Source organism: Bordetella genomosp. 9 (genome assembly GCF_002261425.1).
GTDB lineage: Bacteria > Pseudomonadota > Gammaproteobacteria > Burkholderiales > Burkholderiaceae_B > Bordetella_C.
In genome coordinates, this window is sequence record NZ_NEVJ01000003.1 from 1,769,476 (window position 1) to 2,225,939 (window position 456,464).

The following is a 456,464-nucleotide window of genomic DNA, read 5'->3' on the forward strand; positions in this document are numbered from 1 at the left end:
CGAACAGCCGGGGGAAGAGCTCGCCGAAGTGGCCGTTGACGGTATTGAAGGTTTCCTGCAGCAGCTCGCGCGTTTCGCGGTCGATCTTGCGGATGGCGTCCTCCAGCGTGTCGATGGCGGTCATCAGGTCCTGCTGCTGCGCGTCGAGGAATTCCTTGCGTTCGCGCGAGGTGGTCAGTTCGTCCAGCGCCGCCAGGTTCACCGAACCCAGGCTGTCTATCATGCGCGAAATCCGCGTCACTTCCGACTGCAGCCAGCTGGCGCGTCGCCATTCGTCGGACATGGATTCCAGCGACTGCGCCAGCGCTTCGCGATCGACCTCGCGCGCGTTCAGCTGTTCGCTGAACTGTTCTTCGGCCAGGCGGGCCGCCTGTTCCTGCAGCTGCAATTCCATGATGCGCGCACGGCGCGGTTCCAGCGACTGTTCCTGCCGCACGCGGTCTTCGTCGGCGCCACGCAGCTGCGCCGCCAGGTTGTCCATTTCGATACGCGCGCGGGCCAGCGCTTCTTCCCGTTCCGCGCGCAATTCCAGCGCATCCTGCAGGCCGGCCTGCGACGCCGAGGCGTCCAGTTCGAACAGTTCGCCCTGCAACTGTTCCAGCTCGGCCCGCGCGCGCGCGCTCTGGTCGGCGGCCAGCTGCTGGTTGCGGCGCAGGTCCTGGATACGGGCCTCGATGCCGCGCTGGGCGAATTCCGATTCGTGCACCGCGCGTTCCAGCTCGCGCAGCCGCGCGCGCGCGGCTTCCGCCTGTTCGGCCAGGGTCTCGCCTTCGATCTCGGCGTCGGCGAAGCGCGTCTGGTGCTCCGCCAGCTCCTGGTCCAGCGTTTCGAAGCGGACTTCCGCGTCTTCGCGCGCGGCGCGCAGTTCTTCTTCGTGGGCGCCGATTTCCGCCAGGTCTTCGCGCAGGCGGGCGCCGCGTTCACCCGATTGTTCCGCCTGCTGCTGCAGCCGGGAATACTCCAATTGGATATCGTGCACGCGGCGCGTGACCTCGGCCACGCGCTGGCGCGCCGGCACCAGCGCCTGGGACACCTGCTGCCAGGCGGTCTCGCTGCGCGCGACGGCGGCGCGGCCCTGGTCGGCGATCAGCTGCTGCGCCTTGAGTTCGCGCTGCAGGTTTTCGATTTCCTGCTGCCGCGCCAGCATGCCGGATTGTTCGGAATCCGCCGCGTAGAAACGCACGCTGTGCGCATCCACCAGATGGCCGTCCTTGACCACATAGGCGCCGCCCGGCGGCAGGGCCGACCGGCCGGCCAGCGCCTGGCCCAGGCTGTCGCTGACGTAGACGTCGCGCAGCCATTCGTTCATCAGGGTGCGCAGATCGCCATCGGTGATGCGCAGCAGCGCCGTCAGGGGCTGCTGCCCCGCCGGCGCCGCGGGCGCGGGCGCGGCCACCGGCAGCTGGTAGAAGGCCAGCCGGGCAGGCGGCGCGTCGTCGGCGAAAGCCTTGGCCCAGTCCAGGTTGCGCACTTCCAGCGCCGCCATGCGCTCGCGCAGGGCGGCTTCCAGCGCGGTTTCCCAGCTGGCTTCGATATGCAGCTTCTGCCACAGCCGACCCAGGCTGGCCAGCTCATGCTTGGCCAGCCAGGGTTCCAGAGTGCCCTGCTTCTGTACGTCTTCCTGCAGCTTGGCGAGCGCCGACAGGCGGGCTTCCAGCCGCGCGAGCGCCTGCGCTTCCTGCTGGGCGGTGGCCTGCGCGCGGCCACGCTCGGCATCGGCTTCGGGCAGGCGTGCTTCCAGCGTCGCGAGTTCTTCCTGGGCGGCGTCCAGCTGTTCCTGGCCCGCGGCCAGGGCGCCCGCCAGCTCTTCCATGCGTGCCGGATCGGGCGTCTGCAGCTCGCGCATTTCCTGCTGCACGCGCTCACGCCGCTGCTCCAGCGCCTGCAACTGGCGATCGGCATCGCGCTGGCTTTGCGCGACCAGGGCCAGGTCCTGCTCGACGCGCGCCAGCGCGCTGCGCATGGCGTCGCGGCCCTGGGCCGCATCGCGTACCCGCGACTCGACGCCCGGCAGCGCGGCCTGGGCGTCTTCCGCCATGGCGCGCGCTTCCTGCGCCCGCTCGGCGCCGGCGGCCAGGTCTTCCTCGGCCTGGGCGATCTGTTCGGTGCAATGGGTCTGCTGGCTGTCCCATTCCTCGATCTGGCGGGTCAGCTGCTCGCGCCGCGCCTGGACGCGGTTGCGCGATTCCACCACGTGGCGGATTTCCGCCTCCAGCCGACTGACCTGCGCGTTGGCCTCGTACAGCTGGCCCTGCGCAGAGTGGACCAGGTCGCTGGCGGCGTAGTGGGCCTGGCGGCGCGATTCCAGCGCGGCTTCGCCAGCCCGCAATTCGGCGATCGCGGCTTCCAGTTCGGTCTGGGCGCGTTCGATTTCCTGGGTTTTCTTCTGGCGTTCCTGGCGCGCGCCCGTTTCCTTCAGGAACCACAGGGCGTACTGCTTGCGCTCGCCGTCGGCCTGCAGTTCGCGGTATTCGCGCGCCACTTCGGCCTGGGCTTCCAGCTTTTCGAGCTGGCTGTTCAGTTCGCGCAGGATGTCTTCGACGCGGGTCAGGTTTTCGCGCGTATCGGACAGGCGGTTTTCCGTCTCGCGCCGGCGCTCCTTGTAGCGCGACACCCCCGCCGCTTCTTCCAGGAAGACCCGCAGCTCTTCGGGACGCGCCTCGATCAGGCGGTTGATCATGCCCTGCCCGATGATGGCGTAGCCGCGCGCGCCCAGCCCGGTGCCCAGGAAGATGTCGTGGATGTCGCGCCGGCGCACCTGCTGGTTGTTGACGAAATAGCTGCTGGTGCCGTCCCGCGTCAGGACCCGCCGCACGGCGATTTCGGAATAGGTGCTCCACTGCCCGGCGGCGCGGCCTTCGCTATTGTCGAAGACCATTTCCACCGACGCGCGCGCCGCCGGCTTGCGATTGCCCGATCCGTTGAAGATCACGTCCTGCATGGACTCGCCGCGCAGTTCCGACGCCTTGGCCTCGCCCAGGACCCAGCGCACGGCGTCGATAATGTTCGACTTGCCGCAGCCGTTGGGACCGACCACGCCGACCAACTGGCTGGGGACCGGAATAACGGTGGGGTCGACGAACGATTTGAAGCCGGCGAGTTTTAGCTGGGTAAGACGCACAGTATCTGATGGACTGACCGGAGGGTTGAAGGACGCGCTGAAACGGACCTGCCGCGCATTGCAAATCGGCCCCGAGGGGCCGATGCGGACGAGCCGGCTCGATGGACCGGCTTTTTCGGGGCTTATGATACCCCACCGTCCGCCTCTCCCGCATGCCGGCGCTCCCCGGCGCATCGTCATGCGGCGCCGCGTTCCGCCGGACGGCCGCATGCCGCATCGCCGCATGGCACGCCGCCGGCGCCGCTCTCAACGCCCGCGCCCCGGGGTGGACGCTATACTCGCTGACACTTTTATTTGGCGCAGGCCTGTTCATCGCGCGGCCACTGCCGGATACTGACCGGCAACGTGAATGGGGACGACTCTTTGAAACGCGGTTTCTTTCTGGTCATGGCGGCGCAGGCGCTCTCCTCGCTTGCGGACAATGCGCTCTTCATCGCGGCGATTGCCCTCATCCAGGAACTGCACGGTCCGGACTGGATGGCGCCGATCATGAAATGGTCGTTCGCGCTGGCCTATGTGCTGCTGGCCGCCTTCGTCGGCGCCATCGCCGACTCCTATCCCAAGGGCCGCGTCATGTTCGCCACCAATGCCTTGAAGGTCGGTGGCTGCCTGCTGATGTTTTCCTATGCCAGCCTGGGCTTCGCCCCGGTCCACCAGACCTACCTGGTCTGCCTGGCCTACGCGATGGTGGGCGTCGGCGCGGCCGCGTACTCGCCGGCCAAATACGGCATCGTGACCGAAATGCTGCCGCCCCACCTGCTGGTCAAGGGCAACAGCTGGATCGAAGGGTTGACGGTGATCTCCATCATCCTGGGCACCGTCCTCGGCGGGGCGCTGATTTCGCCGGATATTTCCCAGGCCATCCTGCAGCACCCCCTGAGCCGCAGGCTGGTGCATACGCCGGCCGAAGCCGCCATCCTGGTGATCGCCGGCGTCTACCTGCTGGCCGCGGCCTGCAATCTGGTCATCCCGAACACCCACGTGCGGTATCCGCCGCAACAGAAGAATCCCATCCGCCTGATCTCCACCTTCGGCGGCTATGTGCGCGTGCTCTGGCGCGACAAGCTGGGGCAGATCTCGCTGGCCGTCACCACCCTGTTCTGGGGCGCCGGCGCGACGCTGCAGCTGATCGTCATCGAATGGGGGCGCAGCCAGCTGGGCTACCGGCTCGACCAGGCCTCCATCCTGATGGGCGTCGCGGCGGTGGGCACCGTCATCGGCTCCATCCTGGCCGGCCGCATCCCGCTGCGCAAGGCGCTCAGCGTGCTGCCGGTGGGCGCCGGCATGGGCCTGGTGGTGCTGCTGATGCCGCTGGTGCAGGCCACCTGGAGCGTCTACATCCTGCTGCTGGTCGTCGGCGGGCTGGCCGGCTTTTTCGTGGTGCCCATGAACGCCCTGCTGCAGCACCGCGGCCACGTCCTGCTGTCCGCCGGCCACTCGATCGCCGTGCAGAACTTCAACGAGCAGCTCAATATCCTGCTGATGGTGGCCATCTACACGGTGCTGCTGTGGCTGAACCTGCCCATCGGCATCATCATCGTGATCTTCGGGTCCATCGTCGCGATCCTGATGCTCATATTCATGCGCTGGAGCCGCCGCAACATGCAGGAACGCCCCGAGCTGATCAGCCAGATCGGCCAGGAAGGGCACGGCAAGGCGCTGAGCGGCGAGGCGCACTGAGCGCCCGCGCGGGCCTTCCCCCGGCTCAGAAGCCGGCCGCCAGCCGCAGGTCCTGCCAGGCGCGGGCCTTTTCCACGGGGCTGCGCAACAGGTACGCCGGGTGGTAGCTCACCACCATGGGGATCTCGCCGGCGTCGGTCTTCAGCGTGTGGACGCGGCCGCGCAGGCTGCCGATGGCGGCGTCCGTTTCCAGCAGGGTCTGCGCGGCGAAGCGGCCCATCACCAATATGCGCTGCGGCTTCAGCAGCGCGATCTGACGCATCAGGTACGGCCGGCAGGCGGCGATTTCTTCCGGCTTGGGGTTGCGATTGCCTGGCGGCCGGCACTTGATCACGTTGGCGATGTAGACATCGCGCTCGCGGCTCATGCCCACGGCCGCCAGCATGGCGTCCAGCAATTGCCCCGAGCGGCCGACAAAGGGCAGTCCCTGCCTGTCCTCCTGCTCGCCGGGCGCTTCGCCCACCACCAGCCAGCGCGCATTTTCGGCGCCCATGCCGAACACGGCCTGCCGGCGTCCCTGGCACAGCCCGCAGGACCGGCATTCGAGCACCCGCTCGCGCAGGGTCGGCATGTCCAGCATGGCCAGCGATTCGGCGGTGGGCGGCGGTTGCAGCGGCGGGGGCTCGCTGGCGGCGGGCGCCGCCGGGGGCTTGCCGGGCCGCATGGGCGGCCTGCCCTGCGGCGCGGCCGTGGTCGGCCGGCCTTGCGTGGATGGCGCGCCGGCGGCGGCCGTGGCCGCGGCGCCTGAACCGGGATGGCGGGCGGCGGCGGCATCGACGCCAGCGTCGGGACCGGCGGTGAGCGAGGCATCGATGCCGGCCCCAGTGCCGGCGGCAGGCGCCGACGCAGCACCTGACGAGCCGGAGGCGGCCGCCGCATCGGCGCCCGCCGCGCTGCCGGCATGCATGCGGCCAGCGGGGCCTGCGGGACCCGTTGAAGCGGGTCCGACCCCGACCTCGCCGGCAGGGCTCGATGGCGCGCGGCGCGCCGACGCACCTTCGCCGGCCGGCTGCGGCGATTCCTGCCGCAGCCACACCTTTTCCATGCCGATCTCGCGCAGCCAGGCCCGCTGCAAGGGATTCAGCGCGAACGACTTTACCGGGGCAGCCGTCGGATCAACCATGGCTGGCCTCGTCCAGGGTGACGGGCTTCTGCATCACCAGCGCGTCTTCGCGCCGGCCGCGGCCGGCCGGGTAATAGCCGCGCCGCAAGCCCACGCGCAGGAAACCGTGGTGTTCGTAAAACGCCACCGCCCCCGTATTGGACGGCCGGACTTCCAGCAACACCCCGCCTATGCCGCGCTGGCGCGCGCGCGCCACGCACCAATTGATGAGCCGGGAACCCAGCCCCTGCCGATGCATGGTCTTGTCGATGGCCACCACCAGCAGATGCGAAACGTCCGGGGCATGCATCAGGATGCAGAAGCCCAGCATCCTGCCGGCCCGCCGCAACACGCAGGAATCGTAGCCGGCCGCCAGCGCGTCGGCGAAATTGCGGCGCGTCCACGGAAACGCCTGCACGGAGGCCTCGATGCGATCCATATCGTCCAGGTCCTGTTCCGTCACGGGCGACATCTCGATCGGCACGGCATCGGCCGGCGGCGGCGCGTTGTGCGTCACCCCGTGCGTCACCTGGTGCGGCGCCTGCTGCGACGCCAGCGCCTGCGCCGCCTTGGGGTTGCCGCCCTGCCCCGCCAGCCGCTCGGCGGTGGTGAAGGCCACGCGGTCGCGCACGTAGAGCGGCATGGCCTGCTCGGGCGGCACCGTGTCGCCCTTGCGCCAGGCCAGCAGCGCCAGCCGCGCGACGTCGCGGGCATGCGGCCGCATGGCGTCGTAGCGCGTCCAGTCGGCATGCGGCGCCATCAGCAGCGGATAGGCGTCCCAGGCATCCCCGGCCAGCACGGGCGACAGCGCCAGCCCGGTACGAGCCCGCCAATCGACCAGTTGGGCTTCCACCCAGGGCACGACTTCGGCGGCGGCGATCAGCAGCGGCGCCGCCAGCACTTCCCAGGCCGTGTCGTCGGCGGCGCCCTGCGCACGCCGGTACACGGCCAGATAGACCTCTTCCATGCGGGCATCCAGGGCCACCACGATGGCCTGGTCGGGCCTGGCGGGCACCTGCGCGGCCACGGCCAGATGCGACACGATGGGCACCACCGGCAGGTCGTGCGCCATGGCGATGCCCTGCGCGACCCCGCAGGCCACGCGCAGGCCGGTAAAGCCCCCCGGCCCCTGGCCGAACGCGACCGCCTGGATGTCGCCCGCTTCCAGGCCGGCATCCCGCAACAGGTCGCGCGCCATCGGCAGCAGGCGCTCGGCATGTTCCTGCGCGCCTTCGTGCTCCAGGGTGGCGATGGCCGGGCCGCCCGGGAGATCCCGCAGCAGCGCGACGCTGCACCGGGACGAAGAAGTTTCAAGCGCCAAAAGGGTGGGATTCATAGCGGAATTGTACGTAATACCAAAGACTTGCCCTCGTTTGTAAGGGGGATTTCAACCATCCTGTCCAATGTGTAATATCTTGTGAACGCCCACTAGCCGGTCATTCCGGGCACTGTTACATTTCCCGCCATGAATACGCAAAACACCACTCCGACGCGCAAAGTCCTGGTTGTCGACGACGATCCCCGCCTGCGCGACCTGCTGCGGCGTTATCTCTCGGAACAGGGCTTCAATGTCTTCGTTGCCGAAGACGCCAAGGAAATGGGCAAACTCTGGCAGCGGGAGCACTTCGACCTCCTGGTGCTCGACCTGATGCTGCCCGGCGAAGACGGCCTTTCCATCTGCCGTCGCCTGCGGGGTGGGCACGACAACACGCCTATTATCATGCTGACCGCCAAGGCCGAGGAAATCGACCGTATCGTCGGCCTGGAAATGGGCGCGGACGACTACCTGTCCAAGCCGTTCAACCCTCGCGAACTCCTGGCGCGCATCAACGCCATCCTGCGCCGCCGCGGCACCGAAGAGCACCCCGGCGCGCCCAGCCAGGAAAACGAATCTATCGCCTTCGGGCCTTATATCCTGAACCTGTCCACGCGCACGTTGACGCGCAACAACGAACAGGTGCCGATCACGACGGGCGAGTTCTCGGTACTCAAGGTGTTCGCCCGCCATCCCAAGATTCCCCTGTCGCGCGACAAGCTGATGGAACTGGCGCGCGGCCGCGAATATGAAGCGTTCGATCGCAGCCTGGACGTACAGATTTCCCGCCTGCGCAAACTGATCGAACCGAATCCCTCCAAACCGGTATTCATCCAGACAGTCTGGGGACTGGGTTACGTTTTCGTGCCGGACGGTGGCAGCTGAAACCTGATCGTTCCCGGGGCAGGAACGCCGCAACATGCTCCGCTTTCGCAGCGCCCTGAAAGCCATGACGTCGCGAATACGTCTGGGCCTGTTCGGCCGTACGTTTCTGCTGCTGGCCACGCTCATGCTGGTCAGCCTCGGCGCCTGGCTGCAGGTCTTCTTCAGCATGGAACTGGGCCCGCGCGCCAACCAAATGGCGCAGCGGGTGATCACTGCCGTCAACATCACGCGCACCGCCCTGGTCTATTCGCAGGCGGACGAACGCAGCAAGCTGCTGCTGGACCTGGCCACCAACGAAGGCATCCAGGTCTACCCGCGCGAACTCACCGACTTTGCCGAACCCCTGCCGAACGACGACTATTGGCAGCGGGTGGCCGACCATATACGCAGCCGCTTCGGACCGGAAACGCAGATCGCCTGGGGCGTCAATCAGGTGCCCGGGTTCTGGGTGAGCTTCCAGATCGACCACGATCTGTACTGGCTGGTCTTCGAGCGTGAACAGATAGGCCTTACAGGCGGAATCGAATGGCTGGGCTGGGGCGCGACCGCCCTGCTGCTTTCGCTGGTCGGCGCGGCGGTCAGCGTCGGCTTCGTCAACCGACCCCTGTCCAGGCTGGCGCGCGCCGCGCAGGTGCTGTCGCGCGGCGAAACGCCGGCGCCCCTGCCCGAAAACGGCCCCCTGGAAATCCGCGACCTGAACGCGTCCTTCAACAGGATGGCCAAGGACATCCGGCAGACGGAGGCCGATCGCGAACTGATGCTGGCGGGCATCTCGCACGACTTGCGAACACCGCTGGCGCGCATGCGCCTGGAGATCGAAATGAGCGGCGTGTCGGAAGACGCGCGGCAGGCAATCGACGACGATCTCGCCCAGATAGACCATAGTATCGGGCAGTTGATGGAATATGCGCGTCCGGCCGGCACGTTGCCGCAGATGGCCACGGACGTCTCCAGCGTCCTGGGCGAGCTGCTGGACCGGGAGCGCAGCCACACCGCCTCCACCGGCGGCGAAATCGAGGCCTTCATCACGCCGGGCCTGCGGGCCAGGATCACCGCGCTGGATCTCAAGCGCATCGTCAGCAATCTTCTGGAAAACGCCCGCCGCTATGGCCGCTCGGGCGACGGGCAGGCTCACCTTTACATGGGCGTGCAATCAGAGGGCAATATCATCGCCATCGAAGTCTCCGACCGCGGGCCCGGCATCGCGGCCGACGACGTGGATCGGCTGCTGCGGCCCTTCTCCCGGGGCGAAGCGGCCCGGACCGGCGTGAGTGGCGCGGGACTGGGGCTGGCCATCGTCGAACGCCTGCTGAAACACGTGGGCGGTACGCTGAAAATGCTGCCCCGCGCGGGTGGCGGGCTGACGGCGAGGATAGAATTGCCCAAAGCGCGCATTAGGAATTTTCAATTAGACAGCGAAACCTAATAGCGTAGAATTACACGTCTGTATTCAGTCACCCAAAACGCAAACGCAAGGAGTCCACATGAAAACTGTTGGCGACAAACTCGAGCCTTTCAAGGTTACCGGCGTCAAGCCCGGCTTCAACCACCATGAAGAAAACGGCGTATCCGCCTTCGAGGACATCACCGAGAGCTCCTTCCCCGGCAAGTGGAAGGTGATCTATTTCTACCCGAAGGACTTCACGTTCGTCTGCCCGACCGAAATCGTCGGCTTCAACTCGCTGGCCAAGGAATTCGAAGACCGCGACGCCATCCTGCTGGGCGGCTCGAGCGACAACGAATTCGTCAAGCTGGCCTGGCGCCGTGAGCACCCGGACCTGAACAAGCTGGGTCACTATCAGTTCGGCGACACCACCGGCGCCCTGATCGACCAGCTGGGCGTCCGCGAAAAGGGCGCTGGCGTTGCACTGCGCGCGACCTTCATCGTCGATCCGGACAACGTCATCCAGCACGTGTCGGTGAACAACCTGAACGTCGGCCGCAACCCGGAAGAAGTCCTGCGTCTGCTGGACGGCCTGCAAACGGATGAACTGTGCCCCTGCAACCGTAAGGTCGGCGGCGACACGCTGTAATCTTCATCGCCCGGTTCGCCGGGCTTTTGCTGCTTCACGCTATAGGTAAAAACTATGGAATTTATCCAAACCATTAAGGACGCAGTGCCGGATTGGGCGAAGGATATCCGGCTGAACCTGGACGGCGTGATTGCCCGGTCCACCCTACCGGCGGCCGACGCCGTCGGTGCGGCCCTGGCGGCGGCATTCGCGTCGCGCAGTCCCTTTTTGATCGAAGCGTTCAAGCAAGGCCTGTCGGAAACCGACGCCAACGCCGCCTTGACCGCCGCCGCGCTGATGGGCATGAACAACGTCTGGTATCCCTATGTCGAGATGGCGGACGATGCCCAGTTGAAGAGCCTGCCGGCCCAGTTGCGCATGAACGCCTACTCCACCAGCGGTGGCGTGGACAAGAAGCGCTTCGAGCTGTTCGCCCTGTCGGCTTCCATCGTGGGGAAGTGCCACTTCTGCGTGCAGTCGCACTACGCGCTGCTGAAGAAGGAAGGCTATTCGGTGGAACAGCTGCGTGACGTCGGGCGCATCGCGTCGGTGGTCAATGCCGCCGCGCTGGTACTGACGGCGCAGGGCAAGTAAGCAGGGCACTGGCCGAAACCCCGGACCGGGCTGGCGCGTCGCGATCGACGGCGCCAGCCCGGTTTTTTGCGCCTGGTTCCCCTGCCGCCGAGTCCGACGGCTACGCGCCGTCCGCGCGCGCCAGCAAGGCAACGACGGTCGCCGCGATTCCTTCCTTGCGGCCCAGGTAGCCCAGGCCTTCATTGGTCTTGGCCTTGATGTTGATCACGCCGGCGTCCACGCCCAGGTCGGCGGCAACGTTGCCGACCATGGCGGCGGCATGCGGCCCGATCTTGGGCGCCTGCGCATGCACCGTGGCATCGATATTGACCACCACCCAGCCGGCGGCACGCACCTTGGCCATGGCCGCGCGCAGCAGCACGCGGCTGTCGGCGCCGCGATAGGCCGGATCGGTGTCGGGAAAGTGCCGGCCGATATCGCCCAGCGCCGCGCCGCCCAGCACCGCGTCGGTGATCGCGTGCAGCAGGACGTCCGCGTCGGAATGGCCCTGCAGGCCATGCGTGTGCGGAATGGTGACGCCGCCGATGATCAACGGCCGGCCGGTGACCAGCGCATGCACGTCGAAGCCCTGACCGACACGGAAGGGTACGTTCACAGCCATTTCTCCATCAATGCAAAGTCTTCCGGCCAGGTGACCTTGAAATTGCGCATGACGCCGGGCACCAGCAAGGGCGCGTGACCGGCGGCTTCGACGGCCGAGGCTTCGTCGGTGACGTCGATCCCGCGATCCTCGGCATCCCGCAGCGCCCCGCGCAGCAGGCCGGCGCGGAACATCTGCGGCGTCTGCGCCAGCCACAATGCCTGGCGGTCCACGGTGCGCGTCACCCGCTCCGCGCCCGCCTTGACGGTATCGCGCACGGGCAGCGCCAGCAGGCCGCCCACGGGGTCATCCAGGCAGGCATCGATCAGGCGCGCCAGCACATCCGGGGGAAGGCCGGGACGCGCGGCGTCGTGCACCAGCACCCAGTCGTCGTCCGCCGCGCCGCTGTCGGCCAGCGCCCGCGCCACGGTAAGCGCCCGCGTCGGGCCGCCGCACGGGCGCCAGACCGTGCGCGGCAGGCCCGCCAGCGCCCTTTCCACCCAGGCGTCGCCGGCGGTCACGGCCACGCGCACTTCGCGGATGCGCGGATCGGCCAGCAGCGCGAGCACCGTATGGCGCAGCATGGGCTGTCCGGCCAGCGGCTGGTATTGCTTGGGCACGCCGCCATGATCCGCGGTCAGGGCGCGAGCGCCGACGCCGGCGGCGGGAACGAGCGCGATTAGGGAAGCAGACATAAGCCGGAGATTTTATAATCTTCCTTCTCATGCCTGCAGATTTCCCCTCTACTCCCGCGGCGCCGCTGGTCCCGTCGACCGATTCCACCCTGGCGGCCCTGAAACCCGGCACCCGATATACGCAGCCCCGCCCTCCCGGCTCGGGCGATGCGTGGTTATTGGCCGACCTGGCGCGCCAGGCGGGCCGGCCGCTGCTCGTGCTGACGGCCGACCCGCTGGAGGCGCAACGGCTCACCGACGAAATCCTGCTTTTCGCACCCGGGCTGCGGGTGCGCCAATTGCCGGATTGGGAGACGCTGCCCTACGACGCGTTCTCGCCGCACCACGACCTGATATCCGAACGGCTCAAGACCCTGGACGCGCTGATGCGGCAGTCCGTGGACGTGCTGACGGTACCGGTGACCACCGCCCTGTATCGCCTGGCGCCGCCGGCCTTCATGGCCGCCTACACGTTCTCGTTCAAGCAGCGCGACAAGCTGGACGAAGCCGCCCTGCGCGCGCAATTGACGCTGGCCAACTACACGCACGTCACGCAGGTCACGGCGCCCGGTGAATTCTGCCTGCGCGGTGGCCTGATCGACCTGTTCCCCATGGGTTCGGCCGTGCCCTACCGGCTGGACCTGTTCGACAACGAGATCGAATCGATACGCGCCTTCGACGTCGACACCCAGCGCAGCCTGTACCCGGTCAATCAGGTGCAGTTGCTGCCCGGGCGCGAATTCCCGATGGACGAAGAAGCGCGGAACCGCTTCCGCGCGCGGTTCCGCGAGCTCTTCGAAGGTGATCCGTCGCGTGCCCTGCCGTACCGCGACATGGGCAACGGCATTGCCTTCGCGGGCATCGAATACTACCTGCCGCTGTTCTTCGACCAGACCGCCACGCTGTTCGACTACCTGGCGCCTTCCACCATCACGGTGACGATCGGCGACATCGACGATGCCATCCGCCGCTTTGCCCAGGACACCGGCAGCCGCTACGAATTCCTGAAGAGCGACCGCGAACGTCCGGTGCTGCCGCCGTCGGCGCTGTTCCTGGACGCGGACTCGCTGTTCGGCCAGCTGAAGGATTTCGAGCGCCTGTCGCTGACCGCCGAACGCGGCCATCCGGACATCGGCCCGGCGCCGGACGTGGCCGTCACGCGGCGCTCCGACGATCCGGTGGCGCGGCTGCGCGCGGTGGTCGACGGCGGCAAGTGGCGCCTGCTGCTGTGCGCGGATTCCGCCGGCCGGCGCGAAACGTTGGCGCAGATGCTGGCCGAATTCGATCTGGCGCCCGATTTCGAAGCCGCGTCCATCGAAGACTTCCGCGTTTCCACGGCGCGCCTGGCATTGCTGGCGGCGCCGCTGACCTCGGGCTTCAGCCTGCCGGGCGAAGGCATCGCCTTCATCACCGAAAACGACTTGTACCCGGGCCAGGCGGCGGTCAGCCGGCGCGGCCGGCGCGAGCAGGAACGCGCCAGCAACGTCGAAGCCATGGTGCGCGACCTGTCCGAATTGCGCGAAGGCGATCCGGTCGTCCACGCGCAGCATGGCATCGGGCGCTATCACGGCCTGGTCAACATGGACATGGGCGAAGGCGAGATGGAGTTCCTTCATCTCGAATACGCCAACGGCAGCACGCTGTACGTGCCGGTGTCGCAGCTGCACGTCATCGCGCGCTACAGCGGCGCCGATCCGGAAGCCGCGCCGCTGCACCAGCTGGGCTCCGGCCAGTGGGACAAGGCACGGCGCAAGGCCGCCAGGCAGGTACGCGACACCGCCGCCGAACTGCTGGACCTGTACGCCAAGCGCGCCGCGCGCGAAGGCTATGCCTTCAAGCTGCAGCTCAACGACTACGAGGCTTTCGCCGAAGGCTTCGGCTTCGAGGAAACCGCCGACCAGGCCGCGGCCATCCAGGCCGTCATCATGGACATGACCTCGGGCAAGCCCATGGATCGCCTGGTCTGCGGCGACGTCGGTTTCGGCAAGACCGAGGTCGCGCTGCGCGCGGCCTTCCTGGCGGTGGCCAACGGCAAGCAGGTCGCCCTGCTCTGCCCCACCACCCTGCTGGCCGAGCAGCACGCGCAGACCTTCGCCGACCGCTTCGCCGACTGGCCGGTGCGCGTGGTGGAACTGTCCCGCTTCCGTTCCGCCAAGGAAGTCGCGGCGGCGATCCAGGGCATCAACAGCGGCAGCGTCGACATCGTCATCGGCACGCACAAGATCCTGTCCAAGGACGTGCGCTTCAAGCAGCTGGGCCTGGTCATCATCGACGAAGAACACCGCTTCGGCGTCCGCCAGAAGGAAGCGCTGAAATCGCTGCGGGCCGAAGTCGACGTACTCACGCTGACCGCCACGCCCATCCCGCGCACCCTGGGCATGTCGCTGGAAGGCATACGCGATTTCTCCGTCATCGCCACCGCGCCGCAGAAACGCCTGGCGATCAAGACCTTCGTGCGCCGCGAAGACGGCAGCACCATACGCGAGGCCCTGCTGCGCGAACTGAAGCGCGGCGGACAGGCCTATTTCCTGCACAACGAAGTCGAGACCATCCACAACCGCCGCGCGCGCCTGGAAGAACTGGTGCCCGAAGCGCGCATCGCGGTCGCGCACGGCCAGATGGGCGAACGCGAGCTGGAACAGGTGATGAAGGGCTTCTACCAGCAGCGCTTCAATGTCCTGCTGTGCACCACCATCATCGAGACCGGCATCGACGTGCCGACGGCCAACACCATCGTCATCCATCGCGCCGACCGCTTCGGCCTGGCGCAGCTGCACCAGTTGCGCGGACGCGTGGGCCGCTCGCACCACCAGGCCTATGCCTACCTGCTGACGCCGGGCGAAGACGCCATCACCTCCAACGCCAAGAAGCGGCTGGAGGCCATCCAGGCCATGGAAGAACTGGGCTCCGGCTTCTACCTGGCCATGCATGACCTGGAAATCCGCGGCACCGGCGAAGTCCTGGGCGAATCGCAGTCGGGCAATATCCAGGAAGTCGGCTTTTCCATGTACACCGACATGCTGAACGAAGCGGTGCGCGCGTTGAAGGCGGGCGAAGAACCCGACCTGGAAGCGCCGTTCGGCAAGTCCTGTGAAGTCAACCTGCATGCGCCGGCCCTGCTGCCGGCCGATTACTGCGCCGACGTGCATGCGCGCCTGGCCGTGTACAAGCGCCTGTCCCATGCGGAAGACGAAGACGACCTGATCCGCATCCAGGAAGAATTGATCGACCGTTTCGGCAAGCTGCCCGAATCGGCGCAGACCCTGCTGGCCTCGCACCGCCTGCGGCTGGCGGCGCAGGCGCTGGGCATCAACAAGATCGACGCCAGCGAAACCCAGGCGCTGATACAGTTCGGGCCGAACCCGCCCATCGATTCCATGCGCATCATCGAACTGGTGCAGAAGCAGCGGCACATCAAGCTGGCCGGACAGGACAAGCTGCGCGTCGACATCAAGGGCCAGCAGATACCCGCTCGCGTGGACGCGGTGCGCACGGTGCTGCGCGCGCTGGCATGACCCAGGACCCATCCAGATCCCTATGAACACCCACTATCTTGTCATCCAGTCCCCTGCCCTGGCGTCCGACCATTGCGAACAGGTGGCCGCGTTGTCGCAGGCCCAGGGGCTGCTGCGCCTGAGCGCCACGGCCGCGCGGCTGCTGGACGTCCAGCACGACGACGCCACCCGCGCGGAAGTGCGCGCATGGTGCGAGAACGCCGGCGTGGACCACGCCTTCATGCCCAAGGGCAGCGCGTTGTCGCAATGCAAGGTGCTGGCCATGGACATGGATTCGACGCTGATCAACATCGAATGCATCGATGAAATCGCCGGCGTGGCGGGCGTCAAGGACAAGGTCGCGGCGATTACCGAAGCCGCCATGCGCGGCGAGATCACCGACTTCTCCGAAAGCCTGCGCCGCCGCGTCGCCTTGCTGGCGGGGCAGCCGGCGCAAGCGCTGGAACAGGTGTACCGCGACAAGCTGCGCCTGAACCCCGGAGCCGAAAGCCTGATCGCCTCCGCGCGCGACGCCGGCATCCGGATTCTGCTGGTATCGGGCGGATTCACCTTCTTCACCGAACGGCTGCGCGAACGTCTGGGCCTGGACGAAGCGCATTCCAACACGCTGGAAATCGTCGACGGCAAAATCACGGGACGGGTGTTGGGCGACATCATCGATGCGGCCGGCAAGGCGGAACGCCTGCAGGCCTTCGCGCGGCGCCATGGCGCCGCGGCCGAACAGATCATCGCCATGGGCGATGGCGCCAATGACCTGAAAATGCTGGGCCTGGCGGGGTTTTCAGTGGCCTACCACGCCAAGCCGGTGGTACGCGAGCATACGCGCTTCGCCCTGAACGTATCGGGACTCGACGGCGTGCTCAACTGGTTCGAGCGTTGAATAATCATCTCCCTCTCCGGATTCGCATGCGGACCTAGAGATTTCTGAACGACGCGCGGGTGGCGCGCGCCCAGAATGGATCACCCGGGACGATGCAAGGGCTTTCGTCCCGTTCAGGCCGTGGCCGGCCGCACTGATCCGCAGGAGATGATCATGCCACCCAACGTACACCAGCTGGAATACAAGCGGCGCGAGCTGCAGGCGATGATGGAGGCCCGCGGCCATCTGCCGCCGTCGCCTTGCAAGCAGCACGCGCAACACGAGCACAAGCGGCAGGAAATGTTCGACACGGTGCTCACGTCCATGAACGCCATGCTGGACGGGCTCGACATCCTGGCCGACGGCAGGCCGCTGCCGCCGCAGGAGGCGCGAGACTGGATCGACACCCTGATCGAATGGGCGCCCCTGATCGCGCAGGTGCCATTCGGCAGCGGACCCATCAAGGCCCCGGTACAGATGGCGATCAAGGGCTTCAACAAGCTCGCCATCCGGGGCCATACCGCGCCCAGGCTGGAAAAAGCGCTGAACAACGGCGTCGCGCTGTCCGGGCTGGCGCCCGTGGTCATGACCCCCGAGGGCTGGGCCGAGAAGATTTCCGCCGCCGCGTCCGTGATGGGCTATACGGCGCATGGCGCCGCCGTCGCCGGCGCCAAGATCGCGCTGCCCCTGGGCGTGAAGACCGCGCTGGCGCCGTCGCTCGGCAATCTGCTCGTGCAGATCTCGCACTGGACATCCAGCACGGCGACGGCATTCGGGCATGTGGCCACGAACATCGCCGCCGTCGGTCCGGCGTTTTCGGCCGGGATGGCGGCAATGAACGTAGCGCTGTCGTACGGCAAATTCGACGCGGTGCTGGCCATCGCCGAGCACTACGGACACCACCAATGCACCTGCCTGCAACACGTCGAGACGATCGCCGACATGAGCATGGGCGCCAACATGGACCGTGCCATGGCGCTGCATCCTTTCCTGGCGGTGGGCGTGGCGGGCAAGGCGCTGGACAGCAAGGCGCACTGGATGGCCAACAAGTTCCGCGGGCCCGAGCGACGGACGCATCGCGGCGGCTATGACATCGCCATCGGCCTGTGGGAAGGCGCGCAGGCGCCTGCCCTGCACCGCATCTACAAGACCGCCAGGCCGCTGGTGGCGTCGGAACGCTGCCCCATCGCGATGCTGGCGATCGCCACCTTGTTGGGCGCCGACGCCAATCCCATGAAGGGCTGGCGCGACGCGGTCGCGGCCATCAAGGCCGAGCGTGAAGCGGGCGCGCTGAAGATCAAGGGCAGGATCGCCTGAACCGCGTGGCCGGAGCACGGACAGGACAGGCCGGAGGTGCGAGGCCGGCCCGGAACGGCTGCCGCGGCAGCCGTCCCCCGCCGACATCAATAGCGCAGCGATGTGGTCAGGATGACCTGGCGGCCGGGGCCGTAATCGGCATGATGCACGCCATTGGTCCGGGCGAAGTATTCCTTGTCCGTCAGGTTCAGCACGTTCAGCTGGAAGGTCAGGTTGGGCGATACCTGATAGGCCGCCATCGCGTCGAAGCGCCAGTAGGCCGGCATGTAGACGCTATTGGCGCCGCCGCCCGCGCCGCCCTGGTTGCCGCCGTAGGTCTTGCCCACGTAGTAGATGCCGCCGCCCACGGTGAACTTCGGCAGCAGCTTGTAGGTGTTCCACAGGCTGAAGCTGTTGCGCGGGGTATTGGCCAGCGGATCGCCTTCGTTCACGCCGTTGTAGGCGCCCTTGACCAGCTCGCTGTCCATGTAGCTGTAGCCGCCGAACACATTCCACTTGGGCGTCACCGCACCGGCAAAGCCGAGTTCGAGCCCGCGCACGCGGGTCTTGCCCGCCTGTTCGAAGACGCCCGGGTCCACCTGGATCTGCGCGTCCTTGCGGTCGGTCTGGTAGATGGCCGCGGTCAGGGTCAGCTTTTCGTTCAGCACGTCCCACTTGGTGCCCAGCTCGATGGTACGGCTCTTTTCCGGATCCAGGCTGTCGGTATCGGCAGTCAGGGTCTCCTGGTCACCGCCGCTGACCGTGGGCGGCGTGGACGCCGTCGCATACGACAGATAGATGCTGCCGTTGGGCGCGGGCTTGTAGACGATACCGGTCTGGTAGCTGAAGATATTCCAACTGCCGCTGGTGCTCTGCGAGCTGGTCGCGCCACGCGGCAGGAAATTGCCGTCGATGCGATAGTTGTCGAAGCGGCCGCCCAGGTTCAGCGACCAGCGATCGTTGAACTCGATGGTGTCGAAGGCATAGATGGCGCGGGTGTTCGACGTGGTGTCGCTGCTCAAGGGGCCGCGAGAGATATCGCCGGACCAGTTGTCGTGCGGATCCGGATGGTAGACCGGGGTGCAATCCATGGCCCCGGCAGGGAATACCGTGGGGCAGAAGCTGCCGGACGTCGTCGTCACGTTGTAGCTGGCGTTCTTGTTCTTTTCGTTGGTGAACTCGACGCCGATGTCGTAGCTGTGCTTGAGCGAGCCGGTGTCGAACTTGCCGTACAGCTCCGTGACGTTCGACAGCATGGTGGTCTGGTTCCAGCGCGATTTCAGGCCGCGCTGCATCCACCACTCGCCGCTGGCCGGGTCGAAGCGCGCCGCGCCGCCGTCGCCGGGGTTGGTCAGCACGTAGTCGTTCAGCGTCTGGCCATACCGTGTGGCGTTGCGCAGGGTGACGTGCTGGTTGAAATCATGTTCCAGCTCGATCGTGCCGATATCGGCCTTGTTCTTCGAGTAGTCGCGGTCGTACACGCCGTAGTACTTGCTGCGGCCCACGTTCAGGATGCCGTCGCTGGTGTGCTTGCCGGGGATCTTCGACGCCAGCGGCACGCCGTAGTCGGGCATGCCGTCGGACTGGAAATGGTAGTAGCTGAACGTGGCGCGGGTGGGCGTTCCCAGGCCGAAGGACAGCGACGGCGCCACGCCCCATTTGTCGTAATCGACGGCGTTGCGGCCCGGGACGTTGCCCTTGCCGTCCAGCAGGTTCAGGCGGAAGGCCGAGTTGTCGTTGAACTGCCAGTTGGCGTCCACGGTGCCGCGCCAATAGGCATCGGTGCCCAGGCCGGCGTCCGCCTGCACGAAGGAGCCCAGCTTGGGTTTCTTGCTGACCAGGTTGATGCTGCCGCCGCCCGATCCACGGCCACCGTAGGCCGAGTCCGCGCCACGGATGACCTCCACGCTTTCGACGTTGAAGATTTCGCGGGTCTGGCCGCCGGGGTCCCGGATGCCGTCGACGTAGATATTGTTGCCCGACGAGCTGCCGCGGATGAACGGCCGGTCGGCCAGCGGCTGGCCGCCTTCCCCCGCCCCGAAGGTGATGCCCGGAGAATTCCGCAATACGTCTTGAAGCGACGTGGCCGCGCTGTCCTGGATCACCGTCTGCGGAATGATCTGCACCGACTTCGGCGTGTCCAGCAGGGGCGCCGTGAACTTCGGCGAGGACGATACCGGGACGTCGTACAGGGAATCGCCTTCGACCTGGACGGGCGCCATTTCCGTGACGGGAGCGTTCTGTGCGACGGCCTGCTGCCCCAGGAACAGGGCGGGGCTCGCCAGCGCGACGGCCAGAGACTGGGTCAACGTATTCATGGAATACGAGTCTTGCTGCTTCAAGGGGCTTCTCCGAGTTGCTAACGATAATGACAACGATTCTTATTATTAAACTTTGTGCCGAATGATAGACAAACTCGTAGGGCCAGACAATATTTATTAATATGAAGTACACAATGTGGCGCTTCAGCGACATGTCAGGCATGACCCGCGCGCATCCGACATTCAGAAAATCGTCAGAATGGAGAGAGCAATGCGTTTGCTGAAGATCACGCGCCTGTGGGCGCTACGGACGCGGCAGGACGCGATGACGGTCTGGTTCGCGCTGCGGCATCCCGCGACCCCCTGGTACGCCAAGGCCCTCGCGATCCTGACGGCCGCCTATATCCTGAGCCCCATCGACCTGATACCGGACTTCATACCGGTGCTCGGCTTGCTGGATGACCTGGTGCTCGTGCCGATATTGATCTGGGCGACCCTGCGCGCCCTGCCCGCGCCGGTGCGCGCGGACAGCCGCGAGCGCGCGCAGGCCTGGGCCACGCGCAGGCTGGCGCGCCCCGGCAGCAAGGCCGGTGCGGTGTTCGTGGTGATGGTGTGGATCGCGATCGCGGCTGCGATCGCATGGTGGGTCTACACGACCTGGTTCAGCCCTGGCGCGCCGAGCGCCGCCGTTTGAGCAGGTAGCGGATGACGAAGCCGGGATACGCCAGCACCAGGAACAGGCACAGGCCGATGGCGTAGAACTCCCAGCCTTGGGAGAAGCGATTGCCCAGGGCCGATTCGAAAGCGAATCCCAAGACGCCGACGATCAGGTAGAACACCAGGAGTTCGAACAGGCGCAGCCACAAGGGCTTGGGCACGGGCACACCGTTCTGGCGCCAGACGAACAACGCGAACACCCGCTCGTTCAGGAACGGCAGGTTGGCGCACACCAGCGCCAGCGCGATCAACAGCCAGACGGCAAGGGTTTGATTCATCGGCCCGGTTGAAGCGGATGGCGGCGCATTGCGCGCCGCCATTTTGGTTTTGACAAGTCAGTCGGCCGGCATGGAGCCGGCCGTGCGCCGGCCGTGAGCCGGATTACAGGCCCAGGGACGTCTGCACGGCGCGCACGCAGGCCGCCATCAGGCCTCCGGGCAGGATACCCAGCAGCAGCACCAGCACGCCGTTCAGCGACATCAGCCCGCGTTGCACGCAGGAAGCCGACACCGGGTGAACGTCGCCAACGGGATCGTCGAAGTACACGACCTTGACGACGCGCAGGTAGTAGAAAGCGCCGATCAGCGAGAACATCACCGCGATCACGGCGATACTGACATGGCCCATCTGGATCAGCGGCTGCAGCACGGCCAGCTTGGCGTAGAAACCCACCGTGGGCGGCAGGCCCGTCAGCGACACCATCAGGACCAGCACGATGAAGGCATGCCAGGGGCTGCGGCGGTTCAGGCCTTTCAGGTCGTCGATGTTGTCGCACTCGAAACCATCGCGCGACAGCAGCAGCACCATGCCGAAGCTGCCCAGCGTCGTCAGCACGTAGGTGACGATGTAGAACAGCGCCGCGCCGTAGCCCACCGCCGGCGATTGGCCGCCGGCCGCCAGGCCCAGCAGCACGAAGCCCATGTGCGAAATGGTCGAATAGGCCAGCATCCGCTTGAAGTTGGTCTGCGCGATGGCGGTCAGGTTGCCCACCGCCAGCGACAGCACCGCCAGGATCAGCAGCATGGGCTGCCAATCGGCGGCCAGCGAGTGCATGGCTTCGATCAGCACGCGCAGCGTGATCGCGAAGGCCGCCAGCTTGGGCGCGGCGCCCAGCAGCAGCGTGACCGCCGTCGGCGCGCCGTGGTAGACGTCCGGCACCCACATGTGGAACGGCGCCGCGCCCAGCTTGAACGCCAGGCCGGCCACGATGAAGACCACGCCCAGCACCAGCGGCAGGTACTGCGCCTTGCCGCCGCCGATGACCGCGGCGATCTGCGCCAGGTCCAGCTGGCCCGTGGCGCCGTAGACCATGGACATGCCGTACAGCAGGAAACCGGAGGCCAGCGCGCCCAGCACGAAGTACTTCATGGCGGCTTCGGTGGCCGTCGCGTCGTCGCGGCGCAGCGCGATCAGCGCGTACAGCGACAGCGACATCAGCTCCAGGCCCAGGTAGACCGTGATCAGGTTGCCCGCGGAGATCATCACCATCTGGCCCAGCAGGCCGAACAGCGACAGCACGTACATTTCGCCGCCGCGCAGCATGTCGCGCGACTGCGAATAGATGCGGCCGTAGACCAGCGTGACGAACACCGCCACATAGGACGTGACCTTCAGCAGATGCGCCAGGTCGTCGGTGACGAACAGGCCACCGAAGGCCCTGCCCTTCACGCCGTCGTGCCACTGCATCAGGGAAATGATCGTCAGCAGCACCAGCGTGCCCAGGGTCAGCACGTAGCTGATCTTGCGCGTGGGGTGATTGCTGACCGCATCGACCAGCAGGATCACCGAGCCCAGAACGAGCAGCAGGATCTCCGGCGTCGCCAGCGCGAAATCGAGTGAGGAGTGCATCATTGTCTTGGCTTACAGTTTCGAGATGGCAACGTGTTGCATCAGGGCCTGCACCGACGCATGCATCACGTCGGTAAAGGGCTTGGGATAGATCCCCATGTACAGCACGGTAATGGCCATCAGGCCCAGGATCAGGAATTCGCGGCGATTGATGTCGGTCAGCGCGCGCACGTGATCGTTGGCGATTTCGCCGAAGGCCACGCGCTTGACCATCCAGAGCGAGTAGGACGCGCCCAGGATCAGCGCCGTGGCCGCGAGCAGGCCGATCCAGAAGTTGTGCTGGACGGCGCCCATGATCACCATGAATTCACCGACGAAACCGCTGGTGGCCGGCAAGCCGCTGTTGGCCATGGAGAACAGCACGAAGAAGGTCACGAAGCGCGGCATCGTGTTCACCACGCCGCCATAGTCGGCGATGCGGCGGCTGTGCACGCGGTCGTACAGCACGCCGATGCACATGAACATGGCGCCCGACACGAAGCCGTGCGAGATCATCTGCACGATGGCGCCTTCCACGCCGGCGGTGTTGAAGATGAAGAAACCCAGCGTGACGAAGCCCATGTGGGCCACCGACGAGTACGCCACCAGCTTCTTCATGTCCTCTTGCACGATGGCGACCAGGCCGATGTAGATCACCGCGATCAGCGACAGGGCGATCATCAGGCCGGCCAGGCTGTGCGAGGCGTCCGGTGCGATGGGCAGCGAAAAGCGCAGGAAACCGTAGGCGCCCAGCTTCAGCATGATGGCCGCCAGCACGATGGAGCCGCCCGTGGGCGCTTCCACGTGGGCATCCGGCAGCCAGGTGTGCACCGGCCACATCGGCACCTTCACCGCGAAGGCCGCCAGCAGCGCGACGAACACCAGCACCTGCGGGGTCATGCCCAGCTTCAGCTGGTGCCACTGCATGATGTCGAACGAACCGCCCGACGCGTTCCACAGGTAGATGAAGGCCACCAGCGTGAGCAGCGAGCCCAGCAGCGTGTACAGGAAGAACTTGAACGCGGCATAGACGCGGTTCGGTCCGCCCCACACGCCCACGATGATGTACATCGGGATCAGCGTGGCTTCGAAGAACACGTAGAACAGCAGGCCGTCCAGCGCGACGAACACGCCGATCATCAGGCCCGACAGGATCAGGAAAGCCGCCATGTACTGCGCGACGCGGCTGGTGATCACTTCCCAGCCCGCCAGCACCACGATGACCGTGATGAAGGCGGTCAGCAGAACGAACCACAGCGATATGCCGTCCACGCCCAGGTGGTAGTTGACGTTGAAGGTGCTGATCCAGGGCACGTTTTCGACGAACTGCATGCTCGCCGTCGACGCGTCGAAGCCGGTGTACAGGGGAATCGTCACCAGCAACCCCGCCACGGCGCCGATCAGGGACAGCCACAGCGTGAGTCCGCGCTTGTTGTCCCCGCCCAGGGCCAGCACCAGCAGGCCGAAGACGATGGGGACGAAGACCGCGAGGGTAAGCCAGGGAAAAGTATGGGATGCCATCTCGCTAGCCATTTATTGGGGAATCAGCACGAAGAAAGTCACCAGGGCCAGGATCCCGATGATCATGGCGAAGGCATAGTGATAGATGAAGCCGGACTGCAGGTAGCGGCTGACGCCCGCCACCCAGCCCACCAGCCGGGCGCTGCCATTGATCAGGCCATCGATCAGGCCGCGATCGCCGGCTTGCCACAGGCCGCGGCCCAGGCCGCGGGCGGCGCGGGCGATCACCTGCTCGTTGAACCAGTCCACGTAGTACTTGTTTTCGAGGATGACGTTGACGCCCGACAGGCTGCGCTTGATCGCCGCCGGCACCTTGGGATTGACCAGGTAGCAGTACCAGGCCACCACGGCGCCCGCGACCACCAGCCAGAAGGCCGTGGTGGTGAAGGCGTGCAGGCCGAAGGCGACCCAACCGTGCCATTCCTCGGCCAGTTCATGCATGGCCGGATGGTCGGGCAGCACGGTGATCGCGCCCTGGAAGTACTTGCCGAACAGCATGGGATCGATGACCAGCGCGCCGATGATCACCGACGGAATCGCCAGCACGATCAGGGGCAGCGTGACGACCCACGGCGATTCGTGCGGCGGGCCGCTGTGGCCGTGGTCGTCATGGCCGTGGCCATGATCGTCCGCCTTGCCGTGGACCTGCGCTTCAGCGCCATGGTTGTCGTCGTGGTGCGCGTGGCCATGGCCGTGCGTATCGAAGCGCTCCTTGCCGTGGAAGACCAGGAAGTACACGCGGAACGAATACAGCGAGGTCACGAACACGCCGACCAGCGTGGCGAAGTGCGCGAAGCCGGCGCCCCAGATGTCGGACGCGCCCGCGGCTTCGATGATGTGTTCCTTCGAGTAGAAACCCGAGAAGAACGGCGTGCCCACCAGGGCCAGCGTGCCGATCAGGAAGGTGATCCAGGTGATGGGCATGTACTTGCGCAGGCCGCCCATGTTGCGGATGTCCTGGTCGTGGTGCATGCCCATGATCACCGAGCCCGCCCCCAGGAACAGCAGCGCCTTGAAGAAGGCGTGCGTCATCAGGTGGAAAATCGCCACCTGATAGGCGGAAGCCCCCAGCGCCACGGTCATGTAGCCCAGCTGCGACAGCGTCGAATACGCGACGACGCGCTTGATGTCGTTCTGGATGATGCCCAGGATGCCCAGGAACAGCGCGCCGATCGCGCCGATCACGATGACGAAGGACAGCGCCGTATCCGAATGCTCGAACAGCGGCGAAAAGCGCGCCACCATGAAGATGCCCGCCGTCACCATCGTGGCGGCGTGGATCAGCGCGGAAATCGGCGTCGGGCCTTCCATCGAATCGGGCAGCCAGGCATGCAGCGGCACTTGCGCCGATTTACCCATGGCGCCGATGAACAGGCAGATGCAGGCCACCGTCAGCAGCTTCCAGTCGCCGCCCGGGAAGGTCATGCCGGCCAGCTTGTCGGCCTGGCTGAACACGTCCGAGTACTGCATCGAGCCGACGTAGGCGAACAGCAGGCCGATGCCCAGCACGAAGCCGAAGTCGCCGACGCGGTTGATCAGGAAGGCCTTCATGTTGGCGAAGATCGCCGTCGGCCGCGTGTACCAGAAGCCGATCAGCAGGTACGACACCAGGCCCACCGCTTCCCAGCCGAAGAACAGCTGCACCATGTTGTTGGACATGACCAGCATCAACATGGAGAAGGTGAACAGCGAGATGTAGGCGAAGAAGCGCTGGTAGCCGGGATCGTCCGCCATGTAGCCGATGGTGTAGATGTGCACCATCAGCGACACGCTGGTGACCACGACCATCATCATGGCCGACAGCGGGTCGATCAGGAAACCGATGTTCAGCTGCGTGCTGCCGATCAGGCTCCAGGTGTAGACGTTGCCGTCGAAGCGGTGGCCGTTCAGCACGTCGCCCAGCACCACGAAGGCGCCGATCGTCGAGATCAGCACGCCCAGGATGGTGATGACGTGCGCGCCGCGGCGCCCGATGGGCTTGCCGAGGAACCCGGTGCCGAACAGGCCGGCGAGGATGGCGCCGGCCAGGGGCGCCAGCGCGATGAGCAGGTAGAGATTGGGAGAGCTAGACATTGTTATTCCTGGACTCCGTCAGCCCTTCAGGCGATCGAGTTCGTCGACGTTGATCGTGTTCAGGTTGCGGAACAGCAGCACCAGAATGGCCAGCCCGATCGCCGCTTCGGCGGCGGCGACGGTCAGGATGAAGAACACGAAGACCTGCCCGGCGGCGTCGCCGGACCAGCTCGAAAAGGCCACGAAGTTCATGTTCACGGCCAGCAGCACCAGCTCGATGGACATCAACAGGATGATCAGGTTGCGGCGGTTCAGGAAGATGCCGAAGATGCCGATGGCGAACAGGATCGCCCCCAGTATCAGGTAATGGGCCAGCGTCAACGTCACTTCTGTTCTCCTTGGGCCGGAACGGCGGCGGCGGTGCGGGCCTGGGCGCGCTCGCTCTGCGCCGGCATGCTCACCAGGCGGAAGCGGTCCTTCGCGCGCACGCGCACGGCTTCCGACGGATTGTTGTACTTGACGTCGCGGCGGCGGCGCAGCGTCAGCGCGATCGCCGACACCATCCCCACCAGCAGCAGCACGGCGCCGACTTCCACCGCGTAGACATACTGCGTGTACATGGCAGTACCGAGCACGCGGGCGTTGTTGTAGTCGCCCGCCACCGCGGCCGGGGGACCGGCGTTGAACCAGGTCGAACCTAGCACGAAGGAGATTTCCAGCACCAGGATCAAGCCGATCACCAGGCCCAGCGGCAGGTAAGTGCGCAAGCCCTGCCGCAGCGCCGTCATGCGGATGTCCAGCATCATCACGACGAACAGGAACAGCACCATCACGGCGCCGACGTACACCAGGACCAGCAGCAGGCCGAGGAATTCCGCGCCCAGCAGGATCCACAGCATGGATGCGTTGAAGAAGGCCAGGATCAGGTGCAGCACCGCGGTCACGGGACTGCGCGCCGTGATCACGCGGAACGCCGCCACCACGAGCACGATGGACAGCAGGTAGAAAAGAAAGGTGGTGAAAGTCATGGAGTCGTACCCGGCATCAACGGTAAGGCGCGTCTTCGGCGCGTCGTTGGGCGATTTCCGCCTCGTAGCGGTCGCCCACCGCCAGCAGCATGTCCTTCGTGAAGTACAGGTCGCCGCGCTTTTCGCCGTGGTATTCCAGGACGTGCGTCTCGACGATCGAATCCACCGGACAGCTTTCTTCGCAGAAGCCGCAGAAGATGCACTTGGTCAGGTCGATGTCGTAGCGCGTCGTGCGGCGGCTGCCGTCGTCGCGCACGTCCGACTCGATCGTGATGGCCAGCGCCGGGCACACCGCTTCGCACAGTTTGCAGGCGATGCAGCGCTCTTCCCCGTTGGGGTAGCGACGCAGCGCGTGCAGGCCGCGGAACCGCGGCGACGCCGGGGTCTTTTCGTGGGGGTAGCGCAAGGTGACCTTGCGCTTGAAGAAATACTTGCCCGTCAGGCGCATGCCCTTGAGCAGTTCGGACAGCAAGAGGCTGCCGAAGAAATCCTTGATCGCTTCCATATCCTGCCTTTTGCCTATCGCTAGCGCCAAATGTTCCAGGGCGTCTGCATCCAGATCGCCACGACGAGCAGCCACACGCCGGTCAGCGGAATGAAGATCTTCCAGCCCAGGCGCATGATCTGGTCATAGCGGTAACGCGGGAACGACGCGCGGAACCAGACGAACAGCGAGACTACGACGAATGTTTTCAGGCCCAGCCAGATCCAGCCGGGAATCCAGGTCAGCGGCGCCACGTCGATGGGCGACGTCCAGCCGCCCAGGAACATGATCGAAGCCAGGGCCGACAACAGGATCATGTTGGCGTATTCGCCCAGGAAGAACAGCGCGAAGGCCATGCCCGAGTATTCGACCATGTGGCCCGCGACGATTTCCGATTCGCCTTCCACCACGTCGAACGGCGCGCGGTTGGTTTCCGCCACGGCCGACACCACGTAGATGACGAACAGCGGCAGCAGCGGCAGCCAGTTCCAGGAAAGGAAGGTCAGGCCGTGGTCCGCGAACCAGCCACGCGTCTGGCCCAGCACGATTTCGCTCATGTTCAGGCTGCCGGAGACCAGCAGCACCGTGACCAGGACGAAACCGATGGCCAGCTCATACGACACCATCTGCGCCGACGCCCGCAGCGCGCCCAGGAAGGCGTACTTGGAGTTGGACGCCCAGCCCGCCACGATGACGCCGTACACGCCCACCGACGTGATGGCCATGACGTACAGCAGGCCGGCATTGACGTTGGCCAGCACCACCTGCGGTCCGAAGGGCACCACCGCCCAGGCGGCGAGCGCGGGCATCAGCGTGACCACCGGCGCCAGGATGAACAGGATGCGGTTGGCCTCGGTCGGCACCACCACTTCCTTGGTGAGCAGCTTGAACACGTCCGCGAAGGGCTGCAGCAGGCCGCGGTAGCCCACGCGATTCGGGCCCCGGCGCACGTGCATGAAACCGATCATCTTGCGTTCCCAGTACGTCAGGTAGGCCACGCAGAGAATGATCGGAACCGCGATGACGACCACCTTGACCAGGGTCCAGATGACCAGCCAGGGAGTCGCGCCCAGCAGCGCCTGGCCCTGGCTTTCCAAAGTGTTGAGCCATTCCATCAGGCACGCTCCACGCTGATTTCACCGAATGCGCCACCCAGGGCGGCGGTTTGTTTGAAGCCGGCGGACACCCGCACGGCACGGTCGGCCACCGTTTCGTCCTGCACCGTTTCCAGTTCGACGGAGCCGGCCGCGTTGCGCACGCGCACCTTGATGCCGGCGGTCAGCCCCAGGCTGGCCAGGGTCTGGCCGTTCATGCGCGCCGAAGGCGAACGCGAAGCGGGCGCGGCCTGCAGCGAGTGCGCGCGGCGCACGATCGCATCGGTACGGTAGATGGGCACGTCGGCGACGCGCTCCAGCCCGCCCAGCGTGGCGCCCACGCCAGGGGCGGCATTGACGCGGTTGGACAGGCGCCCTTCCACGCCGCCGGCCAGCACGCTGTCGCGCACCGATTCGGAGGTTTCGTCGTCGAAGCCGGCCAGCTGCAGCACATTGCCCAGCACGCGCAGCACCTTCCACGCGGGACGGGTCTGGCCGAAGGGCACGACGGTGCCCTTGAAGCTCTGCGCGGTGCCCTGCGCGTTGACGAAGGTGCCGGAGGTTTCGGTGAACGGCGCCACCGGCAGCATCACGTTGGCCCATTCCTGGGCGGCGGCGCGATACGGCGTCAGTGCGACGGCGAACTGCGCGTCACGCAGCGCGGCGACGGCTTGCGGGCCGTTGTCGGCGTCCAGCAGCGGTTCGGCGTGCAGGACGATATAGGCCTTGAGGGGATCCGCCAGCATGGCGGCGGCATGCTTGCCGCCCTTGCCCGGCACGGCGCCGGCCAGGTAGCCGCCCACCGTGTTGCCGCCGGCGGTCAGGAAGCCCAGGCGCGCGCCGAGCATGCCGGCGATGGCCTGCGCGTTGGCGGCGATCGTCGCGGCCTGCGGCGAGGCCACGGCCATATTGCCCAGCAGGACCGCGGTCTGGCTGCCCGAAGCCAGGCTGGCCGCGATGACCTTGGCCTGTTCGCCGGCCACCACGCCACCGAATTCAGCGGGCACGTCCACGCCCTTGGCCTGGGCCAGCGCGACGGCGACTTCGGCCAACGCTCGCGCCAGCGCCGACGGCGCGACGGTCAGGCGGCCGGTGACGGGCATCAGCGGATCGTCCGCCAGGCTGTCGACCAGCAGGACCTGCGCGCCGCGCTTGGCGGCCTGGCGCAGGCGTTGCGCCATCAGCGGATGATCCTTGCGCAGTACCGAACCGACGACGAGCACGCGGTCCAGCGTGTCGAGGTCGGACACCTGCATGCCCAGCCAGGGCGTGCCTTCCAGCGCGGCACCCAGGGCCGCATCGGTCTGGCGCAGGCGGAAGTCGATGTTCTCGGAACCCAGCGCGCGGACCAGGCGGCCCAGCAGCGCGTATTCCTCGGTGGTGGCGTATTCCGTCGCCAGCGCGCCGATCTGGCCGCCGCCGAAGTTGTCGCGCACGCGGGACAGGCCCTGCGCCACGGCTTGCAGCGCGTCGGCCCAGGAGGCGGCGCGCCATTCGCCGTCGGCGCCCTTGATCATGGGCGTTTCCAGGCGGTCGTCGGCGTTCAGGCCTTCATACGAGAAGCGGTCGCGATCGCTCAGCCAGCATTCGTTCAGCGCTTCGTTTTCGAAAGGCACCACGCGCATGACCGTGTCGCCCTTGACCTGCACCACCAGGTTGGCGCCGAGGCTGTCGTGCGGGCTGACCGAACGGCGGCGCGCCAGTTCCCAGGTGCGGGCGCTGTAGCGGAACGGCCGCGACGTCAGCGCGCCCACCGGGCAGAGGTCGATCATGTTGCCGGACAGCTCGGATTCCACCGAACGGCCGACGAAGGACGTGATCTCGGAGTGCTCGCCCCGGTTGATCATGCCCAGCTCCATCACGCCGGCGATTTCCTGGCCGAAGCGCACGCAGCGGGTGCAGTGGATGCAGCGGCTCATTTCCTCGGCCGACACCAGCGGGCCCAGGTCCTTGTGGAACACCACGCGCTTTTCTTCGTGATAGCGCGAAGCCGATCCGCCGTAGCCCACCGCCAGGTCCTGCAGCTGGCATTCGCCGCCCTGGTCGCAGATGGGGCAATCCAGCGGGTGGTTGATCAACAGGAATTCCATGACCGACTTCTGCGCGGCCTTGGCTTTTTCCGAGTTGGTGAAGACCACCATGCCGTTGGTCACGGGCGTGGCGCAGGCCGGCAGCGCCTTGGGCGCCTTCTCGACCTCGACCAGGCACATGCGGCAGTTGGCGGCGATGGAGAGTTTCTTGTGGTAGCAGAAATGCGGCACGTACTGCCCGAGCTTCTGGGCCGCATGCATCACCATGCTGCCTTCGGGCACTTCTACCTTGTTGCCGTCGACGGTTAGTTCAACCATTCTTTTTTCCTGACCTACAGATAATGCGGGACCACGCACTTTTTGTGCTCGACGTGGTACGCGAATTCGTCGTGGAAATGCTTCAGGAAGCCGCGCACGGGCATCGCGGCCGCGTCGCCCAGCGCACAGATCGTGCGGCCCATGATGTTGCCCGCCACACTGTCGAGCAGATCCAGGTCTTCCGGACGGCCTTCGCCATGCTCGATGCGGTTCACCATGCGATACAGCCAGCCGGTGCCTTCACGGCACGGCGTGCACTGGCCGCAGCTTTCCTCGAAGTAGAAATAGGACAGGCGCAGCAGCGACTTCACCATGCAGCGCGTTTCGTCCATGACGATCACGGCGCCCGAACCCAGCATGGAGCCGGCCTTGGCGATGGCGTCGTAGTCCATGGTGGTGTCCATCATGATGCTGGCGGGCAGCACCGGGGCGCTGGAGCCGCCGGGGATCACGGCCTTGAGCTTGCGGCCGCCGCGCATGCCGCCAGCCAGTTCCAGCAGCTTGGAGAACGGCGTGCCCATGGGAATCTCGTAATTGCCGGGACGTTCGACGTCGCCGGTGATCGAGAAGATCTTGGTGCCGCCGTTGTTCGGCTTGCCGATTTCCAGGTATTGCTGGCCGCTGTTGCGGATGATCCAGGGCACCGCCGCGAAGGTTTCGGTGTTGTTGATCGTCGTCGGCTTGCCATACAGGCCGAAGCTGGCGGGAAACGGCGGCTTGAAGCGCGGCTGGCCTTTCTTGCCTTCCAGCGATTCCAGCAAGGCGGTTTCTTCGCCGCAGATATAGGCGCCGTAGCCATGGAAGGCATGCAGCTGGAAGTTGAATTCCGAACCCAGGATCCTGTCGCCCAGGAAGCCGGCGGCGCGCGCTTCTTCCAGGGCTTCCTCGAAGCGTTCGTACACCTCGAAGATTTCACCGTGGATATAGTTGTAGCCCACCGAGATGCCCATGGCGTAGGCCGCGATGGCCATGCCTTCGATCACGATGTGCGGATTGAAGCGCAGGATGTCGCGATCCTTGAACGTGCCGGGCTCGCCCTCGTCCGAATTGCACACCAGGTACTTCTGGCCCGGGAACGTGCGCGGCATGAAGCTCCACTTCAGCCCAGTCGGGAAACCGGCGCCGCCGCGGCCGCGCAAGCCCGAAGCCTTGACCTCGGCGATGACTTCTTCCGGCTTCATGCCGGTCGTCAGGATCTTGCGCAGGGCCTCGTAGCCGCCACGCTTGACGTATTCTTCCAGGCGCCAGTTCGCGCCATCCAGGTCGGCCAGGATTTGCGGCTGCAGATGGCGGCCATGCAGGCACATCGACTGCGACAGGTCGCGCAAGGGATCGGGGTCCAGCCCCTGGGCGAAATTGCGATAAAGGTCCGGCGCGTTCATGCCGTTTCTCCTTGCGCGCGCAGGCCGTCGATCAGCTCGTCCATCCGCGCTTCGGTCATGCGTACACACATGTGCTTGTTGTTCACCAGCAGCACCGGCGAATCGCCGCAGGCGCCCATGCATTCGCCTTCGACCAGGGTGAACATGCCGTCGGCGGTGGTGCCGCGGTAGTCGACGCCGAGCTTGCGCTTCAGGTAGTCGCCCGCCTTGTCACCGTCACGCAGCGCGCACGGCAGGTTGGTACAGACCGAGATTTTGTGCTTGCCGGTCTGCGCCACGTTGAACATGTTGTAGAAGGTGGCCACTTCCTGCACCGCGATGGGCGGCACCCCCAGATAGACGGCGACGTCTTCGATGATCTCGGTCGACAGCCAGCCTTTTTCGTCCTGCGCGATGGCAAGCGCGGCCATGATGGCCGACTGCTTCTGGTCGGCCGGGAACTTCGTGAGCTCCCGGTCGATTTTCTGGTAAGCCTGTTCGGAAAGCAGCATAGTTTGAATCCGGAATATGCAAGAGGCCCGTTCGGGTCTTCTTCGAGGTCGTGCGGCGTTCCCTAGCGGTCGATCTCGCCGAACACGATGTCCTGCGTGCCGATGACGGTCACGGCGTCGGCGATCATATGTCCGCGGGTCATTTCGTCCAGCGACTGCAGATGGGCGAACCCGGGCGCGCGGATCTTCAGGCGGTACGGCTTGTTGGCGCCGTCGGAGACCAGATAGATGCCGAACTCGCCCTTGGGATGCTCGACGGCCGCGTAGGCTTCGCCCGGCGGCACATGGAAACCTTCGGTGAAGAGCTTGAAATGGTGGATCAGCTCTTCCATGTTGGTCTTCATGGCGGCACGCTTGGGGGGCGCGACCTTGTGGTTGTCGATCATCACCGGGCCGGGATTGTTGCGCAGCCACTCGACGCACTGGCGGATGATGCGGTTGCTCTGGCGCATTTCGGCGACGCGGACCAGGTAGCGGTCGTAGCAGTCGCCGTTCACGCCCACCGGCACGTCGAAATCGAGCAGGTCGTAGACTTCATACGGCTGGGTCTTGCGCAGGTCCCAGGCCACGCCGGAACCGCGCAGCATCGGGCCGGTGAAACCCAGGGCCTTGGCGCGCTCGGGCGTCACCACGCCGATGCCGACCAGGCGCTGCTTCCAGATGCGGTTGTCCGTCAGCAGCGTTTCGTATTCGTCGACGCAGGCCGGGAAGCGGTTGGTGAAGTCTTCGATGAAGTCCAGCAGCGAGCCCGAGCGCGCGTCGTTCATGGCGCGCACTTCGCGTTCGCCGCGATACTTGCTGGAGTCGCCGTAGTGCGGCATGGCGTCCGGCAGGTCGCGATAGACGCCGCCCGGACGGTAATAGGCCGCGTGCATGCGGGCGCCTGAGACCGCCTCGTAGCAATCCATCAGGTCTTCGCGTTCGCGGAAGGCGTACAGGAAGACCGCCATGGCGCCGACGTCCAGCGCATGCGAACCCAGCGACATCAGGTGGTTCAGCACGCGCGTGATTTCGTCGAACATCACGCGGATGTACTGGGCGCGCAGGGGCGCTTCGATGCCCAGCAGCTTTTCGATGGCCATGACGTAGGCGTGCTCGTTGCACATCATGGACACGTAGTCCAGGCGGTCCATGTAGGGCAGCGCCTGGATGAAGGTCTTGTGCTCGGCCAGCTTTTCGGTGGCGCGATGCAGCAGGCCGATGTGCGGATCGGCGCGCTGGATGACTTCGCCGTCCAGTTCGAGCACCAGGCGCAGCACGCCGTGCGCGGCCGGGTGCTGGGGACCGAAGTTCAGGGTGTAGTTCTTGATTTCTGCCATGATCAGCGACCGGCTCCGTAGGTATCTTCGCGCACGACGCGCGGCGTGATTTCACGCGGATCGATGGTGACCGGCTGGTAGATGACGCGGCGCTGCTCGGGGTCGTAGCGCATTTCCACATTGCCCGACAGCGGGAAATCCTTGCGGAACGGATGGCCGATGAAGCCGTAATCGGTCAGGATGCGGCGCAGGTCGGGATGGCCTTCGAACACGATGCCGTACAGGTCGAAGGCTTCGCGTTCGTACCAGCCCACCGCGGGCCAGCATTCGATCAGCGAGGCGACGATGGGAAAGTCGTCGTCCGGGGCCCAGGTGCGCACGCGCAGGCGCCAGTTGTGGGCGATCGACAGCAGGTGGATCGCCACCGCAAAACGGCCGCGCTGGCTGCGCGCGCCGCTGCGATCGTCGGCCGCCGGACGCGTGCCGTTGCCCCAGGTCAGGTAGTCGACGCCACAGAGGTCGATACAGGTTTCGAATTGCAGGCCGGCGTCGGTACGCAGGCGGTTGCACACCGACTCCCACTGGGCGGCCGGGACTTCCAGCGTCAGTTCGCCCAGCGCCTCGGTCAGCGCGATCGTTTCACCGAACGCGGCGTGCAGATTGGTTTTCAGGGTTTCGAGCCTGGTCATCATCTTCAACGATTAGGTAAGCCGTGGCACGCAATGCAGGCAAACGCCCGATCAACGCGCGATGGTGTTGGTCAGGCGAATCTTGTTCTGCATTTGCAGCAGACCGTAGACCAGCGCTTCGGCGGTGGGCGGACAGCCCGGCACGTAGACGTCAACCGGAACGATGCGATCGCAACCGCGCACTACGGAATACGAATAGTGGTAGTACCCGCCCCCGTTGGCGCAGGATCCCATGGAGACGACCCAGCGCGGCTCCGGCATCTGGTCGTACACCTTGCGCAGCGCCGGCGCCATCTTGTTGCACAGCGTGCCGGCGACGATCATCAGATCGGACTGGCGGGGACTAGGGCGGAAGATGATGCCGAACTGGTCCAGGTCGTAGCGCGCGGCGCCGGCGTGCATCATTTCCACGGCGCAACAGGCTAGACCGAAGGTCATGGGCCACATCGAACCGGTCTTGGCCCAGTTGATGAACTTGTCGGCGCTCGTGGTGATGAAGCCTTGCTTGTGTATGCCTTCTTCAGTAGCCATTTTGATCTCTGGTGGCGTGGATGGGATATGAGCAGGTAGGCATCATTCCCAATCGAGCGCGCCTTTCTTCCATTCGTAGATGAAACCCACCGTCAGGACCGCGAGGAAGATCATGACGGTCCAGAAGCCGACCAGGCCGACCGTCCCGTGCGCGATGGCCCACGGAAACAGGAACGCGATTTCCAGGTCGAACAGGATGAACAGGATGGCGACGAGGTAATAACGCACGTCGAACTTCATGCGCGCGTCTTCGAAAGCCTCGAATCCGCATTCGTAGGGAGAGAGTTTCTCCGCGTAGGGACGCCGCGGCCCGAGCAGCGAGCCCGCGGTGATCAGCGCGAAACCGATCAACGTCGCCACAACGATGAATAGCAGAACGGGGAAATACTGTTGCAGGTTCATTTGGGGCGCGTCCGTGAAATGCTCAAACCTTAGGATTGTAGCATTTGCGCCGTTACTTCCCGCTGAACTCTGTAGCCGCAGGAGAGGAATACCGCATACAAAAAAGCCACCCCGAAGGGTGGCTTTCAAAGGCCATGACGGGATGAACCGCCAGGGCCATATGCTCACGCCGCCCGGGACGAATCCCGGTCAGACGAAACGCATCCGATACGGAGCGACGAATCGCCCCGTACCGTGTTTTGCTTAGAAGCGGTGGCGGATGCCGACGCCGACCAGCGTGCTCTTCAGGCCGTCCACGAAACCGTAGTTGTTCGTGTAGGAACCCAGAGCGTACAGGTTGGTGCGCTTCGACAGATCATACGTCACGCCCACCGAGTAGACGTTCATGTTGCTGTCTTCGCCAGCGAACGAGCCGCTGGTGTACAGGCTGCTGTCCTTGACGTTGGCACGCTGCCACGAACCGAAGACGCTGGTGGCGCCGCCGATCGGGGCCGACAGACCCAGCATCCACTGCTGCGACTTGAAGTCGTCGCTGTAGGTGTTGGTCGGCAGAACGGTGCCACCCAGGTTGGGCGAACCGCTGGTGAACAGACCGGTCAGGCTGGTAGCCTGGATCCAGCCGCCCTTGGTTTGACCGTAAGCAGCCGAGACCTTGACCACTTCGAAGTCATACGCACCACCCAGCAACCAGGCGCGGATGCGATCGCCGCCAGGGCCGCCAGCGGCGGAGTCAGCGACGGCCGAATTGCGGTTGACCTGGTCATACGCGGCGGCCAGGTTCAGCGGGCCGTTCACGTAACGCAGACCGGTCGTGATGGCGCGTTGGTTGTTGTTGGTGTTGAAACCGGTTTGAGCGGTGTTCGTATCGTCGATGTTGAACGAGTAGCCAGCGCCAACCTGGAAGCCGCCGAACACGGGCGATTGATACAGGACCATGTTGTCGAAGCGCGTCGTGTTGGACGAGCTGAACACGGTACCGATGTTGGCCATGCCGAAGCCTTCAGCGAACGGATCGATCGAACCGAAGAACTTGGAAGCGATGTTGGTCTGACGGCCGAAGTCCAGTTGACCCCAGCTGTTGCTGGCCAGACCGATCGTGGCTTGACGACCGAACAGGCGGCCGCCTTGGGCCGAGTTGCCGTCGCCGGAATTGAAGCCGGATTCGATCGTGAACACAGCACGCAGACCGTCACCCAGATCTTCCGAACCACGCAGACCCCAGCGGGAACCGTTTTGCACGCCATTCAGCATGCCAAACTTCGACTGCTTGTCGATACCGCTGACGCCGCGAATGTTCTGGTAGCCGATACCGGTGTCCAGAATCCCGTACAGGGTCACGGACGTTTCTGCCTGGGCAACACCGGCAAAACCGGCGAGCAGGGCGGCAGCGAGCAGAGTCTTTTTCATTTAAGAAATCTCCGTTGATTTGAGTGACAAGAGCAGCAATCCAGCACACCAGCCTGCCGCCCCCCTAACTCCGCGAAGGGAAGTTGACGCTATTGCATCAAAAATCCGGGGGACTGGCTATGGTCGTGCCGCAAAACCACGGCTTTGGGCCGGCGCTCTGTTGGGTCCGTACAACATAACCGCGGGCTGGCGGGGACTTACGTCCCCGTTTGCCGGACCCGGCGCTAACGATATCGGTAGACCGAGAGGCGCCCAATGCCGGGGAAGAAGGGCCCGGAAAGGCGGGAACCAGCCCGGCCGCGGCGTGACGGCGCCAGCCGGCGGCTCAGATCTTCCGCCTTCCATCGGGGTCAGCGGCCGGCGGCGTAGGCCTGCATCAGCCGCGGGGTGGCGGCGGCGTGCATGATGCCGTCCGCGTCCAGCGCGGCGGCCGTCAGGCGGCCGACCGACCAGGCGGGCACCTCCTCGATCACGTGGCCGCGGTCGCGCAAGGCGTCGATGGTTTCCCTGCCGAAGGAGGCCTCCACCGCCAGGTGGCCCGGCTTGCGGTCGCGCGGATAGAAGGAACTGGGGAAGTGCATGGTGTGCGACATGGGCTGGTCCACCGCTTCCTGCAGGTTGAGCCCGTGGTGGACGTGGCGCAGGAAGAGCTGCAGCTGCCATTGCTCCTGCTGGTCGCCGCCGGGCGTGCCGAACACCATATACGGCCGGCCGTCGCGCAGGGCCAGGGACGGCGTCAGGGTGGTGCGCGGCCGCTTGCGCGGCGCCAGGGTGCCGGGCAGCCCCGGCTCCAGCCAGAACATCTGCGCCCGCGTGGTCAGGCCGAAACCCAGCTCGGGAATGACCGGCGACGACTGGAACCAGCCGCCGGACGGCGTGGCCGAGACCATATTGCCCCAGCGGTCGATGACGTCCACGTGGGTCGTGTCGCCCCGCTTGACCGTTCCGGAGGCGCGCATGTCGGCCATGGTGGGCTCGTTGGTCGGGGCGCCGGCCTGTGTGACGCGGGACAGGCGGTTCAGGACGTCCAGCATGCGCGCATGCTGGGCTTCGTAGCCGGGCAGCACGCCGGGACGCAGCTCGTGCGACGCGCGCGCGCCGATCAGCGCGCGGCGCGGCGCGTTGTAGGCCTCGGACAGCAGTTCTTCCAGGGGCACGTCGACAAAGGCCGGATCGCCGTAATAGATCTCGCGGTCGGCGAAGGCAAGTTTCATCGCCTCCGTCAGGCAATGGACGAATTCCGGGCTGGACGAGCCCATGGCGTCCAGGCCCGCCCCTTTCAGCAAGGCCAGGGTCTGCAGGAATACCGGCCCCTGGCTCCAGGCCCCGGCCTTGGCGACCGTGTAGTCCTGGTAATCGTAGGTCAGCGGCGACTCGTAGGTCGCCGACCACCCCGCCAGGTCGTCGGCGGTCAGGACCCCGGCGTGGGCGGTGCCGCTTTCGTCCATACAGGGCTGGCGGACGAAACGGTCGATGGCGTCGGCGACGAAGCCGCGGTAGAACGCGTCGCGGGCCGCTTCGATCTGCCGCTGGCGGTCGGCGCCGGCGGCCTCGGCCTCTCGCAACACCCGCTGCCAGGTCTGCGCCAGGCGCGTATTGCGGAAGAGCTTGCGGGCGGCGGGCACGGCGCCGTTGGGCAGGTAGATTTCGGCGGTGCTGGGCCAGTGCTGCTCGAACCAGGCCTTCAGCCCGGCAATGGTGTTGGAAATGCGCGGCATCAGCGCGTGGCCGTTTTCCGCGTAGTGGATGGCCGGTTCCAGCACGTCCCGCAGGCGCATGCTGCCGTGGTCGCGCAGCAGCAGCATCCAGGCGTCGAAGGAGCCGGGCACGACGGCGGGCAGCAGGCCGTTGCCGGGTATCAGGTCCAGCCCTTCCGCCCGGAAGCGCTCCAGGGTGGCGGCGGCCGGCGTGGTGCCCTGGCCGCACAGCACCTCCACCCCGCCCCGCGCGGCGGAATGGAAAACGATGGGGACTTCGCCGGCCGGGCCGACCAGATGGGGCTCGACGACCTGCAGCACGAAGGCGGTGGCGACACAGGCGTCGAACGCATTGCCGCCGCGCTCCAGCATGGCCATGCCGGCGGCCGTGGCGAGATAGTGCGTCGAGGTGACGACGCCGAAGGTGCCGAGGATTTCCGGCCGGGTGGTGAACATCATGTCGATCTCCCGGCCGCCCCCGCGCGTAACCGCGGCGCGGCCGTACACGTTACAGGGGCGGCGATCGCCGTGGCGATCACCGACAGGGTGGAAACGGCGCTGCCAGGGAGCAGCGCCGCCGGATCACTTCGCGGCCATGGTCACGCCCTTGAGGCGGATCAGGCCATCCGGATAGGCCACGAAACCCTGGATCTTCTTCTGCACGCCGAAGGTCCAGGGCAGGTAGAACAGGTAGACGATGGGATCCTCGGCATGCATGATGTCCATCACCTTGCCGTACAGCGCCTTGCGCTTGGCCTCGTCCGGCTCGGCACGCGCGTGGTTCAGCAGCTTGTCCGCCTCGGGGTTGCTGAACTTGCCGTCGTTCAGGCTGCCCTTGGTGTGCATGTACTGGTAGATATTGCCGCTGGGATCGACACGGCCCGACCAGCCGCTCTGCCCGGCCTCGAAATCGCCGCGCGCCAGGGCGGATTGCAGGGCGGCGAATTCCACCGGACGCAGGGAGATATCGAAACCGGCTTCGGCGCCCATGGCCTGGATCAGCTCATAGACCTGCTGCATCGTGGTGTTGTTGCCGAAGGTGATCTCCAGCTTGACGCGATCGAAGCCGGCTTCCTTCAGCAGGGCCTTGGCCTTCTTGGGGTCGCGGCCGCTGCGTTCCAGGCGCTTGTCATAGGCGAAGCTGGCCGGCGGGAAAGGCTGGTAGGCGGGCTGGAACATGCCCTCGCCCACCACCTGGTTGATGGCGTCGCGATCGATGGCCAGGTCCAGCGCCTGCCGCACGCGCTTGTCCTTGGCGAACGGGGTGTTGGCGCGGGCGCCGTTGGCCAGGTTGAAGGAGAACGACTGATAGCCCAGCCCGGTCACCGGCGCCAGGCGCAGGTTGGGGTCGTCCTTGACCGCCTTGGCGTCCGAGGGCGCGACGCGCTCGATGATGTTCAGGTCCCCGGCGCGCAGGTTGTTCACGCGCACGGTGGTGTCGGGAATGGGCGTGAAGACGACGCGGTCGAAGTGATAGTCGGCGGCATCCCAGTACTGCGGAAACTTTTCCAGCACGATGCGATCGTTCTGTACCCGTTCCTTGAACTTGTAGGGACCGGAGCAGACCGGCTTGCTGCCCGGATCCTTGTCGAAGGACGCGGGCGAGATCATCATCCCGGCGCGATCCGACAGCTGCGACAGCAGCGAAGCGTCAGGCTCGGTGAGGTGCAGGACGACGGTTTCGGCATCCGGGGCGTCCACGCTGGCCAGCGTGACGAGTTCGCTCTTGCGATTGCTGTCCGGCAGCGTGCGGGCGCGGTCCAGGTTGGCCTTGACGGACGCGGCGTCGATGGGCGCGCCATCGTGATAGACGGCGCCCTTGCGCAGTTTCATCGTCAAGGTCTTGCCATCGGCGCTGGTGGACCAGGACGTGGCCAGCTGCGGGACGATCTTCAGGTCGGGCGTGATGTCGACCAGCTTGTCGCACAGCGACGCGAAAACGATACGGCCGACGAAGGTGCGGGCGCGCGCCGGGTCGAGCACATCGGGATCGTCCTGCAGGCCGATACGCAGGGTGGATTGCGCCATCGCGGCGCTGCTGGCGAGCAGACCGGCCAGCGTCATGGCCAGGCAGAGTTTACGCATGAGACTTCTCCAGATCGCGATCCAGCCGCGCGCCGCGTCCGGGCCGCCGACAGATCAAAGCCGGCATTGTATCCAAGCTTGATATATTAAGGCCGTCGGTTCAACGCTTTATTTAACGCTTTGTTTGCGCGTCGCCGGCGAGCGGCGGCGCGAGGCGCCCTCGGGTTGGCCACGCTCGACGCGCGGACCGTCGGAAAAGCTGAACACCCCTTTCGCGACCAGTTCGGCGCACTCGGCCTTGACGATTTCGGTGAACAGGGCGATGCCCGGATTGGCCCCGCCGTCGCGGCGCACCGCCAGCATGAGCAGGCGGTTGAGCTGCACGCCGCTGACTTCCGATAGCGCCACGGTGCGCGCCTCGCGCTGGCGGCTGTACACGGACACCGGCATGACCGTGGCCCAGCGGCCCTGCATGACGAGTTCGCTGATGGATTCCACCGAATCGATCTCTGCATGGACGTTCAGGCGCCCGCCGACGACGCCCAGCTGGCGTTCGACCAGGTTGCGGTGGAAGCGGGTCATCAGCAGCGGGATGTCGGCCAGCTCGGCGACCGTGACCGTGGCCGGATAGCGGCGCGGCGCGGCGGTGATCAAGGCGAAAGGCTCGCTATAGAGATGGTGCAGGGCGAAATCGCGCGAGCCGTCCGGGTTGGTCAGGAAGGCCACGTCGACCAGGCCGCGCTCCAGCCAGTCCGACAGAATCGGCGTGAAGGACTCCCTCAGGGCGATGCGGAAGCCCCCGAGGGCGCTGTCGCAGCGTTCGAACAAACCCGGCAGCAACACCCGGCCCAGGGTCGGCGAGGCGCCCACCGTGATGGTGGACTGCCCCATCTGGGCGCGGGCGGTCAGTTGCGTCTTGACCTGTTCGGCCTCGGCCAGGATGCGGCGCGCCGCCTCGCACAGGGCGGCGCCTTCCTGCGTGAGCAGCGCGCCACGGGCGCTGCGCCGCAGGAGCGCCACGCCCAGCTCGCTTTCCAGTTCCCGCACGTGGCGGCTGAGCGCAGGTTGGGCGATCCGGACCAGGGCTGCCGCGGCGGTGAAACTGCCCGTGTCGGCGATGGCGACGAAATAGCGCAGGGCTTTCAGGTTCATGCGGTGTTCACGGTGATTTCGGCAAGTGGCCCCTCGGCCGGCGCCTGGCCCGGTCGCGGCCGCCGGCGCAAGGACGACGGGGACCGGCCTCGTCCTTAGTCTAGAACAGTTTGTTATAGCCGGACAGGAAAACGGCATTGGCCGCCCAAGGAACGTCTACATATACTTCAAATCCCCAGTTCAAAGTGATATGGCAGGACGCCGTTCCTGTACTTTCGATGCCCCAAGAAACCACCGCCGCCGCGACCACCACCCGGGTGCCAGCAACCGAACTCCAGGACTTCATCGCCCGCACCCTCGCCGCGGTGGGCATGCCCGAAGCCGACGCCCGCGTGGTGGGCCGCATCATGGCCGAAGCCGACGCGCGCGGCGCCGATGCCCACGGGATCTTCCGCCTGCCACCCTACGTCAAGCGCATCCGCGCCGGCGGCATGAATATGCGCCCCGACATCCGCGTCGTTAAGGAGCGCGCCGGCTCGGCGCTGCTGGACGGCGACAACGGCATCGGCCACCTGATCATGAAGAAAGCCGCCGACCTGGCGGTGCAGAAGGCGCGCAACACCGGCGTCGCCTGGGTTGGCGCCCGCATGAGCAATCACGCCGGCCCCGCCGGGATCTATGCCCGCATGCCGCTGGAGCATGGAATGGTCGGCATCTATATGGCCGTGGGCAGCGCCAACCATATGCCGCCCTGGGGCGGCACGGAGATGCTGCTTTCCACCAACCCCATCGCCATCGCGGTGCCCGGCCATACCCGGCCGCCCATCGTGCTGGACATGGCCACGACCAATGCGGCATATGGCAAGGTCAAGGCCAAGGCGCAGCGGGGCGAGATGATGCCCGAAGGCTGGATGGTGGGACGCGACGGCAAGCCGCTGCTCGATCCCAAGCGTTCCAGCGAAGGGTTCCTGCTGCCGATCGGCGGCGCCAAGGGCTACGGCCTGGCCATGATGTTCGGCCTGCTGGCCGGCACGCTGAACGGCGCGGCCTTCGGCAAGGACGTCGTCGATTTCAACCAGGACTACGCTTCGACCACCAATACGGGCCACACCGTGATCGCGCTGGACGTGGAAGCATTCATGCCGCTGCGCGAATTCGAGGAACAGGTCGACGACATCTGGGCCCAGATGAAATCGTCGCCGATGTTGCCCGGCTGGGACGAGATCCGCCTGCCGGGCGAACAATCGCACCGGACCTACGAAGAGCGCATGGCCAACGGCGTGCCCATACACGCCGAACTGCGCGCGGCGCTGGACGCGCTGGCGCAGAGCGTGAACGTGGCGCCGCTGGGCGCATGAACAACGGTCCGGGCCACGCAGGCCCGGACCGGACCGCCCCCAGGGGCGTACGATGAAGCGCGAATGGAGACGTGGGCCGCGACGCTGAAAGACATCTGATTCAGGCGGTTGACTCAAGCAGGAGGTGACGCATGCAGTTCGCTCGCATCAGCCTTGCCGGCGTATTGGCGGCCGCCGCGATGTTCTGCGCGGCGCTCGCGCTGCCGGCGGCGGCGGAGACCAACGCGGGCCAGATCAGGCCGAGCGCCGATAAACCCTTCGTCGCCACACCGGTCGCCACCTTCGACGAACCCTGGGCGATCGCCTTCCTGCCCGACGGGCGCATGCTGATCACGGAAAAGCGCGGCCGGATGTTCGTGGTCGACGCGCGCGGGCGCAAGACCGCCATATCGGGCGTGCCCAAGGTGGCCTACGGGGGCCAGAACGGCCTGCTGGACGTCGTGCCGGCGCCGGACCATGCCGCCAGCCGCGCCATCTATTTCACCTATCTGGAACCGGGCCCTGGCGGCAGCGGCCTGGCCCTGGCGCGCGCCACGCTGGACGAAAGCGGCGGCGCGGCGGCGCTGCGGAATCTGTCGGTGATCTGGCGCCAGGCGCCCAGAGGCTCGGGCGGACAACCCGGCGGCATCATCGCTTTCGCGCCGGACGGCAAGCATCTTTTCCTGACGTCGGGCGACCGCATGCGGCCCGATACGGCGCAGGACCCCGACCTGGCCCTGGGCAAGGTATTGCGGCTGAACCTGGACGGCGGCACGCCGCCTGACAATCCCTGGGCATCGGCGGGCGGCGTGCGCGCACAGACCTGGACGACCGGCCACCGCAATCCCTACGGCCTGGCCTTCGCGCCGGACGGCCGGTTGTGGATGAACGAGATGGGCCCGATGGGCGGCGACGAGCTGAATCTGATCGTCGCCGGCCGCAACTACGGCTGGCCCATCGTCTCCAACGGCGACAACTACAACGGCACGCCGATCCCTCGCCATGCGACCCGGCCGGAATTCGAACCGCCAGTGATCTATTGGACGCCCGTCATCGCGCCGGCGGGGCTGGCCTTCTACGAAGGATCGATGTTTCCCGAATGGCGCGGGTCGGCATTCATCGGCGGCCTGCGGGCGCGCGCCCTGGCGCGCATCGTGTTCGACGGCAAGGGCGGCGCGCGCGAGGCGGACCTGTGGGATATGGGCCAGCGCATACGCGACGTCGCCATGGCGCCGGACGGCGCGCTCTGGGTGATCGAGGACGGTCCCGAAGGCCGCCTGCTGCGGCTGACACCCAAGCGGTAAACCGCGCGATGTGGACAAAGCGCGACGCACACAAAGGAGAAATCGATGAAAAGAAAGTCTCTGCATGCCTCGCCTTGCGCGATCGCCAGGACGCTGGACTGCATCGGTGACTGGTGGACATTGCTTATCCTGCGCGATGCCTTCAAGGGCATCGGACGCTTCAACGCCATCCAGAAAAGCCTGGGGATACCGCGCAATATCCTGACGGCCCGGCTGCGCATGCTGGTGGACCGCGGCATCCTGGCGGTGGGACCGGCAACGGATGGCAGCGTCTACCAGGAATATGTCATGACCGAACGCGGGCAGGATCTGGTCCCCGTGCTGCTGGCCCTGCGCGATTGGGGCGAGCGACACGCCTGTACGCTGGACGACGCCGCGGTGCCGGATGCCGCTGTCCCGGTTGCCACCGTGAGAAGCGCTACTGTAAGAGGTGCTACCGTGAGAGGTGCTACCGTGAGAGGTGCTACCGTGAGAGGTGCTACCGTGAGAGGTGCTACCGTGACGGGGGCCACCGTGGCAGGGGCCGCTGTAACGGCGCCGTAACGCGCACCGGCGCGGCGGGCGCCGCGCACGCATCCCAGGTATGGGGCTTGCGCCCCGGTTTGGTTTTTGACTCCGGCGCCGGCAGTGCCGCGGCGCCCGCTTCCTGGTATGCGCATGAGAGCACTCTTCAAGGCTGGCCTGATCTGCGCCGCTTTTTCCCTGTTCATCAATAGCGCCGCCGTCGCGCAGACCGCCGCAACGGCGTTTCCTCCCAGCCTGCATTCCACGCCGGCAGCCGCCGCCCCGGCGGCGTCCCACGATGCGCAGACCGCCAATGCCGTGAACGCGGCGGCGTCGCGGCAGGGAATTACGCCAGACGACGCCAGGCGCACCATCGACATCCTGCGGGACGATGTGCGCCGGTCCGAGCTGATCAAGGTGTTGAGCACCATCGCGGTCGCCACGCCGACCGCAGCCGGATCCGCGCCCGCGCCGGGCACGGGTGGCACGGCGGCGGCAGCCACGGCATCCGATGCGGCGGCCGCCCCCGCGGGCAGCCCGCCGCCGGCCGAGGACAAGGCCGACACCATCGTGCCGCTGCAAAGCGGTGGATTGACGGCGCGCATGTTGCGCAGCCTGGATGCCTGGATGGACGGCTTCGCCACGCAGATGAGCGAGGCCGCGCAGGCCGTACAGGAAATCCCGCTGCTGATCGCGAATTCGCGCGCATTGAGCACCGACGCCGGCCAACGCCTGCTCGGCTTGCTGGCGCTGGCCCTGCTCGCGGCCTTCGCGGTAGGGCTGCTGCTCGAATGGGGACTGCACGCAGCCCTGCGCCGTCCCCGCAAGGCCTTGCAGGAACACGCCGACAGGCTCGCCGAACGGCTCGCCGACCGGCTCGCCATGCGCCACGCCGCCGAGGCACGCGCACACCCACCGCGCGAGCAGAAGGAAGAAGCCGCACTGGCGGGTGCCCCGCCCGATGCGGCACAGGCCGGGCTGGCGCCGCCATCCGACGACGTCGCCATCATCCAGACGCATCGCGACGGCGTGGACCATGTGGAAACCGTGCGGGTAGGCAAGCAGAACGCCGCCGGCGCCACCCCGGCCCCCGCCGCGCACGGCGACGCAACCGCGCCGTCGGGCCAGGAGCCGCGCGACACTTCGTGGGAACAGCGCTCCCATCATCACTGGCGCACCCTGAGCAACCTGCCCTACGCCATCGGTGCGTTGATCCTGGAGATCCTGCCGATTGCGCTGTTCTTCATCGCCGCCAGCCTGACCCTGCGCTACATTACCGCGGATCATCTGCGGGTGCGCGAAGCGGTCACCGGATTCATCCAGGCCTACGTGGCGCTGCGACTGACCATGGCGGTGGTGCGGCTGCTGGTCTCGCCGGCCGGACAGGGACTGCGGCTCCTGAACGTGAGCCCCGCGACGGCCCGCCTGCTGTTGGTCTCGGTCCGCTGGATTGCCGGCCTGGCGCTGTTCGGCATGGCCATCGCGGACACCCTCCCCCTGCTGGGCGCAGCGCCGGCGCTGCGCATGGCCTTTCTCAAGGCAGTGTCGCTGATCGTCCACCTGAGCGCCGTCGTCCTGATCCTGAGACTGCGGCGCCCGATACGTCACGCCTTGCGCGCGGCGCCGCACGCCACCGGGCCCCTGGCGGTCGCCCGCAACTGGCTGGCCGACGCGTGGGCGGTCATCGCCATCGTGGTGGTCATGGGCGTCTGGGTGATCTGGGCCATGGGCGTGCAGGACGGCTTTCCCAAGCTGATCCATTTCATCCTGATGTCGGCCGTGGTGCTGGTGGCCGCCCGTCTGCTGGCCATCCTGATCCTGGGCAGCCTGGGCCGGCTTTTTTCCACCGGCAGCCAGGGCGACCACAGCGGCGACGGCACGCAGCGCGCGGGCGTCACGCGCCTGGCGGAACGCTACTATCCGTGGACGCGCGGCCTGGTGTCGGTGGTCCTGATCCTGTGCACCGTCGTCGCCCTGTTCGAGGCCTGGGGCCTGGACGCGCTGAGCTGGTTCGCCAGCGGAACGCTGGGACGCAGCCTGGCGTCGGCGGCGTCGACCATCGTCGTCGCCATCATCATCGCCATCCTGATCTGGGAGGCCGCGCAGTACGCGGTCGAGCGCCGCCTGGCCCGCTGGACGCGGCGCGGCGACGCCGTGCGCGCCGCGCGTCTGCGCACGCTGCTGCCCATGCTGCGCACGGCGCTGTTCATCGTCGTGGCCTTGATCGTGGGGCTGACCGCGCTGAACCAGATCGGCATCAATACGACGCCGCTGCTGGCCGGCGCCAGCATCATCGGCGTGGCGGTGGGCTTCGGCTCGCAAAAGCTGGTGCAGGACTTCATCACCGGCATATTCCTGCTGATGGAAAACGCCATGCGGGTGGGCGACTGGGTCACCGTGGCGGGCGTATCGGGCAGCGTCGAATACCTGTCGATACGCACGGTGCGCCTGCGCGGCGGCGATGGGGCGCTGTACATCGTGCCGTTCAGCTCGGTATCGACGGTCAGCAATACCAATCGCGGCATCGGCAACGCGGCGGTGCGCATCAGCGTCGCCTACGACACCGATATCGATCTTGTGGTGCGTGAACTCAAGCAGATCGGCGCATCGCTGCGCGAGGACCCCAACTTCAAGGACCAGATCCTGAACGACATCGAGGTCTGGGGCGTGGACTCGGTGGACGGCTCGATGGTGACCCTGGCCGGACAGATGCGTTGCAGCGACAAGGGCCGCTGGGGCGTGCAGCGGGAAATCAACCGGCGCATCCTGGAGCGCTTCCGCGAATTGGGCATCGAGATTGCCAACCCGCGCGCCAGCCTGCTGCTGCCCGCCGATGCGTCGCCCCTGACCGTGCCGGCCGGTGCGCAAGCCCAACCCGTGCAAGACGACGCCCGGCCGGGCGATGGCGCTGGCCAGACCGCCAGGCCGAAAACCTGATGCCTGGCCCCGGCGAGCCGGCTCAGTCCGGCATCGCCCGCGCGGCGGCGCGATCCCCGGCGTCGTCGCTCGCCGCCAGGCCGGCCGCGACGCCGGCCCGGTCTTCCGGAACACGGTTCTGGCTCATTTTGCGCTTGGCGTCGATACGGGTGATGGGTAGCCGCACGCCGACGATCCCGCGCAGCATGGCGGCGATGTAATCCGCCGGCGCATCCGATACCGCCCACGGCGTTGCGCGCCCCGACTCATGATGTTCCGTCAGGCCGGAGACCACGCGCAGCAGACGTTCGGCGTCGTCGAAGAATTCGACCGGGCCGTACGCGTGCACGGCGATGTAGTTCCAGGTGGGCACGACCTTGCCGTCGCGCTGCTTGCCGGGATACCACGACGGGGTGACGTAGGCGTCCGGCCCCATGAAAATCGCCAATGCCTCGCCGGCCACGGGCGTGCGCCAGTGCGGATTGGCGCGAGCCACATGGCCGTACAGCACGCCCTGCTCGCCTTCGTCCGCCGCCAGCAGCATGGGCAGCGGCGTGGCCGTCAGGCCGTCCGGCCCGCCGGTCACCAGTTGCACCAGACGCGCTTCCCGCATGACGCGATGGATGGCGGGCAGGTCTTCTTCGCGAAAGGCGGGCGGTACGTACATGGCGGTCTCCCCTGGGATGCGCCATTATGCATCCGCCCGCGCGGCCGCCGCTTACGACAACCGGGTCGTGATGGCCTTGGTCTCCAGGTAGTTGTTCAACACCGCCTGGCCCATTTCGCGCCCCCAGCCGGACTGCTTGTAGCCGCCGAACGGCAAGGCGGCGTCGAACACGTGGTAGCAGTTGATCCACACCGTACCGGCGCGCAAGCGGTTGGCGATGCGCATGGCGCGGCCTTCGCTACCCGACCAGACGCCGGCCGCCAGGCCGTACACCGTGTTGTTGGCCTGCGCGATCAGGGCATCGTCGACTTCGTCGAAGGGCGTCGCCACCAGCACCGGGCCGAAGATCTCTTCCTGCACGACCTTCATGTCCGGCTTGGTGTCCACCAGGATGGTCGGTTCGACGAAGTATCCGCCGCCACCCAGCCCCTTGCCGCCGCAGACCGCGCGGGCGCCCTGGGTCTTGCCCGATTCCAGATAGCCCGTCACGCGCTCGTACTGCACCTGCGACACCAGCGGTCCCATCTGGGTGCTTTCGAGCAGGCCGTGACCCAGCGTGATCTTGCCGGCCTGTTCGGCGATGCCCTCCACCACCTTGTCGAAGATATTGCGCTGTACGTAGAGGCGCGAGCCGGCATTGCAGCACTGCCCGTGGTTGAAGAAGATGGCCGCGGCCGCGCCGGGAATGGCGATGTCCAGGTCCGCGTCGCCCAGCACGATATTGGGCGACTTGCCGCCCAGTTCCAGGCTGACCTTCTTCAGGTCGCGCGAAGCAGCCTGCACGATCAGCTTGCCCACTTCCGTGGACCCGGTGAAGGCGACTTTGTCGACGCCGGGATGGGCCGCCAGCGCCGCGCCCGCGGTCTCGCCGAAGCCCGCGACGATATTGACGACGCCCGGCGGCAATTCCGCTTCCAGCAGCAGCTCGCCCAGGCGCAGCGCGGACAGCGGCGTTTCTTCCGCGATCTTCAATACCACGGTGCAACCCGTGGCCAGGGCCGGCGCCAGCTTCCACGCCGCCATCAGCAGCGGGAAATTCCAGGGGATGATCTGCCCGACCACGCCGATGGGCTCCGGGCGCGTCATCGATACGAACTCCATGCCGGGAGCCGCCAGGGCCGAAATGGGTATGGTCTTGCCTTCGATCTTGGTCGCCCAGCCGGACATGTAGTGGAACATGTCGGCCGACAGCACGACGTCGGCGACGCGGGCGACCGACTTGGGCTTGCCGTTGTCGACGGCTTCGAGTTCCGCCAGTTCGTCGGCATGCTGCAGGATCAGATCGCCGATGCGATGGATCATCCGGCCGCGCGCCGACGCGGTCATGCGCGACCACGGGCCGCTTTCGAAAGCGCGGCGCGCGGCGTGCACCGCCGCGTCGACGTCGGCCTTGTCGCCTTCGGCGACCCGGGCGATGACTTCGCCGGTGGCCGGGTCATGCACCTGGAAGGTCTTGCCGGAACTGGCCTGCACCCATTTCCCGTCGATCAGCATGGGCCGCGGCTGCGACAACCACTTCTCCAGGTCCGGAGATAGGGCGGGACGGGTCTTCAAGTCTGCTGGACTGTTCATCATGGTCTCCTGGATGAGATCCCGGCGGGACCCCGTTGCGCGCTGCTGCGCGGGCCCGTACCGGCGTGGCGATCGGGCCTCTCGTCTCTTATGCATAACGGGTATAACGCCCGAAGGGGCGCGCGCACAATCCCGCCCCCTTTATGCGTGCGGGGGACGACAGGCAGATATGGGAAAGGAAGGTCCGATGCCGAAAGGAGCCGCTACGGGAGGCACCATCCCCATGCGGCCTGGCCCGGAAGCGGGCCGCCGCGCACCACCTTCGGGCATGGCGCCCTGGATGGACGATGCCCTAGATGGACGTGCCAAGCACCCGGTCCACCGTATCGACCATGAGTGTCAGGTCGAAGGGCTTGGCAATAAAGGCGGAATACTGCGGGCAGGCCTTGACGATGGACTCTTCCGGCAAGCCGCTCATGACGATGACCGGGACTTCTTCCAGATAGGCGTTGTCGCGCATGGCAGTCAGCAGCGACGCGCCGCCCATGCCCGGCATCATCACGTCGGATACCACCAGGTCCGGCTGTACTTCCAGCATCCTGGTCAATGCCGTCAAACCGTCGTTCTCGACGTACACCGTGTGGCCGGCGCCGCTGAGCGCATCGTGCACTACCCTGGCGAGCGATGCCTCGTCGTCCACCACCATGATTTTTGCCATATCCACTACTCCGTGCGCGCCATGCGCGTCCGCCATTCCTGCTGTCCGCCCCGCGCGGATCGATGCTCGACCATAGGACTACGCACGCAAGCATCGTGCCTGGGAGCTTCGTCGCGGCGGGTCTTCGCGGTGGATTCCCGCGACTGGGCGCGTAAGATACAGGAAATCCCCATGCCCGGACCCTGCACCTCGATCGGGCCGTCATCCTTCGCGCGATTTTCGTGACTTGCGTGATATTCGGCGCGTTCGCGGCTTTCGGGAAGCGTTGGTTGATCTGGTTGCATTTGCCGGCCCTGCCCTGGGGTGCGGCGGCGGGGGCGGCGCGGCGATTGCTAGAATGCGTCTCATGCCCCACCTCACCCGGATGCGACGCGTCGATTCCGGCACACGCCTGATGCTGTGCCTGCTTCTGCTCGCGGTCAGCCTCCGGGCCATGATCCCGGTGGGCTATATGCCCGACACCGCCGCATTGCGGCACGGCGTGGTGCGCATCAGCCTGTGCACGTCCACCGGCGCCGTATCGGTCCTGCAGTTGATCACTGGCGCGCATGCGAACGACCCGCATGACCACGGCCAGCCTGATGCCGGCCTGGCGCCCCGCGGCGACGCCGGCGCGGGCCACGCGCACATGGCCATGCCGGGCATGGCGCACGGGGGGCATGACCACGATTCCGACTCGGACCACATGGCCGGGGCCGAATGCCCGTTCTGGGCCTCCGCCCACCTGGCCGCGGATCTGCCTACGCTGGCGCTGACGCCTTTCCTGGTGGCCGTCCGCGACGAAGCCGTGCGCTTCGTCGCGCCGGCCGAGCTCCCGCCCCTGCCGCCCGCCGGCCCGCCGCTGGGCTCGCGCGCACCGCCCCTGGCCTGACGATACCCACGTCCACCGCAGTCCGCGCACGCGCGGGACTGCGCTCGTCTGTCCAAAGCACAGGTGCATCCCATGCCAGATACCTCTTATCGCGGCGCGCCCGCGCGCGCCGGCGTCGCCCGCACGGCCGCCGGCACCGCATTGATGGCGCTCATCACGCGCTTGCATTTCTACGTCGGCCTGTTCGTCGGCCCCTTCATCCTGGTCGCCGCGGTGACCGGCACGCTGTTCGTACTCACCCCGCAGCTGGAAGACCGCCTGTACGCGGACCAGTTGTACAGCGACGCGACCGGCCCCGCCCATACGCTGACCGAGCAGATCGCCGCGGCACGCGCGGTGACCGGTCCGCAAGCCAGGCTGGCCGCCATCCGGCCCGCCCCCACGCCGGGCACCACCACGCGCGTCATGTTCGCCCAGCCGGGGCTGCAGGATTCGGAACATCGCGCGATATTCATCGACCCGGTCACGCTGGCCGTCAAGGGTGACTTGAACGTCTACGGCACCAGCGGCACCCTGCCCTTGCGCACCACGCTGGATACCTTGCATCGCAACCTGATGCTGGGCGACCTGGGCCGCAACTACAGCGAGCTGGCGGCTTCCTGGCTCTGGTTCGCCGCGCTGGGCGGGATCCTGCTGTGGGCCTACGGCAGCCGCCGCAATGCGGCGCTCGCGGCCGCGCGGTCCGGCGCGGCGGGCGGCCGGCCGCGCCTGAGGCGCTGGCACAGCGTGATCGGGCTGTGGATCGCCATCGGCCTGTTCTTCCTGTCGGCGACGGGGCTGACATGGTCGCGCTGGGCCGGCGGCAATATCAACGTGGTGCGGCAGGAATTGGGCTGGTTCACCCCCGGGTTGGCCACCAGCCTGAAGCCGGGTGCCGCGGCCCCGGCGGGCGGCGAACACGCCGAGCATATGGCGGATATGGCGAATATGCAGTCCGTGGGACACATGGAGCACGGCGGCGCCGCCATGGCCATGGCGGCGCCCGCGCGGACCGATGACGAAACGCAGTTCGACCGCGTGGTGGCCGCCGCGCGCGCGGCCGGCATCGACGCCAACGGCATCGAAGTCCGTCCGCCGCGCAAGCCCGACCAGGCCTGGACGGTACGCGAAGTCGACCGTTCCTGGCCCACGCAGGTGGACGCCGTCGCCATCGACGGCCGCGACATGTCAGTCGTCAGCCGCGCGGATTTCGCCACCTTTCCGCTGGTGGCCAAGCTGATCCGCTGGGGCATAGACATGCATATGGGCATCCTGTTCGGCTGGGCCAATCAGTTGCTGATGGCCGCCTCCGGCATCGCCCTCAGCGCCATGGTCGTGCTGGGTTATGCGATGTGGTGGCGGCGCCGGCCCGCGCCGGGATCTCCCGTGCTGACGGTCACGCAGGCCTGGACCCGCCTGCCGGGATGGCAACGCGGCGTCGCCGTGCTGCTGGCGGCGGCGCTGGGATGGAGCCTGCCGCTGATGGGCCTCAGCCTGCTGGCCTTCCTGGTGGTCGATCTGCTGCGCTGGCGCCTGGCCACGGCGCCGCCGTCGGCCGCGCGTCGCGCTCTACGTCCTTGATGACGTCGACGAAAGCGCGCAGGCCCGCCGGCACCAGCCGGTGGCTGGGGTAGTACAGGTAATGGCCGTCGAAGGGCGGCGTCCAGTCGTCCAGCAGGGTCACGAGCTGGCCACTGTCGATGGCCGGCCTGGCCGTGTCCTCCCAGACGAAAGCCACGCCCAGGCCCTTGATCGCGGCCGACACCATCAGATCCATGCTGTCCAGGGTGATGGGACCGTCCGCGTCGAATTTCAGCTCCTGGCCGTGGCGCTTGAACTCCCAGCGGTACATCTTGCCGCTGGGCAGCCGGAAGCGGATGCACGGGTGCCGGGCCAATTCATCCGGCGTGCGCGGCGTGCCGGCGCGCCGCAGATAGCCAGGCGCGGCCACGCACACCAGCCGGCCATCGCCGCCGAACGGCACCGCCACCATGTCGCGCGGCAACGACTCCCCCAGCCGCACGCCCGCGTCGAAACCTTCGGCGACGATATCCACCAGCCGCCCTTCGACCACCAGGTCGACGTGTATGCCCGGATGGCGCTGCAGGAAGGTGGGAACGATGCGCTCCATCAAGAGGCGCGCCGCCGGCTCGGCGGCGTTGATCCGCACGCTGCCGGTGGGCTGCTCGCTCAAGGTGCCGACGTCGGTCAAGGCCTGGTCCAGTTCGACCAGGATGGGCGACAGATTGCGGAAGAAGCGCGCGCCCGCCTCGGTCGGCGCCACGCTGCGCGTGGTGCGGTGGAAGAGACGCAGCCCCAGCCGCTGCTCCAAGGCGCGCATCATGTGGCTGAGGGTCGAGGCGGACATGCCCAGTTCGTCGGCGGCGGCTCGAAAACTGGCGTGGCGCACGATCGCCGCGAAGGCGGTCAGTTCGGTCAGGGTGGGACGTTGATTCATGGGGTTTCGCCAGTAGGCCATTCCAATTCTAGGCCATAGACCCACTAATCGGCGCTGCCTATACTCCGCTCCGACGCGTCGCCGAGGCGTTGCCCGATCCACGATCCGGGAGCTGGCGGCGCCGAGCTGTCCCTCTCTCACGTCCGCGCGCAACCGGTCCCGATCGGCCCGCGCGGACGCGCACCACTCGAAGGAATCACCATGCAAACCACCAAGGCCTATGGCGCGCAGTCGGCCACGACCCCACTCGCCCCGTTGACGATCGAACGCCGCGAACCCGGCCCCAACGACGTCGCCATCCAGGTCATGTATTGCGGGGTCTGCCACTCCGATCTGCACACCGTGCGCGGCGAATGGGAAGGCATCCGCTTCCCGTCGGTGCCCGGCCACGAAATCGTCGGCCGCATCAGCGCCGTCGGCAAGGACGTCTCGCGCTTCAAGCTGGGCGACATCGTGGGCGTGGGCTGCATCGTCGACAGCTGCCGCACCTGCCCCTCCTGCCGCGACGGGCTGCAGCAGTATTGCGAAGGCCCGCACGGATTCCAGGGCACCTACAACGGCTGGCTGGACGGCAGCGGCGAAAACACCTACGGCGGCTACTCCGCCAGCGTGGTGGTCGACGAATACTTCGTCCTGAAGATCCGGCATGGCGAAGCCGACCTGGCCGCCGCCGCGCCGCTGCTGTGCGCCGGCATCACCACCTGGTCGCCGCTGCGCCATTGGAAGACCGGGCCAGGCAAGAAAGTGGGTGTGGTCGGCGTCGGCGGCCTGGGCCATATGGGCATCAAGCTGGCGCATGCGCTGGGCGCGCACGTCGTCGCCTTCACCACCTCGCCGTCCAAGGTCGAGGAAGCCCGCAAGCTGGGCGCCGACGAAGTCGTGGTCTCGCGCGACGCCGACGCCATGGCGAAGCATGCACGCAGCTTCGACTTCATCCTGAACACCGTGGCCGCTTCGCATGACCTGGACGCCTTCATGGCCCTGCTCAAGCGCGATGGCGCCATGACGCTGGTGGGCATACCGGCGACGCCGCATCCTTCGCCCAACGTCGGCAACCTGATCATGGGCCGCCGCTCGCTGGCCGGTTCCTTGATCGGCGGCATTCCGGAAACCCAGGAAATGCTGGACTTCTGCGCCGAGCATGGCATCACGTCCGACGTCGAAATGATCGATATGCAGGATATCGAGGACGCCTACGCCCGCATGCTGAAGAGCGACGTCAAGTACCGCTTCGTCATCGACATGGCGACGATCTGACGAACCACGCGGCCTGTCCTTACAATCGCGGGATCGCATGAAAGGAGCAGGCCGCATGGAACCGGAATTCTGGCTGGAGCGCTGGCGCGAAGGCCGCACGCATTTCCATCAAACCCGCATCTCGCCGCCGCTCGAACGTTTCTGGCCCACGCTGGAGTTCGCGCGGAGCAGCCGCGTCCTGGTGCCGTTGTGCGGCAAATCGCTGGACATGCTGTGGCTCGCGGAGCGCGGCCTGCACGTGCTGGGCGTCGAGCTGTCGCCGCTGGCCGTGCAGCAATTCTTCGATGAGCATGGCTTGACGCCGCGCGTGCGTCGATCCTCGCTGGGCGAGCATTACAGCGTCGACTACGGCGCCAGCGATGACACGCGCCACGGCCCCGGCCACATCGAAATCATCCGCGGCGATATTTTCGATCTCGACGCGGATACCCTGCGCGCCTGCACCGGCGTCTTCGATCGGGCCGCCCTGGTCGCGCTCCCGCGCGACATGCGCGAGCCCTACGTGCGCCACGTCTACAGCCAGCTTGCCGACGACTACCAGGGCCTGCTCGTCACGCTGGACTATCCGCAGGCGGAAATGGATGGCCCGCCGTTCTGCGTCGACGACGCGGAAGTCCAGGCCTTGTACGCCGGCCATTCGGTGGCGGAACTGATCTATCGGCGCGACATCCTGGCGCTCGAACCGAAATTCCAGAAAGCCGGCGTCAGCCGGCTCGACGCGCTGGCGTATCGCCTGCGGCGGCGGCGCTGAAACCGTCGCGCCTGCCCTGTGCGAACACGCGGCCGCACGCGGGCTCGCCGCTTGCTCGGCTCGCCTGTTCATCCACAGATGAGCTAACCTTTATGGAACCCGCCCAACTGACCACAAGCTGAAGGCGGGATACACCAACATGCTAGGGAGGGTAGAGGCATGGCCAATTCCATCGACAAACCGGTGGTCCTGGTGCTGATGGGCGTATCGGGCTGCGGCAAGACCACCGTGGCCGCCATTCTGTCGGGCCGTCTGGATTGGCCTTTCGAAGAAGGCGACGCCCTGCACCCCCAATCCAATATCGACAAGATGCATGCGGGCCACCCGCTGACCGACGAAGACCGCGCGCCCTGGCTGGAAAAAGTCGCGCAGTGGGTCGAAGCGCGCCTGGATGCCGGTGAAAACGGACTGATTACCTGCTCGGCGCTGAAGCGTCCTTATCGCGACATCATCAACCGGCGCGGCCACGGCGTGGAGTTCGTGTACCTGGCCGGGTCCAAGGAGACCATCGCGGCCCGCCTCGCCGCCCGCCACGGCCACTTCATGCCCCCCACCCTGCTGGACAGCCAGTTCGACGCCCTGCAGGAACCCACGGCCGACGAACCCGCCGTCCGCGTGGACATCGGACCGGCGCCCTCGGCCATCGCCAACACCATCATCCAGACGCTGGGCCTGAATACGACAACAGAAAAAAAGGAAAACCCATGAGCCCGTCCACCGTGTTGACGTCCCACGACACCCAGGTCCTGATCGTTGCCGCGATCGGCATCGTGCTGCTGGTCGTGTTGATCGTCTGGCTGAAGCTGCATGCCTTCATCGCGCTCACCATAGGCGCGCTGTTCGTGGGCGTCGGTTCGGGCATCCCGCTGGAAAAGGTCACGGCATCGTACGAAGCGGGCGTAGGCGGCGTGCTGGGCTACGTCGGCGTATTGATCGCGCTGGGCGCCATGCTGGGCAAGCTGCTGGCCGATTCCGGCGGCGCCGACCAGGTCGTGGAGCGCATCCTGCGTGGCCGCCCCGCCGCCTTGCCATGGAAAATGGCGCTGGTCGCCAGCATCATCGGCATACCCATGTTTTTCGAGATCGGGCTGGTGCTGCTGATTCCGGTCGTCATGCTGGCCGTCCATAAATCGAAAGGGCCCGCCATGCGGCTGGGCATCCCCGCGCTGGCCGGCCTGTCGGTGCTGCACGGGTTCATTCCGCCGCATCCCGGCCCGCTGGCCGCCATCGCGATCCTGCACGCGGACGTCGGCGTGACCCTGGCGCTGGGCCTGCTGATCGCCATCCCCACGGTCGCCGTCGGCGGCCCGCTGTTCGGCATGCTGGCCGCGCGCATGGTCCCCATCGGCGCCGCCGGCGCGGGCCTGGCCGTGACCGGCTCCGACCGCGACACCGCGGCGTCGGCCGACGATCGCGCCGGTGCGGATGACGCCGATGTCAAAGCCGCCCGCGCGCCCTCCTTCGCCGTCACGCTGATCACCCTGCTTTCGCCCATCGTGCTGATGCTGGTCAAGGCCGGCGCGGACATCTGGATGGACAAGAACGCGCCGGCACGCCATGTCCTGGACTTCATCGGCGACCCGGTATTCGCCCTGCTGGTCGCGGTCCTGCTGGCGATGGTGACCTTCGGCACATCGGTCGGCTTCAACATTTCGGTGCTCGGCAAGAAGATCGCCGCGAGCCTGCTCCCGGTGGTGGGCGTCATGCTCATCGTCGGCGCCGGCGGCGGTTTCAAGCAGGCCCTGGTGGACGGCGGCACTGGCGCGGCCATCGCCAAGATCGCCCTGGCCACGGGACTGTCGACATTGGTGCTGGGCTGGATCGTCGCGGTGTTCATCCGCCTGGCCACGGGTTCGGCCACCGTCGCCACCGTAACCGCCGCCGGCATCGTCGCGCCGCTGGCCGGCAACCTGCCGCCCAATCATCTGTCCCTGGTCGTATTGGCGATCGGCGCCGGTTCGCTGTTCTTCTCGCACGTCAACGACGCCGGGTTCTGGCTGGTCAAGGAGTATTTCGGCCTGACCGTGGGCCAGACCATCAAGACCTGGTCCGTCATGGAAACCATCCTGGCGGTCATGGGCCTGATCCTGACATATGGCCTTTCGCTGGTGATGTAGACTTCGAAAGGCCGCGGGCTGCACCGACATAGTGCAGCCCGCGCCGGCCACTGTCTGAATCGCACGACAGGGCCTACGCGCGGCTATCCCCCTTTGCCGCACTGCGTTATAACTAGCCTCATAAGATTTCAAAACGTACAAACCCTTGCCCCGCGGGGCGAGCGGCGGCGCGACACCGCGCCCAACATGGGGAACGCGGCCCGGCGCCGCGCTTTTGGCCAAGGATGAAGCGTCATATCTTTTTTCGCCTGCTGGCGCGGCTCAAGGTCGGCCGCAAGCTGTTGCTGATCTATCTGCTCGATCTGAGCGCCGTCGTCTTTATCAGCGGCATCCTGATACACGAGAAGTACCTGTCCATCGATTTCTCCAACAAGGAGATCCTGGGCAGCGCCTATGTGGCGACGGTGCGCGATGCATTGATCGACGTCTCGCTGACGAGCACGGGACACGGCGTCCCGATGGAAAACCTGACGCGGACCGCCGACGCACTGGCCGACGCGCAGGACCGCTACGGCGCGCGCATGGAAAGCGCCCGCCTCAACGAAAATTTGCGCCTGGCGCTCATCGGCCTGAACCCCGCTCCGCAGCCCGGCCAGCCGGCCATCGACCGCGCGGTGGATGCCAGCCGCGCCCTGATCACGCGGATCGGCAACCAGTCCAACCTGATCCTGGACCCGGATCTGGACAGCTATTACGCGATGTCGCTGTCCATCCTGCGCTATCCCGCGCTGCTGGATGCGCTGCATGGCATAGGCAAGCTGCTGGCCGGCGGCGACCCGACGATCCGTTCGCGCGACGACGCGCGCGCCCGCTACCTGCTGTTGGAAGGCCAATTGGACGCGGTGCTGCAAGGCCTGCGTTCCGACTTCTCCGAAGGCCGGGCGGCCAATCGCGACCTTGGACGCGAGATCGGCGCCGGCATGGACAACCTGCTGGAGTCGATCGACGCCTACCGGCTGGCCGCGCGCGCCGCGCTGGACGGCGGCGACGTCGCCCTGGCCCGCAATTCGCAGCGCGATGTCGTCACCGCCGTGCGGGACGTGTGGCTCACCACGGGCGTCTACCTGGATGCCCTGCTGCATGCGCGCGTGCGCGCCTTGTACTCGCGCATGTGGCTGCACCTGGGTACGGCGCTGTTCCTGTTGTTCTGCATCCTGGGCATGGTGTATTTCGTGGCCCAGCAGATCTCCCGCCCGCTACGCCATCTGGCGCGGGTGATGGACCGCGTCAGGCGCACCGGCGACCACACGCAGCGCGCGTCGTGGGACAGCCAGGACGAGATCGGCCAGCTGGTGCGTGGCTTCAACGAAATGCTGGGCCAGTTGGACCGCGAGCGCGACGTCCAGAAAGAGCTGGCCGCCACCGCCCGCGCCGCCGCCGCCCAGCAATCGCTGGTGGAAGCGACGCCGGTCCCGATGATGGTCACGGCGGTGCCGGGACACGAAGTGCTGCATGCCAATCAGCCCGCGCTGGCCTGGCTGGGCGGACGCACGGTGGACCCGTGGATGCACGGCATGGAATCGGCCGTGCGCGCCCGCTTTTTCCAGCAGTTGTCCGACCATGATGCCGTCGATGAATTCGAGGTCCTGTGGAAGGCCGGCGCCGAACCCACCTGGGCCATGCTGTCGGCGCGGCGGTTGCAATTCCAGGGCCGCGATGCCGTCCTGACGGCGTTCACGCCGATCAACCAGATCAAGCTGATGGAGCAGCGCCTGGAGCTCTGGGCCAAGGTCTTCGAGGCGTCGTCCGAAGCCATCCTGATCCTGGACGCCAACCGCACCCTGCTCAGCGCCAACGCGTCCTTCTACCGATCGACCGGCTTTTCCACCCCCGACGTGGTCGGCAAGACGCCGGACTTCATCGTCGCCGACAATGCCAGCGAGCCTCTGTTGAAGGACCTGGCGGCCAACCTGGAGCGCGCCAGCACCTGGAGCGGCGAAGCACAGGTGCGGCGCCGCCAGGGCGGCGACTTTCCCGCCTGGCTGATGGTGAACGCCGTGCGCGACAAGGGCGCCGTCGTATCGCACTACATCTGCACCGTCATCGACATCACCGACCGCAAGAAAAGCGAGGCGCGCATCCGCTTCCTGGCGGAGCATGACGTGCTGACGCAACTGCCCAATCGCGCCCTCTTCACCAAGGAACTCGGGCGCGCGCTGGACGATGGCCCGCGCACCGAGCGGCGTTGCGCGGTGCTGTTCATCGACCTGGACCGGTTCAAGGACATCAACGATTCGCTGGGCCACCACATCGGCGACGGCCTGCTGAAATCCGTATCGCGCCGCCTGCTGCAGGCCGTGCGCGGGCGCGATACCGTGAGCCGCCTGGGCGGCGACGAATTCACCATCATATTGGCCGACGTCGGCACGCGCGCCGACGTCGAACAGCTGATTTCCGATCGCCTGATCCCGCTGGTGCGCGAGCCGCACGAGATCGGCGGCGTGACCTTGCAGGTCTCCTGCAGCGTGGGCGTGGCGATGTACCCGGACGACGGCACCGACATCGACACCCTGATGCAGAACGCCGACGCCGCCATGTACCAGGCCAAGGCAGGCGGCCGCAACCAGTTCAAGTTTTTCACGCCCGACATGGCCGAACGCGCGCGCATGCGGCTGGCGATCGAGGCCGGCCTGCGCACGGCGGTCGAGCATCGCGAGCTTTCGCTGGTGTTCCAGCCCTGCATCGACGCCACGACCGGCGCCACCGTGGGCGCGGAAGCGCTGCTGCGCTGGACCAATCCGCAACTGGGCAGCGTGCCGCCCGCGCGCTTCATTCCCATCGCCGAGGAAACCCGCCTGATCGTTCCCATCGGGACCTGGGTCATCCAGGAAACCTGCCGGCATCTGGCGGCCTGGCGCGACCAGGGCATGGGCAACCTGCGCATTTCCATCAATCTGTCCGCGATCCAGTTGCGCGAACCGGAATTGCTGGAGACCTTGCGCGCCAGCCTGGCCGAACACGAGATCTCCGGCGAATGGCTGGAACTGGAGATCACCGAAACCGTGCTGATGGGCCAGGCCGAAAGCTACCTGGACGCCATCCATGCCCTGCGTGCCCTGGGCGTGCGCCTGTCGCTGGACGATTTCGGCACCGGCTATTCCAGCCTGAGCTATCTGAACCGCTTCCCGCTGGACCGCCTGAAGATCGACAAGACGTTCGTGCGCGACATGATCGATGCGCCGGCGGACATCGCCGTGGTCAAGGCCATCATCGAGCTGGGCCACGAACTGGGCTTGCGCGTGGTCGCCGAAGGCGTGGAAAGCGAACAGGAAGCGACGACGCTGCGCCGCATCGGCTGCGACCAGTTGCAAGGCTATCTGTACGGACGCCCGATGCCCGCCGCGCAGCTGCCCGTCTGGATCGCGGCGCGCGAACGCGAGCCGGCGTGGGCCGCGGCGTAGGACTCAGATTCCGCGCACGAAGGCCGCCAGCTCCAGGTTGAACCGTTCCGGGAACTCCTGGAATGGCGAATGCCCGCAGTCCTCGTACCAGGATATGCGCGCGTGCGGAATGGCCTCGGCGATCATGCGGGCGGCCTCGGGCAGCACCACGGCGTCCCGCGTTCCCTGCGTGACCAGGACGGGCACGCGCACCTGGCGCAGCGCCTGGATGGTTTCGTCCGGATCGGTGTGCCAGGCGGCCGCCGCGCGCCGTACCGGCACCGGCACGATGGCGTTGTAGCAAAGGGCCCGCTCGTACAAGGCAAGGGCCGGCCGGCGGTAGTAGCACGCGTCCAGGAAGGCGATCGTGTGCTCGACCTCCTGCGACACCGTCGACGCCGCCACGCGCTGCGCCGTGGGCGTGGCCGGGCCCACGGCACGCGCGTCTTCGATCACGCGCGAGCCGACGAAGTTGACGCCGCCCAGCGCGCGGTCGCCATGGCGCATCAGGTATTGCCGCAGCACCCGGCCGCCCATGGACCAGCCGACGGCCACGGGCCGCCGCAAGCGCTTGGCTTCCAGGACCGCGGCGATGTCGTCCGCCCAGTGGCTGTGATGCTGGTAGGCCGCCGCATCCAGGGGCTTGTCGGCGGCGCCATGGCCGCGCAGATCGACGGCCACGATGCGGAACTCGGTGGCGAGTTCGCTGGCGATCTGCGGCGCGAAGCACAGGTGGCACTGGGCCACGCCGTGTATCAGCAGGATCTCCTTGCCGTCGGGATTGCCCCACTCGTAGGCCGCCAGCCGCACGCCGCCGGCCCCCGTCACCATCAGCGGCGCGACGTCCGGCACCATCCAGCGTCGATCTTCGTCTTGCGTATCCATCAGCTCGATATCTCCTCCAGCGGGCGGCGCAAGGTGCGCGGGCCGAACAGGGCGATGACCAGGATCATCAGCACCATGGCGATGCCCATGAAAGCCGCCACGCCGGGCGTACCGCCGACGCCCAGGAAAAAGCCGATCAGCAGTCCCACGATGGCGGCGCTGGCGCGCCCCCAGCCGTACACGAAACCCACGGCGCGGCCGCGCAGGCGCGTCGGGAACTGCTCCGCCTGGTAACTGTGGAAGATAAACGAGAGCCAGTTGTTCGACAAGGTGACCAGCACGCCGAACACGATCACCGCGGCCGGACTGACCTGCATGGCGAACAGCACCATGAACACGCCTATGCCCACGCCGGCGCACACGATCTGCCACTTGGGCTCCATGCGGTCGGCGACCAGCAGGCCCAGCAGCGGACCGAAGGGGTTGGCGATCGCGATGATGAAGGCATACTGCAGGCTCTTCGTAATCTCCACGCCCTTGGCGATCAACAGCGTGGGCACCCAGGCGCTGAATCCGTAGAAGCCGATCACCGCCAGCAGATTGAACACCGACATGACGATCAGCCGCTTGCGATGCGGCGGCCGCAGCAATTCGGAGAAATGTCCCTTCGATTCGATGCGCACCGATGCCGGCACTTGGGCAGGCGGCAAGGGATGCCCCAGCTCGCGTTCGGCGCTGGCCTCGATCTGCCGCATGATGCGCTCGGCGCGGTCACGTTGGCCGTGCATCGCCAGCCAGCGCGGGCTTTCCGGCAGTGCGCGGCGCAGCCACCATGCGGCCAGGGCGCCCACCGACGCGATGATGGCGACCCAGCGCCAGCCATCCAGGCCGAAGATTCGCAGCGGCACCAGCAGCCACCCCAGCAAGGCGACCACGGGCACGATCAGGAACTCGATGAACTGGTAAAGGGCGAATGCCCGTCCACGCGCATTCGGCGGCACCAGCTCGGGGATGAAGGTGTCGATGGTCACCTGCTCCAGGCCCAGGCCGATGGAAGCGATGAAACGGAACAGGTCGACACCGCCAGCCGTATGCTGGAACGCCATCAGCAAGGTGGCCAGGGAATACCACACCAGCGACACGGTGAAGATCGCCCGCCGCCCCGCGCGGTCCGCGATGAAGCCGAAGAAGATGGTGCCGACGAACATGCCGGCGAAGGTGCAGAACACGAAAAAGCCGACTCCGCTCAGGCCGAAGAAGTGCAGCGAACTGGTGGCGAACAGCCCGCTCTTGACCAGGCCCGGCGCGATGTAGGCTGTCATGAACAGGTCGTACAGCTCGAATATCGCGCCGATCGAAATCAGGAAAACAAAGTGCCTGGCGGTCTTCGAATACGGCAGGCGATCCAGGCGTGCCGCGACCTGCAGCGCGTATTCATCGTTGGATTGGCGGTTGGGCGGGGCGGCCGGCATGGCGGCGGAAGACGGGGTTGTCGCGGCTCCGGCGTCGGGCGGGCGCGCGGCACCCCGCGCCGCGCCATCGGGGGCGTGAGTGTCCATATGCTCTGTCTCCAAGATCGTTATTGTTGTGATGCGTGGCGAATATTCCGGCTACATCGCAAGGGGCGCAAGCCAAATAAACGCAGAGGCCGCATGATAAAAAATCATGTCTTGCCAGCGGCGGCCGGCCTGCCGGGGCCGGCTTCTTCATAAGGCGTGGTCTGCACCATGGCCAGCAGGTTGGCCACCGCGGGCGCAAGCGGACCCGATCGATACGCGATGCCCAGCGTGGCACGCAGGTCCGTTTCCTTGAGCGGCACGTAGCGCACGTCGTCGATGCGCGCGTGGCGCATGCACGCCGGCACGACCGTCACGCCCAACGAGCTGGCCACCAGGTTGATGGTGGAAGAAATCTGCGGCGCGTGCTGCACGATCCTGGGGCTGAAGCCGAGCGCTTCGCAAGCCGTGACGATCATGTCGGACAGGCCGAAGCGGGTCGCCCGCGGATAGAGCAGGAACGGTTCGTCCTTCAGCTCTTCCAGGCCCAGAGCCTTGCGCCGCGCCAGGCGGTGCTTGCGCGGCAACGCCACCACCATGGGTTCTGTCGAGATCAGCCTGAAGCGCACCGTGTCGTCCATCCCTATCGGCAGGCGCACGAAAGCGATATCGATCCGGCCCTGGCGCAGCGACTGCACCAGTTGCACCGAGCGGTTTTCCTCCAGGGTCATTTCGACGTGGGGATAGCGGTCCCGGTATCGATGCAGGGCGGTGGTGACTTCCGCGCAGAAGGAAGCCGACTCCGTGAAGCCGACGCCGATGCGCCCCACCAGGCCCTGCGCGCTCTGCTTGCACCGCAGCGCGGCCTTGCCGACACGATCCAGGATTTCTCGCGCGTCTTCGAGCAGCACGCTGCCGGCCTCGGTCAGCCGCACGTTGCCCGGTTGCCGATCGAACAGGCGCGCGCCCAGTTCACGTTCCAGCATCTTGATCTGGTACGTCAGCGGCGGCTGCGCGATACCGATGCGCTGCGCCGCGCGCGTGAAATGCAGTTCCTCCGCCGTGACGACGAAATAACGCAGATGACGCAGATCCATGGCGGCGCTCCATACAAAATTTGTATTGTGGAAAGGTGTTCAATATATTAGACAGGCACAAAGTGGGTGTCTAGACTGCATTCCGGTCCAGAGAGGAGACATCACATGCATAAAGAATCGACCGGCGCCGCGGCATCGATGGCCCGCGAACAACCCGCGTCCGCGCGGCGCGCCTTCCTGCAGGCGGCCGCCGCCGCATTGGCGCTTCCGGCCGCGCAACTGCTTCCCGGCCTGGCGCGCGCCGCCGACAATTGGCCGGCCAGGCCCATCCGTTTCGTCGTGGGTTTTCCGCCCGGCCAGACCACCGACGTGATCGCGCGTGCCTATGCCGCGGCATTGCAGCAGAGCCTGGGCACGCCCATCATCGTCGACAACAAGGCGGGCGCGAACGGCATCGTCGCAGCGCAGTTCGTCAAGGCGGCCGAGCCGGACGGCTACACGCTGCTGTTCGGCACGTCGGGGCAGATGGTCATCAACCCTTCGCTCTATGCGCACCTGAGCTACGACACCGCCAAGGACTTCGTACCCGTTGCGCCGATCGCGCGCGGCCGGCTGTTCCTGGTCGTCAACAACGACCTGCCGGTGCGCACGCTGCCGGAACTGCTGGCCTACGCCAAGGCGCACCCCGGCCAGTTGCGCTTCGGTTCCGGCGGCATCGGCATCACGTCCCATCTGGCCATGGAGATGCTGAAGTCGGCGACCGGCCTCGATGCCTTCCACGTTCCGTACAAGGGGTCGCCGGCCGCGCTGAATGGGTTGATCGGAGGTGAAGTCCAGACCCTGTTCGATTCCGGCGGATCGCTGTTGCCGCTCGTCAAGGCGGGCAAGATGCGCGCCATCGCGGTATCGACGCTGGATCGCGACCCCGGCTTGCCCAACGTGCCCACCGTGGCCGAACAGGGCGTGCCCGGCTTCCAGGTGTATGCCTGGAACGCGGTACTGGCGCCGCTCGGAACGCCGGCGCCCATCGTGCAAAAGCTGACCGGCGCGTTCGGCCAGGCAGCGAGCAGCAAGGTCGTCGAATCGTCGCTCGCCGCGGCGGCGCACGACCCATTGCCCGTCAAGGCGGCCGACCTGGGCCAGTTCATCAGGACGGAAACGGCCCGCTGGCACGACGCGGTCGCCGCCGCCGGCATCAAGCCGGAATAGAACGCTCCACACACTACGCGATACACGGATTCCCATGCACACCACGCCGACCGTTCCCACATCCCCCGACGCCGCCGCCACCGCGCACGACGGCACCTCGCCGACCCGGCGCCTGGCGGCGTTCGCCGCCCGCCTGCGCTTCGAAGACCTGCCGCGCGCGCTGGTCGAACAGATACGACTGCACGTCCTGGACGGCATCGGCGTGAGCCTGCACGGCGCGACGCTGCCATGGACGCGCCACGTCGCCGACATGGCGATGGCGGAAGGCGGCCATCCCGCCGCGTCCCTGTGGGGCCACCAGGGCGCGCCGGAGGCACGCACGTCGGTGTCGCAGGCCGTCCTCGTCAACGCCACCGCGGGCCATGCCTTCGAGATGGACGACATCCACAAGGAGTCGATCCTGCATCCCAACTCGCTGGCCGTGCCCGTCGCGCTGGCCTTGGCCCAGACCATGCCGGGCGTGAGCGGCCGGGAAGTCCTGGCGGCCATCGTCGCCGGCTATGAAGTCGGCACACGGGTCGGCAATGCCGCCACCACACGGCTGTTCCTGAACGGCTTTCATCCGCAAGGCGTCACCGGCACTTTCGTGGCCGCCGCGACGGCGGGCCGGATGCTCGGCCTGGACGCGGGCGCGATGACGCACGCGCTCGGCATCGCGGGCTCGATGGGAGCTGGCCTGATGGCGGCGCAGGAAGGCGCCATGGTCAAGCGCCTGCACGCCGGACGCGCGGCGCAAAGCGGCGTCTATGCCGCCTATCTGGCGCAGCGCGGGTTCACGGGTATCGAGAACATCCTGGAAGCGGACTACGGCGGCTTCCTCAGCAGCTTTTCGACGGCTCCTCGCAACGAACGGCTGACGGAAGGCCTGGGCACGCAATGGGAAGCCGGCGAAGTCGGCTTCAAGATGTACCCCAACGTCACCAGCATGCATGCCGCGCTGGATGCCTACAGGGATCTTCAGGCCGCGCACGGGCTGCGGCCGGACGATATCGAGCGCATCGAGGTGGGCTGCGGCCATATGACCTACGTCCATGTCGCCTGGCCCTACCGTCCCGTCAGCGTCACGGCGGCGCAGATGAACCTGTTCTACGGCCTGTCCGTGCTGGCCTTGCGCGGCAGCCTGACGGTCGACGACTACGACGACACACGCATTGGCGACCCGGCGGTGATGGCGTTCATGCAGCGCATCCATCCTTTCGAGGACGAACGAATCGAAAACAAGGGGCCGGCCTTCCGCCACGCGGCCACGGTCCGGGTGCTCACGCGGTCTGGCGACGTGTTGTCGCGCGAGGTATGGAATCGCCGCGGCAGCCCGGAGAATGCCGTGTCGCCCGGAGAAGTCGAGGAGAAATTCTTCGCCAACGTGGCCGGACGCATGCCGGCGCAGTCCGCGCAACGTATCGTCAAGCTGGTCAACGCGCTTGACACGCTTCCCGCCATCGACGAACTTACCGCGCTGTTGTAGGACAGGAAAACCACGGAGACCCCCAGCCCCATGACCACCACCATGCGCGCCATCACCATCGAAACCTACGGTGGGCCCGAGGTCGTGCGGATGCGCGACGACGCACCCGTCCCCGTGCCACAGGCGGGGGAAGTCCTGGTCAAGGTCGCCTGCGCGGGCGTCAACTTCATGGACATCCATACTCGCCAGGGAAAGTACGCGGACTCGCGCACCTATCCCGTCCGTATCCCCTGCACGCTGGGCATGGAAGGCGCGGGCGTCGTGGTGGCCACCGGTCCGGGCGTGACGCACCCCGCCGCGGGACAACGCGTGGCGTGGTGCGTCGCCTGGGGCAGCTTCGCCGAATATGCCGCCATCCCGGCCCGCCTGGCGGCCGTCATCCCGGACGCCATCGGCTTCGATACGGCGGCGTCCGCCATGTTCCAGGGATGCACCGCCCATTATCTGGTCCACGACGTGGCCCGGCTGGAACGCGGCCACAGCTGCCTGGTCCATGCGGCCTCCGGCAGCATCGGGCAGATCCTGATCCAGATGGCCAGGCGCATCGGCGCATCGGTCTACGCCACGGCCAGCACGGACGACAAGCGCGCCGTGGCGCTGCAACGCGGCGCCGACGAGGCCCTGCCTTATGCCGACGGCGGGTTCGCGGACCAGGTGCGCGCGCTGACGGGCGGACGCGGGGTCGACGTGGTGTTCGACTCCCTGGGCAAGGCGACGCTGCGCGACAGCATGCGCGCCGCGCGCACGCGCGGGCTGATCGTGAACTACGGCAACGTCTCGGGGTCGGTGAAGGACCTGGACCCCTATGAACTGGGCGAAGCCGGCTCGCTATACCTGACGCGGCCGCGGCTGGCCGATCACATGGCCGACGCCGCCACCGTGCAGCGGCGCGCCGACGCGGTGTTCGGCGCCATCCTGGACGGCGGCCTGACGATAGCGATCACCGACCGCTATGCGTTCGAGGACATCCCCAAGGGTCACGCGCGCATCGAGGCCCGCGAACAGGTGGGCAAGGCCGTGGCCTGGATATGACGCGCCGGCGGCCTGCGGGTACGCGGGGCGCGGCGCCCCGCCCCGCCATGCCGCGCGCCGCCTTCAATGCGCCGCGGAAGCGTCGGCACCGCCGCCGCCCTTGGCCGGGCGCGTGATCCAGATCAGCGGGATGATCAGCAGGAAGATCAGCGCCGATACGTAGAAGATATCGTTCAGCCCCATCATCGCCGCCTGCGCATTGAGATTCACGTCGAACAAGGTCTGCGCCGCCCGCGTATCCAGGTGCAGCAGCGAACGGAGCGACTCGATCTCGTGGCTGAACAGGGGATTGGACGCATTGGCCACCTCTGTCAGGCGCTCGTGGTGCAGGACGGTACGGTTGTTCCACACCGTCCCCGCCACCGATGTGCCGACCGCGCCGCAGAACACCCGCACGAAGTTGGACAGGCCGGCCGCCGCCGGCACCCGCGACGGGGGCTGCCCCGACAGGATGATCGCCGTCAGGGGCACGAAGAACAGCGCCATCGGTATGCCTTGCAGCAGCGTGGGCCACACCAGGTGCCAGACGTCGATGTCGGTCACGTAGAACGACCGCATGTAGAACACCCCGGCAAAGCAGATGAAGGCGACCGTGGCGATGATGCGCGCATCCGACTTGGGCAGCAGCCTGCCGACGATAGGCGACAGCACCAGCGCGAAGATGCCCAGCGGCGCGATCGCCAGGCCGGCGTCGATGGACCGGTAGTTCAGGTACTCCTGCATCCACTGCGGCAGCAGCACCAGGTTGCCGAAGAACACCCCGTAGGAAATGGAAATCGCGATGGTGCCGCCGCTGAAGTTGCGCTGGGCGAACAGCCGCAGGTCGACGATCGGGTGCTCCTCCGTCAATTCCCATATCAGGAAGAAGGTGAAACTGACCACCGCCGTGACGCCCAGGCCGACGATCAGGGACGAATTGAACCAGTCCAGGTCCCGCCCCTTGTCCAGCATGATCTGCAGGGCCGCGACCCAGGTGATCAGCAGCAGCAGTCCCACCAGGTCGATGGGCAGCTTGCGTGTGGGCGTCTCGCGGCGGCGATAGATGCTCCAGGTCACCAGGGCGGCGAATATCCCGACCGGGATATTGATGTAGAAGATCCACGACCAGCTGTAGCTGTCGGTGATCCAGCCGCCCAGCGACGGGCCGGCGATCGGCCCCACGGTGGCGGTCATCGCCCATAGGGCGAGCGCCATGGAGCTCTTCTCTTTGGGATAGGATCCCAGCAGGATCGCCTGCGACATGGGTATCAGCGGGCCGGCCACGGCACCCTGCAGGACGCGCGCGAATAGCAGCACCGGCAGGCTGGGGGCGATGCCGCACAGCCAGGACGCCAGCGTGAACAACACGATGGAGGCCACGAACAGGCGGATCTGCCCCACCCGCTGGGTCAGCCAGCCGGTCAAGGGGATGGACACGGCGTTCGACGCGGCGAACACGGTGATCACCCAGGTGCCTTCGTCGACGGACACGCCGAGATTGCCGGAAATCGTCGGTATCGCCACGTTGGCGATCGACGTATCCAGCACGTTCATGAACGTGGCGAGCGCCACCGCCAGGGTCGCCAGCACGAGCTGGCCACCCTGCAGCGGGGGCAAGGGGGTCGGGGTTGGGGTGGGAGTAGGAGCTTGCGGGGTGGCCATGGGACCTGCCTGGGGTAAACACGTAACCGTAGGTTCTCACGCGAAGCTGAACACAGCCTGATGGCGCGGCAATTTCGTGCGGAAAGACCGCATCAGCCCGGCACCGCGCGGAAAAACTTGTTGCCGGCGGGGGGCAAAGCTATCCTTCACGCGCGGCGGACGCCATATTTATTCCACAGTTGTAGCTTTTCCCCCGATCCTCCGCCCGACAACCTCCTGGAAACGGACACGGTGGATACTTTCCGGAAATTGAGCGCAGGGGAAACCGGCCCCCGTTTCTGGCGCGCCCAGGTCATCGGCTGGCTCTGCCTTGCCGCGATCGGCTTCTTCATCCGCTGGGGCGCCTTCGGCCACGCCGGCCTGTCCCTTGTCCTGACGCTGGTGCTGGACAGCCTGGGATTCCTGGCCACCAGCGCCGGCGCCATCTTCCACGCCCGGCATCCCGGTCCCGGCAAGATGCAGGCCATCGCCATCGCGGCGCTGCTGTGCACGGCGGCCGCCTGCTTCAACGCCCTGATCGCCGATGCGATCCATGGACTGTTCCCCGCCAGCGCCGTCACCTATGTGCCGCGCAACGGCTTTTCCATGGGTTTCATCTACTACCTGGGGATTTTTTCCATCTGGACGCTGGTGTATTTCGGCGTCAGCGCCGAACTCGACGCCCGCACGCAGCGCATGTCCACCATGCAGGCCGAAACGCGCGCGCTGCAGCTCAAGCTCGAACACCTGCAGCTGCAGATCGAGCCGCATTTCCTGTTCAATACCCTGAACACCATCGTGGCGGAGATCGCCGACCGCCCCGCCGTCGCCGAGGAAATGACGCGGCGGCTGGCCTCCTACCTGCGCTACTCGCTCAATGCGCGCGGCAGCGCCATCTGCCGCCTGCGGGACGAGGTCGCCGCCCTGGAAACGTATATCGGGATCCAGGCCCTGCGCTTCGGCGACCGTTTCGAGTACCGCTGCGAAGTCGAACCGGCGTCCCTGGACGCCCGTATCCCGCATATGACGCTGCAAGGCCTGGCCGAGAACGCCATCAAGCACGGCATGCGCGGCGAAACGCCGCATTTCTCCATCAATCTGCGGGCGTGGCGGGAAGGCGATGCCCTGATCGTGGAGATGGACAATCCCGGCATCCTGAACGTGCCCTTCGACTCCGGCGAACTCCCGGGCGGGATGCATCCCGCGCTGGCGCGCGACGCCGTGGCGCCCCCCGCCCAGGGCAGCCGCGCCGCCGTCGAAACCGCGCAGACTGCCAATGGCGCTTTCAACAGCGCCTCCAACGGCGTGGGGCTGCGCAACCTGAGCCAGCGCCTGGCGCTGCACTACCCCGGACGCAGCCGCTTTCTCCTGGTGCAGCGCGCCGACCGCACCGTCGCCCGGCTCTATATGACGGGAGAGCCATGCTTCGCGTAGTGATCGTCGACGACGAAGCGCCCGCGCGCCGCTACCTGCGACGCTTGCTGGAAACCCATGCCGACGTCGCGATCGTCGGCGAAGCGGCCACCGGCGACGAAGCCGGGCGCGCCGTCCGCATGCAAAAGCCGCACGCCATTTTCCTGGACATCGACCTGACCCGCGGCACCGGTTTCGACGTGCTGGAGAACCTGGAGGACACACCCGCGGTGGTCTTCGTGACCGCGCATGCGGACCATGCACTGCGTGCCTTCGACGTCGCCGCCGTCGACTACCTGCTCAAACCCGTCGACGCGCCCCGGCTGGCGCAAACCCTGGCCCGGCTGCGCCAGACAACCGCGCCCGTCCCGCGCGCGGACGCCGGCCGCCAGGACGACGCGCCGGCGCCGGGCCACCTGCTGGCGCGCACGCGGCAGGGGCTGCGGCGCATCGACATGCGGATGCTGTCGGCGGTCCTGGCGCAGGGCGATTACGTCAGGCTGTGCTGCGCCGACGGATCCACGGAGCTTATCCATGGGACGCTCAGCGGCCTGCGGCCGCAACTGCCTGCCCCGCCCTTTTTCCAGGCGTCGCGGTCGCTGATCCTGAATCTGGACCACGTCGCCCGCGTCGGCCGCGACGCCCGCAAGTTCGTCGAGTTCACGCGGCAGACCGCGCCGCTCGAACTGGGCAATACGGCCTATGAGCGGCTGAAAAAAGAACTGTCGGCGCAGCCTCCCGGCCGCGCTGCGCGAACGTGAATTACCATTTGCTACACATTAATGTTACTGGATGTTATAAATAGAGGAGATTGCGGCGGCCGATACCCGCCGCGCACGGCCAGACAGCGCAGCAGATTCACGAACCGGCAAACGGCAAGGGAGAATCCGATGAAGTGCCCCGAGATACCTGCGGCGGAGGACGCCAGGCTCCAGGCATTATCCGAATACGGCCTGGGCAGCGAGCGCGCCTTGCCCAGCCTCGATCCGGTCGTGCAGATCGCCGCGCGCATGTTCGGCATGCCGGTGGCGGCGGTCAACATGATAGGCAGCGATCACGTCTTCCTGGCCGCCCAGACCGGCATTCCCGAGGACGTCGACAAGGCGCGCGACGTTTCCTTCTGCGCCCACGCCATCAACCAGGACGATGTCATGGTGGTGGCCGACGCGGCCCTGGACGATCGCTTCCATGACAACCCGCTGGTGACCGGCAGCGCCGGCGTGCGCTTCTATGCCGGCGTGCCGCTGCGCTCGCCGTCGGGCCATCCCCTGGGGGCTTTGTGCATCATCGACGGCAAGCCCCACCACGATTTTTCGGAAGACGACCGCCAGCGCCTGCGCGAGCTCGCGACGATGGCGGCCGACCGCCTGGAGCTGCGCCGCATCGAGGTTTCCGCCGAGACCACCCGGCGGCCTTTCGATGCCTATGCCAAGGACTCGCCCACCGCCGTCGTGTGGTTCGACGAGGACTGCCGCATCGTCTCGTGGAACAGCGCGGCCGCCGCGCTGCACGGCCATGAGGCGGGCGGCGGCAATGGCCAGCCGCCGGGCCTGATGTTCGATGCGCTGCTGGCTGACGACAGCGCCGCCGTCCTTCGCGATCTGGTGCGGCGTGCCATTACCGCCGGCTCGGTCGAAGACCTGGTCATGCCCGACACGCTGCACGCCCGGCGCCGCGATGGCAGCCGCTTCCTGCTGGGCCTGTCGCTGTTCTGCTGGCGCGAGAACGGCCGCCTCACCTTCAATGCCCACCTGCAGGACCTGACCGCACGCCGCCACGAAGAAGACAGCCTGCGCCGCCTCGCGCACACCGACCTGCTCACCGGCCTGGCGAACCGCAATCAGTTCTACCGCCAGGTCGAGGCCACGCTGACGCACCCGCGCGCGGCCACGGTGGTGATGCTGGACCTGGATAACTTCAAGGACATCAACGATACGCTGGGCCATGGCGTCGGCGACGAGCTGCTGCGTGAAGCCGCCCGCCGCCTGCAGGCGCTGGCCGGACCGGACGCCACCGTCGCCCGGCTGGGCGGCGACGAGTTCGGCATCCTGGTGCCGGACGTCGATGCCCGCGAACCGGCCATGGCGCTCGCCAGCGAGGCCGTCGCCGCCCTGTCCGAACCGGTCACGGCCGAAGGCCAGCAGGTGCACCTGGCCGCCAGCTGCGGCGTGGCGGTCGCGCCGCTGCAGGCGCAGGAAGCGCTGGAGCTGATCGGCGACGCCGACCTGGCCCTGGCGCGCGCCAAATCGGTGGGGCGCGGCCAAGCCTATCTTTTCGTCCCCGCGCTGCGCATGGAAGCCACCTCGCGCCGCCTGCATGGCATGGAGCTGCACCGCGCCGTCACCGATGGCGAGTTCGTGCTGTTCTACCAGCCGCAGGTGCGCCTGTGCGATGGCGCCCTGGTCGGCGCCGAAGCGCTCATCCGCTGGCGCCATCCGCGCCGCGGACTGCTGGCGCCCGCCGCCTTCCTGCCCGCCCTGGAAGGCGGTCCGCTGGCGGCCTCGGTAGGCGCCTGGGTGCTGGACGAAGCCTGCGCGCAGGCCGCCCGCTGGCGCCACGCCGGCGCGCGGAGCTTTCGCATGGGCGTCAACCTGTTCAGCGCCCAGTTCCACGTCGGCGACCTGGCGCGCGAGGTCCTGCAGGCGCTCGACCGCCACGGCCTGACGCCGGATGCGCTGGAACTGGAAATCACCGAGAACATCGCGCTCGATCACGATGACGTGGTGCTGGGCATGCTGCGCCGCCTGCACGACGAAGGCGTCTCCATCGCCTTCGACGATTTCGGCACGGGCTACGCGTCGCTCGCGGTGCTGAAGCGCTATCCGCTGAACCGGCTGAAGATCGACCGGTCCTTCGTCCACGGCATGCTCGAATCCGAACGCGACGCGTCCGTGGTGCGGGCGGTGCTGGACATGGCGCGCGCCTTCAACGTCCATGCCATCGCCGAAGGCGTGGAAACCTGCGCGCAGCGCGACGCCCTGGCGGCGGACTGCGCCGAAGGCCAGGGCTATCTGTTCAGCCCGCCGATCCCGGCCCCGGATTTCGCGCGCGCCTACGACATCGGGTGGGGTGCCGACCTGGCCCGCTGCGCCTGACCCCAGGGCTACGGCCGACGCTTTTTTACATCTACCCTGTAACCGGCTCTCCAGCACGGGCGAACTAGCTTATGTATCCGCGACGGATACCTGCTTATCGAACCCACTGGAGAGCTCGAATGTCCGCAAAAACCACCGTTACGTCCGCCATGCTGGCCACCGCCGTCGCCAGCATCTTCGCATCCATCGCCCACGCCGCGCCGCTGACGCAGGCCGAAGCCAGCGCCGCCGTGGCCGCGCACAAGGAAAAGTGCTACGGCGTCGCCCTGAAGGGCCAGAACGATTGCGCCGCCGGTCCCGGCACGACGTGCCAGGGCACGTCGACCATGGACTTCCAAGGCAACGCGTGGAAGTTCGTGCAGGGCGGCACCTGCGCCAGCATCCAGGTGCCCGGCGGCGGCCACGGCTCGCTGACCCCCATCAAGTCCTGATCGCAGGCGCAACGGGGATGGCCATGAACGCCCTTACCGGTTCGACGGCGACGCGCGAGCGTGGCCGTCCCCTCGAACGCGCCATGCGGGACGCGGCCCTGCTTGCCGGCACCAGCTTCAAGCACGGACATCTGGACGCGATCCTCGCCGACGACCCGCGGCAGGCCTTTTTCGAAGTCCATGCCGAGAACTACATGGGCGCCGGCGGCCCCCCGCATCGGATGCTGGCCGCCATCCGCGAGCGGCATCCGATGTCGCTGCATGGCGTGTGCATGTCCATCGGCGGGCCGGAGCCGCTGGATCTCGCGCACCTGGCGCGCTTCCGGGACCTGGTGGCGCGCTACGAGCCGCTGCTGGTATCGGAACATCTTGCCTGGTCCACGCATGGCGGCAGCTTCTTCAACGATCTGCTGCCGCTGCCCTACAACGCGGCAACGCTGCATCACGTATGCGCGCACATCGAACAGGTGCAGGATGCGATCCGCCGGCCCCTGCTGCTGGAAAACCCATCGACCTACGTCGCCTTCGCCTCGTCGACGATGAGCGAGACCGACTTCATACGCGCGGTCGCCGACCGCACCGGATGCGGGCTGCTGCTGGACGTCAACAACGTCTTCGTCTCGGCGACCAACCACGGTTATTCCGCGACGGCCTACCTGGACGGCTTTCCCCTCGATCGCGTGGGCGAAATCCACCTGGCCGGCCACGACGAACAACGCGACGACGAAAACGACATCCTGCTGATCGACAGCCACGACCGGCCCATCGCCGATGCGGTGTGGGCGCTGTATCGCCAGGTCCTGGGGCGCATCGGTCCCACGCCCACGCTGATCGAGTGGGACAGCGACCTGCCGGCCTGGCCCGTGCTTCGGTCGCAGGCGAAGATGGCGCTCGACATCATGGCGGGATACGCGCCGGATGACGTGTCCGATCACATGCCGGATGACGCGCCGGATCACATACCGGATACCGCGCGGGAAGCCAGCCATGCGGACTGAACGAGGATCCCGCGATCATGCCGGCGCTTTCGCGCCGGGCCTGACCGACCCCGGCTACGCGCCGCCCGCCGACCTGATCGCACGGCACGGCAAGGGCATGGAAAAGCGCTACAACGTCTACCGCAACAATGTGACGGTCAGCCTGATCGACGCGCTGGCCGCCATCTACCCCGCCGTCCAGCGCATCACCGGCGTGGATTTCTTCCGCGCCATGGCGCGCTTCCACGTGCGCGCCACGCCGCCCGCTTCGCCCCTGCTGTTCGAGTATGGGCGGGATTTTCCCGACTTCATCGCCGCCTACGAATATGCGCGCGACATGCCTTGGCTGGCCGACACCGCGCGTATCGAACGCGCCTGGCTCGATGCCTACCATGCCGCCGACGCGGCGCCGCTGGTCGCCGGCAGCCTGGCCGCCATCCACCCCGCGGCGCTGGCGGAACTTCGCTTCGCGCCGCACCCGGCCGCGCGCATCGTGCGGTCGCCCTACCCGGCCCTGTCCATCTTCACCATGAACAAGACCGACGGCCCGATCACGCCGTTGTGTTCGAGCGACGCCGAAGACGCCCTGATCACGCGCCCCGGCCACGACGTCATCGTGACCCGCCTGCCGCCCGGCGGCGCCACTTTCCTCGATAGTCTGCTGGCCGGCGATACGCTGGGCCAGTCGGCATCGGCCGCTTTCCATGCCGAGCCCGCGTTCGACCTCGCCGCCAATCTGGCCGGGATGATTTCGGCGGGCGTGTTCACGGCCATCCGATACGGAGATTGACGACATGTCAGCCCTGCAAGACACACCACAGGCGTCCGCCACGCCCACTCCCCATGGGCGCGCTTCCGCCCTGCCCGCGGCCGTGGTCGCGGTCAGGCGCGGGATCGAAAAACTCGCGCAGCCCTGGTTCGTGCAGCTGCTGCTGCGCATTGCCCTGGCCGTGCCGTTCTGGAAATCCGGCATCCTGAAATGGCAGGGATTCCTGCAGCTGAACGACACCGCCATCACGCTGTTCACTGATGAATTCCAGCTGCACCTGCCGGGCGGTCCCTACCCCTTTCCCGCGCCCGCGGTCTTCGCCTTCCTGTCCGGATGCGGCGAGGTCATGTTCCCCGTCCTGCTGGTGCTGGGCCTGGGCACCCGCTTCGCCGCCATCGGCCTGCTGCTGATGACCTGCATCATCGAGCTGACCGTGCCCGATGGCTGGCCGGTGCATCTGACCTGGGCCGCCATGGCGCTGGGCATCGCCGCCTGGGGCCCCGGCCGCATTTCCATCGACTATGCGCTCGGCGATCGCCGGCCGCGGTCCTGAAACGGAACCACCATGCGAACCCAGGACCTGGTGACGCGGCTGGCGGGCAACCTGGCCCCAGTCCCGCGCAATGCCGTACCGCGCACCCTGAACCGCGCGTTGATGGCCGGATTGGCCGGCAACACCGCGCTGCTCGTCGCGCTGTACGGCTTCGGCAGCGATATGCCCGAACAGTTGCTGACCGCCATGTTCTGGATGCGGCTGGCCTTTCCGCTGGCCATCATCGCCGCCGCGCTGAAACTCACGGAGAGGCTCGCGCGTCCCGGCGCGCCTTCCGCGCTGGCGTGGCTGACGGCGATCGCGCCGATCGCCACCATGCTGCTGGTCGCCGCCGGATTCCAGGCCGCGACGCCCTCCGACTATCGCTTGCAACTGGTGGTCGGCGCCGGGTGGCGCACCACCACCGCCGGGGTCGTGCTGCTGTCCTTGCCGTCGCTGGCCACCGCCATGCACGCGCTCAAGAACCTGGCCCCGACCCGGCTGGCCGCAGCGGGGGCCGGCGCGGGCGTACTGGCCGGCGCGCAAGGCCTGCTCGTCTATTCGCTTTATTGCCCGGAGATGCCGGTGTCGTTCTGGAGCGTCTGGCACGTCCTGGCCATCGCGGTGACCACCGGCATCGGCGCCGCCATGGCGCCGCGGTACCTGCGTTGGTAGCCATCCACCCCTGATTCATGCACACCGAACATCGTCACCGTCTTTCCGACCTCCCGCGTAGAATCACGCAAATTTTCCAGGCAGCAGCCGCCACGCCATGAACCCAGCCGCGCAGAACGGATCGCCGGAATCCGCCGAAGCCAAGCTCAGAGCCCTGCTGCTGGCGGGGCTCGACGGCGATGCCAGGGCCTATCATGCCTTCCTGCAGGCGCTCGGCAGCCACCTGCGCGCGTTCCTGCGCAAGCGGCTGTACCGTCTGCCAGATGACATCGAGGACATCGTCCAGGAAATCCTGATCGCCGTGCATAATGGCCGCCATACCTATCTGCCCGATCAGCCGCTGACCGCATGGACCCACGCCATCGCGCGCTACAAGGTCGCCGACTACCTGCGGCACCGGTCCCGGCACGAAGGGCGCCATGAACCGCTGGACGACCAGCAGGAGATCTTCGCGGAATCCGATGAAGAAGCCGCGCAGGCGCGCCGCGACGTCGACAAGCTGCTGGCGCAATTACCGGATCGGCATCGGCTGCCCATCCTGCATGTGAAATTACAAGGGCTGTCGGTCGCCGAGACCGCTCAGCTCACAGGCCTGTCCGAATCCGCGGTCAAGGTGGGGGTGCACCGTGGACTGAAGGCGTTGGCCGCGAAAATAAGAGGCTCGCTATGAAGACCGATGACATGATCTCGCTGCTCGCGGCGAACGTCGCCCCCGTGGATCGGGGCGCGCTGGCGCGACGCTATCGCTGGGCCGTGCTGCTTGGCGGACTCGGCGCCGTGTTGCTGATGTCGATGGTCTTCGGCATACGCCCCGACATCCGCGAAATGCTGGTCACGCCGCTGTTCTGGGCGAAGCTGGCCTTCCCCGCATGCGTCGCCGCCGCGGCCCTGCTGACCGCGGCGCGCCTGTCGCGCCCCGGCATGCCCGCGGTCCGCGGTTGGCAATTGCTGTCGATACCGGTGGCCGTCGTGTGGCTCGCGGCCGCGCTGGTGCTGGCCGTGGCGCCCGCGCCGGAACGCCTGCCCATGATCCTGGGCGCGACGTGGCGGACATGCCCGTTCAACATCACCTTGTTGTCCGTGCCCGCCTTTGTCGCGGTGTTCTGGGCGATGAAGGGCCTGGCGCCGACGCGGCTGAGGCTGGCCGGCGCAATCGCGGGACTGCTCGCCAGCGCGATCGCCACGGTCGCCTACTGCCTGCATTGCCCCGAAATGGGTGTGGCGTTCTGGGCGGTCTGGTACGTGGCGGGCATGGCGATTCCCGCGGTGCTGGGCGCCATGCTGGGACCGCGGCTACTGCGCTGGTAGCCGCGAATCCTGTTCTGCCTATTTGCCCTTGGCGGTCTGGTTGACCTTGCCCGCCAGCACCGTCAGCTTCTCATCGGTAGCCTTTTCTTCCTGCAGCGTTTCCAGCAGCAGCTTCATGGCGTCCTGCTGGCCCAGCTGCTTGGCGAAGGCGGCCAGCGTACCGTAGCTGGCGATCTCGTAGTGCTCCACCTTCTGGGCGGCGCCGATCAGGGCAGCGTCGAGAACCGGGCCCTTCTCGACCTCTTCGATGATTTCCTTGCCTTCTTCGACCAGGCCTTCCATGGCCATGCACTTCACGCGCTTGAGCTTCAGGCCCGCCGATTCGACGATCTGATCGATGCGCTCGATCTGGCCCTGTGTTTCCTGCAAGTGCGATTCGAAGGCGGCCTTCAGGTCCGGATTGGTCGCGGCGCGCGCCAGCCTCGGCAGCGCCTTGGTCAGTTGCTTCTCGGCGCTGTAGACGTCGGACAGTTCATGCAGAAAGAGATCTTCAACGGTTTTCGCAGCCATGAATGTGCTCCTGTACTTGGTTGGATTGAGTTGCCTGTCGAACCGGCCTTCGTCGGCACGCGAGTCCTGCCGCGCGAGCCGTTGGTTCGCCACCTCGTTCTGCAATCGTTATGCCCGCGTGGTCATCCACGAATAGCGTAGAGCAACGCGGCGGCTCGCAACGCGGATAACGCAGAGCTGATGCGATGAAGAACGCAGAGCATGCGCGCGAGCCGGGAATAGCGGTTGCTCTTTGCAGCACCGATCGCGAGCAGCGGGCTCGCGGCAAGGACCAACGTGGAGGTTTTATGTTCGCGCACAACAAGCGACTGCAATACACGGTTCGCGTGGCGGGTGGCAATCCCGGCCTGGCGAATCTTCTTCTGGAGCAATTCGGCGGACCTCAGGGCGAACTCGCGGCCGCCATGCGCTACTTCACCCAATATGTCGCCGAAGAAGATCCCGGCCGCAAGGACATGCTCATCGACATCGCCACCGAGGAGCTGAGCCACCTCGAAGTCATCGGCACGCTGGTCGCGATGTTGAACAAAGGCGCGAAGGGCAAGCTGGCCGAAGCGGTGGACAAGGAAGCGGATATGTACCGCGCGCTGCATGGCGCGGGCAACGACTCCCACGTCACCCAGGTGCTCTACGGCGGCGGTCCGGCGCTGACGAACTCCGGCGGGCAGCTCTGGAATGCCGGGTATATCGACTCGATCGGCGATCCATCGTGTGATCTGCGCTCCAACATCGCGGCGGAATCGCGCGCCAAGATCATCTATGAGCGCCTGATCAACGTGACCGACGATCCCGGCGTCAAGGACGCACTGACCTTCCTGATGACCCGCGAGGTGTCGCACCAGAAGTCCTTCGAAAAGGCGCTGTATTCGATGCAGCCCAATTTCCCGCCGGGCAAGCTGCCGCCCGACCCGCGTTTCGCCAACACGTACTTCAATATGTCGGAAGGCGAAGGCGATATGCGCGGCCCGTGGAACAGCGACGAGAACTTCGAGTTCGTGGCGACTGCGGAAGAAGCCGGTCCGCAGGATGGCGATGGCACGGCGAGCGTGAAGCTGGCGAAGGACGAAGTCACCGCGCTGCAAGGCCTGGTGGCGCGCACGGCCTCCGATCCGGACTCCAACCCCGAGACCGGCGCCGAGCTGGGCGCGGGCAACGCGACCCGTCAGGCCTGACCCACGCATCACCCCGGCACGGCATCATCGTGCGAAAGCGGCCGCGGCATCACGCCCGGCCGCTTTTTTTTGCGTGGTACAGCTCCTGCTCAGCACAAGGCATATGGTTTGCACTACCATGGCCGCCCATATCGGGAGACACCCATGGACCGCTTGTTCGCCAGATTCGCCAACGCCACCGCCCGCGCGGCCGGCAGCCCCTACACGTTCATGCTTTGCGTTCTGCTGGTGCTCATCTGGGCGGCCACGGGCCCCATGTTCCATTATTCCGAAACCTGGCAGCTCATCATCAATACCAGCACGACCATCATCACCTTCCTGATGGTTTTCCTGATCCAGAACACCCAGAATCGCGACGGTCACGCCTTGCAGACCAAGCTCGACGAGCTCATCCGGACATCCAACGCGGAAGACGAATTCATGGGCATCGAAAAGCTTTCGGACAAGGAACTCGACGTCCTGCACGCGCGCTGCGAGGCGGCCGCCAGGACCTACCAGGCCACGCTGGAGAAAACCCGAGGCGAACGGGAAAGGCGCTCGCGCAGGCGATCGGCCCATCACCACCCACAGGGCAAGTAACGGCGCGCACGGCATGCCGATTGCGTTCCCCGTCCCATTCAAACGGGAGAACGCCATGTCACTCAAACTCAAGCCGATCGCGGAACAGGTCATCGTGATCACCGGCGCCTCCAGCGGCATCGGACTGGCCACCGCCATGCTGGCCGCGCATCAAGGCGCGCGCGTGATCATGGCGGCGCGCAGCCGTAGCACGCTGGAGAGCATCGCAGCCGAACTCAGGAAGGATGGCTTCGACGCCATCGCCGTGGAAGCCGACGTGTCGATACGTGAGGACATGGACCGCGTCGCGCGCACCGCGATGGCCGAGTACGGCCGCGTCGACACCTGGGTCAACAATGCCGGCCTGTCCATCTACGGCCGGCTGGACGAGACGCCGGAGGACGACGCGCAGCGGCTGTTCCAGGTGAATTTCTGGGGCGTGGTGCACGGCTCGCTGGCGGCGCTGCCGCTGCTCAAGGCGCATGGCGGCGCACTGATCAACGTCGGCAGCGAGGTCTCCGACGCTTCCGTGCCGCTGCAAGGCATGTACTCCGCCAGCAAGCACGCCGTGAAAGGTTTTACTGATGCATTGCGCATGGAGCTGGAAGCGGACAAGGCACCGGTGTCGGTCACGCTCATCCAGCCCACGGCCGTGGACACGCCTTTCCCCGAACACGCGGCCAACTACATGGACCAGGTGGCCAAGCTGCCGAGTCCGATGATCACGGTGGACAAGGTGGCCAGCGCCATCCTGAACGCGGCGACCAGCCCCGACCGCGAGGTCAAGGTCGGCAGCATGTCGGTGATCAACACCACCATGTTCAAGCTGCTGCCGAGCCTGGCCGACCGGATGGCCCGGAAGCAGATGGGACGCCAGCAGCGCAACGCGCCGTCCGAACCGCATCCAGGCACCCTGTACGCACCCGGCGAAAGCGGGGAAACCACCGGTTTCGGCGATAGCAACCCCGCCGATCCCGACGAAGCCATGCGGCGCAACACCCGCCCGGCGCATTGAAGACCGCCGACATGGCGACGCATCACGAGGCCGGCGCGGATTCGCCGCACCTATCGCGTGACGAGCAAGGACAGGCCTCGCAGCACGCGAGCCTGCAAGCGCCCGTCATCCACGAAGTCGTACGCGAAGAAGGCGAAATCGCGCTGCGGCGCCCGGTGCCCGCGCTGGCGTGGTCCGGCCTGGCGGCGGGGCTATCCATGGGGTTTTCCTTTCTGGTGCAGGCCGTGCTCGCCGCGGGCATGCCCGACGCGCCCTGGCGCCACCTGGTGGCGGGACTGGGCTATTGCACCGGTTTCGTCATCGTGATCCTCGGGCGGCAGCAGCTGTTTACCGAAAGCACGCTGACCGTCGTGCTGCCCGTCCTGGAGCATCGTGACGCCGGCACCGTGCTACGCGCGCTCAGGCTTTGGGTCGTCGTGCTGGCGGCGAACGTGGCGGGCACCTTCGCATTCGCCGCGCTATTGCTGGTCCCGGGTGTCTTCGAGCCGCAAGTCGTGGGCAGCCTGCAGGCACTGGCGATCGAAGCAATGCCCGAAAGCTTCTGGCCCACCGTGCTGCGCGCGGTGTTCGCCGGCTGGTTGATCGCATTGATGGTCTGGCTGTTGCCCAGCGCCCGCGCGGCAAGACTGATGACCATCCTGTTCATCAGCTACATCGTCGGCGTCACCCATCTCGCGCACATCATCGCGGGCTCGGTCGAGGCCGCGTATGCCGTGATGACGGGGCATGCGTCAGCAGGCGACTTCCTGCTGCGCTTCTTCGCGCCGACCCTGCTGGGCAACATGATAGGCGGCATTTCGCTGGTCGCCATGATCAACCATGCCGCGGTGGCATCGGAATTGCATGACCGCAAACAAGGCGACGGCGGGGCTAGGCAGCAGGCCTAGATGACGCGGCTTCCGTGGCCGTCGGTCGGATCAGCGAAGCTATCCGCGCCAGGTCGTCCGGCGTCGCCGGGTTGTAGACGACCATGCTCAGGTCCGGCCTGCCATCGACCGCGAAGGCGGAATACTCGAACGAGAGCGGGCCCAGCACCGGATGCTTGATGTGCTTGACGGTATCGCCGTGCGGCCCCTGCACGTCGTTGGCCAGCCACAGGGCCTGGAACTCCGGACTCAGGCGGCAGAGGTCTTCGACCAGCGGCGCCACCGCATCGGCCGCCCCCGCCCGCGCGGCATCCACCCTGAACGCCGCCACCACGAAGCGCGCGACGCTTTGCCAGTCGTACTGCAGCGCGCGTGAGCGCGGGTCCAGGAATACGATGCGCAGGATATTGCGCGCTTCCGGCGGCAGCGCGCCGTAGTCGGCCAGCATCACCGTGGCGCCGCGATTCCAGGCCACCACGTCCCAGGTCGCCGTGCGGATCAAGGCCGGGCTCGGATCGAGCGCGTCCAGCACGCGCTGCAAGCGCGGCGTCACGCCTTCGCCCTTGCGATAACGGACTTCCGGCGGGCGGCCCAGGCCGAGCAGGAACAAATGCTCGCGCTCGACGTCGGTCAGCATCAGCGCGCCGGCAATACGGTCCAGCACGTCCGCGGACGGCGCGCCGCCCCTGCCCTGTTCCAGCCAGGTGTACCAGGTGGGGCTGATGTTCGCGCGCTGCGCGACTTCTTCCCGGCGCAGGCCCGGCGTGCGCCGCCGGCCGCCGGGGAAACCGAAGGCCGCCGGGTCCAGCCTGGCGCGCCGGTCTTTCAGGTACGCGCCCAACTGGGTGGGCGCGGTGGCCCGCGCCAAGGGGCTCGCTGCCTCGGGCACCGGCGCCACCGGGCGCGCGGCAGAGGCAAGGGCGGTAAGGGAAGTAAGAGTGCGGGCGGACATCCGGTTAGCTTTTATACCCTGATAACGCCACTACTTTACCAGGATAAACGCAGGGCGCAGATTATCTCCCACGGCGCAATGCCGGCCCCTTACTGTTCCACGGAGATGCTTCACCATGCGTATTTTCATCACCGGCGCCACCGGTTTCATCGGCTCCGCCGTCGTCAGGGAACTGATGTCCTCGGGCCATCGGGTCATCGGCCTGTGCCGCTCGGACGACAAGGCCGCGGCGCTGGCTGGAGCGGGCGCCACCGTCCATCGCGGGTCGCTCGAAGACACCGACAGCCTGCGGGCCGGCGCGGCCCGGTCGGACGGCGTCATCCACCTGGCCTTCAATCACGACTTCTCCAGGTACCAGGACAACTGCGACGACGACCGCCGCGTCATCGAGTCCCTGGGCGCGGCGCTGGCCGGCACGGGCAGGCCGCTGATCGTCACGTCCGGCACCGCCCTGACCCGCACCGCGCCGGGACGGGCCGCCAGGGAAGACGACCCCGCGGCCAGCTCGTCCGTCATGCCGCGCGCCGCGTCCGAAGAAGCCGCCGCCGCCGTCGCCGCGATGGGCATCAATGTTTCAATCGTGCGATTGCCGCAGGTCCACGACACCGCACGGCAGGGCCTGATCACTTACCTCATCGCCACGGCCCGCGAACGCGGCAGCCTCGCGTACATCGGCGACGGCGGCAACCGCTGGCCGGCGGCGCACGTCGACGACGTCGCACGCCTGTATCGGCTGGCGATCGAAAAAGCGGTGCCCGGAGCGAAATACCACGCCGTCGCGGAAGAAGGCGTGGCCATGCGCGATATCGTCGAAACGCTGGCACGCCGCCTGGCGCTGCCGATCGAAGCGATCACGCCCGCAGAGGCCGAGACGCGCTTTGGCTGGATGGCCCACCTCGTCGCGCGGGACCTGCCGACGTCCAGCGAACAGACACGCCGCACATTGGGGTGGCAACCCACCGGCCCCGCCTGCTCGCGGATCTGGCCCGCCTGGCCGAAATGTAAGCTTCTCTGTCATTGCATGGCGTCCCGGCCCTGTGGCACTCTATCCTACTGCTCAGCTGCTTATGCGCGTACGCAGCTTCGCGCGCGCCCCAACCGCACAGGGAGAGAACATCACCATGACCGACAAGCCATTCGACACTTCGGCGCCATCGACGACCACCACGGGCGCACCCGCGGTCAGCGATCGCAATTCATTGACCGTGGGACCGGACGGTCCCATCGTGCTGCACGACGTGCACTTTCTCGAACAGATGGCGCACTTCAACCGCGAGAAGACGATCGAACGCCAACCTCACGCCAAGGGCTCCGGCGCCTTTGGCGTGTTCGAAACCACCGAGGACGTCTCCCGATACACCAAGGCCGCCCTGTTCCAGCGCGGCGCCAAGACGGAAATGCTGGCGCGCTTTTCGACGGTGGCCGGCGAACAGGGCAGCCCCGATACCTGGCGCGACGTGCGCGGATTTTCGCTGAAGTTCTACACCAGCGAAGGCAACTACGACCTGGTCGGGAACAACACGCCGGTTTTCTTCGTACGCGATCCGATGAAATTCCCGCATTTCATCCGCAGCCAGAAGCGCCTGCCGGACCGCGGGCTGCGCGACAACCACATGCAATGGGACTTCTGGACCAACAATCCGGAAAGCGCGCACCAGGTCACCTATCTGATGGGCCCGCGCGGCCTGCCGCGCACCTGGCGGCAGATGAACGGCTACGGCTCGCACACCTATATGTGGGTCAACGCGCAGGGCGAACGCTTCTGGGTGAAGTATCACTTCCATACCCGGCAGGGCATGGCGTTCTTCAGCAATGCCGAAGCCGCCACCATGGCCGGCTCCGATGCGGATTTCCACCGGCGCGACCTGTTCGAAGCCATCGAACGCGGGGACTGTCCGGTCTGGGAGCTCTCGGTGCAGGTCATGCCCTACGCCGACGCCAAAAACTATCGCATCAACCCCTTCGACCTGACCAAGGTGTGGCCGCACAAGGATTACCCGCTGATCAAGGTCGGCACGATGACCTTGAATCGCAACCCGGTGAACTTCTTCGCCGAAATCGAGCAGGCGGCGTTCTCGCCGGGCAACACGGTGCCGGGCATCGGCCTGTCGCCGGACAAGATGCTGCTGGGCCGCGCCTTCGCCTACAACGACGCGCAGCGCAACCGCATCGGCGCCAACTTTCACCAGTTGCCGGTGAACCAGCCCAAGGTGCCCGTCAACACCTATATGATCGACGGCCCCATGACCTACCACCATACGGGGGCGGCGCCGGTGTACGTGCCCAATAGCGGCGATCGTCCGTGGGCGGACGAAACCGGCAAGGTCGACAACGGCTGGGAAGCGGACGGCGAGATGGTCCGCAGCGCCTATACCCTGCACGCCGAAGATGACGACTTCAGCCAGGCCGGCACCATGGTGCGCAAGGTGTTCAGCGACGCCGATCGGGCCGCGCTGGTCGACACGGTGTCGGGCAGCCTGATGGGCGGCGTACGGGAACCCGTCCTGAGCCGCGCGTTCGATTACTGGAAAAAGGTCGACGCGGACGTCGGCGGGCGCATCGAGGAAAAGGTGCGCAAGGGCCAGGCGCCCAAGCCCGCGGAAGGCCAGGGCCAGGGCTGAACGCGACGGACGCACGGCTGGCACCGGGCGGCCACCGCCGCCCCGGTCAGCCGCCCCGGTCAGCCGCTGCGTCTGGCCGATACCTGGTCGGTACCCGGCCGGGACGCTGCCTTACCTGTCCCGCAGGCGATCCAGCCGCAGCCTGTCGCGACCGTCCGTCAGCCGCTTCATCGCGAGATATCCCGCGCCCATCGCCGCCAGCGCGCTGGCTCCGCACAGCAGGAACATCAACAGGATCTGGTACTTGGCGGCTTCCACCGGATCCATGCCGGCCAGGATCTGCCCCGTCATGATCCCGGGCAAGGTGATGATTCCCGCCGCCGACATCTGGTTGATCGTCGGCACGATCCCCCGGCGCACGGCTTCACGCAGCAAGCCGGCAAACGCCTGGCGCGCGGTCGCGCCCAGGGCCAATCTTGCTTCGATGCCCGCGCGCTCGCGCCGCACCCCGGAAAGCACGGTGTCCAGGCTCAGGCTCGCCGCGTTCAACACGCTGCCCAGGACGATGCCGACGAGCGCGATCGAATAGCGTGGGTCGTACCAGGGCGTGGGGCGCAGCGCCGTATGCAGGATGAACATCGCCGTCACCAGCGTGGCGGTGATCACCGTGACCGCGGCCACGATGCCATTGCCGTGGCGAACGATACGCTCGCGCGGACGAGCGGCGACTTCACGCGCGGCCAGCGCCATCATCACCAGCAGCACCAGGATGGTCGCCGCGGCCGACGCATGCGCGAAGACCAGCCGCAGGATATGGCCCACCAGCAGCAGTTGCACGACCGTCCGCGCCGCGGCCCACAGCACCTGTCCATGCAAGGCCAGGCGCAGGCCCAGCGAAATCAGCGCCGCCAACGCGACCAGGCTGGCGGCCAAGGCCAGGTCGGCGGTCGTCAGATAGATCACGTTCATGCGCGGCGCTCCAGGCGGCCTTGCTCCATGCGCCAGGAATGGGTCGCCATGCGCGCCGCCTGTTCCGCGCTATGCGTGACCAGCAGCACGGCGCGGCCATCCCGCAGGCAGCGGCGCATCTCCTGCTCGACCTGCATCGTCGATTGCGCGTCCAGCGATGCCGTGGGCTCGTCCAGCAGCAATACGGACGGCCGCAGCAGCAAGGCCCGTATCAGCCCCAGGCGCTGCCGCTCCCCGGTGGACAGCTCATGCACCATGGCGTCCAGCTTGCCGGCAGCCAGGCCCAGCCGGTTCATCACCGCTGTCGCGGCCTCCCGGTCGGCAAAGTGCTCGGCCACGCGCTCATGCCACCAGCCGGCCTCGGCCTGGCAATAGACCACCTCCCGCCGCCACTGCGGCCCTGACATCCGCGACCGGGGCACCCCTCGCAAGGAGGCGTCGCCCGTTCCAGGGTCGAGATCGGCGATCAGCCGCAGCAGCACGGATTTGCCGGAGCCGGACGGCCCCAGGATGGCATGGCATTCGCCGGGCTGGCATTCCAGGCTGACGGGCGACAGGCGTGCCGAAGAAAGGCGATCCAGGGTAAGCAGGGGCATGGATGATCCACGGGCGGGCGACGCGGACGGCGATGATGGCAACGTCAGTTCGGGGTGTTGTCGGCCATTGTCGCCGGAGAAGGTTATCTACTCCAGGGCACCCGGGCCGCCGCGTGATGCAACAAGTGATGCAACAGGTGATGCACCGGGTGATCCACGACGTGATCCACCACGTGATGGGCCACGTCTTGCTAGAATCACCGGCTTTCCCGGGCGCATTCATGGCGAAGGACAACAGCGCGCGGCACGCCATCATGGTGGCGGCCGGCATCCTCTGCAGCCGCCTGATGGGCCTGGTCCGTCAGCGGGTGTTCTCCCATTACTTCGGCCTGTCGGACATCGCCGACGCCTTCAGTTCGGCGCTGCGCGTACCCAATTTCCTGCAGAACCTCTTCGGCGAAGGCGTGCTCTCCGCGTCCTTCATCCCGGTGTACGCGCGCCTGCTCGCCCAGGGCCGGCAGGAAGAAGCCGACCGGGTGGCGGGCGCCGTCGCCGCCGTGCTGTCGCTGGTCATCTCCCTGATCGTATTGGTCGGCATCCTGGCGACGCCGTGGCTGATCTGGGCGGTCGCGCCGGGATATACGGGAGAAAAGCGCGAATTCACCATCCTGCTGGTGCGCATCCTGTTTCCCGGCCTGGGCCTGCTGGTCGGCTCGGCCTGGTGCCTGGGCATCCTGAACAGCCACCGCCGTTTCTTTCTGTCCTATGCGGCGCCCGTGATCTGGAATCTTTCCATGATCGCGACCATGGTGATCTTCCGGAACTCGAGCCTGCCCGATCTGGCGGTGTGGCTGGCATGGGGCACGACCTTCGGCTGCCTGCTGCAGTTGGCCATCCAGTTGCCGCCGGTCCTGCGGCTGACGGGCAAGCTGCCCCTGCGGCCGGATGGCGCCAACGCCAGCGTGCGCGAGGTGTTTCGCAATTTCGGCTCGGTGGCCATCAGCCGGGGCGTCGTGCAGATCAGCTCCTATGTCGACCAGGCCATCGCGACGCTGCTGGGTCCCGGCGCCATGGCCGCGATGACCACGGCCGCCTCCATCAATATGCTGCCTGTCAGCCTGTTCGGCATGGCGATATCGGCGTCCGAATTGCCCGCGATGGCGCGTTCGCTGGGCGACGACGGCGCGACCGACGCCAGGGAAGCCCTGCGCTCGCGCCTGGACCGCGGCATGCGCCGCATCGCGTTCTTCGTGGTGCCCTCCGCGATGGCTTTCTTCGTGCTGGGCGACGTCATTACGGCGGCGCTCTACCAATCCGGCCGCTTCACGCACGACGATGCCGTGTTCGTCTGGGCCATCATCGCCGGCTCGGGCGTGGGGCTGCTCGCTTCCACGCTGGGCCGCCTGTATTCGTCCACCTACTACGCCTTGCTGGATCCGCGCACGCCGCTGCGCTACGCCCTGGTCCGCCTGCTGCTGACCACCGTGCTGGGCCTGGCCTGCGCCCTGGTGTTGCCGGCGCGCCTGGGCATCGCGCCCCAATGGGGCACCGTCGGCCTGACGGCATCGGCCGGGGTCGCGGCCTGGGTGGAGCTGTTCCTGCTACGCCGCACCTTGAATGCACGGATAGGCGTCACGGGATTGCCACGCGGACTGCTGTTCCGGCTATGGACCGCCGCCGGCCTGTCGGCCGCCGCCGCCTTCGCGCTGAAGATCACGCTGGCGTGGCAACAGCCGGTCTTGTTGGGTATCGTCGTGCTGGGCCTCTATGGCGGCCTTTACTTCGCGATCACCTACGTGGCGCGGGTCGACGAGTGCCGCGGCTTCATGCAGGCGCTGGGTCGGCGCCTGAAGCGGCGGTAATCGTGCGACGGTAATCAGGCGGCGCCATTGAGGCCGCGCCAGGGTCCTCGACGACCGGCTCGCCTATTCCAGCTTGATGTTGGCTTCGACGACCACCGTATGCCACTTGTCGATCTCGGCCAGCAGTGCGCGGTTGAAGTCCGCCGGCGAACTCCCGACTGTCTCGATGCCATCCTCCGCCAGGCGCGCCTTCAAGGCGGGATCCGCCAGCACTTTGGCGATCGCTTGCTGCAAGGTGCGGATGACCGGTTCCGGCGTGCCGCGCGGCGCCAGCACGCCATGCCATGCGGAAGCCTCGTAGCCCGGCACGCCCGCCTCGGCGACCGTCGGGACGTCGGGCAGCAAGGGCGACCGCTTCGCGCCCGTGACGGCCAGCGCCTTCACGTTCTTCGCCTGCGCCTGCTTGGACGCGGACGCCGCGTCGCCGAACGTCATGTCGACGGTGCCGCCGACCACGTCGAGCAGGGCCGGGCCGGCGCCCTTGTACGGCACCGGGTTGATGGAAATCCCCGCTTGCCGCATGAACAGCTCGATCGCCAGGTGCGACGAACTCCCCTGCCCCGCCGTCGACACGGTCAGCGTCCCGGGCTGCCGCTTCGCCAGGGCGATCAGTTCCTTCAGGTCGTTCACCGGCAACTGCTTCTTGACAGCCACGACATAGGGATAGCGAGTGAGCTGGGTGATCGGCGCGAAGTCCTTGCGCGCGTCGTACGGAAGCTTGCTGTACACCGACGGATTGATGGCGTTGGGACCGCTTTGTCCCAGCAGCAGGGTATAGCCGTCGGGCTCCGCCTTGGCGACCGCGTCCGTGCCGATGATGCCGCCGGCGCCGCCGCGATTGTCGATGATGAAGGCTTGGCCCAGTTGTTCGCCCACCCCCTTGAAAACCAGCCGCGCGACGATGTCGGCGCCGCCGCCCGCCGCGAACGGCACGATCACGCGCACCGCGCGATCCGGATACGCGGCTTCGGCGCGTACGCCGGACAGGCTTGCGCAGGCGAACGAAAACAGCGCCAGGGCCAGCGCCCCGCGTCGACGTATCTGGGTCATTGCGTGTCTCCACCCCGCGGGTGCCGCGCCGTGGCGACTCGCGCAGCCGGCCCCGCAGTCGATTTGTTTTATATGGCAGAGGAGACTGTAGGCGCTTTCGTCGGTGGCGTCTCTGTAAACGTATTCCAGAACGTTGAGTTAATTTCAACATTGTGCGCGGCCAGCGCATCGCGATAGCGCGCCACGCTGGCCAGCTTGATGTGGCCATAGCCGCGGATTTTCTCCGGCAGCGCGGCGATCCTGACCGCGCGATCCAGGTTGTCCGGCCCCAAAGTGTCGAGCAAGGACTCGATGATGTCGCGATACTGCCGGACCAGCTCGCGTTCCATCCTGCGTTCGCGGGTATGGCCGAAGGGATCCGCCCACGTTCCCCGCAGTCCCTTCATGCGGGCCAGCATCTTCATCGCCGACAGCGTCCAGGGGCCCAGGGTCATCTTGCGTGGCAATCCGGTTGCCGGATCCTTGCGCGCGAATACGGGCGGCGCCATGTGGAAATGCAATTGGTAGTCCCTGCCCGCCACGCCTTCGAACTGGACTTCCAGCTGCCGGGCGAAGTCGCCGTTGGTGTACAGGCGCGCGACTTCGTATTCGTCCTTGTAGGCCATCAGCTTGAACAGGTTGCGGGCGACCGCCAGCGCCAGCCGGGGCGAGGTTCGCGTGCCCGCGGGATCAGCCAGCCCGCGTTCGCGCGCGGCGACCCGCTCCACGAATTCGCGATAGGTGGCGGCATAGCGGGCATCCTGATACGCGCCCAGTTCCGCAACACGCCGCTTCACCGCCGCATCCAGGGTTTCCGGCATGTTCAGCTGGACGACCGACGCACGCGGGCGCAGCAGGTCGTCCAGGGCGCGCGGCTGGTGCGCGGCCAGGCGGCCGGCGTCGAACGCCGCCCGATTGGACGCCACCGCCACGCCGTTCAGCTCGATGGCGCGCAACAGCGCCGCGTGCGTCAGCGGCACGTCGCCGCGCTGCCACGCGTAGCCCAGCATGAAGACGTTCGCCAGGATGCTGTCGCCGAACAAGGCCAGCGCCGCCGCGCGCGCATCGATGGCGGCGGTCCTGTCCTCGCCCGCCGCATGCCGCACCTTGGCGAGCAAGGCCTCCGGCCGCATGGCCGCATCCGGATTCCGCGTGAACTCGGATACGGGCGCGACGTAGGTGTTCACCGTCACGCGCGTGGCGCCCCGGCGCAATGCGCCCAGGGCGTCGGCCGACGTGGACGCCACGAGATCGCAGAGTATGGCCGCGTCCGCCTGCTGCCAATCCAGGCGCACCGGACCCGCCGCCATGTGCCGCGGGGCCAGGCGGATGTGGCTGATCACGGTACCGCCTTTTTGCGCCAGGCCGGTCAAGTCCAGTACCGACGCGGACAGGCCCTGCAGATGCGCCGCCATGGCGACCAGCGCCCCGATGGTAATGACGCCCGTGCCGCCCACGCCCGCGACGAGCAGGCGATACGGCGCGTCCACGGCCGCGATGGCAGGCATGGGCAAGGCGGCGATCGACGCCTGCAGGCCATCCCGGTCGTGCGTGGACGCTCCGCTCGCGCGCGGCTTGCCGTCCATGACGGAAACGAAACTGGGGCAGAACCCGTCCGCGCAGGAATAGTCCTTGTTGCAGCTCGACTGGTCGATCGCGCGCTTGCGGCCATATGGCGTTTCCAGCGGCACCACCGACAGGCAGTTCGACGTCGAGCCGCAGTCGCCGCAGCCCTCGCAGACCGCGCTGTTGATCACCATCCGGCGCGGCGGATCCGGAAATTCGCTCTTCTTGCGGCGACGGCGCTTTTCGGCGGCGCAGGTCTGGTCGTGGATCAGCACCGTCACGCCCTTCGTAACGCGCAGCTCGCGCTGCAGGGCGTCCAGTTCGCGGCGGTGGTGCACGGTGGCGCCCGCCACGTCCACCCCCTGGTACTTTTCGGGCTCGTCGGTGGTGATGACGATGCGCTCGACGCCTTCGCCGCGTAGTTGCCGGCAGATCCGCGGGACCGACAGCGGTCCATCCACCGGTTGTCCACCCGTCATCGCCACGGCGTCGTTGAACAGGATCTTGTACGTCATGGTGGCCTTGGCCGCCACCGCCTGGCGGATGGCCAGGTATCCCGAGTGGAAGTAAGTGCCCTCGCCCATGTTCTGGAAAACGTGCGGCGTTTCGATATAGCGCGACAGGCCGATCCAGTCCGCGCCTTCGCCGCCCATCTGCGTCAGGCCCGCGGTGTCGCGGTCCATCCACGCCGCCATGTAATGGCATCCCACCCCGGACAGCGCCTGGCTGCCTTCCGGGACCTTGGTGGACGTGTTGTGCGGGCATCCGGAGCAGAAATAAGGACGGCGCCGCATGCCGTCGGCTTCGTTGGACAAGGCATCCGGACAGGCGAATGCCGCGCCATCGATATGCACATGCAGATGTGCGGCGCGGGTCAGCCAGGCCGCGAGCGGGCCAGCCAGCAGGGACGGACGCAACTGGCCGGCCGAAGGAATCAGGGGCTCGCCATCCAGGCCGGTCCTGCCGGCCACGGTGGGGCGTTCGGCCTGGTTGAACAGCATATCCTTGATCTGCGCCTCGACCACGGTGTTCTTTTCTTCGACCACCAGGATGTGGCCCAGGCCACGCGCGAACGCCTGGAAACGGCCCGCGTCCAGCGGCCAGGTCAGGCCGGGCTTGTAGACCCGCACGGGCGCATCGGGCCCCTGGACGTCGATGCCGAACCGGGCCAGCGCTTCCATCGTATCCAGATGGGCCTTGCCGACCGTCACGATGCCCACCGTCGCATGCGGCGCCGCGCAGACGAGCTTGTCGATGGAATGCCGCGCGACGAAGGCCTGTACGGCCTTCATGCGCGTATTCATGCGCTTTTCCACGGCCAGCGACAGGAAGTCGCGCGCCGTGTATTCCAGTTCGCTCGCCGGCAATGCCGGATCTTCCGGCATGGAGTAGAAAGGTGTGGGCGCGGGCAGGAAGGACTGTCCGCTTTCCACGGTCTCCGACACGGCCTTGAACGCCACCCAGGCGCCGGCGTGGCGGGAAAGCGCCCAGCCATACAGCCCGAAGGTTTCGTATTCCTCCACCGACGCCGGATGCACGATGGGCATCTGCCAGGCGATCAGCGACGCCTCGCTGGAATGCGGGATCGACGACGACGCCGCGGTGTGGTCATCGCCCACCACCACGAGCACGCCACCGTGGCGCGACGCGCCGGCGGCGGTGCCATGGTGCAGCGCGTCGCCGGCCCGGTCCACGCCCGGCCCTTTGCCATACCACAGGGAGAACACCCCATCCACCTTGCGATCGGCGCGCACGCCGGCCTGCTGCGTACCCATGATGACCGTGGCGGCCATGTCTTCGTTGATCGCGGGCAGGAAACTGATCTGGTTGGCGTCCAGGATGTTTCTGGCCTTCCACATGGCCATGTCCACCCCGCCCAGGGGCGATCCGCGATATCCGGACGCGAACCCGGCCGTGTTCAGGCCCCGTTCGCGGTCCAGCCGGCGCTGCGTCAGCAGCATGCGCAGGAGCGCCTGCGTCCCGGTGAGGAAGACGCGTCCGTCCCTGCGGGTGTAGTTGTCTTCCAAACGGTAGTCCTGGTCCAGGCCCAGGTCCGCGATCGGTGTGCCGTCCATGATCGGTCCTCCTCGAAACATGATAGGAGCGATGGACAGCCGATTTATTGCGTTATTGGATCGTGCTTTCCCTATAATGCGAAATGAACGTTTCGTTTTTTCCGAATTTATCAGGGAAACTCATGGACAAGACCGATATCGCGATCCTGAAGGCCCTGCAGGAAGACGGACGGGCGTCGGCCCAGCAGCTGTCGGATCGGGTCGGCTTGTCCGCCGCGCCGGTGTGGCGCCGCGTCAAGGCGCTGGAATCGGACGGCACGATCGTGGGATACGCCGCGCAAGTCGATCGCAACAAGGTGGGCCTGCACGGCTGCATGTTCGCCCAGATCAGCCTGGAGCGGCATTCCTCCGACACCGTGGAAAACTTCGAACGCACGGTACGCAGCGCGCCGGAAATCCTCGAGTGCTATGCCGTCACGGGCGATTCAGATTACCTGCTCAAGATACTGGTCGAAAGCCCGGAAGACTACGACCGCTTCCTGCACCGTTTCCTGTTCAATCTGCCAGGCATCCGGCAGACGCGAACCATCGTGGCCCTGCGCGAAATCAAGCACGAGCAGCGGCTACCGCTCTAGCGTCCACCTTGTGGTGGCGATGGGGCAAGCGCTGAATCTGTCACTCACGCCATCACGATCAATTTAATTGAAGCAACGCACACACCTTGGCCATTACCTCGACCATCACCGCATCTGACGCGCGCTCAATCTTTGCTGCTTTTCGCACCTTCCAGTCCAGGCTTTTGACTTGGTCAGAAAGGACCACGCCAGCCATTTTGGCGGAATCGACAGCAACCTCGAAGGGATATCCCTTTACGGCGCTCGTTATAGGACAACAAATCAATAAATTAGTCTTGGCGTTGTAAATCCGCGGCGACAGCACCAGCGCGGGCCGACGCTTTGCCTGTTCACGACCTGCCTGCGGATCAAAGTCGATCCAGATAATCTCACTGCGATCCGGCACGTAGGCGGGCATTAAAACTCTTCTCCAACCGCAGCGCCGGTTTCAATTTCATTGTGTCGATTCTCGGGCGTAATGCCGGCAACCAGGTCTTCGAGCGAGTGCCGCTGTTTAGGATCCGGACGCAGCATGACGGCCTCGCCTTCGAACGTCACGTTGAGCTTGGTTCCCACTGCCGCATGCAGGTGCTCCAAAAGATGGGCAGGCAAGCGGATACCTTGGCTGTTTCCCCATTTCACTACCGTAACTTCCATGATGACCTCGTTTTGAATTCACCGCACGGCCCATAGGCTTCCGGACGTCGGGCCTGCTTGGCAAAGCTGTCGCTGGCAATTCTGTACCGCCAGGTGCCTTAGCAATCTCACAGCCACGATGTATATACATTGTATATCCACGCCTGCAAGTGAGCAACCCTCTGTTTGCCGCCGTGACGGCGGCGCACCCTGTAGCGTTCCCTCCCAAACAGGCGCTGGAATGGCTTGATCTCGACACGGCATCGGCACGCGCTGTGTCGAGCTTAAAGCGTAGTTTGCCGAGTCGGCTTTTGCTGGCACAAAGTTCGGCAGGAGGTGGTTGCTTCACATGCCGAACCAAGGCTGGAGCAGCCTCAGCCCCCAGCTCTTGAAACGGATGGGCGCATCGGTGGCGCCCAGGGTGATGCAGATGCCCTCGTCTGCCACGATGGGCTGATGCTCCACGTCGCAGTCCAGGTCGGCGATGTCGCCGGCGCGGAAGATGCCGAAGCGATCCTCGTAGGCGCCGCGCAGCACCAGGCTCAACTCGGCGCTGCCGTGGCCATGCTCGGGCATGCGCACGCCGGGCGACAGCATCAACAGGAAAAGCCGGCCCTGCGACACGCGCGCCTTGGCCATGCGCACACCTGGCGCCAGGAAGCGCCATTGCAGGCCGCTGTAGCGGGTCCCGAAGTACGGTCGCAGGGCGGCGGGCAGGCAGTCCTCGTCGCCCTGCACGGGCGGGCGCGGAGGATGTTCCACGTCCGCGACCTGCGCGGCCGCGATCTGCGCGTCGGCGACCTGTCCAATCGCGGCCGGCATTCCCGAACCGTCGGCATCGAGACGCTGCAGCATGGCCGCGCGGGCCTGCGCACCCGGCTTCGGCAAAGGCGTCGCGTCGTCCCGGCCAGTCTCACCCGCGCGCGCCTCCAACAATGCGCCGCCCACGGCATCAGCCTGCCGCAGCCGCGCCCGGCAATGCAGGCACATCTCCAGGTGCGCGCCGGCCGCCACCGACAGGGCCTCGGGCAAGGCGCCGGCGCTGTAGCTGACCAACGTCGCGTCATCCAAGTGATGTTGAGGTTTCATGGCATCAATCTGTCAGCAACGTACGTAGTTTCTTGAAGGCCAGGCGGATGCTGGACTTGACCGTCCCCAAGGGCATGCGCAGGTCCTCCGCGATCTGGCTGTGGCTCTTCGCCTGGAAGTAGCACATCTCGACGATCCTGGCCTGCTGCGCGGGCAGGCTGGCAAGCGCGGCACGCAAGGCCTGTTCCGAGGCTTCCTCTTCCGCGCTGCTGGTATCGGCCGCCTCGAATTCGTCCAGCACCACCTGGACCGCCGTCCAGCCTTTTTCGTTCCGGTAGTGGTCGATGTACAGGTTGCGGGTGATCCGGTACAGCCAGGTGCTCAGCGTCGAGCGCGCCGGATCGTATTGGTCGGCCTTCTGCCAAAGCCTGAACAAGGCCTCCTGCACCAGTTCCTCCGCCAGGCCGGCCGGCACGCCCAGTCCTTCCAGGTAGCGGCCCAGCCGGGGCGCGTAGTAGTCGTAGATACGCATGAAGCTGGCACGGTCGCGCTCGCGTGCGACCGCGCGCACCAGCGGCGCCCAATCCGGCTGCCCGGCACACCCCTGATCGACGTCATCCACTGCGTTTCTCAAACCCGTCGCAAGCTCCGTGATTGCCATTGTTTCCGCGGCGGCGCGCGCGTCATGCCGTCCGCGCGCGGCAAAAAGCGGCCGCGAGAAGGCGAGCATAGCGGATGCGCACATCGCGTGGTCACCCGGATTTCGATCCGGCCGTCATGGAGCTACTTCGCGCACTGCTGCGGCACCTTGCGCAGCGGCTGCGTATAGCCGAGTTCACCTACCCTGCGCACCAGCTGGGCATAGACGTCGTCGGCCAGGCAAGGGACGCGCGCCATGATCCACACATAGTCCCGCTTCGATCGCCCGACGATGGTGGTCTGGTAGTTCTCGTCCAGGTAGGCGATGACGTACTCCGCCTTGATGGGCCAGACGAACTGCATGCCCCAGACGGCATTGCCGGTATCCGGTTTCACCGTACCCACCGGATGCATGGTTTCCACCTTGGCGTCGAAACTGCCGTCGCGATAACGGAAGTCCGTCTGGATCCGGCCGTCCGGCAGCAGGCGGTAGCTTTCCACGGCGTCGTAGGCATTGCGTTCAGGAAAACTGGGGATGTGCGCGATGACATACCAGTCCCCCATGAAGCGGGGCAGATCAACATGATTGACGGGCGGCATGGGCGTGGGGGTGCTGCAACCCGCCAGCAAGCCCGCGATACCGGCACAAAGCGCGCGCAACATGGTCATTCTCCCTGCGGATGGCTGAACAGGTAATGGCCCACGCCCCACTGCTGGCCATCGTCATAGCCGAACAGTTCGGCACACGCCATCCAGAACATGCGCCATCGCTGGTGCCACAGGCCGGCGAGCGGCCCGTACGCGCCGGCCAGCACCTCGCGGGCGCGGACGGCGCGGGCGTCCTGGTTGGCCAGCCAGTGATTGGCCGTGCGCTGATAATGCGTGCCGTCCAGGAACCACCTGTTTTCCAATTGCAGGTCACCCTGAAAATGCAGCAGTGTCGACGCCGCCGGCATGATGCCGCCCGTAAAGAAATGCCTGCCCATCCAGTTGTCGGCGCCGTCGGTCTCGAACGGATAGGCGCGTTCGCGATGGGCGAAGATATGGACGAACAGCTTGCCTGCGGGGTATAGCCAACGCGAGATCCTGGCCATCAGGGCCTGGTAGTTGCGCATGTGCTCGAACATCTCTATCGAGATGCAGCGGTCGTAGGCGCCGTGCGGCAGCGACAGCACATTCACGTCGCAGGTCAGGACACGGACATGTCCCCAGCCGCGCTCGCGGCAACGGGCCTCGATGTGCTGGCGTTGCGTCACGGAATTCGACACAGCCGTGATGCGCGCATTCGGAAACTGTTCGGCCATCCATAGCGTCAGCGAACCCCAGCCGCAGCCCAGTTCGAGGATATCCTGCCCGTCCGCCAGTTCCGCCCGCTGCGCATACAGGCGCAACATGGCTTCCTCCGCCAGGTCCAACGTCTCGTCGCCCGTAGGGTAGTAGCAACTCGAATACTTCATGCGGGCGCCCAGGCACAGTTGGAAGAATTCGGTGGGCAGTTCGTAATGCTGGGCGTTCGCGGCATCGGTATGGATGGCGACCGCGCTTTCGCGCAGGCTGGCGATGAGCTGCTGTTCGCGCTCGGTCCAGGCCTCGATGCCACCCGCGTACTCCTGGGCCAGCCGCTGTGCGCAAAGGCGGCGTATGCCCAGGCGCATGAGCGGATCCGGAACCAGGCCGCGCTCGGCCAGGCCCAGCAGTCCGGGCGCGGGCCTATCGGTGGCGAGTTCGCTGGCCTGCATGGTCGCTGTCGTCATGGCGTGCCTCATCGTATGGGAATCAGGATTTTGGAAACCAGGGAAAGAAGGCCGGCGTACGGCCCTGGTAATCGCGATAGTCGTCACCGCGGCTGCGCAGCGCCTGCTTTTCGGTATAGGGCACGCCGCTGATCCAGCGCAGGAACACGAACATCAGTACCGGCCCGAGCCAGGCAAGCCAGGCCAGCGGCGATCCCCAGGCCAGCGCCACGTACGCGAACCACTGGCACCATTCGAAGAAGTAATTGGGGTGCCGCGAGTAACGCCACAGGCCGTCGCGGCAGGTCCGGCCGCGATTCGAAGGGTTGTCGCGGAATCGATCCAGCTGCAGGTCGGCAATGATCTCGCCCGCCGCCGCGGCGACCCAGATGACCAGCGCCAGGACCACCGGCATGCCCGCGGCCGGGCTCGCCCCGACGGCCAGGAAGGGCAGGCAGAACAGGCCCACGAGCCCCGCCTGGAACATGAACAGGCCGAAGAACTTGCCCTGGTGGCCATGCCAGTGCTCACGCAGCGCGCGATAACGGCCGTCTTCTTCCTGCCGCACGCGCCGCCAGATATGCCATGCCAGGCGCGCCGCCCACACGCCGGCCATGACGGCCAGGCAGATCCTGGCGATGCCCGAACCCTGGCCGGTCGCGGCGATCAGCAGCGCGCTAGCCCCCATCCCGAGCGACCAGATGACGTCCACGATCCCCGCATTGCGGTGGCGGGACTGCCAGCGCCATCCCAGGGCCATGGCGACGACCATGCACATGACGATGACCAGCCATTGCTGCAGCGGCGTCATGGCTGCTCCGGTACCCAGCGATCGCCCGCGACGCGCGCCTGGGGATGGGTCAACAGCAGGTGCGATACGCCGATCGAGCGCTCGCGGAAACCGCCTTCGCAATAGGCCAGGTAGAACTCCCACATGCGGCAGAAGCGCTCGTCGAAGCCCTGGGCCCTGACCAGCGGCAGGTGCGCCAGGAACTGTTGCCGCCAGGCTTGCAAGGTGCGCGCGTACGACAGCCCGAAATCCTCCAGATGGACCAGCGCCAGGTCGCAGGCCCGCGTCTTGGCCCGCAACATGGCCTCGATGGATGGGATGAAGCTGCCGGGAAAGATGTACCGCTTGATGAAATCCACCGACCGCAGGGCCTGCGCATAGCGATGGTCTTCGATCGTGATGGCCTGGACCAGGGCACGTCCGCGCGGTTGCAGCAGGTCGGAGATCTTGCGGAAGTAACCTTCCAAAAAGCGCGCGCCGACGGCCTCGATCATTTCGATGGAGACGACCTTGTCATACTGGCCCTGCAGGTCGCGATAATCGCGCAGGACCACCTTGACGCGATCCTGCAGGCCGGCTTCGCGCACCCGCGCGATGGCCAGTGCATGCTGTTCCTGCGAGATGGTGGCGGTCGTCACGTGGCAGCCATAATGGCGCGCCGCATGGATGGCGAAGCCGCCCCAGCCGCTGCCGATCTCCATGACCTGGTCGCCGGGCTGCAGGTCCAGCTTGCGGCAGACCAGGTCCAGCTTGCGCCTGGACGCGGCTTCCAGCGTATCGTCCGCGCCCTCCCACAGCGCCGAGGAATACATCAGGTCCTGGGAAAGGAACAGTGAAAAGAAATCGTTGCCCAGGTCGTAATGGGCGGCGATGTTGCGGCGGCTGCCCGCGCGCGTGTTGCGGTTGCCGGCATGCCAGGCCTTCAATACCCAGGCGGCCAGCCGCGCCAGTCCCGACTCCATATCGTCCAGCGTGTCGCGGTTGCGCACCAGCAGGCTCACCAGGCCGACCAGGTCGTCGCAGCCCCACATTCCCGCGCCGTAGGCTCCGCCCGCCCCCACGCTGCCGTGCGTGGCGACCAGGCGATAGAACGCCATATCGCCGACAGCCAGGTGGATGGTGGGCTTGCCGTCACCCAGCGTGGTGCTACCCAGGCAGTCCTGGATCACCAGCCGCCCATGGCGCAACCCCGCCAGCCCGGCGAACAGGCGCTTGCGCAGCAAGCGATCGACCTTGCCGACGCGGCTCACCGCCGTGATGGCGGCATGATCGGACGACGTCATGGGTTTCATTCGGGTTCTCCGTTGGGCGTGCCGGGGTGGTCGTAGACGGGATTGCGCTTGAGCCACAGGCGCAACGCCTGCCAATGGATCGCACCGACCACCTGCAAGGTCATGAGCGGGAATCGCCACAGCACGCGGGCGAGCGCGGCGCCATCCAGCGCCCGGCGGCGCAGGTGCAAATGGGCATCGAACTGCGCCCGGTCCTGGTGGCTGACGCGCATGTGCACGCGCAAGTCGTCGGCGGGCGCGGTCAGGGTCCAGCCGTAGGCGCAATCCATCGGCATGAATGGCGAAACGTGAAAGCGCTTGCCGAATTCCCAGGTAAGGAATTCGCCGCGCCTGCGCGCGGCAGCGGCCGGCAGCACGATGCAATGGCGCTGTTTCCAGGGCGTGTTGGTGATCTCGGCGACGATCGCGGCCAGGGTGACGCCGTCGGACTCATAGCAGTAATAGAAGCTGACAGGGTTGAACACGTACCCTGCATAACGCGCGTGGGCCAGCATCCGGATGGGCCCGGTGGGCACGGTATCCATGGCCAGCCGCAGGCGCGCGCGCACCGCCTCCTTCAGGGGCAGGCTCGGGGCGCCATCCAGCGCGGCGCCATCCAGGTAATCGGCGCGCCGCCATTGCGCCAGGTTGGGACGCTCGGTCGACCACAGCCAGCGTCCGCGGAACACTTCGTCGATCTCATCCAGGTCCAGATAGAGCAGCGCCATGCGGAAATCGAAGGCGTGCGCATGCGGCAGATGCCGCTTGTGCATGACCCGGCCTTCGTACAGCGCGCTGTTCATGCCGCCACCTTCGACGGAACAGCCGCGGTGTCCGGCAGCGATTGGATGTCCCGCACGACGTCGAGCGCGCTGGCCACGCCGTCTTCATGGAAGCCCCAGCCCCAGTAAGCACCCGCGTACCACGTCCGCTGACGGCCCGATATTTCCTTCCGGCGAGCCTGCGCGGCCACCGACGCCAGGGTATGGAGGGGATGGTGATAACGCATGCGCGCCATCACATGCGTCGGATCGATGGCGTCGTCGCGGTTCAAGGTGACGATGAAGGGCAGCCGCGAATCCAGGCCCTGGAGCAGATTCATGCAGTAGCTGACCGAACAGGGCGCGGCGGGATCGGCCGGCACATAGGCATTCCAGGCGGCCCAGGCCTTGCGGCGGCTCGGCAGCACGCGGGCATCGGTGTGCAGGACGACGTCGTTGTCCTGGTAGGTGATCGCCCCCAGCACGTCGCGCTCGGCGGGCGTGGGGTCCGCGAGCAGGGCCAGGGCCTGGTCGCTGTGGCAGGCCAACACGACATGGTCGTAGACGTCGCGCTCGTCGCGCGTCATTACCGTGACCGAATCGCCGTGCCGCGCGACGGCGCGGACCGGACACTGCAGGCGCACGCGCACGCGCCAGCGCTGCCGCAAGGCCCGGATATAACCGTTGGAGCCGCCCTGGACGACACGCCATTGCGGCCGCTGGCTGACCTGCAGCATCTGATGGTTGGCCATGAACCGCACCAGGTAGCGGGCGGGAAATTCCAGGATGCGTGCCGCCGGCGATGACCACAGGGCCGATGCCATCGGGATCAGGTGATCGTCCCGGAAGGCCGCGCCGTAGCGATGCTGCTGTAGATACTCGCCCAACGTCGGGCCGTCGCCATCCCCCCTCAGCAAAGCCGGCGCCTCGCGATAGAAGCGCATGATGTCCCGCACCATGCCCAGGAAGCGCGGCGACATCAGGTTGCGACGCTGGCAGAACAGCGCATCCAGCGACGTGGCGTTGTACTCGAGGCCGCCGGCCTGCTTGTGGACCGAGAAGCTCATGGTGGTCGGCTGCGACGCCACGCCCAACTCGTCGAGCATGGCCGTGAAGCGGGGATAGTTCACCGGGTTGTGGACGATGAAACCGCTGTCCACCGCATACAGGCGGCCATCCTGTTCGACCGCATGGGTATGCGTATGTCCGCCCAGGTAGTCGTTCGCTTCGTAAAGCGTCACGTCGCAATCGCGCTGCTGGCCCAACTTCCAGGCGCAGACCAGACCCGCGATGCCCGAACCGATGACGGCGACACGCATGCTCACTCCTTGGCGCGTGCCAGCACCCAGGCCGGCACGGGCTTCAGGTCCCAGATCAGTCCCGTGGCCGCCAGCAGCCGCAGGCCATACCAGGTGATATCGATCTCGGCCGCGCGAAAGCCCTGGCGCGCCGAGCCTGGATAGAAATGATGATTGTTATGCCAGCCTTCCCCGAAGGTCAGCAGCGCAAGCCAGAGATTGTTGCGGCTGGCGTCCGAGGTCTCGTAACGGCGCTTGCCGTAACGATGCGCCAGCGAGTTGATGGTAACCGTCGCATGGAACAGCGCGACCGTGGAAATACAGAAGCCCCACACCAGCATCTGCGGGCCATCGGTGCCCAGTCCGGGGGCGTAGTACGCCAGGGCGGCGCCCAGCGCATAGCAGCCCAGCGCCAACACCGCCGGCACGGCGACATCGTAGCGGTCCAGCCAACGCAGTTCGGGATACACCCGCAGATCCGGCACGCGCGCCAGGTCGGTGGCGAAGGCGCGCGGCGTCAGGAACCAGCCCATGTGGCTCCACAGGAAGCCGTGCCGCATGGGCGAATGCAGGTCCCGCTCGTCATCGGCATGACGATGGTGGTGCCGATGATGTGCCGCCCACCACAAGGGTCCCCGCTGCGCGCAAGCGGCGCCCGCGAGCGCGAACACGAACTGCATGGCCCGCGATGTGCGGAAAGTGCGGTGGGAAAAATAGCGGTGGTAGAAGGCGGTCAGGGCGAACATGCGCACGGCATACAGCGCTGCCGCCACCGCCAATGCCGTCGGCGAGACGCCCGTCCAGAACACACCCAGGCAGGCCAGGTGCAACAGCAGGAAAGGCAGCGCCCGGGCGATATCGATACGATCCAGATCGCCACCAGGCGCGCCCTGCGCCTGCGTGTCCACCCACCGCCGTATCGATGTGGCCCAACCACCGGTGCAACCTTCCGAGTCCCCGCGCATCATCCGATCCCGTCCAAGCCGTGTCCCTTCATACGGGGCCTGGATGGGTTTGGATCACCTAGGGATAACCCGCAGAAGCGCCGTTCCCGCTCGGGAATGAAATTGGCTGTGCCCCGGAACCGTGACGAGCCCGACCTTATCCCGCCGACCTCATACCCAGGAGACTCATGGCTACCGGCAGCAAGAAAGTCATTTATGTGGCGCTGGCTGGCAACCTGCTCATCGCCCTGACGAAGTTGTTCGCCGCCATGTACACCGGCAGCTCCGCCATGCTGTCCGAAGCGGTCCATTCACTGGTGGACACCGGCAACGGCGGATTCCTGCTGTATGGCATGCGGCAGGCGCGGCGACCGCCCGACAAGCGCTTTCCCTTCGGCCACGGCAAGGAAATCTACTTCTGGAGCTTCATCGTGGCGCTGCTGATCTTCTCGCTCGGCGCCGGCATCTCCATCTACGAAGGCGTCCGGCACTTGCGTGAGCCCGTCCGGATCGAAGACCCCGTCGTCAACTACATCGTGCTCGGACTGAGCATGTTGTTCGAAGGCAGTGCGTGGCTGGTAGCGCTCAAGGAATTCAGGCGGCAAAAGGGCAAGCAGGGCTATCTGGAAGCAGTCGAAGCCGGGAAGGATCCCACGGCATTCGCGGTGCTCCTGGAGGACAGCGCCGCCATGCTGGGACTGCTGTTCGCACTCGCGGGGCTCACCTTGAGCGAAGTCACCGGCAACATGATGTATGACGGCGCCGCTTCCATCGTCATCGGGCTGATCCTCGCGTCCGTGGCGATATTGCTGGCCCGCGAGACCAAGGGCCTGCTGATCGGCGAAAGCGCCTCGCCGGAGGTGGTGGACGGTGTCCGGGCGCTGATGGAAGAAACCCCTGGTGTCGATCGCGTCAACGAAATCCTGACCATGCATATGGGCCCGGACTACATACTGGTCAACGTCAGCCTGATGCTCTCGCCCACTCTGGATCGCGCACAGGCGCATGAGATATTCGACCTGATCGATGCGCGCATCAAGTCGCGCTACCGCCGCGTCAAGCGCGTCTTCATCGAATCCGAAACGCGGCTACAGCGTACGGGCAGCGACCCGCGCTCGGATTAGATGCGGCGGCTCAGACCTGGAACGCCAGCTTCATTTGTCGACGAAGCCGGCCTGTTCCAGGAGCTTGCGGGTGCGCGGAATTTCCTTGGCGATCAACTCCTTGAAGGATTCCCGGCTTCCACCGTAAGGCTCCGCGCCGGCCTCCGCGAGCTTGGTGCGCAACTCGCCGCTTTGCAGGGCCTTGTTGATCGCGGCGTTCAGTTTGTCCAATATCGGTGTCGGCGTCCCGGCGGGCGCCACGATCCCGTACCACGGCGCGATGTCGTAGCCGGGATAGCCCTGTTCCGCGATGGTGGGGATGTCCGGCGCCTGATCGGAACGCTTGGCCGTGGACATGCCCAGGGCAACCAGCTTGCCGGACCGTACCTGCGGCAGTCCCGTCATGATCGTGTCGAAGTACAGGCTCACCTGCCCGCCCAGCAGCGCGGGAATGGCTTCGCCGGCCCCTTTGTAAGGCACGTGCAGAATGTCGGTGCCCGTCGCTTGTTTCAGCAGTTCGCCGGCCAGGTGGGACGTGGTGCCCGTGCCGAAGGACGCGTAGGTCAGCTTGCCCGGGTGGGCGCGCGCGTAGGCCACCATCTCCGGCAGGGTCTTGAACGGCTGCCCGGGCGTGGTGAGAAGAATATTCGGCGTGTAGGCCACCATGGAGACAAGCTCGAACTTGTCAGGATCGTAGCCAAGGTTTTTTTGCGTGAACCGGTTGGTGACGACCGCCGCCGGGCCGCCCATCAACAACGTGTAGCCATCCGGCGCGGCCCGAGCGACGATGGAGCTTCCGATGGCGGCCGCGGCGCCGGGGTGCGCCTCCACCACGAATGGCTGGCCGAAGTCGCGCGAAAGCACCAGCGCGACTTGCCGCGTGATCAGGTCGGTGGCGGATCCCGCCTGGAACGGAACCACGATTTTGACTGGCCGGTCTGGCCAGGACGCGGGCTGCGCCCATCCGGCATTCGGCAGGACCGATGCGATGGCGAGCATGAGGCCCGATACGGCTTTCTTCATGTGTAACCCCTTGCATGTTTGATTGGCGGTTTATGAACGGCGCCGCCTATACTAAGAAAAATGGACAACTGTATAACTGTATCCAGTTTTACGGTTTTTAGCACGAAAATCGCCAGGCTGCGAATACATGGAAAAACTACTGCTGCCCCGAAGCGCGTTGAACGCGGAAGAGGAGGCGTATCAACACATACAGCGCCAGATCGTGCAAGGCGCCGCACGGCCCGGCAGCCGTCTCGTCCCGGAGATCATCGCGGGCGAGATCGGCATCAGCCGCACCCCTGTGCGCGTGGCGCTGCGCCGCCTGGCGTCCGAAGGGCTGGTCACGATACGCACCAATCGCAGCGCGGTGGTGCGCCGCCTGAATCGCCGCGAAATGTTGGAGGTCTTCCAGATACGGTCAGTCCTGGAAGGCCTCGCATTGCGCAATGCGATGGAGAACATCGGTCCCGCCCAACTGCACCGGCTGGACGCCATGCTGGATCAGCTCGACGGCACCGCGCCCGCGGCCGTGGACCAGACCAGCACCCACCGCGAATTCCACGAATACCTGTGCGGCTTCTGTCGGCAGCCCCGGCTGCAACAGCAGATCTCCGACCTGCACGCGGTTGTCGAGCCCTATATGCGCCTGTGGGCGTCGGAGCCCGGACGAGTCGCGGTTCGCATGCGGGAGGCGCACCAGGAACTGATCGACGCCATACGCGGCGGCGATCCGGAACATTGCGAGGCGATGATGCGCAAGCACGTGATGGGCACCGTGTCGGCGCTCGCGCCGTTTCTGCCGGACGACGACGGGCGGGCCTGAGTTGCGCATTCACGTCGCGCATTCACGTCTGTCGATCACGTCGCGTCGATCACGTCGCGGAGCACCGCGAACGCCGTAGGGATGCGGGCCTGCGGCACGCATGCGTAGCCGAGGATAAGACCCTGGCGCGCTCCGCGCCTGGCAGCGTAATAGCCGCTGAGCGCGCGCACCATGATTCCCGCCGCCGCGGCGCGCCGCGCCACATCGCCGTCGTCGCGTATCCCGGGCAGCGCCAGCACCAGGTGCAGGCCGGCGTCATCGCCCAGGACCGGAAACCGGTCCCCGTAACTATCCCGGATCGTTTCGAGCAGGGTGTCACGGCGCTGCTGATACAGCGCGCGCATGCGGCGAATATGCGAGGCCAGGTGGCCCTCATCGATGAATTCGCCCAGTGTCGCCTGCGCCATCATCTGCCCTTCCCGGTACAGCTCGGCAATGCCCTTGGCGAACAGCTCGGCGATGGCTTCCGGGACGACCATGTATCCCACGCGCATGCCGGGAAAGAGCACCTTGCTGAAGCTGCTGACGTAGATGACCTGTCCGTCCTGGTCCAGTCCCTGCAAGGACGCCAGAGGGCCGATGCCGTAGCGGAACTCGCTGTCGTAGTCGTCCTCGATGATCCAGCAGCCGTGCATGCGGGCGTACTGCAATAGTGTGCGCCGGCGTTGCAGGCTCATCACGCAACCCAGCGGATACTGGTGTGACGGTGTGCAGATGATGAGGCGTGGCGGACGGCCAAGCTGGCGAGCAGACGGGTTCATGCCTTCGGCATCGACGGCGATCGGCACGGGCTTCAAGCCCGACGACAGCAACAGGGTGCGCACACCCCAGTAGCAGGGCTCTTCGACCCAGACCTCGTCGCCGACGTCGCACAGCAGACGGATCGCCAGATCCACGGATTGGTGGATGCCCGTGGTGACGATGATCTGTTCCGGCGCGCAGGTCGCCGCCCGCGCCACGCGCAGGTAACTGGCGATCGCCCGCCGCAAGGGCGGATATCCGCCGCCCGGCGCGTAGGTCATCAGCTCCTGTCGGCCATGGCGCCAGATCCGGTTCTGCAGCCGGCTCCATATGCGGCTCGGGAACTCCGTGACGTCCGGCACGCCAGGCATGAAGGCGCCCCACTGGGTGCGCGCCACGCTGGCCATTTCGATGGTACGGCGGCCCCGTTCCGATAGCCGCCGCATGCCGCCGGCCGGGCGGCGCAGCGGCGCCGTGGCCGCCGGCAGGGATCCAGGAGGCCTCGTATCGGCGACGTAGGTGCCGCTGCCGGTTCGCGATTCCACATAGCCCTCCACCTGCAGCTGCTCATAGACCTGGATCGCGGTATTGCGCGCGATGGACAAGTCCGCGGCCAGCACACGGGAAGCGGGCAGCCGGAGCCCCGGCGCGAGCCGGCCTTCCAGGATGGCCGACTGCAACAGCCGGGCCAGCCGGCGATAGGTCGGTTCGTCCGAAGGCTCCGCCAGCTGCGCCTTCAACCATTCGCTCAGCATGGCGTCCAATCGGTGCTCCCTGGTGTCGGTAGGATGGCGGCGGTCGATCCCCGGTGTCAAAGTGGTTCCATGCATATTCGATGAATGGCTCTACCACCCGGGGCCAATGCGGATGATACTGCACGCCGCATGACGGCCTCCATGCCGCCGATCATCGGCGCCAGCCCTGGCGCCGGCCAATCTCGTACAGGGAACAGAGATGAAGAACGAATCGTTGCAACAGCGGCGCCTGGCAGCATCGCCGCGCGGCATCGGCGTCGCGTGTGACTTCTACGCGGCCAAGGCGCTGAATGCCGAACTGTGGGACGTGGAGGGGCGCCGATACATCGACTTCGCCGCCGGTATCGCCGTTCTGAATACCGGCCACCGGCATCCGCGCGTGACGCGGGCCATCGCCACGCAGCTGGAGCACTTCACGCATACCGCCTACCAGGTCGTGCCCTACGAGTCCTATGTCTCCCTGGCCGAACGCATCAATGCGCTGAGTCCTGGCGAGCACGCCAAGAAGACCGCTTTCTTCACGACCGGCGCCGAGGCCGTGGAAAACGCCGTCAAGATCGCGCGCGCCGCGACCGGCCGTCCGGCGGTGATCGCTTTCGGCGGCGCCTTTCATGGACGGACCTTGCTGACGATGGCGCTGACGGGCAAGGTCGCGCCCTACAAAATCGGGTTCGGGCCGTTTCCCGCCGATGTCTACCATGTGCCCTTCCCCAACGCCCTGCAGGGCGTCACGCCGGAGGACTCGTTGCAAGCCCTGCAGCGCCTGTTCAAATTCGATGTGGAGCCCAGCCGCGTGGCCGCGATCATCATCGAGCCGGTGCAGGGCGAAGGCGGCTTCAACCCCGTGCCCGCGGCGCTCATGCAGGCGTTGCGCGCGCTCTGCGACGAGCACGGCATCCTCCTGATCGCCGACGAAGTGCAGACCGGTTTCGCTCGAACGGGGAAGCTGTTCGCCATGGAGCATTTCGGGGTCGTGCCGGACATCATGACCTTCGCCAAGAGCCTGGCCGGCGGCATGCCGCTGTCCGGCGTGTGCGGCCGCGCCGAAATCATGGACGCGCCCGCGCCGGGCGGGCTGGGCGGCACCTATGCGGGTAACCCGCTGGCCGTGGCGGCAGCACATGCGGTGCTGGACGTCATTGCCGAAGAAAACCTGGCCGAACGTGCCCAGGCGCTGGGCGACCGGCTCAAGGCGCGCCTGTCCGCCTTGCGTCCGCGCGTGCCGCAGATCGCTGACATACGCGGTTTGGGCGGCATGGTGGCGGTGGAGTTCGCCGACGCATCCGGCGCCCCGGATGCCGAGTTCACCAGCGCGGTCCAGCAGCGCGCGCTGCGTAGCGGCCTGCTGCTCTTGACCTGCGGCGTGTATGGCAACGTCGTACGCTTCCTTTTCCCGTTGACGATCGAAGACGCCATCTTCGAAGAAGCGCTGGACATCCTGGAAGCGAGCCTGCTTGCCTGATCGAAGGCTAGACCGGTCGGTGATACCCTACCTCCGGGGCAACAAAAAACCCGCAGAAGCCGATGCTCTTGCGGGTTTCGGTACGCTCCGGGACTTTCTGGAACTGTACTTTCTGAACAGATCTTGGTGCCGACGGCGAGACTCGAACTCGCACAGCTTTCGCCACTACCCCCTCAAGATAGCGTGTCTACCAATTTCACCACGTCGGCTAGGTTTCGCGACGCACCGGGATCGACTCGGAGCCGGGGCTCCATGCCGCCCATCCGGGGCGTGGAAAGACCGAGATTCTAGCACGCCCGGCAGCGTGACGCCGCCAGGCGGATAGCACCAGACTTACTTCGCCGGCGTGGCCGGCTTGACTGGCGCGGCGGGCGTGGCCGGCGCGGCGGGGGCTTGCGGCACGGACGCATCGGGCTTGGCCGGCGCGCTCTGCGCGGGCGCGGCGCCGCCGGTCGACGGGACGCCGCTGCCGGGCACCGAGGCATCGCCTTGCGTGGCCGGGGCCGGCACGGACGCGCCGCCCGGCGCCTGCGGCACCGACTTGTCAGCGGGGGCCTGGTAGCCGGACATCACGCCCGAATCCAGCGTGGCGGGCTGCTCGACACCCTTGTGGGTGACATAAGCCAGGCCGGCCGTCGTGACGAAGAACACCACGGCGGCCCATTTGGTGGTCCGCGACAGGAAGTTGGCCGCGCCCGATGCGCCGAACAGGCTGCCGGCGGAGCCGGTGCCGAAGGCCGAACCCATATCGGCGCCCTTGCCTTGCTGCAGCAGGACCAGAACGATGATGGCCAGTGCCGAAAGCACCTGCACGATCATCAGCGCGGAAAGCATCAAAGACATTACTTGCTCCAGACGGAAACTTAGATTGCGGCTATGCGCAGGAATTCATCGGCCACCAGCGACGCGCCGCCCACCAGGGCGCCGTCGATATCGGGCATGGCGAACAGCTCGGCGGCATTGGCGGCCTTGACGCTGCCGCCGTACAGGATGCGGACCCCGGGCACGCCCAGGCCGCGCAGCGCGACGCGGATGGCGCCGTGCACTTCCTGCGCCTGCTCCGGCGTGGCGGTGCGGCCGGTGCCGATCGCCCAGACCGGTTCGTAGGCCAGCACCACATGGATCAGGGATTGGGCGCCCAGCGCCAGCACGGGTTCCAGCTGGCGCTCGATCACGCCCAGCGTGTTGCCGCCTTCGCGCTCGGCCAGCGTTTCGCCGACGCAGACGACCGGGGTCAGGCCGGCGGCCAGCGCCGTCCTGGCCTTTTGCGCGACCAGCTCATCCGTTTCGCCGTGCATGGCGCGGCGTTCCGAGTGGCCGGCCAGGGCCCAGCGGCAGCCGAAATCCTTCAGCATGGCGGCCGAGACTTCGCCGGTGTAGGCGCCCTTGTCGTGCACGCTGATGTCCTGCGCCCCCCAGGAAACGGCGCTGCCGTCGAGCAGGGCCTGGGTCTGGGCCAGGTAGGGAAACGGCACGCACACGCCAACCTGGCAGGTGCCGGCTCCGGCGCGGGCGCGCAGGGCGTCCAGCAGCGCGGCGTTCTCGGCCAGGCTGCCGTGCATTTTCCAGTTGCCCAGGACGAGGCGCGCGCGGGCGGCGCCGGCGGGCGTCTGGCTGGCGGCATCGGCCGGCGTATCACGGCGATCGTCTGTGCTCATGGTTATGGGCTTCGCTGGGTCAAACCCACGATTGTATCTTGTTTCAAGCCCGTCGGGATCAAGGATGCCGGCGGACCGCGGCGAGGCCCCTCCCCCGTCGCGGCCCCCGCCATCAGCCCTGCGTGGTCAGGATGATCTTGCCGATCTGCTCGCCCGCTTCCATCATGGCGTGGGCCTGGGCGGCCTGCTCCAGCGGAAAGGCGGCGTGGATGATGGGCTTGATCTTGCCGCTTTCGAGCAAGGGCCAGACGTGCTGACGCAGGCGGGCGGCGATTTCACCCTTGAAATCCACCGGACGGGGCCGCAGGGTCGATCCCGTGATGGTCAGCCGGCGGCGCATGACCTGTCCGAAGTCCACATTGCCGTGGTTGCCGCCCAGGGTGGCGATCAGCACGATGCGGCCTTCGTCGGCCAGGCATTGGATGTCGCGGGCGATGTAGTCACCCGCCACCATGTCCAGGATCACGTTGACGCCCGCGCCCCCGGTGGCGTCCAGCACTTCCTTCACGAAATCCTGGTCGCGGTAGTTGATGCCTTTGGCGGCGCCCAGCTTTTCGATCGCGCGGGCGCGGTCGTCGCTGCCGGCGGTGCCGTAGACCTTGTGGCCCATGGCGCTGGCAAGCTGGATGGCCGTGGTGCCGATGCCGCTGGCCCCGCCGTGCACCAACAGGCTTTCGCCGGCGCCCAGATGGCCGCGATCGAAGACGTTGCTCCAGACGGTGAAATAGGTTTCCGGCAGGCCGGCGGCTTCGATCTCCGACAGGCCGGCCGGGACGGGCAGGCATTGCTGGACGGGGGCGACGCAGTATTCGGCATAGCCGCCACCCGAGACCAGGGCGCAGACCTTGTCGCCGATGGCATAGCCACCCACGGCGGCATCGCCGCCGACGATTTCGCCGGCGATTTCCAGTCCGGGCAGATCGGATGCGCCGCGCGGCGGCGGATAGCTGCCCTTGCGCTGGAACGTGTCGGGACGGTTGACGCCGGCGGCCGAGACCTTGATCAATACCTCTCCCGGGCCGGGCTCGGGCATGGGCCGCTGGACGGGAACGAGCACTTCGGGTCCGCCGGGGCGGGAGATTTCGACGGCGAGCATAAGGCGGGCTCCTGGTTGGTCCTGAACGAAAACTTCGATTATCGCGCCATGGGCCGCCGATGGTGCAGGGATGGCACGAGGAAAGGCACGCCTTCGGCCGGACAGGCGGCACCGATTGCCACACGCCCTGCGGGCGACCTTGGTCTATCATTCCGACCACTTGTTTCGGTTCCCGTTCCCATGATCCGACTCACGCGCGCGCCTGATCTGCTGATTGCCCAGCACTGGATGAACCTGCTGGCACAGGCTCGCATCGCCTGCGAGCTCCACAATCAATATCTTCTGGGGGCGATCGGCGAAATTCCCGCCGACCAGTGCGGACCTGAGATCTGGCTGAAAAACGAACGCGATCTCGAATTGGCCACGCGCATCATCGACGCCGGCTGGCGCGAACCCGGCCAGTCCCTGGCGAACTGGTGTTGTACATCCTGCGGTGAATGGTCGGAACCGCAGTTCACCCTGTGCTGGCAGTGCGGCGCGCCGCGCGAAGACTGAAGCGCCGCCCGGTCCCATCACGCCTCCTTGCCCGCCTTGCCCCGAACGAGCGCGGGGTCGCCTGCTCATCGTAAGCACACGCATAGGAACAAGGCTTGCGTGGCCCATGCTTCGATCAGGGCGTCGACGGCCACGCATTGAACCGCCGCGCGCCCGCACATGACGCGAACGCACGGCCGATGGATATCCCGGGCGTTCACCTTCCCGGAGCAAACCCATGTCCACGACCGTCGGAGACTTCATTGTCGAACGTTTGCACGCCTGGGGCGTGCGCCGCATCTACGGCTACCCCGGGGACGGCATCAACGGCGTATTCGGCGCCCTGAGCCGCGCCCAGGGAAAAATCGAATTCATCCAGGCCCGCCATGAGGAAATGGCGGCCTTCATGGCGTCCGCCCATGCCAAGTTCACGGGCGAACTGGGGGTGTGCATCGCCACCTCCGGCCCCGGCGCCTCGCATCTGATCACCGGCATGTATGACGCGCGCATGGACCATATGCCGGTGCTCGCCATTGTGGGCCAGCAGGCGCGCGCCGCGCTGGGCGGCCATTATCAGCAGGAGCTGGATCTGGTATCGATGTTCAAGGACGTCGCTGGCGGTTTCGTGCAGCAGGCCAGCGTGCCCGCGCAGGTCCGGCATCTGGTGGACCGCGCGATACGCACCGCCATCGGCCAGAAGCTGGTGACGGCGCTGGTGCTGCCCAACGATTTGCAAGACCTGCCGTACGAGGAGCCCGCGCGCGAGCACGGCACCGTCCATTCCGGCGTCGGCTATCGCGCACCGCGCACCGTGCCCTACCCCGAGGACCTGCGCCGCGCAGCGGAAGTCCTGAATGCCGGCAAGAAGGTCGCCATCCTGGTCGGCGCCGGCGCCTTGCATGCCACCGATGAAATCATCGCGGTGGCCGACAGGCTGGGCGCCGGGGTCGCGAAGGCCCTGCTCGGCAAGGCCGCCCTGCCCGACGATCTGCCGTGGGTCACCGGCTCGATCGGGCTTCTGGGCACGGAACCCAGCTACAAGCTGATGATGGAATGCGACACGCTGCTGATGATCGGTTCCGGTTTCCCGTACGCCGAGTTCATGCCCAAGGAAGGCCAGGCGCGCGGCGTACAGATCGACATCAAGCCCGACATGCTCAGCCTGCGCTATCCCATGGAAGTCAACCTGGTGGGCGACAGCCGGGAGACGCTGCGCGATCTGTTGCCGCTGCTGCAGCCCCGCGCCGATAACAAGTGGCGCACGACCATAGACAAATGGAACGCCGCCTGGTGGAAGAAGCTGGAGGAGCGCGCGCTGGCCGATGCGGAAGGCGGCGTCAATCCGCAGCGCACGATATGGGAGCTGTCGCCGCGCGTGCCCGCCAATGCGATCGTGACCAGCGACTCCGGCTCGGTCGCCAACTGGTACGCGCGCGACCTGAAAGTGCAGCGCGGGATGATGTGCTCGCTGTCAGGCGGACTGGCGTCCATGGGCGCCGCCGTGCCCTACGCCATCGCGGCCAAGTTCGCCTATCCGGAGCGTCCCGTCATCGCGCTGGTCGGCGACGGTGCGATGCAGATGAACAACATGGCCGAACTGATCACCGTGGCCAAGTACTGGAAGCAATGGCGCGATCCGCGCTGGATCTGCATGGTCCTCAACAACGGCGACCTGAACCAGGTGACGTGGGAACAGCGCGTCATGGAAGGCGACCCCAAGTTCGAGGCATCGCAGAACATTCCGTCCGTGCCCTATCACCAGTTCGCCGAGTCCATCGGCCTGCGCGGCATCCTCGTCGATCGCGCCGATGCCATGGGCGCCGCCTGGGACCAGGCCCTGGCTTCGGACCGCCCCGTGGTCATCGAGGTCAAGAGCGACCCCAACGTGCCGCCCCTGCCGCCGCACATCACGATGGCGCAGGCCAAGGCCTTCGCCACCACGCTCATGAAAGGCGACCCCGACCAGGGCCATGTGCTGTTGAACACGGCCAAGCAGGTGCTGGGCAGCGTGCTGCCTGGAAACAAGGACAAGTAAGCCTGGAGGTCGCCTATGTTCCGACGCAAACATGCCATACATACGGTGGTGATCACCGGCGCCAGCGCCGGCGTGGGCCGCGCCACGGCGCTGGAATTCGCTCGCATGGGCGCGAACGTCGCGCTGCTGGCGCGGGATGCCGATGCCCTGGCCGCCGCCGCCGAAGACGTACGCAAGCTGGGCGTGCGCGCCCTCCCCATCCCGGTCGACGTCAGCGATGCCAAGGCCATGGACCGCGCGGCCGAGCAGGTGGAAAACGAGCTGGGACCGATCGACGTGTGGGTGAACAACGCCATGCTGACGGTGTTCTCGCCCTTCTCGAAGTTGACGCCGGAAGAGTTCGCCCGCGTCACCGAGGTCACCTACCTGGGCCAGGTCTACGGCACGATGGCCGCGCTGCGCCATATGCGGCGGCGCGACCGCGGCACCATCGTGCAGGTGGGCTCCGCCCTGGCCTATCGCGCCATTCCGCTGCAATCCGCCTATTGCGGCGCCAAGCACGGCGTGCGCGGCTTCACCGATTCACTGCGCAGCGAGCTCATGCACGATCGCAGCCGCGTGCACGTGACCATGGTGCAGATGCCGGCGCTGAACACGCCACAGTTCGATTGGGCGATGTCGCACGTCGCATATGCGCCGCAGCCTGTGCCCCCCATATTCCAACCCGAGGTCGCCGCCCGCGCCATTGTGTGGGCGGCCCTTCATCGCCGCCGCGAGCTCTACGTAGGCATGCCGTCGATCAAGGCGATCGTGGCCAATAAGTTCTTTCCCGGACTGCTGGACCGGTACCTGGCTCGCACCAACTACAGGGCCCAGCAACGCAAGCCCTTGGCGCCCGCGACCCGCGTCAACAATCTCTGGCGGCCGGTACCCGGCTTGCATGGGACCCATGGGTCCTTCGACGGCTGCGCACAGGACACCAGCGCGGCGCTCTGGGCGTCCACGCACCGTGCCGCGATAGCAGGCGCTGGCCTTGCGGCAGGCGCCCTGCTCTGGGCTCTGCTCAAAAAGCGCTGATCCATGGCCGCCCGCATTGACGAGCGGCGCATGTGGGCAAACACGCCCCGGGCGCAATCCCAAGAAGAGCTGACCGATGCCGCGATCACGCCGCAGTTGGGGTTCCATCCATCTGGGCCACCCACGACATGACGCCTCAAGCCCTGCATTACGCCGCCCTCGCCTATATCGCGCTGTGCCTCGCCAGCACCGCCTGCGTGCTGGCGGATATATACCTGCTGGGCCGGCGCCAGCGGATGAAGGTCATGGAAGCGGTCTGGCCATTGACCATGCTCTATTGGGGCCCGATTGGCATGTTCGCCTGGATGGCGCTGCGCACCGCCTTGTACCCGGATCTGCAACCGACCCAGGCCAGCTATTGGTTCATGATGCAGATCGCCATGATCGTCGGTTTCGCGACAACCTATCCAGTGAATTGGTGGCTGATCCGACGCGGGACAAAAGAGCGGATGTAGCACCCGCCATCCAGCGCGTGTTCGCCGGAGGATTACCGTGATTGTTCTGCACACCGCATCTGGGCGTCGCTGAAGCATCTGGCGGAAGGTGTGAGATTCGAACTCACGAGGGCCGTGAAGCCCCGCCGGTTTTCCTTACCCCTATGGCTTTCGCCACCGGATCCGGCCTGGGCGGCCGGATCGTTTGCGGGTCTGGACTTTGCCTTCACCATGGCCCCGCGACGCGGGGCTTTAGGTGGGAGCCGTCAAGTCTCTACACGTTATCGATGATCAGCATCATCGATCTTCGCTCGGCGTTACCTCGGAAGTATCCAGGGGCTTCGCCGAATTTGACTCCTTACATCCAACGGGTTTCCCCGCGGGCGCTCGATTGAACAAGACCGGTGCATTCAACCACTCTGCCAACCTTCCACGGGCGGGATTGTATCGGATTCGCCGGACCGGCTCTAGGCGCGCGGATTGAAGGGGTCCTTGATGCCGGCGCCCGTGTCGATCCACACGCTCTTGGTCTCGGTGAACTCGTAGATCGCGTGCAGGCCGTTCTCCCGCCCCATCCCGCTTTCCTTCATGCCGCCGAAAGGCGTGGCCCAGTTCGTGCGCCGGTAGGTATTCACCCACACGGTCCCCGCGCGCAGGCGTGACGCCATGCGATGCGCGCGCTTCACGTCGCGCGTCCAGACGCCGGCGGCCAGGCCGTAGCGGGTGTCGTTGGCGATGCGGACCGCTTCTTCCTCATCCTTGAACGGGATCAGGCACAGCACCGGACCGAACACTTCTTCCTGCGCGATCTGCATATCGTTGCGTACGTTGCCGAAGATCGTCGGCTCGATGAAAAACCCGTCCGCCAGGGCCGGATCCTCCGGATGCTTGCCGCCGCACAGCAGTTGGGCGCCCTCCTTCAGGGCGACGTCGATCCAGTGGCGGGTCTTGTCGTACTGCGCGCGGCAGGCCAGCGTGCCCATTTCCGTTTCGGGGTCGAGCGGGTCGCCCACCTTGATCTGGCGTGACCGCTCGACCAGGCGCTCGGTGAGGGCATCGTGGATGTCGGCATGGACCAGGGCGCGCGAACCCGCCAGGCAGGTCTGGCCGGTGGCCGCGAAAATTCCCGCGAGCACGCCGTTGACCGCGCCATCGATGTCGGCGTCCTCGAAGATGATGTTGGGAGACTTGCCGCCCAGCTCCAGCGATACGCGCGCCAGGCGGTCCGCCGCGGCGTGCGCGATCTTCTTGCCCACGGACGTCGAGCCGGTGAAGGCGATCTTGTCGACGCCGGGATGCTCGGCCAGGGCCGCGCCCACCTTGCCGTCGCCCGTCACCACATTGACGACGCCGGGCGGGAAACCCGCGGTCTCGAACATCTCCGCCAGGATCAGCGTCGAAATCGGCGTAATCTCGGAAGGCTTGATGACCACGGTATTCCCCGCCGCCAGCGCCGGGCACAGCTTCCAGAACAGCAGCGACAGCGGGCTGTTCCAGGGCGTGATCGCGGCGATGACGCCGATGGGCTCGCGCGTCGTGAAGTTGAACATATCCGGCACGCTCAGCGGGATGGTCTCGCCATGCATCATTTCCGCCGCGCCGGCGAAGTAATAGCAGTACGAGGCCAGCGCCCGCGTCTGGCCCAGGACCTCGCGGATCAGCTTGCCGTTTTCCAGCACCTGCACGTTGGCCAGTTCCTGGACGTCGCCTTCGATCAACTGCCCCAGCTTGCGCAGCAGCCGGGCGCGATAGGCCGGCGTGGCCCGCGCCCATTCACCCTGCTCGAAGGCCTGGCGCGCCGCGGCGACGGCGCGGTCCACGTCCTGCGCCGTCGCCTCGGGCGCGCCGGCCCAGGCGGTCGCGGTGTAGGGATCGATGCTGTCGAAGGTGCGGCCGTCGGCGCTGTCCATCCAGTCGCCGCCGATCAGCATGCGATAGGCACGATAGGGACGGTCGCGCAGGTCCGGCGCGGGCTTGTTTGAAGTCTGTGCGGTCATTCGGCTTGTCTCCTGGGGTGTCCCGTCATTCAACCATGGGGATATTCGCCTTGCGCACGACGTCGCCCCAATACTGCTTCTGCCCCAGCAGCCATGCCCTGAATTCCTGCGGGCTCTTGCTGACGACGGGCTGCAGGCCCACGGCCTGCAGGCGGTCGCCGTAGGCCTTGTCGCGGGATATCTCGCCCAGGGCCTTGAACAGCTTGTCGACGATGGCCGGCGGCGTGTTCGGCGGCGCGGCCACGCCCAGCCAGGCGATGGCGTCGAAGCCTGGCAGGGTCTCCGACATGGTCGGCACGTCCGGGACGGTGGGCGAACGTTCCAGCGTGGTGACCGCCAGCGCGCGCAGCTTGCCGCCCTTGATCTGTCCCAAGGGCGACGGCAGCGAATCGATGAAGAAGGTGACCTGCCCGCCCATCACGTCGGCGATCGCCGGCGCCGCGCCCTTGTAGGGCACGTGCAGCAGCTTGGTGCCGGTGGACAGCGCGAACAGCTCGCTGATCAGGTGCGGGCCGCTGCCCGGCCCGAACGACCCGTACGAAATGGCGTTGGGCTTCTCCTTGGCCGCCTTGACCAGGTCGGCGACGGTCTTGTATGGGCTTTCCGCCGACACCACCATCACATAGGGAAACGACACGACTTCGGAGATCACCGTGAAGCCGTCGATGGGATCGAAGGGAAAGTTCGGCTTCAGGTTGGGCGAGACGGTGTGCACCGTGGCCGACATCAGCAACAGGGTGTAGCCATCGGGCTCGGCCCGCGCGACCGCGCTGGAGCCGATCTGCCCGGTGGCGCCGGGCTTGTTTTCGACGATCACGGGCTGGCCCAGCTTGTCGGACAGTTTTTCCGCCAGCGCCCGGCCCACCATGTCCACCGTGCCGGCGGCCGTCCAGGGCACGATGAGCTTGATGGGACGATCCGGATAGGCGGCATGCGCCGGCGTGGCGGCCGCGACCGCGGCCGCGAACGCGCTGGTGGCCAGGATGCCCGAGAAAAAGCTTTTGCAGCTGAAACGCTTCATGTTGCTACTCCCCTTGGTGACGTTGTGGTCCTGCATGGCACAGGCGCGCGAAAGCGATGAAAAGCAGCGAAGGCGGGCCCCGCCGGAGCCCGCCCGTTCATCGATCGCGCGTCATGCCGCGTAGCCGTAGAACTGTCTTGCATGCTCGGGCGTGATCAGCCCGTTCTTCAAATCTTCCTCCACCTTTTCGCGGCTGCGTTCCCGGGGATCGCCGTAGCCGCCCCCGCCGGGAATGTGGCTGACGATACGGTCGCCGGGTCGCAAGGTGATCTGCCTGCCGGCATCCTTGCTTTCGCCGCGTATGGACAGGAAGCCGCGCGGCGCGCTGCCGCCGCCCAGCACGCCTTCCGGCGGGTAGACGAAGCGGCCGCCACGGAAACTGGCCAGGACTTCGCCCACCGGGCCGAGATCGCCGTCCAGCAGGCGCAGCACGTATTTCTGGCCGAAGCCCCCACGGAAGCGGCCCGGGCCGGCTGAATCTTCCCACAACGACCGCTCTTCGACGATCATCGGCACTTCGCTCTCGATCACCTCGACGGGCGTGTTGCCGACGTTATAGGGAAACGCGAGGCAGGACACGCCGTCCTTGTTCGCGCGTGCCCCCAGCCCGCCGCTGGACACGTTGAAGGGCGCGAAGTTCTCGCCGTCGCGGCGCTTGCCGAACATGTACTGGCCCCACATCGGCGTCGCGCCCGCGCCGGCGCAGACGCGATCGGAAGCCCCGGGGGCCACCGCCTGGTACACGAGATCGGGCAGGAAGGTGCCGATGGCCGTGCGGCCGAACACCGGCGCCGGGAAACGGCAATTCAGGACGCTGCCCTCTTCCGCCACCACGGTGATGGGCCGCAGCGTGCCCTCATTGATCGACACCGGCAGGTTCAGCATGCACAGCACGCCGAAGTAGGTATACGCCGACGTATAGGCCAGCGTGCAATTGATGGCCGGCTTGACCTGCGCCGACGATCCGGAGAAGTCCACCACGATGCGCCCGTCACCGATGGTGACGCTGGTCTGGATGATGACGGTATCGCCGCCGACGATGTCTATCTTCGCTTCGTGCGTGTAGACGCCCGGCTTGAGCCGGTTGATTTCCTCGCGCGTCACCGCTTCGCTGCGCTCGACGATCTCGTCGGAAAGCCCTTGCAGATCGGTCCAGCCCATCTCGGCGCAGATATCGCACAGGCGCTCGCCGCCGACGTGGCAGGCCGACACCTGCGCCTGCAGGTCGCCCAGCACCGTCTCGTGCGAACGCACGTTGGACGCGATGAAGGCTTGGACATCGTCATTCAGCTCGCCGGCGCGGTAGTACTTGAGCATGGGAATGCGCAGGCCTTCCTCGTAGTTGTCGCGGCTTTCGGTGGTGGCGCGGCGTCCGCCGATGTCGACGTGGTGGCAGCAGGTCACCACGTAGGCGATGTGCCGGCCGTCATGGAACACCGGCACCATGATGGTGATGTCGTTGTGATGCCCGCTCCCCGCCCAGGGGTCGTTGCCGATGAACACGTCGCCTTCCTGGAAGCTGCCCTTGGGGTAGTGGTCCAGGATATTTCGCAGCATGGTCCCCAGCGGCCCGCACAGGCCCGGCGTGCTGGCCGGGGTCTGCGCCAGCAGCCTGGCATCGGCATCGAAAATCGCGCAACCGAAGTCGCCGATGTCGCGCACCACGGTCGAGAACGACGTGCGCCGCAGCGTCGAGCCCAGTTCGCCGACGATGGAAATCAATCTGCGCCACAGCATTTCCAGGGTGACAGGGTCGATCCGGTTATCCGCATTCATTACGCTTCCCCTTGATGCGAGAGTTCGATGATCAGGCTGCCGTGCGCGTCGACGTGGATGCGCGACCCGCTGGGCACGACCGTGGTGGATTCGTTTTCCTCGACGATGGCCGGGCCGGGGAACGGCTGCCCCGGCGCGATTTCGGCGCGTCGGTGCACGCCGAATTCCATCCATTGCCGGGTACGCGTGCAGAAGGCCCGCCGCGTACCGATCTTGCCGTCGCCTTCCGCCGCCCGGGTCGCGCCGGTGCCGGACGCGATGCGCCGCTGCGCGCTCGCGGTGACGCGGAAGTTCATGATCTCCAGCGGCAGGTCCTGGAAGATACGGCCGTACAGACGCCGGTAGGTGTCCTCGAAGGATGCGCGGATGGCCGATAGCACGGCTTCGTGGCCGCCCTCCTTGGCGAAGGTCGCCGTCACGTCGTAGCCCTGTCCCAGGTAGCGCATGTCCACGCTGTATTCGTATTCGACCTGCCCGGCGTTGACGGTGCCCGGCAGGCGTTCGCGGCATTCCTGGAACATTTCCGCGAACACGGCGTCCAGCTTGTCGGCGGACAGGTCCTTGAACAGCATGCGTCGCGACCGCACGGCGGCGTACATGACCGGCGCGACGATCATGCCGAAGGCGGCTGCCACGCCCGCGCGAGGCGGGATCAGTACCGTGCGTATGCCTAGGCGCGCCGCCAGGTCGCAGGCATGCACCGGCCCGGCGCCGCCGAAGGCCACCAGCGCGCAGGATTTGGGGTTCTCGCCCTTTTCGCTGACATAGGCCTTGGCCGCCGACGCCATGTTCTCGTTGACGATGGCATGCACGCCGAACGCGGCTTCTTCGGTCGATATGCCCAACGGGCTGGCCAGCGTGGCGTCTATCGCGCGTTCCGCCGCCGCCTTGTCCAGCGCCATGCGGCCACCCAGGAAGTGCGCGGGATCCAGATAGCCCAGCACCAGGTCGGCATCGGATACCGTCGGGTCCGTCCCGCCCTGCCCGTAGCAGGCCGGGCCGGGAACCGCCGACGCGCTGCGGGGGCCGACCTGCAACGTGCCGACCGGCGTGCGCCGCGCGATGCTGCCGCCGCCGGCGCCGATCTCGATCAGGTCAACTACCGACACCCGCACGGGGATGCCGCTGCCGGGCTTGAAGCGGTGCACGTGCGCCACTTCGAAATCGTTGGTCAGGGCCGCGTGGCCGTTCTCGACCAGCGCCAGCTTGGCGGTCGTGCCGCCCATATCGAAGGCCAGCACCTTGTCCAGCTGCGCCAGCCGCGCGAAATGCGCCGCGCCCAGCGTACCGGCCGCCGGCCCGGACTCGATGATCTGCACCGGAAACTCGCGGGCGAAGTCCACCGAATTGATGCCGCCGCTGGACATCATCATCAGCATCTCGCCCTTGAAGCCCTTGCCGCGCAGGCGGTCCTGCAGCTTGGATAGATAGCGCGATGCCACCGGCTTGGCGTAGGCGTTCACCACGGTGGTGGTGGTCCGTTCGTATTCCTTCATTTCCGGCAACACGTCACTGGACAGGCTGATCCGGCAATCCGGCATCATCTCCTGCGCGATCTCGCGCACGCGGCGCTCGTGCGCCGGATTGCGGTAGGCGTGCAGCAGGCAGACCGCCAGGGATTCGCAACCTTCATCCTTGAGCGCCTGCACCGCCTTGCGCACGCTGGCTTCGTCCAGGCCGGCGACGACCGCGCCCGTGGCGTGCAGCCGCTCGTCCACTTCCATGCGCAGATAGCGCGGCACCAGCGGCTGGGGATACTCGATCTGCAGGTCGTAGGCGTCGAAGCGCTTTTCGCGGCCGATCTCCAGCACGTCCCGAAAACCCCGCGTGGTGATCAAGCCGGTCTTGGCGCCCTTGCGTTCGATCACGGCGTTGATCACGAGCGTGGTGCCGTGCACCATCACGTCCACCGCCTTCATGCCGCCGTCGCGCCCACCCGCCAGCTCCGCCACGCCCTGCTCGATCGCCCGCGACGGATCGTCTGGCGTGGTCAGCGTCTTGTAGACGCGGATTTCCCCGTCTGTTTCGTTGACCTCCACGAAATCCGTGAAGGTGCCCCCTATATCGCTGCCGATGGTAATCACCGCTGTCCTCCTGGCTGGTGTTGCAAGCATCTTAGGGAGGACCCCGACTGCCAGGAATTCTCACATTGCTAAAATCCGCATTAACGTTTTGTTAATGCGCTGTGGTTCAGGTAAATAGGGACTGGCTGTGGACAAGCTGCGGGCGTTGGAATACTTCATAGCCGCGGCGAACGAACGCAGCTTCACCGGCGCTGCCCGATTGCTGGATGTCAGCGTGCCGGCAGTGGCGCGGCTGGTCGGCGCCCTGGAACAGAAGCTGGGCGTCGCCCTGTTCGACCGCACGGTCCAGGGGCTGACGCTCACCGCCGATGGCGTGAACTATCTCGATGCCTGCCAGCCGCTGCTGGAGCAGTTGAGCGCCGCGGACGAAGCCCTGCGCGGCGGCGCCCTGCGGCCGCGCGGCACGCTGGTGCTGGGCACATCGCCAATCCTGTCCCAACACTCGATCCTGCCCGCCCTGCCGGAATTCCATGCACGGTATCCGGACATCCACATCGACATCCGCAATATCGACCGCGTGACGGCGCCAGAGGCCAGCACGGCGGAGATCCTGGTGCTGTACGGCTGGCCCAAGCAGCCCGGCATGGTGCACCGCCACCTGGCCGACACGAGGCTGCTGATCTGTGCGGCGCCGCAGTATTGGGAGCGCCACGGCGTGCCGCAATCGCCGCGCGACCTGCAACAGCATCAATGCCTGCTGTTTAGAGACCACGAAGGCACGGTCATCGATTACTGGGAACACGAGCGCGACGGACATAGCGAAGCGGTGGCCGTGAACGGCTGGCTGGTCAGCAGCCACCGCGACGCGATCCTGGATGCGGTCATCGCCGCCCAGGGCGTCGCGCGTTTCACCGACCTGTCCATCCGCGAGCCCTTGCGGCGCGGGCAGCTGGTGCCGGTGCTGACCGACTGGCACACCCGCCAATCGCCGCCGATCAATCTGCTTTATCGCTCCAACCAGCGCCGGCTGCCGCGCGTGCGGCTGTTCATCGAGTTTCTGACGGACCTGTTCCAGCGATTGGAGACCGAACGCGCGCCGGACCTCGCGGGCAACCTTGCCGCCGAACAACCCCACTGGTATCGCCGCCGCCACAGCCGGGCGTCGGCGACGCCGACCGCCGCGTTGAAGCGGTCATTGCGCGCGGAGCAGGACGTCTAGCCGGCTGCCGATCGGGGACAGGTACAATCCCGTTCCGGCCCGCGGCCCACGCCGCGCGCGCCCTGCCCGAGTGGTGAAATTGGTAGACACAGAGGACTTAAAATCCTCCGGCTTTAATCGGCCGTACCGGTTCGATTCCGGTCTCGGGCACCAAATCCGCCCTGGAAGAAGCTACGCAGCGTCGCCGCTTACGCCCATCAGCATCAGAACAAACCAGGCCGCCAGCAAACCCAGGCATGCCCAGCGCCACATGCCCATGCCGCGCCAGGCAACCGCCCAGCGTGACGACGACATCACGGCAATGCCCGTGCGCTTGAGCGCCGCTCGGGCCGATTCGGTGGCGCGGATTCCGTAGAGATAGGCGCCGGTCAGCGACAGGCTGGTCAGCATCAGCCCGAAAGCGAACCATAGCCAGCGCACGGGCCAGCCGCCGAAGGTGCCGAAATGCAGCGGGTCGGCCATCTCGGCGATGCGCTGGTGTGCCGTCATGTCCGTGCCTGCGTTGCGGCCGGCGATCTCGCCGGTGGCGATGTCCACGGCAATCACATTCGCGCGTTCGCGCAGCAGCCAGCCTTCCGCCTGGCCTTCGATCAGCAGTCTTTTTCCGTCCGGCGTCAGGCGGACATTGGTTACTTGCAGCGCGGGCCAGGCGTCACGCGCGACGGACACCGCACGATCGACGTTCGCGGCGGAGAGCGTCGCATGTTTCGCCTGTCCCTTGATCTGGGCGATCACGGGCGGACGCGGGGCGTCGCCGCCCAATGATTCGATCAGGTACCACGCGCCGGTCGCGCCCACCAGCGCCATGAAGCCCAGGCTCCAGACGCCTGTCAGCCTGTGCACGTCGCCCCAGGTCAGGCGAGGCTTGCCCTTGCGCGGCCACACGAGGAAGCCGCGCCACCATCGCTTGTAGATGAAGAGGCTGCTCACCAGCATCAGCAGCAGCGGAATTGACAGCGCGGTCACCAGCGTCAGGCCGTAGGAATTGGGCAGCATCAATCGGCGGTGGGTGTCGCGCAACCAGCGCTGGACACTCCACCAGGTGGACTCGCCGGTCACCTGTCCCGTATGGGGATCCACCCAGACGCGCAGCAGCTCGCCGTCCGCCTTGCGCATGAGCGCCTGCGCGGCGAAGCGTTCCGCGTGCGGTGCGCCCAGGCTGCGCAGCCGCAGGTCGGGATGGGCCTGTTGCGCGGCGGCGACCATCTGGCCCCAGCTGGCCTGCCCTTCCTGCGGGGTCACGCGCATCGCCGGTTCGATCACCCAATCGATCTCGGTGGCGATCACCGCCAGCGTACCCGTACAGAAAATGAAGCTGAGAAGGACGCAGAGCTTGAGCCCGATCCAGCTGTGCAGCTCGAACCAAAGCCGGCGCCCGGCCGCGCGCGAGCGCGCCGCAGGAGCTTGCCCGGCGGGCGACTCGATGGATCGTGAGGGATAAGTCATGGGCTGGAACGGTTGTCTTGGGCATCCCAGCAAGAATTCTAATTTAAAACGCAACTGTTAACCATTATCATTTACACTCCAACAGCTCTGCGCTATCGAATCCCGCTACTCCTCACACCTGCTTCCCGATGCACCGCTTCTCCCTGTCACCGGTCGTGGCCGGCCTTGCCCTGTTGAACCCCTTCCCCGCCTTCGCCCAGCCCAACGACGACGTCTCCACCGTGCTGCCCGCGGTGAAAGTCACCGAGGACGCCGACGAGGACTACGAGGCGCCGTTCAATCCGGTCAGCCCGCCGCAGGTCAACAAGTCCTCGATCCCCTTGTCCAAGACGCCGCAGTCCATCACCGTCGTGCCCCGCTCCGTTCTGGACGCGCAGCAGGCGCAGACGCTGGCGGATGCGCTGCACAACGTGCCGGGCGTGGTCAGCAACACCTTCGGACGCCGGGGTTGGGACGACCTGATCATCCGCGGCCAGGTGGCTTCCGATTCGCTGTTCCTCGACGGACTCCGCACGGCGCAGTCCAACCGCGTCGCCGAGCAGTTGTTCGGCGTGGAGCAGGTGGAAGTACTCAAGGGTCCCGCGTCGCTGCTCTATGGACAGGTACTGCCCGGCGGCCTGGTCAACATGGTGAGCAAACGCCCGCGGCCCGAGGGGTTCGCGAATGCCGACGTGACGGTGGGCAGCCATGATTTCTACCAGGGCACGCTGGACATGGGCACCCCGCTGTCCGACAACGGCAAGGCGGCATTCCGCATCAACGCTCTGACGATGAACTCGCACGACGCGACCGACGACGTGTGGTTCAAGAACCGCTATATCGCGCCGTCGCTGTCGCTCGACCTGGGGCCGCGCACGGATTTCACCATCCTGACCAGCTACCAGGAGCGCCGCTACATCCGCCAGCAGGGCCTGCCACTGGCCGGGTCCGTGTTCTCGAATCCCAACGGCAGCATCCCGCGCCGCCGCTTCACCGGCGAGCCGGACCAGGATCCGTACCGCGGCTTCCAGACCCGCGCCGGATACATGTTCACGCACCGCTTCGACAGCGGTTGGACCTTGAACAACAACCTGCGCTGGCAGGAGTTCACGCTGGATGGGCAATTGCTCGCGGCGGGCGCCTTCCGCGCGGACAATGCCTCGCTGAACCGCACGGCCACGGACCAGCATTGGGACGGCGACACGTTGACGATGGACACCAATGTCCAACGCACCTTCGCCACGGCCTTCGGATCGCATGGCATCACGCTGGGCGTCGACTACATGCGCAGCCGCGAGGACAGCCTGTCGTACCGCTGCGGGGTCGCCGCGCTGAACATGTACCACCCGGTCTATGGCAGCCCGATCACCTGCCCCGCCAATCCACGCACCGACAGCACCAATACGGTCCGCTCCACCGGGGTGTACGTACGCGACCAGATCGCGCTGAGTGAACGCTGGAACGCCGTGCTGGGGCTGCGCCACGACAATGCTTCCACCGACACCACGGACAACCTGGGCGACACGCGCCAGGACGATAGCGCCCACGCCATCACCGGACTGGCGGGGTTGATGTACGAAATCGCGCCGGGCGTGCGGCCGTACGTCAGTTACGCGACCTCGTTCTATCCCAACAGCGGCACCGACGTGAACGGCAATCCCTTCGACCCGGAACGCGGCCGCCAATGGGAAGTCGGCGTGAAGTTCGACCTGGACGACGGCAACACGAGCGTGACGGTTGCCGCCTTCGACCTGGAACGCAAGAACGTGCTGGCGGCGGATCCCGCCAACGACGGCTACAGCATCGCGGTGGGCAAGCAGCGTACGCGGGGCGCCGAACTCGGCTTCGCTTCCGACCTGGGCAGCGGCTTGAGCCTGATGGGCGGCTACGCCTATACCGCGGCGGTCATCCGCGACGACGGCGGCCAGACGCCTTCCACCAACAACACGCCGCTGGACAACGTGCCGCGCCACAGCTTCACGGTGACGGCGCGCTACAACGCGCGCGGCGATTGGGCGGGATGGGAGCTGACCGGCGGCGTGCGTGGCGAAGGCCGGCGCGATACCTACGGCTACGAATTGCCGGGCTACGTCGTGGCCGACGCCGGCATCGCGTACAACGCCGCGCACTGGCGTGCCGCGCTGACCGTCAAGAACGTCTTCGACAAGGACTACTACTCCGGCGGCCTGCGCGACGCCGTCGCGCTCGGCGACGGCCGCGTCACGATGCTGACACTGGGCTACCGGTACTGAGCGCCGCCGCCGCTTCCGTGACGACCTGCCGCAAGGCCGTCACGATGCGGCCAGCGTCTACGTCCCGACGCGCAACGGGCCGCTCAGCTTGCGCAACACCGCCAACACGCTCTGCGCGGTGATCCGGCCGGTCTTGGGATTTTCCGACGGAATGTTCTGGATCTCCATCGAGAACGATGCGGAGTCCGAATCCACCTCGACGCGATGGATATTGCGATCCAGCTTGGGATCGGCCCAGATTTCCAGGGTCGTGCGCTCCGGCCCGATACCGGCCAGCGACACGCTGACGGCCACGTTCAGGTTGGCGGGAAAGCCGATCGCCGCTTCGCGCGGCGATCCGCGGAATACCAGTGTCGGCTCGGTGATGCCGGAAATGTCGATGCCGTGCGTTTCCAGGTAAGGCGCCCCCAGCAGGCCGCGCACGGGCTTGCGGGTGATCATGGTGACGGCATGGATCTGGCCTTCCGCCGCGGCCGTCAGGGCGTCCAGCCCCAGGATGGCGCCGGATGGAATGAGTATCTGGCCCTGCCTGGCGCGCGCCAGCTCGATCAGGTCCGGGTGCGACAGCAGCGCGCCCGAACTGAGGACGATGACCTTCTTGCCCGCCTCCAGCATGGGGCGCACGGCTTGCTCGAACACGGCTGCGGGGGCGCACTCGACCACGACGTCGCACAGGGGTTCCAGGCCGTCCAGCGTGGTGAACAACGGCGGTTGACCCTTCCATTCGAAGGCGGCGTGGCGCCGCGGATCGCGCACCGCGATCGCGGCCAGCGAAAGTCCGGGCACCGCACCGGCGTCCAGCGACTTGGCCACCGATTGGCCGATGGCGCCGAAACCGGCGATACCGACACGAATTCCGTTCATATGCATTCCTGGTTCAAAGTTGGAAAAGGACGCCCGCCGAATCAGCCGATTCGATCCCGCGCGGCGATATGAGAAAGGGCACGCATCATGGGCCGCGTTCCGGCGCATCGGCGAGAACGCGCTCGCCGGCCTCTTGCAGAAAGGCGCGCGCTTCAGCCAGCACCCAGGCACGAAAAGTCTGGATGGCGGGCCGCTCCAGCGACACGTCCTGCGTCAGCAGGTAGTATTCGCCCGCGCTTTTGACGGGCCGCTCGGGACGGTACGGTACGACGAGTTCGCCGCGCCCGGGGTAGCCGTCGATCAGCACGTCCGGAACCAGCGCGATACCCTTGTGCTCCTGCGCGGCGCGCAATGCAATATAGAAGTGGCCGACGTCCAGGCCCGGCCGCCGCGCCGGCAGCGACCCGCCCTGCGCGCGCAGCCAGTCGCGCCAGGCGTTGGGCCGGCTGGCGGTGTGGATAAGCTGGAAGGTGGTCAGGTCGGCGAGCGACTCGACAGGGCCTCCCTGTTCGTACAGCCGCCGCGACATCACGGGCACCAGCACATCGTCGAACAGGTAGTCGGCGCATATGCCTTCCCAGCGCTGCACCAGGGTCAGGTCTATTCCGGGCAGCCCGCGCGGATAATGGCGGCCGGCCAGGGGACCGACGCGGATGGCGATGTCGACGCCGTCGGCCTGCATGTCCAGCGGACGGATATCGGAAACCACGCGGACTTCGATATGGCGATGCGTGGAAGTGAAGGACGCCAGCCGCGGCATGAGCCAGAGCTGTCCGATGGTCGGAATGGTGCTCACGATCAGCACCTCGTTGCGATCGCGCTCCAGCATCTGCCGGGTGGCGTTCTCCAGGTCGGACAGCACGCGGCGGCACGCCTCGAAGTACTGGATGCCGTCGGCCGTGAGCTCCACCTTACGCGACTGCCGCACGAACAGCTTCTTGCCCAGGTAGGCTTCCAGCTTGCGCACTTGCAGGCTGACCGCGCTTTGCGTCACCGCCAGCTCATCGGCCGCGAGCGTGAAGGAACCATGACGGGCGGCGGCTTCGAACGATCGGACGGAGGACAAGGAAGGCAGATTGCGCGTAAAGGCCATCGACAACCTGCTCCACGTCGTTATGGTGTCCGGCGTTATTGCATTTCAATATGGGCGTCCTTGATGACACCCGCCCAGGTCACGTTCTCTTCCTGCACGTAGCGGGTGAACGCCTGCCGGTCCATCGGCAGCGGATCGATGCCCCCCGCGCGGAACTTGGCCTGCAGCTCGGGGGATTTCATCGCCGCGGTCAGCGCGGCGCTCAATTTGGCGACGATGGGTTCCGGCGTACCGGCGGCCACGAACAGGCCGAACCAGGTGCTGGCATTGTAGTCGACCCCCAGTTCCTTCAGGGTCGGCACATCGGGCAAGGCGGCCGACCGCACGTCGGTCGTGATGGCCAGGGGCCGCACGCGGCCGGCCTTGACGTTGCCGAGCGTGGTGGGCAGGGGATCGACGAGCAAGGCGATCTGGCCGCCGATCAGGTCGACCGTGGCCGGAGCGCCGCCCTTGTAGGGGATATGGCGGAAATGCGTGCCCGCGCGGATGTTCAGCAACTCGGCCTGCATGTGGTGGCTGGTGCCGAAGCCGGCCGAGCCGTAGTCCAGCGATCCCGGCTTGGCCTTGTCCGCCGCGACCAGGTCGGCGAACTTCTTGTAGGGAGAATTGGCCGACACGATGATGACGCTGGGCACGGACGCGATGCCGCCGACCGGGATCAGGTCCTTGGACGTGTAACCCGCGCTCTTGTACAGGTGCGGCGCCACCGCCATCGTGCTCGCCGCGCCCAGCAACAAGGTATAGCCATCGGCCGGGCTGTTGAGCGCCGAAACGGTGCCTATCGTGCCGCCGGCGCCCGGCTTGTTTTCGATGACGATGTTGCCTTTCAGCGTCACCGACAGCGCATTGAACAGCTCACGGCCGATGATGTCGTTGATGCCGCCGGCCGGAAAAGGCACGACGGCGCGAATGGGCCGGGACGGATAGTCGTCCTGCGCCCTGGCCGCGCCGGGCAGGACCAGGGCGGAAAGCGCGGCACACAATCCGACGCCAAGGCCGAGCAATCGCTGGGTGATACGCATGTTCTGACTCCGCGGTTGGGCTGGCGCCGGACGGCGGCCAGTGAGCAAGGGCGAGTCTAGAAGCGGCGACGCCGGGTGACAAACGACTAAAAGACGGCCGAGCGCGAGAAAATCTTATGCACCAGGCTGGACGTACGCACCATCCCGGGGCCGAACCTTTCCTGGCCGGTCACGCTGGCCCTGCGGCGCCCTCGGCGCTATTTGTAACGCGTGTCGCTGTTGCGAAAGGACAGCCAAGGTCGCTAATTTGTCTCTATGAAGCGACAATCAAGTAAGTCTTTCCCTTCTTTATCAGATAGTTAACGTAGAATCACAATCGTTATGTCGCATGATTATTTGTAATATTTCCACGCTGGAAGCGACATATTTGTATTTATTTGAAATATTTCTATCTGGGCTTGGAGAGGCCGACCATGGACTTCCTATCGAACATCAGAATCGGCACCCGCCTGGCCATCGGCTTCGTGCTGGTCCTCGCGCTTTCCATCGGCTCAACCGGATATGCCTTGATCGCGGCGCGCCATAACGCGGCGGAAACGCGCCTGATGATGGAAAAGCCGCTGACGAAAGAACGCATCACGGCCGACTGGTACGTTTTCATCTACTCCGCGATCGCGCGCACGGCCATGATCGCGAAAAGCACCGACGGCACCTTGTCCGACGTCTTCGCGGACGTCATCGCCGACAGCGTCAAGCAGGGCGGCGCCTTGCTGAAGAGCCTGGAAGAACTGATCTCCAACGACGAGGAGCGCAAGCTCTACCAGGCGTCGGTGGATGGCCGCAACGCCTACCAGAAAGCGAAGAACGACGTGATGGCCGCCAAGATGAGCGGCGACGCGGCCAAAGCGGACCGCGTATACACGCAGTCCTTCCTGCCCACGGCCAAGGCCTATCAGGAGAGCGTGCAGGCCTTCCTCGCCTACCAGCGCAAACAGATCAATGCGATCTCGGCCGAGATCGCCGCCACCAACGAACGCAGCATGGGGTTATTGATGCTGCTCGGTGCCCTGCTCGTCATGCTGGGCGCGGCCTGTGCCGTCGTCATCACGCGCAGCATCACGCGGCCGTTGCGATCGGCGATCACCATGGCGAACCGCGCCGCTGGAGGCGACCTGACGGCACGGATCGCCACGACGTCGAAGGACGAGATCGGCGACCTGATACGGTCGATGGACACGATGAACCGCGGCTTGAAAGACATCGTCCGCGACGTCCAGTCCGGCACCGAGCTGATCCACAATGCCTCGGCCGAGATCGCCAGCGGCAATCTGGACCTGTCCTCGCGCACCGAGCAACAGGCCGCGTCGCTGGAGGAAACGGCCGCGTCGATGGAAGAACTGACCGCCACCGTCAAGCAGAACGCGGAGAACGCGCGGCAGGCCAACCAGCTGGCCGTCTCGGCGTCCCAGGTCGCCGTGCGCGGCGGCGCGGTCGTCAAGGACATGATCTCGACCATGGGCGCGATCGATGGTTCGTCGCGGAAGATCGTCGACATCATCGGGGTCATCGACGGCATTGCCTTCCAGACGAACATCCTGGCGCTGAACGCGGCGGTCGAAGCGGCGCGCGCGGGCGAACAAGGGCGCGGTTTCGCCGTGGTCGCCAGCGAGGTGCGCAACCTGGCGCAGCGTTCGGCATCGGCCGCGAAAGAGATCAAGTCCCTGATCGACGACTCCGTCAGCAATGTGGTCGCGGGCAACAAACTGGTCGCCGAAACCGGCGGCACGATGGATGAAGTCGTCGGCAATATCCGGAAGCTGGCCGAAATGATGAACGAGATCGTGGCGGCCAGCCAGGAACAGAGTATGGGCATCGAGCAGGTCAATATCGCGATCAGCCAGATGGACCAGGCCACGCAGCAGAATGCCGCCTTGGTCGAACAGGCGGCGGCGGCCTCGCAATCCATGCGCGACCAGGCCGATACGCTCGGACGCGTCGTCAGCGTCTTCAAAATCGATGCGGCGGATAACGTCGACGCCGCCCTTCCGTCATTGGCAACGTCCGGCCATGCGCGCACGCTGATCGCGCGCCGGGTGATGCCTACGTAGCGGCTGCCTGAGCGGGCGCAAGCGGCGGACCGCCGCGTGCGCTATTTCTGCCGCTTCAGATACGCGAACCCGAGCCCGCCTGCAAGCAGCGACGCCAGCAGGATCGCCATCTTGGACGCATTGACGGCGGCAGGATCCGCCGGGAATGCCAGGTTGGCGATGAAGATCGACATCGTGAAACCGATGCCGCCCAGGATGCCGGCGCCCGCCACGTGACGCCACCCGATATCGGATGGCAGGCGGCACAGGCCGAGCGCGACCGCCAGGAAGCTGAACAGGAAGATGCCGACCGGCTTGCCCACGACCAACCCAAGGATGATCCCCAGGCTGTTCGAACCGAGCAGCTCGGACGCCCAGCCGGCGCCGATCACGATGCCCGTGTTGGCCAGCGCGAAAAGCGGCAGGATCAGGAAGGTGACCGGCTTGTGCAGGACATGTTCGAGGCGGTGCGAAGGAGATTCCGCATCATCCTGCCTGTGCGAATAGGGAATCGCGAAGGCCAGCAGCACACCGGCGATGGTTGCGTGCACGCCCGACTTGAGCATCAGGAACCACATCAGCGCGCCGCCGACCAGATATGGCAGCAGGGCCATGACGCGCATCAGCCGGTTCATCGCGAGCAGGCAGACGAACACGGCAAGCGCTCCGAGCAGGTAAGGCACCGACAGATTGGCCGTGTAGAACACCCCTATGACCACAATGGCGCACAGGTCGTCGATCACGGCGAGCGCGGTCAGGAATACCTTGAGCGAAACGGGCACCTTGTTGCCCAGCAGCGCCAGCACGCCGAGCGCGAACGCGATGTCCGTCGCCATTGGAATCCCGGCGCCGGCCTGCATCGGCGTACCGAAGTTGAGCCCCAGATGGATTGCCGCCGGGACGACGATGCCGCCGATGGCGGCCAGCATGGGCAACAGCGCGTTCTTCAGGTCCGACAGCTCGCCGCTATAGAGCTCGCGCTCCAGTTCAAGGCCGATCAGCAGAAAGAACACTGCCATCAGCGCATCGTTGATCCAATGTTCGATGCTCAGGCCGGCCAGCGGTAAATGCCACAGCGCCAGGTAGGAGGCGCCTATCGGAGAATTCGCGATGGCAAGCGAAGCCAGCGTGCACAGGATCAGAACGATGCCGCCGGCCTTGCCCGACGCGATGAATTCCTTGAAGGTGTCGGAGATGCGTCGCTCGCTGGGCATTACGCTTCCCCCGGGAAGAATTGGCCAACGAAAGCGAATGCAGCGGGGATGGCAGAGGTGATGTTCATAACGGTCGCAAAGTAGCCGCGTGGCGGCCCGACCAGCGCGTATCCTGTCATGCCATCGCGGCATGATCACCCTTGGATGGCATTGTAGTTCAGGGCGCCGCCGTCGGCGCTTCCCTGATGACCTGCCGCAAGGCCGTGGCGAAGCGGCGGGCGGTGGTGGACAGCGGACTGTTGGCCGCATGAAGCAGTTGGATCTTGTGCGGCAGCACGGGATCCGTGGGGCGCAGCACGAAGTCGCGCTGGAAGTTCGGGTGATACCCGAAGGACTCGATCAACGCGACGCCCACGCCCTGCCGGACCAGCGCCAGGGCTTCGGGCGTGGCGCGGATTTCGATGTCGGGTTGCAAGGGGCTGTCGCCCGAATTCATGAAGCGCGCGGCCAGGCGGCCGAAGGGTGTCTCGGCTTCGTAGCCGATCAATAGATGCCCGCGCAGGTCCTCGGCGTGTATGCGCATGCGCGACGCCAGCGGATGGCCGTGCGGGATCGCACAGCCCAGCCAGCCTTCGCCGATCTCTTCGGCGGCGACGTTGGCGTTCGCGGGCGGCGACATGGATGCGATGCCGAAGTCCGCATGGCCCAGGAGGATGTGCGGCAACAGCATGTCGAAGGCCAGCGGCCGGTAGCGTATCGTCGTGCCGGGATACTTCTCTCGAAACCGCTGGATGGTGCGAGGAATCAGCCACTCGCTGAAGCTGGGACTGCTCACCAGGCTCAGCGTGCCCGTCGCCCCCGCCCCCAGGCCCGTGGCCAGGGCGTTGAAGCGCCCGACGTGGTCGAAGATGCGCTCGCATTCCGCGAACAGGCGTCGCGCTTCCGGCGTCGGTTGCAGGCGCCCCTTCACGCGCACGAACAGGGGATACCGCAAGCGGTTCTCGGCGGATGCCAGGATGCGGCTGACGGCGGGCTGCGTGACGAACAGCATGCGTCCCGCCTCGCTCAGCGAGCCGGTCAGCATCACCGCGTGAAAAACCTCGATCTGCCGCAGGCTCAGCGCGGCACCGGGGCGAGCTTGTCCGGCCATAGGTGTTAGGAAGCGAATGACAGTCCGGAATTGTAGAGCCCGGCTGTCGTGGCCCGGGCGTCACGGACATGCATGAGGATTTGCCCAGGTCCTATAACAAAAAGCGCACCCGGGTTTACCCGCAGCCCATGGCAGCTCGAACAAATCCAATTATGTATCAAAGACTTACCCATTGACGATCACTGGATTGTTGCAGTGCATCAGGGCTAACCCTTGCATTTACACAGGCGCGGCGCCGTTTCATCCTGCGTGGCGATAACGCGATAGACGCGATCACCGCCATAACGCCAAACAGGAACATCTCATGTCCCGCACCGTCACGGTCGCCGCCGCCCAGTTGGGTCCCATCCAGAGATCGGAGGGCCGCGACGTCGCTGTCGGCCGCATGTTGCGCCTGCTGGAACGCGCCCATCAGCGTGGCGCCGAAGTCGTGGTGTTCCCCGAACTCGCGCTCACCACGTTTTTCCCGCGCTGGTACACGGAAAACCTGGACGAAGCCGACCACTGGTACGAACAGACGCTGCCCTCCCCCGCGACCCAGCCGCTGTTCGATGCGATCCGCCGCTACGGAATGACGATCTACCTGGGCTACGCCGAAATCGCGCACGAAGCGGACGAACAGGGCGTGCTGCGCAAGCGCCGGTTCAACACCGCCGTCATCATCGCGCCCAACGGCGAAGTCATCCTCAAGTACCGCAAGGTCCATCTGCCCGGCCATGCCGAATTCGCCACGCACCGCAAGGTGCAGCATCTGGAAAAGCGCTATTTCGAAGTGGGCAACCTGGGCTTTCCCGTGGTGCGCGCCCCCGTCGGCAAGGCCGGCCTGGACGTGAACCTGGGCATGCTGATCTGCAACGACCGCCGCTGGCCGGAAGCATGGCGCGTGCTGGGCCTGCAGCAGGTCGAACTGGTCCTGCTAGGCTACAACACGCCGGCCGTGAACCAGGACAACCGCGGCTTCGAGGCGCACCACCTGCGCGTGCTGCATTCGCAGCTCGCCATACAGTCCGGCTGCTACCAGAACGCCTGCTTCGGCGTGGCGGTGGCCAAGGCCGGCAAGGAAGACGGCTTCGAACTTTTCGGCCACTCCATCATCGTCAACCCGCAAGGCGAGATCATCGCCATGGCGACGACCTGGGACGACGAGCTGATCGTCGCGGACTGCAATCTGGAGATGTGCGAGCTGGGGCGCACCACGATCTTCAACTTCGAGAAGCATCGCCGGCCCGAAGCCTACGGCCGCATCGTCGAACAGGTCGGCAGCACCGCGCCGCCGGTGTGGAAACCCAGCAGGGATTGAGGACGGGACGAACCTCGCGAACGCGCCACGAATCGAGACGCGAACCACCCAGCGATGCCGCACCAGCCGTTTTACTGAACATGAAACTCACCGATCTTCCCACCACTATCGAACACGAAATGCTCGGCACCCTGCGCGTGCCCGGCTATGAAGACGTCCTGACCGCCGCCGACCGCATCGGGCCATATGTACGCCACACCCCGCTGCTGCGTTCGCCCAAGCTCGACGAACTGGCCGGCGCACCGGTCTGGCTGAAGCTGGAAAACCTGCAGGTGACCGGGTCCTTCAAGGCCCGCGGCGCCTTCAACGCCCTGCTCAATCTGGACCCCGCGCAACGCGCCCGCGGCGTCGTCGCCTATTCGACCGGCAATCATGGCCAGGCCGTCGCGTGGGCCGCGCGTACGCTCGGCATGCCGGCCACCATCGTCATGCCGGTGGATGCGCCGGCCAACAAGGTCGAGAAGGCTCGCCGCCACGGCGCGCAGGTCGTGCAGTACGACCGCGAGCGCGAAAGCCGGGAAACCATAGGCATGCGCCTGCTGGAAGAAACCGGCGCCACGCTGGTGCCGCCGGGCGATCATCCCGACGTGCTGGCCGCCCAGGGGACGCTGGCGCTGGAAGCCCTGCGCGACCTGCCGCCCGAAGCGTTGAAGAATCTCGGCCTGTTCGCCACGCCTTGCGGCGGCGGCGGCATGGCCGCCGGCTGCGCGCTGGCCTTGCAGGCTCTCGCGCCGCAAGCCCGCCTGGTGGCCGCCGAACCCGCCGGCTACGACGACACCGTGCGCTCGCTGGCCAGCGGCAAGCGCGAGCCGAACGCGCCGGGCGCGAAGACGCTGTGCGATGCGCTGATGGCCGCCATACCAGCCGAACTGCCCTACGCCATCAATGGCCGCCGCCTGGACGCCGCCGTGGCCGTGACCGATGCGCAAGTCGTCGCCGCCATCCGCTTCGCGCTGGAAGAACTGCGCCTGGTGGTCGAACCGGGCGGCGCGGTCGCATTGGCCGCCCTGCTGGCCGGCCAGATTTCCACCCAGGGCAAGGACACGCTCATCGTCCTGTCGGGCGGCAATATCGACCTGCCGCTGTTGGCGCAAATCGCGCAGGAGGGCAGTTGAACCGCCGGTTTCCACGTTCTCCAGCAAGCTTCCTGTAGCAGCACATTCCGTTTCACCGGCGCGCCATCCACCCGCCGCGCGCCATCCAGTACTTCCATAAAAGTCCAAGGGAAATATCCACCATGCCGTTCTCGACCATGCGCCGCATCGCGCGCGTCCTTACCGCCGGCTGCATCGCCGCCGCCCTGCCCGTCGCCGCGCACGCCGCCTACCCGGAGCGTCCGGTCACCATCGTCGTACCGTTCAACACGGGCACCACGCCGGACATCGTGACCCGCCTGCTCGCGGCGGCCCTGAGCAAGGACACCGGCGGCAGCTTCGTCGTGCAGAACAAAGTGGGCGCCTCGGGCATCATCGGCACCCAATACGTGGCCAACCAGCCGGCCGACGGCTACACCCTGAGCTTCGCCAACGTGGCGACGCTGGCCATCAACCAGTCGCTGTACGCCAGGCTGCCTTACGATGCGGACAAGCAGCTCGCCCCGGTGGCCCTGACCGGCTCGGTGCAGAACGTGCTGGCCGTGCGCCCCGGCCTGGGCGTGAAGAGCGTCAGCGAACTGATCGCGCTGGGCAAGAAGGAGCCGGGCAAGCTGGTCTATTCCTCGGGCGGCAACGGCACCACCGGCCATCTGAGCGCCGCGATGTTCGCCACGATGGCGGGCGTGGAGATGATGCACGTTCCCTACAAGGGCGGCGTCGAGGCCGACATGGCCGTGTTGCGCGGCGAAGCCGATCTGGTCTTCGACAACATCTCGTCGATCGCCGCCTTCATCGACCAGGGCAAGGTCATCCCGCTGGCCGTGACCGGCGCGACGCGCGATCCCCTGCTGCCGAACCTGCCGACGCTGGACGAACTGGGCCTGAAGGGCTACCGTGCCGTGGCATGGACCGGTTACGTGGCGCCCGCGGGTGTCGACCCCAAGATCCTGGATTGGCTGAACACGGCCATCAACAAGGCCCTGGCGGAACCGGAAGTGCAGGAAAAACTGAAGACCCTGGCCTACGTGCCTACCATCAAGCCGCGCCAGGCGCTCTTCGATCTCGCCCACGAGGAGCGCCCGGTGTGGGCGAAGGTGATCAAGGACGCGAAGGTCAGCGTCGATTGATCGAAACGTCATCACCCTTGAAGAGGCGACGCCAGGATCCTGGCGTCGCCATTTACCGGACACCATCATGACCCGTGCAGCCCAGACGCATTACGACACCCTGATCCGCGGCGGCACGATCATCGATGGGTCCGGCGCGCCGCGCTTTACCGCCGACGTGGCCATCGCCGGCGAGCGCATCGTTGCCATCGGCGATCTCGCCGGCGCCACGGCGGACCAGGTCGTCGATGCCAGCGGCATGATCGTCGCCCCGGGCTTCATCGACTCCCACACGCATGACGACCGCTACCTGCTGATCAACCCTGGCATGCCGGCCAAGCTCAGCCAGGGGGTGACCACGGTCGTCACCGGCAATTGCGGCCTGAGCCAGGCGCCTTGGCTGCCGGGCAAGCGCAAGGACGTACCCGCGCCCATCAATTTGCTGAGCACGGATACGGCCGACTTTCCCTACGCCACCTTTCGCGCCTACCTGGAGGCGCTGGAGCGCCACCCCGCCGCGATCAACGCCGCGTGCCTGGTCGGCCACACGTCGCTGCGCGCCGCCGCCATGGACGACCTGGACCGTCCCGCCAATGAAACCGAAATCGCGCACATGCAGGCGCTGCTGCGCGAAGCGATGGAAGCCGGCGCCCTCGGCCTGTCCACGGGCACGGCCTACCCCACCGCCATGCCGGCCACCACGGAAGAACTGATGGGCGTGGCGAAGGTGCTGCGCGAGTACGGCGGCATCTATACGAGCCACATCCGCGACGAAGCCGACCAGATCTTCGCCGCGCTGGACGAGGCCTTCGCGGTCGGCGCCGCCGGCGGCGCGCCCGTGCTGGTCTCCCACCACAAGCTGATCGGCCCCAGGAACCACGGCCGCTCCGTGCAGACTCTGGCACATATCGCCGACGCCGCGACACGCCAGCCCATCCGGCTGGATGCCTACCCCTATGTGGCGGGCTCGACCATCCTGCGCAAGGATCGCCTGGCCGTATCCAGCCGCATCATCGTCACCAAGTCCGAACCGCTGCCGCAATACGCGGGCTGGGACCTGGACAAGATCGCGGAAGACATGGGCGTGACGCAGGAAGCCGCGGTGGACGCCCTGCAGCCGGCAGGGGCCATCTACTTCATCATGGACGAGGCGGACGTCGAACGCATTCTTGCCTATCCCGGCACGATGATCGGTTCGGACGGCATTCCGCACGACCCGGCACCGCATCCCCGCCTGTGGGGCACATTCCCACGCGTGCTGGGCTACTACTGCCGCGACATGCAGCTGTTCACGCTCGAAGAGGCCGTGCACAAGATGACCGGGATGACGGCGGGATACTTCCGCCTGCCCGAGCGCGGCCTGCTGAAAACGGGGCATTACGCGGACATCGTCGTTTTCGACGCCGAGGCCATCGCCGACACCGCTACCTGGTCGTCGCCGACACGGCAGGCCAAGGGCATCGCCTGCGTGTTCGTCAACGGCGCGGCGGCCTGGCGCGACGGCGCCAGCACGGATACGCGCACCGGCGCCGTCGTGCGGCCGGCCAGGTCCATGGCCACGGATTGAATCAGGACACTACGGCGTCGGCGCCACGGGCCTGACACCCTGCCACGCGCCGCTGCCGACCATCTCGGACATCAGCGCCAGCAAGGCCTGCCCGACGATCTGGCAGGTGGGACTCATCGATGCGCTATGGGACATGCACAGTGACATGCGCCTGAACAGCGGCACTGGCGCGAGTGATCTCAAGACGAAGCCGTTCGCCTCGCCTTGTTCCAATCCCGGCCCCCACCCCCGGGTGGCCGACCAGGGCTGCAAGGCATAGCCGATGCCGGCGGCCACCGCCGCCAGGGAAATACTGGTCGACGACGTTTCCGCCACCAGCCGCAAGGGCAATCCGCCGCGCGCCAGCGCCTGCTCGTAAAGCACCCGGACCGAGTTCGGAAAGCCAGGCAGCACCAGGGGCAGCTCGACCACTTCCTCCATGGATATGGGGCCGCGGCCTGGATGATCCGACCTGGCGACCAGCATGATTTCCTCGTCCAGCACGTGCGTGATGTGCATGCCGGCATGCGGACGCACCTCCACGCAGATGCCCAGGTCGGCCTTCTGCGTGGCGACCGCTTCGGCCAGCTCCGCCGTGGAGCGCTCGACCAGCTTCAGCCGCACGTCGGGATAGCGCATCGCGATGACCCGCATCAGCGGGATGGCGAGCACGCGCGACGTGCTGGTGGGCAGGCCTACCGTCACCTGGCCGGCGGGCGTGTCGCGCTGCGTCTTCACGGCGGCCTTGGTTTCGTCGAGTTGCCGCAGCACCGTCTTGGCGTGGCGATAGAGCACTTCGCCGGCTTCCGTCGCCTGCACGCCGTTGTGTCCGCGTATGAACAGCGGCGTCTCCAACTCGCTTTCCAGGTTGGCAACGTGCTGGCTCAGGGACGGCTGCGCGACATGCAGCGCCTGCGCCGCGGACGAAATGCTGCCGAGCTCCACGATCTGGACGTAGTAACGCAGTTGGCGTAGATCCATATTCCCCTCGTCGCAGCGCGCGCCGGCGCCGAAAAATCGCGATGCGGGACATCGTCCATCCCACCGCTGATTCCATCGTTAATTCCTATGGCCCCATCGTTATTGCATATTTGTGACGGTCTGCCGGCATCCCTAGAATCGTAGCGGGCACCCGCCGCGGCTCCAGGCTGACGCGCGGCGCCACACAGAAATGAACACACAAGGGGAATCGATGATGTTCGTACGTCTTGCCGCCCACGTCGCGGCGGGTCTGGTGGTGTCGTTCGCCGCCGCCCAAGCCCACGCCGCCTATCCGACCGGCCCGATCCGGCTCATCGTTCCGCAGTCGGCCGGCTCCGGCGTGGATTCGGTCGCCCGCATACTCAGCGACAGGATGTCGCAAACCCTCGGACAATCGGTGGTGGTCGAAAACAAGCCTGGCGCCAATGGCGTCATCGCCACGGCCTACGTGGCCAAGGCCAAGCCCGACGGCTACACCCTGCTGCTGAGCGGTTCTTCGCCCATGACGCTGAATCCGGGGCTTTACAAGCACCTGCCCTATGATCCGATCAATGACTTCACCTATATCGCCGGAGTGGCCGAGAATCCCTTCGTGCTGGTGGCGAGCAAGGCCAGCGGGTTGAAATCCTTCGCCGACCTGAAGAAGGCGGCAACAGAGCATCCCGGGCGCTACACCTACGCCAGCGCGGGCATCGGCAATTCCACCCATCTCGCCACCGAAATGGTGGCCTACAAGGCCGGGATCAAGCTGATGCACGTGCCGTTCAACGGCTCCGGTCCCGCGTTCAGCGCCGTGCTCGGTGGGCAGACGGACCTGATGTCCAGCGTGGTCGGGCCGGCGCTGCCGCAGCTGCAGGCGGGCGCCGCCACCCCGCTGCTGATCATCGGCGCCGGCGCCATACCGGAACTGCCCGGCGTGCCCAGCGCCCGCGATGTGGGCTTGGACCTGCCCACCCTGCCAACCTGGACCGCCGTGGTCGGCCCGGCCGGCATGGATCCGGCCGTGATCAAGGTCATCGAGAAGGCTGTGCAGGACGCGCAGGAGGACAGTCGCCTGAAGGCCCAGTTCAAGGCGCAGTACCTGTCGATCTACCGCCTCGCCGGCCCTGCCCTGACCGACAGCATCAAGAACGACATCAAAGTGTGGACCGGATTGATCCATGAATTCGGCATCAAGGCCGAATGACGGGGACGAGCCGCGCCGCCGCTCTACGCCAACCCTGTACTGGACCTGTGCATGCCCTCCTCCTTGCGGTACATCCTTAACGATAGGCAACTCTTCGCGGCCGGACACGAATTCGCGGATACCGGCGCCTATGAACTGCTGAGCGGACGGATCGAGTTCCTGGCCGATCCGCACGCGCCGGACCTCGCCCATGTCGTGGACCTGGACAAGGCGGACCGCGACGCGAACGGACAGGTGGCTTACCGCGCGGATCTCCAGCTGCTCAAGCCCGTCGACATGGCGCGGGGCAATGGCCGGCTCTTTTTCGATTACGGCAATCGCGGCAACAAGCGCGCGCTGCAGTTTTTCAACGACGCGCCGCCGGTCAACCGGCCGGCCACGCTGGAACACGCGGGCAACGGCTTCCTGATGCGGCGCGGCTATACGGTCGCGTGGCTGGGCTGGCAGGGCGACCTGCTGCCAGGCGGCGGCCGCCTGCTGCTGGACGCCCCGATCGCGACCGACGGCGGCAAGCCCATCGTCGGCTGGGTCAGGACCGAGTTCGTGCCGACACGCGCCGGCACTTATGTCTATCCCTTGTCCAGCCTGGCATCGACGCGCAGCTATCCAACATCCGACCTGGATACCCGGCACGCCATGCTGACGCGGCGCCGCTACGCGCATTCCCGTCGCCACGACATCCCAGCCGACGCCTGGACCTTCGCGCGATTGGAAAACGGCACGGGCGTGGACAGCCAGGGCGAAGAACAGGCCATCGTCGCGTCCCGCCACCACATCCTGCTGCACCAGGGCTTCGAACCGGGCTGGATCTACGAGCTGTGCTACCGCGCCCAGGATCCGCGCGTGCTCGGGCTGGGCCACGTCGCGGTGCGCGATTTCATCAGCTTCCTGAAGTACCACGACGCGGACGGCGCCGGCCAGCCCAATCCCCTGGGACAAGGCAGCTTGCGTCCGGCCAAGGCTTACGCCTGGGGCCGATCGCAGACCGGCCGTTGCATCCGCGATTTCGTCCATGGCGGATTCAACGCCGATGCGAGCAATCGGCGCGTCTTCGATGGCGTCATGCCGCACGTCGCCGGCGCCGGCAAGATGTGGATGAACCAGCGCTTCGCCAACGTGACGCTGCTGCCGGGCCAGCATTACGAAAACCACGATACCCCGGCCGATCGCTTTCCGTTTTCGTACGCGGCCTGCACGGACGTGCACAGCGGCCGCACGGATGCCATCCTCAAACGGCCTGACACCGATCCGCTGGTCATCCACACCGACAGTTCTTCGGAATACTGGCATCGTCGGGCCAGCCTGGCGCACACGGATACCGAAGGCCAGGACTTGGCGCAGCCGGATACCGTCCGCATGTACATGTGGTCGTCCTCCCAGCATTTCAGCGCGCCGGGGCCCTTGCGTCCCAGTGCCGGCCTGAGCACCAACTACCAGAACTGCGTGTCGACGTCCTTCTTCTTTCGCGCGCTGCTGGACTGCATGGACGCATGGGCCACGCACGGCACGCCGCCGCCGGCCAGCCGCATACCGACGCGCGCCGACGGCACGCTGTGCGACCACGAGACGTGGAAGACGCAATTTCCCGCGATCCCGGGCCAGATGATCCCCACCTCGCCCAGCACCTTGGAGTTGGTCGATTTTGGGCCCGACCTCGATCGCGGCGACGTCTATCCGCAACCGCGCGTGCTGCCGGGCCGGGCCTACCCGACCCTGGTACCCGCGGTGGACCGGGACGGCCTGGACGTGGCCGGCGTACATGCACCCGCCGTGCGGGCACCGCTGGGCACCTATACCGGCTGGAGCATGCGCAGGCGCGAATTCGGCAACGGCGCCATGCTGGGGACCACCGGCAGCTACGTTCCCCTGCCCGACACGCCGGACGAGCAGCGCTTGACGGGCGATCCCCGTTCCTCCATCCTGAGCCGCTACGGCAGCGCCCAGGGCTATCGCGACGCGATCGAGCGGGCGGCGCAAAGTTTGGTCGAACAACGGTTCATGCTGCAGGAAGACCTGCCGCGCGTGGTCGGGGAAGCGGGCATATGGGGCCGTCCGCGCCACGACACCCGGCTCGACGCCGGCGAGGTCATGGACCAGGAATAAGGCGCCACGATGGATGACTCGGTTCACCTGTCCCTGGAAGATGTCTACACGCTGTCCTTCGATGTCCTGACGAGCCGCGGCTACTCCCGTCCGCACGCGGAGGCGATCGCGGAAACGATCACCGCCGGCCAGCGCGACGCCTGCCACTCGCACGGGCTGTATCGCCTGTTCATGTGCGTGGATACCATGCGGGCGGGCCGCGTGGATCCCGCCGCGGTTCCGGAAATCTCGCACCCGGCGCCCGCCATCGTGCAGGCGGATGCCCGGCACGGCTTTTCGCTGCTGGCCTTCCGGCAGGGCCTGCCGCATCTGGTGGAAAAGGCCCATCGCTGCGGGATCGCCGCCCTGGCGATCAACGACTGCTTCCACTTCTCGGCCCTGTGGCCCGAAGTCGAAGCGATTGCGGCACACGGCCTCGCGGCCATTGCCATGACGCCCAGCCACAGCTGGGTGGCGCCGGCCGGCGGCACCCGACCCGTGTTCGGTACCAACCCATTCGCATTCGCCTGGCCGCGCGCGGGCAAGGACCCATACGTCTTCGACTTCGCGACCAGCATGGTCGCGCGCGGCGAAATCGAACTGCATCGCCGCGCCGGGCGGCCCATTCCGGAAGGGTGGGCGGTGGACAAGGAAGGCCGCCCCACCACGGATCCGGCCCAGGCCCTGGATGGTGCCATGCTGACCTTCGGCTCGTACAAGGGATCGGCGCTGTCGGCGATGATAGAACTGCTGGCCGGCCCACTGATCGGCGACCTGACCAGCCTGCAATCGCGCGCCTTCGACGCCGGCGCGAACGCCACGCCTTTCCATGGCGAGCTGCTCATCGCGCTGGATCCGGCGCTGCTGGGGCGCGGCAGGACGGCGCAGAGCGAAGCCGCGGCGGAGGCGTTGTTCGACGCCATCGTGGGCCAGGGCGCGAGATTGCCCTCGCAGCGCCGCTTCGAAGCCAGGAAGGAAAGTATCGAGCATGGCGTCAGGATCAGCCGGTCGCTGTACGACGACATCCGCAAGCTCGCTGCCTGACGGGAGCCTCAGGCAGCTCAAGCCTTGCGTATACGCTGCAGTATCCGGTCCAGCGCCGGCCCGAACGCGTCGAAGGCCCCCTGCGCGGACAGATCCTGGATCACCTGTTCGTTCAATCCGCCCCGCGTGGAGAACTCCGTGGCCAGCTCGGCGAACGAAGTGTCGGTGTCCTTGGCGACGGCACTCAAGCCGGCGTAGAACGAGGCCAGGTAGGCCCGGGTGGTGGCGGCATCGACGCCGTTTGCCTGCAGCCATACGCCCTGGGTGTGCAACATGGTGAAGAAGCTTCCCATGAGCGCCGTCGCGGCGAACAGCACGTCGAATCCGGCTTCGTCCGCGACTTCCAGGCCCATGCCCACCTGGTCGAACAGGCGCGCGGCCAGCGGATCGGCGGGATGAATGATGGTCGTTCCCAGGCCGCGCGCCACCATGGGCAGCGGCGCCAGGCGGGTAATGCGCGCGACGTCCGGCAGCAGCGTCGCGAGCCGGTCCATCCTGAACGTCGAGATGAAACTGAGTACATGGTGGCGCGGCGCGAAGCGCAGGCCGGCCAGCACGTCCAGCGCGATCTGCGGGCGCACGGCCAGGCAGACGACGTCGCAGGCGTCCAGTACGTCCTGGTTGTCGGCCGCCACGCGCACGAAAGGGTAGCTCGCGGCCAGCCGCGCCGCCGTGTCGGCATTGCGCGGCGATACCACGACCTGGGCGGGCCTGGCGGGGGAAGCCGCGAGCCCCTGTATCACCGCCTCGGTAATGCTGCCGGTACCGATGAAACCGATTCGTTCAAGCATCTTGGAATCCTTGTCCCGCGACATGATCGTTTCACTTCCGCGATTTGATGAGTTTGTCGTCCACCGCTTCCTGCCAGGTATCCGCCAGCGTGAAACCCAGCGGAAAAGGATCGCTCGGATCGACGCCGAACTGGGTGATCCCCGTGATCCAGGCCTGCCCCGCCACGGTCGAACCGATAGCGGGGTAATCGCCCACCGTGGTCGTCGACGTGATGCGGGACTCGAATTCCGTGCCGATGATGGACTCGTGTATGAAGGTTTCGCCCACGGCGATCTGCCCCTTGGCGTGCATCACGGCCAAGCGGGCCGACGTGCCGGTGCCGCAGGGCGACCGGTCGCAGCGTCCCGGCGACACGACGACCGCGTTGCGCGCCCGCAGCACGCCTGCTTCGCGGCGCAGCGGCAGGACGAATTCCGTCTGGGTGATGCCCTTGATATGGGGGTTCAGAGGATGTGGCGAAGGCAGCTGTTCGGCCGCCGCGGCCTTGATGCTCTGGCCCAGTTCGCAGATGTCCCGCGCTTCGTCGGGCGTCAGGCCGAAGCCGAGCGCGGCGGCATCGACGATGACGTACGTCATGCCGCCGAAGCCCACGTCCACCTTCAGGCTACCGGTACCGGGTACTTCGACCATCCGGTCCAGGTGGTTCGCGAAGGCCGGCTGATTGGTGAACTCGACGCTGGTCACCTTGCCATCGGCGCACGTGCAGCGCACCAGGATCAGGCCGGCGGGCGATTCCAGCATGATCTCGGTCATGGGTTCGGTCATGGGCAGTATGCCGGTTTCCAGCAGCACGGTCGCCACGCATATCGTGTTCGACCCCGACATGGCTGGATACTCCATGGATTCGGCGATGATGTATCCCATGCGCGCCTGAGGATCCGTGGCCGGCAGCACGAAATTGACGCTCTGGTTGGGGCCGCCCCTGGGCTCGAACAGGCAGATGCGCCTGAGGTCGTCGCGGTGCTCTTCGAAGTGCACCATCTTGTCGAACATGGTCTGGCCGGGCACGTCGATGACGCCGCCCGTCACCACGTGGCCGATCTCCCCGGCCGCATGGCAGTTCACCATGGTCAAGGTCTTGTTCCAACGCATCCGTACTGCTCCTTCGATATCCGCCTGCCAGCCTGGCCTGCCATCCTTCTACCGTCAACGGCCCACCGCGTAGCCCTGCATACCGCGCGGATTCGCCGCCGCCTTCAGCAACCTGCGCCCGCCGGGAAGCATTTCCTGGGTGCAGGCGGTGATCCGGCCTTCCGACCAGGACGGCCCGACGGTGACGTCATGCCCAGCCTGGCGCAGCGCGTCGATCGTTTCGGGCGGGAACCGGTCCTCCAGTATCAGCCTGTTCAACTTGACCGGCCGCGGCCAGAACGACGTCACGAAATGCTCGATGTGCCAGGCGGGGCAGTCGATCGCTTCCTGCAGGTTCATGCCTTGCATGTGGCGGATCAGGAACGCCACCGTCCACTGGTCCTGCTGGTCGCCGCCCGGCGTGCCGAAGCACATATAGGGCCGGCCGCCGCGCAGGGCCAGGCCCGGCGACAGCGTGGTGGTCGGCCGCTTGCGCGGCTGCAGCGACGCCGGCAGCCCATCGTCCAGCCAGGCCATCTGCATGCGCGTCGTGATGGAGAAACCCAGTTCGGGGATGGTCGGACTGGCCGCCAGCCAGCCGCCCGAGGGCGTGGCCGACACCATGTTTCCGTGCCGGTCGATCACGTCCAGATGGCAGGTATCGCCGACGAAGATTTCCTCGTCGGCCCATTTTTCCAGCGGGGGCAGCTGCGCGAACGTCGGTTCGCCCACGCCGTAGCGCACGTCCGCGTCGCGCAGGGTGCGCTCCGCGATGCCCAGGTCCGGCAATCTCGGCGACACGCCGCCCGGCGAGCCGGGCCGGATCTCCCGGCTGGCGGTGGCGGCGATGAGCCCGGCGCGATCGCGAGCGTACGCCGTGCCCAGCAGGTTGCCGATCGGCACCGAGACGAAGTCGGGATCGCCGTACCAGGCCAGCCGGTCCGCGAAGGCCAGCTTCGCCGCCTCGGCGACGGTGTGGACGAACGCTGCGGACAGCGGGTCCTGGCGCTCCACCTTCAGCTCGCGCAGCATGGCGAGCTGCTGCAGGTGCACCGCGCCCTGCGACCAGGTGCCGCACTTGGCCACCGTGTAATCGCCGTAGTCCACCGTCAAAGGGTCTTCGTAGCTGGCGCGCCAGTCCGCCAGGTCGGCCTTGCGCAGCAGGCCCGGATTGCGCTGGCCCGTGGTGTCCCAGATCCGCTCCTGGCGGTAGAACCGGTCGATCGCGTCCGCGACGAAACCGCGATACCAGGCATCGAGCGCGGCGTCTATGCGCCCCGCCCTGTCGCTGCTGCGCGCCTCGGCCAGGTCGATGATCCGGGTATAGGTCGCGGCGATGGCCGTGGAGCGCATCAGGCGATCAGGCCTCGGCACTTTGCCGCCCGGCAGCCAGGCCTGCGCCGACGTGGTCCACTCGTCGCGGAACAGCGGCGACACAGCCAGTATGGACGCCGCCACGCGGGGAACGATGGGAAAGCCATCGCGGGCATATTCGACGGCGGGCGCCAGGACGTCCGCCAGCTCCCAGGTGCCGTAGTCGCGCAGCAACGTCAACCACGCGCCGAACGCGCCCGGCACCGCCGCCGGCAGCAGGCCGATGCCCGGTATCTGGCTGAGCCCCTGACGGCGGAAATAGTCGGTGGTCGCAAGCTCGGGCGCGCCGCCCTGGCCGCACAGGCTGCGCATGCGCTTTTCGTTTTCGCTCCAGAAAAGCACGGGAACCTCGCCGCCCGGACCGTTCAGGTGCGGCTCGACGATCTGCAGCACGAAGCCGCCGGCGACCGCCGCGTCGAACGCGTTGCCGCCACGCTCCAGCACGCTCATGGCGGTCTGCGAAGCAAGCCAATGGGTACTGGATACCACGCCGTTGGTACCTCTGATCTCCGGCCGCGTGGTGAAGGCATCCGACATTCCGAGACTCTTGTCTATCGATGGGACATCTACGATAGCGGGCTGGTTTCCCCGCATCATCGGATCTTCTCATTGTGGGATAAGCTAGCGCTTATAGGAGCGTAGCCATGGACCCCAGCGCACTGAATTTCGTGCGGCGCCTGAAAATCCGCCATTTTTCCGTGCTGATCGCGATCGCGGAGCATGGTTCCGTCACGCGCGCCGCCGATGCCCTGGGCATTTCGCAATCGGCGCTGACGCAGACGCTGGCCGAGGTCGAGAACATCTTCGGCAGCCCGCTGTTTTCGCGTACCTCGCGCGGCGTCGTGCCGACCGAACTGGGCAACATGGCGCTGGCGCGTTCGCGTCGTTTCCTGCAGGACGTGGAATTCTGGGAACGCGAAGTACAGGCCATGAGCTCCGGCTATCGCACCCATCTCAACCTGGGCGTGGTCCCCCATCTTTCCAGCGCGCTGCTCGCCCGCACCGTGCGCACGCTGGTCCAGCAGGTCAACCTGAGCCTGACCCTGCATCGCGGCAATACCCGCCAGTTGCTCAAGCTGCTGCGCGAGCGCAAGGTCGACTGCGTGGTCGGCAGGCTCCCGCCGGACGACGACCTGGTCGGGTTGAGCCATCGCCTGCTGTACGAGCAGCGGCCGGCGCTGGTGGCCCATCCGGCGCTGGCCGCGCGCCTGGGCAAGCGGGACGTGCAGCTCAAGGACCTGTCGAGCGCACGCTGGCTGCTGCCCTTGCCCGATACGCCCACACGCCAGCGCCTGAACGACGAGTTCCGCAAGCACAAGCTGGTGCCCCCCGCCCCGATCATCGAGACCGAATCGTCCGAAGTCATCGAGGAGATGATCGCCAGCGACGACGGCATGGTCTCCATCGTGCCGGAAGACGTGGCCAACGATTTCCGTGGCCGGGGCCGCGTCGCCACGCTGGACCTGCGGCTGCAGTGGATGCTGCCCGCCATCCACATCATCTCCGAAGCGCGCGACCAACCCCTGCCCGCCGAAGAGCACCTGGCCGCCAGCCTCGTCCGGCTGCGCAACGAAATGAACGCCGCCGCGGCGCAGCCATAAGCTGCGCCTAATCGCGCGATCAAAAAAACCGGTTTCCCGCCGGTGTCACATTCCTAACATGAACGACATGCGATCGGCTTTGTACGACGCATGACTCGACGCGGCGCGGATGCGGCCCCCGCCGGCCAGTGTCGCGCGAGTGGAAACACACAAGGGGAATACCATGAAGACAGCCGGATTGAAGCGGCTGGTCGGCCTATGGCTGACCGTACTGACACCTGCCCTGGCGCACGCCGCCTGGCCCGAGAAACCCGTCACCCTCATCGTGCCGGCGGCCCCAGGCGGATCGACCGATATCCTGGCCCGCGAACTGGCGGCCGACCTGTCGCAGGCCTACGGGCAGTCCTTCTTGGTGGAAAACCGTTCCGGCGCGGGCGGCAACATCGGCACCGGCATCGTGGCGAAGGCCAAGCCGGACGGCTATACGCTGCTGATCGGCGCCATGACCAACCACGTCGTCAATCCGACGCTGATTCCGTCGACGCCATTCAAGGGCGTCGACGACTTCACACCCATCGCCTACCTGGCCAATGTGCTGACCACCGTGGTGGTCAACCCCAGCTTGCCGGTACACAACATCAAGGAGCTGGTCGACTACGCCAAGGAGCACCCAGGCAAAATCGACTACGCCACCGGCGGCACCGGGAGCACCAACCATCTCGGCGTGTTGCTGCTCGAACGGCTTGCGGGCATCAAGATGGCGCACGTGCCTTACCGCAGCGGGGCGCCCGCGATCCTGTCGACCGTCAGCGGCGAAACCAAGTTGAACATCAGCGCGGGCACGCAGACTTTGCCGCACGTTCGGGCGGGCAAGCTTCGTCTGCTCGCGGTGACCGAGGGCCAGCGTTCGGAACTGCTGCCCGATACGCCGACGGTAGGCGAGACCGTCCCCGGCTATGAGATGACCATCTGGTACGGCGCCTTCGGCCCCAAGGGCACGCCGCCCGACATCGTGGCCAGCCTGAATGCCGCCATGAACAAGACCTTCATGAAGCCGGATATCAAGAAACGCATGCTGGACATGGGCGTGGTACCGGTCGAGATGACCCCGGACCAGTTCGCCCAGGTACTGCGACGTGACGATGCGAAGTATTCCAAGCTGATCAAGGAGCTTGGCATCACCGTCGAGTGAACCAGCCCGGCGCGGACCCAGGTTCGCGCCTCCCCCCATATCGTTAAAGGAGCATGTCAATGTCGATACGTTGGAAAGGGGTCTTCCCCGCCGTTACCACCAAGCTCAAGCCGGACTACACGCTGGATGTCCCCGCCATAGGCGCGGGCCTGGAACGCCTCATCGAAAATGGTGTCAGCGGCGTCGTGATGATGGGCATGGTGGGCGAGAATGCCCAGCTTACACCGGACGAGAAGATCACCGTCCTGAAGACCGCCAAGGAAGTGATCAAGGGCCGCATCCCCATCATCTCCGGCCTGGCGGAAACCAGTACGGAACGTGCGGTCGCCTACGCGCGCGAAGCGGAACGGATAGGCGTCGACGGGCTGATGGTGTTCCCCGCGCTGACCTACAAATCCGACGCGCGCGAAACGATCGCCTTCTACAAGACCGTTGCCCAGGCGTCCGGGCTGTCGATCCTGCTGTACAACAACCCGCGAGGCTACGGCGTCGACCTGGTGCCTGACGTCATCGCCGAGCTGCTGGCCGAACCCACCATCGAGGCCATCAAGGAAGAGTCGTACGACACCACGCGCGTCACCGATCTGGTCTCGCGCTTTGGCGATCGGCTCGCCGTGGTTTGCGGCGTCGACGACCTGATCGTCGAAAGCGTGGCGCTCGGCGCCCAGGCCTGGGTGTCCGGCATGGCCAATGCGCTCCCCCGGCAATCGGTGGAACTGCTCAATCTCGCGCTGGAAAACGACTACGCCCGCGCGCGCAAGCTGTACGGCGCGCTGATCCCGCTTTTCCATCTCGATACGGTGGTCAAGCTGGTCCAGCATATCAAGCTGGCGGAAAGCATCGTCTCAGGCTCGGCGGAAACGGTAAAGCCGCCGCGGCTGAACCTGGAAGGCGCGGAGCGGGAGAAGACCATCGCCATCGTCAGGAAGACGCTCGCCGACCTGAAGGCGCTGGGCTACCAGGACCACTGACCGCCAGGACGCGCGCCACCTCCAGCAAGGAATGCAACGCCGGGTTCGAGTCGTTCTCGCGCCATGCGAGCGATACCTCCTGGTCCAGATAAGGCGTCTGGTCGGAGATCGGCACGTAGCAGACCTTGGGGTGGATCAGCGACGTCAGATTGCCCGATACCAGCGCGACCGACAGCCCCGCCGCGATCAGGCAGATGACGCTGGCGACCTGCGAACACTCCTGTTCAATGCTCGGATAGAAACCCGCCGCGCCGCAGACCGCGATCAGCTGCGCGTGCGCGGCGGGCACTTTTTCGCGCGAAAACGAGACGAAGGACTCGCCCGCCAACTGCTTCAGGGCGATGCGCTTGCGGCCGGCCAGCGGATGGCTGGCCGATAGCGCGACGACCAGCCGGTCGCGCTGGTAGGCCCGCGTCCGTATCTGCGGCGCGGCGACCGGCAGCGGCGTGCGCAGCATGCCGACGTCCAGGGCCCGTCCCTGGATCTGCTCCAGCTGGTCCTTGGTCGTCATCTCCACGACGCGCAACAGCACCTGCGGAAACTCCTGCCGGAACCGGTTGATCAGTTCCGGCATGAAGCCGTAGCCCACGCTGCCGATGAAGCCTATGCTCAATTGCCCGGTTTCCCCGCTGCTGGCGCCGCGGGTGCGCTGTATCGCCACCTCTTCGTAGCGCAGCCATTGATAGGCTTCTTCCAGGAACACGGTGCCGGCGGGCGTCAGCGCCACCGAGCGCTTGTTGCGGACGAACAGCGGCGTGCCGAGGTGGCCCTCCAGCTTCTGTATCGCCTGGCTCAAGGGCGACTGCGCGATACCGGCGCGCAGCGCGGCGCGCCCGTAGTGCAGTTCCTCCGCGACCGCGATGAACTGCCGGAGCACCCGGCTGTTGATCATTAAGATATATCCTATCTTACAGGGCTATAAATTATATGTTGGACATGGAATTTACCCCTTTATAGACTGCCCTTCCCTATCAGAAGAAGATGGAGCGCCGTCATGCCCGTGTCCCCTGACCTGTCCCAACGCGCCTGCCGGGCCATCGCGGATCTGCTGGGCGGGGAGCGGCCCTGGGACGAACCGCCCGCCGCCAGGCTGCGTTTCCATGGCGATGCGCCGGCCTTCGATACGCCGCACGCGCTCACCCTGTCGGCCGGCGCGGCGATCGGCGCCTATGCACTGACGGTGGAAAAGTGGTGGCACCTGGCCACCGGGCAGCGCCAGACGGTCGCCATCGACTGGATGCAGGCCGCGGCGTCCCTGAACCCGGGCCACTTCCAGACCCAGAACGGCTACAGCCTGCCCGCGCTATCGCTGCTGACCGAGCTCAAGGCGGACTTCTACCGCACCGCCGACCAGCGCTGGTTCTTTCCCATCGGGTCCTATCCCCACCTGCGCGACGGCGTGCTGGAACTGCTGGACTGCGCCAACACCCCCGCCGCGCTGGGCCGCGCGATCGGCCGCTGGAAAGCCGACGACCTTGAAACGGCCTTTGAAGAAAAGCGCCTGCCCGGGGTCTACGCGCGCGGCACCGACGAATGGCTGCGGCATGCGCAAGGCGCGCTGCTGGCACGGCAACCGGTCATCGAGATCACCCGGATCGCCGACAGCGAACCCGAACCCGCCAGGCCCGGCGCCCGACCCTTGTCGGGACTTCGGGTCCTGGACCTGGGCCACGTCATCGCCGGTCCGGTCGTCGCGCGATCGTTGGCCGAACAGGGGGCCGAGGTCCTGCGCATCACGCCGCCGATGAACCAGGACCCTTTCCGGCAGACGATAGATACGAATATCGGCAAGCGCTCGGCCTTTCTCGACCTGACGCAGGCGGCCGACCTGCGGCGCGCGCGCGAACTGATCGGCGGCGCCGACGTGGTCGTGCAATCGTGGCGCCCCGGCACCCTGGCGCGGCGCGGCGTCGGCGCCGAGGACGCCGCCGCCATCCGCCCCGGCGTGATCTACGTCAGCGTCAGCGCCTTCGGCGATAGCGGCCCCTGGGCCGAACGCGGAGGCTTCGAACAGCTGGGCCAGACCGTCACCGGCATCGCGATCAGCGAAGGCGTGGCGGGCGGCAAGCCGCGCGTGGTGCCGACGTATCTGCTGAACGACTACCTGACGGGTTATCTGGGCGCGGCCGGCGTCATGCTGGCATTGATGCGCCGCGCCGTGGAAGGCGGCAGCTACCATGTGAAGGTATCGTTGACGCGGACCTCGATGTGGGTGCAAAGCCTGGGCCTGGAAGCCGGCCACACTGCTCGCGAAGACCGGCGGCATTTTGCCGAAGGCCTGCTGCCGCTGCTGGACACGCGTCCGTCGGCGTATGGTGTGCTGCAGCAGTTGCCGCCCGTCGCGCAGTTTTCTCGCACGCGCGCGCATTGGACCTTGCCGCCCGCCCCCAACGGCGCCCATCCCGCGGCGTGGCAGGAGTAGCCGGACCGCACGACCTGACGAGGGCCTCAGCCCCGCATAAATTCAATAACAAGGAGACAGAGCATGAAAAGAATGACGCCACGCGCGAACTTCAGGCTGGCCGCCGGGCTGGCATCGATCGCGCTAATCGCCGCGGCGCAGCCCGCCCGCGCCGACGCCCCCTACCCCAACAAGCCCATCACGCTGCTGATCGGCTTCGCCCCCGGCGGCCCGACCGACGCCATCGGCCGTGTGCTGTTCAAGCGCGTGTCCGAAATCCTGGACACGCCGATCATCATCGAGAACCGGCCCGGCGCGGGCGGCAACATCGGCACGCAGGAACTGACGCGCGCCAAGCCCGATGGCTACACCTTGCTGTATGGCACTTCTTCGCTGACGACGGCGCCCGCGCTGTTCAACCGCGCCGACCTCGATCCCACCAAGGCCTTCGACGTGGCGGGATGCTCGGTGTCCGTGCCGCTCATCCTGCTGGTCGCCAAGAGCGATCCAGCCGCCAACGCGGAGGATTTCTACAAGGCGGTCAAGGGCAATCCGGCGAAGTACTTCCAGGGCTCGTCGGGAAATGGCTCGATCGATCACCTGGTGTCCATGGACATCGCCGGCAGGCTGGGCCTGAAGTTCCAGCACGTGCCGTACAAGGGCAATGGCCCGGCGTTGGCCGACCTTGCCGGCGGCAACGTCAATTTCATGTACTCCGGCTCGTTCAACAGCGCCCTGCCCATCATCAAGGCCGGCAAGGTCAAGGCCCTGGCCGTGACCTCGGGCCACCGCTCGCAGGCCTTGCCGGATATTCCGTCGCTCAGCGAAAGCGTGCCCGGGCTGCGCAGCTTCGACGCCGGCACTTGGCAGGTGCTGGCAGCCCCCAAGGGCACGTCGCCCGCCGTGCTGGCAAAGCTGAACGAGGCCATGCAGGCCGCGATGAAGGACGCCAAGGTCAAGGAGAGCCTGGACTTCCAGGGCGCCGAGCCGATGAACATGGACCAGAAGCAGTGCAACGCCTACATCGGCAAGGAATACGAGCGCTGGTCAGGCACCATCAAGCGGCTGGGCCTGAAGTCCGAATAATCCAGAACAATCCAGAAAAACAGACACCGGAGACAACCATGCAAAAGCCACTCAAGCGTAGGCTGGTGGCCAGCCTCGGCCTGGCAACCGCTCTTTCCGTCGTTGCCGTCCTTCCCGTCGCCGCACAGGCGGCGGATAGCTTTCCGGACAAGCCCATACACCTCATCGTTCCTTTCCCCCCGGGCGGTGGAACCGACACCCTGGCGCGGGTGCTGGCCGAACGCATCGGCGCGGAACTGAAGACCAACGTCATCGTGGAAAACCGGCCGGGCGCCGGCACGGTCGTCGGCAGCGACTACGTCGCGCGCAGCGATCCCAACGGCTACACCATCCTGCTCAATACATCCGCCCACGCCATCAACGACACGCTGGTGCCCAAGCTCCCTTACGATACCGAGAAGGCCTTCGCACCCATCGCCATCGTCGGACAGGCGCCGAACGTCGTGGTGGTCCGGCCGGACAGCCCGTTCAAGACCATGGGCGACATCGCCGCCTACGCCAAGGCGCATCCGGGCAAGCTGACCTTCGGATCGTCGGGCAATGGCACCGCGGTGCACCTGGCGGCGGCACTGTTCGAAGAAATGGCGCATGTCACGTTGACACACGTTCCCTACAAAGGCGCCAGCCCGGCGATGACCGATCTGGTCGGCGGCCAAATCGATATGTTCTTCGGCACCGCCGGCGCCGTCACCCCGCTGGTGAAAGCCGGCAAGCTGCGGGCGATCGCCATCACCAGCACGGAACGGTCGCCCTACTGGCCCGGTATTCCCACGATCGCGGAAACCTATCCTGGCTATACCGCCGACGTCTGGTACGCACTGTTCGCGGCTGCGAAGACCCCGCCCGCCGTGATAAACAAACTGAATCACGCCGCCATCGAAGCCACGCAGTCCGACATGTTCAAGCAGCGCATGGGCAGCGAAGGCGTCACCAACAAGCCGAATACGCCCGACGATCTCGCCCGCTATGTGCACAAGGAGATCGCGCGCTGGCGCAAGGTCATCAAGGATGGCAATGTGTCCATGGGCTGAACCCCGCCCACGTCGCCGGGAGGCTCACATCATCCGCATCGGAAAGGAAATGCCATGAATGAATCGGGAAGGCTCGCCGGCAAGGTCGGCATCATCGTCGGCGGCGGCCAGCAGCCTGGCGGGACGATAGGCAATGGACGCGCGGTGGCCGAACGCTTCGCGGCCGAGGGCGCCACGCTGCTGATCGTCGACATCAATCCGGAATGGGCGGACGATACGCTGCAGGCCGTCACCCGGTTGGGCGCGCGGGCGTCGACCCTGCAAGCCGACATCACCAGGGAAGAAGACTGCCGCGCGATCGCCCAGGCCTGCGTCGAACGCTACCAGCGTATCGACATCCTGCATAACAATGTGGGACGCTCCACGGGCGACCGCCGCACCACGGAGCTGGACGTCGCCGCCTGGGACGCCATCATGGATATGAACCTGAAGGGCATGTTCATGACCTGCAAACATGTCCTGCCCACGATGATCGCCCAGCGGTCGGGCTGCATCATCAACGTGTCGTCCACGGCGTCGCTCGCCGCGCGGCCCACGGTGACCTACAAGACCAGCAAGGGCGCGGTCAACGCGCTGACCCAGCACCTGGCGATGGAAAACGCGCCGCACGGCATACGCGCGAACGCCCTGCTCCCCGGCCTGATCGATACGCCCATGGCGATCGAGCGGCGCGCGCGCGAACGCGGCGTGCCGCGCGAGCAGGTGCGGGCGGAGCGGGATGCGCTGGTGCCCCTGGGCCGCATGGGCACCGCCCAGGATGTCGCCAACGCCGCGCTGTTCCTGGCCTCCGACGAGGCGCAGTACATCACCGGGGTGCTGCTGCCGGTCGACGGCGGACTGCTGGTCAAGCGCGGCTGACGCCATTAACCCGCCGGCTACAGCTGTGCCGCGCGCGACCGCGCTGGCGTGGCGTCGGTGAAGCGGGACACGTCCGCCATGACCTCGGGCACTTCGGCCGAGGAGAACGCCGCCTCCACTGCCGCTTCGTCCGCGAAGATGCATTCACAGATCGCGATCGTCCCGCGACGATCCTGCGCCGGGAAGAATGCAGCCACGTCGCGCAGGCCGTACCGGCCCCAGCACTTCATTACCAAGGGCAGGTGGCCATTGACGTAGTAGTCCCGATCGAATCGGGTCTCCGGTGTGCCTTGATAGGTGACATACACCACGACGGTTTTACTGTTGTCAGTCATACATGCTCCAAAGCAACATCGGGTTGGATAGCCCGTCAGTGTTCTTGCAGGTGGGTGTGCCGCGGGCCGCTCCTGAAACCGTGACCGCGTGCCGACCAGGCGATGGCGAAACCCAGGGCCAGCAGCAGCGCCATGACCGGCGGGAAAGATCGCGCGCCCCAGGCATCCAGGAGAAGGCCACCCACCAGGCCGCCGCCGGCGATCGCGCTGTTCCACACCACGACGTTCATCGACAGGGCCACGTCGGCGCCATCCCCGGCTGCGTCCGCCAAGGCGGTCTGCAACAGCGTGGCCGCCCCACCAAAGGTCAGCCCCCAGATGGCCACCCCGACGAAGATGGCAACCGGCGTGTACGCCAGCCAGATGAACATCAAGGACACGACGGCGAAGATGGCCAGGCTAGCCAGGACGGTGGCGCGTAGATGACGATCGACCCGATGGCCGGCAATGCCGATGGCCACCAGCGCCGCCAGGCCAAAGGTCAGCAGCACCACGTCCACCTGGGCCTCGAGCCCGGCCTGCGCAACGAAGGGTGCGACGTAGGTATAGAGAATGTTGTGGGCCAGCATCCAGGCCATCACCACGCCGAGGACGGATCGCACGCCGGGCGTCGTGAATACGCGGCGCAAGGGCAGCTTCACATGTCCCGCCTGGCCGGGATAATCCGGCACCTTCGCCAGCACCCAGACGATCAACGCCAGGGTCAGCCCGGACATCGCGGCGAATGCGCTGCGCCAGCCCACTGCCGTACCCATCCAGGTACCCAGCGGCACGCCGAGCGACAGTGCGAGGGGCGTGCCGACCATGGCCACCGCCAATGCCTGCCCCTGTTGGCGCGCCGGCACCATTCGGCGCGCATAGCCGGCCAACAGGCTCCACGCCAGGCCTGCCGACACACCCGCGCAGAATCTGGCGACCAGTGTCAGCCAGTAGTGTGAGGACAGCGCCGTGATGGTGTTGAACAGCAAGAAGCCCACGATGGCGAGCAATAGCGCGCTGCGCCGCCGCCAGCTCTGGGTGGCGATCGTCATTGGTATGGCCGCCAGGAGCGAACCCAGTGCGTAGGCTGTCACCGTCTGCCCCGCGAGCGACGTTGATACGCGAAGGCCGCCCGCCATCTGCGGCAACAGTCCTGCCGGCAGGGTTTCGGTGATGATGCAGATGAAGCCGGTCATGGCCAACGCCAGCAACCCCGCCAGCGGCAGGCGCTCGTGGCGCGTGGACGTCCGGGTGGTAGCCGTATTCGTCACGGCATCCTGGCTCGGCAGACAAATGGGCGATGAAGATTCATATGGGTGGCTCCTTAATAAATATATCGATCGATACATATATCGCGAAAAGAAGCGGGTCCATTGATTCGTGCGCGGCGTGGAACGTGTGAGTCTGATGCCTTGCCAGGCCGTGGATGTCCGCCATATATGTACCGATCGATATGTTATGCGCGCACTCGCCGGGCCGTCAACCGATTATGTACCGATCAATATATATACTTGTGACTTTCTACCGGATTTCGATGCCGAACTGGGCACGCTCGCCGCGGTACGAGGCCGGCAGCGCTCACGTCTTGGCCCCGGTGCGCCCCGCCTCCAACATCGCCAGTACGCGCGGCAGCAGAGGCAGCGTATTCGCCGGATTCCATACCGCCGAATATTCCGCCTGCACGGCGGTCCCGTCGATCTGCTTGAACACCACGCCTGGCACGCCGGCACGCGCGAACGAGCGCGGCACCAGCGACACGCCGCGCCCCATCGCCACCAGGCTGACCACCGACACCAGGTGCCTGGCATAGTGGACGATGCGCGGGCTGAAGCCGGCGCCCATGCAGGTCGCGATGGTCAGGTCATGGAAGCTCGGGCCGCTTTGCCGCGGGATCGCGATGAAGGCGTCCTCCGCCAGATCGGCCAGGCGTACCCTGCGGCGCCGCGCCAGGGGATGCCCGGCTTCAAGTGCCACGACCAGCTCCACGCGCCCCACCGGAATGGACATCATGCGGCTCATCCCCTGCGAGATCTGGGCAAAGCCGATGTCGATGCGATCCTGCTCCAGCGCATGGATCTGCTCCGACGAGCCCATTTCCTCCCAGACGGTTTCCAGGCCGGGCATCTTGCGTTCCAGGCCCAGGATCACCTCGCGTATATCCATGAACAGCACGGCGGCGACGAAGCCCACGCGTATCCTGCCGGCATTGCCCTGCTCGGCGCGCTGCACGGCACGGATGGAAAGCTCGGTCTGCGTCAGCAGACGCCGCGCTTCCTCGACCATTACGGTCCCGGCGATGGTCAGACGGACCCGGCGCTGGTTGCGGTCGAACAGCGTCACGCCCAGGCGCTCTTCCATTTGCTGGATGGCCTTGGTCAGCGGCGGCTGCGACATGAACAGCCGCTCCGCCGCGCGGCCGTAGTGCAATTCTTCGGCCAGCGCCAGGAACATGCGCAGGGACCGGGGGTCCATCGATTGGAGATCGAAATTCATGAACGCGGGCTGCGCAACGCAGTCTCATGGGGCAGCGTTCATCGTACCGCGCCGCGCCGGCCGACAGGCCGGCCACGCTTTTCAATTGCGGATGTCCTGGATGAACCAGTCCAGCGGCAGCTCCTGGCCCAGGCCCTGTTCTTTCGCCTTCCGGTAGACCACCCCGCCGACAGAGGAAAACTGCACGCCCCAGTTGCCGACGGTGTAGTAGAAGGTGATCTGGTCGTCGCGCGTGCGCCCCGGCGCCTTGCCGGAGATCACGTCGGTATAGCCCGGCCAATCCTGCGTGGGCAGCCGGGATTTCTTCGGCTTGGGCAGGCGCCGCTGTTCCTCGGCGGTGCCCGCCACGTAAGCGCCCGGGCTGCCGGAGATGCCTTTGCGGAAGCGTTCCGTCTCCGGCATGGGCAGTTCTTCCTTGCCCTGCTGCACGGCGACGTCGAAGCGCTGCACGATGGACGCGTCGATCTCGCGCGGCGTGAGCACGACCACGTGCATGCCGGGTTCCAGCCAATCCGCTTCGAGTACCGGCGTCATGCTGTCGGTGCAGGTCGCGACGATGTCCGCGCCGCGCACGGCGTCGCGCGGCGTGTCCACGGGGATGATTTCCACGCCGAATTGTTCGGCGCACTCGCGGGCATAGCGTTCGCGATTGTCGCGATTGCGGCTGTAGACGCGCACGCGGCGGATATCGCGCACGGCGAGAATGGCTTCCAGGAAGGTGCGGGCCATGCCGCCGGATCCGATGATGCCCAGTTCGCGCGCGTTCTCGCGCGACAGCAGGCGCGTGCCGATGCCGGCCGCGCCGCCCACCCGCATATGCTGCAGATGGCCATCGTTCATCAACGCCAGGGGCTGCCCATTGCCGGTGCTGAACAGGAAGACCAGGCCGCAATAGGTGCCCGGTTCGATGCAGAATTTCTGCTCGCTGCCGCCGGCGCCTTCGTCGCGCGGCCAGACCAGCACGTCCGACTTCAGGCGCACCGCCAGAATACCGTCGCTGGTGCCGTCCACCGTGCCCCAACGGTAGTAGCCGTCGTCACGGTCGCAGGGCACGTACATATCGATGCGCGGCCGGCCGACGGCCGCGCCGGTGAGCAGGCCGGCGAAGGCGCGTTCCTGCGCCTCGATGCATTCGCGCATGGTCAGCACTTTCGCGACCACGTCATTGTTGATCAGAAGCATGTTGACTCCACGTTGTCGCTATGACCCACCGCTATGACCCGCCGCTGTAATCCACCGCTGTAATCCACCGCTGTGATCCACCACAGCGATCCGCCGCGGCGATCCCCTATTGCGGCTGGATACCCGATTTTCGGATGACGTCACCCCAACGCTGGCTTTCGCTGCGGATGAAGTCCCTGAACTGCTCCGGCGTGGACCCGATGGGATCCGCGCCTTCGTCGACCAGCATCTTGTGGACGGCCGGCGCGTGCACGAACTTGACGATCTCGCGATTGAGCTTGTCGATCACGGTCCTGGGCGTGCCCTTGGGCGCCAGCACCCCATACCAGACACTGGACGCATAGCCCGGCACGGTCTCCGCGACGGTGGGCACCTCCGGCAAGGCCGGATTGCGCTGCGGCGTGGTCACGGCTACGGCGCGCAGCTGACGGTTCTTGACGAAGGCCAGGCCCGCAGTCATGTCGGCGAAAGTCATGGTGACCTCGCCCGTCATGACGGCCTGGATGGCCGGCGCGGTGCCCTTGTACGGCACGTGCAGCATGTCGGCGCCCGACAGCACCTTCAGCAACTGGGCGGAAAGATGCGCGGTGCCGCCCAGCCCCGATGATGAAAACGTCAGCTTGCCGGGTTCCTTGCGCGCCAGGTCCAGCAGGTCCTTGACGCTATGGATAGCCGAGTCGTTCTTCACCAGCAGCACGGCGGGCACGTCGGCGATCAGGCTGACGGGCTCCAGGTCCTTCTGCGGGTCGTAGTTCAGTTTCTTCATCAGATACGGCGCGACCACCAGGGGCGAAGGCGAATCCAGGATCAGCGTATAGCCGTCGGCGGGCGCCGTCGCCAGGGATTGCGTACCGACCACGCCGCCGGCGCCCGGCCGGTTCTCCACCACCACGGACACGCCCAGCTCCCGGGTCAGGTTCTGCGCCACCATCCGCGCCATGATGTCGACGCCGCCGCCCGGCTCGTAAGGGGAAATCATCCTGATCGGCCGATTGGGATAGGCCCCGGCGGACGCGCCATCGGCATGGGCGGCGCAGTACGGACCCAGGGCCATGAGGGAACACAGGGCCAGGCGGCAAGGCAGCTTCATATCGTTGTCTCCGATCACCTTGTGGCAAGCCGGTGCCTATCAGCCCGGCCGATTCTGCTTATTAGTATGCTACGGTATACCATCCTCGGTGCAGCGGCAATAATGGCCTACCCGGTATGACAAGCGGCTTAATGCCATGAAAAAAGCCCGGCAGTTTCCTGCCGGGCCTGGCCGTGTGAATCGACGATATCGTCAGGGATACCGGCGCTTGTCCGGTGGTGGCGGGAAATACTGGTACAGCCACGTCTCGCTAAGCACCTGCTTGTCGCTGACGCGCCGGATGAAGCCGCGCATTTCCACGGGCGCCGTGCTGTCGTCGGTCGGATACCAATCGAACATGGCGCGAAAGCCCTCGACTTCCGGGTGCAACGCGAAGATCTGGAAATCCTGCGCGCGTCCATGCGAGACCGTGATCACCGATTCCAGGCGCTCGTTCTTGTCCATGCCTTGCAGCGGTCCGCCGATGAAATCGATGGCGAAACGCCGCGCCCAGACATTGGGGTAGTGCTCGCCCGGCGCCCAGCCTTCCGTGAAGCCGCCCATGCCCGTGCGCGTGGCCAGCACCCGCGCCAGGGTGGGCTGCACCGGCGCCAGCGCGGCCCAATGCAGCTTGTAGCCGTAATGCAGCGACTGTCCGGCCTTGACGGGCTCCTTGGGATTCCAGAACGCCACGATGTTGTCCAACGTTTCCCCGGTGGTCGGCAATTCCATCAGGTTGATGGCGCCATCGCCCCAGGCGGTCGTCGGCTCCACCCACAGGCTGGGACGGCGGCTGTACCAGTCCACCGTATCCTGATAGGACTTGAAGTCATGGTCCGTCTGCAGCAGCCCAAAGCCGCGCGGGTTGTTGTCCAGGTACGTATTGAACTGGATGTGCTCAGGATTGTTCAGCGGCCGGCAGACCCATTCGCCATTGCCACGCCACATCGACAGACGGTCCGAATCGTGGATCTTGGGGTGGATGGTGTCGCACATCCGGCGCTCGTTGGTGCCGCAGCTGAACATGCTGGTCATGGGCGCGATGCCCAGCTGCTTGATGTCCTGGCGCGCGGTCAGGTGCGCGTCGATATCCATGATGACGCGATCGGCCAGGCAATTGATATCGAAGCGGTAGGCGCCGGTGATGCTGGGCGCATCCAGCAGCGCGTACAGCACGAAGCGCGTGGCGTCCGGTGCCGGCGTCTCGAACCAGAACTCGATGAAATCGGGGAATTCCTCGACGGTGCCCGCATAGGTGTTCACCGCCACGCCGCGCGCCGACAGGCCGTACTGCCCGGTGTTGTCCACGGCGCGGAAATAGCTGGCGCCCAGGAAGGACACGATGTCGTACTTGTCGATATTCGGCTGCTTGAACACCTTCAGGCCCGAAAACCCCAGGTCGCCCGAGAGCTGGCCGACATCCACCCCGGTGCTCTGGTAGTTGAACAGCTCGGGCCGGAAGTGCACTTCTTTCGCGATGCGGGTGCCGGGCTCGATGCTGTGCATGCGCACCGGCGTACGAAACCCCATGCCGACGTGGAAGAACTGCACGTCCAACTGGCCCTTGCGCCCCCAGAGGGAATGCGCGGCATCGTACTGGATGGCATTGAACTGCTGCGGGGTCAGGTTGGCCAGGGTCGGCGGCAGGACTTCGCGGGTGTCCACATAAGGCGTGGTCGCCAGCTTGCTGGCGCGCGCCTGCAATCCTTCGAAACTGAAGGGTTTGGCTTCGCCATCGGCTATGTCCGCGACAGCGCGCGAGGCAAGCAGGAAGGAGGCCGGCAAACCCGTGCAGGCCGCCAAGGCCGCGGAGGCTTTGAGCAGTGAACGTCGGTCCATGGATACCTATCGAAAAACGGAGCCAAAGAAATGGCGTGGCCGGAACCGCGCCACGCCCGTGCAGGTACATTGAACCATAGGTTTCCGGCGATTCCGACAGCCAGGTGCCGCCGAAGACAGCTTACGTGCCGAGAAGTCACGAACCGACACGGTCAGAAAAAAACCGGGATTGCGGCTACGATATCGGCCGACCCGCAACGCCCCTCCCGCTCGCCTCGTGCCTTCATCGCCCGCCCCCTTCCGCGCCACCCCCGCCAGCCCGCCGCCCTTCGTCGTCCTGGACGCCTGCGTCCTGATGTCGTCCATCCTGCGCGGCCTGCTGCTGCGCCTGGCGCGCCGCGGCGTCTTCCTGCCGGTGTGGAGCGCGCGCATCGGCGAGGAATGGATCCGAAACGCCGCGCGGCTCTGGAAAGTACCCCCCGCGGACGTGGCCGCGCTGTGGGCGGACATGCAGCGTGAATTCCCCGACGCCGACGCGGGCGACGTAAAGGCCTACGAAGCCGGGCTGCGGTACAGCGACCCCAAGGACCACCACGTGATCGCCGCCGGTCTGGCGAAACGCGCGCGCTGCGGGCTGCAGCAGCCGCCCGCCGTGCTGGTGGTGACCTGGAATATGAAAGACTTCAACCGCTCGGAAATGCGTCGGCTGGGGACGGACGCCTGCGACCCCGACCGCCTGCTATCGCAATGGTGGCCGGCGTCGCGTGACGCGCTGCTGCGGGCGCTGCAAGGCACGGCCGCCGACGTGGCGGCGGTCGGCCGGGAACCGGAGCCGCTGTCCGCCACGCTGCATCGCGAGCGTTTGTACCGGCTGCGGGGCCTGGTGGAACGGGACGGCGGCTTCGACGAGCCGGCGCGGCGCGGCGGCGACGGCGACGTCAACGTCAACGTCAACGGCGACGTCAATGATCGTGATTGCTCGCCGCGAATCCCACTGCATTCAGGCGTTCGATGACTTCCACGATGTGCTCCGGGCCACGCGTCTGCAGCACGAAATCGACTTCCACATTGCGTACCGGCAAGGCGGTGAACGCACGCTGGTGATGCACTTCGGTGATGTTGGCATGGGCGTCGGCAATGACCGCCGTGGCGTGCGCCAACGCCCCCGGCAGGTCGCGCAGGTCCACGCGGATGCGGGCCAGCCGGCCGGCGCGCACCATGCCGCGCTCGATGAGTTCGCCCAGCATCAGCGGATCGATATTGCCGCCCGTCAGCACCAGGCCGACACGCTTGCCGCTGAAGCTCGCGTCGCCCTGCGCCTGGTCGCGCAGTATGGCGGCCAGGCCGGCGGCGCCGGCGCCTTCCACCACGGTCTTTTCGATTTCCAGCAACACCACGATGGCATGTTCTATATCGCCTTCGCTGACGAGTTCGATGCGCGACACATGGCGGGCGACGATTTCCTGGGTCAGTTGGCCAGGCGACTTCACGGCGATGCCTTCGGCGATGGTGTATTGGCCGTAAGGCAGCGTCATGCCGCGCGTGGCTTCGTACATGGAAGGAAAACGCTCGGTCTGCACGCCGACGATCTCGATGTCCGGCTTGATCGCCTTGGCGGCCACGGCGATGCCCGAGATCATGCCGCCTCCGCCTATGGGGACGACCAACGTGTCCAGGTCCGGCCGGGACTCCAGCATTTCCAGCGCGATCGTGCCCTGCCCGGCGATGACGTAAGGATCGTCATAGGGGTGGATCATGGTCAGCCCGCGCTCCCGCGCCAGCACGTAGCCGTGGGCCTTGGCGTCGTCGAAGGTATCGCCCTCGAGCACGACTTCGGCGCCGAAGCGGCGGGTATTGGCGACCTTGACCGTGGGCGTGAAGCGCGGCATGACGATGACCGCCGGGATGCCCATGCGCTGCGCGTGGTACGCCACGCCCTGCGCGTGGTTGCCGGCCGACACCGCGATGACGCCGCGCGCGCGTTCCGTGGCGTCGAGATTCAACATCCGGTTCAGCGCGCCGCGCTCCTTGAAGGACGCGGTGAACTGCAGATTTTCGAACTTCAGCCAGACTTCGGCGCCGAGCATGTCGGACAGCGTGCGGGAATGCGAAAACGGTGTGTTCAGCACCTGTCCCTGCAGACGCTGGTGCGCGGATTGGATGGCGGACAGGTCGATCACGCTATGCTCCTGATGGATCGGCCGCGCCGGCGCGGCACCGGCCGATGCCTTAACGCACCGGCAGAAAATTGAAGAACAGCAGGCCCTGCGCGTAATTGATGCCGACGCGCCGGCCGTTTTCCCCCAGCAGATTGGCGATCAGGTCCAGCCTGCCGATGATCGCCCCGAACTCGCGCTCGAAGCTGAGATTGGTCGCGGTCGGACTGATCTCGTTCGCCAGCAACAAGGGCTGCCCGGCGCCGTCGCGCCGGCTGGCCAGCAGCCAGGCGGCGGCCTCCACGTTACGAGCCGCATTGTAGACGCGCTGGCCATCCAGCACATCAGACACATAGAAGCGCGTTTTTCCGTTGTGCGAAGCGATGATGGTGTCGGCCAGGCCATAGATGAAGGCGGTGACCCGGTCGCCCTGGAAGCCGGGATCCAGCGACACCGCCAGGACCTGGATATCGCGCAGGCCGGACAGCGGCGCGGGCGGCGTCCGGTTGTCGATCAGGCCATGCAGCCGCGCCATGGCCGCGGCCTGGTTCGCCATCCCGCCCTTGCGCCATTCGCGCGGATTGCGCCGGTAAAGCTTGTCGGCCAGGGAATACAGGCTGTTCAGGTTGTCGCGCATTTCCAGCGTGACGGTGCGGTTGAAATCCGTCTGCATGAACTGGTCGGCGGACATGGATTCCCCGTCCGGCCGGCGGCCGTCGCGCGAGGGCGATTGCGGAGACATGCAGGCCGCGAGCATGCCGCTCGCCGCCAATATCGCCAAGGCCCTGCGCCCCCGCCTGTTCATGCCATATATGCCCGTTTGCCCGATGTAGCCGTGTGTACTGCGTGATGCGATGCCGCGCGCCGCCGACCGCTGGGTCGTGACGTCGCTGCCGTGCCGCGCATGCACTTTACCGTACCTGGAAAGGAAAACGGCGCCTTGCGGCGCCGTTTCCCGGGTAAACCATCCGTCGGAACCGGCGGCCCGCTCGTGCCGAGCGGGCGCCTGTTCCCGCCGCTTACTGCTGCGGCTCGGATTGCGGCACGCCTTCGGCGGCCTCGCCCTGCTGGGCTTGTTGCGCTTCGATGCCGCCGATCGCCTTGATGGACAGGCGCAGGCGGCCCTTGTCGTCGGCCTCGATGACCTTGACGCGGACGTTCTGGCCGACCTTCAGCACATCGTTGATGTTCGCGATGCGGTAGTTGGCGATTTCCGAGATGTGCAGCAGGCCGTCGCGGCCCGGCAGCACCTGCACGATGGCGCCGAAATCCAGCAGGCGCAGCACGCTGCCTTCGTAGACCTGGCCGACTTCGACGTCGGCCGTCAGTTCGACGATGCGGCGCTGCGCTTCCTTGGCCTGGCTTTCGTCGACGCTGGCGATCACGATGGTGCCGTCATCGGAGATGTCGATCTGCGTGCCGGTTTCCTCGGTCAGGGCGCGTATGGTGGCGCCACCCTTGCCGATGACGTCGCGGATCTTCTCGGGGTTGATCTTGATCGTCAGCATGCGCGGCGCGAAGGCCGACAGCTCGCCACGCGAGGCACTCAGGGCGTCGCGCATATTGGCCAGGATGTGCAGGCGGCCTTCGCGGGCCTGGGCCAGCGCCACCTGCATGATTTCCTTGGTGATGCCCTGGATCTTGATGTCCATCTGCAGCGCGGTCACGCCCTGCTGGGTACCGGCCACCTTGAAGTCCATGTCGCCCAGGTGATCTTCATCGCCCAGGATGTCGGTCAGCACGGCGAACTTGCCATCTTCCAGGATCAGGCCCATGGCCACGCCGGCCACGTGATCCTTGATCGGCACGCCGGCGTCCATCATGGCCAGCGAACCGCCGCACACCGACGCCATCGACGACGAACCGTTGGATTCCGTGATCTCGGAAACCAGGCGGATGGTGTACTGGAAATCTTCCGGCGCGGGCAGCAGCTTCAGCAAGGCGCGCTTGGCCAGTCGGCCGTGGCCGATTTCGCGGCGCTTGGGCACACCGATGCGGCCGGTTTCGCCGGTGGCGAAGGGCGGCATGTTGTAGTGCAGCATGAAGCGGTCGCGGTACTCGCCCATCAGGGCGTCGATGATCTGCTCGTCCTGCTTGGTGCCCAGCGTGGCGACAACCAGCGCCTGCGTTTCACCGCGGGTGAACAGCGCGCTGCCGTGGGCGCGCGGCAGCACGCCCAGGCGGATGCTGATCGGACGCACGGTGCGGGTGTCACGCCCGTCGATACGCGGTTCGCCGTTCAGGATCTGGCCGCGGACGATGCGCGCTTCCATGTCGAACAGGATGTTGTCCACCGCGACGGCGTCGGGCTGCCCTTCGCCGGTTTCGGCGGCACGCGCGGCCACCTGCGTTTTCACGTCGGCGTAGACTTCGCGCAGCTTGGTGGTGCGCTGCTGCTTTTCGCGGATCTGGTAGGCTGCGACCAGGCCATCCTTGGCGGCGTTGGTGACGGCGGAGATCAGCGTTTCGTTCTTGGCTTCGGGCTTCCAGTCCCAATCCGGCTTGCCGGCATCGCGCACCAGTTCATGGATGGCGTTGATCACGGCCTGCATCTGCTCGTGGCCGAACACCACGGAACCCAGCATGACTTCTTCGGACAGCTGGTCGGCTTCGGATTCCACCATCAGCACGGCGGTTTCGGTACCGGCCACGACCAGGTCCAGCTTGGATTGCTTCAGCTGCGACGCGGTGGGGTTCAGCACGTACTGGCCGTCGACATAGCCCACGCGGGCCGCGCCGATCGGGCCATTGAACGGGATACCCGAAATGGCCAGGGCGGCCGACGCGCCGATCATGGCGGCGATGTCGGGGTCGATTTCCGGATTGACCGACAGCGTGTGCAGGACAACCTGCACTTCGTTGTAGAAGCCTTCGGGGAACAGCGGACGCAGCGGACGGTCGATCAGGCGCGACGTCAGCGTTTCCTTTTCCGAGGGCTTGCCTTCGCGCTTGAAGAAGCCACCCGGGATACGGCCCGCGGCGTAGGCTTTTTCGATGTAGTCGACGGTCAGCGGGAAAAAGTCCTGGCCGGGCTTGGCCTTCTTGGCCGCCACGACAGTGGCCAGCACCACGGTGTCCTCGATGGACACCACGACGGCGCCGGACGCCTGGCGGGCGATTTCTCCGGTTTCCAGTACGACCGTGTGCTGGCCGTATTGGAACGTTTTAGTCACTTTATTGAACATGACGGTTATTCCTTACAAATGAAAAACCGTGGCCGCTGCGACGATGTCGCACCGGCCACGGTTGCGTCATGGGGAACCGACCCCGTCGATCACTTGCGCAGACCGAGTTTTTCGATCAGAGCGCGATAAGCATCGGGGTTGCGACCCTTGAGGTAGTCGAGCAGTTTGCGGCGGCGGCTGACCATGCGCAGCAAGCCGCGGCGCGAATGGTGGTCCTTGCTATGTTCCTTGAAGTGACCAGTCAGCTCGTTGATACGAGCGGTAAGCAGCGCCACTTGAACTTCGGGGGAGCCGGTATCGCCTTGAGCGCGCTGGAATTGCGCGACGATATCGGACTTCTTGATGTCAGCTACGGACATTTTTATTGACCTCTTCGGACATGCGCCAGGGCCGAGGTGCCGTGGCGTGGGTTGAACAACGGTTGGAGATTACAACTGGGTTTGCAAACCGGGGTTTGCCAACGTTTGACAGCAGAAACCGATGGATTATAGCTTATCGGGGAGAATTTTCAGGAAGCATTCACCAGCCCCGCCCAGGAGGCCGCATGATTGAACAAAAAGTCCTCTTCGCTGCCTGGCGCCGCGCCGCCCTGCTCCTGGCGCCCCTGCTGGCGGTGCTCACGGGATGCGCCGACATGGCCGCCAAAACGCCACCGAATGCGCCCCTGAGCCAGGTCGTGGCCGAGTACGGCAATCCCAACTTCATCTGCCCCCTGCCAAATGGGGGACAGCGTGTCATCTGGACCCAGCAACCGCTGGGGCAGTTCGCCTGGGGCGGCAACGTCGGCCCGGACGGCCGCATCGACCGCGTGGAGCGCCTGCTGACGGACCGCCATTTCGCCGCGCTGTCGGAAGGCGACTGGCCCGCCAACCGCGTGCTGTGCGAATTCGGCCCGCCCGCCATCGTCGACGAAGTGGGCCTGCCCAGCGTGCGCCAGGTCGTCTGGTCGTATCGCTACCGCGAAAACGATTCCTGGAACTCGCTGATGTACGTGTACATGGGGCGTAACGGCGACCGCGTCACCCGGCACCATCCGGGACCGGATCCCATGTACGACCAGGAATGGGAGTTCGTGCGGTAATGCCAGGGGCACATCCCAAGGTACATCCGCGGGGCACATCCCGGCGGCATGCGGGCCGCGGGACGGCCGCCCGGGCTATTCCGAACCCGATCGCATCCGATTGCGCTGCCAGCGGCGCGCGCGATTCCAGCGCCAGGCCAGGATGAACCAGCCGGATATCCCGTAGACCACGAAAAGGCCGAACAGGACCACGGGGGGATCGCTGGACACGAAAACGAAGGCCGCCACCACCAGCAGGATCACCCAGAACGGCACGCTGCGGCCCAGGGCGAAGCTCTTGCCGCTGTAGAACGGCGCATTGGTGACCATGGCAATGCCGGCGTACATGGTGACGCAGAACGCCGTCCAGGCCATGAAGGAGTCATGGATGGGCAGTTTGTTGTCCACCGCCAGCCAGACGTAGCCGGCCACCAGCGCGGCCGCCGACGGACTGGGCAGGCCCTGGAAAAACCGCTTGTCGACCACGCCGATGTTCGTATTGAACCGCGCCAGCCGCAGCGCGGCGCCGGCCACGTAGACGAAGGCGGCCAGCCAGCCCCAGCGGCCCAGCTCATTGAGCATCCATTCGTACATCACCAGCGCGGGCGCCACGCCGAAGGACGTCATGTCGGACAGCGAGTCATATTGCTCGCCGAACGCCGATTGGGTATTGGTCAGACGCGCGACCCGGCCGTCCATGCCGTCCAGCACCATGGCCGCGAAAATCGCGATCGCCGCGGCCTCGAACTGGTTGTTCATGGCCTGCACCACGGCGTAGAAGCCGGCGAACAGGGCCGCCGTGGTGAACGCGTTGGGCAGCAGGTAGATGCTGCGGTGACGGTTCTCGGAATCGCGCATCGACATTCTAGGCATGGGTGGTTCCGTCGGTTGCGGGCAGGTCGGCCAGCACGGAGCTGGTCGCGCTGACCTTATCCCCCAGCGCGACCCGCGGCCGGGCGGCCGGCGGCAGGTAAACGTCGACACGCGACCCGAAACGGATGAACCCGTAGCGCTGGCCGCGCACCAGCGTCTCGTTTTTCCTGGCGTAGCAAAGGATGCGCTTGGCCACCAGGCCGGCCACCTGGACGGCGGTGACCACGTGCCCGGCGGGCGTGCGCAGCACCATGGCGTTGCGTTCGTTTTCCAGCGACGCCTTGTCCAGCGCCGCGTTGAAGAATTTGCCCGGGAAGTACTGCACGTCCACCACCTGGCCGTCGACCGGCACCCGGTTGGAATGGACGTTGAAGACGTTCATGAAGACGCTGATCTTCAGCGCGTCGCGGTCGGCATAGGGATCGCGCACCGTCTCCACGGCGACCACGCGGCCGTCGGCCGGCGACAGCACGGCGCTGGGCGAATCGGGCGCCATCCGCGGCGGATCGCGGAAGAACTGCAGGACGAACAGCGCGATGATCCAGAAAATGATGGATACCGCGGGCGACCACAGGGTGACGAGTATCGCCACGACCACCGATCCGGCGAGGAACGGCCAGCCCTCTCGGGCAATGATGGGATGGGGATAAGGGGGTTTATTCATCGTAGGCGAAGGTTAACCGATATGGCCCCGTTAGTGCCCGCGTGGCGGCGCCGATCGCTGCGAGTATGCGACAAAAAGGGCATTCCACACACCGCTCCCGGCGGCTTCGGCCGGCGCAACCGCGAACCATACGAAAAAGCGGCATGCCTGGGCATGCCGCTTGAGCAATCCGCATACCCGGGCTGGCCCGGGCGGCGCGATCAGTTCTTGGACTTGTCCACCAGCTTGTTGGCGGCGATCCAGGGCATCATCGCGCGCAGCTTGCTGCCGACCTGTTCGATCTGCGATTCCGCGTTGATGCGGCGGCGCGAGGTCAGGGTCGGGGCGCCAGCGGCGTTTTCCAGGATGAAGCGCTTGGCGTACTCGCCGTTCTGGATGTCGGCCAGGGCCTGGCGCATGGCTTCGCGGGTCTGCGACGTGACGATCTTGGGACCGGTCTCGTATTCGCCGAACTCGGCGTTGTTCGAGATCGAGTAGTTCATGTTGGCGATGCCGCCTTCATAGATCAGATCGACGATCAGCTTGAGCTCGTGCAGGCACTCGAAGTACGCCATTTCGGGCGCGTAGCCGGCTTCCACCAGGGTATCGAAGCCCGCCTTGATCAGCTCGACGGTACCGCCGCACAGCACGGCCTGTTCGCCGAACAGGTCGGTTTCGGTTTCTTCGCGGAAGTTCGTTTCGATGATGCCGGCACGGCCGCCGCCGTTGGCGCTGGCGTAGGACAGCGCGACGTCGCGGGCGGCGCCCGACTTGTCCTGGTACACGGCGACCAGGTGCGGCACGCCGCCGCCTTGCGTGTACGTGGAGCGCACGGTGTGGCCGGGGGCCTTGGGCGCCACCATGATGACGTCGATGTCGTCACGCGGCACGACCTGGCCGTAGTGGACGTTGAAGCCGTGGGCGAACGCCAGGGCGGCGCCGGCCTTGATATTGGCGTGGACTTCGTCGCGGTAGACCTTGGCGATGTTCTCGTCGGGCAGCAACATCATGACGACGTCGGCGCCCTTCACGGCTTCGGCCACTTCCTGGACTTTCAGGCCGGCATTCGCGGCCTTGTTCCACGACGCGCCGCCCTTGCGCAGGCCGACCACGACCTTGACGCCGGATTCGTGCAGGTTCAGCGCGTGCGCATGGCCTTGCGAGCCATAGCCGATGATGGCGACCGTACGGCCCTTGATCAGGGAAAGGTCGCAGTCCTTGTCGTAGAAAACTTTCATTTGGGTAGCTCCAGAATTCTTTCTTCAGTAATGAATAAACAGATGATGATCGATCGGCCGAGGCCGGTCATAGCTTCAGCACGCGTTCCCCGCGACCGATCCCCGAAACCCCGGTACGTACGGTTTCCAGGATCGCACTGCGATCCAGCGCCTCGATAAAGGCCGAGATCTTCTCCTGCACACCGGTCAGTTCGATGGTGTACGACTTGTCGGTTACGTCGATGATGCGCCCGCGGAAGATATCCGCCATGCGCTTCATTTCCTCGCGCTCCTTCCCGACCGCGCGCACCTTCACGAGCATCAGCTCGCGTTCGATGTGCGCCCCTTCGGTCAGGTCCACCACCTTGACCACGTCGACCAGACGGTTCAAGTGCTTGGTGATCTGCTCGATGACCTCGTCGGACCCGGTGGTGACGATGGTCATGCGCGACAGCGTGGCGTCTTCCGTAGGCGCCACGGTCAGCGTTTCAATGTTGTAGCCGCGGGCGGAAAACAGGCCCACCACGCGCGACAGCGCGCCCGGCTCGTTCTCCAGCAAAACCGAAATCACGTGTTTCATGTCGCCCCCTTACAGATCCTCGGAACCCAGCAGCATTTCGGTCAGGCCACGGCCGGCCTTGACCATCGGCCACACGTTTTCCGTACGGTCCGTAATGAAGTCCAGGAACACCAGGCGGTCCTTGTGCTTGCGGAAGGCGTCGCGCAGCGCCGGCTCGACGTCGGCGGGGCTTTCGATGCGCAGGCCCACGTGCCCGTAGGCTTCCGCCACCTTGACGAAATCAGGCAGCGAATCCATATAGGACTCGGAATAGCGCGAGCCGTAGTCGATCTGCTGCCACTGCCGCACCATGCCCAGGAAGCGATTGTTCAGGCAGATGATCTTGGGCGTCAGATGGTATTGGTGGCAGGTCGACAGCTCCTGGATATTCATCTGGATGGACGCCTCGCCGGTGATCACGGCCACGTCCTGTCCGGGATTGGCCATCTGCACGCCCATGGCGTACGGCAGGCCGACGCCCATGGTGCCCAGGCCGCCGGAATTGATCCAGCGGCGCGGCTGGCCGAAGCGGTAATACTGCGCGGCCCACATCTGGTGCTGGCCCACGTCCGAGGTGACGAAGGCGTTGCCGCCCGTCACTTCCCACAGTTTCTCGACCACGAACTGCGGCTTGATGACGCTGGTGGAATTGGCGAACTTCAGGCATTCCTTGCCGCGCCATTCCTGCACCTGCTGCCACCACTTTTCCAGCGAAGGCGGCTTGACGTCGGCCACGCGCAGCTGCGCCAGCATTTCGATCAGCACGTCCTTGACGTTGCCGACGATGGGCACGTCCACGCGCACGCGCTTGGAGATCGACGACGGATCGATATCGACGTGGATGATCTTGCGGGGATTCTGCGCGAAATGCTTGGGGTTGCCGATGACGCGGTCGTCGAAGCGCGCGCCGATGGCCAGCAGCACGTCGCAGTGCTGCATCGCCATATTGGCTTCATAGGTGCCGTGCATCCCGGGCATGCCCAGGAAGGCCGGGTGATCGGCGGGCAGCGAGCCCAGGCCCATCAGGGTGTTGGTGCAGGGCGCGCCCAGCAGGTCCACCACCGCGCGCAGCTCGGCCGCGGCGTCCGACAGGATGACGCCGCCGCCCGTGTAGATCATGGGGCGTTCGGCCGCCAGCAGCATCTGCACGGCTTTCTTGATCTGGCCCTGGTGCCCCTTGTTGACGGGGGCGTACGAGCGCATCGTGATCTCGCCCTTGGGCGGCACGTACTTGCACGGAGCCAGCGTAATGTCTTTCGGAATATCCACCAGCACGGGGCCGGGACGGCCGGTGCGCGCGATGTAGAACGCGCGGCGCATCGTATCGGCCAGGTCCTTGACGTCGCGCACCAGGAAGTTGTGCTTGACGCAGGGCCGGGTGATGCCGACCGTGTCGCACTCCTGGAAGGCGTCCTCGCCGATGGCGGCGGTGGGCACCTGTCCGCTGATGATGACCATCGGAATGGAGTCCATGTACGCGGTGGCGATACCGGTCACGGCATTGGTGACGCCGGGGCCGCTGGTGACGATGCACACGCCCACCTTGTTCGACGAACGCGAATAGGCATCGGCGGCATGCACGGCGGCCTGCTCGTGGCGTACCAGGATGTGCTGGAACTTGTCCTGCTTGAAGATTGCGTCGTAGATGTAGAGCACCGCGCCGCCAGGATAGCCAAAGACGTGTTCCACGCCCTCATCGGCCAGGCAGCGCACGACGATGTCGGCGCCATTGAGTTCCATATTGTCGTTCCTTTCAGTGTTCCGGCCCTGCGGTCAGGAGTGCGGCGCCGTCATATCCGTGGATACCCAGGGATAAGCGGCTGCTGAACCCGATACCGGCCCCGACAACACGACCCGGCGCTTTGCGATTCACGGAATCGCTCCACCCGGATGCCTTGCCGATCCGGCACGCGTCCATCCAGTACGCAGTGCATAGCGCCCCCATGGGCGCCGGAGATCGAAATGGAAGCCCTTGACTACGCGCTTGTGGCACGGCCAAACGGCAGGGTACTGCTGGCGCATTGAAACCGGTCGGTAGACCGGGAAACTGGCAAACCATTCCCCCCGGCCCTGGATGACGGGACGGCGGGAACCGGTGAATTTACCGTGTTTAAGGGTTTACTAGCAAATCAGACGGAGTTACGGAACGGGGATGCATTCCACGCGTCGGTTTCGCGCCACACAGGGGCGGCCCCGGCGCGGACCCGGCCCGCCCCGGCCGGGGCGGGCGACGGGCGGCGGCGCGCGGCAAATAATCGGGGACTCTCTATACTTGCCACCTATCCCTGTCCCCATTCGTCCCCCAAGCCGCCATCCATGGACTTGCGCATCGCGAATCTCCGCCGCTTCATCTACAGCCATTATTTCTTTGGAGGCGTGCGTCAGGGGGTAGGCATGCTGCTGCCCGTCCTGATCCTGGGCGTGGTCTTCGGCGAATACACCCTGGGGCTGGTGGCCACCTTCGGCGCCCAGTGCGTGGCGATCATCGACCAGCCGGGCGGCCCGCAGCAGCACCGGACCAACGAGATGCTGGGCGGCGCCGTGCTGGCCACGCTGACGGTCTGCATCACCGGCTTCGCTTCCACCAATCGGCTGGCCCTGTGGCTGGTGGTCATCGCCCAGTGTTTTTTCTATTCGCTGTTCACGGTCTTCGGCAAGCGCGGCGGCCTGATCGGCTTCGCCGGCCTGCTGGTCATGGCCTTGACCATGCATTCGCCGCTGCCGCCCGACCAGGTGCTGCTGCACGCGGCCGGCACCCTGGGCGGCGCCCTCTTCTACCTGGCCTTCAGCCTGGGGTTCAGCCGCCTGTTCTGGCTGCGTGAAGAACAGCAGGCCATGTCGGTGGCGCTGTTCGCGACGGCGGACTACGTGGCGGCGCGCGCCTCGTTCTACGACGAAGCCGACGACCTGGAAGACTCCTACCGCACGCTGATCCAGCGCCAGTCCACCATGACGGAGAAGCACCAGGCGGCGCGCGACGTCGTGTTGCGCGCCCTGCCCCGCGGCAAGGGCTGGGGCGACGCGCGGCGCGTGATGATCTTCAATATGTTCGTCGACATGCTGCAGCTGGTCGACACGCTGTTCGCCACCCATACCGACTACGCCACGCTGCGCCGCGCCCTGACGGGCAACGACGTGCTGCTGTTCATGCGCGATTCGCTGCTGAAGATGTCGCTGAACCTGGACCGCATCGCCCTGGGCATTTCGCAGGGGCGACCGGTGCGGCGGCGCACCAGCATCAAGGCCGAACTGCGTGCCATCGAGTACGAGATCGACCAGCTCAAGCAACAGGGCCTGGCCGAGCGCGAGCCCGAAATCTACGCCCTGGTCATCCAGATCCAGCGCCGCCTGCGCAACGCTTCGCGCATCGTCGAACGGCTGGCCGACCACACGCTGGGCGGGCCGGACGCCAAGCCCACCAGCGCCCTGCGCATCGACAAGTCGCTGACGCGCTTCATGACGCGGCAGGAGTTCCGCTTCGGCATGATCACCAGCAACCTGCGCATGGATTCGCCGAATTTCCGCTACGCGCTGCGGGTGACGCTGGCCGCCGCCCTGGCGATGACGGTCAGCGAACTCTGGGTGTCGGAGACATTCTCCGCGCATAACTACTGGATCATGCTGACCATCGTGATCATCATGAAGCCGGGGTTCGCCTTGACACGCCAGCGCAATGGCTGGCGGCTGGGCGGCACGCTGATCGGCTGCGTGATGGCGCTGATCCTGCTCAACGTGACCAGCAGCCCGGAAATCCTGTTCGCCGCCCTGCTGGCGGCCTGCATCATGGGCAACAGCCTGGTGCAGCTGAACTACATGGCCAGCGCGATTTTCAATACCCTGTTCGTGGTGCTGGTGTTCCACTTCGTGTCGCCGGGCACGGTGTCCATGAACGTGATCGGCGAACGGGCGCTGGACACCTTGATCGGCTGCGCGCTATCGCTGGCTTGCAGCTACGCTTTCCCCTGGTGGGAGGCGCGCTTCCTGCCGCCGCTGGCGCGCGCGGCGATCAAGGCCAATCGCGAATACCTGCGCGCCGGGCTGCAGTACGCCGGCGTGATGCGCGAAAAGCAGGCCCGCCGCGAAACCCCCGACCAGGCCCAGGGCCCCGTCCCGGAACCGCCCGCCACGCAGGCCGAAGTCGATGCCGACCTGAACTGGCGCCTGGCCCGCAAGAATGTGCACGTGGCCTTCAGCAACTTCGCCGAGGCCTTCTACCGCATGATGAGCGAGCCGCAGTCGCGGCAGCAGTTCGTGCCCGAAATGAACAACCTGCTTATCCAGAACCACATTCTGGCTTCCCAGACCACGGCCGCCGTGCCGACGCTGGCGACGCTCAGCCAGGAGCCGCCGCCATCGGTGAGCGGCACGCTGGAAGCGGTCACTGTCATGCTGGACCCGGCCCATCCGCCCGTGCCGCCGCTGCCGGAGCAGCTGGACACGCAGGGCGAGCTGGCATCGCTGGCCTATCCGCTGAAGCTCATGGTGCGCGCCGGGCAGATGATCCGCCAGGAAAGCGCGGCGCTGGACGGTTGAGTCCTGAAGGCCTGAAGTTCCGGAGCCCTCAGGCCAGCTTGCGGCGGAACACCAGCTTGTCCGGCGTCGACACCGACGCGTCGTAGGCATAGCCTTCGCTGTCGAAGCCCTGCAGGCGCTCCGGCGTGCCCGCCTTGTGCTGGATCGCATAGCGCGCCATTAGCCCGCGCGCACGCTTGGCGTTGAAGCTGATGATCTTGTAGGCGCCGTTCTTCCAATCCTGGAATACGCACTGGACCACGCGGGCCTTCAAGGCTTTCAGGTCGACGGCCTTGAAATATTCCTCGGACGCCAGGTTGATGACGATGGGCTTCCTGCCGCCTTCCAGGCGCTCGTTCAGGTACTCGGCGATCTCGGAACCCCAGAACTCATACAGGTTCTTGCCGCGCGGCGTTTCCAGGCGCGTGCCCATTTCCAGCCGGTAGGGCTGCATCAGGTCCAGCGGCCGCAGCACGCCGTACAGGCCGCTGAGTATCGCGATATGTTCCTGCGCCCATTCCAGTTGCGCCGGGCTGAGCGTGGGGGCCTGCAGGCCTTCATAGACGTCGCCGTTGAAGGCCAGGATCGCCGGACGGGCGTTCTGCTGGGTGAAGGTCGGCTTCCACGCCGCGTAGCGCTTGGCGTTCAGCTCGGACAGCGCCGGGCTCAGATCCATCAGCTCGGCGATGTCTTCGGCGCTTTTCTTCTTCAGCACCTTGATGAGGGCGGCCGCCTGGTCGACGAAAAGCGGCTGGGTGTGCAGATCCACGCCCAGGGGCGAGTCGTAGTCCAGCTTCTTGGCGGGAGACAGCAGAAACAGCATGTTCGAAGGTGTCCTTGATGTATGGGAAGTGTTCTTCAGCGCGCCGTCCAACCGCCATCGACCGAAATCGACGCGCCAGTGACCTGTTCGGCTGCCGGCGAGCACAGGTACACCGCCGTGCCGCCCAGTTGCTCCGGCGTCACGAACTGCAGCGACGGCTGCTTTTCGCCCAGCAGTTCGCGCGCGGCGGCTTCCTGGTCCACGCCGTCCTTGGCCGCGATGGCGGTGATCTGCTTTTCCACCAGGGCCGTGCGCACCCACCCCGGGCAAATCGCATTGGCGGTAACGCCCAGGCCGGCGGTCTCCAGCGCGGTGACCTTGGTCAGGCCGATCACACCGTGCTTGGCGGCGACGTAGGCCGACTTGCTGGCCGAGCCGACCAGGCCATGCGCCGACGCGATATTGATGATGCGGCCCCATTTCTGCTTCTTCATGTGAGGCAGCGCGGCCGCCGTGCCGTGGAACACGGCCGACAGGTTGAGGGCGATGATGGCATCCCACTTTTCCGGCGGGAAGTTTTCGATCAGGTCTGTATGCTGGATGCCGGCATTGTTCACCAGGATGTCGATGCGGCCATGGGCCGACACGGCGTTTTCCACCAGTTGGCGGACGGCGGCGCCCTTGCTCAGGTCGGCGCCGTCATAGGTCGCCTTGACGCCATGCGCCAGCGCGAGGCCAGCCCGGGTCTTTTCGATTTCCGCCGGGTCGCCGAAGCCGTTCAGCACGATGTCCGCCCCCTGCGCCGCGAGCGCCGTGGCGATACCCAGGCCGATGCCGCTGGTGGATCCAGTAACGACGGCGACTTTACCTTTCAGCATGACAGTGCTCCTTGGCGGCAGAAATCGAGGATGGACGGGATGATGGCGGCGGATGGCCGGCCAGCCCGAGCGGGACGCCTGGTCTGGTACGTCCTCACGGACGCCCCGGTCAGGGCGCTCCGGAAGTGTAGCCTTCCACGCGCTTGGGCTGCATGCGTTCGAACAGCTTGATCAGGACCGGCACCACCGCCATGGAAACGGCCACCACCACGGAAATCAGGTCCCGGTGGGGCGCGGACAGCAGGCCGTTGTCCCAGGCTTCGTTGAACAGGGCAAAACCGAACTCACCGCCCTGCGCCAGGGCGATGGCGAAGGGCATCCGGTGATAGGTCGGCAGGCCGGACATGCGGGCGATGCCGTACAGGATGGATCCTTTGACCACCAGCAAGGCCGCCACGCTGAACAGGATGAAGCGCCAATGTTCACGCACGACGTCCAGGTTCACGGACATGCCGATACCCAGGAAGAACAGGCCCAGCAGCAGCCCCTTGAACGGCTCGATGGAGGCCTCCATCGACACCCGATACTTGGACTTGGCCAGCAGCACACCCACCAGGAAACCGCCCAGGCCGGCGGACAGGCCCGCATAATCGAAAAGCTGCGCCGAACCGATCACCACCAGCAAGGTGGCGGCGGTGAACAGTTCCTGCAGCTGGGCGCGCTCGGCCCAGCTGATGACCCGCAGGCGGTAGCCCGCCAGCACGACCGCCACCGCCACCAGCGCGGACAGGAAGGACGGCGCGCGGGTACCCCCGCCCCCTATGATGCCCAGCGCGATCAGCATGGGAATGGCGGCCATATCCTGCAACAGCAAGACGCCCAGCGCGGTTCGGCCCATGGGGGTGCGGCTCAGTTGCCGTTCGTCCAGCAACCGCATCGCGACCGCCGTGGACGACAGCGCCACCGCGCAGCCGCAGATGATGGCGCCGGTCCATGACATATCGATCAGGTGGCGCAGGGCCAGGCCCATCAGCAGGGAAAGGACGCTGGCGCAGGACACCATCTGGAAGATGCCCACGCCGAAGACTTCCCGCCGCATGCCCCACAGGCGCGAAGGCTCCAGCTCCAGGCCGATGACGAACAGCATCATCACCACGCCCCACTGGGAAATATCGACGATGGCGGGAACGTCGGTGACCAGCTTCAGCGCCGACGGGCCGATGATGATGCCGGCAAGCAGATACCCTGGAATGGTCCCCAGTCCCAGCACCTGGGTAAGCGGCACGCAGATGACCGCGGACAACAGCAGGACAACGATGAGTTCCATGGGCACCTTGCCGGACAGTACATATATTCTGACAAGAAATTACGGCGCCCGGAGTATCGCGCGTGACGATGAATACAGGAAACAAAATTGCTGGTAGAATAGCGGGCTTTGCTGCTCGCTGGACCTGCCTTCTTGAAGGATCAGGTTCCTAGAGCACTCACGGCGTCTGTTGACCACCCCGAGTCATCGCCCCGGCCGTTTTCGATGTTTGCGCATCGGAACGCCCGCCAGGCAAGCCCAGGGAGCCGCCGCGAGCAACGCACCAGGAGAGGTGGCAGAGTGGTCGAATGTACCTGACTCGAAATCAGGCGTACGGTTTCCCCGTACCGTGGGTTCGAATCCCACCCTCTCCGCCAGACAATAAAAAGCCCTTGGATTGTTCCAAGGGCTTTTTTCTTTCGTCGACGGCAAGCGTCGGTAGCGCCTGACCTCACCCAAAAGGATGGTCGCGGACGCATAATATGCGCCGACCTGCCGGGGCAGTCACTGCGTCCCAGGAGCACCGCCCGAACGGTCCTGCCCTTCGTCTGAGGAAACCGCCTGATGAAATTTATCGCCTTCGGGTTTTGGATTTTGCTTGTCGCCCCCTTGACGGTTCATGCACAGTGCGCGCCCGGCATCCCGGGTGCCGGGAATGCGGGCTGCATTCCACCTTCGGCGCCGAACTCGCCGTACAACAATCACGCGGGGGATTACCCGATTCCGGGCAACGCGCCGGCGCCCAAATGGCGGGATAGCTGGGGTGCCGTCGCGATGGACGACGGGACTGGCGCGGCCGGCGTAGCCGTCAATGAGGAAAGCAAGTCGTCCGCCAGCAAGATTGCCATGAACCAGTGCAGCATGAATGGCAGCCCGCATTGCAGGGTCATCATTTCCTATTACAACCAGTGCGTGGCCGTGGCGCAGCAAGATGGCGGCGGCTTCATCATTGCGGCAGGCCGCGCGGAGCAGGCTGATGCCGACCAATACGCCATGTCCCAATGTGCCGAACATGGTAAATGCGCAATCGTGTACCACGCCTGCAGCTACGCCGTCCGAGTGCCATGACCTCCACCAACGAATTTGAACGGACGCGGCCACGGCCCACGTGGCGCATTCATCGCCTGAGCGCGCACCTGGGCACGAGCGCGGCGATCACGCTGGCCGCGCTGTTGCCACCGGGCCCGGCTCACGCCGCGGGTTTTGACTGCAAGTTTGCCAAAACCCAGGTCGAGCACCTGATCTGCACGGTTCCCAAGCTGTCCAAGCTCGACGACCAGATGAAAGTGCTGTTCGAGAAGATCGAAGGCGAGACCGCCGGCCGCGATGGCGAAACCGGCAAGCTGATCGATCCGGCAGGCGAAGAACAGGCCCGCTGGCGCACCACGGTACGGGACCGCTGTAAAGACGCGGCGTGCCTGGAGTCCGTCTACGTCGCACGTCTGGCGGCAATGCGAAAGAACTGGGCTCAGGCGCTGGACCCGGCTGATCGATAACGCCGCAGTCGCTGCCTTACTGCTCGTCTTCGCAGTGGTTGTCGGTGGGCGTCTTTCTGCCCGCGATTCTCCGGTGCAGCGTCAAGTACTTCACATTTTCCTTTCCAGACTGCCGATACCAATCCATCCGGTCGCCCCTGAGCACGAAATAATCCGCCTGCGCGGTATCGAAGTTCGTGCATTCGACGTCCGCGGCCATCTGTTCGGGACTGTCCGTGCAGAAATGGGCATACAGCTTGCCGTTGCGGATATCGCCCTGCAAGGATCCTTGCTCGCCGATCCCGCGGCCGGAGCCGTCGCTCCAGGTGCCGGCCACTTTCCCATCGCGGACCTTCAGACTGACGCCAGCCGCATGGCGCCAACCACATGTTTGCTGGTATACCCAATCACCCTGAAAGCCTGCTGCCGCCATGGCAGGCGAAGCCATGGTCAGGCCAATCAGTAGACATGCTCGGAGGGGTTGCTTCATTGTCATTCGTCTCATGGGATTGGCTGCGTGTAATACGCAAAGCGCATGGATGAAATGCCTATGATGCCGGTCCCTAATTGGGCGCGGCACGGTCAGCCTGCATGCTGATCGAAAACGTCGCATCAGGATTGTCGAATGCGCTGGCGCTGGTGGCGCCGATATCAATGCGTCCGTTCTCGGCATGGCCGTACGATCTCGTCGAAAAGAATCGCGTGACCTTATTCCCCGCGAGCAGGTCTTCGTCGTAGAGCGCGGGGCTGAAAGTCACTTTGGAATGATGAAACTCCACCGTCATGCCCACGACCGACCATCGGCAGACCCCCAGTCCGAAATAGTCTTCGTCCAGGAAACGGTCCAGGAAGAGGTCGGACTTATACGCGTTGTCGCCCGCAGGGCTGAAGACCATCGGTACGCGCTTTTCGGGAACCACCGTTGCGCCGGCCACGGGTGTCAATGGCACGCAGGCAGGCGTGTCGACCCGGTAGTTCACATGACCTTCGATACGCTCAAACGGCCCCGGCGCTCCATTAATCACGGCTCTGACGGTGTAGCGCAGTTGGGGCGAGGGATTGAGTCGAGGTTCCTGATTCGCGCCAGCGCGTGCTTGGCTCTGGGCCTGGGCTTGCGCCGGGCATATGCACAGATACGTGGCCAGCGCGACGCATATGGATCTCCAAGGGGGCGCAAAACGCGTCATTTGCATCGCGCTCACGCGGCGAATATCAGAAGCCGTAGCCGCTGATGTATCGACCGCAGGAGTTGTAGTTGATCTTGCCGTTGGTGATCATCTTGTAGCGAAGGATGGTGCCCTCGTTATTCGTATAAAAGATGACCCAGCAGTCGGTCGATTCCGGAACATACTCATCGTATCGTCCGTTCTGGATGATGCCCGGCGCGGTCATCACCTGATAACCCTTGTTCTCGTAATGCGCTGCCTCGTAGCCGTAAATGTAGGTGTACGACTTCGTCTGGGCGTCCTCTTGTTTCACGAACGGCGTCGCACCGTTCGGCTCGGGCCATTTGGGCAACAGCTCCTTGATGTTCTTGCCGACCTGGGCGTCCAGCTTGTTCCGAGTCGGTGACCATGGTGACAGTCCCATGCAAGCCGAGAGCATTACCGAAAGAACGATCGCAGGGGCGATACGGAACAAGCTTCCTAAGCGTTTCATGATTTTCGACTATGCAGAAAGACAGGAGATCGCGGTTCGGGCCGCAATATATCACCTCGATTCACCCCTGGTAACTGTCATTGAAACCAAGCGTAAGATCAAAATTCAACATACGCCCGGGCGGTGTTTCACAACGGGGAGGCAAACCCACTCGCGGCTGCACGGAGTGAACGGCCGTGCCCGAACGCAATGTTCCGCAACGATGTATCTGGATAATTGAGGCCTGCCCGCAACCACCAGACGAGCTTTGATCTACCCGTGCGCCTCGTTACATACATACGGGCGATTTGGACCGATGCGCCTTCGCGGTTTGATATCTTGATGTTCAACGCCGGTGCGGCAACGCAGTAACCGTACCGGACGTAGCGCAGTTGAGCCACGGCCTAGGCCGTGGCTTTTTTTTTGGGAATGCTCAAGTAACGCGCTCAATGTCGATGCGTTGCTGTGTAGCTGATTCGCCAGTCTTCTAGTTCCTGGGCGCGTATGGCCGTTCTTTCCATTCGACAGGTCGACAACGTACTCGGCGCCGATGTCGATCCAAATCGATAGGCCCTTACCGCGCAATCCTTTTCATAGAAGGCAAGCCACGCACGTTGCGCCGCCTGTATCTCCTGGCGAGCGTCCTTGCCTTCCACGCTGGTAACGGCGGCAGTCAGCGCCTTATAAGCTTTATTCAAACGCGCATCCTGATAGGTATATTCGGCGTCGGCGCAATCCCCCTGAGCCGGCACCTGGCCTTGCGTGGCCTTGATGCACGCGTCATAGCCTGGCCTGATACCGTAATAGCGTGGCGATACGTAGGAAAGCCGCTCTACGCCTGGCATGATGGCGACGCCGTTGATCACGGTACCGTCGTCATTGGACTCCGCTTTGTAGCCTGGAGCGCTGTCCGCCGTGTCTACGGCCGGCGGCGGGGACGCCAGCGCACTACCGAACAGGGATAAGAGAAACAGCGGCAATGCACAGGCAGCCGATCCCCGATTCATCACTTCTTCCTCCAGCAGTGAGTTACCAAAGTCGAAATATGCACGATTTAGCGAACCGTATCATCGATCACTACGAGCGTCACGCTAGCGCATGGGATGCCGATCGGCGTAATGCCGACTGGAGCGACAAACCATGGCATGACCGCTTCATCGCGGCCCTGCCGGATGATGCGAGGATTCTTGATCTGGGCTGTGGATCGGGTGCTCCTGTCGGCCAATATATGGTCGCGAACGGTTTGCCCGTCGTGGGGGTTGATTCATCGCCGACACTCATTTCCCTCTGTCGCCAACGGTTGCCCGATCAGGAATGGATGGTGCGCGATATGCGGTCACTTCAGCTCGACCGGCGATTTGAAGGAATCCTTGCATGGGATAGCTTTTTCCACCTGCAGCCAGATGACCAACGGCGGATGTTCTCGGTATTCGACCAACATGCCGCCTCGTCGGCTGTGCTGATGTTCAACACCGGCCCGGCCGCAGGCGAAGCGGTGGGAGAGTATCGGGGTGACCCGCTCTATCACGCGAGCCTGAGCGCGGACGAGTACAAAGCGCTGCTCCACGGCATCGGGTTTACGGTCATCGCCCACGTGGCGAATGATTGGAATACCGGCGGTGGGCGTACGGTATGGCTTGCGAGACGCGGTTAGAACATCGCGATTAGACCCATCTCGCTTCCAACCGGTACAATCCATCAATGGGCGGAAACCGTGGCCCATCATCAGTCTTCACCACCAATGCATATTACCGGGACGGACCGGCTTCATTCATGAGCCTCGTGCTCACTGGAGCTTCCGATGGTCGTCCTGGCACCCCGCGCGCGCCGCGTCGTTTACGTCGCGCTCTTTGAAATCCTCGCGATCCTGCTGTCCGCGCCCATCCTGGTGTTCCTGGGCGGCGGCAGCGCCGCCAACGCCATGACCGTGGCCGCCGCGGTCACCGCGCTGGCTGTCGCATGGAACTACATCTTCAACACCCTGTTCGAGGCCTGGGAGCGGCGCCACCGCACGGGCGCACGTAGCGTGCGGCTTCGAGTCGTCCATGCCACCCTGTTCGAGGTGGGCCTGGCGGCGGCGGTGTTGCCGCTGTATATGGCGTGGTATCAGGTAAGCCTATGGCAGGCCTTCAAGATGGAGGCCGCGGTGCTCGCCTTCTTCCTGGTTTTCACCTTCTGCTTTACCTGGTGCTTCGATACACTCGTCGCGCTGCCGGACACGTCGGATCGTATGCCTTTGTGATGAAAGCGGCGGCGAAGGAACTACATGAAGACATTCCTGTTGTACGTCGCCACGGCGGTGGCGGAGATCGTCGGCTGCTACCTGCCCTATCTCTGGCTCAGGGAAGGTCGCAGTGCGCTGCTCCTGATCCCGGCCGGGATCTCTCTGGCGATTTTCGCGTGGTTGCTGACCTTGCATCCCGCCGCGGCCGGCCGCGTCTATGCGGCGTATGGCGGCGTGTATATCGCGGTGGCGCTGGTCTGGCTGTGGCTGGTGGACGGGATCCGTCCCAGCAATTGGGATTACGCGGGCGTGGCCCTGGCGCTGGCGGGGATGGCGGTCATCGCCTTCCAGCCGCGCTGAAGGCGTCGCGGGAAAAGCTATAACTTCGCGCGCAGAAAATCGAGGATATCCTGTTCGATCTGGCGATGGATCGCGGCCCGATCGACACCGGGCGCATCCTGGCAGATCATCGGCGCTTCGGCCGCGATCGCGGCCGGGCATGGGTCGACGAACACGAAATGATTGCCAGGCACGACGTGGACCGCCGGCACGGCGGGCAGGCCCGATGCGATGGCGAGCGAATTTCTTGCCGAAGCGAGATAGCTATCGTCCCGCGGCCGAAAGAGCAGCGTCGGGACGCGCACCGCGGAGAGTCCCGGCGCATCGAACATCATGGCCAACGGGTCCATCAGCACCAGCGCTTTCAGGCGGTGGTCGACGGGCGGCCGCCACGCGGCCAATTCCGGTGGTATGGCCGCGCCCGCCTGCACGCCTGGCGTGGCATCGGCAGGTTTGCGACGCGGGCAGGATCCCGGGTCATCGTGCTCCCCGCAGTAGGCGCTGGCATACGCAAAATCAGGCTTGGCGCCGGCCAGGATCAAGGCGGTATAACCACCGGCCGAATACCCGACCATGCCTATCCGGCCGGCATCCGCACTTGCCGACAGACGCGGATCCGCCAGGACGGCATCAAGCGCGGCCTCCGCCTGCCGGGGGCGATCGATCAGGATCCGGGCTTGTGTCGGCGCCGGCGGATGGCCCGACGCGTCGCCGACGTGCGTCGGCAGGATCGCGATGAACCCCGCATGCGCCAGAGCGGTAGCCAGCTCACGATGGCTGAAGGGGCCCCCGCCCTTGCCGTGCGAGATCAGGACGACCGGGAATCGATGGTCCGGCACAGGCGGCGCATTTCGCGTCGCCCGTATGGTGAACGGGCCCGCTTGCCATGGAACCTCGGGCGCGTTCGTCGGGTAGAAGACGACCGTATCAAAGGAAGCGGCCTCGTCCTTGACCGTCAAACGAATCAGTCCCGCATTGAAGCTGGGCGAAGGCGCGGCCAATGCGCCGCCTGCCCCCACGATGGTCATCACCAACGCCGCAATCCACCGCATGTACCTGCTCCTGCTCAGCCTGAATCGAGCGGCGACGATATCAGTTCCTGATTACAACTTCCCTAAGCAAAGAGCCATGCCCACTCGCTCGCGACACGCTGGATGCAGGTCACCACGCGTCGCCTTCACACCTTGCCCAGTCTCTGGACGACCATGTCATACAGCGTCTGTGCCGCCGCGGACAAGGGGCTCTCCTGCCGCCGGACGATATAGATCTGCCGCTCCAGGCCGGGCACGGTGATCGGGCGGATGACCAGGCCCGGCTTCTGGAACTGGTACAGGGTGAAGGTGGGCACGACGCTGATGCCCAGGCCGGCTTCGATCATGCCGGTGACGGTGGCGAGCTGTTCGACTTCGAGCAGCGTTTTCACCGACTGCGGATACAGGACGGCTTCGATGCTCTGGCGCACGCTGCTGTTGCGGACCAGGTGGATGAAGGGCCAGGGGACCAGCTTTTTCAAGGTCAGGCGCGGCTCCTTGGCGAGCGGATGATCTTCGCGGCAGACCAGATGGAAGGTGTCGCTGCACAGCGCCTGCGCATGAAGCTCGGCGGGGTCGGTCGGCCGGGTGCCGCGCGACGCCAGCGCGAAATCCGCCTGGCCGCCACGCACCAGCTCTATGCAGGGGTCGGACAGCACGTCCGACAATTGCAGCTCCACATTGGGGTGCTGCGTGTGGAAATCACTCAGGATGGACGGCAGCCAGCCCGCCGCCAGCGATGGCAGGGCCGCGATGTGGACGCGGCCGCTGCGGAGCTGGACGCGATCGGCGACATGGGCCATCGCATTGCCGATGTCGGCCAGCAGTTGGCGCGCAAGCGGCTCGAATGTCCGCCCTTCCGGCGTCAGGGTGACCCGCCGCGTGCTGCGGTCGAACAGGCGCGCGCCCATGGATTCTTCCAGGGCCCGGATCAGCGCGCTGAAGGCCGGCTGGGACAGGTGGCAGGCCTGGGCGGCCTTGGTGAAATGGCACAGGTCGGCCAGCATCAGGAAGGCGCGCAGTTGGCGGGAAGAGAGGTCGGGCGTGCGCATTTATTAATATGAACTTCGGATTAATCTATCCGTAATTTCAATTTTGCTTATTGTAGTCCGCTTCCTATACTGACCCGCCCAAGGTCTCGTGAGCTGCCCGTCCGTTCGATGGCGGGCTCGGGGGCCCGGCAGCTCAGTCTGTCAGACGCAACCAAGAGAACGTCGTGACGCAACCTATTCCGCCCCTCCTGGTCGGCTGCGCCGCCGGCTTTTCCGGCGACCGCACCGATGCCGCCGGCCCGGTGGTCGATACCCTGGTCGCAAGGCTGGACGGCAAGCCGGGCGCGGGGCGCGCCTTCCTGATTTTCGAAACGCTGGCCGAGCGCACGCTGGCCCTGGCGCAGCTGCGCAAGCGCGCCGACCCGGACGCCGGCTATGAACCGCTGCTGGACGACATGCTGAGGCCGGTGCTGACCCGTTGCCTGCGGCACGACATCCGCATCGTCAGCAACTTCGGCGCGGCCAACCCGCGCGGCGCGGCGCGGCATATCGCGCGCATGGCGGCCGAACTGGGCCTGCCCGCACCGCGCATCGCGGTGGTGTATGGCGACGACGTATCGGGCGAACGGCATGCCGGCCTGTTGGCCGAGCGCCTGGGCGCCGATTTCGATGCCAGCCGCGTCGTCAGCGCGAATGCCTATCTGGGCGCGGAGCCGATCCGCGCGGCCCTGGATGCCGGCGCGCAGATCGTGGTCTGCGGTCGCGTGGCCGACCCGTCGCTGACCGTGGGCCCGGCCATGTCGTATTACGGCTGGCAGGCCGATGACTGGGACAGGCTGGGCAAGGCCACGATGGCCGGGCACCTGCTCGAATGCGGCTCGCAGGTGTGCGGAGGCTACTACGCCGATCCCGGCTACAAGGATGTGCCCGACCTGGCGCATGTCGGCTTTCCCATCGCGGAAATAGACGCCCAGGGCGACTGCACCATCGGCAAGGCTGACCGCACTGGCGGCCGTGTCGACGAAGACACGGTCAAGGAACAGCTGCTTTATGAAGTGCACGATCCGTCGGCCTACCTGACGCCGGACGTCGTCGCCGATATCGGCGAAGCCGAGATCGGCGCGGTCGGGCCGGATAGCGTCCGGCTGCGCGGGGTGCGGGGCCATGCCAGGCCGGTCGATTACAAGGTGAACGTGTGCCTTGAAGGCGGCTGGCTGGCCGAAGGAGAGATCTCCTACGCCGGCCCCCGCGCCGAGGCCCGCGCCCGCCTGGCCGCCGACGTGCTGCGCCAGCGCCTGCCGGACCTGCATCTACGGGTCGACCTGATCGGGCGGCTGAGTGTCTTCGGCGATGACGATGGAACGCTGCTGGCCGCCACGGCGCTGGGCGGCAGCGATGACATACGGCTGCGCGTGGCCGCCCATGCGCCGGACCTGGCGGGGGCGCAACGCCTGACCCGTGAAGTCACCGCGCTCTATTGCTGCGGACCCGCGGGGGGTGGCGGCGTGCGGACCGCGCTGACGCCCAGGTTGAACACCGTATCCTGCCTGCTTCCGCGCGATGCCGTGCCGACCGGTTTCGAAATGGTGACTGGCGATGAATGATCTGATCGTGCCGCTGTATCGCGCGGCCCACGCGCGCACCGGTGACAAGGGCGACCGTTCCAACATCAGCGTCATCGCATGGGACCCCGCCTTCTACGAATTGCTGGTCGCGCAGGTGACGCCGGAAATCGTGGCGGCACGGTTCGCGCACCGCAGTCCCACCGGCGTACAGCGATATCTGTTGCCACGCCTGCACGCGATGAACTTCGTGCTGGACGGCGTACTGGACGGCGGCGTGAACGATGCGCTGAACCTGGATACGCACGGCAAGACGCTGTCCTATCTGCTGCTGCAGATCGAGATACGCCTACCGGCTCGCCTGGAAGGCCTGCTGGCGGGGCCGCGCTGACGCCAGGCCACGCGCACCGCCGCGTGGCTCAATGGCTCTCGTAGACCAGGATCGCCGCGGCCAGGTCTTCGGCCGCGGTGCCGACCGATTTGAATACGGTGATTTCTTCCGCCGTCCGGCGTCCCGGATGCTCGCGGCGGCACAAGGTTTCCAGCGTGGCCTGCAGCTTGCCCGGGTCGAAGCGGCCGGCCTTGATCGGCGACAGCAGGTCGCCGGACTTTTCCAGCGCTTCGGTCGTATCCACGAACACCGAGGTATCGGCGAAGGTGTCGTCATCGGCCTCGCGCATGGTCGGCTGGAAGCTGCCGATCAGATCGACGTGCGTGCCGGGCCGCAGCCAGGCGCGGCGTACCAGCGGCGTGCGCGACAGCGTGGCGCAGCTGACCATGTCCGCCTCGCGCACCGCCTGTTCGAGATCGGTCGCGGCACGGGCCGCGTAGCCCTGCTCCCGCAGGCGCGCGGCCAGGGCCTCCGCTTTTTCGGGCTTGAGGTTCCATACCGCCACATCCGCCAGATCACGCACCGCCGCGTAGGCGGGCGCCAGCGCGCTCGCCACGTTGCCCGCACCCACGATGACCAGGCGCCTGGCGTCCGGGCGCGCCAGGAAGGACGCGGCCAGGGCGGACGCGCCGGCAGTACGCCGGACGGTGATCTGGTCGCCATCGATGATGGCCAGCGGCCGACCGGTGCGGGCATCGCTGAGCGTGTACGACGAGTACAGGCCCGGGGCACCCTGCTTGGCGTTCTCCGGATATATCGTCACCTGCTTGACGCCCAGGTAGCGGCCTTCCTGCCATGCGGGCATCAACAGCAGCGTATCGGGGGCTTCGGGACGGTCGCCGATGAAGTGGGTGTGCCGGCGCGGCACCACGCAGCCTTCCTCGAACATTTTGGCCAAGGCAGGGATCAGGGCGGGAAAGGACAGGCGGTCCGCCGTCGATGCGGGGTCGAAGAATTTCATGGGCGACTTATCGGGGTTCATGCGCAGGGTTCATGATTCGCAGGGTTCAGGGTTCGATTGAAGCATCAGGCCGCGCCGAGTTCGCGCGCCCGCCGCAGCGCGGCCTGCACCGCGTCGTTCACCAGGGCGCGCAAACCGGTTACCGTACCAGAAAGCCGTTCTTCAAGGGGTCGCGGGCATCCAGCACCCAGCTCGCATAGCCGTAGATGCTGGCGCGCCCGGACACTTCCGGCACGACCGCATCATAGTCGCCGACCCGCGTGCGCGTCAGCGCCCGGCCTCGCATGACAGTGCCGATCACCGATTCGTTGACGAAATCCTCGCCCATCTGAAGCGAGCCCCTGGCCACCAACTGGGCAATGCGGCCCGCGGTGCCGGAGCCGGTCGGGGAGCGGTCCACCTGGCGATCCGCGAAGATGCAGCAATTGGACTGGGTCGATCCCGCATGGCGGGGCGCACCGCTGATGATGGTGCCGTAGATGTGATTCAGCTCGGGGATGAACGGGTGCACGACGGGATAGGCCTGGTTGGCGGCGGCCTTCACTTCGGCGCCGAAACGGATCAGCTTTTCGATGCCCGACTCGGCGACCGTCAGGCCGTGGTCCGCGCCGTCGGTGTAGAAGTAGAACGCGCCACCGAACGCAATGTCGCCGACGACGCGGCCATAGGTAGGGGTCGTCACCGCCACGTCGCGCATCACCAGGAAGGACGGCACGTTGACGAAGCGCACGTCGCCCGCATGTTCGCCGTCCCATTCCACATGCGCTTCGATGAAGCCGCATGGCGCATCGATGCCGACCCGGGTTTCCGGCTGCGTCCGCGCCACCCAGCCCAGCTCGACCGCCGCGGTGGCCAAGGCGATGACGCCATGACCGCAATGGTCGCTATAGCCCTCGTTGTGCACGAAGATCACGCCGAAATCGGCCTCGGGTGTGACTGGGTCGGTCAGATACCCCGCATACATGTCCGCATGGCCGCGCGGCTCGAAGATCAGCGCGGTGCGGACGTCATCGAGGTTTTCCTTGATCCAGGCCCGCCGCTGCACGATGGATGCGCCGGGAAACCTGGGCAGGCCGCTGGTGACGATGCGGAAAGGTTCGCCCCCGGTGTGGACTTCCACGGTATTGATCATCCGTTCCTGGCGCATTGCTGGGGTCTCATCGGCAAATGTGTATCGGCATCGCGGAAGCAATCGCCACGACTGAAGAGCTTTCAGCTATTATCCGCCCACTATAATTCAACAATCGTTGAATCTAGATCGAGAGCCGCAGTCATCTCCCCATGAAAGAAGACCAAGCCGTCGCCTCCCTGGCCGCCCTTGCCCACGTCCAGCGTCTGCGGGTTTTCAGGTCCCTGGTCGTGGCGGGCCAGGGCGGCCTGACGCCCAGCGTCCTGGCGGAACAGTTGGGCGTCGCGCGCAACGCCCTGTCGTTTCACCTGAAAGCGCTGACGCATGCGGGCATGGTCAAGGTGGAACAGCAGGGCCGCAACCTGATCTACCGCGCCGACTACGCGAACATGGACGCCCTGATGGGATACCTGACCGAACACTGCTGCCAGGGTGGCATGGGCCGAGAAACATGCGCCTGACCCGCCGTACCAGCGTCGTCGCGGCGCTCGGCACAACGCAGACCCTGGCGTGGGCGTCTTCGTATTACCTGCCGGCCATGCTCAGCGCGCCGATGGCGCGGGACCTGCACGTGGCGGAGCCGACGATTTTCGCGGCGTTTTCCTTCGCCCTGGTGATTTCCGCGCTGCTGGGGCCGCATTCCGGGCAGGCGATCGATCGCTGGGGCGGGCGGCCGGTGTTGATGGCGACGAACGTGGTTTTCGCGCTGGGGCTGGCTTGCCTGGGCAGCGTGGAGTCGGCCGTGGGATTGTTCGCTGCCTGGGCGCTGCTGGGGGTGGGCATGGGCTGCGGGCTTTACGAGGCGGCGTTTTCCTCGTTGGTGCGGCTGTACGGGCAACATTCGCGCGGGGCGATCTCGGGGATTACCTTGATCGCGGGCTTCGCGAGCACGGTGGGGTGGCCGCTGACCCATTATCTGCAGGTGGAGTTCGGGTGGCGCGAGGCGTGCTACGCCTGGGCGGTGCTGCATCTGGTGCTGGCCTTGCCGCTGAATTTTCTGTTGCCATCGCCGGGCGCGACGGCCATGGCGGCCAGACGCCCGTCGACGGCGCCCGCATCGCGATCGGCGCCGGCAGGGGTGCCGACAACCGCACCCGCATCGGCATCGTCAAAGATACCGACACCAACACCGACGACGACGTGGGCCACCGTCGTCCTGGCGGCCGTGTTCGCCATCACATGGTTCATCAGTACGGCGCTGGCCGCGCATCTGCCTCGCCTGCTCATGGCCGGCGGCGCCACGCTTGCTGTCGCGGTGGGGGCCGGGTCGCTGATGGGTCCGTCGCAGGTCGGCGCCCGCCTGCTGGAGTTTGGGCTGCTGCGCCGCGTGCACCCGCTGCTATCCGCGCGCCTGGCAACGGTGGCGCATCCAATCGGCGCCCTGCTGCTGCTGATGTTCGGCGCCCCGTTCGCCTCGGTGTTCGTCGTACTCCACGGCGCGGGCAACGGCATCCTGACCATCGCCAAGGGCACCCTGCCCCTGGTGCTGTTCGGCGCGCAGGGCTACGGCGCCCGGCAGGGCATGCTGATGGTGCCCGCGCGGATCACGCAGGCCCTGGCGCCCTGGCTGTTCGGCCTGTGCCTGGATCATTGGGGCGCCGGCGCGCTCTGGGTCTCGACGGCCCTGAGCCTGGCCGCCTTCGGCGCCCTGCTTTCCCTGAGCGCCGCCACGCGGCTCAACGCATCTGCAGGATGATCACATTGCTGCTGGCCGGATTGGTGCGGTCGCGCAGATCCTTGACCGCATCGGGCTTGACAGGGCCGCCCTTGTTGCCCCACGACGTGCGCACGAAGGTCAGCACGTCGGCGATCTCCCGGTCGCTGAGCTGATTGCGGAAAGGCGGCATGCGATAGGCATCCGGCACGCCGTTGGCGACGATGCGGCCCGAGCCGTTCAAGGTCACATTGATGCTGGAGGCGTCCTGCGTGGCCATGGATGACGCGGACCCGGCCAGCGGCGGTATCCATTCGCCCTGCCCCCGCCCATCGGCGCCGTGGCAGGCGCTGCAGCGCGCCATGAAGGTCTGCGCGCCCGGCACCCGCAGGCGCTCGCCCACGTCCAGCGACTTGTTCGAGGACGCGTCGTACTGCCAGGGCGCGCCATCCTTGCCCGGCGCGCCCGGCAGGGACTTCAGGTAATGGGCGACCGCCTTCAGGTCATCGTCGCTCATGAACTGCGTGGAGTTGTTGATCACGTCCGTCATCGAACCGAACACCACCGCGTGCGCGTTGCGGCCTTGCTTCAGGAAGCGGAAAACGTCGTCCTCGCTCCAGCGGCCCAGGCCGGTGTTGCCGTCGCCGCGCAGGCTGGGGGCATACCAACCGTCCAGCAAGGCGCCCGCCAGGTAGCTCGAGCCGCTTTCGTCCAGCGCTTCTTCGTTGAACGCGACCCCGCGCGCCGTATGGCAACTGCCGCAGTGGCCGGCGCCCTGCACCAGGTAGGCGCCGCGATTCCACAGCGTACCGTCGTCGGCCGCGCCCTGTACGGGCTTGGGCCGATAGGTCCCGGGCTCGGTGAAGACCGCATTCCACAAGGCCAGCGGCCACCGCATATTCAAGGGGCTGGGGATGCTGCTGGGCCGGTTTTCCTGATGCGCCGGGTGGACGCCATGCATGAAGTAGGCATACAACGCCCGCACGTCGTCGTCGTTCAGCTTCGCATACGACGGATAGGGCATGGCCGGGTAAAGGCGATGCCCATCCAGCGCGACGCCCTGGCGCAGGGCCCGGTCGAAATCCGCCAGGCTGTATGCGCCTATGCCCGTATCCTTGTCGGGCGTGATGTTGGTCGCGAAGATCGAACCCAGCGGCGTCGCCATCTCCAGGCCGCCGGCGAACGGCGCGCCGTTGGCGGTGCTGTGGCAGGCCACGCAATCGCTCAGCCGCGCGACATATTCGCCCCGCTGTATCAACTGTGGCGACGCGGTATCCGCGTCCGCCACCCCATCGAAGGCGGACGCCGGCTTGCGTGTCACGAACCACGCAAGCGCCGCCGCCACGACCACACAGGCCAGCACGATGCCGGCCAGAACGCGCCCTACCCTGCTTTTTTTCATCTGTTGCACGATCCCGTGATCCGCCTGCTCAGGCTCAAACCTTGAAGGTGTACTTCGACAGCGGCATGCTGCGGACACGCTGGCCGGTCAAGGTGGACACCGCGTTGGCCACGGCGGGAGGAATGGCCGGCAATGGCGGTTCGCCGATGCCGCCCATTTTTTCGCCGCTTTCGACAACGCGGACGTGCACGCGCGCCATGCGGCCCGGCGGCAGGATGGGATACAGGTCATAGTTGCGGGCGACCGGCTGGCCATGCTCGTACACGGCTTCTTCCAGCAGGACTTCCGACAGCCCGAGCGCGACCGCGCCATGGACCTGCGCGTGGACGATGGCCGGGTTCACGATATTGCCGGGGTCGATCGCTTCCCAGATGTCGTGCACCACCACCTGGCCCTCCTTGATCGATACCTCGGCGATCGCGGCGGCCTGCGAGCCGAACGGCGATGCCATCGCGACGCCCCGCGCGCGCCGGGTGCCGTCCTCGGCCGTGAACGGCCCCCGCTTCCAGCCGCCGGACAATTCGCCGACCGCCTGCAACAACCTGGTCAGGCGCGCATTTCCCTGCAGCAGATGCATGCGCATCGCGTAGGGATCCTGCCCGCCCTTGTCGGCCAGTTCGTCCAGGAAGGTTTCATAGAAGAAATCGTTCATGGAATTGCCCACCGACCGCCAGTAGCCCAGCATCATCGGCGTCTTAACATAGAGCTGCGCGATACGCCGGTTGGGAATGGCGTAGGATTTCCCCGCCAGGCCCTCGACCGCGGCGGGATCGTGCTTGTCGGCCCGTTTGTTGGCGATGCCCTCCGTGGGGCCTTCGGTGGCGCTGATGGCCTCGATGGCGACGGGCATGCCGTTCGCGTCCAGGCCGCCGCGGAAACGTACCGCGGCCATCGGCCGCGCGACGTCGCGCAGGAATTCTTCCTCACGGCTCCAGATCAGCTTGATCGGCCGTCCGGTTTCCTTCGCCAGCTGTATCGCCTGCGGATAGGGACTGGCCGAGTTGTACAGGAAGTGGCGGCCGAAGAATCCGCCCAGCAGCGGCGAATGGAGCGTGACCTGCTTGGGGTCGAGCCCGGTCCGCTTGACGATATCGGCCAGGAATATATCGGGCGCCTGGTTGGGCAGCCAGACTTCCAGGGTGCCGTCCGGATTGAATCGCGCCAGGGCCGCGGGCGGCTCCAGCTGCGCATGGCGGACATACTGGCTATGGTAGGTCGCGCTGACAACGGTCTTGGCGTTCTTCAAGGCATCGGCCACATTGCCCTGGTTCTCGGCGTCGACGCCATCGCCGGTTTCGCTGGCGAGCCGTTCCTGGAAGGCCGCGGTGGAGAAATCCGCCGGCATGACCCGCAGCGTCGAATCGGCCGGCGCTTCCTGCCAATCCACCTGCAGCGCCTCGGCCGCGCGCTTGGCGTTCCACCAGCGTTCGGCGACCACCGCCACCGCGCCCGGCAGACGATGCACCGAATGCACGCCCTTCATGGCCTTGACCTGGTCTTCGTTGCGCAGGGCGCCGACCGTCATGCCCAGCCTGGGCGCATGCTGGACCGCTGCGTGCAGCATGCCGTCCACCTGGGTGTCGATGGTGTAGATGGCCTTGCCGGTCGATTTGTCGCGAACGTCGAGCCGATCGACGGGCTTGCCTATCCAGCGGAAGCTGGCCGGATCCCTGAGCTTGACGCTGCCGGGGTCGGGCACGGGCAGGTCCATGGCGTCGGCGGCAAGCTCGCCATAGGAAATCGACTTGCCCGAGGCCGGGTGCACGACCCGGCCGGGTTGCGTATCGAGTTCGGTGGGGGGAACGTCGAAACGATTGGCGGCGGCCTGGACCAGCATGGCGCGCGCCAGCGCGCCCAGCCGCCGCATGTTCGCATAGCCGAAGCGCACCGACGAACTGCCGCCGGTGATGCGGCGGCCGCTATCCATCGCGATGTAGTCGCTGCCCGGCGGTGCGTTCTCCACGATGAAGGTCGCCGGATCCGCGTCGAGCTCTTCGCCGACGATCTGCGCCATGGCCGTGAAAATGCCCTGCCCGCCTTCGATGAAAGGGCTTTGCAGGCGGATGGTATTGTCGGGGCGTATCTCCAGGAAGGCAGGGACCTTGGTCGCCCGTGCCGGCGCCGCGGCGGCGGCCTGCGCCCGTGCCTCGCCCATGGGCAAGCCCATGCCCAGCACGAACGCGCCGGCCGCCGTGCCGGCGGAAGCCAGCAGGAAGCGGCGACGCGAAAGGTTCTCGGGCTGCGTCGACGAAAGCGCGGCCTGCGCCGAGGAAGTGGACAGCGTATCCATCATGCCCCCTTCACGGCGCCAGCCGTGTCGCCAGCGAGTTCATGGACCGCGTCGTTGATGGCGTTGTAGGTGCCGCAGCGGCACAGATTGATCATCGCCGCGGCGATCTCGTCGTCGGTCGGATGCGGGACCTGCTTCAACAGGGCTGTCGCCGCCATCACCTGTCCCGACTGGCAGTAGCCGCACTGGGGAACCTGGTGCTTGACCCAGGCCGCGACCACGCGCTGGCCCACGCTGTCATTCTCGATCGCCTCGATGGTGGTGATCTGCTTGCCCGCCATGCCGGCGACGGGCGTGACACAGGACCGCATGGCCACGCCATCGACCATCACCGTACAGGCGCCGCATTGCGCCAGGCCGCAGCCGTACTTGGTGCCCGTCATGCCCAGCTCGTCGCGTATGACCCAGAGCAAAGGGGTATCCGCATCGGACTCGACCTGATGGGTCTTGCCATTGATTTGAAGTTCCATGGTGTTCCTTGTCTTCAAGACGATACTTATTGCCCGGGTGGGGACGCGGCGTCATCAACCCTCGAATTTGACTCTCCAAAGCCTTCAAACTGCTGAACGCGCGGTGCTGACGCCGTGCCCCGCCGCGCGCGCTTCGGCATCGGCCGCACCAAGCATCCTCCAGATTGATCCAGGTCACAACGCGTTTCCAGGCCTCTGCCTAAGATTCTTCCATCGTATACGCGACGCGCGGCCGCGTCGCACCTGTCGAAGGAAGATGATGGCTTTTGCGTTGTCCGTCCTGAAGGAGTCGCAGCCCGGCGAGAAGCGCGTGGCCGTGATCCCCGCCGTTGCCACGCGCCTGAAGCGCCTGGGCGCCGACATACGCATCGAGGCCGGCGCCGGCCAGGCGGCGGCATTTCCCGATGCGGCTTATATGGATGCGCGGGTCGAAGCGGACCGCCAGCGGCTGCTCGGCGAAGCCGACATCGTGCTGGCGGTGCAGCCGCCATCGCTGGCGAGCGTCGCCGCGATGAAGCGCGGCGCCATCCTCATGTCCTTCGTCTACGGCGCCGCGTCTCCCGACGTCGTGCGCGTCCTGCGGGACGGCGGCATCACCAGTTTTGCCATGGAGCGCATTCCGCGTATCAGCCGGGCGCAGGCGATGGACGCCCTGTCCAGCCAGGCCGCGCTGGCCGGCTACTATGCCCCCCTGCTGGGCGCCGTGCATATGCCGCGCATCCTGCCCATGATGACCACCGCCGTGGGATCCCTGCGGGCCGCCAAGGTGCTGGTCATGGGCCTGGGCGTGGCGGGGCTGCAGGCGCTGGCCACGGCGCACCGGCTGGGCGCGATCACGGAAGGCTATGACGTCCGCCCCGAAACCCGGGAACAGGCGCTGTCGCTGGGCGCGAAGTTCGTCGACACCGGCGTGGATGCGCGCGGCGAAGGCGGCTATGCGCGCGAGTTGACCGCCGACGAGCAGGCCAAGGTGCAGGCCGCGCTGGACGGGCATATCGCGGCGGCCGATATGGTCGTCACCACCGCCTCGGTTCCCGGCAAACGGGCGCCCAGGCTGATTTCCGCCGCGCAGATCGCCGCCATGAAGCCCGGGGCCGTCATCGTCGACCTCGGCGCCGAAGGCGGCGGCAATTGCGAAGGCACGCGGCCGGGCGAAACGGTGGTCGTCGGTCCCGCCACCATCCTGGCCCCCCTGAACGTGCCGTCGATGCTGGCGCAGCACGCCAGCGAGCTGTATGCCAAGAACCTGCTGAACCTGGTCGAGCTCATCGTCCAGGACGGCGCGATCCGGCTGGATTTCGATGACGACATCGTCGCCGGCACCGTGCTGACGCATGACGGACAGGTGCGGGACGCCGCCATCCAGGCCCTGCTGGCCAAGGACGAGCCCACGGAGATGACGGCATGACTTCCGCCACCACGCTGACCGTCCTCATCGCGCTGTACATCTTCATGCTGGCCGCCTTTACCGGCTACGAGGTGATCAGCCGCGTGCCCGCCATCCTGCATACGCCGCTGATGTCGGGATCGAACTTCATCCATGGCATCGTCGTGGTCGGCGCGCTGCACGCCCTGCTGACCGCGACGTCGGCGACGACCCAGGCCGTCGGCTTCATCGGCGTCGTGCTGGGCGCGGCCAATGCCGCCGGCGGCTACGTCGTGACCGACCGGATGCTGGCGATGTTCCGCGCCAGCGGCCCGAAGAAGGACTGACCATGCTGCTTGCCTACCTGGAAGGACTGGCCGGACTGCTGGCCGCGGGCCTGTTCATCTTCGGACTGAAGCGAATGTCCTCGCCGGTGACCGCGCTGGCCGGCATCAAGATCGCCGGCGCCGGCATGCTGATCGCCGTGGCATCGGCATTCCTGGTGCTGGCGCGCCTGCCGCAGATCGCGGAGTCGCGCCTGCTGACGAATCTTGCCCTGGCGGTGATTGCCCTGGCGCTGGGCGGCGGCTGGGCGGTATGGAGCGGCCGCAAGGTCGCCATGACAGGCATGCCGCAGATGGTCGCCCTGTACAACGGCATGGGGGGCGGCGCCGCCGCCGCGATCGCCGCCGCCGAGATCTTCCGCGGCCCGATGCAAGATGCGCTGCTGGCCGGCGTGACCCTGGCCGGCGCATTGATCGGCTCGGTGTCGTTGACCGGCTCCGTTATCGCCTGGGCCAAGCTCGACGGAAAGATCGACAAGCCCTGGCGCTTCGCCGGGCAGCAATACGTCAACGCGGCGGTGTTTGCCGTGGCCCTGATCGCGGGCGGCGCCACGGCCCTCTACGCCGGCGGCAGCCAGGCGACCGTGATGGCGGCCGGCTTCTTCATCGTCGCGCTGGCCTTCGGCGTGTTGATGACCCTGCCGATCGGCGGCGCCGACATGCCCGTGGTGATCTCGCTGTACAACGCCTTCACCGGGCTGGCGGTCGCGCTGGAAGGCTATGCGCTATCCAATCCGGCATTGATGATCGCCGGCATGGTGGTCGGCTCGGCCGGTACGCTGCTGACGGTGCTGATGGCCAAGGCCATGAACCGCTCGCTGACCAATGTCCTGTTCAGCAACTTCGGCGACGTCGCCGTGGCCACGGACAGCAATATTGCCGGCCGGATCAAGTCCGTCGAGGCGAGCGATGCGGCCACCGCCATGCGCTACGCCGCCAGCGTCATCATCGTTCCCGGCTACGGGCTTGCCGTGGCGCAGGCGCAGCAGAAGCTCTACGAATTCGTCAAGCAGCTGCAGGCCGCCGGCGTGGACGTGAAGTTCGCCATGCACCCCGTCGCCGGCCGCATGCCCGGGCACATGAACGTGCTGCTGGCGGAGGCCGGCGTGCCGTACGACATCATCTTCGACATGGAAGACATCAACGATGCCTTTGCCTCCACCGATGTGGCGCTGGTGATCGGCGCGAACGACGTGGTCAATCCCGCCGCCCGCACCGACAAGTCCTCGCCCATCTACGGCATGCCCATCCTGGACGTCGACCGCGCGCATCAGGTCTATGTCGTCAAGCGCGGCCAGGGGAAAGGTTATGCGGGCGTCGAGAACCTGCTGTTTTACGCCGACAACTGCAACATGGTTTATGGGGATGCCCAGGCCGTGCTCGCGCAGATGGTCCAGTCGGTGAAGGAACTGGCGCCCGCCTGAGACGGAGCAGCCATCTCTTACGGGCGTCCCCCGCCGCGCCGGGACAGCAAGCCCGATCGCCGGCGCGGCCCGGGCGCCAGCCGGCGCCCCGCTTACACGAGGAATACGGACATGACCTACGCCACGACCAACCCCTACACCGGGGAAGTCCTGAAGACTTTTCCCAACGCCACCGATGAACAGGTCGCGACCGCCATCGATAAGGCCCATGGCGCGTTCCTCGCCTGGCGCGAGATGCCGCACGCCAAGCGCGGGGCCATCCTGCAAAAGGCCGCCGACATCCTGCGCAAGGAATGCAACGCCTATGCCAAGCTGCTGACGCTGGAGATGGGCAAGCTGTACGCCGAAGCCAAGGCGGAAGTCGAGCTGTCGGCGAAGATCTTCGAATACTACGTGCAGAACGCCGAGCGGCTGCTGCAACCGGAAAAGCTGCCGGTGGCGGACCCGGCGGAAGGCGAAGCCATCCTGGTGCACGAACCGCTGGGCGTGCTGCTGGCCATCGAACCCTGGAATTTCCCCTACTACCAGATCGCGCGCATCATCGCGCCTCAATTGTCGGCGGGCAACACCATCCTGCTGAAGCATGCGTCCAACGTGCCGCAAAGCGCGGCGGCTTTCGAGACGCTGATGCGCGAGGCGGGCCTGCCCGATGGCGCCTTCACCAATCTGTACGCGACGCGGTCGCAGGTGGAAATGATCATCAACGATCCACGCGTGCATGGCGTGGCGCTGACGGGTTCCGAGGACGCGGGCGCCATCGTCGCGGCCCAGGCCGGCAAGGCCTTGAAGAAGTCGACCATGGAGCTGGGCGGCGCCGACGCCTTCGTGGTGCTGGCCGACGCGGATATGGAAAAGACCGTGAAATGGGCGGTGTTCGGCCGGCACTGGAATGGCGGCCAGGTCTGCGTGTCATCCAAGCGCATGATCATCGTCGACGCGGTCTACGACGAATTCCTGAGCCGCTATCGCGAGGCCGTCGCGGCGCTGAAGGCCGGCGATCCGTTCGACGCCGCCACGACGCTGGCGCCGCTGTCTTCGCAAACCGCCGCCGACGACCTGAAGGAAAAGATCCGGCTGGCCGTGGCCCATGGCGCCAAGGCTGAACAGGTGGGGCCGCCGGTACCGCAACAGGGCGCTTTCGTGCAGCCCACCATCTTGACCGATATCAGCCCGGAAAACCCGGCCCGCTATTGGGAATACTTCGGCCCGGTTTCCATGCTGTTCCGCGCGAAGGACGAAGACGACGCGGTGCGCATCGCCAACGACTCGCCGTTCGGCCTGGGTGGCTCGGTATTTACCGCCGATACCCGGCGCGGCGCCGAGGTCGCTCGCAGGATCTCGACGGGAATGGTGTTCGTCAATCATCCGACCAAGGTCGAAGCCGATCTTCCTTTCGGCGGCATCCGGCGTTCCGGCTACGGGCGCGAACTGCTCGGGCTGGGGCTCAAGGAGTTCGTCAACCACAAACTGATCGACGTCGTCGATATCGACGCGCGTTTCTGACAGGAGATTTTCCATGACCAAGACCATGAAAGCCGCGGTTGTCCGCGAATTCGGCAAGCCGCTGGTGATCGAGGAAGTCGCGGTGCCCACGCCTGGCCCCGGCCAGATACTGGTCAAGATCGCCGCGACGGGGGTCTGCCATACCGACCTGCATGCCGCCGAGGGCGACTGGCCGGTCAAGCCCAAGCCGCCCTTCATCCCCGGCCACGAAGGCGTCGGCCACGTCGTCGGTGTCGGCGCTGGCGTCACGCACATCAAGGAAGGCGACCGTGTCGGCGTGCCCTGGCTGTACACCGCCTGCGGCCACTGCAAGCACTGCCTGGGCGGTTGGGAAACGCTGTGCCATGAACAGCAGAACACCGGCTATTCGGTGAACGGCAGCTTTGCCGAGTACGTCATCGCCGATCCCAACTACGTCGGCCACTTGCCGGACAATGTGTCCTTCGTCGATATCGCGCCCATTCTGTGCGCCGGCGTGACGGTCTACAAAGGATTGAAAGTCACCGACACCAAACCGGACGACTGGATGGTGATTTCCGGGATCGGCGGCCTGGGACACCTGGCCGTGCAATATGCCAAGGCCATGGGCCTGAACGTGCTGGCCGTCGACATCGACGACGACAAGCTGGAACTGGCGACGAAACTGGGCGCCGCGTTGACGGTCAACGCGCGCACCACGGACCCGGTGGCGTTCGTGAAGCGCGAAATCGGTGGCGCGCAAGGCGTGCTGGTCACCGCCGTATCGCCCAAGGCCTTCGAGCAAAGCCTGGGCATGGTCGGCCGTGGCGGTACCGTATCGCTGAACGGTCTGCCCCCCGGCGACTTTCCGCTGTCCATCTTCGATACCGTGCTGAACGGAATCACGGTGCGCGGCTCCATCGTGGGCACGCGGCTGGACCTCCAGGAAGCCCTGAACTTCGCCGGCGAAGGCAAGGTCAAGGCCACCATCGCCACGGAATCGCTGGAGAATATCAACGATATTTTCTCGCGCATGCACCACGGCGATATACAGGGCCGGATCGTGATCGACTTCCAGAAGTAAATACTCGCCGGCGCACCCCTCGTCCACCCGGGAATTCACGTTTTATTCACGGGGCCCCAGTCTAAGCTTGCGCACCTCGCGCAGGGATGGAACCTGGCGGCCGCGGGGTGACGGACGAGAAATGGTAAAGATAGACACGGATGCGCCGGTCGCGCTGATCCTGTCGCCCTACCTGGGCGACGCATTATTCCTGATGGCCATCGCGAACAACCTGCGCAACGCGGGACGGCGCGTGGTCGTCTACGGCGATCATGGCGTCGCGCTGGCGGAATGGTTTCCTGGCTTCGACCTGCGCCCCCTGGCGGCGGCGAACGAACCGGGGGCGCTGGACGCCTGCGCCGCCGTTGTGCAGATGTCGCAGGATGCGCCCATCGCCGGCCTGGCGCAACGCCATGGCAACTTCCTGGCCATCAAGCAATCCTTGCCCCGCCAACCGGCGGACGACGGCTCGAACGGCCTGGGCGCGCCCTGCAACGGCATCATGGCCACGTTCCGGCGCTTCACCCGTGAGTTCCTCGGCGTGAAGGACTGGACGCACGACAACGGCCTGCGCGCCCCGGCCCCGTTGCGGCACGCGCTGCATCCGCGGCGCGTCATCGTGCATCCCTCGTCCAGCGAGCCCGAACGATGCTGGCGGCCGACGCAGTATGCGGCCTTGGCCACCGCGCTGCGCGCACGCGGATTCGACCCGGTCTTCGTGCTGGCGCGGCACGAACGCCCGGCTTGGCGCGCCCTGTTGGACGCCCATGGACTGGCCGTGCTGGAAGCGCCGGACCTGGCCCGCGTCGCCGCGGCCATCTTCGAATCGGGCTGGTTCATCGGCACCGATTCCGGCATCGGTCATCTGGCGTCGGCTTGCGGCATACCGACGGTGACCATCGCCGATCGGCCGCGGAACATGAACAGCTGGCGGCCGATGTGGGCGCCAGGTGCCATCGTGCGCCCGTGGTGGCTGCCCCTGCGCAGCCTGCGCCGCGCCTGCTGGCGCGAGGCCACTACCGTGGGCAAGGTGCTGCGCACTTTCCAAGCACTGCGCCGGCGCGTCGAAAGACAGGCGCCCGCCGGCGTGCAAGCCGGGCATGAGGCGCCGCCAACGCCGGCGGTCGACAAGCCCGCCTGATCACGGCGACGCGCATCAATCGTTGTCTTCGTCGGGATCCACCCACATATCGGTGATGCGCCCGGTCGCATCCATCAGGATCGTCACCCGTCCCGGTTCGCGGTCGACCGGCACCGGCCCCGCCGCCACCCGCAGCTTGCGGCCGATCAGGTCGCCCAGCAGGAAGGTCACCACCTGGGAATGTATGGGTATCGGCAGGCTGCCCAGGTCCGTCCTGGATACCTGGCCGCTTTGGCTGGGCCATGGGAATTCGGCTTCTTCATGGTCGCCGTTGGTGCGGATTGCTGTCGCTAGGCTCATTACGCGCTCCCTGGTTGCAGGCCCGTCGCGCGGACGGGCGGGTCAGGCAGAGTTTCCCGGCGGCCGCCCATCGAAGATAGAGCACCGCATGCCCTAGCCCACAGGCGCGACGGCAACATGTGCTAGGACATCCGGCGCACGCCAAAACGGTTAAGATCGATCGCCATGCGCCTATATCAACGTTCCGCCGCCCGTGCCGCCCTTGCCGCCGCCTGCCTGCTGGCCGCGGCGGTCGTCCACGCCGACCCGAGCTACGAGGGCTACCGTGAAGGAACCTATCTGCGGTTCCTGAACGCGCCCGAAGCCGGCCAGGCGCGCGCCGCGCCGCCCACGCTGGGCCTGTCGTTCGGCGGCGAATCCGTGCAGGCGGTCATGGATACCGGGTCGACCGGCATCGTGGTGGCCGCGTCCACCATTCCCGATGTGGACCGGCTGCAGGCGCTGGGCCCCGGAACCTTGAGCTATTCCAGCTCGGGCCGCATCATGCGCGGACGTTGGGTAATGGCCACCGCCACCATCCGCGGCGCCAACGGCGCCAGCGTGACGACGCGGCCCCTGCCCGTGCTGGCGATCGACCGGATCGACTGTTTCCGCGACGCGCGGGACTGCCAGCCCGAGGACCATCCGCGCCACGTGGCGATGATAGGCATAGGCTACGCGCGCGAAGCCGACCACCAGTCGCAGAGCACGCCGGACAAGAATCCCTTCCTGAACCTGCCCGGCATGGGCGATGGCGCGAATCCGGGCCGCGAGCAGCCGCACCGCGCGCGCCGCGGCTACGTCGTCACGCGCGAAGGCGTGCACGTCGGCCTGACGCCGGCCAACACACGCGGCGACTACCGCTACATCAAGCTGGCGAAGCGGCCCGATGGGCGCGACTGGATGCCCCTGGGCGCCTGCATCGCGCTGGACCAGGGAGCGCCGGCCTGCGGGACGGCGCTGATCGATACCGGCGTATCGGCGATGTACCTGACCGTACCGCCGGACCGCCAGGCGGGACACCTGGCCCCGGGCGGCCACGCCCTGTCACCCGGGACCCGGGTGACGGTACGGTTCGGCACGGATGCCACTTCCCGGTCGCCCGGCTATGGCTTTAACGTCGGGGATGCGCGCGAACCGGCGGCGCCGTCCCGCGTCATCCTGGTGGAAGGCGCAAACCGGCCGGCGTTCGTCAACACCAGCGTGCATGCGCTCAACGTATTCGACTATCTGTTCGACGCCGACGGCGGCTACGTGGGCTTTCGCCGCGTAGAGCGTTGAGCGCGCAAGGCAATTCAAGCCTTGTTTTCCTCGACGACGGCGGCGCCCTGCGCCTCGTCCTCGGTCTGTTCGGCCGTACTGCCCTGCTCCGGCTTGCCGGGCTTGCCGGCGTGCCGCTTCGCCGCGGCCTGCTTGGCCTCCTGCGAGTCGAAACGATGGGCCTTGCCCATGGCATGAGCGGCGCGGCCGCCCTGTGCCGCGATCCCGCGCAACAATTCCGGATCCATTGCCGCGAAACCGCGTGGTTTACGTGCTGGCTTGCGTTCGTCAGTCATCATGCGCCCCCTAGGTGAGTAGCACGACCAATGGCAACACGCGTGCCCAGGGCATTTCGGACGCCTGGCCCGGTATGGGCCGGGCGTATGCCCTTGATTCTCCTTAAGGATCGGCACCGCTTACCGCCGTTGTAGCGCTTACGGGACGGCCGCTTACCATTCCGGCGGTCTGACGCGGACCGGAGACCCGGGGCCAAGCGTTCCTGCGCCGAACGCGCATTTCTGCGCGGGATGGTTACTTAATATGTATTTCAGTGCCGCGTCCAAACGCTTGTTTTCATCCATAAACAGGCTGATTTCAGGACATAGCGCAAAAACCAAGGACCGAAATGGTGGTAGTAAAGTTACGTTTAGTTACTGGCATGCGTGTGTGCTGCAGCAGCTCGATGCTACTTTTTCGGCGGGTCGACGGGCTGTTTTTTCCACAGCTGGTACGTCGTGGACCCGCACACGAGCTTTGAGGCCACCGCGAAAGCCGTGGCCTCTTTTTTGTGGGGCACCCCGCCTGGGTCCCGGTTTCAGACGGGGTATCTGCCTGGAATCGTGACCCGAACGTCCAGCCCTGCTCGGTCAATGCAGCTTCACGCGCGGATGCGTGCGCCGCGTCAGCAGACGCGCGAGCGCCAGCGATACCGTACGGGAAAACCCGAGCACGGTGCGGTGGTGCAGCAGGTGGAGGCTGGCGTACATCCAGCGGGCGATCAGGCCGCTGATGAAGAACCCACGCCCCAGCAGCGCCCCCATCAGGCTGCCCACACCGCGCTCGCGGCCCAGGGAGACCAGCGAGCCCCGGTCCTTGTAGACGAAGTCGCCGCCGGGTTCGGGCTGGCCGGCAATGCGGGCGCTCAGGCGGCGGCGCAGGTAGCTGGCCTCCTGATGGGCGGCCTGCGCGCGCGCCGGCACCACCCTGCCGTCCGCGCGGGGCGCGGCCGCGCAGTCCCCGAATGCGAATATGGCGGGATCTTCGGTTTGCAGGCGGGCATCGACCTCCAGCTGGCCCACGCGGTTGCGCGGCAGGTCCAGGGCGCCGAGCACGTCCGGCCCCTTGATGCCGGCCGCCCACATGCATAGTTCGGCCGGAAAGGCGCGGCCGTCCTTCGTATGGACCGTATCCGCCGTGACCTCGGACACCAGGCACCCGCTCTCGATTTCGATGCCCAGGCTCTCCAGGCGCCGTTGGGCCGCGTGCGAGAGTTTTTCCGGCAGCGCGGCCAGGATGCGGGGCGCGCCTTCGATGATGCGGATGGCCAGATCCCTGCGCGGATCGAAATTCGACAGCCCATACGCCGCGACCAGCCGGCTGGCCTCGTGCAGCTCGGCGGCCAGCTCCACGCCGGTGGCGCCGCCGCCCACGATGGCGATGTGCAGCCGCGCCCGGGGATCGCTCGCCTTGGCCTGGTCTACCTTCACCATGGCCTGCAGCATGGTCAGGCGGAATTGCTCGGCGGATTCGGGCGTATCCAGGGTGATCGCGTGTTCGCGGGCGCCTCGCGTACCGAAGAAATTCGAGGTGCTGCCCACGGCGATGACCAGGGTGTCATAGGGGATCTCGCGCGCGGGCAGCAGGGGCTCGCCCGCCGGACCCGGGATCGCCCCGACCTGGACCAGGCGGCGCGCACGGTCCACGCCCAGCATCGGCCCCAGCACGAAGTTGAATTGCGACAGGTTGGCCAGCATCAGGTACGACAATCCTTCCTGCTGCACGTCGATCGTGCCCGCCGCGGCTTCGTGCAGCGTGGGCTTCCAGATATGCACCATGTGGCTGTCGATGAGGGTGACGTGCCGCCGGCCATGCTTGCGGCCGAGCTCCGTCGCCAGTTCCAGGCCGCCGGCGCCGCCGCCGACGATCACGACGCGGTGCGGGGGCCGCGCGTCCTGCTCACGCGCGGGGGCTTCGGTATTGCCTGCTCCGGCTTGCTCGGGCTGCGCGTTGCCGCGCAGCAGTATCGGGTTCTGGGGCATGAGGACACCTTGAAGCGACGTCCGCCCGGTCCGGGCGGCACGTATTACATGGCGGCTGGCCAGCCGCCAGACAAGGTCCATGCATCAGCAAACCGTGTTCCGGAAATCGTTCCTCCGGAGGGCGGCCCCGCCCTTATTTCGCCGGGGCCGCGGCGTCCGCCGTCTGTTCCGGCTTCCTGGTGGTTTCTTCCCAGCCGCCGCCCAGCGCCTTGTACAGCGCCACGCGGTTCAACAGCGCCCCCAATCCGGCCTGCACCAGCTGCAGCTGCGCGTCGTAGTAGGTCACCTGGGCGTTCTGCACCTGCAGGTAGCTGTCGACGCCGCTGTTGTAGCGCATCGTGGAGAGCTCGACCGAGCGCGCCGAGGAGGTTTCCAGCGCGCGCAGCGCCTGCACCTGCGTGCCGTAGGTCGCCACGCCCGCCAGGGCGTCGGAGACCTCCTGGAAGGCCTGCTGGATCGATTTCTCGTACTGGGCCACCGCGATGTTGTCACGCGCCTTGGCCAGGTCCAGATTGGCCCGGATGGAGCCCCCGGCGAAGATCGGCGTGGTGATGGACGGCGAGAAGCTCCAGAATCCGTGACCGCCCTTGAACAGGTCGTCCAGCGACGGGCTGGCCGCGCCCAGCAGGCCGGTCAGCGATATCGTCGGGAAGAAAGCCGCGCGGGCAGCACCGATATTGGCATTGGCCGAGCGCAGGTTGTTTTCCGCCGACAGGATGTCGGGACGGCGCTCCAGCAGGTCGGACGGCAGGCCCGCCGGAATGGTGGCCAGCACCTGGGCGTTGTCGAACGGGGCCGGCGGCGGCAGATCCGGCGGCAAGGGCGCGCCGGTCAGCAGGACCAGGGCATTCACCGCCTGCGCCTGGGTCCGCGCCAGCTCGGCCAGGCTGGCCGAGGCCGAGTCCAGCAGCGATTTGGCCTGGTTCAGGTCCAGTTCCGACGAGACGCCGCCATCGAAGCGGCGCTTGACCAGGTCATACGAGGCCTGGCGCGAATCCAGCGTCTTGCGCGTCAGGTCCAGCTGCACGTCGGCCGCGCGCAGGTTCAGGTACGCCTGGGCCACTTCGCCCACCAGCGAGATCTGCACGCTGCGGCGCGCCTGTTCTGTGGATAGGTATTGTTGGTACGCCGCTTCCGACAGGCTGCGCAGGCGTCCGAACACGTCGATCTCGAACGTGGTCAGGCCCAGGCCCGCCTGGTACTGGCTGCTGATCGACGACGAATCCGGCCCGCCCGGACGCAGGCTGGGCGGCAGGTGCTGCCGCGTGCCCTGGACGCCGGCGCCGATGGCGGGATAGATCTGGCCCCGCTGCACGCCCCATTGGGCGCGCGCCGCCTCCACATTCTGCACGGCCACGCGCAGGTCGCGGTTATTTTGCAGCGACAGCGCGATCAGCGCCTGCAGGCGCGGATCGCGGAAGAACTCGCGCCAGCCGAGGTCGGCGGCCGCCACGTCGCCCGCCGGGGCCAGGGCCGAGGCGGGCTGGGTGCCGGCCGTCGTGGCCTTGTCGTAGCCGCTGTACACCAGCTTGGGCTGGTCGGGCCAATCCGCCTGGATCGGCGCGCCGGGCCGCTCGTACTTGGGCGCCAGCGAGCAGCCGCTGACGGCGGCCACGATCGCCATGGCCAGCGAGGTTCTCTTCAACATGAATGGCGCACGCATCATTCACCCTTCCCTTCGGTGGCGGGCGCGGGCGGGGTGCCGTCCTGCGTCCGCCTGGCCGCCTGTTCTTCCTCGAAGCGGCGCGCTTCCGCGCCCAGCAGGCGCGGCTTGGTCTTGAACAGACCCAGCACGACGACGAAGAAGGTCGGCACGAAAATCACCGCGAACGGCGTGGCCGCCAGCATCCCGCCCAGCACGCCCAGGCCGACCGCGCGTTGGCTGGCCGCGCCCGCGCCGCTGGCGATGGCCAGCGGAATCACGCCCAGGATGAAGGCCAGCGACGTCATCAGGATGGGCCGGAACCGCAGCCGCGCGGCCTCGACCGCGGACTCGTACAGCCCGAAGCCGCGCGCGTACTGGTCCTTGGCGAATTCGACGATCAGGATGGCGTTCTTGGCCGCCAGCCCGATAACGGTCACCATCCCCACCTGGAAGTACACGTCGTTGGACATTCCCAGCAAGCCCACCAGGCCGACCGCGCCCAGCATGCCCAGCGGCACCACCAGCATCACGGAAAGCGGGATCGCCCAACTTTCGTACAGCGCCGCCAGCACCAGGAACACCACCATCAGCGACAGTCCCATCAGGATGGGCGCCTGGTTGCCGGCCTCCCGCTCCTGGTAGGACAGGCCGTTCCACTCGTAGCCGAAGCCCTGGGGCAACTGGGCCATCAGGTTTTCCATTTCCTGCATGGCTTCGCCGCTGGTGTAGCCCGGCCCCGCATCGCCGGAAATACGGATCGATTCGTAGCTGTTGTAGCGCACGATCTGCACCGGGCCCTGGCCCCACTTGGCGGTGACGAAGCTCGACAAGGGCACCATGCCGCCGCTCGCATTGCGGGCGTTCAGGTTCAGGATGTCTTCCACCTGCATGCGATAGGGCGCATCGGCCTGCACCCACACGTTCTGCATGCGGCCGAAGTTGGGGAACTTGTTGATCAGCGCGCTGCCCACCGCGGTGGAAACCAGCGTGGCCGCCTCGTCGAAGTTGACCCCCAGCGCGGCCGCCTTCTGGCGGTCGATCGTCAGGCTCAATTGCGCGCTCGGCCCGAGCCCGGAGATACGTACCTGCGACAGCACGGGGCTCTTCATCGCCATGCCCATCAACTGGCCGGTGGCGGCCGCGAGCGCGTCGGTGCCCGCGCCGGCACGGTCCTGCAGGCGGAAATCGAAGCCGGTGGCGTTGCCCAGCGTCGAGATGGCCGGCGGCACCACGGTGAAGACCATGGCGTCGTGTATGCCCATCAGCAGGTTGTTCAGGGCCCGGAAAGACACCGCCTGCGCGGAATTCGCGCGCCCCTTGCGCTCGTCGAAGTCCTTGAGCGTGGTGAAGGCGATCGCCGCGTTCAGGCCGTTGCCGTTGAAGCTGAAGCCCTGCACGGCAATGATGTTCTGCACCTGCGGCTGATCCATGAAGTACTTCTCGACCTGCTGCAGCACGTCCACCGCGCGATTGGCGCTGGAGCCCGACGGCAGTTCGATGTTGCTGATCACATAGCCCTGGTCTTCCTCGGGCAGGAAGGACGACGGCATGCGCCAGTACAGCCAGCCCAGCAGCAGCACCAGCACCAGGTAGATCAGCATCATCCGGCCGCCCTTGTGCAGGATGCGCGACACCCAGTTCTGGTATGCGTGCGTGCCGCGGTCGAAGCGGCGGTTGAACCAGCCGAAGAAGCCGCGTTTTTCCTCGTGCCGGTCATGCGGCACGGGCTTGAGGATGGTGGCGCACAGGGCCGGCGTGAAGCTCAGCGCAAGGAAGGCGGAGAAGAAGATCGATACCGCCATGGCGACGGCGAACTGGCGATAGATCACGCCCACCGAGCCGCCCATGAAAGCCAGCGGCAGGAACACGCTGACCAGCACCAGCGTGATGCCGGTGATGGCGCCGGTGATCTGCGGCATCGCGCGCGAGGTCGCCTCCTTGGGCGACAGGCCTTCGCTGGCCATGATGCGCTCGACGTTTTCAACGACCACGATGGCGTCGTCCACCAGGATCCCGATGGCCAGCACCATGGCGAACATGGTCAGTACGTTGATCGAGAAGCCCAGCGCCAGCATCACCGCGAAAGCGCCCAGCATCGCGACCGGCACCACCAGGGCCGGGATGATGGTGTAGCGCACGTTCTGCAGGAACAGGAACATCACCAGGAACACCAGCACCATGGCCTCGAGCAGTGTCTTGACCACGTCGGAGATCGAGGTCTGCACGTAGGGCGCGGTGTCGTACGGAATGTCGTACTTGATGTTGGCCGGGAAATACTTGGACAGCTGCTCCATCTGCTGGCGCACGCCCTTGGCGGTGGCGAGCGCGTTGGCATCGGGCGACAGGATGATGGCGAAGGCGGCCGTCGGCTTGCCGTTCAGGCGCGCGCCGAAGAAGTAGTTGTCGGCGCCGATCTCGACGCGGGCGACGTCGCGGATGCGCACCACCGACCCGTCGGTATTGGCGCGCAGCACCAGGTTGCCGAAGCCTTCCACGGTCGACAGCTGGCCGTTGGCGATCACCGTCGCCGTCGTGCGCTGGCTCGCCGGATTGGGCGGGCCGCCCATGTTGCCGCCGGAGATCAGGACGTTCTGCTGCGCGATGACCTGGTTGACGTCGGACATGCTCAGGTTGTAGCCCACCAGCTTCTGCGGATCGACCCAGATGCGCATGGCGCGCGGCGCGGCGAACAGCTGGAACTGGCCCACGCCCGGCACGCGCGACACGGGGTTCTTCACGTTACGCGTGACGTAGTCGGCCAACGCGGTCTGGTCCATCGTGCCGTCGGTGGACGACACGGTCACGATCATCAGGAAGCCGGTACTGGTCTGCTGGAACTGCACGCCCTGCTGCGCGACCGCGGCGGGGAGCTGGGCCGTCACGTTGGCCACGCGGTTCTGCACGTCCACCTGGGCCAGGTCCGGATCGCGGCCCGGCGCGAACGTGGCGGTGATGGTCGACTGGCCGTTCGAATCGCTGACGGATTCGTAATACAGCAGGCCCTTGGCGCCGTTGAGCTGATCCTCGATCAGGCTGGTCACCGAGTCGGCCACTTCCTTGGCGGATGCGCCGGGATAGGTGGCGGTGATCTCGATGGCGGGCGGCGCGACGTTGGGATACTGCGAGACCGGCATGTTGGGGATCGCCAGTATCCCCGCGAGCAGGATGAACAGCGCGACCACCCAGGCAAAGATCGGTCTATCGATAAAAAATTGCGGCATGAGGGTAGACCCCGAAGACAATGCTCATGGTGCGGGGAAGCGGCGCCCTGGCACGGCGCCGCGCCCGATTACGACTTCTGACCGGCAGGCGCGGCGGGAGCCGCCGGCTGTTGCGCGCCGGACTGTTGTGCTCCGGGCTGTTGTGCTCCGGGCTGTTGTGCTCCGGGCTGTTGCGCGCCGGGCTGCTGGCCCGGCGTCCATTGCGACACCTTCACCGGCGCGCCCGGGCGGACTTTCTGGAAGCCTTCCACGACGACCACGTCGCCGGCCTTCAGGCCGCTGGTGATGACCCAGCGCCCGTTGAGCGCATTGCCGGTGGTCACGTTGACCTGGTCGATCTTGCCATCGCGCACCAGCATCAGGCTCTGCAAGCCGTCAGGCGTGCGCTGCAGGGCCTGCTGCGGCACCAGCAGCGCCTTGTCGTCCACGCCCTGCGTCAGCCGCACGCGCACGTACATGCCGGGCAGCAGCACGGTTTCCGGATTGGGGAATACGGCGCGCAGGTTCACCTGTCCGGTGGACGGATCGACGGTGATGCCGGTGAACAGCAGCTTGCCTTTATGCCCGTAGATCGAGCCGTCTTCCAGCACGACCTCGGCCAGGGCCGCGTTGTCGCCCACCTTCTGCAGCTGGCCGCCCGCGAAGGCCTTGCGCAGCGCCGCCAGGTCTGTGGTCGACTGCGTGAAATCGACGTAGACGGGATCCAGCTGCTGGACCAGCGCCATCTCCGTGGCCGACGTAGCTTCCACCAGCGCGCCTTCGGTCACCAGCGGCTTGCCGATGCGGCCGGTGATCGGCGACGTCACATTGGTATAGCCGAGGTTGATCGAGGCGTTCTGCAGATTGGCCTTGGCGGCCGCGACCGCGGCGTCGGCCTGCCGATAGCTGGCCACCGCGTTGTCGTAATCCTGCTTGCTGACGGCATTCGCCTTCACCAGCGGCGCGTAGCGATCGGCCAGCGCCTTGGCGCTGAACAGATCGGCCTGCGATTGCTTCAATTGCGCGGCGGCCTGATCGTAGGCCGCCTTGTAGGGCGCCGGATCGATCTTGAACAGCAGCTCGTTTTCCTTGACGTCGCCGCCCTGCTGGAAAACGATCTTCTGCACGATGCCCGTGACCCGTGCGCGGATCTGCGCGTCGCGCACGGCGTCGACGCGGCCGGGCAGGTCGGCCACGCTGGGCGCGCGCTCGGGCTGCACCGTGATGACGCTGACCTGGGGTGGACCGGGATTCAATTGCGGACGCTCGCCGCATCCGGCGAGCAATGTCACCGCGGCGGCAACGGTGACCAGGGGTGCTGCTACGCGCTTTGGAATACGAGGCGCAAAATGCATGGAATCCTCTCGCCATCGGCATGCGGAACCATGCCGTCTTGAATGAAGCGGGCACGAAAGGCCGATTGGCGTACGGCAGCGCTTATGGCGTTGCGCAAACCTTGCCCCCACCCCATTCGTCTCCCGCGGGCCGCGCTAATGTAACGCATTCAACGATTCGACACCAATATCATGCAATCTGTGTCGAGCACACGTTAAAAAAGCCGGCAAGGCCGGCTCAGCGATTCACCCTGGGGCTGGCCCGGAACGCCGCTGTCGCGCGGCGTCCGGTTCAGGGTTCAGGGTTCAGGGCTCGATGCGGGTGTCAGTCGCGCTGAAGCTCCAGCGAGCGGTTGATGCGCAGCGCCAGCAGCGTGCAGGCCACCCCGGACAGCAGATAGACGCTGACCGCGCCCAGGCCGAAACGGGCCGACAGGCTCAACGCCACCACCGGCGCGAACGCCGCGCCGAACAACCAGGCGAAGTCGGCCGTGAACGCCGCCCCGGTATAGCGGAACCGCCGGGCGAAATTGGACGTCACGGTGCCCGAGGCCTGGCCGTAGGACAAGCCCAGCAGCACGAAACCGATCAGGATGAAGGCGTCCTGCGCCACGGTGCCGCCGTCCAGCAGCCACGGGGTGCACAGGCTGAACACGCCGATCAGGAAGGCCAGCGTGCCCAGGGTATTGCGGCGGCCGATACGGTCGGCCAGCCAGCCCGAGGCCATGGTGCCCAGGATGCCCAGCAAGGCCCCGATGACCTGGACGCTCAGGATGGCGTCTATGGACTGCGTGGACTGCAGCGCCAGCCACGACAGCGGGAAGATGGTCACCAGGTGGAACAAGGCATAGCTGGCCAGGGCCGCGAAGGCGCCCAGGAAGATGTTATAGCCCTGCGAGCGCATCAGCGTGTGCGCGGGGATGGGCTCGAGCTCGCCTTCTTCCAGCAGCCGCGTGTATTCATGCGTCACCACCAGGCGCAGGCGGGCGAACAGCGCCACGACGTTGATGGCAAAGGCGACGTAGAAGGGATAACGCCAGCCCCATTCGGTGAAGTCGTCGGCGTTCAGGTTGGTGTGCAGGTACAGGAACAGGCCGCCCGCCAGCAGGAAGCCGATGGGCGCGCCCAGCTGGCCCAGCATCGCGTACCAGCCGCGCCGTTCCGGCGGGGCGTTCAGGGCCAGCAGGGACGGCAGGCCGTCCCAGGCGCCCCCGGTGGCCAGGCCTTGCAGGCAGCGGAACACGGCAAGCAATATAATGGCGCGTTCGCCCAGGGTGGCAAAGCTGGGCAGGAAGGCGATACCGGCGGTAGCCGTACCGAGCACGAAGAGTGCGATGGTCAGCTTCGTCGCACGGCCCCAACGCCTCTGCACGGCCATGAACAAGGCGGTGCCGAAGGGCCGGGCGATGAAGGCGAAGGAAAATATGACGAAGGCGGCCAGTATGCCTTCGAGCCGCGTCAGGAACGGGAAAAACACCTGCGGGAAGACGAGTACCGAGGCGATCCCGTATACGAAGAAGTCGAAATATTCGGAGGCCCGTCCTATGACGACGCCAATGGCGATTTCTCCGGGCGCGACCTTGGAATGGTCGGCGGTGGTCAACCTTGCGTCACGCTCGAGCGTAGTCGATGACGCGTCTGGGAATGCTGCAGTCGTGGACATCTTATCTCCTCGCGATCATTGCGACCGGTTGCCCGGCCATAGCAGGCTTCGTTCCCGAAGACCGCCCCCTACTGTCGCGCAGGCCTGCTGCTTACCGAATATTGCCCTTCAACAGGCCCGGCGTGCCTTAGCATGGCACGACTTTCGGCTTGCCGCCATAGGTAGGACAAAATGTCCACTTTCCGCAGTGCGTCAAAAATTGTACATTTCGCGTGATTTTTTCTCGCAAGCTTACGCGGCGCTTACAGCTCCCCGTCAGCATTCCGCCCCAGTTCCTGTTTGAGCTTTCGTCGCCCGGCATGTCATCCTCCACGTTTTCCCGCCGACTTCTCCTGCTTCCGCTGCTCGCCCTGGTCGCCCTCCTGGGCGGCTGCAACGGGGTCGTGATGTCGCCGTCCGGCGATATCGCGGTGCAGCAACGCGATCTGATCGTCATCTCCACGGTGTTGATGCTGATCATCATCATCCCGGTCATCATCCTGACCCTGGTGTTCGCCTGGCGCTACCGCGCTTCCAACACCAACGCCGCCTACGACCCGGAGTGGCACCACTCCACCGTGGTGGAACTGGTGGTGTGGTCGGCCCCGCTGCTGATCATCATCGCCCTGGGCGCCATCACCTGGGTGACGACCCACCGGCTGGACCCCTACCGCCCGCTGGACCGCATCGCCGAAGGCCATGAACTGCCGACCAACGTCAAACCCCTGACGGTGGAAGTGGTGGCCCTGGACTGGAAATGGCTGTTCATCTACCCCGAGGAAGGCCTGGCCACGGTGAACGAGCTGGTGGCGCCGGTCAACCGGCCCATTACGTTCAAGATCACGTCGTCGACGATGATGAACTCCTTCTTCATCCCGGCGCTGGCCGGCCAGGTCTATGCCATGCCCGGCATGGAAACCAAGCTGCACGCCGTGATCAACAAGGCCGGCGTGTATGAAGGCTTTTCGGCCAACTACAGCGGCGCCGGTTTCTCGAACATGCGCTTCAAGTTCTACGGCATGACCAATGCCGATTTCGACAACTGGGTCCAGCAGACGCGCGACGGCGGGGGTGAACTGACCCGCCCGGTCTACCTGAAACTGGAACAGCCCAGCGAAAAAGACCCGGTCCGCCGCTACGCCAAGGTGGCGCCCGATCTGTATGACGCCATCGTCAACCGCTGCGTCGAAGCCAACCGCATGTGCATCAAGGACATGATGGCGATCGACGAGAAGGGCGGCCTCGGTACGTCCGGCACCTATAACGTCGCCAACAACGGCTCGACCCGCGTTCGTCTCGGCCTGGCCGACACGTCCGCGCGGAACTATGTCGGCGCCGTCTGCACGCCCGCCAACCCCACCGGCGCCGCCGTCCTGGACGATCGCGTACCGCTCTGATCCGAACCTGAATCAGCCGCCCGCCCTCTTTCCGCCTTGCGCCTCCCGTCACGGGAATCGAGATGTTTGAGAACCTAGACCTGCAAAAGCTATTATTCGGCCGCCTATCCCTGGAGGCGATCCCCTACCATGAACCGATCCTGGTGGTGACGTTCATCTTCGTGGCCATCGGCGGCATCGCGCTGCTGGGCGCGTTGACCTACTTCCGCGTGTGGGGCACCCTGTGGCGCGACTGGTTCACCAGCATCGACCACAAGAAGATCGGCATCATGTACATCGTGCTGGCGATCATCATGCTGCTGCGCGGCTTCGCCGACGCGATCATGATGCGCCTGCAGCAGGCGATCGCCTTCGGCGACTCCACCGGCTACCTGCCGCCGCACCACTACGACCAGATCTTCACCGCGCACGGCGTGATCATGATCTTCTTCGTGGCGATGCCGCTGGTCACGGGCCTGATGAACTACATCGTGCCGCTGCAGATCGGCGCGCGCGACGTGGCCTTCCCCTTCCTGAACAATTTCAGCTTCTGGATGACGGTGGGCGGCGGCGTGCTGATCATGACTTCGCTGTTCGTCGGCGAATTCGCGCGCACCGGCTGGCTGGCCTATCCGCCGCTGTCGGGCATCCTGCAGAGTCCGGACGTGGGGGTGGATTACTACATCTGGGGATTACAGGTCGCGGGCCTGGGGACATTGCTGTCGGGCATCAACCTGCTGGTGACCATCGTCAAGATGCGCGCGCCCGGCATGGGCTTGATGAAGATGCCCATCTTCACGTGGACGTCGCTGTGCACCAACGTGCTGATCGTCGCGGCCTTCCCCATCCTGACGGCCGTGCTGGCGCTGCTGGCGCTGGACCGCTACGCCGGAACGAACTTCTTCACGAACGACTTCGGCGGTAACCCGATGATGTACATCAACCTCATCTGGATCTGGGGCCATCCGGAGGTATACATCCTGATCCTGCCGGCCTTCGGCGTGTTTTCGGAAGTCGTGTCCACCTATAGCGGCAAGCGCCTGTTCGGCTATGCGTCCATGGTGTACGCCACCGTGGTGATCACGGTGCTGTCCTACCTGGTGTGGCTGCACCACTTCTTCACCATGGGTTCGGGGGCGAGCGTCAACTCGTTCTTCGGCATCACCACGATGATCATCTCGATCCCGACCGGGGCGAAGATCTTCAACTGGCTGTTCACGATGTACCGCGGCCGCATCCGTTTCGACGTGCCGATGCTGTGGACGGTGGGTTTCATGGTGACCTTCGTCATCGGCGGCATGACCGGCGTGATGCTGGCCGTTCCGCCGGCCGACTTCGTGCTGCACAACAGCCTGTTCCTGATCGCCCACTTCCACAACGTGATCATCGGCGGCGTGCTGTTCGGCATGTTCGCGGGCATCAACTACTGGTTCCCCAAGGCCTTCGGCTTCAAGCTCGACGAATTCTGGGGCAAGGTCTCGTTCTGGTTCTGGCTGGTGGGCTTCTGGGTGGCCTTCGCGCCCCTGTACGTGCTGGGCCTGATGGGCGTGACCCGCCGCATGAACCACTTCGACGATCCGTCGCTGCAGATCTGGTTCGTGATCGCCGCCATCGGCGCCGGCCTGATCGCCATCGGCATCGCCAGCTTCCTGATCCAGATCTACGTCAGCTTCCGCCGCCGCGAGCAGCTGCGCGACGTGACGGGCGACCCCTGGAACGGCCGTACGCTGGAGTGGTCGACCTCGTCGCCCCCGCCCGCCTACAACTTCGCCTTCACCCCGCAGATCCATGAAGGCGATGCGTGGTGGCAGATGAAGCAGCGCGGTTCGCAGCGCCCGACGGAAGGGTTCATTCCCATCCACATGCCCAAGAACACGGCCGCCGGCGTCATCATCGCCGGACTGTGCACGGCCTTCGGCTTCGGCATGATCTGGCACATGTGGCTGCTGGTGATCGCTTCCTTCGTCGGCGCCATCGCCGCGGCGATCGTCCACAGCTTCAACTACAAGCGCGACTACTACATTCCCGCGGACGAAGTCGTTCGCACCGAAGCCGAGCGTACCCGTCTGCTAGCGAACCATGTCTAAAGCCACCGTCCTGACCCAACCCGGCGCCGCGGCTGCGCCGGAAAACCTCCGGTTCTACCTGACGGAGGAACACCATCCGAAGAACGGCACCTTGCTGGGCTTCTGGATCTACCTGATGAGCGATTGCCTCATCTTCGCCAGCCTGTTCGCGGTGTACGGCGTGCTGGGCCGCAGCTATGCGGCCGGCCCGTCCGGCGCCGACCTGTTCGACCTGCCGCTGGTGGCGCTGAACACGTCGATGCTGCTGCTGTCGTCCATCACCTATGGCTTCGCCATGCTGGAGATGAACCGCAACCGCGTGGGCGCAACGCAGATGTGGCTGCTGATCACCGGCCTGTTCGGCGCGGCCTTCATCGGGCTCGAACTGTACGAATTCGCGCACCTGATCCACGAAGGCGCCGGCCCCGGCCGCAGCGCTTTCCTGTCGTCGTTCTTCACCCTGGTGGGCACGCACGGGCTGCACGTCACCAGCGGCATCATCTGGCTGATCACCCTGATGGTGCAGGTCGGCCGCCACGGCCTGACCTCGGCCAACAAGCGCCGCCTGATGTGCCTGTCGATGTTCTGGCACTTCCTGGACGTCGTCTGGATCGGCGTGTTCACCTTTGTCTACCTGATGGGAGTGCTGCCATGAGCACGCATAACGGTACGCTGGCCCATGGCGATCACGACCACGGCCACGATCATCACGACGACCACGACGACGGCGCCGCGCACGGCACCTTCAAGGGCTACATGACGGGCTTCGTCCTGTCGGTCATCCTGACGGCGATCCCGTTCTGGATCGTCATGGGCAAGGTGTTCGACCAGTCCAGCACGACCGCCATGGTCATCCTGGGCCTGGCCGCGGTGCAGATCGTGGTCCACATGATCTACTTCCTGCACATGAACGCCCGCTCGGAAGGCGGCTGGACCATGCTGGCGCTGATCTTCACCGTGGTCATCGTCGTCATCACGCTGGCCGGCTCGCTGTGGGTCATGTATCACCTGAACGTGAACATGATGCCGTCCATGACCGACATGAAGAACATGCCGTAAGGATGGCCGATCCCCATGTGACCCTTCCGCCGGATGGCGAGTCCCCACGCTCGCCGCATGGCCGGGGTCCGTCGCACACCGCCCTGCCCGACGCCGACACCGGCGGCGGGCGCCGCCCGGCAGTCCTGATCTGCATGGCGGTCGTGGCGGTGTTGCTTTTTGTGGGCTTCAGCGCGCTGGGCACCTGGCAGGTGCAGCGGCGCGCCTGGAAACTGGACCTGATCGCGCGCGTGGAGCAACGCGTCCACGCGCCCGCGCAGCCGGCGCCGGGGCCGCAACGCTGGCCCGCCATGACCGCCGACAGCGACGAGTACCGCCACGTATCCCTGACCGGACGCTACGACTACGGCAAGGAAACGCTCACCCAGGCCAGCACCGAACTGGGCAGCGGCTACTGGGTGATCACGCCCCTGCTGCGGGATGACGGCACGACCGTGCTGATCAACCGCGGCTTCGTGCCGGGCGACCAGCGCGGCGGCATCGAGCACCCGGAGGCGGCCGCGCGCGACGGCGTGACGGTCACCGGACTGCTGCGCATCAGCGAGCCCGGCGGGGGGTTCCTGCGCCATAACGATCCGGCCGGCAACCGCTGGTATTCACGCGACGTGCAGGCCATCGCCGCGGCGCGCGGACTGTCCGATACCGCGCCGTATTTCGTCGACGCGCAGGCTCCCGCCGTGAACGCGAACGCGCAGGCCGCGCGCGGCGCCGCGCCCGACACCTGGCCGCGCGCCGGCATGACCGTCATCGCCTTCCACAACAGCCACCTGGTGTACGCGATCACCTGGTACGCCCTGGCCCTGATGGTGGCCGGCGCGGCCTTCTACACCGTCCGCGAAGAACGCCGCCGGCAGCGGACCCGCCGCCCATGATGCCCAGCGGCCGGCGCCGGCACGACACCACCGGCCACAAGAACATGCAGCAGCTGATCACGCTGCGCTGGATCGCCGTGCTGGGCCAGGTCGCCACCATCTACGTCGTCGTGATGGGTTTCGGCGTGCCGCTGCCGCTGAACTACATGGTGCCCGTCCTGGGCGGCCTGATCGCCTTCAACATCGTCGGCATGCTGCGCCTGCAGCTGGCCCCCGAAGTGAGCAATACCGAACTGCTGGTCGCGATGCTGGTGGACCTGGTCGCGCTGACCGCCCAGCTCTACCTGAGCGGGGGCGCGACCAACCCCTTCGTGTTCCTCTACCTGGTGCAGGTCACCCTCGGCGCCGTGCTGCTCAAGCCGTGGAGCACGTGGATGCTGGTCATCACCACGACGCTGTGCTTCATGCTGCTGGCCGCCGCCGGCCGGCCGCTGACGCTGCCGCTGGACCACGGCAACGGCCTGGCCAGCCTGTACGTGCAGGGCATGCTGATCTGCTTCGCGCTCAATGCATCCCTGCTGGTGGTGTTCATCACGCGTATCAACGGCAACCTGCGGGCGCGCGACGCCCACCTGGCCGACCTGCGCCAACGCGCGGCCGAAGAAGAACATATCGTCCGCATGGGCCTGCTGGCCTCCGGCGCGGCGCATGAGCTGGGCACGCCGCTGGCGACCATGGCCGTCATCCTGGGGGATTGGCGACACATGAGGCCGTTCAAGGACGATCCGCAGCTGCTGCAGGAAATCGGCGATATGCAGGCGTCCGTGGCGCGCTGCAAATCCATCGTGGGCGGCATCCTGCTGTCCGCCGGCGAAGCGCGCGGCGACGCGCCCGCCGAAACCACCGTCCATACCTTCCTGGACGAGCTGGTGGCGGAATGGCGCGCCACGCGCGGCTTCGACGAACAGCTGCGCTATGAAAACGGCTTCGGCCCGGATCTGCGCATCGTCTCGGATTCGGCCCTCAAGCAGATGATCTGCAACGTGTTGGACAATGCGCTGGAAGCGGCGCGACGGGGGATCGCCCTGCGGGTGGGCCGCGAGGACGACGCGCTGTTGCTGGAAGTCACGGACGACGGGCCCGGATTCGCGCCGCCCATGCTGGCCAGTTTCGGCAAGCCCTACCAGTCCAGCAAGGGCCGGCCGGGTGGCGGGCTGGGGCTGTTCCTGGTGGTGAACGTGGCGCGCACCCTGGGGGGCACGGTGTCTGCCGAGAACCGCGCCGAAGGCGGCGCGCGCGTCACGCTGCGGCTGCCGCTTTCGGCAATTACCCTGGAGGAACCGGATGGGACCACACCCGCTTCCTGAAGACGCCAATGCCGGACCGGCCGCGGAGCGGCTGCTGCTCATCGTCGAGGACGACGAGACCTTCGCGCGCACCCTGGGCCGCTCGTTCGAACGGCGCGGCTACCGCGTGCTGCACGCCACCGGCCTGGAGACCCTGCAGGCGCTGCTGCCGGACCATCAACCCGGCTATGCCGTCATCGACCTGAAGCTCAAGGGCGACGCGTCGGGGCTGGCCTGCGTGCAGGCGCTGCATGCGCATCACCCGCAGACCATCATCGTGGTGCTGACAGGCTATGCCAGCATCGCCACGGCGGTGGAGGCGATCAAGCTCGGTGCGCGCCACTACCTGGCCAAGCCGTCGAACACGGACGATATCGAACAGGCATTCGGCCGGGACGCCGGTGACGTCGAAACCGAATTGAGCGACCGCCCCACGTCCATCAAGACGCTGGAATGGGAGCGGATACACGAGACGCTGGCCGAAACGGGTTTCAATATCTCGGAAACCGCGCGGCGCCTGGGCATGCACAGGCGCACGCTGGCGCGCAAGCTGGAAAAACAGCGGGTGAAGTGATCCGCGCGGATCAGTGCGTCAGCCCTTCCCCCAGCCAGCGCCGCTTGTCCCGCAGCGGGGCCGAGCCGAACAGGCGGCTGTACTCGCGGCTGAACTGCGACGGGCTCTCATACCCCACCTGGTGCGCGACCACCGCCACGTCGGCATCGCTGGTGAACATCAGCCGCCGGGCTTCCTGCAGGCGCAGCTGCTTCTGGAACTGCAAGGGGCTCATGGCCGTGACGGCCTTGAAGTGATGATGGAAGGACGATGCGCTCATATGCGCGTGCCGCGCCAGGTCCTCGACCCGCAACGGACGCACGTACTGCTCGCGCAGCAGCCGTATGGCTCTCGCGATACGCTGCGTATGGCTGTCCTTCTGCACCAGCTGGCGCAACATCGCCCCCTGCCCGTTCATCAGCAGGCGATAGAAGATCTCGCGCTTGATCATGGGCGCGAGCACCGGAATATCCACGGGCGTATCCAGCAGCCGCAGCAGGCGCAGCACGCCGTCCAGCAAGGTGTCGCCCAGGCGATTGACGTACAGGCCCCGGCTGACTTCCGACTGTGAATCGGGCGGCGGCCCGACCTCGCGGATCAAGGCGTCTATCGCTTCGATGTCCAGGTCCAGCCGCAGGCCCAGGTAGGGCTCCGTCGGGCTGCCCACGGTCACCTTGCCCATCACGGGCAGATCCACCGAGGACACCAGGTAATGCAGGGGGTCGTATTCGTAGACCTCGTCGCCCACCAGCAGGCGCTTGGATCCCTGCGCGATCGCCGCGAAGATCGGCAGCTGCAGCGCATGCTGGTGGCCGCGCGTGCTCGTCAGCCGGTGCAGATGCAGGCCAGGCACCGCCGTGACCATGGAGCCTTCCAGCGTCCCGGTCAGGCGGATCAGCCGGTCCAGCAGTTCGCGGCGCGGCGCGTCGAAGGCCGCGTCGGGCTCGTCCAGCGCGGGCGTGGCGTGCAAAGAGGAATCGGGTATCTCGTTCAGGCCCATGGTTCACCGGATCGGAGGGCGGTCCCCGGGATGTTGCCCCCGCGGACGCGTGGAATTTTGTGCAATGAAAGAATAGCGCCAGTTTCCTGTCAGATGGGCAGCGCCCCCACTGGCGCCATGGATCCCTGGAGGATTAGGCAGTAATCGAACAGGATCGAGCACGTGACTTACAGACCTCGCGCGCATACTGCGCCGGTTTATCCGTGAGCGATCAACGATCAGGAGCATCCCATGCGCTACAACAAACTTGGCAATACCGGCTTATTCGTGTCTGAACTGTGCCTGGGCACCATGACGTTCGGCGGTGACGACGGCACCATGTGGGGGCAGATCGGCAACCTGGAGCAGAACGAGGTCGACAAGCTGGTCGGCGCCGCCCTGGACGCCGGCATCAACTTCATCGACACCGCCAACGTCTACTCGGGCGGGCGTTCGGAGACCCTGACCGGCCAGGCGCTGCGCAATCTGAAGGTGCCGCGCGAAAACGTGGTGGTCGCCTCGAAGGTCATGGGCGAAACCGGCACCCGCGGCGTCAATTCACGCGGCCTGTCGCGCTACCACATCATCGATAGCGTCAAGGTCTCTCTCAAGCGGATGCAACTGGACCATTTGGACCTGTACCAGCTGCACGGCTTCGATCCGGCCACTCCGATCGAGGAAACGCTGCGCGCGCTGGACACCCTGGTGCAGCATGGCCACGTCCGCTATATCGGCGTGTCCAACTGGGCCGCCTGGCAGATCATGAAGGCGCTGGGCATTTCGGAGCGGCTGGGGCTGGCCCGCTTCGAATCGCTGCAGGCGTACTACACGATCGCCGGCCGCGACCTGGAGCGCGAAATCGTCCCCCTGCTGCGCAGCGAAGGCGTCGGCCTGATGGTCTGGAGTCCGTTGGCGGGCGGCCTGTTGAGCGGCAAGTATGCACGCGACAAGCAAGGCGAGAAAGGCGATCGCCGCACCACGTTCGACTTTCCGCCGGTCAACCGCGACCGCGCCTTCGATTGCGTCGATGCAATGCGCACCATCGCGGACGCGCACAAGGCGTCGGTGGCGCAGATCGCGCTGGCTTGGCTGCTGCATCAGCCGGCGGTCACGACGGCGATCGTGGGCGCCAAACGTATCGAGCAGTTGCATGACAATATCGGTGCGGTCGATATCAGGCTCGATGACAAGGAGCTGGCCGCGCTGGCCGAGGTCAGCGCCCTGCCGCCAGAGTATCCGGGCTGGATGCTCGAGCGTCAGGGCGGTGTCCGCCGTCATCTGATGGAACATGGCACCCTGGGCTGAACGTACGCCGTTCCGGCAAACGCGCCGGCAACGTCAGCGGCCTTGAGTAAAACGCGCCGCCGCGACGGCGGCGCGGCCGACTGCCGCGAGTCAATACACGGCGACCGCCGACGGCGTCACCACGGATATCCGCTGCTCCGTCTTGTATCGCTCGAGCGCCTGCATCCCGGCTGCCGCGGCCTCGGACGCGGACTCGCAGGACTCGTCACTGATCACCAGCGTGCCTTTGCCCTGCTCTTTCGATAGCGCGAGATAGATATACCACCCGTATCCCGACGCGGACTCGTCCACGTCCAGCGTCAGGCGGTACCCCTCGCCTATCGTCATATACAGTTCCATGTTCTCCCCTTTTCGCAATGCATTTCTATAGCATGCGCGCGCCCTCGACCGGAACCGCGAAACTCCCCTATTGACTTGGCAGAACGACGTGTACTCGTATTCGGATCGCGTGCGCTAGCGTCCATCTACGATGTCTTGTTGTCAAGCGATCACCAGTTTGGAATCACATCAGGGGACACTGATTTTTCGTTTTCTTTCGAAACAATCCTCCGCGCCCATAAGGCTCCAAGGATGGTAGCGTTAGCCGTCGTCGTGATTTATCAGCTTTGCCCCTGGTAAGGATCGGCGACCACACGTGCTTGTTTTCGCCACGGCTCCGGCCGTGGCCTTTTCATTTATGTTGCGCGTCGTTTGCAACTAGTCGCAATAAGTAGCCGTTCTGCAACGACCGCATGGTGGCCTGCGTGCCACGACCACCCCTCCCTACTTATACTTTGCCGCGCTCTAAGATGAGGTCCAAGTGCAAAGAGTAGGAAGCGTCGTGATCGTCGACGATCACCCCATGATCCGCTTCGCGGTCAGAACGATACTGGAACAGAACGGCTGGGACGTCGTGGCGGAAGTGTCCACGGGCGTGGATGCGTTGAGCGCCGCGCGCGAGCATCGCCCGGACCTGATCGTGCTGGACATCGGCATACCGAAAATGGACGGGCTGATGGTGATCAGCCGCCTGCGGGCGGACGGCCGCGACCACAAGCCGGGCATCGTGGTGCTGACGGCGCAGAATCCGGACCACCTGGCCGCGCGCTGCCTGCACGCGGGGGCATCCGGTTTCGTATACAAGGGCAAGGAACTGCAGGAACTTGTCAGCGCCGCCAAGGCCGTGTTGCAGGGCAACACGTATTTCCCGACGGTGGCGCTGCACCCCAGCGGCGAACGCGGCACCGCGATGAGCGAAGCTGCGTTGATCGAGCAGCTTTCCGATCGCGAACTCGTGGTGCTGCAGCACCTGGCGCGGGGCGCCTTGAACAAGAGCATCGCCGCCACGCTCATGCTCAGCGAAAAAACGGTCAGCACGTACAAGAGCAGGCTGCAGGAAAAACTGAACGCCGCCACGCTGCTCGAACTTACCGACATCGCCAGGCGCAACGGCCTGGTGTGACACCATGAGAGCTGCCCTGCTGGGTCGGGCGGCATGGATTTCGGTACTCCTGCTGCTGGCCTGCGGCACCGACGCGGCGCATGCCCCCAACGACGACGACGGGTCGACCGCGTGGATCAGCGAGATGCTCGAAGAACAACTGGCATTGCTGGATCCGATGCTCGGCGCCAGCATGCTTGCCGGGACGATGCTGGTCGGCTGGAACGGCCATCTGCGCCGGCAGATCGCCCGTCGCGTGCGCCAGGAACACGAGCTGCGCGCCGCCGCGCAATCGGCCGAATCGGCATCCCGCGCGAAAAGCGATTTCCTGGCGGTCGCCAGCCACGAGATCCGCACGCCGCTCAATGCGGTGGCGGGCATGCTGGAACTGGGCTTGAAGGAAGCCGCCGCGGGCCAGGACGTGCAGGACCACCTGCGCGTCGCGCATGGCGCGGCGCAGGGGCTGCTCGATCTGATCCGCGACATCCTGGACCTGGAAAGAATGGATCGCGGCAAGCTCGATTTGTTGCCGCAGCGAACCAACCTGCGCACGCTCGCGCAATCCGTGGCGCAGGTCTTCCAGGGCATGGCGCGCGACAAAGGCCTGGCGCTGCGTGTCGAGGCCGGCGATGACGTCGACGTCGACGTGCTGGTCGATCCCATGCGGGTCAGGCAGATACTCTCCAATCTGGTCAGCAATGCGGTGAAGTTCACCCACACCGGACATGTCACGGTACGGCTGCGCGCGCGACGCCCACAGGCCATGCGCCTGGCGGTAACCATGCATGTGATCGATACGGGCATCGGCATCGGCGAGGCGGACCAGCGCAAACTGTTCGCACCCTACGCCCAGGCGCCGGACGGCGCGCGCATCGAGGGCGGCAGCGGACTGGGGCTGAACATCGCCAGGCGGCTGGCGGCCTTGATGAACGGCACCTTGCGGCTGGAGAGCGCGCCCGGCCGGGGCTGCGCCGTGCGCTTCGATTTCCAAGCGGACATCCTGCCGGCGCCGCCCGATGCCGGCGCCGCCACGCCGGCATGCCGCCCGGAACATCCGCCGCTGCAGATACTGGTGGCCGACGACAACGCGCCCAGCCGGCTGCTGTTGCGCAAACAACTGGAATTCCTGGGACATCAGGTCGTGCAGGCCGGCGGCGGCCGCGCCGCGTGGCGGCTATGGCGGCCCGGCGCCTACCAGGTGGTGATCACCGATTGCAATATGACGCAGGGCAGCGGCTACGATCTGGCGCGCCGGATACGCCAGGCGGAATCGACGCTGGACGTGGCGCCGTGCATCGTGTGGGCCTATACCGCCAGCGCCCGGCAGGACGAGATCGCGTGGTGCAAGGAGGCCGGCATGGATGCCTGCCTGTTCAAGCCCGTCACGCTGCCGGACCTGCAGCGGCGTCTGGCGGCGTTGCCGCGTGCGCGCGATGGCCTGCATGCGGCCTGGCGGCAGGGCCTGCGCTTCGATCCCGGCGCGCTCGAGGCCCTGGCCGCCGGCGACGGCGCGATCGCCGACCGCTTCCTGGCGATGTTGCGCGATACCGGCGAAGCAGACGCCGCGACGCTGCGGCGGGCGCTGGACCGCCAGGATTGCGGGGCCGCCACCGACGTGCTGCATGCACTGCATGGCGTCGCGCGCATGGCAGGCGCCGCCGCCCTTGCGCAGGCCTGCGTCACGGCGCAGCAGGACTTGGCGCGCGACGGCATGGCGGCAGCCGCGGATGCATGCCGGACCGCGCAGCGGGAACTGACGCTGCTGACGCGGTCGGTGCGTGCCTGGATCGACGGCGCGCCGCCCGGCGCGGAAAAGCCATGCCCGCTGACTGCTCAGGCCTGACCGTCCCAGGCGGAAGCCGGCACGTAAACGCAACCGGCCATCAGGCGCCGCGCGCTGCGGCTCAAGGTCACCTTGGTGACTTCCCAACGTCCTTCGTGCTGCCGCGCTTCGGCGCCGACGCGCAGCCGGCCGGACGTGTGGCCGAAGGAAAGCGTATCGCGCGCGCCGCCCAGGATGCGGCTGAGGATGGTGCCCGGCACCGCCGCGGCCGCCGCGATGGCGACCGCGCCCGTACCCGTCATCGCATGATGCAGCTGGCCCATCGACATGATGCGGGCCGCGACGTCGATCGTCGCCGCGTCGACCGGCGCGCCGCTGGACGCGACGTAGCTGGCGGGCGGGCCGAAGAAAGCCAGCTTGGGCGTATGCTGCCGCGTCGCGGTGGCCTCGGCCGCCGTCCGCGCCGCGCCCATCGCCACGGCGGCGTGCGCCCGCACCAGCTCCATGCGCGCCAGCAGCGCCGCATCGCCATTGATGCGGGCCTGCGTTTCGGTGCCGGTCAGGCCCAATGCCGCGGCATCGACCAGCACCGCCGGATTGCCGGCGTCGATCAGCGTGGCTTGTATGGTGCCGACGCCGGGAACGGAGATCTCGTCGATGGCGCGGCCGGTGGGGAACATGCCGCCGCCCTGCGCATCGCCGCCCGCGCCGGGATCGAGGAAGGTCAAGGGGATTTCCGCGGCAGGGAAGGTCACGCCGTCCAGCTCGAAATCGCCGAGTTCCTGCACCTGGCCATCGCGCATCGGCACCTGCGCGATGATGCGCCGCTGGATGTTCGCCTGCCAGATACGTATGGTGGCCACGCCATCGGCCGGCGCCTGCACCAGGCCGCGGTGTATCGCGAACGGCCCGACGGCGGAAGTCAGGTTGCCGCAATTGCCGCTCCAGTCCACCAGAGGCTGCCCGATGGCGACCTGGCCGAACCAGTAGTCGACGTCGCAGTCGGGCCGCGTGCTCTTGCCCACGATCACCACCTTGCTGGTGCTGGACGTGGCTCCACCCATGCCGTCGATCTGCTTGCCGTAGGGATCGGGGCTGCCGGCGACGCGCAACAGCACCGCATCGCGGCGCGCGGGGTCGGCAGGCAGGTCCTGGGGCAGGAAAAACACGCCCTTGCTGGTGCCGCCACGCATATACAAAGCGGGAATCTCTATCTGCTTGCCTGCCGTATTCATGCACATTTCCATCGAAGCTGCTGCCATGCCAATGGCTGGGTGGGCGCGGTAACAGGGCTTGCCAGGACCGCGCGGCGGCGGCACGATGTTACCGCCGCGCGCGCGATGCGTAAAAGCCTCCCGGGCGGCATATGCCTTGCTGCGCTGCGCGGTTCTGGCCCCGCCACGCCGCCGCGGCCCTGGATTTCACCCAGAACCTATCCCGGCAGCACGTTTCCGTGCGACGGACGGTTCGCTTGCGCCGGGCGCGCGCCCGGCAAGGAGCCGGCACGATGACGCTCTCCCAACCCCCTGTGCAAGTGACGCAAGACCCGCCGCTCGGCGACGAGGAATTGCAGGCCATGCACGCGTACTGGCGCGCTTGCAACTACCTTGCGGCGGGCATGATCTACCTGCGGGCCAATCCGCTGCTGCGCGAACCCCTGCAGGCGGATCATTTCAAGCGCCGCCTGCTGGGGCACTGGGGGTCGGACCCCGGCCAATCCTTCACGCTCGTGCATTTGAACCGGCTCATCCGCCAGCGCGACCTGAACGTCATGTTCATATCGGGGCCCGGGCACGGCGCTCCCGCCACGCTGGCGCATGCCTACCTGGAAGGCCGCTACAGCGAGATCTATCCGGACCGCGCCCAGGACGAAGCAGGCATGCAGCGGTTCTTCCGGCTGTTCTCCTTTCCGGGCGGCATCGGTTCGCATTGCACGCCCGAAACGCCGGGCAGCATCCACGAAGGCGGCGAGCTCGGCTACAGCCTGTCGCATGGCTACGGCGCGGTGTTCGACAACCCCGACCTGGTCGCCGCCGTCATGGTCGGCGACGGCGAAGCCGAAACGGGGCCCCTGGCGACGTCCTGGCATTCCAACAAGTTCCTGAACCCGGTGCGCGATGGCGCGGTGCTGCCCATCCTGCATCTGAACGGCTACAAGATCGCCAACCCCACCATCCTGGCGCGCATCCCGCGCGAGGAACTGGAAGCCCTGCTGACAGGCTACGGCCATCGTCCTTATTTCGTCGAAGGCGACGAGCCGCAGGCCATGCATCGCGCGATGGCGGCCACGATGGATCGCTGCTTCGACGAGATCGCGGCCATCCAGCGCCGTGCGCGCGAAGAAGGCAACCTGGAACGCCCGCGCTGGCCGATGATCGTCCTGCGCAGTCCCAAGGGATGGACCGGCCCGCGCATGGTCGACGGCCACCGCGTCGAAGGCTATTGGCGCGCGCACCAGGTGCCCGTGGCCGATCCCGCGACCAATCCGGCCAACCTGAAGGTGGTCGAAACCTGGCTGCGCGGCTATCGCCCCGAAGAGCTGTTCGACGAAAAAGGCGCGCCCATGCCTTTCCTGCGGGCGCTGGCGCCGGAAGGCGATCGCCGCATCAGCGCCAATCCGCATGCCAACGGCGGCCTGCTGTGCAAGGCGCTGGACATGCCCGATTTCCGCGACTACGCGGTGCAGGTCAAGGCGCCCGCCGCCACCTACCTGTCGCCGACCGCGGTGCTGGGCACGTTCCTGCGCGACGTCATGGCGCGCAATATGAACAACTTCCGCCTGTTCGGTCCCGACGAAACGGCCAGCAACAAGCTCACGGCGGTCTACGAGGTATCGCCCAAGACCTGGATGGCGGAAACCCTGCCGGTGGACGAGGATGGCGGCGAGCTGGCGCACGATGGCCGCGTCATGGAGATGCTCAGCGAACACACCCTGGAAGGCTGGCTGGAAGGCTATGTCCTGACCGGCCGACACGGCTTCTTCGCGACCTATGAGGCCTTCGTGCACGTCATCGACTCCATGTTCAACCAGCACGCCAAATGGCTGGAGAAGGCCAAGCTGGAACTGAGTTGGCGTGCGCCGATCCCGTCGCTCAACCTGCTGATCACGTCGCTGGTCTGGCGCCAGGATCACAATGGATTCACCCACCAGGATCCCGGTTTCCTGGACGTGGTCTGCAACAAGAGCCCGGAGGTGGTGCGGGTCTATCTGCCGCCGGACGCCAACTGCCTGCTGAGTGTGGCCGACCACTGCCTGCGCACGCGCGACTACGTCAACGTGATCGTCGCCGACAAGCAGCCCCACCTGCAGTACCTGGACCTCGATTCGGCCATCAAGCATTGCACCAAGGGCATCGGCATCTGGGAATGGGCGTCCACCGACCACGGCAGCGAGCCCGACGTGGTCATCGCCTGCGCGGGCGACGTGGCGACCATGGAAGCGCTGGCCGCCGTGCAGATCCTGAAGGAAAGGTGCGAAGGCCTGAAGATCCGCTTCGTGAACGTGGTCGACCTGTTCCGCCTCATGCCGGACACCGATCATCCGCACGGCCTGTCGGACCGCGACTTCGATTCGTTATTCACCACGGACAAACCCGTGATCTTCAACTTCCACTCCTATGCGACCCTGGTGCACAAGCTGACGTACCGCCGGCGCAACCACGAGAACATCCACGTGCACGGCTACCAGGAAAAGGGCAGCATCAACACGCCCTTCGAGCTGGCCATGGTGAACCAGATAGACCGCTTCCACCTGGCCATCGACGCCATCGACCGCGTGCCGGCGCTGCAGAGCCGCGGCGCGCACGTCAAGGAATGGCTGCGCGACCAGATCATCGTCCACATGGATCACGCGCATGCCGAAGGCATAGACCGCGAGGATATCCGCGACTGGACGTGGTCGGCATGAGCGTGGTCGATACCGATACCGGCGCCGACACCGCGCCGGTTTCCACTCCACCCAACGAGGTTGCCGTATGCCTGCCGACTCATCTCCGATCCTGGTGCTCAATAGCGGGTCGTCATCGCTGAAATTCGCGCTGTTCCGCCGGGACGGCGACGATGAAACGGCCGTGGCCGAAGGCGCGGCCGAACAGGTCGGGCGTGCCGATGGGCATCTGCGCATACGCGATGCGGGGGGCGGGATACTGGTCGAACAGGATCATGACATGCCCACGCAGGCGCACGCGCTGGATATCCTGGCGCGCACGCTGGCGCAGGTCGGGCTGGGCCCGCCGGCAGCGGTCGGCCATCGCATCGTGCACGGGGGCCCGCATCTGCGCGATCACCAGGCGCTGACGCCCGACGTCATGGCGCAGCTGCGCCAGGCCGTCCATTTCGCGCCGCTGCATATTCCCGTGGCCCTGGAGCTGGCGGAGCGCGCCCGCGCGCTCTGGCCGCCAGCCGGGCAATACGCCTGCTTCGACACGGCTTTCCACCAGACCATGCCGGCGCGCGCCACCCGCCTGCCCTTGCCGGCCCGCTATGCCGAAGCCGGCGTGGCGCGCTATGGATTCCACGGCCTTTCCTACGAATCGCTGGTGCGCCGCCTGGGCGCCGACCTGCCGTCCAGGGCCGTCTTCGCGCACCTGGGCAACGGCGCCAGCCTGTGCGCGGTGCTGGATGGCAAGTCGGTGGACACCACGATGGGCATGACGCCCGCCGGCGGCATCCCGATGGGATCGCGCAGCGGCGATCTGGATCCGGGCGTGATCCTGTACCTCATGCGCACGGAGCAACTGGACGCCGACAGCCTCGAAACGTTGATCAATCGCGAAAGCGGGCTGGCCGGCATGGCCGAAGGCGAAAGCGATATGCAGGCCCTGCTGGCTCGCCGCGCCGGCGGCGACGCGCACGCCGCGCTGGCGGTGGATGTGTTCACCACCGCCGTCAGCAAGCAGATCGGCGCCTATGCGGCCCTGATGGGCGGCATCGACCTGCTGGTGTTCACGGGCGGCATCGGCGAGCACAGCGCCGAGATCCGCCGCCGCATCGTCGCGCCGCTGGGCTTTCTGGGTATCGGGCCGGCGGTGCCCGGCCCCGCCGTCATGGTCGTCGCCACCGAAGAAGAACGGCAGATGGCGCGCCACTGCCGCCAGTTGATGGCGCGGGCCTGATGCCGCGGCAGGCCAGACCACCGGCGGGTGCGGCGCGGCGCGCCCGCCGCCAACTGCACCGTATCCCGACAGGGGGTACTGAGCCTGTACCGACCCGCGACAGCGGCGGTATCCTGGGCACCACCATAACCGCGGGCCGGCACGCGTCCCGGAGGAAGCAGCCATGTTAGGCCTGGATGCCTTGACCCTGGCCCGGATACAGTTCGGGTTCACCATTTCCTTCCACATCATCTTTCCGGCGATCACGATAGGCCTTGCCAGCTATCTGGCCGTGCTGGAAGGGTTGTGGCTGGCCACGCGCAAGACGCTGTACCGCGACCTGTATCACTACTGGTTGAAAATCTTCGCCGTGAACTTCGGCATGGGCGTGGTCTCGGGCCTGGTGATGGCCTATCAGTTCGGCACCAACTGGAGCTACTTTTCGACGTTCGCCGGCGGCATCACCGGGCCCTTGCTGGCCTACGAGGTGTTGACGGCGTTCTTCCTGGAAGCGGGCTTCCTGGGCGTCATGCTGTTCGGCTGGAATCGCGTGGGCGCCGGCCTGCACATGCTGTCCACCGTCATGGTGGCCATCGGAACGCTGATATCCGCCACCTGGATACTGGCGTCCAACAGCTGGATGCAGACCCCGCAAGGCTACGAAATCATCGACGGCCGCGCGGTCCCGGTGGATTGGCTGCAGGTCATCTTCAATCCCTCCTTTCCCTATCGCCTGGCGCACATGGTGGTGGCCGCCTACCTGAGCACCGCGCTGCTGGTCGGCGCCAGCGCCGCCTGGCACCTGCTGCGCGGCCAGGGCACGCCGGCGGTGCGCAAGATGCTGTCCATGGCCTTGTGGATGGCATTGCTGGTGGCGCCCGTGCAGGCCCTGATCGGCGACATGCACGGCATCAACACCCTGGCGCACCAGCCCGCCAAGATCGCCGCGATCGAAGGCCACTGGGAACAGCCCGCGCCCGGCGCGGGCGCGCCGCTGCTGCTGTTCGGCATCCCCGACATGGCCGAACAGGAAACCCGCTACAAGCTGGAGGTGCCGCGCCTGGGCAGCCTGATCCTGACGCACTCCTGGGATGGCAAGGTGCCGAGCCTGAACGAGTTCGCGCCCGCCGACCGCCCCAACGCCACCGTGGTGTTCTGGACGTTCCGCGCGATGGTGGGCCTGGGCGTGCTGATGATACTGCTGGGCCTGTGGGGGCTGTGGCTGCGGCGCGGGCAACGGCTGTACACGCAGCGCGGCTTCCTGCGCTTTGCCTTGTGCATGGGGCCGGCGGGCCTGGCCGCCATCCTGGCCGGATGGATGACCACGGAGATCGGCCGCCAGCCCTGGGTCGTCTACGGGGTGATGCGCACCGCCGACGCCGTATCGCCGCATGGCGCCGGGCAGCTGGGCTTCACGCTGGCCCTGTTCGTCGTCGTGTACTTCGTGGTGTTCGGCGCGGGCGTGGCCTATATGCTGAAGCTGATACGCAAGGGACCGCAGGGCGATCACGGCGACGCGCCGCCCGATGGCGGGCCGGGCGAGGAGCACCACGCCATGCGGCCGTTGTCCGCGGCGCAGGACGACACGCGCCCGCCGGCCGCTGCATTGGCATCGGCATCGGGGAGCTGAACATGGGTATCGATCTTCCGCTGATCTGGGCCGTCATCATCCTGTTCGGCGTCATGATGTACGTGATCATGGACGGCTTCGACCTGGGCATAGGCATCCTGTTCCCGTTCTTCCCCGCCAAGGAAGACCGCGACACCATGATGAACACGGTGGCGCCGGTGTGGGACGGCAACGAAACCTGGCTGGTCCTGGGCGGCGCCGGGCTGCTCGCCGCCTTTCCGCTCGCCTACAGCGTGGTGTTGAGCGCGCTCTACCTGCCCATCATCCTGATGTTGATCGGCCTGGTGTTTCGCGGGGTCGCCTTCGAATTCCGCTTCAAGGCCAGCGACGAACGCCGGCACTGGTGGGACAAGGCCTTCATCTGCGGTTCGATGCTGGCGACGTTTTTCCAGGGCGTGACCCTGGGGGCGTACATCGGCGGCATCCCGGTGGCCAATGGCGCCTACGCCGGGGGCGCCTTCGATTGGCTGACGCCGTTCAGCGTATTCACCGGCATCGCGCTGCTGGCCGCCTACGCCCTGCTGGGCAGCACCTGGCTGGTGATGAAGACCGACGACACTCTGCTGGCGCGCGCCCGCGCCATGGCGACGGGTTCGGCCTGGGCCGTCCTGGCGGCCATCGTGGTGATCAGCGTCTGGACCCCGCTGCTGGATCCGGGCATCGCCCATCGCTGGTTCAGCCTGCCCAACCTGTTCTATTTCGCGCCGGTGCCGCTGCTGGTACTGGCCTGCGTATACCTGCTGATCAGGACCGTGCGGCGCGACGCGCACGCGGCGCCTTTCGTCTGCGCGCTGGGCCTGGTATTCCTGGGCTATACAGGCCTGGGCATCAGCGTGTGGCCCAACGTCATTCCGCCGGGCGTATCGATCTGGGACGCGGCGGCGCCGCCGCAAAGCATGGGCTTCGCGCTGGTGGGCGCCCTGCTGATCGTGCCGGTCATCCTCATGTACACCGCGTGGGGGTACTACGTGTTCCGCGGCAAGGTGCGGCGCGGCGAAGGCTACCACTGAGGCGGCCCGTCGGACTCCCCATGCGCATCTGGAAAAGACTTGCCTGGCTGATCGTCATCTGGGCCGCCAGCGTGGCGGTCCTGGGCGGCGTCGCGCTGATCGTGCGCTGGATGATGAGCGCCGCCGGCCTCACCCTGCACTAGGCCCCTACCGGGGCTCCATGGCCTTGGCGAAATCGCTCTGGACGTAGTGTTCCAGGATTTCACGGCCCGTGGCCAGCCACACGCCTTCATGGCCGCAGATGTATTCCAGTGCCGCGTCCAGCGCGCCTATGCGGTGCGGCAGCCCGGTCACGAAAGGATGCACCGCGATCGCCATGACGCGCCCCGACGTCTCGCCTTCGCGGTACAGCACGTCGAACTGGCGCTTGATCATGGCTTCGAACTCCGGCACCGACACCTTCATGTCGTAATAGGCCGGCACATCGTTGGTCTGCACGCTGTAGGGGATGGACACCATGCGCGGCGAGCCGACTTCCATGGTGTAGGGCTGGTCGTCGTTCACCCAGTCGCAGACGTAGCGGATGCCCGCTTCGGACAGGTATTCCAGGGATCGCCAGGTTTCCGACAGCGCGGGTCCCAGCCAGCCGACCGGCCGGGTGCCGGAGGCCTTTTCGATGCGATCGATCATGTCGAAGATCGCCTGCCGCTCCTGCTCGGCGGGCATCTCGTCCAGGCGCACGGTATTGGTCATGCCGTGTCCCAGGAATTCCCAGCCGCGGCGCACGGCTTCGGCAATGATTTCCGGATGCTGGTCGCACACTTCGCTATTCAAGGCGGCGCTGGCGCGGATGCCGTAGCGGCTCAGGGTATCCATCAGCCGCCAGATGCCGACGCGGTTGCCGTAGTCGCGCAGCGACCAGTTGCGCACATTGGGGACGTGCGCGGTGTCGCGCGGCACGCGTTCGTTCTGCCGGCCGGGCATGACGTCGTCCAGGCCGAAGAACTCGACATTCGGGTTCACCCACACGGCCACGCGGGCGCCATTGGGCAGGGCGAACCGGGGGCGGGCCGGCATGGGGATATAGGGAAAAGGGCCGTAGCGGCGGGGCTGCATGAATATCCTTGACTTGTGCTGGGGTCGATCGGCTGGGATCACTCGGCCTTGATGCCGGCCGACTCGATGACCTGGTGCCATTTGGCGGTCTCGGCCTTCAGCATGGCGTCGAACTCTTCCGGCGTGTCCTTGACGACGTCCTGCCCCATGGCGGCGAACGTCTTCTGCACGTCCGGGCGGTCGAGCACCCTTTGCAGGGCGGCATTCAACTGGTTGATGATGGGCGACGGGGTGCCGGCGGGCGCCACGATGCCATTCCATGTGATGGCGGTATAGCCCTTGAGCCCCGCTTCCATCATCGTCGGCACGTCGGGCAAGGCCGGCGATCGCGTCGGGCCCGTGACCGCCAGCGCGCGCAGCTTGCCGGCCTTGACCTGCGGCACCGCCAGCGGCAGGACGTTGAACATCATTTGGACCTGCCCGCTGATCAGGTCGGTGGTGGCGGCGGGCCCGCCGCGGTACGGCACGTGGGTGAGCTTCACCCCGGCGTCGCGCTCGAACAGCGCGCCGGCCAGGTGCAGGGACGTGCCGATGCCCGAAGACGCGTAGTTCAATTCGCCCGGATGGCGCTTGGCGTAATCGATCAGGTCCGCGACGCTGTAGACGGGCAGGGCCGGATTCACCACCAGGACGTTGGCCACGCTGCTGACCATCCCGACGGCAGCGAAATCCCTGGCGGGATCGAAGGGCAGGTTCTCGTACAGGCTGGCGTTAGTGGCCAGGCCCGGCGCGGCCATCAGCAGCGTGTAGCCATCGGGCGCCGCCTTCGCCACGATATCCATGCCCAGGTTGCCGCCCGCGCCGGGCCGGTTGTCCACGATGACGGGCTGGCCCAGGTCTTCCGCCAGTCCTGGCGTCACGGTGCGCAGCACGACATCCGCGCCGCCACCCGCCGGAAATCCGAGCACGATCCTGATCGGGCGGTCCGGGTAGGCGTGGGCAATACTGCTGCATCCCGCCAGGCATAGCAAGGCGATTAGGCGACGCGCTTTCATGATTACTCCCTGTTCAGGTGGCGGAAGGTCCCGCGTCCGAACGCTGAGGCGGTTCCCAGAAAAACTCGGAGGTGTACTGGTACCGGTCTTCCCGGAAGAAATTGTCGGTCCAGCGGATGGGACGCCCATCCTGCAAGTATGTGGAAGCCTGGACGTGCATGACGGGATCGCCCAGGCCGATGTTCAACAGGTCCGCCACGTAGGTCTCGGCGCGCGACACGGAAATGGTGTGCACGCTTTTGGCCACCTTGAGGTCGAAATCATTCCACATGATGTCGTGCAGGCTGCGTAGCGGGAATTGGTCCATCGCGCCTTGCATGATGGCCGGCAGATAGCTTTCCACCACGGACAGCGGTTCGCCGTCCAGGTAATGGACGCGGATCAGCTTGAGGATGGGCTCGCCTTCGTTCAAGCCCAGGAATGCGGCAATCGCGCCGCGCGCCGGCGCCATTTCCATGGAAACGACGCGCGGATCGCTGGCCAGGCTTGCATGCAATGGGTCCGACAGATTGCTGACATATTTGGTGCGCGACGGCTCCCCGACGCGGCGCGTGCCCACGCCGCGCTGGCTGCTCAACAGGCCTTCGCGCTTGAGTTGGCTGAGCGCATGGCGCACGGTGGTGCGGCTGACGCCGAACTCGCGGCAGAGCGCCTGCTCCGTCGCCAGATGGTTGCCCTGACCCCATTCCCCGGCTTCTATCCTGCGGCGTAGCACCTGCGCGATCTGGTGATAGATCGGCACCCCGGCCGATAAAGTATGCGTCGACATTTGTATTGGCTTTATAACGATCGGTCCCACACAATGCCGCAAAAATACTCGACACGCCACCCAAAAGCCAAGCCCGACAATGCGATCGAATAGAAATCTCGCGTTACGGCGGGCCCATGCTTCGGCACCGCGCGATTGTCGACATTTCCTGTGTGTTGCGAACGATGATCCGTCCCGCGAAGTCTACCCGCGCAGCGCCGCCCCTGCGGGCGGAGGAGAGAATTCAAAAGCGCGTGTGGCGATGGTGTGGCGATGGGTTTAGCGATACGTGCGGCCATCATGCGGGATGTGTGCGCTTGGCGTACGCGATCCCATGAGGAAATCGCGCTTGCATCGCGTTGTACTTAACGGTAAAGTCCATACCGATCGGTACAAGCAATGCGCTTGCGCTTGATCCAGATCAACTCCGGCATGCGCTGACGCGTGCCTTCCCCTGCCGTTTCGGCATCGTCCTGTCCAGGTGCGCCATGACCACTCGTCCTCCGCTTCCGCCCTTTTCCCATGAATCCGCCGTGCAGAAAGTCCGCCTCGCCGAAGACGGATGGAATAGCCGTGATCCGGCCAAGGTATCGCTGGCTTATACGGAAGACACCGTGTGGCGCAACCGTGCCGAATTCGTCAACGGCCGGGCGCAAGTCGTCGAGTTCCTGACCCGCAAATGGCGCAAGGAGCTCGATTACCGGCTCATCAAGGAATTGTGGGCGCACGATGGCAACCGGATCGCGGTGCGCTATGCCTACGAATGGCACGACGACTCGGGCAATTGGTTTCGTTCCTACGGCAATGAGAACTGGGAATTCGACGACACGGGCCTGATGCGTTTCCGCCATGCCTGCATCAACGACCTGCCGATCCAGGAATCGGAACGGAAATTCCATTGGCCGCTGGGCGCGCGCCCCGCCGACCATCCAGGCCTGAGCGACCTGGGCCTTTGATCACAACACGGGGGCGCCAGGACCGGGCGCCCCGATCGCGAGCAGCCATGCCCAGAATCGTCGCGGAACGCCAGGACGTCATCCCCGTGCTGGCCGAAGTATTCCGCCATTACGGATACGAAGGCGCCAGCCTGGCCCGCATTACCGAAGGCACCGGCCTGGGCAAAGGCAGCCTGTATCACTTCTTTCCCGGCGGCAAGGAAGAAATGGCGGCCGCCGTCCTGGCGCATATCGACGATTGGTTCCAACACAATGTCTACGCGCCGCTGCGCCAGGCGCCATCCGCCGCCGACGGCTTGGCGGCAATGTTCGACGAAGTGTCACGCTATTTTTTGTCGGGCAGGAAGGTCTGCCTGGTCGGGGTGTTCGCGCTGGGCAATGAACGCGATCGTTTCGCGCAGGCCGTGGCGTCGTATTTTCGCGATTGGACGAATGCCCTGTCCGCGGCGTACGAAAAGGGCGGATTGCGGGGCGCGGCGGCGCGCGATCTGGCCGAGGAAACGGTCGGCGGCATACAGGGTGGGCTGGTGCTCGCGCGGGCCTTGGATGATCCGCAGGTCTATGTCCGCATGGTGCGGGGCCTGCGGGAGCGCGCGCTGGGTGCGCTGCCGGCGGCCGGCGCCAGGTCGACGCGCCGCTGAGCGGGCGGCGGTGCCCGCCCTGGCTGTACCGGCGACACCGGCTGTACTCGCGCCCGCCATGGCGGCGGTGGCGTCGTCCCTGCGCTATTCCCCGAACAGGTTGCGCTGGATCTGGTCCAGGTGCTCGATCATCAGGGCGGCGGCCTGGCCCGCGTCGCGGTCGCGCAAGGCGTCCACCATCGCGCGATGCTGCCGTTCGTATTGCGCGCGACGCGCCGGGGTCAGGGAATTGCGCTTGAGCCGACCCCATTCGCCCTGCTCCCGTACCTGGTTCATCAGTTCCAGGATCCGCATGAAAAAGGCGTTGTGCGTGGCCACGGCGAAGGCCTTGTGCAAGGCACCGTCCCAATACTCGAAGTCATCGATGGTGGACGCCGCTTCGGACTGCTCCAGGCATTCGGCCATCACGGCGAAGTCGGCCGCCGTGGCGTTGCGCGCGATCATGCCCGGCAACAGGGGTTCGATCAGGCGGCGCGCCTCCATCAGTTCGGCGGGGCTGACGTTGCCATCGAGATGCGGCAGCGCATGCTCGCGCGCCATGGCTTCGGCCTGTTCCGATACGAAAGTGCCGCTACCCACCGATTGCGTGATCAGGCCGCGTTCGCGCAGGTCCGACAGCACGCGCCGGACCGAGCCCCGGGAGGCGCCGAAGCGCGTGCTGAGCTCGCGTTCCGGCGGCAGCTTCACGCCGGCCCTGAGACGTCCGCCCAGGATCTCGTCGCGCAGGTAGCGCGCCAGCGCCTTGGCGCCCGGCGAACGCAGCGCCGCTTCTGCTTCCCCGTCCCCGGCTTGCACGGTAGTCTTGGTATCCATGGGCGAAGCATAAAGAAACAGGACCAATTGGTCAATAATTTTGACGAATCGGTCTTGCATTCGGTCCAAATTGGTTCTACATTACGGCCTGTTTTGACCAATTGGACTATGGAGTCGCCATGAAATTCGCCCAGCTTTCCCTACAGGGCCAGCGTACTATCGCCGTTGTGGACACCGACAAGGGCCAGTTCTGGCCGGTTTCCGAACTCGTACCCGGTTTTGCCGGCGACATGGTCCAATTGGTCCAACAGTACGAACAGCTGAAGTCCAAGCTGGTGCCGACCGGCGCCGGTAAATCGCTGGACCAGGCCAAGGTACTGGCCCCCATCGACCAGCCCCGCCGCAACATATTCTGCGTGGGCAAGAACTACCACGAGCACGCCGCCGAATTCAGCAAGTCCGGCTTCGACAGCAGCGCGAAGGAAGGCGAACACGCGCCGGAAGCGCCGGTCGTGTTCACCAAGCCGGCCAGCACGGTCATCGGCCCCAACGACAAGATCCCGCCGCACAAGGAAGTCACGCAGCAACTGGACTACGAAGTGGAACTGGCCATCGTGATCGGCAAGCCCGGCCGGGGCATCAAGAAGGCCGATGCCTTCAAACACATCTTCGGCTACACCATCGTCAACGATTTCACCGCGCGCGACCTGCAGAAACTGCATCGCCAATGGTTCCTGGGCAAGGCGCTGGACGGTTTCTGCCCGATGGGGCCGTACGTGGTGACCAATGACGAGCTGGACGCCACCAACCTGGGCGTCAAGTGCTGGGTGAATGGCGAGCTGCGCCAGAACTCCAATACGTCCCTGCTGATTTTCGACATCCCCACGCTGATCGAAACGATCTCGGCCGGCATCGAGCTGCAACCGGGCGACGTCATCGCCACGGGCACCCCGGCGGGCGTGGGCATCGGCTTCAATCCGCCGAAGTTCGTCAAGTCGGGCGACGTGATGCGCATGGAGATCCAGGGCATCGGCGTGCTGGAAAACGCCGTCGCCTGATACTCGCGCGCAAGAGCGAAAACAAGAAACGAGAAACGGCAACATCCGCGGCGCGTTGCGATGGGGCGCCGCCCGTTGCCGGGCACACAAGCAAGCACGATGCATCCTTTTTGGAGACAAGAATGAAAACCTTCCTGCGCGGCCTGACGGCCGCCGGCCTGTTCACCTGCGCCGCATTGGGCGCGCAAACCGCCTCCGCCGCGGGGCCCTACCCCAACCATCCGGTCACCATCATCGTGCCCTTCGGCGCGGGGGGATCGGCCGACGTCTACGCCCGCGTGCTCGCGCAGCACCTGGGCCAGGAAACCGGGCAATCGTTCGTCGTCGAGAATCGTCCTGGCGCGGGCGCGGTGATCGGCACGCAGTACGTGGCCAAGTCCGCGCCGGACGGGTACACGCTGTTGATGATGTCCAATACGCAGACCGTCAACGAAACGCTGCTGAACAACCGCCCCTATGACCTGATGCGGGACTTCACGGCGGTGGCGCCGGTGAACGAGGCGCCGCTGGTGCTGGTGGTGCGGGAAGGCTTGCCGATCAAGAGCGTGCAGGAACTGATCAAGGCCGCGAAGGCCAAGCCGGGCCAGCTGAATTACGCGTCCTCGGGCACGGGCACGCCTTACCACATGGCCGGCGAGCTGTTCAAAAGCCTGGCCGACGTGAACATCGTGCACATTCCCTACAAGAGCAGCGGCGGCGCCCGTACGGACGTGCTCGGCGGACAGGTCGACATGATGTTCGACGCCGTCAGCACGATGACCGACCTGATCCAGACCAAGAAGGTGCGCGCGCTGGCCACGACCGGCAACGAGCGTTCCAACGTGCTGCCCGACGTGCCGACCATGGCGGAAGCGGGCGTGCAGGGCTACACCGCCACCATCTGGCTGGGCCTGCTCGCGCCCAGGAATACGCCCAAGGACGTGGTGGATTTCCTGAACGCGAAGATCGCCAAGATCGTCAGCGACCCGCAGATCACGTCGGTGTGGGCCAAGAGCGGCGTCACGCCGATGAAGATGTCGCCCGAGCAATTCACCGACTTCCTGAAGGGCGACATCGACAAGTGGGGCAAGATCGTCAAGTCGGCGAACATCAAGGTGGATTGATCGCCATGCCGGAAGCAAGCGCCGACCATGCCGCCATCGCCTTCACGCTGAATGGCCGGGAAACGACGCTGCGCGTGGACGGCGACCGAAGGTTGCTGGACGTGCTGCGTAACGACCTGGACCTGAAAGGCAGCCACTACGGCTGCGGCGTCGGCGAATGCGGCGCCTGCTTCGTCCTGCTGGACGAACACGCGGTGCCGGCCTGCGACACCCCCATGTGGGCGGTCGCGGGCAAGCGCGTGGTGACCTCGGAAGGCCTGGGCACGCCACGGGATCCGCATCCGCTGCAGGCGGCCTTCATCGCGGAACAGGCGGCGCAATGCGGCTACTGTACGTCCGGGATGCTGGTCGCCGGCGCGGCCTTGCTGCAACGCTGTCCCCGGCCCTCGGACGCGGAGATCCGCGAAGGCATGGAACGCAATCTGTGCCGCTGCGGCACGCAATTGCGCGTCATCAAGGCGATACACCGCGCGGCCGACGGCATGCCGCGCGCCAGACGGGACGACGGACAATGACGGCCCTGCCTCCCAGCCTGCAGGCGAACAGCCGCCTTTCGACCTGGCTGCGCGTCGATGCGGACGGCTACGTCGAAGTGCGATCCGGCAAGGTGGAGATCGGCCAGGGCATATTGAGCGCGCTGGCGCAGATCGCGGCGGAAGAACTCGACGTGGCGTTCGAGCGCGTCCGCATGGTGGCCGCCGACACGGCGCTCAGTCCCGATGAGGCCGTCACTTCCGGCAGCCTGTCCATACAACATTCAGGATCCGCCCTGCGGCATGCGTGCGCGCAGGCCCGGGCGCTGATGATCGAAACGGTCGCGCAACGGCAGGGCCTGCCCGCCGCCGCGTTGACCGTGGTCGACGGCGTCATCCAGCACGACGGGCGCGGCCTGGCCAGTTATTGGGACCTGGCCGGAGACGGCCTGCTGGACTGCGCGGCGCGGCCGGGGATCACGCCCAAGAGGCGCGACAGCTACCAGGTGGTCGGCACGGCGCGGGCGCGCGCGGACATCGCGCAGAAGGTCTTCGGCGAATTTCGTTTCATCCATGATCTGGCGCTTCCGGATATGGTGCACGGGCGCATGATCCGGCCGCCTTCGCCGGACGCCGAGCTGCTGGATTGGGACGCGGACACGGTATCGGGATGGCCCGGCGTGATCGCCGTGGCGCGCGACGGCTCGCTATTGGGCGTGGTGGCGCGGACCGAAGCGCTGGCGGAACGCGCCGCCGGCGCGTTGGCCAGATCCGCGCGCTGGCGCGAACGCGATACGCTGCCGGACGTGGATGACCTGCCCGCCTGGTTGAAGTCGCTGCGCTGCGTCGACCTGCGGCTGGGAGACGCGGCCGCCGCCCCGCCCCATGCCGGCGCGCCCCTGCGGACCTTCCGCGCCGCCTATACCAAGCCTTTCATCAAGCACGGCTCGATCGGCCCCTCCTGCGCGTTGGCGCTGGCCGGCGATGCCAGCCTGGAAGTCTGGAGCCACACGCAAGGCATCTTCAATCTGCGCAAGGACCTGAGCCTGGCCTTCGGCTTGCCGGAAGCCGCCATCGTCGTGCGGCACGTGCAAGGCGCCGGCTGCTATGGACACAATGGCGCGGATGACGTCGCCTACGACGCCGCATGGCTGGCCCGGCGCTGCCCGGGGCAGCCCGTGCGCGTGCAGTGGTCGCGCACGGACGAATTGAACTGGTCGCCGCATGGGCCGGCCATGGCGATCGAGCTGCGCGCGGACGTCGGCGAAGACGGCCGCATCGTCGCCTGGCGCCATGAATTGTGGAGCCCCGGCCATGGCCTGCGGCCGGGCCGTTCGGCGACGCCGACACTGCTGGGATCGTGGTACCTGGAACAGCCGTTCGAACGGCTGCATTCCGTCGATGCGCCGCGCGCCGCGGGCGGCGGCGCCGATCGCAATGCGGACCCGATCTATCGTTTCCCCAGTACCGACGTGCTGTGCCACCGCGTGCTGGACGTACCGCTGCGCACCTCGTCGCTGCGCGCCCTGGGCGCCTACGGCAACGTCTTCGCCATCGAGTCATTCATGGACGAACTGGCGCGCGCCGCGCAGGCCGATCCCCTGGAGTATCGGCTGGCGCATTTGGAAGATCCGCGCGGCGTGGCGGTGTTGCGCCGTGTGGCGCAGATGGCCGGATGGGAAAATCGGGTCGACCCGCGTGGCGAAGGCAACGGCCGCGGCCTGGGCTTCGCGCGGTACAAGAACACGGGCGCGTATTGTGCCGTCATCGCCGACGTCGAGGTGCAGGAGCAGGTGCGCGTGCGGCGCCTGTGGATCGCCGTGGACGTCGGCCTGGTGATCAATCCCGACGGCGTCCGGCAGCAGATCGAGGGCGGCGCCCTGCAGGCGGTCAGCTGGACCCTGATGGAGGCCGCGCGCTTCGACCGCACGCGTGTGTTGGGCGAAAACTGGCAGGACTACCCCATGCTGCGTTTCTCGCAGGTGCCGGAGGTGGAAATCGCCATCGTCCAGCATCCTGGCGATGACTCCGTCGGCGCCGGCGAAGGTTCGCTGGGCCCCACCGCGGCGGCCATCGGCAATGCCGTGTTCGACGCGCTGGGCGTGCGGGTGCGCGACCTGCCGCTGACGTTCGACCGCATCGTCGCCGCCATGGAAGACGCGGCCTGACCCGATACGCCATCATCGCGTAAATACGCCTACTCGCTACAAAGGACATCGATGAAACTGAACCTCTTCAGCGGCGGCGCCGCGAAAGCCGTCGTCACCGGCCTGCAGGCCGAATTCGAACAACGCCATGGCGGCACCCTGGCCGCGACCTTCGGCGCCGTCGGCACCATGCGCGACAAGCTGCTGGCGGGCGAACCGTGCGACGTGATCATTCTTTCCGACGCGCTGATCAAGGAACTGGAAAAGCAGGGCCACGTCGTGGCCGGAAGCGCGCGCCCGCTGGGCCGCGTGGAAACGGGGGTCGCCGTGCGCACCGGCACGCCGCCGGTGGGCGTCGCCGACGGCGCGGCGCTGAAGGCCACGCTGGCCGCCGCGCGCGGCCTGTACGTTCCGCACCTGAAGCAATCCACCGCCGGCCAGCACATCGCCGACGTGCTGCGCAGGCTGGGCCTGGACCAGATACTGGCCGACCGCATCCACGAATACCCCAACGGCGCGGTCGCCATGGGCGAACTCGCCAAGACCACGGGCGACCACATGGTGGGCTGCACCCAGGTCACGGAGATCCTGTACACGCCGGGCGTCACGCTGGTGGGGGAACTGCCGAAGGAATACGGGCTCAGCACCGTCTACACCGCCGCCTGCTGCAGCAAGGCGGGCGATCCGGTCCTGGCCAGGGAGTTCGTCGAAGCGCTGGGCGGCGGCGATACGCTGGCGCTGCGCAAACAGGCCGGATTCGTGGTGTAGCGCCCCCCGGCGCCCGTCGCCACGCGATACGCCGGCGCCAGCCATCCGCCGCCATCGATGCGGCGGGACGCGCCGGTCCGGCTATTTGTGCAGCAGCCTGCGCATGGCCAGGCCGGCGGCCGCGCTGATCACCAGCGTGAACATGATGGTGGCGATGGCCAGCATGGGCGCCTGGTCGGCGAAATCGCTGGTGAGCGTGAAAAACAATACCGCGGCGCCGTTCACGACGGCGATGACCGCGCACCCGGCAAGGGTGTTGCCGATACGGCCGGCGCGGGCGCAGAAAGCGCCGCCCAAAATGGCAATGGCCACCACGGTGGCCATTCCCCAGAACAGGTTTTCATAACCCATCGCACCGCCGCCTTCGGTCGAAAAGCGGCAGTGTAGCGGGCAATCGCTCAGTTGCGCGAATACTCGGGTTCGCCGTTGTAGCGCACGCCGCGGATGCCTTGGAAAAGCTGGCGGCAGTTGCGCTCGGCTTCGTCCTGCGACGTGAAGATGGGGCCGCCGGCCATGGGCCAGCATTTCTCCGGTGCGTTCACGCCGACCTTGCGAGTCCACACCTGCACGCGGTATTTGCGATCTTCGTCCGCGGCCACCGCGCAACGCACCCGAAAGCCATTGACCATACGAGTTTCCATGTGAACTCCCTAGACTGTTTCGAGACGCCGGGATGGCATCCATTTGAGCGGCATTGTGCCGTGCGGAATAGGACGCCTTTATTGCGCCAAAGAAACCAAAAGCGATAAACATTTTCCGAGTACGAATGGGTTTCGCCCCGGGGGCGGTCGCCGGCGCCGGGCCGTCCGCCCCGGGTTTGTAAACAGGTGTTAAGCCCGTCGCACGCCACATGTAGAGCACAGGTGTTTCACCCAATTTCGCACCGGGCGTCACCCCCTTGAGGGGACAACCCAAAAATACCCAAATACCCATATAAACACATACCCACGGCGACGATGTAGCGGTTTGTCGCCTTTTCATAAGACCAAACGAAGGTATCCAGGCGAGTTTTCCCCGAGAATAGAGTCGTCATTGATCCCGCTGCCACGGCAGCAAAGCGCAGGTACATCATGTTCAAACGTTGGATAGTTACTGGTCTGGGCGCCGCCGCATTGCTGGCCTCTGGCGTCGCGGCAGCTCGCGTGGACGTGGGTATTTCGATCGGCGTCCCACCGGTGGTCATCGGTGCTCCGGTCTATGCCGCACCGGCGCCGGTCTACGTGGCGCCTCCCGCGCCGGTCTACGTGGCCCCCCCCGCGCCGGTCTACGTCGCGCCGCCCCCGGTGGTGGTCGCGCCGCGCCCGGTGTACGTGGCGCCCCGTCCCTACTACTACCCCCGCCCGTACTATCACGGCGGCCCCCGTTACTACCGTGAAGGCTGGCGCGGTGACCGCGGCCCCCACGGCGGTCCCGGACACCACCGCTAATCGGTCCTAAAAAAATAAACCCGCCTAGGCGGGTTTATTTTCGAGGTCCGCAGTTGCCGGATCAGGGACGCAGTTCCGATACGCCACCCATATACGGCCGCAACGCCTCCGGGACCACCACGCTGCCGTCGGCCCGCTGGTAGTTTTCCAGCACGGCCACCAAGGCCCGGCCCACGGCAAGGCCGGAGCCGTTCAAGGTGTGCACGAATTCCGGCTTGCCCTGGGCGTTGCGGAAGCGCCCCTGCATCCGGCGAGCCTGGAAGTTTTCGCAGTTCGACACGGACGAGATCTCGCGCCAGGTATTCTGCGCCGGCAGCCAGACTTCCAGATCGAAGGTCTTGGCCGAGTTGAAGCCCATATCGCCGGTGCACAGCAACATGACGCGATAGGGCAGGCCCAGCAGCTGCAGGACGCGCTCGGCGTGGCCGACCATCTCGTCCAGCGCATCGTAGGATTTCTCCGGCTGCACGATCTGCACCATTTCGACCTTGTCGAACTGGTGCTGGCGGATCATGCCGCGGGTATCGCGGCCGCCGCTGCCGGCTTCCGAGCGGAAGCACGGCGTATGCGCGGTCAGCTTCAGGGGCAGGTCGGCCTCGGCCAGGATGGCGTCGCGCGCCACGCTGGTGAGCGTGACTTCGGACGTGGAAATCAGGAACTGGTCTTCGCGCACGTAAGGCTTGCCGTGCTCGTCCACGCGCGGACCATCGTCGGCGCCGCCCTTGGTCACCCAGAACATATCGTCCTTGAACTTGGGCAGCTGGCCGACGCCGTACAGCGTCGAGCTGTTGACGATATAGGGGGTATAGCACTCGGTATAGCCGTGCTGGCCGGTGTGCAGGTCCAGCATGAACTGCGCCAGCGCCCGATGCAGGCGGGCGATCTGGCCGCGCATGAAGGAAAAGCGCGCGCCCGACAGCTTGGCGGCCGTATCGAAATCCAGGCCCAGCGGCTCGCCCACGGCGACATGGTCCTTGGGCTCGAAACCCAGCGGCGGGGGGTTGCCGTCCGCCCCGGCGGCGCCGGGCAGCCAGCGGCGCACTTCGACGTTCTCGTCGCTGGACGCACCCACCGGCACGCTGGGATGGGGCAGGTTGGGCACCACGCGCAGCAGCTCGGTCAGCTGTTCCTGGACCTGGGCCAGTTCTTCTTCCAGCTGCTTGACGCGCGCCGGCAAGGCCTGCGATTCCGCCATCACGGCGCTGGCGTCCTCCCCCTTGGCTTTGAGCTGGCCGATCTGCTTGGCCAGCGCATTGCGGCGCGCCTGCAGGGATTCCGTTTCCGTCTGCACGGACTTGCGGCGCGATTCCAGCGCATTGAAGCGCTCCATGTCGAATTGCACGCCACGGGTCTTGAGCCGGTCGACGACGGTTTGCAGGTCTTTGCGCAGCAGGGTGGGGTCTAGCATGATTCTCTGGAAGACGGGGTTGCGGGGCCGGGGCGCCGTTCGGGGCCCTAGCGTTTGCCGGACTTGGCCTGGGCGTCCAAATCGCGAAGGAAAGCCAGCTTCTGCTGGATTTTAGCTTCCAGGCCGCGATCGGTCGGCTGGTAGAAGGTGGGATTCAGGCCATCGGGGAAATAATGCTCGCCCGCCGAGTAGCCGTGCGGCTCGTCGTGGGAGTAGCGGTAGGCGTGGCCATGCCCGAGTTGCTTCATCAACTTGGTCGGGGCATTGCGCAGGTGCATGGGCACCGGCGCGCTGCCGTTTTCGGCGGCATAGCGGCGCGCGGCGTTGTAGGCGTTGTAGACGGCGTTGGACTTGGCGGCGCAGGCCAGGTAGACGACCGCCTGCGCCAGGGCCAGTTCGCCTTCCGGCGAGCCCAGGCGTTCGTAGATGTCGGCGCCGTTGATGGCGATTTCCGTCGCGCGCGGGTCGGCCAGGCCGATGTCCTCGATGGCCATGCGCACGATGCGGCGCGACAGGTAGCGCGGGTCGGCGCCGCCGTCTATCATGCGGGCGAACCAGTAAAGGGCGGCATCCGGATCGGAACCGCGCACGGACTTGTGCAAGGCGCTGATCTGGTCGTAGAAGGCGTCGCCGCCCTTGTCGAAGCGGCGCAGGTTCTGCGACAGGGATGTTTCCAGCCATTCGGCGTCGACCACGTCGCGGTGCGCGGTGCGGGCCGATTCGGCCACCACTTCCACCGCGTTGATCAGGCGACGTGCGTCGCCGTCGGCCCAGCCCGCCAGTTGTTCCCGCGCGCTGTCGTCGAAGCGCATGGCTTCCGCCTCGGGGACGCCGGCATTCAGTTCGAGCAGCGCGCGATCGATCAGCTGCATCAGTTCGTCGGCGGTCAACGATTGCAGCACGTAGACCCGGGCGCGCGACAGCAGGGCGGAATTGACCTCGAAGGACGGGTTTTCCGTGGTGGCGCCGATGAAGGTGAACAGGCCGCTTTCCACATAGGGCAGGAAGGCATCCTGCTGCGCCTTGTTGAAGCGATGCACCTCGTCGACGAACAGGATGGTGCGGCGGCCCTGGCCCTGCGCGATCTGGGCCGAGGCCACGGCGTCCCGGATGTCCTTGACGCCGCCCAGCACCGCCGAGATGGCGATGAAGTGCGCGTCGAAGCCGTCGGCCATCAGGCGCGCCAGGGTGGTCTTGCCCACCCCGGGGGGGCCCCAGAAAATCATCGAATGCGGACGGCCGGACTGGAAAGCCACGCGCAGCGGCTTGCCTTCGCCCAGCAGGTGCGACTGGCCGACGACGTCGTCCAGGGTGCGCGGGCGCAGGCGTTCGGCTAGCGGGATATGGGCTCGCTGCGCCGGGTCGGCGGCGAACAGATCGTTGCTCATGGGGGGAGGGAAGCGAAAGCGTAGGCGTATTACACCAGATATGGGGCCGGGCGCCGGCCCGAGCAAGCCCGCCTGCCAGGGCCGGACGCCTGGGTCCGACGCCTGGGTCCGACGCCTGGGTCCGACGCCTGGGCCGACGCCCGGGCCGACGCCCGGGCCGACGCCTGGGCCCGACGCCTGGGCGACGCCGGGCCGGCGCGAGAGCTGGCGCCGGTCCCGGCCGAGCGGCCGGCGTCGGGTGGCGCGGTGCCCGCGTGCACCGCCGCAGGCCGCCGCGCGTCCCGTACTGGGGAAAACCCGGCTGGCGCGCTGTAAATAATTTTCAGGATAATCACAAAAACCGGATTTCCCGGTAAAAATTTTCAGATTGCGACAGCCGCCATGCCGGACTCCACGCCTTCCTACCCTCCCCTCGACCCCGCCGGCAAAGGCCTGGGCGCCTTCCCCGCCGGCTGTACGCCGGCCCAGGCGGCGGGCCTGGGCTGGAACCTGCTGGCCGAGGATGTCAGCCTGCCCGCCGCCGTCCTGTACGAATCGCGGATCCGCCACAACCTGGCGTGGATGCAGGAATTCATGCGCGCCTACCAGGTCCAGCTGGCGCCGCACGGCAAGACGACGATGAGTCCCGCCCTGTTCCATCGGCAGCTGGAAGGCGGTGCCTGGGGGATCACCCTGGCGACGGCGCCGCAGGTGAATGCCGCCTACCGCCATGGCGTGCGGCGCATCCTGATGGCCAACCAGTTGGTGGGCCGCGCCAACATGGCATTGATCGCGGAACTGCTCCGCGACCCGGGTTTCGAATTCTGCTGCCTGGTCGATGACCCGGCCAATATCGCGCAACTGGGCAAGTACTTCGCCGAGCAGGGGCGCGTACTGCGGGTGCTGGTCGAATTGGGCGTGCCGGGCGGGCGTACCGGCGTGCGCGACGACGCGGCGTTGCAGCGCGTGACCGACGAAATCGCGCGCTGGCCCCAGTCGCTGGCGCTGGCGGGCATCGAGATTTACGAAGGCGTGCTGTCCGATGAAGGCAAGATACGCGACTTCCTGCGCCGCGCGGTCGATACGCTGCGCGGCCTGCAGGCCGCGGGCAAGCTGGCGCCCCAAGGCGCGGCCATCCTGACCGGCGCGGGGTCGGCCTGGTTCGACGTGGTGGCGCAGGAATTCTCCGGCCTGGACATCGGCCGGCCGCTGGACGTCGTGCTGCGGCCCGGCTGCTACCTGAGCCACGACGTGGGCATCTATCGCGGCGCGGCCGAACGGATCGGTCGGGAAAACGACGTCGCGCGGGGCATGGCGCCGGGACTGATGCCGGCCCTGCAAGTGTGGGCCTATGTGCAATCGCTGCCCGAGCCGGGGCGCGCCATTATCGGCATGGGCAAGCGCGACGCGGCCTTCGATGCCGGCTTGCCGGTACCGGCGCGCCATTACCGGCCCGGCGCGGCCGCGCCCACCGCTGTGACGGCCGGCTGGGAAGTCACCGCGATGATGGACCAGCACGCCTTCATGCGCATCGCCGACGGCGACGACATCCAGGTGGGCGACATGATCGGCTTCGATATTTCGCATCCTTGCCTGACTTTCGACAAATGGAAGCAGGTGCTGCTGGTGGACGACGACTACCGGGTCGTCGATGTCGCGCAGACATTCTTCTAACGATCCCGAGCCGATATCGCACCCGCCGTTTGCAACCCGAACCCGGCCCGGCCCGCGGCCCCGATGCCCGCGCGGCCGGCCCCGACCTCTTACCGAAGTAGCAGTTCCGTCCGGCGGCGACTCCGCCTAGAACTTCTGGAGCACACTCGATGAACGCAATGGTCTCCCGTCGCCGCGACGGGTTGAAAACGCTGCTGCTGGCCGCCGCGCTGGGCGTGGCGGCCCTGGGCGCGCCCGCGCATGCGGCGCCCGTCAAGGGCGGCACGATTTCCGTCGCCACCATCGGCGAACCGCCCACCCTGGACCCCATGGCCAGCACGGCGGACCTGGTCGGCATCATCAGCCAGCACATCTACGAAACGCTGTACACCTTCGACGCCAAGTGGAACGTGACGCCGCTGCTGGCGCAGGCGCTGCCCACCGTCAGCGCCGACGGCCTGACGGTGGCCATCCCCATCCGCACCGACGTCAGCTTCCATGACGGCAGCAAGATGACCGTCGACGACGTGATCGCCTCGCTGCAGCGCTGGACCACGACGGCGTCGCGCGGCAAGGCGACCGCGCCGCTGATCAAGGCCATCGAAGCGGCCGACGACCACACGGTGCGCATCACGCTGACCCAGCCCTACGCCCCGCTGACGGCCCTGCTGGCCATGAACAATGCCGCCGCGGCCATCATGCCCAAGAGCAAGATCGCGCCCACCATCACCGAATACATCGGCACCGGTCCCTATATGGTGAAAGCGCGCGTGCCCGACCAATACCTGCAGCTGGTGCGCTTCCCCGGCTACAAGTCGCGCGGCGGCCAGCCGGACGGCTATGGCGGCGCGCGCGAGCAGAACCTGGACGAAATCCGCTTCGTGCCGGTGCCCAACGCCAATACGCGGCTGGAAAGCGCCGTGGCCGGCCAGTACGACTACGTCGACTCCATCGCCGTGGAATCGGCCGGCAAGCTGAAGTCCGGACAATCGCAGGCCGTGCTGCTCAAGCCCTTCGGCTGGCCGCGCCTGGTGTTGAACACCAAGCAGGGCATCATGTCCAACCTCAAGATGCGCCAGGCCGTGCAGATGGCGCTGAACGAGGAAGACATGCTGGCCGCCGCCTTCGGCAGCACCGACTACTACACGGTGGACGGCGCCATGTATCCCAAGGGCTATCCCTGGTACACCGATCGCGGCACCCAGGCCTACAACAAGGGCGATGCCGAAGGCGCCAAGAAGCTGATCGCCGCCGCCGGCATCCCCGACCGCACCATCCGCATCCTGACCAGCCAGCAGTACGAATTCCACTACAAGATGGCGCTGGTCGCCGCCGAGTACCTGAAGCAGGCCGGCTTCAAGGTGGATATGCAGGTGGTCGACTGGGCCACGCTCACGCAGCGCCGCCAGGACCCCGCCCTGTGGGATATCTTCATCACGCACAGCCCCTTCCTGCCGGAGCCCGCGCTGATCGACTTCCCGTCGAAGAACTCCCCGGGATGGTGGGACACGCCGCGCCGCAACCAGGTGCTGGACGCCTTCAACCGCGCGACGTCGCAGGACGAACGCGTGAAGCTGTGGGGCGACGTGCAGCAGGCGATTTTCGATGAAGTGCCCTTCATCAAGGTCGGCGACTTCAATGCGGTGGCCGCGAAATCCCCTGCCCTGCAAGGCGTGACGCCGGCCCCCTGGCCCTACTTCTGGAACGCCTGGAAGGCACCGAAGTAAGCCGCGCCGAGGATTGCCTGTGTTGTCCTATCTTTTCAACCGCCTGCTCGGCCTGGTCGCCGTGATGTTCCTGGTGGCCACGATCGTCTTCGTGATCATCCGGGTCACCCCCGGCGATCCGGCCGCGGTGATGCTCGGACCGGAAGCCAGCCAGCAGGATATCGCCGCCCTGCGCATCCGGCTGGGCCTGGACCAGCCGCTGCCGGTGCAGTACGTGACCTGGCTGGGCCAGCTGGCGCGCGGCGACCTGGGCCAGTCGATTTTCCTGAACAAGCCGGTGCTGTCGGCCCTGGCCGACCGCGCCGAGCCGACGTTCTGGCTTACGCTGATGTCGCTGATCATCGCCACCGTGATCGCGCTGCCGGTGGGGATCCTGTCCGCCGTCAAACGCGGGACCACGCTGGACCAGTCGGTGCTGAGTTTTTCCATGTTCACATCCAGCGTGCCCAGCTTCTGGCTGGGGTTGCTGCTGATGCAGGTGTTCGCGGTGAAACTGGGCTGGCTGCCGGTGTCGGGCTATGGCGGCCCGGATGCGTCCTTCGGCACGCGATTGAGCCATCTGATCCTGCCGGCGGTCGTGCTGGGCCTGGTCAATTCGGCGCTGATCACGCGCTTCATCCGCGCCAGCATGCTGGACGTGCTGCGTGACGACTACGTGCGCACCGCGCGGGCCAAGGGCCTGCCCGAACGCAAGGTCATCATCAAGCACGCGGTGCGCAATGCCCTGATCCCGATCCTGACCGTGCTGGGCCTGACCACGGCGCTGCTGGTCAGCGGCGCCGTGGTGACGGAAACCGTGTTCGGCCTGCCCGGCGTCGGCAGCCTGGTGGTCTCGGCGGTCCTGCGCCGCGACTATCCGGTGATACAGGGCGCCTTGCTGGTGGTGGCCGCGATCTACGTGCTGATCAATCTTCTCATCGACCTGCTCTATCTGGCGGTCGATCCGCGGGTACGCTACTGATGTCCATGGTCCTTTCCTCGCATGCTGGCGGCGAACGCTGGCAGGTCCTGCGCCTGCTGGTCTCGCGCAAGACCGTGCTGCTGAGCCTGATCGTGCTGGTCGTGCTGGTCGGCGCGGCGCTGCTGGCGCCCCTGATCAGCCCCTACGACCCCTACAAGCTGTCGATCATCAACCGGCTCAAGCCGCCCAGCGGCGCGCACTGGTTCGGCACCGACGATTTCGGCCGCGACGTCTTCAGCCGGGTGGTCTATGGCGGACGGCTGTCGCTGACGGTGGGATTCGCGGTGGTGATACTGTCCAGCGTGCTGGGCATCGCGCTGGGGCTGATCGCCGGTTTCTTCCGCGGCGCCGACAAGTTCGTGTCGCGGCTGATCGACGCGATGATGGCGTTCCCCGACATCCTGCTGGCCATTTCGCTGGTGGCGGCGCTGGGACCATCGGTGATCAACGTGGTGATCGCGCTGGGCATCGTCTACACGCCGCGACTGGCGCGCATCGTGCGGGCGTCCACCCTGGTGATCCGCGAGCTGCCCTTCGTGGAAGCCGCGCGCGCCCTGGGCGTGCCGACGCGCCGCATCGTCGCCGTGCACGTGCTGCGCAACCTGGTGTCGCCCATCCTGGTGCAGGGCACGTTCATCTTCGCCTACGCCATCCTGGCCGAGGCGGGCCTGTCTTTCCTGGGGGTGGGCGTGTCGCCCGACATACCGACCTGGGGCACGATGATCAACGCCGGCCAGCAGTACATGGGCTCGGCCGACTGGATCATGATTTTTCCGGGCATCGCCATCGTGCTGTCGGTGCTGTCCCTGCAATTGGTGGGCGATGGTCTGCGCGATGTGCTGGACCCTCGCCTGCGCAAGGAGTTGTGAGCGATGACGGCAAGCAGACGCGACGTCGTTCTTTCGGTGGAAGGACTCAAGACCTGGTTTCACAGCCGCGACGGTATCGCCAAATCGGTGGACGGCGTGACCTTCGACCTGGCGCGCGGCGAAACACTGGCCATCGTCGGCGAATCCGGGTCGGGAAAATCGGTGACCAGCCTGTCCATCATGGGCTTGCTGCCCAAGCCTGCCGGACGTATCGAGGCCGGCCACATCCGCTTCCGTGACCGCGCCGGCGTCGAGCATGACCTGGCCTCGGCATCGGCGGCGCGCATGCAGGATATCCGCGGCAAGGAGATCGCCATGATCTTCCAGGAGCCGATGACCAGCCTGAATCCGCTGTACACGGTGGGCGACCAGATCGCCGAAGCCGTGCTCCAGCACGAAGGCGGCTCGCGCGCCGCGGCCCTGCGGCGCGCCCGCGAAATGCTGGAACGCGTGGAAATCCCCGCCGCCGAGCGTCGCATCGGCGAGTACCCGCACCAGATGTCGGGCGGCATGCGGCAGCGCGTGATGATCGCGCTGGCGCTGGCCTGCAACCCGTCGGTACTGATCGCCGACGAGCCCACCACGGCGCTGGACGTGACGGTGCAGGCGCAGATCCTGGACCTGCTGCGGCGCCTGCAGGCGGAGCTGGGCATGAGCATCCTGTTCATCACGCACAACCTGGGGGTGGTGGCCGAGATCGCCCACCGCGTCGCGGTGATGTACGCCGGCCGCGTGGTCGAGGACGCCGATGTCTACGACCTGTTCGAGCGGCCCAGCCATCCCTATACGCGCGGGCTGCTGTCGTGCATACCGACCGACGCGCTGCTGGCCAGCGGCGAACGCCTGCGCGCGATCCCCGGCAACGTCCCCAGCGTGCTGGCCCTGCCCGCCGGCTGCACCTACGCGCCGCGCTGCGAGCTGGCCAGCGAGGCCTGCACCCGCGCGGTGCCCGACCTGACCGACGTGCGCGGCGGCCACCGCGCGCGCTGCATCAAAGTGACCCCCGCATGATGGACGCCATGACCGACGCCCCGCCCCTGGCCGCCGCCGGCAACGCCGCGCCGGCGCGCGACGCCAGCCCCCTGCTCAGCGTGCAGGACCTGCGCGTGCATTTCCCGACCTCGTCGCGCCGCGGCGCGCCCGTCGTCAAGGCGGTCGACGGCGTCAGCTTCGACGTGCGCCGCAATTCCATCGTCGGCCTGGTCGGCGAATCCGGCTCCGGCAAGACGACGACCGGGCGCGCCCTGCTGCGCCTGGTACCCGCCAGCGGCGGCAAGGTGCTGTTCGACGGCGCCGACCTGAGCCGCCTGGGCGAAGCCGCCATGCTGCCCTGGCGCCGCCGCATGCAGATCGTCTTCCAGGATCCGTACGCCAGCCTGAATCCGCGCATGACCGTGGCGGAGATCCTCGGCGAAGCCCTGGACACCCACAAGCTGGCGCGCGACCGCCGCCATGAACGCATCGCCGAACTGCTCACGCGCGTCGGTTTGAACGCCGACCACGCCCGCCGCTATCCCCACGAGTTTTCCGGCGGGCAGCGCCAACGCATCGGCATCGCGCGCGCGCTGGCGGTCGAGCCCGACTTCATCGTCGCCGACGAACCGGTGTCGGCCCTGGACGTGTCCGTGCAGGCGCAGGTATTGAACCTGCTACAGGATCTGCAGCGCGACCTGGGCCTGGCCATGCTGTTCGTCGCCCACGACCTGGCGGTGGTGAATTACCTGTGCGACGAAGTGGTGGTGATGTACCTGGGCCGGGTCATGGAAAGCGGGCCCACGCGGCGCGTCTATGCCGCGCCGCGGCACCCGTATACTCGCGCCCTGCTGTCCGCCGCTCCGGTGCCCGACCCGCGCGCCCCGCGCAACCGCATCCTGTTGAAGGGGGACATCCCCAGCCCCATGGATCCGCCTTCGGGCTGCGTCTTCCGCACGCGCTGCCCGCACGCCATCGACGCCTGTGCGCGCACCGTGCCGGCGCAGCAGCCTGTCGGCGAAGGCCAATGGGTGGCCTGCCTGCGGGCGGACGAGCTGGCTTGAAAACGACACCGACCGGCCCCGCGACCCGACCCGCTTCCCCGTTTGCAGAACCCGCCATGACCCAGATCCGCGACATCGTCTACCAGATACGCAGCTGCCGCGACACGCTGAGCGCGACCGAGCGCAAGGTGGCCGACGCCATCCTGGACGACATCGCGATGGCGGCCGGCGCCACGGTCGACCAGCTGGCGGGCAAGGCCGGCGTCAGCATCGCCACGATCTCGCGCTTCGCGCGCTCGGTGGGCTGCGACGACACGCGCGACCTGAAGATGAAGCTGGCCCAGGCCAGCGCCGTCGGCACGCGTTTCCTGGATCGCAACACGCCCGCCGAGGAAAGCACCTTCTACGCGCGCATCTACGCCGATATCGAAAGCACGCTGCGCGCGCACCTGCCCCTGTACACCGAGCCCTTGTTCGAGCAAGCCATGGAAATCGTGCGCGGCGCGCGCATGACCTATGTCTTCGGCATGGGCGGCGCGTCGGCGGTGCTGGCGCAGGAAATGCAGTCGCGGATGGTGCGCCTGGGTTATCCCGTGGCAGCCTACAGCGACGCGGTGCTGCTGCGCATGGTCGCCGCCACCCTGGACGAACGCGATGCGGTAATCATGCTGTCCGCGTCCGGGTTGACGCCTGAAATGCTGTCCGGCGCGCGCATCGTCAAGCAATACCGCGCCCGCATCGTCGCGCTGACGGACGCCACCGCGCCGCTGGCCGAGCTGGCCGACGTGGTGATTCCGGTGCGCACCGACGAAACCGACTTCATCTACAAGCCATCGGCGTCGCGCTACGCGATGATGCTGGCCATCGACCTGCTGGCTACCGAACTGGCCATGGCGCGGCAGGACGAAACCCGCGACCGCCTGCGCCGCATCAAGCTGGCGCTGGACGAATATCGCGGCGGGCCCAATCGCCTGCCGCTTGGAGATTGACACGATGTACGACACCCTGATCGGCCCGGTCCGCGTGCTGGATGGCAGCGGCGCCGCCGAATTCCAGGCCAACGTCGCCCTGCGCGAAGGCCGTATCGCCGCCATCGGCGTGGCCGACGACGCGCCGGCGCGCGCGCGCATCGACGGCCACGGCCCCAACGGACGTCCGCGCGTGCTGTCGCCCGGGTTCATCGACGTGCACACGCACGACGACACCAACGTCATCCGCCAGCCCGACATGCTGCCCAAGCTGTCGCAGGGCGTGACCACCGTGGTCGTGGGCAATTGCGGCATCAGCGCGTCGCCGGTACGGCTGCGCGGCGACGTGCCCGACCCCATGAACCTGTTGGGGCAGGAAGCCGACTTCCAGTATCCGCGCTTCGCCGACTACACCGCCGCGGTCGATCGCGCGCGGCCCTCGGTGAACGTGGCGGCGCTGATCGGCCACACGGCGCTGCGCAACAACCACATGGATCGCCTGGACCGCGTGGCCACGGCCACGGAAATCGACGCCATGCGCGCGCAGTTGCGCGATGCGCTGGCGCACGGGGCCATCGGCCTGAGCACCGGCCTGGCCTACGCATCGGCCTACAACGCCAGCACCGAGGAGGTGCAGGCGCTGGCGCAGGTGCTGGATGAATTCGGCGCCCTGTACACCACGCATCTGCGCTCGGAGTTCGCCGAAATCCTGGACGCCATGCAGGAAGCCTACGCGGTGGCGCGCCATGCGCGCGTGCCGGTGGTGATCTCGCACCTGAAGTGCGCCGGCGCAGGCAACTGGGGCCGCACCACCGAAGTGCTGGCCAGCCTGGAGCAGGCCGGACGCATGCAGCACGTGGGCTGCGACTGCTATCCGTATTCCGCCAGCTCGTCGACCCTGGACCTGAAGCAGGTCACTGCGGACTTCGATATCGACATCACCTGGTCCACGCCGCATCCCGAGCAGGCGGGACGCAAGCTGGCCGACATCGCGCGCGACTGGGACCTGCCGCTGATGGATGCCGCGCGGCGGCTGCAGCCCGCCGGGGCCGTGTACCACGGCATGCACGAAGACGACGTGCGGCGCGTGCTGGCCCACACGCTGACGATGATCGGTTCCGACGGCCTGCCCAACGACCCGCACCCGCATCCGCGGCTGTGGGGCGCCTTTCCGCGCGTGCTGGGGCACTACAGCCGCGACGTCGGCCTGTTCCCGCTGGCCGAGGCGGTGCGCAAGATGACCGGACTGTCGGCCGCACGCTTCGGCCTGCGCGACCGCGGGCTGATACGCGAAGGCAATTGGGCGGACCTGGTACTGTTCGACCCGGACACGGTCATGGACCGCGCGACCTTCGACACGCCGCTGCAGGCGTCGGCGGGCATCGATGGCGTCTGGGTCAATGGCGAGCTTTCCTACTGGCGGGGCGTGGCCACCGGCCACCGTGCCGGACGCTGGCTGCCGCGGCAGGGCGACCTGCGCGGCGGATTCGCGCTGTTGAATGGCTGAAGCCGAGACCGCGGGCGCCCGGGGAACCCGGGCCCGCGCCTTCCATTCGAATCGTGGGGCGCCGGCACGGCGTCCCACCCTGAAACCAAGGAGTACTCCATGAGCGACACCCCCAAACCCGATGCCAACGGCATCACCCGCTACGGCGCTGGCGGCAGCACCGGCGGCGGCGGCAGCCACATGCCTTTCGCGCGCGCGGTGGCGGCCGATGGCTGGCTGTACGTTTCCGGCCAGGTGCCCATGGATGACGGCGAAGTGACCGAAGGCGGCATCGTGCCGCAGTCGCACAAGGCCATCCAGCAGTTGCTGGGCATCCTGGCCGAAGCCGGCTATGGCCCCGAACACGTCGTGCGTTGCGGCGTCTGGCTGGACGACGCGCGGGATTTCGCGTCGTTCAACAAGGTATTCAAGTCCTACTTCGGCGAGCACCCGCCCGCGCGCGCCTGCGTCGAAACCCGCCTGGTCGTAGACGCGAAGGTCGAGATCGACTGCGTCGCGTATAAAAAGCCCTGACGACTGGGGTTGAGCGTCCGGCTGCGGTTCAGGCCGCCGCCGCGCCGAACTCATCCAGCAGGCGTTCGATCAGCGGATTGCGCGCATCGCGCCGCCACACGCCGTAGGCATCCGATCGGGCGCCCGCGCCCGCCAGCGGCTTGAACACGGCGCCGCGCAAGGCGGAATGCCGCAGCGCCTGCGGCACGAGGGCCACGCCCAGCCCCTGCGACACCATCGACACGACCGCCAGCCAATGGCGGGCCTCATGCCGCACCTGCGGACGAAAACCGGCCTGCGCGCAAATGGACAGGATGCGGTCGTGATAATCCGGCGACACGCCCTGGCCGAACAGCACGAAGGGCTGGTCGCGCAGGTCCGCCGGCCGCACGGCGGCCTTGCGCGCCAACGGATGCCGGGCCGGCAGGCAGCATACGAAGGGTTCGGTCACCAGCAGCCGGCTTTCCAGCGTCTCCGGCATGCGGCTGGTATGGATGAAGCCCAGGTCCATGCCGTTGTGCATCAACTCGGTGATCTGCTCGCCTGAGTTCATTTCGGTGAGCTTGATACGTACCCCGGGATAGCGTTCCTGGAAGCCGCGCAGCGCCTGCGGCAGCCCGCGATACAGCATCGCGCCCACGAAACCGATACGCAGATTGCCGATCAGGCCGGCGGCGGCGTCACGCGCTTCCAGGGCCGCTTCTTCGGCCTGCGCCAGGATCTTGCGTGCCGACAGCCGCATGGCGACGCCGGCGGCCGTCAGGCGGACCTCCTTGTTGTTGCGCTCGAACAGGCGCGCGCCGATGCTGTCCTCCAGCTGGCGTATCGCGACCGACAGCGGCGGCTGCGAAATCGCCAGCCGCGCGGCGGCCCGGCCGAAGTGCAGTTCTTCGGCGAGCACGGAAAAATAGCGCAGGTGGCGTAGCTCCATCGGATGGTCCTGACGATACTTGATTCGAATCGTACAAGACATAATCAATATTGGATACCTATCGACCGCCTCCCTAGAATCCGGTGACCAGACCTATAAAAGGAGACATCGGCATGCAGCCAGCCGCCCAACATCCCGTGCCGGACCGCCGCGGCGACAACTTCTACGCCAGCGACGAAGCACTGCGCACGCTGCTGCCGCTGTATCTGCCGGCGGATCTGCTGCGCCATATGACGCCGCATTTCCATCGCCTGGGCGAACTGGCCGGCGGACGCCTGGACGAACTGGCCGCCATCGCCGACCACAACCCGCCCACCCTGCAGGTCCGCAGCCGCAGCGGCCTGGACGAACAGCGGGTCATCAAGCACCCGGCCTACGTGGAAATGGAAAGGCTGGCGCTCAGCGAATTCGGCCTGGGGGCGATGTCGCATCGCAGCGAGACCCTGGGGTGGCAAGGCCCCATGCCGCCCATCGTCAAGTACGTGCTGACCTTCCTGTTCGTGCAATCCGAATTCGGCCTGTGCTGCCCGGTGTCCATGACGGATTCCCTGACGCGCACGCTGCGCAAGTTCGGCGATCCCGCGCTGGTGGAACGCTATCTGCCGCGGCTGAGCTCGCTGGACTTCGACGAACTGGCGCAGGGCGCCATGTTCATGACCGAGCAGGGCGCGGGCTCGGATATCGCGGCCACCGCCACCGAGGCGCGCCGCGACGACCAGGGGCAATGGCGGCTGTATGGCGACAAGTGGTTCTGCTCCAATCCCGACGCCGACCTGGCGATGGTGCTGGCCCGCGCGGAAGGGGCGCAGGATGGCTTGAAAGGCGTATCGCTATTCCTCCTGCCGCGCCGCCTGGACGACGGCAGCACCAATCACTACCGCATCATCCGCCTGAAGGACAAGCTGGGCACGCGCTCCATGGCCAGCGGTGAAATACGCCTGGAAGGCGCGGTCGCCCATCTGGTCGGCGAACCGGGCCGCGGCTTCGTGCAGATGGCCGACATGGTGAATAATTCGCGCCTGTCCAATGGCGTGCGCGCGGCGGGGCTGATGCGGCGCGCCGTCGCCGAAGCGGAATTCGTCGCCCGCGAACGGCGCGCCTTCGGCCGTACGCTGGACGAGATGCCGCTGATGCGGCGCCAGTTGGACAAACTGCGCGTGCCGGCCGAGCAGGCGCGCACCATGGTGTTCCAGACCGCCCAGGCCCTGGCGCGGTCGGATGCCGGCGAAACGGATGCATACGCCCTGCTGCGCATCCTGACGCCCTTGATCAAGTTCCGCGCCTGCCGCGACGCCCGCAAGGTCACGGGCGACGCCATGGAAGTGCGCGGCGGCTGCGGCTATATCGAGGAATGGAGCGATCCCCGCCTGCTGCGCGACGCGCACCTGGGGTCGATATGGGAAGGCACCAGCAACATCGTGGCGCTGGACGTGATCCGCGCCGTCAAAAGGGAAAACTCCCTGCCGGTGCTGAAGGCCCATAACCTGGCGCTGCTGGCGCGCGCGGACCTGGCGCCCGCCTATACGGAAGCCCTGCGCCAGGCAATGGAAGGCGCCTGCGCGCTGGCGGAGACCGCGGCGCGCGAAGGCGGCGATGTCCTGGCGCGGCAGGCGGCGTCGGCGCTCTACCACTGCACCAGCGCGATCGCGATGAGCTGGGAGGCATCCGCCACCGGCTCGGCCGACCGCCTGCGCTGGGCCCAACTGGCCCTGCGGCATCGCGTGCTGCCGCGCGATCCCCTGGCGCCCGATGGGATTCCGTCGGCGTGGCAACGCGCCGGCGCCTGACCGGGGTTATCACACGCTTCACATCAAAACATCCAAAACATCCAGAACATCCAAAACAATCCGGAGACAAGACGTGCATAAACCTTCCTTCCTGACCGTGCTCGCCGCGGGTTGCGCCGCCGTGGCCATCCTGGGCGCCGCGCCCGCCCGGGCCGCCGACACCTTCCCGTCCAAGCCGTTGACGCTGGTCATCCCATACCCGCCCGGCGGCCCCACCGACGCCATGGGGCGCACCCTGGCCACGGAAATCTCGCACTATCTGCCGCAGCCCATGATCGTGGAGAACCGCGCCGGCGCCAATGGCAATATCGGCGCGGAATTCGTCGCGCGCGCGCAGCCGGACGGCTACACCCTGATGTTCGGCACGTCCGGCCCGCTGGCGATCAATTCCAGCCTGTACAGCCAGATCAACTACGACCCGGTCAAGAGCTACGCCCCGGTGATCCACGTCGGCTACCTGCCGAACATCCTGGTGGTGAATCCCAGCATCCCGGCCAAGACCGTGCCGGAACTGGTGGCGTACTCCAAGACCCGCCCCGGCAAGCTGGCCTTCGCGTCGTCGGGCACCGGCGCGTCGTCGCACCTGGCCGGCGTGATGTTCAACTCCCTGGCCGGCACGGACTTCCTGCACATTCCGTACAAGGGCACCGGCCCCGCCTTGAACGACCTGCTGGGCGACCACGTCGCGATGAGCTTCACCGACGTGCTGACCGCCAAGCCTTTCGTGGAATCCGGCAAGCTGCGCGCGCTGGGCGTCACGACCGCCAAGCGTTCGCGCGCCCTGCCCGACGTGCCGACCGTGGCGGAACAGGGATACCCGGGCTACGACGTCAGCGTGTTCTTCGGCATCGTCGCGCCCGCCAACACCCCGCCGGACCGCATCGCGATCCTGAACAAGGCCTTCGTGCAGGCGCTGAACTCCGACAAGGTCAAGGCCCTGTTCGCCTCCCAGGGGCTGGAGGCCGCGCCCGACCACTCGCCGCAGGCGCTGGGCGCCTTCATCGCGCAGGAAAAAACCAAATGGGCCAAGGTGATCCAGTCGTCGGGCATCCCCTTGAATTGATGCTTCGAGCGCCCTTGCCCCGCCCCATGAACCGACATCGGGCATCCCGCCACATCGGCCATGCCCCGGAGCAGTCCGCATGACTTCCGTCCCCACCGCCGGCGCGCTGGCCGGTATCCGCGTCCTGGATATTTCCCGCATCCTGGGCGGCCCCTACTGCGGCCAGATACTGGGCGACCACGGCGCCGACGTGCTGAAGATAGAGCCGCCGCAAGGCGACGATACCCGCACCTGGGGACCGCCGTTCAAGAATGGCGTGGCCTCGTACTACATGGGCCTGAACCGCAACAAGCGCGTGCAGCATCTGGACCTGTCCCAGCCGGCCGGACGCGAGCGCCTGCTGGAACTGCTCGAGCAGGCCGACGTGCTCGTGGAGAACTTCAAGACCGGCACGATGGAACGCTGGGGCATGGGCTTCGACGCCTTGTCGCAACGGTTTCCGCGCCTGGTCTGGTGCCGCGTGTCCGGCTTCGGCGCCGACGGTCCGCTGGGCGGACTGGCGGGCTATGACGCCGCGGTGCAGGCCATGAGCGGCATCATGAGCGTGAACGGCGAAGCCGGCGGCGAGCCCCTGCGCGTGGGCCTGCCGGTGGTGGACATGGTCACCGGCCTGAACGCGGTGATCGGCATCCTGCTGGCCTTGCAGGAACGCCATCGCAGCGGCAAGGGCCAGTTCGTCGAAGCCACGCTGTACGACAGCGGGCTTTCGCTGCTGCATCCGCATGCCGCCAACTGGTTCATGGACGGACGCAAGCCGCGCCGTACCGGCAACGCGCATCCGAACATCTATCCCTACGACACCTTCCGCACCGGCACGGATCCGGTATTCCTGGCGATCGGCAACGACCGGCAGTTCGCCACGCTCTGCGACATACTGGGCCGCGCGGAACTCGCAGAGGATGCGCGGTTCGCCACGCCGGGCGCGCGTTCCACGCACCGGGTGGAACTGAAGGCATTGCTGGAGCAGGCGCTGGCCGGCTTCCAGGCGGCCAGCCTGGTCGACCGCTTGATGGCGGCCAATGTGCCGGCCGCGCCGGTACTGGATATGGACGCCGCGCTGGACCATCCACACACCGCCCATCGCGACATGGTGGTGGAAATCGGCCCGGATTATCGCGGCCTGGGCGCACCGGTCAAGTTGAGCCGCACGCCAGCAAGCTATCGCCACGCGCCGCTGACGCCGGGCACCGATTTCGAGCAGCAAGATTGAAACAGGGCCGCCAATATGGCGGCCCCGCATCATCAAGGTCCAGTGGCCGGGTAGTTCGGCCCGGGCCCCCAGCCGCGGTCGCTGGCCCAGGGATTGGCCGCGCCCGGATGCGGCGGGCCGGGATGGTCGAAGCGCCCGTCATTGGCGCAGCCGCCCAGCAGCACGCCCAGCATGCAGGCCGCGGCCAGGTGGAAAAGCTTGTTGCGTATCTTCATGATGACCTCGCGATCAGGCCGACCGGGCAAGATCGCCCGGGAATGGCGTCGGCCCCTTGCCAAGCAAGAATACTGCCTACATGTTCACCACATCCACACCCTTGGGCGGCGTGAAGGTGAAATCCTGCGCGTTGATCGCCGGATTGGGCACGATGTTGGACAGGTCGACGCGGGTGGTCTGGCCGAACGCATCCAGCAGTTCGATGCGCACCGGGCGGTTGTCCTTGAAGCCGATGTCCACGCGCGAGAACCCCGCGTCGGTGGTGCGCGGCTTGGCGCGCAGCCACTCCAGGCCATCCTTGGCCGGGAGCGCCGATACGTCGAAGGACTGCTCCAGCGAGCCGGAGCCGAACAGGATGGCGGCGGGCGAGGTACCGATGGCCTGGTCCACCTTGCGCACCGTGACCTGCGCCAGGTCCGGATCGTACTGATAGACCTGCTTGCCGTCGGCGACGATGAGCTGTTCGTAGGGCTTCTGCACCGCCCATTTGAATTTGCCGGGCCGTTGGAACGAGAACGTGCCGCTTTGCGCCGGACGCGGCTGCGACTGCTGCGCGCCCGACGTGGATTGGGTGAATGATCCGGTAGCCGCCGTCACCGACGACACAAAGGCGTGCAGTTGCTCCTGCGCCGTGGCGGCGAACGCCTGGGCGGGCAGCAGCGCCGCCAGGGAGATCGCCGCGGTCGAGGCCAGCACGGCCAGGCTGCGTGGTAGTCGCATCATCAAGCTTCCTCCCGCGCGGCGGCGGGGACCAGAATTTCGCGGTTGCCGTTGGATTGCATCGCGGACACCATGCCCGACTGCTCCATCTGCTCGAGCAGGCGCGCCGCGCGGTTGTAGCCGATGCGCAAGTGCCGCTGCACCAGCGAGATCGACGCGCGGCGATGCTTCAGCACCACTTCGCAGGCCTGGTCGTACATGGGATCGGACTCGCTGTCGGTAAAGCCCGTCACGCTGCCGACGCCATCGCCGGTTTCCCCCTCCACGCCGCCTTCCAGCAGGCCTTCGACGTAGTTGGGTTCGCCCTGCGACTTCAGATGCTCGACCACGCGATGCACTTCGTCATCGGACACGAAGGCGCCGTGCACGCGCACCGGCAAGCCCGTGCCCGGCGGCATGTACAGCATGTCGCCCTGGCCCAGCAGGGTTTCCGCGCCCATCTGGTCGAGGATGGTGCGCGAGTCGATCTTGGAAGACACCTGGAAAGCGATGCGCGTGGGGATATTGGCCTTGATCAGGCCGGTGATGACGTCCACGCTGGGACGCTGCGTGGCCAGGATCAGGTGGATGCCGGCGGCGCGCGCCTTCTGCGCCAGGCGCGCGATCAGTTCCTCGATCTTCTTGCCCACCACCATCATCAGGTCGGCCAGCTCGTCGATCACCACCACGATGGTCGGCAGCGGCTGCAGCGGCTCGGGCTGGTCGGGCGTCAGCGAGAACGGATTGGGGATGGGCTCTTCGCGCTTGATGGCGTCGCGGATCTTGGTGTTGAAGCCGGCCAGATTGCGCACGCCCATCTTGCTCATCAGGCGGTAGCGCTTTTCCATTTCGGCCACGCACCAGTTCAGCGCGTTGGCGGCATGGCGCATGTCGGTCACCACCGGCGCCAGCAGGTGCGGGATGCCTTCGTAGACGCTCATTTCCAGCATCTTGGGGTCGATCAGGATCAGCCGCGTCTGCGCCGCGTCGGCCTTGTAGAGCAGCGACAGGATCATGGCATTGATCCCCACCGACTTGCCCGAGCCGGTGGTACCGGCGACCAGCAGGTGCGGCATCTTGGCCAGGTCGGCGACGACGGGATTGCCGGCGATATCCTTGCCCAGGGCCATCGTCACGGTGGACGCGCTGGCGTGATACGTCTGCGAGCCGAGGATTTCCGACAGCTTCACCATCTGCCGGCGCGGATTGGGCAGTTCCAGCCCCATCAGGTTCTTGCCCGGTATGGTTTCGACCACGCGGATGCTGACCAGGCTGAGCGCGCGCGCGAGGTCCTTGGCCAGGTTCACCACCTGGCTGCCCTTCACGCCGGTGGCCGGCTCGATTTCATAACGCGTGATGACCGGCCCCGCCTGCGCCGCCACCACGACCACGCTGACGCCGAAATCGGCGAGCTTTTTCTCGATCAGGCGCGAGGTGAATTCGATGGTCTCGGCCGACACGGTTTCCTGCATGACCGGAGGCGGATCCAGCAGGCTGATCGTGGGCAGGTCGCCTTCGCCTTCCGGCGGGGCGAACAGCGTCTGCTGTTTTTCGCGCTGGACACGGTCGGACTTGGGCACCACGGTAATGGCCGGCTCGATGCGCACGGGTTGCTCGTGCACCAGTTTTTCCTGCTTGGCCACGACCTGTTCGGTACGCTCCGCCTGCGCGACTTCGCCCAGCTTGCGGTCCTGGCGCGCATCGACGGAAGCGCGGGCGCGCCGCAGCAGTCCTTCGATGGAGCCACCGACCCGTTCGGCGATGGCCAGCCACGAAAAGGAAAAGAACAGGCTGAGCCCGATGGCGACCAGCACCAGGAAGACCAGTGTCCCACCGGTAAAACCGATGGCGCTGGACAGTTGTTGCGCCAGCGTATGGCCGATTACGCCGCCGGCGCCGCTGCCGCCGTCCGCGCTGCCGGGCAGATGCGTCCCCAAGGAATACAGGCGCAGCGCTTCCAGCCCCATGGAGCCGATCAGCAGCATGCCGAAACCCACGCCCTGCTCCCAGCGCACGCGCGGCAGTTCGGCATTGGCGGCCGGGGTGCGCAGATGGCCGGCCAGCCGGCGGTAGCCGGCCCGCACGCGGTGCAGCAGCAGGATCACCCACCACCAGGCGGAAAAACCGAACAGGTACAGCAGGATGTCAGCCAGGTAGGCGCCCAGCGTGCCGCCCTTGTTGTGCACCACGCCCGCGGGCACGGAATGCGACCAGCCGGGATCGGCGGAGCTCCAGGTGGCCAGCACCAGGGTCAGCCACGCGGCCATGGCGGCGAAAAGTATCCACCGCGCCTCGCGCAGCAGGGAGGAAATACGGGTTTGCAACGGCGACGGGCCATTGCGCGTGTTGCGCGAAGCGCGCGGAGAAGCGGTTGAAATACGCGGCATAGGCCTCATTATAATTGGGCGTCCACTTTGCCTAGCGTGCCCGATGACTACTTCCAAACATGCCCAACTGCTGATTCTCGGCTCCGGTCCGGCCGGCTATACCGCGGCGGTCTATGCCGCGCGCGCCAACCTGAAGCCCGTCCTGGTCACCGGCCTGGCGCAGGGCGGCCAGCTGATGACGACCACCGAGGTCGACAATTGGCCCGCCGACGCGCAAGGGGTGCAGGGCCCGGAATTGATGCAGCGGTTCCAGCAGCACGCCGAACGTTTTAACACTGAAATCGTGTTCGACCACATCGCGAGCGTGGATTTGACGCAACGCCCCTTTACGCTCACGGGCGATACGGGCAACGTCTACACCTGCGATTCGCTGATCATCGCCACCGGCGCCTCCGCGAAATACCTGGGCCTGCCCAGCGAGCAGTCCTTCATGGGCCGCGGCGTGTCCGGCTGCGCCACCTGCGACGGGTTCTTCTACAAGAACCAGGACGTGGTGGTGGTGGGCGGCGGCAACACCGCCGTCGAAGAAGCGCTGTACCTGTCGAATATCTGCCGCACCGTCACCATGATCCATCGCCGCGACAAGTTCCGCGCCGAGCCCATCCTGGTGGACCGCCTGATGGACAAGGTCGAAAACGGCAACATGAAGCTGAAGCTGTTTTCCGAGCTGGAAGAAGTCCTGGGCGACGACAGCGGCGTCACCGGCGTGCGCATCCGCAGCAACAAGACCGGCCAGACGGAAGACCTGGCGGCGACCGGCGCGTTCATCGCCATCGGCCACCATCCGAATACGGATATCTTCCAGGGCAAGCTGGACATGAAGGACGGCTACATCGTCACCAAGAGCGGCTTGTCCGGCATGGCGACGATGACGTCGGTGCCGGGCGTGTTCGCCGCCGGCGACGTGCAGGACCATGTCTATCGCCAGGCGATCACCAGCGCGGCCACCGGCTGCATGGCGGCCCTGGACGCACAGCGGTGGCTGGAGAATGCGGGACAGTAAAGCGGGTTTCGGCGACCTGAAGCGCCTGCACGAGCAGGCGCAGGCGCAGGCGCGCACGCTGCGGCAACAGGCGGAGGCTGCGGCCGCGCAGGCGGCGCGTGCCGCCGCCGCGCGCGAATCCGCCCAGACGGCAGGTTCCGCGGCCACGCGGACCGCCGCGCCGCCATCCGATCCCGCCGACGACCTGCGCGCCTTCCGCAAGGCCATGGGCGCGGTCACGCCGCTGCGCGCCGAAGCGCGGGTGGTGCATGCGCACCGGCCGGCTCCCGACGACATCCCCGTCCAACGCCGCGCCGCCGCCCTGGGCGAAACGGCCGCCCGTGCGGATGCCGGCGTTTCCGATGGCGGCGTCACGCATCTGCTTTCAGAGAACGGCACCGCCTACGTGCGCGCCGACGCCGCGCCGGATACCGCGCGCAAGCTGCGGCGCGGCGAATGGCAGGCCGGCGCGGAACTGGACCTGCACGGCCTGCGCGTGGAGCAGGCGCGCCACGCGGTGCTGTCCTTCGTCGACGAATGCCTCGAGCACGGCATACGCTGCGTGCGTGTCGTGCACGGCAAGGGCTACGGTTCCGAAGGCCTGAATCCCGTGCTCAAGGACAAGGCGCGGACCTGGCTGGCGCAGAAGCCGGAAGTCATCGCCTTTTCCGAAGCCCCGCCGCGCGAAGGCGGCTCGGGCGCGCTGCTGGTGCTGCTGCGGCAGATGGAAGAAGCCCGGCGGTAATTCGCCGCTTGGCGATCCCTGTTACGCGACTACGCAATCCGCGACCACGCGGTTTGCGACTACACAGTGCGCGGTTCGCGTTTCGCATTTCATAGCGCGTATGTCGCGCACCGCGATCGCGGTGCGCCGGCGTCCGCGCATTGATGCGTGACACGCAACAGTCATCCGGATATTTGCGCTTTACGGCCCCGCCGCGCCCCCCGCATCATGCGCGGGCCGCTCGCGACGGCGGCACCGACCGTATCCGGAAACGTCCCAAAGAGGAGACAGACATATGTTGCATACCGCCCTTTTCGGCGGCAGGCATGGCGCCCGCCTGCTCGCCCTGGCCGCCATCATGTTCACGGCCGTGGGCCTGCGCCCCGCGGCCGCCGAGGACTGGAACCCCACCCGCCCCATCCGCCTGCTGGTGCCTTACGGGCCCGGCGGCAGTTCGGACGTCATCGCGCGTGCCGTGGCCGTCGAAATGTCGCGCGACCTGGGCCAGCAGGTGGTCGTGGAAAACAAAGGCGGCGGCCAGGGCAGCATCGCCACGATGGAAGCCGCGCGCGCCCGTCCCGACGGCTACACCCTGATCCTCGGCCACGTCGGCACCCTGGCCGTCAATCCGGCGATGATGCGCAACCTGCCCTACGATCCGGTCAAGGATTTCGCGCCCATCATCCTGCTGGCCAAGCTGCCCATGGTCTTCGCCCTGAACGCGCGCGTGCCGGCCGATGACCTGCAATCCTTCGTGGCCCTGGCCAAGGCCAAGCCGGGCACGTTGAACTACGGCTCGGCCGGCAACGGCAGCGCGGGGCACCTGGCCTTCGAAATGCTGAAGACCGCCACCGGCATCGACGTCGTGCACGTTCCCTACAAGGGCACGGGCGCACAATTGCAGGATCTGCTGGCCGGCAATATCGACGCGGCATCGGCGGGGCTGCCAGGCTTGCTGCCGCAGGCCCAGAGCGGTCGGGTAAAGCTGATCGCGGTGGGTTCGGCGCGCCGCCTGGACGCCATTCCGAACGTGCCCACGGTCGCGGAATCGGGCTATCCCGGCTTTGAAAGCTCGCAATGGTTCGGCCTGCTGGCGCCCGCCGGCACGCCGGCGCCGGTCATCGCGCGGCTGAACAAGGCCGGCCATGCCGCGCTGGCGGCGGAGTCGGTGCGCCAACGGCTGGAGCAGGATTCCAGCGAGATCTCCGGCGCCGGTCCCGAGGCCTTCGCGGCGTTCATCGTGTCGGAAGAAAAACGCTGGGGCGAGGTGGTGCGCAAGGCGAACGTGCACGCCGAATAAGGCGCGCACGGCGCCGCGCGGGCGGCGGCCGCCCGCAAGGAAAGGTTCAGGCACTATCGGGCGCGGCCGGCTCAGGCGCGGCCGGCCCAGGCGTGGCCGGCCCAGGCGTGGCCGGCTCAGGCGCGGCCAGCCTCCCGCGGCTCGCCGGGCGGCGCCCTGCGCGGATCGCGCACATAGTCCACCAGGGCCTCCGTGGCCGGATCCGGACGCGGTGTCAGCAGCGACACCACCACGATCGCCAGGAACGCCGCGGGCGCGCCGAAGATGCCGGCGGCCACAGGCTGTATGCCCCACCACAATTCGAGCGGCTGGGTCGGCGAGATCCCGAATACCAGCTCGCGCAGCCACGGGTGGCTGTGCGCCATGTAGCTGAAGGTCACCGCCAGCCCGACGGCCACGCCGGCCGTCGCCCCCCATTTATTGGCGCGCTTCCAGAAGATCCCCATCACCAGCACGGGAAAGAAAGAAGACGCCGCCACGGAAAACGCCGCCGACACCATGATCAGGATGTCGGCCGGCCGCCGCGCCGCCACCCAGGCCGCGGCGAATGCCACCACCAGCAGCAGGACCTTGGACACCATGACCCGGCGCGCCGCCGGCATGCGGGGCGAGACGACCCGGTACAGCATGTCGTGCGACAGCGCATTGGACAGCGTCAGCAGCAGTCCGTCCGCCGTCGAGAGCGCCGCCGCCAGGCCGCCGGCCGCCACCAACCCCGATACCACGTAGGGCAGGCCGCCGATCTCCGGCAAGGCCAGCACCACCACGTCCGCGCCCATGTGGATTTCGCCCAGCTGCACGACGCCGTCGCCGTTGACGTCGACCACGCTCACCAGCGTGGGACTGATGGCGCTCCATGCCGCCACCCAGTCGGGCAGCGCGCTGAAACGGGCGCCGACCAAGTGCGTGTAGATCACGTACTTGACCAGGATGGCCAGCGCGGGCGCGAGCAGGTACAGCAGCAGGATGAACAGCAAGGTCCAGCAGACCGACCGGCGCGCGGCGCCCACGGATGGCGTGGTGTAGGAGCGCATCAGGATGTGCGGCAGCCCCGCCGTCCCCAGCATCAGGCACAGGGCCAGGGCGATGAAGTTGGCGCGCTGCGGCTCCCAGGCGGCAGGGGTCTCCGTCTCCTGGCCCGCGGGCTGGCCGGTTTCCGCGGGATCAGGCTGGGCCGCCGAAGGATCAGACTGCGCCACCGTCGGATAAGGCTGTGCCGCCGGCACGGGCGGCCGCGCCCGCGCGCGGAACTCCTGCCGGTCGCGATACCAGCGCGAGCGCGCTTCTTCCACCGTGACCGGATACGCGTCCAGCTCGCGCTGCACCGAACGTATTTCCAGCATCGGCGCGTCCGCCGCGTTCAACTGCGCCAGGCGATCGCGCAGGCGGGCTTTTTCGCTCACCCACGAACCCGGCAAGGTGCGCAGCAACTCGTCGACGCGATCCGCGCGCGCCTGCCACTCACGGCGCACCGCACGCTCGGCGTCGTCGTCCAGCAGCCGGCTTTCCTGTTGCACCACCTGCTCCAGCGCCACCCCCGCGGCCATCGGCGGCAGCGCCATGCCGGTGAACTTGATCGACAGCCACACGACCGGGATCACGTAGGCCATGATGAGGATGATGAATTGTCCGACCTGCGTCCACGTCACCGCGCGCATGCCGCCCAGGAAGGAACACACCAGCATGCCGCCCAATGCCAGGAAGATCCCCAGCTCGAACGAAATCCCCGTCATGCGCGTCGTGATGATGCCCACGCCGTAGATCTGCGCGACCAGGTAGGTGAACGAACACAGCACCGCGCAGGCCACGCCCACCAGGCGCGGCAGGTTGCCGCCAAAGCGCGCGCCCATGAAATCCGGCAGGGTGTATTGGCCGAACTTGCGCAGATAAGGCGCGAGCAGCAGCGCGACCAGCACATAGCCGCCGGTCCACCCCATCACATACGCCAGTCCCGCATAGCCGCCGACGTACAGCGTGCCGGCGACGCCGATGAAGGACGCCACCGACATCCAGTCGGCGGCCGTGGCCATGCCGTTGTAGAAAGCCGGCACGCGGCGGCCCGCGACGTAATACTCGACGGGATCGGACGTCCGGCAGACGATGCCGATGCCGGCGTACAGGCTGAACGTCACCAGCAGGAAGACATAGCCTATCCAGTTGCGCGGCATGCCCAGGACTTCCAGCAGGCCCAGCACCAGGATGAGCAAGGCGAAGCCGGCGGCGTAGAGCACGTAGACCCGCGCCGGGGTGTCAGTCATCCCCGTCGGCGCCATTCATGATCCGTGCGTAGGCGACGACGATGGCCAGGTACGCCAGGGGGGCGCCGAAGGCGGCCATCCAGTAGGCGAAGGGCCAGCCGGCGACAGGGAAGAGCAAGGAGCGCGCGAACCAGGCGGGAACGACGGTCAAGGCGGCCCACAGGACCAGCAGCAGCGCGATGAGCCGGACATTGCGCCCCCACAATGGGGCACGCGCTCGGGAAGCGAGCAGCTCGTCCACGGATTCAGCGTTTTGCGGAGTCGGCGTATGCGCCATGGCAGGGCCTTCTGGAACGCCGGCCGCGCCTGGGGCGTGAAAACCGGACCCTGAATGCGACAACGGCTGGCACTGCCTGGTGCCAGCCGTTGTGCGTTTGCTTTTCTAGGTACAGCTTCTTTTATGTACCGGTGCCGCCCGGTTTTGAGCCCTCAGAGGGGCTTTTGTCTCCTCACCTGCATGGAACGGAATTCTGCACCATCTCCGGGAATGAAACACTAGGGGTATGCCCTAGGACGGCGCATTTACCTAAGGGAGACAAGCACCAATTTGGTGCACGCAGGGATTTTTATATTCCATTTACTCCCGCCCGGGCAAGCTTTATCCCGTTTTTACGGCGCCCTCCCTAACCTGCCGGTGTCCGCTGGCCACGCTCCGTCGCGTGTGCCCGCCCCCGTGATCCGGGACCCTACCCAGGAGTAAACATGGACACCATTTTCCTCGCCTCTTTCGTCGTCATGGCCGCGCTCACGCTGGCCCTGGTCGAGTTCTGCGACGCCCTGCAGAAGGGAGACCAATCATGAGCTGGCTGTACCTGATCAGCGGCGCCCTCGCCCTGTTCCTGTTCGTCTACCTGCTCATCGCCCTGTTCAAGCCGGAGAAATTCTGATGAACGCGCACTACCTGGGGCTGCTGGTCTTCTTCCTGGCGGTCCTTCTGCTGCTCGCCCCGTGGGTCGGGCGCTATATCCATGAAGTCATGGAAAACGGCCAGTCTCGCTGGTCCGCCTGGGGGCGGCCGTTCGAGCGGCTGGTCTACAAGGCCGCCGGCGTGGATCCCGCGGCCGAAATGGGATGGAAACGCTACGCCGTGGCCGTGCTGGTATTCAGCATTCTCGGCTTCGTGGCGTCCTACGTGATCCAGCGCGCGCAGGGACTGTTGCCGCTGAATCCCGCCAACATGGGCGCGGTGTCGCCCGACTCCTCGCTCAACACCGCCGTCAGTTTCGTCACCAACACGAACTGGCAAGGCTATGCCGGCGAAGGCACGATGAGCTATCTGACGCAGATGCTCGCGCTGACGGTGCAGAACTTCCTGTCTGCCGCCACCGGCATCGCCGTGCTGCTGGCGCTGATACGCGGCTTCGCGCGGCACAGCGCGCAGACCGTGGGCAACTTCTGGGTGGACACGGTGCGCTGCTGCCTGTACGTGCTGCTGCCGATGTCGCTGATCCTGGCCGTCGTGCTGGTCGGCCAGGGCGTGATCCAGACCTTCAGCCCCTACCAGGACGCGCATCTGCTGGAACCGGTCGCCTATTCCGCGCCCAAGGTGGACGACTATGGCCAGCCGGTGTTGGACGCCAAGGGGCAGCCGGTCACGGAATCGCTGACCGCCACCACGCAGTCCATCGCGCTGGGGCCGGTGGCGTCGCAGGAAGCCATCAAGATGCTCGGCACCAACGGCGGCGGCTTCTTCAACGCGAACTCCGCGCATCCCTACGAAAACCCGACGCCGCTGTCCAACTTCCTGCAGATCCTGGCGATGCTGTTGATCCCGGCGTCGCTCTGCTTTACGTTCGGCCGCATGGTGGGGGACCGGCGCCAGGGCATCGCGGTGCTGGCCTCCATGGTGGTGCTGTTCGTCGCCTTCGCGCTGACCACCGGGTATTACGAGTTCCAGGCCAATCCCATGCTGGCGCAGGCCGGCGTCGACAGCAGCACCACCGCGCTGTCCGCCGGCGGCAATATGGAAGGCAAGGAGGCCCGCTTCGGCATCGGCCCCACGGCCCTGTTCGCCACCGCGACCACCGCGGCGTCCTGCGGCGCGGTCGACGGCATGCACGACTCGTTCACGCCCATGGGCGGCTTTTCGCCGATGCTGCTGATGCAGTTGAGCGAAGTGGTCTTCGGCGGCGTCGGTTCGGGCCTGTACAGCATGCTGGCCTTCGCCATCCTGGGGGTCTTCATCGCCGGCCTGATGATAGGCCGCACGCCGGAATACCTGGGCAAGAAGATCGAGGCCTATGAGATGAAGATGACATCCATCGTCATCCTGGCCGCGCCCCTGCTGGTGCTGGTGGGCACCGCGCTGGCGGTATCGATGACGGCGGGCAAGGCCGGCGTGCTCAATCCCGGCACGCACGGGTATTCCGAGATCCTCTATGCCCTGACGTCGGCCGCGAACAACAACGGCAGCGCCTTCGCCGGGCTGTCGGCCAACACGCCTTACTACAACAGCCTGCTGGCCATCGCGATGTGGTTCGGCCGCTTCGCCGTGATCATTCCGATCCTGGCGATGGCCGGCTCGCTGGCGAAGAAACACCGGGTCCCCGCCGGCCCGGGCACGATGCCCACCACCGGCGCCCTATTCGTAATCCTGCTTATCGGTTCCGTCCTGCTGGTCGGCGCGCTTACCTATGTCCCCGCGCTGGCCCTGGGCCCCGTGGCGGAACATCTGCAACCTTGAACGGGCTGATACTCAACATGGCCAAGCAATCGAACAGCGACGCCCTGGCGGCCGTCGCTCCGCAAACCCAGCCGCAAGACGCGACGGGTTTGCCGCCGCCACGCAACTTCCAGTTCTTCTCGCGGGCATTGATGGGGCCCGCCATGGTCGACAGCCTGCGCAAGCTGGCGCCGTCGGCGCAGGTGAAGAACCCCGTGATGTTCGTCGTCTACGTGGGCAGCATCCTGACCACCTTCCTCTGGATCATGGCGCTGCGCGGCCAGGCCGAGGCCCCCGCCGGCTTCATCTTCGGCATCGCCGTATGGCTGTGGTTCACCGTACTGTTCGCCAATTTCGCCGAGGCGCTGGCCGAAGGCCGGGGCAAGCAGCAGGCCGCCGCGCTGCGCGGGCTGCGCACCACCATCACCGCGCGGGTGCTGCGCGATTTCAAGGATGCCGACGTGGCGGGCGCGCATCCGGACGCCTATCGCGACCGTGGCGTGTCGCGCCATTCCGGCGACCTGCGCAAGGGCGACGTGGTGCTGGTGGAAGCCGGCGACATCGTTCCCGGCGACGGCTTGATCATCGCCGGCGTGGCATCGGTGGACGAAAGCGCCATTACCGGCGAATCGGCGCCGGTGATCCGCGAGTCGGGCGGCGACTTCTCGTCGGTGACCGGCGGCACGCGGGTCCTGTCGGACTGGCTGTTCGTGCGCATCGCCGCCAACCCCGGCGAGAGTTTCCTGGACCGCATGATTTCCATGGTGGAAGGCGCCAAGCGGCAGAAGACGCCCAACGAACTGGCGCTGACGATCCTGCTGGTGGGCCTGACCGTCGTGTTCCTGCTGGTCACTGTGACCCTGCTGCCGTTCTCGCTGTTCTCCGTCGAGGTCGCCAAGGTGGGCCAGGTGGTCACCGTGACCGCGCTCGTGGCCTTGCTGGTCTGCCTGATCCCGACCACCATCGGCGGCCTGCTGTCGGCCATCGGCGTGGCCGGCATGAGCCGCATGATGCAGGCCAACGTGCTGGCGATGTCGGGCCGCGCGGTCGAAGCGGCGGGCGACGTCGACGTGCTGCTGCTGGACAAGACCGGCACCATCACCTTCGGCAACCGCCAGGCGTCGGCCCTGTTGCCGGCCCCAGGCATCACCCCGCGCGAACTGGCGGAAGCCGCGCGGCTGGCCTCGCTGGCCGATGAAACGCCGGAAGGCCGCAGCATCGTGCTGCTGGCCGACAAGGCCCTGCACGCGCCGGCCCGGCCCGCGGCCGACCTGGAGTTCGTGCCTTTCAGCGCGCATACCCGCATGAGCGGCGTCAACCAGGGCGCGCGCCAGGTGCGCAAGGGCGCCGTGGACGCCATCCGCCAGTGGCTGGCGGACCAGGGCGTGACCATGGACGCCGCCGTCACCCGCGCCGCCGACGACATCGCGCGCCGCGGCAGCACGCCGCTGGCGGTGGCCGACAACGGCCGCGTCCTGGGCGTGGTGGAGCTGAAGGACATCGTCAAGCCCGCCATCAAGGAACGCTTCGCCGAGCTGCGCCGCATGGGCATCAAGACCGTCATGATCACCGGCGACAACAAGCTGACCGCCGCCTCGATCGCGGCGGAAGCCGGCGTCGACGACTATCTGGCGGAAGCCACGCCCGAGGCCAAGCTCAAGCTGATCCGCGCCTACCAGGGCGAAGGCCGGCTGGTGGCCATGACGGGCGACGGCACCAACGATGCGCCGGCCCTGGCGCAGGCCGACGTCGCGGTGGCGATGAATTCCGGCACGCAGGCGGCCAAGGAAGCGGGCAACATGGTGGACCTGGATTCCAATCCCACCAAGCTGATCGAGATCGTCGAGATCGGCAAGCAGATGCTGATGACGCGCGGCGCGCTGACCACCTTCAGCGTGGCCAATGACGTGGCCAAGTACTTCGCCATCATTCCGGCCGCCTTCGCCACGGTCTATCCGCAGCTGGGGGTGCTGAACGTGATGCGCCTGACCACGCCGGAGTCGTCCATCCTGTCGGCCGTCATCTTCAACGCGCTGATCATCGTCGTGCTGATCCCGCTGGCCCTCAAGGGCGTCCGATACCGTCCGCTGGGCGCCGGCGTGCTGCTGCGGCGGAACCTGATCATCTACGGCCTGGGCGGCCTGCTGGTGCCTTTCGTCGGCATCAAGCTGGTCGACATGGTGCTGGCGGCGCTGGGCTGGGCCTGACCCGCCGCAATCGAGGAAAACGTCATGAACACTACGAATATGCAAAAACAAATGCCCACGCGGGCCGGCGCGGGCGTCCTGCGCCCCGCGCTGGTCGTCTTCGCCATCCTGACCGTCGTCACCGGCCTGGCCTACCCCTACGCCACCACGGGAATTTCCCAGCTGGTGTTCCCGCACGAGGCCAACGGGTCGATGATCGAACGGAACGGCCAGGTGGTCGGGTCGACGCTGATCGGCCAGCAGTTTTCCGCGCCCAAGTACTTCTGGGGCCGCCTGTCCGCCACCGCGCCCATGCCCTACAACGCGTCGGCATCCGGCGGGTCCAACCTGGGGCCGCGCAACCAGGCCCTGGCCGACGCCGCCAAGGCGCGCGTCGACGCCCTGCGGGCCGCCGATCCGGGCAATACCAAGCCGATTCCGGTGGACCTGGTCAGCGCCTCGGGCAGCGGCCTGGATCCGGACATCAGCGTGGCCGCGGCCGATTACCAGATCGAACGCGTGGCCAGGGCGCGCGGCATGAGCACCCTGGAAGTGGCCAAGCGGGTCGAAGCGCATACCCGTCGGCCGTTCTTCGGATTGCTGGGCGAGCCGGTGGTCAACGTCCTGGCGCTCAACCTGGACCTGGACGGCATGAAGGCGACGCGCTGATGCGGCGGCGTATAGTGGCGCACATCGCCCCACCGCGCCTGATTACGACCGAACAGCGGCAGCACCATGCCTAGCTCGCATCCCGAACGCCCCGATCCCGACGCCCTGCTGCGGGACATCGATGGGGCCGCGCAGCGCGCCGCGCGAGGCCGGCTGCGCCTGTATTTCGGCGCATCGGCCGGCGTCGGCAAGACCTACGCCATGCTGGCCGCGGCGGCCGCCCAGCGGGCCGCCGGCGTCGACGTGCTGGCCGGCATCGTGGAAACCCACGGCCGGCGGGAAACCGCCGCGCTGCTGGATGGCATCCCGTCGCTGCCGCGCGTCGACCACGCGTATCGCGGACACGCGCTGCCGGAATTTGACCTGGACGGCGCGCTGGCGCGGCGGCCGGCCCTGATCCTGGTCGACGAACTGGCCCATTCGAACGCGCCGGGCGCCCGCCATGCCAAGCGCTGGCAGGACGTGGAAGAACTGCTGGCCTCCGGCATCGACGTCTGGAGCACCCTGAACGCGCAGCACCTGGAAAGCCTGAACCAGGCGGTGGGCAGCATCACCGGCATCCCGGTCTGGGAAACCGTGCCCGACCGGCTGTTCGATGCCGCCGATGAAGTCGTGCTGGTCGACCTGCCGCCGGACGAGCTGCTGCGGCGGCTGCGGGACGGCAAGGTCTACATGCCCGAACAGGCCCGCCATGCCGCGCGCAATTTCTTCCGCAAGGGCAACCTGATCGCCCTGCGCGAACTGGCGCTGCGCCGCATGGCCGAACGGGTCGACGACGACGTCCAGGCCTACCGGCGCGACCGCGCGGTGGAAACCGTGTGGCGCACGCGCGAAGCCGTGGTGGCCTGCCTGGCGGCGGACGAGGAGGCCGAACACGTGGTGCGCGCCGCGCACCGCCTGGCGCAGCAGCTGGACGGCGAGCTCCACGTGGTCACGGTGGAAACGCCCACCCTGGTCGCGCCATCCGCGGCGCAGCGGCTGGCGCTGCAGGGCGCCCTGGCGACGGCACGCGACCTGGACGCGCGCGTCGAGACGCTGGGCGGCGCGGACATGGTGCGGGCGCTGGTGGGCTACGTGCGCCGTCACAACATCACCAAGGCCGTGATCGGCCGCACGCGGGCGGGACGCGGCCTGGGCACGCGCTGGCGCGCCTGGCTGGCCACGCTGCTGTCCCCGGCGGGCCTGTGGCGGCGCCGCAGCTTCGCCGATCTGCTGGCCGCGGGCTGTCCCGAACTGGACGTCATACGGCTGGCCGCGCCGTCGCAGCCGGCCACCGCGCGCAGCGGGTCCATGCGGCTGGGCGCGGCGCCGGCGGTCGATGCGGGACCCACGCCGGCCGCGCCGGCCAGGCCGGCCGCGCGATACGGCGGCTACGCCTGGTCCTGCGTCTATTGCGCGATCGCCACCGGGATCGGGCTGGCGGCCTTCCCTGCCCTGCACCAGACCAACATCGCCATGTTCTACCTGCTGGCGGTCATGGCCGTCGCGCTGCGGCATGGCCGCGGACCGGCGGCGCTGGCATCGGTCATCAGCGTGGCGGCCTTCGATTTCTTCTTCGTGCTGCCCCTGCGCTCTTTCGCCGTTTCGGACGTCCAGTACCTGGTGACTTTCCTGGTGCTGCTGGCCGTGGGCCTGCTGGTCGGCCAGCTGACGGCCGGCCTGCGCCTGCTGGCATTGTCTTCGGCGCGGCGCGAAAGCGTGGCGCGCGGCCTGTACGAATTCGCGCGCGAGCTGTCGTCGGCGCTGCTGCCGGAACAGATCGTCGCGGCGGCATCGTCCTATGTGAATGCCGCCTTCGGCGCGCCCTGCGCGCTGCTGCTGATGGGCGGCGACGACCGCCTCTCGCTGAGCGGCAGCGACACATTGCTCGCGGCGGGGCGCCCGGTGGAAACGGCCCTGGCGCAGTGGGTATTCGACCACGGCCAACCGGCCGGCTGCGGCACCAACACATTGTCCAGCAGCCCGCTGCTGTACCTGCCGTTGAAGGCCCCCATGCGCACGCGCGGCGTGCTGGTGCTGGAGCCGCCGGGCGGCGCGGCCTTCATGACCTCGCCGGATCGGCCGCAACTGGACGCCTACGCCACCCTGATCGCCATCGCCATCGAGCGCGTGCACTACGTGGACGTCGCGCAGCAGGCGCTGGTCAGCATGGCTTCCGAGCAGTTGCGCAGCTCGCTGCTGTCGGCGATCTCGCACGACCTGCGCACGCCGTTGACCAGCCTGGTGGGCATGACGGATACGCTGATGCGCGATCCGGATGCGCTCAGCCCGGCGCAACGCGAGATCGCGCTGGCCATGCGCGAACAGGCGCGCCGCATGCACGCCATGGTGGTCAACCTGCTGGACATGGCCCGGCTGCAGAACCGCGAAGTCACGCTGCGCAAGGAATGGCAGTCGGTGGAAGAACTGGTCGGTGCCGCCATCGCCGAGATGCGCGAGCCGCTGCGGCAGCACGTGGTCAGCGTGGCGCCCCTGTCGGACCTGCCGCTGGTGGAATGCGACGGCGTGCTGATGCAGCGCGTGCTGTGCAACCTGCTGGAAAATGCCGCCAAGTACACCCCGCCGGGCAGCCACGTGTACATCGACGCCATCGCGCGCGAAAGCGAGATCCTGGTGCGGGTCGCCGACGACGGACCGGGCGTGCCGGCAGGCCAGGAAACCGCCATCTTCGACAAATTCGTGCGCGGCGAACGCGAATCGGCCACGCCGGGCGCGGGCCTGGGCCTGGCGGTCTGCCAGGCCATCGTGCAGGCGCACCAGGGCCGCATCCGCGTGGAACCTGGCGAGCCTCCCTATGCCGGCGCGCGCTTCGTGGTCGAGCTGCCGCTGACGCGCGCGCCCGCCGTCGCCCCCGAACCACCGGCGGCGTCCCTGCCCGACGAAGCAACGGGCCACGCCGACCCTATCCACACGGAATGACAGACGGACGATGTTCGACTTCCAACCCACCGTATTGCTCATCGAAGACGACGCCAACATCCGGCGCTTCGTCCGCACCGCCCTGCAGGACGAGGGCTGCGCCGTATTCGAAGCCGAGACCGTTCAACGCGGCCTGATCGAGGCCGGCACCCGGCAGCCGGACGTCGTCATCCTGGACCTGGGCCTGCCCGACGGCGACGGCATGACGCTGATGCGCGAACTGCGCACCTGGACGGAAGTGCCGGTGCTGGTGCTGTCCGCGCGGACCGCCGAAACCGACAAGATCGCGGCGCTGGACGCGGGCGCCGACGACTATCTGGTCAAGCCCTTCGGCGTGGGCGAACTGCTGGCGCGGCTGCGCGTCCTGCTGCGCCGCCATGGCCGCGGCGGCGCCGGCAACGCCGCCGAGATCGCCTTCGGCGACGTGCACGTCGATTTTTCCAAGCGCGTCGTGCAACGCAACGGCCAGCACGTCCACCTGACCGGCATGGAATATCGCCTGCTGGCGGCGCTGATCGCGCATCGCGGCAAGGTGATGACGCATCGCGAGCTGCTGCGCGAGGTCTGGGGGCCTTCGCATGTCGAAAGCAATCACTACCTGCGCATCTACATGGGCCATCTGCGGCAGAAGCTGGAAGCCGACCCGGCACAGCCGGCCTTCCTGCTGACCGAGGTCGGCGTGGGTTACCGCTTCGCGGGCTAGCTTTATATCGCGCTTACGCCGCCGCCCCGTCTTTTGAGTCGGCGTTTACGCGTTTCTCCCTATCGTTGCGCTTCTTTCGCAACGCGCAATACAGGAGAACCGCATGCGCTACGCCAGTCCCCGATCCGCCAGGCAGATACTGTTCGCCGCGACGGCCCTTGCCGCCGCCACCGCATGGACGGGCCCCGCCGCGCGCGCGCAAAGCGCGGCCGGCGATCAGGCCGGTGGCAATCAGGCCGCCGCGCCATACAGCCTGACGGCCAACGTGACGCTGGCATCGCAGTACCGCTATCGCGGGCTCATGCAGACCGACAACAAGCCCGCCATCCAGGGCGGCTTCGACTTCAGCCACCAGAGCGGCTTCTACATCGGCAACTGGAACTCGAACATCAGCTGGCTTTCGGACAGCAACTCCGACGTCTCCGCGCCCGTCGAGATGGACTTCTACGGCGGCTATCGCGGCACCTTCACGCAGGACGTGCCGTTCGACTTCGGCGCGCTGAAGTACTACTACCCCGGCGACTATCCGAGCGGCTTCACCAGCCCGGACACGACCGAGCTTTACGGCAGCATCGGCTACCGGACCACCACGTTCAAGTACTCGTACGCGGTATCCAACCTGTTCGGCTTCGCCAAGAGCAAGGGCAGCCAGTACTTCGACCTGAGCGGCAACTACGATCTGGGCGTCTGGGGCCTGACGCTGAACACGCACGTCGGCTACCAGTACGTGCGCAACGTCGACCACGCGTCCTACTACGACTGGAAGCTGGGTCTGACCAAGGACCTGGGCCAGGGCCTGGGCGTGTCGGTGGCTTACATCGATACGAACGCGCATCGCGACGTCTACACCAACGCCCAGGACCGGTTCATGGGCCGCGGCACGGTGGTGGCGTCCATCACGAAGACGTTCTGAGCATGGTCGGCGGGCGGCGCCGCGCCACGGGGCCGGCTGCCGGCGCCGGCGTTGATATCAAGTTTACGGACCACGGGCGGTTTTTTTCATGCGGTTTATGCCGCCCTGCCTATAGTGGACTCGTTATCAACCACCGGCACCCCTCCCCGCCGCCCCGCGGCGCGCCAGGACCGCCATCGACACCATGCCCGAACGCCCCGCTCGCATCGATCATCAACCCCGGCATCAGGCCCGCGACGCCTATCGGCCCGGCCCCTGCGCCGATACCCCCTACAGCCTGACGCTGCGCGTGCGCGGCGACGACGGCGCCCAGGCGCGTGCACGCCTGGAAGACCTGCTGGGCGACCTGCCGGGCCTGCGCATCTTGACGGTCTGCCGTCACCGCGGCGTCGTCACGCTGGCGCTGCAGGCGCCACGCGAAGAACTGGACCCCATGCTGCATCGGATCATGATGAACGTCATGGACGCCGAGCTCGGTCCCATCCAGCCCGCCGCCCTGGCGGCCGTGCATTGACATCATGGACCTGGGGGAAAACGCCATGTCCACGACAGTTTCGGCAACCGCCACGCGTTTCGCCGGTATCTGGCTACCCATGGTCACGCCGCTGCGGCAAGGACGGGTGGACCTGCGGGCGGCGCAGCGCCTGGCGAGCCGCTACCGCGAGGCCGGCGTGTCCGGCCTGGTGCTGTTCGGTTCGACCGGAGAAGGGAATCTCCTGGCGCTGAGCGAGAAGATCGAGATGATCCACGCGATCCGCGACGATGCGCACGCGCTGCCCATCATGATCGGCGCCGGCGGCGTCGACACGAACGGCGTGGCCGCGGCCGTCCGGCGCCTGGACACGACCCATCCCGCCGGCTACCTGGTGCCGCCGCCGTACTACCTGTGCCCGTCGCAGGCGGGCATCATGTGGCACTACCGCCAGATCGCCTGGGCGACCGACCGGCCCCTGGTGCTGTACAACATCCCCAAGCGCACGGGCGTGCAGATGACGGTCGAAACCATGGAAGCGCTTGCCAGCTGCCCTACCATCGTCGCCGTCAAGGAGTGCCATCCGGCGGTGTTGCAGACGCTCCGTCAGCGCGGGCGGATCACCGCCCTGTGCGGCGAGGACAAGGCGCTGCTGGCGCATTTCAGCGATGGCGGCAGCGGCGCCATCCCGGCGTCCGCCCACGTCCGGCCGGATCTTTTCGTGCGCATGATGCGGCTGGCGCAGGCCGGCCATGCCGAGGCGGCGCGCGAGCTCCATGACGCCTTGTCACCCTTGATCCGCCTGTTGTTCGCCGAACCCAATCCGGCGCCGGTCAAGAAAGCGCTGGCCATGGAAGGCCTGATCGAAGATGAATTGCGCATGCCGCTGACGCCGGCCAGCCGCGCGCTGGCGGCCCGCCTGCAGCGGGTCATCTCACGATTGCCGGCGCCCACGCGCCATCCGGCATCGACGGCGCGATCCGCGGACTACTCCGCCGCCGCGTCCTCGGTGAACATATAGCCCCAACGGCGCACCGATCGCAGTGGCAGCGGCATGCCCGTCGCCTGCGCCTTGCGCCGCAGGCGGCTGACCATGACGTCCACGCCCCGCGGCGAGGTCGCCGATTTGTCGCCGGCGTCGCCGCGGCCCGCCGCCAGCGACCCCAGCTCGTTGCGTGCCAGGCTATGGTTGGGGGCATTGAACAAGGCCAGCATGAAAAGCCTCTCCAGCGTGGTCAGCGCGAGGCGCTGGCCCTGCGGCGAGACCAGCGTCCAGCCGCCTTCGCGCAGCCGCCAGCCCGGCGCCGCCGGCTCCGCGGCCGCGGACGGTCCCGGCAAGGCCGTGCGCGCGGCGGGCCCGACTCGCGTGACGTCATCCAGTTCGCCGGCACGGGACAGCCATGCCGACAGCTCCTGGACCGTGGACGTCAGCCTGCGCAGGTCGGCTTCAAGCTGGATAAGCGTGGCTTGCAATTCACGCTTGGGGAGAGTTAGGGAGGTCACAATCGGTTCTTACCTGAACGGTCAGATCCCATCCTCGAAAGGCGGACCTGGACGATCTCCAAGGGCGGTTTATGCCCGGAGACGTTATGTATCACACAGATACATTATTACAAAGCTCTTGACTTTGTGGCACTATGAAACTCTTAGGGAGCCTCGGCAAAAAATCGAAGACCATCGCCGGATCAGATAGGACGTTCCAATCCATGCTAACCAGCAGGCTCAAAGAGGCACGACTGCGCGCGGGCCTTTCCCAGGAAAGGCTGGGTACGCTTGCGGGATTGGATGAAATGTCGGCGAGCTCGCGCATGAACCAGTACGAGCGCGGCAAGCATACGCCCGGCTTTTTCCTGATCGAGCGCCTGGCCCAGGCCCTGAACATGCCAGCGCCCTGGTTCTACACCCGCGACGACGACATGGCCGAACTGCTGGTGGCCTATCACACCCTGTCCGCCGAGCAGAAGGAAAAGGCGCTGGCCTATCTGCGGGAGCTTGCCGGCGCGGAAAGCGCGGCGGCGGCCCTGGACGGCAGTGGCGAAGGCGCCACGGCAGCCGCCGTGGACGGAGTAGCGCTGCCGGATCCGCCCGGCGTGCCTGGATCGGCCGAGCTGGCCGACGCCGTCACATATTCTCGATCATCACCCGGCCAAACCCGGAACAGGACACCTGCTCCGCGCCCTTCATCAGACGGGCGAAATCGAAAGTGACCTGCTTGGCCAGGATCGCCTTTTCCATGCTGGCGATGATCAGGTCGGCGGCCTCGACCCAGCCCAGATGCCGCAGCATCATCGCGGCGGCCAGGATTTCCGAACCCGGGTTGACGTAGTCCTTGCCGGCGTACTTGGGCGCGGTGCCGTGCGTGGCTTCGAACATCGCCACCGAATCGGACATATTGGCGCCCGGCGTGATGCCGATGCCGCCGACCTGCGCCGACACCGCCGCCGAAATATAGTCACCGTTCAAGTTCAGCGTGGCGATGACGTCAAATTCGCCGGGCCGCAGCATGGATTGCTGCAGGAAGGCGTCCGCCATGACGTCCTTGGCGACGATCTCGCGCCCCGACTTCGGGTTCTTGAAGCGGCACCACGGGCCGCCGTCGATCTGCACCGCGCCGAATTCGTCGCGCAGCAGCTCGTAGCCCCAGTCGCGGAAGCCGCCTTCCGTGTACGTCATGATGTTGCCCTTGTGCACCAGCGTCAGGGTCGCGCGATCATGATCGATGGCGTATTGCGCCGCCTTGCGCACCAGGCGCCGCGTGCCTTCACGCGAGACCGGCTTGATGCCGATGGCCGAGCTGTCGGGAAAGCGCAGATGGCGGGAATGCACGTGGTTCTGCAGGAAATCCACCAGTTCGCGCGCCTGGGGCGAGCCGGCGGGGAACTCGATGCCGGCATAGATATCCTCGGAGTTCTCGCGGAAGATGACCATGTCGGTCTTTTCCGGTTCGCGCAGCGGCGCCGGCACGCCGCGGAAATAGCGCGCGGGCCGCAGGCAGACGTACAGATCCAGTTCCTGCCGCAGCGCGACGTTCAGCGAACGCACGCCGCCGTCGATCTTGGCGGCCGCCAGCGGGCCCTTGATGGACACCACGTAATCGCGCACCGCCTGCAGGGTTTCTTCCGGCAGCCAGGCGTCCGCGCCGTACAGGCGGGTGGCCTTTTCGCCGGCGTAGACTTCCATCCAATGGATGCGCCGCCGTGCGCCGTAGCTTTTTTCCACCGCCGCGTCCACCACCGAGATCATCACGGGCGTGATGTCGACGCCGACCCCGTCCCCCTGGATATAGGGGATGATGGGCTGATCCGGCACGTTCAGCGTGAAATCCGCATTGACCGTGATTTTCTGCCCCTCCGGGGGAGCCTGGATATGCTGGTACGACATGGATGCTCCGAAGCCTGCTGGCACGTGCCCGCCATTCTATATCCGCAAACCGGCATGCGCGGGAATGACAATTCGACGAGTAGGTAAAATAACGGGTCGCGCGGGCATCGCCGCGCCCCGAATGCCGTCCTGAAGCCGTCCCGAAGCCGCCATGTTCAATCCGTCCCGCGACCAAGTGCGCGAATTTTTCATCGAAGCCTGGCGCAAGCACAGGACCGGCGAGCTCGTCACGCCCCTGGAGTCGATGGCGGTCGATTGGATGGTCAAGCACCCCGAATATCACCAGGACCTGGAAAGCCCCGAGGCGATGACGGCCGAATATTCGGTGGAGAAAGGCCGCACCAATCCCTTCCTGCACCTGTCCATGCACCTGGCCATTGCCGAGCAGCTGTCTATCGATCACCCGCCGGGCATCCGCGCCGCGTATCAGCGGCTGGTGGCGCGCGGGGATGCGCACCATGCCGTGCACGAGATCATGGAATGCCTGGGCCAGGTGGTCTGGGAAGCCCAACGCCTGGGCACGCCGATGGACACCGATGCCTACATCGAGCTGATCCGGCAGCGCGCGGAAAGGTAAGAGGCCCCCACGCCGCGCCTTCGGCTTGCTGCCCCCCGAGGGGGCGCTTTTCGCCTTGGGGCGGCCCGGCGGCGAAAAGGGACCCCCACGCCGCGCCTTCGGCTTGCTGCCCCCCGAGGGGGCGCTTTTCGCCTTGGGGCGGCCCGGCGGCGAAAACGGACCCCCACGCCGCGCCTTCGGCTTGCTGCCCCCCGAGGGGGCGCTTTTCGCCTTGGGGCGGCCCGGCGGCGAAAAGGGACCCCCACGCTGCGCCTTCGGCTTGCTGCCCCGAAAAACCTACTTGCGCGTGCCCAGGTCGCTGGGCAGGCTGGACAGCCAGGCAGCGACGTTGACGATGTCGGCGTCGCTGAGCTGCGCGGCGAATGCGCCCATGATCGGATTCTTGCGGATGTTGGCCGTGGACGGCGCGCCCGACTGGCCGCGGCGATAGGCCTTCAGCGCGTGCGCCAGATAGTCCTCATGCTGGCCGGCCAGGATCGGATACTGCGGATCCGTCGGCGTCTTGGCGTCGGCGCCGTGGCACGACGCGCAATTGAACTTGTCGAACACCGCCTTGCCGGCGGCCAGATCGTCGGCGCGCGACGCGGTCGCGGCCATGCCCAGCAACACCCCGGCGAGGGTCACGATAATGCTTTTCATGGATGCCCCCGTCATTTGAGATTGGCGTAGTACGCGGCGATGTCGGCGATGTCCTGGTCGGACAGGCTGCCCGCGACGGCGTCCATGGTGGGATGGCTGCGCTCGCCCTTCTTGTATGCGTTCAGCGCGTTTTCGATGTACTTGGCATTCTGCCCGGCGATCATCGGTACCCGGTAGACCTCGGGGAACGCCGTCTTGTAGTCCGCGATGCCGTGGCAGCCGATGCACATGGACACCTTGTCACGCCCGGCCTGGGCATTGCCGCCCTGGGCGGCATCCGCGGCATGAGCCGCGCCGGCGCCCGCACAGGACAGCCAAACGGCAAACAGGCCCGCCTTACGCAATACAGTGGTTCGCAACTTCATGAATTGGCTCTTGATATGGCGACTTTGGTTGCTGGAACTTCTGGAACTGCCTAGCTGACATTCGCGGACCGGCCTCCCCCGGGCCGCAAACCGCACGATTGTACGATAATTAGCCCATCGCCAACGGCGGGACCGGTACTCGCACGGACCTTCCCGCGCCACACGAGGTCGCTTCCCTCATGCCCGCAGCTTCTTCCCCCGCCGCGCCGCGCTTCGAAGGCACGGAACGCTATGTCGCCACCGAAGACCTGAAACTGGCGGTGAACGCCGCCCTGGCGCTGCAACGCCCGCTATTGATCAAGGGCGAGCCGGGCACCGGCAAGACCATGCTGGCCGAAGAAGTCGCGAGCGCCCTCGGGCGGCCGCTGCTGCAATGGCACATCAAGTCCACCACCAAGGCGCACCAGGGCCTGTACGAATACGACGCCGTGTCGCGCCTGCGCGATTCGCAGCTGGGCGATGAAAAGGTGCGGGACATCCGCAACTACATCGTGCAGGGCGTGCTCTGGCAGGCGTTCGAGGCGCCCGAGCCGGTCGTGCTGCTGATCGATGAAATCGACAAGGCCGACATCGAGTTTCCCAACGACCTGCTGCGCGAGCTGGACCGCATGGAATTCCATGTGTACGAAACGCGCCAGACCATCGCCGCGCGGCACCGCCCGCTGGTCATCATCACGTCCAACAACGAAAAGGACCTGCCGGACGCTTTCCTGCGCCGCTGCTTTTTCCACTACATCCGCTTTCCCGACCGCGACACCATGCGCGATATCGTCGGCGTGCATTTCCCGACGCTGCGCGCGGACGTGCTGCGCGCAGCGCTGGATACCTTCTTCGCACTGCGCGACGCGCCGGGGCTCAAGAAAAAGCCGTCGACGTCGGAATTGCTGGACTGGCTGCACCTGCTGCTGGCCGAAGACATCCCCGCCGGCCAGATCGAGGCCCACGCGGCCACCGCCGTGCCGCTGATGGCCGGCGCGCTGCTGAAGAACGAGCAGGACATGCAGCTGCTGGAACGCCTGGCCGCGATGACGCGCACCGGCCAGCGCCGCTAGGATAAGTCCAGGTCCGGCGCCGCCATGCTGATCGACTTCTTCTACCACCTGCGCGCGCACCGGCTGCCCGTGTCGGTGCAGGAATACCTGACTCTGCTGGAAGCGCTGCGACTGCCGCTGATGCCGCCGACGCTCGATGAGTTCTACCACCTGTCGCGCATGACGCTGGTCAAGGACGAGACCCTGTTCGACCGCTACGACCAGGCCTTCGCCGCGTACTACCGCGGCATCGCCGCCAGCCTGCCGCCGGACAAGCAGATCCCGCTGGACTGGCTGATCAAGCAGATGGAACGCACGCTCACACCGGAAGAAAAAGCCGCCATCCAGGCCCATGGCTGGGACAAGCTGATGGAGCTGTTCAAGCAAAGGCTGCAGGAGCAGACCGAGCGCCATGCCGGCGGCAGCAAATGGATAGGCACCGGCGGCACGTCGCCTTTCGGCAATGGCGGCTACCATCCGGAAGGCATACGCGTGGGTGGGGAGTCGGGCGGCAATCGCAGCGCGGTCAAGGTCTGGGACATGCGCCAGTTCCGCGACTACGACGACACGCTGGAACTGGGCACCCGCAATTTCAAGGTGGCGCTGCGGCGGTTGCGCCGCTTCGCGCGCCAGGGCGCCGACCTGGAACTGGACCTGGACGACACCATCGCCAGCACGGCCCGCAACGCGGGCCACCTGGATCTGCGCCTGGTGCCCGAACGGCGCAATACCGTGAAAGTGCTGATGCTGCTCGACGTGGGCGGCAGCATGGACGATCACATCGCCCGCGTCGAGGAACTGTTTTCCGCGGCGCGCACCGAATTCCGCCACCTGGACGTGTTCTATTTCCACAATTGCCCGTACGAGCGCCTGTGGCAAAGCAACCGGCGCCGCCAGAGCGACAGCTTCGACACCTGGGACGTCCTGCGCAAGTACAACGCGGACTGGCGGCTGATCATCGTCGGCGACGCCACGATGAGCCCCTATGAAATCCTGCAGCCGGGGGGTTCGGTCGAGCACATGAACAAGGAAGCCGGCGCGGTATGGATGCAGCGCCTGCTGGAAGCCTGGCCCAAGGCGGCGTGGCTGAACCCGGAACCCACGGCGTCCTGGCCTTATCGGCAGTCCATCGCGATCCTGAAGAACATCATGCACGACCGCATGTATCCGGTCACCGTCGCCGGCCTGGAACAGGCGATGCGCATGCTGTCGAAATGAATCAGCCGTCGGCCGGCTCGTCCGGGGTTTCCAGCAGCATCTGGTAGAACGCCACGTCCAGCCAGCGGCCGAACTTGAAGCCGGCCTGCCGCACCGTACCGGCGTGCATGAACCCCAGTTTTTCGTGCAAGGCGCAACTGGCCGTGTTGCTGGTATCGATGGCGCCCACCAGCACGTGGTACTGCTGGGCGCGGGCGCGCGCGATCAGGGCGCGCATCAGCGCCTGGCCCAGGCCGCGGCCGCGATAATCGCGCCCGACGTACACGGAGTGTTCGACCGAATACTTGAAGGCCGGAAAGGCGCGGAACGTGCCATAGCTGGCGAAGCCCATGAGCGTGCCGTCACCGTCCTCGAAGCCGATCACCGGGAAGCCGCCCTTGCGCTTGGCCTCGAACCAGGCCTGCATCACGGCGTCCGTGCGCGGCTGGTATTCATACAGCGCCGTCGACGTCAGGATGGCGTGGTTGAAGATCTCCAGCATGGCGCCCGCGTGGCGCTCGTAGGTGCAATCGACAGGAATCATCGGGTACTCATCCGCGCGGGCCCTATTTGGGCGCGGCCATGACTTCGGAATCCAGCCGGGCGCGCGGGAAGGCGGCGTCCGGATTGCCGGGCACGAATTCCGTGATCATGCCGCGGTCGCGCTGGTACTGGAAATAGCGGGCGCTCTTCATGCCCGCCTGATGCACCACGCGTGCCAGCGCGCTGATGTCGTTCAACGTCAGCGTGGGATCGACCAGCACCGCGACCGGGGTGTCGGGACCGCGTTTCTTGTCGCGGGCCACCGCCGTCAGCGCCATTCCCAGCTGCTTGCCGTCCAGCCGGCGGGCATCGGCATCCACCGTGTATTGCGGCGCTTTCGCGCCCTTGGCCGGCGGAAAGGTGTCCACCACCACGGGCGAACGCGCCGCCGCGGCGCCGCACAGGCTCAAGGCGGCCAGCAGGAAAAGGATCTTCTGGAAAAGCTTCATCTTGAATTCGTTCCTAGTGATGCGGGGCGCGGTCAGGCCGCGCGGGTAGAAATATACCTTGGCGATCCGCCGCCGCCCAGGGCGCGGGGGGTGGCGGCCCCCGTGTAATGCGCCGCCGATTCGTCTCGGATCGCAGGGAATCCAGGGCGACGCGATAGGAACCTATCGACCCGTATACACTCCAACACGTTCACTACCTCGCAGGGAAACCCGTCCATGCCCATTTCCACCCCCGCATTGTCGCGCCACCTGAAGACACTGCTGTTTTCGTCCTTCCTGGCTTTCCAGGCCAGCGCGGCGACATTGCCGGAAGGCACGACAGAAGTCTCGTCCGTAGAGGGCATTACGGAATTCCGCCTGAGCAACGGGCTGCGCGTGCTGCTGGCGCCGGACGATTCCAAACCCACCACCACCGTCAACATGACCTATCTGGTGGGCTCGCGCAACGAAAACTACGGCCAGACGGGCATGGCGCACCTGCTGGAACACATGCTGTTCAAGGGCACGCCCACCACCCGCAACGCGATGGGCGAATTCTCGAAGCGCGGCCTGGCCGCCAACGGCAGCACCAGCAGCGACCGCACCAACTATTTCGCCAGCTTCGCCGCCAACCCGGAAACGCTCGACTGGTACCTGGGCTGGCAGGCCGACGCCATGGTCAACTCGCTGATCGCGCGCGAAGACCTGGACACGGAAATGACCGTGGTGCGCAACGAGATGGAAAGCGGCGAAAACAGCCCCTTCCGCATCCTGATGCAAAAGATGGAAGCCACGGCCTTCCAGTGGCACAACTACGGCAAGGACACCATAGGCGCGCGCTCGGACGTCGAAAACGTCGATATCGGCCAGCTGCAGGCGTTCTACCACCAGTATTACCAGCCCGACAACGCCGTGCTCATCGTCGCGGGCAAGTTCAATCCCCAGGATACGCTGGACACGATCAGCAAGACGCTGGGCAAGGTGCCGCGCCCCAGCCGTCCGCTGCCGCCCGAATACACGGTGGAACCGGTGCAGGACGGCGAACGCGAAGTCACGCTGCGGCGCGCCGGCGGCACGCCCCTGGTCGCCGCGATGTACCACATTCCCGCCGCCGGCAGCCCCGACTACGTACCGATGGACCTGGCCACCGTCATGCTGTCGGACACGCCGTCCGGCCGGCTGTACCGCACCCTGGTGCAGCGCAAGCTGGCGTCGGACGTCTTCGGTTTCACGATGGAACAGCGCGATCCCGGCGTGGTGATGTTCGGCGCGCAGCTCGAGCCCACCATGAACCAGGACGCCTCCCTGAAGGCGCTGACCAGCACGCTGGAATCGGTGTCCCGCACGCCTTTCACGCAGGAAGAGCTGGACCGCGCGCGCAGCAAGTGGCTGCGCGACTGGGAGCAGACCTATAGCGACCCGCAGCGGATCGGCGTCGCCCTGTCCGAAGCCATCGCCAGCGGCGACTGGCGCCTGTTCTTCCTGCAGCGCGATCGCGTGCGCGAGGCCAGGCTGGCCGACGTGCAGCGCGTCGCCGCCGCCTACCTGGTGCCCAGCAACCGCACGGCGGGCCGCTATATCCCGACAGCCAAGCCGGTGCGCGCGCCGGCCAACAGCCGCGTCGACCTGACCGCCGCGCTGAAGGACTACAAGGGCGACCCGGGCTACACCCAGGCCGCGGCCTTCGATCCCACCCCGGCCAATATCGACAAGCTGACGGTACGCCGCACGCTGGATCTGCCCAACGGCAAGGTGGACGTCGCCCTGCTGTCCAAGCCCACGCGCGGACACCGCGTGCGCGCGCGCCTGCTCGTGCAGTTCGGCAATGCCGACACCTTGCGCGGCCAGCGCGACGTCGCCGACGCCGTGGCCGATATGCTGGAGCGCGGCACCGGCAAACTGTCGCGCCAGGCCATCCAGGACCGCTTCGACCAGTTGAAGGCGGACGTCAATTTCAGCGGCTCGGGCACCAATCTGTCCGTTTCCATCTCCACCACGCGCGACAACCTGCCCGCGGTGGTCGCCACGGTGATGGACATCGTCCGCAATGCCAACTTCCCGCAGGCCCAGCTGGACGAGTACAAGGCGCAGGCCATCACCGCCATCCAGAACGCCATGAACGAACCATCGGCCCTGGCCATGCGCGCCCTGGCGCGGCAGGACAATCCGTGGCCCAAGGACGATATCCGCTACGTGCCGACCTTCGAGGAATCGCTGGCCAGCGTGCGGACCCTGTCGCATGACGTGCTGGCGCGCTTCCACAACCGGTTCTACGGCGCCGGCACGATCGCCTTCTCCGCCGTGGGCGACTTCGACGCGGACGCCACCGAGGCCGCGCTGAAGAAAGGCCTGGCGGGCTGGAAGCGCGGCGCGCCCTATACCCGGGTGCCCGATCCCTACCGCGCCATCCCGGCGCAGAAGTTCGACATTCCCACGCCGGACAAGGCCAACGCCTTCTACGCCAGCCGCATGCCGCTGGAACTGCAGGACACGTCCAAGGACTACGCGGCCTTGTACATGGCCAACTATCTGCTGGGCACGTCGGAAACCTCGCGCTTGTGGAACCGGGTTCGCGAAAAGGACGGCCTGTCGTACAACGTGCGCAGCACGCTGTCGGCATCGTCGTACGAGCCGCGCGGCAGCTGGGTGGTCTATGCGATCTACGCGCCGGAAAACCGCCAGCGCCTGGAGCAGGCCATTTCGGAAGAACTGGCGCGCGTCCGCAAGGACGGCTTTACGGAAGCGGAAATCCGCGACGGCATCGCGTCGCTGCTGAACTATCGCCGCCTGAGCCGGGCGCAGGACGACGTCCTGGCCAGCACGTGGATAGACTATATCCGCCGCGGCCGCACCTTCGCCTGGTCGGCCGACATGGACAAGCAGATCACCGCGCTGACGCCGGCCACTGTGAACGAGGCGCTGCGCACCTACCTGAAGCCGCAGGACTTCAGCACCGCGGTGGCGGGCGACTTCACCAAGAAAAAGTAAACCCCGCCGCCGTAAAAATGGCGCGGCCAAAGGCCGCGCCATTTTTTTGCCTGGGTCGGGTCACGCGGGGCTGTCCCCACGCAGCTGTCGCCAGTCACCCGCCGCCCCGCGGCGCCGGGCCCTACGCGTGCGGATAGTCCTTCAGCCGCGGGCCGGCGGCCAGCGGCGTGCTGCGCAGGCGCATGCCGGTGGCGTCGGCGATGGCGTTGGCCACGCAGGCCGACGCCGGTCCTTGCGACGCCTCGCCCGCGCCCAGGAAGGGCGCGCCGGGACGGTCGATCAGGTGCACTTCTATCTTGTCCGGCACATTGGAAAAACGCAGGATCGGATAGGTGCTCCAGTCGAAGGTGGTGACCCGCCGCTTGTCGAAATGCAGCTGTTCGTACAGCGTCCAGCTGGTGGACTGGATGATGCCGCCCTCCACCTGGTTGCGCACGCCGTCCGGATTGACGATCTGCCCGGTGTCGATGGCGGCGACCGCGCGATGGACGTGCACCTCGCCCGAATCGCGGTCCACTGTCAGCTCCATGCCGATGGCCAGGTAGGCCATCAGGTTCTTGTACATGGCGAAGGAAAAGCCGAAGCCGCGGCCCGGTTCGCGCTTGCGCTTGGGATCCCAGCCGAAGCGTTGGGCCGCCAGCTGGATCACGTCGCGGGCGCGCGGGTCCTTGATGTGCCGCAGGCGGTATTCCACCGGATCGGCCTGGGTCGCCGCCGCCAGCTCGTCCATGAAGCTTTCGATGGCGAAGATGTTCATGTAGGCGCCCAGCGACCGCATCGCCGACACGCGCAAGGGCATCTCGGGTATGAAGTGATGCAGCACCTTGGCGTTGGGGAAAGCGTACAGCGGGATGCTGTTGCGGTCGCCGCCGCCCTCCGGCATGGGAATCGGCACGGGCGGCGCGGGCGTGAACGGCTGCGCCAGCGCCCAGGTCGGGATCATGCGGCCGGCATTGTCGATGCGCTGGTTATGGCCGTTGCTCCATATCTCGTACTGCCAGTCCACCACATTGCCCTGGGCGTCCAGCGACGCCTGCACTTCGGTCACCATGGGCGGACCGGCAGGCTCCCAGGTATGTTCCTGGTCGCGCATCCATTGCACGCGCACGGGACGTCCCGGCACGGCGCGGGCGACCAGCGCCGCGTCGGCGGCCACGTCATCCGCGCCGTTGTGGCCGTAGCAGCCCGAACCTTCCACGTGGATGCAGCGCACCTTGTCCTGCGGTAGCGACAGCATTTCCGCCAGGCCCTTGCGCAGCGGGAAAACGCCTTGCGTATGCGTCCATACCGTCATCGCGCCATTGTCGAAATGGCCGATGGCGCAGGAGGGCCCGATGGAGCCGTGGGTCAGATACGGCTTGGAATAGCGCGCCTTCAGGGTGCGCACGCCGGGCGCGGCGGGGCCCTTGCGGTCGATCACGTCGATTTCGCGCGAAGGCAGCGACTTCAGGTAGTCGTGGATGCCGGCTTCGTCCGGCAGCACATAGGTTTCTTCCCATTGCGCCGACTGCGCCAGGGCGCGCATGGCGACGATGGCCTGCCATTCGTCCTGGGCCACCACGGCCAGGTAGTTGCCGTCGTGGACAACCTTGATCACGCCGGGCATGGCCTGCACGCCGTCGAAGTCGGCCTTGATCAGCCTGGCGCCATAGGATGGCTGGCGCACCACGCGCGCGTGCACCATGCCGGGCAGGCGCATGTCCTGCACATAGCTGGCGCCGCCGGTCACCTTGCCCGGGATGTCCACGCGCGGCATGGACTGGCCCAGCACCGTGTGGGTCCGGGGATCCTTCAGGGAAGATTCCGGCTGGGCGGCGCGATGCAGGTCCAGGCCGGCAACCGCTTCCCCATAGGTCAGGCGCCGGCCGTCGGGCGCCTGGATCACGCCCTGGGCGACGGTCAGCGTATCGACGGCCACCTTCAGGCGGTCCGCCGCGGCTTGCACGAGCAGCCCGCGCACCTGCGCGGCGGCGTTCAGGATGGCGGTGCCGCTGTCGGCCACCGAATGGCTGCCGGCGGTATAGCCTTCGTTGGGCGTGCGCCCCGTGTCGGCGGTGACCAGATGCACCGCTTCCGGCGCGACGTCCAGTTCTTCCGCCGCGATCTGGATGAACGCCGTGCGCACGCCGGTGCCGAGCTCGGCCTTGCCCGTGAAGACGGTGAGCTTGCCGGTTTCGTCCAGCCTGACCCAGGCGTCCAGCATGGGCGTGGTGTTCAGGTTGCCAGGCAATTTCGGGCCCTTGGACGCGGCTTCCTGCGCCATGGCGGGCATGTGGGGCAGCAGCGAAAAGCCGACGGTGATGGCGCCGGCGGCCAGGAAGCGGCGGCGCGTCGGGTCATGGGGCAGTTCGCGCGATGCGCCCGATGGATGTCGCGGGGCGCTCGGGCGCGCGGTCCGGCTTGCGCTCATTTGGCGGCTCCCGTGGCGGCGAGGGTCTCGCCATTGGTGGCGCCGGCGGCGCGCAGGGCGGTCGCCGCGTCCGCGATCGCGGCCAGGATGCGCATATGGGTGCCGCAGCGGCACAGATTGGGCTGCATGTGCGCGCGGATTTCCTCTTCGCTGGGCGAACTATTGCGATCCAGCAGGGCCTGCGCGCGCATCACCATGCCGGCGATGCAATAGCCGCACTGCGCGGCCTGTTTGTCGATGAAGGCCTTCTGCAGCGGACCGGGATGGTCGGCCGTTCCCAGGCCTTCGATCGTCCGTATCTTGCGGCCCTGGGCGGCCGCGGCGGGAAACTGGCAGGAGAACACCGGCTCCTGGTCGACGATGACGGTACAGGCGCCGCACTGGCCCATGCCGCAGCCGAACTTGGCGCCGTTCAATTCCAGGTGGTTGCGCAGCGCGTACAGCAAGGGCATCGACGGATCGATGTCCAGCTCATGCGCCGTGCCGTTGACGGTCAGGGTAATCATTTGGACGTGTTCTCCTTGCGGATCTTCGCGACCGAGTCATCCAGTCCGGTCCAGGCGGGACGCTGCGCGATGCTCACGCGGGTAAAGGCCAGGATGTCGGCAATCTGCTGATCGTTCAGGGTGTGCGCGAAAGAAGGCATGTAATGGGATGCGGCGGAGCCCCGCAGGGGGATGCCCTGCAGGATCAGGTTGATGGCGTTGCGCGGGCTGTCGGCGTTGACGACGGAGCTCAATGCCAGCGACGGGCGCTCGCCTATGGTCGTCATGGGGGCAGACGCGGCGTGGCAGGCGGCGCAGGTGGACGTGAACAGCGCCGCGCCGCGTTGCAGGCGATCGGCGTCGGCCTGGCTCCCTGCCTGGGCCGGCGCGGGTGCGCTGGCCGGCGCTGATGCCGGCGCCTGCGTCATGGAAGACGCCGGCGCCGCACCCGCCGCCTGGCCATCGGCCACCGGCGCCGAGCCGTCCAGCGACAGCAGATACACCGCCATGGCGCGCACGTCGCTTTCCGAGACCAGGCCCAACTGGCGCGTGACCGGCTCCATCGGGCCGGCGGCGGCGCCGTGCTGGCTGGCCAGGCCGGTGCGCAGGTAGGAAGTCAGCTGGTCGACCGTCCAGGCGGGCTGCTTGTGTCCCAGCGCGTTCAGCGGCGGCACGTCCCAGCCGTCGATGCTGCCGCCCGCGAACGGCTTGCCGCTGTCTTCGGCGCCCAGGACCGTCATGGGGGTATGGCAGGCGGCGCAGTGCCCCGGGCCTTCGACCAGATAACGGCCGCGCAGCCACTCGGCGCTGTGCGAGGCATCGTCCGGCAGCGGGCCGGGATGCAGGTACAGCAGGTTCCATCCCGCGATCAGCGGCCGGAAGCCCAGCGGAAAGGTCAGCTGGTTATCGCGCGCCGGCGCATGCACGGGCGTGCGCGTCATCATGTACGCGTACAGGTCCTTGATGTCGGCATCCGACATGCGCGTGAAATGCGGATACGGGAAGGCCGGATACAGCAGATGCCCGTCGCGCGACACGCCTTCGCGCATCGCCCGCGTGAAGGCGGCCAGCGACCAGTTGCCGATACCCGTCTGCGGATCCGGCGTGATGTTGGTGCTGTAGAGCGTGCCGAAAGGCGTATCCAGCGGCATGCCGCCGGCATAGGATTTCCCGCCGGCGACGGTATGACAGGACACGCAATCCCCGACGGACGCCAGTTGCGCGCCGCGAGAGATCGACTGCGCATCGAACGAAGCCGCCGCGGGCGGGTCGATGGGATCGATGGCGTTGCGGTACGCGAACGAACAGGCGGCCACGCCGCCGACTACCACGATCGCAAGCACGCCTGCCGCGATGGATCTGCCTTTCATCCGAACCCCTTCAATGCGTCAACGCCATTGGGGCGGACTGTAGCGCCCGACCCTGACATTCGATTGAAATGCGCCGAAGTTTCCACGATCTGGATATTTACTCCCGCCAGGGCGGCCGACGCCAGTGGAAAGCCTACTTCCACATGCTGAAAGCGGCGCCCAGAGGAAGCGCGGCGGCGCCGCGCTGTCAGCAGCCTTAAACCCCTATGCCGTTGCCGGCATGACGGGATGCCGCCCGCACGGCGTGTAACATCGCCACGCTTGGGGCCCCGCCCCTCCCACATTCCGGAGCACTGCCTTGAAATACCGCAAACTCGGCCGTACCGATATCGACGTCAGCCTGATCGGCCTGGGCACCATGACCTTCGGCGAGCAGAATTCCGAAGCCGACGCGCATCAGCAGCTGGACTATGCGCTCGAGCATGGCATCAATCTGGTCGACACCGCCGAGATGTACCCCGTCCCGCCCAAGGCGGAGACCCAGGGCCGCACCGAAACCTATATCGGCACCTGGATCGCCAAGAGCAAGCGGCGCCAGGACATCGTGCTGGCCAGCAAGATCGCCGGCCCCGTGCGCGACCCGAAGCGGCCCGGCCACATCCGCGAAGGCAAGACCTTGCACGACCGCAAGAACCTGACCGCCGCGCTGGACGCCAGCCTCAAGCGCTTGCAGACCGACTACCTGGACCTGTATCAGCTGCACTGGCCCGACCGCACCACCATGACCTTCGGCCAGAACGCCTATCCCTGGGTCAAGGACGACAACACCACCCCCATCGCGGAGACGCTGTCGGTGCTGCAGGATTTCGTCAAGCAGGGCAAGGTGCGCCATATCGGCGTGTCGAACGAAACGCCATGGGGCGTGGCGCAGTTCATCCGCCATGCGGAAGTCGACGGCCTGCCCCGCATCGTTTCCATCCAGAATGCCTACAACCTGCTCAATCGGCTGTTCGAACAGGGGCTGTCGGAATTCGCCCATCATGACGACGTCGGCCTGCTGGCGTATTCGCCGCTGGCCATGGGCATGCTGACGGGCAAGTACGAAAACGGCGCGCGGCCGGCGGGCTCGCGCCTGGCGGTGTTCTCGCGCTTCACGCGCTACAACAGCCCGGAAGCCGAAGCGGCCAGCAGCGCCTATGTGGCGCTGGCGAAGCAGCACGGCCTGACACCGACCCAGCTGGCGCTGGCTTTCATCAACCAGCAGCCCTTCGTCACCAGCAACCTGATCGGCGCGACGAACCTGGCGCAGCTGAAGGAAAACATCGAAAGCGTGAACGTCACGCTCGATGCCGGCATCCTCGCGGAAATCGACGCCATCCATCGCCGCCTGCCCAATCCCGCGCCCTGAGCATCGCGCCTGAACCGGCGCCGAACACTCCATCGCGGTGGCCTTCGGAGGACAACCTTCGAAGGTCTTTTTTTTTGCCGCCGGGCCGCCCCAAGGCAAAAAGCGCCCCCTTTGGGGGGCAGCAAGCCGGTTTGCCGGCGCAGCGTGGGGGCCATTTTTTGCCGCCGGGCCGCCCCAAGGCAAAAAGCGCCCCCTTGGGGGGCAGCAAGCCGGTTTGCCGGCGCAGCGTGGGGGCCTTTTTTTTTTGCGCCGCGGCTTGGCGGCAAGCGGTCATGTCCGGGCTGACATTGATTTGAAATCAAGATTGACCCACATGTATCCACGGCGATAGGCTGTTCCAGGCGGTGGTATCTGCCGCCATGCATGCCCCGCATTGCATCCCCGCAATGCGCATTCATGACCAGCCAGGGAACCCGATGAGCGCCAGCGATGAAAACCCCGATCTTTCCAGCCGAGTCGCGGCGGCGCTGCCCACGCGGCGCGCGCTCTACTACGGCGGTCGCTGGCATGAACCGCTGTCCGGGGAACAGGGACGCAGCCTCAATCCCGCCACCCAGGAAGACCTGGGCCCCTATGCCGTCGCGGACGCGGCCGACGTCGACGCCGCGGTGCGCTCGGCCAGCGCGGCCGCCGGCGCCTGGCGCGCGACGCCGCCGCTGGAACGCGCGGCCCTGCTGCGCCGCGCCGCCACCATCGTGCGCGAACATGCCTGGGAACTGGCGCTGATCGACGCCGCGGATTGCGGCAATCCCGTGCGGCAGATGCGCGACGATGCCGTGATCGCCGCCACCCAGCTGGAGTACTTCGCCGGCCTGGTGCTGGAGCTGAAAGGCGAAACCATCCCCACCCAGAACGGCTCGCTGGACTACACGCTGCGCGAACCCCTGGGCGTGGTGGCGCGCATCATTCCGTTCAACCACCCTTTCATGTTCGCCGCCGGCAAGATCGCCGCGCCGCTCGCGGCGGGCAATACCGTGATCGTCAAGCCGCCGGAGCAGGCGCCGCTGTCCAGCCTGCGGCTGTTCGAACTGATCGGCGATCTATTTCCGCCGGGCGTGCTGAACTGCCTGACCGGCGATCGCGCCACCGGCGCCGCGCTGTCCGCGCACGACGGCGTCGCGGCGGTCGCCTTGATCGGCAGCGTCAACGCCGGCAAGGCCGTCATGCGCACCGCCGCCGACGGGCTGAAAAAAGTATTGCTGGAGCTGGGCGGCAAGAACGCCATGCTGGTGTACCCGGACGCCGATCCCGACAAAGCGGCCCTGGGCGCCGTGCGCGGCATGAACTTCACCTGGTGCGGCCAGTCCTGCGGCTCCACCAGCCGCCTGTTCCTGCACGAGTCCGTCCACGACAGCATGCTGGCCCGCATCGTCGCGCTGACGGCGGACATGCACCGGCCCGGCCTGCCCACCGATACGCGAACGACCATGGGGGCGCTGGTCTCGCGCGACCAGATGGACAAGAGCCTGTCGTACATCGCGTCGGCCGTCGCCGAAGGCGCCCGCATCGCCCACGGCGGGCGCCGTTGCGAAGACGCGGCCCTGCGCGACGGCTATTTCGTCGAACCCACCATCCTGGCCGGCGTCACGTCGGCGATGCGGGTGGCGCGCGAGGAAATCTTCGGTCCGGTGCTCGCCGTCATCAAGTGGTCGGACGAGGACGCCCTGTTCGCCGCCGTCAACGGCGTCGAATATGGCCTGACGGCCTCCATCTGGACGCGCGACCTGGCCACCGCCCATCGCGCCGCGGCGCGCGTGCAGGCCGGATACGTCTGGATCAACGGCTCGTCCAATCACTTCATCGGCGCTCCTTTCGGCGGCTACAAGCAGTCCGGCATCGGGCGGGAGGAATGCAAGGAAGAGCTGCTGGAGTTCACGCAGGTCAAGAACGTCAACGTCACGCTGGACTGAGGTCCGCGCATCCGGATGCCCATGCAAAACAATCCAACCGCCCCGCGCTGGGGCAGCGACTACCTGGCCAGCCTGATGCGCCATATCGGCCTGGAATACGTCGCCCTGAATCCGGGCGCCAGCTTTCGCGGCCTGCACGATAGCCTGGTCAACTACCTGGGCGACGAAGCGCCGCGCATGTTGACCGTGCTGCACGAAGAACATGCGGTGGCCATCGCCCATGGCTATGCCAAGGTGACCGGCCGCCCCATGGGCGCGATCCTGCACGCCAACGTCGGGCTGATGCACGGTTCCATGGCGATTTTCGATGCCTATTGCGATCGCGTGCCGGTGCTGGTGTTCGGCGCCACCGGTCCCGTGGACACGGCGCGCCGCCGGCCCTGGATCGATTGGCTGCACACGTCCAAGGACCAGGGCGCGCTGGTGCGCAGCTTCGTCAAATGGGACGCCGAACCGGCGTCGCTGGAAGCCGCGCGCGACGCCGTCCTGCGCGCGCGGCAGATCGCCACCACGCTGCCGCAAGGTCCGACCTATGTGTGCTTCGACAGCGCGCTGCAGGAAGCGCCCTGCCCCGACGCACCGGCGCTTCCCGTCCTGGACCGCTACCAGCCGCCGCGTCCGCCGGGCCTGTCCGACGCATTGGCGCGCGAGACCGCGGGTATCCTGTACCGGGCACGGCGGCCGGTCATCCTGGCGGGCCGCGTATCGCGCGACGAACAGGATTGGCGGCGGCGCGTCGCGCTGGCGGAGCATTGCGGCGCGACGGTGCTGACCGACTTCAAGGTCGGCGCCGCCTTTCCGACACGCCATCCCCTGCACGGCGCCGCGCCGGGCTACTTCATGGGACCGGACGGCCTGGCGGCGCTGCGCGAGGCGGACGTGATACTGAGCCTGGACTGGGTCGACCTGGCGGGCACGCTGCGGACCGCCTTCGGCACCGACACCGCGCCGGCGCACGTGATCCAGGTGTCGCTGGACCAGACGCTGCACAACGGCTTCGGCGGCGAACATCAGGGGCTGACGGGCATCGACACCTATCTGATGTGCGATCCGGATGCCTACACTGCCCAGGCGCTGGCCATGCTGCCGGCGCTGGGCGCGCCGCGCTGGACGTCGGGGTTGACATCACATGACGCCACCACGCCCGCCCCGGCGCCGCGCGGCGGCGCGGACGGACCGAACGGCATACCGCTGACCGTCTTCGCTCGCACGATCAGCGCCTGCCTGCGGCGCAATGCGCCGGCCTGCCTGGTGCGCGCCAACCTGGGATGGCCCGGCGACGCGCACCCTTTCGAACATCCGTTGGACTACCTGGGATACGACGGCGGCGCCGGCGTGGGCTCGGGCCCCGGCATGTCGGTGGGCTCGGCGCTCGCCTTGAAAGGCACGGGCCGCCTGCCTGTCGCGGTGCTGGGCGACGGCGATTTCCTGATGGGCGTCACGGCCTTCTGGACGGCCGTCCGCTACGGCATCCCGCTGCTGGCGATCATCGCCAACAACCGGTCTTTCTTCAATGACGAAGTGCACCAGGAGAAAGTCGCGATGGTGCGCGACCGGCCCGTCGAAAACAAATGGATAGGACAGCGCCTGGAAACGCCCGAAGTCGATATCGCGGCGATGGCCCGCGCGCAGGGCGCGCAGGCGTGGGGGGGTATCGATACGCTGGCCGGGCTGGAGCGCGTGCTCGATGTCGCCATCGCCGAGGTCCGCGCCGGCAAAGTCGCGGTCATCGACGTGCGCGTCGGGCGCGAATATGCGCCGGCCATGGCCAATGCCTTGAAGCGCGGCGATTAGGACGCGCGCGAGGGGTCGGACCGAGCCAGGCCAGCGCGGCCCGGGCCTCACCGGCCTGGCGCCGCACCGGCCAGGCCGTCAGGAAGGCCCGATATACCGCGCGCGTGGCCGCACCAGGAAACCGGCCAGCCGCTGCTCCAGCGCATGCGCCACCCAGCCGGCGGCGCGTCCCACCGACATCAGCGCGCCCGGCGCGCCGGCCGGCGTGGCCAGGACCGCGCACAGCACGGCCAGGGCCATCGGCAGGTTCGGCTTCAGGCCCAGCTCTTCATGCGCGCGATCGACGCACTTCAGCGCCGTCTTTCCGCGCGCCCCGGCGGGGCCGATCTCGCGCGCCAGTTCCAGCAGCAGCGTCGCGCGCGGGTCGCCTTCGGGATAGAGCGGATGCCCATAGCCGGGCACCGGACTCTTGCGCGACAGCAATCCCTTCAGATGATCCAGGTAGGCGTCGGCGGTCTTTGCCTGGGCCAGCGCGACTTCGGCCTGCTCGCAGCCCAGTCCGGTCAGCATGCCTTCGAAGGCGCCGAGCGCCGTCGTCACGCAGGAGAACAGATCCGCGCCCGCCGACGCCGCGATACGCGCGGCGAAGGTGGCCGGCGCAAGCTCGTTGTCCGCGCTCAGGATCAAGGCGGCGTCCAGGATGCGCAGGTGCGCCGGCGTGGCCTTGATGCCCAGATTGTCGGCCAGCACCCCCGCGATCGGCCGCGGTGCATCGTGCAGGACGAAAGCCGGCTTGGCCGCCAGCAAGCCGGTCGCGGCCGCCATCGCCTGGGTCAGCTGCCGCGCCGCGAGCGTGGGTGCCCCAAGCGTCAGTTCCGGATTGCGGCCCAGGCTGGCGGCATAGGCCTCCACCGCCACCGACAGCAGGCGGCGCGATTGATTGCGCGCCGCCACCTGGGTGATGCCATCCGCCAGGGCCTGGAAACCGGCCCCCGGTCGCGCGGGCTGCCAGACGACCGGCGCGTCCGGCAGGATCCCGTTCCACAGCAATTCCGTGCAGTCTTCGAAGCCGCGGTGCGCGCGCACCAGATCGGCCGCCGATTTGCCGCGATAGCGCGGACCGTCGGGACCGATGGCGGTGATCGAAGTCTGCATCACCGCGTTGCCGCCCCAGCGGATCATCCGTTCCCCGCCGGCCCCGGTCGTCGACCGGGTGCGGCCGCGCGCGCCCAGGGCTTCCAGGTCCTCCACGTAATACAGGTTGCCTTTGCCGCCCACCGCCGGCACCACCCGTATCCAGCCGCGGCTGACGTAGGCATACAGCGTCTGCATCTTGATGCCCAGGCGTTCGATCGCCGCGCGGGCGTCCACCAGCGTGCCGGCGGCCTGGCTGGGCGCGTCTTCGCGCGCCGGCGGTATGGCGATTTTCCTGCGTGAATTTTCCATCCTGGGTTTCCATGCGCCGTGATCCACACCGCGAGGCTACAGGTTGATTGATTGTAAATCAATCTATACATACATTGATTTGAATCCTACGATGACATCGCCAACGCATAAAACCAAGAATCCCGGAGACAAGCATGTATGACCGCCAAGCCCCCGCGTCGAAACCGCCCGCCATCCGCGCGATCCGCGCGTCGATGGCACGATGGACGGCCGGCCCCCGGCGCGCCGCGCTGGCGCTGCTGCCAGCCGTCATGCTGGCCGGCGCCTGCCAGGCCGCGTACCCCGAACATCCCGTCACGCTGGTGTCCGCCTTCCCGCCCGGCGGCAGCACCGACGTGATCGGCCGCATGCTGTCGCCCAAGCTGGGCGAGATCTTCAAGCAGACCTTCATCGTGGAGAACCGGGCGGGCGCATCGGGCAACATCGCCAGCGAATACGTGGTCCGCTCCGCGGGCGATGGCGAAGTCATCCTGATCGGCAACAACACCATGACCGTCAACGCGGCCCTGGGCGTCAAGCAGAACTTCGACCTGCAGAAGGACCTGACCCCCATCATCGCCATCGCGGAAACGCCGGTGGCGCTGGCCGTCAGCAGCAAACTGCCGGTGAATTCGGTGCAGGAACTGATCGCCTACGGCAAGGCGCATCCGGGCACGCTGAGCTTCTCGTCCTGCGGCACCGGCACCGCGCAGCATTTCGCGGGCGTCGAGTTCGCCCACCGCGCCGGCATCGACATGGTCCACGTTCCCTACAAGGGCTGCGCGCCGGCCCTGACCGATGGCCTGGGCGGCCAGGTGCCCGTCATGTTCAACGCCATCTCCAACATCGATCCGCAGCTCAAGAGCGGCAAGATCAAGCTGCTGGCGGTCGCCACCAAGCACCGCGTCCCATTCCATCCCGACGTGCCGGCGCTGGCCGAAATGCCCGGCTTCCAGGACTACGACTTCGCCGTGTGGCTGGGATTTTTCGTCACCGCGAAAACCCCGCAGCCCCTGGTCGACAAGCTGCGCAAGGAATTCCTCGCGCTGGCGCGCGAAAAGGAAACCCGCGACGCGCTTACGCAGCGGCTGTTCGTGCCGCTGGACATGGACGGACCGCAACTGAAACAGCAGATCGCCACCGAACTGGTGAAATGGAAGAAGCTTGCCGATGAATACCGCATCACCATCGATTGACGGCGGGCGCGCCGGGTCCTCCCGCCCAGACGGGTCCGGGGTGGGCGCATGAGCCGCTCGATTCCCCGTCTCCGCCTCGAGGACATGCGGCCGGACCTGGCCGACTACCTGACGCCGCGCGTGCGGCGGCTGAACTACCTGGGCGAACTCTTCCAGGTCAGCGGGCATGCGCCTGGCGTACTGCTTACCTTCATGCAGTTCACCGAGGCGCTGAAGGACGCCCTGCCCGATCGCCTGGCGGAAACCGCGGTGCTCACCACGGCCACGCTGATGGAAAACGCCTACGAACGCAATCAGCACGAGCGGCTGTGCGTGCGCCTGGGCTGCGGCCGAGACTGGATCGGCGAGGTCGAACGGTTGGAGCCCGATCGCGCCACGCTGATGACGGACGCGGAACGCGCGGTGCAGGCCTACGTGATCGCCGCGGTAGCCACGCGCGGCCTGCGGGCGCAGGATGAATTCGAACGCGTGGCGGCGCTGCTCCCGGCCGATCAGGCCGTGGCGGTGGCCATGCTGGTGGGGCGCTACGTGACGCACGCGCTGATCGTCAACACTTTCCAGCTATCGCCGCCCGTGCCCTCGATCTGGGAAGACGGTTTCGGCCTGCCCCCCACGGCGGCCACCGCGCACACCACCAAGCCATGACAGGAGCCATGATGAACGCAGACCCCGTCTGGATCACCGAATCGCAGGTCACGTCCCTGCTGACGCTGTCGGAGGCCATCCCCGCGCTGGAACAGGGCCTGCGGCTGCAGGCGCAGGGCCAGGCCGAAAGCATGCCCAAGACCATGCTGCAGTTCGGCCGCAACAACCTGCATGCGCTGGGCGCGCGCCTGGACGACTACGTCGGCACCAAGACCTGGGCGCATACCGAAGGCGGCACCAGCCCCCTGCTGCTGCTGTGGAATGCCGGCGACGGCCAGTTGGCGGCGGTGATCGAAGCCTTCGCGCTGGGCAACCTGCGCACCGGCGGTACGACCGGACTGGCCACCGATTGGCTGGCTCGCGCGGATGCCCATACGCTGGCGATGGCGGGCACCGGCAAGCAGGCCCTGTCCCAGGTCGCCGCGGTGCTGGCGGTGCGGAGCATCCGCGAAGTGCGGGTCTACAGCCCCACCGCCGCCAAACGCGAGGATTTCGCCGCCCGCATCGCCGACGAATTTGCCGATCGCCAGGTGCGGGCCCGCGCCTGCGCCAGCATGGCCGCCGCCTGCGATGGCGCCGACATCGTCACGCTGGCGACGCGCGCGCGCGAACCTTTCCTGGCGGCGGGCATGGCGGCCCGCGGCGCCCACATCAATGCGATTGGCGCGATCGCGCCGGACCGCGAAGAATTCGAGCAGGGCGTTTTCGACCGCGCCGCCGCCGTCGTGGTGGACGACCTGTCCAGCGTCCGCGCGCTGTCGCGCGAATTCCGCACGCGCTACGGCGACGACTGGAGCGGCGTGCAAACCCTGGCCGAGCGCATCCAGCGCCAGGACCGGCGGCCGGCGCAAGCCGACCTGACCCTGTTCAAGGCCATGGGCATGGGAATATCCGACGTCGCGCTGGGCGCCGAAATCCTGCGGCGTGCGCGCCAGCAGGGCGTCGGGCGCGCCATGCCGGCGCCGGTCAAGAGCAAACCCCGGTTTTTCGCGGCGGCGCCGGCCGTCCAGGCCGGCTGATACCGAATCCATACCGATACACGGAGACCATCATGAGCGAATACCACCGCGACTTCGCGCGCGTCAATGGCAGCTTCCTCGACTGCGGCGGACAGCCGCCCGAATCGCGCAACACGCAATGGGCGCCCATCGTCGTGACCAAGGAAGAAATCGACGCGGAGGTCGAACGCCTGGCATCGTCGCCGCTGCCCTCGTCGGGCCGCCGAGAATCGCTGATCGTGCACCCTTCGGCACGCGAGTTCGCGCCGGGCATGGCGCCCGGCATCCAGGTGCGCCTGTCCGTGCTGAAACCGGGCGAACGCACCGAGCCTTTCCGGCACAACGCCACCGAGGTCAACTTCTGCATCCGCGGCCAAGGCGTGACCGAGGTCGCCGGCCAGCACATCGCCTTCAAGCAGTACGACGTCTGGAATCACCCGAGCTATTCCCACTACAGCCACCGCAACGACGGGCAGGATCTGCAGGTGCGCCTGACCTACTCCAACGTGCCGCTGCTGCAGTTCATGGACATCTACGTGACCGACCTCACGCCGCCGGGCAGCGGTGCCGCACCCGCCGCCGCGCCCGCCAAGGCGGCGGACGATCCGCGCCGCCGCAATCCCTACGGCATGTTCCCCATTACCGATGACGGCGGGCTGCTGATGCCCTATGAAACGCTGATCAATCCCACGGCGGTGGAGTCGCGTCCGCTGCATTTCGCCTGGGACAAGGTCAAGCCGCAGCTCGACAAGCTGGAAGCGCTGGGCAAGGAATACATCGGCCGCCGGCTGTACATGTACTACAACCCCGCGACCGGCCGCTTCAACGGCATCACGCCGAACTTCTTCGCCACCATGACGATACGGCCGCCCAAGATCATCGACCGCCCGCACCGCCACGTGTCCGCCGCGATCAACTACTACTTCTCCGGCAGCGGCTACAGCAGCGTGGCGGGCAACCGCTATGAATGGAAGGCCGGCGACCTGATGCTGTCGGCGCCGGGCTGGGCGGTGCACAACCACGCTTCCTACGACGACTACGTGTACGAGCTGACGGTGCAGGACCAGCCGCTGAACATCTACATGGAATCGCTGCTGTGGCAGGAAGACCTGCACCACCCCGCCGTCGTGCTGGGCAAGCAGGAAGGATTCATGACCAATCGCAAGGCCGCCTGAACACGCCGGAGCACGCAATGATCACTCTGCAGAAGGACGCCCTGCGCGGCTCCATTCCCCCTATCGTGACGCCTTTCAAGGATGGCAAGGTGGACTATGACCGCCTGGCCGGGCTGATCGATTTCCAGGCCAGGAACGGCACGCACGGGGTACTCATCAACGGCACGACGTCGGAACCTTCCACCCTGACGGTGGAAGAACGCAACCAGGCGGTCACCGTCGCGGTGGAGGCCGCGCGCGGCCGCCTGCAGGTCGTGGCGGCCACCGGCTCGCAATCGCACGCGGAAAGCGCGGTGCTCAGCGAACACGCGGCCAGGGCCGGCGCCGATGCGCTGCTGCTGGTGACGCCGTACTACATCCGTCCGCCGCAGCGGGGCGTGGCCGCCTACTTCATCGATATCGGCCGGCGCGTCGACATTCCGCTGATGATGTATCACATCCCCGGCCGCACGGCTTTCAAGACCGACCTGCGCACCTTGGAAGAGATCGCCGAAGCCCTGCCGCACTTCGTCGGCATCAAGCACGCGGTGGACGACCATTCCTTCGTGACGGAGATGCTGCACCGCTTCGGACCGGAGTTTCGCGTGTTCGTGGGATTGGAGGAATTCACCTTTCCCATGATGTGCCTGGGCGCCGGCGGCACCATGAACGCGGTGGCCAACGTCGCGCCGCGCGAGGTGGCCGAGCTGTGCAACCTGGTGCGGGCGGGCCGGCTGGAGGAAGCCCGCGCCCTGCACTACCGGCTGTTCGAACTGATGAAGATGGTCTTCTGGGACACCAATCCGATCCCGCTGAAGTACCTGATGAAACGGCTCGGCCTGCTGGAGCGCAACGAACACCGGCTGCCGATGCTGCCGGCCACGCCGGAGCTGGAGCGGCGCATCGACGAGCTGGCCGACAGGCTGGCGCTGACGGCGCGCTAGCAGCCGGCGCCCCGCGGATTACCGGCCGTGGCGCCGCGCCGAGGCGGCGGCCGCCACCCGTGGCTCACCGGGCGGTGGCACCGAGCCGCGCCACTTCGCCGGCGTCCGTCATCGCCGCCACCTTCCAGCATGCGTCCGCCAGGCGCTGCGCCTGGTCCCGCTGCATGACCTCGGCCGCCAGGCCATGGAATTTTTCTTCCAGGTCCGCGTCGGACATCGGGCGTGCCAGGGTGCCGAGCGCCTCGGGCACATGGCGGTCCAGCTCACGGCCGTCCTTCAGCACGATGCGCACGCGCCCTTCCAGCTTGCGCATGTGCGGATCCAGCGTGGTGGTCACGCGCTGGCGCAGCGCCACCACGGCCGGGTCCAGCACCGCCTGCGCGCTGAACTGCGCTTCGCCCGCGGCGCCGTAGACCAGCGCGGCGGCCAGCGCGTGATAGACGCTGAACTTGCCTTCCAGCCCGGTCCTGGGCTCCGTCTTGGCGGTGAGTTCCATGACCAGCGGCCCCACGGTCGCGTGCACGGCTTCGATCTGGTCGGGCCGCAACCCGTATTCCTTGCGCAGCTGCAGGCAGCCGTCGATCACCGCGTGCTGCACCAGGCCGCAGGCAAACGGCTTGTACATATTGCGCATCAGCTCGTATTGGCCGCCCAGGTTGCCGGTAATGACTTCCGGGTCGAAGCGATCGGACATCACGCGGCCGAAACCGCGCTTGGCCTCCAGCGCACGCGTCGAACTGGTGTAGCCGTGCTGCGCCATCAGGGCCGCGCCCAGGCCGTTCTGCGCCGCCTTGCCGGGATGCAGGCTCTTGCACATGCTGCCGAACATTTCCCGCAGGCCGGCCGACTGGGTTGCCGCGATGCCCAGCGCCCAGGCCATGCGTTCCTCGTCCAGGCCCAGCAGCTTGCCCGCGGCGGCGGCGGCGCCGAACACGCCGGCGGTGCCGGTGATATGCCAGCCCCGGTCGTAGTGCTCGGGAAACACCGACAGCCCGATGCGGATCTCCGCCTCGACGCCCAGCACGTAGGCATGCACCAGGTCACGGCCGCTGAACTTGCGCCATTCGCACAGCGCCAGCACCGCGGGCAGCACCGGCGCGCTGGGGTGCACCGCGCGATAGTGGGTATCGTCGAAGTCCAGCACGTGCGAACTGATGCCGTTGAGCAGCGCCGCGTGCAGGATATCCGCGCGGTCGGGCCGGCCGACGATCTGCGCCTGCGCCGCGCCGAAGAAGGGCTGGTAGGCGTCCAGCGCCGCCTGCACGGTGGCGTGGCGTGCCGCGCCCAGCGCGCAGCCGTACCAGTTGAGCAGGCCGCGCGATGCTTCGTGGACGACTTCCGCGGGCAGGTCTTCGTAGCGCGAGCCCACCAGGAAGCGGGCCAGGATGCGGGTGACTTCCTGCTGGTCGGGGGTAAGCGTGGATGTGGTCATGGTCAATCGATGTGTATGTTCGCGGCCTGGATGATCTTGGCGAACTTGTCGATTTCGCCGTGGATATAGCTGTCGGCCTGCGCCGGCGTGCCCGACTGCACGGACGCGCCCTGCTGGCGCAGCGCCTGCTGCACGTCCGCCGAAGCCAGCACCGCGTCCAGCGCGCCGTTCAGCCTGGCGATGACGTCGTCCGGCGTGTGGGCCGGCGCCAACAGCGAGAACCAGGTGCCGGTGTCGAAGTCCTTCACGCCGCTGGCCTGCATCGTCGGCACGTCGGGCAGGTCGGGATCCGGACGCGCGCTGGTGATGGCCAGCGCCCGCAACCGCCCGCTCTTGACTTGCGGTATCACCGACAGCGCGTTGGCGAACATCATGTCGACTTCGCCGGACATCAGGTCGGTCATCGCCGGGGCGGTGCCGCGATACGGCACGTGGCGCAGTTGCAGGCCGGCGTCGTGGGCGTACATCTCCGCCGTCAGGTGCGGCGAACTGCCATTGCCGGTGGACGCGAACGTCAGGTTGTTGGGCTTGCTCCGCGCCAGGGCCGTAAGCTCCGCCACCGTCCTGGCCGGGACCTTGGTATTGACCACCAGCAGGAAAGGCACCGACGCCATCATCCCCACGGCCCGGAAGTCCTTTTCCACCTGGAAAGGCAGGTTCGGATACAGCGACTGGCTGACCGCGATCGACGACGGCGCCGCCAACAGGGTGTAGCCGTCCGGCGCCGCGCGCGCCACGGCCGCGGCACCGACGTTGCCGCCCGCGCCGGAACGGTTTTCGACGATCAGTTGCTGGCCCAGGGACGTCGACAGCTTCGACGCGACCAGGCGGGTGACGATGTCCACGCCGGCCCCGGGCGGGAACGGCACGATGACATGGATGGGCTGGGTGGGATAGTCGGCGGCCTGCGCGCAGGCGCCGGCGGCCAACGCGGCCGTGCACAGGATGGCGCGCAGCAGCGCCGTGATACGGGGGGTCATGATGGTCTCCTCGCTCGCCCTGCTCGGAGGGCGTCGGGCAAGGATTACAGCAGCGCCTCCCGGCGCGGACAATGGGCAAGTTCGTCTGAATTCATAGGTACAGCTTATGAATCCGCCGCGCTGGGCCAGGCGGCGCCCGGCGTGAGGGGGACTCCCGCAGCGGTCCCCCGCAACGCGGGGCCCGTGCCCACGGGGCACATGGCCGATCCATGGGCCCGGCGTCTAGGCCTTGGCGGCCAGCGGAATTTCCTGGAGCATCTCGCGGAAGCGCCCGGCGGCCGGCGACAAGGCGTGATCCACGTGCCGGCACAGGCAGATTTCGCGCATGGGCCGCGGACCGCGCAATGGACGGTGGACCAGCCCGCGCAGATTGAGCTCGGGCAGCGCGATCGCCGGGACGATGGTCGCGCCGAAACCGGCGCGCACCATGCTCAGGGCGGTGACGGTATTCAGCACTTCGTGCTCCGGCCGCTTGTCGATGCCGTTTTCGGCGAAGCCCGCGCGGATCAGGTCCGCCTGCGCCTGCAGGCCGATCAGCGGCTCGCCGGCCAGCTGCCGCCATTGCAGGGCGCGGCGCGGCGACAAGGCGTGGCCGCGCGGCAGCACCGCCACCAGCTCGTCGTCGAAAAGCCTTTCCATGACCAGCGACTCATGCGGCTCCAGGCGCGAGCACACCGCCAGGTCGACCTCGTAGTTCAGGAGCAGTTCGGCGATGTGCGGGGTGCGCGCTTCGCGCAGCCGCAGCTGCACTTCGGGGTAGCTGTCGTGGAAGGCCGCCAGGGTGTCGTTGACCAGGCCCAGCGCCAGCGACGGCAGCACGGCCAGGGACAGCTGGCCCTGCCTGAGCCGGGTGATCGCGCGGGCGTTGTTGCAGGCGTTGTCGATCTCCAGCAAGCCACGGCGCATCTGCTCGCGCAGTTGCAGGCCCACGTCGGTGATGCGCACGCGCCGCGTGCTGCGGTCGAACAGCTTGACGTCCAGCGCCGCTTCCAGGTCGCGGATCAATTGCGAAAACGCCGGCTGCGTCATGCCTATCCGTTCCGCCGCACGCGAAAAGGACAGGGAATCGGCCGCCGCCAGGAATCCTTCCACCTGCCGCAGCTTGATGCGCATCGAGACCTCCACCCAGGATGGAAACGGCTGTCAGAGGTGCAATATCGTCGCGCCCCGGCGCCGCATCAACAGGAATACCCCCAACGAGAGCGCGCAGAACACCGCCATGCTGCCGGTCACCGCGACCACGCCCATCGAAGGGAAAAACCGGCTGACCATGGCGCTGGCGAAGGCGCCGACGCCCATCATCAGCGCGTTCATCATCGCCGACGCGGCGCCCGCGATCGACCCCAGCGGCTGCAAGGCGCCCTGTTGCGTGCTGGGCGTGATCAGGCCATAGCAGAAGGTGTTCACGATCAGGAAGGGCATCAGGTTCCACGGCGTCAGCAGGCCCGTCAACGTCAAGGTCAGCATGATCAAGGCGGAACACAGGGCGACCGACAGGCCGATGCGGATCAGGGTGTCGCCGGCGACGTGGCCGGCCAGCCTGCCGCTGAGAAACGACGCCAGCATGATCCCGGCCGCGGTCATGGCGAACAGCAGGCCGAACAGCTGGGGCGACACGCCCAGCGCTTCCATCAGCACCAGCGACGCCCCCGTGACGTAGGCGAAATGGCTGCCGAACTTGAGCGCGCAGATCATCATGTAGCCCAGCGACGCGGGCTTGCGCAGCAGCGCCAGATAGGCGCCTGCCACCGGCGCGGCGGGCGGACGCTGGGCCTTGGGATGGCGCAGGCGCGGCGCCGATTCGTCCAGTCCCAGCCAGACCACCGCCAGCATGGCGAAGCCGGCGATGGTCATCATGGCGTAGATCCAGCGCCAGTTGCCGATGTTCAGCAGCGCGGCGCCCACGGACGGCGCCACCATGGGGGCGATGACGCGGATGATGGCGATGTGGGACAGCAGTTCGCGCACGCGCGTGCCTTCGAAATGATCGCGCACCAGGCTGATGGCCAGCACCCCCGCGGCGCCGGCGCCCGCGCCCTGCACCAGCCGCCAGGACAGGAAGGTGGAAATGGTTTCGGAGAAGGTGCAGCCCGCCCCGCCCAGCGCATACAGGGCCAGTCCGAACAGCAGCAGCGGCCGCCGCCCGAGCCGGTCGGACAAGGGTCCATACACCAGGGGCGCGGCGGCGAAGCCCACGAAAAAAATGCTCAGGCTCATCGCCACCCGGGCGGGGTCCGTACCCAGGTCGCGCGCCACGGCGCCGAAGGCGGGCAGGCCGACGTCGATGGACAGCGACGCAAACGCCGTCAACACGCCGCAGAACAGGATGAATGTGAAGGAATGGGGGGAAATGCGGAGTCGCGGGGTCATCGGATGTGAAGGCGCCCCGGCTGATGGGGCGCTGGCATTATTTCACAGCCGGGCGCGGCCTTACATCTGCGCGCCTATCATCCAGGGCACGAACTCCTCGTCGCCCACGCCCAGCGCCTCGCTCTTGCTGGGCGTGCCCGACGCCACGTCGACGATGGCGCGGAAGATTTCCTCGCCCTTGCGCTGCACGGTGGCATGCCCTTCCATGATGTCGCCGCAATTGATGTCCATGTCGTCCATCATGCGCTGGTACATCTGCGTGTTGGTCGCCACCTTGATCGACGGCGCCGGCTTGGCGCCGAAACAGGAACCGCGCCCGGTGGTGAACACGACCAGGTTGGCGCCGCTGGCGATCTGCCCGGTGGCGCCCATCGGGTCGTAGCCGGGCGCGTCCATGAAGACCAAGCCGTGCGTATCCACCGGCTCCGCGTAACGGTACACGCCCATCAGGGGCGTCGACCCGCTCTTGGCCACGGCGCCCAGGGATTTTTCCAGGATGGTGGTGAGGCCACCGGCCTTGTTGCCCGGTGTGGGATTGTTGTCGATGCTGCCTTTTTCGCGCTCGGCATAGGACTCCCACCAGTGGATGCGTTCGACGATCTTCTCCCCGACCTCGCGCGAGATCGCCCGGCGCGTCAGCAGGTGCTCGGCGCCGTAGATTTCCGGCGTCTCCGAAAGAATCGCCGTGCCGCCGTGGCGCACCAGCAGGTCCACCGCCGCGCCCAGGGCCGGGTTGGCGGTGATGCCCGAGTAGCCGTCAGAGCCGCCGCATTGCAGCGCCACCGTCAGGTGCGACAGCGGCAGGGGCTCGCGGCGGACCGCGTCGGCGGCGGGCAGCATCCGCTCGATGGCCGCGATGGCGGCATCCACCGTCTTCTGCGTCCCGCCCAATTCCTGCATGACCAGCGGCACCATCATCGGGCCGGGCTCGATCCCGCCCGTCATGAACATCGCGCCCATCTGGTTGGCTTCGCAGCCCAGCCCGATCACCAGCATGCCGGCGAAGTTCGCATGCTTGGCGAAACCGCCTATGGTCCGGCGCAGCTGCTGGATGCCTTCGCCATTGTGGTCGATACAGCAGCCGAAGCTGTGCGTCAGCGGCACCACGCCGTCCACATTGGGATAGGCGTCCAGGCGGCCCGGCGCGGTGAAGTGCCGCGCCACCTTCTTGCTGACCGTCGCCGAGCAATTCACCGTGCTGATGATGCCGATGTAATTGCGCGTGGCCACGCGGCCATCCGCGCGCCGTATGCCCTGGAAAGTCAGCGGCGCGGCGGCCGGGGCCACCGGACGCACGTCCTGGCCGTAGGCATAGTCGCGCTCGAACTCGCCGATCGATACGTTGTGGGTGTGGACGTGGTCGCCCGGCGCGATATCGCGCGTCGCGAAACCGATGATCTGGCCGTAGCGGTGCACCGGCTGTCCGGCGGCCACGGCGCGCAGCGCCACCTTGTGGGCGGGGGGCACGTCGGCGCGCACCACCAGGCCGCCCGCCTGCGGCAACTCGAGGCCGGCGGCCAGGGCGCGACGGGCGATCGCGACGTCATCGCGCTCGTGCAGCAGGATGATGGGGGACAGGCTGTCCATGGCGTCTCCTCGTGATGGGCATGCGGTCGCGGCGCCGCCGCGGGCGACGCCATCATGGGATAATCGCCATAGCCCGCGCAAATTGGTTGGACCACCTCAGGAATCCCCTTTCAGGAACCCCGATGCCGCGCCTCACGTCCACATCGAGCGCCTTGCAGCACGCCATGCAGTCGTTGGAACGCCTGGTCCTGGAACACGGCCTGGACGGACGTCCGCGGCTGCCGCCGGAACGCGAACTGGCGCAACGCTTCCAGGTATCGCGCACGACGGTGCGCGCGGCGATCCAGCGTCTCGTATCGCGCGGCATGCTTGAAACGCGCCAGGGCAGCGGCGTCTTCATCGCCAGCGACCGGCCCATGAGCCCGGCCACGCCGTGGCCGCCCGCGCCGTGGCTGGGGCTGGTCGACGCGCAGCCGGCGCTGCGGGCGGATACCCTGGAATTCCGCATGGTGTTCGAATGCGCGGCCGCGCGCTTTGCCGCGCAGCGCGCCGATACGCAGGAACGCCGCCAGCTGGCCGCGACGGTGGACACCATGCAAAAGGCGGTGCGAGACGGAGACGTGGCCACGGAAGCCGCCGCCGACGCCACCTTCCACGCGCAGCTGGCCAGCGCATCGCACAACATGATGCTGGGCCGCTTCTACGCCAACGCCATCGCCTCGTTGCGCGCGCACATCACGCGCAACACCTACGATGCGGGACGCGACGCCGCGCTGGCCACGCGCCGCTCGCAGGAAAGGCTGCGCCAGCACGTCGCCATCTGCGACGCGATCCTGCGCCAGTCGCCGGACGACGCCGCGCTGGCGATGCGCCAGCACATCGAATTCGTCGGGCGTCAGTTCGAGCTGCGGGGCTGATGCCCGCGCCCGCTATTGCCGGATGCCTTCCGCCTGGATATGCAGGGTGGTCTTCATGAAGAATCCGTACTCCTTGCCGAACGACACGCCGTAGGCGTCCCGGTCGAAGGCCGCCGTCGCCTCGGTCCCGCACACCTGCTTCTTCATGATGGGATTCTCGTAGCACTTGAACGAGAGCAGCGTCAGCTTGAGCGGATGCGATACGCCATGCAGGGTGAAGGTGCCGTCCACCTCCACCGGCTTGCCGTCCTTGAAATGGACTTTGCTGCCTTTGTAGGCCGCGGTCGGGAATCGCTTGACGTCGAAGAACTTGTCTCCGCGCAACTGGTCGTCCAATGCCTTGTTGCCGGTGTTGACCGAGGCCAGGTCGATGGTCACGTCCACCGTGCCGGTTCCCGCCTGGGCATCCAGCACGACCGTGCCGCTGGTCTTGTCGAACTTGCCGCGCCAGATCGAGGCGCCGGCGAAATGATCCGCCTCGAAGCTGGGATAGGTATGGTCGGGGTCCAGCTGGTACGTCACGGGTTCGGCCAGGGCAGCGAAAGGCAGCACGCACGCGGCGATGGCCGCGCGAGACGGAGTCAGGAAGCGCATGGGTAACCTCGGATCGTTGAGGGGACTGTGAAACGCCCGTTTATTTCCGCACGGCATGTCGATCCTCTGCCTTATGCTTTGTGGAAAAATGGCGAGCCTGCTAGAGTGCGAATCAGACATATCTTACCCGTCCCTGTTTGATCCGTCCGTTGCCGATCGCATTACGACGAATGGCCGTCCCCCCCGGCCCGGGCACGAGGCGGCGCCACCGGCCGCATGGGCCTCTCGACAGGGGCCTCTCGATAAATGGAGACCGCGATGAAGCGTATTCTTTCCGCCCTGCTCGCCGGGCTGTGCAGCCTGGCCGGCGCCACGCTGGCGCATGCCGAAGACGACCTGGCCCGCATCAAGGCGGCCGGCACGATCAAGATCGGCACGGAAGGCACGTATGCGCCCTTTTCCTATCACGACGCTTCGGGCCTGACCGGCTTCGACGTGGAGATCGGCCGCGCCATCGCGCAGCGCCTGGGCGTCAAGCCTGAATTCGTCGAAGGCAAATGGGATGGCCTGATCGCGGGCCTGGACGTGCGGCGCTACGACGCCGTCATCAACCAGGTCGGCATCAACGACACGCGCAAGGCCAAGTACGATTTCTCCACGCCCTACATCGCGTCGCAGGCGGTGCTGATCGTCCGCGACAACAACACCGCGATCAAGTCCTTCGACGACCTGAAGGGCAAGCGCTCGGCCAATACCTTGACCAGCAACTTCGGCAAGCTGGCGCAGAAGTACGGCGCCGAAGTCGTGCCCGTACAGGGCTTCAACGACGCCATCGAACTGCTGCTGTCCGGCCGCGTGGATGCCACCATCAACGACAACCTGTCCTTCCTGGACTTCAAGAAGCACAAGCCGGACGCCAGGGTGAAAGCCGTGGCCAGCGACAAGTCGGCCGAATACAGCGAGTCGGGGGTGCTGATGCGCAAGGGCAATCCCGAGCTGGTGGCCGCCGTGAACAAGGCACTGGCCGATATCAAGGCGGACGGTACCTACAAGAAGATATCGGTCAAGTATTTCGGCATGGACCTTTCGGCGCAATAGGGAAGCGACGCCGTGCCGGCCTGGCTGCAATTGATGGCGGATTCGTTCTGGCCCCTGCTCAAGGCGGGGCTGCAGTTCACGGTTCCGCTGACGCTGATTTCCTTTTTCGCCGGGCTGCTGCTGGCCTTCGCCGTCGCGCTGATACGCCTGTTCGGGCCGGCGCCGGCCGTGGCCGTGGTGCGCTTCTACGTCTGGCTGATCCGCGGCACGCCGCTGCTGGTGCAGCTGTTCGTGATCTTCTACGGCCTGCCCAATATCGGCATCGTGCTCGACCCCTTGCCCGCGGCGCTGATCGGCTTCACGCTGAACGTCGGCGCCTATAACTCCGAGGTCATACGGGGCGTCATCGAATCGATTCCCAAGGGGCAGTGGGAAGCCGCCTACTCGCTCAGCATGACGCGCTGGCAGGCGATACGCCGGACCATCCTGCCGCAGGCGGCGCGGGTATCGGTGCCGCCGCTGTCCAACGCCTTCATCTCATTGGTCAAGGATACGTCCCTGGCCGCCGTGCTGACCGTCCCGGAAATCTTCCAGGCCGCCCAGCGCATCGCCGCGGTCACCTACGAACCGCTGGTCCTGTACACCGAAGCGGCGCTCATCTATCTGGTGTTCAGCACGGTGCTGTCGTCGGCGCAGGTACGCCTGGAAAAGCGCTTCGGCAAGCATGCGGCCTTCGCGGGGACGTCGCAATGATCCGCCTGGCGCATATCCAGAAGCATTTCGGCCAGGTGCATGTGCTGAGGGACGTCGGCATCGACGTCCCGGAAGGCAGCGTCACGGCCCTGATCGGCCCGTCCGGCAGCGGCAAGAGCACCTTGCTGCGCTGCGTGAACCTGCTCGAAGTCCCCGAATCCGGCCGGCTCGAACTGGGCGAGGCCAGCATCGATTTCCAGCCGGGCGTGCGCACGCCGTTCGCCGCCGTGCAGCGCGTGCGCAAGCAGACCGGCATGGTGTTCCAGAACTTTCAGCTGTTTCCGCACCAGACGGTGCTGGAGAACGTCATGGAAGGGCTGGTGACCGTGCAGCGCTGGCCGCGCGAACGCGCCGCCTCGCGCGCACGCGAACTGCTCGACAAGGTCGGCATGCTGGAAAAGGCGGAAGCCTGGCCGGCCACCCTTTCGGGCGGCCAGCAGCAGCGCGTGGCCATCGCCCGCGCACTGGCGCCCGCGCCGCGCGTCCTGCTGTGCGATGAACCGACGTCCGCGCTCGACCCCGGGCTGGCCAAGGAAGTCGTCGACGTACTGCGCCAACTGGCCGCCGAAGGCATGACCATGCTGATGGCCACCCACGACCTGCGCCTGGCCGCCAGCATCGCCCAACAAGTGATATTCCTGGAAAACGGCGCCGTCATCGAAACCGGCTCGGCGCAAGCCGTCTTCACCAACCCCACGCACGCCCGCACCCGCGAGTTCGTCGCCACCCTGACCGAAGGCCTGCCGCAGGCCTGGGCAGCGGCGTGAACCGTCTTCCCGGGCGACCCGCGCGATCCACGCAACGCATAGCCCGGGGCGGAATCAGGCGGCGGGCGGATAGTTCGAAGGAAACAGGGCGCGTTTCGCTTCTTCGTCCCGGGCGGTCTTGAAGCCGAAATCGGTCCCGACCTTGCGCGCCCGCGCGACGGCGGGGCGCGCGTCGATGGCCGCGAACCAGCGGGCGATGTTGGGGTACGGCGCCAGCGGCTCCGGCGCCCCTTTCAGGACACGCGACGCGCGATCCAGCCAGCCCCAGGCCGAGATATCCGCGATCGTATATTCCTTGCCGACGATGAACTCGCGGCCCGCCAGCCTGCCGTCCAGGACCTGGTAGTGGCGTTCGGCTTCGCGCCGGTAGCGGTTGACGGCATAGTCCAGGCCTTCCGGCGCGGCATGTTGGAAATGCACCGCCTGCCCGGAAAACGGCCCCAGGCCCGACGCGATGAAAAACAGCCATGACAGCAGGTCGGCCCGGTCGCCCGGCTGCCCCAGCAGCTTGCCGCTCTTTTCCGCCAGATACAGCAGGATCGCGGTGGAGTCGAACACGGTTGCCGGCACGCCGCCGGGCCCTTCGGTATCCACGATGGCCGGCACCTTGCCATTGGGGTTGATGGACCGGAACGCCGGGTCGTGCTGCTGCCCCTTGCTGGTATCCACCGGAATCACCTCGTAAGGCAGGCCGATCTCTTCGAGCATCAGCGCCACCTTGGCGGGATTGGGCGTGGGGTGGAAGTAGAACCGTATCATCGAATCTCCCTGTGCATGGCGACGACGCGCGAACGCCACGCCGACCGTATGGGTACCGTCGCCATCGACGGATGGCGCACCGGGCATACCGCCTGGTCTTTTAAATCACTTGCTCTAAAATCGTCAACCACGAACGCCGAACCGCGGTCCCCGCCCTTGGCGCGCCGGAGATCAGATCCATGGGTCGACCCAGACAATTCGATGAAGCGCAGACGCTGGACCTGGCGCTGCGGTACTTCTGGCAGCACGGCTATGAAGCCGCATCGGTCAGGGACCTGGCCGACGCCATGGCGCTGACCGGCGCCAGCGTCTACAACGCCTATGGCGACAAACTGGCGCTTTATCGCCGCGCGCTGGAACGCTACATCGACATCAGCATCGCCGACCGCATCAAGCGCTTGCAGTCCAGGGAGCCGCTGCAGGCCATCGAAGGCTTCTACGCCGAGATGATCGGCCGGTCCCTGGACGACCCCGATATGAAGGGCTGCATGCTCGTCAATGCCGCCCTCGAAATGGCGCCGCGCGATCCGGATCTGCGTACGCTGATCGCCGACGTCCTGCGCCGGATCGAAACCTTCTTCCGCCGCTGCGTGCAGGCCGGACAGCGGGACGGGACCATCACCCGGTCGCAGTCCGCGGCGGACTTGGCGCGCATGCTGCTGGGTGTGCAACTGGGCATGCGCGTGCTCGCGCGCTCGCGTCCCGAACCGGCCCTGCTGCGCGGCATGGTGCGCGCCGCCATCGCGTCGCTTCAACCCGGCGCCGACGCTTCCTGATCCGCGCGCGCCCGGCGCCGCCATTCGCCGGGCGTCATCCCCATCCACTGCGCGAAGCCGCGCCGGAACGCGGCCACGGATTGATAGCCGACCGCTTCCGCGACGGCCTCCGCGGTGGCCGTCGGCCGTTTCAGTTCATTCGACGCCAGGCTCATGCGCACGTCGGTCAGCAGGTCGTAGGCCGTGCGCCCCAGCTTGTCCTGGAAATGCCGCATGAAGGTCGCGCGCGACATGCTGCACAGCGCGGCCAGCTCGGGCAGCGTCCATGGCCGGGCCGGTTCGTTGAAGATGGCCGACAAGGCCGGCGCCAGGCGCGGATGGCCCGCCAGCGCCAGCAGTCCTTGCGGCGCCTGCTGTCCCTGGCCCGCCACGCGCAAGGCCAGGGTGAAAAGCGCGGCGGACAGCGCATTGAGCATCGCGCGCCCGCCCAGCGTGTCGGCCATGGCCTCGGCGCGCATCATCCCCACCAGGGCCGCGAGCTGGCTCGCCGGTCCCGTCTCGCCACCTTCCGCATGCACCACCAGCGTAGCCGGCAGGTAGCCGCGTATCAACCGGTCATGCGGGGGCGTGATGAAGAAGCGCCCGCACAGCATGTCCAGCACCGGTTCCCCGCCGCCGTTTTCGCTGACCGTCAGATTCGGCGTCCGCCGCGACGATGCCGGCAGGGGCGCACGGCCGCTGCCGTCGTGCAGGACATGCGCCGATCCGTGCGGCAGCATCAGGATGTCGCCGGGACCGAGTTCGCGCACCGTGTTGTCCCGCGGATCTTCCAGGATGGCGATGCCCTTCAGCACCGCGTGATAGGGAATTTCGCGCGCCGCCGATGGCGCCTCCACGATGCGCCACGGCGCGCCATAGGCGCAGCGTATTTCCAGCTGGCCGGTCACACTGATCATTTCCAGCAGGCGGCTGATCCAGTCGGGCCTGGCGGACATAAGCATTCTCCCGGGCGGGGCCTGGCACGCCCTTTTTTGATCCTATTGAGCATTTTATTGAGCATATAAAAGCTCGGCAAGATCATTCCGTCGATCTAAAGTGGAGGCTCCTGATCACCAAACGTCTTCCCCAAGGAGCCACACCATGAGCCAGACCACCAGCCGCATCGCCATCCCTGCCGTCGAATCCGCCACCGGCGCCACCGCCGAACTCTACGCCCAGATCAAGAAGGCCAACGGCAAGCTGCCGAACCTGTACGCGACCCTGGGACACCTGACGCCCGCGTCCCTGTCGGCCTACCTGGCGGCCGAAGCCGCCCTGGCGCGCGCCAGCCTGCCGCGCCAGGACGTGGAAACCATCAAGGTGCTGGTCAGCGAACTGAGCGGTTGCGACTACTGCCTGGCCGCGCACATGATGCTGGGCAAGATGGCGGGACTCGATGCCGATACCCTGCGCAACATCCGCGCCGGCGAGCCGACCGGCGACGCCAGGCGCGATGCGCTGGTGCGCTTCGTGCGGGTCATCCAGCAAACCAGCGGCACGCTGCCAGCCGCCGAAGTCGAGGCGATCCGCGCCGCCGGCTACACCGACGCGCAACTGGCGGACATCGCCTTTGCCTACGCGCTGATCACGTATACCAACACCTTCAACCGCATCAACGACACCGAGATCGACTTTCCGCCGGTGAAGTGAGCGGCATCGGGCGAGCCCCGTCAGCCGCCGCCACCACGCAGCTTGCGCCACAGCGTCGTGCGGCTGATGCCCAGTTCGCGCGCGGCGGCGGCCTGATTGCCGCCGTGCGCCGCCAGCACGTCCCGGATATGCAGATGTTCGCTGGCCCGCTGCACGGCATCCAGCCGGCGGCCGCCGGGCGCGCCGGCCGAGTCCGGCCCCGGCTGATCGAGCACGCTGCTGAGCGTGGCGGCCGGCGGCACGGCATCGGCCAGCAGGCATTCCAAGGCCATGCGTTCGACGACGTTCTCGAGCTCGCGCACATTGCCCGGCCAGTCGTGCGCCAGCAGCAACGGCAAGGCGACCCGCAGCACCTCGTCCGCCACTTCGCGCGCGCCGATGCGTTGCAGGGCCGCGGGCAAGAGTTCGGCCGCCAGCGCGGCGATATCCTCCGGACGCTCGCGCAGCGGCGGTACGCGGATCTGCAGGATGTGCAGCCGGTAGAACAGATCGTGCCGGAACGATCCCTGGCGCGCCATGGCCGCCAGGTCGCGATGGGTCGCGGCGATGATGCGCACGTCGACCGGTATCGCGTCGATGCCCCCCACCCGCGTGATCTCCTTTTCCTGCAGGGCGCGCAGCAAGCGCGTTTGCAACGGCAAAGGCATCTCGCCCACTTCATCCAGCAATAGGGTGCCGCCGTCCGCGGCTTCGAACAGGCCGGCCTTGCCCTGGCGCCGCGCGCCGGTGAAGGCGCCCTCCTCGTAGCCGAACAGCTCGCTTTCCAGCAATTGCTCGGGAAAGGCGCCGCAATTGATCGCCACGAAGGGGCGCGCGTGGCGGCGGCTGGCGCGGTGGATGCCCTGCGCCACCACCTCCTTGCCCGAGCCGCTTTCCCCCTGGATCAGCACCGACGCATCGCTGCTGCGCGCCAGCACCTCGCAGCGATGGACCAGCTCGCGCATGGCCGCCGACACCGCGACCATGCCGTTCAAGGTGTAGCGGGCCGAACGCGAACGCCGGTGGCTGTGCGCGCGCAGGCGGCCCACCGCATGTTCCAGCGGCTGCGATGAATGCAGGGTCAGCACGGCGCCCGTCTGCGTGCCCGCCTCGAACAGCGGCACGGCATCCACCACCAGCGGCTGGCCGCGCACGTCCTCCACGCGGCCCAGTTCGGGCGTTCCGCGCGCCAGGGCCGGGCCGGCGGTCAGCCCTGCCGCCGTCTCGGCCAACGGACGGCCCGCCGCCTGGGATGCGGCGGTGCCCAGGATACGCGCCGCCGCGGGATTCATCGTCGTGACATGCCCCTGCATATCGACCGCCACCACGCCGTCGTTCAAATGCCGCAGCACCAGGTCCAGCCGGTCGCGCCGCGCGCGCTCTTCGTATTGCGCATGGGCGATGGCCAACGCCGTTTCCATCGCGGCGCGCACCGAATCGGCGGAATACAGCAACACCGCCGTCAGGCCGGCCTTGCGGGCGAAATCGGTGACCATCCCGGCTCCCACGACGACTTCCACACCCTGCGCGGCCAGCTCGCGTATGCATCGCGCGGCATCGTCGGGCGTGTCGTAGGCCCGCAGCTCCACGTCCAGGCCGAACACGCGCATGAAGCGCCGCAGCGCGGCGGTGACTTCATGGTGCAGCACCACCGCCACGCGTGGCGACAGCTCGCGGGCCTGCGCCAACGCGGCCATCAGGTCATAGCCGCCGATCTGGACCAGCACCACCGGCACCGCCAGCTTCGCCCGCAGGAAAGCGCCATTGCTGCCCGAGGCCACCACCACGTCGCAGCGCCCCTGCGCGATCGCCTGGTTCAACGGCGCCAGCGCGGCGTCGAACGCATCATGCAGCAGCTCCACCCTGGCGCGGGTGGCGAATTCAGGCGCCAGTTGCCGCAGGCTTTCGAACAGGCCATAGCCGGTGACGGCATAGAGGCGGGGCAAGGGGGGCGACGCACGCGATCCGGCGGGCGCGCGGTCGGCGGCGGAATCGGCCGGTGCGGGAAAGACAGCCATTGTTGCAGCCCAGTGATGCGTTTATGAAACGCGTATTTTCCTTCATGAAACACTTAAACGGAAGCCGCGCTTCTCCCAGAGGCGGTTTCCCTCTGGGCCGGGGTCAGGCCAGAACTGGCATCGCTTTTGCATTTACCCGTCCAGCTCTGGCGTGCAGACCAGGTATACAGGAGACTATCGTGAGCTTTTCCCCACTTCGACGCGCGGTCGCCGCGCTGGCGGCGGCCTGTGCCCTGCCCCTGGCCAGCGGCGCCGCCCTGGCCGCCGACAGCGACGCCTTCCCCAGCCGACCGATCCGCCTGCTGGTCGGCTTCGCGGCCGGCGGCAGCTCCGATACCGTCGCCCGCATCATGGCGCCGGTACTGTCGAAGAACCTGAAGCAGAACATCATCATCGACAACCGCCCCGGCGCCGGCGGCAACATCGCGTCCGACGCGCTCGTGAAGGCCGCGCCCGACGGCTACACCATCATGCTGGGCACCATAGGTTCGCTGGCCGTCAACCAGCACCTGAGCAAGCTGTCGTACGACCCGGTCACCGACATGGAGCCGATTTCGCTGGCGGTGTCCTTCTCCAACGTCCTGGTGGTGAACGCCAACAGCAAGATCAAGACCTTCGCGGACTACATCAAGGCCGCCAGCGCCCAGCGTTCCGATATGTCCTTCGGCTCTTCCGGTATCGGCAGCAGCGGTCACCTGGCCGGCGAACTGCTCAAATCGGTCGCGGGCCTGCAGAACCAGCATGTCGCCTATCGCGGCGGCGCGCCGGCCATGAACGACCTGCTGGGCGGCACGCTGGCCTCCATCTTCGCCAGCCCCACCGACGCCGTGCAGTTCATCGCGGCCGGCAAGCTGCGGCCCATCGCCACGACCGGCCTGCGCCGCCTGGATGTCCTGCCGAACGTGCCGACCATCGCCGAGTCCGGCTATCCGGGCTTCGAAGCCAACAACTGGTACGCCTTCACCGCGCCGGCGCATACGCCCAAGGCGGTCATCGACGTGCTGAACAAAGCCATCGTGGCCACGCTGAAGGACCCCGACGTCGACGCCAAGCTCAAGAAGCTGGGCCTGGACCCCGCGCCTTCCACACCGGCCGAAACCGACCGCTACATCCGCGCCGAGAGCAAGAAGTGGGGCGACCTGGTCAAGAAGATCAACATCAACGCGGTGTGAGCCCGGCCGCGCCGTCCCGACGAACGACAACCGCCGCCTATCGAACACATCTGATCCGTAGCCATCATGCCTTCCACCATCGCTGAAAAAATCCTTGCCCGGCATGCCGGGATAGAAGCGGTCCAGCCCGGCGACATCGTGATCGCCGACGTGGACTTCGCCATGGTCCACGACGCCCGCGCGCCCAACGCCATCAAGATGGTCGACAAGATGGGCGCGGAAAAACTGCCCTTCGCGCCGCGCACGGCCTGGGTGCTGGATCACTACTCGCCGCCGCCCAACCTGGCCGCCGCGCAGACCCATACCGCCATGCGCCGCTTCGCCGACGACCACGGCAGTCCGCTGTACGACATCGGCGACGGCATCTGCCATCAGGTGCTGCCCGAAGGCGGGCACCTGACCTGCGGCGACCTGGTGGTCGGCACGGACACGCACTCCGTGACCTACGGCGCGTTCAATGCCTTCGGCACCGGCGTCGAAGGCAGCGACGTCACCGCCGTGATGAAGACCGGCAAGGTCTGGCTGCGCGTGCCGGAATCGGCGCGCATCGAGCTGTCGGGCCGCCTGCAGCCCGGCGTCTGGGCCAAGGACATCACCCTGCACATGCTGGGCCGCTTCGGTGCGGAAGGCCTGAACTACCTGGCCATCGAATACGTCGGCTCGGCGGTCTCGGCCATGGAGATCGACGACCGCATGACGCTGGCCAACCACGCCGCCGAACTCGGCGCCAAGGCGGCGCTGCTGGAAGCCGACGACAAGACCCTGGCTTGGCTGGCCGCGCACGGCGCCCGCCCGCCCCGCCCGGTGTCGGCCGATGCCGACGCCCGGTACGCGCATCGCGTCGCCATCGATGCATCGGCATTGGTGCCGCAGGTGGCGCGGCGCCATGAAGTCGACGACGTGGTGGGCATAGACCAGATCGACCGGCAGAAAATCAATTTCGCGCTGATCGGCACGTGCACCAACGGCCGCCTGGACGACATCCGCCAGGCGGCGGCCATCCTCAAGGGCCGCAAGCTGGCGCGCGGCGTCCGCATGATCGTGACGCCGGCGTCACGCAAGATCTATCTGGACGCGGCGCGCGAAGGCCTGATCGAAATCCTGACCGCGGCGGGCGCGTCATTCGAGGCCGCCGGCTGCGGCACCTGCGTGGGGATCACCAACCACCTCATTCCCGGCGACCGGGAAGTCGCGATCTCCAGCGCGAACCGCAATTTCCGCGGCCGCCTGGGCAACCACGAAGCCGAAATCTGGCTGGGCTCGGCGGCCACCGTCGCGGCGTCGGCCCTGACCGGCTACATCACCGACCCACGCGGCGTCGAAGGCGGCGAATGGAGGCCCAGCCATGACTGATGCCACGCAGGATGTCATCACCGGCCCGGTCTACAAGCTGGGCGACGACGTCAACACCGATACGCAATGCTCGGGGAAATACCTGCCGGGCAAGGATGAAGCCTATATCGCGGCGCAGGCCTTCGAAGGCGTGGCGCCGGGCTTCGCGGCCCGTTTCAAACCCGGCGGCATCATCGCCGCCGGCACGCACTTCGGCATCAATTCCTCGCGCGAGCAGGCGGTGCACATCCTGCATCGCCTGGGCGTCGCCGCCATCATCGCGCCGTCCTTCGGCCGGCAGTTTTTCCGCAACGCCATCAACAACGGGCTGCTGCTGATCGAGTACGACACCAGCGGCCTGGCGGAAGGCGACGAGGTCACCATCGACCTCGGCCACAGCGAACTGCGGGCGCCCGCCCGCGGACTGCGGCAGACGCTGCGTCCGCTGCCGCCGCAGATCCGCGCCATCCTGCGCGAAGGGGGCCTGATACCGTTCCTGCGCAAACATCCCGACTGGAGCATCGCGGAATGAACGCCACGGCAACGAATGCGACAACAACCAACGCAACGGCAACCGGCGGCGCCGCCGGCCAGGCCGACTGGAACAAGCCGGCGCGCCTGCGCCAGGCCTTGCGCGAACGGCTGTCGCGCGCGGGCCGCGGCCAACCCACGCTGATCGCGCCAGGCGTCTACGACGCCTACGGCGCGCGGATGGTGCAGCACGCCGGCTTCGAAGCCGTCTACATGACGGGCAACGGCGTTTCCGCCAGCCTGCTGGGCAAGCCCGACGTCGGGCTGGTCGACCTGACCATGATCACCAGCCACGCGCGGCGCGTGGCGGCATGCGTGGACCTGCCGCTGATCTGCGACGCCGATACGGGCTACGGCGCCGCCGCCGCCATCCGCCGCACGGTGGAAGAATTCGAAGCGGCCGGCGTCGCGGCGATCCACATCGAAGACCAGCAATCCCCCAAGCGCTGCGCGCAATTTCCCGGCGCCCGCGCGGTACTGCCCTTCGACGTCGCGGTGTCCCGCATCGCCGCCGCGGCCGCGGCGCGCGCGCCCACCGGACTGCTCATCGTGGGCCGCACGGACTGCGCCGCCTCGATGGGCCTGGACGAGGCCATCCGCCGCGCGCAGGCTTTCGCGGATGCCGGCGCGGACGCCGTTTTCGTCGAACTCAAGGCGCACGACAAGGTCCTGCAGGACATCCGCGCGGTGACGGAACGGATCCGCATCCCCTGCATGATCAACCTGGACTCGGGCGGCCCGCTGGCGGCGCTGCGCTTTCCGGATCTGGCCGAGCTGGGCATCGCGCTGGCCATCTATCCCGGACTGTTGCGCAATGCCCTGGGCTACGCCATGCGCGAGGCGCTCGGCCACCTGCGCGACGACGGCGGCACCATGGCCATGCGCGACCGCATGCTGACCGGCGCGGAATACAGCGCCTACCTGGGACTGCCGGACGTGGAGGAATGGGAGAACCGCTTCCCCGCCTGATGCAGGCCGGCGGCGGCCGGCAGCGAGAAAAACGCCGCCAGCTTTTCTTCCGCCGCCTGGCGGGCCCGCGCAAGCGCATCCGCCCCCAGCGCCGTGCCCTGCACGGCAAAATAGTGGATGTCGTACAGGCCGACGGTGTTGAGGATGGCGGTCAGGTACGGCGTCAGGAAATCCGGCTGCCGCGTTCTCTCGCCATCGAACCGGCTGCCCGACGCGATGGCCACGTAGACCGGCCGGTCCGCCAGCGTGCCCACCTTGCCGGTCGGACCCGGGGCAAAGCTGCGATGTATCCGCACGATATGGTCGAGCCATGCCTTCAGCGCCGACGGCACCGTGTAGTTGTGCATGGGCGTGGCGATGACCAGGCAATCGGCATCCTCCAGCTCCTGGATCAGGCGTTCAGAATGGACCATGGTGCCGGCGTCCATGGACGGCTCGGCATGTCCGCCCAATGCGTCCGCGTAGCCTTCATCGACATGCGCGATCGCGCTCGTCCCCAGGCCGCGATCGATGAGCCTTGCGTCAGGGTAGCGTTGCCGCAGCAGGCCGACCAGCCTGTCCGCCAGCCGATAGCTTTCCGACCGCGCGCCGCGCGGGCTGCAATGGACACGCAGTATTCTCATGCCACGTCCTTGGACAGATCCATGCTGAATCGCATCGCGCCTGTCAGCAACCCCACGCGGAAGTAAAAGCGCTGGGCTAGCGCGTTGCCCAGGGCGGTATCCAGCACCAGCTTCCGGCACCCCGCGCGACGCGCGATCACGGCCACTTCGCGCAGCAGTCTGGCGCCCCAGTTGTCGCCCCGGCGTCCGTCCTTGACGACCAGGTCGTCCACGTACACGAAAGTCCCGTAGATCAGGTTCTCTTGCAGCCGGTAGCCGGCCAACGCAACGGGTTCGCCGTCGCTCCAGCCCGCCAGCAGGCGATAGCCGTCGCCGTGCATGCGCTGCACGCGCGAGGTGAAATCCTCCTCGTCACGCAGATGCGGACGCAGTTCGCGCATCACGGCATGGCAGGCCCGCAGCTCGTCCGCCGTTTCCACATGGCGCAGGTCCTGGCTTTCCAGCCCCTGGACTCCCGCTCCGACATTCCCGCTCTGTACACCGTTGTCCCGCATCGCCCCGCTCCTTGTCGCATATGGCATCAGGAGAGGCATCGTAGAAGCCGGATGCCATAATGCACAGAGCCATAAATCGACAGACGGACCAGGCCATGATTCCCGTGTACCGGCAGATATACGAGCGCTTCCGCGACGCCATCGCCAGCGGCGTGCTGAAGCCCGGCGATCGCATGCCGTCGATGCGCGCCCTGACCAAGGAGCTCGGCGTGGCGCGCGGCACGGTCGAAGCCGCCTATGGCCTGCTGTCCGCGGAAGGCTATATACAGGCGCGCGGGCAGGCCGGCACCGTCGTCACGCCCGATCTTGCCCTGCCCGCCGCCCAGCCGGGCCGCTCGCCGGCGGGGCAAGCCGCCGCGAGCCCCGATTCTGGTTTGCCCGTGAGCAAATCGGGCGTGCGCGAAGCGGGTGGCGACGGGACGGCGGGCGGCCTGCCATCCGCCGCGCCCGTACCGCTGACGCTCGACGGCGACACGTGGGGCGGGGTTCTGCCCTTCCAGATGGGCCTGCCCGCGCTGGACGCCTTTCCGCGCAAGGTCTGGGCAAGACTGGGCGCGCGCTGCGTGCGCGCGATGCAGGCGGCCGACATGGCCTATCCGATTTCCAACGGCATCCCGCCCCTGCGCACGGCCATCGCGGCCTATCTGCAGGTTTCCCGCGGCATCGCCTGCTCCCCGGCCCAGGTCTTCGTCACCACGGGCTATCGCCACACCCTGGCGCTCATCGTCCGCGCCCTGCTGGCGCGCGGCGACCCGGTCTGGCTGGAAGACCCCGGGTACCCGCCCACCCGCGAGCTCATCGCCCAGGCGCAATTGCGCGGCGTGGCCGTGCCGGTGGACGCCGACGGCCTGGACGTCGCCCAAGGCCTGAAGCTGGCGCCGGACGCCAGGGCGGTCGTCGTCACGCCATCGCATCAAAGTCCGCTGTGCCTGTCGCTGACGCTGCCGCGGCGACTGGCGCTGCTGGACTGGGCCAGCCGCGCCCAGGCCTGGATCATCGAAGACGATTACGACGGCGAATACCGCTATGCCAGCCGGCCCCTGCCCGCCCTGAAAAGCCTGGACCGCGACGGCCGCGTCCTCTACGCCGGCACCTTCAGCAAGGTGCTGTTTCCCAGCGTGCGGCTGGCCTATCTGGTCGTTCCGGAAGACCAGGTGGAGCGCTTCACGCAAACCAGCCTGGCTTTTTCGGGCGGCGCACCCAATCTGATGCAATCGCTGGTCGCCGCCTTCATGGCCGAAGGCCATTTCGCCCGCCACATCCAGCGCATGCGCAAGCTCTACAAGGAACGCCGGGAAATCGCCGCCGAGGCCCTGGCCGACGTCCTGGACCGGCATTTCCAGATCGACCCCCAGCCGGGCGGCATGCACCTGGTCCTGCGCCTGCGCGGCCAGTTACCCGACGCCCCGCTGGCCCGGCGCATGCGCGAACACGGCATGGCCGGCCATGCCCTCACCCAGTGGGGCATCGCGCGCGACCCCGGCGCGGCGCTGCTGCTGAACTTCACCAACATCGATTCGAGCGACACCGCCCGGCGGCTGGGCCGGCGGATCCTGGATCTGCTCTGAACCGGGACACCGGACAGCCCGCGGCCGCTCCCCTGGGGCGCCCGCCCCTTAATTCTTACGCCATCGCGCCGTTAACGGATGAGCGGGATCGCCCGCGGCCTCGTTTCGCCCCGATCGACAGAACAGACCATGCAAAGCTTGCTGCCCCTGAACGCCGCATCCGCGTCCGCCGCCACCCTGGCGCCGGCGGCGCCCGTGCCGGCCGATCCAAAGAACGCAGCGCCGGGCGTCTCCACGCCGGCCAATTCGGCGACCGTCACCCTGACGGATGCGGAGACCGCCCGCTTGAACCAGACCTACGACGACACCGGCGCGCTGTCCGTGTCCACGCCCGTCTGGGAAAAGGATTCCAGCGACGCCATCAGCGCGCTGATGTCGAAGAATTACGACGCGACCGCCGTGGGCGATCGCTTCCGCGGACTGGGCGCGGCCTTGCTGGACCGTTTCCAACTGGGCGGCGGCGACTATTCGCAGTCGGTGATCCTGCGCACGACCGACTCCGGCAGCGCGGGCGCGACCTCCAGGCTCGACCAGATCCGGCAGACCCAGCTGCACACCGTGGCCGACAACCAGATCACCCTGGACGTCAAGACGGCCGGCGGCGCGACCGTTCACCTGTCGCTGACCAGCCAGGCGGGCGGCCTGGGCGTACAGGTCGAAGTGACCGGCGGTACCCTGTCCACCGCCGAGCGCAACGCCCTGTCCGGCCTGGCCGACGCCTTCCAGGGCGCGATCGACGGCCTGACCAGCGTGCCGCCCAAGCTGTCCCTGGAAGGCCTGACGAAGTTCGATCCCAACGTGCTCAGCTCGGTCAACCTGCAGGCCAGCTTCAAGATGCCCGACGGCAGCGTGCAGAGCCTGGACTTCCAGGCCGACAGCCAGCATCGCAGCGTGGACTTCACGGGCGCCGCGGGCAAGGTCAGCGTCAACGTGGACCTGTCCAATCCTTCCCTGATCGGCAGCGCCGACCAGCAGGCGCACGCCCTGGCCAGCTATATGCAGCAATTCGACCAGGCGCAGAGCCGCGGCCAGGGCAATGCCGCGCTGATGGCCATGTTCAAGGACGCCTTCGGCGCCCTGAACAGCAACTACAGCGTGGACCAGAAGCACCTGGCCATGGCGCCGGTCATCCCCCTGAGCGACGCCGACCACGCCATGCTGTCGGGCCTGGCCGATTTCAGCGCCTCCGTGCAGGCGCCCGATTCATCGCCCAATCCCATGCGGCCGGAGGAGCACGACGCCTTCTCCTACCAGGTATCGCAGCAGACCAAGATCCAGGGCAGCGGCGCCAACGATCGGGCCATCGAACAGACGCAGCAATCGCACCTGAGCGCCAGCTACCATCAATCGCTCTACCCCGACACGCCCCTGAACCTGACCGGCGACAAGTTCTCGCAGAATTACTACTACTACAAGGTGGACGACACGGCCAGCAGCGTGGCCAGCATCGCCTACAAGGACGGCCGCCTGACCAAGGCATCGCTGACGCAGACCGCCAGCCAGAACATGGACGTCAGCAAATACGTGGCCGGCGAACTGCAGGAGCGCCTGAATACGCCGTCGTCGGTGTCGCGCAGCTGGGACATGCTGCACCTGATCCAGGCCAGCATGCCCAAGGACGACGGCTCGGCCACCGAGCAGGACCGCGCCAACTGGCGCAATACCTTGTCGAACATCAACAGCCTGGTGGTCCTGAAGTCCGACCCGTCGCAGCTGCGCAGCGCCCAGCTGGCCGGCGCCAAGGAAACCGCCAGCTGAAGCCCCGTTCGGGAGACAACCGCGTGGTCAATGTGACCCACCCGATGCTCGCATTCGCACGAAGGCATCGGACCACGCAATGGACTCTCATCGAAGCAATAATTTCGACGCGCTACGCGACTTCGTCGCGAAGCGCATCCGCCGCATCTATCCCGCGTACGCCTGCGCCGTCCTGCTTTGCCTGGCCATAGGCGCCGGCATGACCGATCTTTCGCCCGCCGAGTTCTGGCGCTCGCCAGCGACCTGGCACTATCTCTCGGCCACCTTTCACGCCTTGCCCTCGGCCCTCGTGCTGACCGCGGCCAGCATCACATGGGTATACGTTTTCCTGAACCAGGTCGGTTCGCCGGTGATCGCGCGCCAGTTCCCGGGACAGCTGTCGTTCTTCGTACCGGGATCGCTCTACGCCAGCGACCCGCGCATCCTCCGCAGATCCGGATCTCTCGCGCCGGTGTCGGCCATCACATTTTGGTACGCCTGGCACCGGATGGGACGTGCTCGTACAACCGGTTTTCTATGGGAGCCTGACGATATTCCTGGCAACCAGCGGCCGCGTCCACCTGCCCGCCGGCCGGTACGGCGACCCGTCGTACGGGATCCATCTCTACCGCTTCCCCATCATCCAGGCGCTGTTGGCGCTAGGCTGGTCCGCTCATCCATGGTGGGGGCTGGCGGCGGCCGCCGCCCTGACGGGATCCGCCGCATACCTGTCCTGGCACCTGCTGGAACGTCCTCTACTGGCTCGCCCGGTGCTCTTCCGCACGAATTTATTGCTTGACGGCCAGGGGCGCTGCCTTCATAGTGCCCGCAGATCCTCAAGTGCCCTCGATTCCGTTCGGTAGTGTGCGAGCCAAGTAGTGCGCCATCATTGTCCATGTCCTGCCTTGATCATCTATCCCCTGGACTCATGTCCATCATTTATCAAGGAATTTCATGGAAACCGGTGTCGTCAAGTGGTTCAACTCCGAAAAAGGTTTTGGTTTCATCATGCCTGACTCGGGCGGCAAGGATCTGTTCGCGCATTTCTCCGAAATCCAGGGTACGGGCCACCGCAACCTGGAAGAAAACCAGCGCGTGAGCTTCGTCTCGGGCCAGGGCGCCAAGGGCCCCCAAGCCACCAAGATCACCCCGCTGTAAGTCTGCACCAGCCGGTGCCTCACCGGCTTCGGACCCGTCCCCGATTTTACGAAGGGATGACGTTCCGACCAGACTGAACAGAACAGACAGCCCTGCTTGCAGGGCTGTTTGCATTCATGGCTGGCCCTCCCCGGCCATCCTTATCGGCAGCCCGAGCCGCTGCGGGCGGCGATCATCGGCGGGTCCTCTTTCGTATTGCCGGCGAACATGCGTATCTTCCGCGCCACATCCGCCGTGGCCTGCTCGTAGGCGTAGCAATAGGGCGGGGCGGGCACATCCTCGGGACGATAGTCCTCCAGCACCGGCTTGGCATCGCCCATGTACAGATTGTCCTTCACACGCAGGAATGCCTTGAAATCGCGCGTATAGGCAAATGCGGCCTTCGACTTCTCGAAATTGCGGCGATCGGATCCCCCGTTGGGCAGCGCGCTCCTCTGCGGCGCGGTCGGGATGTACTTGCAGTAGTTCACCTTGACGCCTTCGACCGTGGGGAAGAATTCCGGCTCCATGCATTTGCGCTGCGCCACGTTGCTGAACATATTCCCCTCGACCAGGGCGCGGGCTTCCAGGCTGAAACTCATCCCGTAGAAATCCCAGTTCTCCACCAGGTTGTTGTACAGGTGGAAGGTGCCGAACTGCGCCCGGGGATTACGCTGCACGGTGTTGAAGAAGTAGTTGTTGTGCAGCGTCACGCGCGCGATCTTGTCCCGCTCGTAGTTGCGGTACAGATCCTTGGATGTGATGTTGTTGAGCAGCATGACCTTGTCCGAGTCGTGAAACTTCGTCCATGACACCGTGACGTCGGTCGAGCCGTTCTTCACGTTCAGCAGCCGATCCGACATACGCGACAGGTCCATGTGGTCCACCCAGACGTCCTGGCTGCCGTTGGCCACATTCACCGCCTGCGTCAGCCGGCTGAAACGGCCGTCTATCGTCAGGTGCGTCAGGATCACGTTCCGGCTGCCGTAAACGCCCAATCCATCGTCGATCAGGGTGACCTGCCGGCCGCGCCCGTCGATCGTCACGTTGGCGGGCACGCGCAGCTGCGACGCCAGCACGATGGTCATGTCCGAGGCGAAACGTATCCACGTGGCGCCCTGGGCGTGCTGCAAGGCCGCGCGCAGGGTCCCCGGGCCGGCATCCTTGTCCGACGTCACGTCGACGAATTTCCCGCCCAGGCCGCCCGTGGCATTGCGCCCATAGCCCTGGCGCTGCTGCAGCAGCGATGCCACCGTGGGGCAGTGCTCATCGGGAATGCGGCAGGTTTCATCGGCGGCGGCGATGCCGCCGTACGACACGACAAAAGCAACGACGAACGCAACAGCGGAAGCAGATAGCCAGCGCATCATCCCGGTCTCCTTCATGCGTACGCCTGGGCGGTCAGGAAGCCGACATACCACGGCAGCGCCTGCATCATTCCGCGCCGCAGGTCGACCAGCGGTTCATAGCCGATGCCGGCCCGCCCCTTGGACACGTCGGCCTGCGAATGGCGCACGTCGCCGGCGCGAAAGGGCCGGTACTCGGGCGCGAGTCCGTACTCGAAACCGCGCGACGCCAGTCCGTCGCGGATGATGCCGAACAGATCGTTGAGCGTGGTGCGGCCGCCGACCGCGACGTTGTACACCTCGCTTGTCTCGGGCGCCTGCCGCAATGCCGCGCGCAGGTTCGCCTGCACCACATTCCCGATGAAGCAGAAATCACGGCTGGTCTCGCCGTCGCCGTTGATCTGCACGGCCTTGCCCTGGATCATGGACGCGACCCATTTCGGGATCACCGCCGCGTACGCACCGTCCGGATCCTGCCGCGGGCCGAACACGTTGAAATAGCGCAGGCCCGTCGAGGCATAGCCATAGGTCCGCGCATACACGTCCGCGTAGATCTCGTCCATGAGCTTGGTCGCCGCGTAAGGCGACAAGGGCTTGCCGATCCGGTCCTCGCGTTTCGGCAGGTTGGGCTCGTCGCCATAGGTCGAGCTGGACGCGGCGTAGACGAAACCGCGGATCGACGCGCGCCGCGCGGCGTCCAGCATGTTCAGGAAGCCCGATACGTTCACCTGGTGCGAGGTCAGCGGGTCCTTCACCGAACGGGGCACGGAACCCAACGCGGCCTGGTGCAGCACGTAGTCGACGTCCGCGACGGCGCGCTCGCAGGCGGCGATGTCGCGGATGTCCGCCTCATGCAGCGCGAAGCGCGCCCAGCGGTCCTCGCCGACGTTCCCGCGCACCTCTTCCAGGTTGCGCCGGTGCCCCGTCGAAAAGTTGTCCAGTCCGCGCACATCCTGGCCGAGCAGCAGCAAGGTCTCCACCAGGTTGGAGCCGATGAAGCCCGCCGCGCCGGTCACGAGCCAGCAGCGCCGCCGCGCCAGCAGCGCATCGCGCAGGTCGCGCTGGGTGTCATCGAGCAGCCATGGCGGCAGTGTCGTATCGTCGTGCAAATCCGTCGTGTTCATCATGTCCTCGAGTCCTGTTGGTCCGCGGAACGATCGGGCGTCCTGACGTGCCGCCAGATGCCGCCGCTCAGGCGCAGGTTTTCCGGCGCGCCCGCCAGATGCTCCCTGAGCCGTTCGAAATAAGCCTGCCGCCACCGCAGCGCGTACGCCTCGGCATCCTCGCCGGGCGCGGCCTCGGGCAGCATCTCCAGGGTGAAAGCCACCCGTCCGTTTTCCCAGCGCGGCGCATAGAACACCGACGGCACGCGCAGGCGGTGCGCCATATGGGACGCGAAAGCCGAGTAAGTCACTTCCTGGCCTTCGAAGATCGTGCGCGGCGCCGCCGGGTTGGCGGCGCCGTCAACGGCGATGCACAGCACATAACCCGACCCGAGCGCCCGCATGCAGGCCTTGGCCACCTGCGCTTCGCTCTGGTCTGCCGTGGAGATCAAGGCCTCGGCGTAGCTGGTCCGCGCGATATTGGGGGCGGTCGCCAGCCAGCGCGACGGGATGCCCACCAGCTCCAGCGCCATGAGGCCGGCGTACATGGGTCCCACGTGCGCCGTGGCGACCACGACGCCGCGTCCGGCCGCCAGCAAGGGCGCGAAGAAGCGTTCGCCGCTGTCCAGTTCGCCGAGCAGCGCCATGGCTTCTTCCACGCGTGCTTCGCGGCACTCGATCCAGTCGAACAGCAGATGATCCACCAGATGGCCCCAGCGCGCCGCGCGCTCCCATTGCGCGCGATCCGCGTCCGGCCGGCCGCGCAGCGACCAGGCCCAGTCCAGACGGGCCTGCGGTATCGGCGCGCTGTCGATGCGGTCCTGCAATCCATCCAACGCTTCCTGGAAGCTGTCGGGCAGCCGCTCGCCACGCCGCGACACGTATTGCTCGAACAAGGCTTCGGCCTCCTCTGTGCGGCCGGCCTGGGATAGCGCCGCGATCGCCGAACGCTGCCAGAGCAGGTTGTCCGGGGATTTCCTGTGCACGCTCAGGAATTGTTCGGCCGCATCGGCGTACTGCATCGAGTACCGCAGCGCGCGCGCATAGAGCACCCGCGTCTGGTCCAGGTCCGGCGCCATTTCGACCGCCTGCCGGAGCGGTTCCACCGCAGCCTTGTAGCGCCCGGCCCGCAGCAATGTCTCGCCGTACAGCGACAGCAGCCTGACGTCGCGCGGCGCGGCGCGCAGGCCAGCCTCGAAGTGGCCGGCCGCGTGCACCCCGCGATCCTCGTCCAATCCTCGACGGACGTAGGCAAGCCCGAGATAAGTGCGCAGCACCGGGCTGTCGTGGCCCGCGCCCAACGCCGCCTCGCCGAACCTGATGGCCGCCTCCGTCCTGCAATCCTCATACAAGGCGCGTACCGCCATCGCCGCCACGCGTTCGTTGGGCGATCGGGCCGCATCCAGAAGCCCCGCCATGCGCGCCGCCGCCGCCATGTCGCCATCGCGCAGGCAGGCCAGCATCCAGAAATGCGCTTCGCCCGGCTCGTTCGCCACGGTGTCCATGGTGGCGCGCGCGATCGCGGCCGCTTCGGCCACGCGCCCCGCCCGCAGGCGCAGCTGGATCCGCGCGGCATGCAGCGATGCATTGTCCGGCTGGATGCCGGCAACCGCGTCGGCCGCGTCGACAGCCCGCTCCCATTGCTCCGTCCGTCCCAGCAGGCTGGCGAGCAGGCGCCGCTCTTCGACCTGCGACGGATAGGCGGCCACCAGCACGTCCAGCGCGGCGATCGCGGCTGCGAGCGCGCCTTCGCGCACATAAGGCGACACCAGCAGGCGCCGGACATCGCGGCGGCCGTCCGCGGCCCGCACCAGGCCCGGGTCCAGCGCTCGCATCGCGCCGACGGGGTCCGCCGACGCACGAACCTGTCTGATGACGTCGATCAGCCGGGATCCATCGACGGACGCCGCGTCACGCCGTTGCGCGTCTCGATCAGCCAGGACATCAACCATGACGCAACCCCCTCAGCAGAGCCAGACCTATACGGGTAATGAACATCAGCACGAAGCCCACGGCCAGGGCTTCCAGCAACAGGATAGGCATGCGCGGACTGCTGGGACGGTCCGTGGGCACGGGCTGCGCGATGATGGACAGATAGCGCTGCAGGCGCAGGGCGTCCACCATGGCCTGCTGGTAGGACTGCTGCGCCAGGGTCAGGTTGGAATCGGCGAATACCTGCGCATTGCGCAATCCTTCGTACGACTTCAGCTGCCGCGCCTCGGTATTGCCTTGGCCGCTCAGGCGATGGCGCAGCGCCACCAACCGCTTCTGCAAGGCGGCGACCTGCAATTCGGCCGGCTTGAGCATGGGATGGTCCTTGTTGCCCAGCGCGCGGATCTTGTCCAGGTTGATCTGCGCGTTGCTCAACTCGCCTTCGAGCTGGCCGGACAGGTTCAACAGCATCGCCACCGACGCCGTCGGATCGATATTGCCGTGCGCGGTGCGCCAGGCCGTCAAGGCGTCCCGGGCCTCCAGCGCCTTCTGCTCCGCGCGCCTGACGGACTCCAGGCTGACCTTCAGCTTGTCGGCCACGCCCTTCTCGTTCAACCGGCTCACGAAATCTTCCGCCAGGTGTATCAGCGCCCTGGAAAGAACGGCGGCGTCTTCGGGCGAAAACGCGCTGACACGCAATACGTCGATCTGCTCCAGCACGTTGAAGGAAACCTGGACCGCCGACTGATAGGCCCGGTAGAGCTCGTCCTCGCTCGCGTCTTCCGCCAGCCGGTTGAACGGGTCCAGGCCGCCATGAGACAGGTAGCGGCGCAGGCCGATGGCCTGGTCCAGCTGGCGCATGCTGTCGCGCGATCGCAGGAAATCGCTGACCGCCCAGCCGTCCACGAATCCGCCCAGCATGCCCGCCATGTTGCCGGTGGTGAGCAGGTTCGCCGCACCGCCGCCGCCGGATTGCTGCCCGGCGCCGGATTGCACGAAGAAGCGCGACTCGGCCTCGTAGCGCGGCGTCGCGATGAATAGCACATAGACCAGGGCCAGCGCCACCGGCGCCAGCACGATGAACGCACTGACCAGGCGATCGCGGCGGCGCGCGCGCAGCACCGCGCGCCGTTCGCGGGCGCGCCGCTCGATCTCCGACCGGGCCTCAGAGACCGAGCTGGCCGTCGCCGAGTCCGCCTCCGTAGGCGTCTTCGCCCGCGCTTCCGGATTCGCTCCGGGATCGTCGGGGCGGATACTTGCGGATGCACCGGTCGAGGTCGTCTTCGATTCTGAGCGTGCTTCCTTCATACACTAAGCCTTTGAAGCAATAGTCCGCCATCTGGTTCTGGCGATAACTGGAAAAAATGAGCGTCCGACCTACCAGGCGCTCCTCGAACAATGCAAGCCAGAGCCGGGTGAAGCGGCAAGGCTCGAACGGCATCGCCCCCTCGATCACGTAGACGTCGAACGCCGGCGCCAGCGCCAGCGCGAACGAGAATTCCTGCCTCGCATAAAGCGGCCAGTGCTCCATGGGACTGGACAACCACTTGGGATCGCTGACCAGGTCGGCGACCAGCTCCACGGTGTCGTCGGCATCGATTTCGTACATCTCCGATACGAACTCGATCATGCTCAGGCCGTTGGCCTTGCCGCGGATGAAGCCCTGCCGGCCGATCGCCCAGGACACGCTGCCGTCGTGCCTGACGAAGCCATGGCGCGGCGGACGCAGGCGGCACAGCACGTCGATGATCTGCCGATGCAGCTCGGGCGTGGGCGACAGCAGCGCATAGCGCCCCACCGGCAGATCGAGATCGACGCCGGCCAGCAGCGTCTGCCGGCTGCCGAATGCATAGGGTTCGTCGGTGACGCCGTTCAGATGGATCATCGCGGCGCCTCACATCGGCTGCACATTGCTGCGGGCCAGGCGCTCGGCCGCCAGCGCGGTCACCGCCAGGAACACGAGCGCGGTCAGGAAATAGCTCAAGCTGGCATCCTGGGACTTGTAGCTGTTGAAGTACGCCGACCGCAGCAGCTGCATGCCGTGCGCGAAGGGCGACCAGAGAAAATAGGGTTTCAACTGCTCCGGCAATTGCTCCGATACGAAAAAAACCGCCGAGAAAATCTGCAGGAAGCGCTCGATGACCGGCGCCAGCCGCAGGAAAAAATGCCAGGCGGTGGCGATGGCGCCGAACAGGACCCCGACGGACGCGCCGCCCACGGCCATCAGCACTACGAACAGCAGGAAGCCCGACCAGCTCGCCGGCAGGGTGATCCAGCCTATCGTGCTGCCCGCGCCGATCAGCACGGCGAACACCACCACATACACCGAGACATAGATGAGCGCCTGCACCACCGCCCCCATCAGCGGCGTCACGCCCTGGAAGTTCAGCATGCCGCGCGCCGACACATAGCTGGTGCTGCTGCGGAAGATGATCTGGCGGAACATGATCCAGGTCGTCGCCCCCAGCAGCGAGAAAGTCGGCACATCCATGCCCAGGATGTAATGGGTTCCCATCAGGAAATACAGCGACGAAATCAGCGTCAGCAGCACCACCGGGCCGACCAGCGCCCACAGCAGGGCGATCCGGCTCTCTCCATGCATCACGCGCAGCTGATAGACGAACATCGGCAACAGCGTGCGCAGCCGCGGCCGCCCCTGGTCGACGTCGCGGCCGCGGGGCGCGCCGTGCAGGTCGCGCAGGCGTTCACGCAGGATCGCCAGGTCGAGCGCCTCGTCCTCGGGCAGCTCGATCCGCAGCGGGATATCGTTGCGCGAGGCATGGCGGCGCGCGCTCTGCGCCTCGTCCTGCAGCCGCCGCCGTTCACGGCGCTCATGCGCCTGGCCCAGCCGTTCGTCTTCCGCCGCCAGCCTGGCCGGCATGTATCCCGGCGCGAACACATCGGCGCCCGCGCGGATGTCCAGTTCCAGCAGGCGCACCATGATGCGCAGCCGGCGCCGCGGAAAATCCGCCGACGTATCGGCGTAGCCGTTGCGCTCGATCTCCGCGTCGAGCTCGGCCTGCACGGCCTCGTACACCGCCCGCCGCGCCGCCACGCTGTCATGCCGCTGGCCGCGCAGACGCGCGACCAGCCGGGTCAGCACCGACGCCGGCGATATGCTGGCGTCGGACAACGCGGCCAGGTCCAGGCGCCATGCCGCGATGCCCGCCCCTACCGTATAGCCGCGATCCTGCCGGCGCGCGCGCCAGTCCTTGATGCGATCCTCATTGCTCGTCGACACGCTACTGGTTCACCGTGTTGCTGGAGCCCGAATCGCTGTCGATCGCGCGCGTCGCGCTGAAGCCGGCGCTCATGGTGACGCGGAAGGCCGACAAGACCTTCTGCACCTGCGTGAAAGGCGCATCGGAGATATAGATCGCCTGCCCTTCGCGCACGGTGAACTGGCCGGCCAGCGCCACCTGTTCCGGACGCGTCAGGTCGAACTGGTAGACGATGGGCAGCGTGTCCGGCGCCCCCTGCGTGCCGGGCCTGGCGGGCGTGAACAGGAACACCGAGCGCGGGTCCGCGGTCTTGTCGTCCAGGCCCTTGGAATCGCCCAGCGCGTCCAGCACGCTGTAGTTGCGCTTGCTGATGGCGACCCGGCCCTGCGTGCCCGCCGCGCCCAGCACGGTCAGGTACTCGCGCGCGTCATGGGCGGTGATGACATCGCCCGCGCGCAGCAGGATGTCGTTGTCCTGGTTGCGATACAGGTCCGCCAGGCGCACCGATGCGATCTGCTTGCCCCGGCGCAGCGTGATCACCAGCTGCTCCGGATTGGTCTGCACCGGCGCCGCCTGCGCCAGCGCGCTGCTCAGGCGCTGCGTGGTCTGCGTGATGGGGTACATGCCGGGCTTCGTCAGGTTGCCCTGCACCGTCACCATCTGCCCGCGCGCGTCCGCCGCGCGGGTCACGCTGACGTCGGACCCCACGATCAGCTTGCTCAGGCGTGCCACGACCGCATCGTGCAGTTGCGCCAGCGTCATGCCGGCAGCCTTGAAGCGGCCGAGTATGGGGACATACAGATTCCCCATCCGGTCGATTTCCTGGGTGCCGAGTTCGCTTGCGCCGGCGGCGTTGGCCGCGAACACGCCCAGGCCGTCCCGTTCCCAGACCGTGACGTTGATGCCGTCGCCCGGGACGAGGACGTCGAAGGCGACGTCCTCGGCGTCGCGATAGGGAGCGGGAAAATCCATCACCTCCGGCATATTGCTTTCGCGCGCCAGGTCCCGGGTGACCGGCATGACGATGACGTCCTTGTCGTCGTGCGCCGACGTCATCTCGCTCAACATCGGGCCGGAGCGCGGCAGCTGGCATCCCGCCAGCGCAAGCACGGCAAGCAGCGCCATCGCTGGCGCCGCCCTGCCCCTGGATCGGACCACCATCACGCCTCCATCAAACGCATGGGTCCCACGGCGATACGCTCATCGTTCTGCGATATGCCCATCACCGACACGCACAGGCTCAGGAACTTGTCCAGCATCGCGTTCAGCGAAAACAGGTCGCGCGCCCGCTGCCGGCTGTGCTGCTTCAATACTTCGTTGCCGCGCATCTGGTCGACGATGGACTCGATCTTGTCGCAGGCCTCGTTCAGGTCCGGATGATCGAGATCCTCGATCAGGTGGCCCGTGACGTTTTCGACGAAGCACTCGCCAGCGCCGCCGGCGGGCGTCGAGACCACCGGCACCCCCAGCAGCTGCGCTTCGATCAGGACGTTGGGCAGGCCTTCGAACCGGGAAAGCAGCACCTTTGCGTCCATGCGCGAATACCAGTAGCCCACGTGATTGGACAGGCCGACGAACATCAGCCGGTCCACCACGCCCAGTTCGTCCGCCAGCGCGACCATATTGTCGAGCAGGCGCCCGTCGCCGACGATGAAGAACCGCGCCTGCGGTCGCCGCTTCAGGTACAGCGCGGCCAGCTTGATCCACAGCTGCGGCCGCTTGTCGGGCTCCAGCCGGAAGACGCCGCCGATGGTCTCGGTGGCGTCGGGCGTGGACGCCACGAAGGCCTCCCACTTGCGCTGGTCCTCCGGCGACGTATCGGTCGGCAGCTCGGGGACGCCGTTGTAGAGGATATGGAAGCGTTCGAGCGGTATGCCCAGCCACTTCGCATATTCCTGCGCAGCCGCCTTGCTGTTGCTGACGAAATGCACGCCGGGGATCTGCGCCAGGGCCTGGTACAGCACCGGATATTCCTCGCGGAAGCGGTCCTTGCGGATGTTGGGCGGCAGACCACGGAACACCAGGTGTATGGTGGGCACGCCAGCCAGCAGCGCCGCCAGCGCGCCGAACAGGCAGGTGCCGTCCTGCCACAGGCTGACGACGTCGAACGCGTTTTCACGCAATAGCGGCGTCAGGCGGGTCACGCCGTAGTGCACGGGCGGGGGCAGTTGTTCGAGCAGGCGGTTCAAGGCAGGATCGGTGACCGTCTGATGCGCCGTGGAAATCGCCGGCAGTCCATTGATTTCCGTGACCGGTATCTGCGCCTTGGCCAGCACGGGCAGGAAGAAATCCAGGCCCTGCTTCTTGCCGGACCCGGCGGGCTCGGTGTGCTGTTTCACCAGCACTTCGACCTTCTCCGGCCGCACCCGCATGAACGCGGGGCGGCGATCGGGGACCGTCGTGCGATCGCCGGACGCCGCCATGCGGTGCAGCTCGCCGGCCAGGCGGGTCAGTTGCCGCTCCGCGCCACCCGGGCCCAGGCTACCTGTCACCAGCGCGATCGACACCGCGTTTTCCGCCGGTTCCTCGACCACGCAGCGGTTGCGGAAATGCAGGATGGCGTGCTTCATCGACACGATCCTGATGTCCTTGCCCGCCAGGCCCTCTTCCGGTTCGAAGCGCCGGTAGAACCCGTAGTCGTTCGCTAGGGCGGTGGCGAGCTCGGCCGCCTTGCTGCCGGGCGCCAGCTGATCGGCCACCGGCCTTATCGTGTCGTAGGCATCCGCCAGCAGGCCGCGCTTGCGCAGGCGCTTGGCGAATTCGACGCGCACGTTACGGTCGCCGTGCCGCGCGATCAGGCGCCGGAACAGCGCATCCGACTGCTCGTAGGCCCGGATGTCGTTCAGTAGCTTGGCCCTGGCGAACAACTTGTCCGGATTCCGGGCGGTCGCCGGAAAGTAGCGGTTGACCAGTTCCAGGGCCTCATCGACATGACGGTCCTTGACCAGGCGGGACGCGCTGTAGCGCACGACCTGCGGGTCCTGCGGGCAATCGCGCAGCAGCGCGGTCCACTGCTCCGCCATGCCCTCGTTCAGGCCCGCCGCTTCCTTCAGCCGCAGGACCAGGTAGCGGACCTTGGGGTCCGCCATGTGTCCGGCGGCCAGCGCTTCGGCGCGCGCCAGATTGGCCTGCGCCAGCTGCACCCGTCCCGACGCGGCCACGATCTCCTCCAACTGGGCCTGGACCCGGTGGAGTTCGGCGGCGCTGTCGGTACTGTCCTTCTGCTCGGCTTCCGCTGGATGGTTCATGCTGCCTTCCTACGGTTGGCTTTCTCGATCCAGACCTGGCACCGCTGGATGTAGTGGTCGAACTGCTCCGGCTTGTCGGAACGCGACTTCAAGGATTCCCAGTACGGCAGGGCCTGCTCGAAGCGGTGCAGGCGCATCGCCCCGACGGCCGCGAGCCGCAGGCCGATCACGTCGTCCGGCACCAGTTGCACGATGCGCTGCCCCAGGGCCAGGCGCTCGCTCGCGCTCGACGGATCCAGCGCGCGGGCCTCGGCATACAACACGGCCAGGATGCGCCGCTTTTCGTGGGCCACTTCGGACATTTCGGGCCAGGACTGCGCGATCCGGTCCAGCAGCTGCCAGGCGCCGCGATGGTCGCCGGCGGCCAGCTTCTCGCGCGCCGCGCGTATCGAGCGGGGGCCCAGGCGGCCCAGCTGGCGCTCGGCCTCCTCCTTCGCACCCTGGTCGGCCGACGGATGGGCGAGCACCGCCGTGTAGGCATCGATCGCCTCGCCATACCAGCCGCCGCTGAAAGCCACCCGGGCGAAGTACAGCCGGGTGCTGAACTGGGCGGCGTCTTCGGCAGCCGCCAGCTTCAGGTGCCGCATCGCGGTCTGCTTGTCGCCCAGCGCATCCGCCGCCCGTCCGCGCATCGCGTCCAGCTCGGGGAAATCGACATGCGCGTCGAGCGCGATATCCGTCAGCTCGATCACTTCCTGGTGATTGCCCGCCAGCAATGCCGAGCGGACGGCCAGGCGCATCGCGCGTTCGAAGGCGCGCTGGGCCCGCACGCCGGCCAGGGCATCGGGATCGAGCAGACGGTGCGCGCAGATCCGTTCCGCCGCGTCGCGCAGGCGCCCTTCTTCCAGCGCGCGGGCGCCTTCCTCGGCCCACGTCGCCGACTGCGACCGCAGCCATGCGCGGACGTCGTCCTGCTCGCTCTTCACCAGTCCGCGGGACACGGCCAGGCCGGCCGCGGCCACCAGGAAGCCGCGCCAGGAGGCTTCCTTGACCAGTTCCAGCGCATCGGCATCGGCCAGCGCCGGGTACTCCGCCGCCAGCGCGCGCAGCGCGCCGCGGTCGCCAGCCATCAGGTGATGGCGCCACAGCACCGCATAGCCACGCCCATACGAAGGCAGCGCCGCGCGGACTTCTTCGACCCAGCGTATGGCGGCGTCCATCTCGCCGCTTGCCTGCAGCATCGACAGCACCGTGTCGGCCGCTTCCGTCGCCAAGGGATCGTCAGGCGACGAGATGCGGAACAACTGCCGCCAGCTGCCCAGCGCCTCGTCGACATTGCCCAGTTGCCCCGCGCAGATCGCCGCGATGCGCAGGATCTCCGGCGTCTCGATCTCGTCACCCAGCAGGCCGGCCGCCAGCGAGTACGCCACGTCGTGATGGCCCAGCTCGAAGTGATTGCGCATCAATATCTGCTCGGCCTTGCTGCCCGAGGCGATCTCGCCGTCCGCGCTCTGCAACAGGGCGATCGCGCCTTCGTGGTCGCCGAGCTCTCCCTGTATGCGCGCCAGCAGCAGCACATGGTCGGGGGTGCCGGGATGACGGCGCAGCACGTCGCGGGTGCGCCGCGACGCTTCGCGCAGCTCGCCCGATTCCCATATCTTCTCGATGCGTTCGGCGGCATCCTCGGCAGCCAGCTTCGCCGCCGCGGGCGCGGGGGTGGACGCGCCCATGCGCGGGCGCATGTAGTTCTTGTACCAGTCCGCGCACAGCCGCTCGGCGAACAATTCCGTGTAATGGGTCAGGTCCAGCCCGCCGTCTTCCATGGCGTCCGCCTGGCCGATCTTGTTCATCAACGGCGTGGGGTCATAGCACGGCACGCCGATGCGCTGCGCGCCCGCGCCCACGGACGAGATCAGCTGCTGCCGCTGCTCGATCGGCGCGTTGTCGGGGGTCAGCGCGTTCACATGCGTGACGAACACCACTTTGTCCTGCCCCAGCAGGTCGACGAGCTCGCGCATATCGCTTTCGATCTCGTCATCGGTCAGATCGCGCTTGACGATGCGCGCCAGCAGTTCGCGATCCTCCACGGACAGGCTCTTGAACACCGGATCCTTGTCCAGCAAGGCGCGCCGCTCCGCCAGGCCATCGGCGGCGGCCAGCGACCAGAACGTCCTGGTCCTGGCGCGGTCGGCGAAGAACTCGCTGAAATGGCGCGCCAGGTAATTCGACTGGATGGGGTAGCCGTCTATGGTCAGCAGCTTGCGCGAGGACAGTTCGACCATGTAGAGATCGGCCGGCTTGTGCGTGCCGCGGCGGGCCTGCTCGCCATTGGACGGGCGGAATATCAGCCGCTGCACGTCGGCGGGAATATCGCGCTTGCCGTACATGAACCGCACCTGCTGCAAGGCTTCGGCGCTGGTGTGCACGAAGCCATAGTTGCGCCCGAGTTGCAGTTTGATCGGGTAGCGCCCCACGGCGTCGCGCAGCGGCGTATGGATCCGGCAGGTTCCTACCGGAGCGATCGTGAAAGCAGTCATTCAGGTCACCTCTGTTGATGGATCGACGGTGAGGGGCTCGACGCCCTCGCTCACAGCGACCAGTACAGGAGATCGGGCTGGAGCCGGCTGCTGTCCAACACCGACTTCAGGTCGCATACCATGCCTCCGCGCTTGACCAGCTGCGGCAGGTCATCCCAGATGGACTCCATGGTCTGCTGATGCGGCACGGCGAGGATCAACACGTCCATGTCGTTCAGATGACGCCGCTCCGTGAGCTTGATGCCGTATTCGTGCTCCATCTGGGCCGCATCGGCCATGGGATCGCAGGCCAGAGGTGTAATGCCGTACTCGCCCAGCGCGTTGTACAACTCGACGACCTTGGAGTTGCGGATGTCGGGCACGTTTTCCTTGAAGGTCATGCCCATGATGCCCACCCGCGTCGAGCCGTTCAGGCGGCCGTTGCGCGCCAGCACCTGGACCACGCGCGACGCGACGTGATTGGCCATGCCGTCGTTGATGCGGCGGCCCGACAGGATGACTTCAGGGTGATAGCCCAGCTCCTGCGCCTTCGACGTCAGGTAGTACGGATCCACGCCTATGCAGTGGCCGCCCACCAGTCCCGGCGTGAAGCGCAGGAAATTCCACTTGGTTCCCGCCGCCGCCAGCACTTCGGACGTCCGGATGCCCACCAGGTCGCAGATCTTCGACATCTCGTTCATCAGGGCGATGTTGATGTCGCGCTGGGTGTTCTCCAGCACCTTGGCGGCTTCCGCCACCTTGATCGACGAGGCGCGATGCACGCCGGCCTCGATGATCTTCTCGTAGACGCCGGCGATGGCCTCCAGCGTGTCGGCGTCTTGCCCGGACACGATCTTGACGATCTTCTCCAGCGGATGCTCGCGGTCGCCGGGATTGATCCGCTCCGGGCTATAGCCCAGTTTGAAGTCGATCCCGCAGCGCAGGCCCGAGGCCTTTTCCAGCTCCGGACCGCAGATTTCCTCGGTCGCGCCAGGGTGGACGGTGGATTCGAAAACGACGATGCAACCGGGACGCAGCACCGGGCCGATGGACTGGCAGGCACGCACCAGCAAGGAAAAATCGGGATTGCACTTCTCGTCGACGGGCGTGGGGACGGCGACCACGAAGAAGTCGCACCCCTGAAGGTCGTTTACCTCATCCGTGAACTGGATGGTGGAATCAAGCAGGACATGGCGTTCGATTTCGCCGGTCCAGTCGTCCGCCTCTTTCAGGCGCGCGATCCGGCGCTTGTCCACATCGAAACCGACGACATCAAAACGCCGGGCGAAGGCGACGGCAACCGGCAGGCCTACATATCCCAGGCCGCACACTGCGATTCTCTTTACCACGTGAACCTCGCTATTTCATTCGTGTCGTGGACACAGGATCTCCACCGTGGGAGACACACGAGCAGAAACATCAGCAACTATTTGTTTGATTTAGCCGGCCGCGATTGGATGAGGTCCGCTCAACGGAACCGACACCGAAGGAAATCTTTTGATCTCCGAACGACCGGCCGCCGAAATGTAGACGCAAGGTTCAGCAATCTTTCTTTCTAAAAATGTTGATTGCTGTGAAATTGATTCTGCGGTGCGGAAGAACGGGTTCGGATGGCGCCAAATGAATTACATCCATTACAGGGGGCGCAACAAAACCATGTACTTTCTATATTTCTAAAGGTTTTTTTTGGTTGCCGTATGAACTCTTAAACATTTGGGTAACACTTCCTGGCCGTGTGCCGCCGATCACACTAGGCGATGCCAACACCGCCTGGACATTCTGCCCGGTGACGAGGTCCCGCCCTTTCCCCCCGAGCAGGTGACGGTGCTTGTCCATCGTTGCCTGCTCAATAGACGCATAGTCCCGCCTCATGCGGGCCAGCACCCGCAGGACGGTTCATTGCAGCGGCATGAGGGCTATGGAAGATGCGCAGGAGTTCGTTGTTGGCCTGGTCGATCTGTTCGCGCACGGCAGATTCGAAGCGTAGCGGGACGTCTTCGGCACGCAGCGCAAAATCGAAGCGCATCCGATCCACCGCCGCGCCCAGGATTTCCGGGCGACTCCTGGGCGCAAAACCAGTCGATGAAAGGCTTCCCCAGCGGAGGAAAATCGACAAGCGGCACGCCTGACGGCAGAACTTATAGGGCTTTATAGCGGCTTATAGTGAATTATAGTGACCGCCTCAGCAGGAACCATCCTGATGCCGCCGACCTTGCCGATTACCGGCGGGTCGATCGCGTGACCGTCAATCACTGCCTCGGCAGCGCATCGTATTTCGTGCTCACCCCGCGCGATGTCTCGACCGGGTATTTCGCGGCATTCGAGACGAGCTTGCTGGCGATGGCCGCGTCGAGGTCGACCCCGAGCACGTCCGCGAGACGGATAAGGTACAGGGCAACGTCGGCGAGTTCATCCCGCACCGCCTGTGCCGTTTGGGGCGCGGTGGCAGCGCGGTGTGAATCGGCCTCGCTCATCCACTGAAAGATCTCGACAAGCTCACCGACCTCGCCCGTAAGCGCCATCACCAGGTTCTTGGGCGAATGGAATCGCTGCCAATCCCGCTCCTCGGCAAATTGCCTGAGCGCCTTCGCCGCGCCATCGACGTCGACCAACCCTTTTGCCATGTCCGTTCCCCGGCTGAGTGATAGCCAAGTGTAGTCGCCGCGTTCCTGCCGGCGTCCTCACCTGCCAGTAGCGGACGCCGCGGCACGAAAGGGCCGGCTACAGGTGAGGAGCGCCGCCGATTTGGACCCACGCATAAATCCGTGTATACTCTTCCCTCTTCGCTGGTGACGCGTCGCCAGCATGGGGGAACCCCCCGGGGAAATCCCGAGCGGGCTGTTAGCTCAGTTGGTAGAGCAGCGGACTCTTAATCCGTAGGTCGAGTGTTCGAGCCACTCACAGCCCACCAGAATTCTTTCGCAGTACCCGCACCTAGCCCACCAATCGCGGTGGGCTTTTTGCATTCCAGGGCTTGCATGCTTGGATGCGCATGTCCCTAGGCCTCGCCCCCAATCCCCGGCACCCCGCGCCGTATATTCCGCGAAAACTCCGCCGGATCCCGCGTCGCCCGCGCCCGGTCGGTGTATCGCCCGGCGGCGCGATAAGCCTGGACGCTGTCCGCCCCCGACAGCGCGCCGATCCGATACAGGTATTCCGGCAGATAGCCCGACAGCAGCAGCCGGTAGTCCAGCGGCAGCCCGGGCACGATCCTGTCGGCAAGCCGGTACGCGATCGTGATGCAGTTGGCCGTCAGCGTGTTGTAGAAGCGCGGATGCCGCAGCAGGCGCGTAGCGGTGTCCACGTATGAGAGCAACAGCTTGCGCGGCGCGCCGGCCGGCATGTGGACATGGTAAAGGTAGCCGTCTTCACCCCGCACGTTGGTACGCACCCGCAGGCTGTCTTCCTCCGTCGAGGCCAGCACCGACAGTTCGTACTGGCGGAAGAACCCGCCGATCTCGGAAAACGTGTCGCCCCGCTTGCGGCGGATCTCCACCGAGAACACCAGGTACTGGCCGTCCGTGAAGCCGAACGAGACCAGCGCATGCGCGATCGCGGGCCGGCCCCAATACGAGAGCGCCAGGTCCACCGATGCCAGCTTCGCCAAGTCGTAGCGGCGGGTTTCCCAGCGGGCGTCGAAATCGGTCGCGCTGCGCCAGTCGAAGTTGCGCACATTGTGCAAGGTCAGGATATCGCCATCGACCGAGCCGTGGGTGATTCGCGCCACCTCGGGCATCCAGTCTCGTGAATTGGACGGCCGCAGGCCCAGGAACCACCAGGCCAGCAGTCCGGCCAGCATGACGCCGAACAGCGCCGCGGCCCACGGGCGGCCGGCCGCCAGTCCCGCCAGCGCGGCGGCCATCATGCCGAGCCACGCCAGCGACGGCAGCAGGCGCAGTCGTCCGTCCAGGGGCGACTGGAACCACAGCGCCAGCGCGCCCCACACGCCGCCAGCCACCATCGCGGCCGCGGCCAACGCCGTCATGACTGGGTCTGGGTGTGGGTCTGCGCATTGCGTGCGACCGCTTCGCGATCCTGGCGACGCCAGGCAGCGCGCAGCGCCGCCATCTGACGCAGCGCCGCCTGCGACACCTTCCACCAACCGAATGGCCGCGGATCGGCCAACATGCTGAGCGCGCGCGCGTAGTCCAGCGTCAGGCCTGGCGTCCAGGCCATGGTCAGGGCACGCTTGCGTATCTGCGCCGCCACCCAAAGCTCCGGCGTCAGCAGCAGGCGCCACAGCGCGCCCCAGCCTGCCTCCGGACCGTGCAGGCGGCCCACCACGCCGTCCAGCGCCGCTTCGAGCGCTGCCGACACCGAACTGGAGCAGTTGCGGTGCGTCAGGTTGTAGATCTCGACGGCGCGGTAGTCGTCCCAGAACGCCCGCAGCTTCGCCGCATCGTAATTGCGGATACGCACCTGCGCGGTCGATGGGCACCAGGCCTTGGACTCGGTGGCGTAGTCGGGCTGGTAGATGCCCGGCACGTTGTTGTCCGCGGTGGCGCGCAGCAACGCGCCGAACTGCTCGGGCGAGTGATCGATTTCCTCCGCCGGATACAGGCTGATGTACACCCCCTCGGGCGACTCCAGCGCGGCATGGCCCGTGGAGACCACGCCGTTGACGCCGACCGCCGCGATATAGCGGTTGACCACCGGATAATGGCGCGTCTCGGTCTTGGCCGAGCCCGATGGCGTCCACACGTGCACGGTCAAGGCGCGCTCGCTGGGCAGCGGCGGGCCGTCGAACACTTTCCGCGCCGGGCCGTCGACGCGCGTCGGCATGAAGGACGGATCGGGATTGCTGGCCAGCGCCGGATTGGCGTCCAGATTGCGCACGCGGCGCGCGAGCCACAGCAGCTTCAGGCCCGATATCGCCAGGAACAGGCCGACGCAGTACGGCACCGTGCCGGCGTAGTGGGTGGGATAAGGCTGGAAGAAGAAGATCGCCAGCAGCACCTCGGCCACCCCGGACGCGAACACCACGCGCCAGCGGGGATAGCGCACGACGTAGGCGGCGATGCACTGTATCAGGCCATCCACCAGGAACAGCAGGCCGAACATCATCGACAGCACGAAATTGCCGTGGTGCTGTCCCGCCAGCACCAGGGTGCCGGCAAGCAGTACGAAGACGCCCTTGGTATAGCGCAGCACCCGTTGGCCGCCGACGCCCGACTTGGCGATGGACAGCGTCGCGATGCCTTCGATCACCAGCAGCGCGGCGAAAAAATCCAGGGGAAAGTAGAGTACCCCGTCGAGCGCGTCGATGAAGATCACCGCGCCCGCCGCCAGCATCAGCAGGCCGCAAATGGCCAGCGCGCGGGCGCGCCTGTGCAAATACTCGATACCCAGCAGCAGCAGGACCAGGTGGCTCATGGGGCAAGTATCTCCATGCAAGGGTGTAATGCCACGGAAGGGCAAGTATCGCTCCGGCGGGGCCCCAGCCTGCCCCGGCGCCGGTTCGGGCGCCCCCGGCGGGAAGCGCCTGGCCCGGCGTGGACGGCGGTGCGGGCCGCCCCTTGTCGCGGCAAGGCGACATTATGGCCTGCCGATCGGCGTCGTTACATCTCGCCCGGCGCCAGCCTCCGCCTTTGGACTAGACCCGGCGTATGATCCTCCGATTCCATGCTTGAGTAGCGCCGCGGGTCGCCCCACCTCCAATGTTCAGAATCGACCTGCGCCGTCTCATCCTTTGGCTGTGCCTGTGTTCGGTGCTGCTGGCGCTCGGCAACAGCTTCTACGCCAGCTACCGCGTCCAGCGTGAGATCCTGCTCACGAACACGCTGGAGGGCAACCACGCCTACGCCGCCAAGCTCGCCAACACGACCGACAACTTCATCAAGACCATCCGGCAGGAGCTCGCCTACAGCGCCGGCATGCTGGCGGACATGGAGACCGGGCCCGACCGCGCCGTCGCGGAGACCCAGCGGCTCATGCGGCAGAACGATCACTTCAATTCAGTGCTCGTCGTCGACGCAACGGGGGTGATTCAAACGGTGGACCCGCCGATGGCCGCGCTGATCGGCGCCCGGCTCGACAGCGAACCCGTACAGCGGGCCCTGCGTTCGCGCCAGCCGCAGGTCAGCGAACCTTACCTGGGCGTGACCGGGCGCTGGGTCATCCTGAATTCACAACCGATCGTCGACCGTGGCGGCCGCTATCTGGGCTTCATCGCCGGCACGCTGTACCTGCACGAAGAAAACGCGCTGCATTTCCTGCTGGGCGAACACTATTACCGCGATGGGTCCTTCCTGTTCGTGGTCGATCGCACCGGCAAGCTGATCTATCACCCGGAAAAGGGGCGCATCGGCGAGTCGGTCGCGAAGAATCCGGCGGTGGCGGACATCATGCGCGGCGTGTCCGGCGAGCGCCGCCTGATCAACACCAAGGGTATCGACATGCTGGCCGGCTATGCGGTGGTCCCCTCCACCGGCTGGGGCCTGATCGCCCAACGGCCCGTCGAAGGCACGCTGCAGCGCCTGGACGACCTGCTGTGGATGACGATCCGCAACTCGCTGCCGCTGATGCTCATTCTGCTGCTCGGCATCGGCTGGCTGTCCAAGCTGATTGCCCAGCCCCTGTGGCAGCTGGCGCGCGCCGCCAAGCAGATGGACGAAACGGATGCGTCCGACCGCATACGCAGCGTCAAGTCCTGGTACTTCGAGTCCGCGCAGTTGAAACGCGCCTTGCTCACTGGGCTGGGCAGCATCAATCACAAGATCCGCAGCCTGCGCCGCGAATCCACCACGGATGCGCTGACCGCCTTGCTGAACCGCCGCGGGTTGATGCGGGCGCTCGATGAATTCGCGGCCACGGGCATGCCGTTCGCGGTGGCGGTCATCGATATCGATAACTTCAAGGCGATCAACGACAGCCACGGCCATGACATGGGCGACGACGTCATCCGCATGCTGGCGTCGCTGATGCGCCATGGCTCGCGCAGCAATGACGTGCTGGGCCGCGCCGGCGGCGAAGAGTTCACCATGCTGCTGCCCGCGACCTCGCTGGACGACGCCGTCCGCGCCGCCGAACGCCTGCGCGCCGCCATGGAAAACACCATCAACCCGACGGGCAGCAAGGTGACCATCTCCATCGGCGTATCGCGCTATCCCGACCACGGCAACGACGTCTACGCCGTGTTGAAAGAGGCTGACAAGGCGCTCTACCAGGCCAAGAACCATGGCCGCAACCTGACCTGCGTCGCCGCCCCGGCCGACCCGGAAGGCTTTCGCTTCGCCACGCGCCAGGCGGCCTGACGACACGCCTGGCCGGGACTATCGAGCCTGCCGGGCTTTCGCGGCCGGCTTCGGCGGCGGCGCCTTGGGCGGCTGCTTCATCTGTTGCAGCAGGGTGGAGCACTGGTTCTCGGCGCCCGAATTGCTCGGCACGATCAGGGCCAGCAGGCCCGCCGCCGGGGTCAGCACCGCGCCCAGGGCCACCATGCCGGCGCCCCGCGCCAGCAAGGGCGCGACCTTCACGCCGGCCTTGGGATTCTTCAGCGTGCCATCCACATACAGCGGCGAACGCAGCGAGATGATGCGCAGGCCCTTGCTATGCGGCGTGATGTCCAGGTCGATCGCTTCGTTCTTGAAGTTCACCGAGCCGTCGATATTGATCACCGCATTCTCGGTATCGAACACGAACAGGTCGGGGGTCGCCAGGCCATCCTTCACCTTGACGTCGGCCGCCGCGCAGTTGATGGGCACCTCCTGGTCGCCGAACAGCCTGGCGACGATGTAGTTGCCCACGTTCAGGCCCGCCAGCTCCATCAGGCTGGCGCTGATCACGCCATCGTTGATCAGGATTTTGGTCTCGCCGTTGGCGGTGGCCAGCAGCGCCGCCACCGAATTGCCGGTGCCGCTCAAGGCAACATCGCCGTTCAACTCGCCCAGGCTGCGTTTCATGCTTTCCACCTTGGGAAACAACTTCGGCAGTTGCAGGCGCCGCGCGGAAATCTTGGCGCGGCCGGGCATGGGCTTCTTCGAACCGTCCAGATGGATATCGGCGTCCAGCGTGCCGCCCGCCATGCCGAAGCGCAGAGGCGTCAGCGCCAGCGCGCCGTTCTGCATGACCGCGCGCACCTGCAGGTCGGTGATGGGCAGGTCGGCGGTCTGGACGATTCTCTTGGCCTTCAGGCTCACGTCGGCGTCCATGGCGTTCCAGCGGTCGGTGCGGAACTCCTGCACCGGCAATGCCTTGTCCGCCGGCTGGTCGGAAGGCGTCTTGCCGCTATCGGTAGCCTGGCCCGACGCGCGCTCGGCCTTCGCCACCTTGGCGCTGTCCGAGTCCGCCTTGCCGCCGCTGCCCTTGCCGGTATCGGCGCCCACCAGCGGCCCCAGGTCGGCGAAGCGCAGCAGGTTGGAGGTGAACTGCCCCTGCAAGCGTGGCCGCGGCTTGCTGTCGGTGAACGTCAGGTCGCCATGGATATCGCTGTCGCCGACCTTGCCGTTGAAGCCGCGATACTCATAGACCGCGCCCTGCGGTTCGTTCAGGCGCCCCACGAGCCGGCCGTCGGTACTGTAGGGCGGCGTATCCGGCAAGGCCACGCCGATCAGGGGAAACAGGTCGGCCATGCTGGCGCCGGACAAGGTCAGGCGCAGATCCAGCGCGCCCAGGTGCGTCGGATTGGTCAAGGTGCCGACAGCGGATGCCTTGGTGTGTCCCAATGCGGCCTTGACCTCCAGCGGGAAGGGCTTGTCGGTGTCCTGCAGCGCCAGCACGCCGCCCACCTTGCCTTGCGCATCGACAGGCAGGCCCTTGTACTTGCCCTTGGCCTGCCAGCCAAAAACGTAGGCATCGCTTGCACCTGGCTGACCCGGCTGGCCCGCCGGGTTCGACTGCCCGGCTTGCCCAGCCTGCCCGCCCTGGCCCTTGCCATCGGCTTGCGCCGGCTGCGCGGCGGATCCGCTGGCGGCCCGTTTCGATCCGCTCAGGTCCCCGGCGATCTCCGCCCCCGCCAGATTGGCGATGGAGATGGGCTTGCCCAGCGGATCCACCACGACCTGCACATCCGCCTGGCGGGTTGCGTCCAGATACGCCACCGTCCCTTTGTCGAAGGCGATCTCGCGCACGTCCAGGGCCCATGCCGACGGCTGCTTGTCGGCGTCCTTGTCCTGATCCTGCTGCGGCTGGAACTCCCAGTTCGCGCGCCCGTCGGCCAGGCGCTCCAGGTTCACCGCCGGCTCGCCGAGCTGGATATGCCGCAAGGCCACCCGATGCGTCAGCAAGGGCAACAGCCCCACCTGGAATTGCAGTTGTTTCAGCGTGGCGAACTTCGGCGCCTTGCCCCAGTCCGTATTCGCGACCGAGATGTCGCCCGCGGTCAGTTCCGCCCAGGGGATCCAGGCCCGCCAGCCATGCTCGTCCTCCGGACGCCGCCATTCCAGCCGCAGATCGCCGTTGATGGCCACCTGCCGCCCCAGCGCGGCCGAGGCCTTCTCTTCGACAAAAGGCTTGAAGCGGTTCGCGTCCAGCGTCGCCAGGAACACGACCACGGCTACCAGGATTAAAATTATCGCGGCTGCGATACCGGCAAGGATTTTGTTTCTACGCGCCATTCTTGTCGCCTTCTTTCGATGACAGTCGTCAGGACATGCCCGTCCGTAGCGGGCGCGGCGCATATTCCGTGCCGGGCCGCATCGGCCCGCCCGCCAGGGCGCGGCGCCACGATACGCATTAACATTGCGCCCCGGGGTTCGCCCCCGTCAAACCGGCCGCCTTTCCCCGGAGGCCGAACCCGTCAGACCATAAGGCAGCGCGGCTCGCACGCGCAAGCCAGGAGAGCCCATGCGGCAACTGTGTTTCGTTTTTATCGTCGCGGCGCTGATCATGCTGACCATCAGCCGGTTGGCGCTGGCAGCCTGGCAGCGTGAGCGGGTGCGCAATGCCGGCGGCCTCTGGCCCATCCTGCGGGGCGGCTGGCGCATCGACGCGCACGAGGTCGCCGTGCTGGCCATCGCACCGGCCGTCTTCGCGCCCTGGCTGGGTCATTTCCCGACCGCGGCCGCCATCACCTCGGTCTGGTTCCAGGCGGCATGGCTGCTGCTGGTATTCATGGAAGTCGCCACGCCGCCCTTCATTCTCGAATACGACGCCCGCCCCAACCGCCTTTTCGTCGAATACCTGAAGCACCCGCGCGAAGTCTCCGGCATGTTGTGGCGCGGCTTCAAGGGCCCGCTGGTGGGCGGCCTGGTCGTGGTCGCGCTGGCCGCGTGGGCCGGCCACGCCATGTTCGGTTCGCCGCGCCCCGACGCCGCCCTGGCCTGGTGGCAGATGCCGCTGTACAGCGTGGCCGCCCTGGCGATCGGCATACTGGCCATACGGGGCACGCTGCAACATCGCCCCATCAATCCGTCCACGGTGGCCTACTGCGGCGACGGCATGCTGAACATGCTGCCGCTGAACTCTCTATATAGTGTGCTGTACGCCGTCTACAGCATGAAGAACGAGAAATCGGCGTCCGCCGTCTACGGCGACATGCCGGACGAAGAAATGCACGCGCAGGTGTTGCAGGCCGCCGGCCTCCCGCACCCGCCGGCGGACCCGGCCTATCCCAGCATGCATCTGCAGACGCCCGGGCAACGCCGGGCGCGCCCGCTGAACCTGGTCATCATCCTGGAAGAAAGCCTGGGCGCCCAATATGTGGCCAACCTGGGCGGGCAGGCGCTGACGCCATGCCTGGATGCGCTGGCACGCGATGGCTGGAATTTCACGCGGGCCTATGCCACCGGCACGCGCTCGGTGCGCGGCCTGGAAGCGGTCGTCACCGGCTTTATGCCGACCCCGGCGCAGGCCGTGGTCAAACTGCCTGATGCGCAACGCGGTTTCTTCACGCTGGCGGATCTGCTGGGCCGGCAGGGCTACCATTCCCGCTTCATCTACGGCGGCGAAGCGCACTTCGACAACATGAAGGGCTTCTTCCTGGGCAACGGTTTCAACCAGATCGTCGACCGCGGCGAATTCGTGGATCCGCAGTTCGTCGGCACCTGGGGCGCCTCGGACGAAGACATGTTCAACCAGCTGCATCGGCTGTTGAGCAGCGATGGCGAGCAGCCCACCTTCACCTTGGCCTTCACGGTGTCCAACCATACGCCCTGGGAATATCCCACCGGCCGCATCCAGCCGGACGGCAATCCCGCCACGGTCGAAAATACCGTCCGCTACGCCGACTGGGCACTCGGGCGCTTCTTCGAACAGGCCAGGAACTCGGCCTATTGGGAAAACACCGTTTTCCTGATCGCCGCCGACCACGATTCGCGCGTGTCGGGCGCCAGCCTGGTGCCGGTACGGCACTTCCACATACCGGCGCTGATCCTGGGCGCCGACGTGGCCGCGCGCCGCGATGACCGCATCATCAGCCAGGTCGACCTGGCGCCCACGCTGTTGTCGCTCATGGGCGTCGAAAGCCGCCATCCCATGCTGGGCCGCGACCTGACGCGTGCCCTCCAGGAAGGCGACCCGGGCCGCGCGATCATGCAATACGGCGACAACTACGGGTACCTGAAAGGCGATCGCCTGCTGGTGCTGGGTCCGCAGAAGGCGCCGGTGCAGTACCGCTACGGGCAGCCCGAAACGTATGAAGCCGCCCCTGTCGACGCCGGTCTCGTGCGCGAAGCCCTGGCCCACGCGCTGTGGCCCAGCTGGGCGTATCGCGAAGGCCGCTACGCGTTGCCCGCACTGCACGGCTCGGCGAGCCGGACCGCCCCATCACTGCGCAGCGGGCTCGAAAGAGCCTGACCGCTCCGGACGAATGTGGCGCGGTCCCGGTGCCGCGGTCCCGGCGGCGCGCCGTCGATCGGTAATGATTTAGAAACAAATAGAAACTTCCACGGCTGTCTGTATCATTATCCTGCCGTACGGGCTGTTGCCTTTGTTAAACGTGTCACACTACCGGACAAACAACATCGCTCGCGTGCCAGGAGAAAACCCCAGAATGACCGACAAAACCCTCCAGATCCTGATCGTGGACGATAACGAGATGGCGTCGGAACTGCTGTCGGAATTCGTCGAACTGCTGGGCCATGCCGCGCAGACGACGGCCACGGCCGGCGAAGCCATTACCGCCTGCGCGTCGCGCTGCCCCGACGTCGTCATCACCGACATCGTGCTGCCCGATCTGGATGGCTACGAGCTGGCCGCGCGCCTGCGCGCCACTTACGGCAAGGGACTTCGCATTCTTGCGCTGAGCGGCCTGCCGCGGAACAACGACCGGGTAGAGGCTGTCAATTTCGACGCCTGGCTGGAAAAACCGCTGGATCTGTCCGTGCTGGAACGCCTGCTGGGTACTCCTGGGGAAAAGACGACATAATGCGGGCCGGCAATCAAGACCTTCATCTGGTGGAAGGCATTCAGTTCAGGATACTCGCGCACGTATTCCCGGTGCTGCGCCACGACGCGCTGAAACCGCTATCCAACGCCAAGCTCACGATCGTGCTGCTGGAAAAAGCCATTTCCAAGGGCACCGTCGCGGAAACCGACCCGCCCCCCTTCGTCGGCGACCTGGACACCATGCTGGACGACAGCGTGGCGGCGATCCGCCTGTTGAACAACTGGTTCCAGGACGACAGCCCCGCCATGGACGTCCAGGGCATCCTGCAGGAATGCCGGCGCCTGGCGTTTTCGCAGTTGCTGCTGTCGGGCAAGAAGGTGCAGATCGACGACTTTCCCCACGCGACGCCGGTCGCCCATCGGCCCAGCCGCTACGTGCTGATGGCGTGGATGATCCTGGCGATCTACGGCCTGCCGGAACGCGGCGTCCTGCAGATCAGCCAGGAAGGACCGCATGGACTGGCTGCCCGGTCCCTGCCCGCGCCGCCGGATGCCACCACCCGCACCCTGCAGCCGGAAAGCGCCCCGCCCATCTCGCTGGAAGACGCGAAGAAAATAGCCTCGTTCTACGGATGGAAGCTGGTCAAGCAGGACGGCGGCTGGCTGCTGAACGTGCCGGCGGCAGATCACGCCTGAGGTCTCCGGCATGACCGCCTGGCCCAACATCAACTCCGATCACGGGGCGCCGCTCATTCCGCTGAGCGTGCTGGGTCTGCGTGAAGGCGAAGACCTGCCCGGCGTGCAGGAACTCTGTCGGCTGACCGGCTTTTTTTTTGGCGTCTCGATGTTTGCGGTAACCTGGCTGCGCGACGCCAGCCCGGTCAGCCTGTGGTCCAGCGGCGCCTGCCGGCGCACCGCCGAACTGCTCGCCCGGTGGAGCTATCCCGTCCTGAACTCGCCCGGCATCGTCACCGCCACGGCGGCCTCGCTGGCCGCGCATGACGGCCTCTGCGGGGGCGCCGCCACCGGCCCCGCCCCGACCGTCCAGTTTTTCGCCGCGGCGCCGCTGACGCTGGCTGATGGCACGCGTGTCGGCGCGCTGTGCATCGCCGACACCGACCACCGGACATTTTCCGAGGACGACGCGCAACGCCTGCGTGACTTCGCCGCCATGGCGAGCGAAGCCTTGCGCGGCCGCAAGGCCCTGGCCGATACCCGGCGGCGCGAACAGCTGCTGGCGCGCGCCTTCCGCCTGGCCAAGGTGGGCGGCTGGGAATACAACGTGATCACCGGCCAGCTGACGCTGAGCGAGCAGGCGCTGGAGATCTACGGCATGGACCCCACGATCCAGCCCACGCTGGACACCATGATGCGCCGCTTCTATCCCGGCGACGCGCTGCTCGACACGCGCGACGATTTCGCCCGGCTGCTGCGCGACGGCAAAGGCTACGATTCGCGGCGGCGCATCCGGCGGCTGGACGGTTCCTCGCGCTGGATCCACGTACTGGCCGAACCGGAAACGCAGGAAGGCCAGGTCGTCCACGTCCATGGGTTGGTCGAGGACATTACCGACGAGGTCGAATCCCAGCAGCGTTTCCACGAGCTGGCCTACACCGACAAGCTGACCGGCCTGCCGAACCGCGGCGCCTTCCTGCTGGAACTCGGCAGGCACTTCTCGCGGCTCGAACCGATCGTCCTGATCGCCATCGACATCGATGGATTCAAGGACATCAACGACACCATCGGCCACCATGCGGGCGACCAGCTGCTGATCGAAGTCGGCAAGCGCATCGCCGCGTATTTCCCGGTCGGCACCTTTGCCGCGCGGGTCGGCAGCAACGAATTCACCGTCATCGCGCCGCCCAATGGCACGCTCGAGCAGGCGATCGAGCAGATGAACCAGTTGCGCCTGCAGCTCAAGCAACCCATCTACTACACCGAGCAGACGCTGTCGGCCTCGGTCAGCATAGGTTTGTGCGAGGCCCCCGCGCAGGCGGGGGACGCCGACCAGTTGGTGCGCAATACGGATATCGCGCTCTATCAGGCGAAGAAAGCCGGCGGCGACCGTACGGTGGCATTCGAACCGGAAATGCGCGACCGCCTGCAAGAGCGCGTCCAATTGCTGCGCGACGTACGGCGCGGGATCGAACGCAAGGAATTCATTCTCTACTACCAGCCCATCTACGACATGCGCACGCACACGCTGTCGGGGTTCGAAGCGCTGATGCGCTGGTCGTTGCCGGAAAAAGGCATCCTGGGTCCGGCCTATTTCAACGCCGCCTTCGACGACCAGACGCTGGCGCCGCTATTGGGCGACGAGGCCCTGCGCAACGCCTGCGAGCAGATGCGGCGCTGGACGAACAAGGGTTTCGACTTCAAGCGCGTGTCGGTCAACGTCGCCGCCGCGCAGTTCTATCGTTCCGACCTGGCCAGCCATATCCTGGCCATGCTCGCGCAATATGGCTTGCGCCCCGACCAGCTGACGCTGGAGATCACCGAAAGCGTCTACCTGGGGCAAGGCGCCGACGCGGTGGAGGACGCCTTGCGCACCCTGCATCAGGCGGGGGTGGGCATCGCCCTGGACGACTTCGGGACGGGCTATGCATCCCTGACGCAATTGCAGCGCTTCCCGGTGGACTCCCTGAAGATCGACAAGTCCTTCGTGCAGAACCCGGGGGCCAGCTCGATCGTCGAAGCGATCATCGCCCTGGGCGCCAGCCTGAACATACAGATCGTCGCCGAAGGCGTGGAAACCGAGGCGCACCAGGACGCCCTGCTCAAGCGCGGCTGCCAGTTCGGCCAGGGCTACTACCTGGGCAAGCCCATGCCGGCCGAGTTCTACGCCTGATCTGCCTCGTCCGCGACAAGGCCCGCCGGGTCAGGCCGCCAGCAACGACGTCTGCCCGGCGCCGCCAGCCTGGACCGCGGATCCATGTGCTCCCGCCGCGCCATACCCATCGGCGCTGTCCCGCAAACGGATCGCGGTGGCCTGCACCTGGAACACGCTGACCAGTTGCGACAAGGTCGCGGCCTGCGCCTGCAAGGCCGCGGCAGCCGAACTGCCCTGCTCCACCAACTGGGCATTCTGCTGCGTGACCGTATCCATCTGCATGATGGTCCGGTTCACCTGCTCGATGCCCTGCGCCTGCTCCACGCTGGCGCCGGTGATCTCGCCGACCAGCGACGTCACGTGCTGCACGCTGGTCACCACTTCTTCCATCGTGACACCCGCCTGCGTGGCCAGCTCGCTGCCGCTGCGCACTTTCTGCGCCGAATCGTCGATCAAGGCCTTGATCTCCTTGGCCGCCGCGGCGCTGCGCTGCGCCAGCGCGCGCACTTCCGACGCGACGACGGCGAAGCCCCGTCCCTGCTCGCCGGCCCGCGCCGCTTCCACGGCGGCATTCAGGGCCAGGATATTGGTCTGGAACGCGATGCTGTCGATGATGCCGGTGATATCGACGATCTTGCGGGCCGACTCGGAAATCGATGCCATGGTGTCGATCACCTGACCGACGACCGCGCCGCCACGCGTCGCGATCTCCGACGCGGACACCGCCAGCGTATTGGCTTCGCGTGCATGATCGGAATTCTGCGACACCGTCGCCGTCAACTGCTCGATGGACGACACCGTGCTTTCCAGCGAGGCCGACTGCTGCGCCGTGCGCGACGACAAATCCTGGCTGCCCGCGGCAATCTGCGCTGCCGCGGCCGCCACGGTATCGGTGCCGGCGCGCACCTGCCCGACGATGCCGGACAAGTTGTCGCGCATGCTCTTGACCGCGAACAGCAGGCTGGTCTTGTCGTTGTCCTTGACGCGCACCTGCACGCTCAGATCGCCCTGCGCGATGCGGTTGGCGATTTCAGTGGCGTCGCGGGGCTCGCCGCCCAACTGTCGCAGCAGGCCGCGCACGAACAAGGCCGCCACGCACACGCCCAGCACCACCGCGAACAGCGACAGCGCCGCCATCTCCAGCTCGAAGTGGCCGGAGACTTCCTGCGCGTGCATGGCGATGGTGCGATTCAGTTTTTCCTCCAGGTCGATCATCCGGTTGATGTCGGCCAGCCAGGTCACCAGGGCCGGCGCCGCCTGGGAGAGCAGCAGATCGGTGGCTTCCTGCCCCTTGCCCGACTGCTTCAAGGCAATCACCCGCTGGATCAGCGGCATGGTGCGCGCCTCGGATTCCTTGATCTGCGCCAGCGCCGATTTTTCCTCGGGCAGCACCACTTCGCGCGCGAACAATTGGTCCAGCGGACGCGCCGATTCCGCGTAGTCGCGCGCCAGCGTCTCGATGCGTTGCACGACCTTGGCGACTTCCGCGGGCGAGCCCTGCAGCACGACGTCGCGCAAGGCGATGGAGCGGTCATGCACGCTGCCGCGGAAATTGATGGCATAGCGCTGCTTCACGCTGTTGATGCCATTGATCATGTTCAAGCTGCTGTCCACGGACCGCATGCGGACCATGCTCAGTACCGCCAAGGCCACCAGCAGGGCCAGCACCACCCCGAAGCCCAGCGCCAGCCGGGCTCCCACGCTTTGTTCCTTCAACCGCATTTGCACCACCCGTAGAAGCAGATTTCCTGAACCATGGACGCGGTGGACCCGCCGTCCGGCGCCCGGGGCGCCGACCTGCCGTCCAACCTCGCAATATTTCGAAGGAAATTTTATCTTTTTTACAGGAAAGTGCGACTACAGCACCGCGCTCGGTTCCGCGGCGGCGTGCACGCCGGCCAGGTAGCGGGCTTCCAGCGCCATGCGGCGCCGCATCACCGCGTCCTCCACCCCCCGCTTGGCTTGCTCCACGCTGGGACACACGCCCGTCTCGAAAGCCGTCTGCCACCAGTAGCCGATGTCACGTATGTCCTCGAACCAGTCTATGCGCCCATGCGTCCTGCCCGCGACGTCGATGTAGTTCCAAGAGAAGATCTGCGACACCCAATACATCGTCTTCATACCCATGTCCCGGCTCCTCGCTTGAGGGCGCTCGCAAGGGTGGACGACGGGTCTGGCGGAGGGAGGACGCCAGCGTTCCGCGATGTCACGCGCCTGCGAGGCCGGAGGGCATTCTAGGAACCGGCGCGGGCTTCGGGTACGCGAAAAATCTGAGCCGCGGCAGATGAGAGGCGTGGAACCAGCCTCGGAAATTTCCCACAATCCGGCTAGCGATGCGGCCGGAACGCCATGTCTTCGCACAGGTGCCAGGACATATTCCCACGGCGCTTTCAGCACGTGGATAAACGCGCTTTCCGTACGTTCATGGAACGATTTCGCCACCGTTTAACGAACCTGAATTTCTGCTTGCACGGTTCGGTCGAGGCCTGGGGGTATTGCGCCATACTGGCTCGCCCCGTGACCTTTTGGCTATTCCATGCGATATCTCCACGACCATCACCATGGCATCCAGGCGGCACCGCCCATCGCTTACGACGCGACCGCCAATGTGACCAGCGCCAGCATCGCGATTGCAACGTCGCACAGTGCCTATGAAGCCGTTTTCCGGGAACTCGTGCAGAACCATGCCACCCGCCTGCACCGCTTCATCATCAAGCACATCGGCAACTGCCCCGACGCGGAAGACCTCACGCAGCAAGCCTTCCTGGAAGCCGCCAAGTCGTACCACAGCTTCCGCGGCGAATCGCAGCTTTCCACCTGGCTCTACGGCATCGCCCTGAACCTGGTGCGCAACTACCTGTCGCGCGCGCCCGAATGCCGCTACTTCTTCGTCGGCGAAGACGCGCTCAGCGACCATGCGTCCCAGGACCTGACCCCGGACGACGCCGCCGAGCAGAACCAGACCCTGCGCCTGCTGGAAGAATCCATCGCGGAACTCCCCGAAAACATGCGCAGCATCCTGTTGATGATGGGCCTGAACGATCTGACCTACGAAGAAGCGGCCGCGCGGCTGACGGTACCCGTCGGCACCATACGCAGCCGTTTGTCGCGGGCCCGCGCCGCGCTGCGTTCCAAGCTGGAAACCAAGGGCGTCCGACTGGACGCCTGATCCGGCGGATCATTCCGCCGATCATTTCACGGCCGGGACCTTCAACACCTGCGTGGGCCCCGGCTGCGACAACTGCAAGGTCCTGTCCATGCCGTCGGCGTACACCGTCGATCGCGATCCCCCTTCCCAGGACCAATTGACGGCCTCGCCCCACTTGCGCAACGAAGCCGGGATCAAGGGCGCCCCGTTCACTTCCACCACCCGCGGCCGGATCACGAATATCCGCTCCCATCGCTTGCTGCTCTTTTTCTTGTGCGAAAAGAAGGCGCCCAGCCCCGGGATGTCGCCCAGCAAGGGAATCTTGCTGACTTCGTCGCCGTCCTCGCTGATGTTGTAGCCGCCGATCAGCAAGGCCTCGCCATCCGCGACGACGGCCAGCGTGCTGACGCTGGTCTTGGACGTGACGGGCAATTGGTCGACCTCGGCATCCTGGGTGATCTTTCCGTCCTCGATATCCACCGTCAGCTCCACCTGGCGCGCGCCGTTCGCATCGATATAGCGCGGCGTCACACGCAATGACGTCCCGACCGTCACCGCCCGCGCGTCCACATAGCGGTCGGTGGCCAGCCGGATGTAGAACGTCTTGGAGTGGTCGATCAGCGCTCCCATGTTGTCGGAGGTCAGGATGGACGGCTTGGACAGGATCTGCGCCTCGTTGTCGTGCTGCAGGGCGTTCAGCCGCGCCAACAGGGAATCCGCCACGCTCAGTCCTATCGTGCCGGGCGGCATGATGCCGCGATCCAGTCCCCTGCCATCCGGATTGTTCGCCCTGGGACCGCTGTAGCCCATGCCGAACTCCGTCTTGCCGGCCCTCGCGCCCCACCTGACGCCGAGCTCCTTGGTCGCGTCGGCCGATATGTCGACGATCATGACCTCGATTTCGATCAAGGTCGTGGGGACGTCCAGCTGGGCGATCAGCGAACGGTACACGGCCATGCGCTCCGGAATGTCCTGCACGATGACGGCGTTCAGGCGTGCGTCGGCCTGTATGGTTGCCTGGCGGGCCCGCCGCCCGCCATCGAGCGAGCCGCCGCGCGCCGGTTGAGCCGGCTTGCCGATGCCCGTCAGCGGAGACGTCCCCGCCGCGCCGGGTTCGCGCAAGGCGTAGGGATCGCGCAACGGCGCCGCCATCGCGGACAACACCGAATTGCCGGCGCCTGGACCGCTGCCCGCGATCAGTTCACGCAGCAGGGTCGCCAGGCCCGGCGTGGTGATCGACTGGTCCCGGTAGCGCACGACGCGATCATTGACGGACGCATACTTCAGGCGGAAAACGGCGACTTCCTGCCTGCCCGCCGTGGGCGGCAGCGCATTGATGGTCCGTTCGATCAAGGCGACGTAGGCGGGCGGCCCCGATACCAGCGCGAGCCCCTGGTCGGGCAGCTCGCCCCAGCCGAAGCGGTCGTCGATCACGCCCAGCCTGTCCAGCGCATCGCGCAGGCCGGCGATGGCGCCGTTGCCGACGCTGATGGTCTTGGTCACCATCGCGCTCGCCGGACTGACGAACAGGGTACCGGCGTACACGAACCAGTTGAAACCGTAGACGCCCGCCATCTTGTCCATGAACTCCGTCGGACTCGCCGCCGTGAACTTGCCGTTGACCAGGCCCGCCACACCCGGCGCCAATTGCAGCGCCAGGCTGAAGCCGCTGGCGAACCGCCGCAGGACGCTTTCGAGCGACTCATCGGCCGCGAAATACGTATAGGGCGCCGCCGGCCAGGAAGGCGCGGCGTTCGCGTTCGCCGCCAGCACCACGGTCGCGACAGCCAGGCACAGGCTGGGCATTGCCTTCCGACCGCGGGAACACCATCGCTGCAACATCATTGTCCAACTCATCGATAATCATGTGTACGCGTCTCTACGGGGATCCCGGCGGGCTGTCTCCATCCTCCATCGCCAGATCGCGCACGGCACGTAATACGTGGGCGACCGGAACGACGAGCTCGCTCGGGATGTATTCGTTTTCGCGGGCATCGGCCAGCAGCGCGCGCGCCAGCGGCACGTCCCGCATGATCGGCACGCCGAGCCGGCGCGCCATGTCCATCATCTGCAGCGCCACGCCGTCCCGGCCTTTGGCCACGACGATGGGCAGGGGCGTCTGGTCCGGCACATAGCGCAGCGCCACCGCGATATGGGTGGGGTTCACCACCAGCGCGGCAGCCTTGCGCACGGCCTCCACGGCACCGCCGTTGCTCATTTCCTGATGCAGGCGCTTGCGCTGCTGCTTGATCTCGGGCTGCCCCTCCATGTCCTTCTGCTCGCGCTTCACTTCTTCCTTGGTCATCATCAGGCGCTTGTTGCGTTGCCTGCGTTGCCACCCCATATCCAGCCCGGCGATCACCAGGCAGAACACCGCCGTGTAAAGCAACAACATGCGGAACAACCCGCCGTTCACCGCCAGCACGCCTTCCAGGCCTCCCGATCCGGCGTGGACCAGCGGCGCCAGGCCGGCACGCAGCAACAGCCACGTCAGCAGGCAGAAGCAGATGATCTTGACCGTCGACTTGATCGTTTCGACCAGGTTCTTCACGGAGAAGATGTTCTTGGCGTTGGAAACCACGTTCAACTTCACGCCTGACGGCTTGGCTTTTTCAGCGGCGAACAGCACGCCGATCTGCGCGAATTCCACGAACAGGCCGAAGCCGAGCACGATCGCCACGAAAGGCCACAGCAGGTCCACGCCTTCGCGCAATGCGATCGTCGCCGCCACCTTGAGCGCCTCGCGGAATTCCAGGTCGCCCAGCCCTGCCGGCACGGCCAGCAGCCGCAGCATGCCAGCCAGGATGGCCTGCCCGTTGAAGACCAGGTACGCCAGCAACGCCAGGGTCAGCATGGTCTGGCTGAAGTCCCGGCTGTACGGGACATCCCCCTTCTTGCGAGCGTCCTGGAGTTTTTTGGGTGTCGGCTTTTCGGTCTTTTCGCCGCTCACGGAGCCCGCCAGATGTGTGTCAGCACGGGCAGCAGCTCATCCGCGCGCCGGGCTTCCTTATCGATGTGGCCGAACAGTATGCCGACGTACAGCACCAGCACGAACAGCGCCAGCCCCGTCTTGATCGGCATGGCCAGGAAGAACACTTGCAGTTGCGGCGTGAAGCGGCTGGCCAGGCCCAACCCCAATTCCGCCAGCAGCATGATGATCACCACGGGCGCCGACAGCAGTACCACCAGATGCATCAGGCGATCCAACTGGGCCAGGAACAAGGGCATGGCGTCCTGCCGGAAAGCGGGGTACCACTGCCAGGGATTCCAGAGCCGGAAGCTGTCATAAAGTATCGAAAGCACCAGGGAAATGCCGCCACCCACGAAAAAGAAAACCCCATACGCCAGCTGCATCAGCACGGCGGTGGGCGTGGTTTCGCCGCCCATGGTGGGGTTCAGCAAGGCCCCCATGCTGGCGCCGCGCTGGTAGTCGATGACCGAGCCCACCCCTTCGATGACCCAGAAGGGGATGGCAAGGAAGAACCCCAGCACCAGACCGATAAAGGCTTCCTTGGCCACCAGCAGCAGCACGGCGAACAAGCTGACGGGCGCGGCGGCGGCCGTACCCGGCAGCACGAGCGGGACCACCAGCAATCCCAGGGCGATCGCCAGCGCGCCCCGCAACCGCCCGGGCAGTATCTGTTTGCTGAAGACGGGCAGCATCATGCACAGAAGCAGGATCCTGGGTTGCGTCAGCACCATGGATAGCAGCAGCTCATATACCGCGGCGTAGGTGGCGTAACCCTTCATGCGGTTCCCCTCGCACTACCGGATCGCACGGAAGGACTCGAATATCGACAGCGAGTAGTTGAAAATTTCCATGCCGATCCAGCCCGCGGTCAGCAGCAATGTCACGAACACCGCCAGCAGCTTGATGGCGAACGACAGGGTCTGCTCCTGGATCTGCGTCAACGCCTGGAACAGGGAAAACAGGGTCCCGACCACGGACGCCACCGCCAAGGGCGGCAGCGACAGCCAGAAGATCAGGTACAAGGCTTCCTTCAGTTGATAGACCAGCTCAGCGACGTTCATACGGCCCGGTCTCACGCATAGGACAGGACCAGGCCCTGGATCAGCTTGGTCCATCCATCGAGCATCACGAACAGGAACAGCTTGAGCGGAATGGCGATGGTGACGGGAGACACCATCATCATGCCCATGGCCAGCAGGATGTTGGAAACGATCAGGTCGATGATGATGAACGGCAGGTAGAGCAGGAAGCCGATCTGGAACGCGGCGTTCAGCTGCGAGATCACGAACGCGGGAATCAGGACGAGCAGATTGTCTTCCCGCAGGCCGCTGGCCTGCTCCACCCCCCATAAGGTGGTGGCCGTCTCCACGAAAAAGCGGCGCTGCCCGGCACCACTGTGCTTGAGCATGAACGACCGCAGCGGGGCGGAGCCGCGCTCGACCGCGACCATCAGGTTGTCGAAGCGTTCCGCCGGCTCGCTCTGCGTCGTGGCGCTCCGGTAGGCCTGCCTGGCTTCGTCGACGACCTTGCCCAGCACCGGCGCCATCACGTAGACCGAGAGGATCAAGGCGAGCCCGTTCAAGGCCGTATTCGCCGGAACCTGCTGCACGCCGATCGCGTTGCGCAGAAGCGCCAGCACGACGGAGATCTTCAGGAAAGAAGTCGTCAACATGATGATGAGCGGCAGCAGCGCCACGCACAGGATGACGACGATCAGCGCGACCGGGTCGAAATCGCTCAACCCCATGAGTCCCGGCCTGGAAACAGCGTCAGCACGCGCGCGCCTATGCGGCCGTCGATGTCGACGAGCTCGGCGGTGCCGATCAGCGTACCGTTCGCGCGTATATGTACCGGACCGGCGTCGATGCGCCGTTGCAGATCGAAGAACTCACCGGGCCGCAGGCGCCGCAATTCTCCCAGGGGCATGTTCAGTTCGCCCAGATCGAAGACCAGATGTACCGGGATGCGATCGACGTCCGGGCCTTCCGCCCCGGGGAGGGTGCCGGCCTCCGGCATGGCGGCGGGTTCGGCCTGGGCGGGCGTCGATACCATCTGGCCGTGCACGACGTCGGCACATGGGTCCCCTGCCCTTGCGCCATGCTGTTCGGCGCTGGGGTGCGGCGGCTCATGCGGTTGTGTAGGGAATTCCGGAGAAAGGTCCTGCCCAGGCTCCAGGCCATGGTCGTACCGGGATCCATAATGATCCTCCGGCGTAGGGTAATCGTTCATGCGTAAGCTGCTCCATTCCTGTGTCACGACATAGCGGGACGCGTCCGGCTCGCACGCCCGCACGCGCAGGCCCTGTCCATCGGGCGTAGCCAGCCAGGCATCGCCTTCCAGGCTCGCCAGGCCATGGTCGAACAACACGACGTCACCGATTTCCACGCGCCGCAGCGCGTCGCCGAGCAAGGTCGTTACGCCGGCGCGGGCGACCAGCCGTATGGACAGCCCGTCCAGAAGATCCGTCTCGCTCGCGTCCTGCCCTGCCGGGCTGCGGCCCGGCAGTTCGCTCAGCCGCAGCAAGCCGGCCTCGTCCGCCGCCAGCAGGGCCGCAACCGCGCGTCCGCCGCCAGGCGCGTGCAAGGTCAAGGTCCACGCATACGGGTAGGCCTGCGTGGGCAGACCCGGATGCGCCGGGGCGTCCACGCCAAGCACCCGCATGGCGGGGCACAGCCGCCCGATGCCCAGGCCGTCGAAGGCATCGCGGACCAGGGACTCCCACGCGGCGTCGACGAAGCACGGCGGCAACGGCGCAACGTCCAGGTCCGGCATGCGCATGGCCAGCCAGTCGTCGAATACGCGCGATGACAGTTGCAGCACCAGCCGCGCCCCCTGCCAATCCAGCATGACCGAGCGCCATGCCGCGTCCCGCGTATTTTCGCCGTGTAAGGGCTCGCGGTGATGCTCCGGCGCCTCATGCGACGACACCGCGCTCATACATATATTCCACGGCCGCGCGTCGGGATTCCCGTCGTCTTCCGGCTCGACGATGCCACGGGCGGCATGCCTGGCGATCCTGCTCAGCGCCTTTGCCTGCGCCGCGGTCCGGCGGACCAGCCGCAATGGCACGGGTGCCGTCATGCCATCGACTCCCGCCGCGGCGCGGGCGCCGCGTCCGCGTGCACTTCCAATGGTTGTCGATCGCCGTCATGGGCCGCCACCTTGACGGCGACATCGCGCGACAGGTCCGCCGCGATGCGGTTCGCCAGCGCGGCCGCGCCACGCCGCAGGCGGTCGCGCGCGCAGGCATTCATGCTGACGAAGTCCACCGCCAGCCGCCCCCCTCGCTCCTGGACGGATAGACGCGTGGCGGGGAGCAGGTCTTCGTTCAGCGCGATGCCTATCGTGCGGCGCTCGTCGTGCAGCGCGTCGAGATAGACCTTGGTGACCATGGCTGCCAGCGCGCCCAGATCCCTGGGCGCAAGCGATGCATCTTCGGTGGACATGTCTTCCTGGCGTTCGAGATCGGCCTGCCGTCGCGTCACGCGCCCGATGTCATCCTCGCGCTCGGAACGGCGCTCTGGCAGGTCCATTCCGACACGCGGATGGAAACGCTCGACGCGCGCGTCGGGTTGCCTCCCGTCACGCTCGCACAACAGCGCACGGAACACGGCGGCTTCGTCTGGGTCGACGGGATCGACGGGAACCCGCATGGGCAGGCGGCGCGGGTTTTCCGCCAGACGGGCGCCGCGTTGCGGCGGCTGCGGGGCGGACGGCTGCGTGGACGGCGACACATTCATGTTGGCAACTCCTGATTGGGCATATGAACGCGACGATCAGGACACGAAGCGGCCGTGCATCATGACGGCCGCCTCATCCAGGGCATCGTCGGCGGCCCGCTCTTGCTCCAGGGCGCGGTGTCGGCGGTAGCGCTCCAGCACTTCCGTCGACTTGCGTGTCGCCCTGGCCGCGGCGGCACGCGCGGCCCTTCCCTGGTCCAGCGCCGCGTCCGCTTCGTCGCGTTTCTCACGTGCCGACGCCACGGCCCGTTCCAGGACCCGCGTCCGCTGGCGCAGCGCGTCGATTTTTCCGAAGCTGCGCTCCAGCTCGCGCCGGTTGACCGGTTCGGCGAGCAAGGCCGCGTACATGGCCGCCTCTTCGTCGGCGGCCTGGATGCGCCAGTGTTCCAACTGCCGCTGCTCGCGAGCCAGATGCAAGGCGGCTTCTTCGGACTGGCGATACAACTGGGCCAATGCCCGGGCCGCGCGGTCTTCGCGCAGGCGACGCAGGACGACCAGGTCGCGTCTCAGGTCACGCGCGATCGCCGTCATCCGTGCACCAGGCCGGCCATGCGTGCAACGGTGGCATCGAAGCGATCCTTCTCGTCCTGCGTCGCCTGGCGCAGGAATTGCCGCATATCGCCTATCTTGCGGACCGCCTCGTCCGCCACGGGGTCGTGGCCAGGCTGATATTCGCCAATATTGAGCAACAGTTCGATCTCCGCGTATTTGGCCATCAGTTCCCGGAAGCGCCCCGCCGCCGCCGCATGTTCGCGCGGCACGACATTGCGCATCACACGACTGGCCGAAGCCAGCACGTCGACGGCCGGAAAATGGTGCTCCGCACCGAGCTTGCGTGACAGCACGATATGGCCATCCAGGATGGAACGAACCTCGTCGGCGACCGGCTCGGTCATGTCATCGCCTTCGACCAGCACCGTATAGAACGCGGTAATCGAACCGCGCGCGTTCATGCCGGCGCGTTCCAGCAGCCTGGGCAGCACGGCGAAGACCGATGGAGGAAAACCCCGCCGTGTCGGCGGCTCGCCCGCGGCCAAGCCGATCTCACGCTGGGCACGGGCGAAACGGGTCACCGAGTCCATCAGCAGCAGCACCCGCTTGCCCTGGTCGCGGAAGTATTCGGCGATCGCGGTCGCCACATAAGCCGACTTGACGCGCTCCATCGCCGACCGGTCGCTGGTGGCGCACACCACGACGCTATTGCCGAGGTTGTCGCCCAGGTCACGCTGCAGGAACTCGCCGACCTCGCGCCCGCGTTCCCCGATCAGGGCGACTACGCGCACGTCGACGTCCGCGCCGTTGGCCAACATGCCCATCAAGGTCGACTTGCCGCCGCCCGCCGCCGCGAAAATGCCCACGCGCTGGCCTACGCCACAGGTCAACAGGCCATCGATGACGCGTATGCCCAGTTCCAGGGGCTGCTGGATGGGCATGCGCGACAGGGGATGCGGCGCGGGACCCTGGACAGGGTACGTCTGCGTCGTGGCGAGCGGGCCGCGCGTCGCCTCATCCAAGGGGCGCCCCAGCCCATCGAGCACGCGCCCCAGCAGGGCCATGCCCACCGGCACGCTCAGTACGCCATCCGTGGGCAGGACCTCCGTCCGGGGTGAGATTCCGCGCGTATCGCCGATGGGCGTCAACAGCGCGGCGTCCTCGGCGAAGCCGATGACTTCGGCCTTGATGTCGCCGCCGCCATCGGGGTCCCGCAATATGCAGAGCTGGCCCACGCGCGCCCCGGCCACCGCGGCCCGTATGATCGTGCCCGTTACCTGGGTGACGCGCCCGATCACCTCAATGGTGCGGGCCTCGGCCAGGCTCGCGCGCAGCCGGGGAAGGATGTGATCAAACATCATCTTGCGCCGGCATGGCGGCAGGCCGCGATCCGCCTTGATCGGCCAACGCGATTTCCAGCGCCCGCTGCACCACGTCGAGCTGCTGGTCCAGGCTGGTTTCTATCGTGCCTATCGGCGTTTCCATCCTGCAAGTGCCGCGGGCCAGGCGGTCGTCGGGCACCACATCCAGGTAATCCACGCCGGGAAACTGCGCCAATAGCGCCTGCATATGCTGGCGCACCACCGCAGCATCGTCGGTATGCATGCGCAGCAACACATTCTTCTGCCGACGCAACACGGCGAGCCCGCCGCGCACGACGGTCAGCGCACGGTCGGTCGCGTCGAAGTCCCCTACGATGCGGCGTACCGCCGCCACCACCAGTTCCGCCATCTCGCGCTCGACCTGCCGCAGGTAATCGGCCGTCTGCCGTGCCACGGACAGCATGGCGGCGGCTTGCTCGACGCGTGCTGCCTGCATCCCCTCCGCGTATCCGCGTTCGCACTCGCGACGATAGGCCTCGCGTGCCTGCTCCGCCACGCGCGTTGCATCATCCCGCGCGCGGCGGATCAGACCCTTGGCATCCAGGAACGCGACGTGTTCGTCGCGGCGAAGGACCTTTCCCACGGGGACGGCCGCCAAGTCATGCGGCGGCTCATCGCATGCCGCTTCAACCCGGAATATCATCTCGCCCCCGGAAGATTGGACTGCCGCGGACGGCCTGTGCCAGCGCCATCGCGCCATCGCTATCGATGGCCGCCGACACCGCTTGCACGATATCGTCGTTCGCCGTGGCCGCCGGCAACGATGGTGACGGGCCAGGCAGAGGCGGAAGCTTCAGGAACAGGCGGCGCGCCACGGCTGGCGGCGCGCCCTGGAATGCCAGATAAAGCAAGGCATGGCCGGCCAGGTCGATGTCGCGGCGTGCCTGGCCGGCATCGACCAACATCGCGCCGGGCAGGCCGGGATGGATGGCGCGGGCATCCCTGACCCAATGCATGACGTCCGGCCCCAGTGCATCCTGCAAGGCCCGCACGGAAGAACCCATGATGGCGTAGCGCAACCGTGGGGCGCATAGCGCCACGCCCATCCGGCGTACCAGCAAGGCCAGCGCGTCCCGCGGCAGGACAGCGATGTCGAGCCCGACGGCCGCGCCGTCGGTCACTGGCATGGCGTGCAAGCCTTCCCGCTGGAGTATCGCGGCGGACCAGTGACGATGCCAAGACGCCGCGGCGGCGGGGCCGACAGCCAGGGCGCAGGCGCGGGGCCAGGGCCCGTAGTCCGCCATACGCGTGGGATGCAGGGTTTTACTCGGCAGAAAGTTGAAGACGACCATCGGTCGCTCCAGCAAGGACAAGCCCAACGACACGCCCAACGACAAACCCGACGACAAGCCAGACATGCTTCAACCTTGACCGAAGCCGCCCACGCCGGGCCCCCTGTCCAGCGGGGAGTCGTGCACGAAACCATCGCGCCGCTTGCGCCAAACCCAGATCGCGGCGACGCCCGCGGCGCAGGCAATCGCCAGCACACCCGCAAGCCACCAGATCCAGGTTGCCCGCCTTCCCTGCATGGCCTGCGGGCCTTCGCCCTGCCCGGCGTCACGGGCCGTTTGCAGGGATGATGGAAAATTCGCCGGCAAGGTTGCCGGTAGCGAGGCCGCGGCGGATACCCCCGCCCGTTGGGCCATGACCAGCACCACGGACACCCGGTCTTCGCCCAGATCCGGAATGGCGTGCGACACCAGCGTGCGGATCTGCGGCTTCAGCACGTCCAGGTTGTAGCCGGACTGATGCTTGATGAATACCGCGGCGGAAGCCGGGGTCTTGTTGATCTTCGCGGCATCCTGGTCGGGCAGCACGACATGGACGCGGGCGACCAGAACGCCGTCCATCCTGGTCAGCGTGCTTTCGAGTTCCTGCGAAAGCGCGTAGATATAACGCGCCCGCTCTTCCAGGGGGGATGAGATCATGCCTTCCTTCTGGAAGATCTTGCCCATGCCTTCGAAGCGTTCCCTGGGCAGGCCCTGCAGCCGGAGGATACTGAGCGCCTTGGCGACATCCGACTCGGCGACGGACAGGGTGACGCCGTTCTTCTTGAGCTGCTTCTCGGCGGGTATGGAGGATTGCAACAGCACGGCCAGGATTTCGTTGGCTTCGGCATCCGTGGCCGCCGAAAACAGTTCCACGCGGCTGGAACAGCCCACGAGCAGTGCGAGCGCGATCGCACCGACCAGCCGCATGTATACCAGGGGCGATGCTTGCTGCATGGAAGGCAAGTCAACCCCGCGACATGACGTCGGCCGTGTGGGAGAACTTCCCACCCACCTTGGCGGCGACGTCGATGTCGACCGACAGCCTGCTGGCCGTCCGAGCCAGCTTGAGCGCGTCCCGGATGGCCTGTCCGTCCAGCACCGGACGCTGCTCCAGATCCGCCGCCAGCGCCTGCGCCTGCCCCCAGTTGCCGGAGATTCCAGCCAGGTGATTGCGCACGCCCCCGGCAATATTCCGCAGCAACAACCCCATGCCCATGGCATCGCCGTCGCTCGACGTATCGTCGCCCGCCCCGGCATCGCCCAACGGCGAGACCGGCCCGTTCATGGCGGCGCGGAACAACGCCACCTGCATAGCGTCGGCGCCGACCGGCGGCAGGGCGTCAGCGTTGACCTCGGAAATGGAATCGAGCAATCCGACTTTCAATTTGAACTCCTGTGTATAGGCACGCGTTCGTCGCGCTCAACGGCGCAAGGCCCCGGACAGCTCGCGCCTGGTGTCGGGCGCGATATCTTCCTGTTCCAGGGCCTGCGCGAATTTCCTGTCGGCCGCGGCGCCATGGCCGGCGTCACGCAGCATGAAGCCCTTGCATAGCGCAACCAGGCCGTTGTCCGGATCAAGGCCGGCGGCCCGTTCGACCACCGACAAGGCGGTCTCGGGCCGGCCGGCGAGCATATGGACCATGGCCAGCCCCAGATCGACCATGGGATGGTCAGGACGCAGCACGCGCAGGCTGTTGAAAATGGTTTCCGCAGCCTGCGCCTGTCCCAGGAACGCGCCGACGAAGGCAAGCTCGGCGAGTTCCTGGATGACCCGGCCATCCTCGATCATGTCTTTCGACATATCGGTAGCCGTCAAAGTGCTACGCCGTCATCTGTTCCGATTGGATCGATGCCCGCGTCGCCAGCTCCCCGGTGTAGTCGCGGGTCAGATCGGCATTGGCCTGCAGGTTCCGCGCGACCCTGTCCATCGACCGCCTGGTGATGTCATCGGTGTCATGCATCTGCTCGCGGGTAATGCCCAGCAACTGCTCCGTCTTGCGCCGATTGGCCTGGGCGATCTCGACGTCCCATTGCGCCATGCCCAAGTTCAGGTTGCGCCAGCCATTGGCACCGCCGATACCGCCATTCGCCCCGTTCACCGCTGTCTGCGCGACCTTGGCCCCGGTATCGATCCTTGGCTGCCACCCGGCCACGCTGTCCCTGACGGTCGAGGCCGCTCCCCTGACCGTCGCCACGTTCAGGTTTTTCGCGGACTGCATGGCCTTCTGGAACAGTTGAGCCAGCTCCTTCAGCTTGGCCAGGGACTGGCGGATGATCTGGATGACATCCTGCGCAAGCTGTTCCATTGAACCGACGAAGCGCTTCAAGGTCTCCGTCGCCGCCGACGCCACGTTCGACGCGACCGAGCCGCTACCGGCGCCCAGGCCGGACAGCGCTTTCGCGAGACTCTTGATGACGGCCCCGCCGCCGGCCACGGCCAGATTGCCTATGACCACGATGGCCATGCCGACGATCTGCCCCCAGAATTCCACCCGCTCGACCGTTTCTTTGCTGGCGCCGAACGCCTTCGCGATATTGCCGCAGAACTTGGCCAGGGGATTCGGGTCCGCCAACAGCAGTCCCATTACCGCACCGACCGTATCGGCCAGCGTATCCGCGGCTTTCTTCGATACGACACTGCCGGTCGATTTGATCGCATCCGATACCGCGCCGACGACGTCGATACCGTTCTGCTTCAATACATGGTTCGCCAGGGCCGCGCCGGCCAGGGCCAGAGCAGGCCAGGCGGCGCCGCCGGTCGCGACGGTCGCCACCGCGGCAATCGCCACGGTGATATAGGGCATGTAAGGACCCAGGGTTTCCGACACCCAGCTGGTCAGCCGGTTGTACCAGCGGCCGGCGTTCTCGAGGAAGTCCGCGGCCTTCTGCTCGAATTCCTTGATGCTGTTCATCTGCGCGTCGACATATCTGTCGACGCGGGCCTTCATCTGGTCGTAGGACTCGTTGGTCCTGTCATTGACCAGGGCGCCGTTGGCCTCGGTGCGCAGGCCTTGCACTTCCGCCACCAGCAGGCCGACATTGAGCGGCGACGGGGCCGCCAAGGACGCCAAGGGCGCCACGACCGGCGCGCCCGGCGCCGCCAGGAAAGGCGCGCCGTTCGCGTCGTGCGTTTCCATGGCTTTCACCGTCGGCCGCCTGGCTTCGGTGTCGTCGCGCGGTCCGCTGAAGCTTCCGACGATATCTTCGATCGCCTGGACGATGGAATCCAAGGGATCGGATGCTTCCTTGGCATGGGCATTGCCGCCGGTCACCACCATTGCATCGCCGGGCCACGACAGCGGCCCGGGAGTTTGAATACTTGTGCTCATAGCAACCTTCCTCGGCAATCAAAAAATCAGGCCAGCACGCGCATGGCCGAACGCAGGAATTCCAGGCGAAGCTCGTTCACCTTGTCCAGGCGCCGATTGGCTTCGCCGGTATCGCCGCTGCGCCGGCGCGCCAGGTCCATGGCGACATTGGCGTCGCTGTCCTGCATCTGGCCTTCGACGTCGTGGTACTTTTTCTCGGCATCCCGCTTGGCGCCCAGGGTCTGGCCGATCGAAGACGTGGCACTGCCCAGACCCTGCGCGGTAGTCTGGCTGGCGGTGCCGAGGCCATTCCAGCTGTCGATCGCGGAGCCCCGCTCGGTGTAGCGGCTCATATTGAGCACGCTGCCCTCGCTGACGGCCCTGTTCATCTGTTTGCCGGCGGCATATACGCAGCCGAAGCTGATCGCGGCGCCCAGGACGGACATACCCGCGTTGGCCAGCATGGCCAGGTTCTTGTCCCAGGCGGCGTCCAGCTCCTTGCTGGCGCTCTGGTGGACCGCGACGCGCTTTTTCTGCAAGGCGATTTCGCGATTGTCCAGGCAGGCCTTCATGGCGTCCGCGTTTTCCTTCAGCGCGGCTTCGCCCATGATCTTTTCGGCTTCGGCCATCGCCCGCAACACGGACGATTCGGCTCCCGCCGCCTGATCGGCGTCGCCGAAGCCGGGCACCGGACTATGCGTCATTACGCCGGCGTTCGATGAAACGGACATCGTAGACATTATGGATACTCCTAGATATTGGAAATTTCGGAACACCGATACGGGTGACCGACCCTGAGTGATCAGGCCGCCTGCCTGAGTCCGGCAAGTGCCTGATCGCAACGCAGCTTTATCTGTTGGTGCTCCGGCCTGCTGCACATGGACCGCGCGAGATCGAAGGAATCGAAGGCCCGGGCGGGCTTGCCCATGGCGCGGAAGCAGTCTCCCGCGTGCATGACAACGGAAGGATCATTGACGTCCATGAGCGCCGCGACGGCGTACATGTGCACGGCGTGCTCGTGCTGCCCCAGCATCTGAGTGGCGGCGGCCAGCCCCTTCATGTATCGCGGATCCTTGTTGTCATACAGCACCAGCTGCGCGAACAGATGTTGGGCCAGGTCGTACCTGGCTTGCCGATAGAGGTCGTGGGCCACGGCATGCAACCGCTGGCGATCCCCATCGCGGATGCCCAGGGAATCGCCCAACGGACGATCGTTTTTCAGGATCCCGCGCACGACGCGCATGACGTCGACGCCGCGACCATGACCGCGATACGGTGCGGCCATCAGACAGACCCGGTGATCCGCGCGAAGCCCATGGCGATGCTTTGGGCTGCCTTGATCAGCCCCTGAATACCGGTCTGGAGCTGATTGATGTTGCCGATGATGAGGCCCTGCTTGGACGCGACCATCGACTGGGAGCTGGACACCTCATCGCGATAGCCGTCCAGCTTGGTCCGTATCGTTTCGAATTCCGACTTCCTGGAGTCGCCCGTGAGGCCCGTCATGCCGAGTTCCGCGAGCATGCCGGACGTGACTTCCAGCTTCTTGTCGTCGTAGGGCTTTTCGATTTCGTCTTTTTTCGCACCGCTCTCGCGGTCCTTCAGAATGCCCTGGATATCCTTCAACATCGGATTGTTGTCTTCCTTGCCCATTTGGACCGGAAAGAGATTGATGAAGTTGCCGACTTCGGCACGTGCTTCGTTGATCTGGCGCGTTCTGCGGATCAGCCGCGTCGACTCCTGATTGCATGCGTTCAGCGAACTCCCGTTCGACTGAGTGACTTCATTGTTGGTCGCGATGGCCTCGGCGATGATTTTTCCCCAGTTCTCGCCAGGCGCGGCCGCGTACTCGCCGCCACCGACACCCACCCCGGCGATTTCACCGTAACCACCCAGAGACTGTCCGACACCCGTTGTAGACACACTCATTTAGCACTCCTGTTTGCTGCGTCGGGTCCATACGAAAGACCCGGGGCGTAGGTGCCTGGCTACAGTGGGCAGTTCCGCTACGCGACCGCTTGCATTCAACACTTGATCCGATATTGCACGGGACTGGGAACGAAATCGGGAGCACGGCCACTACCATGACCCCACACACAGTCGACACCGCCGGCAAGAACCCAGGATGCGCCCAGAATGATCTCGTCCACCCCATCACTTACCGCACCGTCCGCGATAGGCGGCGCGTCTCCGGCGGGAGATCACGACGCCGGCGCGCGCGGCCATCCGTCAGCCAGCTCGTCGGGATGGGGTCCTGTCCGTGCGAGACGACCGACCACCGCGCCGGTGACCGGGCCGGCCGAATCGGCGTTGACGCCATTGACGCCATTGACTCGATTCCTCGGCCAAACCTGCCTGGAACTTTCCGTCAACGACGCACTGGAGCCGGACATCACGCTATCCGATCTGCGTCATCCGCCCACCTTCGACGCCGTGCTGCGACACGCCCGTATGGCCCTGCGGGAAGCCGGCGCGAACGGCGGCCTCGACAGCCCCATATACCAGTCGGCCCTGCTGGTGCTGGACCGCAACGTCGTGTTGAGGAACCAGTCGCGCACGATCCGAACCGCGTTGCAACAGGGATGAACCAGACACACTCGGCCCCGCTTCCCGCCGAGACCATCGAATTGCTGCAAGTGCTGGCCTTTCTCAAGTTACAGAACGGCAAGGCGCGCGACGCCGTCGCCTTGCTGGAAGCGTGCAACCGGGCAGGCGGCTGCCAGGGCCGCGCGTTGATCCTGCTGGCTTATGCGCAGTTGCGCGCCGGCGCACCGGAGCAGGCGCTTTCCGTGCTGGACCGCGCGGATACGCAGGCGCTCGCCTTGCCCGCCTGTCGCGTGGTGCGCGCACAAGCGCTGTCGGCCGCCGGCCGCCATGACGAGGCGCGGCAGGCCATGCAGGCCTACGCCGCCACCCGTACCAGCCCCCCTACCGCCACATCCGCCTAGTTCGCTCCTGCCGGCCCGCATCACCCTCCCCCATGCAAGCAATACGACGCATCATCGCCATCGCGACCAGCCGGAACGATATCCTGCTGGCCGCGACCGTCATGGCCATCGTGTTCATGATGATCCTGCCGATGCCCACGGCGGTCATGGACATACTTATCGCCGCCAACATCACGCTGTCCTGCGTGTTGCTGATGGTGGCGATTTACCTGCCGTCGGCGCTTGCCTTCTCTTCTTTCCCCGCCGTCCTGCTGGTGTCGACGCTGTTCAGGCTGGGGATATCGATCTCGACCACGCGGCTGATCCTGCTCGATGGCGATGCCGGCCACATCATCGACACCTTCGGCAACTTCGTCGTGGGCGGCAACCTGGTGGTGGGCCTGGTGGTCTTCCTGATCCTGACGATCGTGCAGTTCATCGTGATCACCAAGGGGTCCGAGCGCGTGGCTGAAGTGGCCGCCCGCTTCTCGCTGGATGGCATGCCGGGCAAGCAGATGTCCATCGACGCCGACCTGCGCGCCGGGGCGATACAGATGGACGAGGCGCGCCGGCGCCGCAGCGTGGTCGAAAAGGAAAGCCAGCTGTACGGCGCCATGGACGGCGCGATGAAGTTCGTCAAGGGCGACGCCATCGCGGGGCTGATCATCGTGGCCGTCAACCTGCTGGGCGGCCTGCTGATCGGTTCGGTCCAACGCGGCATGAGCGCCAGCGAAGCCGCACTGACGTACTCGATACTCAGCGTCGGCGACGGCCTGATTTCGCAGATACCGGCCTTGCTGACGGCGATCTGCGCGGGCATCATCGTCACACGCGTGCCGACCGGCGACAAGCCGTCGAACGTCGGCAGCGACATCGGCGCGCAAGTCATGGCGCATCCGCGGGCCCTGATCATCGCCGCCGTCATCGCACTGGGCATCGGCGTCATCCCGGGCATGCCCACCCTGGTTTTCCTGACGCTGTCCGTCCTGACGGGCGTGACCGGCTTCGTGCTGTTGAATGCCCCCCGCGCGTCGCGCGCCGCGGGCACCGACGGCGCCGGCGGCGGCCCTGACGGCGCTTTTGGTGGACCGGGCGAGGCGTCGCCGGAAGCCGGCCAGCCCGCCAAGTTCGCCCCCGCCGAGCCGGTGACCCTGGAGATCGCCGAAGCCCTGGCCGCGGAGATCGACGAAAACATCATCACCGTCGAATTCCCCGCCGTGCGCCACGCGGTCTACCAGGAACTGGGTGTTCCCCTGCCGGACATCCGCCTGCGGCGTGCCAGGCAGTTGCGCGATCGCGCCTACCAGATCCTGCTGTTCGAGGTGCCGGTGATCCAGGGAACATTGCGCAATGGCGCGGTACTGGTGCGCGAAGGCTCACGCAATCTGGATGCCATGGGCATTCCTTACGAGCGGGATGTCAGCGGCCTGGCCAGCGAATCGGCGTTCTGGGTGATGCGTGAACATGCCGCCACGCTGGACGGGGCGGGCGTGCCTTATCTGCTTCCCCACCAGGTACCGAACTGGCATTTGTCCATCGTCTTGCGCAAGCACGCCGCGCAGTTCATCGGCATCCAGGAAACCCGCCAGCTGCTGACGGCCATGGAAGAAAACTTCGGCGAACTGGTCAAGGAAGCGCATCGCGTCATGCCGATACAGAAGATCGCCGAGATTCTCCAGCGCCTGATATCGGAAGACATCTCCATCCGCGACATGCGTTCCGTACTGGAAGCCCTGGTCGAGTGGGCACAGAAGGAAAAGGACATCGTCCTGCTGACCGAGTACGTCCGAATGGCGCTGAAGCGATACATCAGCCACAAATATTCGAACGGCCAGAACTTCCTGCCATCCTATCTGCTGGCCCCGGACGTCGAGGACGTGGTGCGCGATGCGATCCGCCAGACCGCCGGTGGCAGCTACCTGGCCCTGGATCCCGAAAAATCCCAGGCCTTGCTGGATAGCATCCGCCGGACCGTCGGCCCGCTGGAAACCACGGTAGCCAGACCGGTGATCCTGACGTCCATGGACATCCGCCGATACGTGCGCAAGCTGATCGAACAGGATCTCTACCAGCTTCCCGTGCTGTCATACCAGGAGCTGGTCCCGGAAATCAATGTGCAGCCCCTCGCGCGGGTAGACCTATGAGTCATGATGCATGCCGGCTGGATTGCGGAGTACTGCCATGACACTTGACCTGGAACTGCGGGTCCTGACCGGTCTGCATCAGGGTGCGAAATGCCAGGCGCATGACGGGGCGCTGATCGGTTCGGATGGCCGATGCGACATCGTGCTGTGCGACGAAGGCATTCCCCGTGAAGCTGCCCGACTGAGCCTGGGTCCCGCTGCATGGGGCATGCGTCCGCCGTCCGATCCACGCGGTCCTGAAGACGCCGTCGAATCCGGCGATACGCCATACCCCGCGTCGGATCGTTCCGACACCACGTTCGGAATGCCCCTCGCGCTCGGCCCCGTCCTGCTCACGGTCGCGCACCCGTCGACGCCCTGGCCGGCGCCGGGCCAGTTGATCGCCGTCCCGCATGCCGTCCAGAATCCGGCGCCCGAGTCGAACGCGGAGACGGACACCGCCCCGGGCGCCGAAGTCCTCGTCGGGGCGCCGCTCGAACCCGCCACGCAAGCGTATGCTGCCCTGGGCGTGCCCACCTATCGCCGTCCCAGGGCCGCCGGCCTGCGGTGGGCGGTGGGCGGCTTGCTCGTCCTGCTGGTGTTCGGCAGCGTCGCCTCGTTTCCGCCCAGCAAGGCGCCATCCAACGCGCAAGCCCGTACGGGCCGGCCGCTGGAACCGGAGACGCTACGACGCGCGCAGGCTTTGCTGGCCGAACGTGGCTATGCACCCCGCGTCCAGGCCCGTGCCAACGAATACCAGGAGGTCGTCATTACCGGCTGGGTCCAAGACGAGACCGAGCACGACAGCCTTGCCACGGCCTTGAGCACGATATGGCCCCTGCCCGCCATGCGCGTGGCAACGGAAACGCAGATCGCGGAACGCCTTCGCACGCTTATGCTCGATATGGACATCAGCGCGGGCATCGGCCGGTTGCCCGCGGGCGATCTCGAAATCCGCGGCGTGGCGGGCACCGACCAGGTGCGGCAAGAGGCCTATCGGCGTTGGCGCGACGATGGCGAGGCTTCCGCTTTCCCGATCACGATCAGCCTGTCGCTCGCCACCGAGGCCGCCGGGGCATTCCGCGAAGCCGTCGCCATGGCGGGCCTGCCCGCCATGGCATCGACCTGGAAAGACAAGGCGCTGCACATCAAGCCCGGCGTGCTGGACGTGTCGCAACGGGAACGACTCAATGCCATCCAGGATGCATTGAACCCGCGCTACATGGGCGCCATCCGCATCGACAGTGATCCGGGACAGGCCGACGCCTCCTTTCCTTTTCGGGTGCGTACCGTCGTCGGAGGCGGACAACCGTGGGTCGTACTGGAGGACGGAACCCGCATCGCGGTCGGCGGCACGCACGGCGCCTATCGGCTGACCTCGATAGACGACGGCAGTGTCGTGTTCGATGGCCCCAGCCCCACGATCATCACGCGATGATTTCGCCCCAACGCAGTTCCACGGATACCCGACATGCCTGTGCCTCATGAACCCATCAACGTCGCCGAAGTCCTTGAGCTGTTTGGCTGCGCCACCGATGAAGCGAGCCGGCTGCGCCTGCGCGCTGGACTGGATGCCATTCAAAGCGCCATGCAAACGCGGATGCGCTCCCCGCTTCGACCAGCGGAGTTCGTGAAGGCCAAGGCCTTGGCCGACGCGTCGATCTCGGCGCGAGAGATCCTGGCGGCTGTGGACGCAGCTATCCGCACGCAGCCGCGCTGAACGCTAGCCCGGGCTTACCGCCCACAACCTCTCGTACGGAGCACACACTGATGAACGTCAACGAAAACCTGAGAACCAGCACCAGCGCAATAGACCAGGAGACGGCGAATGTCGATGCGTCGTTTCGCGAGAACATGAATGCGCCGGCGCTGGACATCGCAAGCGCGCAGCGCTTTGCGCTGATGAGCGGCAACCTGAGTTTCAAGTCCACCTGCGCCGCGGGCATGATCAAGCTGGTGGTCAGCTCCTGCAAGGACATCGTGCGCGTCGTCGGTACGTGATGCTCACGATTTTTCGAGCCCGCGACTCATCTCGCATGCATTGTGCGAGATAGCCACACTCATCACTTTGCATCGTTCGAAATACAAAGACCCGAGCTTCTCTATGAGGCTCGCGAGGACTCATCGTTAAGCACGAGACCCCTTGCAACAAACGGTGGAAATGATCGTTCCCGTATGTTAATAATTGCTATATCCACGCAGCCAACCGTTGCAAGGTTGCACGGCACTACAGTGGACGTACGGAGGGACGCGCGCCATGATCAGCTCTCAACCCTTGAAGCACGGAGCTCGACTACTGCTGGTAGACGATAGCCCCGCGGATCTCAGGTTGCTGGTGCAACTGCTGAATCAAGAGAACTTCAAGCTGATGGTCGCGCTCGATGGCAAGCAGGCATACGAACGAGCGACAACCCAGGTCGCGCCCGACGTGATCCTGATGGATGTGTCCATGCCTCGCGTGGATGGTTATGCCACTTGCCGGCTTTTGAAAAGCAATCCCATCACCGCGCACATCCCTGTGATTTTCGTCACCGCATCATCGGGCCTGGACGAGCGTCTCAAGGGCTTCGATGCCGGCGCGGCCGATTATGTGCTGAAGCCGTACAACCCTGAAGAGGTGCTGGCCCGCGTGCGTGTACAGCTGCACATGACAAGGCGCGCGACTTCATTCCTGTCCGCGCAACACGGCACCCGCGATTCGCTCGACGAATTGATCCCTGGAACAAACGCAACGCCGCAACTACGGGTGGGTTCGATCTCCAACGAACAGGCGATTGTGAACACCACCACGCAATACCTGTCGGATCATCTGTGCGACGCACCTTCGCAGAAGAACCTGGCGCGGCTGATCGGTGTGAACGAGAAACGGCTGACCAGCGCCTTCCGCAACCTGTTGGGCAAGACCATCCATGACTACCTGCGCGACCAGCGCATGGAAAGAGCCCGCGCGCTGCTGCAGGACGGATCGATGACCATCGCGGAGATCGCGGACCAACTCGGCTTTTCCAGCCCCGCCAACTTTGCATCGGCGTTCCGGCGACAACTTGGTTGCAGTCCTGTCGCCTTCCGCCGTCATTTTGAAGGGCCGCCGACGTCGTTGATCAATTGCGCCAGTGACAGATTGGCGACGACAAGCGGTATTTTTCAAAAGCTATGAGCGGGTTTTTAAACGCACCGTGATCACGCATTGCCTAGCATGGGCATGCCGCTTCTCCACCCTAACGCCTACCCAGCGAGCGCATGCGGGGAAGCCGTATCCCTACAAGGAGACGACGTGAACCAATCCACCCTATCCGAACCGCGTATCGCCCCCAATCTCGATTCCGGCTCCATGCCCAAGACCGCGGACGTGAGCCAGCGTAACGCCTTGCCGACAACGTATCGGCGGCCTTCGCACGTATTGATCGTATCGGACGACGCAGCGCAGCTGCACGCGACTACCGATTTCCTGCGCAATCAGCTCTTTCGCGTGACGCTGGCATCCGGATGGCAGGGCTATTATCACGCGCAGGCCTGGCGTCCCGACATCATCCTTGTGGACGGGTCGATGCATGACATGGATCCGTTCATGATGGGCCGCCTGCTTATGCAGACACCGGACACGCAATCCATCCCGCTCGTCTTTCTGCTGGAGCAGCAACGCCAGGCCGCCAGCCGAGAAGCTTTCTCGCTGGGCGCCATCGATTGCATCACCAAGCCGATCTATCCCGAGGAATTGCTGGCGCGCATTTCGGTCCATCTGCGCCGGGCGCCGGTGCGCGATGAGAGCGCCGTGCCGCGCATGCGTCCGCCTGTCGCGGAAGAACTGCTGTTGCGCAATGCCTTGAACGCGATCGCGACCGACGTCGGCAGCATCCACACCGTAAGGCAGCTCGCCCGGCAGATAGGGACGAACGAACGCAAGCTGACGGCGCTGTTCAAGACCAAGATGGGCAAATCGGCGCATAAGGTGATCTTCGGGCAGAAGATGGAAACCGCCCGGCGCCTGCTCGCGCAGACCGGCATGCCGATACGCGAGGTCGCCAACCACGTGGGCTTTCGCAGCGTATGCAATTTTTCGGTCGCGTTTCATCGCGACCATGGCATTACGCCGTCCGGCTATCGCCGACAGACGCGCGCGACCGGGGGGGGTACGGAGCCGACGGAGCCGATTTAACGAAGCTTCCACCGGTAAGGAGCGAAACTTATGGATGCCGATACGGGCGCTATCCCGAGCCCGTATCCAGACAGCGCACAGCAACGGTGCGTTCCCATAGTTTGTTCCGTGTCGCCGACATGGGCGCGCTTTATCAAAGCGTCTATCTAAATGATTCGAGTCATACTTGCCGACGACCATCCTGTAGTACTGCTCGGCATGAAGAATGCCCTGGAAGCCTCCGGCGACATTCGGGTCGTTGCGGTGGCGGATTCACCAGAAAGCCTCTTTGCGTGTCTATCCCGGCATCCCTGCGATGTCCTGGTGACCGACTTTTCCATGCCCGGCTCGCAGCAACCCGACGGGCTCGCCATGCTGCTCCAACTGAAGCAGAAATTCCCCGACGTTCGTATCGTCGTCCTGACGAAAATGGCGTCACCGGCATTGATGTCTCCCATCCTGCAAGCCGGCGCGTTCGCCCTGGTGGAGAAAAGCGCGGCGGTGAAGGAAATCGCGACGGCGGTCCAGCGTGCGGCGAGCCGGCGTACCTATGTCACGGAGAACGTGCAGCGCGAGTTTGCCGCGCTAGGCGTCCCACGAACACAGGTGGCCGAACCCGCGCAACTGTCCCCACGTGAAATGGAAGTGGTGCGGCTGTTCGCACAGGGCTATAGCAATAACCAGATTGCCGAGATTCTGGGCGTCAGCGCGAAGACGACCAGTCGCCAGAAGATGGATGCCATGCGCAAACTGGCGGCACGCAACGATGCCGAACTTTATGCGCATGCACGGGATATGGGACTGGTGTAGCGTGGCCACTGCTTAAGCGCGCAGGCTGTTTCCTGGGGGCGCGGATTTGGCGTTCAGCGCGGGCATGGCAGGCATGGCGGCCGCGACATGCCCGACGGTAGCCAGCTTTTCACGCCAGCTCAGCGAAACGTCGACCATGCTTTCCACGGTTCGACGCAGCTGGATGACGGTGGCGTCGGCCAACTCGAGCCGGCGCGTGAGCAGGATTTCGCCCGTACGATCGTCCAGCGACAGGGCGGCGCCTTCCGTTTCGTGGCCAAAGGCGTTGGCGGAAAGCATATCGCGGTACAGCGTCAACCGCTGGTCTGTTTCGACGGGTTCCTGTCCCAATACCGCGTAGGCGTGCAGCATGTCCTGCGGATCATCGTGTTCCAGCGTGACAGTGACGTCGTTATCGAATATCAGGTCTATGGTCCCGGATTCACCCAAGGTAAGCGGAACACCGCTTTCCTCTCCGAACAGCGCGATCAATTTATGCGCGTCCATGTGAGTCTCCGTCGGGCGATACCGTATTCATGAGCAACCTCGGCATATGATGGGACCGGTCAGTGGCATTGCCCAAGGTATGGTTCCTATGGCCCCTGGTCATCCTTCATGGGCTTCTGCGCCCGTAGCAATCACCCTCAATCGGTTTCCATGAATGGGATGGTGTATTCGCCGGCCAGACGCGGCACCGCGACATCGGTCGATTCTTCCCGTTCGCAGACGGCGCGCGCCGCCAGCAGATCGCGTATCAGCAATGGCGGTTCTTCCTCGATATCGGCGGGACACTGGCGCACCATTTGCTCCGCATAGAGCGGCACGCCGCGCGCTTTCTCGACAATACGGCGGCGTATCTTGCTGGAAAGCCGCTTGTCCTTTCCGCGGAAGGTCACCAGTTGCACCATCGCGTCGCGACGCAGCGGCGGCATGGTGATGGTTTCGTCGATCGGCACGTTCAGGTTCATGCCACGACCGCACAGCAGGATCATGACGGGATCGCGCCGGCGCTGATGCAGCAGCGACGTCAGGAGACCGCGGGTGGCGGCATCCGCCCATTGCGCGTCGTCCACGAGTATCAGCAAGGCCTGGTTGGGCGCGTCGCCATCGAGCAGCAGATTGGACAGCGGCGCGATCAGGCCCTCGACTTCCGGCGCCAGGGGCGTCAGCGACGTCAATGCCGTTGCGGGCGTCGACGGCGCGCCGCCGCCGCTCCCGCTGCGTTGGCCGACGAAATAGTCCACCAGCATCGCACTGGTCGCTTTGTCCAGGCCGACGCGGTAGCCCAGCGATTCGATTGCCCGCGCATAGCCGAGCTCGGCGTCGTCCGCGGCCCGGTTGCCGACGCTGTCCTGCACCGCGAGTCGGGACAGGAAGTATTCGTGGAAGGGATGCAACGCCAACTGCCGATTTTCCTGATCGCAGCGCAGGAAAGAGACCGCCCCGCCGCCACGCCGCACGTATTCCGCGAAGACCTGGGCCAACAGTGATTTGCCGATGCCTTGCTCGCCACGCAGGTACATCACATGCGGCCGCTCATTCTTGCGCAGGCTGTTCCAGCGCCGGACCAGGATGTCGAATTCGGTGGTACGGCCGAACATGCGATGCACCGTGATGGCCTGGGACTGGCCTTCCAGTATGCCGACGCGCAGGCCGTAGCGTTCGTCCGGCCGCACCACGAAGCGATCGCTGAGGCGCGCCTGGGCGGCGTCCGTCAGCAGCGTTTCCCCCGACTCCGCAAGATAGGCGAGACGCAGCGCACGTTGTCCGACCAGCATCATCGGCAGCGTTCCGTTATCGGGCGGAACGCGCGCGAGCTCCGCGTGGATGCCCATGCCCAGCGACACATGCGGCGATACCGCGCAGCGGCGGATGTAGCAGGCCAGACGCGCGGCGGATTCGGTCGGGCGTTCGTTCAACGTGGGATAGCCGAACAGAATGGCGAGGTTGCCGTCGGCGCCCAGGCAGACCCGGCGCCCGGCGGCCTGTGCCAGCCGGACCAGCCGCTGACGCGCCGCCTGGACACGGTCGATGGTTTCTTCACCGGGAACGCCGTCGCCGTCATGGCCGATCGCCACCGCCAGGACCGCCAGCGGCCGGGCGTCATCGTTGGCGGACGACGGCGCGTGCACGGCGCGTTCGCTGGAGGCCGACACGTCGAGCAGCGACCGCGTTTCCAGCGAGGGGGTCGTGCCGTAGTATTCGCCCATGACGGCGACGCAATGTTCGTAGGCCTTCATCGCCGATTCGCGGCGACCGGTATCGCGCAGCATGCGGATCAGGTCGCGGTGGGCATGTTCGTCACCCGGATGCACCTGCACCCACTGCCGCGCGCTGGCCAAGGCGTCCTGGATTTTGTCTTCCGCGCACAATTGGGCGATGTATGCCTGCCGGCATTGCGAGACTTCCTGCGACAGGCGCGACTGCCAGCTCATGCGCCAGGCGGACAATGCCGCGTTGACCGGCGTGACCATATGCTCGAGCAGATCGCCGCGATCATGGCCGAGCCTTTCTTCCAGGGTCAGCCGTGCATAGGGGCCAATGCCGCAGAGCGCCAGCACGTCGACGGTAACCAGGTTCTGGTCCAGCGCCAGCATGCTGGACGTGGACAGGATGGCCTTTTCCATGGGCCCGAGCACGTGGCGCAGCACGCAGAGCGCATGGCGCAGGTTGGCACGCGCCCCCGATGCGCAGTTCGGCCACAGGAGTTCCGCCAGGGCGGCGCGGGATTGCTTTTTATCCAGGGAAAGCGCGAGCATCGCGAGCAGCAGCTTGGGTTTGCCGTAGGCGATCAGCGGGGTTTTATCCACGCCGTCGACGATCAGCTGGAATTCGCCGAGCAGGCAGATCCGAACGGGCCGATTCAGTATTTGAGACATAGGAATCCAAGTCGGCCGAATGCATCGAACGACCGTAGGCGTAAAGTTGGCGGCGCCATCCGGGCGCCGAGGCAGAGGGGTCAGGGTTGATACCTGCGGTAACGTCCGGACGTGTGCACGTGCGGCTTAACGTTTGTTGGCATGCGACGTAGGGGCCAACATGGCTACCGAGGTAACGGGCGGCCGCCTTGCGGAGACCTGGAATGTGGCACCACGCATGGAAACAACGTGGATTGCCAGTCAGTCGCCCCGACACCTTAATGCGTCGAAGTCTAGGCAACACGTAGCGCGGGAAAAATAGGAAATTTCTGAGCCGTGGCTTTAGGGAAAGTTACGGTTCTACAGGCACAGCGGCCTCAACAGCTGCGGCTCATGCGCGGCGGCCCGGGTGTTCGAGGCGAAGTGACCTGTCGGAATGAGTCGATTCGATGCACCGAAAACAGCCTGTCCATGCGGATGAATTGGCGTTCAACGATCGGTGGCTTCGACACTGGCAGCGCGCAAGCGATCCAGATCCAGAATAACGATCTCGCCGAACTTCAGATCTACGATCCCCTCGCTCTCAAGATTCCTGAGCAACTGGTTCGTCGTCTGCCGAGTGAGCGAAACCATTGCAGCCAAAGTGTCCTGCGAGAGTTTTATCCTGCTTTGTTCCGCATTGATTCCCCCATAGCCACCCGCGATCAGCAACAGGCGGCTTGCCAGGCGCTGAGCGGCGGGCAGCAGCATCATGGCCTCGCTGCTCTCAAAAGAGACCCGGATTTTTTGCGCCATCAACAAACCGAAATTTCGCCAGTAGCCCGGATGAGATCCAAGCAGGCTTTCCAAGGCGGGCCCAGGGACGTGCAGCACGAGCGTCTTACCAATTGCTGAAACATCGTGCGGGCGGGGCAGGCCGTCGAACATGGAGACTTCTCCGATCCAGGCGGTCGGCCCGAGCACGGCGAGCAAGGCCTCTTTCCCATCCGCGCCAACGGTGCCGATCGAAACCGCACCGTCGAGAATCGCGTACAGGCCGAACGACCGTTCCCCACGCCGATAGAGCGGTTGTCCCTTCTTCAATCGGAGCAGCTCGGCGCGCGCGACGAGATAGTCCTGAAGCTCGACCGGCGAATCCTTGAACCACGACGTCGTGGCAAGTTGCTGTCGATAGTGTCGTACGTCGGAATCCATAGTGTCCCAATCTGTCGGGTAGCCGATAGATCATCGACCTGCATTGACGGCATGATCTGGCCTCATATCCGACGCCGCGGGAAAGTGATCGCGCGCGTCGGCCCTGTTCGAACGGCACGAGTGGCGGCAATGGCAAAATACCTGAACCTGTCCGCGTACGCGAGCTGAACGAATGCCCCTTCGAGGTACATAATCGTGGAACATAAGCGCATTCCGGGTCTCGTCGACGTCATCAAGGTGGATCAGCCCGAGGGCATTTTGCAGGTCGCGCGTGACGGCATGGTCGACCGCGCGTTTGGCGCTGGCAAGCCATTACTCAACAGCCTGCTGGTCCGCCGCATCCTTGGCGTGCTGTCCTACAACGGCCGTCGATTCCCGACGATGAGCGCGAGAACGGCACCCGGGCGCGAGATCCGGCAGGACGCGCTATGGGAAAAACTCAATGCCGCCGCGCCGGACGTCCGTGCGGCCCCCGCTGACCTGGAGCCGTTGGCAGCGTGGGTACGCGGCTCAAATACAGACGCCGCGGTGGGACCGCTCGTGCAGCAGGTCATCGGCCGCCTGTTCAACCCCACCTTCGAAGGGGGCGAGCACACCTGGGCCGCCGCGCAGGTGATTGCCGCGTCGCTGGCGCCGGGCAATGCGCTGCGTAATCTGAGGTGGAAGATGACGGGCAAGGTGACGCGCGCCAAGGCCTTGCTGGCCTCGATGGTGGGCGGAGACCTTGCAGGCGTCCATGCCGTGAGCGTAGCGATACACAACGTCGTGAAAGGCCTGGGCCAGATGCGCGGCCTGTATCTCGATGCCTCGGTTCGGCGGACACTCACGCCCGAGATGGCCGGCCAGCGCTGCCTGTTCGCCCCGAGCGTGGTGCTACGGCAGGCGACATCGCGTGGATCGGTGGCTGGCTGTCCCTATGCATCGGGTACGCTGCTGTTGCTGGAGCTGGAAAAGGCCAGGCAGGCCAGTGGCGACGATTCGATGGTTTTCCTGGCCAATACCTGGAGCCGCTGCCCGGCCGAACAATGGGTGCCGGCGATGCTGGAAGGCGTATGGAGGCGAGCCACAAGCGATGACGCGACCACGGACAGTTTCGGCGCATGTCCGCGGCCTTGACCTTGACCCTGACCCTGACCTTGCCCTTGACGCAATAAAAACGCCGCTCATAAGAGCGGCGTAGATACCTGTACTGCAGGACAGATTCTGGTGGTGGGTCGTGCGCGACTCGAACGCGCGACCAACGGATTAAAAGTCCGGTCATCCTTGACGCTATTGCTTGCTTTCCGGACAATTTCTGTTCTCGCAGCCCGTTCTGAGCACAGGGAGAACAGCATGGCATCAGTCAGCAAGTACCGCGGCAAATGGAAATGCCAGGTGCGCCGCAAGGGCAACCCGGCGCTGTTCCGCACCTTCGACCGCCACTCGGATGCAGTGGCCTGGGGCCGGGAAATGGAGGCGCAGATTGACGCGGGCCTGACCATAGTTGTTCCGAAGAAGCGGGACGTGCAGACGGTGGCGGACCTGCTGGACTGGTACCTGGGGCTAGACGAGGCGAAGGCGAAGAAGTCCCATCAGGACGACAAGGAACGCGCGGAGCGGATCAAGAAGCACCTCGGGAAGCTCGACGCCATCAAGGTGAACTCGGACCACCTCAAGGACTACAAGAACATGCGCCTGGCGATGCCGCGATCGGCCCCGCAGACCGTCCAGCACGAGCTGGCGCTGCTGCACCGGGCATACGTGCTGGCCGTGGAGGAGCTGCGCTGGCGGCTGCCTGAGGGCGTTCCGAGAACCCGCCGGCCGGTAATCGACAACGCCCGCGACCGGCGGGTGCGCCGCGACGAGCTGCTGCAGTTGATCCAGCACACCGGGTCCCGGGAGGCCGCCATCATCATGGAGCTTGCCGTGGAGACAGCCATGCGCCGCGGGGAGATTATGGGACTGGAGTGGGAACGGATCGACCTGGAGCGGCAGTCCGCCTATCTGCCGGACACGAAGTCCGGGAGCCCGCGCACCGTCCCGCTCTCCCGCCGCGCGGTGGATCTGCTGAGGTCGGTCAAGCGGGAGGACGCGACGGGGAAAGTGTTCCATATCGCGGATGCCAGCGTGAGCCAGGCGCTCAAGCGCGCGGCGAAGCGCATCGGTGCGCAGGACCTGCGGTTCCATGACTTGCGGCACGAGGCTACTAGCCGGCTATTCGAGAAAGGGCTGAATCAGATTGAGGTCGCCCGGATCACCGGGCACAAAACCCTGTCCATGCTGAACAGGTACACCCACCTGGATGTCCAGCACCTAGTGGGCAAGCTTGGCTGACCAGGCCCGCAGGGCTGCCTTGTCGGCATTGCAGAGGTCCAGGGCCAACCGTTCGCGCTGTGCGAAATCCGCCAGCGCCCCGTTGGTCCGCTCTTGCGGCGGCTCTGCGTGGAGGCAGTCCTCCAAGTACTCAGCGGGCGGTAGCGGTGCTACCGAACAGGCTGTCAAACACAGCGTCAGGCACAGCAGCGTCAGCCCAGCTCCGGTTCGCTTCCAGCGCATTGGCGAGGTCCTTTTGTTGTTGTCGGTACTTGGAGTCCACCTTGTCGCGCTCGGCCTTGTATGCCGATCCTGCGGCTTTGGCGGCCTTCTCGCCGGCCTGAGCCGTCTTCACGTCCTGGCGCAGCTGAGTGACCTCCGCGGTGTAGTGGCGGAACATCAGCCCCAGGGCCAGCAGTAGTGCGGCTACAGCCGCGGCCAGGCCCAGGGTAAGTTTGCTAGGGAGCACAGGTGTAGTCTCCGGTGCGGAACAGCTGGGCCTCACACGCGCGCCGGGCTACCAGCCCACGCAGCACGCGGCCGCCGGCCTGGTTCCATCTGGGGAACTCGGCGGCTGCGCCAGCGTAGTCGTTCCGGTCCACCTTCTTGGCGATGGTGGAGCGGCAGTAGGCCCCGGTCCCGATGTTGTGCGTCAGGGATACCAGAGCGTCGAATTCGTATTGAGTCAGGACTGCGTGGGGGCTGCATCGCTGGATGGCAGCAGCCGAGGCGGCAGCGTCAGCTGCTCGCCAGGATTCGCACATAGCGTCCGTAGCACGCATGCCGCGGCGCACGTCCGGCCCTGTGTGTCCATCGCAGATAGTCGGCACGCGCCAGCCGAGCACGGGGTCCGGGTAGGCGGTGTAAACACGCTGCTCATAGCTGGTGATGAAGCCGAGCCCCGCCGCGGACGCCGCGAGCAGGCCCACGGCAATCCGCTGGCGGATGCCCATTACGAGCCTTCGGCGGGAACCAGGGCAGTGCAGGCGTCGGCGCAGGCTTGGAAGAACGCGCCCAGTTGGGCGGCGCGCTCCGGGCCGGCTTCGGACACACGGCACAGCGCTTCCATCTGGCTGATGGCGCGCGCGGCGTCCTGGCGCAGCGCAATGCTGCGATTGACTTGGCCGGGATACGGCAGGTCGAGAAAGTTCATGCTCACCTCTTGTACTTGTTGAATAGGGACCCGCTGCGCCGGCCCTTCGGCCCCTGCGTCGTGCGGTTGTATCCGAGCGGGTTCTTCTTCCACTCCTCGAACTCGCGCGTGCGCTGGCGTTCGATGGCCTTCTCCTGGTTCACGCCCAGGACGTTGGTCCAGTACCGCACCGCGCCGGCGAGGGCGTCTACGCGGTCGTCGTGCGTCAGCGCATGCTTCTCGCGCGTGATGCTCTTGATCTGGTTCAGCAGGCTGTAGGAGATGCGTTGCTCGTTCGGATAGGCCAGTAGCGTGTCCATCTCGTTGCGCGGAATGTCGTCGTTGAAGACGAGTGCGCCGCGGGCGATGACGGGCTCCAGCACGTCGATGATGCGGAGTTCCTTCTGGCCGGACTCGAACACCTCTTCGATGGCGCAGCCAGCACCCATCGTCTGCGGGTACTCGGCGCGCAGGATCGGCAGCCAGGAGTTCAGGTATGCACCGTTGCCGAAGTTCTTCTCGACGAGGATACGATTCACCTTCCAGTGGCGGGCGATGCCAGCCAGTTTGCGGAAGCCCTCGACGGAGAACCCGCCTTTGATTCCGGCGCAGGCCAGAACCCAGATGTTGCCGTTCAGGAACCCGACGACGGCATAACCCGTCTCGTCGCCGTTCTTGCCGCCCCCAGCCGGGTCCACGTACATGACGACGCCTTGTAGGGGCGCGCGATCCTCGCCTATGCTGGCGGGCATGTTGAACGTGTACGTCCGGCCGTTGACCTCGTAGCGCACCACCTGGTGCTCCAGCATCCCGGGCGTAAGCATCAGCGGGAACTGGTCGCTCATCACGCGCAGCACCATGATTTTGTGCAGGCGCAGCGGGAAGCGGTCTTCGTCCGCCAGCGTCGTGTTCAGCATGTGCTGGAGCTGGAAGTACGAGGGGCCTTGGTCGGCTTCCTTCTTCTGGAGGAATTCTTCTGTGCCGGCCGGCAGCGCCGCGTCAGTGGGCTTGCCCTGGTCGCCGAGCAACCCGCCACCGGACATCAGCGACGGGTCTGCCTTCATGCGCCGCAGAAGCAGCGGGGCCAGCATGCCGCCATAGTTGGCGAGCTGGGCCTGCGTAGGGTAGCGGCCGGTCCAGATGCGGACGATGTAGCCGCGGCCCGGCAGCGTGTTGTAGATCGAGTTGACCGACTGGGGCGTGCCCAGGTAGATGATTCGGCCAGTGGAGCAGATGGATGGGAAGTCCCGCGTCAGCTCCAGCAGCTGTTCGCGCTGGTGCTCCGTGAGGGAGTTCTTCTTGGACTCCACGTCATCCGCGATCAGCAGGTCCGCGCGCTTCCCCTGGATGTTCGCGGAAATGCCCATGCACGCCACGCTCGGGCTCTTGTCCAGGCCCTTCAGCGAGTGGTGTACGTCGAATGCTTCTACCGACGTGCGGTCGCCGGCCGTGCGGTCAGGTCGCAGGCACTCCAGCACGTCCATCGTGAGGATGATCCGCACGATGAGGGTGGAGATTTCGTTGGCCTGTGTGCCGCCAGCGGACACGATCAGCACCCGATAGGATGGGTCGTGTATCAGGCACCAGACAGCGTAGGCGGCTGTGATAGTTGTTTTTGCCTGCCCACGCTGCGCCTGAACCATCAGGTAGTGCGGCCCGAACGCGATGAACTCAGCGATGTCTTCTTGTATTTCTGTGGTGCTGAATCCCAGTTCGGACATTACGTCATGCAGGAACGGTACGAAGGTCGGGTACGCCTTCTGGACCAGCTCCAGCATGTCCCACCGAGCTAATGCAAGCTCGGCAGCCTCTCGCTGGCTCATGCCGCTTGTGCCGCCTTGGCGATGATGTCATCCGCTTCTGCGTCGGATAGCTCGGCGGTCTTGTTCTGTACCAGCTTCAGCCCGCGCTTCTCTGCGCGCTCCTTCAGCTTCTGCTGGAGGTCTTGCAGTTGCGAGTTGTCCTCGATGGACGCAGTGATCTGGTTGTCCTTGAGGAACTTGATGGCGGCCCCGATGTCCGCAGCACTGGCCTCGTCCGCGTTGATGCGGCGGGTCAGCTCCTTCGCTACGGCACCGTGCAGCTCGCCAAGAGCGTCAACGGTTGCCTTCGACATGTTCTAGTTCTTGTTCTTGAAGTGCGCCACCACCTTACGGATCGTCTCCAGCGCACGCGGCGCGATAGCCACGGCGTGGACGAACAGGTAAACGATGGTGAAGATGGACACCCAATCGGAGAGAGGGAGCCCCAGGTAGGTATACCCCGCGCCGGCCACGCCAACCGCGGCGGGCACGCCGGAGTCGGCGGAACGGACAATCATTGTTTGTCTCTTAGAAGTTGTGCGAGGTGCGCCAGCAGGCGCGGGTTGTCTGCGAGTACGCCCGCCAGCCCAGAGGCCAGCGCGCGCACCACTTGCTCCTCCGACATTGCGTCGGGGAATACGATGCCTGCGCTGTGGATCAGCGCGTGGAATGTCTCGTGTATGAGTGTGTCCGCTTCTTCGACGGACTTCATGCCGTCACGGATGGTGATGGTGTGCGCGTCGTAGTCGCACAGGCCGAAGGCACGGCCCTCGGTCCTGCGCTTGTACTGAACAGCCCACCTCCTGCCCGCGATTCGTATGCGGGCCGGTCGGGACCTTTCCATCAAAGCCGCGTGTGAGCGTTGATGAACACCACGTACTGCGCGCTGCCGGTATCCACATGCGCGTAGCACGTGGGGGACACCGCACCCTCGGCGCCAACCATGTCTATCCAGGTGGTTGACGCCCCATCCCATAGGCCCTGAGAGGGGAAGCTTATGATGATCTGGCCGCTCGTCGTTACGGTTGCGCCGTTGCGCAAAGATGCGAACGCGGTGACCGCCGCCGATCCGGAAACGATGCGGGCGTCCAAAGTCGAAATTACAGCCTCGCCAGCCCAGCGCAGAAGCGGAATGCCTATAACCGCCACGTCCGTGGTAGAACTGATCGGGGCTGGTCCGGCCGATCCGGTCACGGACTTGGGAATCCGGTTGAACCAGCTTGCGACTCCGCGGGTGGCGGTCGTGTCGGTTATGACCCCGCCGGCACTGGGTCTGAACATTCCCACCAACAGGCGCGAGGCGTCACCAGTTTTAATTTGCCGCCCGTCAGGCCCAGTTGCCCGTGCCCACGCAGTACCCGTGCCCCATTCAAGGGCCGGCGCACCGTTATTCGGGTATGCGTACACGTAGTAGAGCGCCGCCGCAGTCAGCCCGGTGGGCACAACCTCCAAGCCGTTCTCCGGAATCTGTAGGGTGGTTCCGCCAAGCGTGATGCGGCTGCCGTTGTATCGTGACAGCTTGATCGAGTTGGCAGCTGTGCCGCCGTCAAGGCGGCACTCTGCGAACAACCCGGTGAAGTTCTGCACCTCGTCCAGTGCTGTTTGGGCTGCTAGGACGGCTGCGCCGGCATCCGCCACCGCATCCGCCGAATTGTCCAAAGCTTGCTGGGCTTTGCCATTGATGCCGTTGGCAGTGGCAAGCGCCTGGCTCGCATCCTCACGTGCGTCGTTCGCAGTGTTCGCCGCAGTCTGAGAGGCCGCAAGCGCGAAGCTCGCATTGGTGCTCGCCGTGCCGGCCGTGCTGACCGCAGCCTGTGCCGTGGTCAGCGCCGTGAAGCTGCGCTCGATGGCGTCGGCCGAGCTGGCGTTAATCTCGTCGAACCGGTCTACCATCTCGGCCGCGTTGAACACGGCTTGTTTGGCGATCTTGTCCAGGTTCGATTCGTTCATTACCGCGCCGTTGGAGAAGTCCACGAGCGGTACAGTCTTCTGTGTGTCCCGGAAGACCACGAGTCGGAAGTTCGCGGCAGGTGCCGGCGTAACCTCTATCGTGTTGGGACCCGTGAGAACCACAGGGCTGACATCGGTCTTTATGCCCGAGTCCATGTCGTACAGGTACGCCTTCACGTTCGCAGCATCGATATAGCCGCCCGTGAAGTTGAACTCGAACGAGGTCTGCGCCCCGTCGCATGGGAATTCCTGCATGGAGTTCCGTTCACCGTCCTGCCCTGCGGAGTTGATCCACGGATTCAGCTCTTCAGCTGCCATGAATACCCCTTCTAATTGTTGTCTAATCGGGTACTGATTGAGCCGCCCGAAGGCGGCCCATATCAGTCCTCGTCCCGCAGTAGGTTGCTGTAGTACGTCCCGGCGATGGAGTTGCCACCAGGAAGGATGCGCAGGATATTGCGAGCGTCCTTGCGGTGGTTGCTCGATTGCCCCGTCAGCAGTGAGCCGGCGCTGTTGGCGGCCTTCGACAGGCTGCCGAAGTAGCCCATCGCCGCCACCGGCCCGGAGCCCGCCTGGTAGGTGTTGCCGCCGAAGACGACCTCGCCCACACCGAACATTTCGGCCGCGACGCCGCTCATGTTGAAGTACGTGAGCGTGCCCTGCGCCAGCTTCCACGGCGTGGTGTTGTCCTTCACGTATTGCTCCGCCTGCGACTTGTCCATGCCCATGGTGTTGACCTGGAGGCGCGCGTAATACAGCAGCGCGGCCCACGACATGCCCACAGCAAGCGCCGTGTACGTGTTCATGTCGTTGATGGCGAGATTGCGCCCCAGCTGCTTCTCCATGGAGGTCAGGCCGAAGTTGTGGAACTGGCCGATGACTGCACCCAGCGGGGACTCGCTGCGCCACATGGCCGCCTCACCAATCAGCGAACGCTGGAAGGTCTGGTACGTCACGCGGTGCATCGCCTCGATGAACTTGTCAGCGGCTTGCTGATCGTCCCACTCGTCCCAGCGGAACGCGTCGCCCTCTTTCCGGGCTGCCTCGTACTTCTCCAACTGTCCGCGGATGCGCTGCGCGGTTTCCCCATCGATGCCCGCGTCTGCCAGGCGACGAACGGACATGCCGCCCTCCTTGCCGCGGATAGCGTTGGTCAGGTCCTCAGCGAGCACGGGGAGGAATCCCTTGTGCAGCATCTTCTGGACAAAGTTGGACCCGTTCAGCCAGGACACCAGCTGAGCCGACTTCTGCGACACGCGAAGCAGTCGCTGGCCCATGCCGGTCATCGCGCGGCCATTCGGCAGCACATCGGCAGTCATGGCGTGGATGCGGTAGTCCTGCCCCAGGAGCCCGGCCGCCCGGTTGGCGAGGGACTTGTACAGCTCAGTCTCGCCGCGGAACCCATAACCCAGCGTCTTGAACATGCCACGGAAGCCAGCGGCGGTAGTCACGTTCGCCAGGTCGCCCAGGTTCGCAATGCCCAGCTTGCCCATCGTGGCCGCGTACGTGAAGTTCTTGAGCGCAGCCAGGATGGGATGGTCCGATGCCTTCATGGGCTGGAAGCCAAAGGCCCGCCCGGCGAACTGCAGCAGCTTCACATCCTCCGGCGTCGCGCCGTCCTTGGTCGCCAGCGTAAGCAGCGCTTCGAAGTCCTGGTAGTCCTTGAAGCCCGCCTTCGCCATCGCGTTCTGCCCGGCGAATCGGTGGGCCGTGTGCTGCACGGTGGAAACCATATCGTGCTCCACGAAGTCCAGCAGCCGGACGCCATCCACTTCGCGCAGCAGGTCGAACTCGGTACGGGTGCGATCCCGCACGCGGTCACCCAGCAACTGACGGAACTTGGACACCACATCATCGGTCAACTGCGCGCCGTGGAAGTTCTCGTCCAACAGCTCGGCGGCCATGTTCTCGAACTTGCCCTCGTCCATGTTGGTCCGCGTGTCCGGGTCCCGCACGGATTCGGTCAGGCGGGTGTTCACCTGGTGCTCGACCTGCTCCATCAGCCGCGCGCGGGCGCGTGCCAGCTGCTCGGGGTCCGCACCACTCGCCAGCATCTCCTTGATGACGGGCTCCACGTTCATCTCCACGTACTGCTGCGTGAAGTTCTTACGTAGCGCCTCCCAGGTCTTCGGGTCGCTGCGCAGGGCATCCCCGAACCTGTCCCACTTCCACACCTGCGGCATGAACCCCACGATCCCCGAGCCCTTTACGTTCTCGGCGTACTCGTTGCCCACGGCCTCGCCGTCGCGAACCATCTTGGCAATCTGGGAATCCATAGCAGCGGCGATCCGCTGCACCTCGGCCGGCGCGGTAGAGACATGCTCGCGACCTTCCTTGATCGCGGCGCGGCGGCGCAGGCGCTCCTCTGCCACCTGGTCGGATATGCGCTCCACAGCCTGCCGCGCGCCGCCGAGCATGGCGTAGTCGGCCCGCTCCTTCGGGGACATCAGGGACACCATGTCCTTCTGGATGTCCATGAGATAGCTGTCGCGGTATCCGCGCTGCATCATCTCGTAGTTCAGTGCGACGGTGCCCTGCCCGGGCCGCTTGCCGCTACCCATGGAGTTCTCGAACAGGATGCTGCCGGCGATCCGCGCCACCTTGGACTTGGAGCGCGAGAGGACCACGCCGGGAGACGCTGCCCACTCATCGCCCTTCTTCAGCCACTCGGGGCGGCTATCCAGCCACTTCTGTGCGCGCTCCGCAGTTTCCCGAGCCTCGGGGCTCAAGTCCTCGCCTACGGCCTCCAGCGCGTCCTTCAGTTGCTGCTCCCGCACGGTCAGCGGAATCTTTTCGTCCGCCGGGAACAGGTGCAGGCCAGTGTTGCCAGACTGCCCCGGAAGCGGCGCTTCTATGAGCCTGTCGCTCAGGTCGAGCGCCTTCAGGAACGCGTTGTTGTCCTGCGGCCCCAGGCCCAGCAAGGTGCGCACAAGCTGCACCGCGCGGGACAGCAGGGACTCGCCCGTGTCCAGCTTGGTGGCGGACAGGCGGCGGACGAATTCCGAATCCCCGGAATACAGCCCCGCCACGAACTCCTCAACGGAATTGAGGTAGTACTGGGTACCGCCGCCCGCGTCTGCGTGTGCCTTCTGCATCTGTGTCCGCAGCGTATCCAGCTCCGCGGTCAGCTTGCCCACTGTGGATGTCGGGTGCTGCTTGCCCAGGGCGATGGCGTCCAGCGTCGCCGCGTGGGAGATTTCGTGCAGGACGATATGCTCCGGCGCACCGTGGGCAACGTTGACCGTGCCGGACACGGGATCGTAGTACGCCAGGCCCTTGCCGTTGGTGTGCCGGCGGATGTCCTCGGGGGACCAATAGCCCATGACGCTATCGGGGAAGCGCTGCTCCCGCAGCCGGCCGGCCAGCGTGCGGATCAGGGGGTCCTGCGCCTCGCGCGCCAGCCGGGACAGCTCACCCTTGACGGTGGACGCCCGCGCGCCAGCCGGCAGCTCGGCCCGGGGCCGCGGCAGGGGCGTAAATGTCGCGCGCTCACGCTGGGCAGCATACGCGGCGTCCAGGACTTGCGACAGCACCGTGCGGGCGGTCTTGGGCGCGGCTACGCCTTCGCGCTGCTTCCGCAGCTGCTCCAGTTGCTGGTCAACCTGCTGCACACGCTCGGTGGCCTGTTGCGCCTCCGCGTTACGGCGTACGGTATCCTCCAGGCGAGCCACCTGGGCCTCCACGTCAGCCTGCTTGTCGGCCAACTCCTTGCGCGCGCGCTGGTTGGCCTCCCGGTACTTCATGCCCTGGTCCTGGTACATCCGGGTCAGGGCCTTCTCATCGTCCGCCGTGGGCATACCCTGGCGCAGCGCTTGGATGTCGCCCCGAGCCTTGGAGATAGCGCCCGGGTCGGCCAGCTCCGCGGTGGCGGGCGTGAGCCCGGCCCGCTGCGCCTCCAACGCCTCTATCTGCTTGTCCAGCACGTATGCCTGCCGCTCGGCAAGCGGGTCGACCTTGACGCGCGGGGACAGTCCCAGGGCTGCGCCATCAAGGCCGCCCAGGTCCGTGGAGATGGAATGGTCCAGGGTGTCAGCCCCGAGGCCCGCGTCGCGTAGCTGGCCCTCTATCCAGGCTCTGCCCGTAGTGCCATCCACAGCACCCTGCGCAGCGCGCGCCGCCGCGTCCAGCACCGGGATGGCCTCCGGCTTGGCCTGCTCCGCCAGGTCGGTGTGCAGCCGCCCGTCGTGGCGCACCAGCAGACCACCGAGGGTGCCCAGCGCCGCGCCGGTAATGCCCTGGCCTACCAGCTCGCCCCAGGAGAACCGCTGGTTGTCGGCGGCCTCCAGGGCTTGGCCTATGGCGATGTTCTCCACAGCCGCAGCCCCAGCGCCCCGGGCGATTGACAGCGCCCTGCCGGCGGCTGCCGCGCTGCGGGCGGAAGCCACGGCTGCGCCCATCCCCATGGTGGAAATGACTGCTACCGGGTCCGCAAAGCCGCCGATCAGCTGCCCCGCAACCGCGCCGGCCTTATCCAGGCCCTGGGTGTTCGCCATGCGGCGCATGTACTCAAGGCGTTCCTGCGCAGTCTGTAGCCGCTGTGCGAAGTCATCCGCATTGCGCGACCCCAGCACGTAGTCCGCCAGCTGGTCATTGCCGTACACGCCGGCATCCTGCATCCGCTTGCGGTTGTCCTCGGATGCGGCGTCGAAGGATGGGTCAAAGTCACCGCGCTGGGCAATCTCGAACAGCTTGCCCGTCACAGTGCCGTGGACCATCGAGTCAAGCACGGACTCCTGGAATCCAGCGTGCAGCTGCTCGTTGGCAAGGCGTGCCGCGTCGTCGTCGTACAGGCCGGGCAGCGCCTCAGCTGCCTTGTTGAACTCGGCATCCAGCGCCGAAGGCTGCGACGCGCTGTCGAGCGGGACCTGGGAATACTGGGCCACGCCCTCGGCGCGTGCCTTCTCTTTGCTGTACGTGGGCTGGCTGGCGCTGTCCATGAACACGCGGGTCAGCGGGTCAGCGGGCTGGCCGGTGGCTACGGACTGCGCCACCCCCTTGAAGAACTCGGGATCGTACTCCCGGCCCTGCTCATGATTCGCGATCTGTCGAGCCAGGCTGGACAGCACCTCCGGGCTGCGCATGTCCAGCGGCGCATTGGGCTCTACGCCCAGACCTCCGGACACAGCCGCGATATACGCCTTTGTGTTGTTCTCGTTGGGCGGGGCGTAGCGGGTGATGATGCCTTCGACCGTGTTCAGGCCGTACTTGCTGCCGTAGGTCATCAGATTCTTGACCAGGGCCTTGCCGCCCGCGATGGGGTCGGGGAAGCGCGCAAAGCCCTTCTCGCCCTCCTGCTCCCCCTCGAAGCCAGCGCCAAAGCGTATGCTGCCGGGGTTGTTCAGGCGGACGCCTAATGGATCAGCCATCTATTCTCCTATGATTGAACGGTAAGCGTCGGCGGTGGGACTCGTTGGAATCCCACCTGGGCCGCTTACGGGTTGGGTACATACGCCGGCATGTCCAGCCCGAAAGGCTTGGCCTGCTCGGCGCGCTTGCGCTTCACGTTGTCGAACTCGCGGATCACCTGGTCTGCGGTGATGGTCACCGTGACGGGCCGCATTCCGCGGTCGTTGGTCTTCGGCACCCGCGTGATCTGCACCACACCCGCCCCGATTGGCATGCCCGATACGGACTTGTAATCGTCAGGGTCGAAGGTGTTGGGATCGGGCGTCAGGCCCTGCTCGCTGAACGGGCGCGGCATCTGATCGCCCACGAAGGGCACCGCATTGAGCAGGTTATTCATCGCCTTGCCGGCCACGTTGGTGCGCTTGTCCGCCGTCTTAATCGGCACCTTGCCCACGGCACCCGCCATGTTCTGCGTAATGACGTTGCGCACCGCCTCCTGGTAGTCCTCGGACGTTTGCGACAGGCCGCCAATCCGGCCGGCTACCGCGGCGAACAGCCCCGTGCCCTGGCCTCGGGACGTGAGGGAGCCGGGCACATAGGTGCCGTCGATGAAGTCCACGTTGGAGCTGGGCCCGAACATCTGCGCGAACGCCAGCTGCGTGGCGGTGTCGCGGTCCATGCCCATCCCGCGCATGTAGCGCGCGACGTTGGGAGCCAGGTCCTGCGCCATGCGCCGCTTGCTGTCATCGTTGAGGTCGTAGCCCGTAACGCTACCGGGGCCGAAGATGGGGATGTTGCGCTTCAGGAAACCTGGGTCCTCGCCGTCGATAGCAGCCTGGGCTTCCTTGATGTCCTTCTGCGTTACGTCCGCCTTCCACCCGTTCTGCACTGCTTGGCGCACCGCGTCTACCGCGGACTTGTCGCTCAGGTTCACACCGCTCTGCACCAGCATCGTCATCTTGGCCGCGTTCTCCGGGCCGACGTACTGCGCCAGCGCAGCCACGCCATTGGGCGATGTCGCCATGACCTGCATAAGGCCCAGCGAGTTCCGCATGCCGTCCGTGGTCAGGGTCCCCTGAACGAAGAAGTTGTTCGCGTCGGTGGTCAGCTGGTTCTTCAGGTCGCTGTCTACCGTCTTCGCGCCCCATTGCGAGGCGACGGCCAGCTTCCCGACCCAGCTGCGAAGGGCTTCAGGCCCCTTGCGTTGCGAGTCCGCGAACGAGGCGCGCAGCGTAGCTTGCACCACATCGGCGCTCATGTGGTCAAGCGCGATGGGGGCGCGGCCATTGCTCATGCCGTCCAGAAGGTCCGTCTGCTGCTGCTGCGCATCGCGCGCTTGCTGCTCGCCCTTCAGGTAGGCGTTAATCAGCGGGGCTTGCTGACGGCGCAGGTACTCCTGGCCCTGGAACCACATGACATGCATCCGCGCCCGCTCATCGTTGTCGAAGAACGGGGTGGACGCGCCGGTCTTTTGCGTCCACGCTGCGTTGCGGCTGTCGATGTACTTGTCCAGCTGCTCAATGGACTGCGGCCCCGAGCCCTGGGACAGAGCGACGTGTAGCCCGGCCGTATCGCTGGCATCGCCCTGGTACAGCGGGTTGTTCTTCTGGACCCACTGCACCGCGTACGGCTGCATGCGCTCCAGGGCGTTGCGCGTATCCAGCGGCAGCTTCTGGTACTCAGGGGTCTGCTTGAACGCGTCCACGATGGCGAAGTTGCCCTTCAGCATGTTCGCCTGCATGGCCTGAGCCGTCGCCTTACCCCACGCCTCGTCGGTCATGCCAGGAAGCGGTTGGAATGCCGCGAGGGCGCGGGCCTTCTGTTGTTCCTGCTGCTCGGGCGTATAGAAGCCATCGCCCACGCCGCGGGCCGTCTGGAAGGTATCGCCAGCAGACACCAAGGTATTGCCGAACGTGGTGACGTTCTGCTCCTGGACATACGCGACGTGCTGCTTCATGTGCAGGTCCAGCATCGGGCCGAACTGCTCCGCCAGCTTGGCCTGCACCATCGCGTCGGTCGCAGGATCGCCCGTGCTGCCGATCTGCTTGGCCTGATCCACCAGGTACTTGCGCACCACGTCTGGCGACTGCTTCCGCAGCTCCGGCATGTTCTGTAGGAAAGTCGACTGCGCGTCGTCCATGGCGGACATCATCGTCATCGCCTGTGCACCGCGCACCGTGGCGCCGGGGCCGAAAATCTTGGCGTACCAGGGCTGCTCCTTCTGGATTTCCAGCAGAGACTTACCCTGAGCCACCTCCGACATACCCTCGAAGTACTGCTCTTGCTGCTTCTGCTGCACGAACTGATCCAGCGCACCGCGCGTCAACTGATTCAGCGCGTCCAGCACCTTGGACGACGGGTCCATGCGGAAGTCGCCTTGGGGAGCGAACGGTGCCTGCTGGAACTGCACAGGCCCAGCCCCACCTCCCGTTATGCGGGTAGCGGGGCCTTGCCCGGATGCAGCCGGCTGCTGAATGACGACGTTGCCGCCGCTGTCTAAGCCGTATCCGGCCATTGAATCTCCTTATGCTCCACTGAAGTAGCCGCCCTGATAAGAGAGGCCACTGCCGTCACTCAACGCGTCGCCAATACCGACGCCCGAGGCGGCTGTGATGCCGCCCCCTGGGGATGCGCTGGGCGACTTGAATGCGCCTTTGGCCCAAAGGGTGAGGCCGGTTCCAATGACCCCGCCCAGCGCTTGCTGGAAGGGACCGGGGCCGAAGTTGCCTGCCAGCAGCGGGACCTGCGCCTTCGGCGCGACGTTGATGCCGTAATCCAGCGTCGGGATGGACTGGCCGAAGTCCAGGCTGGACACCGAAGCGCGGACCAGGCCCTGGCGCCGCATAAGCGAGTCGAAGCTGATGTAGCGCTGGTTATCCTGCGCTTGCGTCTCAACTGCCCCGGCCTGTAGTGAGACAACGCTGCGCAACGCATCCGCGCTCGACCCGCCCACGCCCCTGGCCGACGCGTCGGCGCGCAGTGCTCCCAGCGTCGCCGCGGCCTGTAGCCGGGCCGAGAGCCGGCCGCGCACCATAGAGTCCATAACGCGCACCTCGTTCTCGGCCAGGGCGTTGCTCTGGTCCCCGAAAGCTTGGAGCTTCGACTGGTTCGCAGCGGAGCGCTGCGTGTTCGCCAGCGTCGCCTGGGCTGCCAGGAATTGATTCTGGCCGCCACGGATGAGGTTCGCGGCGTCCGCGTTCGCCTGGCCCACGGTATTACGAGCGAACACGTCTGCGCTGTTCAGCGAGTCCTGCGCCCGTGTTATGTACTGCTGCTCCTGCGCCTTCATGTAGTCCTGGCCGAACTGCCAGGCCATTCCTATGATCGCCTGGTACACATTACCCTCCTACACACGGCGTGAGTTGTTGAATATCTGCCCAACCCACTCGATGGCAGAGATGGTGCAAGGAAGCCAGCCGCGTGACCGGAAGGACATGCGGTGCTCCACGTTGGCCCGGCCGCAGGGGATGTCCACAGTGGCGTCGCTGACTGGCTGGCGGCCGACTTGGTTGTTGCTCAAGCCCACACGCCGGCCGTTGAACCCGAACACGCGGCGCTCCCCTTCCGAGTCAACCCGGTAGGCGTCCATGCCGCCCGTCTGCGTAAGCGAGACGGTGTAGCGGTTGACCACCAAGCGTCCATTCACCAGCGCCCGGTCGTTCTGGTCCCGGACGTATGGCGAAGTGAGGTCCGTATCGGAATCGAAATGCACTCCGACCGAGGCGGCGTACTGCCCGCTGTTCAGTACGTCCGTGTAGAACGACTGTTGATCCGCGATATGCGCACCCAGCAGAGCGGCAGGCGAGCCCTGGTCAGCCGCAACGTACACGTCGGACAGCACCGACGAATCCGCCGGGCGGAGGAACCCCGTGCCGGCGCGATAAGCGGCAACCGTACGCAGCATGTCCAGATACGGGCGAGGCGACACGTCCGAGTCCATCACGAACTGCTCGCACGCGGCCCACAGGCCCTGTGCGTTCTGGCGAATCGTGAAGGCGTACAGCGTGGCCTTGTAGGTCGTGATTCCGATGATGCGGCCCACCACCGGGGACCACTCCCAGCGCGACCAGGAGTCGAACACCCGCTGCTGCGAGCCCGGCTGGTCGATGAAGCGGTACACGTACAGCCCCATGTCGTAGCCGTCCGTTCGGACGAATATAGTGTGCGGTGACGGTAGCGCGGCGAACTGGATCGGCCGCCCGCGCATGTACTTGTCCAGCTGCTGGCTTATCAGGAATGGCTCCGGCGCGTCCTCGAACAGGCCCAGCTGGAACTGGGACACGCTCGTACTGAACGGCGACGGGCCGGCCTGATTCGGCGCGGACTCATACTTTCCGTAGAACAGCAGATTCGCCACCACGATGGGCTGCGCGTTCACGGAGTCCTTCTCGCTGGCCGAGGTGGATATAGCGATAGTGCTGGGAGTCACCGCCGCCCGGCCGCTGATGCTGTACTGGTTGCGCTGACCGAACAGGAACAGGTCCTTGTTGTAGGTCACGCATTTCGTGATGATGTCGTCCTCAGCACCCAGGGCGTACGCCTCTATGGGGTCGTCCGCATCGTCGCGCAGCATGGACGCGCGGAACCAGTTGAAGTAGTCCCCGGCCCGTGACATGAAGATCACGCCGTCCGCCACGATAACCAGCCGGTCCATGAACACGGTAAGCAAGGTGACGCGCCGCCCAAAGAAATAGGGAACGGCTCCCTTCGAGCTGGTGTCGCCGGCTACGCTCGCCGCGTATCCTGGCACCGGCGTGCCGAGGACGGCTTGTAGTCGCGCGGGGCTGTCCGCGATGATGAGGGTCTGCTTGTCCGCAGAGAGCGTCGCAAGGGCAAACACTTGCCCCGGCTGCACCACTTGTGCCGGACCTTCGACCCATGTCACTGTGCCCCAGGAGGCCCCAGTGTCCAGCTTTGCGACCATGTAGTACGAGTCGTCCGTGCCCTTAGGCTTGACGCGTACCACCTTGCCCGCCCAGTGAACCGTGGACAGCTTCGCCGGGTCGTCAACCTCGTTGAACACCGCGCGGAACAGTGTGCCGTCCCCGGAGTCGTCTACAGAAAGCTCCGAGACGTTCTCCATGATGATAGAGCCGCCGACCTGTGCAAGGTTGGTGAACCCCTGCGCCACCAGCTGCGCGATAAGCTGCGCCGCGATGAACTGCGGCTGTACGCTCGCCATGGCGTCGCCAATCCACTTGTTCACTGCGGAGTTGTACGCGTTCACGCGGTCGTTGACCTGCTTCTGGTAGTTCGAGTTCCCGTCCTGCACGATGTCACTCGTGTCCAGCAGATTCGGGTAGCTGGACGACAGCGTGGTGTACGCCGCGGAGAACACGGCCCCGTCCGTACTGCGGCGAACGGTCATCTTGAATGTTCGGCTGTACGATCCACCGCGCACCCAGGCAACCGCCCGCGAGCCCTGGGCCGCGTAGTTGTTGGTCGTCGTGTAGCCTGGCCCCAACTGGTTGGATGCCATGACGATGTACTTCCCCACCGTCGTGATCGCGGACAGCCCGCCGAACACCCAAGGATTCAGCGCGTTGGCGGCCGAAGGCTGGAGCTGCACGTTCAGGAACTTGCCGGTGTCCTTGTTGAAGCAGAAGCAGAACGGAAGGGTGTCGCCCAAGGTGCGCGCGGCCGACTGGTAGTGCAGCGAGTATTCCGTGCCGTCGATGAAGAAGCTGTACTCGCGGTAGTTGCGCAGGTATCCCTGCTGCGCGGCACTGAGCGAAGCTATGCTCAGGGCCTTCTCGTCCATCGTCACCGACCCGTGGCGGCGCGAAATGCCGCGGCGCGGGTCCGATATGACGTTGACCTGTTCCCAATGCTGCCCGGGGAGCCGGTCCTGCGGGACCTGTTCCGATACGCCTCGCGTGACGCTGGCGTAGCTAGAAGCTACTCGCGCCATCAGCGGATGCGGTAAGGGTACAGGGCGCGACCAGTACGGGTGATCGGGCGGATGCCAGCGAGGACGCGCTGCGCGCCTGGGGCCTCCAACATGTTGAGGCGCTGGTTGCGGATGTGCATGCGGCGCACGCGGCTGTATGCCTGGCTGTACGCGGCGTTCAGCTTCTTGTACTTGTTGTCGTCCGCATCATAGGACGACTGGAAATCCAACTGCGCGCGCAGGGAAACCATGGCAGCCGCGTTGTGCGGCAGCTTTTCGAACGGTATCTCGCGGATCAGCCGGCCACGCACACCTCGGCCGATCTTGTTGGTCTGCTTCAGGGTGTCCCACAGCAGGTTTCCACGCTGAACGAGCGAGGTGTCCTCCAGCTCCAGATTCAGGGTGTCTGCGGGGACATACACGTAGCCCGTGTTCGGATCGGCCTGGAGCGTGATGTAGTCCGTATTGAACCACCAGCCCAGCTCCTGCTCGATAACGTTCACCTCGGACAGGATATTGAGTGCCGCCTGTACGTACGGATGGTCTGCATCCAGCTCGTTGAGCGGAGTTTCCCCCATCGTCTTCAGGCAGTTATTTACGACGGTCAGCGGAGTGATTGCCGACATTGAACCTCCTTAAGCGAAAATAGCCCGGGACCTTGTGGGCACCGGGCTATTTGTTGTTCGACGGCTTAGGCGGCCTTCTTGACCACGCCTGCGAAGACGGGGTTGTTGGTCGTCACACCGAAGGAGGTGTGCGCGTCGATGTACCACATCTTGGTGATGGGGTCGTAGAACACATCGGGGGTCAGCGGGATCGTCTCGCCGGCCAGCAGAGCGCGGGGCGAGAACACCGATGCCACGACGTTGCTGAAGTCGCCGTCGAAGGCGTTGCCGTTGCCGGCGTTGGACAGGTAGTGCCCCGTGATCTGCGTATTCGGCAGGTTGTTGGACACGTAGACCGGAGCGCCGTAGACGTTCAGGCTCTTGGTCTTGATTTCCGTGCCGTCCGACAGGATGAACGTGCGGTCCACCAGGCGGTCGTTCTGGAGCAGGGCGTAGTACGACTTGGGGCGCATCACGATGACCACGTCATCGGTCAGCGGATCGACGTCCTTCTCTTCCATGTCCGCGAACAGCTGGCCGAACATGTCTTCCAGCGCGGACGGATCGCTCTCCAGGCCGGCCGTCGCGAACGTCTTCTGCGTGCCGGGCTGCCAGCCGGCCGGGTAGCCGGACATGTCGGTGATCTGCGCGGCCTTGATGGCCTGGATCATGAACGCCTGGTCGATGAACTTGGCGAACTTCTTGCCGTGTTCCTGGCCGATAGCCATACGGGCGTCGTAGGAGTTCTGGAAGTCGTCCAGCAGCGGCACCATGGAGCGCGCGTTGATGAGCGTGTCCACGGTCAGCTTGACCTTCTGCGCCTGCACCACGGTGCCGTCCGGCGCGGTGCCGGGGGTGACCTTGCTCAGGGCAGATTCACCGATCTGGAAGTTCGAGATGGTGGAAGTGCCCTTGATCGAACGCACGGGGATGAAATTCCGCATGATCGACTTGCGGGCGATGGTGCCCTCGATTTCGCCGCCGTACTGCTCGATGTGCAACGCCTGCGGATTGGTGCCGCTGGGCGAAGTACCGATTTGCGTGTTGTTACCGCTCTGGAGAACGGCACCCGGGCGGGTGATGTTTTGTACGCTGATGCCCATTGAGTGGGTCCTTATAGTTGTTATGCGTGTCAGTTCTTGCCACGCTTTAGGCTCTCTGGAATTGACACGTTGTGTGTCTGATCGGGTACTGAATCAGCGAGCGCCCAAAGCAAAAGGGCCAGCCCGGTTTCCCGAACTGGCCCTCTGAGGATTGGCGTTTAGCCGCGCCAGGCGTTGCGTCGTTGTACGACGCGTGCGTATTCAGGCGAGGACTCGAAGTCCGGCCCTAGCTTGTGCCGCAGCTCCCGCGACTTGGCGGCGAAGTCCTTGGGGGACAGGGGGCCGGCGTCGGTAGCTGCCGGGCGCGCTGCGGCGGTGCTGGTCGCCGGGCTGCCCTGCTGCGGCGTGGACACACCGGGCTGGGCGCGATACGCGCCCACCAGGTACTGCGCCATGGCTTCCGCGAGAATTCCGCCTTGATCGAATGCATAATTCACAGCGGCACGCTCGTGTTCCTCTGCGTTGGCGCGAGCCCAGTCCAGCACCTCGTTCCAGGCTTGTTCGTCGCCCGCGGCGTTCAGGACGATCTGCTGCACTGCCTGAGTCTTGGCATCCTGGCCGGCCTTGTACTCGGCATAGCCGGACTCGGCCAGAGCGATGTACGCCTCGCCGCCGGGTATTTGCTTCTCGGCCAGCAGGGCACGGAGCGGGGCAAAGTTGCCTTCCATGGCCTGTTGCATGGCCGGATTGCCCTCGACACTCAGTCCGTGCTTGCCGGCCCAGGCCAGCGCCGTGTCCAGGTTGGCGATGCCGGTGCTGTTGTACTCGACGGCCTGGCCGAATACGCCAGCGGGTGCGTCAGTCTTGGTCGCCGCAGCGGCAGGGGCGCTCGCCGCAGGCGCAGCAGGTGTCGCAGCCGGCGCAGGGGAAGCCGGCGCCGGGGCAGTACCCGCTGGGGTGGGCAGGGCCTGCGTACTGGTTGCGCCAGGGTTCGGGGTAGTCGCTGCTTGCTGCGCTGCTTCTGTCGTCATTCATCATCCTTGTGGTTGGTTCGCTTGTTCAACGGCGGCCTTTGCCACACCGGGCGCGGCGGCCTCGGTGACATTCCGCTGGGTTTGTTCGTCGCGCAGCTGCTGCTGCGTGGACGGGTCATTGACGTACTTGGACTTGTCCACGCCACGGCCGGCGAAGATGTCCTCGGCAATCGCTGTGAAGTTCAGGATCGTCCCGAGCGGGCCTTGCGATAGGTCTGCGAGCTGCGCCATGTCGCCAATGCACGCCTTCAGGTTCTCTAGGTCGGCGTTCCGGGACAGCGCGTCCAGACCAGTAATGATCGTCGGACGCAAGCCAGAGCCCGCCAGCTTCACGCCCAGCTGGCCCGCAAGCCAGTAGGCCAGCGGCAGCTGAAAGTCGATGGCGAGACGGGAGTACACGCCGCCCAGGGACGTTTCCAGCTCCTGGGCCTGTAGGCGGACCTCCTCGGCGGTAACGCGCTCGGCGTCGCGGATGACGCTGGAGCCCAGCAGGAACGTGCGCCCGATCCGATTCACGTACTCGGTGAGGACCGTGTTGATGATCTGGAGGCCCTGGGCCACGCCAGCGCCCGCGGCGCTTATGGCCTCGATGTCGCCGGCCACGCCAGGAATAGCCGCACCGTTCTCCGACTCCTCCAGGTCCTCCGGCTGCGTCTGCCCGGCAGGGTTGACCAACCAGCGGAACTCGGACGCCAGGATCGCAGCCTTCAGCGCCGACTCGGACAGCGCGGACAGCGCAGCAAAGTCACCCGCGCACTGCTCGACCAGGCCGACGCCATAGTGCTGCCCGTCAGGCAGTTCCCACGTCAGCGCGCGGTACGGCAGCTCCTCGGCCGTGTACTCGCCGTTGTACTTCTGGGGCAGTAGGTGGTCATCGATATAGCACTCGACGCGGTACTTGCCGGTGGGCATCAGGTGTACCCTGGTGAACCAGCACACGTCCCCACAACTGCGCGGGTCCTCGGGGTCCATCTTGGCGTAGTTCGCGTCCTTCGACTTCAGGAACGCCTGAACGTCGGCCTCCAGCTCGTCGAACTTCAGGTCATCCTTGACCATGATGTCCACGACCTTCCCGGACAGGCTGCGCTTGACGGTGTACTTCTTGAGGCCCAGCACCCGCGGCGGGTCGCCTTTATCCTTGCCCAGGATAAGCAGGCAGTTGCCCGTGACTATCAGGTGCTGCGCCGCCGCGTACAGCCTGGGCCGAGCGGCGAGCTGGTCCAGCAGGCGGATGCTTTCCCGCTCCGCCAGGGCCAGCTTGCCCTTGAGGTCCGGAATATCCTGCTCCAGCTTCTCGGCCAGCTCCGCAGGAACGTCGTAGCGCATGAACGGCCGGGAGGGCGCGAACAGCGCGAGATTGATCTTGTTGGCTAGGTTGTTGACGGCCTGCGCGCCGACAGCCTGGTAGTCAGTCTGTAGCTCGGTGGCCTGTTGGTCGTAGCCTACGGGCGGGCAAACGGATGGGATGGTGAAGGCGGCGTACAGCTCGCACCGGGTAACTAGCCCAGCGCGCCGCGTTACGCCCTCCTCCCACGCATCCTTTATCGTGCCTGCCACGTTACAGGCGGATGCCTACGCCGCCCGAGGTGCCGCCGATGCTGGCCGATCCGCCCGATGTGTACTTGCGCCGGGGGTCGCCGGAGTCGCCAGCACCGTCGAGCTGGACATCGGGGTTGCCCTCCTGGGGCTGGGCGGCCTGGGCCGAGGCGAGCTGCGCAGCTGCCTGCTGTTGATTGATCGTGGCAACCTGGGCGGCCACTGACGCGGCGGTCTGGTCACGCAGCGCGGCGGTCTGCACCTGGGCCGCATCGCGCTGAGACTGGGCGATTTGGTTGGCCTGGTCCCGTACCGCCTGCGCTTGCTCGGCGGCTTGGTCCGCCATGGCCGACGCGCGTCCCCCGTCGTTGCCGGTGACGTTCGGCAGGCCGGACTCGCCCAGTACAGGGTCAACCACCTTCGCGGTGAACGGGTCCAGCTTCTTGACGATCTTGGATACTCCACTACCCATTAGGCAGCTCCTTATAGAATTGTGAAACGACTGGCGAGTAACCCGCGCGTCTGTACGCCGCGCTCATGGCGATGCCCATGGCGTCGCCCGTAGCGATGCCGGCGCAGCCCCACCTGCGCGCCTCGTCTTCCATCGCCGCGATCACCCGCCGCAAAAACCCTGGGCGGTCCTCGACCCGCAGAACCATCTGTTCGATGAACAGGTTGTGCGGGCAGTACCACGTCGGGGTAATGTCGTAGACGACGAGATAGCCATGCGTGAGTGCAGCGGCAACGTCCCCGTTGTTTATGGTCTGCCAGCCGTAATCGAAGTCCACAAGCTTGGCGTAGGGGTGGCCGGCATACAGGCTGTCGTCGTAGTGACGTTTGAAGGCGCGCAGGACCGCGGCTCTATCGCTCGCGGCCCAGTCCTCACACTTCAACCACGAATCCATCGCGGAGAGCCTTGAGCACGCGCTGCACACCCAGCATGTCGCCGGCCTGTAGATCGGTGGTCTGCGAAGTCACTACCGCGCTCGCCGAGCCGGCGAGCAGCTTTTCCAGGGCGCGATATGCCTCGGGGGATAGGCGATGGATGGTCTTTACCTGCACGGGTTCCTCCTTGTCGCGGGTCTGATCGGGTACTGATTTGCCGCTAGGCGAAGAAGAACTCGCTTCGGCGGACCTGCTGAAGGTCCAGCGCCCCGCGGCCGGGAGCCGTAGGCAGGCCGTCATAACGACGGAAGAAATCCATGATCGGATCGTGCGTTTCATACATCTCCACGAATGTCTCTCGGATAAGCTCGAACAGCTTCTGCGTGTCGGCCGCATGCGTGCCGTAGTCGTCGTGGATCATCGCCAGCGACGCGATGCCGGCCCGCTGGCACGCCAGCGTGGTGAGCGTTAGGTGCGCAGCATCCATGCTGTGAACAAAGTTCGGGGCGAGCCCGTTCTTGTGCCCGGACGCCCGAGGCGCGTCCACGTCGCTGCGGACCCAAAGGCGGCACCCGCCAAACAGTTTGGCGTTCACCCGTATCTCCTCGCGCTCGTTGTAGACCTGCGTGACCGGGAAGCCGCTGGGTGCGATCCATTCGATGGTCGGGTTGCCGGCCTTGATGATCCGCTTGGCGCACTGTTGCAGCCAGTCCATGGCGCTCCTGGCGGCAAGCACCACCTCGCCTATCGCCTCCCACACAATGTGGCTGAGGAAATTCGCCGCGGCGGTGTACTGCACCGGCTCGAACTCCCTGACCAGGCCGTGCCGCAGATAATCCTGCACAATGAATTCTGCGCAGGAGTACCGCGTGGACCCGTACGGCAGCGTCATGACCGACCGCTTCACCAGCGTGCGATTGATGCCGTGGGCGAGCCACCCGGCGCGCAGCGCGCGATCCCGCTCACCTAAGTCATTCGGATTAAGGGCGGTGAGTTTCGCCAACACCACCCGCGCCACCTGGGCGTATATGTCGTTGGGGAGGTTGGCCGGGATCAGGTTGGTGGCCTTCCCGCCCACGCCATCGCGCAGCATCGCGCTGAAGTGCTGGAGCCCGTTGCAGCTGCCATCCAGCCCCACTGGCAGGTGCGACTTGAAGCCGTTAGGATTGCGCACCCACTGCGCGTACTCTTTCGCCCACGCCAGGAACTGGAGCGGCTTGTCCGCCTGCGTCCACTCGTCGTTATTCACGGGGTCGTCAGCGAAACCGAGAATGAACCGGCTGTGCTCGTCGACCCAGGCAACGCGCTCTTCCAGGGACTTCTTGTCCACGCCGAACCGGTTGGCCCCGTTCACCTTGAACCACTTGACTGAAGTTGGGTCCGGGAGCGGCTTCCCCTCCGCGAACTGGAGCAGCGACTTCTGGAGGTCCGATCCCTGCGGCGTCACGCCGGTGGACTGGGCGTACAGACGCCCGCGAAAGTCCGCCTGGTAGACGAAGTAGATGGCGGCATGGTCCTTGAACCTGTCTGCCACCTTGGTCGCCATTTCCAAGCGGCCCCAGCGCTGCCCGCGCAGCTTCATCTCCGTGTGGTAGCGCGCCATGTCACGCTTCCACTGCTTGAAGCGCGCCGCCTGGTCCTCGCTGAGCGTCGCCTTGTCCAGGCCCGGGACCAGGAACTCCGGCCGTTCCGGGGCGTCTGGTCCCTGCTGCGACAGCGCCTCCTTCAGGTCCAGCCGCGACCGGGATATGGACCGCACCGTCTCCAGCATATCGACGTTGATGCGCCACTTCACCGCCTGAAGGTGGTTGATGGCGGGCAGGATGCGGGACAGGTCCGCGGACTTGATGCGGTCCAGGGTGTCCACGCTGCGCACCCGCTGGACGTTCACGCAGAACGGCGTGATGCGGCGCATCTCCACGCTGTGCCAGCCGCCGTCATTGAATGCCACCCAGTCCTTGGGCTGCTCAATGCACGGGAGCGTGTACGGCCGGTTCACCTCCACCAAGCCCTTGATGCGGTTCACCAGCTCGGTCACGTCGTCGGACAAGCCCACCGCCAAGTGCTCTTTGATCCTCCCCAGTTCGTGCCGGCGCTCCCTCGCCACGTCCAGGAATCCCAGCACGCGCAGGGCTTCCAGCACCCACATGCCGACCTGGGCGCGATCATGCGGCTTCCAGCGGGGCAGCTCCAGGTTGCTGTTCCGCGCCGAGCCCATCAGCGCGTTGAACCTGTGGTCCGTGGATCGGCTGTGCCTGCGGTCGAGGTCGTTCATGACCTCGTAGAACAGGTCCGGGCTGATGTCCTCGAACACCGTCAGCACGAGTTCCTGGTGCAGCGCCCGCCCTACCGCGCTGGCTAGGTCACGCCCTCCGCAGTCACTGCTCTGCATCAGGGTCGTGATGACGGTGCGGATAGAGATGAGGGACACCACCATTGGGTCCAGCGGCTTGAGCAGCGCAACGTGCGCCGCCCGCCGTCCTGACTTCTTCAGGCCCTCCTCCAGCATTTCGGTAATCATGTCGCGCAGTGGGACCACCCAGCGCCGGTAGATCGGCTGCGCGTACGGATTGTTGTGCGCTCTTCCCTTTTCCTCGTTCGCCGCGAGGGCACGGCGGGCGCGTTGCACGCCCTCCCGTATCGTCTCGCGCTCGAACTCAGCCTGGGTTAGCGTCAAACGCCCGCCCAGGCCAAGCGGCGGCTATTCAAAGTCGGCGTGCTCCTTGTCGTGACGAACGCCCTTGAAGCGCGGCTCGCGCAGGGAACCCGCCTCGGTGATGCCCAGGCACTCCACTTCGATGATCTTGCCGTAGATCAGGGAATCGCCCTTCGGCCCCTCACCGTTCCACCACTCGTCCCGCTGCTCGTCGGACATCCCCGACACCTTCACCAAGCCTTTCGGGCCTTGGCACACCAGCGCGCCGAGCGTGCCTTTGTACTTGCCCTTGCCTTCTTCCACGCCGGTAACGCGGAGGTCCAGGGTCAGCGTAGGCTTGACCTTGATGATTTCCCCATCCGTGCCGCTGCCCGCCTTCCAGGTGCCGTGCGGATCGCGCAGGATCAGGCCGTCATAGCCGCCCAGCTTGCTGAAGTACGAGGCCAGGTCCGCCGGATCGCCGTAGGTGCCCGGGTTGTAGGTGCCCGCCAGGAACACGCTGCCCATGTCGTCCTCTCGGAAGTACGGATACAGCACGTCGAAACGGTCGGTATACGCATAGGGGCTGTAACCCGCCTCGAACTCGCCCAAGGTGAGCATGTCAAACACCGCCAGGCGTAGGCCCGCGGCCGGTTCATGGCGGCGGAACTCGCCGCTGATGGTGGCCTGCGGCACGCCGGCACGCCACACCTCCCCCAGGACAGCCACTGCGTGCCCGCGCTCCAGCTTGCGGATGACGCGGTTGCGCACGGCGCGGACCAGGTGGGCGCAGGAGCGGACCACTTCGCCGGTGCGGGACAGCACCTTATCGCCCTCCCCGTTCGGCGTAACGATGACGACGGCGTTGCAGCCGTCGTACTTCCGCTGTGCCATGTACGTGCCTGCCAGGTCCCGGATGGATTCCGCACCCATCGCCTTGCGGGCCGAGACCTTCACGGCGTCGAACTCGACCGCCTTGTGGATGATGTACTTACCCATAGCAGACATCCACGCGGTAGTCGTCCTGCGCTACGGCGCGCAGATAGGCCAGTGAATCCTCGGTCAGGGCGTCCTGGGCTTCGGCATAGACCAGACGCGCCTGCGCGCGGTTGCCCGTTTCCAGGGCGCACACCATGCGATTCTCGAACGCATTGCGGGCTGCGGCCTCCAGCGTCTGCTGGATGGCCGTGTCTTCACGGACGACGCTCAACGCGGCTCCGGGATGTTGCGCAGCAGTTCGGCCAGGAACATACCGTTCGTGTTCACATGGTCGATGTGCAGCAGGCCGGACTCCGCGTCACGGGCATGCGGGCCGTGCAGCGCAATCTCGTTCATGTGCCGCTCCATCGCGCTGAAGTAGCGATCCACGCCATCCGGGACGGTCATCCAGGAATGATCCGCGTACTTGAACGCGCCGAAGGTGAGAACGTCCACGATGCCCGCCAGGGCGCGGGCCATGCCGAAACGCAGCAGGGACCAGCGCGGCTTGCCGGCGTCATGCTTCGCGCCGAGGTCGGGGGACTGCTTGGAAGTCTTTCGTGCCATGGTTATGCGGGCTCCATTTGGGTTTGGGGTTTGCGGTACTGTTCCAGCTCGCGCTGTAGCCGGAGGCACTCATAGCCGAGTTCGTTGTTCTGCTCGGACAGCTCGCTGATCTGGCGCTGCGCTTCGCGGTAGCGCCGGTCCTGTAGGACCACGAGATTCCCCATGCGGGTGGCCTCGAAGTCCGGGCGCGCGTCCAGGGCTTCCTCGTACTGAGCCATGGTCACGCCACCAAGCAGCTTGATGAGTCGATCACGTAGCTTCATCAGCTCACCAGAAGGTTCTTGCGTTGGTCTTTGGAGTTCTTCATCTGCCGGCCGCGGGACCATCCGGCGCAGTCGGAGCAGCGGAAGCGGGCGTAGCGGCCTACTTGCGTGTGGCGATAGCCCTTCTGGATCACATTCGCGCTGCCGCACTTCGGGCAGGTCGGCGTGTCGGGCTCGGTGTAGTTCGCCACGTTCGGGTGGCCGTCGATCCAAGGGCGGAGGATCAGGTACAGCTCCTCCAGCGAGAGCACGTCCGCGATGTTGTACTCACGCATCTCCGCCCAGGCTTCGGGGTTGCGTTGGAGACACTGCGACCACAGCTCGAAGCCGGGGAACTTCTGGTGCTTCAGCTTCTTGGTGGTGCAGAGCTTCGCCGTCATGTATTCCAGCTTGTTGCTGGTGAGGCCGAAGTTCTTCCTCGCCTCCAGCATGGTGTCCACCATCACGTACGGCGACGGGGGCGGCATGCCATTCAGGAGGAATCGCGCGTTGATCTTGCGCCGGTCGAACTTCACGCCGTTCTGCGCCACCACGATGTCGGCCTGATCCAGCAGCTTCCAGAGAGAGCGCAACAGGCGGCGGTCGTCCTCTACGTTGCGCTGCTTGCTGTTGTCGCGGTAGATGATCGCGTCATCACCCAGCCACTTGGCGCAGAACGAGAGGATGCACCAGTCCTCTTTGATCTGGTTGAGGCCGACGTTCTGTTTCCACAGGGACCAGACGTAGGCCAGCACGGGACTTGTCTCGATGTCGAGACTGAGTATGCGGGGTCGGGTCAACCCACGACCTCGAACGCGTACCGCATCAGGCGGTGCAGCAGGTCGCGCTCGACATGCTCCAGGAAGCCATCGCCGCTAGTACTGACCAGGAACGAGTCCGCGCGAACAGTCGCGCGGATGTCGTTGATGCTCGCCTCGTACTCGTACGCCACGGAGTGGTAGCGCAGGTCCAAGCCGCAGCCGTTGACAGCACGGACGGATACATCGACCATGCCTATGCGGGTGCGCACCTTCTTGCGCATAAGAACGCTCATTCAGTTTCCTTCGCGGCAGCGCGCCGCGCTTCTATGTTGGCTTTGCGGCGGGACTCGCGTGCGCGCTTGTTGCGCAGCTCCCGCTTCTCCGATTCGGTGCGGTGTGTGGGGTGCAGGATGCCGGTGGGGTACGTCCGGTGGAACTCCAGGTAGTCGGCCACGCCGCGCAGAAAGCGGATCGGGTCGATGCCTTTGCCCAGCCTGGAAGCCCAGTTCTCCAGGCGGCCGAGCACTGCGTTCTCCCATCGGTTCAGGACCGCGCGGATGTTGCCGGTGGTGTGGCAGTGATCCAGTACGGGGTCCGTAATCTCCAGGCCGGTGATGGGAGACACACCGCCCTGTTCTTTGAGCATTTGCGCCCGCTTAGGCTTGAGCATTGAGGCGGTCAAGCGCTTCACGTTTCTCCTTGACGTTGGCGAGCATGCGCCGCACGGCGGCCATCAGCTCAGGGTTTCTGTGCTCGGGCAGCACGCGCAGGAAGTCGTGGGGGTGATGGGTGGCGCGCAGCCACAGGAGCCCGGCCTGCTCCACGAAGTAGTCGGCCCAGGCGTCGCCCTTCTGTCGGGCGTACTCGGCCTGCACAGCCTCGTATGCCTCCGCGTTGCAGCGGGTGCCGGCCAAGATGCGGAGGGCCTTGTCCTCGCCCAGCCCGTAGAAGCCGGGGATGTGGTCGGCGGTATCCCCCATCAGCATCTGCATCCAGAACCACTTGGTGCCGTACACCTTGCCGTCATACGGGCCTATTACCTCGTACGCGCCCTTCGGGACTTGCGTGCGGGCGTAGTCCGTCCAGGCCAGGTGCAGGCCGGGCAGCATGCGCATATCCTTGTCCGCCGTGTGGTGCACCACGGACTCCAGCGGGCCGCGTGCGCTGAGGGCTGCGTGGGCGAAGCCATCGTCGGCCTCTCGGTCCATCCAGGTGACGCGTCGGGCGCGCAACAGCGCCTCGTCGGCCGTCTCCAGGAACTCGCGGACGGCCTCCCAGTTCTTCGGCCTGCGGCTGCTATGCCGCTGCCCCTGGTACGGCTGCGTGGTGGCGATCAGGAATCGCTCGCCCTTGGTGCTCGCCCGGGCGGACAGGTGCAGCTCCACCCGCTCCGCGCCGGACAGCTCCCGGACAGCGTGCATACGATCCACGGCGACTCGCCGCGATATGTCCACACGCATGTTGTCCCCGCCGCTGGCGAAGTACGCCAGGTAGTCCCCGTCGATCAGGGCCACCCGGCCTGGCACTACCTCGTCCTGCGGCGCGGTGTCCGGTATCTGCTCGGCTACCCGGGCAGCTGCATTACGCAGCCACTCCGGCTGTGCCATCAGTCCTCGTCATCCCCGCCGATGTCGGAGAGCGGGTCGTCGTCGCCGGGGGCGTCATCGTCGGCCGGCCCGGGTTTCTTCTCGGCGGGCTTGGACTTCGGCTTGTCGTCTTTGGCCTTGGCATCCTTCTTCGCCTTGGCGTCGGCCTTGGCCTTCTCCACGTCGTCGTCGTCGCCCGTGTCCGGGTCGCCCAGCAGCATGGCCTCGACGGGGCTGCCCTCGAAGCCCGGGCTCGCCTTGATGGCGTCCTGGAACGTGTTCTTGGACTTGCCGTCGTCGTAGGTGCCGTCGATGAAGATGCTGGCCCACTGCTCCTTATCCGGGTGATCCCACAGGAACAGCTTCAGCGGGTTGACCGCTTCCGGAATCTTGCGGCGCACGTCTTCCCCGTCCTCGTTCACGGAGTACGGGGGCGTGATGGCGTAGACGCCAGAGGCGGGATCCTTCAGGCCGGCGTAGGTCTTCTGGTCCGCACCCTCGCCCACGGTGCGGTGGAACACCTGGCCGCTGAAGTCCTCGCCCAGCATCTCGGCCATGTGCTTGTACTTGCCGCTGTAGTTCATCTGCTTGAACAGCTTGAAGAACGTCGCCTTCTCGTTCAACGACTTGGACAGGGTGATCGCCAAGCGCTGCGGCATGCCGTTCTGATCCACCGGCCACTTCTTGCCGTGCAGCTCGAACACCATCTTGACCTGCTCGCGGACGCGCTCCTGGCCTTTGAATGTTTCCTTCTGCGGCCCCAGCTCGATGTAGGCGATGAACCGCAGGCCGGGCTTGCCCTCGGCCGGGGGCGTGTATCCGCCGCCGCCCTTCTGGGCCTGGTTCATGTCGGTGGTCTTGGCGGCCTTGGCAACCGCGGCTTTGATATTGAATGCCATGCGTGTGAATTTCCTCTTTAAAGGGAACGTTCGTAGCTCGGGATGTGCTTCCCGATGAATCGCTTGCGCACCCAGGGGCGCAGCGCCTGTACTGCCTTGTCGAAATTGGCCGTCTCGATTTCCTTTTCCTCGGCCATGCTGCTGCCCCACACCGTGTCCGATGGCACGCCCAGGGGCAGCTCCCACTTGAACCACCATTCGATGAAGGTGCTCGCCTCCTCCATGCACACATGCAGGAGAGCCGCGACCTTGCTACGGACCGACTTGTGAGCGTCGGCGTACTCGGCATCATGGACCTGGTTGACCAGCAAACCCTTGCCGTCAAAGTTGCGGAAGTGGTAGAACGCGCGGACGGACAGCCACATCGCTGCCTTGGCCCACTCGCCACCCGTGCCCTGCACCTCGTAGTTCTTGATTTCCGTGGGCATGAAGCCGGAGCGTTCCCGCCCACGTTCGATCAACCACTTGGGCGCGGGGTGCTCGCGGTAGCAGTACCGCTTGCCGTCCGGCGTCACGCTGTAGCCCTTGCCCAGCTGGATGTTCAGTCCCGGAATCTCGGGGTGCTGCACGGTCAGCCCGGTGGGTACGCGGGACTTCCGAATCTCCTTCGCCTTGTCTTCGAAGTACGGCTCGATTTCCGGGTAGCGCGCGTTCTCCGCGTCGGCCAAGGCCTGCACGTCCGCCTCGGCCATCTTGGTGGACTGGGCGATCTTCTTGACGCCCGCGCCGTAGGCCCGCTGGAACGAGAACACCTTCGCTCCGGTGCGCTTGTAGTCCCAGTCCTTTTGCAGCTCGGGCTCCACGTCCTTGCCCTTGCACAGCCGGTACACCTCGTCGTACTCCATGCCCTCTTTCACAGACAGGCGCATGACGTGCATATCGACGCCCGCCTTCAAGTCCGCGATCAGCTGTGCGCAGCGGGTCAGGATGGCCTGGACGTACACCTCCAGCGAGCTAAAGTCGGACTGGATGATTACCCCGTCCTTGCCGAAGCGCGACTTGAACACCGTCTTGGCCTCGGACTTCTGGCCCTTCGGGATGTTCTGTAGGTTCGGGTTGGAACTGGAAAGCCGCGCCGTCACCGTGCTGGTGTGGTTCAGCATGTGGTGGATGATGCTGTCCAGCTGGACCAGGGTGAGCATGCCCTTCTGGTTCCCGTCTTCATCGGTCGTGATGAAATAGGTGCCCAGGTCCTTGGTCAGCTTGACCACCTGGCCCAGCGTCTTCAGGAACGGTACATCCGTGTTCTGCGTGAGGATGTCCATGACCTCGGACGCCGTGCTATACACGCCCTTGTCCGCGCCTTCCCAGGCGGGGTCCGGCTTGGTAAAGCCCTCGAACGTGTAGTAGTGCGGCTCGATGCGGGTCTTGGGTCCGCGCTCGATGTCCGGCACCGTCACCTGCTTGGTCTTTATCTCACCCTTGTTCCTGCCTCCGGCGTACCGCTGTACGTTCCACGCCTTGCCTTGCGCCATGTCCGCGAGGACTTTATCCAGCGGCCAGGACGGTAGCTCCGGGCTGTTCAGCAGCGCGTGCAGCTCCTTCTTCTGGTAATAGGTCCGATTCCCGTCCTCGCCCAGCACCAGGGCCGGCGCGTCGTACTTGACGGTGCCGCCAAAGATCAGGGCCGACTTGTGGAAGCGGCTATTCCAGTTGAACTCGAAGGGCAGCCCCTCGGGCAGGAACGTCTCCAGTTGCAACGTGGCCTCGGCCAGCTTCTTCGCAAGCTTCTCGGCCAGCTCCAGGCCCAGCTGTTTGTCAACGTGCATGCCGTTGCGCTCGCATTCGATAGTGAACACGAGCGCGCCCATGTTCAGCAGGATGCTGCGCAGCTGCCCGGACTGTTTCGCCCGCAGCCATTGACCTCGGAAAACCCTCTCGGTGTTTCCGATGTCACCTTCCTCGAACCCCTGCTCGGTTTCGCGGCCGGCCAGGTAGCGCAGCAGCAGGTCCTCGGGGATGTCGATGGTGTCCACGCCTGAGTCCCACAAGGCCTTAACCTCGTCCAGCTTGACGTTGCCACCGTAGGCCGGCGCAATCTCGTCCAGGGACAGCATGTGGCTGGACTGCTCCATGCCGGCCAGCAGGTACTCGGCCAGCTGGATGTCCCATATCATCCCGCCCGCGTTGATGTAGTCCATCCACGCTTGCAGGTTGTGCTCGGGGCGCGAGTTGGGATTCGCCAGGGCATACAGCAGGTCGAACTTGATGTTCTGGCCCACCAGCAGCTTTGTGCCCTGTAGGTGCTTGGTGAACCAGTCTTGCGGCAGCGCCTTGCAGGCGGCTACGCGGGACTCCTGGTCATCGCCATCCGGGAAGTAGTCGGACGGCGTGACGCCGCCCTTCATCTCCTTGCTGAGATTGCCGACCTGCCAGCCTTGGCATACGATGTAGTTCTCAGCGGAGAACGGGTTCGCCTTGCGCTTGAACTCCGTCTTGGTGGATGTCTCCAGGTCCCATACGCGGTAAGGGGTGCCGCTCAAGCTTCTGCCGTAACGGCCTCTACGCCGCTGTAGTGTGCCGTACTGTCGCCGTAGCTGTCGTAATCGACGGCAACGTCGCCCCATTCGTCCAGACTGAAGGACACCACGTCGCGCAGGTCCATCTCCGTGCCGTCCTTAAAGCGCAGGTATAGTTTCAAGAAGGGTCCCTCACTCGTGCGCGCTCCGCATCGAACACGACTTCGCGCTGCGGGTCCTTCGGCCCGCCTTCGATGTGGAGCTTGTTCTTCGGGATGCCGATGAATCGCGTGTTCTGCAACTCGGCGGCATTGCTCTTGCCCAGGATCACGATGGCGTCAGCCGCGCCCTGCTTCCCGGTCTTGCTGTCCTTCAGCATGGACATGTCGGGGTAAGGCAAGCCCTCCCCTGCGGCCGATACCTGGGACGTTGCGACGGCGCGGGTGCCGTACTTCACGGCCATGTTTCGCGCCCACTGGTACATCGCCTCCAGGGCCTGGTCCGTGCGCTGCCCGCCGTTGGCTATCTCTCCGCCGAACTTGATGTTGTCGATCATGTCGAACACCACGAGCGCGGACGGGATGCTGGCGATGATGTCCTCGACCTCATGCGACCAGAAGTCGTGAATGTCGAACACGCGGATGATGTCGCTGCGGCCCACGGCCTTGGCGTACGCCTCCTTCAGCGTGCCCTGCTGGTCCAGCTCGTACAGCTCGCTGACCTTCAGGCCAAGCGCGGCCTGGTACAGCCGGCGTTTGATGCGCCTGCCCGGCCCCTCGTTGTTCAGCCAGATGATGCTGCGGTGCTCGTCGGGGTACAGCTTGTCCACCTGCGGGGCCATGAACGTCAGTTCGGAAGCCAGGCCCGTGGTCTTGCCGGCATCGGGCCGCGCGGCGAACACCAGGAAGTCCCCTTCCTGCATCGCCCGCATGGCGCAAGCCAGCGCGGTCATGCGCCAGTGCAGGCCGATGTTGTTCTTGTCCTCGGCCAGCAGTTCGCTGATGTCGTCCAGGACTTCCGGCGGCTTCACCTTGCGGGTGAGCTGCTGCTGGTGGTGCTCGTGGATCGACCGCAGTGCCTCGGTCATGTCCACTTCGCCCTCCTGCCAGCTCTCCAGCATGGTTGCCACCTTGTTGGCCGTGGTGGCGTCGATCAGCCGTTGCAGCAGGCCGGCCTCTACGGTCGGGTCCACGTCCTTGTCGATCTGCTTCAGGCGCTTGCGATACAGCTCCTTCTGCTCGGCGGACAGGGACTTGTGCTTGAGGTTGAACCACAGGGTGAACGGACCGCTGTGGATTTCGGAGCAGTCCGGGTGCTCCTTGAAGAACTTGCCGAAGTCCTTCAGCAGCGTCTGGGTGTTGCCATCCACCGCATCCATGGCGGCGGACGCCAGCTTCTCGTGCCGATCCCGGTACTTCAGAAGCTGGAGCGTGGTTAATTCGAGGATGCGGCCTCCCCTTCCGGGTCACCGTCACCCGTCAGCGCGTCCATGTGCTCGGCGGCGGTAGCCATCTGCTCCTCTGCGTACGTGCGGTTGCGACCAGGACCAAAATGGCGGGCGACTTCGCGGTTTTCGAGGTAGGACTCCAGCGCCTCGCTGAATGTCATCCAGCAGTCACTGCGCCTCACCGGAACCACCTCACGGCTTGGTCGATAATCACGAATGCCACGAGGATGCCGGCCACCCAGGGCAGCCAGGGACCATCAGGCGGGTTGTCGTAAGTGATGGCGAATCTCCCTGTTGGATAGAAGTTTCGGGTCGGCGCGGGACCTGATCCGCCTCGCGTCGATACCCAGGGAAAGCAATTGCTTTGTGATTTCCCGTGCGGCGCGCAAACCCGGTCGGTCGGGATCGAGCCATACGCATACGGGTCGGTGAGTTTCTATGGTTGCGGCCACGCCATCGGATAGGCTGGTACCCATGAGGGACCATGCCTCCGTGGACTGGCCCACGCGGAACGCGCTCAATACGTCCTCGGTAAGCACAAGCGGGTCACCCCGTCCGTACTTAGCGACGAGGTACTGCTTGTCCACCTTGGGATTGATGTACTTGGGCCGAGCCGATGCGCGGGTCCACGTCACGTCCCGGGCCTGCCAGTAGATGAGGTTGCCGTCCGGGTCGAACAGCGGCAGTACCAGGCGTCCGCTCGGCTCATGCCAATACGCGCCCAGCTCCTCTATCTCTGGCAGGCCCACGCCGGCCTTGAACAGCCACACCTTGGCGGCTGCCGGCCATGCCGATACGTCGAACTCCGGTGGGCCTGGAAGATGGGTTACGGTTTCCAGGGCGCTGTCCACGGACTCCTCGCGCTTCAGGCGCGCGAGTCGATCCGCAAAGGACTCCACCGGTTTGTCCTCGACGCCGGCCTCATCGCATCGAAAGCACCAGGCCCGCCAGCGTGTCGCCTCATGTGACAGCCGAAGGGTCTTGCCGTCGCCGCACGAGTGGTTGACGCGGGTGCTGCGCCCTTCGGGCAGGGCCTGGCACGCGGCCAACCATTCGCGCTTATCGAGCAACTACGCCCAGGTATAGCGCGTAGATGCCCAGGCCGCTCGCCGCGGCGAATGCCACCACCAAGATGACGCCGATAAGAGCCATGGACACGTCATTGGCGGTGTCGGACCACTCGTGCAGCCGGTCGCGCCACGTACGCTTATACGGCCACATACTGCGACACGTTGCGGTTCGTCTCGGGGTTGTAGCGGGTGCCGTCGATCTTGACTCGCCCCGCCTTGACCAGCTCGGTAAGCCGGCCCGTCACGGAGCTGACGCGCATCGGGTGCAGGAGCGACACAATCTCGTCCTTGATGAGCGGCCGGTCCATGAGGCGCAGACACTCCACGATCTTGTCGTGCTGCCGCACATCCGCGCCGCTGGCCCGCATGGCGTTGAACGATGCGACTTGCGTCGCGGGGGCGCTCATTCGTCAATCTCCACGATGCGCTGCTCGCGGGCCACGAGGCAGCCCACACTGCGGACTTCCAGCAGCTCGAATTCCACGTCTACCGTGCAGTCCTTGCGGACGTGCTCCACCGCCTCGGCCCTCGTGGCAAACACTATCGGCTCATCGCCTTCCCACCCCACGTCCATGCGTCGCACCATGTACTCCGCCTTGGACGTCACCAGCTCGAAGCGGTCGGCCAGTACTTCAGTCTCGCCGCCCGCCAAGTCCACGAACTGGTCGCCGGCGTAGTCGGAGACGTTAGCCACCGTGTGAACCGTGCCAACAGGCCCGAGACTCGGCTTCTCCGGATAGCCCCGCGGGCTCAGCCGCGCCACGCGTACTTTGTCCCCCCGCCTTGAACTTGTGCGCGCTCACGCCTTCACCTCTTCCAGTACGCGGGCCACCTTCACGGTCTTGACCGGGACGATTTCGACGATTTGGAACTCGATGTCCGTACCTGCGCCGCCCAGCACGTACTGCTCGACCTCTTCCAGGCTGCCGAAGACCTTCCCGCCTTTGACGTGCTTGCTCCGATACGTGAACTCGCGCGGCTGCTCGGGCACCAGCTCGAACCTGCCGACATCCACATTGTGCCCGGGGTAGCTTTGCTCGAACTCCTCCAGCCGGATGTAGCCAGCGGGGTTGCTGTGGCCCGCCGCCGGGTTGCTGACCGTGAACACCTCGCCGGGCTGAATACCCAACCATCCGCCACGCAGAGCCCGGACCTTGTCGCCCTTCTTGAACTGTGCCATTACAGCGCGCCCCCGATCTGCTGGGCTTCCGCCTGGGCGGCCTGGGCCGCGTAGTGCGCCAGGGTGGACGCCTTGTGCGCCTTGCCCTTCGCTTCCTGCTCCGCCACGCGGGCGGCGTTGGTGATCGCCATGGCGGCGCGGTGTTGATCGGTGGCGCGGTCGGCCGCACGATTGGCGGCGCGGACGCGGTTGCCCAGCGCCTGGCAGTGCAGCTTGACGCCGATACGATGGACGCGGCGCGTCGCGGAGAGGATCAGAGTGGAGAGGGACATTTAATGCTCCTGTGGTTGCGGCGCTTACTGCGCCAGTGAGTGCTGCGTTGGTTAGAGTCAGCCGAACATGCGGAGGGCGTGCGACTTGCGCGTGCAGATACGCCATTGGCGTGCGCTGAGTCCGCTGCGCCGCCGAGCGTGGCGCGGGTGCCCCGGGTTGCTGGCGGGCGTGCGGTTGATACTGGCCTCGCACGCATCCGCGTAGATGGCCTTCCGCTGTTCCGTCGTGTACTGGATCGGCGGGAATGTCTTGTCGTCAGCGTGCTTCTGGATGCCAACGGCGTGAGCAAGGGAGAACGCGGTTACTACGGTCTGCTTCATCAGGTCCTTAGTTGAGGTAACGATAGAAGTATTCGCGGAGGAAATGCTGAATGATGCGGGCGCTGCCCGGGTACTCGCTGCGGGACACATCAAACACGCGCTGCACCGCGATGCGTTTGCCCTGCTCTATGCCCTGCTTGCGCGCCACCTGAGCGATGCGTGCTCCGAGGGCCTGCGCCCGGGCACGCGGAAGGCCGATATGTCGAACCTTCATGGCCTAGTGGAACGGGTACGGATCGTGGGAATGCGTGGGCGCCACTGCGTCCAGCAGCTTGTGCCACCAGGGGCGGCGATGCTTACGCAGCGATACCTCCAGCTTCTTGATGTGCCGACGCTTGCGGTAGTTCGCATCCTGGGCGTGGGCCAGCTGGTCCGCCAGGGCGTGGGCGTACTCGTTCAGTTCGTCGCACTCGCACTCGGCCTGAATGGCTGATCGGCGCATGGCGTCGTACTGGCGGGACATGACCGTGTACGCCGCGCGCAGGCGGTTCACTTCGGCGTGCAGCCGGATGTTCTCTTGCTCCAGCGGGGTCCGGGCCAACGCCTGCAATACGGCTACTTCCGTCGCCGTCATGCGCGGGGGAATCATGTTGAATTGTTCCATGGTCACCTCAGGCAAACAGGGATTGGATACGCTGGAGCGGGGACTGGCCCCGGATCAGGCGGCCGAACATGGACTTGCCGCAACGGCGGGACGTGCTCACGACGAGTACGCGCGACGGTCGGCGAGTTTCGCCCGGCATGGGGCAGCAATGCGCGGCGACGATACGGCCGGACTTGTCGCGCGTGTAGTGGATAAAACAACTGCCGTCCGGGGATACCTCGTCCGGCAGGTTCGAAAGACTGGGATATGTTGTTGTCGCGGTCATTGCGCCATTCCCACAGCGCGGGCAAAGGCAAGCCGCATTTGATTCGTGTTGATGGCGAAGCTGCTGCGACGCTCCAACAGAGACTTGGCGAACGCGCGCACATTGCGCAGACGTTCCGGGTGATGGTGTTGCTTCTTGGCGGTCTTGGACTGTTTCATAACTATCCTCGAAGTGCGACGCTTTGCGCGTCGGTTGGTACTGCGAATTGACTGCGATACTTCCGTGCTGCTTAGACCATGAGGCCCCGACAGCGAGCCCTGAACTTGCGGAACTGCGCCCGAAGGTGCGCCCCGCTCTGTTCGAATTTGTTCCCCGCCCTGTCTCGCTTATCAGCGCGGGCTTTCATCAGTTGGTTAATCTTCATGTGAATTTGCAACACGGATAGGGCGCACGGATCCATAGGTCTACGCGTTGGTAGTCCACTGATCCGCACTAGGGTTGGGTCTTTAAGCGGTGCCCCGCTCCGGCGCGAGAACGGCCGTCATAAGCCCGCACGCGGGCCTATGGCTGATGTTCTCTATTCAGCTTCTTCGGCCGTCAGGTTGCGGCGCGAAGTGATTACATGAAAGATTTGGTCCTGCGATACTTCGCGTGCGTTGCTGAAATCCACCCACTCAGCAACGCGACGTTCATTCGTGGGTGACATGTCCTCATCACTCACGATGTACCCTTGGCCCGGGATAAACGCCGCTATCGGCACCTCATACGAAAACAGTAGCTGTGTGCCGTCGCGGTACTCCAAGACCACAGGGTCTTTCCGCTTGGGGTTGGGATGTAAGAGCCTCATGTTTTTGCTACTTCCTTTAGCGCGCCTTGGCGCGTTGGCAGTGGCGCAGGGTTACGGCTGCGTCCACGGTTGATTGAATCCGCCGATACAGCGGGCCAAGTAATCCGGCTTAGCCGGCTCCCGCGAGGACACCGGCTAAACCTGACTGCCTGTTTACTATAGAACCCCGCCCATTTGACAGGGCGGAATTACGATGCTATGCGCCGATGCGAATACCGTTGTTTCGGTGCTACTCCGGCGGGCAGCCTTACGTGGATTCCTCCTCAAAGTGCACATAGTGCACATACCTGTCCTGGACGCCCATGTCGTCCGCCTCGCCCTGCACGACGGCCTCAAAGGCTTGCTCCTCGGCGTCCGCCTCATCGTGAGCCTCGACGATCACTTCGTATGCCACCACTTCGCGGACGATCACGCGATACATTTTCATGGCGCAATCTCCCGGGCGCAGGTATCGCAGTACTCCGACCCGTTCGGGAATTCGTCCGTGCTGAACACCGGGCGCACTTCGTTCCCTTCCCGGTCCAGCGCGCCTACCGCTACGCCCTGGTCGTCAAAGGTCGTTTCCGCTACGCTGAGCAGAGACAGCCCACCCCAGGTGATGATGCCCATGTGTTGATCCTGGCGGGCGCAAAATGGGCAGTGGTAAGCAGCCGTGTAGGTGTATCCGACGATGCGCGGCATGGTCATCCCCGCACCCAGTAGGACACGCCATCGAAATCGATTTGTGTGTAGTCCTGCTGGAGTTCACGCGCGGCTTGCGCCCAGTCGATGCAGTTGTTGGGCCACTGCGCGCCGCGCTGTACCGCGCCGATGTCCTCGGCCAGCTCTTCGGCGTACTGCTCGAAATAGCTATCCCGAATCAGCGTCTCACCGTGCCGCCAGTCCGGCGCGTAGTCCTCGCCCTGCTCGTTGAGTTCGCGCAACGCCTCCAGCTCTTCGAGGTTGTCCGCTTCCCACTCGGAAAGCGCATTCTCTGCGCCGGTCAGCCAATCCATCGCCTCATCGCGGGCGTCGATACCGTCCGCGTCATTGAACGCCGCTTGCGCTTCCTCGACGGCCTGTGCCAAATCGCGCTGCTCGTCCTGCAATTCTTCGAGGCGCGCGATAACGTCGCGGCTGTCGATAACATCATCCATGTTGGTGGGTTGGGTGCTCATGGCTGCCTCTCCTTAACGAGTGTGGGCGGGCGGCGCTGAATGCGCCAGTTGTCGCGCGGATTGCGCTAGGTGCTGAGTGACACCAATACAGGGCACTCATGGGAATGGCCTGTATTGGTGGGCCGCGTTAGCGGCCTGGGTGCTGCTCGCTACTTCCGAACGATGCAAAACGCATCGATCACCTGCTTGCGGGCCTTGGCCTCATTCGCCGCAGCCCAACATGCCGCATCGGTGTCCATGGGAACCGTTACAGCAGCGGCGTTGTAGTACCCACCGAAGTTGATTACCAGGTACACGACGGCGGCAATCATTTGGCCTCGGCCACGCGGTCGGCGTAGATAGTCACGTTGGCCCGTTCGACGTTGACCGGGTTGAACACGCAACCGGACAGGGCGAGCGCAGCCAGCGCGACGCCGATACAAATCAGCTTCTTCATGGATGGTTCCTTGGGTGATTGCGGCGCACTCCCCGCGCCGCGAGGGTGCTGCGTTAATCGAGGCCGTACGCGGCGGCGAAGTCGGTTTGCCCGGAGTACATTTCCCGCGCGTCGGCACTGCGCCACACTTCGATACGGCCGGACGGGAACTCCGCTATATGGGCCTCTCCGAGCGTGGCGCCGATCATCCCGCCCACATTGTTCAGCGCGCACATGGCGCTGTACACCGCTTCGGCCTGGGCCTGCGTGAGAATCGGCGGGTTCATGCGGCCACCGTCGAAAGTTCAGAGTCCCAGGCGTCCCCCTCCCAGCCATCGGCAGCGCGGACGCGGTACAGGCGCTCATCCTGGTCCGTGGGAATCTCGTGGACCACGTCCACTATCTGCCCGCTATGCGCGACGTAATCCGGGAAGTTGCACGGGTTGCCGAAGTTGGGGTATATGAACAGGCGTTTCACGCAGTCACCCCGCTGATCGCGTCCATCGCGGCGGATGCGTTCAGGTGATACGGGCTCATCTGGCTCCGTTGTGTCATGGACTTGTTGTAGATCGCGTAGTACCCCCTGGTGCTTTCTCAGGAAGTGCCCCAGCTCCGGCCGGTCGCGGTCATGGCACATGCCGATCAGGTAACCCACCGCGCCGCCTTCCAGGCAATCGGCGTACTCGCTTTCTGGAATCAACACTCCCACGGCGCAGGCCGTCCCGCCGGGTCCGCGATACACGCAAGTGCCCGCGCCGAGCGTCGCCGGCTTGCCCTGCTTCAACAGATGGACGGCCACGCGGTCGAATACCTGTTGCGCGGTCATGGTGGCGAGTTCGGCCACCGTGGGATACACGGGCTTGTAGGACATGATTGCTCCCTTAAGGGTTGCAGGTTGCGCCGCTGGGTGCGGCGGTTCAGGTGTCAGGAAATTAGGCAGCCACGATAAGCAGCGCCCGCCCGATAGCTGAGGATTGAGTCGTGGACGGTCCACTCCTCGGCGATCAAGTACGAGATGGCGGTATCCCGGCTGCACCCCGTAGCGCGCCGAACGGCCGTCACTTTGCGGAGTCGGGCAATGCTCAGGTCCATCAAGCTGCCGCGCATCATGTTGCGCACAGCGCTGATGGTTGGCACGCGGTTGTCATTTAGATGCGGCGGGAAGCTGGCTATAACCTCGCCCGCTTGAACCGCCACTATGACGATGCGTTCCCGCCCATTCGGCTGTATGTAGCCGGTCTTCTGCGTTGATAGGTACATGGCTGCCGTCCTTTCAAGGATGCGTGATTGCGGCCCTTTGCGGACCCGTTGCCGTCGAAGGCATAGCACAGCGCTCTATGCGGAACGCTCTGCTATGCCCTGGCGGGCTCTATGGTGATACACGAACAAAGCACACAGTGGGCTATCCCTGTCACTGTGTCCGTACCCGCAGAAGCCGTAACCCTTCCGCGCGCACCCTGGCAACAGATAAAGCCCATTCGACCCGGCCCTATCCGTGTTGTGTGCTTTGTTCGTGCCCCTGCTAACCGTGGCGTACTCAAGGCATGCTGTAGGCGTGCAAGGTCCACCCGGGATCATCAAGCATGGCGCGTGACGATACCGTGCTGGTTCTATGGATTCCCAGCGTCCATGCGAGTTGTTAAAGAGCGGTCCTGCTTGCACTGCTTCGTTCTTTGGGAAGTTTCCGTTGGGTGTGACCCATCGGCCGCTTGCACAAGGTTCGATGCGATACATCAAATGCCTTGCAATCCTGCCTTTCCGTTTCCCCGCTTCAGCGGGTAGTGGTCTAGCTGAACTGCGTTTACTGCTGCTATCGCTTGCCCTACTTAGCTGCGCTTTGCGCTAGGCCGTTCTCTGCTGCGATGGAACGAACTATACGCCGGCTATTACATCCTGTCAAGCACTTTGTGCCGTACCGTGCTAGTGCCATAGCGCCGCCAGGATCAAACCCAGGGCACATATTGCTATGTACACCGCCCATCCGATCCGGTACTTACGCAGCTCATTCATGCTCTATTCCTTATGCACCCTGTATTCAATCGAGCGGATACGAAGATTGTTATTCCTGGGTTGTCCCTATGTACCTTAGCCCTGTCCTGCTGTCCATGTGCTGCCTGTTCCGACAGTCCATCCGGTACATCTTCTGTGCTGTATTCCTGGAGTACATATCATGGGTTGTCCTATTGCCGTCAGGCTAGGCCCGTGGTGTGCTGAGTACGTCCTGTCCATAGGTATCGGATTGGCTGTCCTATCCCACTGTCTATGGTGTGGTGCCTACTGTCCATCCCCGGGTTCTATCCCGGGTGGGTAGGGCGATGTCTGGCATCCTTCGGGTGCATTTACAGATGGCGGGCTATGTGTCTAATCGGGTACCGAATGGCATAGCCATCGGACACGGAGTACTGAACCATGCACACCAGCGATTTCATGCGGGATACAGCCCATCGCCCTGGTGGATGCTGGACATGCACGCACTGGCATGGGCAGACAACAGGCAATGGAAGCCATGCGGTATGTACCTACCGTGGCCCAATCATCGTGGGCAATGCTGACGTAGGCTGTGTGTACTGGGAGCGTGAACCAGGGGCAGACGATGAGATTCTCAGCACGGATGAGCGCATAGCCCGGGCAGGCCGGTAATTACCCGCGAAACAGTGAGATAGATGCGCCCGCTCACGCGCACACCCACGCTCACGCCTCAATTCCCGAATTCCATAGCGCCGCTATGAGCAATACACCCGGCGATGCACAGGCCATCCGGCCAGTAGCCCGCCAAGCCACCAGGATGGCCCAGGCGCGTCGATCACAGCCCAGGGAATACCGACATAGCCACCCAGGCCGATAGCGCCTCGTAGGCCGTTCTACGCCAAGCGGAATGGATAGCCGCTGTTCACGTGCCCTAAACCCTTGTATTGCCTAAGGATTGCCCAGACTAGGCCATGTGCTGAGTGCACCATGAGTGCAGATATGCCCCGCCAAGGCCCAGGATGGCCCCTACAAGGCGCGAACGGCAGGCTACCCAGGCCACCCTACCCGGATGGATTCCAGGGCCTCAGCGGCCCGATTTCAGGGATGGGCAGGAAAGGAGGGCCTACGGGGGAATTCGGGTGGGGCGCGAGGGGCGCAACCCCCGCGGAAAATTGCAACAAAATTTCAGCCGCGCCGGTTCGGTATCATGCCGTGTCCACATGGAGGAGATATGCGACACCTGGTAACCGCCATCCTGTTCCTGCTGCTCACGGCCTGCTCCGGCATGGAGCCCTACACCGCCACGCCAGCGCCTGCGGACCCGGTAGCGGTCGTAGAGAAGTACCTGAACGAGCAGCCGGAGAAGCAGCACCCGGAATCCGTCAAGGTGACGCCGGAGTACTTCGAGATAGCGGACGCAACGTGGACCACGCACGGGTCCTGGTTCGGCCGCGACGCGTCGAAGCAGAAGGTCGCTCGGGTCTATTACGCGTCCATCGGCAACATCTACCTGTTCTCCAAGGGCCGCTGGTGGTACGTCCGGTGCCGCACCACGGAGGGCACGCTGATGTACGACGCCTGGTCGGATAGCAAGGACGCCGCGCTGGGCTACATTGCCGCGCTGGAGGAGCTGCGCAGGCGTGCCGCGAGCACACCGCGAGCACAGTGAGAACGGGGACTTTGCGGGAATACAACAGGCCCATTGCGGGCCTCCGCGAGATAAGCCCTTGATTTCCAAGGGATCGGTGGTGGGTCGTGCGCGACTCGAACGCGCGACCAACGGATTAAAAGTCCGCTGCTCTACCGACTGAGCTAACGACCCGACCGAAGCCCGCGATTATGGCCTATGAGGCTTTGCTTGTCAAAAAGCAAGCCCCCGGGGCGGGGCGCGGCTCGGAGGCCGCGCGTGCTGAGCAACGTGCGGTTAGCACCAGGCAGCGATCACCACGCAACGACCACCAAAGCAGCCATCACCAGGCCGCGATCACCGCGCCATGGTACTTGGTCTGGATGAAGTCCTTGACCGCCTGCGAGTGATACGCGGCCACGAGCTTGGCCAGGTCCGGACGGTCCTTGTCCTTCTCGCGCACGGCCAGCACGTTGGCGTAGGGCGAATCGGGCGCTTCCTGCGCGATGGCGTCTTTCTTGGGATCCAGGCCGGCCTGCATGGCGAAGTTGGTGTTGATCGCCGACGCATCGGTGTCATCCAGCGAACGCGGCAGCTGGGCGGCGTCCAGTTCGATGAAACGCAGCTTGCGGGGATTTTCCGCGATGTCCAGGGGCGTGGCTTTCAGGCCGGTGCCGGCCTTCAGCTTGATCAGGCCCTGGGTCTGCAGCAGCAGCAGGGCGCGGCCGCCGTTGGTCGGGTCGTTGGGGATGCCGATGCGGGCGCCTTCCTTCAGCGCGTCCAGGCTCTTCACCTTCTTGCTGTAGATGCCGATGGGAAAGATCACGGTCTTGGCGATGCTGACCAGCTTGTAGCCGCGATCCGCATTGGCGTTGTCCAGATACGGCTGGTGCTGGTAGCTGTTGACGTCCAGGTCGCCCGCCGCGAGCGCGACGTTGGGTTGCACGTAGTCGGAGAACTCGACGATCTGCAGCTTCAGGCCTTGCTTGGCGGCCTGTTCCTTCACGACCTCCATGATCTCGGCATGCGGGCCGCCCGTGACGCCGACCTTCAGCGGCTTGTCCTGCGCGTAGGCGGACGCCGTGGCGCCCAGGCCGGCGGCGACTGCCAGCGCGGCGAATATCTTGATGAAGTTCAGCTTCATGATTGTTTGGATTCCCAGGATTGCGATTTGACCGCGGCGCGGGCGCCCCATGGCGACGCGACGCGCGGCCGGCTAACGATGCGACATGCGGCGGACCGCCCAGTCGCCAAGACTCTGCATGACCTGCACCAGCACGATCAGCACGACCACCACCGCCGTCATGACCTCGGTCTGGAAGCGCTGGTAGCCATAACGGATCGCCAGGTCGCCCAGGCCGCCCCCGCCGATGGTGCCCGCCATCGCGGAATAGCCGATCAGGCTGACGATGGTGACCATGACGCCGGCCACGAGACCGGGCAAGGCTTCCGGCAGCAGCACCTTCATGATGATCTGCGCGGGCGACGCGCCCATCGCCCGGGCCGCCGTGATCAGGCCGGGGTCGACCTCGCGCAAGGCGTTTTCGGCGATGCGCGCCATGAACGGGATGGCGGCGACCGATAGCGGCACGATGGCCGCCGTCGTGCCGATCGACGTCTGCGCGACCAGGCGGGTGAAGGGGATGATGAAGACCATCAGGATGATGAACGGCAGCGACCGCGTCGCATTGACGACGGCCGCCAGCACGCGGTTCACGGCAAGCCGCTGCAGCATGGCGCCGCGGCTGGTGACCACCAGCACCACGCCGATGGGGATGCCGAGCAGCACCGCGATGCCGCCGGACACGCCGACCATCAATAGCGTTTCAAGCAGCGAAGTGGTCAGTGCGTCTATCAGTTGTTGCGGGCTCATGTGCAAGCTCGTGTACGGCGACGGCGCGCGTCGCCAGGTCATTCGAGGCCTGGTCCAGGGACTGCGGCGCACCTTGGACCAGGACGAACGCCGTTCCCACGGCGATGCCCTGCACGTCCTCGATACGGGCCTGGATCAGGCTGACGTCCAAAGAAAAATGGCGGGAAAGATGCGAGATCACGCCGCTGGCGCCCAGGCTGCCGCCCAGCGACAGCCGCAGCAGGCGCACGGCGGTGTCCGGCCGCGCGGCGACGGCGTCGCGCATGCGCGATCGCAGGGCGGACAGCGTGGCATCCGTCAGGTCGCTGGCCGTGGCCGCCGACACCATGGACTTGGTGATGTCGTGGCGCGGCGTGGCGAAGATTTCGGCGGCGCTGCCCATTTCCACGATCTGGCCTTCGGACAGCACCGCGACGCGATCGCAGACTTCACGGACCACTTCCATCTGGTGCGTGATCATCACGACGGTGACGCCGGTCTGGCGGTTGATGTCGCGCAGCAGCGTGAGGATGGTGTGGGTGGTTTCGGGATCCAGCGCGGACGTGGCCTCGTCGCTGAGCAGCACATCCGGCTCATTGGCCAGCGCGCGCGCGATCCCGACGCGCTGCTTCTGACCGCCGCTGATCTGGGCCGGATAGCGATGAGCCAGATGCTCCAGGCCGACCAGCTTCAACAGGCGGTCGACACGGGCGGGGATGTCGCTTCTCGGCACGCCGGCGATCTCCAGCGGCAGGGCCACGTTGCCATAGACGGTACGGCGGGCCAGCAGGTTGAAGCCCTGGAATACCATGCCGATGCGGCGCCGTTGCTGCCGCAACTGGTCCTCGGGCAGGCCCGTCAGGCATTGGTCGCCGATGGCGATGGTGCCTTCGTCAGGACGTTCCAGCAGGTTGATGCACTGGACCAGGGTGCTTTTGCCGGCCCCGCTGGGGCCGATGATCCCGAAGACTTCACCCTGCGCGATATCCAGGGTAATGCCGCGCAGGGCTTCGAATCGGCCATGTGGCGTGGCATAGGTCTTGTGGAGGTTTTTGATGTGAATCATGGCGCGACGACATTGTGAACGAGCGCGATACGTAGCAGAACGACAGTTTCGTGCCGGCTTTATAACTTTTGATTATAAATCGCGCGCGTATGCCGCCCTGCCCCGGTGGGGAGAGCGTGATCGGACGTACGGTATCAGCGGGCCCGGGAAATCCGGACTTCCGCGCCGCGACGCTTGACCTCCAGCCCTTCGGAAGGAAGGATGCGCAGGCCTTCCAGGCCCTTGATATAGCTGGAACCCTGCATTTGCATGACCCGGATCTTGTTGCGCATGACCACGGGATTGTGCATGGGCATGCCGAACATCCAGACCTCATCGAGGATACGGGCGGAATTGAATTCGCCCGTGTGATGCGCGGCCGGTCCCAGGCACAGCATATGGCCTTCGCGGCCGAATACCGGGTATTGGCCGGCATCGCACGTCACGGTCCAGACCGAGCCGCCTTCGTAACGATGGCCGGTGTTCAGATCCCACCAGGCTTCGCCCTTGGGCAGGTATACATGGACCTCGTTGCCGGGCTTGACGATGGGCGCGACCAGCAGCGCGGGACCGAGCAGATACTGCAGGTCCCAGGCGTGCGCATCCGCGTCGCCGGGGAAGGCCATGGCCATGGAGCGCTGGACCGGCAGGCCGGTACGCACGGCGTCTTCCACCGCGCCCAGCACATAAGGGATCAGGCGATAGCGCCATTGCAGCCAGGTGCGCGCATGCGCAAGGGTTTCTTCACCGAAGGCCCAGGGCAGCAGCTTTTCGACGCCTTCGAAGATCAGGTTGGACGAAAAGACGCCGAAGGTCAGCCAGCGCAGGTAGAGCTCCGGCGTCATCGCGTCGGTCGGGGCCGCGGCGTTGCCGATGGCATGGACTTGCACGGGCAGGCCGCTGGCGCCGATCGACAAGGCGGTGCGCAGCGTGTGCTCCAGGCCCTGCCAATCGTTGCTGACGCGCGGACCGCTCTGCCACGGCAGGCGTTGCGCCGCGGGAAACAGGTCGGTGCTGGGCACCACGCCTTCCGGCGGCACCTTGTGGCCGGCGACGGCGTCGAACAGGGCGCGCCGGGCCAGCAGCGGATAGATGGTGCGGAGCGCCGGGCCCGATTCGCCGCCCCGCGCGGTGATGCCGTCGGGTATGGCCAGCTGGATGTCACAGGCCGGCGCGTCCAGGCCGTCTTCGATCAACTGGCGCTGCCGTTCGGCCCACAAGGCGTAGACGTCGCGGTTGGTCAGGTCCAGCAGGCCGAAAGGCTGTCCCGCCGATGCGGCGGTGCCATCGAATACCTGGGCATTGCCGTCGTCGCGGGCCAGCAGCCAGCCGCGGTCTTCCAGTTCCTCGAACAGGGCCGTGTGGCGCAGGATGCCCGGGAATCCGGGCGCGCACACGTGCACGTGATGCTTGTGGAACAAGGCGAACAACTGGCGCGCATCGGGAAAGCGCGCGGCGTCCCATTCGAGCTGCGGCTTGTCGGCCTGGAATGCCCAGGCGGCTGGCGGAGCCAGCTGCACGGCATCCAGCGGCAGTTCCTGGGCGCGCATGCGTTCGATCAGCGCGGTGGTCTGCGTGGCCATTTCGCCTTCGGCCTGGCGCAGCCAGACTCCCATGGCCCACAGCACGGGCTGGCCGGCGCGGCCGGTCAAGGCGGTGTATTGGTTCAGGATTTCGGTGGGTTCGCCGACGAAGAGGAACAGGTCCAGCACCGCGCCGTCCATCGTGACGACATAGGCGCTGTCGGCCGGCTCCGCGCCAAGCGCGTGCTGTACGCGCCGAACGGTATTGACGTAGACACCCCAACCCTTGGGGCTCCATGCGAGCGGCAGCGCGCGGTGCTCGGGATCGTCGGAGACGACGTGTTCGTCGCGGCGATCCAGATCGCCCGGGGTTTCTCCCAGGCCATAGATTCGGTCGTCGCCATCCAGCGCGAAACTGACGGTCCAGACGGCTTCGTCCGTTTCGTCCAGCGCGTTGTGGCCGAAGCCGGGCGCATGCTCGGAGTCATCCGACACGAAGACCTGGGCGTCGCCCTTGAACAGCGCCACGCGCACCGGATCGGTCATGATTTCCAGCGCGGTGTCGCCCTGGGCGATACGCCAGCCGCCGCCATCGCGCGGCGCGATCGTGGCTTCTCCCACGGCTTCCTGCCGGGCGAGCAGCATTTCGGCGATGGCCTTTTCACGCGCGCTGGGCTTGTCGTCCGCCAACGCGTGCGGATGTCCACAGCGGATCCGGAAAACGCCCGGCGCGTGCGGCTCGACCACAAAACGCAAACCGTCGCCCGTATCGAAATCAATTCGGCTGGGGCGAGCGGTCAACAGCTCGACGCTTTCGAGCTGGTTTGTATGCGCAAAATCGAACTTGGGCGGCACCTAGCATCCCCCGCTTAGCCAAATAGCACCAAAAGGCGGTATTTTGACGGATTTGTCGGCTGAAATAAACTCGGCATTGGATTTGCTCCTCGCGGGGCTGCCGCCGGACAGGCCGTATTGGCCGCGCCCGGGGCCGAAGCGGCCGCTTACCTCGGCGGCCGGCGGCATCGGCACCGGCCGCCGCCGACGAGCCGAATCATCCAACGTGCGGCAACGTCTGGCAATTTCGGGCTTCCGCCTCATTTTCCATGCGGACGCCTGGCGGTCAGCCTCCCCTGCCGCCGCCCGCCCCACGGCCCGGCGCGATCGCCGCCATCAGGTCGGATTCCAGGACGGCGGGTTCGCCGCACAGCTGCGCGGCAATGGCGTCGCCCGCCAGGGCGGCCCAGCTCAATCCGCGCGATGCGTAGCCCGTGGCCAGGGACACATCCGGCGCATGCGGCACCGGCCCGATGGCCGGCAGCCTGCCAGGCAGCACGGCCCGCCAGCCCGCCCAGCCCGGCAGCGACCCTGCGGACGCCTCGAACCCCCGCATCGCGCCTGGCGCGAGCAACCCCGCCGCCTTGGCGATATTGGTTTCCTGCCCCTCCGCCGTTACCAGGCTCACGGCCGCGCCGTGCGCATAGGTACTGCCGGCCACGCACCCGCCATCCACGGCGGGCAGCAGATAGCCTTCACCGCCGACGATGCAGCGCGGACCGCCAGCCAGTCCGGCGGCCGGCAGCAAGGTCACTTCTCCCGCCAGGGCGTGCATGCGGGCGACCAGCGGCAAGGCATGGAGCAGTTCGCTGGCCGCCAGGATGTCGCGCGCGCCGATGGCATTGGCCAGCACCACGTGGGCAGCCTGCCCGATCTCCCGGCCGCCGTCGTCGTACAGGCGCCAGAGGTCCGCGCGATGTTCGATGCGGCGGACCGCGGCGGGCACGAACGCGGCACCCGATGCGGCCATCAAGGCCTGGATCAGGGCGGGCGGGCGCACCAGCATGCCGGCCGCGAAGTAAAGGCCGCCGCGCGACAGCGGCAGGCCGGCCAATTCGCTGGCCTGTGCCGCGTCGACGCCGCGCACCCAGGCGTCCGGAAACGCCAGCGCCCGCAGGACCGACGCGGCATCGGCGGCACGGCCGGCGTCGCGCGACAGCTGCAGGGTGCCGCACTGCCAGGGACGCGCCTCGGCGGGCAGACCGCGCCAGCGGGCCTGCGCGCGATGGCTGCCGGCTCGTGACAGGCGCGCCCGCGCATTGTCGTCGCGCGCGACGAGCGGGGTCAGCGCGGCCGCCACATGCCCTTGATGCACCGATACCGGATGCGCATCGAACAGCATGACGGGTACGCCACGCAAGCCCAGCGCATGGGCCAGCGAGGCGCCGGCTATCCCCGCACCGACGACCGCGACGTGGGACGGCGGCGGCGCGGCATCCGGCCGCGCGCCCGGGTGGACGGCCACCGTCATGTGGACCTTGCCCGCGAAGCCACGCCGCTTGGACACGGCGAAGCCGGCCTCCTGCAAGCCACGGCGCACGGTGCCGGCGCTGCACCAGGTCGCGGCCGTGGCGCCCGCCGCCGCATGGGCCCCCAGGGCCCGCATCAGCGCGGGCGTCCACATGCCGGGATTGCGGTCCGGCGCGAAGCCGTCCAGGAAGAACGCGTCGGCGACGAAATCCAGCGCCGGCACCAGGGTGGCGGCGTCGCCGAAGCCGAGTGTCAGCGTCACCGCCCCGCCCTCGAATTCCAGTCGATGCACGCCGGGCAGCAAGGGCGGCCACTGCGCCAGGAGTTCGCTCGCCAGCGCCGCCGTGGGACCGCCGGCGGCGTAACGGCGCAGCAGGGTCGCCAGATCGTCCGGGCGCAAGGGATGCGCCTCGAACGACACCATATGCAGGCGTGCCGGCCGCTGCGGATCGTCGCGCCAGGCGCGCCAGAGCGCGAGGAAGTTCAGGCCCAGCCCGAAACCGGTTTCACACACGGTGAACGCGGGGCGCCCGCGCCAACGGTCCGGCAAGCCGTTGCCCTGCAGGAACACATATCCCGCCTGCGCCCAGGCGCCATCGGCGGGGTGATAGACATCGTCGTACTCGCGGCTGTACGCGATCCCGTGCGCGTCGATGACGGGATCGGCGGGAATCAAGGGCCGATAAGCAACACTGGAGGACTCGAACATGGGGGGTTACATCGTGTGGATACTATGTGCGGCGTAGAATCAATCTATCGGGCAGCCATCTTGACCGCCCGCCGCATCGCGCCGCGCGCGAAGTGGAACAACCCTGATTATCGCCAGACAAGCATGCAACCCTCCGCGCAAGCCACTTCCCATCAAGTGCCCATGGATCTGTGCGCAGCCCTGGATGCCGCGGTCAACGCCGCGCACGCCGGGGCCGCGATCCTGCAATCCTACGCGCATCACCGTGCCGACCTGGTCATCGACCGCAAGGCGCGCAACGACCTGGTGTCCCAGGCGGATCGGGAAGCCGAAGCCGCCGTCATCGAAGTCCTGCGCGAGCGCACGCCGCAGTACGGCATCGTGGCCGAGGAAACCGGCGGCAAGGTCGAGGGCGAGGCCACCTGGTATATCGATCCGCTGGACGGCACCACGAACTTCCTGCATGGGATTCCGCACTACGCGGTGTCCATCGCTTTGATCGCGCGCGCGGGAGCCAAGGTGGACGGCGGCGCGCCGCTGGCCGCGGATACCCCTGTCGTGGGCGTCGTCTACGACCCCTGCCGCGAAGAACTGTTCAACGCCATCCATGGCGTCGGCGCATGGCTGAACGGCCATCGCATCGCCTGTTCGCGCACGCCTTCGCTGGACGACGCGGTGTTGGCGACGGGATTCCCGTTCCGGGACTTTTCGTTCGCGCAGCAATACATGCCCACGCTGCACGATGCCATCAACCAGACCCGCGGCGTGCGCCGGCTGGGCGCCGCCGCGCTGGACCTGGCGTGGACGGCGGCGGGCCGCTATGACGGCTATTGGGAAATGGGCCTGGCGCCCTGGGATGTCGCCGCGGGCACGGTCATCGTGCGCGAAGCCGGCGGCGTGGCGGAAGACATGCATGGCGTCGACAGCTGGCCCATCGGCGGCTACGTGGTGTCCGGCAACAAGGACGTCGCCGCCGCGTTGAAAGCCATGATCGCGCCGCACCTGACCGGGAAAACGGCGGGCTGAACCGAACCCGCCGCGCCGCGATTCAGCGGCGCACATGGCCGAAAAATGGACGCGCCGCGCCGCTTCCTAGCGGGCGGCGGCCTCCCGCGGGGCGGTTGCGCATGGGGCGGCTTGCCCGGCCGCGGGTTCGCGGGTAGCTGATTCCAGCGCCGCCGCTTCCCGCAGTTCACGCCGCAGGATCTTGCCGACATTGCTTTTGGGCAGCTCGGTGCGCAACTCGATCTCGCGCGGACACTTGTAGCCCGTCAGCCTCTCGCGGCACCAGGCATTGATCTCGGCTTGCGACAGGGCCGCGTCGCGCGGCACGATGAAAACCTTGACCACTTCGCCCGACCGTTCGTCTTCCACGCCGATCGCCGCCGCTTCGAGCACGCCGGGATGGGACACGATGACTTCCTCGACTTCATTGGGATAAACCTTGAAGCCGGAGACGGTGATCATGTCCTTCTTGCGGTCGACGATGCGGATATAGCCGCGCTGGTCCATCGTACCGATGTCGCCCGTACGGAAATAGCCGTCCGCCGTCATGACTTCGCGGGTTTCCTGCGGACGCTGCCAATAGCCCCGCATGACCTGCGGTCCCTTGATGCAGACCTCGCCGCGCTGGCCTTCCGGCACGGCATCGCCGCGATCGTCCAGGATGGCGACGTCGGTCGACGGAACGGGCAGCCCGATGGTGCCGGAAAACGCCAGGGTATTGGTGGGATTGACCGTGGCGACCGGCGCCGTTTCCGACAGGCCATAGCCTTCGATGATGGGACGCCCGGTCATCGTGCGCCAACGTTCCGCCACGGTGCCCTGCACCGCCATGCCGCCGCCGAACGTCAGGCGCAGCGCGGAAAAGTCCAGCGCGGCGAACGCGGGATTGTTGGCCAGCGCGTTGAACAGGGTATTGACGCCCGGGAAGATATTCACCGGCAGATCGCGCCAGGCCTTGATCAAGGCGGGCTGGTCGCGCGGATTCAGTATGAGCAGGTTGCGCATGCCGGCATGCATGCCATACAGGCCGCAGACCGTCATCGCGAATACGTGATACAGCGGCAAGGCGCTGATGATGGTGAGCTGGCCAGGCACGTCGTGCAGCGCCGGCCAGGCCACGGCCTCGGTTTGCAGCACATTGATCGCCAGGTTGCGATGCGTGAGCATGGCCCCCTTGGGCGTACCGGTGGTGCCGCCGGTGTACTGCAGGACGGCCAGATCCTCCATGGACAGCACCGGCGGCTCGAAACCGTGGCGCCTGCCGATCGCCAGCGCCCGCGACAGGGGCAGCGCGCCTTCGATCCGCCATTGCGGCACGGCCTTCTTGACGTGCCGCGCCACCAGATTCACCACCGTTTCCTTGACCCCGCCCAACAGGTCGCCCACGGCGGTGACGACGACGTGCTTCAGTTCACCACGGTCGGCGACGTCCTGCAGGGTGTGGGCGAAGTTCTCCAGCACGACGATGACCTGCGCGCCGCTGTCCAGCAGTTGCCGCTGCAGCTCGGCCGGCTTGTACAGCGGATTCACATTGACCAGCACATGGCCCGCGCGCAGCGTGCCCAGCATGCAGGCCAGGTAGGCGGGGACGTTGGGCATCATCAGGGCCACGCGGGCGCCCTGTTGCAGCCCCAGCGATTGCAGCCATCCGGCGAAGCACCTTGCGTGGCGATCCAGCGTCTCGTAGCGGATATCCGTGCCCATCGCCGTGCAGGCCACGCGGCTGGCGTAGCGTTCGCAGGCCCGATCCAGCAGGTCGACCAGCGACACATAGGCATCGACCGAAACGTCTGCGGGCACGCCGGCGGGATATTCGGCCAGCCATGGACGCTGCATGGTGTTGTCTCCAATTTAATAAAGGCCGTGTTTGATGATACGCTCAATCGTCCAGCCGCCGCCACGCGGCGGCCGGCCGTTCCGACGGCCCCAGGCGACCCCTCGCGGTCTCCTGCCCCCAGTCCAAACTTGCCGCGCCCGCGCGGGCGCGCAACCTATCGGTGCCTCATGAAACTGCTCGAACCCATCGTTGCCTGGCAAGCGGAACTCGCCGCCATCCGGCGCGACCTGCATGCCCATCCGGAATTGTGTTTCGAGGAATTCCGGACCGCCGACGTGGTGGCCGGCAAGCTCGAGGAATGGGGCATTCCCGTGCACCGCGGCCTGGGCGGCACCGGCGTGGTGGGCACCATCCGCGGCAATGGCCCGGGCACGCGGGCGATCGGCCTGCGCGCCGACATGGATGCCCTGCCGATGCAGGAAATCAACACGTTCGAGCACGCCAGCCGCCACCCGGGCAAGATGCACGCGTGCGGCCATGACGGCCATACGGCCATGCTGCTGGGCGCCGCCCGCTACCTGGCCCAGCACCGCGATTTCGACGGCACCATCTACGTGATCTTCCAGCCCGCCGAAGAACACGGCGGCGGGGCCAAGCGCATGATCGACGATGGACTGTTCCGCGAATTTCCCATGGAAGCGGTGTTCGGCATGCACAACTGGCCGGGCATGGCGCAGGGCGCCTTCGGGCTGACCGATGGACCCATCATGGCGTCCAGCAACGATTTCCGCATCACCATCACCGGCAAGGGATCGCATGCCGGCATGCCGCACCTGGGCATCGATCCGGTCATGACGGCGGTGCAGCTGGCGCAATCCCTGCAGACCATCATCACGCGCAACCGGAACCCGCTGGATGCCGCGGTGTTGAGCATCACGCAGATCCATGCGGGCAGTGCCGACAACGTCGTTCCCACGCAGGCCGTCATGCGCGGTACGGTGCGCACCTTCACGGTGGAGTCGCTGGACCTGATCGAGGAGCGCATGCGCGAAATCGCCGTGCATACCTGCGCGGCGCTCGCCTGCGAGGTGGATTTCGATTTCCAGCGCCACTACCCGCCCACCATCAATCACCGCGCGGAAGCCGCGGTATGCGCGCAGGTGATGCGCGACCTGGTGGGCGCGGACAACGTGAACGACCACGTGCAGCCTTCGATGGGCGCGGAAGACTTCGCTTTCATGCTGCAGGAAATCCCCGGCTGCTATGTCTGGATCGGCAATGGCTGGGGCGACCACCGCGTGGCGGGCCACGGCATGGGCCCCTGCATGCTGCATAACGGCAGCTACGATTTCAACGACGAATTGCTGGGGCTGGGCGCCACGTATTGGGTCCGGCTGGCGCTGGCGCGCCTGTCAGGCGCGGCACATCTCCAGGAATAGCGCGGCCGCCCGCGCCGGGGCGGATGCATGCGGCAGCAGGATGCTCAAGGTGCGGGTCAGGCCGCCCGCGCCGACGCGCAGCGCCACCAGCGCGCCGTCTTCATGGCGCATCGACATGATGGAAACAAAGCCGATGCCCAGGCCGGCGCGCACGGCCTGCTTGACGCCTTCCACACCCGCCAGTTCCAGCGCCACGTCGGGCGCCAGCCCTTCGGCCTGGAAGGCGCGCTCGACCAATCCCCTGACCCCGGAACCCTGTTCGCGCATCACCAGCGGATAGGCGGCGATGTCGGCCAGCGTGGCGCTGTCCTGGGCGGCCAGGGCGTGATCGGCCGGGACCACGGCGACGACTTCGTCGGCCCGCCATTCGTACACCGAGGTATCCGCCGGCAAGCCCGCCGGGATATCGCCTTCGATGAACGCCATGTCCAGTTGCGGCAATCGCTGCACGATTTCGCGGGTATTGCCGTCCGATAGCTGCAATGCGACCGCCGGGTAACGGGCGCGGAAGGCCGCCACCAGGGCGGGCAGCACGTAGCTGGCGGGCGTGGTGCTGGCGCCCAGCTGCAGCGAACCGGAGGCGATGCCGCGCCATGCATCTCGGACGCCGCGCGCCTGCGCGTAGGCATGGCGCAATTGGCGCGCGTGTTCGACCAGGCGTTCGCCGGCGGACGTCAGCGCGATGCCGTGGCCGCTGCGGCGGTACAGGGGCTCACCGAACCATTCCTGCAAGGCCCGCAACTGGCCGGATACCGCCGGTTGCGACAGGTGCAGCAGCTCCGCCGCGCGGCTGATATTCCCGGCTTCGGCGACATAGGCGAAGGTCAACAGTTGTTCCGGCGTCATGGTCCCGCCAAGATATCAGAATTTCCGATACTAGACATCAAATATGCAAA

General features: G+C 66.2%; 414 protein-coding genes, 5 tRNA genes and 3 pseudogenes (1 of these 422 running past the window's edge). 180 read left to right on the forward strand and 242 right to left on the reverse strand.

Going from position 1 to position 456,464, the window contains the following annotated elements; translation table 11 throughout:
- Positions 1–3,121: the 5' portion of a chromosome segregation protein SMC gene (gene smc, locus CAL26_RS19125; protein WP_179283393.1), read on the reverse strand. Its footprint begins 410 nt before the window's first position; only the first 3,121 of its 3,531 coding nucleotides appear in the window; the start codon lies at positions 3,119–3,121; its stop codon lies beyond the left edge, outside the window.
- A 363-nt stretch (positions 3,122–3,484) separates the two neighbouring features.
- Here smc and lplT point away from each other — a divergent pair, with 363 nt between their 5' ends.
- Positions 3,485–4,801 carry a lysophospholipid transporter LplT gene (gene lplT / locus CAL26_RS19130; RefSeq protein ID WP_094848352.1) on the forward strand — a complete coding sequence of 439 codons (1,317 nt, stop codon included), beginning with the start codon at positions 3,485–3,487 and terminating at the stop codon, positions 4,799–4,801.
- Between the two features lie 25 nt (positions 4,802–4,826).
- On the opposite strand, the gene CAL26_RS28700 is transcribed toward lplT, so the two are convergent.
- On the reverse strand, positions 4,827–5,615 hold the full coding sequence (locus CAL26_RS28700) for a uracil-DNA glycosylase (RefSeq protein ID WP_373454522.1): 789 nt from the start codon (positions 5,613–5,615) through the stop codon (positions 4,827–4,829).
- 301 nt (positions 5,616–5,916) lie between these two features.
- Positions 5,917–7,239 (reverse strand): tRNA (adenosine(37)-N6)-threonylcarbamoyltransferase complex dimerization subunit type 1 TsaB, encoded by a 1,323-nt coding sequence (gene tsaB, locus CAL26_RS19140; protein ID WP_094848353.1) that lies wholly within the window; start codon positions 7,237–7,239, stop codon positions 5,917–5,919.
- Positions 7,240–7,368: 129 nt separating this feature from the next.
- Here tsaB and risA point away from each other — a divergent pair, with 129 nt between their 5' ends.
- From risA to CAL26_RS19160, 4 genes are read left to right on the forward strand one after another with little or no spacing between them, the layout of a single operon-like run.
- Complete coding sequence (risA, locus tag CAL26_RS19145) at positions 7,369–8,103, forward strand: response regulator transcription factor RisA (RefSeq protein WP_057649758.1); 735 nt, start codon at positions 7,369–7,371, stop codon at positions 8,101–8,103.
- Between the two features lie 34 nt (positions 8,104–8,137).
- Positions 8,138–9,529, forward strand: coding sequence for a sensor histidine kinase RisS (risS, locus tag CAL26_RS19150; protein ID WP_094848354.1), 1,392 nt, complete (start codon positions 8,138–8,140; stop codon positions 9,527–9,529).
- A 58-nt stretch (positions 9,530–9,587) separates the two neighbouring features.
- Positions 9,588–10,136 (forward strand): peroxiredoxin, encoded by a 549-nt coding sequence (locus CAL26_RS19155; protein ID WP_094848355.1) that lies wholly within the window; start codon positions 9,588–9,590, stop codon positions 10,134–10,136.
- A 54-nt stretch (positions 10,137–10,190) separates the two neighbouring features.
- Positions 10,191–10,709 carry a carboxymuconolactone decarboxylase family protein gene (locus CAL26_RS19160; protein WP_086066156.1) on the forward strand — a complete coding sequence of 173 codons (519 nt, stop codon included), beginning with the start codon at positions 10,191–10,193 and terminating at the stop codon, positions 10,707–10,709.
- Between the two features lie 100 nt (positions 10,710–10,809).
- On the opposite strand, the gene ispF is transcribed toward CAL26_RS19160, so the two are convergent.
- Positions 10,810–11,304 carry a 2-C-methyl-D-erythritol 2,4-cyclodiphosphate synthase gene (gene ispF / locus CAL26_RS19165; protein ID WP_094848356.1) on the reverse strand — a complete coding sequence of 165 codons (495 nt, stop codon included), beginning with the start codon at positions 11,302–11,304 and terminating at the stop codon, positions 10,810–10,812.
- Positions 11,301–11,984, reverse strand: coding sequence for a 2-C-methyl-D-erythritol 4-phosphate cytidylyltransferase (ispD, locus tag CAL26_RS19170; RefSeq protein WP_094848357.1), 684 nt, complete (start codon positions 11,982–11,984; stop codon positions 11,301–11,303). The genes ispF and ispD overlap by 4 nt, the downstream gene beginning before the upstream one ends.
- Before the next feature lie 29 nt (positions 11,985–12,013).
- Here ispD and mfd point away from each other — a divergent pair, with 29 nt between their 5' ends.
- From mfd to CAL26_RS19185, 3 genes are all read left to right on the forward strand, one after another.
- Complete coding sequence (gene mfd, locus CAL26_RS19175) at positions 12,014–15,478, forward strand: transcription-repair coupling factor (protein ID WP_094848358.1); 3,465 nt, start codon at positions 12,014–12,016, stop codon at positions 15,476–15,478.
- Positions 15,479–15,500: 22 nt separating this feature from the next.
- The gene (gene serB, locus CAL26_RS19180) at positions 15,501–16,358 is read left to right on the forward strand and encodes a phosphoserine phosphatase SerB (RefSeq protein ID WP_094848359.1); all 858 of its coding nucleotides are present in this window, start codon (positions 15,501–15,503) and stop codon (positions 16,356–16,358) included.
- A gap of 153 nt (positions 16,359–16,511) precedes the next feature.
- Positions 16,512–17,654 carry a hypothetical protein gene (locus CAL26_RS19185; protein ID WP_094848360.1) on the forward strand — a complete coding sequence of 381 codons (1,143 nt, stop codon included), beginning with the start codon at positions 16,512–16,514 and terminating at the stop codon, positions 17,652–17,654.
- An 86-nt stretch (positions 17,655–17,740) separates the two neighbouring features.
- Here the strand turns inward: CAL26_RS19185 and CAL26_RS19190 are convergent, their stop codons facing one another.
- Positions 17,741–19,951, reverse strand: coding sequence for a TonB-dependent receptor (locus tag CAL26_RS19190; protein WP_094849974.1), 2,211 nt, complete (start codon positions 19,949–19,951; stop codon positions 17,741–17,743).
- Positions 19,952–20,165: 214 nt separating this feature from the next.
- On the opposite strand from CAL26_RS19190, the gene CAL26_RS19195 reads away from it, so the two are divergent.
- Entirely contained in the window at positions 20,166–20,588 is a 423-nt protein-coding gene (locus CAL26_RS19195) for a YkvA family protein (protein WP_094848361.1), read from the forward strand.
- On the opposite strand, the gene CAL26_RS19200 is transcribed toward CAL26_RS19195, so the two are convergent.
- The 19 genes from CAL26_RS19200 to CAL26_RS19290 form a co-directional block, all read right to left on the reverse strand.
- Positions 20,557–20,889, reverse strand: a complete 333-nt coding sequence (locus CAL26_RS19200; RefSeq protein ID WP_094848362.1) for a DUF2818 family protein — start codon at positions 20,887–20,889, stop codon at positions 20,557–20,559. The genes CAL26_RS19195 and CAL26_RS19200 overlap by 32 nt on opposite strands.
- A 103-nt stretch (positions 20,890–20,992) precedes the next feature.
- A complete protein-coding gene (gene nuoN, locus CAL26_RS19205; RefSeq protein ID WP_094848363.1) occupies positions 20,993–22,462 on the reverse strand; it encodes an NADH-quinone oxidoreductase subunit NuoN in 1,470 nt (489 codons plus the stop codon).
- Between the two features lie 9 nt (positions 22,463–22,471).
- A complete protein-coding gene (locus CAL26_RS19210; protein WP_179283394.1) occupies positions 22,472–23,959 on the reverse strand; it encodes an NADH-quinone oxidoreductase subunit M in 1,488 nt (495 codons plus the stop codon).
- A gap of 12 nt (positions 23,960–23,971) precedes the next feature.
- The gene (gene nuoL / locus CAL26_RS19215; RefSeq protein WP_094848365.1) at positions 23,972–26,032 is read right to left on the reverse strand and encodes an NADH-quinone oxidoreductase subunit L; all 2,061 of its coding nucleotides are present in this window, start codon (positions 26,030–26,032) and stop codon (positions 23,972–23,974) included.
- Between the two features lie 18 nt (positions 26,033–26,050).
- Complete coding sequence (nuoK, locus tag CAL26_RS19220; protein WP_066353466.1) at positions 26,051–26,359, reverse strand: NADH-quinone oxidoreductase subunit NuoK; 309 nt, start codon at positions 26,357–26,359, stop codon at positions 26,051–26,053.
- On the reverse strand, positions 26,356–27,000 hold the full coding sequence (locus CAL26_RS19225; protein WP_094848366.1) for an NADH-quinone oxidoreductase subunit J: 645 nt from the start codon (positions 26,998–27,000) through the stop codon (positions 26,356–26,358). The genes nuoK and CAL26_RS19225 overlap by 4 nt, the downstream gene beginning before the upstream one ends.
- Positions 27,001–27,016: 16 nt before the next feature.
- The gene (gene nuoI, locus CAL26_RS19230; RefSeq protein WP_086066167.1) at positions 27,017–27,505 is read right to left on the reverse strand and encodes an NADH-quinone oxidoreductase subunit NuoI; all 489 of its coding nucleotides are present in this window, start codon (positions 27,503–27,505) and stop codon (positions 27,017–27,019) included.
- 20 nt (positions 27,506–27,525) lie between these two features.
- Positions 27,526–28,599 carry an NADH-quinone oxidoreductase subunit NuoH gene (gene nuoH, locus CAL26_RS19235; RefSeq protein WP_094848367.1) on the reverse strand — a complete coding sequence of 358 codons (1,074 nt, stop codon included), beginning with the start codon at positions 28,597–28,599 and terminating at the stop codon, positions 27,526–27,528.
- Complete coding sequence (gene nuoG, locus CAL26_RS19240) at positions 28,599–30,926, reverse strand: NADH-quinone oxidoreductase subunit NuoG (RefSeq protein WP_094848368.1); 2,328 nt, start codon at positions 30,924–30,926, stop codon at positions 28,599–28,601. Before nuoG ends, nuoH begins: the two co-directional genes overlap by 1 nt.
- Before the next feature lie 14 nt (positions 30,927–30,940).
- The gene (gene nuoF, locus CAL26_RS19245) at positions 30,941–32,308 is read right to left on the reverse strand and encodes an NADH-quinone oxidoreductase subunit NuoF (RefSeq protein WP_094848369.1); all 1,368 of its coding nucleotides are present in this window, start codon (positions 32,306–32,308) and stop codon (positions 30,941–30,943) included.
- Positions 32,305–32,799 carry an NADH-quinone oxidoreductase subunit NuoE gene (gene nuoE / locus CAL26_RS19250; protein WP_094848370.1) on the reverse strand — a complete coding sequence of 165 codons (495 nt, stop codon included), beginning with the start codon at positions 32,797–32,799 and terminating at the stop codon, positions 32,305–32,307. The genes nuoF and nuoE overlap by 4 nt, the downstream gene beginning before the upstream one ends.
- Before the next feature lie 62 nt (positions 32,800–32,861).
- Positions 32,862–34,118, reverse strand: a complete 1,257-nt coding sequence (locus tag CAL26_RS19255) for an NADH-quinone oxidoreductase subunit D (RefSeq protein WP_094848371.1) — start codon at positions 34,116–34,118, stop codon at positions 32,862–32,864.
- A gap of 2 nt (positions 34,119–34,120) precedes the next feature.
- Positions 34,121–34,750 (reverse strand): NADH-quinone oxidoreductase subunit C, encoded by a 630-nt coding sequence (locus CAL26_RS19260; protein ID WP_094848372.1) that lies wholly within the window; start codon positions 34,748–34,750, stop codon positions 34,121–34,123.
- Positions 34,751–34,798: 48 nt separating this feature from the next.
- Positions 34,799–35,278: a NuoB/complex I 20 kDa subunit family protein gene (locus tag CAL26_RS19265; protein WP_094848373.1), complete on the reverse strand. Its 480-nt coding sequence runs from the start codon at positions 35,276–35,278 to the stop codon at positions 34,799–34,801.
- 42 nt (positions 35,279–35,320) lie between these two features.
- On the reverse strand, positions 35,321–35,680 hold the full coding sequence (locus CAL26_RS19270) for an NADH-quinone oxidoreductase subunit A (protein WP_086066173.1): 360 nt from the start codon (positions 35,678–35,680) through the stop codon (positions 35,321–35,323).
- 243 nt (positions 35,681–35,923) lie between these two features.
- Positions 35,924–37,087 (reverse strand): porin, encoded by a 1,164-nt coding sequence (locus CAL26_RS19275; RefSeq protein ID WP_094848374.1) that lies wholly within the window; start codon positions 37,085–37,087, stop codon positions 35,924–35,926.
- Between the two features lie 350 nt (positions 37,088–37,437).
- Positions 37,438–39,240 carry a gamma-glutamyltransferase family protein gene (locus CAL26_RS19280; protein WP_179283517.1) on the reverse strand — a complete coding sequence of 601 codons (1,803 nt, stop codon included), beginning with the start codon at positions 39,238–39,240 and terminating at the stop codon, positions 37,438–37,440.
- 126 nt (positions 39,241–39,366) lie between these two features.
- Entirely contained in the window at positions 39,367–40,869 is a 1,503-nt protein-coding gene (locus CAL26_RS19285; RefSeq protein WP_094848375.1) for an ABC transporter substrate-binding protein, read from the reverse strand.
- 108 nt (positions 40,870–40,977) lie between these two features.
- Positions 40,978–41,961 (reverse strand): LysR family transcriptional regulator, encoded by a 984-nt coding sequence (locus CAL26_RS19290; protein WP_179283395.1) that lies wholly within the window; start codon positions 41,959–41,961, stop codon positions 40,978–40,980.
- A 218-nt stretch (positions 41,962–42,179) separates the two neighbouring features.
- Between CAL26_RS19290 and CAL26_RS19295 the strand changes: the two genes are divergently transcribed.
- From CAL26_RS19295 to CAL26_RS19310, 4 genes are all read left to right on the forward strand, one after another.
- Positions 42,180–43,259, forward strand: coding sequence for an Ldh family oxidoreductase (locus tag CAL26_RS19295; protein ID WP_094849976.1), 1,080 nt, complete (start codon positions 42,180–42,182; stop codon positions 43,257–43,259).
- A gap of 131 nt (positions 43,260–43,390) precedes the next feature.
- Positions 43,391–44,542 carry a PQQ-dependent sugar dehydrogenase gene (locus tag CAL26_RS19300; protein ID WP_094848377.1) on the forward strand — a complete coding sequence of 384 codons (1,152 nt, stop codon included), beginning with the start codon at positions 43,391–43,393 and terminating at the stop codon, positions 44,540–44,542.
- 45 nt (positions 44,543–44,587) lie between these two features.
- Positions 44,588–45,085: a winged helix-turn-helix transcriptional regulator gene (locus tag CAL26_RS28480; RefSeq protein ID WP_218831562.1), complete on the forward strand. Its 498-nt coding sequence runs from the start codon at positions 44,588–44,590 to the stop codon at positions 45,083–45,085.
- Positions 45,086–45,199: 114 nt separating this feature from the next.
- A complete protein-coding gene (locus CAL26_RS19310; protein ID WP_094849977.1) occupies positions 45,200–47,983 on the forward strand; it encodes a mechanosensitive ion channel domain-containing protein in 2,784 nt (927 codons plus the stop codon).
- A gap of 22 nt (positions 47,984–48,005) precedes the next feature.
- On the opposite strand, the gene CAL26_RS19315 is transcribed toward CAL26_RS19310, so the two are convergent.
- The 3 genes from CAL26_RS19315 to CAL26_RS19325 form a co-directional block, all read right to left on the reverse strand.
- Positions 48,006–48,629, reverse strand: coding sequence for an FMN-binding negative transcriptional regulator (locus CAL26_RS19315; protein WP_094848378.1), 624 nt, complete (start codon positions 48,627–48,629; stop codon positions 48,006–48,008).
- Positions 48,630–48,680: 51 nt separating this feature from the next.
- Positions 48,681–50,201, reverse strand: coding sequence for an aldehyde dehydrogenase family protein (locus CAL26_RS19320; protein ID WP_094848379.1), 1,521 nt, complete (start codon positions 50,199–50,201; stop codon positions 48,681–48,683).
- A 292-nt stretch (positions 50,202–50,493) separates the two neighbouring features.
- A complete protein-coding gene (locus tag CAL26_RS19325) occupies positions 50,494–50,859 on the reverse strand; it encodes a response regulator (RefSeq protein WP_179283396.1) in 366 nt (121 codons plus the stop codon).
- Between the two features lie 346 nt (positions 50,860–51,205).
- Here CAL26_RS19325 and CAL26_RS19330 point away from each other — a divergent pair, with 346 nt between their 5' ends.
- Positions 51,206–51,730: a DUF2946 family protein gene (locus CAL26_RS19330; RefSeq protein WP_143277456.1), complete on the forward strand. Its 525-nt coding sequence runs from the start codon at positions 51,206–51,208 to the stop codon at positions 51,728–51,730.
- Between the two features lie 72 nt (positions 51,731–51,802).
- Positions 51,803–53,290, forward strand: coding sequence for a PepSY-associated TM helix domain-containing protein (locus CAL26_RS19335; protein WP_094848382.1), 1,488 nt, complete (start codon positions 51,803–51,805; stop codon positions 53,288–53,290).
- Here CAL26_RS19335 and CAL26_RS19340 read toward each other — a convergent pair.
- Positions 53,199–54,167: a LysR family transcriptional regulator gene (locus CAL26_RS19340; protein ID WP_094848383.1), complete on the reverse strand. Its 969-nt coding sequence runs from the start codon at positions 54,165–54,167 to the stop codon at positions 53,199–53,201. The genes CAL26_RS19335 and CAL26_RS19340 overlap by 92 nt on opposite strands.
- A gap of 201 nt (positions 54,168–54,368) precedes the next feature.
- Between CAL26_RS19340 and CAL26_RS19345 the strand changes: the two genes are divergently transcribed.
- From CAL26_RS19345 to CAL26_RS19365, 5 genes are all read left to right on the forward strand, one after another.
- Complete coding sequence (locus tag CAL26_RS19345; RefSeq protein WP_094848384.1) at positions 54,369–55,424, forward strand: NAD(P)-dependent alcohol dehydrogenase; 1,056 nt, start codon at positions 54,369–54,371, stop codon at positions 55,422–55,424.
- A gap of 55 nt (positions 55,425–55,479) precedes the next feature.
- Positions 55,480–56,175, forward strand: coding sequence for a thiopurine S-methyltransferase (locus CAL26_RS19350; protein ID WP_094848385.1), 696 nt, complete (start codon positions 55,480–55,482; stop codon positions 56,173–56,175).
- A gap of 159 nt (positions 56,176–56,334) precedes the next feature.
- Positions 56,335–56,883, forward strand: a complete 549-nt coding sequence (locus tag CAL26_RS19355) for a gluconokinase (protein ID WP_094848386.1) — start codon at positions 56,335–56,337, stop codon at positions 56,881–56,883.
- On the forward strand, positions 56,880–58,292 hold the full coding sequence (locus CAL26_RS19360) for a GntT/GntP/DsdX family permease (protein ID WP_094848387.1): 1,413 nt from the start codon (positions 56,880–56,882) through the stop codon (positions 58,290–58,292). Before CAL26_RS19355 ends, CAL26_RS19360 begins: the two co-directional genes overlap by 4 nt.
- Before the next feature lie 224 nt (positions 58,293–58,516).
- Complete coding sequence (locus tag CAL26_RS19365; protein ID WP_094848388.1) at positions 58,517–61,693, forward strand: EAL domain-containing protein; 3,177 nt, start codon at positions 58,517–58,519, stop codon at positions 61,691–61,693.
- 3 nt (positions 61,694–61,696) lie between these two features.
- Here the strand turns inward: CAL26_RS19365 and CAL26_RS19370 are convergent, their stop codons facing one another.
- The 3 genes from CAL26_RS19370 to CAL26_RS19380 form a co-directional block, all read right to left on the reverse strand.
- Complete coding sequence (locus tag CAL26_RS19370; protein ID WP_094848389.1) at positions 61,697–62,557, reverse strand: alpha/beta fold hydrolase; 861 nt, start codon at positions 62,555–62,557, stop codon at positions 61,697–61,699.
- Complete coding sequence (locus tag CAL26_RS19375; RefSeq protein WP_256988531.1) at positions 62,557–64,056, reverse strand: MFS transporter; 1,500 nt, start codon at positions 64,054–64,056, stop codon at positions 62,557–62,559. The genes CAL26_RS19370 and CAL26_RS19375 overlap by 1 nt, the downstream gene beginning before the upstream one ends.
- A gap of 104 nt (positions 64,057–64,160) precedes the next feature.
- Positions 64,161–65,090 carry a LysR family transcriptional regulator gene (locus tag CAL26_RS19380; protein WP_094848391.1) on the reverse strand — a complete coding sequence of 310 codons (930 nt, stop codon included), beginning with the start codon at positions 65,088–65,090 and terminating at the stop codon, positions 64,161–64,163.
- A gap of 105 nt (positions 65,091–65,195) precedes the next feature.
- Between CAL26_RS19380 and CAL26_RS19385 the strand changes: the two genes are divergently transcribed.
- From CAL26_RS19385 to CAL26_RS19395, 3 genes are read left to right on the forward strand one after another with little or no spacing between them, the layout of a single operon-like run.
- Positions 65,196–66,239 (forward strand): Bug family tripartite tricarboxylate transporter substrate binding protein, encoded by a 1,044-nt coding sequence (locus tag CAL26_RS19385; RefSeq protein ID WP_256988532.1) that lies wholly within the window; start codon positions 65,196–65,198, stop codon positions 66,237–66,239.
- Positions 66,240–66,273: 34 nt separating this feature from the next.
- Entirely contained in the window at positions 66,274–67,704 is a 1,431-nt protein-coding gene (locus CAL26_RS19390) for an MmgE/PrpD family protein (RefSeq protein WP_094848392.1), read from the forward strand.
- Between the two features lie 42 nt (positions 67,705–67,746).
- Positions 67,747–68,736 (forward strand): quinone oxidoreductase family protein, encoded by a 990-nt coding sequence (locus CAL26_RS19395; protein WP_094849979.1) that lies wholly within the window; start codon positions 67,747–67,749, stop codon positions 68,734–68,736.
- Positions 68,737–68,799: 63 nt separating this feature from the next.
- On the opposite strand, the gene CAL26_RS19400 is transcribed toward CAL26_RS19395, so the two are convergent.
- Positions 68,800–70,377, reverse strand: coding sequence for a DHA2 family efflux MFS transporter permease subunit (locus tag CAL26_RS19400; RefSeq protein ID WP_094848393.1), 1,578 nt, complete (start codon positions 70,375–70,377; stop codon positions 68,800–68,802).
- A gap of 249 nt (positions 70,378–70,626) precedes the next feature.
- Here CAL26_RS19400 and CAL26_RS19405 point away from each other — a divergent pair, with 249 nt between their 5' ends.
- From CAL26_RS19405 to CAL26_RS19450, 10 genes are all read left to right on the forward strand, one after another.
- Positions 70,627–71,790: a sensor histidine kinase gene (locus CAL26_RS19405; protein ID WP_179283397.1), complete on the forward strand. Its 1,164-nt coding sequence runs from the start codon at positions 70,627–70,629 to the stop codon at positions 71,788–71,790.
- Complete coding sequence (locus CAL26_RS19410; RefSeq protein WP_094848395.1) at positions 71,778–72,530, forward strand: LytR/AlgR family response regulator transcription factor; 753 nt, start codon at positions 71,778–71,780, stop codon at positions 72,528–72,530. Before CAL26_RS19405 ends, CAL26_RS19410 begins: the two co-directional genes overlap by 13 nt.
- Before the next feature lie 129 nt (positions 72,531–72,659).
- Positions 72,660–74,864 carry a putative bifunctional diguanylate cyclase/phosphodiesterase gene (locus CAL26_RS19415; protein WP_094848396.1) on the forward strand — a complete coding sequence of 735 codons (2,205 nt, stop codon included), beginning with the start codon at positions 72,660–72,662 and terminating at the stop codon, positions 74,862–74,864.
- A 119-nt stretch (positions 74,865–74,983) separates the two neighbouring features.
- Positions 74,984–75,295, forward strand: a complete 312-nt coding sequence (locus CAL26_RS19420) for a BufA1 family periplasmic bufferin-type metallophore (RefSeq protein ID WP_094848397.1) — start codon at positions 74,984–74,986, stop codon at positions 75,293–75,295.
- Positions 75,296–75,378: 83 nt separating this feature from the next.
- A complete protein-coding gene (gene bufB, locus CAL26_RS19425) occupies positions 75,379–76,293 on the forward strand; it encodes an MNIO family bufferin maturase (RefSeq protein ID WP_094849980.1) in 915 nt (304 codons plus the stop codon).
- The gene (locus tag CAL26_RS19430; protein ID WP_094848398.1) at positions 76,283–77,062 is read left to right on the forward strand and encodes an HvfC/BufC N-terminal domain-containing protein; all 780 of its coding nucleotides are present in this window, start codon (positions 76,283–76,285) and stop codon (positions 77,060–77,062) included. The genes bufB and CAL26_RS19430 overlap by 11 nt, the downstream gene beginning before the upstream one ends.
- A 4-nt stretch (positions 77,063–77,066) precedes the next feature.
- The gene (locus tag CAL26_RS19435) at positions 77,067–77,594 is read left to right on the forward strand and encodes a DoxX family protein (protein WP_094848399.1); all 528 of its coding nucleotides are present in this window, start codon (positions 77,067–77,069) and stop codon (positions 77,592–77,594) included.
- A gap of 12 nt (positions 77,595–77,606) precedes the next feature.
- Positions 77,607–78,248 carry a DUF1109 domain-containing protein gene (locus CAL26_RS19440; RefSeq protein ID WP_094848400.1) on the forward strand — a complete coding sequence of 214 codons (642 nt, stop codon included), beginning with the start codon at positions 77,607–77,609 and terminating at the stop codon, positions 78,246–78,248.
- 97 nt (positions 78,249–78,345) lie between these two features.
- Entirely contained in the window at positions 78,346–78,918 is a 573-nt protein-coding gene (locus tag CAL26_RS19445; RefSeq protein WP_094848401.1) for a sigma-70 family RNA polymerase sigma factor, read from the forward strand.
- The gene (locus CAL26_RS19450; RefSeq protein ID WP_094848402.1) at positions 78,915–79,556 is read left to right on the forward strand and encodes a DUF1109 domain-containing protein; all 642 of its coding nucleotides are present in this window, start codon (positions 78,915–78,917) and stop codon (positions 79,554–79,556) included. Before CAL26_RS19445 ends, CAL26_RS19450 begins: the two co-directional genes overlap by 4 nt.
- A gap of 18 nt (positions 79,557–79,574) precedes the next feature.
- On the opposite strand, the gene CAL26_RS19455 is transcribed toward CAL26_RS19450, so the two are convergent.
- Positions 79,575–80,066: a YciE/YciF ferroxidase family protein gene (locus CAL26_RS19455; protein WP_094848403.1), complete on the reverse strand. Its 492-nt coding sequence runs from the start codon at positions 80,064–80,066 to the stop codon at positions 79,575–79,577.
- Between the two features lie 287 nt (positions 80,067–80,353).
- Here CAL26_RS19455 and CAL26_RS19460 point away from each other — a divergent pair, with 287 nt between their 5' ends.
- The 4 genes from CAL26_RS19460 (at position 80,354) to CAL26_RS19475 (ending at position 83,698) form a co-directional block, all read left to right on the forward strand.
- The gene (locus CAL26_RS19460; RefSeq protein WP_094848404.1) at positions 80,354–81,238 is read left to right on the forward strand and encodes a manganese catalase family protein; all 885 of its coding nucleotides are present in this window, start codon (positions 80,354–80,356) and stop codon (positions 81,236–81,238) included.
- A 144-nt stretch (positions 81,239–81,382) separates the two neighbouring features.
- Positions 81,383–81,817, forward strand: a complete 435-nt coding sequence (locus tag CAL26_RS19465) for a low affinity iron permease family protein (protein ID WP_094848405.1) — start codon at positions 81,383–81,385, stop codon at positions 81,815–81,817.
- A 55-nt stretch (positions 81,818–81,872) separates the two neighbouring features.
- A complete protein-coding gene (locus CAL26_RS19470) occupies positions 81,873–82,811 on the forward strand; it encodes an SDR family oxidoreductase (RefSeq protein WP_094848406.1) in 939 nt (312 codons plus the stop codon).
- Positions 82,812–82,822: 11 nt separating this feature from the next.
- On the forward strand, positions 82,823–83,698 hold the full coding sequence (locus CAL26_RS19475; protein WP_094849981.1) for a formate/nitrite transporter family protein: 876 nt from the start codon (positions 82,823–82,825) through the stop codon (positions 83,696–83,698).
- Here CAL26_RS19475 and CAL26_RS19480 read toward each other — a convergent pair.
- Positions 83,682–84,566 (reverse strand): helix-turn-helix transcriptional regulator, encoded by an 885-nt coding sequence (locus tag CAL26_RS19480; protein ID WP_256988533.1) that lies wholly within the window; start codon positions 84,564–84,566, stop codon positions 83,682–83,684. The two genes, CAL26_RS19475 and CAL26_RS19480, sit on opposite strands and share 17 nt — an antisense overlap.
- 238 nt (positions 84,567–84,804) lie before the next feature.
- On the opposite strand from CAL26_RS19480, the pseudogene CAL26_RS19485 reads away from it, so the two are divergent.
- Together CAL26_RS19485 and CAL26_RS19490 are read left to right on the forward strand one after the other, a co-directional pair.
- A pseudogene (locus CAL26_RS19485) lies at positions 84,805–85,434 on the forward strand (NAD-dependent epimerase/dehydratase family protein); the annotation flags it as partial.
- Positions 85,435–85,750: 316 nt separating this feature from the next.
- Positions 85,751–87,250 (forward strand): catalase, encoded by a 1,500-nt coding sequence (locus tag CAL26_RS19490; RefSeq protein ID WP_094849982.1) that lies wholly within the window; start codon positions 85,751–85,753, stop codon positions 87,248–87,250.
- A gap of 111 nt (positions 87,251–87,361) precedes the next feature.
- On the opposite strand, the gene CAL26_RS19495 is transcribed toward CAL26_RS19490, so the two are convergent.
- Together CAL26_RS19495 and CAL26_RS19500 are read right to left on the reverse strand one after the other, a co-directional pair.
- Positions 87,362–88,159 carry an ABC transporter permease gene (locus CAL26_RS19495; RefSeq protein ID WP_094848408.1) on the reverse strand — a complete coding sequence of 266 codons (798 nt, stop codon included), beginning with the start codon at positions 88,157–88,159 and terminating at the stop codon, positions 87,362–87,364.
- Positions 88,156–88,755, reverse strand: coding sequence for an ABC transporter ATP-binding protein (locus CAL26_RS19500; RefSeq protein WP_094848409.1), 600 nt, complete (start codon positions 88,753–88,755; stop codon positions 88,156–88,158). Before CAL26_RS19500 ends, CAL26_RS19495 begins: the two co-directional genes overlap by 4 nt.
- Before the next feature lie 116 nt (positions 88,756–88,871).
- On the opposite strand from CAL26_RS19500, the gene murJ reads away from it, so the two are divergent.
- A complete protein-coding gene (gene murJ / locus CAL26_RS19505) occupies positions 88,872–90,557 on the forward strand; it encodes a murein biosynthesis integral membrane protein MurJ (protein ID WP_256988652.1) in 1,686 nt (561 codons plus the stop codon).
- A gap of 63 nt (positions 90,558–90,620) precedes the next feature.
- Here murJ and CAL26_RS19510 read toward each other — a convergent pair whose 3' ends face one another.
- Together CAL26_RS19510 and CAL26_RS19515 are read right to left on the reverse strand one after the other, a co-directional pair.
- Positions 90,621–91,607, reverse strand: a complete 987-nt coding sequence (locus CAL26_RS19510; protein ID WP_094848410.1) for a Bug family tripartite tricarboxylate transporter substrate binding protein — start codon at positions 91,605–91,607, stop codon at positions 90,621–90,623.
- Positions 91,608–91,675: 68 nt separating this feature from the next.
- Positions 91,676–95,227: an indolepyruvate ferredoxin oxidoreductase family protein gene (locus CAL26_RS19515; RefSeq protein ID WP_094848411.1), complete on the reverse strand. Its 3,552-nt coding sequence runs from the start codon at positions 95,225–95,227 to the stop codon at positions 91,676–91,678.
- 122 nt (positions 95,228–95,349) lie between these two features.
- Here CAL26_RS19515 and CAL26_RS19520 point away from each other — a divergent pair, with 122 nt between their 5' ends.
- The gene (locus CAL26_RS19520; RefSeq protein ID WP_094848412.1) at positions 95,350–95,802 is read left to right on the forward strand and encodes an Lrp/AsnC family transcriptional regulator; all 453 of its coding nucleotides are present in this window, start codon (positions 95,350–95,352) and stop codon (positions 95,800–95,802) included.
- 58 nt (positions 95,803–95,860) lie between these two features.
- Here CAL26_RS19520 and mazF read toward each other — a convergent pair whose 3' ends face one another.
- The 11 genes from mazF to CAL26_RS19575 all read right to left on the reverse strand — a co-directional run bounded on the left by mazF (position 95,861) and on the right by CAL26_RS19575 (position 104,846).
- The gene (gene mazF, locus CAL26_RS19525) at positions 95,861–96,199 is read right to left on the reverse strand and encodes an endoribonuclease MazF (RefSeq protein WP_094848413.1); all 339 of its coding nucleotides are present in this window, start codon (positions 96,197–96,199) and stop codon (positions 95,861–95,863) included.
- Positions 96,199–96,438: an AbrB/MazE/SpoVT family DNA-binding domain-containing protein gene (locus CAL26_RS19530; RefSeq protein ID WP_094848414.1), complete on the reverse strand. Its 240-nt coding sequence runs from the start codon at positions 96,436–96,438 to the stop codon at positions 96,199–96,201. The genes mazF and CAL26_RS19530 overlap by 1 nt, the downstream gene beginning before the upstream one ends.
- Before the next feature lie 324 nt (positions 96,439–96,762).
- Positions 96,763–97,506: a ChrR family anti-sigma-E factor gene (locus CAL26_RS19535; protein ID WP_094848415.1), complete on the reverse strand. Its 744-nt coding sequence runs from the start codon at positions 97,504–97,506 to the stop codon at positions 96,763–96,765.
- 4 nt (positions 97,507–97,510) lie between these two features.
- Positions 97,511–98,068 carry a sigma-70 family RNA polymerase sigma factor gene (locus CAL26_RS19540; RefSeq protein ID WP_218831564.1) on the reverse strand — a complete coding sequence of 186 codons (558 nt, stop codon included), beginning with the start codon at positions 98,066–98,068 and terminating at the stop codon, positions 97,511–97,513.
- Positions 98,069–98,229: 161 nt separating this feature from the next.
- Entirely contained in the window at positions 98,230–98,748 is a 519-nt protein-coding gene (locus CAL26_RS19545) for a lipocalin family protein (RefSeq protein ID WP_094848416.1), read from the reverse strand.
- A gap of 2 nt (positions 98,749–98,750) precedes the next feature.
- Positions 98,751–99,839, reverse strand: a complete 1,089-nt coding sequence (locus tag CAL26_RS19550; protein ID WP_094848417.1) for an SAM-dependent methyltransferase — start codon at positions 99,837–99,839, stop codon at positions 98,751–98,753.
- Between the two features lie 22 nt (positions 99,840–99,861).
- A complete protein-coding gene (locus tag CAL26_RS19555) occupies positions 99,862–100,629 on the reverse strand; it encodes a DUF1295 domain-containing protein (protein ID WP_218831565.1) in 768 nt (255 codons plus the stop codon).
- Positions 100,626–101,900: an SAM-dependent methyltransferase gene (locus tag CAL26_RS19560; protein ID WP_094848418.1), complete on the reverse strand. Its 1,275-nt coding sequence runs from the start codon at positions 101,898–101,900 to the stop codon at positions 100,626–100,628. Before CAL26_RS19560 ends, CAL26_RS19555 begins: the two co-directional genes overlap by 4 nt.
- The gene (locus CAL26_RS19565; RefSeq protein WP_094848419.1) at positions 101,897–102,682 is read right to left on the reverse strand and encodes a DUF1365 domain-containing protein; all 786 of its coding nucleotides are present in this window, start codon (positions 102,680–102,682) and stop codon (positions 101,897–101,899) included. The genes CAL26_RS19560 and CAL26_RS19565 overlap by 4 nt, the downstream gene beginning before the upstream one ends.
- On the reverse strand, positions 102,679–103,959 hold the full coding sequence (locus CAL26_RS19570) for an NAD(P)/FAD-dependent oxidoreductase (protein WP_094848420.1): 1,281 nt from the start codon (positions 103,957–103,959) through the stop codon (positions 102,679–102,681). Before CAL26_RS19570 ends, CAL26_RS19565 begins: the two co-directional genes overlap by 4 nt.
- Positions 103,960–103,961: 2 nt before the next feature.
- Positions 103,962–104,846 (reverse strand): acyl-CoA desaturase, encoded by an 885-nt coding sequence (locus CAL26_RS19575; protein WP_256988534.1) that lies wholly within the window; start codon positions 104,844–104,846, stop codon positions 103,962–103,964.
- A 224-nt stretch (positions 104,847–105,070) separates the two neighbouring features.
- On the opposite strand from CAL26_RS19575, the gene CAL26_RS19580 reads away from it, so the two are divergent.
- The gene (locus CAL26_RS19580; RefSeq protein WP_094848422.1) at positions 105,071–106,006 is read left to right on the forward strand and encodes a cation diffusion facilitator family transporter; all 936 of its coding nucleotides are present in this window, start codon (positions 105,071–105,073) and stop codon (positions 106,004–106,006) included.
- A 30-nt stretch (positions 106,007–106,036) separates the two neighbouring features.
- Here CAL26_RS19580 and CAL26_RS19585 read toward each other — a convergent pair whose 3' ends face one another.
- Positions 106,037–106,984, reverse strand: a complete 948-nt coding sequence (locus CAL26_RS19585; protein ID WP_256988653.1) for a Bug family tripartite tricarboxylate transporter substrate binding protein — start codon at positions 106,982–106,984, stop codon at positions 106,037–106,039.
- A gap of 151 nt (positions 106,985–107,135) precedes the next feature.
- Here CAL26_RS19585 and CAL26_RS19590 point away from each other — a divergent pair, with 151 nt between their 5' ends.
- Positions 107,136–107,810 (forward strand): GntR family transcriptional regulator, encoded by a 675-nt coding sequence (locus tag CAL26_RS19590; RefSeq protein ID WP_094848424.1) that lies wholly within the window; start codon positions 107,136–107,138, stop codon positions 107,808–107,810.
- A 35-nt stretch (positions 107,811–107,845) separates the two neighbouring features.
- Here CAL26_RS19590 and pdxR (CAL26_RS19595) read toward each other — a convergent pair whose 3' ends face one another.
- The gene (pdxR, locus tag CAL26_RS19595) at positions 107,846–109,315 is read right to left on the reverse strand and encodes a MocR-like pyridoxine biosynthesis transcription factor PdxR (RefSeq protein ID WP_094848425.1); all 1,470 of its coding nucleotides are present in this window, start codon (positions 109,313–109,315) and stop codon (positions 107,846–107,848) included.
- Between the two features lie 190 nt (positions 109,316–109,505).
- Between pdxR (CAL26_RS19595) and gabT the strand changes: the two genes are divergently transcribed.
- Complete coding sequence (gabT, locus tag CAL26_RS19600; RefSeq protein ID WP_094848426.1) at positions 109,506–110,768, forward strand: 4-aminobutyrate--2-oxoglutarate transaminase; 1,263 nt, start codon at positions 109,506–109,508, stop codon at positions 110,766–110,768.
- Positions 110,769–110,892: 124 nt separating this feature from the next.
- Here the strand turns inward: gabT and CAL26_RS19605 are convergent.
- The 4 genes from CAL26_RS19605 to CAL26_RS19620 form a co-directional block, all read right to left on the reverse strand.
- Positions 110,893–110,977 (reverse strand) — tRNA-Leu (locus CAL26_RS19605).
- A 124-nt stretch (positions 110,978–111,101) separates the two neighbouring features.
- Entirely contained in the window at positions 111,102–111,611 is a 510-nt protein-coding gene (gene secG / locus CAL26_RS19610; protein WP_094848427.1) for a preprotein translocase subunit SecG, read from the reverse strand.
- Positions 111,612–111,631: 20 nt separating this feature from the next.
- Complete coding sequence (tpiA, locus tag CAL26_RS19615; RefSeq protein WP_094848428.1) at positions 111,632–112,426, reverse strand: triose-phosphate isomerase; 795 nt, start codon at positions 112,424–112,426, stop codon at positions 111,632–111,634.
- 112 nt (positions 112,427–112,538) lie between these two features.
- Positions 112,539–113,522: an NAD(P)H-quinone oxidoreductase gene (locus CAL26_RS19620; protein ID WP_094848429.1), complete on the reverse strand. Its 984-nt coding sequence runs from the start codon at positions 113,520–113,522 to the stop codon at positions 112,539–112,541.
- A gap of 180 nt (positions 113,523–113,702) precedes the next feature.
- On the opposite strand from CAL26_RS19620, the gene CAL26_RS19625 reads away from it, so the two are divergent.
- From CAL26_RS19625 to CAL26_RS19640, 4 genes are all read left to right on the forward strand, one after another.
- On the forward strand, positions 113,703–114,017 hold the full coding sequence (locus tag CAL26_RS19625; RefSeq protein ID WP_094848430.1) for a putative signal transducing protein: 315 nt from the start codon (positions 113,703–113,705) through the stop codon (positions 114,015–114,017).
- A 217-nt stretch (positions 114,018–114,234) separates the two neighbouring features.
- Positions 114,235–116,031 (forward strand): thiamine pyrophosphate-requiring protein, encoded by a 1,797-nt coding sequence (locus CAL26_RS19630; RefSeq protein WP_094848431.1) that lies wholly within the window; start codon positions 114,235–114,237, stop codon positions 116,029–116,031.
- A gap of 15 nt (positions 116,032–116,046) precedes the next feature.
- Positions 116,047–117,048 carry an SDR family oxidoreductase gene (locus CAL26_RS19635; protein ID WP_179283399.1) on the forward strand — a complete coding sequence of 334 codons (1,002 nt, stop codon included), beginning with the start codon at positions 116,047–116,049 and terminating at the stop codon, positions 117,046–117,048.
- A gap of 32 nt (positions 117,049–117,080) precedes the next feature.
- Positions 117,081–117,503 (forward strand): DUF4396 domain-containing protein, encoded by a 423-nt coding sequence (locus tag CAL26_RS19640; RefSeq protein ID WP_256988535.1) that lies wholly within the window; start codon positions 117,081–117,083, stop codon positions 117,501–117,503.
- A 446-nt stretch (positions 117,504–117,949) separates the two neighbouring features.
- On the opposite strand, the gene CAL26_RS19645 is transcribed toward CAL26_RS19640, so the two are convergent.
- The 4 genes from CAL26_RS19645 to CAL26_RS19660 all read right to left on the reverse strand — a co-directional run bounded on the left by CAL26_RS19645 (position 117,950) and on the right by CAL26_RS19660 (position 124,360).
- Positions 117,950–119,479, reverse strand: coding sequence for an aldehyde dehydrogenase (locus CAL26_RS19645; protein ID WP_094848433.1), 1,530 nt, complete (start codon positions 119,477–119,479; stop codon positions 117,950–117,952).
- A gap of 25 nt (positions 119,480–119,504) precedes the next feature.
- The gene (locus CAL26_RS19650; protein ID WP_179283400.1) at positions 119,505–120,500 is read right to left on the reverse strand and encodes a Bug family tripartite tricarboxylate transporter substrate binding protein; all 996 of its coding nucleotides are present in this window, start codon (positions 120,498–120,500) and stop codon (positions 119,505–119,507) included.
- Positions 120,501–120,611: 111 nt separating this feature from the next.
- The gene (locus CAL26_RS19655) at positions 120,612–122,276 is read right to left on the reverse strand and encodes a hydantoinase B/oxoprolinase family protein (RefSeq protein ID WP_179283401.1); all 1,665 of its coding nucleotides are present in this window, start codon (positions 122,274–122,276) and stop codon (positions 120,612–120,614) included.
- Positions 122,276–124,360, reverse strand: coding sequence for a hydantoinase/oxoprolinase family protein (locus CAL26_RS19660; protein ID WP_179283402.1), 2,085 nt, complete (start codon positions 124,358–124,360; stop codon positions 122,276–122,278). Before CAL26_RS19660 ends, CAL26_RS19655 begins: the two co-directional genes overlap by 1 nt.
- 145 nt (positions 124,361–124,505) lie before the next feature.
- Between CAL26_RS19660 and CAL26_RS19665 the strand changes: the two genes are divergently transcribed.
- Both CAL26_RS19665 and CAL26_RS19670 read left to right on the forward strand, forming a co-directional pair.
- Positions 124,506–125,519 carry a LysR family transcriptional regulator gene (locus CAL26_RS19665; protein ID WP_143277457.1) on the forward strand — a complete coding sequence of 338 codons (1,014 nt, stop codon included), beginning with the start codon at positions 124,506–124,508 and terminating at the stop codon, positions 125,517–125,519.
- A gap of 64 nt (positions 125,520–125,583) precedes the next feature.
- Positions 125,584–125,672, forward strand: a tRNA-Leu gene (locus CAL26_RS19670).
- Positions 125,673–125,690: 18 nt separating this feature from the next.
- Here CAL26_RS19670 and CAL26_RS19675 read toward each other — a convergent pair.
- Positions 125,691–126,965 carry a PepSY-associated TM helix domain-containing protein gene (locus CAL26_RS19675; RefSeq protein WP_094848438.1) on the reverse strand — a complete coding sequence of 425 codons (1,275 nt, stop codon included), beginning with the start codon at positions 126,963–126,965 and terminating at the stop codon, positions 125,691–125,693.
- A 128-nt stretch (positions 126,966–127,093) separates the two neighbouring features.
- Here CAL26_RS19675 and CAL26_RS19680 point away from each other — a divergent pair, with 128 nt between their 5' ends.
- The gene (locus CAL26_RS19680) at positions 127,094–129,196 is read left to right on the forward strand and encodes a TonB-dependent siderophore receptor (RefSeq protein WP_094848439.1); all 2,103 of its coding nucleotides are present in this window, start codon (positions 127,094–127,096) and stop codon (positions 129,194–129,196) included.
- A 57-nt stretch (positions 129,197–129,253) separates the two neighbouring features.
- Here the strand turns inward: CAL26_RS19680 and CAL26_RS19685 are convergent, their stop codons facing one another.
- The 3 genes from CAL26_RS19685 to CAL26_RS19695 form a co-directional block, all read right to left on the reverse strand.
- On the reverse strand, positions 129,254–130,060 hold the full coding sequence (locus tag CAL26_RS19685) for an aspartate dehydrogenase (protein ID WP_094848440.1): 807 nt from the start codon (positions 130,058–130,060) through the stop codon (positions 129,254–129,256).
- Between the two features lie 85 nt (positions 130,061–130,145).
- Positions 130,146–131,153 (reverse strand): LysR substrate-binding domain-containing protein, encoded by a 1,008-nt coding sequence (locus CAL26_RS19690; protein ID WP_094848441.1) that lies wholly within the window; start codon positions 131,151–131,153, stop codon positions 130,146–130,148.
- 35 nt (positions 131,154–131,188) lie between these two features.
- A complete protein-coding gene (locus tag CAL26_RS19695; RefSeq protein ID WP_094848442.1) occupies positions 131,189–132,175 on the reverse strand; it encodes a Bug family tripartite tricarboxylate transporter substrate binding protein in 987 nt (328 codons plus the stop codon).
- A 413-nt stretch (positions 132,176–132,588) separates the two neighbouring features.
- Here CAL26_RS19695 and CAL26_RS19700 point away from each other — a divergent pair, with 413 nt between their 5' ends.
- On the forward strand, positions 132,589–134,223 hold the full coding sequence (locus CAL26_RS19700) for a methyl-accepting chemotaxis protein (RefSeq protein ID WP_094848443.1): 1,635 nt from the start codon (positions 132,589–132,591) through the stop codon (positions 134,221–134,223).
- Between the two features lie 41 nt (positions 134,224–134,264).
- Here CAL26_RS19700 and nhaA read toward each other — a convergent pair whose 3' ends face one another.
- Together nhaA and CAL26_RS19710 are read right to left on the reverse strand one after the other, a co-directional pair.
- The gene (gene nhaA / locus CAL26_RS19705) at positions 134,265–135,416 is read right to left on the reverse strand and encodes a Na+/H+ antiporter NhaA (protein WP_094848444.1); all 1,152 of its coding nucleotides are present in this window, start codon (positions 135,414–135,416) and stop codon (positions 134,265–134,267) included.
- A 157-nt stretch (positions 135,417–135,573) separates the two neighbouring features.
- Positions 135,574–136,506: a LysR family transcriptional regulator gene (locus CAL26_RS19710; RefSeq protein ID WP_094848445.1), complete on the reverse strand. Its 933-nt coding sequence runs from the start codon at positions 136,504–136,506 to the stop codon at positions 135,574–135,576.
- 304 nt (positions 136,507–136,810) lie between these two features.
- On the opposite strand from CAL26_RS19710, the gene CAL26_RS19715 reads away from it, so the two are divergent.
- The 4 genes from CAL26_RS19715 (at position 136,811) to CAL26_RS19730 (ending at position 141,573) form a co-directional block, all read left to right on the forward strand.
- Positions 136,811–137,806: an N-carbamoyl-D-amino-acid hydrolase gene (locus CAL26_RS19715; RefSeq protein WP_094848446.1), complete on the forward strand. Its 996-nt coding sequence runs from the start codon at positions 136,811–136,813 to the stop codon at positions 137,804–137,806.
- Positions 137,807–137,886: 80 nt separating this feature from the next.
- The gene (locus CAL26_RS19720; protein ID WP_256988536.1) at positions 137,887–138,921 is read left to right on the forward strand and encodes a threonine ammonia-lyase; all 1,035 of its coding nucleotides are present in this window, start codon (positions 137,887–137,889) and stop codon (positions 138,919–138,921) included.
- A 122-nt stretch (positions 138,922–139,043) separates the two neighbouring features.
- Positions 139,044–140,027 (forward strand): Bug family tripartite tricarboxylate transporter substrate binding protein, encoded by a 984-nt coding sequence (locus CAL26_RS19725; protein ID WP_094848448.1) that lies wholly within the window; start codon positions 139,044–139,046, stop codon positions 140,025–140,027.
- Between the two features lie 67 nt (positions 140,028–140,094).
- On the forward strand, positions 140,095–141,573 hold the full coding sequence (locus tag CAL26_RS19730) for an N-acyl-D-amino-acid deacylase family protein (RefSeq protein ID WP_094848449.1): 1,479 nt from the start codon (positions 140,095–140,097) through the stop codon (positions 141,571–141,573).
- A gap of 9 nt (positions 141,574–141,582) precedes the next feature.
- Here the strand turns inward: CAL26_RS19730 and CAL26_RS19735 are convergent, their stop codons facing one another.
- Positions 141,583–142,533 (reverse strand): LysR substrate-binding domain-containing protein, encoded by a 951-nt coding sequence (locus CAL26_RS19735; protein WP_094848450.1) that lies wholly within the window; start codon positions 142,531–142,533, stop codon positions 141,583–141,585.
- Positions 142,534–142,744: 211 nt separating this feature from the next.
- Between CAL26_RS19735 and CAL26_RS19740 the strand changes: the two genes are divergently transcribed.
- The 3 genes from CAL26_RS19740 to CAL26_RS19750 are packed head-to-tail and all read left to right on the forward strand — an operon-like array spanning position 142,745 to position 146,845.
- Positions 142,745–143,719, forward strand: a complete 975-nt coding sequence (locus CAL26_RS19740; protein WP_094848451.1) for a Bug family tripartite tricarboxylate transporter substrate binding protein — start codon at positions 142,745–142,747, stop codon at positions 143,717–143,719.
- Positions 143,720–143,770: 51 nt separating this feature from the next.
- A complete protein-coding gene (locus CAL26_RS19745) occupies positions 143,771–145,822 on the forward strand; it encodes an alpha/beta hydrolase domain-containing protein (protein ID WP_094848452.1) in 2,052 nt (683 codons plus the stop codon).
- A gap of 9 nt (positions 145,823–145,831) precedes the next feature.
- Positions 145,832–146,845 carry an Ldh family oxidoreductase gene (locus CAL26_RS19750; RefSeq protein WP_094848453.1) on the forward strand — a complete coding sequence of 338 codons (1,014 nt, stop codon included), beginning with the start codon at positions 145,832–145,834 and terminating at the stop codon, positions 146,843–146,845.
- A gap of 17 nt (positions 146,846–146,862) precedes the next feature.
- On the opposite strand, the gene CAL26_RS19755 is transcribed toward CAL26_RS19750, so the two are convergent.
- The 3 genes from CAL26_RS19755 to CAL26_RS19765 are packed head-to-tail and all read right to left on the reverse strand — an operon-like array spanning position 146,863 to position 150,619.
- Entirely contained in the window at positions 146,863–147,636 is a 774-nt protein-coding gene (locus CAL26_RS19755) for a pyrroline-5-carboxylate reductase (protein ID WP_094849987.1), read from the reverse strand.
- Positions 147,637–147,667: 31 nt separating this feature from the next.
- Entirely contained in the window at positions 147,668–148,729 is a 1,062-nt protein-coding gene (locus tag CAL26_RS19760; RefSeq protein WP_094848454.1) for a proline racemase family protein, read from the reverse strand.
- A 54-nt stretch (positions 148,730–148,783) separates the two neighbouring features.
- Positions 148,784–150,619: a gamma-glutamyltransferase family protein gene (locus CAL26_RS19765; RefSeq protein WP_094848455.1), complete on the reverse strand. Its 1,836-nt coding sequence runs from the start codon at positions 150,617–150,619 to the stop codon at positions 148,784–148,786.
- 107 nt (positions 150,620–150,726) lie between these two features.
- Here CAL26_RS19765 and CAL26_RS19770 point away from each other — a divergent pair, with 107 nt between their 5' ends.
- The 3 genes from CAL26_RS19770 to CAL26_RS19780 all read left to right on the forward strand — a co-directional run bounded on the left by CAL26_RS19770 (position 150,727) and on the right by CAL26_RS19780 (position 153,786).
- Positions 150,727–151,683, forward strand: a complete 957-nt coding sequence (locus CAL26_RS19770) for a LysR family transcriptional regulator (protein WP_094848456.1) — start codon at positions 150,727–150,729, stop codon at positions 151,681–151,683.
- A 163-nt stretch (positions 151,684–151,846) separates the two neighbouring features.
- Entirely contained in the window at positions 151,847–152,815 is a 969-nt protein-coding gene (locus CAL26_RS19775) for a Bug family tripartite tricarboxylate transporter substrate binding protein (protein WP_094848457.1), read from the forward strand.
- Between the two features lie 59 nt (positions 152,816–152,874).
- Positions 152,875–153,786, forward strand: coding sequence for a dihydrodipicolinate synthase family protein (locus tag CAL26_RS19780; protein ID WP_094848458.1), 912 nt, complete (start codon positions 152,875–152,877; stop codon positions 153,784–153,786).
- Here the strand turns inward: CAL26_RS19780 and CAL26_RS19785 are convergent.
- Positions 153,737–154,678, reverse strand: coding sequence for a LysR family transcriptional regulator (locus tag CAL26_RS19785; protein ID WP_094848459.1), 942 nt, complete (start codon positions 154,676–154,678; stop codon positions 153,737–153,739). The genes CAL26_RS19780 and CAL26_RS19785 overlap by 50 nt on opposite strands.
- 102 nt (positions 154,679–154,780) lie before the next feature.
- On the opposite strand from CAL26_RS19785, the gene CAL26_RS19790 reads away from it, so the two are divergent.
- The 4 genes from CAL26_RS19790 to CAL26_RS19805 all read left to right on the forward strand — a co-directional run bounded on the left by CAL26_RS19790 (position 154,781) and on the right by CAL26_RS19805 (position 159,162).
- The gene (locus tag CAL26_RS19790; protein ID WP_094848460.1) at positions 154,781–156,208 is read left to right on the forward strand and encodes a CoA transferase; all 1,428 of its coding nucleotides are present in this window, start codon (positions 154,781–154,783) and stop codon (positions 156,206–156,208) included.
- Positions 156,209–156,271: 63 nt separating this feature from the next.
- Positions 156,272–157,273: a Bug family tripartite tricarboxylate transporter substrate binding protein gene (locus CAL26_RS19795; protein WP_094848461.1), complete on the forward strand. Its 1,002-nt coding sequence runs from the start codon at positions 156,272–156,274 to the stop codon at positions 157,271–157,273.
- Positions 157,274–157,311: 38 nt separating this feature from the next.
- Complete coding sequence (locus CAL26_RS19800; RefSeq protein WP_094848462.1) at positions 157,312–158,304, forward strand: Bug family tripartite tricarboxylate transporter substrate binding protein; 993 nt, start codon at positions 157,312–157,314, stop codon at positions 158,302–158,304.
- 54 nt (positions 158,305–158,358) lie between these two features.
- Entirely contained in the window at positions 158,359–159,162 is an 804-nt protein-coding gene (locus CAL26_RS19805) for an SDR family NAD(P)-dependent oxidoreductase (RefSeq protein ID WP_094848463.1), read from the forward strand.
- Between the two features lie 17 nt (positions 159,163–159,179).
- Here the strand turns inward: CAL26_RS19805 and CAL26_RS19810 are convergent, their stop codons facing one another.
- The 6 genes from CAL26_RS19810 to CAL26_RS19835 form a co-directional block, all read right to left on the reverse strand.
- Positions 159,180–159,497, reverse strand: coding sequence for an EthD family reductase (locus CAL26_RS19810; protein ID WP_094848464.1), 318 nt, complete (start codon positions 159,495–159,497; stop codon positions 159,180–159,182).
- Positions 159,498–159,532: 35 nt separating this feature from the next.
- Positions 159,533–160,672 (reverse strand): MFS transporter, encoded by a 1,140-nt coding sequence (locus tag CAL26_RS19815; protein WP_218831601.1) that lies wholly within the window; start codon positions 160,670–160,672, stop codon positions 159,533–159,535.
- A 382-nt stretch (positions 160,673–161,054) separates the two neighbouring features.
- Complete coding sequence (locus CAL26_RS19820) at positions 161,055–161,969, reverse strand: LysR substrate-binding domain-containing protein (RefSeq protein ID WP_094848466.1); 915 nt, start codon at positions 161,967–161,969, stop codon at positions 161,055–161,057.
- A gap of 81 nt (positions 161,970–162,050) precedes the next feature.
- Positions 162,051–163,151, reverse strand: coding sequence for an ornithine cyclodeaminase family protein (locus CAL26_RS19825; protein ID WP_094848467.1), 1,101 nt, complete (start codon positions 163,149–163,151; stop codon positions 162,051–162,053).
- Between the two features lie 106 nt (positions 163,152–163,257).
- Positions 163,258–164,241 carry a Bug family tripartite tricarboxylate transporter substrate binding protein gene (locus CAL26_RS19830; RefSeq protein ID WP_094848468.1) on the reverse strand — a complete coding sequence of 328 codons (984 nt, stop codon included), beginning with the start codon at positions 164,239–164,241 and terminating at the stop codon, positions 163,258–163,260.
- Positions 164,242–164,433: 192 nt separating this feature from the next.
- Positions 164,434–166,059 carry a glucan biosynthesis protein D gene (locus CAL26_RS19835; RefSeq protein WP_094848469.1) on the reverse strand — a complete coding sequence of 542 codons (1,626 nt, stop codon included), beginning with the start codon at positions 166,057–166,059 and terminating at the stop codon, positions 164,434–164,436.
- Positions 166,060–166,354: 295 nt separating this feature from the next.
- Between CAL26_RS19835 and CAL26_RS19840 the strand changes: the two are divergent.
- Positions 166,355–166,894: pseudogene (locus CAL26_RS19840) on the forward strand (PIN domain-containing protein); the annotation flags it as partial.
- 67 nt (positions 166,895–166,961) lie between these two features.
- Here CAL26_RS19840 and CAL26_RS19845 read toward each other — a convergent pair.
- From CAL26_RS19845 to rpsO, 4 genes are all read right to left on the reverse strand, one after another.
- Positions 166,962–168,179: a threonine ammonia-lyase gene (locus CAL26_RS19845; protein WP_094848470.1), complete on the reverse strand. Its 1,218-nt coding sequence runs from the start codon at positions 168,177–168,179 to the stop codon at positions 166,962–166,964.
- A 49-nt stretch (positions 168,180–168,228) separates the two neighbouring features.
- On the reverse strand, positions 168,229–168,960 hold the full coding sequence (locus CAL26_RS19850) for a hypothetical protein (RefSeq protein WP_094849989.1): 732 nt from the start codon (positions 168,958–168,960) through the stop codon (positions 168,229–168,231).
- A 214-nt stretch (positions 168,961–169,174) separates the two neighbouring features.
- Entirely contained in the window at positions 169,175–171,340 is a 2,166-nt protein-coding gene (gene pnp / locus CAL26_RS19855; RefSeq protein ID WP_094848471.1) for a polyribonucleotide nucleotidyltransferase, read from the reverse strand.
- Positions 171,341–171,429: 89 nt separating this feature from the next.
- The gene (gene rpsO / locus CAL26_RS19860) at positions 171,430–171,699 is read right to left on the reverse strand and encodes a 30S ribosomal protein S15 (protein ID WP_086066376.1); all 270 of its coding nucleotides are present in this window, start codon (positions 171,697–171,699) and stop codon (positions 171,430–171,432) included.
- Between the two features lie 185 nt (positions 171,700–171,884).
- Between rpsO and CAL26_RS19865 the strand changes: the two genes are divergently transcribed.
- Complete coding sequence (locus tag CAL26_RS19865) at positions 171,885–172,421, forward strand: hypothetical protein (RefSeq protein WP_094848472.1); 537 nt, start codon at positions 171,885–171,887, stop codon at positions 172,419–172,421.
- A gap of 75 nt (positions 172,422–172,496) precedes the next feature.
- Here the strand turns inward: CAL26_RS19865 and pssA are convergent, their stop codons facing one another.
- From pssA to CAL26_RS19890, 5 genes and pseudogenes are all read right to left on the reverse strand, one after another.
- On the reverse strand, positions 172,497–173,384 hold the full coding sequence (pssA, locus tag CAL26_RS19870; protein ID WP_373454494.1) for a CDP-diacylglycerol--serine O-phosphatidyltransferase: 888 nt from the start codon (positions 173,382–173,384) through the stop codon (positions 172,497–172,499).
- On the reverse strand, positions 173,266–173,937 hold the full coding sequence (locus tag CAL26_RS19875) for a phosphatidylserine decarboxylase (RefSeq protein ID WP_094848474.1): 672 nt from the start codon (positions 173,935–173,937) through the stop codon (positions 173,266–173,268). Before CAL26_RS19875 ends, pssA begins: the two co-directional genes overlap by 119 nt.
- Positions 173,938–174,137: 200 nt before the next feature.
- The gene (ilvC, locus tag CAL26_RS19880) at positions 174,138–175,154 is read right to left on the reverse strand and encodes a ketol-acid reductoisomerase (RefSeq protein ID WP_094848475.1); all 1,017 of its coding nucleotides are present in this window, start codon (positions 175,152–175,154) and stop codon (positions 174,138–174,140) included.
- A gap of 67 nt (positions 175,155–175,221) precedes the next feature.
- Positions 175,222–175,713, reverse strand: a complete 492-nt coding sequence (gene ilvN / locus CAL26_RS19885; RefSeq protein ID WP_066353686.1) for an acetolactate synthase small subunit — start codon at positions 175,711–175,713, stop codon at positions 175,222–175,224.
- Positions 175,714–175,722: 9 nt separating this feature from the next.
- Positions 175,723–177,438: pseudogene (locus CAL26_RS19890) on the reverse strand (acetolactate synthase 3 catalytic subunit); the annotation flags it as partial.
- A gap of 570 nt (positions 177,439–178,008) precedes the next feature.
- Between CAL26_RS19890 and CAL26_RS19895 the strand changes: the two are divergent.
- Positions 178,009–180,225 (forward strand): FUSC family protein, encoded by a 2,217-nt coding sequence (locus tag CAL26_RS19895; RefSeq protein WP_094848477.1) that lies wholly within the window; start codon positions 178,009–178,011, stop codon positions 180,223–180,225.
- A gap of 28 nt (positions 180,226–180,253) precedes the next feature.
- On the opposite strand, the gene yaaA is transcribed toward CAL26_RS19895, so the two are convergent.
- The 3 genes from yaaA to CAL26_RS19910 all read right to left on the reverse strand — a co-directional run bounded on the left by yaaA (position 180,254) and on the right by CAL26_RS19910 (position 183,112).
- Complete coding sequence (yaaA, locus tag CAL26_RS19900; RefSeq protein WP_094848478.1) at positions 180,254–181,027, reverse strand: peroxide stress protein YaaA; 774 nt, start codon at positions 181,025–181,027, stop codon at positions 180,254–180,256.
- A gap of 35 nt (positions 181,028–181,062) precedes the next feature.
- Positions 181,063–181,845 carry a 3-hydroxybutyrate dehydrogenase gene (locus CAL26_RS19905; protein ID WP_094848479.1) on the reverse strand — a complete coding sequence of 261 codons (783 nt, stop codon included), beginning with the start codon at positions 181,843–181,845 and terminating at the stop codon, positions 181,063–181,065.
- Positions 181,846–181,954: 109 nt separating this feature from the next.
- Positions 181,955–183,112, reverse strand: a complete 1,158-nt coding sequence (locus tag CAL26_RS19910; RefSeq protein ID WP_179283403.1) for a cation:proton antiporter domain-containing protein — start codon at positions 183,110–183,112, stop codon at positions 181,955–181,957.
- Positions 183,113–183,377: 265 nt separating this feature from the next.
- On the opposite strand from CAL26_RS19910, the gene CAL26_RS19915 reads away from it, so the two are divergent.
- The 3 genes from CAL26_RS19915 (at position 183,378) to CAL26_RS19925 (ending at position 184,587) form a co-directional block, all read left to right on the forward strand.
- Positions 183,378–183,468 (forward strand) — tRNA-Ser (locus tag CAL26_RS19915).
- A 187-nt stretch (positions 183,469–183,655) separates the two neighbouring features.
- On the forward strand, positions 183,656–184,159 hold the full coding sequence (locus CAL26_RS19920) for a DUF4189 domain-containing protein (RefSeq protein ID WP_094848480.1): 504 nt from the start codon (positions 183,656–183,658) through the stop codon (positions 184,157–184,159).
- Entirely contained in the window at positions 184,156–184,587 is a 432-nt protein-coding gene (locus CAL26_RS19925) for a lysozyme inhibitor LprI family protein (RefSeq protein WP_179283404.1), read from the forward strand. Before CAL26_RS19920 ends, CAL26_RS19925 begins: the two co-directional genes overlap by 4 nt.
- Positions 184,588–184,603: 16 nt before the next feature.
- Here CAL26_RS19925 and CAL26_RS19930 read toward each other — a convergent pair whose 3' ends face one another.
- The 4 genes from CAL26_RS19930 to CAL26_RS19945 form a co-directional block, all read right to left on the reverse strand.
- The gene (locus CAL26_RS19930) at positions 184,604–185,056 is read right to left on the reverse strand and encodes a hypothetical protein (protein WP_143277458.1); all 453 of its coding nucleotides are present in this window, start codon (positions 185,054–185,056) and stop codon (positions 184,604–184,606) included.
- Between the two features lie 73 nt (positions 185,057–185,129).
- Positions 185,130–185,768, reverse strand: a complete 639-nt coding sequence (locus tag CAL26_RS28155) for a hypothetical protein (protein ID WP_143277459.1) — start codon at positions 185,766–185,768, stop codon at positions 185,130–185,132.
- Between the two features lie 10 nt (positions 185,769–185,778).
- Positions 185,779–186,225, reverse strand: coding sequence for a hypothetical protein (locus CAL26_RS19940; protein WP_256988538.1), 447 nt, complete (start codon positions 186,223–186,225; stop codon positions 185,779–185,781).
- A gap of 425 nt (positions 186,226–186,650) precedes the next feature.
- The gene (locus CAL26_RS19945) at positions 186,651–187,211 is read right to left on the reverse strand and encodes a lysozyme inhibitor LprI family protein (RefSeq protein WP_094848484.1); all 561 of its coding nucleotides are present in this window, start codon (positions 187,209–187,211) and stop codon (positions 186,651–186,653) included.
- A gap of 38 nt (positions 187,212–187,249) precedes the next feature.
- On the opposite strand from CAL26_RS19945, the gene CAL26_RS19950 reads away from it, so the two are divergent.
- The 3 genes from CAL26_RS19950 (at position 187,250) to CAL26_RS19960 (ending at position 188,788) form a co-directional block, all read left to right on the forward strand.
- Complete coding sequence (locus tag CAL26_RS19950) at positions 187,250–187,858, forward strand: class I SAM-dependent DNA methyltransferase (protein WP_094848485.1); 609 nt, start codon at positions 187,250–187,252, stop codon at positions 187,856–187,858.
- A gap of 147 nt (positions 187,859–188,005) precedes the next feature.
- Positions 188,006–188,446: a PACE efflux transporter gene (locus tag CAL26_RS19955; RefSeq protein WP_094848486.1), complete on the forward strand. Its 441-nt coding sequence runs from the start codon at positions 188,006–188,008 to the stop codon at positions 188,444–188,446.
- Positions 188,447–188,470: 24 nt separating this feature from the next.
- A complete protein-coding gene (locus tag CAL26_RS19960) occupies positions 188,471–188,788 on the forward strand; it encodes a YnfA family protein (protein ID WP_094848487.1) in 318 nt (105 codons plus the stop codon).
- Between the two features lie 17 nt (positions 188,789–188,805).
- Here CAL26_RS19960 and CAL26_RS19965 read toward each other — a convergent pair whose 3' ends face one another.
- Positions 188,806–189,795, reverse strand: a complete 990-nt coding sequence (locus CAL26_RS19965) for an alpha/beta hydrolase family protein (protein WP_256988655.1) — start codon at positions 189,793–189,795, stop codon at positions 188,806–188,808.
- Between the two features lie 149 nt (positions 189,796–189,944).
- Positions 189,945–190,850 carry a LysR family transcriptional regulator gene (locus tag CAL26_RS19970; RefSeq protein ID WP_094848489.1) on the reverse strand — a complete coding sequence of 302 codons (906 nt, stop codon included), beginning with the start codon at positions 190,848–190,850 and terminating at the stop codon, positions 189,945–189,947.
- Positions 190,851–191,014: 164 nt separating this feature from the next.
- On the opposite strand from CAL26_RS19970, the gene CAL26_RS19975 reads away from it, so the two are divergent.
- The gene (locus CAL26_RS19975; protein WP_094848490.1) at positions 191,015–192,394 is read left to right on the forward strand and encodes an acyclic terpene utilization AtuA family protein; all 1,380 of its coding nucleotides are present in this window, start codon (positions 191,015–191,017) and stop codon (positions 192,392–192,394) included.
- Positions 192,387–192,743 carry an AtuA-related protein gene (locus tag CAL26_RS19980; RefSeq protein WP_094848491.1) on the forward strand — a complete coding sequence of 119 codons (357 nt, stop codon included), beginning with the start codon at positions 192,387–192,389 and terminating at the stop codon, positions 192,741–192,743. The genes CAL26_RS19975 and CAL26_RS19980 overlap by 8 nt, the downstream gene beginning before the upstream one ends.
- A gap of 28 nt (positions 192,744–192,771) precedes the next feature.
- Here CAL26_RS19980 and CAL26_RS19985 read toward each other — a convergent pair whose 3' ends face one another.
- A complete protein-coding gene (locus tag CAL26_RS19985) occupies positions 192,772–193,704 on the reverse strand; it encodes an ornithine cyclodeaminase family protein (RefSeq protein ID WP_094849990.1) in 933 nt (310 codons plus the stop codon).
- 139 nt (positions 193,705–193,843) lie between these two features.
- Positions 193,844–194,851, reverse strand: a complete 1,008-nt coding sequence (lhpH, locus tag CAL26_RS19990) for a trans-3-hydroxy-L-proline dehydratase (protein WP_094848492.1) — start codon at positions 194,849–194,851, stop codon at positions 193,844–193,846.
- Between the two features lie 134 nt (positions 194,852–194,985).
- Here lhpH and CAL26_RS19995 point away from each other — a divergent pair, with 134 nt between their 5' ends.
- Positions 194,986–195,294, forward strand: a complete 309-nt coding sequence (locus tag CAL26_RS19995; protein WP_094848493.1) for an ArsR/SmtB family transcription factor — start codon at positions 194,986–194,988, stop codon at positions 195,292–195,294.
- On the forward strand, positions 195,285–196,529 hold the full coding sequence (locus tag CAL26_RS20000; RefSeq protein ID WP_094848494.1) for an MFS transporter: 1,245 nt from the start codon (positions 195,285–195,287) through the stop codon (positions 196,527–196,529). Before CAL26_RS19995 ends, CAL26_RS20000 begins: the two co-directional genes overlap by 10 nt.
- On the opposite strand, the gene CAL26_RS20005 is transcribed toward CAL26_RS20000, so the two are convergent.
- Genes CAL26_RS20005 through CAL26_RS20015 form a run of 3 tightly spaced genes read right to left on the reverse strand, consistent with a single transcriptional unit; the run spans position 196,510 to position 200,649 of the window.
- Complete coding sequence (locus CAL26_RS20005) at positions 196,510–197,889, reverse strand: c-type cytochrome (protein WP_094848495.1); 1,380 nt, start codon at positions 197,887–197,889, stop codon at positions 196,510–196,512. The two genes, CAL26_RS20000 and CAL26_RS20005, sit on opposite strands and share 20 nt — an antisense overlap.
- Positions 197,890–197,923: 34 nt before the next feature.
- Positions 197,924–200,182 (reverse strand): xanthine dehydrogenase family protein molybdopterin-binding subunit, encoded by a 2,259-nt coding sequence (locus CAL26_RS20010; protein WP_094848496.1) that lies wholly within the window; start codon positions 200,180–200,182, stop codon positions 197,924–197,926.
- On the reverse strand, positions 200,179–200,649 hold the full coding sequence (locus tag CAL26_RS20015) for a (2Fe-2S)-binding protein (RefSeq protein ID WP_094848497.1): 471 nt from the start codon (positions 200,647–200,649) through the stop codon (positions 200,179–200,181). Before CAL26_RS20015 ends, CAL26_RS20010 begins: the two co-directional genes overlap by 4 nt.
- 259 nt (positions 200,650–200,908) lie before the next feature.
- On the opposite strand from CAL26_RS20015, the gene CAL26_RS20020 reads away from it, so the two are divergent.
- The 6 genes from CAL26_RS20020 to CAL26_RS20045 all read left to right on the forward strand — a co-directional run bounded on the left by CAL26_RS20020 (position 200,909) and on the right by CAL26_RS20045 (position 207,448).
- Positions 200,909–202,057, forward strand: a complete 1,149-nt coding sequence (locus CAL26_RS20020) for an NAD(P) transhydrogenase subunit alpha (RefSeq protein WP_094848498.1) — start codon at positions 200,909–200,911, stop codon at positions 202,055–202,057.
- On the forward strand, positions 202,054–202,362 hold the full coding sequence (locus CAL26_RS20025) for an NAD(P) transhydrogenase subunit alpha (protein WP_094848499.1): 309 nt from the start codon (positions 202,054–202,056) through the stop codon (positions 202,360–202,362). The genes CAL26_RS20020 and CAL26_RS20025 overlap by 4 nt, the downstream gene beginning before the upstream one ends.
- Positions 202,363–202,364: 2 nt before the next feature.
- On the forward strand, positions 202,365–203,783 hold the full coding sequence (locus CAL26_RS20030; RefSeq protein WP_094848500.1) for an NAD(P)(+) transhydrogenase (Re/Si-specific) subunit beta: 1,419 nt from the start codon (positions 202,365–202,367) through the stop codon (positions 203,781–203,783).
- Positions 203,784–203,894: 111 nt separating this feature from the next.
- Entirely contained in the window at positions 203,895–205,286 is a 1,392-nt protein-coding gene (locus CAL26_RS20035; protein ID WP_094848501.1) for an NAD-dependent succinate-semialdehyde dehydrogenase, read from the forward strand.
- A gap of 13 nt (positions 205,287–205,299) precedes the next feature.
- On the forward strand, positions 205,300–206,328 hold the full coding sequence (gene adhP / locus CAL26_RS20040; RefSeq protein WP_094848502.1) for an alcohol dehydrogenase AdhP: 1,029 nt from the start codon (positions 205,300–205,302) through the stop codon (positions 206,326–206,328).
- Between the two features lie 121 nt (positions 206,329–206,449).
- The gene (locus CAL26_RS20045; protein WP_094848503.1) at positions 206,450–207,448 is read left to right on the forward strand and encodes a glycosyltransferase family 9 protein; all 999 of its coding nucleotides are present in this window, start codon (positions 206,450–206,452) and stop codon (positions 207,446–207,448) included.
- A 15-nt stretch (positions 207,449–207,463) separates the two neighbouring features.
- Here the strand turns inward: CAL26_RS20045 and CAL26_RS20050 are convergent, their stop codons facing one another.
- Positions 207,464–207,748, reverse strand: coding sequence for a hypothetical protein (locus CAL26_RS20050; protein ID WP_094848504.1), 285 nt, complete (start codon positions 207,746–207,748; stop codon positions 207,464–207,466).
- A gap of 165 nt (positions 207,749–207,913) precedes the next feature.
- Here CAL26_RS20050 and CAL26_RS28485 point away from each other — a divergent pair, with 165 nt between their 5' ends.
- On the forward strand, positions 207,914–209,008 hold the full coding sequence (locus tag CAL26_RS28485) for a hypothetical protein (RefSeq protein ID WP_218831567.1): 1,095 nt from the start codon (positions 207,914–207,916) through the stop codon (positions 209,006–209,008).
- Positions 209,009–209,022: 14 nt separating this feature from the next.
- On the opposite strand, the gene CAL26_RS28825 is transcribed toward CAL26_RS28485, so the two are convergent.
- From CAL26_RS28825 to CAL26_RS20085, 6 genes are all read right to left on the reverse strand, one after another.
- Entirely contained in the window at positions 209,023–209,235 is a 213-nt protein-coding gene (locus tag CAL26_RS28825) for a hypothetical protein (RefSeq protein ID WP_373454495.1), read from the reverse strand.
- Between the two features lie 618 nt (positions 209,236–209,853).
- Complete coding sequence (locus tag CAL26_RS20065; protein ID WP_094848506.1) at positions 209,854–211,245, reverse strand: NAD(P)/FAD-dependent oxidoreductase; 1,392 nt, start codon at positions 211,243–211,245, stop codon at positions 209,854–209,856.
- Between the two features lie 133 nt (positions 211,246–211,378).
- Positions 211,379–212,893, reverse strand: coding sequence for an efflux transporter outer membrane subunit (locus CAL26_RS20070; protein ID WP_373454496.1), 1,515 nt, complete (start codon positions 212,891–212,893; stop codon positions 211,379–211,381).
- Between the two features lie 14 nt (positions 212,894–212,907).
- Positions 212,908–216,111, reverse strand: a complete 3,204-nt coding sequence (locus CAL26_RS20075; protein ID WP_094848508.1) for an efflux RND transporter permease subunit — start codon at positions 216,109–216,111, stop codon at positions 212,908–212,910.
- Positions 216,112–216,179: 68 nt separating this feature from the next.
- Entirely contained in the window at positions 216,180–217,445 is a 1,266-nt protein-coding gene (locus tag CAL26_RS20080; protein ID WP_094848509.1) for an efflux RND transporter periplasmic adaptor subunit, read from the reverse strand.
- Positions 217,446–217,749: 304 nt separating this feature from the next.
- The gene (locus CAL26_RS20085; protein WP_094848510.1) at positions 217,750–219,087 is read right to left on the reverse strand and encodes an MFS transporter; all 1,338 of its coding nucleotides are present in this window, start codon (positions 219,085–219,087) and stop codon (positions 217,750–217,752) included.
- Between the two features lie 299 nt (positions 219,088–219,386).
- Between CAL26_RS20085 and cyoA the strand changes: the two genes are divergently transcribed.
- The 7 genes from cyoA to CAL26_RS20120 all read left to right on the forward strand — a co-directional run bounded on the left by cyoA (position 219,387) and on the right by CAL26_RS20120 (position 226,299).
- A complete protein-coding gene (gene cyoA, locus CAL26_RS20090; protein WP_094848511.1) occupies positions 219,387–220,463 on the forward strand; it encodes a ubiquinol oxidase subunit II in 1,077 nt (358 codons plus the stop codon).
- Between the two features lie 62 nt (positions 220,464–220,525).
- On the forward strand, positions 220,526–222,529 hold the full coding sequence (gene cyoB / locus CAL26_RS20095; RefSeq protein WP_094848512.1) for a cytochrome o ubiquinol oxidase subunit I: 2,004 nt from the start codon (positions 220,526–220,528) through the stop codon (positions 222,527–222,529).
- Positions 222,522–223,163 (forward strand): cytochrome o ubiquinol oxidase subunit III, encoded by a 642-nt coding sequence (gene cyoC / locus CAL26_RS20100; protein WP_086066440.1) that lies wholly within the window; start codon positions 222,522–222,524, stop codon positions 223,161–223,163. Before cyoB ends, cyoC begins: the two co-directional genes overlap by 8 nt.
- A complete protein-coding gene (cyoD, locus tag CAL26_RS20105; protein ID WP_086066441.1) occupies positions 223,160–223,567 on the forward strand; it encodes a cytochrome o ubiquinol oxidase subunit IV in 408 nt (135 codons plus the stop codon). The genes cyoC and cyoD overlap by 4 nt, the downstream gene beginning before the upstream one ends.
- A gap of 2 nt (positions 223,568–223,569) precedes the next feature.
- Complete coding sequence (locus CAL26_RS20110) at positions 223,570–224,439, forward strand: SURF1 family protein (protein WP_094848513.1); 870 nt, start codon at positions 223,570–223,572, stop codon at positions 224,437–224,439.
- Positions 224,436–225,746 carry an ATP-binding protein gene (locus CAL26_RS20115; protein ID WP_094848514.1) on the forward strand — a complete coding sequence of 437 codons (1,311 nt, stop codon included), beginning with the start codon at positions 224,436–224,438 and terminating at the stop codon, positions 225,744–225,746. The genes CAL26_RS20110 and CAL26_RS20115 overlap by 4 nt, the downstream gene beginning before the upstream one ends.
- Complete coding sequence (locus tag CAL26_RS20120; protein ID WP_094848515.1) at positions 225,724–226,299, forward strand: response regulator transcription factor; 576 nt, start codon at positions 225,724–225,726, stop codon at positions 226,297–226,299. Before CAL26_RS20115 ends, CAL26_RS20120 begins: the two co-directional genes overlap by 23 nt.
- A 10-nt stretch (positions 226,300–226,309) precedes the next feature.
- Here CAL26_RS20120 and CAL26_RS20125 read toward each other — a convergent pair whose 3' ends face one another.
- The gene (locus CAL26_RS20125; protein ID WP_094848516.1) at positions 226,310–227,278 is read right to left on the reverse strand and encodes an AraC family transcriptional regulator; all 969 of its coding nucleotides are present in this window, start codon (positions 227,276–227,278) and stop codon (positions 226,310–226,312) included.
- Positions 227,279–227,509: 231 nt separating this feature from the next.
- On the opposite strand from CAL26_RS20125, the gene CAL26_RS20130 reads away from it, so the two are divergent.
- Positions 227,510–228,562, forward strand: a complete 1,053-nt coding sequence (locus CAL26_RS20130; RefSeq protein ID WP_094848517.1) for an aldo/keto reductase — start codon at positions 227,510–227,512, stop codon at positions 228,560–228,562.
- A gap of 90 nt (positions 228,563–228,652) precedes the next feature.
- Here the strand turns inward: CAL26_RS20130 and CAL26_RS20135 are convergent, their stop codons facing one another.
- A complete protein-coding gene (locus CAL26_RS20135; protein ID WP_143277460.1) occupies positions 228,653–228,901 on the reverse strand; it encodes a hypothetical protein in 249 nt (82 codons plus the stop codon).
- Between the two features lie 460 nt (positions 228,902–229,361).
- Between CAL26_RS20135 and CAL26_RS20140 the strand changes: the two genes are divergently transcribed.
- A complete protein-coding gene (locus tag CAL26_RS20140) occupies positions 229,362–230,003 on the forward strand; it encodes a response regulator transcription factor (protein WP_256988539.1) in 642 nt (213 codons plus the stop codon).
- Positions 230,004–230,007: 4 nt separating this feature from the next.
- On the forward strand, positions 230,008–231,825 hold the full coding sequence (locus tag CAL26_RS20145; RefSeq protein ID WP_094848519.1) for an ATP-binding protein: 1,818 nt from the start codon (positions 230,008–230,010) through the stop codon (positions 231,823–231,825).
- On the opposite strand, the gene prpF is transcribed toward CAL26_RS20145, so the two are convergent.
- Positions 231,816–233,000 (reverse strand): 2-methylaconitate cis-trans isomerase PrpF, encoded by a 1,185-nt coding sequence (prpF, locus tag CAL26_RS20150; RefSeq protein ID WP_094848520.1) that lies wholly within the window; start codon positions 232,998–233,000, stop codon positions 231,816–231,818. The genes CAL26_RS20145 and prpF overlap by 10 nt on opposite strands.
- A 272-nt stretch (positions 233,001–233,272) precedes the next feature.
- Here prpF and CAL26_RS20155 point away from each other — a divergent pair, with 272 nt between their 5' ends.
- The 5 genes from CAL26_RS20155 (at position 233,273) to CAL26_RS20175 (ending at position 239,641) form a co-directional block, all read left to right on the forward strand.
- Positions 233,273–235,672 (forward strand): phosphoketolase family protein, encoded by a 2,400-nt coding sequence (locus CAL26_RS20155; RefSeq protein ID WP_094848521.1) that lies wholly within the window; start codon positions 233,273–233,275, stop codon positions 235,670–235,672.
- A gap of 67 nt (positions 235,673–235,739) precedes the next feature.
- Positions 235,740–236,879, forward strand: a complete 1,140-nt coding sequence (locus CAL26_RS20160) for an acetate/propionate family kinase (protein WP_094848522.1) — start codon at positions 235,740–235,742, stop codon at positions 236,877–236,879.
- 163 nt (positions 236,880–237,042) lie between these two features.
- Positions 237,043–238,488, forward strand: a complete 1,446-nt coding sequence (locus CAL26_RS20165) for a cytochrome ubiquinol oxidase subunit I (protein ID WP_094848523.1) — start codon at positions 237,043–237,045, stop codon at positions 238,486–238,488.
- A 2-nt stretch (positions 238,489–238,490) separates the two neighbouring features.
- On the forward strand, positions 238,491–239,498 hold the full coding sequence (cydB, locus tag CAL26_RS20170) for a cytochrome d ubiquinol oxidase subunit II (protein WP_094848524.1): 1,008 nt from the start codon (positions 238,491–238,493) through the stop codon (positions 239,496–239,498).
- 20 nt (positions 239,499–239,518) lie between these two features.
- Complete coding sequence (locus CAL26_RS20175) at positions 239,519–239,641, forward strand: DUF2474 domain-containing protein (protein WP_086066454.1); 123 nt, start codon at positions 239,519–239,521, stop codon at positions 239,639–239,641.
- Positions 239,642–239,645: 4 nt separating this feature from the next.
- Here CAL26_RS20175 and CAL26_RS20180 read toward each other — a convergent pair whose 3' ends face one another.
- The 3 genes from CAL26_RS20180 to CAL26_RS20190 are packed head-to-tail and all read right to left on the reverse strand — an operon-like array spanning position 239,646 to position 242,318.
- Complete coding sequence (locus CAL26_RS20180; protein WP_218831568.1) at positions 239,646–240,554, reverse strand: polysaccharide deacetylase family protein; 909 nt, start codon at positions 240,552–240,554, stop codon at positions 239,646–239,648.
- A gap of 38 nt (positions 240,555–240,592) precedes the next feature.
- The gene (locus CAL26_RS20185; protein WP_094848525.1) at positions 240,593–241,549 is read right to left on the reverse strand and encodes a tripartite tricarboxylate transporter substrate binding protein; all 957 of its coding nucleotides are present in this window, start codon (positions 241,547–241,549) and stop codon (positions 240,593–240,595) included.
- A 13-nt stretch (positions 241,550–241,562) separates the two neighbouring features.
- Positions 241,563–242,318 carry a GntR family transcriptional regulator gene (locus tag CAL26_RS20190; RefSeq protein ID WP_094848526.1) on the reverse strand — a complete coding sequence of 252 codons (756 nt, stop codon included), beginning with the start codon at positions 242,316–242,318 and terminating at the stop codon, positions 241,563–241,565.
- 467 nt (positions 242,319–242,785) lie between these two features.
- Between CAL26_RS20190 and CAL26_RS20195 the strand changes: the two genes are divergently transcribed.
- Together CAL26_RS20195 and CAL26_RS20200 are read left to right on the forward strand one after the other, a co-directional pair.
- On the forward strand, positions 242,786–243,253 hold the full coding sequence (locus CAL26_RS20195) for a nuclear transport factor 2 family protein (RefSeq protein ID WP_094848527.1): 468 nt from the start codon (positions 242,786–242,788) through the stop codon (positions 243,251–243,253).
- Between the two features lie 47 nt (positions 243,254–243,300).
- Complete coding sequence (locus tag CAL26_RS20200) at positions 243,301–243,894, forward strand: TetR/AcrR family transcriptional regulator (RefSeq protein WP_094848528.1); 594 nt, start codon at positions 243,301–243,303, stop codon at positions 243,892–243,894.
- An 84-nt stretch (positions 243,895–243,978) separates the two neighbouring features.
- Here the strand turns inward: CAL26_RS20200 and CAL26_RS20205 are convergent, their stop codons facing one another.
- Positions 243,979–244,707 (reverse strand): FadR/GntR family transcriptional regulator, encoded by a 729-nt coding sequence (locus tag CAL26_RS20205; RefSeq protein ID WP_094848529.1) that lies wholly within the window; start codon positions 244,705–244,707, stop codon positions 243,979–243,981.
- A 119-nt stretch (positions 244,708–244,826) separates the two neighbouring features.
- On the opposite strand from CAL26_RS20205, the gene CAL26_RS20210 reads away from it, so the two are divergent.
- The 5 genes from CAL26_RS20210 (at position 244,827) to CAL26_RS20230 (ending at position 250,196) form a co-directional block, all read left to right on the forward strand.
- Positions 244,827–245,705 carry a fumarylacetoacetate hydrolase family protein gene (locus CAL26_RS20210; protein ID WP_094848530.1) on the forward strand — a complete coding sequence of 293 codons (879 nt, stop codon included), beginning with the start codon at positions 244,827–244,829 and terminating at the stop codon, positions 245,703–245,705.
- Between the two features lie 122 nt (positions 245,706–245,827).
- On the forward strand, positions 245,828–246,808 hold the full coding sequence (locus tag CAL26_RS20215) for a Bug family tripartite tricarboxylate transporter substrate binding protein (RefSeq protein ID WP_094848531.1): 981 nt from the start codon (positions 245,828–245,830) through the stop codon (positions 246,806–246,808).
- 5 nt (positions 246,809–246,813) lie between these two features.
- On the forward strand, positions 246,814–247,323 hold the full coding sequence (locus tag CAL26_RS20220) for a (2Fe-2S)-binding protein (RefSeq protein WP_094848532.1): 510 nt from the start codon (positions 246,814–246,816) through the stop codon (positions 247,321–247,323).
- Positions 247,320–249,449, forward strand: coding sequence for a xanthine dehydrogenase family protein molybdopterin-binding subunit (locus CAL26_RS20225; RefSeq protein ID WP_094848533.1), 2,130 nt, complete (start codon positions 247,320–247,322; stop codon positions 249,447–249,449). The genes CAL26_RS20220 and CAL26_RS20225 overlap by 4 nt, the downstream gene beginning before the upstream one ends.
- A 51-nt stretch (positions 249,450–249,500) precedes the next feature.
- Positions 249,501–250,196: a molybdate ABC transporter substrate-binding protein gene (locus tag CAL26_RS20230; RefSeq protein WP_094848534.1), complete on the forward strand. Its 696-nt coding sequence runs from the start codon at positions 249,501–249,503 to the stop codon at positions 250,194–250,196.
- 81 nt (positions 250,197–250,277) lie between these two features.
- On the opposite strand, the gene CAL26_RS20235 is transcribed toward CAL26_RS20230, so the two are convergent.
- Both CAL26_RS20235 and CAL26_RS20240 read right to left on the reverse strand, forming a co-directional pair.
- Entirely contained in the window at positions 250,278–250,547 is a 270-nt protein-coding gene (locus tag CAL26_RS20235; RefSeq protein WP_094848535.1) for a hypothetical protein, read from the reverse strand.
- Positions 250,548–250,594: 47 nt separating this feature from the next.
- Positions 250,595–250,837: a hypothetical protein gene (locus CAL26_RS20240; RefSeq protein ID WP_086066466.1), complete on the reverse strand. Its 243-nt coding sequence runs from the start codon at positions 250,835–250,837 to the stop codon at positions 250,595–250,597.
- 429 nt (positions 250,838–251,266) lie between these two features.
- Between CAL26_RS20240 and CAL26_RS20245 the strand changes: the two genes are divergently transcribed.
- On the forward strand, positions 251,267–251,623 hold the full coding sequence (locus tag CAL26_RS20245; RefSeq protein WP_094848536.1) for a hypothetical protein: 357 nt from the start codon (positions 251,267–251,269) through the stop codon (positions 251,621–251,623).
- Between the two features lie 61 nt (positions 251,624–251,684).
- Here CAL26_RS20245 and serS read toward each other — a convergent pair whose 3' ends face one another.
- Both serS and CAL26_RS20255 read right to left on the reverse strand, forming a co-directional pair.
- A complete protein-coding gene (gene serS, locus CAL26_RS20250; RefSeq protein WP_094848537.1) occupies positions 251,685–253,031 on the reverse strand; it encodes a serine--tRNA ligase in 1,347 nt (448 codons plus the stop codon).
- A 47-nt stretch (positions 253,032–253,078) separates the two neighbouring features.
- A complete protein-coding gene (locus CAL26_RS20255) occupies positions 253,079–254,419 on the reverse strand; it encodes a replication-associated recombination protein A (protein WP_094848538.1) in 1,341 nt (446 codons plus the stop codon).
- Positions 254,420–254,800: 381 nt separating this feature from the next.
- Here CAL26_RS20255 and CAL26_RS20260 point away from each other — a divergent pair, with 381 nt between their 5' ends.
- The 9 genes from CAL26_RS20260 to CAL26_RS20300 all read left to right on the forward strand — a co-directional run bounded on the left by CAL26_RS20260 (position 254,801) and on the right by CAL26_RS20300 (position 264,572).
- Positions 254,801–256,072, forward strand: coding sequence for an amino acid deaminase (locus CAL26_RS20260; RefSeq protein ID WP_094848539.1), 1,272 nt, complete (start codon positions 254,801–254,803; stop codon positions 256,070–256,072).
- 149 nt (positions 256,073–256,221) lie between these two features.
- Entirely contained in the window at positions 256,222–257,778 is a 1,557-nt protein-coding gene (locus tag CAL26_RS20265; protein ID WP_094848540.1) for an ABC transporter substrate-binding protein, read from the forward strand.
- Between the two features lie 19 nt (positions 257,779–257,797).
- Entirely contained in the window at positions 257,798–258,739 is a 942-nt protein-coding gene (locus CAL26_RS20270; RefSeq protein WP_094848541.1) for an ABC transporter permease, read from the forward strand.
- Positions 258,739–259,608: an ABC transporter permease gene (locus CAL26_RS20275; protein WP_094848542.1), complete on the forward strand. Its 870-nt coding sequence runs from the start codon at positions 258,739–258,741 to the stop codon at positions 259,606–259,608. Before CAL26_RS20270 ends, CAL26_RS20275 begins: the two co-directional genes overlap by 1 nt.
- A 3-nt stretch (positions 259,609–259,611) precedes the next feature.
- Positions 259,612–260,619, forward strand: coding sequence for an ABC transporter ATP-binding protein (locus CAL26_RS20280; protein ID WP_094848543.1), 1,008 nt, complete (start codon positions 259,612–259,614; stop codon positions 260,617–260,619).
- 8 nt (positions 260,620–260,627) lie between these two features.
- Complete coding sequence (locus CAL26_RS20285) at positions 260,628–261,644, forward strand: ABC transporter ATP-binding protein (RefSeq protein WP_094849994.1); 1,017 nt, start codon at positions 260,628–260,630, stop codon at positions 261,642–261,644.
- A 56-nt stretch (positions 261,645–261,700) separates the two neighbouring features.
- The gene (locus CAL26_RS20290; protein ID WP_086066479.1) at positions 261,701–262,573 is read left to right on the forward strand and encodes a MurR/RpiR family transcriptional regulator; all 873 of its coding nucleotides are present in this window, start codon (positions 261,701–261,703) and stop codon (positions 262,571–262,573) included.
- A 4-nt stretch (positions 262,574–262,577) separates the two neighbouring features.
- Positions 262,578–264,059, forward strand: a complete 1,482-nt coding sequence (locus CAL26_RS20295; protein WP_094848544.1) for an N-acyl-D-amino-acid deacylase family protein — start codon at positions 262,578–262,580, stop codon at positions 264,057–264,059.
- Positions 264,060–264,158: 99 nt separating this feature from the next.
- A complete protein-coding gene (locus CAL26_RS20300; protein WP_094848545.1) occupies positions 264,159–264,572 on the forward strand; it encodes a RidA family protein in 414 nt (137 codons plus the stop codon).
- A 28-nt stretch (positions 264,573–264,600) separates the two neighbouring features.
- Here the strand turns inward: CAL26_RS20300 and CAL26_RS20305 are convergent, their stop codons facing one another.
- Positions 264,601–265,482 carry a LysR substrate-binding domain-containing protein gene (locus tag CAL26_RS20305; protein ID WP_094848546.1) on the reverse strand — a complete coding sequence of 294 codons (882 nt, stop codon included), beginning with the start codon at positions 265,480–265,482 and terminating at the stop codon, positions 264,601–264,603.
- A gap of 113 nt (positions 265,483–265,595) precedes the next feature.
- On the opposite strand from CAL26_RS20305, the gene CAL26_RS20310 reads away from it, so the two are divergent.
- From CAL26_RS20310 to CAL26_RS20320, 3 genes are all read left to right on the forward strand, one after another.
- On the forward strand, positions 265,596–267,269 hold the full coding sequence (locus CAL26_RS20310; RefSeq protein WP_094848547.1) for an acyl-CoA dehydrogenase family protein: 1,674 nt from the start codon (positions 265,596–265,598) through the stop codon (positions 267,267–267,269).
- A 73-nt stretch (positions 267,270–267,342) separates the two neighbouring features.
- Positions 267,343–268,332, forward strand: coding sequence for a Bug family tripartite tricarboxylate transporter substrate binding protein (locus tag CAL26_RS20315; RefSeq protein ID WP_373454497.1), 990 nt, complete (start codon positions 267,343–267,345; stop codon positions 268,330–268,332).
- Positions 268,333–268,411: 79 nt separating this feature from the next.
- Positions 268,412–269,542 carry a CaiB/BaiF CoA transferase family protein gene (locus CAL26_RS20320; RefSeq protein WP_094848549.1) on the forward strand — a complete coding sequence of 377 codons (1,131 nt, stop codon included), beginning with the start codon at positions 268,412–268,414 and terminating at the stop codon, positions 269,540–269,542.
- 32 nt (positions 269,543–269,574) lie between these two features.
- Here CAL26_RS20320 and CAL26_RS20325 read toward each other — a convergent pair whose 3' ends face one another.
- The 3 genes from CAL26_RS20325 to CAL26_RS20335 form a co-directional block, all read right to left on the reverse strand.
- Positions 269,575–269,757 carry a hypothetical protein gene (locus tag CAL26_RS20325; RefSeq protein WP_094848550.1) on the reverse strand — a complete coding sequence of 61 codons (183 nt, stop codon included), beginning with the start codon at positions 269,755–269,757 and terminating at the stop codon, positions 269,575–269,577.
- 76 nt (positions 269,758–269,833) lie between these two features.
- Positions 269,834–270,478 carry an outer membrane lipoprotein chaperone LolA gene (gene lolA, locus CAL26_RS20330; protein WP_094849995.1) on the reverse strand — a complete coding sequence of 215 codons (645 nt, stop codon included), beginning with the start codon at positions 270,476–270,478 and terminating at the stop codon, positions 269,834–269,836.
- A 2-nt stretch (positions 270,479–270,480) separates the two neighbouring features.
- Positions 270,481–272,844, reverse strand: a complete 2,364-nt coding sequence (locus CAL26_RS20335) for a DNA translocase FtsK (RefSeq protein ID WP_094848551.1) — start codon at positions 272,842–272,844, stop codon at positions 270,481–270,483.
- 43 nt (positions 272,845–272,887) lie between these two features.
- Here CAL26_RS20335 and trxB point away from each other — a divergent pair, with 43 nt between their 5' ends.
- From trxB to CAL26_RS20350, 3 genes are all read left to right on the forward strand, one after another.
- Positions 272,888–273,847 carry a thioredoxin-disulfide reductase gene (trxB, locus tag CAL26_RS20340; protein WP_094848552.1) on the forward strand — a complete coding sequence of 320 codons (960 nt, stop codon included), beginning with the start codon at positions 272,888–272,890 and terminating at the stop codon, positions 273,845–273,847.
- Positions 273,834–274,571 carry a Smr/MutS family protein gene (locus CAL26_RS20345; protein ID WP_094848553.1) on the forward strand — a complete coding sequence of 246 codons (738 nt, stop codon included), beginning with the start codon at positions 273,834–273,836 and terminating at the stop codon, positions 274,569–274,571. Before trxB ends, CAL26_RS20345 begins: the two co-directional genes overlap by 14 nt.
- Before the next feature lie 274 nt (positions 274,572–274,845).
- Complete coding sequence (locus tag CAL26_RS20350) at positions 274,846–275,850, forward strand: Bug family tripartite tricarboxylate transporter substrate binding protein (protein ID WP_094848554.1); 1,005 nt, start codon at positions 274,846–274,848, stop codon at positions 275,848–275,850.
- Between the two features lie 116 nt (positions 275,851–275,966).
- On the opposite strand, the gene CAL26_RS20355 is transcribed toward CAL26_RS20350, so the two are convergent.
- Both CAL26_RS20355 and CAL26_RS20360 read right to left on the reverse strand, forming a co-directional pair.
- Positions 275,967–278,108, reverse strand: a complete 2,142-nt coding sequence (locus tag CAL26_RS20355) for a VC_2705 family sodium/solute symporter (protein WP_256988540.1) — start codon at positions 278,106–278,108, stop codon at positions 275,967–275,969.
- A complete protein-coding gene (locus CAL26_RS20360; RefSeq protein WP_094848556.1) occupies positions 278,101–278,385 on the reverse strand; it encodes a DUF4212 domain-containing protein in 285 nt (94 codons plus the stop codon). Before CAL26_RS20360 ends, CAL26_RS20355 begins: the two co-directional genes overlap by 8 nt.
- 520 nt (positions 278,386–278,905) lie before the next feature.
- Here CAL26_RS20360 and kdpF point away from each other — a divergent pair.
- The 9 genes from kdpF to dapA (CAL26_RS20405) all read left to right on the forward strand — a co-directional run bounded on the left by kdpF (position 278,906) and on the right by dapA (CAL26_RS20405) (position 289,653).
- Positions 278,906–278,995, forward strand: coding sequence for a K(+)-transporting ATPase subunit F (gene kdpF / locus CAL26_RS20365; protein WP_066353881.1), 90 nt, complete (start codon positions 278,906–278,908; stop codon positions 278,993–278,995).
- Positions 278,995–280,791 carry a potassium-transporting ATPase subunit KdpA gene (kdpA, locus tag CAL26_RS20370; RefSeq protein ID WP_094848557.1) on the forward strand — a complete coding sequence of 599 codons (1,797 nt, stop codon included), beginning with the start codon at positions 278,995–278,997 and terminating at the stop codon, positions 280,789–280,791. The genes kdpF and kdpA overlap by 1 nt, the downstream gene beginning before the upstream one ends.
- A gap of 17 nt (positions 280,792–280,808) precedes the next feature.
- Entirely contained in the window at positions 280,809–282,977 is a 2,169-nt protein-coding gene (kdpB, locus tag CAL26_RS20375; RefSeq protein ID WP_094849996.1) for a potassium-transporting ATPase subunit KdpB, read from the forward strand.
- Positions 282,978–283,001: 24 nt separating this feature from the next.
- Positions 283,002–283,625, forward strand: coding sequence for a potassium-transporting ATPase subunit KdpC (gene kdpC, locus CAL26_RS20380; RefSeq protein WP_256988541.1), 624 nt, complete (start codon positions 283,002–283,004; stop codon positions 283,623–283,625).
- Positions 283,626–283,691: 66 nt separating this feature from the next.
- Positions 283,692–286,544 carry a sensor histidine kinase gene (locus tag CAL26_RS20385; RefSeq protein WP_094848558.1) on the forward strand — a complete coding sequence of 951 codons (2,853 nt, stop codon included), beginning with the start codon at positions 283,692–283,694 and terminating at the stop codon, positions 286,542–286,544.
- 10 nt (positions 286,545–286,554) lie between these two features.
- Positions 286,555–287,247, forward strand: a complete 693-nt coding sequence (kdpE, locus tag CAL26_RS20390; RefSeq protein ID WP_094848559.1) for a two-component system response regulator KdpE — start codon at positions 286,555–286,557, stop codon at positions 287,245–287,247.
- A 103-nt stretch (positions 287,248–287,350) separates the two neighbouring features.
- Positions 287,351–288,160 carry a TorF family putative porin gene (locus CAL26_RS20395; RefSeq protein WP_094848560.1) on the forward strand — a complete coding sequence of 270 codons (810 nt, stop codon included), beginning with the start codon at positions 287,351–287,353 and terminating at the stop codon, positions 288,158–288,160.
- A 184-nt stretch (positions 288,161–288,344) separates the two neighbouring features.
- Complete coding sequence (locus CAL26_RS20400; RefSeq protein WP_094848561.1) at positions 288,345–288,674, forward strand: hypothetical protein; 330 nt, start codon at positions 288,345–288,347, stop codon at positions 288,672–288,674.
- 25 nt (positions 288,675–288,699) lie between these two features.
- Entirely contained in the window at positions 288,700–289,653 is a 954-nt protein-coding gene (gene dapA / locus CAL26_RS20405) for a 4-hydroxy-tetrahydrodipicolinate synthase (protein WP_094849998.1), read from the forward strand.
- Here dapA (CAL26_RS20405) and CAL26_RS20410 read toward each other — a convergent pair.
- Positions 289,620–290,135: a helix-turn-helix domain-containing protein gene (locus CAL26_RS20410; protein WP_143277461.1), complete on the reverse strand. Its 516-nt coding sequence runs from the start codon at positions 290,133–290,135 to the stop codon at positions 289,620–289,622. The two genes, dapA (CAL26_RS20405) and CAL26_RS20410, sit on opposite strands and share 34 nt — an antisense overlap.
- A gap of 134 nt (positions 290,136–290,269) precedes the next feature.
- Here CAL26_RS20410 and CAL26_RS20415 point away from each other — a divergent pair, with 134 nt between their 5' ends.
- Positions 290,270–290,839, forward strand: a complete 570-nt coding sequence (locus tag CAL26_RS20415) for a helix-turn-helix domain-containing protein (protein ID WP_256988542.1) — start codon at positions 290,270–290,272, stop codon at positions 290,837–290,839.
- On the opposite strand, the gene icd is transcribed toward CAL26_RS20415, so the two are convergent.
- Positions 290,754–292,013: an NADP-dependent isocitrate dehydrogenase gene (gene icd / locus CAL26_RS20420; protein ID WP_094848564.1), complete on the reverse strand. Its 1,260-nt coding sequence runs from the start codon at positions 292,011–292,013 to the stop codon at positions 290,754–290,756. The genes CAL26_RS20415 and icd overlap by 86 nt on opposite strands.
- A 151-nt stretch (positions 292,014–292,164) precedes the next feature.
- Here icd and CAL26_RS20425 point away from each other — a divergent pair, with 151 nt between their 5' ends.
- Positions 292,165–292,590, forward strand: a complete 426-nt coding sequence (locus CAL26_RS20425) for a DUF1841 family protein (protein WP_094848565.1) — start codon at positions 292,165–292,167, stop codon at positions 292,588–292,590.
- A gap of 276 nt (positions 292,591–292,866) precedes the next feature.
- On the opposite strand, the gene CAL26_RS20430 is transcribed toward CAL26_RS20425, so the two are convergent.
- Both CAL26_RS20430 and CAL26_RS20435 read right to left on the reverse strand, forming a co-directional pair.
- Entirely contained in the window at positions 292,867–293,229 is a 363-nt protein-coding gene (locus CAL26_RS20430; RefSeq protein ID WP_086068042.1) for a c-type cytochrome, read from the reverse strand.
- Positions 293,230–293,240: 11 nt separating this feature from the next.
- Entirely contained in the window at positions 293,241–293,594 is a 354-nt protein-coding gene (locus CAL26_RS20435; RefSeq protein WP_094848566.1) for a c-type cytochrome, read from the reverse strand.
- Positions 293,595–293,773: 179 nt separating this feature from the next.
- Here CAL26_RS20435 and CAL26_RS20440 point away from each other — a divergent pair, with 179 nt between their 5' ends.
- Together CAL26_RS20440 and CAL26_RS20445 are read left to right on the forward strand one after the other, a co-directional pair.
- On the forward strand, positions 293,774–294,646 hold the full coding sequence (locus CAL26_RS20440; protein ID WP_094848567.1) for an AAA family ATPase: 873 nt from the start codon (positions 293,774–293,776) through the stop codon (positions 294,644–294,646).
- Positions 294,647–294,670: 24 nt separating this feature from the next.
- Complete coding sequence (locus CAL26_RS20445; RefSeq protein WP_094848568.1) at positions 294,671–295,843, forward strand: vWA domain-containing protein; 1,173 nt, start codon at positions 294,671–294,673, stop codon at positions 295,841–295,843.
- Between the two features lies 1 nt (position 295,844).
- Here CAL26_RS20445 and CAL26_RS20450 read toward each other — a convergent pair whose 3' ends face one another.
- The gene (locus CAL26_RS20450) at positions 295,845–296,366 is read right to left on the reverse strand and encodes a GNAT family N-acetyltransferase (RefSeq protein WP_094848569.1); all 522 of its coding nucleotides are present in this window, start codon (positions 296,364–296,366) and stop codon (positions 295,845–295,847) included.
- A gap of 22 nt (positions 296,367–296,388) precedes the next feature.
- Positions 296,389–296,814, reverse strand: a complete 426-nt coding sequence (locus CAL26_RS20455) for a hypothetical protein (protein WP_094848570.1) — start codon at positions 296,812–296,814, stop codon at positions 296,389–296,391.
- A 222-nt stretch (positions 296,815–297,036) separates the two neighbouring features.
- On the opposite strand from CAL26_RS20455, the gene CAL26_RS20460 reads away from it, so the two are divergent.
- Positions 297,037–299,781, forward strand: a complete 2,745-nt coding sequence (locus CAL26_RS20460; RefSeq protein ID WP_094849999.1) for a M16 family metallopeptidase — start codon at positions 297,037–297,039, stop codon at positions 299,779–299,781.
- A 121-nt stretch (positions 299,782–299,902) separates the two neighbouring features.
- Here the strand turns inward: CAL26_RS20460 and CAL26_RS20465 are convergent, their stop codons facing one another.
- Genes CAL26_RS20465 through CAL26_RS20475 form a run of 3 tightly spaced genes read right to left on the reverse strand, consistent with a single transcriptional unit; the run spans position 299,903 to position 304,046 of the window.
- On the reverse strand, positions 299,903–302,191 hold the full coding sequence (locus tag CAL26_RS20465) for a xanthine dehydrogenase family protein molybdopterin-binding subunit (protein WP_094848571.1): 2,289 nt from the start codon (positions 302,189–302,191) through the stop codon (positions 299,903–299,905).
- Positions 302,188–302,697 carry a (2Fe-2S)-binding protein gene (locus tag CAL26_RS20470; protein WP_094848572.1) on the reverse strand — a complete coding sequence of 170 codons (510 nt, stop codon included), beginning with the start codon at positions 302,695–302,697 and terminating at the stop codon, positions 302,188–302,190. Before CAL26_RS20470 ends, CAL26_RS20465 begins: the two co-directional genes overlap by 4 nt.
- The gene (locus CAL26_RS20475; RefSeq protein ID WP_094848573.1) at positions 302,694–304,046 is read right to left on the reverse strand and encodes a cytochrome c; all 1,353 of its coding nucleotides are present in this window, start codon (positions 304,044–304,046) and stop codon (positions 302,694–302,696) included. The genes CAL26_RS20470 and CAL26_RS20475 overlap by 4 nt, the downstream gene beginning before the upstream one ends.
- A gap of 298 nt (positions 304,047–304,344) precedes the next feature.
- Between CAL26_RS20475 and CAL26_RS20480 the strand changes: the two genes are divergently transcribed.
- The 3 genes from CAL26_RS20480 (at position 304,345) to CAL26_RS20490 (ending at position 309,098) form a co-directional block, all read left to right on the forward strand.
- Positions 304,345–305,394 (forward strand): NADP(H)-dependent aldo-keto reductase, encoded by a 1,050-nt coding sequence (locus CAL26_RS20480; RefSeq protein ID WP_094848574.1) that lies wholly within the window; start codon positions 304,345–304,347, stop codon positions 305,392–305,394.
- Between the two features lie 416 nt (positions 305,395–305,810).
- Positions 305,811–307,304: an aldehyde dehydrogenase family protein gene (locus CAL26_RS20485; protein WP_094848575.1), complete on the forward strand. Its 1,494-nt coding sequence runs from the start codon at positions 305,811–305,813 to the stop codon at positions 307,302–307,304.
- Positions 307,305–307,325: 21 nt separating this feature from the next.
- Positions 307,326–309,098, forward strand: coding sequence for a thiamine pyrophosphate-binding protein (locus CAL26_RS20490; RefSeq protein WP_256988543.1), 1,773 nt, complete (start codon positions 307,326–307,328; stop codon positions 309,096–309,098).
- A gap of 78 nt (positions 309,099–309,176) precedes the next feature.
- On the opposite strand, the gene CAL26_RS20495 is transcribed toward CAL26_RS20490, so the two are convergent.
- Entirely contained in the window at positions 309,177–310,484 is a 1,308-nt protein-coding gene (locus tag CAL26_RS20495) for a citrate/2-methylcitrate synthase (RefSeq protein ID WP_094848577.1), read from the reverse strand.
- Positions 310,485–310,618: 134 nt separating this feature from the next.
- On the opposite strand from CAL26_RS20495, the gene CAL26_RS20500 reads away from it, so the two are divergent.
- Genes CAL26_RS20500 through dapA (CAL26_RS20520) form a run of 5 tightly spaced genes read left to right on the forward strand, consistent with a single transcriptional unit; the run spans position 310,619 to position 315,400 of the window.
- Positions 310,619–311,659 (forward strand): Bug family tripartite tricarboxylate transporter substrate binding protein, encoded by a 1,041-nt coding sequence (locus CAL26_RS20500; RefSeq protein ID WP_094848578.1) that lies wholly within the window; start codon positions 310,619–310,621, stop codon positions 311,657–311,659.
- A 48-nt stretch (positions 311,660–311,707) separates the two neighbouring features.
- On the forward strand, positions 311,708–312,304 hold the full coding sequence (locus CAL26_RS20505) for a hypothetical protein (protein ID WP_094848579.1): 597 nt from the start codon (positions 311,708–311,710) through the stop codon (positions 312,302–312,304).
- Positions 312,305–312,315: 11 nt separating this feature from the next.
- Positions 312,316–313,323, forward strand: a complete 1,008-nt coding sequence (locus tag CAL26_RS20510; RefSeq protein ID WP_094848580.1) for an ornithine cyclodeaminase family protein — start codon at positions 312,316–312,318, stop codon at positions 313,321–313,323.
- Between the two features lie 32 nt (positions 313,324–313,355).
- Complete coding sequence (locus tag CAL26_RS20515) at positions 313,356–314,477, forward strand: cupin domain-containing protein (RefSeq protein WP_094848581.1); 1,122 nt, start codon at positions 313,356–313,358, stop codon at positions 314,475–314,477.
- A 17-nt stretch (positions 314,478–314,494) separates the two neighbouring features.
- Positions 314,495–315,400 (forward strand): 4-hydroxy-tetrahydrodipicolinate synthase, encoded by a 906-nt coding sequence (gene dapA, locus CAL26_RS20520; protein ID WP_094848582.1) that lies wholly within the window; start codon positions 314,495–314,497, stop codon positions 315,398–315,400.
- Between the two features lie 64 nt (positions 315,401–315,464).
- On the opposite strand, the gene CAL26_RS20525 is transcribed toward dapA (CAL26_RS20520), so the two are convergent.
- From CAL26_RS20525 to CAL26_RS20545, 5 genes are all read right to left on the reverse strand, one after another.
- Positions 315,465–316,832, reverse strand: coding sequence for an MmgE/PrpD family protein (locus CAL26_RS20525; RefSeq protein ID WP_094848583.1), 1,368 nt, complete (start codon positions 316,830–316,832; stop codon positions 315,465–315,467).
- A gap of 2 nt (positions 316,833–316,834) precedes the next feature.
- Entirely contained in the window at positions 316,835–317,812 is a 978-nt protein-coding gene (locus tag CAL26_RS20530; protein WP_094848584.1) for a tripartite tricarboxylate transporter substrate binding protein, read from the reverse strand.
- A 222-nt stretch (positions 317,813–318,034) separates the two neighbouring features.
- Entirely contained in the window at positions 318,035–318,925 is an 891-nt protein-coding gene (locus tag CAL26_RS20535; protein ID WP_094848585.1) for a LysR family transcriptional regulator, read from the reverse strand.
- A 30-nt stretch (positions 318,926–318,955) separates the two neighbouring features.
- Positions 318,956–320,182, reverse strand: coding sequence for a multidrug effflux MFS transporter (locus CAL26_RS20540; protein ID WP_094848586.1), 1,227 nt, complete (start codon positions 320,180–320,182; stop codon positions 318,956–318,958).
- Positions 320,183–320,242: 60 nt separating this feature from the next.
- Positions 320,243–321,769 carry a UxaA family hydrolase gene (locus CAL26_RS20545; RefSeq protein WP_094848587.1) on the reverse strand — a complete coding sequence of 509 codons (1,527 nt, stop codon included), beginning with the start codon at positions 321,767–321,769 and terminating at the stop codon, positions 320,243–320,245.
- Between the two features lie 122 nt (positions 321,770–321,891).
- Between CAL26_RS20545 and CAL26_RS20550 the strand changes: the two genes are divergently transcribed.
- The gene (locus CAL26_RS20550) at positions 321,892–322,626 is read left to right on the forward strand and encodes a FadR/GntR family transcriptional regulator (RefSeq protein ID WP_094848588.1); all 735 of its coding nucleotides are present in this window, start codon (positions 321,892–321,894) and stop codon (positions 322,624–322,626) included.
- Positions 322,627–322,638: 12 nt separating this feature from the next.
- On the opposite strand, the gene CAL26_RS20555 is transcribed toward CAL26_RS20550, so the two are convergent.
- Positions 322,639–323,220 (reverse strand): YceI family protein, encoded by a 582-nt coding sequence (locus CAL26_RS20555; RefSeq protein ID WP_094848589.1) that lies wholly within the window; start codon positions 323,218–323,220, stop codon positions 322,639–322,641.
- A gap of 258 nt (positions 323,221–323,478) precedes the next feature.
- Here CAL26_RS20555 and CAL26_RS20560 point away from each other — a divergent pair, with 258 nt between their 5' ends.
- The 3 genes from CAL26_RS20560 to CAL26_RS20570 are packed head-to-tail and all read left to right on the forward strand — an operon-like array spanning position 323,479 to position 325,718.
- Positions 323,479–324,258, forward strand: a complete 780-nt coding sequence (locus CAL26_RS20560) for an amino acid ABC transporter substrate-binding protein (RefSeq protein ID WP_256988544.1) — start codon at positions 323,479–323,481, stop codon at positions 324,256–324,258.
- Between the two features lie 12 nt (positions 324,259–324,270).
- Complete coding sequence (locus CAL26_RS20565) at positions 324,271–324,951, forward strand: ABC transporter permease subunit (protein ID WP_094848591.1); 681 nt, start codon at positions 324,271–324,273, stop codon at positions 324,949–324,951.
- Positions 324,948–325,718, forward strand: a complete 771-nt coding sequence (locus CAL26_RS20570) for an amino acid ABC transporter ATP-binding protein (protein ID WP_094848592.1) — start codon at positions 324,948–324,950, stop codon at positions 325,716–325,718. Before CAL26_RS20565 ends, CAL26_RS20570 begins: the two co-directional genes overlap by 4 nt.
- 54 nt (positions 325,719–325,772) lie before the next feature.
- Here the strand turns inward: CAL26_RS20570 and CAL26_RS20575 are convergent, their stop codons facing one another.
- Entirely contained in the window at positions 325,773–326,477 is a 705-nt protein-coding gene (locus CAL26_RS20575; RefSeq protein WP_094848593.1) for a glutathione S-transferase family protein, read from the reverse strand.
- Positions 326,478–326,656: 179 nt separating this feature from the next.
- On the opposite strand from CAL26_RS20575, the gene CAL26_RS20580 reads away from it, so the two are divergent.
- Positions 326,657–327,253: a TetR/AcrR family transcriptional regulator gene (locus tag CAL26_RS20580; RefSeq protein ID WP_094848594.1), complete on the forward strand. Its 597-nt coding sequence runs from the start codon at positions 326,657–326,659 to the stop codon at positions 327,251–327,253.
- Here CAL26_RS20580 and CAL26_RS20585 read toward each other — a convergent pair.
- Positions 327,229–328,188, reverse strand: coding sequence for a cupin domain-containing protein (locus tag CAL26_RS20585; protein WP_094848595.1), 960 nt, complete (start codon positions 328,186–328,188; stop codon positions 327,229–327,231). The genes CAL26_RS20580 and CAL26_RS20585 overlap by 25 nt on opposite strands.
- A gap of 145 nt (positions 328,189–328,333) precedes the next feature.
- Between CAL26_RS20585 and CAL26_RS20590 the strand changes: the two genes are divergently transcribed.
- On the forward strand, positions 328,334–328,882 hold the full coding sequence (locus CAL26_RS20590) for a carboxymuconolactone decarboxylase family protein (RefSeq protein ID WP_094848596.1): 549 nt from the start codon (positions 328,334–328,336) through the stop codon (positions 328,880–328,882).
- Between the two features lie 20 nt (positions 328,883–328,902).
- On the opposite strand, the gene prpR is transcribed toward CAL26_RS20590, so the two are convergent.
- The gene (prpR, locus tag CAL26_RS20595) at positions 328,903–330,879 is read right to left on the reverse strand and encodes a propionate catabolism operon regulatory protein PrpR (protein WP_094848597.1); all 1,977 of its coding nucleotides are present in this window, start codon (positions 330,877–330,879) and stop codon (positions 328,903–328,905) included.
- A gap of 179 nt (positions 330,880–331,058) precedes the next feature.
- On the opposite strand from prpR, the gene CAL26_RS20600 reads away from it, so the two are divergent.
- From CAL26_RS20600 to CAL26_RS20615, 4 genes are all read left to right on the forward strand, one after another.
- A complete protein-coding gene (locus tag CAL26_RS20600; RefSeq protein WP_179283406.1) occupies positions 331,059–332,051 on the forward strand; it encodes a Bug family tripartite tricarboxylate transporter substrate binding protein in 993 nt (330 codons plus the stop codon).
- A 66-nt stretch (positions 332,052–332,117) separates the two neighbouring features.
- Positions 332,118–333,404, forward strand: a complete 1,287-nt coding sequence (locus CAL26_RS20605) for a 3-isopropylmalate dehydratase large subunit (protein ID WP_094848599.1) — start codon at positions 332,118–332,120, stop codon at positions 333,402–333,404.
- Positions 333,397–333,915, forward strand: a complete 519-nt coding sequence (locus CAL26_RS20610; RefSeq protein ID WP_094848600.1) for a LeuD/DmdB family oxidoreductase small subunit — start codon at positions 333,397–333,399, stop codon at positions 333,913–333,915. The genes CAL26_RS20605 and CAL26_RS20610 overlap by 8 nt, the downstream gene beginning before the upstream one ends.
- Positions 333,912–334,883: an isocitrate lyase/PEP mutase family protein gene (locus tag CAL26_RS20615; protein WP_094848601.1), complete on the forward strand. Its 972-nt coding sequence runs from the start codon at positions 333,912–333,914 to the stop codon at positions 334,881–334,883. Before CAL26_RS20610 ends, CAL26_RS20615 begins: the two co-directional genes overlap by 4 nt.
- Here CAL26_RS20615 and CAL26_RS20620 read toward each other — a convergent pair.
- Together CAL26_RS20620 and CAL26_RS20625 are read right to left on the reverse strand one after the other, a co-directional pair.
- Positions 334,832–335,506, reverse strand: a complete 675-nt coding sequence (locus CAL26_RS20620) for an FMN-dependent NADH-azoreductase (protein WP_094848602.1) — start codon at positions 335,504–335,506, stop codon at positions 334,832–334,834. The two genes, CAL26_RS20615 and CAL26_RS20620, sit on opposite strands and share 52 nt — an antisense overlap.
- Positions 335,503–336,000 carry a GNAT family N-acetyltransferase gene (locus CAL26_RS20625; RefSeq protein WP_094848603.1) on the reverse strand — a complete coding sequence of 166 codons (498 nt, stop codon included), beginning with the start codon at positions 335,998–336,000 and terminating at the stop codon, positions 335,503–335,505. Before CAL26_RS20625 ends, CAL26_RS20620 begins: the two co-directional genes overlap by 4 nt.
- Before the next feature lie 59 nt (positions 336,001–336,059).
- Here CAL26_RS20625 and pdxR (CAL26_RS20630) point away from each other — a divergent pair, with 59 nt between their 5' ends.
- The 3 genes from pdxR (CAL26_RS20630) to CAL26_RS20645 all read left to right on the forward strand — a co-directional run bounded on the left by pdxR (CAL26_RS20630) (position 336,060) and on the right by CAL26_RS20645 (position 340,463).
- The gene (gene pdxR, locus CAL26_RS20630) at positions 336,060–337,568 is read left to right on the forward strand and encodes a MocR-like pyridoxine biosynthesis transcription factor PdxR (protein ID WP_094848604.1); all 1,509 of its coding nucleotides are present in this window, start codon (positions 336,060–336,062) and stop codon (positions 337,566–337,568) included.
- A gap of 129 nt (positions 337,569–337,697) precedes the next feature.
- Positions 337,698–339,326 carry a hypothetical protein gene (locus CAL26_RS20635; protein ID WP_094848605.1) on the forward strand — a complete coding sequence of 543 codons (1,629 nt, stop codon included), beginning with the start codon at positions 337,698–337,700 and terminating at the stop codon, positions 339,324–339,326.
- Between the two features lie 933 nt (positions 339,327–340,259).
- A complete protein-coding gene (locus tag CAL26_RS20645) occupies positions 340,260–340,463 on the forward strand; it encodes a cold-shock protein (protein ID WP_094848607.1) in 204 nt (67 codons plus the stop codon).
- A gap of 140 nt (positions 340,464–340,603) precedes the next feature.
- On the opposite strand, the gene CAL26_RS20650 is transcribed toward CAL26_RS20645, so the two are convergent.
- The 12 genes from CAL26_RS20650 to CAL26_RS20705 all read right to left on the reverse strand — a co-directional run bounded on the left by CAL26_RS20650 (position 340,604) and on the right by CAL26_RS20705 (position 356,372).
- Complete coding sequence (locus CAL26_RS20650) at positions 340,604–341,812, reverse strand: pectate lyase family protein (protein ID WP_094848608.1); 1,209 nt, start codon at positions 341,810–341,812, stop codon at positions 340,604–340,606.
- 11 nt (positions 341,813–341,823) lie between these two features.
- A complete protein-coding gene (locus CAL26_RS20655; RefSeq protein WP_094850000.1) occupies positions 341,824–342,912 on the reverse strand; it encodes an SDR family oxidoreductase in 1,089 nt (362 codons plus the stop codon).
- On the reverse strand, positions 342,912–344,843 hold the full coding sequence (locus CAL26_RS20660) for a tetratricopeptide repeat protein (RefSeq protein WP_094848609.1): 1,932 nt from the start codon (positions 344,841–344,843) through the stop codon (positions 342,912–342,914). The genes CAL26_RS20655 and CAL26_RS20660 overlap by 1 nt, the downstream gene beginning before the upstream one ends.
- Positions 344,836–345,867 carry a sugar ABC transporter gene (locus tag CAL26_RS20665; RefSeq protein ID WP_094850001.1) on the reverse strand — a complete coding sequence of 344 codons (1,032 nt, stop codon included), beginning with the start codon at positions 345,865–345,867 and terminating at the stop codon, positions 344,836–344,838. Before CAL26_RS20665 ends, CAL26_RS20660 begins: the two co-directional genes overlap by 8 nt.
- 121 nt (positions 345,868–345,988) lie before the next feature.
- Entirely contained in the window at positions 345,989–346,708 is a 720-nt protein-coding gene (locus CAL26_RS20670) for an ATPase (protein ID WP_094848610.1), read from the reverse strand.
- 9 nt (positions 346,709–346,717) lie between these two features.
- A complete protein-coding gene (locus CAL26_RS20675) occupies positions 346,718–348,064 on the reverse strand; it encodes an ABC transporter permease (protein WP_094848611.1) in 1,347 nt (448 codons plus the stop codon).
- 1 nt (position 348,065) lies between these two features.
- Positions 348,066–349,169: a polysaccharide biosynthesis/export family protein gene (locus CAL26_RS20680; RefSeq protein WP_256988546.1), complete on the reverse strand. Its 1,104-nt coding sequence runs from the start codon at positions 349,167–349,169 to the stop codon at positions 348,066–348,068.
- 35 nt (positions 349,170–349,204) lie between these two features.
- Positions 349,205–351,292, reverse strand: coding sequence for a glycosyltransferase (locus CAL26_RS20685; protein ID WP_094848613.1), 2,088 nt, complete (start codon positions 351,290–351,292; stop codon positions 349,205–349,207).
- Positions 351,289–353,769 carry a hypothetical protein gene (locus CAL26_RS20690; RefSeq protein WP_094848614.1) on the reverse strand — a complete coding sequence of 827 codons (2,481 nt, stop codon included), beginning with the start codon at positions 353,767–353,769 and terminating at the stop codon, positions 351,289–351,291. The genes CAL26_RS20685 and CAL26_RS20690 overlap by 4 nt, the downstream gene beginning before the upstream one ends.
- A 50-nt stretch (positions 353,770–353,819) precedes the next feature.
- A complete protein-coding gene (locus CAL26_RS20695) occupies positions 353,820–355,079 on the reverse strand; it encodes a nucleotide sugar dehydrogenase (RefSeq protein ID WP_094848615.1) in 1,260 nt (419 codons plus the stop codon).
- Between the two features lie 515 nt (positions 355,080–355,594).
- Entirely contained in the window at positions 355,595–355,864 is a 270-nt protein-coding gene (locus tag CAL26_RS20700; RefSeq protein WP_143277463.1) for a hypothetical protein, read from the reverse strand.
- A gap of 133 nt (positions 355,865–355,997) precedes the next feature.
- Positions 355,998–356,372 (reverse strand): nucleotide pyrophosphohydrolase, encoded by a 375-nt coding sequence (locus CAL26_RS20705; RefSeq protein ID WP_094848617.1) that lies wholly within the window; start codon positions 356,370–356,372, stop codon positions 355,998–356,000.
- A 211-nt stretch (positions 356,373–356,583) separates the two neighbouring features.
- On the opposite strand from CAL26_RS20705, the gene CAL26_RS20710 reads away from it, so the two are divergent.
- A tRNA-Lys gene (locus CAL26_RS20710) sits at positions 356,584–356,659 on the forward strand.
- A gap of 87 nt (positions 356,660–356,746) precedes the next feature.
- Here the strand turns inward: CAL26_RS20710 and CAL26_RS20715 are convergent.
- Complete coding sequence (locus CAL26_RS20715) at positions 356,747–357,733, reverse strand: Lnb N-terminal periplasmic domain-containing protein (RefSeq protein ID WP_094848618.1); 987 nt, start codon at positions 357,731–357,733, stop codon at positions 356,747–356,749.
- Positions 357,730–359,121: an HdeD family acid-resistance protein gene (locus tag CAL26_RS20720; protein WP_094848619.1), complete on the reverse strand. Its 1,392-nt coding sequence runs from the start codon at positions 359,119–359,121 to the stop codon at positions 357,730–357,732. Before CAL26_RS20720 ends, CAL26_RS20715 begins: the two co-directional genes overlap by 4 nt.
- Positions 359,122–359,405: 284 nt before the next feature.
- On the opposite strand from CAL26_RS20720, the gene CAL26_RS20725 reads away from it, so the two are divergent.
- Entirely contained in the window at positions 359,406–361,001 is a 1,596-nt protein-coding gene (locus tag CAL26_RS20725) for a sensor domain-containing diguanylate cyclase (protein WP_094848620.1), read from the forward strand.
- Between the two features lie 18 nt (positions 361,002–361,019).
- Here the strand turns inward: CAL26_RS20725 and CAL26_RS20730 are convergent, their stop codons facing one another.
- Complete coding sequence (locus CAL26_RS20730) at positions 361,020–363,302, reverse strand: AsmA family protein (protein WP_094848621.1); 2,283 nt, start codon at positions 363,300–363,302, stop codon at positions 361,020–361,022.
- 229 nt (positions 363,303–363,531) lie between these two features.
- Here CAL26_RS20730 and CAL26_RS20735 point away from each other — a divergent pair, with 229 nt between their 5' ends.
- The 4 genes from CAL26_RS20735 to CAL26_RS20750 all read left to right on the forward strand — a co-directional run bounded on the left by CAL26_RS20735 (position 363,532) and on the right by CAL26_RS20750 (position 368,860).
- Complete coding sequence (locus CAL26_RS20735) at positions 363,532–365,481, forward strand: LTA synthase family protein (protein ID WP_094848622.1); 1,950 nt, start codon at positions 363,532–363,534, stop codon at positions 365,479–365,481.
- Between the two features lie 196 nt (positions 365,482–365,677).
- Entirely contained in the window at positions 365,678–366,052 is a 375-nt protein-coding gene (locus tag CAL26_RS20740) for a response regulator (protein WP_094848623.1), read from the forward strand.
- Positions 366,052–366,708 carry a hypothetical protein gene (locus CAL26_RS20745; RefSeq protein WP_094848624.1) on the forward strand — a complete coding sequence of 219 codons (657 nt, stop codon included), beginning with the start codon at positions 366,052–366,054 and terminating at the stop codon, positions 366,706–366,708. The genes CAL26_RS20740 and CAL26_RS20745 overlap by 1 nt, the downstream gene beginning before the upstream one ends.
- 10 nt (positions 366,709–366,718) lie before the next feature.
- Positions 366,719–368,860 carry a putative bifunctional diguanylate cyclase/phosphodiesterase gene (locus CAL26_RS20750; RefSeq protein WP_094848625.1) on the forward strand — a complete coding sequence of 714 codons (2,142 nt, stop codon included), beginning with the start codon at positions 366,719–366,721 and terminating at the stop codon, positions 368,858–368,860.
- Between the two features lie 30 nt (positions 368,861–368,890).
- Here the strand turns inward: CAL26_RS20750 and CAL26_RS28830 are convergent, their stop codons facing one another.
- Both CAL26_RS28830 and CAL26_RS20760 read right to left on the reverse strand, forming a co-directional pair.
- Positions 368,891–370,543: a methyl-accepting chemotaxis protein gene (locus CAL26_RS28830; RefSeq protein ID WP_306437101.1), complete on the reverse strand. Its 1,653-nt coding sequence runs from the start codon at positions 370,541–370,543 to the stop codon at positions 368,891–368,893.
- 156 nt (positions 370,544–370,699) lie between these two features.
- Positions 370,700–370,969 carry a hypothetical protein gene (locus CAL26_RS20760; RefSeq protein ID WP_094848627.1) on the reverse strand — a complete coding sequence of 90 codons (270 nt, stop codon included), beginning with the start codon at positions 370,967–370,969 and terminating at the stop codon, positions 370,700–370,702.
- Between the two features lie 409 nt (positions 370,970–371,378).
- On the opposite strand from CAL26_RS20760, the gene CAL26_RS20765 reads away from it, so the two are divergent.
- A complete protein-coding gene (locus CAL26_RS20765) occupies positions 371,379–372,011 on the forward strand; it encodes an RNA polymerase sigma factor (RefSeq protein WP_094848628.1) in 633 nt (210 codons plus the stop codon).
- A gap of 21 nt (positions 372,012–372,032) precedes the next feature.
- Here CAL26_RS20765 and sctC read toward each other — a convergent pair whose 3' ends face one another.
- From sctC to CAL26_RS20855, 18 genes are all read right to left on the reverse strand, one after another.
- Positions 372,033–373,796 (reverse strand): type III secretion system outer membrane ring subunit SctC, encoded by a 1,764-nt coding sequence (sctC, locus tag CAL26_RS20770; protein WP_179283407.1) that lies wholly within the window; start codon positions 373,794–373,796, stop codon positions 372,033–372,035.
- A 73-nt stretch (positions 373,797–373,869) separates the two neighbouring features.
- Complete coding sequence (gene sctU, locus CAL26_RS20775) at positions 373,870–374,940, reverse strand: type III secretion system export apparatus subunit SctU (protein ID WP_256988547.1); 1,071 nt, start codon at positions 374,938–374,940, stop codon at positions 373,870–373,872.
- Complete coding sequence (gene sctT / locus CAL26_RS20780; RefSeq protein WP_094848631.1) at positions 374,937–375,740, reverse strand: type III secretion system export apparatus subunit SctT; 804 nt, start codon at positions 375,738–375,740, stop codon at positions 374,937–374,939. Before sctT ends, sctU begins: the two co-directional genes overlap by 4 nt.
- A gap of 15 nt (positions 375,741–375,755) precedes the next feature.
- Positions 375,756–376,022, reverse strand: coding sequence for a type III secretion system export apparatus subunit SctS (gene sctS / locus CAL26_RS20785; RefSeq protein WP_086066574.1), 267 nt, complete (start codon positions 376,020–376,022; stop codon positions 375,756–375,758).
- Positions 376,023–376,033: 11 nt separating this feature from the next.
- Entirely contained in the window at positions 376,034–376,702 is a 669-nt protein-coding gene (sctR, locus tag CAL26_RS20790) for a type III secretion system export apparatus subunit SctR (protein WP_094850002.1), read from the reverse strand.
- A complete protein-coding gene (gene sctQ / locus CAL26_RS20795; protein WP_143277464.1) occupies positions 376,699–378,042 on the reverse strand; it encodes a type III secretion system cytoplasmic ring protein SctQ in 1,344 nt (447 codons plus the stop codon). The genes sctR and sctQ overlap by 4 nt, the downstream gene beginning before the upstream one ends.
- Entirely contained in the window at positions 378,039–378,701 is a 663-nt protein-coding gene (locus tag CAL26_RS20800) for a type III secretion HpaP family protein (protein WP_094848632.1), read from the reverse strand. The genes sctQ and CAL26_RS20800 overlap by 4 nt, the downstream gene beginning before the upstream one ends.
- 36 nt (positions 378,702–378,737) lie before the next feature.
- The gene (sctO, locus tag CAL26_RS20805; RefSeq protein WP_094848633.1) at positions 378,738–379,232 is read right to left on the reverse strand and encodes a type III secretion system stalk subunit SctO; all 495 of its coding nucleotides are present in this window, start codon (positions 379,230–379,232) and stop codon (positions 378,738–378,740) included.
- Complete coding sequence (gene sctN, locus CAL26_RS20810; RefSeq protein WP_373454498.1) at positions 379,229–380,551, reverse strand: type III secretion system ATPase SctN; 1,323 nt, start codon at positions 380,549–380,551, stop codon at positions 379,229–379,231. The genes sctO and sctN overlap by 4 nt, the downstream gene beginning before the upstream one ends.
- Positions 380,544–381,158: an HrpE/YscL family type III secretion apparatus protein gene (locus CAL26_RS20815; protein ID WP_179283409.1), complete on the reverse strand. Its 615-nt coding sequence runs from the start codon at positions 381,156–381,158 to the stop codon at positions 380,544–380,546. The genes sctN and CAL26_RS20815 overlap by 8 nt, the downstream gene beginning before the upstream one ends.
- A 43-nt stretch (positions 381,159–381,201) precedes the next feature.
- Positions 381,202–381,933, reverse strand: a complete 732-nt coding sequence (locus CAL26_RS20820; protein WP_094848636.1) for a SctK family type III secretion system sorting platform protein — start codon at positions 381,931–381,933, stop codon at positions 381,202–381,204.
- A 3-nt stretch (positions 381,934–381,936) separates the two neighbouring features.
- Complete coding sequence (gene sctJ / locus CAL26_RS20825; RefSeq protein ID WP_094848637.1) at positions 381,937–382,800, reverse strand: type III secretion system inner membrane ring lipoprotein SctJ; 864 nt, start codon at positions 382,798–382,800, stop codon at positions 381,937–381,939.
- A gap of 10 nt (positions 382,801–382,810) precedes the next feature.
- Complete coding sequence (locus CAL26_RS20830) at positions 382,811–383,230, reverse strand: hypothetical protein (RefSeq protein ID WP_094848638.1); 420 nt, start codon at positions 383,228–383,230, stop codon at positions 382,811–382,813.
- 36 nt (positions 383,231–383,266) lie between these two features.
- A complete protein-coding gene (locus CAL26_RS20835) occupies positions 383,267–383,647 on the reverse strand; it encodes a hypothetical protein (RefSeq protein WP_094848639.1) in 381 nt (126 codons plus the stop codon).
- A gap of 19 nt (positions 383,648–383,666) precedes the next feature.
- Positions 383,667–385,175, reverse strand: a complete 1,509-nt coding sequence (sctE, locus tag CAL26_RS20840; RefSeq protein ID WP_143277465.1) for a type III secretion system translocon subunit SctE — start codon at positions 385,173–385,175, stop codon at positions 383,667–383,669.
- A gap of 26 nt (positions 385,176–385,201) precedes the next feature.
- Positions 385,202–385,894, reverse strand: a complete 693-nt coding sequence (locus tag CAL26_RS20845) for a hypothetical protein (RefSeq protein WP_143277466.1) — start codon at positions 385,892–385,894, stop codon at positions 385,202–385,204.
- Positions 385,895–385,956: 62 nt separating this feature from the next.
- Complete coding sequence (locus CAL26_RS20850) at positions 385,957–386,439, reverse strand: SycD/LcrH family type III secretion system chaperone (RefSeq protein ID WP_094848642.1); 483 nt, start codon at positions 386,437–386,439, stop codon at positions 385,957–385,959.
- Entirely contained in the window at positions 386,439–387,083 is a 645-nt protein-coding gene (locus CAL26_RS20855; protein ID WP_143277467.1) for a hypothetical protein, read from the reverse strand. The genes CAL26_RS20850 and CAL26_RS20855 overlap by 1 nt, the downstream gene beginning before the upstream one ends.
- Positions 387,084–387,290: 207 nt before the next feature.
- On the opposite strand from CAL26_RS20855, the gene CAL26_RS28380 reads away from it, so the two are divergent.
- The 9 genes from CAL26_RS28380 to CAL26_RS20900 all read left to right on the forward strand — a co-directional run bounded on the left by CAL26_RS28380 (position 387,291) and on the right by CAL26_RS20900 (position 395,149).
- Entirely contained in the window at positions 387,291–387,740 is a 450-nt protein-coding gene (locus tag CAL26_RS28380) for a hypothetical protein (protein ID WP_179283411.1), read from the forward strand.
- Positions 387,737–388,102: a CDC27 family protein gene (locus CAL26_RS28385; protein WP_094848645.1), complete on the forward strand. Its 366-nt coding sequence runs from the start codon at positions 387,737–387,739 to the stop codon at positions 388,100–388,102. Before CAL26_RS28380 ends, CAL26_RS28385 begins: the two co-directional genes overlap by 4 nt.
- 32 nt (positions 388,103–388,134) lie before the next feature.
- The gene (sctV, locus tag CAL26_RS20870; protein ID WP_094848646.1) at positions 388,135–390,225 is read left to right on the forward strand and encodes a type III secretion system export apparatus subunit SctV; all 2,091 of its coding nucleotides are present in this window, start codon (positions 388,135–388,137) and stop codon (positions 390,223–390,225) included.
- 37 nt (positions 390,226–390,262) lie between these two features.
- Positions 390,263–391,642 carry a type III secretion system inner membrane ring subunit SctD gene (gene sctD / locus CAL26_RS20875; RefSeq protein ID WP_179283412.1) on the forward strand — a complete coding sequence of 460 codons (1,380 nt, stop codon included), beginning with the start codon at positions 390,263–390,265 and terminating at the stop codon, positions 391,640–391,642.
- Positions 391,643–391,675: 33 nt separating this feature from the next.
- A complete protein-coding gene (locus CAL26_RS20880) occupies positions 391,676–391,924 on the forward strand; it encodes a hypothetical protein (protein WP_094848648.1) in 249 nt (82 codons plus the stop codon).
- Between the two features lie 50 nt (positions 391,925–391,974).
- A complete protein-coding gene (locus CAL26_RS20885; protein ID WP_086066592.1) occupies positions 391,975–392,205 on the forward strand; it encodes a hypothetical protein in 231 nt (76 codons plus the stop codon).
- Between the two features lie 256 nt (positions 392,206–392,461).
- The gene (locus CAL26_RS20890) at positions 392,462–393,361 is read left to right on the forward strand and encodes a response regulator transcription factor (protein WP_094848649.1); all 900 of its coding nucleotides are present in this window, start codon (positions 392,462–392,464) and stop codon (positions 393,359–393,361) included.
- A 117-nt stretch (positions 393,362–393,478) separates the two neighbouring features.
- Complete coding sequence (locus CAL26_RS20895; protein WP_179283413.1) at positions 393,479–394,360, forward strand: response regulator transcription factor; 882 nt, start codon at positions 393,479–393,481, stop codon at positions 394,358–394,360.
- A 150-nt stretch (positions 394,361–394,510) separates the two neighbouring features.
- Positions 394,511–395,149, forward strand: coding sequence for a response regulator transcription factor (locus CAL26_RS20900; RefSeq protein WP_094848651.1), 639 nt, complete (start codon positions 394,511–394,513; stop codon positions 395,147–395,149).
- Between the two features lie 12 nt (positions 395,150–395,161).
- Here the strand turns inward: CAL26_RS20900 and CAL26_RS20905 are convergent, their stop codons facing one another.
- The 3 genes from CAL26_RS20905 to CAL26_RS20915 form a co-directional block, all read right to left on the reverse strand.
- A complete protein-coding gene (locus CAL26_RS20905) occupies positions 395,162–395,635 on the reverse strand; it encodes a type III secretion system chaperone (protein WP_094848652.1) in 474 nt (157 codons plus the stop codon).
- Between the two features lie 137 nt (positions 395,636–395,772).
- The gene (locus tag CAL26_RS20910) at positions 395,773–398,007 is read right to left on the reverse strand and encodes an AAA family ATPase (RefSeq protein ID WP_094848653.1); all 2,235 of its coding nucleotides are present in this window, start codon (positions 398,005–398,007) and stop codon (positions 395,773–395,775) included.
- A gap of 468 nt (positions 398,008–398,475) precedes the next feature.
- A complete protein-coding gene (locus tag CAL26_RS20915) occupies positions 398,476–399,180 on the reverse strand; it encodes a Crp/Fnr family transcriptional regulator (RefSeq protein ID WP_094848654.1) in 705 nt (234 codons plus the stop codon).
- A 195-nt stretch (positions 399,181–399,375) separates the two neighbouring features.
- Here CAL26_RS20915 and CAL26_RS20920 point away from each other — a divergent pair, with 195 nt between their 5' ends.
- Both CAL26_RS20920 and CAL26_RS20925 read left to right on the forward strand, forming a co-directional pair.
- Entirely contained in the window at positions 399,376–400,296 is a 921-nt protein-coding gene (locus CAL26_RS20920; protein ID WP_094848655.1) for a hypothetical protein, read from the forward strand.
- Positions 400,297–400,512: 216 nt separating this feature from the next.
- The gene (locus CAL26_RS20925) at positions 400,513–401,493 is read left to right on the forward strand and encodes a site-specific integrase (protein WP_094848656.1); all 981 of its coding nucleotides are present in this window, start codon (positions 400,513–400,515) and stop codon (positions 401,491–401,493) included.
- On the opposite strand, the gene lysC is transcribed toward CAL26_RS20925, so the two are convergent.
- The 51 genes from lysC to CAL26_RS21150 form a co-directional block, all read right to left on the reverse strand.
- Complete coding sequence (gene lysC / locus CAL26_RS28900; protein WP_143277469.1) at positions 401,473–401,715, reverse strand: Rz1-like lysis system protein LysC; 243 nt, start codon at positions 401,713–401,715, stop codon at positions 401,473–401,475. The genes CAL26_RS20925 and lysC overlap by 21 nt on opposite strands.
- Positions 401,624–401,941 (reverse strand): hypothetical protein, encoded by a 318-nt coding sequence (locus CAL26_RS20930; RefSeq protein WP_094848657.1) that lies wholly within the window; start codon positions 401,939–401,941, stop codon positions 401,624–401,626. The genes lysC and CAL26_RS20930 overlap by 92 nt, the downstream gene beginning before the upstream one ends.
- A complete protein-coding gene (locus CAL26_RS20935) occupies positions 401,931–402,425 on the reverse strand; it encodes a lysozyme (RefSeq protein ID WP_094848658.1) in 495 nt (164 codons plus the stop codon). Before CAL26_RS20935 ends, CAL26_RS20930 begins: the two co-directional genes overlap by 11 nt.
- Positions 402,425–402,625 carry a hypothetical protein gene (locus CAL26_RS20940; protein ID WP_094848659.1) on the reverse strand — a complete coding sequence of 67 codons (201 nt, stop codon included), beginning with the start codon at positions 402,623–402,625 and terminating at the stop codon, positions 402,425–402,427. Before CAL26_RS20940 ends, CAL26_RS20935 begins: the two co-directional genes overlap by 1 nt.
- 2 nt (positions 402,626–402,627) lie before the next feature.
- Positions 402,628–404,427, reverse strand: a complete 1,800-nt coding sequence (gene terL / locus CAL26_RS20945) for a phage terminase large subunit (RefSeq protein ID WP_094848660.1) — start codon at positions 404,425–404,427, stop codon at positions 402,628–402,630.
- Positions 404,424–404,720 carry a hypothetical protein gene (locus tag CAL26_RS20950; protein WP_094848661.1) on the reverse strand — a complete coding sequence of 99 codons (297 nt, stop codon included), beginning with the start codon at positions 404,718–404,720 and terminating at the stop codon, positions 404,424–404,426. The genes terL and CAL26_RS20950 overlap by 4 nt, the downstream gene beginning before the upstream one ends.
- Positions 404,721–404,723: 3 nt before the next feature.
- Positions 404,724–404,924, reverse strand: a complete 201-nt coding sequence (locus CAL26_RS20955; RefSeq protein WP_094848662.1) for a hypothetical protein — start codon at positions 404,922–404,924, stop codon at positions 404,724–404,726.
- The gene (locus tag CAL26_RS28490; protein WP_218831569.1) at positions 404,921–405,118 is read right to left on the reverse strand and encodes a hypothetical protein; all 198 of its coding nucleotides are present in this window, start codon (positions 405,116–405,118) and stop codon (positions 404,921–404,923) included. Before CAL26_RS28490 ends, CAL26_RS20955 begins: the two co-directional genes overlap by 4 nt.
- 131 nt (positions 405,119–405,249) lie before the next feature.
- Entirely contained in the window at positions 405,250–406,674 is a 1,425-nt protein-coding gene (locus CAL26_RS20965; protein WP_094848664.1) for a phage tail fiber domain-containing protein, read from the reverse strand.
- Positions 406,675–406,736: 62 nt separating this feature from the next.
- Positions 406,737–411,722: a hypothetical protein gene (locus CAL26_RS20970; RefSeq protein ID WP_094848665.1), complete on the reverse strand. Its 4,986-nt coding sequence runs from the start codon at positions 411,720–411,722 to the stop codon at positions 406,737–406,739.
- 65 nt (positions 411,723–411,787) lie between these two features.
- Complete coding sequence (locus CAL26_RS20975; RefSeq protein WP_143277470.1) at positions 411,788–414,217, reverse strand: hypothetical protein; 2,430 nt, start codon at positions 414,215–414,217, stop codon at positions 411,788–411,790.
- A gap of 9 nt (positions 414,218–414,226) precedes the next feature.
- The gene (locus CAL26_RS20980; RefSeq protein WP_143277471.1) at positions 414,227–415,018 is read right to left on the reverse strand and encodes a virion core protein, T7 gp14 family; all 792 of its coding nucleotides are present in this window, start codon (positions 415,016–415,018) and stop codon (positions 414,227–414,229) included.
- A gap of 30 nt (positions 415,019–415,048) precedes the next feature.
- Positions 415,049–417,613, reverse strand: a complete 2,565-nt coding sequence (locus tag CAL26_RS20985; RefSeq protein ID WP_094848668.1) for a phage nozzle protein — start codon at positions 417,611–417,613, stop codon at positions 415,049–415,051.
- A complete protein-coding gene (locus CAL26_RS20990) occupies positions 417,613–418,218 on the reverse strand; it encodes a hypothetical protein (protein WP_094848669.1) in 606 nt (201 codons plus the stop codon). The genes CAL26_RS20985 and CAL26_RS20990 overlap by 1 nt, the downstream gene beginning before the upstream one ends.
- Before the next feature lie 65 nt (positions 418,219–418,283).
- Complete coding sequence (locus tag CAL26_RS20995; protein WP_094848670.1) at positions 418,284–419,300, reverse strand: capsid protein; 1,017 nt, start codon at positions 419,298–419,300, stop codon at positions 418,284–418,286.
- Between the two features lie 158 nt (positions 419,301–419,458).
- Positions 419,459–420,271, reverse strand: coding sequence for a hypothetical protein (locus CAL26_RS28175; protein ID WP_143277472.1), 813 nt, complete (start codon positions 420,269–420,271; stop codon positions 419,459–419,461).
- 3 nt (positions 420,272–420,274) lie between these two features.
- Positions 420,275–421,831, reverse strand: coding sequence for a portal protein (locus tag CAL26_RS21005; RefSeq protein WP_094848672.1), 1,557 nt, complete (start codon positions 421,829–421,831; stop codon positions 420,275–420,277).
- A gap of 1 nt (position 421,832) precedes the next feature.
- Positions 421,833–422,282, reverse strand: a complete 450-nt coding sequence (locus CAL26_RS21010; RefSeq protein ID WP_094848673.1) for a hypothetical protein — start codon at positions 422,280–422,282, stop codon at positions 421,833–421,835.
- Positions 422,275–422,715 carry a hypothetical protein gene (locus CAL26_RS21015; protein WP_143277473.1) on the reverse strand — a complete coding sequence of 147 codons (441 nt, stop codon included), beginning with the start codon at positions 422,713–422,715 and terminating at the stop codon, positions 422,275–422,277. The genes CAL26_RS21010 and CAL26_RS21015 overlap by 8 nt, the downstream gene beginning before the upstream one ends.
- Positions 422,693–422,872, reverse strand: coding sequence for a hypothetical protein (locus CAL26_RS21020; protein ID WP_094848675.1), 180 nt, complete (start codon positions 422,870–422,872; stop codon positions 422,693–422,695). Before CAL26_RS21020 ends, CAL26_RS21015 begins: the two co-directional genes overlap by 23 nt.
- Positions 422,873–422,915: 43 nt before the next feature.
- Positions 422,916–425,372, reverse strand: coding sequence for a DNA-directed RNA polymerase (locus CAL26_RS21025; RefSeq protein WP_094848676.1), 2,457 nt, complete (start codon positions 425,370–425,372; stop codon positions 422,916–422,918).
- 24 nt (positions 425,373–425,396) lie between these two features.
- A complete protein-coding gene (locus CAL26_RS21030; protein WP_094848677.1) occupies positions 425,397–426,329 on the reverse strand; it encodes a hypothetical protein in 933 nt (310 codons plus the stop codon).
- Positions 426,322–426,540, reverse strand: a complete 219-nt coding sequence (locus tag CAL26_RS21035; protein WP_094848678.1) for a hypothetical protein — start codon at positions 426,538–426,540, stop codon at positions 426,322–426,324. The genes CAL26_RS21030 and CAL26_RS21035 overlap by 8 nt, the downstream gene beginning before the upstream one ends.
- Entirely contained in the window at positions 426,537–426,875 is a 339-nt protein-coding gene (locus CAL26_RS21040) for a dATP/dGTP diphosphohydrolase domain-containing protein (protein ID WP_094848679.1), read from the reverse strand. Before CAL26_RS21040 ends, CAL26_RS21035 begins: the two co-directional genes overlap by 4 nt.
- Positions 426,876–426,877: 2 nt before the next feature.
- Positions 426,878–427,138: a hypothetical protein gene (locus CAL26_RS21045; RefSeq protein ID WP_094848680.1), complete on the reverse strand. Its 261-nt coding sequence runs from the start codon at positions 427,136–427,138 to the stop codon at positions 426,878–426,880.
- Positions 427,138–427,872 carry a ribonuclease H-like domain-containing protein gene (locus CAL26_RS21050; RefSeq protein WP_256988548.1) on the reverse strand — a complete coding sequence of 245 codons (735 nt, stop codon included), beginning with the start codon at positions 427,870–427,872 and terminating at the stop codon, positions 427,138–427,140. Before CAL26_RS21050 ends, CAL26_RS21045 begins: the two co-directional genes overlap by 1 nt.
- Positions 427,873–427,913: 41 nt before the next feature.
- A complete protein-coding gene (locus tag CAL26_RS21055) occupies positions 427,914–428,171 on the reverse strand; it encodes a hypothetical protein (protein WP_094848682.1) in 258 nt (85 codons plus the stop codon).
- Positions 428,168–428,569: an endonuclease domain-containing protein gene (locus CAL26_RS21060; protein WP_256988549.1), complete on the reverse strand. Its 402-nt coding sequence runs from the start codon at positions 428,567–428,569 to the stop codon at positions 428,168–428,170. The genes CAL26_RS21055 and CAL26_RS21060 overlap by 4 nt, the downstream gene beginning before the upstream one ends.
- Positions 428,535–429,485, reverse strand: coding sequence for a hypothetical protein (locus CAL26_RS21065; RefSeq protein ID WP_094848684.1), 951 nt, complete (start codon positions 429,483–429,485; stop codon positions 428,535–428,537). The genes CAL26_RS21060 and CAL26_RS21065 overlap by 35 nt, the downstream gene beginning before the upstream one ends.
- On the reverse strand, positions 429,485–430,363 hold the full coding sequence (locus CAL26_RS21070; RefSeq protein ID WP_094848685.1) for a hypothetical protein: 879 nt from the start codon (positions 430,361–430,363) through the stop codon (positions 429,485–429,487). Before CAL26_RS21070 ends, CAL26_RS21065 begins: the two co-directional genes overlap by 1 nt.
- 17 nt (positions 430,364–430,380) lie before the next feature.
- A complete protein-coding gene (locus CAL26_RS21075) occupies positions 430,381–432,846 on the reverse strand; it encodes a DNA polymerase (RefSeq protein WP_306437102.1) in 2,466 nt (821 codons plus the stop codon).
- On the reverse strand, positions 432,843–433,004 hold the full coding sequence (locus tag CAL26_RS28720) for a hypothetical protein (RefSeq protein WP_256988550.1): 162 nt from the start codon (positions 433,002–433,004) through the stop codon (positions 432,843–432,845). The genes CAL26_RS21075 and CAL26_RS28720 overlap by 4 nt, the downstream gene beginning before the upstream one ends.
- Positions 433,001–434,200 (reverse strand): AAA family ATPase, encoded by a 1,200-nt coding sequence (locus tag CAL26_RS21080; protein ID WP_179283414.1) that lies wholly within the window; start codon positions 434,198–434,200, stop codon positions 433,001–433,003. The genes CAL26_RS28720 and CAL26_RS21080 overlap by 4 nt, the downstream gene beginning before the upstream one ends.
- 56 nt (positions 434,201–434,256) lie before the next feature.
- Positions 434,257–434,430: a hypothetical protein gene (locus tag CAL26_RS28390; protein ID WP_179283415.1), complete on the reverse strand. Its 174-nt coding sequence runs from the start codon at positions 434,428–434,430 to the stop codon at positions 434,257–434,259.
- A 96-nt stretch (positions 434,431–434,526) separates the two neighbouring features.
- On the reverse strand, positions 434,527–435,339 hold the full coding sequence (locus CAL26_RS28725) for a toprim domain-containing protein (protein ID WP_094848688.1): 813 nt from the start codon (positions 435,337–435,339) through the stop codon (positions 434,527–434,529).
- A gap of 137 nt (positions 435,340–435,476) precedes the next feature.
- Entirely contained in the window at positions 435,477–435,746 is a 270-nt protein-coding gene (locus tag CAL26_RS21090) for a hypothetical protein (RefSeq protein WP_094848689.1), read from the reverse strand.
- Positions 435,743–436,102: a hypothetical protein gene (locus CAL26_RS21095; protein WP_143277474.1), complete on the reverse strand. Its 360-nt coding sequence runs from the start codon at positions 436,100–436,102 to the stop codon at positions 435,743–435,745. Before CAL26_RS21095 ends, CAL26_RS21090 begins: the two co-directional genes overlap by 4 nt.
- Positions 436,103–436,138: 36 nt before the next feature.
- A complete protein-coding gene (locus tag CAL26_RS21100) occupies positions 436,139–436,519 on the reverse strand; it encodes a hypothetical protein (RefSeq protein ID WP_094848691.1) in 381 nt (126 codons plus the stop codon).
- Positions 436,519–436,791 carry a hypothetical protein gene (locus tag CAL26_RS21105; RefSeq protein WP_094848692.1) on the reverse strand — a complete coding sequence of 91 codons (273 nt, stop codon included), beginning with the start codon at positions 436,789–436,791 and terminating at the stop codon, positions 436,519–436,521. Before CAL26_RS21105 ends, CAL26_RS21100 begins: the two co-directional genes overlap by 1 nt.
- Before the next feature lie 57 nt (positions 436,792–436,848).
- The gene (locus CAL26_RS21110; protein ID WP_094848693.1) at positions 436,849–437,112 is read right to left on the reverse strand and encodes a hypothetical protein; all 264 of its coding nucleotides are present in this window, start codon (positions 437,110–437,112) and stop codon (positions 436,849–436,851) included.
- A gap of 7 nt (positions 437,113–437,119) precedes the next feature.
- Entirely contained in the window at positions 437,120–437,326 is a 207-nt protein-coding gene (locus CAL26_RS28180) for a hypothetical protein (protein WP_143277475.1), read from the reverse strand.
- A 3-nt stretch (positions 437,327–437,329) separates the two neighbouring features.
- Positions 437,330–437,716 (reverse strand): hypothetical protein, encoded by a 387-nt coding sequence (locus CAL26_RS21115; protein ID WP_094848694.1) that lies wholly within the window; start codon positions 437,714–437,716, stop codon positions 437,330–437,332.
- A 261-nt stretch (positions 437,717–437,977) separates the two neighbouring features.
- Complete coding sequence (locus CAL26_RS28395; RefSeq protein WP_179283416.1) at positions 437,978–438,139, reverse strand: hypothetical protein; 162 nt, start codon at positions 438,137–438,139, stop codon at positions 437,978–437,980.
- 876 nt (positions 438,140–439,015) lie between these two features.
- Positions 439,016–439,195 (reverse strand): hypothetical protein, encoded by a 180-nt coding sequence (locus CAL26_RS21125; RefSeq protein ID WP_094848696.1) that lies wholly within the window; start codon positions 439,193–439,195, stop codon positions 439,016–439,018.
- The gene (locus CAL26_RS21130) at positions 439,192–439,377 is read right to left on the reverse strand and encodes a hypothetical protein (protein ID WP_143277476.1); all 186 of its coding nucleotides are present in this window, start codon (positions 439,375–439,377) and stop codon (positions 439,192–439,194) included. Before CAL26_RS21130 ends, CAL26_RS21125 begins: the two co-directional genes overlap by 4 nt.
- Before the next feature lie 74 nt (positions 439,378–439,451).
- On the reverse strand, positions 439,452–439,925 hold the full coding sequence (locus CAL26_RS21135) for a hypothetical protein (RefSeq protein WP_094848698.1): 474 nt from the start codon (positions 439,923–439,925) through the stop codon (positions 439,452–439,454).
- Between the two features lie 149 nt (positions 439,926–440,074).
- The gene (locus CAL26_RS28400; protein ID WP_179283417.1) at positions 440,075–440,236 is read right to left on the reverse strand and encodes a hypothetical protein; all 162 of its coding nucleotides are present in this window, start codon (positions 440,234–440,236) and stop codon (positions 440,075–440,077) included.
- On the reverse strand, positions 440,233–440,361 hold the full coding sequence (locus CAL26_RS28730; protein ID WP_256988551.1) for a hypothetical protein: 129 nt from the start codon (positions 440,359–440,361) through the stop codon (positions 440,233–440,235). Before CAL26_RS28730 ends, CAL26_RS28400 begins: the two co-directional genes overlap by 4 nt.
- Positions 440,362–440,414: 53 nt before the next feature.
- Entirely contained in the window at positions 440,415–440,627 is a 213-nt protein-coding gene (locus tag CAL26_RS21140) for a hypothetical protein (RefSeq protein ID WP_094848699.1), read from the reverse strand.
- Positions 440,624–441,211, reverse strand: a complete 588-nt coding sequence (locus tag CAL26_RS21145) for a hypothetical protein (protein WP_094848700.1) — start codon at positions 441,209–441,211, stop codon at positions 440,624–440,626. Before CAL26_RS21145 ends, CAL26_RS21140 begins: the two co-directional genes overlap by 4 nt.
- 53 nt (positions 441,212–441,264) lie before the next feature.
- Positions 441,265–441,600: a hypothetical protein gene (locus CAL26_RS21150; RefSeq protein ID WP_094848701.1), complete on the reverse strand. Its 336-nt coding sequence runs from the start codon at positions 441,598–441,600 to the stop codon at positions 441,265–441,267.
- Between the two features lie 1,939 nt (positions 441,601–443,539).
- Between CAL26_RS21150 and CAL26_RS21160 the strand changes: the two genes are divergently transcribed.
- Positions 443,540–443,977, forward strand: a complete 438-nt coding sequence (locus tag CAL26_RS21160) for a hypothetical protein (RefSeq protein WP_094848702.1) — start codon at positions 443,540–443,542, stop codon at positions 443,975–443,977.
- A 77-nt stretch (positions 443,978–444,054) separates the two neighbouring features.
- On the opposite strand, the gene CAL26_RS21165 is transcribed toward CAL26_RS21160, so the two are convergent.
- From CAL26_RS21165 to mnmC, 6 genes are all read right to left on the reverse strand, one after another.
- Positions 444,055–444,130: transfer RNA gene (locus CAL26_RS21165), tRNA-Lys, on the reverse strand.
- 148 nt (positions 444,131–444,278) lie between these two features.
- Positions 444,279–445,079: a MetQ/NlpA family ABC transporter substrate-binding protein gene (locus tag CAL26_RS21170; RefSeq protein WP_094848703.1), complete on the reverse strand. Its 801-nt coding sequence runs from the start codon at positions 445,077–445,079 to the stop codon at positions 444,279–444,281.
- 72 nt (positions 445,080–445,151) lie between these two features.
- Complete coding sequence (locus CAL26_RS21175) at positions 445,152–445,808, reverse strand: methionine ABC transporter permease (protein ID WP_094848704.1); 657 nt, start codon at positions 445,806–445,808, stop codon at positions 445,152–445,154.
- A complete protein-coding gene (locus tag CAL26_RS21180) occupies positions 445,762–446,853 on the reverse strand; it encodes a methionine ABC transporter ATP-binding protein (RefSeq protein ID WP_094848705.1) in 1,092 nt (363 codons plus the stop codon). The genes CAL26_RS21175 and CAL26_RS21180 overlap by 47 nt, the downstream gene beginning before the upstream one ends.
- Positions 446,854–446,987: 134 nt before the next feature.
- Positions 446,988–449,210 carry a glycoside hydrolase family 31 protein gene (locus tag CAL26_RS21185; RefSeq protein ID WP_094848706.1) on the reverse strand — a complete coding sequence of 741 codons (2,223 nt, stop codon included), beginning with the start codon at positions 449,208–449,210 and terminating at the stop codon, positions 446,988–446,990.
- 265 nt (positions 449,211–449,475) lie between these two features.
- Positions 449,476–451,368: an FAD-dependent 5-carboxymethylaminomethyl-2-thiouridine(34) oxidoreductase MnmC gene (gene mnmC, locus CAL26_RS21190; RefSeq protein ID WP_179283418.1), complete on the reverse strand. Its 1,893-nt coding sequence runs from the start codon at positions 451,366–451,368 to the stop codon at positions 449,476–449,478.
- A gap of 123 nt (positions 451,369–451,491) precedes the next feature.
- On the opposite strand from mnmC, the gene CAL26_RS21195 reads away from it, so the two are divergent.
- Positions 451,492–452,373: an inositol monophosphatase family protein gene (locus CAL26_RS21195; RefSeq protein WP_094850005.1), complete on the forward strand. Its 882-nt coding sequence runs from the start codon at positions 451,492–451,494 to the stop codon at positions 452,371–452,373.
- Between the two features lie 66 nt (positions 452,374–452,439).
- Here the strand turns inward: CAL26_RS21195 and CAL26_RS21200 are convergent, their stop codons facing one another.
- Entirely contained in the window at positions 452,440–454,188 is a 1,749-nt protein-coding gene (locus tag CAL26_RS21200; protein WP_094848707.1) for an AMP-binding protein, read from the reverse strand.
- 168 nt (positions 454,189–454,356) lie between these two features.
- Between CAL26_RS21200 and CAL26_RS21205 the strand changes: the two genes are divergently transcribed.
- Positions 454,357–455,568, forward strand: coding sequence for a M20 aminoacylase family protein (locus tag CAL26_RS21205; protein WP_094848708.1), 1,212 nt, complete (start codon positions 454,357–454,359; stop codon positions 455,566–455,568).
- Here CAL26_RS21205 and CAL26_RS21210 read toward each other — a convergent pair.
- Positions 455,542–456,414, reverse strand: coding sequence for a LysR family transcriptional regulator (locus CAL26_RS21210; protein WP_094848709.1), 873 nt, complete (start codon positions 456,412–456,414; stop codon positions 455,542–455,544). The genes CAL26_RS21205 and CAL26_RS21210 overlap by 27 nt on opposite strands.
- Positions 456,415–456,464 lie beyond the last annotated feature (50 nt).

What these genes read in the sequence shown, in the direction of transcription:
- tsaB (WP_094848353.1), bottom strand. Translation starts at nt 7,239, where the DNA reads ATGAATCCCACCCTTTTGGCGCTTGAAACTTCTTCGTCCCGGTGCAGC.
- risA (WP_057649758.1), top strand. Translation starts at nt 7,369, where the DNA reads ATGAATACGCAAAACACCACTCCGACGCGCAAAGTCCTGGTTGTCGAC.
- risS (WP_094848354.1), top strand. Translation starts at nt 8,138, where the DNA reads ATGCTCCGCTTTCGCAGCGCCCTGAAAGCCATGACGTCGCGAATACGT.
- CAL26_RS19155 (WP_094848355.1), top strand. Translation starts at nt 9,588, where the DNA reads ATGAAAACTGTTGGCGACAAACTCGAGCCTTTCAAGGTTACCGGCGTC.
- CAL26_RS19160 (WP_086066156.1), top strand. Translation starts at nt 10,191, where the DNA reads ATGGAATTTATCCAAACCATTAAGGACGCAGTGCCGGATTGGGCGAAG.
- ispD (WP_094848357.1), bottom strand. Translation starts at nt 11,984, where the DNA reads ATGTCTGCTTCCCTAATCGCGCTCGTTCCCGCCGCCGGCGTCGGCGCT.
- mfd (WP_094848358.1), top strand. Translation starts at nt 12,014, where the DNA reads ATGCCTGCAGATTTCCCCTCTACTCCCGCGGCGCCGCTGGTCCCGTCG.
- serB (WP_094848359.1), top strand. Translation starts at nt 15,501, where the DNA reads ATGAACACCCACTATCTTGTCATCCAGTCCCCTGCCCTGGCGTCCGAC.
- CAL26_RS19185 (WP_094848360.1), top strand. Translation starts at nt 16,512, where the DNA reads ATGCCACCCAACGTACACCAGCTGGAATACAAGCGGCGCGAGCTGCAG.
- CAL26_RS19190 (WP_094849974.1), bottom strand. Translation starts at nt 19,951, where the DNA reads ATGAATACGTTGACCCAGTCTCTGGCCGTCGCGCTGGCGAGCCCCGCC.
- CAL26_RS19195 (WP_094848361.1), top strand. Translation starts at nt 20,166, where the DNA reads ATGCGTTTGCTGAAGATCACGCGCCTGTGGGCGCTACGGACGCGGCAG.
- CAL26_RS19200 (WP_094848362.1), bottom strand. Translation starts at nt 20,889, where the DNA reads ATGAATCAAACCCTTGCCGTCTGGCTGTTGATCGCGCTGGCGCTGGTG.
- nuoN (WP_094848363.1), bottom strand. Translation starts at nt 22,462, where the DNA reads ATGATGCACTCCTCACTCGATTTCGCGCTGGCGACGCCGGAGATCCTG.
- CAL26_RS19210 (WP_179283394.1), bottom strand. Translation starts at nt 23,959, where the DNA reads ATGGCATCCCATACTTTTCCCTGGCTTACCCTCGCGGTCTTCGTCCCC.
- nuoL (WP_094848365.1), bottom strand. Translation starts at nt 26,032, where the DNA reads ATGTCTAGCTCTCCCAATCTCTACCTGCTCATCGCGCTGGCGCCCCTG.
- CAL26_RS19225 (WP_094848366.1), bottom strand. Translation starts at nt 27,000, where the DNA reads ATGACTTTCACCACCTTTCTTTTCTACCTGCTGTCCATCGTGCTCGTG.
- nuoI (WP_086066167.1), bottom strand. Translation starts at nt 27,505, where the DNA reads ATGGAAGCGATCAAGGATTTCTTCGGCAGCCTCTTGCTGTCCGAACTG.
- nuoH (WP_094848367.1), bottom strand. Translation starts at nt 28,599, where the DNA reads ATGGAATGGCTCAACACTTTGGAAAGCCAGGGCCAGGCGCTGCTGGGC.
- nuoG (WP_094848368.1), bottom strand. Translation starts at nt 30,926, where the DNA reads ATGGTTGAACTAACCGTCGACGGCAACAAGGTAGAAGTGCCCGAAGGC.
- nuoF (WP_094848369.1), bottom strand. Translation starts at nt 32,308, where the DNA reads ATGAACGCGCCGGACCTTTATCGCAATTTCGCCCAGGGGCTGGACCCC.
- nuoE (WP_094848370.1), bottom strand. Translation starts at nt 32,799, where the DNA reads ATGCTGCTTTCCGAACAGGCTTACCAGAAAATCGACCGGGAGCTCACG.
- CAL26_RS19255 (WP_094848371.1), bottom strand. Translation starts at nt 34,118, where the DNA reads ATGGCAGAAATCAAGAACTACACCCTGAACTTCGGTCCCCAGCACCCG.
- CAL26_RS19260 (WP_094848372.1), bottom strand. Translation starts at nt 34,750, where the DNA reads ATGATGACCAGGCTCGAAACCCTGAAAACCAATCTGCACGCCGCGTTC.
- CAL26_RS19265 (WP_094848373.1), bottom strand. Translation starts at nt 35,278, where the DNA reads ATGGCTACTGAAGAAGGCATACACAAGCAAGGCTTCATCACCACGAGC.
- CAL26_RS19270 (WP_086066173.1), bottom strand. Translation starts at nt 35,680, where the DNA reads ATGAACCTGCAACAGTATTTCCCCGTTCTGCTATTCATCGTTGTGGCG.
- CAL26_RS19275 (WP_094848374.1), bottom strand. Translation starts at nt 37,087, where the DNA reads ATGAAAAAGACTCTGCTCGCTGCCGCCCTGCTCGCCGGTTTTGCCGGT.
- CAL26_RS19280 (WP_179283517.1), bottom strand. Translation starts at nt 39,240, where the DNA reads ATGTTCACCACCCGGCCGGAAATCCTCGGCACCTTCGGCGTCGTCACC.
- CAL26_RS19285 (WP_094848375.1), bottom strand. Translation starts at nt 40,869, where the DNA reads ATGCGTAAACTCTGCCTGGCCATGACGCTGGCCGGTCTGCTCGCCAGC.
- CAL26_RS19290 (WP_179283395.1), bottom strand. Translation starts at nt 41,961, where the DNA reads ATGAACCTGAAAGCCCTGCGCTATTTCGTCGCCATCGCCGACACGGGC.
- CAL26_RS19295 (WP_094849976.1), top strand. Translation starts at nt 42,180, where the DNA reads ATGCCCCAAGAAACCACCGCCGCCGCGACCACCACCCGGGTGCCAGCA.
- CAL26_RS19300 (WP_094848377.1), top strand. Translation starts at nt 43,391, where the DNA reads ATGCAGTTCGCTCGCATCAGCCTTGCCGGCGTATTGGCGGCCGCCGCG.
- CAL26_RS28480 (WP_218831562.1), top strand. Translation starts at nt 44,588, where the DNA reads ATGAAAAGAAAGTCTCTGCATGCCTCGCCTTGCGCGATCGCCAGGACG.
- CAL26_RS19310 (WP_094849977.1), top strand. Translation starts at nt 45,200, where the DNA reads ATGAGAGCACTCTTCAAGGCTGGCCTGATCTGCGCCGCTTTTTCCCTG.
- CAL26_RS19315 (WP_094848378.1), bottom strand. Translation starts at nt 48,629, where the DNA reads ATGTACGTACCGCCCGCCTTTCGCGAAGAAGACCTGCCCGCCATCCAT.
- CAL26_RS19320 (WP_094848379.1), bottom strand. Translation starts at nt 50,201, where the DNA reads ATGAACAGTCCAGCAGACTTGAAGACCCGTCCCGCCCTATCTCCGGAC.
- CAL26_RS19325 (WP_179283396.1), bottom strand. Translation starts at nt 50,859, where the DNA reads ATGGCAAAAATCATGGTGGTGGACGACGAGGCATCGCTCGCCAGGGTA.
- CAL26_RS19330 (WP_143277456.1), top strand. Translation starts at nt 51,206, where the DNA reads ATGCCCCACCTCACCCGGATGCGACGCGTCGATTCCGGCACACGCCTG.
- CAL26_RS19335 (WP_094848382.1), top strand. Translation starts at nt 51,803, where the DNA reads ATGCCAGATACCTCTTATCGCGGCGCGCCCGCGCGCGCCGGCGTCGCC.
- CAL26_RS19340 (WP_094848383.1), bottom strand. Translation starts at nt 54,167, where the DNA reads ATGAATCAACGTCCCACCCTGACCGAACTGACCGCCTTCGCGGCGATC.
- CAL26_RS19345 (WP_094848384.1), top strand. Translation starts at nt 54,369, where the DNA reads ATGCAAACCACCAAGGCCTATGGCGCGCAGTCGGCCACGACCCCACTC.
- CAL26_RS19350 (WP_094848385.1), top strand. Translation starts at nt 55,480, where the DNA reads ATGGAACCGGAATTCTGGCTGGAGCGCTGGCGCGAAGGCCGCACGCAT.
- CAL26_RS19355 (WP_094848386.1), top strand. Translation starts at nt 56,335, where the DNA reads ATGGCCAATTCCATCGACAAACCGGTGGTCCTGGTGCTGATGGGCGTA.
- CAL26_RS19360 (WP_094848387.1), top strand. Translation starts at nt 56,880, where the DNA reads ATGAGCCCGTCCACCGTGTTGACGTCCCACGACACCCAGGTCCTGATC.
- CAL26_RS19365 (WP_094848388.1), top strand. Translation starts at nt 58,517, where the DNA reads ATGAAGCGTCATATCTTTTTTCGCCTGCTGGCGCGGCTCAAGGTCGGC.
- CAL26_RS19370 (WP_094848389.1), bottom strand. Translation starts at nt 62,557, where the DNA reads ATGGATACGCAAGACGAAGATCGACGCTGGATGGTGCCGGACGTCGCG.
- CAL26_RS19375 (WP_256988531.1), bottom strand. Translation starts at nt 64,056, where the DNA reads ATGGACACTCACGCCCCCGATGGCGCGGCGCGGGGTGCCGCGCGCCCG.
- CAL26_RS19380 (WP_094848391.1), bottom strand. Translation starts at nt 65,090, where the DNA reads ATGGATCTGCGTCATCTGCGTTATTTCGTCGTCACGGCGGAGGAACTG.
- CAL26_RS19385 (WP_256988532.1), top strand. Translation starts at nt 65,196, where the DNA reads ATGCATAAAGAATCGACCGGCGCCGCGGCATCGATGGCCCGCGAACAA.
- CAL26_RS19390 (WP_094848392.1), top strand. Translation starts at nt 66,274, where the DNA reads ATGCACACCACGCCGACCGTTCCCACATCCCCCGACGCCGCCGCCACC.
- CAL26_RS19395 (WP_094849979.1), top strand. Translation starts at nt 67,747, where the DNA reads ATGCGCGCCATCACCATCGAAACCTACGGTGGGCCCGAGGTCGTGCGG.
- CAL26_RS19400 (WP_094848393.1), bottom strand. Translation starts at nt 70,377, where the DNA reads ATGGCCACCCCGCAAGCTCCTACTCCCACCCCAACCCCGACCCCCTTG.
- CAL26_RS19410 (WP_094848395.1), top strand. Translation starts at nt 71,778, where the DNA reads ATGCTTCGCGTAGTGATCGTCGACGACGAAGCGCCCGCGCGCCGCTAC.
- CAL26_RS19415 (WP_094848396.1), top strand. Translation starts at nt 72,660, where the DNA reads ATGAAGTGCCCCGAGATACCTGCGGCGGAGGACGCCAGGCTCCAGGCA.
- CAL26_RS19420 (WP_094848397.1), top strand. Translation starts at nt 74,984, where the DNA reads ATGTCCGCAAAAACCACCGTTACGTCCGCCATGCTGGCCACCGCCGTC.
- bufB (WP_094849980.1), top strand. Translation starts at nt 75,379, where the DNA reads ATGCGGGACGCGGCCCTGCTTGCCGGCACCAGCTTCAAGCACGGACAT.
- CAL26_RS19430 (WP_094848398.1), top strand. Translation starts at nt 76,283, where the DNA reads ATGCGGACTGAACGAGGATCCCGCGATCATGCCGGCGCTTTCGCGCCG.
- CAL26_RS19435 (WP_094848399.1), top strand. Translation starts at nt 77,067, where the DNA reads ATGTCAGCCCTGCAAGACACACCACAGGCGTCCGCCACGCCCACTCCC.
- CAL26_RS19440 (WP_094848400.1), top strand. Translation starts at nt 77,607, where the DNA reads ATGCGAACCCAGGACCTGGTGACGCGGCTGGCGGGCAACCTGGCCCCA.
- CAL26_RS19445 (WP_094848401.1), top strand. Translation starts at nt 78,346, where the DNA reads ATGAACCCAGCCGCGCAGAACGGATCGCCGGAATCCGCCGAAGCCAAG.
- CAL26_RS19450 (WP_094848402.1), top strand. Translation starts at nt 78,915, where the DNA reads ATGAAGACCGATGACATGATCTCGCTGCTCGCGGCGAACGTCGCCCCC.
- CAL26_RS19455 (WP_094848403.1), bottom strand. Translation starts at nt 80,066, where the DNA reads ATGGCTGCGAAAACCGTTGAAGATCTCTTTCTGCATGAACTGTCCGAC.
- CAL26_RS19460 (WP_094848404.1), top strand. Translation starts at nt 80,354, where the DNA reads ATGTTCGCGCACAACAAGCGACTGCAATACACGGTTCGCGTGGCGGGT.
- CAL26_RS19465 (WP_094848405.1), top strand. Translation starts at nt 81,383, where the DNA reads ATGGACCGCTTGTTCGCCAGATTCGCCAACGCCACCGCCCGCGCGGCC.
- CAL26_RS19470 (WP_094848406.1), top strand. Translation starts at nt 81,873, where the DNA reads ATGTCACTCAAACTCAAGCCGATCGCGGAACAGGTCATCGTGATCACC.
- CAL26_RS19475 (WP_094849981.1), top strand. Translation starts at nt 82,823, where the DNA reads ATGGCGACGCATCACGAGGCCGGCGCGGATTCGCCGCACCTATCGCGT.
- CAL26_RS19490 (WP_094849982.1), top strand. Translation starts at nt 85,751, where the DNA reads ATGACCGACAAGCCATTCGACACTTCGGCGCCATCGACGACCACCACG.
- CAL26_RS19495 (WP_094848408.1), bottom strand. Translation starts at nt 88,159, where the DNA reads ATGAACGTGATCTATCTGACGACCGCCGACCTGGCCTTGGCCGCCAGC.
- CAL26_RS19500 (WP_094848409.1), bottom strand. Translation starts at nt 88,755, where the DNA reads ATGCCCCTGCTTACCCTGGATCGCCTTTCTTCGGCACGCCTGTCGCCC.
- murJ (WP_256988652.1), top strand. Translation starts at nt 88,872, where the DNA reads ATGCAACAAGTGATGCAACAGGTGATGCACCGGGTGATCCACGACGTG.
- CAL26_RS19510 (WP_094848410.1), bottom strand. Translation starts at nt 91,607, where the DNA reads ATGACCCAGATACGTCGACGCGGGGCGCTGGCCCTGGCGCTGTTTTCG.
- CAL26_RS19515 (WP_094848411.1), bottom strand. Translation starts at nt 95,227, where the DNA reads ATGGACGGCACACCGATCGCGGACCTGGGCCTGGACCAGGACTACCGT.
- CAL26_RS19520 (WP_094848412.1), top strand. Translation starts at nt 95,350, where the DNA reads ATGGACAAGACCGATATCGCGATCCTGAAGGCCCTGCAGGAAGACGGA.
- mazF (WP_094848413.1), bottom strand. Translation starts at nt 96,199, where the DNA reads ATGCCCGCCTACGTGCCGGATCGCAGTGAGATTATCTGGATCGACTTT.
- CAL26_RS19530 (WP_094848414.1), bottom strand. Translation starts at nt 96,438, where the DNA reads ATGGAAGTTACGGTAGTGAAATGGGGAAACAGCCAAGGTATCCGCTTG.
- CAL26_RS19535 (WP_094848415.1), bottom strand. Translation starts at nt 97,506, where the DNA reads ATGAAACCTCAACATCACTTGGATGACGCGACGTTGGTCAGCTACAGC.
- CAL26_RS19545 (WP_094848416.1), bottom strand. Translation starts at nt 98,748, where the DNA reads ATGTTGCGCGCGCTTTGTGCCGGTATCGCGGGCTTGCTGGCGGGTTGC.
- CAL26_RS19550 (WP_094848417.1), bottom strand. Translation starts at nt 99,839, where the DNA reads ATGACGACAGCGACCATGCAGGCCAGCGAACTCGCCACCGATAGGCCC.
- CAL26_RS19555 (WP_218831565.1), bottom strand. Translation starts at nt 100,629, where the DNA reads ATGACGCCGCTGCAGCAATGGCTGGTCATCGTCATGTGCATGGTCGTC.
- CAL26_RS19560 (WP_094848418.1), bottom strand. Translation starts at nt 101,900, where the DNA reads ATGAAACCCATGACGTCGTCCGATCATGCCGCCATCACGGCGGTGAGC.
- CAL26_RS19565 (WP_094848419.1), bottom strand. Translation starts at nt 102,682, where the DNA reads ATGAACAGCGCGCTGTACGAAGGCCGGGTCATGCACAAGCGGCATCTG.
- CAL26_RS19570 (WP_094848420.1), bottom strand. Translation starts at nt 103,959, where the DNA reads ATGCGTGTCGCCGTCATCGGTTCGGGCATCGCGGGTCTGGTCTGCGCC.
- CAL26_RS19580 (WP_094848422.1), top strand. Translation starts at nt 105,071, where the DNA reads ATGGCTACCGGCAGCAAGAAAGTCATTTATGTGGCGCTGGCTGGCAAC.
- CAL26_RS19585 (WP_256988653.1), bottom strand. Translation starts at nt 106,984, where the DNA reads ATGCTCGCCATCGCATCGGTCCTGCCGAATGCCGGATGGGCGCAGCCC.
- CAL26_RS19590 (WP_094848424.1), top strand. Translation starts at nt 107,136, where the DNA reads ATGGAAAAACTACTGCTGCCCCGAAGCGCGTTGAACGCGGAAGAGGAG.
- gabT (WP_094848426.1), top strand. Translation starts at nt 109,506, where the DNA reads ATGAAGAACGAATCGTTGCAACAGCGGCGCCTGGCAGCATCGCCGCGC.
- secG (WP_094848427.1), bottom strand. Translation starts at nt 111,611, where the DNA reads ATGTCTTTGATGCTTTCCGCGCTGATGATCGTGCAGGTGCTTTCGGCA.
- tpiA (WP_094848428.1), bottom strand. Translation starts at nt 112,426, where the DNA reads ATGAGCACAGACGATCGCCGTGATACGCCGGCCGATGCCGCCAGCCAG.
- CAL26_RS19620 (WP_094848429.1), bottom strand. Translation starts at nt 113,522, where the DNA reads ATGCTCGCCGTCGAAATCTCCCGCCCCGGCGGACCCGAAGTGCTCGTT.
- CAL26_RS19625 (WP_094848430.1), top strand. Translation starts at nt 113,703, where the DNA reads ATGATCCGACTCACGCGCGCGCCTGATCTGCTGATTGCCCAGCACTGG.
- CAL26_RS19630 (WP_094848431.1), top strand. Translation starts at nt 114,235, where the DNA reads ATGTCCACGACCGTCGGAGACTTCATTGTCGAACGTTTGCACGCCTGG.
- CAL26_RS19635 (WP_179283399.1), top strand. Translation starts at nt 116,047, where the DNA reads ATGTTCCGACGCAAACATGCCATACATACGGTGGTGATCACCGGCGCC.
- CAL26_RS19645 (WP_094848433.1), bottom strand. Translation starts at nt 119,479, where the DNA reads ATGACCGCACAGACTTCAAACAAGCCCGCGCCGGACCTGCGCGACCGT.
- CAL26_RS19650 (WP_179283400.1), bottom strand. Translation starts at nt 120,500, where the DNA reads ATGAAGCGTTTCAGCTGCAAAAGCTTTTTCTCGGGCATCCTGGCCACC.
- CAL26_RS19655 (WP_179283401.1), bottom strand. Translation starts at nt 122,276, where the DNA reads ATGAATGCGGATAACCGGATCGACCCTGTCACCCTGGAAATGCTGTGG.
- CAL26_RS19675 (WP_094848438.1), bottom strand. Translation starts at nt 126,965, where the DNA reads ATGACTTATCCCTCACGATCCATCGAGTCGCCCGCCGGGCAAGCTCCT.
- CAL26_RS19680 (WP_094848439.1), top strand. Translation starts at nt 127,094, where the DNA reads ATGCACCGCTTCTCCCTGTCACCGGTCGTGGCCGGCCTTGCCCTGTTG.
- CAL26_RS19685 (WP_094848440.1), bottom strand. Translation starts at nt 130,060, where the DNA reads ATGAACGGAATTCGTGTCGGTATCGCCGGTTTCGGCGCCATCGGCCAA.
- CAL26_RS19690 (WP_094848441.1), bottom strand. Translation starts at nt 131,153, where the DNA reads ATGGCCTTTACGCGCAATCTGCCTTCCTTGTCCTCCGTCCGATCGTTC.
- CAL26_RS19695 (WP_094848442.1), bottom strand. Translation starts at nt 132,175, where the DNA reads ATGCGTATCACCCAGCGATTGCTCGGCCTTGGCGTCGGATTGTGTGCC.
- CAL26_RS19700 (WP_094848443.1), top strand. Translation starts at nt 132,589, where the DNA reads ATGGACTTCCTATCGAACATCAGAATCGGCACCCGCCTGGCCATCGGC.
- nhaA (WP_094848444.1), bottom strand. Translation starts at nt 135,416, where the DNA reads ATGCCCAGCGAGCGACGCATCTCCGACACCTTCAAGGAATTCATCGCG.
- CAL26_RS19710 (WP_094848445.1), bottom strand. Translation starts at nt 136,506, where the DNA reads ATGGCCGGACAAGCTCGCCCCGGTGCCGCGCTGAGCCTGCGGCAGATC.
- CAL26_RS19715 (WP_094848446.1), top strand. Translation starts at nt 136,811, where the DNA reads ATGTCCCGCACCGTCACGGTCGCCGCCGCCCAGTTGGGTCCCATCCAG.
- CAL26_RS19720 (WP_256988536.1), top strand. Translation starts at nt 137,887, where the DNA reads ATGAAACTCACCGATCTTCCCACCACTATCGAACACGAAATGCTCGGC.
- CAL26_RS19725 (WP_094848448.1), top strand. Translation starts at nt 139,044, where the DNA reads ATGCCGTTCTCGACCATGCGCCGCATCGCGCGCGTCCTTACCGCCGGC.
- CAL26_RS19730 (WP_094848449.1), top strand. Translation starts at nt 140,095, where the DNA reads ATGACCCGTGCAGCCCAGACGCATTACGACACCCTGATCCGCGGCGGC.
- CAL26_RS19735 (WP_094848450.1), bottom strand. Translation starts at nt 142,533, where the DNA reads ATGGATCTACGCCAACTGCGTTACTACGTCCAGATCGTGGAGCTCGGC.
- CAL26_RS19740 (WP_094848451.1), top strand. Translation starts at nt 142,745, where the DNA reads ATGATGTTCGTACGTCTTGCCGCCCACGTCGCGGCGGGTCTGGTGGTG.
- CAL26_RS19745 (WP_094848452.1), top strand. Translation starts at nt 143,771, where the DNA reads ATGCCCTCCTCCTTGCGGTACATCCTTAACGATAGGCAACTCTTCGCG.
- CAL26_RS19750 (WP_094848453.1), top strand. Translation starts at nt 145,832, where the DNA reads ATGGATGACTCGGTTCACCTGTCCCTGGAAGATGTCTACACGCTGTCC.
- CAL26_RS19755 (WP_094849987.1), bottom strand. Translation starts at nt 147,636, where the DNA reads ATGCTTGAACGAATCGGTTTCATCGGTACCGGCAGCATTACCGAGGCG.
- CAL26_RS19760 (WP_094848454.1), bottom strand. Translation starts at nt 148,729, where the DNA reads ATGCGTTGGAACAAGACCTTGACCATGGTGAACTGCCATGCGGCCGGG.
- CAL26_RS19765 (WP_094848455.1), bottom strand. Translation starts at nt 150,619, where the DNA reads ATGTCGGATGCCTTCACCACGCGGCCGGAGATCAGAGGTACCAACGGC.
- CAL26_RS19770 (WP_094848456.1), top strand. Translation starts at nt 150,727, where the DNA reads ATGGACCCCAGCGCACTGAATTTCGTGCGGCGCCTGAAAATCCGCCAT.
- CAL26_RS19775 (WP_094848457.1), top strand. Translation starts at nt 151,847, where the DNA reads ATGAAGACAGCCGGATTGAAGCGGCTGGTCGGCCTATGGCTGACCGTA.
- CAL26_RS19780 (WP_094848458.1), top strand. Translation starts at nt 152,875, where the DNA reads ATGTCGATACGTTGGAAAGGGGTCTTCCCCGCCGTTACCACCAAGCTC.
- CAL26_RS19785 (WP_094848459.1), bottom strand. Translation starts at nt 154,678, where the DNA reads ATGATCAACAGCCGGGTGCTCCGGCAGTTCATCGCGGTCGCGGAGGAA.
- CAL26_RS19790 (WP_094848460.1), top strand. Translation starts at nt 154,781, where the DNA reads ATGCCCGTGTCCCCTGACCTGTCCCAACGCGCCTGCCGGGCCATCGCG.
- CAL26_RS19795 (WP_094848461.1), top strand. Translation starts at nt 156,272, where the DNA reads ATGAAAAGAATGACGCCACGCGCGAACTTCAGGCTGGCCGCCGGGCTG.
- CAL26_RS19800 (WP_094848462.1), top strand. Translation starts at nt 157,312, where the DNA reads ATGCAAAAGCCACTCAAGCGTAGGCTGGTGGCCAGCCTCGGCCTGGCA.
- CAL26_RS19805 (WP_094848463.1), top strand. Translation starts at nt 158,359, where the DNA reads ATGAATGAATCGGGAAGGCTCGCCGGCAAGGTCGGCATCATCGTCGGC.
- CAL26_RS19810 (WP_094848464.1), bottom strand. Translation starts at nt 159,497, where the DNA reads ATGACTGACAACAGTAAAACCGTCGTGGTGTATGTCACCTATCAAGGC.
- CAL26_RS19815 (WP_218831601.1), bottom strand. Translation starts at nt 160,672, where the DNA reads ATGACCGGCTTCATCTGCATCATCACCGAAACCCTGCCGGCAGGACTG.
- CAL26_RS19820 (WP_094848466.1), bottom strand. Translation starts at nt 161,969, where the DNA reads ATGAATTTCGATCTCCAATCGATGGACCCCCGGTCCCTGCGCATGTTC.
- CAL26_RS19825 (WP_094848467.1), bottom strand. Translation starts at nt 163,151, where the DNA reads ATGCTTCTGATCAACAATGACGTGGTCGCGAAAGTGCTGACCATGCGC.
- CAL26_RS19830 (WP_094848468.1), bottom strand. Translation starts at nt 164,241, where the DNA reads ATGAAGCTGCCTTGCCGCCTGGCCCTGTGTTCCCTCATGGCCCTGGGT.
- CAL26_RS19835 (WP_094848469.1), bottom strand. Translation starts at nt 166,059, where the DNA reads ATGGACCGACGTTCACTGCTCAAAGCCTCCGCGGCCTTGGCGGCCTGC.
- CAL26_RS19850 (WP_094849989.1), bottom strand. Translation starts at nt 168,960, where the DNA reads ATGAACAGGCGGGGGCGCAGGGCCTTGGCGATATTGGCGGCGAGCGGC.
- pnp (WP_094848471.1), bottom strand. Translation starts at nt 171,340, where the DNA reads ATGTTCAATAAAGTGACTAAAACGTTCCAATACGGCCAGCACACGGTC.
- rpsO (WP_086066376.1), bottom strand. Translation starts at nt 171,699, where the DNA reads ATGTCCGTAGCTGACATCAAGAAGTCCGATATCGTCGCGCAATTCCAG.
- CAL26_RS19865 (WP_094848472.1), top strand. Translation starts at nt 171,885, where the DNA reads ATGATTGAACAAAAAGTCCTCTTCGCTGCCTGGCGCCGCGCCGCCCTG.
- CAL26_RS19875 (WP_094848474.1), bottom strand. Translation starts at nt 173,937, where the DNA reads ATGAATAAACCCCCTTATCCCCATCCCATCATTGCCCGAGAGGGCTGG.
- ilvC (WP_094848475.1), bottom strand. Translation starts at nt 175,154, where the DNA reads ATGAAAGTTTTCTACGACAAGGACTGCGACCTTTCCCTGATCAAGGGC.
- ilvN (WP_066353686.1), bottom strand. Translation starts at nt 175,713, where the DNA reads ATGAAACACGTGATTTCGGTTTTGCTGGAGAACGAGCCGGGCGCGCTG.
- CAL26_RS19895 (WP_094848477.1), top strand. Translation starts at nt 178,009, where the DNA reads ATGGACTTGCGCATCGCGAATCTCCGCCGCTTCATCTACAGCCATTAT.
- yaaA (WP_094848478.1), bottom strand. Translation starts at nt 181,027, where the DNA reads ATGCTGTTTCTGCTGTCTCCCGCCAAGAAGCTGGACTACGACTCGCCC.
- CAL26_RS19905 (WP_094848479.1), bottom strand. Translation starts at nt 181,845, where the DNA reads ATGCTGAAAGGTAAAGTCGCCGTCGTTACTGGATCCACCAGCGGCATC.
- CAL26_RS19910 (WP_179283403.1), bottom strand. Translation starts at nt 183,112, where the DNA reads ATGGAACTCATCGTTGTCCTGCTGTTGTCCGCGGTCATCTGCGTGCCG.
- CAL26_RS19920 (WP_094848480.1), top strand. Translation starts at nt 183,656, where the DNA reads ATGAAATTTATCGCCTTCGGGTTTTGGATTTTGCTTGTCGCCCCCTTG.
- CAL26_RS19925 (WP_179283404.1), top strand. Translation starts at nt 184,156, where the DNA reads ATGACCTCCACCAACGAATTTGAACGGACGCGGCCACGGCCCACGTGG.
- CAL26_RS19930 (WP_143277458.1), bottom strand. Translation starts at nt 185,056, where the DNA reads ATGAAGCAACCCCTCCGAGCATGTCTACTGATTGGCCTGACCATGGCT.
- CAL26_RS19940 (WP_256988538.1), bottom strand. Translation starts at nt 186,225, where the DNA reads ATGAAACGCTTAGGAAGCTTGTTCCGTATCGCCCCTGCGATCGTTCTT.
- CAL26_RS19945 (WP_094848484.1), bottom strand. Translation starts at nt 187,211, where the DNA reads ATGAATCGGGGATCGGCTGCCTGTGCATTGCCGCTGTTTCTCTTATCC.
- CAL26_RS19950 (WP_094848485.1), top strand. Translation starts at nt 187,250, where the DNA reads ATGCACGATTTAGCGAACCGTATCATCGATCACTACGAGCGTCACGCT.
- CAL26_RS19955 (WP_094848486.1), top strand. Translation starts at nt 188,006, where the DNA reads ATGGTCGTCCTGGCACCCCGCGCGCGCCGCGTCGTTTACGTCGCGCTC.
- CAL26_RS19960 (WP_094848487.1), top strand. Translation starts at nt 188,471, where the DNA reads ATGAAGACATTCCTGTTGTACGTCGCCACGGCGGTGGCGGAGATCGTC.
- CAL26_RS19965 (WP_256988655.1), bottom strand. Translation starts at nt 189,795, where the DNA reads ATGACCATCGTGGGGGCAGGCGGCGCATTGGCCGCGCCTTCGCCCAGC.
- CAL26_RS19970 (WP_094848489.1), bottom strand. Translation starts at nt 190,850, where the DNA reads ATGCGCACGCCCGACCTCTCTTCCCGCCAACTGCGCGCCTTCCTGATG.
- CAL26_RS19980 (WP_094848491.1), top strand. Translation starts at nt 192,387, where the DNA reads ATGAATGATCTGATCGTGCCGCTGTATCGCGCGGCCCACGCGCGCACC.
- CAL26_RS19985 (WP_094849990.1), bottom strand. Translation starts at nt 193,704, where the DNA reads ATGAAATTCTTCGACCCCGCATCGACGGCGGACCGCCTGTCCTTTCCC.
- lhpH (WP_094848492.1), bottom strand. Translation starts at nt 194,851, where the DNA reads ATGCGCCAGGAACGGATGATCAATACCGTGGAAGTCCACACCGGGGGC.
- CAL26_RS19995 (WP_094848493.1), top strand. Translation starts at nt 194,986, where the DNA reads ATGAAAGAAGACCAAGCCGTCGCCTCCCTGGCCGCCCTTGCCCACGTC.
- CAL26_RS20000 (WP_094848494.1), top strand. Translation starts at nt 195,285, where the DNA reads ATGCGCCTGACCCGCCGTACCAGCGTCGTCGCGGCGCTCGGCACAACG.
- CAL26_RS20005 (WP_094848495.1), bottom strand. Translation starts at nt 197,889, where the DNA reads ATGAAAAAAAGCAGGGTAGGGCGCGTTCTGGCCGGCATCGTGCTGGCC.
- CAL26_RS20010 (WP_094848496.1), bottom strand. Translation starts at nt 200,182, where the DNA reads ATGATGGATACGCTGTCCACTTCCTCGGCGCAGGCCGCGCTTTCGTCG.
- CAL26_RS20015 (WP_094848497.1), bottom strand. Translation starts at nt 200,649, where the DNA reads ATGGAACTTCAAATCAATGGCAAGACCCATCAGGTCGAGTCCGATGCG.
- CAL26_RS20020 (WP_094848498.1), top strand. Translation starts at nt 200,909, where the DNA reads ATGGCTTTTGCGTTGTCCGTCCTGAAGGAGTCGCAGCCCGGCGAGAAG.
- CAL26_RS20025 (WP_094848499.1), top strand. Translation starts at nt 202,054, where the DNA reads ATGACTTCCGCCACCACGCTGACCGTCCTCATCGCGCTGTACATCTTC.
- CAL26_RS20030 (WP_094848500.1), top strand. Translation starts at nt 202,365, where the DNA reads ATGCTGCTTGCCTACCTGGAAGGACTGGCCGGACTGCTGGCCGCGGGC.
- CAL26_RS20035 (WP_094848501.1), top strand. Translation starts at nt 203,895, where the DNA reads ATGACCTACGCCACGACCAACCCCTACACCGGGGAAGTCCTGAAGACT.
- adhP (WP_094848502.1), top strand. Translation starts at nt 205,300, where the DNA reads ATGACCAAGACCATGAAAGCCGCGGTTGTCCGCGAATTCGGCAAGCCG.
- CAL26_RS20045 (WP_094848503.1), top strand. Translation starts at nt 206,450, where the DNA reads ATGGTAAAGATAGACACGGATGCGCCGGTCGCGCTGATCCTGTCGCCC.
- CAL26_RS20050 (WP_094848504.1), bottom strand. Translation starts at nt 207,748, where the DNA reads ATGAGCCTAGCGACAGCAATCCGCACCAACGGCGACCATGAAGAAGCC.
- CAL26_RS28485 (WP_218831567.1), top strand. Translation starts at nt 207,914, where the DNA reads ATGCGCCTATATCAACGTTCCGCCGCCCGTGCCGCCCTTGCCGCCGCC.
- CAL26_RS28825 (WP_373454495.1), bottom strand. Translation starts at nt 209,235, where the DNA reads ATGGATCCGGAATTGTTGCGCGGGATCGCGGCACAGGGCGGCCGCGCC.
- CAL26_RS20065 (WP_094848506.1), bottom strand. Translation starts at nt 211,245, where the DNA reads ATGCCCCAGAACCCGATACTGCTGCGCGGCAACGCGCAGCCCGAGCAA.
- CAL26_RS20070 (WP_373454496.1), bottom strand. Translation starts at nt 212,893, where the DNA reads ATGTTGAAGAGAACCTCGCTGGCCATGGCGATCGTGGCCGCCGTCAGC.
- CAL26_RS20075 (WP_094848508.1), bottom strand. Translation starts at nt 216,111, where the DNA reads ATGCCGCAATTTTTTATCGATAGACCGATCTTTGCCTGGGTGGTCGCG.
- CAL26_RS20080 (WP_094848509.1), bottom strand. Translation starts at nt 217,445, where the DNA reads ATGCATTTTGCGCCTCGTATTCCAAAGCGCGTAGCAGCACCCCTGGTC.
- CAL26_RS20085 (WP_094848510.1), bottom strand. Translation starts at nt 219,087, where the DNA reads ATGTCCACGACTGCAGCATTCCCAGACGCGTCATCGACTACGCTCGAG.
- cyoA (WP_094848511.1), top strand. Translation starts at nt 219,387, where the DNA reads ATGTCATCCTCCACGTTTTCCCGCCGACTTCTCCTGCTTCCGCTGCTC.
- cyoB (WP_094848512.1), top strand. Translation starts at nt 220,526, where the DNA reads ATGTTTGAGAACCTAGACCTGCAAAAGCTATTATTCGGCCGCCTATCC.
- cyoC (WP_086066440.1), top strand. Translation starts at nt 222,522, where the DNA reads ATGTCTAAAGCCACCGTCCTGACCCAACCCGGCGCCGCGGCTGCGCCG.
- cyoD (WP_086066441.1), top strand. Translation starts at nt 223,160, where the DNA reads ATGAGCACGCATAACGGTACGCTGGCCCATGGCGATCACGACCACGGC.
- CAL26_RS20110 (WP_094848513.1), top strand. Translation starts at nt 223,570, where the DNA reads ATGGCCGATCCCCATGTGACCCTTCCGCCGGATGGCGAGTCCCCACGC.
- CAL26_RS20115 (WP_094848514.1), top strand. Translation starts at nt 224,436, where the DNA reads ATGATGCCCAGCGGCCGGCGCCGGCACGACACCACCGGCCACAAGAAC.
- CAL26_RS20120 (WP_094848515.1), top strand. Translation starts at nt 225,724, where the DNA reads ATGGGACCACACCCGCTTCCTGAAGACGCCAATGCCGGACCGGCCGCG.
- CAL26_RS20125 (WP_094848516.1), bottom strand. Translation starts at nt 227,278, where the DNA reads ATGGGCCTGAACGAGATACCCGATTCCTCTTTGCACGCCACGCCCGCG.
- CAL26_RS20130 (WP_094848517.1), top strand. Translation starts at nt 227,510, where the DNA reads ATGCGCTACAACAAACTTGGCAATACCGGCTTATTCGTGTCTGAACTG.
- CAL26_RS20135 (WP_143277460.1), bottom strand. Translation starts at nt 228,901, where the DNA reads ATGGAACTGTATATGACGATAGGCGAGGGGTACCGCCTGACGCTGGAC.
- CAL26_RS20145 (WP_094848519.1), top strand. Translation starts at nt 230,008, where the DNA reads ATGAGAGCTGCCCTGCTGGGTCGGGCGGCATGGATTTCGGTACTCCTG.
- prpF (WP_094848520.1), bottom strand. Translation starts at nt 233,000, where the DNA reads ATGAATACGGCAGGCAAGCAGATAGAGATTCCCGCTTTGTATATGCGT.
- CAL26_RS20155 (WP_094848521.1), top strand. Translation starts at nt 233,273, where the DNA reads ATGACGCTCTCCCAACCCCCTGTGCAAGTGACGCAAGACCCGCCGCTC.
- CAL26_RS20160 (WP_094848522.1), top strand. Translation starts at nt 235,740, where the DNA reads ATGCCTGCCGACTCATCTCCGATCCTGGTGCTCAATAGCGGGTCGTCA.
- CAL26_RS20165 (WP_094848523.1), top strand. Translation starts at nt 237,043, where the DNA reads ATGTTAGGCCTGGATGCCTTGACCCTGGCCCGGATACAGTTCGGGTTC.
- cydB (WP_094848524.1), top strand. Translation starts at nt 238,491, where the DNA reads ATGGGTATCGATCTTCCGCTGATCTGGGCCGTCATCATCCTGTTCGGC.
- CAL26_RS20175 (WP_086066454.1), top strand. Translation starts at nt 239,519, where the DNA reads ATGCGCATCTGGAAAAGACTTGCCTGGCTGATCGTCATCTGGGCCGCC.
- CAL26_RS20180 (WP_218831568.1), bottom strand. Translation starts at nt 240,554, where the DNA reads ATGCAGCCCCGCCGCTACGGCCCTTTTCCCTATATCCCCATGCCGGCC.
- CAL26_RS20185 (WP_094848525.1), bottom strand. Translation starts at nt 241,549, where the DNA reads ATGAAAGCGCGTCGCCTAATCGCCTTGCTATGCCTGGCGGGATGCAGC.
- CAL26_RS20190 (WP_094848526.1), bottom strand. Translation starts at nt 242,318, where the DNA reads ATGTCGACGCATACTTTATCGGCCGGGGTGCCGATCTATCACCAGATC.
- CAL26_RS20195 (WP_094848527.1), top strand. Translation starts at nt 242,786, where the DNA reads ATGACCACTCGTCCTCCGCTTCCGCCCTTTTCCCATGAATCCGCCGTG.
- CAL26_RS20200 (WP_094848528.1), top strand. Translation starts at nt 243,301, where the DNA reads ATGCCCAGAATCGTCGCGGAACGCCAGGACGTCATCCCCGTGCTGGCC.
- CAL26_RS20205 (WP_094848529.1), bottom strand. Translation starts at nt 244,707, where the DNA reads ATGGATACCAAGACTACCGTGCAAGCCGGGGACGGGGAAGCAGAAGCG.
- CAL26_RS20210 (WP_094848530.1), top strand. Translation starts at nt 244,827, where the DNA reads ATGAAATTCGCCCAGCTTTCCCTACAGGGCCAGCGTACTATCGCCGTT.
- CAL26_RS20215 (WP_094848531.1), top strand. Translation starts at nt 245,828, where the DNA reads ATGAAAACCTTCCTGCGCGGCCTGACGGCCGCCGGCCTGTTCACCTGC.
- CAL26_RS20220 (WP_094848532.1), top strand. Translation starts at nt 246,814, where the DNA reads ATGCCGGAAGCAAGCGCCGACCATGCCGCCATCGCCTTCACGCTGAAT.
- CAL26_RS20225 (WP_094848533.1), top strand. Translation starts at nt 247,320, where the DNA reads ATGACGGCCCTGCCTCCCAGCCTGCAGGCGAACAGCCGCCTTTCGACC.
- CAL26_RS20230 (WP_094848534.1), top strand. Translation starts at nt 249,501, where the DNA reads ATGAAACTGAACCTCTTCAGCGGCGGCGCCGCGAAAGCCGTCGTCACC.
- CAL26_RS20235 (WP_094848535.1), bottom strand. Translation starts at nt 250,547, where the DNA reads ATGGGTTATGAAAACCTGTTCTGGGGAATGGCCACCGTGGTGGCCATT.
- CAL26_RS20240 (WP_086066466.1), bottom strand. Translation starts at nt 250,837, where the DNA reads ATGGAAACTCGTATGGTCAATGGCTTTCGGGTGCGTTGCGCGGTGGCC.
- CAL26_RS20245 (WP_094848536.1), top strand. Translation starts at nt 251,267, where the DNA reads ATGTTCAAACGTTGGATAGTTACTGGTCTGGGCGCCGCCGCATTGCTG.
- serS (WP_094848537.1), bottom strand. Translation starts at nt 253,031, where the DNA reads ATGCTAGACCCCACCCTGCTGCGCAAAGACCTGCAAACCGTCGTCGAC.
- CAL26_RS20255 (WP_094848538.1), bottom strand. Translation starts at nt 254,419, where the DNA reads ATGAGCAACGATCTGTTCGCCGCCGACCCGGCGCAGCGAGCCCATATC.
- CAL26_RS20260 (WP_094848539.1), top strand. Translation starts at nt 254,801, where the DNA reads ATGCCGGACTCCACGCCTTCCTACCCTCCCCTCGACCCCGCCGGCAAA.
- CAL26_RS20265 (WP_094848540.1), top strand. Translation starts at nt 256,222, where the DNA reads ATGAACGCAATGGTCTCCCGTCGCCGCGACGGGTTGAAAACGCTGCTG.
- CAL26_RS20275 (WP_094848542.1), top strand. Translation starts at nt 258,739, where the DNA reads ATGTCCATGGTCCTTTCCTCGCATGCTGGCGGCGAACGCTGGCAGGTC.
- CAL26_RS20280 (WP_094848543.1), top strand. Translation starts at nt 259,612, where the DNA reads ATGACGGCAAGCAGACGCGACGTCGTTCTTTCGGTGGAAGGACTCAAG.
- CAL26_RS20285 (WP_094849994.1), top strand. Translation starts at nt 260,628, where the DNA reads ATGACCGACGCCCCGCCCCTGGCCGCCGCCGGCAACGCCGCGCCGGCG.
- CAL26_RS20290 (WP_086066479.1), top strand. Translation starts at nt 261,701, where the DNA reads ATGACCCAGATCCGCGACATCGTCTACCAGATACGCAGCTGCCGCGAC.
- CAL26_RS20295 (WP_094848544.1), top strand. Translation starts at nt 262,578, where the DNA reads ATGTACGACACCCTGATCGGCCCGGTCCGCGTGCTGGATGGCAGCGGC.
- CAL26_RS20300 (WP_094848545.1), top strand. Translation starts at nt 264,159, where the DNA reads ATGAGCGACACCCCCAAACCCGATGCCAACGGCATCACCCGCTACGGC.
- CAL26_RS20305 (WP_094848546.1), bottom strand. Translation starts at nt 265,482, where the DNA reads ATGGAGCTACGCCACCTGCGCTATTTTTCCGTGCTCGCCGAAGAACTG.
- CAL26_RS20310 (WP_094848547.1), top strand. Translation starts at nt 265,596, where the DNA reads ATGCAGCCAGCCGCCCAACATCCCGTGCCGGACCGCCGCGGCGACAAC.
- CAL26_RS20320 (WP_094848549.1), top strand. Translation starts at nt 268,412, where the DNA reads ATGACTTCCGTCCCCACCGCCGGCGCGCTGGCCGGTATCCGCGTCCTG.
- CAL26_RS20325 (WP_094848550.1), bottom strand. Translation starts at nt 269,757, where the DNA reads ATGAAGATACGCAACAAGCTTTTCCACCTGGCCGCGGCCTGCATGCTG.
- lolA (WP_094849995.1), bottom strand. Translation starts at nt 270,478, where the DNA reads ATGCGACTACCACGCAGCCTGGCCGTGCTGGCCTCGACCGCGGCGATC.
- CAL26_RS20335 (WP_094848551.1), bottom strand. Translation starts at nt 272,844, where the DNA reads ATGCCGCGTATTTCAACCGCTTCTCCGCGCGCTTCGCGCAACACGCGC.
- trxB (WP_094848552.1), top strand. Translation starts at nt 272,888, where the DNA reads ATGACTACTTCCAAACATGCCCAACTGCTGATTCTCGGCTCCGGTCCG.
- CAL26_RS20345 (WP_094848553.1), top strand. Translation starts at nt 273,834, where the DNA reads ATGCGGGACAGTAAAGCGGGTTTCGGCGACCTGAAGCGCCTGCACGAG.
- CAL26_RS20350 (WP_094848554.1), top strand. Translation starts at nt 274,846, where the DNA reads ATGTTGCATACCGCCCTTTTCGGCGGCAGGCATGGCGCCCGCCTGCTC.
- CAL26_RS20355 (WP_256988540.1), bottom strand. Translation starts at nt 278,108, where the DNA reads ATGACTGACACCCCGGCGCGGGTCTACGTGCTCTACGCCGCCGGCTTC.
- CAL26_RS20360 (WP_094848556.1), bottom strand. Translation starts at nt 278,385, where the DNA reads ATGGCGCATACGCCGACTCCGCAAAACGCTGAATCCGTGGACGAGCTG.
- kdpF (WP_066353881.1), top strand. Translation starts at nt 278,906, where the DNA reads ATGAGCTGGCTGTACCTGATCAGCGGCGCCCTCGCCCTGTTCCTGTTC.
- kdpA (WP_094848557.1), top strand. Translation starts at nt 278,995, where the DNA reads ATGAACGCGCACTACCTGGGGCTGCTGGTCTTCTTCCTGGCGGTCCTT.
- kdpB (WP_094849996.1), top strand. Translation starts at nt 280,809, where the DNA reads ATGGCCAAGCAATCGAACAGCGACGCCCTGGCGGCCGTCGCTCCGCAA.
- kdpC (WP_256988541.1), top strand. Translation starts at nt 283,002, where the DNA reads ATGAACACTACGAATATGCAAAAACAAATGCCCACGCGGGCCGGCGCG.
- CAL26_RS20385 (WP_094848558.1), top strand. Translation starts at nt 283,692, where the DNA reads ATGCCTAGCTCGCATCCCGAACGCCCCGATCCCGACGCCCTGCTGCGG.
- kdpE (WP_094848559.1), top strand. Translation starts at nt 286,555, where the DNA reads ATGTTCGACTTCCAACCCACCGTATTGCTCATCGAAGACGACGCCAAC.
- CAL26_RS20395 (WP_094848560.1), top strand. Translation starts at nt 287,351, where the DNA reads ATGCGCTACGCCAGTCCCCGATCCGCCAGGCAGATACTGTTCGCCGCG.
- CAL26_RS20400 (WP_094848561.1), top strand. Translation starts at nt 288,345, where the DNA reads ATGCCCGAACGCCCCGCTCGCATCGATCATCAACCCCGGCATCAGGCC.
- dapA (WP_094849998.1), top strand. Translation starts at nt 288,700, where the DNA reads ATGTCCACGACAGTTTCGGCAACCGCCACGCGTTTCGCCGGTATCTGG.
- CAL26_RS20415 (WP_256988542.1), top strand. Translation starts at nt 290,270, where the DNA reads ATGAAACTCTTAGGGAGCCTCGGCAAAAAATCGAAGACCATCGCCGGA.
- icd (WP_094848564.1), bottom strand. Translation starts at nt 292,013, where the DNA reads ATGTCGTACCAGCATATCCAGGCTCCCCCGGAGGGGCAGAAAATCACG.
- CAL26_RS20425 (WP_094848565.1), top strand. Translation starts at nt 292,165, where the DNA reads ATGTTCAATCCGTCCCGCGACCAAGTGCGCGAATTTTTCATCGAAGCC.
- CAL26_RS20430 (WP_086068042.1), bottom strand. Translation starts at nt 293,229, where the DNA reads ATGAAAAGCATTATCGTGACCCTCGCCGGGGTGTTGCTGGGCATGGCC.
- CAL26_RS20435 (WP_094848566.1), bottom strand. Translation starts at nt 293,594, where the DNA reads ATGAAGTTGCGAACCACTGTATTGCGTAAGGCGGGCCTGTTTGCCGTT.
- CAL26_RS20440 (WP_094848567.1), top strand. Translation starts at nt 293,774, where the DNA reads ATGCCCGCAGCTTCTTCCCCCGCCGCGCCGCGCTTCGAAGGCACGGAA.
- CAL26_RS20445 (WP_094848568.1), top strand. Translation starts at nt 294,671, where the DNA reads ATGCTGATCGACTTCTTCTACCACCTGCGCGCGCACCGGCTGCCCGTG.
- CAL26_RS20450 (WP_094848569.1), bottom strand. Translation starts at nt 296,366, where the DNA reads ATGATTCCTGTCGATTGCACCTACGAGCGCCACGCGGGCGCCATGCTG.
- CAL26_RS20455 (WP_094848570.1), bottom strand. Translation starts at nt 296,814, where the DNA reads ATGAAGCTTTTCCAGAAGATCCTTTTCCTGCTGGCCGCCTTGAGCCTG.
- CAL26_RS20465 (WP_094848571.1), bottom strand. Translation starts at nt 302,191, where the DNA reads ATGAGCGCAAGCCGGACCGCGCGCCCGAGCGCCCCGCGACATCCATCG.
- CAL26_RS20470 (WP_094848572.1), bottom strand. Translation starts at nt 302,697, where the DNA reads ATGATTACCCTGACCGTCAACGGCACGGCGCATGAGCTGGACATCGAT.
- CAL26_RS20475 (WP_094848573.1), bottom strand. Translation starts at nt 304,046, where the DNA reads ATGAAAGGCAGATCCATCGCGGCAGGCGTGCTTGCGATCGTGGTAGTC.
- CAL26_RS20485 (WP_094848575.1), top strand. Translation starts at nt 305,811, where the DNA reads ATGAGCGCCAGCGATGAAAACCCCGATCTTTCCAGCCGAGTCGCGGCG.
- CAL26_RS20490 (WP_256988543.1), top strand. Translation starts at nt 307,326, where the DNA reads ATGCAAAACAATCCAACCGCCCCGCGCTGGGGCAGCGACTACCTGGCC.
- CAL26_RS20495 (WP_094848577.1), bottom strand. Translation starts at nt 310,484, where the DNA reads ATGGAAAATTCACGCAGGAAAATCGCCATACCGCCGGCGCGCGAAGAC.
- CAL26_RS20500 (WP_094848578.1), top strand. Translation starts at nt 310,619, where the DNA reads ATGTATGACCGCCAAGCCCCCGCGTCGAAACCGCCCGCCATCCGCGCG.
- CAL26_RS20505 (WP_094848579.1), top strand. Translation starts at nt 311,708, where the DNA reads ATGAGCCGCTCGATTCCCCGTCTCCGCCTCGAGGACATGCGGCCGGAC.
- CAL26_RS20510 (WP_094848580.1), top strand. Translation starts at nt 312,316, where the DNA reads ATGAACGCAGACCCCGTCTGGATCACCGAATCGCAGGTCACGTCCCTG.
- CAL26_RS20515 (WP_094848581.1), top strand. Translation starts at nt 313,356, where the DNA reads ATGAGCGAATACCACCGCGACTTCGCGCGCGTCAATGGCAGCTTCCTC.
- dapA (WP_094848582.1), top strand. Translation starts at nt 314,495, where the DNA reads ATGATCACTCTGCAGAAGGACGCCCTGCGCGGCTCCATTCCCCCTATC.
- CAL26_RS20525 (WP_094848583.1), bottom strand. Translation starts at nt 316,832, where the DNA reads ATGACCACATCCACGCTTACCCCCGACCAGCAGGAAGTCACCCGCATC.
- CAL26_RS20530 (WP_094848584.1), bottom strand. Translation starts at nt 317,812, where the DNA reads ATGACCCCCCGTATCACGGCGCTGCTGCGCGCCATCCTGTGCACGGCC.
- CAL26_RS20535 (WP_094848585.1), bottom strand. Translation starts at nt 318,925, where the DNA reads ATGCGCATCAAGCTGCGGCAGGTGGAAGGATTCCTGGCGGCGGCCGAT.
- CAL26_RS20540 (WP_094848586.1), bottom strand. Translation starts at nt 320,182, where the DNA reads ATGACCCCGCGACTCCGCATTTCCCCCCATTCCTTCACATTCATCCTG.
- CAL26_RS20545 (WP_094848587.1), bottom strand. Translation starts at nt 321,769, where the DNA reads ATGGACAGCCTGTCCCCCATCATCCTGCTGCACGAGCGCGATGACGTC.
- CAL26_RS20550 (WP_094848588.1), top strand. Translation starts at nt 321,892, where the DNA reads ATGCCGCGCCTCACGTCCACATCGAGCGCCTTGCAGCACGCCATGCAG.
- CAL26_RS20555 (WP_094848589.1), bottom strand. Translation starts at nt 323,220, where the DNA reads ATGCGCTTCCTGACTCCGTCTCGCGCGGCCATCGCCGCGTGCGTGCTG.
- CAL26_RS20560 (WP_256988544.1), top strand. Translation starts at nt 323,479, where the DNA reads ATGAAGCGTATTCTTTCCGCCCTGCTCGCCGGGCTGTGCAGCCTGGCC.
- CAL26_RS20570 (WP_094848592.1), top strand. Translation starts at nt 324,948, where the DNA reads ATGATCCGCCTGGCGCATATCCAGAAGCATTTCGGCCAGGTGCATGTG.
- CAL26_RS20575 (WP_094848593.1), bottom strand. Translation starts at nt 326,477, where the DNA reads ATGATACGGTTCTACTTCCACCCCACGCCCAATCCCGCCAAGGTGGCG.
- CAL26_RS20580 (WP_094848594.1), top strand. Translation starts at nt 326,657, where the DNA reads ATGGGTCGACCCAGACAATTCGATGAAGCGCAGACGCTGGACCTGGCG.
- CAL26_RS20585 (WP_094848595.1), bottom strand. Translation starts at nt 328,188, where the DNA reads ATGTCCGCCAGGCCCGACTGGATCAGCCGCCTGCTGGAAATGATCAGT.
- CAL26_RS20590 (WP_094848596.1), top strand. Translation starts at nt 328,334, where the DNA reads ATGAGCCAGACCACCAGCCGCATCGCCATCCCTGCCGTCGAATCCGCC.
- prpR (WP_094848597.1), bottom strand. Translation starts at nt 330,879, where the DNA reads ATGGCTGTCTTTCCCGCACCGGCCGATTCCGCCGCCGACCGCGCGCCC.
- CAL26_RS20605 (WP_094848599.1), top strand. Translation starts at nt 332,118, where the DNA reads ATGCCTTCCACCATCGCTGAAAAAATCCTTGCCCGGCATGCCGGGATA.
- CAL26_RS20610 (WP_094848600.1), top strand. Translation starts at nt 333,397, where the DNA reads ATGACTGATGCCACGCAGGATGTCATCACCGGCCCGGTCTACAAGCTG.
- CAL26_RS20615 (WP_094848601.1), top strand. Translation starts at nt 333,912, where the DNA reads ATGAACGCCACGGCAACGAATGCGACAACAACCAACGCAACGGCAACC.
- CAL26_RS20620 (WP_094848602.1), bottom strand. Translation starts at nt 335,506, where the DNA reads ATGAGAATACTGCGTGTCCATTGCAGCCCGCGCGGCGCGCGGTCGGAA.
- CAL26_RS20625 (WP_094848603.1), bottom strand. Translation starts at nt 336,000, where the DNA reads ATGCGGGACAACGGTGTACAGAGCGGGAATGTCGGAGCGGGAGTCCAG.
- pdxR (WP_094848604.1), top strand. Translation starts at nt 336,060, where the DNA reads ATGCACAGAGCCATAAATCGACAGACGGACCAGGCCATGATTCCCGTG.
- CAL26_RS20635 (WP_094848605.1), top strand. Translation starts at nt 337,698, where the DNA reads ATGCAAAGCTTGCTGCCCCTGAACGCCGCATCCGCGTCCGCCGCCACC.
- CAL26_RS20645 (WP_094848607.1), top strand. Translation starts at nt 340,260, where the DNA reads ATGGAAACCGGTGTCGTCAAGTGGTTCAACTCCGAAAAAGGTTTTGGT.
- CAL26_RS20650 (WP_094848608.1), bottom strand. Translation starts at nt 341,812, where the DNA reads ATGATGCGCTGGCTATCTGCTTCCGCTGTTGCGTTCGTCGTTGCTTTT.
- CAL26_RS20655 (WP_094850000.1), bottom strand. Translation starts at nt 342,912, where the DNA reads ATGAACACGACGGATTTGCACGACGATACGACACTGCCGCCATGGCTG.
- CAL26_RS20660 (WP_094848609.1), bottom strand. Translation starts at nt 344,843, where the DNA reads ATGGTTGATGTCCTGGCTGATCGAGACGCGCAACGGCGTGACGCGGCG.
- CAL26_RS20670 (WP_094848610.1), bottom strand. Translation starts at nt 346,708, where the DNA reads ATGATCCATCTGAACGGCGTCACCGACGAACCCTATGCATTCGGCAGC.
- CAL26_RS20680 (WP_256988546.1), bottom strand. Translation starts at nt 349,169, where the DNA reads ATGGCGCTGCTTGCCGTGCTTGCGCTGGCGGGATGCCAGCTGCCGCGC.
- CAL26_RS20685 (WP_094848613.1), bottom strand. Translation starts at nt 351,292, where the DNA reads ATGAACCATCCAGCGGAAGCCGAGCAGAAGGACAGTACCGACAGCGCC.
- CAL26_RS20690 (WP_094848614.1), bottom strand. Translation starts at nt 353,769, where the DNA reads ATGACTGCTTTCACGATCGCTCCGGTAGGAACCTGCCGGATCCATACG.
- CAL26_RS20705 (WP_094848617.1), bottom strand. Translation starts at nt 356,372, where the DNA reads ATGGCAAAAGGGTTGGTCGACGTCGATGGCGCGGCGAAGGCGCTCAGG.
- CAL26_RS20715 (WP_094848618.1), bottom strand. Translation starts at nt 357,733, where the DNA reads ATGACGGCGTTGGCCGCGGCCGCGATGGTGGCTGGCGGCGTGTGGGGC.
- CAL26_RS20720 (WP_094848619.1), bottom strand. Translation starts at nt 359,121, where the DNA reads ATGAGCCACCTGGTCCTGCTGCTGCTGGGTATCGAGTATTTGCACAGG.
- CAL26_RS20725 (WP_094848620.1), top strand. Translation starts at nt 359,406, where the DNA reads ATGTTCAGAATCGACCTGCGCCGTCTCATCCTTTGGCTGTGCCTGTGT.
- CAL26_RS20730 (WP_094848621.1), bottom strand. Translation starts at nt 363,302, where the DNA reads ATGGCGCGTAGAAACAAAATCCTTGCCGGTATCGCAGCCGCGATAATT.
- CAL26_RS20735 (WP_094848622.1), top strand. Translation starts at nt 363,532, where the DNA reads ATGCGGCAACTGTGTTTCGTTTTTATCGTCGCGGCGCTGATCATGCTG.
- CAL26_RS20740 (WP_094848623.1), top strand. Translation starts at nt 365,678, where the DNA reads ATGACCGACAAAACCCTCCAGATCCTGATCGTGGACGATAACGAGATG.
- CAL26_RS20745 (WP_094848624.1), top strand. Translation starts at nt 366,052, where the DNA reads ATGCGGGCCGGCAATCAAGACCTTCATCTGGTGGAAGGCATTCAGTTC.
- CAL26_RS20750 (WP_094848625.1), top strand. Translation starts at nt 366,719, where the DNA reads ATGACCGCCTGGCCCAACATCAACTCCGATCACGGGGCGCCGCTCATT.
- CAL26_RS20760 (WP_094848627.1), bottom strand. Translation starts at nt 370,969, where the DNA reads ATGGGTATGAAGACGATGTATTGGGTGTCGCAGATCTTCTCTTGGAAC.
- CAL26_RS20765 (WP_094848628.1), top strand. Translation starts at nt 371,379, where the DNA reads ATGCGATATCTCCACGACCATCACCATGGCATCCAGGCGGCACCGCCC.
- sctC (WP_179283407.1), bottom strand. Translation starts at nt 373,796, where the DNA reads ATGCCCAGCCTGTGCCTGGCTGTCGCGACCGTGGTGCTGGCGGCGAAC.
- sctT (WP_094848631.1), bottom strand. Translation starts at nt 375,740, where the DNA reads ATGAAGGGTTACGCCACCTACGCCGCGGTATATGAGCTGCTGCTATCC.
- sctS (WP_086066574.1), bottom strand. Translation starts at nt 376,022, where the DNA reads ATGAACGTCGCTGAGCTGGTCTATCAACTGAAGGAAGCCTTGTACCTG.
- sctQ (WP_143277464.1), bottom strand. Translation starts at nt 378,042, where the DNA reads ATGACGGCACCCGTGCCATTGCGGCTGGTCCGCCGGACCGCGGCGCAG.
- CAL26_RS20800 (WP_094848632.1), bottom strand. Translation starts at nt 378,701, where the DNA reads ATGAATGTGTCGCCGTCCACGCAGCCGTCCGCCCCGCAGCCGCCGCAA.
- sctO (WP_094848633.1), bottom strand. Translation starts at nt 379,232, where the DNA reads ATGACGGCGATCGCGCGTGACCTGAGACGCGACCTGGTCGTCCTGCGT.
- sctN (WP_373454498.1), bottom strand. Translation starts at nt 380,551, where the DNA reads ATGTTTGATCACATCCTTCCCCGGCTGCGCGCGAGCCTGGCCGAGGCC.
- CAL26_RS20820 (WP_094848636.1), bottom strand. Translation starts at nt 381,933, where the DNA reads ATGTCTGGCTTGTCGTCGGGTTTGTCGTTGGGCGTGTCGTTGGGCTTG.
- sctJ (WP_094848637.1), bottom strand. Translation starts at nt 382,800, where the DNA reads ATGCAGCAAGCATCGCCCCTGGTATACATGCGGCTGGTCGGTGCGATC.
- CAL26_RS20835 (WP_094848639.1), bottom strand. Translation starts at nt 383,647, where the DNA reads ATGTCGAAAGACATGATCGAGGATGGCCGGGTCATCCAGGAACTCGCC.
- sctE (WP_143277465.1), bottom strand. Translation starts at nt 385,175, where the DNA reads ATGAGCACAAGTATTCAAACTCCCGGGCCGCTGTCGTGGCCCGGCGAT.
- CAL26_RS20845 (WP_143277466.1), bottom strand. Translation starts at nt 385,894, where the DNA reads ATGTCTACGATGTCCGTTTCATCGAACGCCGGCGTAATGACGCATAGT.
- CAL26_RS20850 (WP_094848642.1), bottom strand. Translation starts at nt 386,439, where the DNA reads ATGGCCGCACCGTATCGCGGTCATGGTCGCGGCGTCGACGTCATGCGC.
- CAL26_RS20855 (WP_143277467.1), bottom strand. Translation starts at nt 387,083, where the DNA reads ATGAGTGTGTCTACAACGGGTGTCGGACAGTCTCTGGGTGGTTACGGT.
- CAL26_RS28380 (WP_179283411.1), top strand. Translation starts at nt 387,291, where the DNA reads ATGATCTCGTCCACCCCATCACTTACCGCACCGTCCGCGATAGGCGGC.
- CAL26_RS28385 (WP_094848645.1), top strand. Translation starts at nt 387,737, where the DNA reads ATGAACCAGACACACTCGGCCCCGCTTCCCGCCGAGACCATCGAATTG.
- sctV (WP_094848646.1), top strand. Translation starts at nt 388,135, where the DNA reads ATGCAAGCAATACGACGCATCATCGCCATCGCGACCAGCCGGAACGAT.
- sctD (WP_179283412.1), top strand. Translation starts at nt 390,263, where the DNA reads ATGACACTTGACCTGGAACTGCGGGTCCTGACCGGTCTGCATCAGGGT.
- CAL26_RS20880 (WP_094848648.1), top strand. Translation starts at nt 391,676, where the DNA reads ATGCCTGTGCCTCATGAACCCATCAACGTCGCCGAAGTCCTTGAGCTG.
- CAL26_RS20885 (WP_086066592.1), top strand. Translation starts at nt 391,975, where the DNA reads ATGAACGTCAACGAAAACCTGAGAACCAGCACCAGCGCAATAGACCAG.
- CAL26_RS20890 (WP_094848649.1), top strand. Translation starts at nt 392,462, where the DNA reads ATGATCAGCTCTCAACCCTTGAAGCACGGAGCTCGACTACTGCTGGTA.
- CAL26_RS20900 (WP_094848651.1), top strand. Translation starts at nt 394,511, where the DNA reads ATGATTCGAGTCATACTTGCCGACGACCATCCTGTAGTACTGCTCGGC.
- CAL26_RS20905 (WP_094848652.1), bottom strand. Translation starts at nt 395,635, where the DNA reads ATGGACGCGCATAAATTGATCGCGCTGTTCGGAGAGGAAAGCGGTGTT.
- CAL26_RS20910 (WP_094848653.1), bottom strand. Translation starts at nt 398,007, where the DNA reads ATGTCTCAAATACTGAATCGGCCCGTTCGGATCTGCCTGCTCGGCGAA.
- CAL26_RS20915 (WP_094848654.1), bottom strand. Translation starts at nt 399,180, where the DNA reads ATGGATTCCGACGTACGACACTATCGACAGCAACTTGCCACGACGTCG.
- CAL26_RS20925 (WP_094848656.1), top strand. Translation starts at nt 400,513, where the DNA reads ATGGCATCAGTCAGCAAGTACCGCGGCAAATGGAAATGCCAGGTGCGC.
- lysC (WP_143277469.1), bottom strand. Translation starts at nt 401,715, where the DNA reads ATGCGCTGGAAGCGAACCGGAGCTGGGCTGACGCTGCTGTGCCTGACG.
- CAL26_RS20935 (WP_094848658.1), bottom strand. Translation starts at nt 402,425, where the DNA reads ATGGGCATCCGCCAGCGGATTGCCGTGGGCCTGCTCGCGGCGTCCGCG.
- CAL26_RS20940 (WP_094848659.1), bottom strand. Translation starts at nt 402,625, where the DNA reads ATGAACTTTCTCGACCTGCCGTATCCCGGCCAAGTCAATCGCAGCATT.
- terL (WP_094848660.1), bottom strand. Translation starts at nt 404,427, where the DNA reads ATGAGCCAGCGAGAGGCTGCCGAGCTTGCATTAGCTCGGTGGGACATG.
- CAL26_RS20950 (WP_094848661.1), bottom strand. Translation starts at nt 404,720, where the DNA reads ATGTCGAAGGCAACCGTTGACGCTCTTGGCGAGCTGCACGGTGCCGTA.
- CAL26_RS20955 (WP_094848662.1), bottom strand. Translation starts at nt 404,924, where the DNA reads ATGATTGTCCGTTCCGCCGACTCCGGCGTGCCCGCCGCGGTTGGCGTG.
- CAL26_RS28490 (WP_218831569.1), bottom strand. Translation starts at nt 405,118, where the DNA reads ATGAAGTCCGTCGAAGAAGCGGACACACTCATACACGAGACATTCCAC.
- CAL26_RS20965 (WP_094848664.1), bottom strand. Translation starts at nt 406,674, where the DNA reads ATGGCAGCTGAAGAGCTGAATCCGTGGATCAACTCCGCAGGGCAGGAC.
- CAL26_RS20970 (WP_094848665.1), bottom strand. Translation starts at nt 411,722, where the DNA reads ATGGCTGATCCATTAGGCGTCCGCCTGAACAACCCCGGCAGCATACGC.
- CAL26_RS20975 (WP_143277470.1), bottom strand. Translation starts at nt 414,217, where the DNA reads ATGGCCGGATACGGCTTAGACAGCGGCGGCAACGTCGTCATTCAGCAG.
- CAL26_RS20980 (WP_143277471.1), bottom strand. Translation starts at nt 415,018, where the DNA reads ATGGCCTGGCAGTTCGGCCAGGACTACATGAAGGCGCAGGAGCAGCAG.
- CAL26_RS20985 (WP_094848668.1), bottom strand. Translation starts at nt 417,613, where the DNA reads ATGGCGCGAGTAGCTTCTAGCTACGCCAGCGTCACGCGAGGCGTATCG.
- CAL26_RS20990 (WP_094848669.1), bottom strand. Translation starts at nt 418,218, where the DNA reads ATGTCGGCAATCACTCCGCTGACCGTCGTAAATAACTGCCTGAAGACG.
- CAL26_RS20995 (WP_094848670.1), bottom strand. Translation starts at nt 419,300, where the DNA reads ATGGGCATCAGCGTACAAAACATCACCCGCCCGGGTGCCGTTCTCCAG.
- CAL26_RS28175 (WP_143277472.1), bottom strand. Translation starts at nt 420,271, where the DNA reads ATGACGACAGAAGCAGCGCAGCAAGCAGCGACTACCCCGAACCCTGGC.
- CAL26_RS21010 (WP_094848673.1), bottom strand. Translation starts at nt 422,282, where the DNA reads ATGGGTAGTGGAGTATCCAAGATCGTCAAGAAGCTGGACCCGTTCACC.
- CAL26_RS21015 (WP_143277473.1), bottom strand. Translation starts at nt 422,715, where the DNA reads ATGGATTCGTGGTTGAAGTGTGAGGACTGGGCCGCGAGCGATAGAGCC.
- CAL26_RS21030 (WP_094848677.1), bottom strand. Translation starts at nt 426,329, where the DNA reads ATGGGTAAGTACATCATCCACAAGGCGGTCGAGTTCGACGCCGTGAAG.
- CAL26_RS21040 (WP_094848679.1), bottom strand. Translation starts at nt 426,875, where the DNA reads ATGGCACGAAAGACTTCCAAGCAGTCCCCCGACCTCGGCGCGAAGCAT.
- CAL26_RS21045 (WP_094848680.1), bottom strand. Translation starts at nt 427,138, where the DNA reads ATGAAGCTACGTGATCGACTCATCAAGCTGCTTGGTGGCGTGACCATG.
- CAL26_RS21055 (WP_094848682.1), bottom strand. Translation starts at nt 428,171, where the DNA reads ATGAGCGTTCTTATGCGCAAGAAGGTGCGCACCCGCATAGGCATGGTC.
- CAL26_RS21065 (WP_094848684.1), bottom strand. Translation starts at nt 429,485, where the DNA reads ATGGCACAGCCGGAGTGGCTGCGTAATGCAGCTGCCCGGGTAGCCGAG.
- CAL26_RS21070 (WP_094848685.1), bottom strand. Translation starts at nt 430,363, where the DNA reads ATGGCATTCAATATCAAAGCCGCGGTTGCCAAGGCCGCCAAGACCACC.
- CAL26_RS21080 (WP_179283414.1), bottom strand. Translation starts at nt 434,200, where the DNA reads ATGGATGCGGTGGATGGCAACACCCAGACGCTGCTGAAGGACTTCGGC.
- CAL26_RS28390 (WP_179283415.1), bottom strand. Translation starts at nt 434,430, where the DNA reads ATGACATTCAGCGAGGCGCTGGAGTCCTACCTCGAAAACCGCGAAGTC.
- CAL26_RS21090 (WP_094848689.1), bottom strand. Translation starts at nt 435,746, where the DNA reads ATGAGCGCCCCCGCGACGCAAGTCGCATCGTTCAACGCCATGCGGGCC.
- CAL26_RS21100 (WP_094848691.1), bottom strand. Translation starts at nt 436,519, where the DNA reads ATGGCACAGTTCAAGAAGGGCGACAAGGTCCGGGCTCTGCGTGGCGGA.
- CAL26_RS21105 (WP_094848692.1), bottom strand. Translation starts at nt 436,791, where the DNA reads ATGTCCCTCTCCACTCTGATCCTCTCCGCGACGCGCCGCGTCCATCGT.
- CAL26_RS21110 (WP_094848693.1), bottom strand. Translation starts at nt 437,112, where the DNA reads ATGAAGCAGACCGTAGTAACCGCGTTCTCCCTTGCTCACGCCGTTGGC.
- CAL26_RS28180 (WP_143277475.1), bottom strand. Translation starts at nt 437,326, where the DNA reads ATGAAGGTTCGACATATCGGCCTTCCGCGTGCCCGGGCGCAGGCCCTC.
- CAL26_RS21115 (WP_094848694.1), bottom strand. Translation starts at nt 437,716, where the DNA reads ATGGAACAATTCAACATGATTCCCCCGCGCATGACGGCGACGGAAGTA.
- CAL26_RS28395 (WP_179283416.1), bottom strand. Translation starts at nt 438,139, where the DNA reads ATGAAACAGTCCAAGACCGCCAAGAAGCAACACCATCACCCGGAACGT.
- CAL26_RS21125 (WP_094848696.1), bottom strand. Translation starts at nt 439,195, where the DNA reads ATGAAAATGTATCGCGTGATCGTCCGCGAAGTGGTGGCATACGAAGTG.
- CAL26_RS21130 (WP_143277476.1), bottom strand. Translation starts at nt 439,377, where the DNA reads ATGGGCATCATCACCTGGGGTGGGCTGTCTCTGCTCAGCGTAGCGGAA.
- CAL26_RS21135 (WP_094848698.1), bottom strand. Translation starts at nt 439,925, where the DNA reads ATGAGCACCCAACCCACCAACATGGATGATGTTATCGACAGCCGCGAC.
- CAL26_RS28400 (WP_179283417.1), bottom strand. Translation starts at nt 440,236, where the DNA reads ATGATTGCCGCCGTCGTGTACCTGGTAATCAACTTCGGTGGGTACTAC.
- CAL26_RS28730 (WP_256988551.1), bottom strand. Translation starts at nt 440,361, where the DNA reads ATGAAGAAGCTGATTTGTATCGGCGTCGCGCTGGCTGCGCTCGCCCTG.
- CAL26_RS21140 (WP_094848699.1), bottom strand. Translation starts at nt 440,627, where the DNA reads ATGAACCCGCCGATTCTCACGCAGGCCCAGGCCGAAGCGGTGTACAGC.
- CAL26_RS21145 (WP_094848700.1), bottom strand. Translation starts at nt 441,211, where the DNA reads ATGTCCTACAAGCCCGTGTATCCCACGGTGGCCGAACTCGCCACCATG.
- CAL26_RS21150 (WP_094848701.1), bottom strand. Translation starts at nt 441,600, where the DNA reads ATGTACCTATCAACGCAGAAGACCGGCTACATACAGCCGAATGGGCGG.
- CAL26_RS21160 (WP_094848702.1), top strand. Translation starts at nt 443,540, where the DNA reads ATGCGACACCTGGTAACCGCCATCCTGTTCCTGCTGCTCACGGCCTGC.
- CAL26_RS21170 (WP_094848703.1), bottom strand. Translation starts at nt 445,079, where the DNA reads ATGAAGCTGAACTTCATCAAGATATTCGCCGCGCTGGCAGTCGCCGCC.
- CAL26_RS21175 (WP_094848704.1), bottom strand. Translation starts at nt 445,808, where the DNA reads ATGAGCCCGCAACAACTGATAGACGCACTGACCACTTCGCTGCTTGAA.
- CAL26_RS21180 (WP_094848705.1), bottom strand. Translation starts at nt 446,853, where the DNA reads ATGATTCACATCAAAAACCTCCACAAGACCTATGCCACGCCACATGGC.
- mnmC (WP_179283418.1), bottom strand. Translation starts at nt 451,368, where the DNA reads ATGTTCGAGTCCTCCAGTGTTGCTTATCGGCCCTTGATTCCCGCCGAT.
- CAL26_RS21195 (WP_094850005.1), top strand. Translation starts at nt 451,492, where the DNA reads ATGCAACCCTCCGCGCAAGCCACTTCCCATCAAGTGCCCATGGATCTG.
- CAL26_RS21200 (WP_094848707.1), bottom strand. Translation starts at nt 454,188, where the DNA reads ATGCAGCGTCCATGGCTGGCCGAATATCCCGCCGGCGTGCCCGCAGAC.
- CAL26_RS21205 (WP_094848708.1), top strand. Translation starts at nt 454,357, where the DNA reads ATGAAACTGCTCGAACCCATCGTTGCCTGGCAAGCGGAACTCGCCGCC.
- CAL26_RS21210 (WP_094848709.1), bottom strand. Translation starts at nt 456,414, where the DNA reads ATGACGCCGGAACAACTGTTGACCTTCGCCTATGTCGCCGAAGCCGGG.